Origin of the sequence: Streptomyces sp. NPDC007872 (assembly GCF_042868165.1) — a bacterium.
Taxonomy (GTDB): domain Bacteria; phylum Actinomycetota; class Actinomycetes; order Streptomycetales; family Streptomycetaceae; genus Streptomyces.
Genome location: NZ_JBIAEA010000002.1, coordinates 1 through 458,627, shown reverse-complemented (window position 1 = coordinate 458,627; position 458,627 = coordinate 1). Strand labels below are relative to the sequence as shown.

Annotated in this window: 376 protein-coding genes, 11 tRNA genes, 1 rRNA gene, 1 other RNA gene, 1 pseudogene and 2 riboswitches (1 of these 392 running past the window's edge); of the genes and pseudogenes, 139 read left to right on the top strand and 251 right to left on the bottom strand. The window is 73.3% G+C overall.

The genetic code is table 11. From position 1 onward, the window contains the following. Positions 1-587: the 5' portion of a PhoH family protein gene (locus ACFYNX_RS07190; RefSeq protein ID WP_388658573.1), read on the bottom strand. 460 nt of this gene lie to the left of the window's left edge; 587 of the gene's 1,047 nt are visible here — the first part of the coding sequence; the start codon lies at positions 585-587; its stop codon lies beyond the left edge, outside the window. Positions 588-797: 210 nt separating this feature from the next. Then, positions 798-1,916 (bottom strand): PfkB family carbohydrate kinase, encoded by a 1,119-nt coding sequence (locus ACFYNX_RS07185; RefSeq protein WP_365538146.1) that lies wholly within the window; start codon positions 1,914-1,916, stop codon positions 798-800. Positions 1,917-2,176: 260 nt separating this feature from the next. Between ACFYNX_RS07185 and ACFYNX_RS07180 the strand changes: the two genes are divergently transcribed. After that, entirely contained in the window at positions 2,177-3,520 is a 1,344-nt protein-coding gene (locus tag ACFYNX_RS07180) for an MFS transporter (protein ID WP_388658570.1), read from the top strand. A 223-nt stretch (positions 3,521-3,743) separates the two neighbouring features. Here the strand turns inward: ACFYNX_RS07180 and ACFYNX_RS07175 are convergent, their stop codons facing one another. From ACFYNX_RS07175 to hrcA, 9 genes are all read right to left on the bottom strand, one after another. Beyond that, positions 3,744-4,748: an adenosine deaminase gene (locus ACFYNX_RS07175; protein ID WP_365538151.1), complete on the bottom strand. Its 1,005-nt coding sequence runs from the start codon at positions 4,746-4,748 to the stop codon at positions 3,744-3,746. A 2-nt stretch (positions 4,749-4,750) separates the two neighbouring features. Then, positions 4,751-5,656: a ribonuclease Z gene (locus ACFYNX_RS07170; RefSeq protein ID WP_388658567.1), complete on the bottom strand. Its 906-nt coding sequence runs from the start codon at positions 5,654-5,656 to the stop codon at positions 4,751-4,753. Positions 5,657-5,659: 3 nt separating this feature from the next. Then, positions 5,660-6,019 carry a histidine triad nucleotide-binding protein gene (locus tag ACFYNX_RS07165; RefSeq protein WP_388658565.1) on the bottom strand — a complete coding sequence of 120 codons (360 nt, stop codon included), beginning with the start codon at positions 6,017-6,019 and terminating at the stop codon, positions 5,660-5,662. Between the two features lie 91 nt (positions 6,020-6,110). Continuing rightward, complete coding sequence (locus ACFYNX_RS07160; RefSeq protein WP_388658562.1) at positions 6,111-7,226, bottom strand: tetratricopeptide repeat protein; 1,116 nt, start codon at positions 7,224-7,226, stop codon at positions 6,111-6,113. Continuing rightward, positions 7,223-8,515 carry a tetratricopeptide repeat protein gene (locus ACFYNX_RS07155; protein ID WP_388658560.1) on the bottom strand — a complete coding sequence of 431 codons (1,293 nt, stop codon included), beginning with the start codon at positions 8,513-8,515 and terminating at the stop codon, positions 7,223-7,225. The genes ACFYNX_RS07160 and ACFYNX_RS07155 overlap by 4 nt, the downstream gene beginning before the upstream one ends. A gap of 99 nt (positions 8,516-8,614) precedes the next feature. Next, on the bottom strand, positions 8,615-9,358 hold the full coding sequence (locus ACFYNX_RS07150; RefSeq protein WP_388658557.1) for a 16S rRNA (uracil(1498)-N(3))-methyltransferase: 744 nt from the start codon (positions 9,356-9,358) through the stop codon (positions 8,615-8,617). Continuing rightward, positions 9,355-10,437 (bottom strand): nitronate monooxygenase, encoded by a 1,083-nt coding sequence (locus ACFYNX_RS07145; RefSeq protein ID WP_365538168.1) that lies wholly within the window; start codon positions 10,435-10,437, stop codon positions 9,355-9,357. The genes ACFYNX_RS07150 and ACFYNX_RS07145 overlap by 4 nt, the downstream gene beginning before the upstream one ends. 100 nt (positions 10,438-10,537) lie before the next feature. Further along, positions 10,538-11,674: a molecular chaperone DnaJ gene (gene dnaJ, locus ACFYNX_RS07140; RefSeq protein WP_365538171.1), complete on the bottom strand. Its 1,137-nt coding sequence runs from the start codon at positions 11,672-11,674 to the stop codon at positions 10,538-10,540. Beyond that, positions 11,675-12,694, bottom strand: a complete 1,020-nt coding sequence (hrcA, locus tag ACFYNX_RS07135) for a heat-inducible transcriptional repressor HrcA (protein WP_125664383.1) — start codon at positions 12,692-12,694, stop codon at positions 11,675-11,677. A 147-nt stretch (positions 12,695-12,841) separates the two neighbouring features. On the opposite strand from hrcA, the gene ACFYNX_RS07130 reads away from it, so the two are divergent. Both ACFYNX_RS07130 and ACFYNX_RS07125 read left to right on the top strand, forming a co-directional pair. Next, entirely contained in the window at positions 12,842-13,570 is a 729-nt protein-coding gene (locus ACFYNX_RS07130; protein WP_365538174.1) for an MBL fold metallo-hydrolase, read from the top strand. Positions 13,571-13,689: 119 nt separating this feature from the next. After that, a complete protein-coding gene (locus ACFYNX_RS07125) occupies positions 13,690-14,490 on the top strand; it encodes a DUF3097 domain-containing protein (protein ID WP_388658553.1) in 801 nt (266 codons plus the stop codon). 15 nt (positions 14,491-14,505) lie between these two features. On the opposite strand, the gene hemW is transcribed toward ACFYNX_RS07125, so the two are convergent. The 3 genes from hemW to lepA all read right to left on the bottom strand — a co-directional run bounded on the left by hemW (position 14,506) and on the right by lepA (position 19,801). After that, on the bottom strand, positions 14,506-15,738 hold the full coding sequence (hemW, locus tag ACFYNX_RS07120; RefSeq protein ID WP_365538179.1) for a radical SAM family heme chaperone HemW: 1,233 nt from the start codon (positions 15,736-15,738) through the stop codon (positions 14,506-14,508). A 90-nt stretch (positions 15,739-15,828) separates the two neighbouring features. Beyond that, entirely contained in the window at positions 15,829-17,706 is a 1,878-nt protein-coding gene (locus ACFYNX_RS07115; protein ID WP_388658550.1) for an AMP-dependent synthetase/ligase, read from the bottom strand. A 226-nt stretch (positions 17,707-17,932) separates the two neighbouring features. Further along, positions 17,933-19,801 (bottom strand): translation elongation factor 4, encoded by a 1,869-nt coding sequence (lepA, locus tag ACFYNX_RS07110; RefSeq protein ID WP_388658547.1) that lies wholly within the window; start codon positions 19,799-19,801, stop codon positions 17,933-17,935. Positions 19,802-19,987: 186 nt separating this feature from the next. Here lepA and rpsT point away from each other — a divergent pair, with 186 nt between their 5' ends. After that, a complete protein-coding gene (gene rpsT, locus ACFYNX_RS07105; protein ID WP_188270270.1) occupies positions 19,988-20,254 on the top strand; it encodes a 30S ribosomal protein S20 in 267 nt (88 codons plus the stop codon). Between the two features lie 292 nt (positions 20,255-20,546). Here the strand turns inward: rpsT and holA are convergent, their stop codons facing one another. Beyond that, complete coding sequence (holA, locus tag ACFYNX_RS07100) at positions 20,547-21,539, bottom strand: DNA polymerase III subunit delta (RefSeq protein ID WP_365538187.1); 993 nt, start codon at positions 21,537-21,539, stop codon at positions 20,547-20,549. Between the two features lie 39 nt (positions 21,540-21,578). Here holA and ACFYNX_RS07095 point away from each other — a divergent pair, with 39 nt between their 5' ends. Continuing rightward, a complete protein-coding gene (locus tag ACFYNX_RS07095; protein WP_376238569.1) occupies positions 21,579-21,839 on the top strand; it encodes a hypothetical protein in 261 nt (86 codons plus the stop codon). Positions 21,840-21,892: 53 nt separating this feature from the next. On the opposite strand, the gene ACFYNX_RS07090 is transcribed toward ACFYNX_RS07095, so the two are convergent. The 8 genes from ACFYNX_RS07090 to ACFYNX_RS07055 all read right to left on the bottom strand — a co-directional run bounded on the left by ACFYNX_RS07090 (position 21,893) and on the right by ACFYNX_RS07055 (position 32,747). Continuing rightward, complete coding sequence (locus tag ACFYNX_RS07090; RefSeq protein WP_388658542.1) at positions 21,893-22,783, bottom strand: YceI family protein; 891 nt, start codon at positions 22,781-22,783, stop codon at positions 21,893-21,895. Between the two features lie 99 nt (positions 22,784-22,882). Beyond that, positions 22,883-23,821 carry an arylamine N-acetyltransferase gene (locus ACFYNX_RS07085; RefSeq protein ID WP_388658539.1) on the bottom strand — a complete coding sequence of 313 codons (939 nt, stop codon included), beginning with the start codon at positions 23,819-23,821 and terminating at the stop codon, positions 22,883-22,885. 43 nt (positions 23,822-23,864) lie between these two features. Next, entirely contained in the window at positions 23,865-26,402 is a 2,538-nt protein-coding gene (locus ACFYNX_RS07080; protein ID WP_388658536.1) for a ComEC/Rec2 family competence protein, read from the bottom strand. Next, positions 26,399-27,148, bottom strand: a complete 750-nt coding sequence (locus tag ACFYNX_RS07075) for a helix-hairpin-helix domain-containing protein (RefSeq protein ID WP_388658533.1) — start codon at positions 27,146-27,148, stop codon at positions 26,399-26,401. Before ACFYNX_RS07075 ends, ACFYNX_RS07080 begins: the two co-directional genes overlap by 4 nt. A gap of 539 nt (positions 27,149-27,687) precedes the next feature. Further along, complete coding sequence (locus ACFYNX_RS07070) at positions 27,688-28,533, bottom strand: DegV family protein (protein ID WP_125666969.1); 846 nt, start codon at positions 28,531-28,533, stop codon at positions 27,688-27,690. A gap of 102 nt (positions 28,534-28,635) precedes the next feature. Next, positions 28,636-29,361: a hypothetical protein gene (locus tag ACFYNX_RS07065; RefSeq protein WP_388658530.1), complete on the bottom strand. Its 726-nt coding sequence runs from the start codon at positions 29,359-29,361 to the stop codon at positions 28,636-28,638. A 155-nt stretch (positions 29,362-29,516) separates the two neighbouring features. Next, positions 29,517-32,387 carry a leucine--tRNA ligase gene (leuS, locus tag ACFYNX_RS07060; RefSeq protein WP_388658527.1) on the bottom strand — a complete coding sequence of 957 codons (2,871 nt, stop codon included), beginning with the start codon at positions 32,385-32,387 and terminating at the stop codon, positions 29,517-29,519. Positions 32,388-32,674: 287 nt separating this feature from the next. After that, positions 32,675-32,747, bottom strand: a tRNA-Ala gene (locus tag ACFYNX_RS07055). A gap of 121 nt (positions 32,748-32,868) precedes the next feature. Between ACFYNX_RS07055 and ACFYNX_RS07050 the strand changes: the two genes are divergently transcribed. Continuing rightward, positions 32,869-34,272 carry a glycosyltransferase 87 family protein gene (locus ACFYNX_RS07050; RefSeq protein WP_388658524.1) on the top strand — a complete coding sequence of 468 codons (1,404 nt, stop codon included), beginning with the start codon at positions 32,869-32,871 and terminating at the stop codon, positions 34,270-34,272. Here ACFYNX_RS07050 and ACFYNX_RS07045 read toward each other — a convergent pair. The 8 genes from ACFYNX_RS07045 to ACFYNX_RS07010 all read right to left on the bottom strand — a co-directional run bounded on the left by ACFYNX_RS07045 (position 34,251) and on the right by ACFYNX_RS07010 (position 39,080). Continuing rightward, positions 34,251-34,484: a hypothetical protein gene (locus ACFYNX_RS07045; RefSeq protein ID WP_005317760.1), complete on the bottom strand. Its 234-nt coding sequence runs from the start codon at positions 34,482-34,484 to the stop codon at positions 34,251-34,253. The two genes, ACFYNX_RS07050 and ACFYNX_RS07045, sit on opposite strands and share 22 nt — an antisense overlap. A gap of 230 nt (positions 34,485-34,714) precedes the next feature. Next, a tRNA-Ala gene (locus tag ACFYNX_RS07040) sits at positions 34,715-34,787 on the bottom strand. Positions 34,788-34,882: 95 nt separating this feature from the next. Continuing rightward, the gene (locus ACFYNX_RS07035) at positions 34,883-35,536 is read right to left on the bottom strand and encodes a histidine phosphatase family protein (protein WP_365538979.1); all 654 of its coding nucleotides are present in this window, start codon (positions 35,534-35,536) and stop codon (positions 34,883-34,885) included. Beyond that, positions 35,533-36,000, bottom strand: a complete 468-nt coding sequence (rsfS, locus tag ACFYNX_RS07030) for a ribosome silencing factor (RefSeq protein ID WP_388658521.1) — start codon at positions 35,998-36,000, stop codon at positions 35,533-35,535. Before rsfS ends, ACFYNX_RS07035 begins: the two co-directional genes overlap by 4 nt. Before the next feature lie 83 nt (positions 36,001-36,083). Then, positions 36,084-37,895: an LCP family protein gene (locus tag ACFYNX_RS07025; RefSeq protein WP_388658518.1), complete on the bottom strand. Its 1,812-nt coding sequence runs from the start codon at positions 37,893-37,895 to the stop codon at positions 36,084-36,086. A 19-nt stretch (positions 37,896-37,914) separates the two neighbouring features. Next, positions 37,915-38,535: a nicotinate-nucleotide adenylyltransferase gene (gene nadD / locus ACFYNX_RS07020; RefSeq protein WP_365538210.1), complete on the bottom strand. Its 621-nt coding sequence runs from the start codon at positions 38,533-38,535 to the stop codon at positions 37,915-37,917. A 51-nt stretch (positions 38,536-38,586) separates the two neighbouring features. Then, positions 38,587-38,748, bottom strand: coding sequence for a hypothetical protein (locus tag ACFYNX_RS07015; protein WP_365538213.1), 162 nt, complete (start codon positions 38,746-38,748; stop codon positions 38,587-38,589). A gap of 83 nt (positions 38,749-38,831) precedes the next feature. Continuing rightward, on the bottom strand, positions 38,832-39,080 hold the full coding sequence (locus ACFYNX_RS07010) for a hypothetical protein (RefSeq protein ID WP_388659808.1): 249 nt from the start codon (positions 39,078-39,080) through the stop codon (positions 38,832-38,834). Positions 39,081-39,208: 128 nt separating this feature from the next. Between ACFYNX_RS07010 and ACFYNX_RS07005 the strand changes: the two genes are divergently transcribed. Beyond that, a complete protein-coding gene (locus ACFYNX_RS07005) occupies positions 39,209-40,327 on the top strand; it encodes a M48 family metallopeptidase (RefSeq protein WP_388658514.1) in 1,119 nt (372 codons plus the stop codon). On the opposite strand, the gene ACFYNX_RS07000 is transcribed toward ACFYNX_RS07005, so the two are convergent. The 7 genes from ACFYNX_RS07000 to ACFYNX_RS06970 form a co-directional block, all read right to left on the bottom strand. After that, entirely contained in the window at positions 40,312-41,397 is a 1,086-nt protein-coding gene (locus tag ACFYNX_RS07000) for a hypothetical protein (protein ID WP_388658511.1), read from the bottom strand. The genes ACFYNX_RS07005 and ACFYNX_RS07000 overlap by 16 nt on opposite strands. 158 nt (positions 41,398-41,555) lie before the next feature. After that, complete coding sequence (locus tag ACFYNX_RS06995) at positions 41,556-42,116, bottom strand: hypothetical protein (RefSeq protein WP_365538219.1); 561 nt, start codon at positions 42,114-42,116, stop codon at positions 41,556-41,558. Positions 42,117-42,236: 120 nt separating this feature from the next. Continuing rightward, on the bottom strand, positions 42,237-43,520 hold the full coding sequence (locus ACFYNX_RS06990; protein ID WP_365538221.1) for a glutamate-5-semialdehyde dehydrogenase: 1,284 nt from the start codon (positions 43,518-43,520) through the stop codon (positions 42,237-42,239). Positions 43,521-43,707: 187 nt separating this feature from the next. Further along, entirely contained in the window at positions 43,708-44,229 is a 522-nt protein-coding gene (locus ACFYNX_RS06985) for a hypothetical protein (protein ID WP_125656680.1), read from the bottom strand. 194 nt (positions 44,230-44,423) lie between these two features. After that, positions 44,424-45,527 (bottom strand): glutamate 5-kinase, encoded by a 1,104-nt coding sequence (gene proB / locus ACFYNX_RS06980; RefSeq protein ID WP_365538982.1) that lies wholly within the window; start codon positions 45,525-45,527, stop codon positions 44,424-44,426. A 124-nt stretch (positions 45,528-45,651) separates the two neighbouring features. Further along, positions 45,652-46,218, bottom strand: a complete 567-nt coding sequence (locus tag ACFYNX_RS06975; RefSeq protein ID WP_388658507.1) for a GtrA family protein — start codon at positions 46,216-46,218, stop codon at positions 45,652-45,654. Then, the gene (locus tag ACFYNX_RS06970) at positions 46,218-47,213 is read right to left on the bottom strand and encodes a glycosyltransferase family 2 protein (protein ID WP_388658504.1); all 996 of its coding nucleotides are present in this window, start codon (positions 47,211-47,213) and stop codon (positions 46,218-46,220) included. The genes ACFYNX_RS06975 and ACFYNX_RS06970 overlap by 1 nt, the downstream gene beginning before the upstream one ends. A gap of 250 nt (positions 47,214-47,463) precedes the next feature. Here ACFYNX_RS06970 and ACFYNX_RS06965 point away from each other — a divergent pair, with 250 nt between their 5' ends. Next, entirely contained in the window at positions 47,464-49,071 is a 1,608-nt protein-coding gene (locus tag ACFYNX_RS06965) for a DUF6056 family protein (RefSeq protein ID WP_388658501.1), read from the top strand. 120 nt (positions 49,072-49,191) lie between these two features. On the opposite strand, the gene galE is transcribed toward ACFYNX_RS06965, so the two are convergent. From galE to ACFYNX_RS06855, 22 genes are all read right to left on the bottom strand, one after another. Continuing rightward, positions 49,192-50,184, bottom strand: a complete 993-nt coding sequence (galE, locus tag ACFYNX_RS06960; RefSeq protein ID WP_388658498.1) for a UDP-glucose 4-epimerase GalE — start codon at positions 50,182-50,184, stop codon at positions 49,192-49,194. A gap of 122 nt (positions 50,185-50,306) precedes the next feature. Further along, on the bottom strand, positions 50,307-51,464 hold the full coding sequence (locus tag ACFYNX_RS06955; protein ID WP_365538233.1) for a glycosyltransferase: 1,158 nt from the start codon (positions 51,462-51,464) through the stop codon (positions 50,307-50,309). Further along, positions 51,457-54,240, bottom strand: coding sequence for a CDP-glycerol glycerophosphotransferase family protein (locus ACFYNX_RS06950; RefSeq protein WP_388658494.1), 2,784 nt, complete (start codon positions 54,238-54,240; stop codon positions 51,457-51,459). Before ACFYNX_RS06950 ends, ACFYNX_RS06955 begins: the two co-directional genes overlap by 8 nt. Before the next feature lie 203 nt (positions 54,241-54,443). Continuing rightward, positions 54,444-56,081, bottom strand: a complete 1,638-nt coding sequence (locus ACFYNX_RS06945) for a glycosyltransferase (RefSeq protein WP_388658491.1) — start codon at positions 56,079-56,081, stop codon at positions 54,444-54,446. A 275-nt stretch (positions 56,082-56,356) separates the two neighbouring features. Next, positions 56,357-57,796: a GTPase ObgE gene (gene obgE / locus ACFYNX_RS06940; RefSeq protein WP_365538241.1), complete on the bottom strand. Its 1,440-nt coding sequence runs from the start codon at positions 57,794-57,796 to the stop codon at positions 56,357-56,359. A 106-nt stretch (positions 57,797-57,902) separates the two neighbouring features. After that, on the bottom strand, positions 57,903-58,157 hold the full coding sequence (gene rpmA / locus ACFYNX_RS06935) for a 50S ribosomal protein L27 (protein ID WP_010041940.1): 255 nt from the start codon (positions 58,155-58,157) through the stop codon (positions 57,903-57,905). 13 nt (positions 58,158-58,170) lie between these two features. Further along, entirely contained in the window at positions 58,171-58,491 is a 321-nt protein-coding gene (rplU, locus tag ACFYNX_RS06930) for a 50S ribosomal protein L21 (protein ID WP_018487143.1), read from the bottom strand. A 260-nt stretch (positions 58,492-58,751) separates the two neighbouring features. Further along, positions 58,752-62,687: an Rne/Rng family ribonuclease gene (locus tag ACFYNX_RS06925; RefSeq protein ID WP_388658487.1), complete on the bottom strand. Its 3,936-nt coding sequence runs from the start codon at positions 62,685-62,687 to the stop codon at positions 58,752-58,754. A 233-nt stretch (positions 62,688-62,920) separates the two neighbouring features. Further along, the gene (locus tag ACFYNX_RS06920; RefSeq protein ID WP_125656649.1) at positions 62,921-63,712 is read right to left on the bottom strand and encodes a TIGR03936 family radical SAM-associated protein; all 792 of its coding nucleotides are present in this window, start codon (positions 63,710-63,712) and stop codon (positions 62,921-62,923) included. A 123-nt stretch (positions 63,713-63,835) separates the two neighbouring features. Beyond that, the gene (locus ACFYNX_RS06915) at positions 63,836-64,996 is read right to left on the bottom strand and encodes a hypothetical protein (protein ID WP_388658484.1); all 1,161 of its coding nucleotides are present in this window, start codon (positions 64,994-64,996) and stop codon (positions 63,836-63,838) included. Between the two features lie 65 nt (positions 64,997-65,061). After that, entirely contained in the window at positions 65,062-66,990 is a 1,929-nt protein-coding gene (locus ACFYNX_RS06910; RefSeq protein ID WP_388658481.1) for a TIGR03960 family B12-binding radical SAM protein, read from the bottom strand. Positions 66,991-67,076: 86 nt separating this feature from the next. Beyond that, positions 67,077-68,582, bottom strand: a complete 1,506-nt coding sequence (locus ACFYNX_RS06905; protein ID WP_388658478.1) for a CHAD domain-containing protein — start codon at positions 68,580-68,582, stop codon at positions 67,077-67,079. Positions 68,583-68,642: 60 nt separating this feature from the next. Beyond that, a complete protein-coding gene (gene rodA / locus ACFYNX_RS06900) occupies positions 68,643-69,842 on the bottom strand; it encodes a rod shape-determining protein RodA (protein WP_365538255.1) in 1,200 nt (399 codons plus the stop codon). Between the two features lie 4 nt (positions 69,843-69,846). Further along, positions 69,847-72,108 (bottom strand): penicillin-binding protein 2, encoded by a 2,262-nt coding sequence (mrdA, locus tag ACFYNX_RS06895; RefSeq protein WP_388658475.1) that lies wholly within the window; start codon positions 72,106-72,108, stop codon positions 69,847-69,849. Positions 72,109-72,127: 19 nt separating this feature from the next. Beyond that, positions 72,128-72,796, bottom strand: a complete 669-nt coding sequence (gene mreD / locus ACFYNX_RS06890; RefSeq protein ID WP_125656632.1) for a rod shape-determining protein MreD — start codon at positions 72,794-72,796, stop codon at positions 72,128-72,130. After that, the gene (gene mreC / locus ACFYNX_RS06885; RefSeq protein ID WP_365538262.1) at positions 72,793-73,809 is read right to left on the bottom strand and encodes a rod shape-determining protein MreC; all 1,017 of its coding nucleotides are present in this window, start codon (positions 73,807-73,809) and stop codon (positions 72,793-72,795) included. The genes mreD and mreC overlap by 4 nt, the downstream gene beginning before the upstream one ends. Positions 73,810-73,945: 136 nt before the next feature. Continuing rightward, positions 73,946-74,965, bottom strand: a complete 1,020-nt coding sequence (locus ACFYNX_RS06880) for a rod shape-determining protein (protein WP_125656626.1) — start codon at positions 74,963-74,965, stop codon at positions 73,946-73,948. A gap of 287 nt (positions 74,966-75,252) precedes the next feature. Beyond that, on the bottom strand, positions 75,253-75,666 hold the full coding sequence (ndk, locus tag ACFYNX_RS06875) for a nucleoside-diphosphate kinase (protein ID WP_351972473.1): 414 nt from the start codon (positions 75,664-75,666) through the stop codon (positions 75,253-75,255). Between the two features lie 65 nt (positions 75,667-75,731). Continuing rightward, positions 75,732-76,097, bottom strand: a complete 366-nt coding sequence (locus tag ACFYNX_RS06870; protein ID WP_365538264.1) for a DUF4233 domain-containing protein — start codon at positions 76,095-76,097, stop codon at positions 75,732-75,734. Between the two features lie 5 nt (positions 76,098-76,102). Further along, complete coding sequence (locus tag ACFYNX_RS06865) at positions 76,103-77,620, bottom strand: folylpolyglutamate synthase/dihydrofolate synthase family protein (protein ID WP_365538267.1); 1,518 nt, start codon at positions 77,618-77,620, stop codon at positions 76,103-76,105. Between the two features lie 45 nt (positions 77,621-77,665). Beyond that, positions 77,666-78,808 carry a sensor histidine kinase gene (locus tag ACFYNX_RS06860; RefSeq protein ID WP_388658469.1) on the bottom strand — a complete coding sequence of 381 codons (1,143 nt, stop codon included), beginning with the start codon at positions 78,806-78,808 and terminating at the stop codon, positions 77,666-77,668. A 121-nt stretch (positions 78,809-78,929) separates the two neighbouring features. Continuing rightward, positions 78,930-81,551 carry a valine--tRNA ligase gene (locus ACFYNX_RS06855; RefSeq protein WP_388658466.1) on the bottom strand — a complete coding sequence of 874 codons (2,622 nt, stop codon included), beginning with the start codon at positions 81,549-81,551 and terminating at the stop codon, positions 78,930-78,932. Between the two features lie 138 nt (positions 81,552-81,689). Here ACFYNX_RS06855 and ACFYNX_RS06850 point away from each other — a divergent pair, with 138 nt between their 5' ends. Beyond that, on the top strand, positions 81,690-82,634 hold the full coding sequence (locus ACFYNX_RS06850; RefSeq protein ID WP_388658463.1) for a hypothetical protein: 945 nt from the start codon (positions 81,690-81,692) through the stop codon (positions 82,632-82,634). Positions 82,635-82,710: 76 nt separating this feature from the next. Here the strand turns inward: ACFYNX_RS06850 and clpX are convergent, their stop codons facing one another. The 5 genes from clpX to ACFYNX_RS06825 all read right to left on the bottom strand — a co-directional run bounded on the left by clpX (position 82,711) and on the right by ACFYNX_RS06825 (position 87,408). Continuing rightward, positions 82,711-83,994, bottom strand: a complete 1,284-nt coding sequence (clpX, locus tag ACFYNX_RS06845) for an ATP-dependent Clp protease ATP-binding subunit ClpX (RefSeq protein ID WP_030210686.1) — start codon at positions 83,992-83,994, stop codon at positions 82,711-82,713. 173 nt (positions 83,995-84,167) lie between these two features. Then, positions 84,168-84,827 (bottom strand): ATP-dependent Clp protease proteolytic subunit, encoded by a 660-nt coding sequence (locus tag ACFYNX_RS06840; RefSeq protein ID WP_125656705.1) that lies wholly within the window; start codon positions 84,825-84,827, stop codon positions 84,168-84,170. Between the two features lie 62 nt (positions 84,828-84,889). Beyond that, positions 84,890-85,507: an ATP-dependent Clp protease proteolytic subunit gene (locus tag ACFYNX_RS06835; RefSeq protein ID WP_125656608.1), complete on the bottom strand. Its 618-nt coding sequence runs from the start codon at positions 85,505-85,507 to the stop codon at positions 84,890-84,892. Positions 85,508-85,779: 272 nt separating this feature from the next. Then, positions 85,780-87,162 (bottom strand): trigger factor, encoded by a 1,383-nt coding sequence (tig, locus tag ACFYNX_RS06830; RefSeq protein WP_388658459.1) that lies wholly within the window; start codon positions 87,160-87,162, stop codon positions 85,780-85,782. 169 nt (positions 87,163-87,331) lie between these two features. Then, positions 87,332-87,408, bottom strand: a tRNA-Pro gene (locus ACFYNX_RS06825). 133 nt (positions 87,409-87,541) lie between these two features. Between ACFYNX_RS06825 and ACFYNX_RS06820 the strand changes: the two genes are divergently transcribed. Continuing rightward, positions 87,542-87,615: transfer RNA gene (locus tag ACFYNX_RS06820), tRNA-Gly, on the top strand. 74 nt (positions 87,616-87,689) lie between these two features. Here ACFYNX_RS06820 and ACFYNX_RS06815 read toward each other — a convergent pair. Further along, positions 87,690-87,884 carry a hypothetical protein gene (locus ACFYNX_RS06815; protein ID WP_062755669.1) on the bottom strand — a complete coding sequence of 65 codons (195 nt, stop codon included), beginning with the start codon at positions 87,882-87,884 and terminating at the stop codon, positions 87,690-87,692. A gap of 153 nt (positions 87,885-88,037) precedes the next feature. Beyond that, positions 88,038-89,183 (bottom strand): PP2C family protein-serine/threonine phosphatase, encoded by a 1,146-nt coding sequence (locus tag ACFYNX_RS06810; protein WP_365538279.1) that lies wholly within the window; start codon positions 89,181-89,183, stop codon positions 88,038-88,040. Positions 89,184-89,301: 118 nt separating this feature from the next. Here ACFYNX_RS06810 and ACFYNX_RS06805 point away from each other — a divergent pair, with 118 nt between their 5' ends. Further along, complete coding sequence (locus ACFYNX_RS06805) at positions 89,302-90,531, top strand: GNAT family N-acetyltransferase (RefSeq protein WP_365538282.1); 1,230 nt, start codon at positions 89,302-89,304, stop codon at positions 90,529-90,531. A gap of 10 nt (positions 90,532-90,541) precedes the next feature. On the opposite strand, the gene ACFYNX_RS06800 is transcribed toward ACFYNX_RS06805, so the two are convergent. Next, a complete protein-coding gene (locus ACFYNX_RS06800; RefSeq protein WP_388658454.1) occupies positions 90,542-91,351 on the bottom strand; it encodes an Fpg/Nei family DNA glycosylase in 810 nt (269 codons plus the stop codon). Then, positions 91,351-91,845, bottom strand: a complete 495-nt coding sequence (locus ACFYNX_RS06795; RefSeq protein ID WP_388658452.1) for a ribose-5-phosphate isomerase — start codon at positions 91,843-91,845, stop codon at positions 91,351-91,353. The genes ACFYNX_RS06800 and ACFYNX_RS06795 overlap by 1 nt, the downstream gene beginning before the upstream one ends. A gap of 196 nt (positions 91,846-92,041) precedes the next feature. Between ACFYNX_RS06795 and ACFYNX_RS06790 the strand changes: the two genes are divergently transcribed. Further along, on the top strand, positions 92,042-93,478 hold the full coding sequence (locus ACFYNX_RS06790) for an amino acid permease (protein WP_388658449.1): 1,437 nt from the start codon (positions 92,042-92,044) through the stop codon (positions 93,476-93,478). 82 nt (positions 93,479-93,560) lie between these two features. Here ACFYNX_RS06790 and ACFYNX_RS06785 read toward each other — a convergent pair whose 3' ends face one another. Continuing rightward, on the bottom strand, positions 93,561-94,154 hold the full coding sequence (locus ACFYNX_RS06785) for a biotin transporter BioY (RefSeq protein WP_388658446.1): 594 nt from the start codon (positions 94,152-94,154) through the stop codon (positions 93,561-93,563). A gap of 260 nt (positions 94,155-94,414) precedes the next feature. Between ACFYNX_RS06785 and ACFYNX_RS06780 the strand changes: the two genes are divergently transcribed. The 3 genes from ACFYNX_RS06780 (at position 94,415) to ACFYNX_RS06770 (ending at position 98,245) form a co-directional block, all read left to right on the top strand. Continuing rightward, positions 94,415-95,800, top strand: coding sequence for an amino acid permease (locus ACFYNX_RS06780; RefSeq protein ID WP_388658443.1), 1,386 nt, complete (start codon positions 94,415-94,417; stop codon positions 95,798-95,800). A 217-nt stretch (positions 95,801-96,017) separates the two neighbouring features. Then, entirely contained in the window at positions 96,018-97,430 is a 1,413-nt protein-coding gene (locus tag ACFYNX_RS06775) for an amino acid permease (protein WP_365538298.1), read from the top strand. A gap of 170 nt (positions 97,431-97,600) precedes the next feature. Continuing rightward, positions 97,601-98,245 carry a superoxide dismutase gene (locus ACFYNX_RS06770; protein WP_125656578.1) on the top strand — a complete coding sequence of 215 codons (645 nt, stop codon included), beginning with the start codon at positions 97,601-97,603 and terminating at the stop codon, positions 98,243-98,245. Between the two features lie 122 nt (positions 98,246-98,367). On the opposite strand, the gene ACFYNX_RS06765 is transcribed toward ACFYNX_RS06770, so the two are convergent. Beyond that, positions 98,368-99,003, bottom strand: coding sequence for a DsbA family protein (locus tag ACFYNX_RS06765; protein ID WP_365538301.1), 636 nt, complete (start codon positions 99,001-99,003; stop codon positions 98,368-98,370). Positions 99,004-99,149: 146 nt separating this feature from the next. Between ACFYNX_RS06765 and pepN (ACFYNX_RS06760) the strand changes: the two genes are divergently transcribed. Both pepN (ACFYNX_RS06760) and ACFYNX_RS06755 read left to right on the top strand, forming a co-directional pair. Beyond that, the gene (gene pepN / locus ACFYNX_RS06760) at positions 99,150-101,699 is read left to right on the top strand and encodes an aminopeptidase N (protein WP_388658442.1); all 2,550 of its coding nucleotides are present in this window, start codon (positions 99,150-99,152) and stop codon (positions 101,697-101,699) included. A gap of 182 nt (positions 101,700-101,881) precedes the next feature. Beyond that, the gene (locus ACFYNX_RS06755) at positions 101,882-102,886 is read left to right on the top strand and encodes a hypothetical protein (RefSeq protein WP_388658440.1); all 1,005 of its coding nucleotides are present in this window, start codon (positions 101,882-101,884) and stop codon (positions 102,884-102,886) included. 3 nt (positions 102,887-102,889) lie between these two features. On the opposite strand, the gene ACFYNX_RS06750 is transcribed toward ACFYNX_RS06755, so the two are convergent. From ACFYNX_RS06750 to ACFYNX_RS06730, 5 genes are all read right to left on the bottom strand, one after another. Continuing rightward, entirely contained in the window at positions 102,890-104,062 is a 1,173-nt protein-coding gene (locus ACFYNX_RS06750; protein WP_388658438.1) for a serine hydrolase domain-containing protein, read from the bottom strand. A gap of 120 nt (positions 104,063-104,182) precedes the next feature. After that, on the bottom strand, positions 104,183-104,668 hold the full coding sequence (locus ACFYNX_RS06745) for an NUDIX hydrolase (RefSeq protein ID WP_388658435.1): 486 nt from the start codon (positions 104,666-104,668) through the stop codon (positions 104,183-104,185). A gap of 9 nt (positions 104,669-104,677) precedes the next feature. Further along, positions 104,678-105,088 carry an HPP family protein gene (locus ACFYNX_RS06740; RefSeq protein ID WP_388658433.1) on the bottom strand — a complete coding sequence of 137 codons (411 nt, stop codon included), beginning with the start codon at positions 105,086-105,088 and terminating at the stop codon, positions 104,678-104,680. A gap of 341 nt (positions 105,089-105,429) precedes the next feature. Further along, positions 105,430-106,308, bottom strand: coding sequence for a pyridoxamine 5'-phosphate oxidase family protein (locus tag ACFYNX_RS06735; protein ID WP_388658430.1), 879 nt, complete (start codon positions 106,306-106,308; stop codon positions 105,430-105,432). Between the two features lie 33 nt (positions 106,309-106,341). Next, positions 106,342-106,809, bottom strand: a complete 468-nt coding sequence (locus ACFYNX_RS06730) for a VOC family protein (protein ID WP_365538320.1) — start codon at positions 106,807-106,809, stop codon at positions 106,342-106,344. A gap of 154 nt (positions 106,810-106,963) precedes the next feature. On the opposite strand from ACFYNX_RS06730, the gene ACFYNX_RS06725 reads away from it, so the two are divergent. The 4 genes from ACFYNX_RS06725 to pepN (ACFYNX_RS06710) all read left to right on the top strand — a co-directional run bounded on the left by ACFYNX_RS06725 (position 106,964) and on the right by pepN (ACFYNX_RS06710) (position 114,954). Then, positions 106,964-107,506, top strand: a complete 543-nt coding sequence (locus tag ACFYNX_RS06725) for a CGNR zinc finger domain-containing protein (protein ID WP_125666064.1) — start codon at positions 106,964-106,966, stop codon at positions 107,504-107,506. 174 nt (positions 107,507-107,680) lie between these two features. Further along, positions 107,681-111,001, top strand: coding sequence for a S8 family serine peptidase (locus ACFYNX_RS06720; RefSeq protein WP_388658427.1), 3,321 nt, complete (start codon positions 107,681-107,683; stop codon positions 110,999-111,001). 161 nt (positions 111,002-111,162) lie between these two features. Further along, complete coding sequence (locus tag ACFYNX_RS06715) at positions 111,163-112,179, top strand: aspartate-semialdehyde dehydrogenase (protein WP_388658424.1); 1,017 nt, start codon at positions 111,163-111,165, stop codon at positions 112,177-112,179. Between the two features lie 198 nt (positions 112,180-112,377). Continuing rightward, positions 112,378-114,954: an aminopeptidase N gene (gene pepN / locus ACFYNX_RS06710; protein ID WP_388658422.1), complete on the top strand. Its 2,577-nt coding sequence runs from the start codon at positions 112,378-112,380 to the stop codon at positions 114,952-114,954. Between the two features lie 114 nt (positions 114,955-115,068). On the opposite strand, the gene alc is transcribed toward pepN (ACFYNX_RS06710), so the two are convergent. From alc to ACFYNX_RS06695, 3 genes are read right to left on the bottom strand one after another with little or no spacing between them, the layout of a single operon-like run. Next, positions 115,069-116,193 (bottom strand): allantoicase, encoded by a 1,125-nt coding sequence (gene alc / locus ACFYNX_RS06705; RefSeq protein ID WP_388658420.1) that lies wholly within the window; start codon positions 116,191-116,193, stop codon positions 115,069-115,071. A 59-nt stretch (positions 116,194-116,252) separates the two neighbouring features. After that, the gene (locus ACFYNX_RS06700) at positions 116,253-117,197 is read right to left on the bottom strand and encodes a LysR family transcriptional regulator (RefSeq protein WP_388658418.1); all 945 of its coding nucleotides are present in this window, start codon (positions 117,195-117,197) and stop codon (positions 116,253-116,255) included. 9 nt (positions 117,198-117,206) lie between these two features. Then, positions 117,207-118,181, bottom strand: coding sequence for an EamA family transporter (locus tag ACFYNX_RS06695; RefSeq protein ID WP_388658416.1), 975 nt, complete (start codon positions 118,179-118,181; stop codon positions 117,207-117,209). A 198-nt stretch (positions 118,182-118,379) separates the two neighbouring features. Between ACFYNX_RS06695 and ACFYNX_RS06690 the strand changes: the two genes are divergently transcribed. Beyond that, on the top strand, positions 118,380-118,901 hold the full coding sequence (locus ACFYNX_RS06690; protein WP_388658413.1) for a MarR family winged helix-turn-helix transcriptional regulator: 522 nt from the start codon (positions 118,380-118,382) through the stop codon (positions 118,899-118,901). Positions 118,902-118,994: 93 nt separating this feature from the next. On the opposite strand, the gene ACFYNX_RS06685 is transcribed toward ACFYNX_RS06690, so the two are convergent. Genes ACFYNX_RS06685 through ACFYNX_RS06675 form a run of 3 tightly spaced genes read right to left on the bottom strand, consistent with a single transcriptional unit; the run spans position 118,995 to position 121,649 of the window. Beyond that, positions 118,995-119,222: a hypothetical protein gene (locus ACFYNX_RS06685; protein ID WP_030210606.1), complete on the bottom strand. Its 228-nt coding sequence runs from the start codon at positions 119,220-119,222 to the stop codon at positions 118,995-118,997. Positions 119,223-119,242: 20 nt separating this feature from the next. Continuing rightward, positions 119,243-121,450 carry a 4-alpha-glucanotransferase gene (gene malQ / locus ACFYNX_RS06680; protein ID WP_388658410.1) on the bottom strand — a complete coding sequence of 736 codons (2,208 nt, stop codon included), beginning with the start codon at positions 121,448-121,450 and terminating at the stop codon, positions 119,243-119,245. A gap of 1 nt (position 121,451) precedes the next feature. Further along, entirely contained in the window at positions 121,452-121,649 is a 198-nt protein-coding gene (locus ACFYNX_RS06675) for a hypothetical protein (RefSeq protein ID WP_365538344.1), read from the bottom strand. A gap of 233 nt (positions 121,650-121,882) precedes the next feature. Here ACFYNX_RS06675 and ACFYNX_RS06670 point away from each other — a divergent pair, with 233 nt between their 5' ends. Beyond that, positions 121,883-125,113, top strand: coding sequence for a beta-N-acetylglucosaminidase domain-containing protein (locus ACFYNX_RS06670; RefSeq protein ID WP_388658407.1), 3,231 nt, complete (start codon positions 121,883-121,885; stop codon positions 125,111-125,113). Between the two features lie 52 nt (positions 125,114-125,165). Here the strand turns inward: ACFYNX_RS06670 and ACFYNX_RS06665 are convergent, their stop codons facing one another. After that, positions 125,166-125,729, bottom strand: a complete 564-nt coding sequence (locus tag ACFYNX_RS06665; protein ID WP_125665126.1) for an HNH endonuclease — start codon at positions 125,727-125,729, stop codon at positions 125,166-125,168. A gap of 254 nt (positions 125,730-125,983) precedes the next feature. On the opposite strand from ACFYNX_RS06665, the gene ACFYNX_RS06660 reads away from it, so the two are divergent. The 18 genes and pseudogenes from ACFYNX_RS06660 to ACFYNX_RS06575 all read left to right on the top strand — a co-directional run bounded on the left by ACFYNX_RS06660 (position 125,984) and on the right by ACFYNX_RS06575 (position 153,224). Further along, positions 125,984-127,060, top strand: a complete 1,077-nt coding sequence (locus tag ACFYNX_RS06660) for a mechanosensitive ion channel family protein (protein WP_388658403.1) — start codon at positions 125,984-125,986, stop codon at positions 127,058-127,060. A 220-nt stretch (positions 127,061-127,280) separates the two neighbouring features. After that, positions 127,281-128,495: an ROK family transcriptional regulator gene (locus ACFYNX_RS06655; protein WP_365538350.1), complete on the top strand. Its 1,215-nt coding sequence runs from the start codon at positions 127,281-127,283 to the stop codon at positions 128,493-128,495. A gap of 38 nt (positions 128,496-128,533) precedes the next feature. Further along, positions 128,534-129,880 carry an ABC transporter substrate-binding protein gene (locus ACFYNX_RS06650; protein WP_388658400.1) on the top strand — a complete coding sequence of 449 codons (1,347 nt, stop codon included), beginning with the start codon at positions 128,534-128,536 and terminating at the stop codon, positions 129,878-129,880. Between the two features lie 16 nt (positions 129,881-129,896). Then, positions 129,897-130,895: a carbohydrate ABC transporter permease gene (locus ACFYNX_RS06645; RefSeq protein ID WP_388658397.1), complete on the top strand. Its 999-nt coding sequence runs from the start codon at positions 129,897-129,899 to the stop codon at positions 130,893-130,895. 3 nt (positions 130,896-130,898) lie between these two features. After that, positions 130,899-131,774 (top strand): carbohydrate ABC transporter permease, encoded by an 876-nt coding sequence (locus tag ACFYNX_RS06640; RefSeq protein WP_365538356.1) that lies wholly within the window; start codon positions 130,899-130,901, stop codon positions 131,772-131,774. Positions 131,775-131,781: 7 nt separating this feature from the next. Then, complete coding sequence (locus tag ACFYNX_RS06635; protein ID WP_388658394.1) at positions 131,782-133,047, top strand: 6-phospho-beta-glucosidase; 1,266 nt, start codon at positions 131,782-131,784, stop codon at positions 133,045-133,047. Further along, entirely contained in the window at positions 133,038-134,036 is a 999-nt protein-coding gene (locus ACFYNX_RS06630) for an N-acetylglucosamine kinase (protein ID WP_388658392.1), read from the top strand. Before ACFYNX_RS06635 ends, ACFYNX_RS06630 begins: the two co-directional genes overlap by 10 nt. 334 nt (positions 134,037-134,370) lie before the next feature. After that, positions 134,371-135,813, top strand: a complete 1,443-nt coding sequence (locus ACFYNX_RS06625; protein ID WP_388658389.1) for a hypothetical protein — start codon at positions 134,371-134,373, stop codon at positions 135,811-135,813. 11 nt (positions 135,814-135,824) lie between these two features. After that, positions 135,825-136,850: a glutamate ABC transporter substrate-binding protein gene (locus tag ACFYNX_RS06620; protein WP_388658386.1), complete on the top strand. Its 1,026-nt coding sequence runs from the start codon at positions 135,825-135,827 to the stop codon at positions 136,848-136,850. 60 nt (positions 136,851-136,910) lie between these two features. Next, positions 136,911-138,215 carry a hypothetical protein gene (locus ACFYNX_RS06615; protein ID WP_365538368.1) on the top strand — a complete coding sequence of 435 codons (1,305 nt, stop codon included), beginning with the start codon at positions 136,911-136,913 and terminating at the stop codon, positions 138,213-138,215. 59 nt (positions 138,216-138,274) lie between these two features. Continuing rightward, positions 138,275-140,809, top strand: coding sequence for a tetratricopeptide repeat protein (locus ACFYNX_RS06610; RefSeq protein WP_388659738.1), 2,535 nt, complete (start codon positions 138,275-138,277; stop codon positions 140,807-140,809). 2 nt (positions 140,810-140,811) lie between these two features. After that, positions 140,812-142,131, top strand: coding sequence for a PP2C family serine/threonine-protein phosphatase (locus ACFYNX_RS06605; protein WP_388658383.1), 1,320 nt, complete (start codon positions 140,812-140,814; stop codon positions 142,129-142,131). 82 nt (positions 142,132-142,213) lie between these two features. Next, a complete protein-coding gene (locus ACFYNX_RS06600; RefSeq protein ID WP_365538374.1) occupies positions 142,214-143,536 on the top strand; it encodes a VWA domain-containing protein in 1,323 nt (440 codons plus the stop codon). A gap of 41 nt (positions 143,537-143,577) precedes the next feature. After that, the gene (locus ACFYNX_RS06595; protein ID WP_388658380.1) at positions 143,578-145,161 is read left to right on the top strand and encodes an FHA domain-containing protein; all 1,584 of its coding nucleotides are present in this window, start codon (positions 143,578-143,580) and stop codon (positions 145,159-145,161) included. A gap of 73 nt (positions 145,162-145,234) precedes the next feature. Then, on the top strand, positions 145,235-145,639 hold the full coding sequence (locus ACFYNX_RS06590) for a globin (protein ID WP_125667084.1): 405 nt from the start codon (positions 145,235-145,237) through the stop codon (positions 145,637-145,639). Between the two features lie 187 nt (positions 145,640-145,826). Further along, a pseudogene (locus tag ACFYNX_RS06585) lies at positions 145,827-149,203 on the top strand (FtsX-like permease family protein). After that, entirely contained in the window at positions 149,203-152,244 is a 3,042-nt protein-coding gene (locus tag ACFYNX_RS06580) for an FtsX-like permease family protein (protein ID WP_388658377.1), read from the top strand. Before ACFYNX_RS06585 ends, ACFYNX_RS06580 begins: the two are co-directional and overlap by 1 nt. Continuing rightward, positions 152,241-153,224, top strand: coding sequence for an ABC transporter ATP-binding protein (locus tag ACFYNX_RS06575; protein WP_388658374.1), 984 nt, complete (start codon positions 152,241-152,243; stop codon positions 153,222-153,224). Before ACFYNX_RS06580 ends, ACFYNX_RS06575 begins: the two co-directional genes overlap by 4 nt. A 76-nt stretch (positions 153,225-153,300) precedes the next feature. Here the strand turns inward: ACFYNX_RS06575 and ACFYNX_RS06570 are convergent, their stop codons facing one another. The 7 genes from ACFYNX_RS06570 to ACFYNX_RS06540 form a co-directional block, all read right to left on the bottom strand. Next, the gene (locus ACFYNX_RS06570; protein ID WP_365538385.1) at positions 153,301-153,972 is read right to left on the bottom strand and encodes a hypothetical protein; all 672 of its coding nucleotides are present in this window, start codon (positions 153,970-153,972) and stop codon (positions 153,301-153,303) included. Beyond that, positions 153,969-154,394, bottom strand: a complete 426-nt coding sequence (locus tag ACFYNX_RS06565; protein WP_365538388.1) for a thioesterase family protein — start codon at positions 154,392-154,394, stop codon at positions 153,969-153,971. Before ACFYNX_RS06565 ends, ACFYNX_RS06570 begins: the two co-directional genes overlap by 4 nt. Before the next feature lie 7 nt (positions 154,395-154,401). Next, positions 154,402-156,066, bottom strand: coding sequence for an energy-dependent translational throttle protein EttA (gene ettA, locus ACFYNX_RS06560; RefSeq protein ID WP_125667080.1), 1,665 nt, complete (start codon positions 156,064-156,066; stop codon positions 154,402-154,404). Between the two features lie 298 nt (positions 156,067-156,364). Beyond that, on the bottom strand, positions 156,365-157,831 hold the full coding sequence (locus ACFYNX_RS06555) for a Cys-Gln thioester bond-forming surface protein (protein ID WP_388658370.1): 1,467 nt from the start codon (positions 157,829-157,831) through the stop codon (positions 156,365-156,367). 225 nt (positions 157,832-158,056) lie between these two features. Further along, positions 158,057-158,671 carry a single-stranded DNA-binding protein gene (locus tag ACFYNX_RS06550; protein ID WP_388658367.1) on the bottom strand — a complete coding sequence of 205 codons (615 nt, stop codon included), beginning with the start codon at positions 158,669-158,671 and terminating at the stop codon, positions 158,057-158,059. A gap of 163 nt (positions 158,672-158,834) precedes the next feature. Then, positions 158,835-160,754: a GTPase gene (locus tag ACFYNX_RS06545; RefSeq protein WP_388658364.1), complete on the bottom strand. Its 1,920-nt coding sequence runs from the start codon at positions 160,752-160,754 to the stop codon at positions 158,835-158,837. A gap of 1 nt (position 160,755) precedes the next feature. Further along, a complete protein-coding gene (locus ACFYNX_RS06540; protein ID WP_388658361.1) occupies positions 160,756-162,366 on the bottom strand; it encodes a dynamin family protein in 1,611 nt (536 codons plus the stop codon). A 302-nt stretch (positions 162,367-162,668) separates the two neighbouring features. Here ACFYNX_RS06540 and ACFYNX_RS06535 point away from each other — a divergent pair. The 4 genes from ACFYNX_RS06535 to ACFYNX_RS06520 all read left to right on the top strand — a co-directional run bounded on the left by ACFYNX_RS06535 (position 162,669) and on the right by ACFYNX_RS06520 (position 166,895). Next, positions 162,669-162,741: transfer RNA gene (locus tag ACFYNX_RS06535), tRNA-Arg, on the top strand. A 255-nt stretch (positions 162,742-162,996) separates the two neighbouring features. Continuing rightward, the gene (locus ACFYNX_RS06530; RefSeq protein WP_388658358.1) at positions 162,997-164,844 is read left to right on the top strand and encodes a TerD family protein; all 1,848 of its coding nucleotides are present in this window, start codon (positions 162,997-162,999) and stop codon (positions 164,842-164,844) included. Between the two features lie 420 nt (positions 164,845-165,264). After that, entirely contained in the window at positions 165,265-165,747 is a 483-nt protein-coding gene (locus ACFYNX_RS06525) for a hypothetical protein (RefSeq protein ID WP_388658356.1), read from the top strand. Positions 165,748-165,845: 98 nt separating this feature from the next. Next, positions 165,846-166,895, top strand: a complete 1,050-nt coding sequence (locus ACFYNX_RS06520) for a hypothetical protein (protein WP_388658353.1) — start codon at positions 165,846-165,848, stop codon at positions 166,893-166,895. 96 nt (positions 166,896-166,991) lie between these two features. Here the strand turns inward: ACFYNX_RS06520 and ACFYNX_RS06515 are convergent, their stop codons facing one another. Further along, entirely contained in the window at positions 166,992-167,135 is a 144-nt protein-coding gene (locus ACFYNX_RS06515; RefSeq protein ID WP_388658350.1) for a hypothetical protein, read from the bottom strand. A 91-nt stretch (positions 167,136-167,226) separates the two neighbouring features. Next, on the bottom strand, positions 167,227-167,607 hold the full coding sequence (locus tag ACFYNX_RS06510; protein ID WP_365538421.1) for an SH3 domain-containing protein: 381 nt from the start codon (positions 167,605-167,607) through the stop codon (positions 167,227-167,229). A 283-nt stretch (positions 167,608-167,890) separates the two neighbouring features. Between ACFYNX_RS06510 and ACFYNX_RS06505 the strand changes: the two genes are divergently transcribed. Together ACFYNX_RS06505 and ACFYNX_RS06500 are read left to right on the top strand one after the other, a co-directional pair. Continuing rightward, positions 167,891-169,219, top strand: a complete 1,329-nt coding sequence (locus tag ACFYNX_RS06505) for an NAD(P)/FAD-dependent oxidoreductase (RefSeq protein WP_388658347.1) — start codon at positions 167,891-167,893, stop codon at positions 169,217-169,219. A gap of 55 nt (positions 169,220-169,274) precedes the next feature. Continuing rightward, positions 169,275-170,186, top strand: coding sequence for an RNA polymerase sigma-70 factor (locus ACFYNX_RS06500; RefSeq protein ID WP_388659735.1), 912 nt, complete (start codon positions 169,275-169,277; stop codon positions 170,184-170,186). An 18-nt stretch (positions 170,187-170,204) separates the two neighbouring features. On the opposite strand, the gene ACFYNX_RS06495 is transcribed toward ACFYNX_RS06500, so the two are convergent. Next, positions 170,205-171,554, bottom strand: coding sequence for an esterase-like activity of phytase family protein (locus ACFYNX_RS06495; RefSeq protein WP_388658344.1), 1,350 nt, complete (start codon positions 171,552-171,554; stop codon positions 170,205-170,207). Positions 171,555-171,779: 225 nt separating this feature from the next. Continuing rightward, on the bottom strand, positions 171,780-172,649 hold the full coding sequence (locus ACFYNX_RS06490) for a hypothetical protein (protein WP_388658341.1): 870 nt from the start codon (positions 172,647-172,649) through the stop codon (positions 171,780-171,782). A gap of 144 nt (positions 172,650-172,793) precedes the next feature. On the opposite strand from ACFYNX_RS06490, the gene ACFYNX_RS06485 reads away from it, so the two are divergent. Continuing rightward, the gene (locus ACFYNX_RS06485; RefSeq protein WP_388658339.1) at positions 172,794-173,942 is read left to right on the top strand and encodes a winged helix DNA-binding domain-containing protein; all 1,149 of its coding nucleotides are present in this window, start codon (positions 172,794-172,796) and stop codon (positions 173,940-173,942) included. 12 nt (positions 173,943-173,954) lie between these two features. On the opposite strand, the gene ACFYNX_RS06480 is transcribed toward ACFYNX_RS06485, so the two are convergent. From ACFYNX_RS06480 to kdpF, 4 genes are read right to left on the bottom strand one after another with little or no spacing between them, the layout of a single operon-like run. Then, positions 173,955-174,626, bottom strand: a complete 672-nt coding sequence (locus ACFYNX_RS06480; protein ID WP_365538436.1) for a potassium-transporting ATPase subunit C — start codon at positions 174,624-174,626, stop codon at positions 173,955-173,957. Between the two features lie 6 nt (positions 174,627-174,632). Next, entirely contained in the window at positions 174,633-176,792 is a 2,160-nt protein-coding gene (kdpB, locus tag ACFYNX_RS06475; RefSeq protein ID WP_388658337.1) for a potassium-transporting ATPase subunit KdpB, read from the bottom strand. Beyond that, positions 176,789-178,453, bottom strand: coding sequence for a potassium-transporting ATPase subunit KdpA (kdpA, locus tag ACFYNX_RS06470; RefSeq protein WP_388658334.1), 1,665 nt, complete (start codon positions 178,451-178,453; stop codon positions 176,789-176,791). Before kdpA ends, kdpB begins: the two co-directional genes overlap by 4 nt. Before the next feature lie 10 nt (positions 178,454-178,463). Continuing rightward, positions 178,464-178,553: a K(+)-transporting ATPase subunit F gene (gene kdpF, locus ACFYNX_RS06465; RefSeq protein WP_125664953.1), complete on the bottom strand. Its 90-nt coding sequence runs from the start codon at positions 178,551-178,553 to the stop codon at positions 178,464-178,466. A 472-nt stretch (positions 178,554-179,025) separates the two neighbouring features. Here kdpF and pucL point away from each other — a divergent pair, with 472 nt between their 5' ends. Beyond that, entirely contained in the window at positions 179,026-179,943 is a 918-nt protein-coding gene (gene pucL, locus ACFYNX_RS06460) for a factor-independent urate hydroxylase (RefSeq protein WP_388658331.1), read from the top strand. A 351-nt stretch (positions 179,944-180,294) separates the two neighbouring features. Next, entirely contained in the window at positions 180,295-181,596 is a 1,302-nt protein-coding gene (locus ACFYNX_RS06455) for an IS701 family transposase (protein ID WP_388658328.1), read from the top strand. Positions 181,597-181,701: 105 nt separating this feature from the next. Here the strand turns inward: ACFYNX_RS06455 and ACFYNX_RS06450 are convergent, their stop codons facing one another. From ACFYNX_RS06450 to ACFYNX_RS06435, 4 genes are all read right to left on the bottom strand, one after another. After that, positions 181,702-183,732 carry a helix-turn-helix domain-containing protein gene (locus ACFYNX_RS06450; RefSeq protein ID WP_388658325.1) on the bottom strand — a complete coding sequence of 677 codons (2,031 nt, stop codon included), beginning with the start codon at positions 183,730-183,732 and terminating at the stop codon, positions 181,702-181,704. 225 nt (positions 183,733-183,957) lie between these two features. Further along, positions 183,958-184,839 carry an AfsR/SARP family transcriptional regulator gene (locus ACFYNX_RS06445; RefSeq protein WP_365538449.1) on the bottom strand — a complete coding sequence of 294 codons (882 nt, stop codon included), beginning with the start codon at positions 184,837-184,839 and terminating at the stop codon, positions 183,958-183,960. A 354-nt stretch (positions 184,840-185,193) separates the two neighbouring features. After that, on the bottom strand, positions 185,194-185,658 hold the full coding sequence (locus ACFYNX_RS06440) for a DUF1772 domain-containing protein (RefSeq protein WP_388658322.1): 465 nt from the start codon (positions 185,656-185,658) through the stop codon (positions 185,194-185,196). A 158-nt stretch (positions 185,659-185,816) separates the two neighbouring features. Then, the gene (locus ACFYNX_RS06435; RefSeq protein WP_388658320.1) at positions 185,817-187,427 is read right to left on the bottom strand and encodes a von Willebrand factor type A domain-containing protein; all 1,611 of its coding nucleotides are present in this window, start codon (positions 187,425-187,427) and stop codon (positions 185,817-185,819) included. A gap of 215 nt (positions 187,428-187,642) precedes the next feature. Between ACFYNX_RS06435 and ACFYNX_RS06430 the strand changes: the two genes are divergently transcribed. After that, positions 187,643-188,368: a DNA-binding response regulator gene (locus ACFYNX_RS06430; protein ID WP_365538457.1), complete on the top strand. Its 726-nt coding sequence runs from the start codon at positions 187,643-187,645 to the stop codon at positions 188,366-188,368. Between the two features lie 15 nt (positions 188,369-188,383). Here the strand turns inward: ACFYNX_RS06430 and ACFYNX_RS06425 are convergent, their stop codons facing one another. Together ACFYNX_RS06425 and ACFYNX_RS06420 are read right to left on the bottom strand one after the other, a co-directional pair. Further along, positions 188,384-189,280, bottom strand: coding sequence for an ABC transporter permease (locus ACFYNX_RS06425; protein WP_388658317.1), 897 nt, complete (start codon positions 189,278-189,280; stop codon positions 188,384-188,386). Next, on the bottom strand, positions 189,277-192,033 hold the full coding sequence (locus ACFYNX_RS06420; protein WP_388658314.1) for a CocE/NonD family hydrolase: 2,757 nt from the start codon (positions 192,031-192,033) through the stop codon (positions 189,277-189,279). Before ACFYNX_RS06420 ends, ACFYNX_RS06425 begins: the two co-directional genes overlap by 4 nt. Before the next feature lie 130 nt (positions 192,034-192,163). On the opposite strand from ACFYNX_RS06420, the gene ACFYNX_RS06415 reads away from it, so the two are divergent. Continuing rightward, positions 192,164-192,580 (top strand): GNAT family N-acetyltransferase, encoded by a 417-nt coding sequence (locus tag ACFYNX_RS06415; RefSeq protein ID WP_388659732.1) that lies wholly within the window; start codon positions 192,164-192,166, stop codon positions 192,578-192,580. Positions 192,581-192,638: 58 nt separating this feature from the next. Here the strand turns inward: ACFYNX_RS06415 and mmsA are convergent, their stop codons facing one another. From mmsA to iolC, 4 genes are all read right to left on the bottom strand, one after another. Further along, positions 192,639-194,150, bottom strand: coding sequence for a CoA-acylating methylmalonate-semialdehyde dehydrogenase (gene mmsA, locus ACFYNX_RS06410; protein ID WP_388658311.1), 1,512 nt, complete (start codon positions 194,148-194,150; stop codon positions 192,639-192,641). Between the two features lie 14 nt (positions 194,151-194,164). Further along, on the bottom strand, positions 194,165-196,027 hold the full coding sequence (iolD, locus tag ACFYNX_RS06405) for a 3D-(3,5/4)-trihydroxycyclohexane-1,2-dione acylhydrolase (decyclizing) (RefSeq protein ID WP_388658308.1): 1,863 nt from the start codon (positions 196,025-196,027) through the stop codon (positions 194,165-194,167). Between the two features lie 64 nt (positions 196,028-196,091). Beyond that, positions 196,092-196,946, bottom strand: coding sequence for a 5-deoxy-glucuronate isomerase (iolB, locus tag ACFYNX_RS06400; protein WP_388658305.1), 855 nt, complete (start codon positions 196,944-196,946; stop codon positions 196,092-196,094). An 11-nt stretch (positions 196,947-196,957) separates the two neighbouring features. Beyond that, positions 196,958-197,977 carry a 5-dehydro-2-deoxygluconokinase gene (gene iolC, locus ACFYNX_RS06395; RefSeq protein WP_388659729.1) on the bottom strand — a complete coding sequence of 340 codons (1,020 nt, stop codon included), beginning with the start codon at positions 197,975-197,977 and terminating at the stop codon, positions 196,958-196,960. Positions 197,978-198,136: 159 nt separating this feature from the next. Here iolC and ACFYNX_RS06390 point away from each other — a divergent pair, with 159 nt between their 5' ends. Continuing rightward, positions 198,137-199,063, top strand: a complete 927-nt coding sequence (locus ACFYNX_RS06390; RefSeq protein ID WP_388658302.1) for a sugar phosphate isomerase/epimerase family protein — start codon at positions 198,137-198,139, stop codon at positions 199,061-199,063. Between the two features lie 274 nt (positions 199,064-199,337). Continuing rightward, positions 199,338-199,535 (top strand): AlpA family transcriptional regulator, encoded by a 198-nt coding sequence (locus ACFYNX_RS06385; protein WP_125668083.1) that lies wholly within the window; start codon positions 199,338-199,340, stop codon positions 199,533-199,535. Positions 199,536-199,772: 237 nt separating this feature from the next. Here ACFYNX_RS06385 and ACFYNX_RS06380 read toward each other — a convergent pair whose 3' ends face one another. Beyond that, positions 199,773-202,148 (bottom strand): MMPL family transporter, encoded by a 2,376-nt coding sequence (locus ACFYNX_RS06380; RefSeq protein ID WP_388658299.1) that lies wholly within the window; start codon positions 202,146-202,148, stop codon positions 199,773-199,775. 165 nt (positions 202,149-202,313) lie between these two features. On the opposite strand from ACFYNX_RS06380, the gene ACFYNX_RS06375 reads away from it, so the two are divergent. Further along, positions 202,314-202,979, top strand: coding sequence for a TetR/AcrR family transcriptional regulator (locus ACFYNX_RS06375; protein WP_365538475.1), 666 nt, complete (start codon positions 202,314-202,316; stop codon positions 202,977-202,979). On the opposite strand, the gene ACFYNX_RS06370 is transcribed toward ACFYNX_RS06375, so the two are convergent. Next, on the bottom strand, positions 202,957-204,177 hold the full coding sequence (locus tag ACFYNX_RS06370) for a cation:proton antiporter (protein ID WP_388658296.1): 1,221 nt from the start codon (positions 204,175-204,177) through the stop codon (positions 202,957-202,959). The two genes, ACFYNX_RS06375 and ACFYNX_RS06370, sit on opposite strands and share 23 nt — an antisense overlap. A gap of 129 nt (positions 204,178-204,306) precedes the next feature. Here ACFYNX_RS06370 and ACFYNX_RS06365 point away from each other — a divergent pair, with 129 nt between their 5' ends. Continuing rightward, positions 204,307-204,531 carry a heavy-metal-associated domain-containing protein gene (locus tag ACFYNX_RS06365; RefSeq protein WP_388658293.1) on the top strand — a complete coding sequence of 75 codons (225 nt, stop codon included), beginning with the start codon at positions 204,307-204,309 and terminating at the stop codon, positions 204,529-204,531. Between the two features lie 716 nt (positions 204,532-205,247). On the opposite strand, the gene ACFYNX_RS06360 is transcribed toward ACFYNX_RS06365, so the two are convergent. Then, the gene (locus tag ACFYNX_RS06360) at positions 205,248-206,537 is read right to left on the bottom strand and encodes a citrate synthase (protein WP_125666997.1); all 1,290 of its coding nucleotides are present in this window, start codon (positions 206,535-206,537) and stop codon (positions 205,248-205,250) included. A 179-nt stretch (positions 206,538-206,716) separates the two neighbouring features. After that, entirely contained in the window at positions 206,717-208,942 is a 2,226-nt protein-coding gene (locus ACFYNX_RS06355; protein WP_388658289.1) for an ATP-dependent RecD-like DNA helicase, read from the bottom strand. A gap of 101 nt (positions 208,943-209,043) precedes the next feature. Between ACFYNX_RS06355 and ACFYNX_RS06350 the strand changes: the two genes are divergently transcribed. Next, positions 209,044-209,523, top strand: coding sequence for a DUF937 domain-containing protein (locus ACFYNX_RS06350; RefSeq protein ID WP_365538484.1), 480 nt, complete (start codon positions 209,044-209,046; stop codon positions 209,521-209,523). Between the two features lie 40 nt (positions 209,524-209,563). Here the strand turns inward: ACFYNX_RS06350 and ACFYNX_RS06345 are convergent, their stop codons facing one another. From ACFYNX_RS06345 to ACFYNX_RS06335, 3 genes are read right to left on the bottom strand one after another with little or no spacing between them, the layout of a single operon-like run. Further along, positions 209,564-210,367 carry a sugar phosphate isomerase/epimerase family protein gene (locus ACFYNX_RS06345; protein WP_388658286.1) on the bottom strand — a complete coding sequence of 268 codons (804 nt, stop codon included), beginning with the start codon at positions 210,365-210,367 and terminating at the stop codon, positions 209,564-209,566. Beyond that, a complete protein-coding gene (locus ACFYNX_RS06340) occupies positions 210,364-211,521 on the bottom strand; it encodes a dihydrodipicolinate synthase family protein (RefSeq protein WP_388658283.1) in 1,158 nt (385 codons plus the stop codon). The genes ACFYNX_RS06345 and ACFYNX_RS06340 overlap by 4 nt, the downstream gene beginning before the upstream one ends. A 52-nt stretch (positions 211,522-211,573) precedes the next feature. Further along, positions 211,574-212,725: a Gfo/Idh/MocA family protein gene (locus ACFYNX_RS06335; protein ID WP_388658280.1), complete on the bottom strand. Its 1,152-nt coding sequence runs from the start codon at positions 212,723-212,725 to the stop codon at positions 211,574-211,576. 294 nt (positions 212,726-213,019) lie between these two features. On the opposite strand from ACFYNX_RS06335, the gene ACFYNX_RS06330 reads away from it, so the two are divergent. Next, on the top strand, positions 213,020-214,066 hold the full coding sequence (locus ACFYNX_RS06330) for a LacI family DNA-binding transcriptional regulator (RefSeq protein WP_388658278.1): 1,047 nt from the start codon (positions 213,020-213,022) through the stop codon (positions 214,064-214,066). A 67-nt stretch (positions 214,067-214,133) separates the two neighbouring features. On the opposite strand, the gene ACFYNX_RS06325 is transcribed toward ACFYNX_RS06330, so the two are convergent. From ACFYNX_RS06325 to ACFYNX_RS06255, 15 genes are all read right to left on the bottom strand, one after another. Next, complete coding sequence (locus ACFYNX_RS06325; RefSeq protein ID WP_121828153.1) at positions 214,134-214,508, bottom strand: nuclear transport factor 2 family protein; 375 nt, start codon at positions 214,506-214,508, stop codon at positions 214,134-214,136. 101 nt (positions 214,509-214,609) lie between these two features. Next, positions 214,610-215,824, bottom strand: coding sequence for a PLP-dependent aminotransferase family protein (locus tag ACFYNX_RS06320; protein WP_365538494.1), 1,215 nt, complete (start codon positions 215,822-215,824; stop codon positions 214,610-214,612). After that, positions 215,821-217,275: an MFS transporter gene (locus tag ACFYNX_RS06315; RefSeq protein ID WP_388658273.1), complete on the bottom strand. Its 1,455-nt coding sequence runs from the start codon at positions 217,273-217,275 to the stop codon at positions 215,821-215,823. The genes ACFYNX_RS06320 and ACFYNX_RS06315 overlap by 4 nt, the downstream gene beginning before the upstream one ends. Then, positions 217,272-219,884, bottom strand: a complete 2,613-nt coding sequence (locus ACFYNX_RS06310) for an ATP-grasp domain-containing protein (protein WP_388658270.1) — start codon at positions 219,882-219,884, stop codon at positions 217,272-217,274. Before ACFYNX_RS06310 ends, ACFYNX_RS06315 begins: the two co-directional genes overlap by 4 nt. 88 nt (positions 219,885-219,972) lie before the next feature. After that, a complete protein-coding gene (locus ACFYNX_RS06305; protein WP_388658267.1) occupies positions 219,973-221,223 on the bottom strand; it encodes an acetyl-CoA carboxylase biotin carboxylase subunit family protein in 1,251 nt (416 codons plus the stop codon). Beyond that, positions 221,220-222,509, bottom strand: a complete 1,290-nt coding sequence (locus tag ACFYNX_RS06300) for an amidohydrolase (RefSeq protein ID WP_365538505.1) — start codon at positions 222,507-222,509, stop codon at positions 221,220-221,222. The genes ACFYNX_RS06305 and ACFYNX_RS06300 overlap by 4 nt, the downstream gene beginning before the upstream one ends. A 7-nt stretch (positions 222,510-222,516) precedes the next feature. Then, on the bottom strand, positions 222,517-223,908 hold the full coding sequence (locus ACFYNX_RS06295; protein WP_365538508.1) for an MFS transporter: 1,392 nt from the start codon (positions 223,906-223,908) through the stop codon (positions 222,517-222,519). Beyond that, a complete protein-coding gene (locus ACFYNX_RS06290; protein ID WP_388658263.1) occupies positions 223,905-224,612 on the bottom strand; it encodes a hypothetical protein in 708 nt (235 codons plus the stop codon). Before ACFYNX_RS06290 ends, ACFYNX_RS06295 begins: the two co-directional genes overlap by 4 nt. 74 nt (positions 224,613-224,686) lie before the next feature. Further along, positions 224,687-226,033, bottom strand: coding sequence for a diaminobutyrate--2-oxoglutarate transaminase family protein (locus tag ACFYNX_RS06285; RefSeq protein WP_365538511.1), 1,347 nt, complete (start codon positions 226,031-226,033; stop codon positions 224,687-224,689). 4 nt (positions 226,034-226,037) lie between these two features. Then, positions 226,038-228,419 carry a carbamoyltransferase HypF gene (hypF, locus tag ACFYNX_RS06280; protein ID WP_388658259.1) on the bottom strand — a complete coding sequence of 794 codons (2,382 nt, stop codon included), beginning with the start codon at positions 228,417-228,419 and terminating at the stop codon, positions 226,038-226,040. Between the two features lie 31 nt (positions 228,420-228,450). Continuing rightward, the gene (gene hypE / locus ACFYNX_RS06275; protein ID WP_365538517.1) at positions 228,451-229,479 is read right to left on the bottom strand and encodes a hydrogenase expression/formation protein HypE; all 1,029 of its coding nucleotides are present in this window, start codon (positions 229,477-229,479) and stop codon (positions 228,451-228,453) included. Positions 229,480-229,508: 29 nt separating this feature from the next. After that, positions 229,509-230,093 (bottom strand): isochorismatase family cysteine hydrolase, encoded by a 585-nt coding sequence (locus ACFYNX_RS06270; RefSeq protein ID WP_365538520.1) that lies wholly within the window; start codon positions 230,091-230,093, stop codon positions 229,509-229,511. Positions 230,094-230,398: 305 nt separating this feature from the next. Continuing rightward, positions 230,399-230,983: a GNAT family N-acetyltransferase gene (locus ACFYNX_RS06265; RefSeq protein ID WP_365538523.1), complete on the bottom strand. Its 585-nt coding sequence runs from the start codon at positions 230,981-230,983 to the stop codon at positions 230,399-230,401. A gap of 206 nt (positions 230,984-231,189) precedes the next feature. Beyond that, on the bottom strand, positions 231,190-231,990 hold the full coding sequence (locus ACFYNX_RS06260) for a hypothetical protein (protein WP_125663095.1): 801 nt from the start codon (positions 231,988-231,990) through the stop codon (positions 231,190-231,192). Between the two features lie 2 nt (positions 231,991-231,992). Next, complete coding sequence (locus ACFYNX_RS06255; protein WP_365538526.1) at positions 231,993-232,142, bottom strand: hypothetical protein; 150 nt, start codon at positions 232,140-232,142, stop codon at positions 231,993-231,995. 194 nt (positions 232,143-232,336) lie between these two features. On the opposite strand from ACFYNX_RS06255, the gene ACFYNX_RS06250 reads away from it, so the two are divergent. Further along, the gene (locus tag ACFYNX_RS06250) at positions 232,337-233,353 is read left to right on the top strand and encodes a LuxR C-terminal-related transcriptional regulator (RefSeq protein ID WP_388658253.1); all 1,017 of its coding nucleotides are present in this window, start codon (positions 232,337-232,339) and stop codon (positions 233,351-233,353) included. An 8-nt stretch (positions 233,354-233,361) separates the two neighbouring features. Here ACFYNX_RS06250 and ACFYNX_RS06245 read toward each other — a convergent pair whose 3' ends face one another. Beyond that, positions 233,362-234,303 carry an EamA family transporter gene (locus tag ACFYNX_RS06245; protein ID WP_388658251.1) on the bottom strand — a complete coding sequence of 314 codons (942 nt, stop codon included), beginning with the start codon at positions 234,301-234,303 and terminating at the stop codon, positions 233,362-233,364. 137 nt (positions 234,304-234,440) lie between these two features. Here ACFYNX_RS06245 and ACFYNX_RS06240 point away from each other — a divergent pair, with 137 nt between their 5' ends. Beyond that, positions 234,441-235,352 (top strand): LysR family transcriptional regulator, encoded by a 912-nt coding sequence (locus ACFYNX_RS06240; RefSeq protein ID WP_125663089.1) that lies wholly within the window; start codon positions 234,441-234,443, stop codon positions 235,350-235,352. 166 nt (positions 235,353-235,518) lie between these two features. Next, complete coding sequence (locus tag ACFYNX_RS06235; protein WP_388658248.1) at positions 235,519-237,381, top strand: glycoside hydrolase family 3 protein; 1,863 nt, start codon at positions 235,519-235,521, stop codon at positions 237,379-237,381. 57 nt (positions 237,382-237,438) lie between these two features. Here ACFYNX_RS06235 and ACFYNX_RS06230 read toward each other — a convergent pair whose 3' ends face one another. From ACFYNX_RS06230 to ACFYNX_RS06220, 3 genes are all read right to left on the bottom strand, one after another. Beyond that, on the bottom strand, positions 237,439-238,920 hold the full coding sequence (locus tag ACFYNX_RS06230; RefSeq protein ID WP_388658245.1) for an aminopeptidase: 1,482 nt from the start codon (positions 238,918-238,920) through the stop codon (positions 237,439-237,441). Positions 238,921-239,058: 138 nt separating this feature from the next. Beyond that, positions 239,059-239,481, bottom strand: a complete 423-nt coding sequence (locus ACFYNX_RS06225) for a hypothetical protein (protein WP_388658242.1) — start codon at positions 239,479-239,481, stop codon at positions 239,059-239,061. Between the two features lie 84 nt (positions 239,482-239,565). Next, positions 239,566-243,300: an ABC transporter ATP-binding protein gene (locus ACFYNX_RS06220; protein WP_388658239.1), complete on the bottom strand. Its 3,735-nt coding sequence runs from the start codon at positions 243,298-243,300 to the stop codon at positions 239,566-239,568. Between the two features lie 214 nt (positions 243,301-243,514). On the opposite strand from ACFYNX_RS06220, the gene ACFYNX_RS06215 reads away from it, so the two are divergent. Next, positions 243,515-243,886, top strand: coding sequence for a hypothetical protein (locus tag ACFYNX_RS06215; RefSeq protein ID WP_365538543.1), 372 nt, complete (start codon positions 243,515-243,517; stop codon positions 243,884-243,886). A 193-nt stretch (positions 243,887-244,079) separates the two neighbouring features. Here the strand turns inward: ACFYNX_RS06215 and ACFYNX_RS06210 are convergent, their stop codons facing one another. Continuing rightward, entirely contained in the window at positions 244,080-245,762 is a 1,683-nt protein-coding gene (locus ACFYNX_RS06210) for a thiamine pyrophosphate-binding protein (RefSeq protein WP_365538545.1), read from the bottom strand. A 150-nt stretch (positions 245,763-245,912) separates the two neighbouring features. Next, positions 245,913-246,890, bottom strand: a complete 978-nt coding sequence (speB, locus tag ACFYNX_RS06205) for an agmatinase (protein WP_356540925.1) — start codon at positions 246,888-246,890, stop codon at positions 245,913-245,915. A 139-nt stretch (positions 246,891-247,029) separates the two neighbouring features. Between speB and ACFYNX_RS06200 the strand changes: the two genes are divergently transcribed. Beyond that, positions 247,030-248,529 carry a PucR family transcriptional regulator ligand-binding domain-containing protein gene (locus ACFYNX_RS06200; RefSeq protein WP_388658235.1) on the top strand — a complete coding sequence of 500 codons (1,500 nt, stop codon included), beginning with the start codon at positions 247,030-247,032 and terminating at the stop codon, positions 248,527-248,529. Positions 248,530-248,538: 9 nt separating this feature from the next. Here ACFYNX_RS06200 and ACFYNX_RS06195 read toward each other — a convergent pair whose 3' ends face one another. Then, positions 248,539-249,144, bottom strand: coding sequence for a hypothetical protein (locus ACFYNX_RS06195; RefSeq protein WP_388658233.1), 606 nt, complete (start codon positions 249,142-249,144; stop codon positions 248,539-248,541). Positions 249,145-249,307: 163 nt separating this feature from the next. Between ACFYNX_RS06195 and ACFYNX_RS06190 the strand changes: the two genes are divergently transcribed. From ACFYNX_RS06190 to ACFYNX_RS06175, 4 genes are all read left to right on the top strand, one after another. Continuing rightward, positions 249,308-250,414 carry a helix-turn-helix domain-containing protein gene (locus tag ACFYNX_RS06190; RefSeq protein WP_388658230.1) on the top strand — a complete coding sequence of 369 codons (1,107 nt, stop codon included), beginning with the start codon at positions 249,308-249,310 and terminating at the stop codon, positions 250,412-250,414. A 76-nt stretch (positions 250,415-250,490) separates the two neighbouring features. Beyond that, entirely contained in the window at positions 250,491-251,648 is a 1,158-nt protein-coding gene (locus tag ACFYNX_RS06185; protein WP_365538558.1) for an acyl-CoA dehydrogenase family protein, read from the top strand. A 6-nt stretch (positions 251,649-251,654) separates the two neighbouring features. Beyond that, a complete protein-coding gene (locus ACFYNX_RS06180; protein ID WP_388658227.1) occupies positions 251,655-252,563 on the top strand; it encodes an acyl-CoA thioesterase in 909 nt (302 codons plus the stop codon). A gap of 19 nt (positions 252,564-252,582) precedes the next feature. Continuing rightward, positions 252,583-253,569: a cation diffusion facilitator family transporter gene (locus ACFYNX_RS06175; RefSeq protein WP_388658225.1), complete on the top strand. Its 987-nt coding sequence runs from the start codon at positions 252,583-252,585 to the stop codon at positions 253,567-253,569. On the opposite strand, the gene ACFYNX_RS06170 is transcribed toward ACFYNX_RS06175, so the two are convergent. Together ACFYNX_RS06170 and ACFYNX_RS06165 are read right to left on the bottom strand one after the other, a co-directional pair. Then, positions 253,570-254,349, bottom strand: coding sequence for a phosphatase (locus tag ACFYNX_RS06170; RefSeq protein WP_365538566.1), 780 nt, complete (start codon positions 254,347-254,349; stop codon positions 253,570-253,572). It abuts the gene before it with no gap. 78 nt (positions 254,350-254,427) lie between these two features. Continuing rightward, entirely contained in the window at positions 254,428-255,027 is a 600-nt protein-coding gene (locus tag ACFYNX_RS06165; protein ID WP_388658222.1) for a TetR/AcrR family transcriptional regulator, read from the bottom strand. 103 nt (positions 255,028-255,130) lie between these two features. On the opposite strand from ACFYNX_RS06165, the gene ACFYNX_RS06160 reads away from it, so the two are divergent. From ACFYNX_RS06160 to ACFYNX_RS06145, 4 genes are all read left to right on the top strand, one after another. After that, positions 255,131-256,738, top strand: coding sequence for a carboxyl transferase domain-containing protein (locus ACFYNX_RS06160; RefSeq protein WP_388658219.1), 1,608 nt, complete (start codon positions 255,131-255,133; stop codon positions 256,736-256,738). Between the two features lie 83 nt (positions 256,739-256,821). Next, positions 256,822-258,753, top strand: a complete 1,932-nt coding sequence (locus ACFYNX_RS06155; protein ID WP_388658217.1) for a biotin carboxylase N-terminal domain-containing protein — start codon at positions 256,822-256,824, stop codon at positions 258,751-258,753. A gap of 14 nt (positions 258,754-258,767) precedes the next feature. Then, positions 258,768-259,685, top strand: coding sequence for a hydroxymethylglutaryl-CoA lyase (locus ACFYNX_RS06150; protein WP_388659726.1), 918 nt, complete (start codon positions 258,768-258,770; stop codon positions 259,683-259,685). A gap of 8 nt (positions 259,686-259,693) precedes the next feature. Then, positions 259,694-260,854: an acyl-CoA dehydrogenase family protein gene (locus ACFYNX_RS06145; protein WP_388658214.1), complete on the top strand. Its 1,161-nt coding sequence runs from the start codon at positions 259,694-259,696 to the stop codon at positions 260,852-260,854. Positions 260,855-260,933: 79 nt separating this feature from the next. Here the strand turns inward: ACFYNX_RS06145 and ACFYNX_RS06140 are convergent, their stop codons facing one another. Both ACFYNX_RS06140 and ACFYNX_RS06135 read right to left on the bottom strand, forming a co-directional pair. After that, positions 260,934-261,557, bottom strand: coding sequence for a LysE family translocator (locus ACFYNX_RS06140; protein WP_365538577.1), 624 nt, complete (start codon positions 261,555-261,557; stop codon positions 260,934-260,936). 211 nt (positions 261,558-261,768) lie between these two features. Continuing rightward, a complete protein-coding gene (locus ACFYNX_RS06135) occupies positions 261,769-263,403 on the bottom strand; it encodes a beta-N-acetylhexosaminidase (RefSeq protein ID WP_388658212.1) in 1,635 nt (544 codons plus the stop codon). Positions 263,404-263,593: 190 nt separating this feature from the next. Between ACFYNX_RS06135 and ACFYNX_RS06130 the strand changes: the two genes are divergently transcribed. Both ACFYNX_RS06130 and glmS read left to right on the top strand, forming a co-directional pair. After that, positions 263,594-263,869, top strand: a complete 276-nt coding sequence (locus ACFYNX_RS06130; protein ID WP_125665299.1) for a hypothetical protein — start codon at positions 263,594-263,596, stop codon at positions 263,867-263,869. A 70-nt stretch (positions 263,870-263,939) separates the two neighbouring features. Beyond that, the gene (gene glmS, locus ACFYNX_RS06125; RefSeq protein ID WP_388658210.1) at positions 263,940-265,757 is read left to right on the top strand and encodes a glutamine--fructose-6-phosphate transaminase (isomerizing); all 1,818 of its coding nucleotides are present in this window, start codon (positions 263,940-263,942) and stop codon (positions 265,755-265,757) included. 340 nt (positions 265,758-266,097) lie between these two features. Here the strand turns inward: glmS and ACFYNX_RS06120 are convergent, their stop codons facing one another. Next, positions 266,098-266,619 (bottom strand): universal stress protein, encoded by a 522-nt coding sequence (locus ACFYNX_RS06120; RefSeq protein ID WP_365538582.1) that lies wholly within the window; start codon positions 266,617-266,619, stop codon positions 266,098-266,100. Positions 266,620-267,040: 421 nt separating this feature from the next. Here ACFYNX_RS06120 and ACFYNX_RS06115 point away from each other — a divergent pair, with 421 nt between their 5' ends. The 7 genes from ACFYNX_RS06115 to ACFYNX_RS06085 all read left to right on the top strand — a co-directional run bounded on the left by ACFYNX_RS06115 (position 267,041) and on the right by ACFYNX_RS06085 (position 275,243). Further along, positions 267,041-267,403 (top strand): hypothetical protein, encoded by a 363-nt coding sequence (locus tag ACFYNX_RS06115; protein ID WP_388658208.1) that lies wholly within the window; start codon positions 267,041-267,043, stop codon positions 267,401-267,403. Between the two features lie 422 nt (positions 267,404-267,825). Beyond that, positions 267,826-268,992 (top strand): helix-turn-helix domain-containing protein, encoded by a 1,167-nt coding sequence (locus ACFYNX_RS06110; protein WP_365538585.1) that lies wholly within the window; start codon positions 267,826-267,828, stop codon positions 268,990-268,992. Positions 268,993-269,116: 124 nt separating this feature from the next. Then, entirely contained in the window at positions 269,117-269,719 is a 603-nt protein-coding gene (gene orn, locus ACFYNX_RS06105) for an oligoribonuclease (protein WP_365538587.1), read from the top strand. 176 nt (positions 269,720-269,895) lie between these two features. Then, a tRNA-His gene (locus tag ACFYNX_RS06100) sits at positions 269,896-269,968 on the top strand. 199 nt (positions 269,969-270,167) lie between these two features. Next, positions 270,168-271,850, top strand: a complete 1,683-nt coding sequence (gene aspT, locus ACFYNX_RS06095) for an aspartate-alanine antiporter (protein ID WP_388658205.1) — start codon at positions 270,168-270,170, stop codon at positions 271,848-271,850. A 9-nt stretch (positions 271,851-271,859) separates the two neighbouring features. Continuing rightward, complete coding sequence (gene aspT / locus ACFYNX_RS06090; RefSeq protein WP_388658202.1) at positions 271,860-273,563, top strand: aspartate-alanine antiporter; 1,704 nt, start codon at positions 271,860-271,862, stop codon at positions 273,561-273,563. Between the two features lie 30 nt (positions 273,564-273,593). Further along, the gene (locus ACFYNX_RS06085; RefSeq protein ID WP_388658199.1) at positions 273,594-275,243 is read left to right on the top strand and encodes a bifunctional aspartate transaminase/aspartate 4-decarboxylase; all 1,650 of its coding nucleotides are present in this window, start codon (positions 273,594-273,596) and stop codon (positions 275,241-275,243) included. 86 nt (positions 275,244-275,329) lie between these two features. Here ACFYNX_RS06085 and ACFYNX_RS06080 read toward each other — a convergent pair whose 3' ends face one another. The 3 genes from ACFYNX_RS06080 to ACFYNX_RS06070 all read right to left on the bottom strand — a co-directional run bounded on the left by ACFYNX_RS06080 (position 275,330) and on the right by ACFYNX_RS06070 (position 279,180). Further along, entirely contained in the window at positions 275,330-276,844 is a 1,515-nt protein-coding gene (locus tag ACFYNX_RS06080) for a cellulose binding domain-containing protein (protein WP_388658197.1), read from the bottom strand. A gap of 159 nt (positions 276,845-277,003) precedes the next feature. Beyond that, on the bottom strand, positions 277,004-278,482 hold the full coding sequence (locus tag ACFYNX_RS06075) for a sensor histidine kinase (RefSeq protein ID WP_388658194.1): 1,479 nt from the start codon (positions 278,480-278,482) through the stop codon (positions 277,004-277,006). Further along, positions 278,479-279,180, bottom strand: coding sequence for a response regulator transcription factor (locus tag ACFYNX_RS06070; protein ID WP_388658191.1), 702 nt, complete (start codon positions 279,178-279,180; stop codon positions 278,479-278,481). The genes ACFYNX_RS06075 and ACFYNX_RS06070 overlap by 4 nt, the downstream gene beginning before the upstream one ends. Positions 279,181-279,267: 87 nt before the next feature. Between ACFYNX_RS06070 and ACFYNX_RS06065 the strand changes: the two genes are divergently transcribed. After that, positions 279,268-279,873, top strand: coding sequence for a hypothetical protein (locus ACFYNX_RS06065; RefSeq protein WP_388658188.1), 606 nt, complete (start codon positions 279,268-279,270; stop codon positions 279,871-279,873). Positions 279,874-279,893: 20 nt separating this feature from the next. On the opposite strand, the gene ACFYNX_RS06060 is transcribed toward ACFYNX_RS06065, so the two are convergent. Both ACFYNX_RS06060 and ACFYNX_RS06055 read right to left on the bottom strand, forming a co-directional pair. Then, positions 279,894-280,754: a spermidine synthase gene (locus tag ACFYNX_RS06060; protein ID WP_388658185.1), complete on the bottom strand. Its 861-nt coding sequence runs from the start codon at positions 280,752-280,754 to the stop codon at positions 279,894-279,896. Positions 280,755-280,820: 66 nt separating this feature from the next. After that, complete coding sequence (locus ACFYNX_RS06055; protein ID WP_388658183.1) at positions 280,821-281,270, bottom strand: hypothetical protein; 450 nt, start codon at positions 281,268-281,270, stop codon at positions 280,821-280,823. A 224-nt stretch (positions 281,271-281,494) separates the two neighbouring features. Here ACFYNX_RS06055 and ACFYNX_RS06050 point away from each other — a divergent pair, with 224 nt between their 5' ends. Then, entirely contained in the window at positions 281,495-282,796 is a 1,302-nt protein-coding gene (locus ACFYNX_RS06050; RefSeq protein WP_388658181.1) for a tetratricopeptide repeat protein, read from the top strand. 10 nt (positions 282,797-282,806) lie between these two features. Here the strand turns inward: ACFYNX_RS06050 and ACFYNX_RS06045 are convergent, their stop codons facing one another. Then, entirely contained in the window at positions 282,807-283,403 is a 597-nt protein-coding gene (locus ACFYNX_RS06045; RefSeq protein WP_365538609.1) for a histidine phosphatase family protein, read from the bottom strand. A 143-nt stretch (positions 283,404-283,546) separates the two neighbouring features. Here ACFYNX_RS06045 and ACFYNX_RS06040 point away from each other — a divergent pair, with 143 nt between their 5' ends. The 7 genes from ACFYNX_RS06040 to ACFYNX_RS06010 all read left to right on the top strand — a co-directional run bounded on the left by ACFYNX_RS06040 (position 283,547) and on the right by ACFYNX_RS06010 (position 289,952). After that, positions 283,547-284,407, top strand: coding sequence for a phosphatase PAP2 family protein (locus ACFYNX_RS06040; protein WP_388658178.1), 861 nt, complete (start codon positions 283,547-283,549; stop codon positions 284,405-284,407). Then, positions 284,340-285,491, top strand: coding sequence for a hypothetical protein (locus tag ACFYNX_RS06035; RefSeq protein WP_388658175.1), 1,152 nt, complete (start codon positions 284,340-284,342; stop codon positions 285,489-285,491). The genes ACFYNX_RS06040 and ACFYNX_RS06035 overlap by 68 nt, the downstream gene beginning before the upstream one ends. A gap of 37 nt (positions 285,492-285,528) precedes the next feature. Continuing rightward, a complete protein-coding gene (locus ACFYNX_RS06030) occupies positions 285,529-287,118 on the top strand; it encodes a hypothetical protein (RefSeq protein ID WP_388658172.1) in 1,590 nt (529 codons plus the stop codon). Between the two features lie 72 nt (positions 287,119-287,190). Next, entirely contained in the window at positions 287,191-288,522 is a 1,332-nt protein-coding gene (locus ACFYNX_RS06025) for an AAA domain-containing protein (RefSeq protein WP_365538617.1), read from the top strand. A 129-nt stretch (positions 288,523-288,651) separates the two neighbouring features. Beyond that, the gene (locus ACFYNX_RS06020; protein WP_365538620.1) at positions 288,652-289,008 is read left to right on the top strand and encodes a hypothetical protein; all 357 of its coding nucleotides are present in this window, start codon (positions 288,652-288,654) and stop codon (positions 289,006-289,008) included. A gap of 253 nt (positions 289,009-289,261) precedes the next feature. Beyond that, the gene (locus ACFYNX_RS06015) at positions 289,262-289,888 is read left to right on the top strand and encodes a hypothetical protein (RefSeq protein ID WP_388658168.1); all 627 of its coding nucleotides are present in this window, start codon (positions 289,262-289,264) and stop codon (positions 289,886-289,888) included. Beyond that, positions 289,879-289,952, top strand: a tRNA-Lys gene (locus ACFYNX_RS06010). The genes ACFYNX_RS06015 and ACFYNX_RS06010 overlap by 10 nt, the downstream gene beginning before the upstream one ends. Positions 289,953-290,060: 108 nt before the next feature. Here ACFYNX_RS06010 and ACFYNX_RS06005 read toward each other — a convergent pair. After that, positions 290,061-291,344 (bottom strand): M6 family metalloprotease domain-containing protein, encoded by a 1,284-nt coding sequence (locus tag ACFYNX_RS06005; protein WP_388658165.1) that lies wholly within the window; start codon positions 291,342-291,344, stop codon positions 290,061-290,063. A gap of 326 nt (positions 291,345-291,670) precedes the next feature. On the opposite strand from ACFYNX_RS06005, the gene ACFYNX_RS06000 reads away from it, so the two are divergent. Continuing rightward, the gene (locus ACFYNX_RS06000; RefSeq protein ID WP_388658162.1) at positions 291,671-293,536 is read left to right on the top strand and encodes a putative bifunctional diguanylate cyclase/phosphodiesterase; all 1,866 of its coding nucleotides are present in this window, start codon (positions 291,671-291,673) and stop codon (positions 293,534-293,536) included. Between the two features lie 100 nt (positions 293,537-293,636). Here ACFYNX_RS06000 and ACFYNX_RS05995 read toward each other — a convergent pair whose 3' ends face one another. Continuing rightward, entirely contained in the window at positions 293,637-295,346 is a 1,710-nt protein-coding gene (locus ACFYNX_RS05995) for a glycosyl hydrolase family 18 protein (protein ID WP_388658159.1), read from the bottom strand. Between the two features lie 327 nt (positions 295,347-295,673). Further along, positions 295,674-296,744, bottom strand: coding sequence for an LLM class flavin-dependent oxidoreductase (locus tag ACFYNX_RS05990; protein ID WP_365538632.1), 1,071 nt, complete (start codon positions 296,742-296,744; stop codon positions 295,674-295,676). A gap of 415 nt (positions 296,745-297,159) precedes the next feature. Between ACFYNX_RS05990 and ACFYNX_RS05985 the strand changes: the two genes are divergently transcribed. Then, positions 297,160-297,918, top strand: coding sequence for an IclR family transcriptional regulator (locus ACFYNX_RS05985; protein WP_125666888.1), 759 nt, complete (start codon positions 297,160-297,162; stop codon positions 297,916-297,918). Between the two features lie 111 nt (positions 297,919-298,029). Beyond that, positions 298,030-298,103, top strand: a tRNA-Lys gene (locus ACFYNX_RS05980). Between the two features lie 78 nt (positions 298,104-298,181). Here the strand turns inward: ACFYNX_RS05980 and ACFYNX_RS05975 are convergent. The 3 genes from ACFYNX_RS05975 to ACFYNX_RS05965 form a co-directional block, all read right to left on the bottom strand. Then, the gene (locus tag ACFYNX_RS05975) at positions 298,182-298,775 is read right to left on the bottom strand and encodes a lytic polysaccharide monooxygenase (RefSeq protein ID WP_365538634.1); all 594 of its coding nucleotides are present in this window, start codon (positions 298,773-298,775) and stop codon (positions 298,182-298,184) included. Between the two features lie 176 nt (positions 298,776-298,951). Then, complete coding sequence (locus tag ACFYNX_RS05970) at positions 298,952-300,646, bottom strand: SPFH domain-containing protein (RefSeq protein WP_388658155.1); 1,695 nt, start codon at positions 300,644-300,646, stop codon at positions 298,952-298,954. Between the two features lie 818 nt (positions 300,647-301,464). Next, positions 301,465-302,862, bottom strand: a complete 1,398-nt coding sequence (locus ACFYNX_RS05965) for a peptidoglycan-binding protein (protein WP_388658152.1) — start codon at positions 302,860-302,862, stop codon at positions 301,465-301,467. 185 nt (positions 302,863-303,047) lie between these two features. On the opposite strand from ACFYNX_RS05965, the gene ACFYNX_RS05960 reads away from it, so the two are divergent. Beyond that, positions 303,048-303,121 (top strand) — tRNA-Lys (locus tag ACFYNX_RS05960). A 68-nt stretch (positions 303,122-303,189) separates the two neighbouring features. Here the strand turns inward: ACFYNX_RS05960 and ACFYNX_RS05955 are convergent. The 13 genes from ACFYNX_RS05955 to ACFYNX_RS05895 form a co-directional block, all read right to left on the bottom strand. Next, the gene (locus ACFYNX_RS05955) at positions 303,190-303,864 is read right to left on the bottom strand and encodes a class F sortase (protein WP_388658149.1); all 675 of its coding nucleotides are present in this window, start codon (positions 303,862-303,864) and stop codon (positions 303,190-303,192) included. Further along, the gene (locus tag ACFYNX_RS05950; protein WP_388658146.1) at positions 303,861-304,484 is read right to left on the bottom strand and encodes a hypothetical protein; all 624 of its coding nucleotides are present in this window, start codon (positions 304,482-304,484) and stop codon (positions 303,861-303,863) included. The genes ACFYNX_RS05955 and ACFYNX_RS05950 overlap by 4 nt, the downstream gene beginning before the upstream one ends. Positions 304,485-304,592: 108 nt before the next feature. Continuing rightward, positions 304,593-305,372, bottom strand: coding sequence for an HAD-IIA family hydrolase (locus ACFYNX_RS05945; RefSeq protein ID WP_121833311.1), 780 nt, complete (start codon positions 305,370-305,372; stop codon positions 304,593-304,595). Positions 305,373-305,451: 79 nt separating this feature from the next. Next, complete coding sequence (locus tag ACFYNX_RS05940) at positions 305,452-306,996, bottom strand: alkaline phosphatase family protein (protein ID WP_388658143.1); 1,545 nt, start codon at positions 306,994-306,996, stop codon at positions 305,452-305,454. Between the two features lie 133 nt (positions 306,997-307,129). Then, positions 307,130-308,188: a 2-aminoethylphosphonate ABC transporter substrate-binding protein gene (locus tag ACFYNX_RS05935; protein WP_388658140.1), complete on the bottom strand. Its 1,059-nt coding sequence runs from the start codon at positions 308,186-308,188 to the stop codon at positions 307,130-307,132. 60 nt (positions 308,189-308,248) lie between these two features. Next, positions 308,249-309,046 carry an ABC transporter permease subunit gene (locus ACFYNX_RS05930; RefSeq protein WP_365538653.1) on the bottom strand — a complete coding sequence of 266 codons (798 nt, stop codon included), beginning with the start codon at positions 309,044-309,046 and terminating at the stop codon, positions 308,249-308,251. After that, entirely contained in the window at positions 309,033-309,893 is an 861-nt protein-coding gene (locus ACFYNX_RS05925; protein ID WP_388658137.1) for a 2-aminoethylphosphonate ABC transporter permease subunit, read from the bottom strand. Before ACFYNX_RS05925 ends, ACFYNX_RS05930 begins: the two co-directional genes overlap by 14 nt. Then, a complete protein-coding gene (locus tag ACFYNX_RS05920; RefSeq protein ID WP_388658134.1) occupies positions 309,886-311,016 on the bottom strand; it encodes an ABC transporter ATP-binding protein in 1,131 nt (376 codons plus the stop codon). The genes ACFYNX_RS05925 and ACFYNX_RS05920 overlap by 8 nt, the downstream gene beginning before the upstream one ends. Then, on the bottom strand, positions 311,013-311,696 hold the full coding sequence (locus ACFYNX_RS05915) for a phosphonatase-like hydrolase (protein WP_388658132.1): 684 nt from the start codon (positions 311,694-311,696) through the stop codon (positions 311,013-311,015). The genes ACFYNX_RS05920 and ACFYNX_RS05915 overlap by 4 nt, the downstream gene beginning before the upstream one ends. 5 nt (positions 311,697-311,701) lie before the next feature. After that, a complete protein-coding gene (locus ACFYNX_RS05910) occupies positions 311,702-312,823 on the bottom strand; it encodes a TIGR03364 family FAD-dependent oxidoreductase (protein WP_388658129.1) in 1,122 nt (373 codons plus the stop codon). Between the two features lie 137 nt (positions 312,824-312,960). Then, positions 312,961-313,719, bottom strand: a complete 759-nt coding sequence (locus ACFYNX_RS05905; RefSeq protein WP_365538668.1) for a GntR family transcriptional regulator — start codon at positions 313,717-313,719, stop codon at positions 312,961-312,963. Positions 313,720-313,823: 104 nt separating this feature from the next. Then, entirely contained in the window at positions 313,824-315,035 is a 1,212-nt protein-coding gene (locus ACFYNX_RS05900) for a hypothetical protein (protein WP_388658126.1), read from the bottom strand. 143 nt (positions 315,036-315,178) lie between these two features. Then, the gene (locus ACFYNX_RS05895; RefSeq protein ID WP_388658123.1) at positions 315,179-316,306 is read right to left on the bottom strand and encodes an ROK family protein; all 1,128 of its coding nucleotides are present in this window, start codon (positions 316,304-316,306) and stop codon (positions 315,179-315,181) included. A gap of 77 nt (positions 316,307-316,383) precedes the next feature. On the opposite strand from ACFYNX_RS05895, the gene ACFYNX_RS05890 reads away from it, so the two are divergent. Beyond that, a complete protein-coding gene (locus tag ACFYNX_RS05890; protein ID WP_388658120.1) occupies positions 316,384-317,475 on the top strand; it encodes a Gfo/Idh/MocA family oxidoreductase in 1,092 nt (363 codons plus the stop codon). Further along, positions 317,472-317,954: a heme-degrading domain-containing protein gene (locus tag ACFYNX_RS05885; RefSeq protein WP_388658118.1), complete on the top strand. Its 483-nt coding sequence runs from the start codon at positions 317,472-317,474 to the stop codon at positions 317,952-317,954. The genes ACFYNX_RS05890 and ACFYNX_RS05885 overlap by 4 nt, the downstream gene beginning before the upstream one ends. Here the strand turns inward: ACFYNX_RS05885 and ACFYNX_RS05880 are convergent. The 5 genes from ACFYNX_RS05880 to ACFYNX_RS05860 form a co-directional block, all read right to left on the bottom strand. Further along, the gene (locus ACFYNX_RS05880) at positions 317,926-319,683 is read right to left on the bottom strand and encodes a choice-of-anchor A family protein (protein ID WP_388658115.1); all 1,758 of its coding nucleotides are present in this window, start codon (positions 319,681-319,683) and stop codon (positions 317,926-317,928) included. The two genes, ACFYNX_RS05885 and ACFYNX_RS05880, sit on opposite strands and share 29 nt — an antisense overlap. 174 nt (positions 319,684-319,857) lie before the next feature. Continuing rightward, positions 319,858-320,715, bottom strand: a complete 858-nt coding sequence (locus tag ACFYNX_RS05875) for a fumarylacetoacetate hydrolase family protein (RefSeq protein ID WP_365538680.1) — start codon at positions 320,713-320,715, stop codon at positions 319,858-319,860. A gap of 137 nt (positions 320,716-320,852) precedes the next feature. After that, entirely contained in the window at positions 320,853-321,593 is a 741-nt protein-coding gene (locus ACFYNX_RS05870; RefSeq protein WP_388658112.1) for a YidC/Oxa1 family membrane protein insertase, read from the bottom strand. Positions 321,594-321,688: 95 nt separating this feature from the next. After that, positions 321,689-322,003 (bottom strand): DUF6412 domain-containing protein, encoded by a 315-nt coding sequence (locus ACFYNX_RS05865; RefSeq protein ID WP_388658109.1) that lies wholly within the window; start codon positions 322,001-322,003, stop codon positions 321,689-321,691. 85 nt (positions 322,004-322,088) lie between these two features. Then, positions 322,089-322,613 carry a winged helix-turn-helix transcriptional regulator gene (locus tag ACFYNX_RS05860; RefSeq protein WP_388658107.1) on the bottom strand — a complete coding sequence of 175 codons (525 nt, stop codon included), beginning with the start codon at positions 322,611-322,613 and terminating at the stop codon, positions 322,089-322,091. A 148-nt stretch (positions 322,614-322,761) separates the two neighbouring features. On the opposite strand from ACFYNX_RS05860, the gene ACFYNX_RS05855 reads away from it, so the two are divergent. Both ACFYNX_RS05855 and ACFYNX_RS05850 read left to right on the top strand, forming a co-directional pair. Further along, the gene (locus ACFYNX_RS05855) at positions 322,762-324,189 is read left to right on the top strand and encodes an MFS transporter (RefSeq protein ID WP_388658104.1); all 1,428 of its coding nucleotides are present in this window, start codon (positions 322,762-322,764) and stop codon (positions 324,187-324,189) included. Between the two features lie 123 nt (positions 324,190-324,312). Next, on the top strand, positions 324,313-325,317 hold the full coding sequence (locus tag ACFYNX_RS05850) for an SEC-C metal-binding domain-containing protein (protein ID WP_388658101.1): 1,005 nt from the start codon (positions 324,313-324,315) through the stop codon (positions 325,315-325,317). Positions 325,318-325,324: 7 nt separating this feature from the next. Here the strand turns inward: ACFYNX_RS05850 and ACFYNX_RS05845 are convergent, their stop codons facing one another. The 3 genes from ACFYNX_RS05845 to ACFYNX_RS05835 all read right to left on the bottom strand — a co-directional run bounded on the left by ACFYNX_RS05845 (position 325,325) and on the right by ACFYNX_RS05835 (position 327,792). After that, on the bottom strand, positions 325,325-326,455 hold the full coding sequence (locus ACFYNX_RS05845) for an MrcB family domain-containing protein (RefSeq protein WP_388658098.1): 1,131 nt from the start codon (positions 326,453-326,455) through the stop codon (positions 325,325-325,327). Between the two features lie 72 nt (positions 326,456-326,527). After that, positions 326,528-327,169, bottom strand: a complete 642-nt coding sequence (locus ACFYNX_RS05840) for an ATP-binding protein (RefSeq protein ID WP_388658095.1) — start codon at positions 327,167-327,169, stop codon at positions 326,528-326,530. Further along, positions 327,166-327,792, bottom strand: a complete 627-nt coding sequence (locus ACFYNX_RS05835; RefSeq protein ID WP_388658092.1) for an ATP-binding protein — start codon at positions 327,790-327,792, stop codon at positions 327,166-327,168. Before ACFYNX_RS05835 ends, ACFYNX_RS05840 begins: the two co-directional genes overlap by 4 nt. A gap of 122 nt (positions 327,793-327,914) precedes the next feature. Between ACFYNX_RS05835 and ACFYNX_RS05830 the strand changes: the two genes are divergently transcribed. Both ACFYNX_RS05830 and ACFYNX_RS05825 read left to right on the top strand, forming a co-directional pair. Next, on the top strand, positions 327,915-329,300 hold the full coding sequence (locus ACFYNX_RS05830) for a Tat pathway signal protein (protein WP_388658090.1): 1,386 nt from the start codon (positions 327,915-327,917) through the stop codon (positions 329,298-329,300). A 29-nt stretch (positions 329,301-329,329) separates the two neighbouring features. Further along, entirely contained in the window at positions 329,330-329,815 is a 486-nt protein-coding gene (locus ACFYNX_RS05825; protein WP_388658087.1) for a TrmO family methyltransferase, read from the top strand. 141 nt (positions 329,816-329,956) lie between these two features. Here the strand turns inward: ACFYNX_RS05825 and ACFYNX_RS05820 are convergent, their stop codons facing one another. Beyond that, positions 329,957-330,370, bottom strand: a complete 414-nt coding sequence (locus tag ACFYNX_RS05820) for an NUDIX hydrolase (RefSeq protein WP_388658084.1) — start codon at positions 330,368-330,370, stop codon at positions 329,957-329,959. Positions 330,371-330,657: 287 nt separating this feature from the next. On the opposite strand from ACFYNX_RS05820, the gene ACFYNX_RS05815 reads away from it, so the two are divergent. Together ACFYNX_RS05815 and ACFYNX_RS05810 are read left to right on the top strand one after the other, a co-directional pair. Continuing rightward, on the top strand, positions 330,658-331,665 hold the full coding sequence (locus ACFYNX_RS05815) for a hypothetical protein (protein WP_388658081.1): 1,008 nt from the start codon (positions 330,658-330,660) through the stop codon (positions 331,663-331,665). A 69-nt stretch (positions 331,666-331,734) separates the two neighbouring features. After that, positions 331,735-332,037, top strand: a complete 303-nt coding sequence (locus tag ACFYNX_RS05810; RefSeq protein WP_388658078.1) for a hypothetical protein — start codon at positions 331,735-331,737, stop codon at positions 332,035-332,037. A 68-nt stretch (positions 332,038-332,105) separates the two neighbouring features. Here the strand turns inward: ACFYNX_RS05810 and ACFYNX_RS05805 are convergent, their stop codons facing one another. The 4 genes from ACFYNX_RS05805 to ACFYNX_RS05790 are packed head-to-tail and all read right to left on the bottom strand — an operon-like array spanning position 332,106 to position 336,051. Beyond that, positions 332,106-333,374 carry a DUF445 domain-containing protein gene (locus tag ACFYNX_RS05805; protein WP_388658075.1) on the bottom strand — a complete coding sequence of 423 codons (1,269 nt, stop codon included), beginning with the start codon at positions 333,372-333,374 and terminating at the stop codon, positions 332,106-332,108. Positions 333,375-333,385: 11 nt separating this feature from the next. Beyond that, positions 333,386-334,375 carry an ATP-binding cassette domain-containing protein gene (locus ACFYNX_RS05800; RefSeq protein WP_388658072.1) on the bottom strand — a complete coding sequence of 330 codons (990 nt, stop codon included), beginning with the start codon at positions 334,373-334,375 and terminating at the stop codon, positions 333,386-333,388. A gap of 10 nt (positions 334,376-334,385) precedes the next feature. Continuing rightward, positions 334,386-335,258, bottom strand: coding sequence for an ABC transporter permease (locus ACFYNX_RS05795; protein WP_388658069.1), 873 nt, complete (start codon positions 335,256-335,258; stop codon positions 334,386-334,388). Beyond that, positions 335,251-336,051, bottom strand: coding sequence for an ABC-2 family transporter protein (locus tag ACFYNX_RS05790; protein ID WP_365539011.1), 801 nt, complete (start codon positions 336,049-336,051; stop codon positions 335,251-335,253). Before ACFYNX_RS05790 ends, ACFYNX_RS05795 begins: the two co-directional genes overlap by 8 nt. Positions 336,052-336,216: 165 nt before the next feature. Here ACFYNX_RS05790 and ACFYNX_RS05785 point away from each other — a divergent pair, with 165 nt between their 5' ends. Continuing rightward, positions 336,217-338,586, top strand: coding sequence for a transglycosylase domain-containing protein (locus ACFYNX_RS05785; protein WP_388658067.1), 2,370 nt, complete (start codon positions 336,217-336,219; stop codon positions 338,584-338,586). 4 nt (positions 338,587-338,590) lie between these two features. On the opposite strand, the gene ACFYNX_RS05780 is transcribed toward ACFYNX_RS05785, so the two are convergent. From ACFYNX_RS05780 to ACFYNX_RS05770, 3 genes are all read right to left on the bottom strand, one after another. After that, on the bottom strand, positions 338,591-338,911 hold the full coding sequence (locus ACFYNX_RS05780) for a DMT family transporter (RefSeq protein ID WP_388658064.1): 321 nt from the start codon (positions 338,909-338,911) through the stop codon (positions 338,591-338,593). Positions 338,912-338,941: 30 nt separating this feature from the next. Continuing rightward, positions 338,942-339,015, bottom strand: a riboswitch (guanidine-III (ykkC-III) riboswitch). A 71-nt stretch (positions 339,016-339,086) separates the two neighbouring features. After that, positions 339,087-339,425: a co-chaperone GroES gene (locus tag ACFYNX_RS05775; protein WP_030210124.1), complete on the bottom strand. Its 339-nt coding sequence runs from the start codon at positions 339,423-339,425 to the stop codon at positions 339,087-339,089. A 101-nt stretch (positions 339,426-339,526) separates the two neighbouring features. Beyond that, positions 339,527-339,847, bottom strand: a complete 321-nt coding sequence (locus ACFYNX_RS05770) for a DUF3618 domain-containing protein (RefSeq protein ID WP_125661495.1) — start codon at positions 339,845-339,847, stop codon at positions 339,527-339,529. Between the two features lie 141 nt (positions 339,848-339,988). Here ACFYNX_RS05770 and bcp point away from each other — a divergent pair, with 141 nt between their 5' ends. From bcp to ACFYNX_RS05755, 3 genes are all read left to right on the top strand, one after another. Further along, positions 339,989-340,462: a thioredoxin-dependent thiol peroxidase gene (gene bcp / locus ACFYNX_RS05765; protein ID WP_121829874.1), complete on the top strand. Its 474-nt coding sequence runs from the start codon at positions 339,989-339,991 to the stop codon at positions 340,460-340,462. A gap of 110 nt (positions 340,463-340,572) precedes the next feature. Beyond that, positions 340,573-342,069 (top strand): MFS transporter, encoded by a 1,497-nt coding sequence (locus ACFYNX_RS05760; protein WP_365538737.1) that lies wholly within the window; start codon positions 340,573-340,575, stop codon positions 342,067-342,069. Between the two features lie 46 nt (positions 342,070-342,115). Then, a tRNA-Leu gene (locus tag ACFYNX_RS05755) sits at positions 342,116-342,199 on the top strand. Positions 342,200-342,255: 56 nt separating this feature from the next. Here ACFYNX_RS05755 and rdgB read toward each other — a convergent pair. From rdgB to ACFYNX_RS05735, 4 genes are all read right to left on the bottom strand, one after another. After that, entirely contained in the window at positions 342,256-342,858 is a 603-nt protein-coding gene (rdgB, locus tag ACFYNX_RS05750; RefSeq protein WP_125661501.1) for an RdgB/HAM1 family non-canonical purine NTP pyrophosphatase, read from the bottom strand. A gap of 23 nt (positions 342,859-342,881) precedes the next feature. After that, entirely contained in the window at positions 342,882-343,262 is a 381-nt protein-coding gene (locus ACFYNX_RS05745; RefSeq protein WP_388658058.1) for a hypothetical protein, read from the bottom strand. Positions 343,263-343,374: 112 nt separating this feature from the next. Continuing rightward, positions 343,375-344,106, bottom strand: coding sequence for a ribonuclease PH (gene rph / locus ACFYNX_RS05740; protein WP_365538745.1), 732 nt, complete (start codon positions 344,104-344,106; stop codon positions 343,375-343,377). Positions 344,107-344,194: 88 nt separating this feature from the next. Next, complete coding sequence (locus tag ACFYNX_RS05735; protein WP_030210103.1) at positions 344,195-344,428, bottom strand: glucose PTS transporter subunit EIIB; 234 nt, start codon at positions 344,426-344,428, stop codon at positions 344,195-344,197. Between the two features lie 235 nt (positions 344,429-344,663). Between ACFYNX_RS05735 and ACFYNX_RS05730 the strand changes: the two genes are divergently transcribed. After that, positions 344,664-345,962 carry a PTS transporter subunit EIIC gene (locus ACFYNX_RS05730; RefSeq protein ID WP_388658053.1) on the top strand — a complete coding sequence of 433 codons (1,299 nt, stop codon included), beginning with the start codon at positions 344,664-344,666 and terminating at the stop codon, positions 345,960-345,962. A gap of 266 nt (positions 345,963-346,228) precedes the next feature. Then, positions 346,229-347,503 carry a PTS transporter subunit EIIC gene (locus ACFYNX_RS05725; RefSeq protein WP_125661514.1) on the top strand — a complete coding sequence of 425 codons (1,275 nt, stop codon included), beginning with the start codon at positions 346,229-346,231 and terminating at the stop codon, positions 347,501-347,503. Between the two features lie 93 nt (positions 347,504-347,596). On the opposite strand, the gene ACFYNX_RS05720 is transcribed toward ACFYNX_RS05725, so the two are convergent. Further along, positions 347,597-348,349 (bottom strand): MBL fold metallo-hydrolase, encoded by a 753-nt coding sequence (locus ACFYNX_RS05720; RefSeq protein ID WP_125661517.1) that lies wholly within the window; start codon positions 348,347-348,349, stop codon positions 347,597-347,599. 200 nt (positions 348,350-348,549) lie between these two features. On the opposite strand from ACFYNX_RS05720, the gene ACFYNX_RS05715 reads away from it, so the two are divergent. Continuing rightward, positions 348,550-349,020, top strand: a complete 471-nt coding sequence (locus ACFYNX_RS05715; protein ID WP_388658049.1) for a type II toxin-antitoxin system PemK/MazF family toxin — start codon at positions 348,550-348,552, stop codon at positions 349,018-349,020. Between the two features lie 15 nt (positions 349,021-349,035). On the opposite strand, the gene ACFYNX_RS05710 is transcribed toward ACFYNX_RS05715, so the two are convergent. The 10 genes from ACFYNX_RS05710 to clpS form a co-directional block, all read right to left on the bottom strand. Next, positions 349,036-349,986 (bottom strand): PLP-dependent cysteine synthase family protein, encoded by a 951-nt coding sequence (locus tag ACFYNX_RS05710; protein WP_125661523.1) that lies wholly within the window; start codon positions 349,984-349,986, stop codon positions 349,036-349,038. A 5-nt stretch (positions 349,987-349,991) separates the two neighbouring features. Then, positions 349,992-350,270 (bottom strand): MoaD/ThiS family protein, encoded by a 279-nt coding sequence (locus ACFYNX_RS05705; protein WP_125661526.1) that lies wholly within the window; start codon positions 350,268-350,270, stop codon positions 349,992-349,994. Positions 350,271-350,372: 102 nt separating this feature from the next. Then, the gene (locus ACFYNX_RS05700; RefSeq protein WP_312847595.1) at positions 350,373-350,483 is read right to left on the bottom strand and encodes a putative leader peptide; all 111 of its coding nucleotides are present in this window, start codon (positions 350,481-350,483) and stop codon (positions 350,373-350,375) included. A gap of 131 nt (positions 350,484-350,614) precedes the next feature. Further along, the gene (locus ACFYNX_RS05695; RefSeq protein WP_388658045.1) at positions 350,615-351,400 is read right to left on the bottom strand and encodes an ABC transporter ATP-binding protein; all 786 of its coding nucleotides are present in this window, start codon (positions 351,398-351,400) and stop codon (positions 350,615-350,617) included. After that, on the bottom strand, positions 351,397-352,506 hold the full coding sequence (locus ACFYNX_RS05690; RefSeq protein ID WP_388658042.1) for a FecCD family ABC transporter permease: 1,110 nt from the start codon (positions 352,504-352,506) through the stop codon (positions 351,397-351,399). Before ACFYNX_RS05690 ends, ACFYNX_RS05695 begins: the two co-directional genes overlap by 4 nt. Then, complete coding sequence (locus ACFYNX_RS05685) at positions 352,503-353,480, bottom strand: ABC transporter substrate-binding protein (protein WP_388658039.1); 978 nt, start codon at positions 353,478-353,480, stop codon at positions 352,503-352,505. Before ACFYNX_RS05685 ends, ACFYNX_RS05690 begins: the two co-directional genes overlap by 4 nt. A gap of 59 nt (positions 353,481-353,539) precedes the next feature. Beyond that, positions 353,540-353,613, bottom strand: a riboswitch (cobalamin riboswitch). 31 nt (positions 353,614-353,644) lie between these two features. After that, positions 353,645-354,073, bottom strand: coding sequence for a M67 family metallopeptidase (locus tag ACFYNX_RS05680; RefSeq protein WP_365538766.1), 429 nt, complete (start codon positions 354,071-354,073; stop codon positions 353,645-353,647). 76 nt (positions 354,074-354,149) lie between these two features. Beyond that, entirely contained in the window at positions 354,150-355,577 is a 1,428-nt protein-coding gene (locus ACFYNX_RS05675) for an amino acid permease (RefSeq protein WP_388658036.1), read from the bottom strand. 330 nt (positions 355,578-355,907) lie between these two features. Then, positions 355,908-356,498 carry a DUF2017 domain-containing protein gene (locus ACFYNX_RS05670; protein ID WP_125661545.1) on the bottom strand — a complete coding sequence of 197 codons (591 nt, stop codon included), beginning with the start codon at positions 356,496-356,498 and terminating at the stop codon, positions 355,908-355,910. Next, positions 356,498-356,812 carry an ATP-dependent Clp protease adapter ClpS gene (gene clpS / locus ACFYNX_RS05665; RefSeq protein ID WP_185893348.1) on the bottom strand — a complete coding sequence of 105 codons (315 nt, stop codon included), beginning with the start codon at positions 356,810-356,812 and terminating at the stop codon, positions 356,498-356,500. The genes ACFYNX_RS05670 and clpS overlap by 1 nt, the downstream gene beginning before the upstream one ends. Before the next feature lie 104 nt (positions 356,813-356,916). On the opposite strand from clpS, the gene ACFYNX_RS05660 reads away from it, so the two are divergent. Both ACFYNX_RS05660 and ACFYNX_RS05655 read left to right on the top strand, forming a co-directional pair. Next, the gene (locus ACFYNX_RS05660) at positions 356,917-358,245 is read left to right on the top strand and encodes a nicotinate phosphoribosyltransferase (protein ID WP_388658032.1); all 1,329 of its coding nucleotides are present in this window, start codon (positions 356,917-356,919) and stop codon (positions 358,243-358,245) included. A gap of 134 nt (positions 358,246-358,379) precedes the next feature. Further along, complete coding sequence (locus tag ACFYNX_RS05655; protein WP_365538778.1) at positions 358,380-358,976, top strand: isochorismatase family protein; 597 nt, start codon at positions 358,380-358,382, stop codon at positions 358,974-358,976. 32 nt (positions 358,977-359,008) lie between these two features. On the opposite strand, the gene ACFYNX_RS05650 is transcribed toward ACFYNX_RS05655, so the two are convergent. Both ACFYNX_RS05650 and ACFYNX_RS05645 read right to left on the bottom strand, forming a co-directional pair. After that, positions 359,009-359,362 (bottom strand): hypothetical protein, encoded by a 354-nt coding sequence (locus ACFYNX_RS05650; RefSeq protein ID WP_125661557.1) that lies wholly within the window; start codon positions 359,360-359,362, stop codon positions 359,009-359,011. A gap of 120 nt (positions 359,363-359,482) precedes the next feature. Next, positions 359,483-361,927 (bottom strand): immune inhibitor A domain-containing protein, encoded by a 2,445-nt coding sequence (locus ACFYNX_RS05645; RefSeq protein ID WP_365538781.1) that lies wholly within the window; start codon positions 361,925-361,927, stop codon positions 359,483-359,485. A 325-nt stretch (positions 361,928-362,252) separates the two neighbouring features. On the opposite strand from ACFYNX_RS05645, the gene ACFYNX_RS05640 reads away from it, so the two are divergent. Next, complete coding sequence (locus tag ACFYNX_RS05640) at positions 362,253-362,540, top strand: hypothetical protein (protein ID WP_388658028.1); 288 nt, start codon at positions 362,253-362,255, stop codon at positions 362,538-362,540. A 40-nt stretch (positions 362,541-362,580) separates the two neighbouring features. Here the strand turns inward: ACFYNX_RS05640 and ACFYNX_RS05635 are convergent, their stop codons facing one another. Further along, positions 362,581-363,306, bottom strand: coding sequence for an RDD family protein (locus tag ACFYNX_RS05635; protein ID WP_388658025.1), 726 nt, complete (start codon positions 363,304-363,306; stop codon positions 362,581-362,583). Positions 363,307-363,368: 62 nt separating this feature from the next. Continuing rightward, positions 363,369-364,868: an RDD family protein gene (locus tag ACFYNX_RS05630; RefSeq protein ID WP_388658022.1), complete on the bottom strand. Its 1,500-nt coding sequence runs from the start codon at positions 364,866-364,868 to the stop codon at positions 363,369-363,371. Positions 364,869-365,214: 346 nt separating this feature from the next. On the opposite strand from ACFYNX_RS05630, the gene ACFYNX_RS05625 reads away from it, so the two are divergent. Further along, positions 365,215-365,706 carry an SsgA family sporulation/cell division regulator gene (locus ACFYNX_RS05625; protein ID WP_365538791.1) on the top strand — a complete coding sequence of 164 codons (492 nt, stop codon included), beginning with the start codon at positions 365,215-365,217 and terminating at the stop codon, positions 365,704-365,706. Positions 365,707-365,734: 28 nt separating this feature from the next. Here ACFYNX_RS05625 and ACFYNX_RS05620 read toward each other — a convergent pair whose 3' ends face one another. Next, a complete protein-coding gene (locus tag ACFYNX_RS05620) occupies positions 365,735-367,138 on the bottom strand; it encodes an FAD-binding oxidoreductase (protein WP_388658020.1) in 1,404 nt (467 codons plus the stop codon). A 99-nt stretch (positions 367,139-367,237) separates the two neighbouring features. Between ACFYNX_RS05620 and ACFYNX_RS05615 the strand changes: the two genes are divergently transcribed. Further along, a complete protein-coding gene (locus ACFYNX_RS05615) occupies positions 367,238-368,713 on the top strand; it encodes a tetratricopeptide repeat protein (protein WP_388658017.1) in 1,476 nt (491 codons plus the stop codon). Between the two features lie 308 nt (positions 368,714-369,021). On the opposite strand, the gene hppD is transcribed toward ACFYNX_RS05615, so the two are convergent. Then, positions 369,022-370,167 carry a 4-hydroxyphenylpyruvate dioxygenase gene (gene hppD / locus ACFYNX_RS05610; RefSeq protein WP_388658015.1) on the bottom strand — a complete coding sequence of 382 codons (1,146 nt, stop codon included), beginning with the start codon at positions 370,165-370,167 and terminating at the stop codon, positions 369,022-369,024. A 121-nt stretch (positions 370,168-370,288) separates the two neighbouring features. Between hppD and ACFYNX_RS05605 the strand changes: the two genes are divergently transcribed. The 4 genes from ACFYNX_RS05605 (at position 370,289) to ACFYNX_RS05590 (ending at position 373,041) form a co-directional block, all read left to right on the top strand. Further along, positions 370,289-370,768, top strand: coding sequence for an Lrp/AsnC family transcriptional regulator (locus ACFYNX_RS05605; RefSeq protein ID WP_365538801.1), 480 nt, complete (start codon positions 370,289-370,291; stop codon positions 370,766-370,768). Between the two features lie 102 nt (positions 370,769-370,870). After that, positions 370,871-371,476: a winged helix-turn-helix domain-containing protein gene (locus ACFYNX_RS05600; protein WP_365538804.1), complete on the top strand. Its 606-nt coding sequence runs from the start codon at positions 370,871-370,873 to the stop codon at positions 371,474-371,476. A gap of 48 nt (positions 371,477-371,524) precedes the next feature. Further along, positions 371,525-371,713 (top strand): hypothetical protein, encoded by a 189-nt coding sequence (locus tag ACFYNX_RS05595; protein ID WP_365538807.1) that lies wholly within the window; start codon positions 371,525-371,527, stop codon positions 371,711-371,713. Beyond that, entirely contained in the window at positions 371,710-373,041 is a 1,332-nt protein-coding gene (locus ACFYNX_RS05590) for an MFS transporter (RefSeq protein ID WP_388658012.1), read from the top strand. Before ACFYNX_RS05595 ends, ACFYNX_RS05590 begins: the two co-directional genes overlap by 4 nt. On the opposite strand, the gene ACFYNX_RS05585 is transcribed toward ACFYNX_RS05590, so the two are convergent. Continuing rightward, positions 372,995-373,789, bottom strand: a complete 795-nt coding sequence (locus ACFYNX_RS05585; RefSeq protein ID WP_365538812.1) for a S16 family serine protease — start codon at positions 373,787-373,789, stop codon at positions 372,995-372,997. The two genes, ACFYNX_RS05590 and ACFYNX_RS05585, sit on opposite strands and share 47 nt — an antisense overlap. A 50-nt stretch (positions 373,790-373,839) precedes the next feature. Continuing rightward, entirely contained in the window at positions 373,840-375,033 is a 1,194-nt protein-coding gene (locus ACFYNX_RS05580; protein ID WP_388658009.1) for an alpha/beta hydrolase family protein, read from the bottom strand. A gap of 70 nt (positions 375,034-375,103) precedes the next feature. Here ACFYNX_RS05580 and ACFYNX_RS05575 point away from each other — a divergent pair, with 70 nt between their 5' ends. After that, complete coding sequence (locus ACFYNX_RS05575) at positions 375,104-376,063, top strand: ArsR/SmtB family transcription factor (protein WP_388658006.1); 960 nt, start codon at positions 375,104-375,106, stop codon at positions 376,061-376,063. 305 nt (positions 376,064-376,368) lie between these two features. Here ACFYNX_RS05575 and ACFYNX_RS05570 read toward each other — a convergent pair whose 3' ends face one another. The 5 genes from ACFYNX_RS05570 to ACFYNX_RS05550 form a co-directional block, all read right to left on the bottom strand. Beyond that, complete coding sequence (locus ACFYNX_RS05570; protein ID WP_053648453.1) at positions 376,369-377,010, bottom strand: IclR family transcriptional regulator; 642 nt, start codon at positions 377,008-377,010, stop codon at positions 376,369-376,371. A 417-nt stretch (positions 377,011-377,427) separates the two neighbouring features. Then, entirely contained in the window at positions 377,428-379,224 is a 1,797-nt protein-coding gene (locus ACFYNX_RS05565; RefSeq protein WP_365539014.1) for a DEAD/DEAH box helicase, read from the bottom strand. A gap of 119 nt (positions 379,225-379,343) precedes the next feature. Then, a complete protein-coding gene (locus tag ACFYNX_RS05560) occupies positions 379,344-379,715 on the bottom strand; it encodes a type II toxin-antitoxin system death-on-curing family toxin (RefSeq protein WP_388658003.1) in 372 nt (123 codons plus the stop codon). Continuing rightward, positions 379,712-379,909, bottom strand: coding sequence for an Arc family DNA-binding protein (locus ACFYNX_RS05555; RefSeq protein WP_121833496.1), 198 nt, complete (start codon positions 379,907-379,909; stop codon positions 379,712-379,714). Before ACFYNX_RS05555 ends, ACFYNX_RS05560 begins: the two co-directional genes overlap by 4 nt. A 32-nt stretch (positions 379,910-379,941) precedes the next feature. Next, positions 379,942-381,450, bottom strand: coding sequence for an MFS transporter (locus ACFYNX_RS05550; RefSeq protein WP_388657999.1), 1,509 nt, complete (start codon positions 381,448-381,450; stop codon positions 379,942-379,944). Between the two features lie 185 nt (positions 381,451-381,635). Between ACFYNX_RS05550 and ACFYNX_RS05545 the strand changes: the two genes are divergently transcribed. Next, positions 381,636-381,710, top strand: a tRNA-Cys gene (locus ACFYNX_RS05545). 132 nt (positions 381,711-381,842) lie between these two features. Here ACFYNX_RS05545 and ACFYNX_RS05540 read toward each other — a convergent pair. The 12 genes from ACFYNX_RS05540 to ACFYNX_RS05485 form a co-directional block, all read right to left on the bottom strand. Continuing rightward, the gene (locus ACFYNX_RS05540) at positions 381,843-382,502 is read right to left on the bottom strand and encodes a hypothetical protein (protein ID WP_388657996.1); all 660 of its coding nucleotides are present in this window, start codon (positions 382,500-382,502) and stop codon (positions 381,843-381,845) included. A 5-nt stretch (positions 382,503-382,507) separates the two neighbouring features. After that, a complete protein-coding gene (locus tag ACFYNX_RS05535; protein ID WP_388657994.1) occupies positions 382,508-384,826 on the bottom strand; it encodes a hypothetical protein in 2,319 nt (772 codons plus the stop codon). Positions 384,827-384,874: 48 nt separating this feature from the next. Next, on the bottom strand, positions 384,875-385,282 hold the full coding sequence (locus ACFYNX_RS05530; RefSeq protein ID WP_125659128.1) for a hypothetical protein: 408 nt from the start codon (positions 385,280-385,282) through the stop codon (positions 384,875-384,877). A gap of 144 nt (positions 385,283-385,426) precedes the next feature. Continuing rightward, positions 385,427-387,763 carry a xanthine dehydrogenase family protein molybdopterin-binding subunit gene (locus ACFYNX_RS05525; RefSeq protein WP_388657990.1) on the bottom strand — a complete coding sequence of 779 codons (2,337 nt, stop codon included), beginning with the start codon at positions 387,761-387,763 and terminating at the stop codon, positions 385,427-385,429. Beyond that, complete coding sequence (locus tag ACFYNX_RS05520; protein ID WP_388657987.1) at positions 387,760-389,328, bottom strand: 2Fe-2S iron-sulfur cluster-binding protein; 1,569 nt, start codon at positions 389,326-389,328, stop codon at positions 387,760-387,762. Before ACFYNX_RS05520 ends, ACFYNX_RS05525 begins: the two co-directional genes overlap by 4 nt. After that, positions 389,325-390,200 carry an FAD binding domain-containing protein gene (locus tag ACFYNX_RS05515; RefSeq protein ID WP_365538832.1) on the bottom strand — a complete coding sequence of 292 codons (876 nt, stop codon included), beginning with the start codon at positions 390,198-390,200 and terminating at the stop codon, positions 389,325-389,327. The genes ACFYNX_RS05520 and ACFYNX_RS05515 overlap by 4 nt, the downstream gene beginning before the upstream one ends. Before the next feature lie 246 nt (positions 390,201-390,446). After that, positions 390,447-392,081, bottom strand: coding sequence for a beta-N-acetylhexosaminidase (locus tag ACFYNX_RS05510; protein WP_388657984.1), 1,635 nt, complete (start codon positions 392,079-392,081; stop codon positions 390,447-390,449). 4 nt (positions 392,082-392,085) lie between these two features. Continuing rightward, positions 392,086-392,934 carry a carbohydrate ABC transporter permease gene (locus ACFYNX_RS05505; RefSeq protein ID WP_388657981.1) on the bottom strand — a complete coding sequence of 283 codons (849 nt, stop codon included), beginning with the start codon at positions 392,932-392,934 and terminating at the stop codon, positions 392,086-392,088. Beyond that, the gene (locus ACFYNX_RS05500; protein ID WP_388657979.1) at positions 392,931-393,887 is read right to left on the bottom strand and encodes a carbohydrate ABC transporter permease; all 957 of its coding nucleotides are present in this window, start codon (positions 393,885-393,887) and stop codon (positions 392,931-392,933) included. Before ACFYNX_RS05500 ends, ACFYNX_RS05505 begins: the two co-directional genes overlap by 4 nt. A 5-nt stretch (positions 393,888-393,892) precedes the next feature. Further along, positions 393,893-395,236: an extracellular solute-binding protein gene (locus ACFYNX_RS05495; protein ID WP_365538842.1), complete on the bottom strand. Its 1,344-nt coding sequence runs from the start codon at positions 395,234-395,236 to the stop codon at positions 393,893-393,895. 300 nt (positions 395,237-395,536) lie between these two features. Next, entirely contained in the window at positions 395,537-395,821 is a 285-nt protein-coding gene (locus ACFYNX_RS05490) for a DUF3039 domain-containing protein (RefSeq protein ID WP_388657977.1), read from the bottom strand. A 51-nt stretch (positions 395,822-395,872) separates the two neighbouring features. After that, complete coding sequence (locus ACFYNX_RS05485) at positions 395,873-396,433, bottom strand: YqgE/AlgH family protein (RefSeq protein WP_388657974.1); 561 nt, start codon at positions 396,431-396,433, stop codon at positions 395,873-395,875. Positions 396,434-396,710: 277 nt separating this feature from the next. Between ACFYNX_RS05485 and murA the strand changes: the two genes are divergently transcribed. After that, positions 396,711-398,057 carry a UDP-N-acetylglucosamine 1-carboxyvinyltransferase gene (gene murA, locus ACFYNX_RS05480; protein WP_125659101.1) on the top strand — a complete coding sequence of 449 codons (1,347 nt, stop codon included), beginning with the start codon at positions 396,711-396,713 and terminating at the stop codon, positions 398,055-398,057. Between the two features lie 180 nt (positions 398,058-398,237). Here murA and ACFYNX_RS05475 read toward each other — a convergent pair whose 3' ends face one another. From ACFYNX_RS05475 to ACFYNX_RS05445, 7 genes are all read right to left on the bottom strand, one after another. After that, the gene (locus ACFYNX_RS05475; protein ID WP_017237029.1) at positions 398,238-398,519 is read right to left on the bottom strand and encodes an HU family DNA-binding protein; all 282 of its coding nucleotides are present in this window, start codon (positions 398,517-398,519) and stop codon (positions 398,238-398,240) included. A gap of 344 nt (positions 398,520-398,863) precedes the next feature. Further along, positions 398,864-400,294, bottom strand: coding sequence for an NAD-dependent malic enzyme (locus ACFYNX_RS05470; protein ID WP_365538847.1), 1,431 nt, complete (start codon positions 400,292-400,294; stop codon positions 398,864-398,866). A gap of 380 nt (positions 400,295-400,674) precedes the next feature. Next, entirely contained in the window at positions 400,675-403,014 is a 2,340-nt protein-coding gene (locus tag ACFYNX_RS05465; RefSeq protein WP_388657971.1) for a HelD family protein, read from the bottom strand. A 63-nt stretch (positions 403,015-403,077) separates the two neighbouring features. Next, positions 403,078-403,638 (bottom strand): GNAT family N-acetyltransferase, encoded by a 561-nt coding sequence (locus ACFYNX_RS05460; RefSeq protein ID WP_388657968.1) that lies wholly within the window; start codon positions 403,636-403,638, stop codon positions 403,078-403,080. 32 nt (positions 403,639-403,670) lie between these two features. Beyond that, positions 403,671-404,807, bottom strand: a complete 1,137-nt coding sequence (locus tag ACFYNX_RS05455; protein WP_388657965.1) for a uroporphyrinogen-III synthase — start codon at positions 404,805-404,807, stop codon at positions 403,671-403,673. 84 nt (positions 404,808-404,891) lie between these two features. Continuing rightward, positions 404,892-406,247 carry a nitrate/nitrite transporter gene (locus ACFYNX_RS05450; RefSeq protein ID WP_388657962.1) on the bottom strand — a complete coding sequence of 452 codons (1,356 nt, stop codon included), beginning with the start codon at positions 406,245-406,247 and terminating at the stop codon, positions 404,892-404,894. A gap of 119 nt (positions 406,248-406,366) precedes the next feature. Then, on the bottom strand, positions 406,367-407,407 hold the full coding sequence (locus tag ACFYNX_RS05445; protein WP_388657960.1) for a LysR family transcriptional regulator: 1,041 nt from the start codon (positions 407,405-407,407) through the stop codon (positions 406,367-406,369). 65 nt (positions 407,408-407,472) lie between these two features. Between ACFYNX_RS05445 and ACFYNX_RS05440 the strand changes: the two genes are divergently transcribed. Both ACFYNX_RS05440 and ACFYNX_RS05435 read left to right on the top strand, forming a co-directional pair. Next, positions 407,473-408,966: an MFS transporter gene (locus ACFYNX_RS05440; protein WP_388657957.1), complete on the top strand. Its 1,494-nt coding sequence runs from the start codon at positions 407,473-407,475 to the stop codon at positions 408,964-408,966. A 47-nt stretch (positions 408,967-409,013) separates the two neighbouring features. Next, entirely contained in the window at positions 409,014-409,289 is a 276-nt protein-coding gene (locus tag ACFYNX_RS05435) for a type II toxin-antitoxin system Phd/YefM family antitoxin (RefSeq protein ID WP_388657954.1), read from the top strand. A 106-nt stretch (positions 409,290-409,395) separates the two neighbouring features. Here ACFYNX_RS05435 and ssrA read toward each other — a convergent pair. From ssrA to ftsE, 5 genes are all read right to left on the bottom strand, one after another. Next, positions 409,396-409,788, bottom strand: a transfer-messenger RNA (tmRNA) gene (gene ssrA / locus ACFYNX_RS05430). Between the two features lie 102 nt (positions 409,789-409,890). Then, positions 409,891-410,430 (bottom strand): SsrA-binding protein SmpB, encoded by a 540-nt coding sequence (gene smpB, locus ACFYNX_RS05425; RefSeq protein WP_388657951.1) that lies wholly within the window; start codon positions 410,428-410,430, stop codon positions 409,891-409,893. 18 nt (positions 410,431-410,448) lie between these two features. Next, the gene (locus ACFYNX_RS05420; RefSeq protein ID WP_388657949.1) at positions 410,449-411,636 is read right to left on the bottom strand and encodes a S41 family peptidase; all 1,188 of its coding nucleotides are present in this window, start codon (positions 411,634-411,636) and stop codon (positions 410,449-410,451) included. A gap of 78 nt (positions 411,637-411,714) precedes the next feature. Then, complete coding sequence (gene ftsX, locus ACFYNX_RS05415; RefSeq protein WP_365538869.1) at positions 411,715-412,632, bottom strand: permease-like cell division protein FtsX; 918 nt, start codon at positions 412,630-412,632, stop codon at positions 411,715-411,717. 29 nt (positions 412,633-412,661) lie between these two features. Continuing rightward, a complete protein-coding gene (gene ftsE, locus ACFYNX_RS05410) occupies positions 412,662-413,351 on the bottom strand; it encodes a cell division ATP-binding protein FtsE (protein ID WP_030209919.1) in 690 nt (229 codons plus the stop codon). Positions 413,352-413,585: 234 nt separating this feature from the next. Here ftsE and ACFYNX_RS05405 point away from each other — a divergent pair, with 234 nt between their 5' ends. Continuing rightward, positions 413,586-413,768 (top strand): hypothetical protein, encoded by a 183-nt coding sequence (locus ACFYNX_RS05405; RefSeq protein ID WP_030209918.1) that lies wholly within the window; start codon positions 413,586-413,588, stop codon positions 413,766-413,768. A gap of 86 nt (positions 413,769-413,854) precedes the next feature. Here ACFYNX_RS05405 and ACFYNX_RS05400 read toward each other — a convergent pair whose 3' ends face one another. From ACFYNX_RS05400 to ACFYNX_RS05385, 4 genes are all read right to left on the bottom strand, one after another. Next, complete coding sequence (locus ACFYNX_RS05400) at positions 413,855-414,799, bottom strand: hypothetical protein (protein WP_388657944.1); 945 nt, start codon at positions 414,797-414,799, stop codon at positions 413,855-413,857. A 383-nt stretch (positions 414,800-415,182) separates the two neighbouring features. Beyond that, positions 415,183-416,286 carry a peptide chain release factor 2 gene (gene prfB / locus ACFYNX_RS05395; RefSeq protein WP_125659075.1) on the bottom strand — a complete coding sequence of 368 codons (1,104 nt, stop codon included), beginning with the start codon at positions 416,284-416,286 and terminating at the stop codon, positions 415,183-415,185. An 85-nt stretch (positions 416,287-416,371) separates the two neighbouring features. After that, positions 416,372-417,613 carry a serine/threonine-protein kinase gene (locus tag ACFYNX_RS05390; RefSeq protein WP_365538875.1) on the bottom strand — a complete coding sequence of 414 codons (1,242 nt, stop codon included), beginning with the start codon at positions 417,611-417,613 and terminating at the stop codon, positions 416,372-416,374. A 107-nt stretch (positions 417,614-417,720) separates the two neighbouring features. Beyond that, positions 417,721-419,427 (bottom strand): serine/threonine-protein kinase, encoded by a 1,707-nt coding sequence (locus ACFYNX_RS05385; RefSeq protein ID WP_388657941.1) that lies wholly within the window; start codon positions 419,425-419,427, stop codon positions 417,721-417,723. Positions 419,428-419,928: 501 nt separating this feature from the next. Here ACFYNX_RS05385 and ACFYNX_RS05380 point away from each other — a divergent pair. The 4 genes from ACFYNX_RS05380 (at position 419,929) to ACFYNX_RS05365 (ending at position 427,731) form a co-directional block, all read left to right on the top strand. Beyond that, complete coding sequence (locus ACFYNX_RS05380; RefSeq protein ID WP_388657938.1) at positions 419,929-424,002, top strand: FtsK/SpoIIIE domain-containing protein; 4,074 nt, start codon at positions 419,929-419,931, stop codon at positions 424,000-424,002. Between the two features lie 123 nt (positions 424,003-424,125). Further along, a complete protein-coding gene (locus tag ACFYNX_RS05375; RefSeq protein WP_388657935.1) occupies positions 424,126-425,484 on the top strand; it encodes an ABC transporter substrate-binding protein in 1,359 nt (452 codons plus the stop codon). A gap of 10 nt (positions 425,485-425,494) precedes the next feature. Continuing rightward, entirely contained in the window at positions 425,495-426,859 is a 1,365-nt protein-coding gene (locus ACFYNX_RS05370; RefSeq protein WP_388657932.1) for a carbohydrate ABC transporter permease, read from the top strand. After that, entirely contained in the window at positions 426,856-427,731 is an 876-nt protein-coding gene (locus ACFYNX_RS05365) for a carbohydrate ABC transporter permease (protein ID WP_365538889.1), read from the top strand. The genes ACFYNX_RS05370 and ACFYNX_RS05365 overlap by 4 nt, the downstream gene beginning before the upstream one ends. Before the next feature lie 36 nt (positions 427,732-427,767). Here the strand turns inward: ACFYNX_RS05365 and ACFYNX_RS05360 are convergent, their stop codons facing one another. Continuing rightward, entirely contained in the window at positions 427,768-428,367 is a 600-nt protein-coding gene (locus ACFYNX_RS05360; protein ID WP_388657929.1) for a TetR/AcrR family transcriptional regulator, read from the bottom strand. A gap of 227 nt (positions 428,368-428,594) precedes the next feature. Here ACFYNX_RS05360 and ACFYNX_RS05355 point away from each other — a divergent pair, with 227 nt between their 5' ends. Genes ACFYNX_RS05355 through ACFYNX_RS05345 form a run of 3 tightly spaced genes read left to right on the top strand, consistent with a single transcriptional unit; the run spans position 428,595 to position 431,804 of the window. After that, the gene (locus tag ACFYNX_RS05355; RefSeq protein WP_388657926.1) at positions 428,595-429,551 is read left to right on the top strand and encodes an ABC transporter permease; all 957 of its coding nucleotides are present in this window, start codon (positions 428,595-428,597) and stop codon (positions 429,549-429,551) included. Next, positions 429,544-430,338, top strand: coding sequence for an ABC transporter ATP-binding protein (locus tag ACFYNX_RS05350; protein WP_388657923.1), 795 nt, complete (start codon positions 429,544-429,546; stop codon positions 430,336-430,338). Before ACFYNX_RS05355 ends, ACFYNX_RS05350 begins: the two co-directional genes overlap by 8 nt. An 11-nt stretch (positions 430,339-430,349) precedes the next feature. Next, entirely contained in the window at positions 430,350-431,804 is a 1,455-nt protein-coding gene (locus ACFYNX_RS05345; protein ID WP_388657921.1) for a glycosyltransferase 87 family protein, read from the top strand. Between the two features lie 74 nt (positions 431,805-431,878). Here ACFYNX_RS05345 and ACFYNX_RS05340 read toward each other — a convergent pair whose 3' ends face one another. Next, positions 431,879-436,843 carry an NAD-glutamate dehydrogenase gene (locus ACFYNX_RS05340; protein WP_388657918.1) on the bottom strand — a complete coding sequence of 1,655 codons (4,965 nt, stop codon included), beginning with the start codon at positions 436,841-436,843 and terminating at the stop codon, positions 431,879-431,881. Between the two features lie 381 nt (positions 436,844-437,224). Between ACFYNX_RS05340 and ACFYNX_RS05335 the strand changes: the two genes are divergently transcribed. After that, on the top strand, positions 437,225-437,779 hold the full coding sequence (locus tag ACFYNX_RS05335; RefSeq protein WP_365538899.1) for a DJ-1/PfpI family protein: 555 nt from the start codon (positions 437,225-437,227) through the stop codon (positions 437,777-437,779). A 27-nt stretch (positions 437,780-437,806) separates the two neighbouring features. Here ACFYNX_RS05335 and ACFYNX_RS05330 read toward each other — a convergent pair whose 3' ends face one another. Next, positions 437,807-438,466, bottom strand: coding sequence for an HAD family hydrolase (locus ACFYNX_RS05330; protein ID WP_388657914.1), 660 nt, complete (start codon positions 438,464-438,466; stop codon positions 437,807-437,809). 86 nt (positions 438,467-438,552) lie between these two features. Beyond that, entirely contained in the window at positions 438,553-439,059 is a 507-nt protein-coding gene (locus tag ACFYNX_RS05325; protein ID WP_388657911.1) for a DUF6912 family protein, read from the bottom strand. 275 nt (positions 439,060-439,334) lie between these two features. Between ACFYNX_RS05325 and ACFYNX_RS05320 the strand changes: the two genes are divergently transcribed. After that, positions 439,335-440,066 carry an Rv3235 family protein gene (locus ACFYNX_RS05320; protein WP_388657908.1) on the top strand — a complete coding sequence of 244 codons (732 nt, stop codon included), beginning with the start codon at positions 439,335-439,337 and terminating at the stop codon, positions 440,064-440,066. 128 nt (positions 440,067-440,194) lie between these two features. Here ACFYNX_RS05320 and secA read toward each other — a convergent pair whose 3' ends face one another. Continuing rightward, entirely contained in the window at positions 440,195-443,005 is a 2,811-nt protein-coding gene (gene secA, locus ACFYNX_RS05315) for a preprotein translocase subunit SecA (RefSeq protein WP_388657905.1), read from the bottom strand. A 240-nt stretch (positions 443,006-443,245) separates the two neighbouring features. Here secA and ACFYNX_RS05310 point away from each other — a divergent pair, with 240 nt between their 5' ends. Both ACFYNX_RS05310 and ACFYNX_RS05305 read left to right on the top strand, forming a co-directional pair. Next, positions 443,246-443,830, top strand: a complete 585-nt coding sequence (locus tag ACFYNX_RS05310) for a GNAT family N-acetyltransferase (RefSeq protein WP_388657902.1) — start codon at positions 443,246-443,248, stop codon at positions 443,828-443,830. Between the two features lie 87 nt (positions 443,831-443,917). After that, complete coding sequence (locus ACFYNX_RS05305) at positions 443,918-445,087, top strand: DNA glycosylase AlkZ-like family protein (protein ID WP_365538914.1); 1,170 nt, start codon at positions 443,918-443,920, stop codon at positions 445,085-445,087. A 64-nt stretch (positions 445,088-445,151) separates the two neighbouring features. Here the strand turns inward: ACFYNX_RS05305 and ACFYNX_RS05300 are convergent, their stop codons facing one another. From ACFYNX_RS05300 to mtrA, 6 genes are all read right to left on the bottom strand, one after another. Beyond that, entirely contained in the window at positions 445,152-445,904 is a 753-nt protein-coding gene (locus ACFYNX_RS05300) for a response regulator transcription factor (RefSeq protein ID WP_125666680.1), read from the bottom strand. Between the two features lie 197 nt (positions 445,905-446,101). Continuing rightward, entirely contained in the window at positions 446,102-446,797 is a 696-nt protein-coding gene (gene hpf, locus ACFYNX_RS05295; protein WP_185893500.1) for a ribosome hibernation-promoting factor, HPF/YfiA family, read from the bottom strand. A gap of 294 nt (positions 446,798-447,091) precedes the next feature. Then, the gene (locus ACFYNX_RS05290) at positions 447,092-447,940 is read right to left on the bottom strand and encodes a ComF family protein (RefSeq protein WP_388657897.1); all 849 of its coding nucleotides are present in this window, start codon (positions 447,938-447,940) and stop codon (positions 447,092-447,094) included. A 154-nt stretch (positions 447,941-448,094) separates the two neighbouring features. Then, complete coding sequence (locus ACFYNX_RS05285; protein ID WP_365538921.1) at positions 448,095-449,855, bottom strand: LpqB family beta-propeller domain-containing protein; 1,761 nt, start codon at positions 449,853-449,855, stop codon at positions 448,095-448,097. Positions 449,856-449,952: 97 nt separating this feature from the next. Next, complete coding sequence (mtrB, locus tag ACFYNX_RS05280) at positions 449,953-451,995, bottom strand: MtrAB system histidine kinase MtrB (protein WP_365538924.1); 2,043 nt, start codon at positions 451,993-451,995, stop codon at positions 449,953-449,955. 1 nt (position 451,996) lies between these two features. Further along, positions 451,997-452,674 (bottom strand): two-component system response regulator MtrA, encoded by a 678-nt coding sequence (gene mtrA / locus ACFYNX_RS05275; RefSeq protein WP_010356958.1) that lies wholly within the window; start codon positions 452,672-452,674, stop codon positions 451,997-451,999. Positions 452,675-453,005: 331 nt separating this feature from the next. Here mtrA and ACFYNX_RS05270 point away from each other — a divergent pair, with 331 nt between their 5' ends. The 5 genes from ACFYNX_RS05270 to ACFYNX_RS05250 are packed head-to-tail and all read left to right on the top strand — an operon-like array spanning position 453,006 to position 458,452. Next, positions 453,006-454,214, top strand: coding sequence for a hypothetical protein (locus ACFYNX_RS05270; protein WP_388657891.1), 1,209 nt, complete (start codon positions 453,006-453,008; stop codon positions 454,212-454,214). A gap of 4 nt (positions 454,215-454,218) precedes the next feature. Further along, complete coding sequence (locus ACFYNX_RS05265; RefSeq protein WP_388657888.1) at positions 454,219-454,911, top strand: DUF4129 domain-containing protein; 693 nt, start codon at positions 454,219-454,221, stop codon at positions 454,909-454,911. Further along, the gene (locus ACFYNX_RS05260) at positions 454,908-456,149 is read left to right on the top strand and encodes a DUF4350 domain-containing protein (RefSeq protein ID WP_388657885.1); all 1,242 of its coding nucleotides are present in this window, start codon (positions 454,908-454,910) and stop codon (positions 456,147-456,149) included. Before ACFYNX_RS05265 ends, ACFYNX_RS05260 begins: the two co-directional genes overlap by 4 nt. Further along, on the top strand, positions 456,146-457,129 hold the full coding sequence (locus ACFYNX_RS05255; protein ID WP_388657882.1) for an AAA family ATPase: 984 nt from the start codon (positions 456,146-456,148) through the stop codon (positions 457,127-457,129). Before ACFYNX_RS05260 ends, ACFYNX_RS05255 begins: the two co-directional genes overlap by 4 nt. Before the next feature lie 12 nt (positions 457,130-457,141). After that, positions 457,142-458,452, top strand: a complete 1,311-nt coding sequence (locus tag ACFYNX_RS05250) for a DUF58 domain-containing protein (RefSeq protein WP_388657879.1) — start codon at positions 457,142-457,144, stop codon at positions 458,450-458,452. 83 nt (positions 458,453-458,535) lie between these two features. On the opposite strand, the gene rrf is transcribed toward ACFYNX_RS05250, so the two are convergent. Next, positions 458,536-458,627, bottom strand: a 5S ribosomal RNA gene (gene rrf, locus ACFYNX_RS05245); the annotation flags it as partial.

Here is a 458,627-nt window from a genome sequence, read left to right as displayed (position 1 = left end):
CGCTCGCCCGCCTCGACGGCGGGTCTGGTCAGGATGATCCGGGTGACCTGCTTGGACTGCAGGGCCTGGACCGCCTTGGCCATGGCGAGATAGGTCTTGCCGGTGCCCGCGGGGCCGATGCCGAAGACGATGGTGTGCTTGTCGATGGCGTCGACGTACCGCTTCTGGTTGAGCGTCTTGGGGCGGATCGTGCGTCCCCGGCTGGAGAGGATGTTCTGCGTGAGCACCTCGGCGGGAGTCTCCTCGCCGCCCTCCGCCGATCCGTCGCCGCTCGCCCTGAGCATGGCGATCGAGCGTTCCACTGCGTCCTCCGTCATCGGCTGACCGGTGCGGAGCACCAGCATCATCTCGTCGAACAGGCGCTGGATCAGGGCGACTTCCGTTGCGTCGCCGACCGCGCTGACCTGATTGCCCCGGACGTGGATGTCGGCGCCCGGGAACGAGCGCTCGATCACGCGGAGCAGGGCGTCCCCGGAGCCGAGGAGGGTCACCATCGGATGCTTGGCGGGGACGGTGAAGTGGGCGCGGGCCTGTCCGCGCGCCCCGTCGTGGGGCGCTCCGTCGTGGGCTGTGGGTGTGTGAGTCATGGGCCGGCACTGTGGCCTGCACATACCTCCCGTCGCATGGTTCTCGCTGCTCGACAACCTCTCGACCACCAAGCCTACGACCTGGTACCGACAGTGCCTAAGGGGTTTACGGAGGGCCGTTCGAGTGACGTGCTCGCTTTCGGGCGGGACCTCCTCCTCCGGGCGCGGCCTCCTCCTCCGGGCGCGGCCTCCTCCTCCGGGCGGGTCCCCTCAGGAGGCGGCCGCGCGGAAGCCGATCGTCGGAACCGCCCGGCGCAGCGGCCAGGGGCGGCCGGGGGCGGGCAGGAGGCGCTCCAGGAAGGCGTAACGGCCGCGCAGGGCCTCGGGGTCCTGCCGGGCGTCGCCCTGGGCCCGCTGCCACCAGGCGGCGATCTCGTCCCAGGTGGGGGCGGAGAGGGAGCCGCCGAACTCCTGGACGGAGAGGGCGGCGGTGAGCCCGGCGAAGGCGAGCCGGTCGGCGAGGGGCCAGTCGGCGAGGGTCCCGGTGACGAAACCGGCGACGAAGACGTCCCCGGCGCCGGTCGGGTCGAGGGCGGAGACCTGGATGGCGGGGACCTCGGCGGTCTCGCCGGTGGCCCCGTCGACGGCGTAGGCCCCCTCGGCACCGAGGGTGACCACGGCGTAGCGGACCTTGTCGGCGAGGGCGCGGGCGGCGGCCCGGGGGCAGTCGGTGCGGGTGTAGCGCATCGCCTCGGCGGCGTTGGGCAGGAACGCCTCGCAGTGCTCCAGGTCGGGGAGGGCCGCCAGGTCCCAGCGGCCGGTGTCGTCCCAGCCGACGTCGGCGAAGACCTTGGCGCCCGCGCGGGCGGCCTGGGCGACCCACTCCTCGGAGCGGCCGGGGGCCAGGGAGGCGACGGCCGCGCGCGCGTGCGGCGGGTAGGCGGGCAGGGCGCCGTCGGGCGGCGGGGCCTCGTGGCCGTGGGAGACCATCGTGCGCTCGCCCTCGTAGGCCATGGAGACGGTGACCGGGGAGTGCCAGCCGGGGACCGTGCGGGAGAACGAGAGGTCGATGCCCTCGCCCTGCTCCAGGGCGTCCCAGCAGTACTCGCCGTAGTGGTCGTCGCCGAAGGCGGCGGCGAGGGAGGTGCGCAGGCCGAGGCGGGCGAGGGCGGTGGCCATGTTGGCGACGCCGCCGGGGCTGGAGCCCATGCCGCGGGCCCAGGACTCGGTGCCGCGGACGGGGGCGCTGTCGAGGCCGGTGAAGATGATGTCCAGGAAGACCGTGCCGGTCAGGAAGACGTCGCAGGCGGGGTCCGTGGGTTCGCGGAGGCGCTCCAGCGGATCGACCTCGGCGTCGTGGTGCGGCTGCTCTCCCCTGGCTGTGGTCACGGCGGACTCCCCGGTCGCGGTGCGGATCCGCCCAGTGTGCCCGACGGGGGGTGGGAGGCGGGTGGGACTCACGGGGAGGACCGAGCCGTTACCCGGAAACCGCCCATCCAAACCCATGGTGACCCGGATCACGTAACGTACCGGCGGATACCGTCTTCTCCCGCCCCTCCCCCGCTTGATACAGATGGTCCCGCGACCCCGTGCCACTCCCCGCACCACCGGGCGCTCCACCCCTCCCCTCCTTGCTCCTGGGAACGCCCATGTCGTCGCGGACTCGCGGCGCGGGGGCCCTCGTCGCCCTCGTCGCCCTCTTCACGGCCGGTCACCTGGCCCCGTACCTCCTGCCGACCGTCGTCGGCCGGCTCTCCGCCGGACTCGGCCTCACCCCCGCGCAGGCGGGCCTGGTCGGTTCGGTCCTGCTGCTCGGCTCCTCCTGCGCCGGTTTCGCGCTCGCCGCGCGCGGGGAGCGGATCGGACCGCGCCGGGCGGCCCGCGCGGGCCTGCTCGCCATGGTGGTCGGGTACGACTCCGCCGCCGCGACCGGCACCGTGCCGCTGGTGGTCGCGGGCGCCGTCCTCGGCGGCCTCGGCTCGGGCACGGCGACGGCGGTGGCCGCCGCCGGGATCGCCGGGCGGCGGGACCCGCACCGGGCCGCCGCCCTCGGCCTGCTCTCCGTCTCGGCCGCGGCGGGCGCCCTCTACCTGACGCTCCCCCACCTGGGCGGCGGGCACGCGCCCCCGCTGGTCGCGATCGCCTGCGCGGCGGTCCTGGTGTGGCCGGCGACGGGGCACCTGCCGGGCGGTACGCGGGCGCGTGCGGGTGCGGGTGCGGGTGCCGCGCAGGTGACGGGGCCGCTGCCGCACCGGCGGGCGGGGATCGTCCTCGCGGGCGGCATCCTGTGCTGGTCCCTCGCGCAGAACGCCCTGTGGGGCGTGAGCGGCCGCATCGGGCTCACCCAGGCCGGGCTCTCCGAGGTCACCGTCGGCGCGGTCCTCGCGGCGGCGCTCGGCGCGGGGCTCGCCGGGGTCACGGCGGCGGGGGCGCTCGGTTCGCGCCTGGGCCGGGCGGTGCCGATCGGGGCGGGCACGGTGCTCATCGCGGGCTGCGTGCTGCTGAGTTCGGCCGCCGGGGGCCTGGCGTCCTTCGCGACCGGCGAGGTCCTGTGGAACGCCCTCTACCCGGTCGTCCTGTCCTACCTCCTGGGCCTGGCCGCCTCCCTCGACCCGCGCGGCCGCTGGGCCGTCCTGGTCGGCTCGGCGTCCTCCCTCGGCGTGGCCTGCGGCCCGGTGACCGGCAGCCTCCTCTCCGAGGGCGTCGGCTACCCGGGCATGGGCGCGGTCCTCTGCGCCCTGCTCCTCCTGGTCGCCGCCCCCATGACGGCCGTGGCCCGCCACGCCGCCGGGCGCCCCCTGGTCCCCGGCTCGGTCCGCCGCCGCGGCGGGGCCCCTGCGGCCGTCCTCGCCGGCAACGCGTCGGGGACGCCGGCCCTGGTTCCGCAGATGGGGGCGCCGGAGCAGCCGGTGGCTGCGATCCGGGTGCCGGTCACCCGGCGCCGGCTGACGAGGGCGGCGGTGGGGTTGGCGGGGGTGAGGGGGCGGGAGTAGGCGGGGTGGGTGGGGGGGGCGCCTGCGGCGGGCTTGTCCCCCACCCCGCCCCTTCCCGTAACCGGGGCTCCACCCCGGACCCCACGCCTCGAACGCCGGCGGGGCTGAAAGTTCGGCCCGTGCGGGGGTCCGGGGGCTCGCCCCCGGTTTCGGCAAGGGGCGGGGTGGGGTGAGAGGCCCGCCGCAGGCGCCCCGGCCCGCACCCGAACCGTCCCGCCCTCACCTACGCCCCGCCACCCCCGAACTCGTACGCCTCCACCTCCGCCAGGTACCGCTCCCGCCGCTCCTCCTCGTCCTCCAGGAACGACGCCCGGAAGGAGTTCCGCGCCAGCTCCCGGAGCTGGTCCTCCGTGAGGCCGAGCGCGTCGCGGACGCCGTCGTAGTTGTCGCCCGCGTAGCCGCCGAAGTAGGCGGGGTCGTCGGAGTTGACGGTGACGAGGAGACCGGCCGACATCATCGCGCGGAGCGGATGGTCGGCGAGGGCGTCGATGACGCGGAGGCGGACGTTCGACAGGGGGCAGAGGGTGAGCGGGACCCGCTCGCGGGCGAGCCGGGCGACGAGGTCGGGGTCGTCCATGCAGCGCAGGCCGTGGTCGATCCGCTCGACGCCGAGGACGTCGAGGGCCTCGCGGACGTACGCCGCGGGGCCCTCCTCGCCCGCGTGGGCGACGCGGCGCAGGCCGAGCCGGGCGGCCTCCTCGTACACCTCGCGGAACTTGGCCGGCGGATGGCCGACCTCGGCGGAGTCGAGGCCGACGCCGGTGATCCGGTCCAGGTACGGCTTCGCGGCCTCCAGGGTGGCGAGGGCCGACTCGGCGGACTCGTCGCGCAGGAAGCACATGATGAGCCGGGTGGAGATCCCGTACCGCTCCTCGGCGCGGTCGAGGGAGGCGGTCAGGCCCTCGACGACGGTGCCGATCGGGACGCCGCGGGCGGTGTGCGCCTGCGGGTCGAAGAAGATCTCGGCGTGCCGGACGCCCTGGGCCGCGGCCCGCTCCAGGTAGGCGTCGGCGAGTTCGGTGAAGTCCTCGGCGGTGCGCAGGACCGCCATCAGGCCGTAGTACAGGTCCAGGAAGGACTGGAGGTCGCTGAAGCGGTACGCCTCGCGCAGGGCGTCGGTGTCCGCGTACGGCAGGGTGACGCCGTTGCGCGCGGCGAGCGCGAAGGCCAGCTCGGGTTCGAGGGTGCCTTCGATGTGGAGGTGCAGTTCTGCCTTCGGTACGGGCATGTTCACGTTCGTTTCGGTACGGGGACCCTCATGAGGTCCTGGGCAATGCTCAGCTCGCCGTCGAACCCGGCGGCCCGTGCCTGCCGTTCGAACGCGGCGGGGTCGTGGTAGCGCTGCGAGAAGTGGGTGAGGACGAGGTGCCGCACGCCCGCGTCCCGGGCGACCTCGGCGGCCTGTCCGGCCGTCAGGTGGCCGTGGTCGGTGGCGAGGCGGACGTCCTCGTCGAGGAAGGTCGACTCGATGACGAGCATGTCGGCGCCCTCGGCGAGGGCGTGCACGCCGTCGCAGAGCCGGGTGTCCATGACGAAGGCGAAGCGCTGTCCGCGCCGGACCTCGCTGACCTCGTCGAGGGTGACGCCGTCCAGGACGCCGTCGCGCTGGATCCGGCCCACGTCGGGCCCCTGGATGCCGTGCGCGGCGAGCCTCTCGGGCAGGATGCGGCGCCCGTCGGGCTCGACGAGCCGGTAGCCGTACGACTCGACGGGGTGCGAGAGCCGGTGGGCTTCCAGGGTGTACGCGTCGGTGACGGCGAGCGGCCCGTCGGCGGCGACGGGCGCCTCGACCAGGTGCACGGTCTCGCGGTAGGCCGTGGCGTACCGCAGCCGCTCGAAGAAGCGCTGTCCGCTCGCCGGGTAGTGGGCGGTGACCGGGTGCGGGACCTGGTCGAGGTTGATCCGCTGGATCACCCCGGCCAGGCCGAGCGAGTGGTCGCCGTGGAAGTGCGTGACGCAGATCCGGTCGAGGTCGTGCGCGGCGACCCCGGCCCGAAGCATCTGGCGCTGGGTGCCCTCGCCGGGGTCGAACATGATCCCCTGTCCGTCCCAGCGCAGCAGGTAGCCGTTGTGGTTGCGGTGCCGGGTCGGGACCTGGCTCGCGGTCCCGAGGACGACCAGTTCGCGTACGGACACGGCTTATCCGGGGGGCCAGGTGAGGCCGCGGCCGCCCAGGACGTGCGCGTGGGTGTGGAAGACGGTCTGGCCCGCGCCCGCGCCGGTGTTGAGGACGATCCGGTAGCCGGTGCCGTCGGTCTTCTCCTGGGCGGCGACCTCGCCGGCCTCGCGCAGCAGGTCGGCGGCGACGTCCGGCGCTCCGGCCGCGAGGGAGGCGGCGTCCGGGTAGTGCACGCGCGGGATCACCAGGACGTGGGTGGGCGCCTGGGGGTTGATGTCGCGGAACGCGACGGTCGTCTCCGTCTCGCGCACGATCGTCGCGGGCACCTCCCCCGACACGATCTTGCAGAACAGGCAGTCGCTCTGCGGCTCTCCGGCCATGGTCCGGGCCTCCTCGCCTCCGTCGATCAGTACAGGCGCATGCTATCGGCCGCCGCCGACACGGTCGGATCCGTTTTCCACAGGGGCCCGGTCAGTCCTTGGGGGCGCGGCGGTTCAGGAACGAGCGGCTCACCCAGTACGTGATGACCACGCCCCAGAACAGCGGCGCCCCGAGCCCGCCGACCACGCCCGCGTCGAGCGACCAGAGGGCCGTCGTCGCCACCGAGTGGAGCCCGAGCAGCCCCACGGCCGTCGCCATGGCGATCACCGGCCGGCAGCCGCGCGCCACGAGCAGCAGCGGGCGGCGCAGCCGGGGCGGCAGCCGGCGGCCCATCCACAGCACCCAGCCGCCCCACGCGCCGACGAGGATCGCCGTGCCGATCAGGAACTGGACGACCGCGCCGGTCCCGGTGCCGCCGGTGCGGACGGCGGCGGTGGCGTACACGGAGGCGATGAAGCCGATGAGGGCGACCCAGCGGGCCCCGGCGACGGTGTTCCAGGCCATGGCCTCCAGGTTGTAGCGGGCCTTGCGGTCCTGGAGGTCGAGCGCGGCGGAGGCGACGAACCCCTCGGCGGCCTGCGTCCACGCCCCGCGCCGGAACCAGCGCCGCCGCAGTCGGAGCAGCGAGAGGTTGTTGTGGGCCTCGCTGCTCTGCGGGTTGAGGCGCAGCGTCGTCTCGTACGCCCGCTGCGCGGTGGCGTGGTCGCCCCGGCGCTGGGCGGTGAGGCCGACCAGGAAGTGGGCGGCGTCCTCCTCGGGCGCGAGGTTCACGGCGGTCCGGGCCGCCTCGTACGCCTCGGTGGTACGCGCGGGCGTGCGGGTGCGTTCGCCGTGCTCCGCGAGGGCGGTGCCGAGCGCGTAGTGGGTGCCCCAGTGGTGCGGGGCGAGCGCGACGGCGTGCCGGGCGGTGGACTCGGCCTCCGGGTAGCGCTTCTGGGAGAGGAGGATCTGGACGCGCATCAGCCAGGCGCCGAGCAGTTCGGGCTCGGCGCGCAGCGCCTGGTCCACGGCGGCCAGGGCGGCGGGGTGGGCGCCGCCCCGGTGGTGGCAGCGGGCGAGCAGGACGAGGGCCTCGGCGTCCTCGGGTTCGGTCGCCAGGTGCTGGGCGGCCAGCGCCCCGGCCTGCTCGTACCGCCCGGCCTCGTACAGCGCCTCGGCGCGCCGCAGCGCGGTGCCGTGGGCGCCCTGAGCCTCCGCCCCGCTCACAGCTTGCGCTTCCGCTTGAGGTGGGCGAGCAGGTCGTCGTAGAGGCCGCCCTCGTTGGCGAACATGGCGACGTTCCGGGCGGCGGCGAACCACGGCTCCGTGGACGGCTTGATCTGCTTGGCCGCGCCGAGCAGGTCCTTGGTGGTGATCAGGCGTACGGAGCCGCTGCGGGCGGAGTCGAGGAGGGCGGCCTCGGCGGCCGTCTCGCAGACGTGGGCGAGGTCGGCGCCGGAGAAGTCCTCGGTGGCCTTGACGAGCTTGCCGAGGTCGACGGCCTCGATGGGCCGGTCGCGCAGGTGGTAGCGGAGGATCGCCTCGCGCGCGGCGGCGTCCGGCGGCAGCACGAGCAGGGTGCGGTCGAGGCGGCCGGGGCGGCGCAGGGCGATGTCCACGTCCCAGGGGACGTTGGTGGCGGCGAGCACGAAGACGCCCTCGTTCCCGGCGCCGCTCGCGATGCCGTCGAGCTCGGTGAGGAGCTGGTTGACGACGTTGCGCAGGCCGCTGTGGTGCGTGCGGGAGCGCTTGACGCCGAGGGCGTCCAGCTCGTCGAGGAAGACGACGCAGGGGGCCTGGCAGCGGGCGGTCTCGAAGATGTCGTGGATGTTCTTCTCGGAGGCGCCGATCCACATGTCGAGGACGTCGGAGAGCGAGACGGTGAGGAAGCTCGCGCCGAGTTCGCCCGCGACGGCCCGGGCGATGAAGGTCTTGCCGCAGCCGGGCGGGCCGTAGAGGAGCAGGCCGCCGCGCAGCGACTTGCCGTACAGCCTGCGCAGTTCGGGGTTGCGCATGGGGGCGAGGAAGGCGGCCTCCAGGCGGTCCTTGACCTCCTCCATGCCGCCGACGTCGGCGAGGCGGACGGCGCCGGGGGCGTCGACGTCCCAGGCGGCCGCGTCCCCGGCGGTCCCGTCGCCGTCGGCGGCCTGCGGGTCCTCCAGGAAGCGGGGCCCGACGAGGTCCTGGACCTGCTGCTCGGCGGCGTCCCAGTCGAAGGAGGAGGAGGCCCTCGGCGCGGGCGCGGGCTCGTCCGGGGCGGATCCGTCCGGGGCGGGGGCGCTCGGCGCGGGGGCCGGGTCCTCTGCGGCGGGCAGCCCCATCGCGCGGACCATCAGGGCGCGGGCGGCCGCGTCCCCGGGCGCGTGCTGGAGGGCGACGGCCGCCTCGGTGACGGCCTCGTCGTTGCGTCCCTCCGCGAGGAGGAGTTCGGCGAAGTGGAGCCGCAGGGGCACGTCGCCGGGGGCGGCGGCCACGGCGGCGCGGAGACTGCGGATCAGGGGGGACTCGTCGGCCATGCGGCCACCCTAAGGAGCCCCCCGGGGACACCGTCCACCGGGTTCGCCCCGGGCCTTGCTCCAGAGACCGGTGGCCGACGTGCCCCCGTCCTCGGGGTCCTAGCTCCAGCGGCCCGTCCGGCCCAGGACCAGGGCCGTCGCCGCCGTGCCCGCCGTGGAGGTGCGCAGCACGCTGCGGCCCAGCCGGTACGGCTTCGCCCCGGCCGCCCCGAAGGCGGCCAGCTCCTCCGGGGAGACCCCGCCCTCGGGTCCGACGACCAGGACGACCGACCCCTTCGCGGGGAGGTCGGCGGTGGCGAGCGCGCCGCTGGGGTGGTCGCGGTCCTCGTGCAGGACGGCCGCGAAGTCGGCCTCCGCGAGGAGGGCGGCGACCTGCTTGGTCGTCATGAGGTCGGCGACCTCGGGGAAGCGGGTGCGGCGCGACTGCTTGCCGGCCTCGCGCGCGGTGGACCGCCACTTGGCGAGCGCCTTGAGGCCCCGGTCGCCCTTCCACTGCGTGATGCAGCGGGAGGCGGCCCACGGGACGATCGCGTCCACGCCGGTCTCCGTCATGGTCTCGACGGCCAGCTCGCCCCGGTCGCCCTTGGGGAGCGCCTGGACGACGGTGATCCGGGGCTCCTCCCCGGGGTCCTCGTGGACCTCGGCGACCCGTACGGTCAGGTGGTCCTTGCCCTCGGCGGCGAGCACCTCGCAGGCGGCCCAGCGGCCCCGGCCGTCGACGAGGACCAGCTCCTCGCCCTCCCGCAGCCGCTTCACCGAGACGGCGTGCCGCCCCTCGGGGCCGTCCAGGAGGAAGTTCCCGGCGCCGGGGACGGCGTCGACGACGAAGACGGGTGCGGTCACGAGGTGCTCCTGTGGGGCAGTTCCGAGAGGGCGGTGTCGAGTTCGGCGGCGAGGACCTCCACCAGCCGCCCGGCGGGGAGTTCGCGGGCGAGGCGGTGTCCCTGGCCGGCCCAGAGGGCCATGCCCTGGGCGTCGCCCGCGGTGGCGGCGGCCTTGCGCAGCGGGGCGGTGAGGTGGTGGACCTCGGGGTAGGCGGCGGGGGCGTACGGGCCGTGCTCGCGCGTGAAGCGGTTGACCAGGCCGCGCGCCGGGCGCCCGGAGAAGGCCCGGGTGAGGGCGGTGCGGGTGAACAGCGGGTCGGTCAGGGCCCGCTTGTGCAGCGGGTGGGCACCCGACTCGGGGCAGGCGAGGAAGGCGGTGCCGAGCTGGGCGGCGTCGGCCCCGGCGGCCAGGACGGCGGCGATCTGGGCGCCGCGCATGATCCCGCCGGTGGCGAGGAGCGGGAGGCGGACGCTCTCGCGGACCTGGGTGACGAGGGTGAGCAGGCCGGTGCCGGGCGTGCCGTCCTCGTCCGGGTCGTCGCGGTGGGTCCCCTGGTGCCCGCCGGCCTCGACGCCCTGGACGCAGACGGCGTCGGCCCCGGCGCGCTCGGCGGCGAGGGCCTCCTCGGCGGAGGTGACGGTGACGATCGTGTACGTGCCGGCGCGGGCGAAGGCGGCGAGCGCCTCGGGCGCGGGGCAGCCGAAGGTGAAGGAGACGACGGGGACCGGGTCCTCCAGGAGGATGGCCAGCTTGGCGTCGTAGGCGTCGTCGCGGGAGTCGTCGGTCTCGCCGAGCGGGGTCCGGTACCAGTCGGCCTCCCCGGCGAGCTGGTGGCGGTAGACCTCGACGGCGGCCGGGTCGGCGGGCCGGCCGGTCCGCGGCACGAAGAGGTTGACGCCGAAGGGGCGCGCGGTGAGCCCGCGTACCTGCTTGATCTCCTGGTACAGCCCTCCGGCCGTCTTGTAGCCGCCGGCCAGGAAGCCGAGCGCCCCGGCCTCGCAGACGGCTCCGGCGAGCTCGGGACAGGAGGCGCCACCCGCCATGGGGGCCTGCACGATCGGGATCCGGGAGAGATCGTTCAGTGCGGTGGTGGACATATGGGCATCGTGTCATGCCGCGGGGAGGGGTACGGAAAGGGGCGGTATCCATACATGGACACCGCCCCTCCCCGTACGCAAGGCCGTGCGTACGACGGGCCTACCGCCCGTTGAACGCGTCCTTCAGCCGCGAGAACAGCCCCTGCTGCCCCGGCTGGAACTGCCCCGTGGGCCGCTCCTCGCCGCGCAGCTTGGCCAGCTCGCGCAGGAGGCGCTCCTGCTCCGCGTCGAGCTTGCCCGGGGTCTGGACCTCGACGTGCACGATGAGGTCGCCGCGCCCGTTGCCGCGCAGGTGGGTGACGCCGCGCCCGTGGAGCGGGATCGACTGGCCGGACTGGGTGCCGGGCCGGATGTCGACCTCCTCGACGCCGTCGAGGGTCTGCAGCGGCACCTTGGTGCCGAGCGCGCCCGCCGTCATCGGGATCGTCACCGTGCAGTGCAGGTCGTCGCCGCGCCGCTGGAACGTGTCGTGCGGGGTCTCGTGGATCTCGACGTACAGGTCGCCGGCGGGGCCGCCGCCGGGGCCGACCTCGCCCTCGCCCGCGAGCTGGATGCGGGTGCCGTTGTCGACGCCGGCCGGGATCTTGACCGTGAGGGTGCGGCGGGAGCGGACCCGGCCGTCGCCCGCGCACTCGGGGCACGGGGTCGGGACGACGGTGCCGAAGCCCTGGCACTGCGGGCAGGGCCGGGAGGTCATGACCTGGCCCAGGAAGGACCGGGTGACCTGGGAGACCTCGCCGCGGCCGCGGCACATGTCGCAGGTCTGCGCGGAGGTGCCGGGAGCGGCGCCCTCGCCGGAGCAGGTCGTGCAGACGACCGCCGTGTCGACCTGGATGTCCTTGGTGGTGCCGAAGGCCGCCTCGTCGAGGCTGATCTCCAGGCGGATCATGGCGTCCTGGCCGCGGCGGGTGCGCGAGCGCGGGCCGCGCTGCGACGCCGTGCCGAAGAAGGCGTCCATGATGTCGGAGAAGTTGCCGAAGCCGCCCGCTCCGAAGCCGCCCGCGCCGCCTCCGCCGGAGGCCGAGAGCGGGTCGCCGCCGAGGTCGTAGACCTGCTTCTTCTGCGGGTCCGAGAGCACCTCGTAGGCGGCGTTGATCTCCTTGAAGCGTTCCTGCGTCTTCGGATCGGGATTGACGTCCGGGTGCAGCTCGCGCGCGAGCCTCCGGAAGGCCTTCTTGATCTCGTCCTGGGACGCGTCGCGGCGTACGCCGAGTACGGCGTAGTAGTCCGTGGCCACTTACGACTCCGCCAGGATCTGTCCGACGTAACGTGCCACTGCGCGTACCGCTCCCATCGTTCCGGGGTAGTCCATGCGGGTCGGTCCGACCACGCCGAGTTTGGCGACTGCCTCGCCGCCCGAACCGTAGCCGACCGAGACGACGGACGTGGAGCTCAGCCCCTCGTGGGCGTTCTCGTGCCCGATCCGTACGGTCATGCCCGATTCCTTGGCCTCGCCCAGCAGCTTGAGGAGGACGACCTGCTCCTCCAGAGCCTCCAGGACGGGCCTGATCATCAGGGGGAAGTCGTGTCCGAAGCGGGTGAGGTTGGCGGTGCCGCCGATCATCAGCCGCTCCTCGTGCTCCTCGACGAGGGTTTCGAGGAGGGTCGCGAGCACGGTCGAGACCGTGGCGCGGTCCTCGGGCTCCTCGAAGGATTCGGGGAGGTCCTGCACCAACTGCGGCACGTCGGCGAACCGGCGGCCGACGACCCGGCTGTTGAGCCGGGCCCGCAGGTCGGCGAGCGAGGTCTCGCCGAAGGGCGCGGGGCAGTCGACCACCCGCTGCTCGACCCGTCCGGTGTCCGTGATGAGGACGAGCATCAGGCGGGCCGGGGCCAGCGAGAGCAGTTCCACGTGCCGGACGGTCGAGCGGGTCAGCGAGGGGTACTGGACGACGGCGACCTGCCGGGTCAACTGCGCGAGCAGCCGGACCGTGCGGCCGACGACGTCGTCCAGGTCGACCGCGCCGTCGAGGAAGTTGTGGATGGCCCGCCGCTCGGGCGTCGACAGCGGCTTGACCCCCGCGAGCCGGTCGACGAACAGCCGGTAGCCCTTGTCCGTCGGGATGCGGCCCGCGCTGGTGTGGGGCTGCGCGATGTAGCCCTCCTCCTCGAGCACGGCCATGTCGTTGCGCACGGTGGCGGGCGACACGCCGAGCTTGTGGCGCTCCGTGAGCGCCTTGGAGCCGACGGGCTCCTCCGTCCCGACATAGTCCTGGACGATGGCGCGCAGCACTTCGAGTCTGCGTTCGCTGAGCATCGTGCGCACCTCCAGCAGTCGTCGGTCGATCCGGTTGCTCCGCTTTTGGCACTCGCCCTGTCCGAGTGCCAGCGATCCCGGGCCAGTGTACGGCGGCACACGTCGCTCCTGGCAAGGAGGCGGCGCCCCACCGGTTAGCGTCGCGGTATGGATGTCGACTGGGAAGCACAGGGGTGGGAGCGGCTCGCGGACGGGGTGGGCCGGCGCCGGCTGCCCGTCTGGGACGCCACGGCGGGGCTCGTCGTGGGCGAACGGGCGGTGCTGCTGTACGACACGGGGTCGTCCCTCGCGGAGGGCGCGGAGCTGCGGGCGGAGGTGGCGGAACTCACGGGCGGCCGGAGGGTGACGCACATCGCACTGGGCCACCCGCACTTCGACCACGTGTTCGGCACGGCGGCCTTCGCGGGCGCGGAGGTCTTCGGCGCGGTCGGCACGGAGGAGCTGCTCGCCCGGGAGCGGGACCGGGAGGCGCTGCGGGCGGACGCGGTGCGGCACGGCCTGGACCCGGTGGCGGCCGCGGAGGCGGCGGACGTGCTCGTGGCCCCGCGGCACGTGGTCTCCGGCGAGTGGACGCTCGACCTGGGCGGCCGGCAGGTGCTCCTGGCGAACGTCGGCCCCGGGCACACGGGCCACGACCTGGCGCTCCTGGTGCCCGGCCCGCCGGAGGTGGTCTTCTGCGGGGACCTGGTGGAGGAGTCGGGCGAGCCGCAGGCGGGCCCGGACGCGATCCCGTCCCGCTGGCCGGACGCCCTGGACCGCCTCCTGTCGCTCGGCGGCGGGGACGCGGTGTACGTGCCGGGGCACGGGGCGGTGGTGGACGCCGCGTTCGTACGGCGCCAGCGCGAGGAACTGGCGACGCGCTTCTCCGTCGCGTGACGTCGCCCGGACGCGCGGCCACGATCCGGACGTGACGCCCCCTCGGCCGCATCTCCCGGGGGACGATCCCCGGACCCCCGGCAGTGTCCCGACGCCACACCCTGGACAGGATTGAGCCCATGCGCAGCTACCACCCCGATCTGACACCCCCCTGGAAGCGCTCGGCGCCCGTCCCGGAGGTCCCGGCCGACCGCGATCTCGTCGTGGAGGAGGTGGCGACGGGCTTCTGCGGGGCGGTGATCCGCTGCGAGGCGGGCACGGTGACCCTGGAGGACCGCTTCGGCAAGCACCGGGTCTTCCCGCTGGAACCGCGCGGCTTCCTCCTGGAGGGGAGGGTCGTGACCCTGGTCCGCCCCTCGGCGGCCCCGGCCCGCCCGACCCGTACGGCCTCCGGCTCGGTCGCGGTGCCCGGCGCACGCGCGCGCGTGGCGCGGGCGGGCCGGATCTACGTCGAGGGCCGCCACGACGCGGAGCTGGTCGAGCGGGTCTGGGGCGACGACCTGCGGATCGAGGGCGTGGTCGTGGAGTACCTGGAGGGCGTCGACGACCTGCCGTCGATCGTCGCGGAGTTCGGCCCGGGGCCCGACGCGCGCCTCGGCGTCCTGGTGGACCACCTGGTCCCGGGCTCCAAGGAGTCCCGGATCGCGGCCCGGGTGACCTCCCCGGACGTCCTGGTCGTCGGCCACCCGTACATCGACGTCTGGGAGGCGGTGAAGCCGTCCTCGCTCGGCATCCCGGCCTGGCCGACGGTCCCGCGCGGCCAGGACTGGAAGACGGGCGTCTGCCGCGCCCTGGGCTGGCCGGAGAACACGGGCGCGGCCTGGCAGCACATCCTGTCGCGGGTGACGTCGTACAAGGACCTGGAGCCGGCGCTCCTGGGCCGGGTCGAGGAACTGATCGATTTCGTGACGGCGCCGTAGCCCGCCCCCGGAGCCCTAGTCCACCAGGTCCCGCACCACCGCGTCCGCGAGCAGCCGCCCCCGCAGGGTCAGGACGGCCCGGCCCGCCCCGTACGGGGCGGGATCCAGGAGGCCGTCCTCCAGGGCCTTGCGGGAGGCGGCGAGCCCCGCGGGCCTGAGCAGGTCCAGCGGGCAGCCGTCCCGGAGGCGCAGCTCCAGCAGGATCCGCTCCACCCGCCGGTCCTCCCCGGAGAGGAGCTCGCGGCCGGCGCCCGGCGACCTCCCCGCCGCGAGGGCCGCCGCGTACGTGCCCGGGTGCTTCACGTTCCACCAGCGGACCCCGCCCACGTGGCTGTGCGCGCCGGGTCCCGCGCCCCACCAGTCGGCGCCGCGCCAGTACAGCTCGTTGTGGAGGCAGCGCCCGGCCTCCGAGGTGGCCCAGTTGGACACCTCGTACCACTCGAAACCGGCCCCGGACAGCACCTCCTCGGTGATCAGGTACCGGTCGGCGTGCACGTCGTCGTCGGTCATCGGCACCTCGCCGCGCCGGATGCGGCGGGCGAGCTGGGTGCCCTCCTCGACGATCAGCGCGTAGGCGCTGACGTGGTCGGGCCCGGCGCCGATCGCCGCGTCGAGCGAGGCCCGCCAGTCGTCGTCGGACTCGCCGGGCGTGCCGTAGATCAGGTCGAGGTTGACGTGGTCGAACCCGGCGGCCCGCGCCTCGGCGACGCACGCCTCGGGGCGCCCGGGCGTGTGGGTGCGGTCGAGGACCTTCAGGACGTGCTGCCGGGCGCTCTGCATGCCGAAGGAGATCCGGTTGAAGCCGCCCGCGCGCAGCTCCGCCAGGTAGGCCGGGTCCACCGACTCCGGGTTCGCCTCGGTCGTGACTTCGGCGTCGTCCGCGAGCCCGAACTCGTCGCGGATCGCCCCCAGCATCCGTACGAGGTCCCCGGCGGCGAGCAGCGTGGGCGTGCCGCCGCCGACGAAGACGGTCCGGACCGGCCGGGGGTCGTCCCCGAGGACCTTCCGGGCGAGCCGGACCTCCTCGACGACCTGCCCGGCGTAGTTGTCCCGGGAGGCGAGCACGCCCCCCGTGCCGCGCAGCTCGCTCGCCGTATAGGTGTTGAAGTCGCAGTATCCGCAGCGCGTCGCGCAGTACGGCACGTGCAGGTAGAACCCGAGCGGGCGCTCCCCGGCCCCTTCCAGGGCGTGCGGGGGCAGCGCCCCGTCCTCGGGAACGGTCTCACCATCGGGCAGTACGGAAGGCATGAGCCCATTGTCCCGTACTGCCCGGGGTGGGCCGGCTGCCTGTGGACAACCGGCTCCCGTGCTGGTCGGCCCCGGCGCGGGGAGGGGCGGTCAGACCTCGCGCGAGCCTTCGTACATCTCCTCGATGAGGTGCTTGTACTCGCGCTCCACGACCGGGCGCTTGAGCTTCAGGGACGGGGTCAGCTCGCCGTGCTCGATGTCGAGGTCGCGCGGCAGCAGGCGGAACTTCTTGATCGTCTGCCAGCGCTGGAGGCCCTCGTTGAGGCGGTCCACGTACCCCTGGATCAGCTTCTCGGTCTGCGGGGCGGCGACGACCTCGGCGTACGGCTTCCCGGCGAGGTCGTGCTCGGCGGCCCAGCCGAGGAGGGAGGGCTCGTCGAGGGCGATCAGGGCGGTGCAGAAGTTCCGGTCGGCGCCGTGGACCAGGATGTTCGAGACGAACGGGCAGACGGCCTTGAACTGGCCCTCGACCTCGGCCGGCGCGATGTACTTGCCGCCGGACGTCTTGATCAGGTCCTTCTTGCGGTCGGTGATCCGCAGGTAGCCGTCGGCGGACAGCTCGCCGATGTCGCCGGTGTGGAACCAGCCGTCGGACTCCAGGACCTCGGCCGTCTTCTCCGGCAGGCCGTGGTAGCCCTCCATGATGCCGGGGCCGCGCAGCAGGATCTCGCCGTCGTCGGCGATGCGGACCTCGGTGCCGGGGAGCGGCTTGCCGACGGTGCCGGTGCGGTAGGCCTCGCCCGGATTGACGAAGGAGGCGGCGGAGGACTCGGTGAGGCCGTAGCCCTCCAGGACGTGGATGCCCGCGCCGGCGAAGAAGTAGCCGATCTCGGGGGCGAGGGCGGCGGAGCCGGAGATGCACGCGCGCAGGTTGCCGCCGAAGGCCTCGCGGATCTTGCCGTAGACGAGGGCGTCGGCGACCTTGTGCTTGGCGCCCAGGCCGAAGGGCGCGGAGGCGGTGCCGGTGCGGCGGAAGTTGTCCTGGGTGGTCTTCGCGTAGTCGCGGGCGACCTCGGCCGCCCACTGGAAGATCTTGTACTTGGCGCCGCCGGCGGCGCGGGCCTTGGCGGCGACCCCGTTGTAGACCTTCTCGAAGATGCGGGGCACGGCGGCCATGTAGGTCGGCTGGACCACCGGCAGGTTCTCGATGATCTTGTCGACGCGGCCGTCGACGGCGGTGACGTGGCCGACCTCGATCTGGCCCGAGGTGAGGACCTTGCCGAAGACGTGGGCGAGCGGCAGCCACAGGTACTGCACGTCCTCCTGGGTGACCAGGCCGGTGGCGGCGATGGCCTTGGCCATGTACGACCAGTTGTCGTGCGGGAGGCGGACGCCCTTGGGGCGGCCGGTGGTGCCCGAGGTGTAGATGAGGGTGGCGAGCTGCGTGGAGGTGATCGCGGAGACCCGCTCCTTGACCGCCTCGGGGTGCGTCTCCAGGTGTGCCCGGCCGCGCTCCTCCAGCTCGGCGAGGGAGAGGATCCAGTCGCCGTCGCTCTCGACGCCGGCGGCGTCGACGACGACCACGTGGCGGAGGTTCGGCAGGTCGGCGCGGCGCTCGACGGCCTTGGCGAGCTGGGCCGCGTCCTCCGCGATGAGGACCTTCGACTCGGAGTCCGAGAGGATGAACGCCGACTCCTCGGCGTTGGTCTGCGGGTAGACCGTGGTGGTCGCGGCGCCCGCGCACATCACGCCGAGGTCCGCGAGGATCCACTCGACCCGGGTGGAGGAGGCGAGGGCGACCCGCTCCTCGGCCCGGACGCCGAGGTCGACGAGGCCGGCGGCGATCGCGTAGACCCGTTCGGCGGCCTGACCCCAACTGAGCGACTTCCAGTCGTCCGGGCCGGTGCCGGACGCGGCGGGGACCGGGTAGCGGTAGGCCTCCGCGTCGGGAGTCCGCTCGACTCGCTCAAGGAAGAGGGTCGCCACGGAGGGCGGCCGGTTCTCGATCTGGGTCTGTGTGTCGCTCACGACGTCCTCCGGGCGGCGGCGGTGCCTTCTGGTGGTTCGTAACTAACTGGCGAGTAACCTTCGAGCCGGGATCAGACTAAAGGCCCGAGGTCCGGCGCGTAAGGCCTTACAGTGCGCCGCTTCATAACGAACGGGTCCACGCGCACCCCGCGCGTGGACCCGTTCGATGTAGGGAGCAGCTACTTCCTCCGGGCCACCGGCCCGGCTCCCGCCCGCTCCCCGGCGGCTACTTCTTGCCCTTGCCCGAGGACTCGTCGCTCGACAGGACGGCGATGAAGGCCTCCTGCGGCACCTCCACCGAACCGACCATCTTCATGCGCTTCTTGCCCTCCTTCTGCTTCTCCAGCAGCTTCCGCTTCCGGGAGATGTCACCGCCGTAGCACTTGGCGAGGACGTCCTTGCGGATGGCGCGGATGGTCTCGCGGGCGATCACCCGGGAGCCGATCGCGGCCTGGATCGGCACCTCGAAGGCCTGCCGGGGGATGAGCTCGCGCAGCTTGGCGACGAGCCGCACGCCGTAGGCGTACGCCGCGTCCTTGTGGGTGACGGCGGAGAAGGCGTCCACCTTGTCGCCGTGCAGCAGGATGTCGACCTTGACCAGGCTGGAGGCCTGCTCGCCCGTGGGCTCGTAGTCGAGGGAGGCGTACCCGCGCGTCTTGGACTTGAGCTGGTCGAAGAAGTCGAAGACGATCTCCGCGAGGGGCAGGGTGTACCGGATCTCGACCCGGTCCTCGGAGAGGTAGTCCATGCCGATCAGGGTGCCGCGCCGGTTCTGGCAGAGCTCCATGATCGCGCCGATGAACTCGCTGGGCGCGAGGATCGTGGCCCGCACGACGGGCTCGTACACCTCGTCGATCTTGCCCTCGGGGAACTCGCTCGGGTTCGTGACCGTGTGCTCGGCGCCGTCCTCCATGACCACGCGGTAGACCACGTTGGGGGCGGTGGCGATCAGGTCGAGGCCGAACTCGCGCTCCAGGCGCTCGCGGATCACGTCCAGGTGGAGCAGGCCGAGGAAGCCGACGCGGAAGCCGAAGCCGAGCGCGGCGGAGGTCTCCGGCTCGTAGACGAGCGCGGCGTCGTTGAGCTGGAGCTTGTCCAGGGCCTCGCGCAGGTCGGGGTACTCCGAGCCGTCCAGCGGATACAGGCCCGAGAAGACCATCGGCTTCGGGTCCTTGTAGCCGCCGAGCGCCTCGGTGGCGCCCTTGGACTGCGAGGTGATCGTGTCACCGACCTTGGACTGGCGGACGTCCTTCACACCGGTGATGAGGTAGCCCACCTCGCCGACGCCCAGGCCGTCGGACGGCGTCATCTCCGGGGAGGAGACGCCGATCTCCAGGAGCTCGTGCGTGGCGCCGGTCGACATCATCTTGATGCGCTCGCGCTTGTTGAGCTGCCCGTCGACGACACGCACGTACGTCACGACGCCCCGGTACGAGTCGTACACCGAGTCGAAGATCATCGCGCGCGCGGGGGCGTCGGCGACGCCGACCGGCCCCGGGACGTCCCGGACGACGCGGTCGAGCAGCGCCTCGACGCCCAGACCGGTCTTCGCGGAGACCTTGAGCACGTCCTCCGGCTGGCAGCCGATGAGGTTCGCCAGCTCCTCGGCGAACTTCTCCGGCTGCGCGGCCGGCAGGTCGATCTTGTTGAGGACCGGGACGATGGTGAGGTCGTTCTCCATCGCCAGGTAGAGGTTGGCGAGGGTCTGCGCCTCGATGCCCTGCGCCGCGTCCACCAGCAGGATCGTGCCCTCGCACGCCGCGAGGGACCGCGAAACCTCGTAGGTGAAGTCGACGTGCCCGGGGGTGTCGATCATGTTCAGGATGTGCGTGCGCCCCTGCTCCGGCCCCTCGGTGGGAGCCCACGGCAGACGGACCGCCTGGGACTTGATCGTGATGCCGCGCTCACGCTCGATGTCCATCCGGTCGAGGTACTGGGCGCGCATCTGCCGCTGGTCGACCACACCGGTGAGCTGGAGCATCCGGTCGGCGAGCGTGGACTTGCCGTGGTCGATGTGCGCGATGATGCAGAAGTTGCGGATCAGAGCCGGGTCGGTACGGCTCGGCTCGGGCACGTTGGTAGGAGTCGCGGGCACGCAGGCTTCTCGTCTCGGGCGATGTTCTGAACGGATACGTAGGCTCCATGGTCCCATGCCCGGCGGCCGACGCCCGGTTTGGGCGGGCACGAGGGCGGCTGATACCGTGGATGGCTGTGCCTCGTCTGCCCTCTCAGCTCACGAGGCGCTTCCAGAAGGAACACCGAACCTGTAAAGGCTCTTTTCGTGGCGAACATCAAGTCCCAGATCAAGCGGAACAAGACGAACGAGAAGGCGCGCCTGCGCAACAAGGCCGTCAAGTCCTCGCTCAAGACCGCGATCCGCAAGGCCCGTGAGGCTGTCGCCGCCGGCGACCTCGAGAAGGCCACCGTCGCCACTCGTGCCGCCTCGCGTCAGCTCGACAAGGCTGTCTCGAAGGGTGTCATCCACAAGAACGCCGCCGCCAACAAGAAGTCGGCGCTGGCCACCAAGGTCGCCTCCCTCCAGGGCTGAGCTCTGATCTAACGGCCGTACGGGATCCAGCGGGCCCTCTCTCCCGCTCCCGCCCGGCCACCCCGGACTCGCGCGCGGACGCGTTCGCCACGCGGGTGCGAGCCCACTTGCTCGAACGTCGAGGGCCCCGCCGCCTCCTTCCCCAGGAGACGGCGGGGCCTTCGTCGTACGGGGCTGCCTTCGGCTTATGGGGGCCGCCCCCGGCGTACGGCGCTGCCTCCGGCGTACGGGGTTCTCCGCCGCGCGGGAGGGCGCCGCCCGGTGGGGACGCCCGTCCCGCACCGGGCACCGGTCAGTCGCCCCGGCGCATCCTCGCCGCCCGGGCCACCGTGACGACCGCCTTCTCCAGGGCGTACTCGGGGTCGTCGCCCCCGCCCTTCACGCCCGCGTCCGCCTCGGCGACCGCGCGCAGGGCCAGCGCGACCCCGTCCGGGGTCCAGCCGCGCATCTGCTGCCGTACGCGGTCGATCTTCCAGGGCGGCATGCCCAGCTCCCGCGCGAGGTCGGCGGGGCGGCCGCCCCGGGCCGAGGAGAGCTTGCCGATGGCCCGCACGCCCTGGGCGAGCGCGCTGGTGATCAGCACGGGCGCGACCCCGGTCGAGAGCGACCAGCGCAGGGCCTCCAGGGCCTCGGCCGCCCGGCCCTCGACGGCGCGGTCGGCGACGTTGAAGGAGGAGGCCTCGGCGCGGCCCGTGTAGTACCGCCCGACGACCGCCTCGTCGATCGTCCCGTCCACGTCGGAGGTCAACTGCGTGACGGCGGACGCGAGCTCCCGCAGGTCGCTGCCGATCGAGTCGACCAGGGCCTGGCAGGCCTCCGGCGTGGCCGAGCGTCCGAGCGCCCGGAACTCCTGCCGCACGAACGTCAGCCGCTCCGCCGGCTTGGTCGTCTTCGGACAGGCCACCTCCCGCGCCCCCGCCTTGCGCGCGGCGTCGAGCAGCCCCTTGCCCTTGGCACCGCCCGCGTGGAGCAGGACCAGGGAGATGTCCTCGACCGGGTCGCCGAAGTAGGCCTTGACGTCCTTGACCGCCTCGGCGGAGAGGTCGTGCGCGTTCCGCACGATCAGGACCTTGCGCTCGGCGAAGAGCGAGGGACTGGTGAGCTCCACGAGCGCCCCGGGCTGGAGCTGGTCGGGGGCGAGGTCGCGCACGTCCGTGTCGGCGTCGGCGGCGCGGGCGGCCGCCACCACCTCCTGGACGACGCGGTCGAGGAGCAGGTCCTCCTGTCCCACGGCGAGCGTCACGGGGCCGAGGAGGTCGTCGGGGGAAGTCTTTCTGGTGGCCATCGCCGTCCAGCATCCCACGGGCCACCGACAGCCGTGCCCATGCCCGAGAATGGCGGGGTGAGTGAACGACACGTACTGGTGCTCCCCGACCGCGACGCCGCCGAGGAGGTCGCCGGGGAGCTTCCCGACCGCTTCGGCGTCGCCGAGGAACCGCAGCTCGTGCGGGACGCCCTGGCCGGGGAGGACGACGCCGAGGACGCGCAGTGGCTGGTGGTCGTCGAGGATCCGGACGGCCGGCTCGACCCGGCGGCCCTCGACGGCCTCGCCGCCGAGTACGAGGGCTGGCTGGAGGCCCCCTGACCCGCTCGCCCCCCTCGCCCCTCTCGGCTCCCCTCGACCCCCTTGGTCCCCCGTCAGCTTCCCGACGTCCTGGGCACGATCTGGACGTCGAGGTCGATGCTGATGCTGGACCCGACGGCCGCGATGCCGCGCGCGAGCAGCGTCTGCCAGGTCAGGGTGAAGTCCTCGCGGTGGAGTTCGGTGGTGGCGCGGCAGGCGCCCCGGGTCTCGCCCTCCAGACCGTTCCCGAGGCCCAGGTACTGGGTGTCGAGGGTCACCGTGCGGCTCACCCCGTGGAGGGTGAGCGCCCCGGTGACGGCCCAGCGGCTGCCGCCCCGGTGGGTGAAGCGCTCGCTGTAGAACTCCAGCGTCGGGTACTTCCCGACGTCGAGGAAGTCGCCCGAGCGCAGGTGGTCGTCGCGCATCCGCACCCCGGTGTCGATGGAGGCCGCGTCGATGACGACGTGCATCGCGGAGTGCTCCATGCGGTCGGCGATCCGGACCGCGCCCGCGAAGCCGTTGAACCGGCCGTGGATCCGGGCCAGTCCGATGTGGCGCGCCGTGAACCCGATCTGGGAGTGCGCCGGGTCGATCTCCCAGTCGCCCGGCTCCGGGAGCGGGGGCTGCGGGGCGACCTGGAGCATGACGTCGCCGAGGCCGGTGTGGACGCCCTCGGCGACGAGGGCGGTGCCGTGGTGCGGCGTGTAGCCCTCGGCGGTGACCGCGAGCCGGTACTCGCCGGCCGGCACGGTCGCGAGCGCGGTGCCGTACGGGTCGGTCTCCCCGGCCAGCACCTTGCGCCCGACGGCGTCGCTGACGACGAACTCGGCCTGCCGGACGGGCTCGTGCACGGGGTCGAGCACCCGGCAGCTCAGGACTCCCGCCGAGGACGGGACGGTGAGACCGGCGAGCGGCCCGCCCCGCGCGGCGTTCCCTCCGCGCTTCCCGAAGAGACGGTCGAACATTCTTCACGCACCCCCGTGCGACTCGTTCACTATGCAACGAAGTCGCATTCGATCACCCTTGAGGCGTTCGAGGCAAACCGGAGCAAGTGTCGCTAAGTGTTACCGAGAGTCCGAATTGACGTTCTCTTCCCTTACGGAGGGCGGCGGTACGACGGGCGGTCGGGCAACGGGTGGTGACACGACGGGCAGTGCGTCGAGCTCGATGCCGAACAGGTTCCGGTACGCCTCCCTCACCTCCTCGTCCCCGCCGAGGATTCGCTCGTCGCGCCCGCCGCGGGCCCGGGTGATCAGCTTCGTGCCGCTGAGGGTGATCCGGCCCTCCTCGGTGAGCCGGGAGCAGACGAGGGAGCGCGGGAAGTGCGAGTCGGGCGAGGTCCGGTGGTACCAGGCCCCGGCCGCGAAGTCGGCGAGCTCGCGCGGCCGGGTCTCCATCCGGTACTGGGGCTTCCCGTCCCGCAGCACGTCCAGGTCGCCGTCGGCGGTCTCCACGATCCGGAAGACGCCCCCGGGATCCTCCTGGTCGTCGCGCGCGTCGAAGGCCAGCGGGAAGTGACTGTGGTCGCCGAACCCGACGTCGGCCAGCCACCGCTCCCCCTCCCCCTTCTCCCCTACCGTCTCCACGCGCAACGCCATGTGGTCGTACGGGATGCCGAGCTTCCCGCCCTCCCCGACGACCCGCGCCTGAAGCAGCTCGACCCGGTACCCGAGCCCCCTCAGCAGAACGGCGAACGCCGTGTTGACCTCGTAGCAGAAACCGCCCCTGCGCGCGCCGACCACCTTGTCGAGGAGCGCCTTCTCGTCCAGGACCACGGGCTCACCGAGATGGATCGAGAGGTTCTCGAAGGGCACCGTCCGCAGGTGGAGCAGGTGCAGCTCGCACAACGCGGCGGCATCCGCACGCACCGGCCGCTCCGCCCCGATCCGCCGCAGATAGGCCTCGACCTCGGACGGAGCGGGAACGAAGGGCACGGGCGGAGCGGAAGAACCCTGCGGCGCCGGGGGCTCGGACGGGACGGCGGGGGTCGGCTGGGTACTCATGCGGACAGTCTGCCGGGCCGGCGCCCGCTCCGGGGAAGGCCGTTCACCCTCCCTTCGGCACGGCCACGAGCCCCCTCCCCGCCCCCACCACCGCGATCGCCCCGTCCCGATCGGTCCGCAGCACCCGCGCCCCGCCGTCCCGCAGCGCCGCGAGGGTCCGGGGCGAAGGATGTCCGTACGGGTTGTCCCGGCCCGCGGAGACCAGCGCGAGCCTCGGCCGCACGACCCGCATCAGCGCCGGGTCCTGATGCGCGGACCCGTGGTGGGCGACCTTGAGGACGTCCACCGGCGCGAGCCCCGGATGGACCCGCGACAGCGCCCGCTGCGCCGGTGGCTCCAAGTCCCCGAGGAGCAGCAGGCTCAGCCCTCCGGCGGCGCGGACGAGCAGCGCGACACTGGCGTCGTTGGGCCCCTCGAAGAGGCCCCCGTCCTCCGCGACCCGCCCGGCAGCCGGCCACGGCCAGAGCACCCGCCACTCCAGGTCCCCGACCCTCCGTAGCTCCCCCGGTTCGGCACGGACCACCGGCACCCGGGCCGCGGCCGCCGTCCGCCGTACGAACGCGGCCTGGGCGGGCGGCTCTTCGAGCCCCGTCGTCTGGATCGCCCCCACCGACCGCCCCCGCAACACCCCCGGGAGCCCGGCCACGTGGTCCGTGTGGAAGTGGGTGAGCACCAGCAACGGCACCCGTCTCACCCCGAGTTCACGCAGGCAGCGGTCCACCGGTACGGGGTCGGGGCCCGCGTCCACCACGACGGCGGAGTCCCCGCCCGCCGCGAGCACGGTCGCGTCCCCCTGCCCCACCTGGCACATCGCGAACACCCAGTCCGGCGGCGGCCATCCGGTGGCCCACCGGGACAGCGGCACCGGCCGCACCACGGCGAGCAGGAGCAGCCCGGCCACGAGGACGCCGACTACGCCCCGGTACGGCAGTCTGCGCGCCCCGAGGACCACGGTCACGGTGAGCAGCGCGAGGGCCAGCCCGCCCCACCACCCGCCGGGCCAGGCCAGCTCCGCCCCGGGCAACGCGCTCCCGGTGCGGGCCACCCACGCGATCCACCCGACCGGCCATCCCGCCACCCACGCCAGACCCTCCGCCGCCGGCATCCAGAGCGCCGCCAGGGCCAGCGCGCCGAACCCGCACACCGTCGCGGGCGCCACGGCGAGTTCGGCGAAGAGGTTCGCCGGGATCGCGACCAGGCTCACCCGGGCCGCGAAGACCACCACGACCGGAGCGCACACCGCCTGCGCCGCAAGGGCCGCGGCCAGCGCCTCCGCCAACCGGCCGGGCACCCCGCGCCGACGCAGCCCGTCACTCCACCGGGGAGCGATCGTCAGCAGTGCCCCGGTGGCCAGGACCGAGAGCAGGAACCCGTAACTCCGCGCGAGCCAGGGGTCGTAGAGCACCAGGACGAGAACGGCGGCGGCCAGCGCGGGGATCAGCGACCTCCTGCGCCCGGTGCCGATCGCGAGCAGCGCGACGAGACCGCAGGCGGCGGCACGCAGGACGCTCGGGTCGGGTCGGCAGACGATCACGAAGGCCAGCGTCAGCCCTCCCCCGGCCACCCCGGTGACCCGCAGCGACAGCCCCAGCCGGGGCGCGAGCCCACCCCGTTCCACCTGGTGCGCCCGCCCGGGACGCCCGATCAACAGAAGCAGGACAATTGTCAAATTACTGCCGGAAACAGCCAACAAGTGCGTGAGATCGGTGGCTTCGAAGGCGTCCCTCAGCTCGGGGCCGACTCGGGAGGTGTCCCCGACGACCAGGCCGGGCAGCAGGGCCCGCGCGTCGGGGTCCAGTCCCTCGGTCGCCCTCCGCAGCCCCGCGCGCAGCTCCCCCGCCGTCCGTTGCGACGCGTTCGGCCGGCCCACGATCCGGGGCGGGCCCGATCCGTCCGCCTTGAGCACCGCCGCGAACGGTTCGCCCGGGTGCGACGGCGGCGCGAGCCGGCCGCCGATGCGCAGTCGGGTGGAGGGCAGGAGCCGCAGCCACTCCTCGCGCCCCTCCCCCGGCGGCACGATCAGCAGGACCGGTGCCCGGGTCCGGTGGACCGCACCGTCCGACCGCTCGACCCGGGTCACCTCGCCGTTCAGGACGACCGAGACCGGAGCCATGGTGTTGCCCCGCACCTTGGGCCGGGTGAGCCGTGGATCGGAGGTCACCGTCACCTCCAGGCGCGCCCGCGCGTACTCCTCGGCCAGGACCGGCACGGGCCCGCGCCGCAGGTCCGCCGCGTGCAGCCCCGCCGAGGCGGCCCCGGCCGCGGCACACAGCAGGACCCCGGCCCACGCGGTGGCCCGCAGCCGCCGCCCGGTGGCGACGCCCGGCACGACCGCCCCACGGCTCTTCGCCGGGTCCCCACGCCGCCGGACCACGCCCCACGCCGAAAGCACCGCCGCTCCCACCAGGCAGACCGCGACACCGGCCACCGTCCACCACCCGGTGACGCCCACCGCGCAGGCCGCGGCCGCCCAGGCCGCCGCCGCGAGGGGAACGAGCCGCAGATCGGTCGGCCCTTCCGGCCGAGTGGGCTCCCGTACCTCCTGCTCCGTCTCCGTGGCCGTTCCCCCGTCGCGCCTCACGGCCGGACCAGTGGTTCGAGGTCGGCGAACCGTCGCTCGCCGATGCCGCTGACCTCCCGCAGCTCGCTCACCGAGCGGAAGCCGCCGTGTTCCGTGCGGTGGTCGACGATGTGCTGGGCGAGGACCGGTCCGACGCCCGGGAGGGTGTCGAGCTGTTCCACCGTGGCACTGTTGAGACTCACCGGTGCCCCCGGCGCCCCACTCCCTCCGGTCCCTCCGGTTCCTCCCGCGTTCCCTCCGCTCCCGGGGCCGGGACCGCCGGCCTGTGCCCCCGGCACGTCGACCAGGACCTGTTCGCCGTCGGACAGGACACGGGCCCGGTTGACTCCGGTGAGATCGGCACCGGACCTCACCCCGCCCGCCGCCCGGAGGGCGTCCTCCACCCGCGAACCGGCGGGCAGGGTCAGCACCCCCGGCCTGCGCACCTTCCCGCCGACGTCGACGACGACCTTCACACCGGAGGGGACGGACGGCGCGGCCGGCGTGGGGGGTGCCCCCGCCTTCTGCGAGGTCTCAGGCTCCGGACCGGCCTGTCCCGGCCCGGCCTGTCCTCCAGGCGCGACCGTCGCAGGAGCGGCACGAACGAGTTCGGGCGCGCGCACCGGCTCCGGTCGGCCCATCCAGAAGTAACCGCCCGCGAGACCCACGGCGACGAGCAGGACCACCGTCAGCGCGGCCAGCGTCCTCGGTTCCAGCCCGCACCGGGTCTGCACCCACAGCGGCGTCCGGTCCCGGACCCCGGCCATCAGCCGTTCCCGCACCCCGGGCGGAGAGACCGGCGAAAGAACCCACCCCGGCGCCCCGGGCACCTCCTCCGCCCCGGGCACCTCCTCCGTCCCGGGTGTCGCCACCTCGGCGGACGGCTCCGGCGGGGACGCCGTCGGGAACAGGGCGTCCCCCCGTCGCCGTACGGCACCTCCGGGCACCTGGGCGGGCCGCCCGCCGCCCCGGGTGCGCCGCCGCCCCGGCCCCGGAGGCGAACCGCGTCCTGCGGGGCGACCGCGCCCGTCCGAACCGGCCGCCCTTCCGGGCCCGCTCGTCGGTCCGTGGGCCGTCCTCACGGCTCCGGAGCCGGCGGCGCCCGTGGCCCCGGCGACAAAAGCGGCAGCGCCGGCGGTGTCCGGTGTGTCGATGGCGGTCGATGCGATGCGTGTACGAAGCGTCATGCCCGTGACGTTAGAGAGCGCGGACACCCCGTGCCGGACTCGCTCACGGTCCGTGGACAGCGGCCCCACTGTGGAAAACTCCGTCACCCCTGCGGGTGACCGTCACGGGCCCGGTGGTCTCAGCGCGGTGAGACGACGACCGCGAGGAGCCCGGGGCCCGTGTGGGCGCCGATGACCGCGCCCACCTCGCTGACGTGGAACTCCCCGATTCCCGGGACGCGCTCGCGGAGCCGATCCGCGAGCGTGGCGGCGCGCTCCGGTGCGGACAGGTGGTGCACGGCGATGTCGACGGCCCCGGACCCGGCCCGCTCCACCGCGATCTCCTCCAGGCGTGCGATGGCCTTCGAGGCCGTCCGCACCTTCTCCCGGAGCTCGATCCGGCCGTTGTCGAGTTCGAGGAGGGGCTTCACCGCGAACGCGGAGCCCAGCAGCGCCTGCGCGGCGCCGATGCGTCCGCCCCGGCGCAGGTAGTCCAGGGTGTCGACGTAGAAGAAGGCGGAGATGCCGGCGGCGCGCTTCTCGGCCGCCGCGACCGCCTCGTCGAGCGATCCCCCGGCCTCCACGGTCTGCGCCGCCGCCAGGGCGCAGAAGCCCAGCGCCATGCCGACCATGCGGGTGTCCACCACGCGTACGGGCACGGGGGCGTCCTTCGCGGCGAGCACGGCCGCGTCGTAGGTCCCGGAGACCTCGGCGGACAGGTGGAGCGAGACGATCCCCCGCGCACCGGCCTCGGCGGCCTCGCGGTAGGTCGCGGCGAAGACCTCGGGGCTGGGGCGGGAGGTGGTGACGGACCGCCGCTTCTGGAGGGCCTGGGCGAGGGCCTCGGCCGAGATCTCCGTACCCTCCTGGAGGGCGCGGTCGCCGATGACGACGGTCAGCGGGACCGTGGTAACGGCGTGCCGCTCCCTCGTCTGGCGTGGCAGGTAGGCCGTGGAATCGGTGACGATCGCGACATGCCGGGACATGAGCGGGAGGTTACCCGCCGGAAGCGCCCCACGGCAGCCCGGCCCCCCGCCGGATCACCGGGCGTCGACGAGCGTCCCGGCCCCCGGCGGCCGGCCGTGTCGTCAGGTGGTGGTCTCCGGGCGGGCCGTCTTCTCCCAGGGGTACGCGGTCAGCCGGGGGTCGGGTGCCGTGAGGGCGGACGGTCCGCTCGTGCTCTCCCCGGTGTCCGCGGCCCGGCCGGCGGTCCCGGCGGGGCGTCCCCGCTCCTCCGTGCCGGCCGCGGTGGTGTCCGGGGCGGGCTCCGGGTCGGTCCAGTGGCGCAGGGCCCCGGCCTCGACGTCGATCTGGGCGCTGAGCGTCGACAGGTCGTCCTCGGCGAACCGCAGGGCCCGGTCCCGGGCGGCGCGGCGCAGTGCGTCGGCCGAGCCCGTGATCCGCTCGGTCCGCGCGGTGAGTTCGGGGAGTTGCCCGGCCACCCACGCCCGGTCGGGCTCCCGCTCCAGGCTCTTGAGGTCGGCGTCGAGTTCGAGGCCGTGCGCGCTGAGTCGGTGGAACAGGTCGAGCGACTCCTTCAGCGAGGCGTCCTGGCCGACGCCCGCCTGCAGCGCCTCCTGCGTGGCGCGCATCGAGGTGCGCAGCGAGAGCCTCAGCCGGGCCAGCTCGCCCGCGGCTCCGGCCTGGCCGAAGCTCTTGGCCCGCAGGGTGGTGTCCTCGACCGTGCGCCGCGCCTGGTCCAGGGTGCGGTCGACGCCGCGCTTGGCGGCCTTGGTCACCTTCACGGTGGCGTACACCCCGAGCGCCACGAAGGCGCAGAAGAGCAGCGCCAGGATGAGAATCACGGCTTCCATGGGTGCCCCTCCGGCATCGGTCGACTCACCACACGGTTGTGGTTCCTCCACGGTAAACGGAACGGGCAGGCCGAGGGTTCCATCGGAACCCCCAACCTGCCCGTAGGGGAAACCCCTGTGCGCGTCCGGTCACCGAGCCGCGCGTCAGCGGTCCGCTAGCCCGCGACGATGTTGACCAGCTTCGGCGCGCGCACGATCACCTTGCGGATCTCGGCGCCGCCCAGCGCCGCGACCACGTGCGGGTCGGCCAGCGCCAGCGTCTCCAGCTCCGCGTCGGTGATCGACGGGGAGACCTCCAGGCGGGCCTTGACCTTGCCCTTGATCTGCACGACGCAGGTCACGGTCTCGTCGACGACGTACGCCGGGTCGGCGACCGGGAAGTCCTGGTGGACGACCGACTCGGTGTGGCCCAGCCGGCGCCACAGCTCCTCGGCGATGTGCGGCGCCAGCGGGGCGACCAGCAGGACGAGCTGCTCGGCGACCGTGCGGGAGAGGGCGCCGCCGGACTTGGTCAGGTGGTTGTTCAGCTCGGTGATCTTGGCGATGGCGGTGTTGAAGCGCATCGCGGCCATGTCCTGCGTGACGCCGTCGATCGCCTTGTGCAGGGCGCGCAGCGTGTCCTCGTCCGGCGCGGTGTCGACGACGGTGACCTCGCCGGTCGACTCGTCGACGACGTTGCGCCACAGGCGCTGCAGCAGGCGGTACTGGCCGACCACCGCGCGCGTGTCCCAGGGGCGGGACACGTCCAGCGGGCCCATCGCCATCTCGTACAGGCGCAGGGTGTCGGCGCCGTACTCGGCGCAGATCTCGTCCGGCGTCACGGCGTTCTTCAGGGACTTGCCCATCTTGCCCAGGACGCGGGAGACCTTCTCGCCCCGGTACCAGAAGCCGCCGTCGCGCTCCTCGACCTCGGCCGCCGGTACGGCGATCCCGCGCGCGTCCCGGTAGACGAAGGCCTGGATCATGCCCTGGTTGTACAGCTTGTGGAAGGGCTCGGCCGAGGAGACGTGGCCCAGGTCGAACAGGACCTTGGACCAGAAGCGCGCGTACAGCAGGTGCAGTACGGCGTGCTCGGCGCCGCCGACGTACAGGTCGACGCCACCGGTCGGCATGCCCTCGCGGGGGCCCATCCAGTACTGCTCGACGGCCGGGTCGACCAGCTTCTCGGAGTTGTGCGGGTCCAGGTAGCGCAGCTCGTACCAGCAGGAACCGGCCCAGTTGGGCATGGTGTTGGTCTCGCGGCGGTACTTCTTGGGGCCGTCGCCCAGGTCCAGGGTGACGTTCACCCAGTCCTCGTTGCGGGACAGCGGGGTCTCCGGGCGGGTGTCCGCGTCGTCCGGGTCGAAGGTGCGCGGCGAGTAGTCCTCGACCTCCGGCAGCTCCAGGGGCAGCATCGACTCGGGCAGGGAGTGGGCGACGCCGTCCTCGTCGTAGACGATCGGGAAGGGCTCGCCCCAGTACCGCTGGCGGCTGAACAGCCAGTCGCGCAGCCGGAAGTTGACAGTGCCCTCGCCGATGCCGCGGTCGGCCAGCCAGGCGGTGATCCTCTCCTTGGCGGCGGCGACGCCCAAGCCGTCCAGGGAGATCTCGTCGTTGGCGGAGTCGACCAGCTCCGCCTCGTAGGAGGAGAACGCGTCGTCCCAGGTGGAGGGGTCGGTGCCGCGGTCGTCCGAGGGCTGGACAACGCAGCGCATCGGCAGCTCGAAGGCGCGCGCGAAGGCGAAGTCGCGGCTGTCGTGCGCGGGGACGGCCATGATGGCGCCGGTGCCGTAGCCCATCAGGACGTAGTCGGCGATGAAGACCGGGACGCGCTCGCCGCTGACCGGGTTGGTCGCGTACGCGCCGGTGAAGACGCCGGTCTTGTCCTTGGCCTCGGCCTGGCGCTCGACGTCGGACTTGGAGGCGGCCTGCTTGCGGTAGGCGTCGACGGCCTCGGCGGGGGTGGCGTGGCCGCCGGTCCACACGTTGTGGGTGCCCTCGGGCCAGGTGGCCGGGACGATCTTCTCGACCAGGTCGTGCTCGGGGGCCAGGACCATGTAGGTGGCGCCGAACAGGGTGTCCTGGCGGGTGGTGAAGACGGTGATGGCGCCGGCCTCGCCGACCTGGAAGTCGACGCGGGCGCCCTCGGAGCGGCCGATCCAGTTCCGCTGCTGCAGCTTGATGGCCTCGGGCCAGTCCAGCGCGTCCAGGTCGTCCAGCAGGCGGTCCGCGTAGGCGGTGATCCGCATGTTCCACTGGCGCAGCTTGGACTTGAAGACGGGGAAGTTGCCGCGCTCGGAGCGTCCGTCGGCGGTGACCTCCTCGTTGGCCAGGACGGTGCCCAGGCCGGGGCACCAGTTGACGGGCGCGTCGGAGGCGTACGCCAGGCGGTACTCGCCCAGGACGTCGGCGCGCTCGGTGGCGCTCAGCTCGCTCCACGCGCGCGTGGTGCCGGGGATCTCACGCGTGCCGTTCTCGAACCGCTCGACCAGTTCGGCGATCGGGCGGGCCTTCTTCGCCTCGTCGTCGTACCAGGAGTTGAAGATCTGCAGGAAGATCCACTGGGTCCACTTGTAGTACTCCGGGTCGATCGTGGCGAACGACCGGCGCTTGTCGTGGCCCAGACCCAGCCGGCGGAGCTGGACCTTCATGTTCTCCATGTTGGCCTCGGTGGACACGCGCGGGTGCGTGCCCGTCTGCACGGCGTACTGCTCGGCCGGCAGGCCGAAGGCGTCGAAGCCCAGGGTGTGCAGCACGTTGTGGCCGGTCATGCGCGCGTGGCGGGCGAAGACGTCCGTCGCGATGTAGCCCAGCGGGTGGCCGACGTGCAGTCCCGCGCCCGAGGGGTACGGGAACATGTCCATGATGAACTTCTTGGGCCGGGCGGCGACCGCGGGGTCGCCCGCCAGGTCGCCGGTGGGGTTCGGGGCCTCGTACGTGCCCTCGGCGTCCCAGAAGTCCTGCCAGCGTGCCTCGATGTCGGCGGCCATGGCCGCCGTGTAGCGATGCGGGGCCGCCGTCTCGGCAGCCGTATTGATCTCGGTCATGGTCCTTGAAGCTCCATCGATCGTCTCTGCCCACGGCCACTGACTGCCCGAAATGAAAAATCCCCTCGCACAGGAGGGGATGCCGCGCCGACTCCGACGGAATGTCTGTCACCCGTCGGGACTGGTCAGCGCGGCTCGGTAAGCAGGAGGCGTACGGCACGCATGGCGCCAGGGTACCGCAGCGGCCGCACGGGCCGCACCGGCGTTCCGGGGACCGGGACACGAGAAAGCGGGCCACCCGATCCGGGTGACCCGCTTTGCCCTCCACAGCTTCCGTGGAGTTTCTGTGGAGCTAAGGAGAATTGAACTCCTGACCTCCTGCATGCCATGCAGGCGCTCTACCAACTGAGCTATAGCCCCTTGCTTTCCGCCTCCGCTCCGGTTTCCCTCGCGGCGACAGACAGAACATTAACCGGCTCCCCGGCAGATCTCCAAATCGATTCCCGGCCCCCTCCGGGAGCGCCGGGTAGGGTCGCCGACTGTGTCCGTCTCCGTGCTCTCGAAAACCCGTGCCCGGCCCTGGCCCCTGGCCACCGCCGCGGCGATCTGCCTGCTCTCGTTCGCGGCCTTCTGGGTGGCGCAACGCCTCGCCCACGTGAACATGCTCGACGTCATGGTCTACCGGGCCGAGGGCGAGACGGTGCGGGCCGGCGGCGACCTGTACGCGATGCGCGCCACCTCGGCGAACCTCGGCATGACGTACCCGCCGTTCGCGGCCCTGCTGTTCGTGCCGCTGACCCTGGTGGGCGTTCCGCTGATGCGGACGCTCGCCACCGGCGGGAACCTGCTCCTGGTGGTCGCCCTGGTCCTGCTGTCGGTCCGGCTGGTCCGTCCGTCGCTGTCCCGCGCGGACCTGTGGCGCACGACGTTCTGGGTCGCCGCGGTCGCGGTCTGGTGCGAGCCGGTGTGGACGACCCTGCGGTACGGCCAGATCAACCTGCTCATAGCGGTGGCGGTGCTCTGGGACCTCACGCGCCGCGAGGGCAGCCGCTGGGCGGGCCTCGGCATCGGCCTGGCGACCGCGGTGAAACTCACACCGGGACTCTTCGTGGTCCTGCTGCTCGTCGCGGGCGTGCTGCTGTGGCGCCGGGACCGGTCCTGGAACCAGTGGCTGCGCACGGCGGCGACGGCGACCGGGGTGTTCCTCGGGACGACGCTGGCCGTGGTGGTCGCGCTGCCCGCGGACTCGAAGAGGTTCTGGACGGAGACGCTGTTCGAGACGGGCCGGGTCGGCTTCGCCGAGGAGACCGCCAACCAGTCGATCCGCGGCGTCCTGGCCCGGCTGATGCACACCGACGACCCGGGCACGTGGTGGGCGGTGGCGGCGGCCCTCCTGGGCGGCGCGGCGATGGTGGTGGCGGTACGGGCCGCGCTGCGCGGCGACAAGGCCGTGGCGGTGGTCGTCTGCGCGTTCACGGCGCTGATGATCAGCCCGATCTCGTGGTCCCACCACTGGGTCTGGTGCGTGCCGCTGCTGATCCTGCTCGCGGACCGCGCCACGCACGCGTGGCGGGTGACGGGGGCGGTGGCCCTGGTGTTCGCGTCGTTCGCGCTGTGGTGGGTCCCGCACGACCCGGGCCGCCCCGAACTGGACCAGAACGCGGGTCAGATGCTGCTCTCCGCCGTCTATCCGCTGACGGCGACGGCGCTGCTCGCGGGGTACGTGCTGACGCGGCGACGGGCACGCGGAACGGATGCCGGCCACGGGACGGAGGCCGGTACGACGGAGGCCGGTACGACGGAAGCCGGTACGACGGAAGCCGGTACGACGGCGAAGACCGGTAAGGCGACGGAGCCCGTCCTGGAGGCCGTGCTGCCGGGAGCACCGGAGCAGGAGCCCCGGACCGCGCCCGAGCGGGAGCGTCAGGCCGTGGCGAAGGAGTAGAACCGCTTGAGGGTGCAGTGCTCGTCGAGGAGCCGGCCGTAGATCGGCTCCCCCTCCAGCTCGCGGTAGGTCTCGATCGGGTCGCCTTTTATGATCAGCGCCCGCGCGCACTCCTCGCACCAGTACTGGAACTCGGGGTTGACGGGGTCCATGTCGCGCACGATGGGCGTGCCGCTGCCGCACCAGTCGCACTTCCGCCTGTGTGCACCCATCAGTCAGCTCCAGCTATGGCTGCGGATCGCGCGCCCCGTCGTGCACCTGGTCGTGCACCGACAGGACACCCTGCCGTTGTCGCCGAGCACTTGGGCCACCCTCCCGTCCGGATCCTGTCCCCCTCCGGCCGTCCGATTCTGCCATGGCCCCGCAAGGGGGCCGGCGTACTCGGCACAACGTGACGAAACGACGAATCCCGCCCCCTGATGGGGACGGGATTCGGTGACTGTGGAGCTAAGGAGAATTGAACTCCTGACCTCCTGCATGCCATGCAGGCGCTCTACCAACTGAGCTATAGCCCCTCGTGTTCTTCGCGCTCCGCGCTGCGAACAAGAAGAACTCTAGCCTGTGACCTGCCGGAAAGTGAAATCCGGATCCGACGGGCCCGCTGCGGGGATCAGTCGTCGTCGCCGAGGACCGGCTCGGGCAGCGTGCCGGCGTTGTGCTCCATCAGGCGCCAGCCGCGCGCGCCCTCGCCCAGGACGGACCAGCAGCAGTTCGAGAGCCCGCCCAGGCTCTCCCAGTGCCGGGACTCCAGGCCCAGGAGCCGGCCGATGGTGGTGCGGATGGTGCCGCCGTGGCTGACCACGACGAGCGTGCCGTTCTCGGGGAGCTTGTCGGCGTGCTCCAGGACCACGGGGGCGGCCCGGTCGGCCACCTCGGTCTCCAGCTCGCCGCCGCCCCGGCGCACGGGCTCGCCGCGCTTCCACGCGGCGTACTGCTCGCCGTACCGGGCCACGATCTCGTCGTGGGTCAGCCCCTGCCACTCCCCCGCGTACGTCTCGCGCAGCGCGGCGTCGTGGGCGACGTCGTGGCCGGTGAGCGCGGCGAGCTCGGCGGCGGTGGCCGCCGCCCGCTTCAGGTCGGAGGCCACGATGGCGTCCGGCTGGAGCGCGGCGAGCAGCCGTGCGGCCCGGCGCGCCTGGGCGACGCCGGCCTCCGTCAGGTCGATGTCGGTCGAGCCCTGGAAGCGGCGCTCCAGGTTCCAGGAGGTCTGGCCGTGGCGCCAGAGGACGATGCGGCGGCCGGTGCCGCCCCTGGTGGCGCTCAGCTCAGCTCACCGTCCGGTCCGTCGGGGAGGCCGGAGGCGTGGCCGGTGGTGTCGACACCGGTCAGGGCGGCGTGCTCGGCGGCCTTGCCGCGGGTCTTCGCGGCGTCCTCGGGCAGCTCCAGCTCGGGGCAGTCCTTCCACAGCCGCTCCAGGGCGTAGAAGACCCGCTCCTCGCTGTGCTGGACGTGGATGACGATGTCGACGTAGTCGAGCAGGATCCAGCGCGCGTCGCGGTCGCCCTCGCGGCGGACCGGCTTGGCGCCGAGCTCCTTGAGCAGCCGCTCCTCGATCTCGTCGACGATCGACTTGACCTGGCGGTCGTTGGGCGCGGAGGCGAGCAGGAAGGCGTCGGTGATCGACAGCACGTCGCTGACGTCGTACGCGATGATGTCGTGCGCGAGCCGGTCGGCGGCCGCCTGGGCGGCGGTCTTGACGAGCTCGATGGAACGGTCCGTGGCGGTCACAGGCAGGCTTTCGTCGGCGGTCCAGTACCCCTCCAGGGTCTCACGGACCGCCGACGACGCCGTCTGGCTTTTCCGGAGCGCCGCTAGCGGGCCCCGGGAACCTTGTAGTCCCGGCCCAGGACGACGGTGACGGCGGCCGCTCCCGCGGTCTCGCCCTTGCGGACCGAGCCGTCCGGCAGGCCCAGCGTCTTGGCCACCTCGGCGGCCGCCGCCTTCTGGGCGTCGTCGCCGTAGAGGACCTGCGACTTCTCCTGGTCCGGGGCGCCGGTGGCGCCCACGAGGGCGTAGCCGCCGTTGGCCAGCACGATCCGGGCCGCCTCGGTGGCGTTCTTGCCGGAGCCGTCCCGCAGCGAGACGCGGGTGATCCCGTCCGCCTCGGGGGCGGTGACCTTGCCGCCGAGGATGTCCTTCACGACGCTGTCGCTCGCGCCGTCGGTCAGCGCGCCGTCCTCCTCCACGGGGAGCAGGGCCGTCTTGTAGGCGCCGAGCTTGGCGTGCTCGGCGAGCTTGGCCAGGGAGGCGCCGAGGTCCTTCTCCGGGAGCGAGGGGTCGAGGATCTGCTGGAGGGTCTCGATGGTGACCGTGGCGGACGCGGGGTCGTCGGAGATCTTCCGCAGGACCCCGTACAGGACCTGGCCGAAGCGCTGGAGCTGCTTGGCGTCGTCCTCGCCGGGGGCCCGGTAGGTGGCGTAGGCGACGGCGGCGCGGCCGTTCAGCGTCTGCTTCTCGCCCTTCCTGACGAGCGGCTCGGCGCCGTTCTTGGGGGCGGGCACGTCGGTGTCGGTGTCGGTCTCGATGCCGCTGACGACCTCGACGAGGTTCTCCAGGTACGGGGTGTCCAGGCGCCAGGTGCCGGTGATCTTCGCGCCGAGGAGGTTGCCGATCGCCTCCCGGGTGCCGCTGGAGCCGTCGTCCTCGACCGACTTGCCGAGGGTGGTCGCGGAGCCCTCGGCGTCGGCGACGACGACGGAGTTGGGGAGCAGGACCGTGGTGCCCTGGCGGGTGGTCGCGTTCTCCACGAGCAGGGCGGTGGAGGTTCCGCCGTTCGTGGTGTCGTGGAGGTGGACCACGATGGTGTCGCGCTTCTGGGGGCCGGTGGCGGTGGTCCCCTTCTGCTCCGGGGCGGAGGTGCCGGGGAGCAGGCCGGCGGACCACAGGTAGCCGACGCCGCCGACGGCGGCGAGCACGAGGACGACGACGAGCGCGACGATCCGGTTGCGCCCCCGCCGCCTGGCCTCCTCGCGCCGCTCCGAACGGCTCTCGGTGAACTTGAGCCAGTCGATGACGTCCTCGGAGTCCTCGTCGGGCTCCTCGATGAACGAGAACTGCTCGGTGCGGTACTCGCGGTCGTCGTCGTCCGTACGGGACGGGGCGGGGCGCCCGGAGGCCGGCCGGCCGGGGGCGGACCGCTCGGAGGCGGGCCGCTGGCCGGGGACGCCGGGCGGGGCGGCGACGGGCGCGGCCGGGGCCTCGGGGACCGGCCGGACGGCCTCGGGCCGGGCCTGCGGCTGCTGGGCCTGGGAGTGGGACTGGGAGTGATCCTGCGGTTGGGCCTGGGGCTGGGCCGCCCACTCCTGCCCGGTGTCGTACTGCCGATCCGTGTCGTACTGCCGGCCGGTGTCGTAGGACGGGTAGGCGTAGCCCTGCTGCCCGTACGGGTCGTACGGGGACTGCGCCTGCGGCTGCTGCTCCTGGGACGGCGGCTGCTGCTGGACGTAGGGGTCGTAGCCGTACCCCTGCTGCGGCTGCTGTTGCCCGCCGCCGTACGGGTCGTAGTGCTGCGCGGGCTGCTGCTGCGCCTGCGGCTGCTGGTACACCGGCTGCCCGTACTCGTCGTAGCCGATGATCTGCGGCTGCGGACGGTACGGATCGTACGGGTGCTGCTGGTCGTTCACCGGTGCCCCTCCCCGAAGCTCACTGGCCGCGGTACAACTGGCGCTTGTCGATGTAGCGCACCACGCCGTCCGGGACCAGATACCAGACGGGATCGCCCTGCGCGACCCTCGCCCGGCAGTCGGTGGAGGAGATGGCGAGCGCGGGGATCTCGACGAGCGAGACCCCGCCCTTGGGCAGGCCGTCGTCGGTGAGGTCGTGGCCCGGGCGGGTGACGCCGATGAAGTGGGCGAGCGAGAAGAGTTCCTCCGCGTCGCGCCAGGTGAGGATCTGCGACAGCGCGTCGGCCCCGGTGATGAAGAAGAGGTCCGAGTCGCTGTTGAGGGAGCGCAGGTCCCGCAGGGTGTCGATGGTGTAGGTCGCGCCGCCGCGGTCGATGTCGATCCGGCTGACCGAGAACTGCGGGTTGGACGCCGTGGCGATGACCGTCATCAGATAGCGGTCCTCGGGCGCGGACACGGTCTTGTCGCTCTTCTGCCACGGCTGCCCGGTCGGCACGAACACCACCTCGTCGAGGTGGAACAGGGCGGCGACCTCGCTGGCCGCCACCAGGTGTCCGTGGTGGATCGGGTCGAAGGTTCCGCCCATCACGCCCAGTCGACGCTTGCCGCGCCCGCCAGTAGGCACTTCCTGCTCTCCCATGCGTGCAGAGCCTACTGGCACGGCGGCGGCCGCCGGTTCAGCGGTGTCGGTTCAGCGGTCGCGGTTGAAGCGGGTGGTGATCCACAGCAGCAGAAGCAGGGCACCGAAGGCACCGAAGCCGGTGAGGTAGGGGCTGAGGCTTTCGTGGTTGCCGCCGTGCTCGGCGCCCTCGGCGAGGGTGACCAGGTGGGCGGCGGCGCTGTGGAGGCTCATCTTCGGCAGACCTATCGATCGGGGATGGGAGCGGAGACTTCGCGCACATCGTATGCGGGCCGTCCGGAGGCGCTCACGCCGACTCAGGCGTTCGCGTCGCGCTCGGTGTTGCGGTCCGCGCCGCCGTCCGCCCCTCCGGCGCCGTCCGTGCGGCCGGTGTCGTCCGTGCCGCCGGTGCCGTCGGTGTCGTCGGTGCGGTAGCCGCGCAGCAGGAACCAGGCGAACAGGGCTCCGCCCACGAGCGAGACGAGCAGCACGATCCGGAGCGTGTCGCCGAGCCCCTGGCCCGCGGGGGCGGCGAGCACGGCGGCGGCGGTAGCGGTGTCCGGCATGTCGGTCGTGCCCTTCGGTCGTCCTCGGTGCCCGAGTTATCCACAGGCCCCGTCACACGGTAGCGCCACCGCCTAGGCTGGGTGCAGTCAGGGGGACGAGCACCGACTCGTACGAACAGGGGGCATCCATGACCGAGAACGACCACGGGAGCGCGCCGAGCAGGCAGCGGAAGCGGTTCCCGGGCATCTCCTCGCGGGCCTACGAGCACCCGGCCGACCGCTCGGCGCTGGTGGCGCTGCGCAAGCTCAGCGGTTTCGACACGGCCTTCAAGGCGCTCAGCGGACTGCTGCCGGAGCGCAGTCTGCGGCTCCTCTACCTCTCGGACTCCGTCCGGGTGAGCGACGCGCAGTTCAGTCACCTCAACGACATGCTGCGGGACGCCTGTTACATCCTGGACCTGGAGAAGGTCCCGCCGATGTACGTGACGCAGGACCCGAAGCCCAACGCGATGTGCATCGGCCTGGACGAGCCGATCATCGTGCTCACCACCGGTCTGGTGGAGCTCCTCGACGAGGAGGAGATGCGGACGGTCGTCGGCCACGAGGTCGGACACGCCCTCTCCGGGCACGCCGTGTACCGCACGGTCCTGCTGTTCCTCACCAACCTGGCGCTCAAGATCGCCTGGATCCCGCTGGGGACGGTCGCGATCACGGCCATCGTGGCGGCGCTGCGCGAGTGGTTCCGCAAGTCGGAGCTCTCCGCCGACCGGGCCGGGCTGCTCGTCGGGCAGGACGTGCGGGCCTCGATGCGCGGCCTGATGAAGATCGCCGGCGGCAACCACCTGCACGAGATGAACGTGGACGCGTTCCTCGCCCAGGCGGACGAGTACGAGAAGGCCGGGGACCTGCGGGACTCGGTCCTGAAGATCCTCAACGTGCTGCCGCGCTCGCACCCCTTCACCGCCGTCCGCGCGGCGGAGCTGAAGAAGTGGTCGGAGAGCCGCGACTTCCAGCGGATCATGGACGGGCACTACCCGAAGCGCTCGGAGGACAAGGACACCTCGGTCTCGGACTCCTTCCGCGAGTCGGCCGGGCACTACGCCGACACCGTGCGGAACAGCAAGGATCCGCTGTTCAAGCTGGTCGGGGACATAGCCGGCGGCGCCGGTGACCTGGCGGGCGACCTAGGCGGCCGGCTGCGCAACCGGTTCGGCGGCCAGGGTGCCCCGAAGGCGGACGACGGCAAGGCGTCGGCCGGGGAGGACGACGCCCGGGGCGACGCCGGAAGCGGTCAGAACGAGGGCTGAGCCTTCGGCGACAGGGCTCCGCACAGCGAGGGGGCGGCGGGCCGGTCGGTGGCGTACGGGTCGGTGACCGCGGGGCCGGCGTCCGCCCCGGGGGCCCGCGCTCCCGCCAGGAGCGGCTTCAGGGAGCCCGTGGTGTCCGTGTCGCAGGCCTGCGGTCCGGCCTCCGAGGTGCTGCTCAGGAGCTCGGTGCGGTGCGCCCGCAGGTCCTCGCGGTCGAAGCGGAAGTGCACGGTGCGGTGGACGGTGAAGAGGGACGCCGCGGCGACCGGCCCGGCGCCCCGCGCGACCGGGCGGAGGGCGTAGGTGTACGTGTGGTCCGCCGTGACGTCCAGGGTGTCGGGCCCGGTCTCCTCGAAGCGGAGGGTGCCCTGGACGCGAACGGCGGGGTCCGCGAGGGCGACCTCCCGGGGGTCGAAGCGGACGAGCCAGGCGGCGGGGGCGTGCCGGCCGTCGTCGGCGGGCGACTCCACGCTCCGGTCGAACTGTTCGTGCTGGTCGGGGTCGAGCAGCAGGCGCGGGAGCCGCACGGTGGCCCCGGTGAGGACGTCGGGGTTCAGGGAGGAGGCCACCAGGTACTCCCTGGCGATGCCGAGGGCGGCGACGACCTGGCTCCCGGCGAAGTGGGTGGTGCGTCCGGTGACCGGCAGGTTGATGCCGGCGGCCCCGACGCGGTACTCGGCGGCCGGGCTGTGGGCGAAGAGCCGCGCGGGTTCGCCGCCGGGGACGGGGGCCCGGGGGGCGAGCCGGACCACGGTGGTCCGCAGGGGTTCGGCGCGCTGGTCGACGGGGGGCTGGTACGGGTTGCGGACGCCCAGGTAGACGGCGGTGCCGAAGGCGAGGAGGACGAGGAGGACGAGCAGGACGGCCTGGTGGGAGCCGCTCCGGGCCGTCCCGGAGGGGAGGCTGCGGACGGCCTGGGCGTGCTCGCCCATCCGTTCCCTGGCGGAGAACTCCTGGAGGCGGGCAGCGCGGACGAACGCCTCGTCGAAGACGACGGATCGGTACTCGTCCTCACCACCGCCGGGGAACCCCTCGGGCGTCCCCTCAGGCGGGTCGCCACGCCCTGCCATACCTTCAGGGTAGGTCTGCGGGAGCTTCGGTAAACGCCCAGGTACACGACAAGTTCCGAAGAATTCCGCCATCGGAGTGGGCGGGGCGCGACGGGGCCCCGCAGCCGCGCCCCGGGGCCTGCCCGGGACCCCGCGCGGGTCCGGAGGAGCCGGTGGGGCTATCCGGGGGACGCGGAGCGTACGGCGGGGGCGTGGGCCGCGGGCGGGGCCGGGTTCGGGGGCGGCGCGTCGACCCCGGTGGTGGCCGGCGGCGGGATCTGGTCCTGGCGGTTGGCGGAGGCGCCCCGGTAGACGGCGCTGAAGGCCAGGGCGACCATGCCGACCCCCATGACGAGGGCGAGGACCCAGGCGACGGGCCGATGCCAGCGGGCGCTGCCCCGGTAGGGGCGCAGGGCGCCGCCGTGGGGGCCGTAGGGGCTGTCGTCGTCGCCGATGTCGTCGGGTTCGTAGGTGAGGCCCAGCGGGCCGTGGCCGTCCCCGTAGGGGTCGTCGTCGGCCGGTCCGCCGCCCGCGCGGGCGCGGGCCGCCTCGGCCTCGGCACGGGCCTGGGCGGCGGCGAGGAGCCGCTCGACCGCGGTCGGCTCGTGGACGGTGGCGGCCCGGACGAACTCCTCGTCGAAGACCACGGCGGCGTGGACCTCGTCAGCGCCTCCGCGGTCGACAGAGTCCTCGGGGTCTCCGCCGTTCTGGAACGGCCTGCCCCCCACGTCGTCCGGCACGGATTCAGAGTAGACCCGGAAGGGGGTTTTGGGCAGGGAGAGTGCGAACCCTCCCCGCCCGTACCGAAAGCCCGTACGGGGCGGAAACCCGCCCCGTACGGGAAGGACCGCGAGGAGGTGTCACCGCACGTGGCCGTCGCCGGTGACGATGTACTTGGTCGAGGTCAGCTCGGGAAGGCCCATGGGGCCCCTGGCGTGCAGCTTCTGGGTGGAGATGCCGATCTCGGCGCCGAAGCCGAACTGGCCGCCGTCCGTGAAGCGGGTGGAGGCGTTCACGGTGACCGTGGTGGAGTCGACCAGTCGGGTGAAGCGGCGGGCCGCGGCCTGCGAGGTGGTGACGATCGCCTCGGTGTGGCCGGAGGACCACGTCCGGATGTGCTCCACGGCCTTGTCGAGGGAGTCGACGACGGCGGCGGCGATGTCGTACGAGAGGTACTCGGTCTCCCAGTCCTCCGTGGTGGCCGGGACGACGGTGGCCTTGGTGCCCTCGGCGAGGGCGAGGGTCCGCTCGTCGGCGTGGACGGTGACGCCGGCCTCGGCGAGGGCGTCGAGGGCCCGGGGCAGGAAGGCCTCGGCGACGTCCTGGTGGACGAGGAGGGTCTCGGCGGCGTTGCAGACGCTGACCCGGTGGGCCTTGGAGTTGATCAGAACGTCCACGGCCATGTCGAGGTCGGTCTCGGCGTCGACGTAGACGTGGCAGTTGCCGGTGCCGGTCTCGATGACCGGGACGGTGGACTCCTCGACGACGGTCTTGATCAGGGAGGCGCCGCCGCGCGGGATGAGGACGTCGACGAGGCCGCGGGCGCGCATCAGCTCGCGGACCGACTCGCGGGACTCGCCGGGGACGAGCTGGACGGCGTCGGCGGGCAGGCCGGCGCCCCCGACGGCGTCGCGCAGGACGGTCACCAGGGCGTTGTTGGAGGCGTACGCGGAGGAGGAGCCGCGGAGGAGGACGGCGTTGCCGGACTTGAGGCAGAGGGCGGCGGCGTCGACGGTGACGTTCGGGCGGGCCTCGTAGATGATGCCGACGACGCCGAGGGGGACGCGGACCTGGCGCAGGTCGATGCCGTTGGGGAGGGTCGAGCCGCGGACGACCTCGCCGACGGGGTCGGGCAGCGCGGCGACGTCGCGGACGTCGGCGGCGATGGCCCGGACGCGCTCCGGGGTGAGGGTGAGGCGGTCGACGATGGCCTCGCTGGTCCCGGCCTCCCGGGCCTTGGCGATGTCCACGGCGTTGGCCTCGACGATCTCGGCGGTGCGCACTTCGAGGGCGTCCGCGATCGCGAGGAGGGCCTCGTCCTTGACCGCGCGCGGGAGTGGCGCGATTTCGGCGGCGGCGCCACGGGCCCGATAGGCGGCCCGGGTGACCGGGGAGAGGTTGTCGAGGGGCGTGAGCGAGGTCATGCCCGCAGGGTACTGGCACCCCTGCGGACATCCCTCACGTATCCCGCACTCCGAGACGTGTCCCTGGACGCGCCCCGGAACGGCCCCTCGGACGCGCCCCGGGACGTGCTCCGGAACGCACTCCCGGGCACGTCCCGGGGAGTGCTCCCGAAGGCGCCCCCGGCGCCCCCGTCGGAGGTTCCGCCCCTCAATAGGGGTGGACGCCGACCGGGGCGGCGGGCGGCGGGCCGTAGCCCTCCGCGATCCGCTGGTGGTAGGTCTCGCGGTCGATGACCTCCAGACCCACGATCTCCCAGGGAGGCAGCTTGGCGGTCTGCCGGTGTTCGCCCCACAGGCGCAGGGCGACGGCCGCCGCGTCGTGCAGGTCGCGGGCCTCCTCCCAGTACCGGATCTCGGCGTGGTCGTTGGCGTAGCGGCTGGTCAGCAGGAAGGGATGGTCGTGGGCCAACTGTTCGAGCCCCCGGCGCACCTCCTTCAGCGGCGACTCCACGCCCGACACGCTGAGCGTGATGTGCCAGAGCTTGGACACGGGCCGTTCCTCGGCGCGTGCCTCGCGCGTCTCGCGTGCCTCACGTGTGTCGGTGGTGGTCTCGGTCTTCCTGTCCGTGGACCTGTCCCGTGCCTCGTCGAAGTCGGCTCCGGCCTCGACACTGGTCAGGGCGCGTTCGGCAGTCCCACGGGGCGGCGCCCCTGGGCGCGCTCGTCTCACCGGCGGCCTCCTGTGTGATGCGTGTGGTGCTGTACCCCGCCTTGCTCGTACCCCCGAGACAAAGTTGACCAGTCCGAGGCGGCACGTGGGGCGGTTTTGGGGAACGTCCCTTCCGGATGGCCGCAGTTTCAGCCGTTTCGGCGGACGGCGTTCGACGGATGGCGTACGGTCCGCACCCTGCGGTCGGCGCCGGGTCAGCCGATGACGACGAGGTCGTCGCGGTGGACGATCTCGCGCTCGTACTCGGGGCCCAGCTCCCTGGCGAGCTCGTGGGTGGAGCGGCCGAGCATCCGGGGGATCTCCTTGGCGTCGAAGTTGACGAGGCCGCGGGCGACGGCCCGGCCCGCGGTGTCGCGCAGCTCGACCGGGTCACCGGCCACGAAGTCGCCCTCGACGCCCGCGAGACCGGCTGCGAGCAGGGACTTCTTGCCCTCGACGACGGCACGGACGGCCCCGTCGTCGAGGGTGAGGGAGCCCTGCGGGGTGGAGGCGTGGGCGAGCCAGAGGAGCCGGTCGGCGGAACGGCGGCCGGTGCGGTGGAAGTACGTGCCGGTGTCCCGGCCGGTGAGGGCGTCGGCGGCGCGGCTCGCGGAGGTGAGGACGACGGGGATGCCGGCGGCGGCGGCGATCCGGGCCGCCTCGACCTTGGTGACCATGCCGCCGGTGCCGACGCCCGCCTTGCCGGCCGAGCCGATCTCGACGTGGGCGATGTCCTCGGGCCCTGTGACCTCGGCGATCCTCGACGTGCCGGGCTTGGACGGGTCGCCGTCGTAGAGGCCGTCGACGTCGGAGAGCAGCACGAGCAGGTCGGCGCGGACGAGGTGGGCGACGAGGGCGGCGAGCCGGTCGTTGTCGCCGAAGCGGATCTCGTCGGTGGCGACGGTGTCGTTCTCGTTGACGACCGGCAGCGCGCCCATGGTGAGGAGCTGGTCGAGGGTCCGGTACGCGTTGCGGTAGTGGGCGCGCCGGCTGGTGTCGTCGGTGGTCAGGAGGACCTGGCCGACGCGGACGCCGTAGCGGGCGAAGGAGGCGGTGTAGCGGGCCACGAGCAGGCCCTGGCCGACGCTGGCGGCGGCCTGCTGGCGGGCGAGGTCCTTGGGGCGGCGGGTGAGGCCCAGCGGGGCGAGGCCCGCGGCGATGGCGCCGGAGGAGACGAGGACGACCTCCTTCTCCCCTCCGCTGCGGACCTTGGCGAGCACGTCGACCAGGGCGTCGACCCGGTCGGCGTCGAGGCCTCCGGAGGCGGTGGTGAGGGAGGAGGAGCCGACCTTGACGACGATCCTGCGGGCCTCCGTCACGTACTGCCTCGACCCGTACCGCCCCGACCCGTCCGTCTGACCCGTCACCTGCGTCGTCACCTGCGTCGTCCTCACTCGGCCGTTCCTGCCCGCCGCGCGCTCGGCGCCGCGGCTGCCAGGCAATCTACGCGAGCCGGGAGGGCTGCCGCTCGTCGGTTTCGCTCCCTGGACCGGCCGCACCCGGGCCCCGGCCGGTGCCGCGGGGCACCAGGATCCGCTGGGAGATCAGATAGGTGAAGGGGATCGCGACGACGGCCGCCACGAGTGGCGCGATCCTGTCGTCCATTCCGGCCCAGGTGACGAGCGCGTACAGGCCGACGCTCTGCACCAGGTAGTTGGTGACGTTGGTGAGGGGGAAGAGGGCGAACTTCTTCCAGGTGGGGCGGGTGCGGTAGGTGAAGTAGGTGTTGAGGAAGAAGGAGCCGACCATGCTGAGGAGGAAGGCGAGGGAGTACGCGGCGAAGTACGGCATCCACGGGTGGAGGAGCAGGTAACAGCCGAAGAACGTCCCGGTGTTGACCCCGCCGACGAGGGCGAAGCGGAAGATCTCCGCGAGCCGCGCCCGCCGCCCCCGCGCACGTACCTGCTCCTGCTCCCCCTGCCTCTGCTCCCCTTCCTCCTGCCCCTGCCCCTGCCCACGTTCCCGTCCCCGCCCGGCGGGGCCGCTCCCCCCGTCGCCCCCCGCCCCCATCAGCGCTCCCGCTCGGTGGTGGCGACGCGGACGCGTTCGGCGGCGGCGCGTTCGGCGGCCGAGCGGCCGAAGGAGCGGTGGGTCTCCTTCACGAGGAAGTGCGGGCGGCGCTTGGTCTCGTAGTAGATGCGGCCGATGTACTCGCCGATCAGCCCCAGCATCACCATCTGCACACCCCCGAGGCCCACGATGATCGCGACCAGGGTGACGTATCCGGGGGCGGTGACGCCCTGGGAGAGGGCGGCGACGGTCACCCAGACCGCGTAGACGGCGGCGAGACCGGTCAGCATCATGCCGAGCCAGAGGGCGATGCGCAGCGGACGGTTGTTGAAGGAGATCAGCCCGTCCATGCCGTAGTTGAGCAGGGAGCTGAACCGCCACTTCGTCTCGCCGCCCTCGCGCGCGGCGTTCCGGTAGTCGAAGGTGACGGTGTCGAAGCCGATCCAGGAGAACAGGCCCTTGGAGAAGCGGTTGTACTCGGGGAGCGAGAGCAGTGCGTCGACGGCGGGGCGGGAGAGCAGCCGGAAGTCGCCGACGCCGTCGGTGAGTTCCACGTCCACCCAGCGGTTGACGGCCCGGTAGTAGAAGCGGCTGAGGGCGCTGCGGAGCCTCTTGTCGCCGTCGCGGGTGCGCCGCGCCATCACCTGGTCGTGGCCCTGGTGGTAGAGGTCCAGCATGCGTCCGAGCAGCTCGGGCGGGTGCTGGAGGTCGGCGTCCATGATGACCACGGCGTCGCCGGTGGACTTGCGCAGGCCCGCGAGCATGGCGGCCTCCTTGCCGAAGTTGCGGCTGAAGGAGGCGTACTGGGTGCGCTGCGGGTGCCGGGCGGCGATCTCGCGCAGCTTGCCGAGGGTTCCGTCGGAGCTGCCGTCGTCCACGTAGCAGATCTCGTAGCCGACCGGGAGGGCGTCGAGCACCTGGCGCATCCGGGCGTCGAACCGCTCGACGACGTCCTCCTCGTTGAAGCAGGGGACGACGACGGAAAGCCTGGTCATGGAACGGTCACTCCAGTGGGATGGGCAAGCGTACGTCCTGAAGGACCACCACCGAACTCGTCTTCGAGCAGCGCGGCCAAGGTACGAGGTGGCGGTGGCCGACCGGCGTCCTGCGCGTGGCCGCCCCCGGTCGGCATGTCGTCCATGCAGCAAAGCATGGGGGCAACATATTGGTATACGCGACCTTTTCACCCGCTGGTCACTCGTTGGGGCGACCGGGGGTGACCTCGGCCAGGGGGAACGATCACCGGTGAGCAGGACGACCATCTCGGAGCGCGGCGAGGTAGGCACGCCGGGGGACGGAGCGGAGGGCGGCGCCGCCGCAAGGAGCGCACTCCCCCGTGCCCTGGGCGGGGTCGCGCTCGTCGTCGCCGCCGGATCGGCGGCGCTGCTCTCGGTCGGCGCCTTCCTCGGCCTCTACGTGCGCCCCACGTCCGACGACTGGTGCGCGCTCTGGAAGGCGCGGGACATGGGCGTCTCCGGGATCACCCGGGACTTCTACCTCACGCAGAACGGCCGCGTCACCAACGCCCTCCTCACCGGCCTGGTCTACTCCGACGGCATGCGCGGGCCGAAACTGCTGCCCGCCCTCCTCGTGGTCGCCCTCGGCGTCGCGCTCCTCCTCCTGGCCCGCGCGGTGCTGCGCGCCCTGGGCTTTCGCGCGGGGCCCCTCGTGGTGCCGCTCGTGGCCGCCGTGGCGCTCGTCGAGGCACTGGTGTTCTTCGCCGGTACGCGCGCGTACCAGGTGCTGCTCTGGGCCCCGGCCACCATCTCCCACACCCTGCCGGGCGTGATCGGCCTCTGGGCCGTGCTCGGCGCCGTCCTCGCGGCCCGCGCCCGGCGCCCGTGGGCCCGGAACGCCGCCGTGGCGACGGCGGCGCTGACCGGCCTGGCGTGCGGGATGCTCAGCGAGCCGTTCAGCATCGTGGCCGGCCTGTTCGCGGCCGCCGCCGGGACCGTCTGCCTGCCCCGCCTCGGCCGGACGGGGGACCGGTACGCCTCCACCTGGTGCGCCGCGGCCTGCCTCGGACTCGCCGGGGGCCTCGCCCTCCTGTACACCTCCCCCGGCGCGCGGTGGCGGCGCGCCCAGCACCCGCCGGAACCGATGTCGTTCGCGGAGCTGGGGGAGACGGTCCACGACTGGTGGCGCGTCTGGCAGACGATCGGCGGCCAGTGGGCGTACGGGGGCGCCCTCGCCGTCGGCGTCCTCCTGGGTCTGGCCCTCGCCCGCTCCGGCCCGCCCGGGGACCGCGCGCCGGGCCAGGACCGCGCGCCCGCGCCGACCGACCGTACGCCCGCCGCGGAACCCGCCCCCGCGGACCGTCCCCGTCGGCCGGCGTGGCCCGTGGCGCTCCTGCCGCTGCCGCTGCTCGCCCTCGCGAGCCTGGGCGTCACGTACGGCCTGCGCAGCGGCTACGGGCCGGAGGGCTGGACGTTCGGCCGCACGTGGACGAACTTCCTCCTCCCCCTGCTGCTCCTCCTCTGCGCGTACGGCACGTGGGGCGGGTACCGGCTCGGGCGGCTGCTCCTGGCCGCCGGGCGCCCCGCCGCCCGGGCCGCCGCGCTGGTCGCCGCGGGCGCGCTCGCCGTCGGGAGCACGACCGCGCTGGTGCGGCCGGTGTACGCGCTGACCACGAGCACGGTGGCGCGGAGCGTCGCCTGGGACCGCCAGGACGTCCGGATCCGGGCCGAGGCCGCGGCGGGCGCCCGGGACGTCGCGTACCGGCCCCTGCTCATCGGCGGTCTCAGCGAGCCGCTGTTCGCCTCCTCGTACGAGCGGGACTGGGCGGCGCGGTGCGCGGCCACGTACTACGGGGTGAACCGCATCCACCGGCCGGAGGATGCGCGAAGGCCCTGACGGGCGGACGCGCACGCGGAGGAGGGATGCCGGGCGCGCACGCGGAGGAGGGGTGCCGGGCGCGCACGCGGAGGAGGGGTGCCCCGGGAGATCCGGGGCACCCCTCCTCACGTCGGTCCGTCAGCCGGCGGCGCGGGCCGCGCGGTTCGCGCCCCAGCCCTCCCAGGCGGAGCTGATCATGGAACGGACGTCGTGCTGCGCCTTCCAGCCCAGCTCCGACCCGATGCGCTCGGCGGACGCGACCACGCGGGCCGGGTCGCCGGGGCGGCGCGGGGTGACGACGGGCTCGACGTCGTGTCCGGTGATCTCGTTGATCAGGTTCACCATCTCGCGCACCGACACGCCCTCGCCGCGCCCGATGTTCAGGGTCAGCGTGGCCGTCTCGCCCGCCTCGCCGGCCGCGGCGAGCGCCCGGGCGGCCGCCACGTGGGCGTCCGCGATGTCGGCGACGTGGATGTAGTCGCGGATGCAGGTGCCGTCCGGCGTCGGGTAGTCGTCGCCGAAGATGCGCGGGGCCTCACCGGCGTCGAGCCGCTCGAAGACCATCGGCACCAGGTTGAAGACACCGGTGTCGGCCAGCTCGGGGGCCGCCGCGCCCGCCACGTTGAAGTAGCGCAGGGAGGCGGTGGACAGGCCGTGGGCCCGGCCGGCCGCGCGCGCCATCCACTCGCCGACGAGCTTGGTCTCGCCGTACGGGCTGAGGGGCAGGCACTCGGTGTCCTCGGTGACGAGGTCCACGTCGGGCATGCCGTACACGGAGGCGGAGGAGGAGAAGAGGAAGCTCTTCACGCCCGCGGCGACGGCCGCGTCGAGGATGACCTGCAGCCCCGTCACGTTCTCGTGGTAGTAGAACAGCGGCTTCTCGACCGACTCGCCGACCTGCTTCTTGCCGGCCAGGTGCACGATGCCCTTGACGTCGTGCTGCCGGAGGACCCGGTCGAGGAAGGCGCGGTCCAGGACCGTCCCCTCCTCCAGGACGACGCCCTCGGGGAGGCGCGCCGGGTTTCCGGTGCTGAGGTCGTCGACCACGACGACGTGCTCGCCGCCCTCGGTCATTGCCTTGACGACGTGGGAACCGATGTAACCGGCACCGCCGGTGATGAGCCAGGTCATTCCGACAGTGTAGCCACCCCCTCCCCGGCCCCCTCGGGATCCGCGGCGGGCGGGCCCGGAGGACGCGGAGAGGCCCCCGCCCGGACACGGGGTCCGGGCGGGGGCCTCCACGACCGGTCCGGCTAGCGCTCGATCTCCTCGAACGCCGCGTCCCACCGGTCCAGGACGTGCGGCAGCGCCAGGTGCGCGACGTGCTCGCGGCCGGCGCTGCCGTAGCGCTGCCGCAGCTCGGCGTCGTCCATGAGCTCGCCGAGCGCGACGGCGAGCCCCGGCACGTCGGCCGGGCGCACCAGGGTGCCGGTGACGCCGTCCTCGACGAGCTCCCGGACGCCGCCGGACACGTCGAAGCTCACGCACGGCACGCCGCAGGCGGCGGCCTCGGCCAGCGCCATCGGACGTCCCTCGCGCTCACTGCTGAGCGCGACGACGGACAGCTCGCGGTAGGCGGAGGCCATGTCCTTGGCGGTGCCCCGGAAGACGACCTGTTCGGCGACGCCGAGGTCCTCGGCCTTCATCCGCAGCTCGGTCTCCAGCGGGCCCTCGCCGAAGAGGTGCAGCTCCCAGCCGTCGCGGCCCTTGTGGGCCTGCGCGAAGGCCTCGATCATCCGGTCGTACCGCTTGATCGGGTCGAGCCGACCGACCGCGCCGATCCTCCGGGTGTCGAGCGGCGCCGGCTCGTCCGGGTAGAACGGCAGCGGGTTCGGCATGACCCGCACGTTCGGCACGCGCTGGTTCACGAACTCGACCGCGTCGCCCTCGGAGAGGACCAGGGTCTGCTCGAGCGCCGGGTAGTGACGCCGGATCAGCCCCAGGTTGGCGCTGCGCTTCGCCTGCGCGAAGGACTCGTGGTACTGCCCGATGCCCTTGAGGTGGCGCCACTCCAGCGGCATCACCCAGTCCACCGCCCACGGCGAGCCGAAGACGATGTAGCCGTCCTCGACCGCCGCCAGCTTCCGCTGCATCTCGGCCCGCGCGTTGTCGCGGTCGGCCCGGGCCCGGCGGGCGTCGGCGCGCCGCGCCAGGCTCAGCCGGTCGCCGACCGTGCGGGCGGGCGGCTTGGGCGCGGCGGGGGCCGGGTAGAGCGTCGTGTGCCGGTACGCGCGCGTGGCGTTGTACGGGAAGGGCTCGGGGCTGGGCCGGATGCCGATCAGCTCGACCCGGTGGCCGCGCTCCCCCATGCCCTGGGCGAGGGTGTGCAGCACCCGCTGGGACCCGCCCATCGAGTCCACGTCGATGCCGACGAAGAACACGTTCTTGCCGGCAGGGGGGGCCTCAGTCATCGGTGCCGCCTTCGAAAAAAGCGTCGACCACCATCTTGCTGGCGTGGCCGGTCTCGTACGAGCAGAACATTTCCTGGAAGCGCGCGTACTGCTGCGCGTGCCGCTCCTGGACGCCCTCCAGGTCCCGCACGGCGGCGGCGAGGTCCTCGGTGGTCGTCAGCATCGGACCGGGCGCGATGTCCTCGAGGTCGTAGTACGTGCCGCGGTCACCGCCCTTGTACGCCTCGTAGTCGTCCGTGTAGAGCAGGATCGGGCGGCCGGTGTTGGCGTAGTCGAACATCAGCGACGAGTAGTCCGTGAGGACCGCGTCCGAGGCCAGCATCACGTCGTTGATGTCGGCGTAGGCCGAGCCGTCGCGCAGGAAGTGGCCCAGCTCGGGGTCGATCGTGAACCGGTCGTACGGGTGGGTGCGCACGACGACGACCCACTCGTCGGACAACCGCGGGGCCAGCGCCTCGAGGTCCACCCGGACCGACTGGCCGGTGCGGCGGCCCGCGTCGCGGAAGGTCGGGGCGTAGAGGAGGACCTTCTTGTCGGCCGGGATGCGCAGGGCCTCGCGGACGGCGGCGGCGCGCGCCTGCTGCGCGGGCTCGGCCCAGCGCACGAGCACGTCGTTGCGCGGGTAGCCGGAGCGGATCAGGTCGGCCGAGACCTCGAAGGCCGGGACGAAGGTCCGCTCGAACTCGGCGCTCGGGCAGACGAGCGCGTCCCAGCGGCCCACGGCGGCGCGGAAGCGCCCCTTCTCGATCTCCGAGGCACCGCGCAGCGAGGGGACGTCGAAGCCCATCGCCTTGAAGGTCTGGCCGTGCCAGGTCTGCAGGTACCGGGTGCCCTTCGGCTTCGGGTACAGGTACGGCAGGTTGTGCGAGTCGACCCAGTAGGCGGCACGGGCCAGCGCGCGGCCGTAGGCGAAGCTGCCGCGCCTGACGAGCTTGACGTCCTCGGGGAAGGACGAGCGGTCGCCGGAGTACGCCCAGACCACGTCGATCGGGAGGTTGCGGCGCTTCAGCTCCTCGTAGATGTAGCGCGGGCTGTCCGCGTAGCCGCGGCCCTCCATCGCCTCGAAGACGGCGAGGCTGCGCTTGCGCGGCAGCCTGGACACGGCGTCGTACGCGGTGGCCTTGCCCTCGTTGCCGACGAGGATCTTGCGGACCTTGCCGACCTTGCCCTTGGCCTTGCGGGCGTAGGGGCCGAGCGGCTCCAGGGACTTGAGGACGCCGGACCGCCGCCAGACCACTTCGAGACGTCCGGCGCCCTTCTGCTCCGCGCTGACGCGGAGGTGGTGGATGCCGAACTTGTGGTAGACGACGGTGGCGCGGAACTCGGGCTGGTCGTGCTCGGCGAGGAGGATGTCCGTGCGGCGGGCGCCGTCGTGCTCCAGGGAGACCACCGGGTGGCGGCGGGTCGCCACGCCGACCTTGCCGACGGGCACCTTCTGGAAGTCCAGCACGGCCGTGGAGACGTACTGCCCCTCGCCGTCCGGGCGGAGGACCAGCGGCACCGAGAGCGGCGTCTTGTGCGCGGCCAGCTTGACCGAGGCCGTGGTGTCCTCGGTGATCAGGCCGGCGGGGTCGTACGTGCGGATCTCCAGGCGCAGGACCGAGCCGCGCATCGACACCGAGGTGAGCTCGTGCCGGAGGCGGCCGGTGGCGAGCACCTGGTCGCGCAGGTGCCACTCGCCGATGTCCAGCTCGGTGCGGCTCGCGTCGTCGGCCGGGGCGACGGCGCCCCAGTAGGTGGCGCCGTCCTGCTCGGTGACGAAGCGGGGGGCGAGCGCCGGGCGGCCCAACTGGCGCGCGGCGACCCGGAGCTCCTCCAGGCGGCCGGTGCGCAGCAGGTGGATGCAGACGCGCTCCTCGCGGGAGAGGCGCGCGTAGGTGTCGGCGGCGATCTCGTCCAGGTAGGGGTTGACCACCTCGGCGAACTCGGCGATCCATTCGAGGTCGCGGAACGGCAGGTCGCCCAGGTACAGCCGGAAGTCGTGGCGGAGGAACTTGTAGTCCTTCTCCGCGCGCAGCTCCGAGCGGCCGTTCTCCTCGAACCACGCGTCGATGAGCCGGGCCACGCCGATGCGGTCCGCGACGTTCTGGATCTTGTGGCGGCTGGAGGAGATGGAGACGCTCTCGGGGGCGAGGCGCCAGGTGTAGACCGACCACGGGACGACGGCGAAGGTCTCCGCGAGCGAGAACGCCTGCGCGGAGAAGAGCTGGTCCTCGTAGTGGATGCCCTCGGGGAAGGTGAGGGCGTTGTCCCGGATGAAGGCGGTCCGGTAGAGCTTGTTCGTCGACAGGTGGTCGAAGAAGTACTCGGGGCGCTCGGCGATGCCGTTCACGACCCGCTTCTCGGTGAAGAGGTGCGGGTACCAGAGGCCGGTGGTGTTGGACTCCTCGAAGAGGCGGGTGACCTCGCCGGTGACGAAGTCGACGCCGGTCTCCTCGGCGACGAGCAGCAGGCTCTTGCAGGCGTGCCGCGGCAGTTGGTCGTCGCTGTCCAGGAACATGATGTACGGCGCGCGCGCGACCGAGATGCCCCGGTTGCGGGGGGCGCTGCAGCCGCCGCTGTTCTGTTCGAGGCGCACGTAGCGCACGCGCGGGTCGGAGGCCTCCAGGGCCCGCGCGACCCCCTCGGTGCCATCGGTCGAACAGTCGTCGGCGATGATCACTTCGAGGTTGTTCAGGGTCTGGTCGAGCAGGGACCGGACCGCGCGCGGGAGCCGTTCCTCATCGTTGTAGACGATGACGACGACGCTCACATCAGGGACGTCGCTAGTCGGCATCCAAGTCCTCTCACAAGTGCGTGCGGCAGCCAGGGCCCGGTCTCGGCCCGGGCGTCACTGCCTGCGCCACGGTCGACGGCGCGTTGTTGCTCCGGGATGGAGGGTGTCGCCGCGCACGTGCGGAAAGCGTCACCCAGCGACCGGAAAGCCTACCCGGCAGGAGGAAGTGTTCCATACCCGATCTCTCGGCCCTCGGGTGACGTTCACCGCATCGCAAACATCCTCTTGAGCCGCCCGGAGACCACGCTGCGGGCTCCCACCGAGCCTCCCGCGAACCGGAGGACGAGCCCCCGCCGCGCCGAGGCCACGACCTGGACGAGCAGCACCCGGCCCAGCCGCCCGAGGACCACGCCGCGCCGGCCGGTGAAGCGCTCCGGTGCCCTGACCTCGGCGGTTCCCGTCGATCCGTCGGCGTAGCGCAGTTCGGCCAGGAGCGTCCAGGAGGCGAGCCGCCCCGGGCGGAGCAGCTTCGCGGTCGGCACCCGTACGGTCGCGGTCCAGGTGCCGTCCGCCGGCAGCAGCGGCGCCTCGGCCGCCAGCTCGGCGTTCGAGTGCCGTTCGGTGAACACGGCCCGGACGGCGGTGGGGCGCAGCGCGCCGACACGCCCGTACAGGTCGTGGACGGTCAGGGTCAGCCGGGTGGTCGCGCCGGCGGCCACCGAGCCGTCTACGGCGACGGGCAGCCCGGCGGGCGCCAGCTCCGCGAGCCCGTCCAGGGGCACGTCGGCGGGGGCGGCGGCGAGGACCGGGGTGCCGTCCCCGGCGGTCGGGTACGGGGGGACGAGCCGGGGCCGGGGGGCCGCCAGCTCGACGAACCGGTTCAGCTCCCGCCCCGCGGGCACGGCGGGGAGCGCCGTGAGGGCGGCGTGCAGCCAGCGGGACGGCGCCCCGGCGGCGGCGACCGCGGCGGCGTCGAACCCGGCGAGGTGGGCGCGGGTCGCCGTCCACCAGCCGGCCCGGTAGGCGTCGGTCCGCTGCGGCAGCTCGCGCAGGTACATGGGGAGGTCGTAGTCGAGGAACTTCGTCTGCGCGGCGAGGGCGAGGGCGGGCCGGGCCGCCGCGCGGAACACCTCGACGACGGCGGCGTGCGCGGCGATCCGGTGCTCCCAGTTCGCGAGCGAGGCGCGGCGCAGCGAGATCGACAGGGTCGCGGCCTGCCGCCGCACGTGCCAGACGTACACGGGCACGTCGGTGACGGCGAGCCGGGGTTCGGCGGCCTGGACGCGGGCGCTGAAGACGAAGTCCTCGTAGTGGAAGGCCCCGTCGGGGAAGCGGATCGCGTGCCGGACGAGGAAGTCGCGCCGGTAGAGCTTGTTGACGGAGAGGGTGTCGAGGACGAACTCGGGGTGGTCCCCGATGCCGTCGAGGACGGTGCCGGGGAGGGTGGCGCCCCGGGAGACGTCGTACAGCGAGGGGGCCCAGACGGTCTCGCGGCCCTCGGGGAGCTCGCGCCGCACGCAGACGCCGGCGACGACGTCCGCGTGCCGCTCGGTGGCGACGGCGAGCAGGCCGTCGACGGCGCCGGGCAGCAGCAGGTCGTCGCTGTCCAGGAAGAGGACGTACGGGTGGACGGCGGCGTCGACGCCGTCGTTGCGGGGGGTGCCGCAGCCGCCGCTGTTGTCCTCACGGATCAGCGGTCGCACCCGCGGCTCGTCGGCGAACCCGGCGAGCACGCCGGGGGTGCCGTCCCCCGAGGCGTCGTCGACGACGACGACCTCGCCGACCGCGTCGCCCTGCGCGAGGGCGGAGCGGATCGCGTCGCCGACGTGGGCCGCGTCGTTGTAGGCGATGACGACGACGCTGACACGGGCGCGGTCCTGCTGCCGGGGGGTCTCACTCACCCGTGAATCGTACGGGAGCCCCCGGCGCGTCCGGCGGGGCCCCGGGACCGGTCTCCACACCCGGCACCCGGCACCCGGCACCCGGCACCCGGCACCCGGCACCCGGCACCCGGCACCCGGCACCCGGCACCCGGCACCCGGCACCCGGCACCCGGCACGGAAACGGCTCGGCCGCCCCCGGGGTCCCGGGGGCGGCCGTGGCGCCCGGTCCCCGGGGCTGCTCGCCGGGGGACCGTCAGAACGGGTTGAACTCGTCCAGAACGGATCGAACTCGCCTAGAACGGATTGAACTCGTCGAACTCGCGCTGCGGGTCGTCGCGCTCGGCGTCCCGGTCCCGGCGGCGCTGCGCGGCCGGGCGCGGGGCCTCCAGGCGGTGGTCCTCGCCGCGGCGGCCGAGCATCTCGGCGCCGGCCATCATGCTGGGCTCCCAGTCGAAGACGACCGCGTTGTCCTCGGCGCCGATCGCGACGCCGTCGCCCGCGCGGGCGCCCGCCTTCATCAGCGCGTCCTCGACGCCGAGGCGGTTGAGGCGGTCGGCCAGGTAGCCCACGGCCTCGTCGTTGTTGAAGTCGGTCTGGCGGACCCAGCGCTCCGGCTTCTCGCCGCGCACCCGGTAGACCTCCTCGGTCTCGTCGTACGTGACCGTGAAGCCCGTGTCGTCGACGGCCTTCGGGCGGATGACGATCCGGGTCGCCTCCTCCTTCGGCTTGGCGGCGCGCGCCTCGGCGATGATGCCGGCGAGGGCGTAGGAGAGCTCCTTGAGACCGGTGCGGGCCACGGCGGAGACCTCGTACACCTGGTAGCCGCGCCGCTCCAGGTCCGGGCGGATCATGTCCGCGAGGTCCTGGCCGTCCGGGATGTCGATCTTGTTGAGGACGACGATCCGGGGCCGGTCGTCGAGGCCGCCGTACTGCCTCAGCTCCTCCTCGATGACGTCGAGGTCGGAGACCGGGTCGCGGTCGGACTCCAGGGTCGCCGTGTCCAGGACGTGGACGAGGACCGAGCAGCGCTCCACGTGGCGGAGGAACTCCAGGCCCAGGCCGCGGCCCTGGCTGGCGCCCGGGATCAGGCCGGGGACGTCGGCGATGGTGTAGACGGTCGAGCCGGCCGTGACGACGCCCAGGTTCGGGACGAGGGTGGTGAAGGGGTAGTCCGCGATCTTCGGCTTGGCGGCCGACAGGACGGAGATCAGCGAGGACTTGCCGGCGCTCGGGTAGCCGACGAGGGCCACGTCGGCGACGGTCTTGAGCTCCAGGACGATGTCCCGCGCCTCGCCGGGCTCGCCGAGGAGCGCGAAGCCGGGGGCCTTGCGGCGCGCGGAGGACAGCGCCGCGTTGCCGAGGCCGCCGCGGCCGCCCTGGCCCGCGACGAAGGTGGTGCCCTGGCCGACCAGGTCCGCGAGGACGTTGCCCTGCTTGTCGAGGACGACGGTGCCGTCGGGCACGGTCAGGACCAGGTCCTGGCCGTCCTTGCCGGAGCGGTTGTCGCCGGCGCCGGGCTGGCCGTTGGTGGCCTTGCGGTGCGGGGAGTGGTGGTACTCGAGGAGGGTGGTGACCGACTGGTCGACGACCAGGATCACGTCGCCGCCGCGGCCGCCGTTGCCGCCGTCGGGCCCGCCGAGCGGCTTGAACTTCTCGCGATGGACGGAGGCGCAGCCGTGGCCTCCGTTACCCGCGGCGACGTGCAGCTCGACGCGGTCCACGAAGGTGGTCATGGTGGTGCCTCCATTTATTACGTACGGAATGTCTATCTAGTAACACGCGAAAGGCGGACCCGCTTCCCTTGCCGGGAAGTGAGGTCCGCCTCCGCGAAAGATCCGATCAGGCGACCGGAACGATGTTCACGACCTTGCGGCCACGGTGGGTGCCGAACTGCACCGAACCGGCCTGCAGGGCGAACAGCGTGTCGTCGCCGCCACGGCCGACGCCCGCGCCGGGGTGGAAGTGGGTGCCGCGCTGGCGGACCAGGATCTCACCCGCGTTGACGACCTGACCGCCGAAGCGCTTCACGCCGAGCCGCTGGGCATTGGAGTCGCGCCCGTTCCGGGTGGACGATGCGCCCTTCTTGTGTGCCATGTCTCAGTCCCTCTTACTTCGCAGCCGCGGGGATACCGGTGACCTTGATCGCCGTGTACTGCTGGCGGTGACCCTGGCGACGGCGGTAGCCGGTCTTGTTCTTGTAGCGCAGGATGTCGATCTTGGCGCCCTTGTGGTGGTCCACGACCTCGGCCGTGACCTTGATGCCGTCCAGGACCCACGGGTCGCTGGTCACGGCGTCGCCGTCGACAACGAGCAGGGTCGAGAGCTCGACCGTGTCGCCAACCTTGGCGGTGGAAATCTTGTCAACCTCAACGATGTCGCCGACAGCAACCTTGTGCTGGCGACCACCGCTGCGCACGATGGCGTACACGCGGATCTCTCTCTCACTCGGGATCGAAACCTCTGAAGCCAGCCGCTCGCACGGACCCGGGGGTCCGCGGCGTTCCGGAATCGGACGAGCGGCCTCTCCCGACGGGCGGGAGGGAGGTGCTCAGAGGTGCGGTGCGTCGACAGACGCACCGACGGTCTAGGTTACGGGCGGCCGACGCGGGGGGTCAAATCCGCCCGGGACGGCGCGGGCCGCCCCTCCCCGCACGTCGCGTACGGAGGGGGGCGGCCCGCGCCCGCCGGTCAGTCCTGGGCCGGGGAGGCGGTCTTCTCGGCCGCCTTCTTGGCCGTGGTCTTCTTGGCGGTCGTCTTCTTCGCCGCGGTCTTCTTGGTCGCCGCCGTCTTCTTGGTGGCGGCCTTCTTGGCCGTGGCCTTCTTCGCCGTGGTCTTGCGCGCCGCCGTCTTCTTGGCGGGGGCGGGCTCGGCCTCGGCCTCGGGCTCCTCGGCGGCCGGGGCCGCGGCGACCACGACGACGGCGGCCTCCTCGGCGCCCGCGGGCGAACCGGCGGGGGCGGTGGCCTTGCGGACCACCCGGCGGCGGGCGCGCGGCGGGGCGGCCGCAGGGGCCTCCTCGACGGCGGGCCCGGCGGCGGCCTCCGGGGCGGACTCCTCGGCCGCGACGGCCTCGGGCTCCACCACGGGCTCCGGCTCCACGACGGTCTCGGCGGCGGTCTCCACGACGGTGACCGGCTCGGCCGGCTCCGTGGTCGAGACGACCGGGGAGGTCGCCCGGCGGGTGGCACGGCGACGGCCGCGCGGGGCCGGGGCGGCGGGCTCCTCGACGACGGCCTCGGTCTCCACCACGGGAGCGGGCGCGGGCTCGACGGCCTCGGGGCCGGCGGCCGGCCCGGTCACCGGCTCGACCACGACGGCCTCGGTCTCGGTCTCGGTCTCCACGACGGGAGCCGGGGCGACCGGCGTCGGAGCGACGGGCGTCGAGGCGACCGGGGCGGTCACCCTGCGGGTCGCGCGACGGCGACCACGGCCGCGCGTGGCGGCCGCCTCCGCCTCGGCGACGGAGCCGTACAGCTCCTCGTCCGGGGCGATCGGCACCGGCACGGCCACCGGGGCGGCCAGCTCCGCAGCGACCTCGGCCTCGGTCTCGACCTCGTGGGCCGCGTCCTCGGCACCGGTCTCCACGACCTCGGCGTGCTCGTGCTCGTGGCCGTGCCCGTCGCCGCCGCGGCCGCGCTTCTTCGCGCGCTTGCCGCCGCCACCGCCGCCGGAGGTGGTCGGCTGCTCCATGTGGACGATGACGCCGCGCCCGTTGCAGTGGACGCAGGTCTCGGAGAAGGACTCCAGGAGGCCCTGGCCGACCCGCTTGCGGGTCATCTGGACCAGGCCGAGCGAGGTGACCTCGGCCACCTGGTGCTTGGTCCGGTCCCGGCCCAGGCACTCCAGGAGGCGGCGCAGCACCAGGTCGCGGTTGGACTCCAGGACCATGTCGATGAAGTCGATGACGACGATGCCGCCCAGGTCGCGCAGGCGGAGCTGCCGCACGATCTCCTCGGCCGCCTCCAGGTTGTTCCTGGTGACGGTCTCCTCCAGGTTGCCGCCCTGGCCGGTGAACTTGCCGGTGTTGACGTCGACGACGATCATCGCCTCGGTCTTGTCGATCACGAGTGAGCCGCCGGACGGCAGCCAGACCTTGCGGTCGAGCGCCTTCATGAGCTGCTCGTCGATCCGGTACGTCGCGAAGACGTCGACCTCGCTCGTCCACTTGGACAGGCGGTCGGTCAGGTCCGGGGCCACGTGGCTCACGTACCCGTGGATGGTCTCCCACGCGTCGTCGCCGCTGACGATGACCTTGGAGAAGTCCTCGTTGAAGATGTCGCGGACGACCCGGACGGTCATGTCCGGCTCGCCGTAGAGCAGCGTCGGGGCGTTGCCGCTCTTCGCCTTCTTCTGGATGTCCTCCCACTGCGCCTGGAGGCGCTCGACGTCGCGGCGCAGCTCGTCCTCGCTCGCGCCCTCGGCGGCGGTGCGCACGATGACGCCCGCGTCCTCGGGGACGATCTTCTTGAGGATGGTCTTCAGGCGCGCGCGCTCGGTGTCGGGGAGCTTGCGGCTGATGCCGGTCATCGAGCCCTCGGGCACGTACACGAGGTAGCGGCCCGGCAGGGAGACCTGGCTGGTCAGACGGGCGCCCTTGTGGCCGATCGGGTCCTTGGTGACCTGCACGAGGACCGACTGGCCGGACTTGAGGGCGGTCTCGATGCGGCGCGGGCCGTGGCCCATGCCGAGCGCCTCGAAGTTGACCTCGCCGGCGTACAGGACGGCGTTGCGGCCCTTGCCGATGTCGACGAAGGCGGCCTCCATGGACGGCAGGACGTTCTGGACCTTGCCCAGGTAGACGTTGCCGACGTACGAGGTGGCCTGCTCCTTGTTGACGTAGTGCTCGACGAGCACGTTGTCTTCCAGGACGCCGATCTGGGTGCGCTCGCCGTTCTGGCGGACGACCATGACGCGCTCGACGGCCTCGCGGCGGGCGAGGAACTCCGCCTCGGTGATGATCGGGACGCGGCGGCGGCCCTGCTCGCGGCCTTCGCGGCGGCGCTGCTTCTTGGCCTCCAGGCGGGTCGAGCCCTTGATGGACTGGACCTCGTCGGCGCCGGTGCCGGGCTCGGCCTTCTCGCGGGCCGGGCGGGGCTCGCGGACCTTGACGACCGTACGGACGCCGTCCTCGTCGCCCGCCTCGCCGTCGGCGGAGGCGTCCCCGCTGCGACGGCGGCGACGGCGACGGCGGCGGGAGCTGCTGGAGCCGCCGGCGAGGCCCTCGGCCTCCTCGGTCTCGTCCTCGCCGTCCTCGGTCTCCTCGGACTCGTCCTCGGCGTGCGGCTCCTCGCCGTCCTCGGTCTCCTCGACCTCGGCGAGCTCACCGCGACGGCGGCGACGGCCGCCCCGGCGACGGCGGCGGGAGGGACGGTCCTCGTACTCGTCCGTCTCCTCGGCCTCCTCGGCCTCTTCGAGCGCGTCGGCGGCGGCCTCGACCTCGGGCTCGTCGGCGACGGTGGCCGGGACGGGCTCGACGGCGACGGGCTCGACAGCGACGGGCTCGCCGCGGCGGCGGCGACGGCGGCGGGAGCCGGCCTCGGTCCGCTCGGCGGGCTCGGGGGTCTCCACGGCCTCGACCGTCTCGACGGTCTCCTCCGTCTCGTCGGTCTCCTCGGCCTCGGGCTCCGCGGGTGCGGAGGCGGCGGCCGCGGCGGCCGTCTCCGGGGTCTGGAACATCGGCTCGGCGAAGACCGGGGCCTGGAAGACGGCGACGGCGGGGCGCGCGGCGCGGCGCGGCTCGCGGGCCGGAGCCGGCTCGGAGGTGAACTGCGGCGAGGTGACGCGGCGGCGGCCTCGGCCGCGCGTGGCGGCGGTCTCGGCGGCGGCGACCTCGGCCTCGTCGGCGGCGATCTGCGCGACGGCGGCCTCGGGCAGCGACTCGCCGGCGGCGGGCGCGGCGGTCTCCTCGGCGGCGGCGGGCGCACCGGCCGGAGCGGTGGCCTTGCGGGTGGCACGGCGGCGGGTACGCGGCGCGGGCGCGGCCTCGGTCTCGACCGGGGCGGCCTCGGGCGCGGCCTCGGCGACCGGCTCGGCGGCGGGCGCGGCGGTCTCCTCGGCGGCGGGCGCACCGGCCGGAGCGGTGGCCTTGCGGGTGGCACGGCGGCGCGTACGGGCCGGCGGGGTGGCCTCGGGCGCCTCCTCGACGGCCTCGGGCGCGGCCTCCGCGACCGGCTGCTCGGCGGCGGGAGCGGCGCTCACCGGCGCGGCGGTCTCGTCGGCCGGGGCCGGGGAGGTCACCGGCGCGGTCGCCTTGCGGGTGGCGCGGCGGCGGGTCGGGCGCGCCGGAGCGGCCTCGGGGGCCTCCTCGACGGCCTCGGGCGCGGCCTCCGCGACCGGCTGCTCGGCGGCGGGAGCGGCGGTCTCCGCCGTCTCCGCGGCCGGCGCGGTCGCCTTGCGGGTGGCGCGGCGGCGGGTGTGCGGCGCGGCCTCGGTCTCGGCCGGAGCGGCCTCGGACGCGGCCTCGGCGACCGGCGCGGTGGCGGCGGGCTCGGGCGTGTCGGCGGCCGGGGTTCCGGTGGTCTCGCCCGTCACCGGCGGACCGGCGGGGCGGGAGGCGGCGCGGCGCCTGCGGCGCGGCGGCAGCTTGTCACCGGGGGCGTTGGTGTCTTCGTTGGACTCGGGCATGCGGGGTTCTCCCGTCACGCTCCCGGGCGCCGCGCCTGGTTCCGGTCCGGCGGCACGGTCACGCCTGTGGCGAGGTGCCGCCGTCCGGGGCGCGGGCGCCGCACGGGAGCTGTATGTCTGGCTCGCCGGTTCCGTACGCCCTGTGCGGACGGCCTGGCGAAAGTCTTCTGGTCAGTGCGCGGCCCGACCCAGGTGGCTCCCGAGTACCAGGGCTGCGCTGCGACGACCGCTCCCTACGCGGTGCCCGTACCCGGCGCCGTCGCCGGGGCGGTCGCGGCGGCCGTGGGTGAAGCGGCCGTGACTGCCTCGCGGTCGGGCGCGAGCGGGTCGGTCACCGTGCCGGACTCCTCGTCGAAGAGCCCCTGCGCCAGCCTGGTCACCGCGGCGGGGACCGGCGGCGCCAGGTCGGCCACGGCTCGGAGACCGGACAGGACGTCGTCGGGTCGCACGGCAGGTGTCACGTGCCGAACAACCAGCCGCAGTATCGCACAGGCGCTGTCCAGCGGCCCATCTTCCCGGGGTTCGCCCTGGGGACGGACGGCCGTCAGCTCGGTGACCGCGGAACGGGTGTCGAAGGTGCGGACGCCGTTCTTCGTCTTGCGCTGTACTTCCACGGTCTCGGCCGCGAGAAACGCCTCGACGGCCTTCTCCGCCGCCTCGGGGGCGACGCCTTCGAGGCGCAGCTCCCAGACGGAGGCGGTGAGCCGGTCGGCGAGGCCCGAGGTGCGGGCCTCGACGGCGTCGGTGACGTCGAGGCCGGCCGGGAGGGACTCGTCGAGCAGGGCCCGCAGGGTCTCCGGGTCGCGCGCCTCGGTGAGGGCGATCTCCAGGTATTCGGCCTCGGAACCCGTGCCCGTCGGGGCGGCGTTGGCGTACGACACCTTGGGGTGGGGGGTGAAGCCGGCCGAGTACGCCATGGGCACCTCGGCACGGCGCAGGGCGCGCTCGAAGGCGCGCTGGAAGTCACGGTGGCTGGTGAACCGGAGGCGGCCGCGCTTGGTGTAGCGCAGTCGGATGCGCTGCACCGCCGGTGCGGGCGGCGGGCCTTCGGGCTGTCGCTTGCCCAGTGGTTCTTCTCCTCGTTGCGGGGCGGCACGGGCGTGCGCCGTCCACGAGCTGTACGGGTCGTCTCGGGGGGTCCGCCCGGTTCACCCCCGCTTCCGCAGGGAGATCTCGGGGGCGGGCACCGCGCCGGAGACGTTCGTTGTACTACCCAGAGTACGCGCACGGGCCGCCGCAGGTTCCCGGGGCTCGACCGGCCGGGCCGCGCCGACGAGGGCGCGCCAGGCGTCCCCGCGGGCCTCCCGGAGGGTGGCGCGGGCCGAGGCGAGCGCCTCCCGCGCGGCGCGTCCCGCCTCGGCGGCGGTCCTGCGGGCCGGGGCCCAGACCTCGTCGCGGAACCAGCGCCCGGCCGGCCGCACGACGGACGCCCAGGCCCGGGCGACGGGCCGCGCGACGAGGTTCCGGCCGCACCACCGGAGCCCCCGCCACACCCGGACCAGGGGCCGTCCGAGCAGGTTCCACGCGAGCCACTTGAGCGCGCGTCCGACGGCCCGCGACACGAACCCGGCGACCCGCCAGCACAGGCCGAGCGCGTCCCGCACCTCCCGTGCGACGGGCACGAGGACCCGCTTCCAGAGCCAGAGGACGGGGACGGCGATCCCGTACCGGGCGACGGGCGCGACCACGTACCGCCAGAGCCCGGCCCACGGCCACACGAACACCGCCTGGCCCAGCCGGGGGAGGAACCACCCGAGCCCCCGTCCGACCCGCCGGAAGAACCGTGCCAGGCCGTGCCCCAGCGGGGTGAGCACGTGCCGGTCGAGCCAGCCGGCGGGGACGGCGATCCCGTACCGGAGCAGGGGGACCAGGACGTACCGGAAGAGCGCGACGAGGGGAACGAGGAGCAGCTTCTCCAGGAGGAAGAGGCAGCCGGTGCCGAGCGGGGAGAGGACCCGGCGGTGGAGCCACACGGCGGGGACGGCGACCCCGTACCGGGCGACCGGCACCACCACGTACCGCCACAGCCCCACCCACGGCCACACGAGCACCGCCCTCAGCAGCCACGCCAGGCCCCGGCCCGCCGGGGTGAGGACCGACCGGTACAGCCATCGTGCGGGGAGGACCACCGCGCGTTCGAGGAACCACTCCAGGGCGCGGCCCGCGGGGCGGAGCAGGGCGCGGTCGAGGAGGCGGCCCGTGGCGGTGAGGACGTCCCAGGCCACGCGGACCGGCAGGACGGCGACGAGCACGACGATCCGGACGGGAACGCGGATCAGCGCAGGTGGCGTCGGGTGTTCCATGCTCATGCCGAACATGACGCGACGGCCCGGCGGAGGGTTCATCCCTCACGCCGGGCCGTCGTCCGGACGACCTACTTGACGACCGTCAGCGGCAGGAGCTTCTTGCCGGTGGGGCCGATCTGGATGTGCGTGTCCATCTGCGGGCACACGCCGCAGTCGAAGCACGGCGTCCAGCGGCAGTCCTCGACCTCGGTCTCGTCGAGGGCGTCCTGCCAGTCCTCCCAGAGCCAGTCCTTGTCGAGGCCGGAGTCCAGGTGGTCCCAGGGCAGGACCTCCTCGTAGGTGCGCTCGCGGGTGGTGTACCAGGCGACGTCCACGCCGTACTCGGGGAGCGTCTTCTCGGCGCAGGCCATCCAGCGGTCGTACGAGAAGTGCTCGCGCCAGCCGTCGAAGCGGCCGCCGTCCTCGTACACGGCGCGGATGACGGAGCCGAGGCGGCGGTCGCCGCGCGAGAGGAGGCCCTCGACGATGCCGGGCTTGCCGTCGTGGTAGCGGAAGCCGATCGAGCGCCCGTACTTCTTGTCGCCGCGGATCTTGTCGCGGAGCTTGCGCAGGCGCTCGTCCGTCTCCTCGGCCGAGAGCTGCGGGGCCCACTGGAAGGGGGTGTGCGGCTTGGGCACGAAGCCGCCGATGGAGACGGTGCAGCGGATGTCGTTCTGGCCGGAGACCTTGCGGCCCTCGGCGATCACGTTCATCGCCATGTCGGCGATCTGGAGGACGTCCTCGTCGGTCTCCGTCGGCAGGCCGCACATGAAGTACAGCTTCACCTGGCGCCAGCCGTTGCCGTACGCGGTGGAGACGGTCCGGATGAGGTCCTCCTCCGAGACCATCTTGTTGATGACCTTGCGCATGCGCTCGGAGCCGCCCTCGGGGGCGAAGGTGAGGCCGGAGCGGCGTCCGTTCCTGGTCAGTTCGTTGGCCAGGTCGACGTTGAAGGCGTCCACGCGGGTCGAGGGGAGGGACAGGCCCACCTTGTCCTCGGTGTAGCGGTCCGCGAGGCCCTTGGCGATCTCGCCGATCTCGGTGTGGTCCGCCGAGGAGAGGGAGAGGAGGCCGACCTCCTCGAAGCCCGTCGCCTTGAGGCCCTTCTCGACCATCTCGCCGATGCCGGTGATGCTTCGCTCCCGCACGGGGCGCGTGATCATGCCGGCCTGGCAGAAGCGGCAGCCGCGGGTGCAGCCGCGGAAGATCTCGACGGACATGCGCTCGTGGACGGTCTCCGCGAGCGGGACGAGGGGCTGCTTGGGGTAGGGCCACTCGTCGAGGTCCATGACGGTGTGCTTGGAGACGCGCCACGGCACGCCGGACCGGTTGGGCACGACGCGGCCGATGCGGCCGTCCGGGAGGTACTCGACGTCGTAGAAGCGCGGGATGTAGACGTTCCCGGTCCGCGCGAGGCGGAAGAGGACCTCTTCGCGGCCGCCCGGCCTGCCCTCCGCCTTCCAGGCGCGGATGATCCCGGTCATGTCGAGGACGGCCTGCTCGCCGTCGCCGATGACCGCCGCGTCGATGAAGTCCGCGATCGGCTCGGGGTTGAAGGCGGCGTGGCCGCCGGCGAGCACGATGGGGTGGTCGACGGTGCGGTCCTTCGCCTCCAGCGGGATGCCCGCGAGGTCGAGCGCGGTGAGCATGTTGGTGTAGCCCAGCTCCGTGGAGAAGGACAGGCCGAACACGTCGAAGGCGCCCACCGGGCGGTGGCTGTCGACCGTGAACTGCGGGACCCCGTGCTCGCGCATCAGCTCTTCGAGGTCCGGCCACACGCTGTAGGTGCGCTCGGCGAGGACGCCCTCGCGCTCGTTCAGCACCTCGTAGAGGATCATGACGCCCTGGTTGGGCAGACCGACCTCGTACGCGTCCGGGTACATCAGCGCCCAGCGGACGTCGCACTCGTCCCAGGGCTTGACCGTGGAGTTCAGCTCTCCGCCGACGTACTGGATCGGCTTCTGCACGTGCGGGAGCAGGGCTTCGAGCTGCGGGAAGACAGACTCGGCAGCAGACATCTCGAACCTTCGTGAGCGGGCAGGGGGGCGACTCTCAAGCGTACCCCGGTGCCCGGCGGCCCCGAGCCGCCCCGGAATCCCCGGACTCAGAGGGAAGCGGCCCGCGCCCAGACCTCCGGCAGCGCGCGCTCGGCCGCGTCCGCCGCCGCCTCCTCCCTGCCGTACAGGAGTCCCCAGGTGAAGGCGGTCTCGCCGGCCGCGTGGGCCTGAGTGGCGAGGTCGCGGAGGGTGGCGCGGGTGACCACGCCGTCCTGGTGCTCGCCCAGCAGGGACTGGACCTTCTTCACCCGTCGGGAGAACTTCTTCGCGGGCTTGCCGAGGGTGGGGCGGGCCGCGTCGCCGGCGTAGCGGGCGCGCTTGGCGGCCTTGCGGGCCTCGTGGAGGGCGAGGTCGCGCTCGTGGCCGGGGGCGAGGGAGAGCGCGTGGTCGACGCGGGCGGCGAGCCGGGCGTGGTCCTTGCGGACGGCGCGGGCGAGGACCTTCGCGGCGTCGCGGCCGGCGGCCTTGCGCAGGGGCGGGTCGGCGAGCAGGGCGTCGAGGCGGTCGAGGAGGGCGAGGTACCGGTCGGAGTCGAGGGCGGCGACGGCCCGGTGACGGGCGTCCCCGGTGCGGGCGGTGTCCCAGACCCGCAGCCGGGCCTTGACGGGGCCGAGGCGCAGGGTGCGGGGCACGTCGGCGAGGTGGGCGCGCAGCCGTGCGGCGAGGACCTCCTGGTCGCGGGCGACGCCCAGTTCGCCCGCGAGCCACTTGAGTTCGTCGCCGAGGGGGCCGGTGGCGGTGCGGTCGAGGACGGAGCGGTACGTCTTGAGGGCGCTGCGCAGGCGGCGGCAGGCGACGCGGAGCTGGTGGACGGCGTCGGGCAGGTCGCGGCGGACGGCGGGGTCGAGCGCGACGATCGCCTCGGCCTGTTCGCGTACGTAGGCGAGGACGGCGGCTCCGGCGGTGCCGGGTGCTCCGGCCGGGGCGCCGGGGCGCTCGTCGGGGCGGTCGCCCTCCGGGGCCGTCTCCGCGAGGGCCCTGGCCAGTTTGGAGGGGGCGCGGGAGGGGCGGATGCCGGCCTTTCCGAGGCGCTTCTCGACGGCGTCGAGGATGCGGGGGTCGGCGTCGTCGGCGGCCTCGACCTCGATCTCGGTCCAGGAGGCCCGGGGGCCTCCGGGGAGGCGCCGGGCGTGGACGGCGTCGACGGAGAGTTCGGCGAGGAGGTCGCCGTCGGCGTCGAGGAGGCGGCGGACGTCGCGGGCGGAGCGGAGGCGGACGACGGGCACGACCTCGCCGCCGCGGACGCGGGAGCGCAGGAGGGCGGCCAGGTCGGGCGGGAGGGTGTCGGAGAGCGGCGCCCTGATCTCGTCGCGGACGCCGACGGCGACGGGGAACTTCAGGTGCCAGCCCGCGTCCGATCCGCCGGTGCGGCGGCGCAGGGTGATCGAGTCGGCGGCCAGGCGCAGGTCGGGGGTGTCGTGGTAGACGGCGTCGAGTTCCGTGACGCCCTCGTCGACGACGGTCGCGACGTCCCGGACCCGGGTGAGGTCCGGGACGTCGGCGCCCGCCGTGGCTTCGTACTTCCGCTCGATCTCGCGCTTCGTCTCGGCCATACCCCGCTTCTAACCGCCGACGGGCCCGTGTACGCGGGCGAACGGGCGGAAAGGCCGGTTTCAGGCCGTCATCGGACGCTGGAGGCGGATCGACTGGAGGAGTCCGATCGCCACCCACACCGCGAACATGGACGAGCCGCCGTAGGAGACGAACGGCAGGGGCAGGCCGGCGACCGGCATGATGCCGAGGGTCATGCCGATGTTCTCGAAGGACTGGAAGGCGAACCAGGCGATGATGCCGGCCGCGACGACCGTGCCGTAGAGCTCGGTGGTCTCGCGGGCGATCCGGCAGGCGCGCCAGAGGACGGTCCCGAGGAGGACGAGGATGAGGCCGGCGCCGACGAAGCCCAGCTCCTCCCCCGCGACCGTGAACACGAAGTCGGTCTGCTGTTCGGGCACGAACTGGCCGGTGGTCTGGGAGCCCTTGAAGAGTCCGGCGCCGAGCAGGCCGCCGGAGCCGATGGCGATGCGGGCCTGGTTGGTGTTGTAGCCGACGCCGGCCGGGTCGAGGTCGGGGTTGGCGAAGGCCGCGAAGCGGTTGATCTGGTACTCGTCGAGCATGCCGAGCGCGGTGACGAGGACCGCGCCGAGGACGCCCGCGCCGATCAGGCCGAGGACCCAGCGGTTGGAGGCGCCGGAGGCGAGCAGCACGCCGAGGACGATGACCGCCATCACCATGACCGAGCCGAGGTCGGGCATCAGCATGACGATGCCCATGGGGAGGGCGGCCAGGACCAGGGCCTTGGCGACCGTGCCGTGGTCGGGGTGGAGCTGGTCCCCGGCGTCGACCTTGGCGGCGAGCAGCATCGCCATGATCAGGATGATCGTGATCTTCACGAACTCGCTGGGCTGGAGGGAGAAGCCGCCGCCGATCACGATCCACGCGTGGGCGCCGTTGATGGTGGCGCCGAGCGGGGTGAGGACGGCGAGGATCAGCAGGATCGAGATGCCGTAGAGGACCGGCACGGCGCCGCGCAGGGTGCGGTGGCCGAGCCAGACCGTGCCGATCATCAGGACGAGGCCGATGCCGGTGTTGAGGACGTGCCGGAAGAGGAAGTAGTACGGGTCGCCCTGGTTGAGTTCGGTGCGGCCCCGGGTGGCGGACCACACGAGCAGCGCCCCGATGAAGGAGAGCGCGAGGGCCGACAGGAGCATCGGCCAGTCGAGCCGGCGCAGCACGGAGTCGCGGGCGGCGAGCCGGGCGAGGGTCCCGCGCTGGGGGGCGTACCGCGAGACGGAGAAGCCGTGGGGTGTGGTCATCGGGTCAGTCCCTCCGCCAGGCGGCGGGCGGGCCCGCGAGTTCCTGCTGGTCCGGCTGTGTCGGGTCGGCCTGGTTCGGGTCGGGCTGCGTCGGGTCGGGCTGCGTGCCGTCCGGGTCCGGGGTCTTCGGGGGCGCGTTCGGGTCGACCTTCCCGACCTCGGGGTCGTACGGCTTGACCTTCGGCGCGTCGATGGAGCCGTCGGGCTGGATCTTCGGGAGGGCCTTCTGCGGCTGCGGCAGCAGGGCCCGCTTGAGGTCCTGGTTGCCGGCGTCGTCGAGGCCGTAGATCGCGTCGTAGATGTTGCGGACGGCGGGGCCGGAGGCGCCGGAGCCCGTACCGCCCTGGGCGATCGTCATGATGATCGCGTAGTCCTTGGTGTACGTGGCGAACCAGGAGGTCGTCTGCTTGCCGTAGACCTCGGCGGTGCCCGTCTTGGCGTGCATCGGGATCTTGTCCTGCGGCCAGCCGCCGAACCTCCAGGCGGCGGTGCCGCGGGTGGCGACTCCCGCGAGGGCACCCTCTATCAAGGCCTGCGTCTTGGCGTCCATGGGGAGCCTGCCGTGGGACTTGGGCTCGATCTCGGTGACCTTCTTGCCGTCGGGGCTGATGATCGCCTTGCCGACGGTGGGGTTCCAGAGGGTGCCTCCGTTGGCGATGGCGGCGTAGATGGTGGCCATCTGGATGGGGGTGACGAGGGTGTCGCCCTGGCCGATGGAGTAGTTGACGGAGTCACCGGCGCGCATCAGGTTGCCCTCGAGGCAGTTCTCGTAGGAGAGCTGCTGGACGTAGGAGCCGCCCTTCTTGCCGATCTTGCACCAGTAGTCCTTGTTGGCCGCCCAGAAGTCCTGCTTCCACTTGCGGTCGGGGACGCGGCCGGTGACCTCGTTGGGGAGGTCGATGCCGGTCTCGGCGCCGAGGCCGAACTGGTGGGCGGTCTTGTAGAACCAGTCCTTGGCGTCCTTCTTCGGCTTCATGCCGCCGTCCTTCTGCCACTGCTGGTGGGAGAGGGCGTAGTAGACGGTGTCGCAGGAGACCTCGAGGGCCTGGCCGAGGGTGATGGAGCCGTGGCCCTGGGACTCGAAGTTCTTGAAGACCTGGTTGCCGATGGAGTACGAGGAGGGGCAGGGGTAGCGCCCGTTGAAGTCGTATCCGGCGTTGACCGCGGCGGTGGTCGGGATGACCTTGAAGATGGAGCCGGGGGCGGCCTGGCCCTGGATGGCCCGGTTGAGGAGCGGGAAGTTGGAGTTCTTGCCGGTGAGGGCCGCGTAGTCCTTGGCGGAGATGCCGCCGACCCAGGCGTTGGGGTCGTAGTCGGGCTGGGAGGCCATGGCGACGATCCGGCCGGTCTTGTTCTCCATGACGACGACGGCGCCGGCGTCGGCCTTGTAGTTCTCGTTGGTGTTCTTGTCGAAGGTCTTGCGGGCCTCGACCATCGCGTTGTGCAGCTCCCATTCGGCGACCGCCTGGACGCGGGCGTCGATGGAGGTGACGACGTTGGAGCCGGGGACCGGCGGGTCGTTCTCGGCCTGGCCGATGACGCGGCCGAGGTTGTCGACCTCGTAGCGGGTGACGCCGGCCTTGCCGCGCAGCGCCTTGTCGTACGTGCGCTCCAGGCCGGAGCGGCCGATCTGGTCGGAGCGGAGGAACGGCGAGTCGGTGTCCTTGGCCTTCTCGATCTCGGCGTCGGTGACGGGCGAGAGGTAGCCGAGGACCTGGGAGGTGCGGGCCTTGCCGGGGGCCGGGTAGCGGCGGACGGCGGTGGGCTCGGCGGTGATGCCGGGGAAGTCCTCGGCGCGTTCGCGGATCTGGAGGGCCTGCTGGGTGGTGGCCTCGTCGGTGACGGGGATCGGCTGGTAGGGCGAGCCGTTCCAGCAGGGCTTGGGCGTCCGGGAGTCGCAGAGCCGGACCTTGTTGACGACGTCCTCGGGCTTCATGTCGAGGACGCCGGCGAGCCGGGTGAGGACGGTCCTGCCCTTGTCCTTCATCTTCATCAGCTCGGTGCGCGAGGCGGAGACCACGAGCCGGGTCTCGTTGTCGGCGAGCGGGACGCCCCGGGCGTCGAGGAGCGAGCCGCGGACGGCGGGCTGGACGACCTGCTGGACGTGGTTGTTCTTGGCCTCGTCCGTGTACTCCTTGCCGTTGCGGATCTGGAGGTACCAGAGCCGGCCGCCCAGGGTGAGCAGCAGGGAGAAGACGAGGATCTGGATGACGACGAGCCGGATCTGGACCCGGGGGGTCCGGCCGGTCTCGGGGATGTTGCTCATGCTGCCTTGGCCCCCTCGGTCACAGTCGCTTGACTCCCTTGATGCGTCCGGCGCGTGAGGCGCGGCTCCGGGCGGCCTTCACGCGCAGGCCGCCGCGCTGGGCGCCGATCCTGAGGCCGGTGCCGGAGGAGAGCCAGCCGGAGGCGACGTCGGTGCCGGCTCCCCCGCCGGCGTCGGCGAGCGGGTCGTTCTCGGCGCGGCGGGCCAGGGCCATGATGAGCGGCACCGTGAAGGGCGCGAGGAGCAGGTCGTACAGGGCCGCGGTGAACAGCAGGAACGTCAGGCCGACGTGGCGGGCGGCGGTGTCGCCGACGAGGGCGCCGACGCCCGCGTAGAGGAGGGTGGAGCCGACGGCCGCGGCGACGACGACGGCCATGGGGCCGGTCGCGGAGTTCAGCCGGCCGTTCTCCGGGCGGGCCAGGCCGACGAGGTAGCCGACGAGGCAGAGCACGAGGGCGTAGCGGCCGGCGGCGTGGTCGGCGGGCGGGGCGAGGTCGGCGAGGAGGCCCGCGGCGAAGCCGATGAGGGCGCCGCTGACGTGTCCGTAGACGAGGGCGAGGCCGACGACGGTGAGGAGGACGAGGTCGGGGACGGCGCCGGGGAGCTGGAGGCGGGCGAGGACGGAGACCTGGACGACGAGGGCCACCACGATCAGGGCGGCGGAGAGGAGGATCCGGTTGATCTTCACGGTGTCGTGTCCCCCTGGTCCTGGCCCTGGTTCTGGTCCTGGCCGGTCTGGTTCTGGCCGTTCTGGTTCTCGCTCCGGGCCTGTTCGCCTTCCGGCTGCCCGCTGCCCGTCGGTTTCGGCGTGACCGTGACGGTGACGGTCGGCGCGGGCTTGGGCTTCTGCGGCAGGACGCCGTCGCGCGGGTCGGAGCGCGGGGCCTGGACGACGACGCCGACGATGTCGAGCTTGGTGAAGCCGACGTACGGGCGGACGTAGACGTTGCGGGTCAGGCCGCCGCCGGCCGGGTCGACGCGGACGATCTCGCCGACCGGGACGCCGGGCACGAAGGGCTTGTCGGCGCGCGAGCCGAAGGTGACGAGCCGGTCGCCGGGTTCGACCTTGGCCTTGCCGTTGAGGAGCTGGACGCGCAGCGGGCTGTCGCCCTGGCCGGTGGCGAAGCCGAGTTCGTCGCTCTTCTCCATGCGGGTGCCGACGGTGAAGTCGGGGTCGTTGGCGAGGAGGACGGTGGAGGTGGAGGGGCCGACGGTGGTGACGCGGCCGACGAGTCCGGCTCCGTTGAGGACGGTCATGTCCCGCTGGATGCCGTCGCGGGCGCCGACGTCGATGGTGACGGTCCAGGAGAAGCCCTGGGCCGCTCCTATGGCGATGACCTGGGCGCCCTTGATGCCGTACTGGCCGGCTCCGGCGGTCTTGAGCAGGGTGTCGAGTTCGCGCAGCCGGTTGCGGTTGCGGTCGTCGCTGCCGAGCTTCGCCTTGAGCTCGGCGTTCTCCTTCTCCAGGGCGGCGAGCCGGGTGTGCCGTTCGCCGGAGTCCCGTACCGCCCCTATGGCGTTGCCTACCGGGTCGACGGCGGCGGCCACACCGTTCTCGACCGGCCCGAAGACCGCCGCCGCGGCCTGCCGGGCACCGTCGACGGGTGACTCCTGGCCGCCGCGGATGTCCACCGTGATCAGTGCGAACGCGATGGCGATCAGCAGTACCAGGAGCAGCCGGCTCTCTCGTGTGTCCCTCACGTGCGGCGGCCGTGCCTTTCCTCGTGGTTCGTCTGTTCCGTTGTTCCGTGGTGCGGGTGGTGCGAGCGGTGGTGCGAAGCGGGTGTACGGGGGAGGTCGGTGCGGTAGTTGTACCGCACCGACCCGTCCCGTGGCGCTAGCGGCGCGGCTGCGCGTCGAGGACCTGCTGGAGGGCCTCGAACTCCTCCACGCACTTGCCCGAGCCGAGCGCCACCGAGTCCAGCGGGTCCTCGGCGATGTGGATCGGCATGCCGGTCTCGCGGCGGAGGCGCTCGTCGAGGCCGCGCAGCAGGGCGCCGCCACCGGTGAGAACGATGCCGCGGTCCATGACGTCACCGGAGAGCTCCGGCGGGCACTTGTCGAGGGTGGTCTTCACCGCGTCGACGATCGCGTTGACCGGCTCCTCGATGGCCTTGCGGACCTCGGCGGCGGAGATGACCACGGTCTTGGGCAGACCGGAGACGAGGTCGCGGCCGCGGATCTCGGTGTGCTCGTCCTTCTCCAGGTCGTAGGCGGAGCCGATGGTGATCTTGATCTGTTCGGCCGTGCGCTCGCCGAGGAGGAGCGAGTACTCCTTCTTGATGTGCTGGATGATCGCGTTGTCCAGCTCGTCGCCGGCGACCCGGATGGACTGTGCCGTGACGATTCCGCCGAGGGAGATGACGGCGACCTCGGTGGTGCCGCCGCCGATGTCCACGACCATGTTGCCGGTGGCCTCGTGGACGGGGAGGCCCGATCCGATGGCCGCCGCCATGGGCTCCTCGATGATGTGCACCTGGCGGGCGCCGGCCTGGGTCGAGGCCTCGATGACGGCGCGGCGCTCCACTCCGGTGATGCCGGAGGGCACGCAGACGACGACCCGGGGGCGGGCCAGGTAGCGGCGCTTGTGGATCTTGAGGATGAAGTAGCGGAGCATCCGCTCGGTGATCTCGAAGTCGGCGATCACGCCGTCCTTGAGCGGGCGCACGGCGACGATGTTGCCGGGGGTCCGGCCGATCATCTTCTTCGCCTCGGCGCCGACCGCGAGGATGCCGCCGGTGTTGGTGTTGATGGCGACGACGGACGGCTCGTTCAGAACGATGCCTCGACCCCTGACGTACACCAGCGTGTTGGCGGTCCCGAGGTCGACAGCCATGTCACGGCCGATGAACGACATTGAGTTCCCCTTGATTTCCCATGGCTGAGAGTGGTGCGGCGTGGAGTTTTCCATCGTAGTGCTGCCCGCCCGGATGCCGCGCGGTGGTCCACCTCTGTACAGGTGACGGCAGGATGCGGCGATCCGTTCCCGGGATTGTCGTTCATATGCCTGGGGGCGACCGAATTCCTTCGGTCGCCCCACCGGGATGGTGCGTTCGGCTGACGCCGGGTCAGACGGAACCGGCGCCGGACGAGGTCCGAACGGGGTCCGAACGGGGTTCGGTCCGGGTCCGGTCCGGGTCCGGATCAGACGAGGCCGGGGAAGAAGATCTTCAGCTCGCGGAGCGCCGACTCCTCGGAGTCCGAGGCGTGGATCAGGTTCTCACGGACGATGGTGCCGAAGTCGCCCCGGACGGAGCCCGGCGCGGCGGCGATCGGGTCGGTCGGGCCGGCGAGCTGCCGGACGCCCTCGATGACCCGCTCGCCCTCGACGACGAGCGCGACGACGGGACCGGAGGACATGAAGCCCATCAGCGGCTCGTAGAAGGGCTTGCCCTTGTGCTCGCCGTAGTGCTGCTCCAGCGTCTCCTGGTCCAGCTCGCGCAGCTCCAGGGCCGCGAGCGTCCAGCCGGCCTTGCGCTCGATGCGGCCGATGATCTCGCCGACCAGGCCGCGGCGGACGGCGTCGGGCTTGAGCAGGACGAGCGTGCGCTGGCTCACGGGGGAACTCCTTCGGGAAAGCGGTGTGCGGGCCTCCGAGGCTACAGGGCCCGCACGTGCCCCGATTACGCAGCGTCAGGCTCTGCCGGGCCCTGGGCGGTCTGCGCGGCGGCCCAGCGGGCCTTGACCCCGTCGACCTTCCGGCCGTAGTGCACGGAGGCCCACCACAGGGCGGTGAAGGCCGCCCCGAGGAAGAACATGACCGGGACGAAGAAACCGCTGGCGATCAGGCCGATCTGGAGCGCCCAGCCGAGCTGGACGCCGCCGGGCCGGGTGATCATCCCGCACAGCAGCACCGAGAGGACCATGGCGATCCCGCAGACCCACCAGACGGTGGACGTCGCCAGCGTGTCGTCCTTCATGGCGACGAGCCCGGCGAAGCCGATCACGAAGAACTCGCCGACGAGCGTCGAGGAACAGAGCGTGCGCATGGGTTTCAGCCCCTCTTGAGCAGCAGCCGGGCATCGCCGACCGTGAAGATCGAACCGGTCACGAGGACGCCCGCGCCGCCGTACTCGGCCTCTTCCTCCGCGAGGGTGATGGCCGCCTCGATGGCGTCGGGCAGCCGCGGCTCGACGACGACCCGGTCCTCGCCGAAGACCTCGACCGCGATCGCGGCGAGCGCGTCCACGTCGGTGGCCCGCGGGTTGGAGTTCGTGGTGATCACGACCTCCGCGAGGATCGGCTCGAAGGCCTCCAGGACCCCCTTGGCGTCCTTGTCGGCGCTCGTGGAGAGCACGCCGACGAGCCGGGAGAAGCCGAAGGCCTCGCTGATGCCCTCGGCGGTCGCCCGCGCGCCGTGCGGGTTGTGCGCGGCGTCCAGGATCACCGTCGGGGAGGAGCGGACGATCTCCAGGCGGCCGGGCGAGGCGACCCGCGCGAACGCCCGGCGGACCGTGTCCACGTCCAGGGTGCGGGCGTGCTGCGCGCCGATCCCGAAGAAGGCCTCGACGGCGGCGAGGGCCACGGCCGCGTTGTGCGCCTGGTAGGCGCCGTGCAGCGGCAGGAAGACGTCGTCGTACTCGCCGCCCAGGCCGCGCAGGGTGAGGAGCTGGCCGCCGACCGCGACCTCGCGGGAGGTGACGCCGAACTCCATGCCCTCGCGGGCCACGGTGGCGTCCGCCCCGACGGCCTTCTTCAGGAGGACCTGGGCCGCGTCGACGGGCTGCTGGGCCAGGACGACGGTCGCGCCCTGCTTGATGATCCCGGACTTCTCTCCCGCGATCTCGGCGGTCGTCTCCCCGAGCCGGTCGGTGTGGTCGAGGTCGATGGGGGTGACGACCGCGACGGAGGCGTCGATGACGTTCGTGGCGTCCCAGGTGCCGCCCATCCCGACCTCGATCACGGCCACGTCGACCGGCGCGTCGGCGAAGGCCGCGTACGCCATGCCGGTGAGGACCTCGAAGAAGGAGAGCCGGTACTCCTCGCGGGCGTCGACCAGCTCCACGTACGGCGCGATGTCCCGGTACGTCTCGATGAACCGCTCGGCGGAGATCGGGGCGCCGTCGAGGCTGATCCGCTCGGTGATGGTCTGCACGTGCGGCGAGGTGTACCGGCCGGTGCGCAGCTCGAAGGCGCCGAGCAGGGCCTCGATCATGCGGGCCGTCGACGTCTTGCCGTTGGTGCCGGTGATGTGGATCGTGGGGTACGCGCGCTGCGGCTCGCCGAGGACGTCCATCAGGGCCGCGATCCGGGTGACCGAGGGCTCCAGCTTGGTCTCGCCCCAGCGGGTGGACAGCTCGGTCTCGACCTCGCGCAGCGCCTTGTCCAGCTCCGGGTCCTCGGGGCGGCTCGGCACGGGGTCGCCCTGGGGCGGTCCGGCCTGGGCGCGCAGGGTGCGGCTGCCGGCCTCGATCACCGCCAGGTCGGGATCGCGGGTGGTCTCGTTGTCGACGATCTCGTCGAAGGCGTCGGGCGTGTCGGGCGTGTCGGACGGATCGCGGGGCTCACTCACGGGGCCAGTCTACGGAGCGGCTCGGGCGCGGTGCGGACGGCCCGCTCATCGCCCGGCGGCGAGGCCCGCCGGAAGCGCCGCCCGCACCACGTACTCCCCGTCCTCCGGTCCCGCCTCCAGCGTGCCGCCCATGCTGGTGACCCGTTCCGCCATGGAGAGCAGGCCGGTGCCGGTCGAGACGGGGGCCCGGTCCGGCGGCGCGGACGGCAGCGGGTTGCGCACCTCGATCCGCAGGCCGGGCCCCTCCACCGCGATCACGACCGTGACGGGCAGGCCGGGCGCGTGCTTGGCCGCGTTCGTCAGGCACTCCTGGACGACCCGGTGGACGGCCGTCTGCCGGAGCGGCGACAGCGCCTTCGCCTCCTCGGCGACCGTCAGCCGCACGGGGCTGCCCATCCGTCCGCTCTCCCGGGCGAGGGCGGCGAGCCCGTCCAGGCCGGAGGTGGCCGGGTCCCGGTCGGCGCGCCTCACGATCGTCTCGTTGAGCATCCGGTGGGCGCGCCGGGCGGTGTCCGCGAGCTCCTCGAAGTCCCGCCGGTGGTCCCCGTCCCGGGCCCGTACGGCGAGGACCTCGGCCCGGACCGCGAGGACGGTCAGCTCGCGGCCGACCAGGTCGTGGACGTCCCGGCCGACGGAGATCCGCTCCTCCTGGACGGCCTGCCGGGCGGCGGCCTCGCGGCGCTCGGTCTCCAGGGCGCGGACGAGGTCCTGGCGGTACGCGGCGATGCCGACGCCCGCCGCGAGGACCCCGATCGGGACGACGACGCTCAGGAAGTCGCTCAGGGTGTAGCCGTGGAGGGGCCGGCCGGGGGTCTGGAAGAGGGCGTACGCGACGGCGACGTAGAGCGCGGTCGCGAGGACGGCGGCCCGCCGGCCCCGGAAGCGGCCGATCGAGTACAGCGCGAACTGGATCATGGTGAGCTCGTGCAGCCACCCCATCAGGCCGAGCGCCACGAGGTACGGGATCCAGGGCAGCCGGCGCCGGACGACGAGGGCGGCCGCGCCGGCCGCAAGGACCAGGGTGGCGGTGACGCCGGTGAGGGAGTTGTCCTCGCGGGCGAGGCCCGGCACGTCCAGGACCATGAGGCCGAAGGCGCTGAGCGCGGCGACGACGTCGAGGGCGCGGGGCGAGCCCGCCCACCGTTCCGCGCGACGGCGCAGCGCGGGGACGGCGGGGAGACGGAGCATGCCTTCCATCATCCAGGGTCACGGACTCTGTCCCCCGCGGGCCGGGCACTCGGCCCACCCGTACGGGAAGGGCCCGGAACCGACCGCTCGGTTCCGGGCCCTCCGCGAGCGACTCGCGTGACTAGGCCTGCGGCAGGTTCGCGAGCTGGGCCTGGATGCGGGCGATGTCCTCGTCCGCCTTGGCGAGGCGGGTGCGGATCTTCTCGACCACGTTGTCCGGCGCCTTCGCCAGGAACGCCTCGTTGCCGAGCTTGCCGTTCGCCTGGGCCTTCTCCTTCTCGGCCGCCGCGAGGTCCTTCGTGAGGCGCTTGCGCTCCGCCGCCACGTCGATCGTGCCCGACAGGTCGAGCGCGACGGTGGCCCCGGCGACCGGCAGGGAGGCGGTGGCGGAGAAGCCCTCGCCCTCCGGCTGGAGGCGCAGGAGCTGACGGATCGCGGCCTCGTGCGCGGCGAGCGCGGTGCCGCCGAGCTCCAGTCGGGCCGGGACCTTCTGGCCGGGCTGGAGGCCCTGGTCGGCGCGGAAGCGGCGGACCTCGGTGACGACCTGCTGGAGGTTCTCGATCTCCGCCTCGGCGGCCGCGTCCCGGAAGCCCGAGTCCTTCGGCCAGTCGGCGATCACGACGGACTCGCGCCCGGTCAGCGTGGTCCAGAGGGCCTCGGTGACGAACGGGACGATCGGGTGCAGCAGCCGCAGCATGACGTCCAGGACCTCGCCGAGGACCCGGCCGGAGACCCGGGCCTGCTCGCCGCCCGCGAAGAACGTCGTCTTCGACAGCTCGACGTACCAGTCGAAGACCTCGTCCCACGCGAAGTGGTAGAGCGCGTCGCTGAGCTTCGCGAACTGGTAGTCCTCGTAGTACGCGTCGACCTGCGCGACCGTCGCGTTGAGGCGGGACAGGATCCAGCGGTCGGTCGCCGACATCTCCGAGGCGTCCGGCAGCGGGCCCTCGATCGTCGCGCCGTTCATGAGCGCGAAGCGGGTCGCGTTCCAGATCTTGTTGGCGAAGTTCCGGGACGCCTTGACCCAGTCCTCGCCGATCGGGACGTCGACGCCCGGGTTGGCGCCGTTGGCCAGGGTGAACCGGACGGCGTCGGAGCCGTACTCGTCCATCCAGTCCAGCGGGTTGACCACGTTGCCGAAGGACTTCGACATCTTCTTGCCGTTCTGGTCACGGACCATGCCGTGCAGGGCGATGGTGTGGAACGGCGGGGTGCCGTCCATCGCGTACAGACCGAACATCATCATCCGGGCGACCCAGAAGAAGAGGATGTCGTAGCCGGTGACCAGGACGGAGTTCGGATAGAACTTCTCCAGGCTCTCGGTCCGCTCCGGCCAGCCGAGCGTGGAGAACGGCCACAGGCCGGAGGAGAACCAGGTGTCCAGGACGTCCGTGTCCTGGTGCCAGCCCTCGCCGGCCGGCGGCTGCTCGTCGGGTCCGACGCAGACGACCTCGCCGTTCGGGCCGTACCAGACGGGGATGCGGTGGCCCCACCAGAGCTGGCGCGAGATGCACCAGTCGTGCAGGTTGTCGACCCAGTCGAAGTACCGCTTCTCCATCTCCTGCGGGTGGATCCTGACCTTGCCGTCGCGGACCGCGTCACCGGCGGCCTTCGCCAGCGGGCCGACCTTGACCCACCACTGCATCGACAGGCGCGGCTCGATGGTGGTCTTGCAGCGCGAGCAGTGGCCGACGGAGTGGACGTACGGACGCTTCTCGGCGACGATCCGGCCCTCGGCGCGCAGCGCGGCGACGATCGCGGAGCGGGCCTCCAGGCGGTCCAGGCCCTGGAAGGGGCCGTGGGCGGTGATGACCGCGCGCTCGTCCATGACGGCGAGGTTCGGCAGGTCGTGGCGCTGGCCGATCTCGAAGTCGTTCGGGTCGTGCGCCGGGGTCACCTTGACGGCGCCGGTGCCGAACTCGGGGTCGACGTGGGTGTCGGCGACGACCGGGATCGTACGGTCGGTCAGCGGCAGCTTGATCCGCTTGCCGACCAGGTGCTTGTACCGCTCGTCGTCGGGGTGGACGGCGACGGCCGTGTCGCCGAGCATCGTCTCGGCCCGGGTGGTGGCGACGACCAGGGAGTCCTCGCCCTCGCCGTACCGGATGGAGACGAGCTCGCCGTCGTCGTCCTGGTACTCGACCTCGATGTCCGAGATGGCGGTCAGACAGCGCGGGCACCAGTTGATGATCCGCTCGGCGCGGTAGATCAGCTCGTCGTCGTAGAGCTTCTTGAAGATGGTCTGAACGGCCTGGGACAGGCCCTCGTCCATGGTGAAGCGCTCGCGGGACCAGGCGACGCCGTCGCCCAGACGCTTCATCTGGCCGGAGATCTGGCCACCGGACTCGGCCTTCCACTGCCAGACGCGCTCGACGAACGCCTCGCGGCCCAGGTCGTGGCGGGACTTGCCCTCCTTGGCGAGCTCGCGCTCGACGACGTTCTGGGTGGCGATGCCGGCGTGGTCCATGCCGGGCTGCCACAGCGTCTCGTAGCCCTGCATCCGCTTGCGGCGGGTGAGGGCGTCGATCAGCGTGTGCTCGAAGGCGTGGCCCAGGTGGAGCGATCCCGTGACGTTCGGCGGCGGAATGACGATCGTGTACGGCGGCTTCTCGCTCTTCGCGTCCGCCTCGAAGTACCCGCGCTCCACCCAGCGCTCGTACAGCGGCCCCTCTACCTCGGCCGGCGCGTACTGGGTCGGCAGTTCGGTGGTGGGCGCTGTCTGCTGCTGAGTGTTCTCGGTCACGGGGCCAGTTTAGGGGTGCGGCGACCCCGTCCTGAAACGCTTTGGTTCGGTAACGGTGTGGCCCCCGCCGCACCGGGTGTCCGACCGTTCCGCCAGGATGTCCGGCAGGCATAAACATCCTGTGAGGGGAACCTGTCGATGAGCTACAACCAGCCGGGCCCGTACGGCGGTCAGCCGCCCCAGCAGCCCGGGCCCTACGGCCAGCCGGGCCCCTACGGCCAGCAGCCGCAGCAGCCGGGACCGTACGGCGCCCAGCCCGGCTACGGGTACCCCCAGCAGGCCCCCCAGGGCGTCCCGCCGCAGCAGCCGCCGTACGGCTACCCGCAGCAGCCCGGCCCGTACGGCCAGCAGCCCCCGTACGGCGGCCCCCAGGGCCCCGGCGGCTTCCCGCCGCCCCCTCCGGCCCCCAAGAAGTCCAAGGCGGGCTGGATCATCGGCGGCGTGGCCGCGGTCGTGGCGATCGCGGTGGGCGCGTACTTCGTGATCGGCGGGGGCGGCGGCTCCTCGGTCGCGGACGACGGCCCGCACAAGCTGATCACCCCGGAGACGGTGCTCACCGAGTACAAGAAGGGCGCCGACGGCGGTTCCAAGAACGATGACGACGACTTCATCAAGGACGCCGAGAAGAACGGCGTGAAGAACGGCAAGAACGTCACCGCCCAGTGGGAGGTGAAGGACCCCAACAACCCGCTCGGCTCCAAGCTGCTCCAGTTCGGCGGCGTGTACGGCCAGATCGACGACCCCGAGAAGACGCTCGACGGCATCTTCGCGGGCATGCGCGCGGAGGCGTCGAAGAAGAAGGACGACAAGGCCGAGCTGGTGGGCGAACCGAAGCAGTACGAGCCCGCGGAGCTCGACGGCGCGCTCCTCAAGTGCCAGGAGATCAAGTCGAAGGCGGACGGCTCGAATCCCCTCGGCGCCAAGGAGTTCACCATGCCGGTGTGCGTCTGGGCCGACCACAGCACCGTCGGTTACGTGATGCCGATGGACCTGGCCTCCCTGATGGCGGGCAAGAGCAGCACGGCCGAGGACGCCGCCTCCATCGCCGCCAAGCTCCGCAAGGAGGTCCGCGTCAAGCTCTGACGCGGTACAGCGGCACGCACGGAGAAGGGGCGCCCCACCGGCTCGGTGGGGCGCCCCTTCCGTGTGCGTACGGCCGTCAGGCCGACTTCTCGTGCCTGCCGTCGTTCTTCACGATCCTCGGCACCAGCGTCGGGTTGACGTTGTCGCGGACCACGTCGGCCGTGATGACGACCCGGGCCACGTCCTTGCGGGACGGGACCTCGTACATCACCGACTGGAGGACCTCCTCCATGATGGCGCGCAGGCCGCGCGCGCCGGTGCCGCGCAGGATCGCCTGGTCGGCGATGGCCTCCAGGGCCGGGCGGTCGAAGTCCAGCTCCACGCCGTCGAGTTCGAAGAGGCGCTGGTACTGCTTCACCAGCGCGTTGCGCGGCTCGACCAGGATCTGGAGGAGCGCCTCGCGGTCCAGGTTGTGGACGGAGGTGAGGACGGGGAGACGGCCGATGAACTCGGGGATCATCCCGAACTTCACCAGATCCTCCGGCATGACCTCCTGGAACTGGTCGCTCGCCTCGATCTCGCGCTTGGAGCGGATGGTCGCCCCGAAGCCGATGCCCTTGGCGCCCGCCCGCGACTCGATGATCTTCTCCAGGCCGGCGAAGGCGCCGCCCACGATGAAGAGCACGTTCGTCGTGTCGATCTGGATGAACTCCTGGTGGGGGTGCTTCCGGCCGCCCTGCGGCGGTACGGAGGCGGTGGTGCCCTCCAGGATCTTCAGGAGGGCCTGCTGCACGCCCTCGCCGGAGACGTCGCGCGTGATCGACGGGTTCTCGCTCTTGCGGGCGACCTTGTCGATCTCGTCGATGTAGATGATCCCGGTCTCGGCCTTCTTGACGTCGTAGTCGGCCGCCTGGATCAGCTTCAGGAGGATGTTCTCGACGTCCTCGCCGACGTAGCCGGCCTCCGTGAGCGCCGTCGCGTCGGCGATGGCGAACGGGACGTTGAGCATGCGGGCCAGGGTCTGCGCGAGCAGCGTCTTCCCGGAGCCCGTGGGGCCGAGCAGCAGAATGTTGGACTTCGCCAGTTCGATGGCGTCGTCACGGCCCTGCGCGCCGCCGTTCTCGCCGGCCTGGACGCGCTTGTAGTGGTTGTACACCGCGACCGAGAGGGCCTTCTTCGCGGGCTCCTGCCCGACGACGTACCCCTCGAGGAACTCGTAGATCTCGCGGGGCTTGGGGAGTTCCTCCCAGCGCACCTCGCTCGTCTCCGCGAGTTCTTCCTCGATGATCTCGTTGCAGAGGTCGATGCACTCGTCGCAGATGTACACACCGGGTCCCGCGATGAGCTTCTTCACCTGCTTCTGGCTCTTTCCGCAGAACGAGCACTTGAGCAGGTCGCCGCCATCACCGATGCGTGCCACGAGGTGCTTCCCCTTCGCCTGGGAGTCGCGTGGTTCGGCGACTCCTGGTGCCTCATATTCGACGGTACCTTGCCGGGCCCCCCGTTCGGGCCCCCCTTGGCACGGTTCACACGGTCGCGATTCGGCCATGAGGCCGCCGGGCCGTGTTCACCGTGCCAGGGGAAGGTCGAGCGTCAGGCCGCGGCGGCCGTGCTCTTGCGGGTCGAGACGATCTGGTCGACCAGACCGTACGCGAGGGCGTCCTCGGCGGTCAGGATCTTGTCGCGCTCGATGTCGTCGCGGATCTTCTCGATCGGGGTCGAGGAGTGCTTGGCCAGCATCTCCTCGAGCTGGCTGCGCATCCGCAGGATCTCGTTGGCCGCGATCTCCAGGTCGGAGAGCTGCTCGCGGCCGGTGCCGCCGGAGGGCTGGTGGATCAGCACGCGGGCGTTCGGCAGGGCCATCCGCTTGCCGGGGGTGCCGGCGGCGAGCAGCACGGCCGCGGCGGAGGCCGCCTGGCCCATGCAGACCGTCTGGATGTCGGGCTTCACGAACTGCATCGTGTCGTAGATCGCCGTCAGCGCGGTGAAGGAGCCGCCGGGGCTGTTGATGTAGATCGAGATGTCGCGGTCCGGGTCCATCGACTCCAGGCACAGGAGCTGCGCCATGACGTCGTTGGCGGAGGCGTCGTCGATCTGCACGCCGAGGAAGATCACGCGCTCCTCGAACAGCTTCGCGTACGGGTCGTACTCGCGCACGCCCTGCGAGGTGCGCTCCACGAAGCGCGGCACGACGTAGCGGTTGTCCATCGGCGCGCCGGTGTAGAGGCCGCTCGCGGAGAGGTTGTTCTGCATCTGGGTGTTCACCGTCCTGGTGGCGTTCGGTGGGCTGGGGCTCTGGAGCGGGCCGGCGGGGCTCAGGCGCCCGTGCCGCCGCCGCCCGGAACGCCCGAGGCGGCAGAGATGATCTCGTCGATGAGGCCGTAGTCCTTGGCCTCCTCCGCGGTGAACCAGCGGTCGCGGTCGCCGTCGCGGATGATCGCCTCGACGGTCTGGCCGGAGTGGTGCGCGGTGATCTCGGCCATGCGCTTCTTGGTGCGCAGGAGGTACTCGGCCTGGATCTTGATGTCCGAGGCGGTGCCACCGATGCCGGCGGAGCCCTGGTGCATCAGGATGTCGGTGTTCGGCAGCGCGAAGCGCTTGCCGCGGGTGCCGCCGGTCAGCAGGAACTGCCCCATGGAGGCCGCCATGCCCATGCCGATGGTGACGACGTCGTTCGGGATGTACTGCATGGTGTCGTAGACGGCCATGCCGGCCGTCACCGAGCCACCGGGGCTGTTGATGTAGAGGTAGATGTCCTTGTCCGGCTCGGCGGCCAGGAGGAGCATCTGGGCGGTGATCTTGTTGGCGATGTCGTCGTCGACCTGCTGGCCGAGGAAGACGATGCGCTCGCCGAGCAGCCGGTTGTAGACATGGTCGCCGAGGCCGCCACCGATGGACGGCTCACCCGCGGCGTAAGGCTTCAGATTCGTCACGTATCCACCTGCTCGTCTCCGACGGCCCCGGGCCGTCTCCGCGTCTCGTTCAGAAGGCTCTGCCAGAAGGCACTGCCCCCGTATTCATGGACCCTAACGCGCAGGTGGGACAACGCCATCCCGGTTCCCGAACTGTTCGCTGGGAGCGCAAGGTAGTTGGGCGCGCGCGACGGGAGCCCCGGCACGTCCACGGGCCCGTGCGCACAGCCGTGCGCACGGGCCCGTGGAGGGGTGCGGGGCGGGGGCCGGAGCCTCCGCGCCGCGTTCCGGACCTACTTGTCCTCGGAGGCCTCGGCCTCGGCGCCACCGGCCGCCTCGACGGCGGTCTCGGCGGCCTCGTCCTCGTCGTCGGAGAGGTCGACGACCTCGCCGTTGGTGTCGACGACCTTGGCGGCCTCGACGACGACCGCGAGGGCCTTGCCGCGGGCGACCTCGCCGACGAGCATCGGCACCTGGCCGCCCTGGGCCACGGCCTGGGCGAACTGGTCGGGGCTCATGCCGGAGGAGGCGGCACGGCGGAACAGGTGCTCGGTGAGCTCCTCGCGGGAGACGTCGAGCTTCTCCCGGTTGACCAGCTCGTCGAGGATGAACTGGGTCTTGATGCCCTTCTCGGCCTGCTCCTTGGTCTCGGCCAGGAACTCCTCCTCGGTCTTGCCCTGGATCTCCAGGTACTTGCCGAGGTCGAGGCCCATCTGGCCGAGCTGGTGGTGCTCCAGGTTGTGCTTGCGGGTGTTGATCTCGTCCTCGAGGAGCTTCTCGGGCATCGGGACCTCGACCAGCTTGAGGAGCTCGTCGAGGACGCGCTCCTGGGCCTGGGTGGCCTGGTCGAACTGCTTCATGTTCTCGAGGCGCTTGCGGCTGTCGGCCTTGAGCTCGTCGAGGGTGTCGAACTCCGAGGCGAGCTGGGCGAACTCGTCGTCCAGCTCGGGGAGCTCGCGGGCGGCGACGGCGGTGACCTTGACGGTGACCTCCGCGTCCTTGCCCTCGGCGGAGCCGCCCTTGAGCTGCGAGGTGAAGGTGGCCTCGCCACCGGCCTCCAGGCCCTTGACGGCCTCGTCGATGCCGTCGAGCAGCTCGCCGGAGCCGATCGTGTACGAGACGTCGCTGGCGACGCCGTCGGGCAGGACCTCGCCGTCGACCTTGGCCTCCAGGTCGATGGTGACGACGTCGCCGTCCTGGGCGGCGCGCTCGACCGGGGAGGTCGAGGCGAAGCGCTCGCGGAGCTGCTCCACGGACTTCTCGACGTCCTCGTCGGTGACCTCGACCGCGTCGACGGTGACCTCGATGCCGGAGTAGTCCGGGATCTCGATCGCCGGGCGGATGTCGACCTCGGCGGTGAAGGCCAGCAGCTCGCCGTCCTTCAGCTCGGTGATGTCGACCTCGGGCTGGCCGAGCGGGTTGACCTCGGCCTCGCTGACGGCCTCGGTGTAGAACTTCGGGAGCGCGTCGTTGACGGCCTCTTCCAGCACGGCGCCGCGGCCGAACCGCTGGTCGATCACGCGAGCCGGGATCTTGCCCTTGCGGAAGCCCTTGACCGTGACCTGCTGGTTGATCTTCTTGTACGCCGCGTCGAGGCTGTCCTTGAGCTCCTCGAAGGGCACCTCGACAGTGAGCCGAACCCGGGTCGGGTTCAGGGTCTCCACGGCGCTCTTCACGGTTCGGTCTCCTTGTGGCTGATTCCTGGGTTCCGCCGGTCCGCGCGAGGCGGTCCGGCCGATCGGCCCGGTCAGAGAGACACACGGGCACGCAGCTTGCATAGTAACCGCAAGCGGGAGGACGCCCACAACATGATCAAGAACGCCCGGGACGGGCGCGTGGTCGTCGTGGTCGGGGTGGCGGGATTTGAACCCACGGCCTTCCGCTCCCAAAGCGGACGCGCTACCAAGCTGCGCCACACCCCGTCGGTGCGACACGTAGGGTACATGCACGGGGACTGTGCGGCGCCCCCTGTTTCACGGGGTGTGCGAAGACGGCCGCGGACCCGGTACCATGCTCTTCGTGCCGCGGTCCTCGTGACCTGCGGCGCGACGCCGTGCGGGTGTAGCTCAATGGTAGAGCACTAGTCTTCCAAACTAGCTACGCGGGTTCGATTCCCGTCACCCGCTCCACATGGCCCGGGGCCCGGACCGCTTCTCGCGGTCCGGGCCCCGTGTCGTTTCCGGTGTCGTTTCCGGGGGCGTCCTCAGAACTTGATGGACGCCACGGTCTGCGTTATCGAGTCCAGGAAGCGCTGGATGTCGTCGGCCATGCCGGTCGAGGCGAGGAAGAAGCCGAAGAGGACCGCCACGATGGCCGGGCCCGCCTTGAGGTTCCCCCCGCGGATCAGCACCACCATGATGATTGCCAGGAGCAACACCACAGACAGCGAAATGGCCACAACTGATCACACCCTCGGTCGGTCCCGCCTTGCCCACCAGGGAGCCCGTTGCCCGGCCGCCCCCCGCTGTCACCATCGTGCCACCAACCCCCATGCCCTCGCTGCCCGGTGGCGAATCGCCGTGGAGAAGATCACGTCCGACCCGACGGGCCGTCAGGCGCGACGGGAGATCAGGAGCAGGGCCCGGTCGTCGTTGACGTCCTTGGCGACGGCCTCGATGAGGTCCCAGGCGACGCCGTCGAAGCCCTCGGTGACGCAGCGGTCGGCCTCGCCGGTGAGCCGGTCGATGCCCTCGGCGATGTCCCGGTCGGCGGCCTCGACGAGGCCGTCGGTGAAGAGCATCAGGACGTCGCCAGGGCGCAGGGAGCCCTTGACGGGGTGGAAGTCGGCGCCGTCGTAGACGCCGAGGAGGGGTCCTTCGGCGTCCTTCTCCTCCCAGCGCCCGCTGCCCGCGTGGAGCTGGAGGGCGGGCAGGTGGCCGGCCGAGTAGAGCTCGTAGTCGCCGGACTCCAGGTCGAGGACGAGGTGGATCGAGGTGGCGAAGCCCTCGTCCCAGTTCTGGCGCAGCAGGTAGCCGTTGGCGGCGGGCAGGAAGCCGTGCGGCGGGAGCGAGCCGAGGAGGCCGCCGAAGGCGCCGGAGAGCAGCAGGGAGCGGGAGGCCGCGTCCATGCCCTTGCCGGAGACGTCGGTGAGGACGACCTCCAGGGTGCGTCCGCCGTGGGTGCGGGCGGCGACGACGAAGTCCCCGGAGAAGGACTGGCCGCCGGCCGGGCGCAGCGCCATCTCGCGGTGCCAGCCCTGCGGGAGCCGGGGCAGGGCGCTCTGGACCCGGATGCGTTCGCGCAGGTCGAAGAGCATGGTGCCGCCGCGCCGCCAGGGCACGCCGACGCGGGCCCGGAACTGGGCGATGAGGAGGCCGAAGAGGCCGCAGGCGGCGACGACGAGGACGGTGCCGGGGGTGACCCGGGCGGGGCCCTGGGTGTACGGGCCGAGGACGACGGACTCGACGATGAGGGCGCCGGCGGCCGCCGCGTACAGACCGAGGAGGCTGGCGGGGCGCAGCAGCAGGCCGCCGGCCACGATGGGCAGGGCGAGCGCGGTGGGCGCGCACCAGACGGGGTCGACCAGGGTGCCGAGGGCGATGGCCGGGACCATCAGGAGGAGCCCGGCGAGCGCGATCCAGTCGGCGCCGTCGCCGCGGAAGTAGTCGACGCCGGATCTGCGCAGGGCGACGCGGGCCCGGCGCACGCGCCTGCGTGTCCGGGCCGCGTACGCGTTCGCTCCGCCTCGGTGTCCCATTGGCCTGGACCCTATCCATCCCGCCCGGCGCCGTGCAGGGGTACCCCGGCGACAAGGTGCGCGAAACCGGGTCGCCCCGGGCGCGGGCCGCTGATATCGATGGCATATGACTTGGCATATGACTACTGAGCTGCGGGTTCTCGACCCGGTCGAATGGGATCGCTGGTACGGGGTGCTCGAACTCGCCTTCGGAGGGGTGGCCGAGTCCCCCGAGGAGCGACGGTTGTGGCGGGACCTGACCGAGTTCGACCGTTCCCTGGGCGCCTGGGACGGCGAGCTGTGCGTGGGGACGGCGGGGTCGTTCTCCTTCCGCCTGACGGTTCCGGGCGGGGCGTCGGTGCCGGCGGCCGGGGTGACGATGGTGAGCGTGGCGGGGACGCACCGGCGGCGCGGGATCCTGACCTCGATGATGCGGCGGCAGTTGGACGACCTGCGGGCGGCGGGCGAGTTCCTCGCGGTGCTCACGGCGTCGGAGCCGGGGATCTACGGGCGGTTCGGCTACGGGATCGCCGCGTACGGGCTGCGGGCGACGGTCGACACGAACCGGGTGCGGCTCGCGGTGCCGGAGGGCACGGACGGGGTGGTGCTGCGCCGGGCGGACCCGGTGGAGTCCTCGGCGGCGTGCGAGGCGGTGTACGCGCGCCTGGTGCCCTCGCGGCCGGGGATGCTCGCCCGGCGGCCGGGCTGGGAGCGGCTGCCGCTGATCGACCCTCCGGCCGAGCGGGGCGGGGCGTCGCCGCGGCTGTGCGTGCTCGCGGAGCGGGACGGGGAGGTCGTGGGGTTCACCCACTACGCGGTCAAGCCGGAGTGGTCGGCCACGGGGTCCGGTGGGACGGTGGACGTGCACGGGCTGATGGCGCTCGACCCGGTGGCGGAGGCGGCGCTGTGGCGGTTCCTCTGCTCGGTGGACCTGACGGCGTCGGTGCGGATCGGCGACCGGCCGGTGGACGACGGCTGGCAGCACCTGGTGGACGACGTGCGGCGGTGCGCGCCGACCCTGCGGGACGCGCTGCACGCGCGTCTGGTGGAGGTGGGTCCGGCCCTGGAGGCGCGGACGTACCAGGCGCCGGTGGACGTGGTGTTGGAGGTCGAGGACGCGTTCTGCCCGTGGAACGAGGGGCGTTGGCGGCTGACCGGGGACGCGAAGGGCGCGACCTGCGTCCGGACCTCGGACCCGGCGGACCTGTCGCTCTCGGTGCGCGAGCTGGGGGCGGCGTACCTGGGCGGCGTCCCGCTGACGTCCCTGGCGGCGGCCGGGCGGGTGCGGGAGCTGCGGGAGGGCGCGCTGGTGGAGGCGTCGGTGGCCTTCGGCTCCCCGGTCGCGCCGTGGCTGCCGCACGGGTTCTAGGGAAATCCCCCTAGCGGGTCTGGCAGCCCGGGCACCAGAAGAGGTTGCGGGCGGCCAGGTCCGCCGTGCGGACGCCGGTGCCGCAGACGTGGCAGGCCATCCGGGCGCGGCGGTAGACGTACACCTCGCCGCCGTGGTCGTCGACGCGCGGCGGGCGGCCCATGGCCTCGGGGGTGTGCTCGGGCCGTACGGTGTCGATGCGGTTGAGCCGTACGCCCTCGCGCATGAGCAGCACCAGGTCGGCCCAGATCGCGTCCCACTCCCCCTTGGCGAGGTCCTTGCCGGCGCGGTACGGGTCGATGCCGTGCCGGAAGAGGACCTCGGCGCGGTAGACGTTGCCGACGCCGGCGACGACCTTCTGGTCCATGAGGAGCGCGGCGACGGTGGTGCGGGACTTCGAGATCCGGCGCCAGGCCCGGTCCAGGTCGTCGCCGTCGCGCAGCGGATCGGGGCCGAGCCGGTCGTGTACCGCCCGCTTCTCGGCGTCCGTGATCAGGGCGCAGGTGGTGGGGCCGCGCAGGTCGACGTACGCCTCGGGGTTGGCGAGCCGCAGCCGGACCGTGTCGGCGGGCGGCGGGGCGGGGGCGTCGCCGAAGGTCACCTTGCCGAAGAGGCCGAGGTGGATGTGGACCCAGTCCCGGCCGGCGAAGCCGAGGAAGAGGTGCTTGCCGTGGGCCTCGGTGGTCTCCAGGACGGCGCCGTCGAGCAGGGCGGCCGAGTCGGCGAACTTGCCCTGCGGGCTGGAGACGCGCACGGGCCGGCCGCCGAACCGCTCGCGGTGGTCGGCGGCCAGCCGGTGGATGGTGTGCCCCTCGGGCATCAGGCGGTCGGCTCCTGCGGGTGGTGGGCCGGGATCGGGGGGAGCTCGCCGGTGTTCTCGTAGGCGGTGAGCATGTCGATCCGGCGCGTGTGACGCTCGTCACCGGAGTAGGGGGTGCCGAGGAAGATCTCGACGAACTTGGTCGCCTCTTCCTGCGTGTGCATCCGGCCGCCGACGGAGATCACGTTGGCGTTGTTGTGCTCGCGGCCGAGGGCGGCGGTCTGCTCGCTCCAGGCGAGGGCGGCGCGCACCCCCTTCACCTTGTTCGCGGCGATCTGCTCGCCGTTGCCGGAGCCGCCGATGACGATGCCCAGGCTGTCCGGGTCCGCGGCCGTCTTCTCGGCGGCGCGCAGGCAGAACGGCGGGTAGTCGTCGAGGGCGTCGTAGACGTGGGGGCCGCAGTCGACGGGCTCGTGGCCGTGGGCCTTCAGCCACTCGACGAGGTGGTTCTTGAGTTCGTAGCCGGCGTGGTCGGAACCGATGTAGACGCGCATGGTGCCGAGTGTGGCACGTCCCGAGCGGGGTAGTGGGCAGCGGGGTCGGGACCTTCGTCCGGCCTGGTACGGACCTTCGCCTCTCGCGCGGCCGTCCGTACAACGATCCGGAACGGGGGCTTCCGATCAGCCCCTTCGGCGGGGTTGAATGCCCGGGCTCGCGACCCGAGCGACCCCCACACACGAGGAAGCGTCCATGAACACGCAACCGACCCTGACGAAGGACGACGGCACGACCGGCACCACCGGGACGCCCGACACCTCCGACGGCCTCAAGGCCGGTCTCAAGAACCGCCACCTCTCGATGATCGCCATCGGCGGCGTCATCGGCGCCGGCCTCTTCGTCGGCTCCGGCTCCGGCATCGCCGCGGCCGGCCCCGCGATCCTCCTCTCCTACGCCCTCGTCGGCGCCATGGTCGTCTTCGTGATGCGGATGCTGGGCGAGATGGCCGCCGCGCGGCCCTCCTCCGGCTCCTTCTCCGCCTACGCGGACCAGGCCCTCGGCCGCTGGGCCGGCTTCAGCATCGGCTGGCTGTACTGGTTCTTCTGGGTGGTCGTGCTCGCCGTCGAGGCGACCGCGGGCGCGGTGATCCTGGAGGGCTGGGTCCCGGCCGTCCCGCAGTGGGCCTGGGCGCTGATCGTGATGGTGGTGCTCACCGCCACCAACCTGGCCTCGGTCTCCTCCTACGGCGAGTTCGAGTTCTGGTTCGCCGGCATCAAGGTCGTCGCCATCGGCGCCTTCGTGATCGTCGGCCTGCTCGCGGTCTTCGGCGTGCTGCCCGGCTCGGACAACCCGGGCGCCGGGTTCGCGCACCTCACCGACGCCGGGGGCTTCCTCCCGATGGGCGCGGGCGCGATCCTCACCGGTGTGCTGATGGTCGTCTTCTCCTTCATGGGCAGCGAGATCGTCACCCTGGCCGCCGGTGAGTCGCAGGACCCGCAGCGCGCGGTCACCAAGGCCACCAACAGCGTCATCTGGCGGATCGGCGTCTTCTACCTGGGCTCGATCTTCGTGGTCCTGACCCTGCTGCCGTGGAACGACAAGTCGATCGTCGAGAAGGGCTCGTACGTCGCCGCCCTCGACTCCATCGGCATCCCGCACGCCGGCCAGGTCATGAACGTGATCGTCCTGACGGCCGTCCTGTCCTGCCTGAACTCGGGCCTCTACACGGCCTCCCGGATGGCCTTCTCGCTCGGGCAGCGCGGCGACGCCCCGAAGGCCTTCGCCCGCACCAACGCGCGGGGCGTGCCGCGGGCGGCGATCCTCGGCTCGGTCGTCTTCGGCTTCGTCGCGGTCTTCTTCAACTACAAGTGGCCGGACACCGTCTTCGCCTTCCTGCTGAACTCCTCCGGCGCGGTGGCGCTCTTCGTCTGGCTGGTCATCTGCGTGACCCAGTTGCGGATGCGCGGCATCATCCTGCGCGAGTCGCCGGAGAAGCTGGTCGTGCGGATGTGGCTCTTCCCGTACCTGACCTGGGCGACGATCGGCATGATCGTCTTCGTCCTCGGCTACATGATCTACGACGGCGGCAGCGCCCGTGAGCAGGTCGTGCTCTCGCTCCTCGTGGCCGCGCTCGTGGTCGCGGTGGCGGTGGTCCGCGAGCGGGTCGGGAAGTCCTCCGCGAAGCTCTGAACGCGCGTACGTGATCCGGCCGCGCGCACGTGAAAGGGCCCCGGCGCATTCCGCCGGGGCCCTTCCGCATGCCGTGCGCGGCTCAGCCCTTGCGGCCGGCGAGCTTCCAGGCGGCCGGGAGGGCGCCCATGGCGAGGGCGGCCTTGAGGGCGTCGCCGATGAGGAACGGGGTGAGGCCGGCGGCGACCGCCTGGCCGAAGGTCATGCCGGTGGCGAGGGCCAGGTAGGGCACGCCGACGGCGTAGACGAGCGCGGAGCCGAGGGCCATCGCGCCGGCCGTGCGGAGCACCGAGCGGTCGGCGCCGCGACGGGCGAGGGCGCCGACGACGGTGGCGGCCAGGAGCATGCCGAGGACGTAGCCGAAGGACGGCATGCCGTAGCCCGAGGTGGCCTGGGCGAACCAGGGCACGCCCGCCATGCCGGCCACCGCGTACAGCGCGAGGGCGAGGAAGCCGCGGCGGGCGCCGAGGGCGGTACCGACGAGCAGGGCGGCGAAGGTCTGGCCGGAGACCGGGACCGGGGAGCCGGGGACCGGGACCGAGACTTGCGCGGCGAGGCCGGTGAGGGCGGCGCCGCCGACGACGAGGGCGACGTCACGGACGCGGCTCGCCGGGATCAGGTCGGCGAGGACGGTGCCCGGCCGGAGGGAGCGGACGGGGGCGGCGGCGATGCTCATCGGTACTCCGCGGGGGTGAGGGTGGACGGACAGGTTGACGCTATGCCAGGAGTGAACGTTCGATCACCGTCAGCGGTCGACAAAGCAGGGGCCGAGCACTTCATGGGGTTTCGACAAAGAACGGTTCTCCCGCCGCGCGCCACGTGACCCTTGTCACTGGCAACTCGCTGCGAGGCGTCCCTTTTGCGTCAAGGGGAGGTCAGCGGAGAGACTGTGGGGTCTCCATAAAGCCCCCTCCCCGAGAGCACGAGCCCTCCACCATGCGCGACGCCCCGCCGTCCCCTCCGCTCACCGAACCGGAGCCCCTCTCCCCCGGCCTGAAGCAGCGTCACCTGACGATGCTGGGGCTCGGCGGGGTGATCGGCGCGGGCCTCTTCGTGGGCTCGGGGGCCGGCATCGCCGTCGCCGGGCCGGCCATCGTGCTCTCGTACCTGATCGCGGGCGCGCTCGCGATGCTGGTGATGCGGATGCTGGGCGAGATGTCGGCGGCGATGCCGGCGTCGGGCGCCTTCTCGGTGCACGCGGAGCGGGCGCTCGGCCGGTGGGCGGGCTTCTCGGTGGGCTGGCTGTACTGGTTCCTGCTCGTCGTGGTCCTCGCCGTGGAGGCGACGGGCGCGGCCCGGATCGCGCACGACTGGGTGCCGGGGGTCCCGCAGTGGGGCTGGGTCCTGGTCTTCATGGTCGTCTTCACCGCCGCCAACCTGGCGGCGGTGAGGAACTTCGGCGAGTTCGAGTTCTGGTTCGCCGCGCTCAAGGTCGGCGCGATCGTCCTCTTCCTGGTCCTGGGCGTCCTCGCGATCGTGGGGTGGCTCCCGGACACCGACCCGGTCGGGCTCGCCAACCTCACCGGGCAGGGCGGCTTCCTGCCCAACGGCTGGCCGGGGGTGGTGTCGGGGGTCCTCGCCGTCGTCTTCGCCTTCGGCGGCCTGGAGGTCGTCACGATCGCGGCGGCCGAGTCGGACGACCCGGCGCGGAACGTGGCGCGGGCGGTGCGCAGCGCCGTGTGGCGGATCCTGCTCTTCTACGTGGGCTCGATGCTGGTGATCGTGACCCTGCTGCCGTGGACGTCGATGGAGCCGGGCGAGTCGCCGTACGTGGCGGTCCTGGACGCGATCGGGGTGCCGGCGGCGGGCCAGATCATGAACGTGGTGGTCTTCGTGGCGCTGCTCTCGGCGCTCAACGCGAACCTGTACGGCTCCTCGCGGATGGCGTTCTCGCTCGCCGAGCGCGGGGAGGCGCCGAAGGGGCTCCTGAAGGTCTCGGGCGGAGGGGTGCCGCGCCGGGCGGTGCTCGCCTCGGTGGCCTTCGGCTTCGTCTCCGTCCTGCTCAATCTGAAGTGGCCGGATTCCGTCTTCCTCTCCATGCTCAACGCGGTCGGCGCGGTCCTGCTCTTCGTGTGGGGCCTGATCGCGGTCTCGGAGCTGCGGCTGCGGCGCCGGATCGAGCGGGAGGCGCCCGAGACCCTGACCCTGCGCATGTGGGGCTTCCCCTGGCTGACGTGGGTGGCGCTCGCGGCGATGGGCGCGGTGCTCGTCCTGATGCTGTGCGACGCGGGCGCGCGGCCACAGGTGCTGTGGTCGGCGGGGGCGACCGGGGCGGTGCTGCTGGTGGCGTGGGCGCGGGAGCTGCGGGCGCGGCGGGACTGAGGCGCGCGCGAACCGGGTACGGGGAAGGGCGGGGCACGGGGGCCGGGACGGCGCGCGGGGGCCGGGAGCGGGGCGCGGGAGCGGCGTACGAAGTGGAACCAGACCTTCACCTTGTGTGAAGACCGTGCCCGTATAGCGGACATCGGTTCCCTCTGAACGGTGTGCCCGCCCAGACTGTGGCCCGTTCCCCCGTCTCAGCCAGTGAACAGGGCGGCCCATGTCCCGGACCACCGCGCCCGCGCCCGTCGACCGCGAGGACGACGGCGCGACCCCCGCCGAGGGGCTCTCCCACGGCCTCAAGCAGCGCCACCTCTCGATGATCGCCCTCGGCGGCGTCATCGGCGCCGGCCTCTTCGTCGGCTCCGGCGCCGGCATCGCCGCCGCCGGCCCCTCCATCGTCATCGCCTACGCCCTCTCCGGCATCCTCGTGATGCTGGTGATGCGGATGCTCGGCGAGATGTCGGCCGCGAACCCGGCCTCGGGCTCCTTCTCCGTCCACGCCGAGCGCGCCTTCGGCTCCTGGGCGGGCTTCACCTCGGGCTGGGCCTTCTGGTTCCTGCTCTGCGTCGCCGTCGGCCTGGAGGGCATCGGCGCGGCGAAGATCATGACCGGCTGGTTCCCCGGCAGCCCCGAGTGGGCCTGGGTCGCGCTCTTCATGGTGGTCTTCTGCGTCACCAACCTGGCGGCCGTGAAGAACTTCGGCGAGTTCGAGTTCTGGTTCGCCGCCCTCAAGGTCGGTGCGATCGTCCTCTTCCTGGGCATCGGGATCCTGGCGATCACCGGTCTGCTGCCCGGCACGGACGCCCCCGGCGCCGCCAACCTCACCGGCGACGGCGGGTTCTTCCCGCACGGTTCCGAGGGCCTGATCGTGGGCCTGCTCGCCTCGGTCTTCGCGTACGGCGGCCTGGAGACGGTCACCATCGCGGCGGCCGAGTCGGAGCACCCGGTGCGGGGCGTCGCCAAGGCGGTCCGTACGGCGATGTGGCGGATCGCGCTCTTCTACATCGGCTCCATGGCGGTCATCGTGACCCTGGTGCCGTGGGACGACGCGGCGGTCGTCGAGAAGGGCCCGTACGTCGCCGCCCTCGACCACCTGGGCATCCCGGCCGCAGGCCAGATCATGAACGTGGTCGTCCTGGTCGCCCTGCTCTCGGCGATGAACGCCAACATCTACGGCGCCTCCCGCATGGCCGGCTCGCTCGTCGCGCGCGGCCAGGGCCCGAAGGCGCTGGGCCGCACCTTCGGCGGCGTCCCCCGTCCGGCCGTGCTCGTCTCCTCCGTCTTCGGCTTCGGCTGCGTGCTGCTGAGCTACTGGCGTCCGGACGACGTCTTCGTCTGGCTGCTCAACACCATCGGCGCGGTCATCCTGGTCGTCTGGTTCTTCATCGCCGCCTCCCAGTTGGTGCTGCGCCGCCGCACCGAGCGCGAGGCGCCCGAGAAGCTGGTCGTGCGGATGTGGGCCTTCCCGTACCTGACGTGGGTGGCGCTGGCCGGCATGGCGGTGGTCTTCGTCCTGATGGCCCGCGAGGAGGGCACCCGCACGCAGCTCTACTGGACGGGCGGCCTGACCCTGCTGCTCGCCGTCGTCGGCCTCGTACGCCAGAAGGCGGCACGGAACCGCGCCTCCTGATCCCGCCCCGTACCGACGGGAAACCCCCGGACCGCACCCGGTCCGGGGGTTTCTCCATGCGCGGACACGGGACCTAGGACGAAGGGCTGATCAACTCCGGCCCGCACCTGCTGTTAGCCTGCACCTGCATACAGGTTGCAACAAGCAGGAGCAGTCGAAGGGCCGGGCACATGCCGATCTACACACTTCCCGAGCTGCCGTACGACTACGCGGCGCTGGAGCCGGTGATCAATCCGCAGATCATCGAGCTGCACCACGACAAGCACCACGCGGCGTACGTCAAGGGCGCGAACGACACCCTGGAGCAGTTGGAGGAAGCCCGCGACAAGGACCAGTGGGGTGCGGTCAACGGGCTGGAGAAGAACCTCGCGTTCCACCTGTCCGGCCACATCCTCCACTCCATCTACTGGAACAACATGAACAGCCCGAAGGACGGGGGCGGCGGCGAGCCGCTGGCCGCCGACGGCGTCGGTGACCTCGCGGACGCGATCACCGAGTCCTTCGGCTCCTTCGCGAAGTTCAAGGCCCAGCTCACCAAGGCCTCCGCGACCACCCAGGGCTCCGGCTGGGGCGTCCTCGCGTACGAGCCGATCAGCGGCCGCCTGATCGTCGAGCAGGTCTACGACCACCAGGGCAACGTCGGCCAGGGCTCGGTCCCGATCCTGGTCTTCGACGCCTGGGAGCACGCCTTCTACCTGCAGTACAAGAACCAGAAGGTCGACTTCATCGAGGCCATGTGGCAGGTCGTCAACTGGCAGGACGTGAACAAGCGCTACCACGCCGCCAAGGCCTCGGTCCCGCTGATCTCCTTCTGACCGGCGCCCCCCGTCGTCCCACTCGTGATCGTCTTCTCAACCTTCACGTGCGGGCGGAATGAGGAAGAACCCCCGCGATGACGTGAATCGCGGGGGTTCTTCTGTGCGTGCGGGGCGGGTGACTACTCGAAGCTCGGCGCCGCCGTCCGGGTGCGCTTGATCTCGTAGAAGCCCGGCGTCGACGCCACGAGCAGCGTGCCGTCCCACAGGCGGGCCGCCGCCTCGCCGCGCGGGGTCGGGGTGACCACGGGACCGAAGAAGGCGACCTCCTCGCCGTCCGGGCCCGGCACCGCGACGACCGGGGTGCCGACGTCCTGGCCGACCTTGTCGATGCCCTCCTTGTGGGAGGCGCGCAGCTCGGTGTCGTACGTGTCCTTGTCGGCGTACTCCACCAGGTCCTCGGGCAGGCCGACGTCCTTCAGCGCGCCGGCGATCGCCTCGCGGGTCGGGCCCTCGCCGTTGTTGTGGAAGCGGGTGCCGAGCGCGGTGTAGAGCTTGCCGACGACCTCGTCGCCGTGGAGCTGCTGGGCGGCGATCACCACGCGGACCGGGCCCCAGGCCTTGGTCCGCAGCATCTCCTGGTACTCCTCCGGGAGCTCGTCGATCCGGTCCTCGTTGAGCACCGCCAGGCTCATCACCTTCCAGCGCACGTCGACCGGGCGCACCTTCTCCACCTCCAGGATCCAGCGGGAGGTCATCCAGGCCCAGGGGCACAGCGGGTCGAAGTAGAAGTCTGCGGTGGTCCTGCTCTCGGACATGTCACTCCTCGGTACGGCCACGGGAAGGGAGGCGGTGCGCCGAAAGGGAAGAACGCCACGGACCCGGATGGGCATTCCCGTGTACCGGGCGACAGGGGCACATGGGAGGATCGGTGCTGTTTCGAACGTGCCACGAAGGAGTGACCGTGCCCGGTGAGAATCTGTCCCGCGACGAGGCCCACGAGCGGGCCGCGCTGCTGTCCGTCGACGGGTACGAGGTCGACCTCGACCTGCGCTCGGCGGTCGGGGAGTCCGACGAGGCGGTGCGCACCTTCCGCTCGGTGACGACGATCCGCTTCCGTCGCACGGGGCCGGGCACGAGCACCTTCGCGGACCTGATCGCCCCCTCCGTGAACGCGGTGACCCTGAACGGGCGCCCGCTCGACCCGGCGGAGGTCTTCGACGGCGCGCGGATCGCGCTGGACGGCCTGGAGGACGAGAACACGCTGGTCGTGGACGCGCAGTGCGCCTACAGCCGGACCGGCGAGGGCATGCACCGCTTCGTCGACCCGGAGGACGGCGAGGTCTACCTCTACACGCAGTACGAGCCGGCCGACGCCCGCCGGGTGTACGCCACCTTCGAGCAGCCCGACCTCAAGGCGCCGTACCGCTTCTCGGTGACCGCGCCGGAGGAGTGGACGGTCTGGTCGAACGGCGCCGGGGAGCGGGACGCCGGGGGCGTGTGGCGGTTCGCCGAGACGGCGCCGATCTCCACGTACATCACCTGCGTGGTGGCCGGCCCGTACCACTACGTGACGGACACCTACCGGCGCGGGGAGCTGGAGATCCCGCTCGGGGCGATGTGCCGCAAGGGCCTCGCGAAGCACTTCGACGCGGACGACGTCTTCCTGATCACCAAGCAGGGCTTCGACTTCTTCCACGACAACTTCGACTTCCCGTACCCCTTCGGGAAGTACGACCAGGCCTTCGTCCCCGAGTACAACCTCGGCGCGATGGAGAACCCGGGCATGGTGACCTTCCGCGAGGAGTACGTCTTCCGGGGCAAGGTCACGCAGGCCTCGTACGAGGCGCGGGCCAACGTCATCCTGCACGAGATGGCGCACATGTGGTTCGGCGACCTGGTCACCATGGTGTGGTGGGACGACCTGTGGCTGAAGGAGTCCTTCGCGGACTTCATGGGCTCCTTCGTGAACGCCGAGGCGACCCGCTTCACGAACAGTTGGGTGACCTTCGCCAACAACCGCAAGTCCTGGGCGTACCGCGCCGACCAACTGCCGTCCACCCACCCGATCACGGCCGACATCCGTGACCTGGAGGACGCCAAGCTGAACTTCGACGGCATCACGTACGCGAAGGGCGCCTCGGTCCTGAAGCAGCTCGTGGCGTACGCGGGGCGGGACGCCTTCCTGGAGGGCGCGCGCCGCTACTTCAAGCGCCACGCGTACGGGAACACGCGCCTGGGCGACCTGCTCGTGATCCTGGAGGAGACCTCCGGGCGCGACATGAAGGCGTGGGCGAAGTCCTGGCTCCAGACCTCGGGCGTGAACGTCCTGGCGCCGGACGTCACCTACGACGCCGAGGGCCGGATCACCGAGCTCGCCGTCCTCCAGGAGGGCGACGAGCTCCGTCCGCACCGGACGGCCGTGGGCCTGTACCGACGGGGGGCGGACGGCGCGCTCACCCGGTACGCGCGGGCCGAGGCGGACGTCACCGGCGCCCGCACGGTCGTGGCCGAGCTCGCGGGCGAGGAGCGGCCGGACCTGGTGCTCGTCAACGACGACGACCTCACCTACTGCAAGATGCGCTTCGACGAGGGCTCGCTCGTCACCCTGCGGGGGCACCTCGGGGACGTCACCGACCCGCTGGCCCGCGCGCTGTGCTGGTCGGCGCTGTGGAACCTGACCCGCGACGGCCTGATGCCGGCCCGGGACTTCGTCTCCGTGGTCCTCGCCTTCGCGGGCCGCGAGACCGAGATCGGCGTCCTCCAGATGGTGCACGCCTGGACGAAGTCGGCCGTCACCCTCTACGCGGCCCCGGAGTGGCGCGAGGAGGGCGGCCGGCTGCTCGCCGAGGGCGGGCTGCGCGAGCTGCGGGCGGCCGAGCCGGGCAGCGAACACCAGCTCACCTGGGCGCGGTTCTTCGCGGCGGCGGCCTCCTCGGAGGCCGACCTGCGGTTCCTGGAGGGGCTGCTCGACGGTACGGCGCGGATCGACGGCCTGGACGTCGACCAGGAGCTGCGCTGGGCGCTCCTCTCGCCGTTGGCCGTGCACGGGCGCGCGGACGAGGCCCGGATCGGCGAGGAGCTGGCCCGGGACGACACGGCGACGGGCAAGCGCCACCAGGTGCGGCTGCTGGCCTCGCGCCCCTCGGCGGCGGTCAAGGCGCAGGCCTGGGCGCAGGTCGTCGAGTCGGACACCCTGTCGAACGCGCTCGTCGAGGCGACGATCTCGGGCTTCACGCAGCCCTCGCAGCGCGAGCTGATCGCCCCGTACGCGGAGAAGTACTTCGCGGCGATCGAGCGCCTGTGGGCCGAGCGGTCGATCCAGATCGGCATGGACGTGGTCCGGGGCCTGTTCCCGGGCCTCCAGGACGACCCGGCGACCCTGGCCGCCACGGACGCCTGGCTGGCCTCCCACGAGTCGGCCGCGCCGGCCCTGCGGCGCCTGGTCCTGGAGTCCCGCGACGACCTGGCGCGGGCCCTGCGCGCCCAGGAGTGCGACCGCGCGGCGGAGTGACGCCCCACCGGACGCGACGGGGGTCGCGGGCTTCGGCCCGCGGCCCCCGCCGTCGTGTCCGAGGAACGGGGCCGCGCCCCATCGGCATTCGAACGCGCGTACTTTAGGGCGAGCTTGTCCCCAATTGTCGACGAGCGTGTAACAGGGGTTAGGGGAGCCTTCGGAAGCGGAAGACCCCCGGCATGAACCACAACGCCCCCATCACCCCCCGCCCCCTCCCCCTCGCCTCCCGCACCGGGTGCACCCAACGGATCGCCAGTGCCGGCCAGTTGAGGGCGCAGGGCGTCTCCGCCGCCGAGGTCGCCGCGCAGTGCCGGCCCGGTGGGTGGCAGGAGGTGCTGCCCGGGGTCTTCCTGCTCCGGCCGGGGCCGCCCACCAGCGAGGACCGGCTGCACGCCGCGCTGCTCTACGCCCGCCGGCCCGGGACGCTGCCGCAACAGGGCCCGGAGGCGATGATCACCGGGCTCGCCGCCCTGACCCTGCACCGCTTCTCCTCCGCTCCCCCGCTCACCGCCCTGGAGCGGATCGACGTCCTGGTGCCGCGCACCCGGCGGCTGCGCTCGACCGGGTGGGTGCGGGTGGTGCGCGCCCCGGAGGCGCCAGAGCCCGTCCGGCTCACCGGCGTCCCCGTCGCCCCGGTCGCCCGCGCCGTCGCCGACGCGGTGTCGGGCCTCTCGGCGGCGGCGGAGGTCCGCGCCCTGCTCACCGAGGCGGTGCGCGGCGGGCACTGCGAACCGGGCGCGGTCGTAAGGGAGTTGAGCCGGGCCCGGCTGCTCTCCCGGCCGCACGTGGTGGACGCGGTGGACGCCCTGCTCACCGAGGGGCGCGCGCGCTCCGAGGAGCGGCTGTACGCGCTGGTGCGGGAGTTCGGGCTCCCGGACCCGCTGTGGAACGTGGACCTGCGGCTGCCGGGCGGCCCGCACCTGGGCGGGGTGGACGCCTACTGGCCCGACCAGGCGGTGGCCGTCGAGCTGGACACCCGGGCGCCCCGGCAGGACGACGACGCGCTGTGGTCCGAGTACACCCGCAAGCGCGAGCACCTGGAGCGGCTCGGCATCACGGTCGTCCACCTCACCCCGCGCAAGCTGCGCGAGGCGGGGGAGCAGCAGGCCACCGTGGTCCGTACGGCCCTGATGGCCGCGCCGGACCGGCACCCCGCCGCGTACGTCGTCGTCCTGCCCCGGTGAGGGTTACGGCCGGGGGGAGGCGCCGCAGAATTCGGCTTCCAGGACGGCGGCGCCGTCGCCCGTCCAGTCGGCGTTGAGGTTCAGGGCGAGGGAGTGCTCGCCGTCGCGGGTGACCCGGCCCTCGGTGGAGGAGCCGTGGATGCCGCCGCTGTGGCCCCAGATCTCCTGGCCGCAGCTCAGCTTCTCCCACATGATCCCGAGCCCGTACCGGATCTGCGGGACCTCCGGGGAGACCGGGACGGTGGTGGTCAGCTCCCGCATCTCCGCCCCCGGCAGCAGCCGGCCCTTGAGGAGGGCCCGGTAGAAGGTCTGGAGGTCGTTCGAGTCGGAGATCATCTCGCCCGCCGACCCGGCGACGGAGGGGTTGAGCCGGGAGACGTCGTGGACGGGCGCGCCCGGGTCGGCGGAGAGCGTGGACCAGGCCGGGCTGCTGGGCCTCGGCATCGACGCGCGAGTGCCGGGGACGCTGGTGTCGCGCAGCTTGAGGGGCTTGATGATCCGGTTCTCGACGGCCTTCCCGTAGGGGCGGCCGGTGACCTTCTCGATGATCATGCCGGCGAGGACGTAGTTGGTGTTGGAATAGCTCCAGCTCGTGCCGGGCGGGAAGTCGGCGGGGTGGGACAGTGCCACGTCGACGAGCTGCCGCGGGGTCCAGGTGTCGTAGCGGTGCTCCAGGAAGCCGGGGCCGAAGACCTTCTCCTGGAAGGCGGGGTCGGAGGTGACGTCGTGGACGCCGCTGGTGTGGTTGAGCAGTTGGCGGACGCTGATCCTCCGGCCGTCGTGGCCGTTGCCCCGGACGACGCCGGGCAGCCACTTCTCGACCGGGTCGTCGAGGTCGATCCTGCCCTCGGCCTGGAGCTGGAGGAGGACGGTGGCGACGAAGGTCTTGGTGAGGGAGCCGATCCGGTAGTGGTCGTCGCCGCCGCGCTCGCCGGCGGTGCCGGTCCAGTTCCGCCGTCCGTCGCGGGCCTGCGCGACGACACCGGGCACGCCCATGTCGACCTGGGCCTGGAGCGCCCGTTGGGTGGCCGCGTGGTCGCGCTGGCGGGGCTCGGAGGCCGCGAGGGCGGGGGTGGCGAGGGCGGTGGCGGTGAGGCCCGCCGCGAGGGCGGCGGCGACGGCGGTGCGGAGGGTACGGGTGGTGCGGAGGGTACGGGTGGTGCGTACGGCTGGCATGCGGGCTCCCCTGGTCTCTGCCGGGCTCTGCGCGGCGTGTGCCGCGTGTGCTGCGGTCGGCGGGCAGGACCCGGCGGGATGCGGGGAGGGTTGAGCGGTCCGGGGACGGTTGAGCCGTTTTCAGCCGTTCGGCGGGAGGGCGGGGTCGCGCGGCACGCCGAGCCGGGAGCGGCCGGTCGGGGGCCGCTCCCGCCACAGGTCGAGGGCGATGTCGACGAGTTCGACGCGGGGCAGGCCGGGGACGGCGGAGAGCGGGTGCCAGGCGGCCAGGTCGGTGGAGCCGCCGGTCTCGTGGCGCAGCTCGCCGCCGGTGATCCGGGCCTCGTAGACGATCCGGAGGCCCTGGAAGTCGCCGGGGCTCGCGAAGCGGCGCGGCCAGCCGCGCCGGACGGAGTCGATGCCGAGGAGGGCGACGGGCTCGGCGGTGTACCCGGTCTCCTCCTCGACCTCCCGGACCATGGTCCGGGCGGGCTCCTCGCCATGGTCCATGCCGCCGCCCGGCAGGGTCCACAGCTTGCCGCCGTCGCCCGCCACCCAGCGGGCGAGCAGGATCTCGTCGTCCCGGACGCACACGGCGTAGGCCGCCACCCTCAACTCCTGCTTCATGCAACGAGGTTAGAGCCAGTACGTGGGGTACGTCCGTCCCGTCGCGGGGGCGGCCGCGAGGCCGGTGGCGACCAGGAGGAGGCAGGCGAGGGCGAGAAGGCCGAGAAACGACCACAGGGGCGGGTCCTGGAGGGCGACGACGACGGCCGTGGCGGCGGCGGGCGAGTGCGGGGCGCGGGCGAGGGCCATCACACCGAGGGCGAGGCCGCCCGCGACGGCGGCGCCCCACGGGCCGGGCCCGGCCGCGGCCAGGACCGCGAACCCGGTGAGGGCGGAGAGGAGTTGGCCGCCGACGACCGAGCGGGGCTGGGAGAGCGGCAGGTCGGGAGCGCCCGCCACGAGCGCGGCGCTCGCGGCGAGCGGCGGGATCAGCAGGGGCTGGTGGAGGAGGGTGCCCACCGCGACCAGGAGGAGCAGCACGGCGACCGCGGAGGCGGTGGCACCGAGGAGGACACGGGGACGGGGGCGGGCGGGTGGCCGGGGGCGGGGCGGGAGTGCGGCGGGCGGGGCGGGCGCGGCGGAGGATCGGGGTGCTCCGAGGGCTTCGGCGGTTTCAGGGACTTCGGGGACTTCGGAGGCCTCTGCGGCCGGGGTGGTGGGCACGGGGTCCTCGGGGTCGGCGGTTCCGGTGGGGCCGGGCAGGGCCCCGGGTCCCTGGGGACACAGGGGCTCGGGGCCGGGTCGGGCCGGGTCGCGGTCGGGTCGGATCAGGCCGGGTCGCGGTCGGATCGGGTCGGGGCGGGCCCGGCCGGGCCCGGTCGTCAAGGTGTCGTCGGGTTCGCCGGGGAGTAGTCCGGGGGTGACCAGCGCAGGGGGCTGGCGCCCGGCGTCTCCCTCACGTGGTCGGCGCGGAAGCGCACCACGCGCGCGTCGGGGCCGTACTCGGTGTGCGCGCGGCCGGTGAGCTGGAGGGTCGTCCCCGTCTCCCAGTCCAGGAAGAGCAGGCCGGCGCGGCCGTCCGACTCCAGGTTGCCCAGGGTCAGGAACATCGCGTTGCCCGGGTAGTCCCGCCAGCTCAGCTCGCGGGGCCCGTCGACCCGGACGAAGCCGGGGTTGCCGCCCCGGTGGCTCGCGTCGGCGCCGTCGGGGGCGGCGGTGGCCACGAAGAAGGTGTCCGCCGCCCGGACGCGGGCCGCCTGGGCGGGGGTGAGCGCCCCGCCGCGGGCGGTGCCGGTTCCGGGGCCCGCGGGCTCGGAGTCGTACCACTCCCTCTTCTGGAGGTACTTGGGGCAGTTGGAGAAGACCTGCTCCGCCTCGACGGTGAAGCCGCGGCCGCTGGGCCGGGCGGTGCCGTTGAGGCGCATGCGGCGGCGAGTGCGGGGGTCGAGGGCGAGGGTGCCGACGGGGGTGCCGGCCGGGACGATCGCGCCGGCGAGCGGGTCGTGGGCGGGGACGCCGCCGGCGACGGAGACGGTGTGCGGCCCGGTGGCGCGGGCGAAGCCGGGCGCGCCGGTGAGCAGGCTCGCCCAGACGTGCCCGTCGGCGTCCGCCGCGCCGATCACCAGCATCGGCTGGGCCTCCAGGAAGGCGGCGGCGACCGGGCGGATGCCGGGACCGACGGAGCGGCCCACGTGGTCGGCGAGGTCGCGGACGCCGACGCGCTCCTGCACGGCGAGCGATCCGGCGTGGTAGGCGTCCATGGAGGCTCCTCCGGGGTGCGGGTGGTCGGCCTTCTAGAAGAAGCCGCAGGTGGGGGCCGTGCCCGACGGGGCCGGGGCCGTCTCGGCGCCCTTCGGGACCGAGATCTCCAGGCGGGTGCCGTCGGGGTCGTGGAAGAAGATGCCGCCGGAGGCCGCGCCCTCCCGGTGGGCGACGACGCCCTCGTACGCGAAGGTGGCGCCGCGCGCGGTGAGCGCGGCCTCGGCGGCGCGGACGCGGTCGAGGGACTCGGCCTCGAAGGCGAGGTGGTGGAGGCCGGGGCGGCCGGAGTCGTAGGCGCCCTCGGCCTGCTGCCAGAGGGCGACGGCCAAGCGCCCGTCCCGGCCCAGGAAGGCGTACCCCTCCCCCTTCTCCGCCTCTCCCTCCGCGCTCCTCCCGAGGACCTCGAAGCCGAGGACGTCGGCGTAGAAGGCGAGCGAGCGCTCCAGGTCCGTGACGTTGAGGCCGACGTGGTGGGTGGTGAGCGTGCCGATCGCGGACATGACGGTTCCCTCCCGTACGGGCCGCCCCGTGCGGGCTAACCCTCTATTTCGACTTTAAGGGTTAGAGGAAGCGAGCGTCAACCGCTCACGTACTCTTGAGGGGTTAGCCCGCAGGTCCACAGGCCCACAGGCCCGCAGAGGAGGGCGCCCGCCCATGACCGCCGTCGACCCCCGGCCGCTCACCGGCGAGCCCGTCTCCCTGGACCTGCTCAACACCCGCTGGAACGAGGAGGGCGTCCGCCGGGACCTGCTCGCCGACGCCGAGGGGCTCGCCGTCTGGCTCGCCGCCAACGGCCTGGACGGGCGGTTCGCCGCCGACGCCGCCACCCTGCGCCACGCCCTCGCCGCCCGGGACGCGCTCGCCGCGCTCGTCGACCGCCCCGGCGACCCCGCCGCCACCGCCCGCGTCGACGCCGTCCTCGGCCACGGCCGCATCCGGGCCACGCTCACCGCCGAGGGCCCCGGCGAGGAGGCCGAGTTCGCCGACCCGGCGTGGGGGCCGGCCTGGACCGCCGCCCGCGACTACCTCGACCTGCTGCGCACCGCTCCCGACCGGATCCGGGCCTGCGCCCACGAGGCGTGCATCCTGCACTTCTTCGACACCTCGCGGAACGGCACCCGCCGCTGGTGCTCGATGGCGGTCTGCGGCAACCGCGCCAAGGCCTCCCGGCACTACGCCCGCACCAAGGAGGCGTGACGCCCCGATTGGGGCCGTTTCACCCCCCGTGGCGCATCGGGCCCCTTGGCGGGTTTCCGCCACGGGGCACATCCGCCCCCCATCAACTCTCCCCAAAACCCTGTCATTTGCGAAAGGCTGAGCGGTCATCCGGGACCGATATCCGGACCCTCTCCTTCACAGACAGGGATGCACATGGCCACCCCCCAGACCCAGGGCCCCATAGCCCGGTCGTCGGTGCCCGGACGGAGACGGGCGGCGCGCGTCGCGGCCGCCGCCGGTCTCGTCGCCGCGCTCGTCGCGGCCGGCACCGTGCCCGCCCTCGCCTCCGACGACCCGGGCGCCACTCCCCCGGTCAAGGCGGCGGACCCCGCCGACAAGCTCGGCGCCGTCGACGCCCAGCGCCTCACCGAGGCCCAGGCGAGCGGCGAGGCGAACGTCACCGTCCTCGTCGCCACCGCCCCCGGCGCCACCGAGCAGGTCGCCGCCCAACTGGACGCCGTCGCCGGCGCCTCGGTCGGCAAGCGGCAGGACGCGCTCGGCTACGTCCGCGCCACCCTGCCGACCGCCAAGGCCGAGGCGGCCATCAAGGCCGCGACCAAGCTCTCCTCGGTCCAGGCCGTCGACCTCCAGGCCGAGATCCCGCTCGACGACCCGCGTCCGGACGCGGGCGGCCCGACGGGCCCCGTCGAGGGCACCACCGTCGCGAAGGCGTACCCGGCCCCCGGCAAGAAGACCCCGGCGAAGAACCCGTACAACCCCTCCCACGAGACGGGCGCGGTCGACTTCGTCGAGAGCCACCCCAAGGCCGACGGCCGCGGCGTGACCATCGGCATCCTGGACTCCGGCGTCGACCTCGGCCACCCGGCCCTCCAGAAGACCACCACCGGCGAGCGCAAGATCGTCGACTGGGTGACCGCCACGGACCCGCTGACCGAGGGCGACGCCACCTGGCGCCCCCAGATCACCCCGGTCTCCGGCCCCGTCTTCACCGCCTCCGCGCAGAGCTGGAAGGCCCCCGCGGGCGCGCACCAGTTCAGCCGCTTCAGCGAGTCGATCACCGCGGGCGGCGACCCGGCCGGTGACGTCAACCGGGACGGCGACACCACCGACGTCTTCGGCCTGCTGTACGACCCGGCCGCCGGGACCGTCCGCGTGGACACCGACCAGAACAACGACTTCACGGACAACGCGCCGATGAAGCCGTACAAGGACGGGTACCAGATCGGGTACTTCGGCACCGACGACCCGGCCACCGAGGTCGTCGAGAAGACGCCGTTCGTCGTGGAGATCCGCAAGGACGTCCCGATGGATCCGGCCGGCGGCACCTGGGTCGGCAAGAAGGCCGACTTCGTCAACATCGGCCTCGTCGAGTCCTCGCACGGCACCCACGTCGCCGGCATCACCGCCGCCCACGGCCTCTTCGGCGGCCGGATGAACGGCGCGGCCCCCGGCGCGAAGATCGTCTCCTCGCGCGCGTGCACCTGGACCGGCGGCTGCACCAACACCGCCCTCACCGAGGGCATGACGGACCTCGTCGTCAACCGCGGCGTCGACATCGTCAACATGTCGATCGGCGGCCTGCCGCAGCAGAACGACGGCGACAACGTCCGCGCCCGCCTCTACACCCGCCTGATCGACCAGTACGGCGTCCAGTTGGTCATCTCGGCCGGCAACTCGGGCCCCGGCATCAACACGATCGGCGACCCCGGCCTGGCCGACAAGGTCCTCTCGGTCGGCGCGGCCGTCTCCAAGGAGACCTGGGCCGCCAACTACGGCTCGGCCGTCGACAAGAAGTACGCCATGTTCCCCTTCTCCTCGCGCGGCCCGCGCGAGGACGGCGGCTTCACCCCGACGATCACCGCCCCCGGCTCGGCCGTGAACACCATCCCGACCTGGCTGCCGGGCGCCGGCCTCGCCGAGTCGGGTTACGCGCTGCCCGCCGGCTACGGCATGCTCAACGGCACCTCGATGTCCTCGCCGCAGGCGGCGGGCGCGAGCGCGCTGCTGATCTCGGCCGCCAAGCAGAAGGGCATCGAGCTCTCCCCGCTCACCCTGCGCACGGCGCTGACCTCCACCGCCCAGCGGATCCCCGGTGTCGCCGCGCACGAGCAGGGCGCCGGCCGCATCGACATCGAAGAGGCGTGGGAGTCCATCAAGGACGGCGCCACGGCCCACGACTACACGGTGCAGGCCCCGGTCGACACCGTGATCTTCCCGGCCCCGCGCACCGGCACCGGCGTGTACGACCGCGAGGGCGACCTCAAGGTCGGCCAGAAGCGGGTCTACGACGTCGTCGTCACCCGCACCAGCGGCCCGGACCGCCCGGTCCGGCACGACCTGGACCTCAAGTACAACGACGGCACCTTCCGCATCGTCAGTGACGACCGGATCTACCTGCCGCTGAACAAGCCGGTCACCGTCAAGCTCCAGGCCAAGGCGTCCTCCGCGGGCGTGCACAGCGTCATCCTGGAGGCCGACGACGAGCGCACCGAGGGCGTCGACAAGCAGATCCTCGCCACCTCGGTCGTCGCGAGCGACCTGACCGCCCCGGTCTACGGCTACACCGCCAGGGGCTCCGTGCAGCGCAACAGCACCACCTCCCACTTCGTCACCGTGCCCCCGGGCGCCAAGACGCTGGAGGTCTCGCTGTCCGGTCTGAAGGAGAAGAGCCAGACCCGGTTCATCGCGATCCACCCGGTCGGCGTCCCCGTCGACCCGACCGCGACCACGGGCTGCTACCCGCACTACAACCCGGCCAACACCTGCCGTCCGGACCTGCGCTCCTACCCGAACCCGACGCCGGGCGTCTGGGAGGTCGAGGTCGAGGCCCGCCGTACGTCGCCGGACCTGGACAACCCGTACACGCTGGGCGTCGCGGCCCTCGGCGTCGACTTCGACCCGGCCGTCCAGACCGTCCCGGAGGCGAAGGTCGGCACCCCGGCCCCCGTCCAGTGGAAGGTCACCAACCGCTTCGCGGGCCTCGAGGGCACCCTCAAGGCCGGCTCCCTCGGCTCCCGGAAGACCGAGACGCCGACCATCCAGCACCACGAGACGCAGACCCGGACCGTCACCATCGGCGAGGGCGTCGAGCGGCTCGACATCGGCATCGGCAACACCTCCGACAAGGCCGCCGACCTCGACCTGACCGTCCTGCTGGACGGCAAGCAGGTCGCGCAGGCCGCCGACGGCGACTCGGAGGAGGCCGTCTCCCTGGTGAAGCCGGCCGCGGGCACGTACACCGTCGTGATCGACGGCTACTCGGTCCAGGCCGCGGGCGGCACCACGTACGACTACAAGGACGTGTACTACTCGTCCGCGCTCGGCACCGTGAAGGTCGACGGCTCGAAGCCGGCCGCCCTGCCCAACGGCGGGTCCGCCGCGGTGACGGCCGAGGTCGTCGTCGCCGGCCCCGCTCCCGAGGGACGCCAGTTCTTCGGCGAGGTGCAGCTCGTCAACGCCCGCGGCACCGTCGCGGGCACCGGCAGCGTCGTGATCGGCGCGGTCACTCCGTAACACCGTGTGACGGGGAGGGGCGGGTGCCGGTCACGGCGCCCGCCCCTCCCCCGCTTTCGTCCGGACCTTGGACAATGGATTGGACAAGGCGGCCGTGTTCGCCCGCATGATGGAAGGGCAGCACCCCGCCCATACGTCCCCATGAGCACGGAGGAGTCCCCGTGAAGGTCGGAATCGTCGGAGCCACCGGTCAGGTCGGCACAGTCATGCGCAGCATCCTGACCGAGCGCAAGTTCCCGCTCGACGAGCTGCGGCTCTTCGCCTCCGCCCGCTCCGCCGGCACCGTCGTGGACGGCATCACGGTCGAGGACGCCTCCACCGCCGACTACACCGGCCTGGACATCGTGCTCTTCTCCGCCGGCGGCGCCACCTCCAAGGCCCTCGCCGAGAAGGTCGCCTCCCAGGGCGCCGTCGTGATCGACAACTCCTCCGCCTGGCGCCGCGACCCCGAGGTCCCCCTCGTGGTCTCCGAGGTGAACCCGCACGCGGTCAAGGACCGCCCCAAGGGCATCATCGCCAACCCGAACTGCACCACGATGGCCGCGATGCCGGTCCTCAAGCCGCTCCACGAGGAGGCCGGGCTCGTCGCCCTCGTCGCCACCACCTACCAGGCCGTCTCCGGCTCGGGCGTGGCCGGTGTCGCCGAGCTGGACGGCCAGGTCAGGGCCGTCGCCGAGGGCGCCGCCGCGCTCGCCCACGACGGCGGGGCCGTCGACTTCCCCGAGCCCGGCGTGTACAAGCGCCCGATCGCCTTCAACGTGGTCCCGCTGGCCGGCTCGATCGTCGACGACGGCACCTTCGAGACCGACGAGGAGCAGAAGCTCCGCAACGAGTCCCGCAAGATCCTGGAGATCCCGGAGCTCAAGGTCTCCGGCACCTGCGTGCGCGTCCCGGTCTTCTCCGGCCACTCCCTCCAGGTCAACGCCCGCTTCGAGCGCCCCCTCGGCGTCGAGCGCGCCCACGAGCTGCTCGAGGGCGCCGAGGGCGTCGAGCTGTCCGAGATCCCGACCCCGCTCCAGGCGGCCGGCAAGGACGCCTCGTACGTCGGCCGCATCCGCGTGGACGAGACCGTCGACAACGGCCTCGCGCTCTTCGTCTCCAACGACAACCTGCGCAAGGGCGCGGCGCTGAACGCCGTGCAGATCGCGGAGCTGGTCGCGGCCGAGCTCAAGGGCTGACGACCCCGCGGGGCGCGTACGGCCGGAGGGGCGGTTTCCCGTGGTGGGAGCCGCCCCTCCGGCACGTCCGCGCGTGCCCGGGCCCCTCCTTCGAACCGGACGGCCGAACGGCGGCGGGCCGTGGAAATGTGCCGTGCGCCACGGAGCCGCCCCGTGGAAGGATGGGTCCAATCGTCATGAAACAGAGGAGTTGACCGGGTGCCTGGTACGAACCTGACCCGTGAAGAGGCCCGGCAGCGGGCGGCGCTGCTGACCGTGGACGCGTACGAGGTCGAACTCGACCTCTCCGGTGCGCAGGAGGGCGGCACCTACCGGTCCGTCACCACCGTCCGCTTCGATTCCGCCGAGGCGGGCGCCGAGACCTTCGTCGACCTCGTCGCCCCCGCCGTCCACGAGGCCGTCCTGAACGGGCACGCCCTGGACGTCGCCGCCGTCTTCCGCGACTCGCGGATCGCGCTGCCGCACCTGCGGGAGGGCCGCAACGAGCTCAAGGTCGTCGCGGACTGCGCGTACACCAACACCGGTGAGGGCCTGCACCGCTTCGTCGACCCGGTCGACGACCAGGCCTATCTGTACACCCAGTTCGAGGTGCCGGACGCGCGGCGCGTGTTCGCCTCCTTCGAGCAGCCCGACCTCAAGGCGACCTTCCGGTTCACCGTGAAGGCCCCGGCCGGGTGGAAGGTCATCTCGAACTCGCCGGCGCCGGAGCCGAAGGACGACGTGTGGGCGTTCGAGCCCACGCCCCGGATCTCCACGTACATCACGGCCCTGATCGCCGGTCCGTACCACTCGGTGCACTCCACGTACGAGAAGGACGGGCAGACCGTCCCGCTCGGCATCTACTGCCGTCCGTCGCTCGCCGAGTTCCTCGACGCGGACCACATCTTCGACGTCACGCGCCAGGGCTTCGACTGGTTCCAGGAGAAGTTCGCGTACGACTACCCCTTCGCCAAGTACGACCAGCTCTTCGTGCCGGAGTTCAACGCGGGCGCGATGGAGAACGCGGGCGCGGTCACCATCCGCGACCAGTACGTCTTCCGCTCGAAGGTGACGGACGCGGCGTACGAGCGGCGGGCCGAGACCATCCTGCACGAGCTCGCCCACATGTGGTTCGGCGACCTCGTGACCATGGAGTGGTGGAACGACCTGTGGCTGAACGAGTCGTTCGCCACCTACACCTCGGTCGCCTGCCAGGCCGCCGTGCCCGGCACCCGCTGGCCGAACGCCTGGACCACCTTCGCCAACGCGGAGAAGACCTGGGCCTACCGCCAGGACCAGCTCCCCTCCACGCACCCGATCATGGCCGACATCAACGACCTGGAGGACGTGCTCGTCAACTTCGACGGCATCACGTACGCCAAGGGCGCCTCGGTCCTCAAGCAGCTCGTCGCCTACGTCGGCCAGGACGAGTTCTTCAAGGGCGTGCAGGCGTACTTCAAGGCGCACGCCTTCGGCAACACGCGCCTGTCGGACCTGCTGGGCGCCCTGGAGAAGACCTCGGGCCGCGACCTGACGGCCTGGTCGAAGGCGTGGCTGGAGACGGCCGGCATCAACGTCCTGCGCCCGGAGATCGAGACCGAGGCGGACGGCACCGTCACCGCCTTCGCGGTCCGCCAGGAGGCCCCGGCGCTGCCCGCCGGCGCCAAGGGCGAGGCGGTCCTGCGTCCGCACCGGATCGCGATCGGCTTCTACGACCTGGACGAGACCGGCCGCCTCGTGCGCACCGACCGCCTGGAGCTGGACATCGCGGCGGACGGGCGGACCGAGGTGCCGCAGCTCGTCGGCAAGAAGCGCCCGGCGGTCGTCCTCCTCAACGACGACGACCTGTCGTACGCCAAGGTCCGTCTCGACGACGTGTCCCTGGCCAACGTCACGGCGCACCTGGGCGACTTCGCCGAGTCGCTGCCGCGCGCGCTGTGCTGGGCCTCGGCCTGGGACATGACCCGCGACGGCGAGCTGGCCACCCGCGACTACCTGGAGCTGGTGCTCTCGGGCATCGCCAAGGAGTCGGACATCGGCGTGGTGCAGTCGCTCCAGGGCCAGGTCAAGGCGGCCCTCGACCTGTACGCGGCGCCGGAGTGGCGCGAGGCCGGGCTCTCCCGCTGGACCGAGGCGACGCTCGCGCACCTGCGCGCGGCCGAGCCGGCGAGCGACCACCAGCTCGCGTGGGCGCGCGCCTTCGCGGCGACCGCCCGCACCCCGCAGCAGCTCGACCTGCTCGCGGCCCTCCTGGAGGGGCGCGAGACGATCGAGGGCCTGGCGGTGGACACCGAGCTGCGCTGGGCGTTCGTGCAGCGGCTCGCGGCGACCGGGGACTACGACGAGGCGGAGATCGCGGCCGAGCTGGAGCGCGACCGCACGGCGGCGGGCGAGCGGCACGCGGCGACCGCGCGGGCGGCCCGTCCGACGGAGGCGGCGAAGGCGGAGGCCTGGGCGTCGGTCGTCGAGGACGACAAGCTGGCGAACGCCGTGCAGGAGGCCGTGATCGGCGGCTTCGTCCAGTCCGACCAGCGCGAGCTGCTCGCCCCGTACACGGCGAAGTACTTCGCGGCGGTCAAGGGCGTCTCGGAGACCCGCAGCCACGAGATGATCCAGCAGATCGTGGTCGGCCTCTACCCGACGCTCCAGGTCTCGCGGGAGACGCTGGACGCGACGGACGCGTGGCTGGAGGAGCACCGGCCGGCTCCGGCGCTGCGGCGTCTGGTGACGGAGTGCCGCGCGGGCGTCGAGCGCGCCCTGAGGGCGCAGGCGGCGGACTCGGCGGCGGCGGTCTGAGAGCGGTAGGCCGTACGTGAGAAGGGGCGCCCTCCCCGGTGGGGCGCCCCTTTTCCGTGCCTCGGCGTCGGTTTCCCGTGCCTTTTGGCGGTCGGCTTCTCCGTGCCCCGCCGGTCAGCCGCCGAGGGCCGTGTACCGGGCGCGCAGGTCGGCCGCGCCCTGTTCCGTCAGCGTGCCGTGGAGCCGCATCCGGGCGACGCCGCCGTCGGGGAAGGCGTCCAGGCGCACGTGGGTGACGACGGCCCGGGCGGGCAGCTTGAAGCGGTGCAGGGTGTCGGGCTGGAGCCGGGTCCTGGGGATGATCTCGAACCACTCGCCCGTCTCGCCGTTGCGGCCCTGGAGGGCGACCCAGCCCGCCGAGTTGCCCTTGAGGTAGGCGGTGTCGATCTCGACGGCGCGGACGGCGCCCTGGGCGGCGAGCCGGAAGCGCACCCAGTCGTTGGTGTCGCGGACCCGGCGGCGGCGGTTCTCCCAGCCGTCGTCCATCTTGCGGGAGGTGCCGGGCAGGATGATCTGGGTGGGCGAGGAGTAGAACCGGTCCGAGGCGTCCTCGTACGTGCCGCCGTTCAGTACGGAGACCAGGTCGAGGGTGCCGAGGAGCTCCAGCCACTCGGGGTCGGGCACGACCTCGCCGTGGACGCGGAGGCGGGCGACGCCGCCGTCGGGGTGCTGGCAGAGGCGGACGTGGGTGAAGCGGCGCTCCGCGTCGATCGCGAAGCCGTTGGCGGCGTGGCCGCGGACGGGGGTGGGCGGGACGAGCTCCTCCCACTTCGCGTCGAGGAGTTCGGCCGGGCTCGGGCTGCCCTCGACCGCGGTGGCCTGGACCGACACCTTCTGCGGGTAGTTGCCGCGGAAGTGGGCGGTGTCGACGACGATCCCCCGGACGACGCCGGGGGCGCCGAGGCGGACGATCGCCCAGTCGTGGTCCTCGGGGGCGGGGAAGACGTTCTCGGCGTCGGCGCCGCGGCGGCGGCGGGTCTCCCAGCCGTCCATGACCTTGCCCTTGTGGCCGAAGCGCTCGGGGTCGAAGACGGCGCGCTCGCGGACGAGGAGGTTCTCCCGCTCGGCGAAGAACTCGTCGTTGGCGGCGACGACCCCGGCGCCGAGGCGGCGGTCGGCGAGGTCGACGAGCTCGGTGAACGGGAAGTCCCCGGTGCGGTAGTCGGCGTAGGGGTCTCCGCCCGTGTAGGGGGCGGCGTCGTTGGCGTGCGGGTCCTGGTGCGTGTCGAAGTCGCTCATGGACCGACCTTCCCGCGTGGCCGGTGTCCAGGTCCATCGAATGTTTTCGACGGTGTCGTTCAGTTCTGCTGAACGGTTTCGCGTTCCGCCGCCGCCCGGCGGAGCGCGGTCAGGACCCGGGACACCGCCGGGCCCTCCTCGGCCCCGCCGCGTACCGCCGCGACGACGTGGCGGCGGGGCTGGTCGGCGGAGAGGACGCGCATGACGACCCCGCCGACCCCACCGGCCCCACCGCCGCCCCGGCGTTCGGCGGAGGCCATGCGGGGCACGAGCGCGATCCCCATCCCGGCCTCGACCATGGCGAGGATCGCGGTCCAGCCCGCGGCGCTGTGGGCCTGCTCCGGCACGAAGCCGGCGGCCTCGCAGGCGGCGGTGGTGATCTCGGACCAGGGGCCCGAGCCGCCGTAGATCCAGGGTTCGGCGGCGAGGTCGGCGAGCCGCAGGCCGGGGGCGTCGGCGAGCGGGTGCCCGGCGGGCAGGGCCACGTCGAGCGGGTCGGCCAGCAGCGGCACCCGGCCGAACCTGGAATCGCGGGCGGAGGGCGCGTGGGCGGCGAGCGAGAGGGCGAGGTCGACCTCGCCGGCCGCGAGCAGCTCGTACGCCTCCGCCGCCTCGGCCTCCCGGATCCGGACGTCGAGCCGGGGGTGGGCGGTCCGCAGGTGCCGTACGGCGGGGACGACGAGGGCGGGCACGGCGGTGGAGAAGGCCGCCACCCGCACCCGTCCGGCCTCGCCCCGCAGGTAGCCGTCGAGTTCGGCGTCGGCGCGCTCCAACTGCGCGAAGACCGCCTCCGCGTGGCGCAGCACCAGGTGGGCGGCGTCGGTGAGCCGAACGCGGCGGCCCTGGGCCTCCAGGAGCCGGACGCCGAGCTGCTTGGAGAGGTTGGCGAGCTGCTGCGAGACGGCCGAGGGGGTCATGAGCAGGGCCTCCGCGGTCGCGGTGACGGTGCCGCGGTCGCGGAGGGTGCGGAGGATCCGGAGCTTCTTGATGTCCCACTCGGTCATGGACGCAACCTATCGGGACACCTCCGAAACCTCCGGTCCGGCCGAAGCTTCCTGATCTTTTCGTTCGGCTTCGTCGAAGGTTTCGGCTTCGGTCTCCACCGGGATCCCGGGCGTACGGGGGCTCATCTGGCCCGCCAGCGTGGCGCCGAGGGCGATCGCCATGCCGAGGAGCTGGACCGGGCCGAGCGCCTGGCCGAGCGCCGCCCAGCCGATGATCGCGGCGGTGACGGGCGAGAGGGGGCCGAGGAGGGTGAGGGAGGAGGCGCTCAGCCGCTCGATGCCGCGGAACCAGAGGACGTACGAGAGGGCGGTGTTGCCGAGGGCCAGGTACGCGTAGCCGGCCAGGTTCGTGCCGGTCAGGGCCGGCGGGGCGCCCTCGACCAGGAGGGCGATCGGCAGGATGACGAGGCCGCCCGCGGTGAGCTGCCAGCCGACGGCGGTGAGGGCGCCGACGCCCTCGGGGCGGCCCCAGCGCTTGGCGAGGACGACGCCGGCCGACATGGAGAGGGCGGAGAGCAGTCCGGCGACCACGCCGACGAGGTCGAGCGCGGCCCCGGCCTTCAGGACCACGAGGCTGACGCCGAAGGCGGCGGCGACGGCGGTGACCAGGGCCCGGACGGTGGGCCGGTCGCCCAGGAGGAGGGCGGCGAGGCCGACGACGAAGAGCGGGCCGACGGAGCCGACGACGGCGGCGACGCCGCCGGGGAGCCGGTAGGCGGCGAGGAAGAGCAGCGGGAAGAAGGCGCCGATGTTGAGGACGCCGAGGACGGCGGCCTTCCCCCACCAGGCGCCCGTCGGGAGCTTGCGGGTGAGCCCCAGGAGCAGGAGCCCGGCGGGCAGGGCGCGCATCAGACCGGTGAAGAGGGGCCGGTCGGGCGGCAGGAACTCGGTGGTGACGTAGTAGGTGGAGCCCCAGGAGATCGGGGCGAGGGAGGTCAGGGCGACGAAGGCGGCCCGGTGGGACGTGACGGCCTGGTGGGACATGCGGGTTCCCCCTGGAGACGAGTGCCGGTGCGCCGTGTTCCGGCGTTCCGGGCGGCGGGGCCCGGTCCGACCGGTTCGGCTCGGCTTGGGTCGGCTCGTTGGATCGGCTTGGCTTGGCGTTAATTAACTTAGCACTAAGCTACTTACACGCAAGCTACTTTCTTGCCGTCGCGTCCCGCGGGAAGGGAGACTGTGCGCATGGACACGAAGACCCCCGGCCCGGGCCCCGCCCACGACGCCGTCGACGCCATCACCGACCAGTGGGCGGCCGTCCGGTCCGACCTGGACACGGTGCCGATGGCCGTCTTCGGCCGGATCTACCGGCTGGCGAACGCCATGGGCGACCGGGTGACCAGGGCGTACGCGCCCCACGGCGTGGCGCGCGGGGAGTTCGACGTGCTCGCGACCCTGCGCAGGTCCGGGGAGCCGTACACGCTCTCGCCGCGCGAGCTGTCCGCCACGCTGATGATCACCACGGGCGGCATGACGGGCCGTCTCGACCGTCTGGAGAGGGCCGGGCTGCTCAGCCGCAGCCCCGACCCGAACGACCGGCGCGGGCTGCGGGTCACGCTCAGCGAGCGCGGCCGGGAGCTGGTGGACCGGGCGGTCGCGGACGGCCTCGCGGAGCAGCGGGCGGCCCTGGAGGCGGCGCTCGACGCGGAGGAGGCGGAGCAGTTGGCCGGGCTGCTGCGCAAGTTGCTCGCGACGACGGCGGCGTGAAGCGGGCGCGGTCGCGGGCGTCTGCGGGCGCGCGAAGGCGCCGCACGGTACGTCGGTACCGTGCGGCGCCCTCGACGGAGCCGGAGGAAGGAGTTACGCCTTCTTGGACTTGTCGAGCACCATCACCAGGCCGGTGATGACCAGGAACAGCACCAGCGGGGCGGCCACGAACAGGCCGAGGGTCTCGACGACCTCCAGCTTGGGGGCCGGGTCGTCACCGTCGTCGCGGGTGAGCGCGAGCGCGGGGGACGACATGAGCAGCATCATCAGCGTCGTACCGGCCGCGACGGCGCCGGCGCGCAGGGCGTTCTTCTTGTCCACGGTGCAAACGTAGCGAACGCCTAAACGCGCCGCGCGCCCGGGGGTGCCGTACGGGCGTGCAGCTCGCTCAGGAGGGCGTGCGCCCGGGGCGAGGCGGCGAGCCGCTCCAGGGTGAGCGGCTGCCCGTCGGGGCCCGCGACCGGCAGCCGCCAGTTGGGGTACTCGTCCCAGGTGCCCGGCAGGTTCTGCGGTCGGCGGTCCCCCACGGCGTCCGGCAGCCAGACCCCGACCATCCGGGCCGGGGTGGCGAGCAGGTACCGGTGGACGGCCCGGATCTCGGCCTCCTCCCCCGGACCCTCCGGGAGCAGTCCGAGCCGCTCGAACAGGCCGCGCCACTCGGCGGTCTCGGCCCGGTCCGCCACCCGCTCGCGCTCCAGGTCGCCGGGGAGCAGCCCGAGCCGGTGCCGCAGCACGACGTGGTCGCCGGAGAGCCGGGCGGCGGTGGAGGGCAGGTCGTGGGTGGTGGCGGTGGCCACGCACTCCGCGCGCCACTCCTCCGGGGGCAGCGGGCGGCCGGTGCCCGCCCAGTCCCGCTCGAACCAGAGCACGGAGGTCCCGAACACCCCGCGCCGCGCCAGCTCCTCCCGCACCCCCGGCTCGACCGTGCCGAGGTCCTCGCCGATGACCAGGGCCCCGGCGCGGTGCGCCTCCAGGACGAGGACGGCGAGCATCGCCTCGGCGTCGTACCGGACGTACGTGCCCTCGGTGGGCTCGCGGCCCTCCGGCACCCACCAGAGCCGGAAGAGGCCCATCACGTGGTCGATGCGCAGCGCGCCCGCGTGGCGCAGGAGTTCGCGCAGGAGCCCGCGGTACGGGGCGTAGCCAGCGGCGGCGAGGGCGTCGGGCCGCCAGGGCGGCAGGCCCCAGTCCTGGCCCCGGGCGTTGAAGGCGTCGGGCGGGGCGCCGACCGACATGCCGGCGGCGAAGGCCTCCTGGCCGGCCCAGGCGTCCGAACCCTCCGGGTGGACCCCGACCGCCAGGTCGTGGACGATCCCGACCGCCATCCCGGCCTCGCGGGCGGCCCCGGCGGCGTCCGCGAGCTGCCGGTCCGTCAGCCAGGCGAGCCGGCAGTGGAAGTCGACGCGGGCGGCCAGGGCGGGATCGGCGCGCACGGCCGCCTCCGCAGCGCGCGGGGTGCGCAGCGCCTCGGGCCAGGAGCGCCAGTGGGGGCCGTGCCGCTCGGCGAGGGCCTGGTAGGTGGCGTGGTCCTCCAGGGCACGGCCCCGCCCGGCCAGGAAGTCGTGGAAGTCGGCGCGCCGGCCGGGGCCGAGGTCCACGCTCGTGAGGAGCAGCTCCAGGGCCCGCCGCTTGACCTCCCAGACCGCGTCCCGGTCGATCAGGGCGCCCTTGCCGAGGACCCGCTCGCGCAGTTCGGCCGCGTCGGCGAGGATCCGGTCCAGCTCCTCGCGGCGCTCGGGGCCGATCAGGGCGTACTCGGGGATCTCCTCGATCCGCAGGTGGACGGGGTCCGGGAAGCGGCGCGAGGAGGGGCGGTACGGGGAGGGGTCGGCGGGCGCGCCGGGCACGCCCGCGTGGAGCGGGTTGACCTGGACGAACCCGGCGCCGTGCCGTCGGCCCGCCCAGGTGACGAGCTCGCGCAGGTCGCCGAGGTCGCCCATGCCCCAGGAGCGGGTGGAGAGCAGCGAGTAGAGCTGGACGAGGAGGCCGTACGCGCGCCGGTCCGGCCCGGGTACGCGCGCGGGGCTCACGATCAGGGTGCCGGTGGCCGTGCGCCCGTCGGGGGCCTCGGCCTCGACCGTGTGGACGCCGAGGGGCAGCTCCGACCAGTCCTCGCCGATGACGACGGCGCCGTCCTCGGTGACGACCTGGAGGCGGGTGCCGGGCGGGAGGTGGGACGGGGGGCGGAGGGGGGCGTCCCCGAGGTGCGCGGGGAGTTGCGCTTGCGGGTCGGCCCCTTCGCGCGGGCCGGTCCCCTCGCGTAGGTCGGTCCCCCCGCACGGGCCGGCCTCCTCGCGCGGGGCGGCGCCGGGGCCGTCGCTCCCGTCCCCGGTCCGCCAGTGGACCAGGGTCGGGGGCAACAGGCGCTCCCGGTCGGCGCGTTCCGCCGCTTCGAGGGCGGCCGCGACCGCCTCCGGCGTGGACGCGTCCACGCCCAGGGCGGCGAGGACGGCCACCACGGTGGTCTCCGGCACGGGCACGTCGCCGCCGTCGGCGGGGCTGTGGACGGTGGCGACGCCGTGACGGGCGGCGAGACGGGCCAGGGTCACTTCACACTCCGGGGGACTCCGGGCCGCCCGCGTCGACGGGGGCGGTGGGTTCGCTGGTCAGAGGGGCCTCCGCGGTCAGCGGGGGCTCGCTGGTGAGGGGGGACGCGTCGGGCAGCGGCGGTTCGCTGGTGAGCGGTTCGCCGGCGGGCGCCGACTGCTGCGGAATCCGTATCCGTCCGTTGCGGGCGGTCGTGGTCACGGGGGTCTCCCGGTTCGTCTCGACAGGTGGGACCTGGACAACGACTGAGCCATACCCACCGCACCTCGTTTTACCGGCGGAAGGTGACGAAGTGACGTCACCTCGCCGACGAGCCACCGGGCAAAGCCGACACATCGGCCATGCGCATTGACACTCGCGTGCGACGGGTGGTGGGCTCGTGACCGACTCGTGACCAACCGGCGGAGCGGCCGGCCCTGCCGAAGGGAGACCCCGTGCACCTCGGGCGCAGCAGGCGCACCGCGACGGCCGTCGCCGCCGCGGTCATCGGCGGCCTCCTCGGCGGGGGCGTCCCGGGGGCGGCACAGGCGCTCCCGAGGGTGCCGGCCGCCCCCGCGGCTCCCACGCCCTCGCGGACCTCCGCGGTCCCGGCCCCTCCCGCGCCTTCACGGATCCCCGCGAACCCGAAGGCCTCCGCCTCTCCCCCGGCGGGCTCCCCGGCTTCTCCGGCGAGCGCCGCCCCCGACTCCGCGCGCGTGCCCGCCGTCTGGCCCCGGCCGCAGTCCCTGGCCGGCTCCGGGCCCTCCGTACGGCTCGGGGACGAGGTGACGCTGCTCGCGGACGCCGACGCCGATCCGTACGCCCTCGCCGCCCTGCGCGAGCTGCTGCGGGCGGCCGGGGTGCGGACCGTCCACACCGGGCTGCCCGGCCGGGGACCGGTGGTCCGGGCCGCCGGGCCCGCCGGGGAGGGCGCGGAGGAGGCGCTGACCGCCCTGGGCGTCCCCGAGCGCTTCGACCTGCCGCGCGGCGGCTACCGGCTCGCCACGGGCCGGTTCGGGGGGCGGGAGACCGTCGTCCTGGACGGGGTCGGCGAGGACGGTCTGTTCCACGCCGTGCAGACGCTGCGTCAGCTCCTCGGCTCCGACCGCGAGGTGCCCGGGGTCGTCGTCCGGGACTGGCCCGGCACGGCCGAGCGCGGCGTCACCGAGGGCTTCTACGGGAGCCCGTGGACCCGGGAACAGCGGCTCGCGCAGCTCGACTTCCTGGGCCGGACCAAGCAGAACCGCTATCTGTACGCGCCCGGGGACGACCCGTACCGCCAGCTCCAGTGGCGGGAGCCCTACCCGGCCGCGCAGCGGGCGGAGTTCCGCGCGCTCGCGGAGCGGGCCCGCGCCAACCACGTGACGCTCGGCTGGGCCGTGTCGCCCGCTCAGTCCATGTGCCTGGCCTCGTCCGCCGACGTGGCGGCGCTGACCCGGAAGCTCGACGACATGTGGGCGCTCGGGGTGCGCTCCTTCCAGCTCCAGTTCCAGGACGCCTCGTACGACGAGTGGCACTGCTCCCGGGACGCCGACGCCTTCGGGCGGGGCCCCGAGGCCGCTGCCGCCGCCCACGCGCGCGTGGCGAACACGGTCGCCCGGCACCTGGCCGAACGGCACCCGGACGGCGAGCCGCTGACGGTGATGCCGACGGAGTACTACCAGGACGGGTCGACCGCGTACCGGACGAAGCTCGCCGAGGCGCTCGACGCGGACGTGCGGGTGGCGTGGACCGGGGTCGGCGTCGTGCCGCGCACGATCACCGGCGGCGAACTGGCCGGCGCTCGGAGGGCGCTGGACCACCCGCTGGTCACCATGGACAACTACCCGGTCAACGACTACGCGCAGGACCGGCTGTTCCTCGGTCCCGCGACGGGCCGGGAGCCGGCCGTGGCCGCCGGTTCCGCCGCCTACCTCGCCCACGCCATGGAACAGGCGACCGCCTCCCGCGTGCCGCTGTTCACCACCGCCGACTACGCCTGGAACCCGAAGGGCTACCGGCCCGAGGAGTCCTGGCGGGCCGCCGTCGACGACCTCGCGGGCCCGGACCCGGCCGCCCGCGAGGCGCTGCGGGCGCTCGCCGGGAACGGTGCCTCCTCGATCCTCGCCCCGGCGGGCGAATCGGCCTATCTGAAGCCGCTCCTGGCCGCCTTCTGGGACGCCCGCGCGGGCGCGGACAAGGGTGCGCGGGAGCGGGCGGCGCGCGCGCTGCGGGACGCCTTCACCGTGATGCGCCGGGCCCCCGAACGGCTCACGGCCACCGCGGGCGGCACCTTCGACGACGAGACGGGGCCGTGGCTGGAGCAGCTCTCCCGGTACGGCCTGGCGGGCGAGCGGGCGGTCGACGTGCTGCTCGCCCAGGGGCGCGGCGACGGCGCGGCGGCCTGGCGGGCGCAACTGGAGCTCGAAGGGGCGCGGAAGGCCCTGGACACGAGCCGGGTGACGGTCGGCGCGGGGGTCCTCGACCCGTTCCTCACGCGCGTGGCGAAGGAGGCGGCGGCCTGGACCGGTACCGACCGGACCCCGGCGGCGCGGACCGAGCGGGCCCCCGGTTCGTACACCGTGCGGCTCGACCGGGCGCGGTCCGTGGAGTCCCTGACGGTGCTCGCCGAACCGGGCCCGGACGGCGGCCGCGCGGGCACGGACGCGCGCGTGGAGGCGTACGTCCCCGGTGAGGGGTGGCGCCCGCTCGGCCCGCTGTCGTCGTCGGGGTGGACGCAGACCGACCTCAAGGGGCTGCGGGCCGAGGCGCTGCGGGTCGCGTGGAGCGAGGGGGCCCCGGCCCCCGCGGTGCGCTCCCTGGTGCCGTGGTTCGCGGACGGGCCGCGCGCCGGGGTCGCCCTGGCCCGCACGGAGACGGACGCGGAGATCGGCGGCCCGGCGCAGCGGGTGGACGTGGAGCTGACGGGCCGGCGCGCGGGCGGGGTGAGCGGGCCGCTGACGGCGAGGGCCCCGAAGGGGATCGCGGTCCGGCTGCCGAAACAGGCGGCGGTGGAGCGCGGCGCCCGCACGCGCGTGCCCCTGGAGGTGTCGGTGGCGGCGGACGTGCCGGCCGGCGCGTACCGGGTGCCGGTGTCCTTCGCGGGCGAGGAGCGGGTCCTGACGGTCCGGGCCTTCCCCCGTACGGCGGGCCCCGATCTGGCGCGGACGGCGACGGCCTCCTCGTCGGGCGACGAGACCCCCGACTTCCCGGCCTCCTCGGCCGCGGACGGCGATCCCGCCACCCGCTGGTCCTCCCCGGCGGAGGACGGCGCCTGGTGGCAGCTCGAACTGCCCGCGCCGGCCCGGATAGGGCAGGTGGTGCTGCACTGGCAGGACGCGTACGCCTCCCGCTACCGCGTCCAGGTCTCGGCGGACGGCCGGGTGTGGCGCACGGCGGCGACGGTCGCGGAGGGCAGGGGCGGCCGGGAGTCGGTCCGGATGGACGCGGCGGACACGCGCTTCCTGCGGGTCCAGGGCGAGAAGCGGGCGACCCGCTTCGGCTACTCGCTCTGGTCGGTGGAGACGTACGCGGTGGCGCCGCCGGAGAAGCCGAAGACCCCGGCGGAGCCGAAGGTCCCGGAGAGGCCGAAGGCCCCCGAAGGGCCCGGGGCGGGGCGGCCGGAGAAGCCCGTGACGGCTCCGGAGGCCCCCGGAGCCCCCGGGACCGCGCCCCCGGGCGCGCCGGAGGAGCGGCCCGCCCCCTGAGGGACGTGCCGCAGGCCGTGCCGGAGGCTCCCGCGTACGCGAAAGGCCCGGTTCAACCCGTCGTGAGCGCCCCTACGGGGGTCTCCGCGACGGAGTCGATCCGGGCCATCACGTCCTCGGCGCCGTACGGCCGCAGGTACGGCAGCCAGCGCGGGTCCCGGTGGCCGGTTCCGATGATCCGCCAGGCCAGGCCGGTCGGCGGGGCCGGTGGGTGGCGCAGCCGCCATCCGAGCTCGCGCAGGTGCCGGTCGGCCTTGACGTGGTTGCAGCGACGGCAGGCGGCCACCACGTTCTCCCACGCGTGCGTGCCCCCGCGGCTGCGCGGGACCACGTGGTCGACGCTGGTCGCGACGGCCCCGCAGTACGCGCAGCGCCCGCCGTCGCGGGCGAAGAGGGCCCGGCGGGTCAAGGGAACGGGCCCCCGGTAGGGGACCCGCACGAAGCGCTTCAGCCGCACCACGCTGGGCGCGGGGACGACTTGGGTCTCGCTGTGCAGGAAGGCGCCGGACTCCTCGAGGCAGAGAGCCTTGTTCTCCAGGACGAGGACGAGTGCGCGGCGGAGCGGTACGACGCCGAGCGGCTCGTACGACGCGTTGAGGACCAGGACATGCGGCACGGATGCCTCCTATGGCGCCGGCGGCGCGTGGCTCGCGCCGGGACGAACTGCTCCCAGTCTCTCCTCATGCCTGGTCGGAGCGCCACCACGTATCGGTATCGGGGTGAGGGGCCCGGGGTGTTGTCGACCACACCGGGGGTCCCCGACCGCAACGGCATCCCCTTCTTCCTTCCCGGGTGAGGTCCGTCTCTCCCTCGAACGGGACGACGGGACCGCGTCCGGCGTCCCGTTACTGTGGATGGCCTGCGTACGCGATGCCTGGAGGTTGTCCCGTGTCCTGGTCCGCCCTGGCGGCTGCCACCGAACCCGAACCCATGCCGGTGACCCTGGACGAGGCCGCGGAGCGGGCCACCAGCGCCGCCACCTGGGTGGAGGAGAACTGGTCCACCTGGCTGAACACCGGCCTGCGCATCCTCCTGATCCTGGTCGTCGCGCTGCTCCTGCGGATGGCCGTCCGCCGGGCCCTGACGAAGCTGATCGAGCGGATGAACCGCTCGGCTCAGGCGGTGGAGGGGACGGCCCTGGGCGGTCTCCTCGTCAACACCGAGCGGCGGCGGCAGCGCTCGGAGGCCATCGGGTCGGTGCTGCGCTCGGTGGCGTCCTTCCTGATCCTGGGCACGGCGGGCCTGATGATCCTCGGCGCCTTCAAGATCGACCTGGCGCCGCTGCTGGCGTCGGCCGGTGTGGCCGGTGTGGCGATCGGTTTCGGCGCGCGGAACCTGGTGACCGACTTCCTCTCCGGCGTCTTCATGATCCTGGAGGACCAGTACGGCGTCGGCGACTCGGTCGACGCGGGCGTGGCCTCCGGCGAGGTCGTCGAGGTGGGTCTGCGGGTGACCAAGCTGCGCGGCGTGGACGGCGAGATCTGGTACGTGCGCAACGGCGAGATCAAGCGGATAGGGAACCTCAGCCAGGGCTGGGCGACGGCGGCCGTGGACGTGACGGTCCGGCCGACGGAGGACCTGGACCGGGTGCGGTCGGTGATCACCGAGGCGGCGGAGGCCATGGCCAAGGAGGAGCCGTGGAACGAGCGCCTGTGGGGTCCGGTGGAGGTCCTCGGCCTGAACGAGGTGCTGCTCGACTCGATGACGGTCCGGGTCGCGGCGAAGACGATGCCGGGCAAGGCGCTCGGCGTGGAGCGCGAGCTGCGCTGGCGGATCAAGCGGGGCCTGGACGAGGCCGGCATCCGGATCGTGGGCGGGCTCCCGGCCCCGGCTGAGGAGGCGGCGGCCGACCCGACGGCGGGCATGGCGGCCCCCTCGGTCTTCGCCAACGCGACCTCGCCGCAGTCGGCGGCGGCGACCCCGCTGCCGAAGGACCTCTCCAAGTAGGTCCCGGCGCTCTCCGGTAGACCCCCGCACTGTCCGGTGGATCCCGGCGCTATCTGTTCAAGCTCCCACCCGAGCCACCCGAAGCCCCCTCCGGCAACGATTCCGTCGCCTACGGGGGCTTCGCGCGTTCCCGGGTATTGACGGGCCGGTGACGGGCGACTTATTTTCCTTCCACTCAATAGGAAACTTTCCTAACAGTGCAAGGGCAGGTGCGCACCCCATGGCCGGTACGACTCCGGGGACCCCCGGCACGCCCCGCGTGCTGCGGGCCATGAACGACCGGGCCGCCCTGGACCTGCTCCTGGAGCACGGGCCGCTCTCGCGGACCCGGATCGGCAAGCTCACCGGGCTCTCCAAGCCGACCGCCTCCCAGTTGCTCGCCCGCCTCGAAGCGGCCGGGCTCGTCGTCGCCACCGGCACCACCGAGGGCCGCCCCGGACCGAACGCCCAGCTCTACTCGGTGAACGCGCGCGCCGCGTACGCCGCAGGCCTCGACGTCACCACCCGCCGCATCCGCGCCGCCGTCGCCGACGTCACCGGCGAGATCGTCGGCGAGGCCGAGCTGCCCACCCCCGGCCGCTCCGCCGCCGGGGTCGTCGGCCAGGTCACCGAGGCCCTCGACGGGGCCGTGAAGGCGGCCGGGATCGCCCGCGAGGACGTGCGGCGCCTGGTCATCGGCACCCCCGGCGCCTTCGACCCGGCCACCGGGCGCCTGCGGTACGCCTCCCACCTGCCCGGCTGGCACTCCCCCACCCTCCTGGAGGAGCTGGCCGCCGCCCTGCCGATGCCGTTCGAGTACGAGAACGACGTCAACCTCGTCGCCCTGGCCGAGCAGCGCCTGGGCGCCGCCCGGGGCCACTCCGACTTCGCCCTGCTCTGGAACGAGGAGGGCATCGGCGCCGCCCTCGTCCTGGGCGGGCGGCTGCACCGGGGCTTCACCGGCGGCGCCGGCGAGGTCGGCTTCATGCCCGTGCCCGGCACCCCGCTCGTGCGGCAGGTGGCCAAGGCCAACTCCGGCGGCTTCCAGGAACTCGCCGGGGTCCAGTCCGTGCCCCGGATCGCCCGCGCCCTCGGCATCGACACCCCCGAGCAGCCGTACGTGCCGGTGGCGTCCGGGCTGCTCGCGCACGCCGCCGGGGCGGCGGACGAGGACCCCCGGTACGCGGCCCTGCTCGACCGGTACGCCGAACGGGTCGCCATCGGCCTCTCCTCCGTCGTCGCGGTCCTCGACCCCGAGCTGATCGTGCTCTCCGGCGAGGTCCTCGTCTCCGGCGGCGAACCCCTGCGCGCCCGCGTGCAGTCCGCGCTCGCCGACCTGGCCGCCTCCCGGCCGCGCCTCGTCCTCGCCGCCGTGCCCCGGCGTCCCGTCCTGCGCGGGGCCCTCGAAAGCGCCCTCGCCGCCACCCGCGACGAGGTCTTCGACACGTCCCGCTGACCCCGCGTCCCCTCCGCCCCGCCCCAGGGAGAACCGTCATGCCCGTCCGCACGCGCAGAGCCGTCGCCGCGCTCGCCGCCACCGCCTCGCTCGCCCTCCTCGCCTCCGCCTGTACCGGCTCGGCGGACGACGCGGCCGCCGACGACCCGAACGCGAGGACGACCATCACCTTCTGGCACGGCTGGTCGGCGCCCGCCGAGGTCAAGGCGATCGAGGCGAACGTCGCCCGCTTCGAGAAGGCCCACCCGAACATCGAGGTGAAGCTCGTCGGCGGCATCAACGACGACAAGCTCGGCCAGGCCCTGCGCGCGGGCGGCTCGAACGGACCGGACGTCGTCTCCTCCTTCACCACGTCCAACGTCGGCAAGTTCTGCGCCTCGGGCGCCCTCGCGGACCTGAAGCCCTTCATAGAGAAGTCGAAGCTGGACCTGGACAAGACCTTCCCGAAGGTCCTCCAGGACTACACGCGGTTCGAGGGCCGGCGGTGCAGCCTGCCGCTGCTCTCCGACGCGTACGGGCTCTACTACAACAAGGACGCGTTCAGGGACGCCGGCCTGGACCCCGAGGCCCCGCCGAAGACCTGGTCCGAGTTCACCGAGGTCGCGAAGAAGCTGACCAAGCCCAAGGGCGACTCGTACGAGCGGCTCGGCTTCATGCCGACCTACCTCGGCTACGAGACGGTCGTCTCGCACTACATGTCGCAGTGGAAGCACGGCGGGTACTTCGACGCGGACGGGAAGTCGGCCGTCGCGAAGGACCCGGCGTTCGCCGCGATGATGACGTACCAGAAGTCCCTGGTGGACGCGCTGGGCGGGTTCCGGAAGCTCGACAGGTACCGCACGACCTTCGGTGACGAGTGGGGCCCCAAGCACCCCTTCCACACCGGCCAGGTCGCCATGCAGCTCGACGGCGAGTGGCGGCTGAAGTTCGCCGAGGACGCGAAGCCGGGCTTCGAGATCGGCGTCGCGCCGCTGCCGGTCGCGGACGACGAGGCGGCCGAGTACGGCAAGGGCTACCTCTCCGGCACGATCATGGGCATCGCGCCGCAGAGCCGGAAGCAGAACGCGGCCTGGGAGCTGGTGAAGTTCATGACCACGGACACCGACGCCGTGGTGGCCTTCGCCCACGACATCGGCAACGTGCCCTCCACCCTGGAGGCGCTGAAGTCCCCGAAGCTGGCGTTCGACCCGCGCTTCAAGACCTTCCTGGACATCGCCCGGCACCCCGCCTCCACCACCTCGGACGGCGCCGTCAACGGCTCCGCCTACCAGGACACCCTCCAGAAGTTCTCCCAGCGGTACGAGAAGGGCGAGGTCACGGACCTGAAGAAGGGGCTCGCCGACACCGCGGCCCAGATCGACCGCGACATCGCCGCGGCGAAGTGACGGCCGGACACCGCCCATGAGCACGGACACCCTGCCCGCGAAGGAGGCGGCCGCCCCTGCCGCCCCCTCCCCCGGGGGACGGAACACACTGCGGTCGAAGCGCCGCCGCGACGCCCTGCGCACCCTGGCGTTCCTGTCGCCCTGGCTGATCGGATTCGGCGTCTTCTTCGCCTATCCGCTCGTCTCCACCGTCTACTTCTCCTTCATGCGGTACGACGGCCTCAACCCGCCCGAGTGGCGGGGCCTCGACAACTGGTCGTACGTCTTCACCGACTTCCCGCAGTTCTGGCCGGCCCTGCGCAACACCCTCTGGCTCTGCGTCGTCATGGTCGCCTGCCGGGTCGTCTTCGGCCTCGGCACCGGCCTGCTGATCACCAAGATCAAGACGGGCGCCGGGATCTTCCGGACCCTCTTCTACCTGCCGTACCTGGCCCCGCCGGTGGCCGCCACGCTCGCCTTCGTCTTCCTGCTCAACCCCGGCACAGGACCGGTCAACGCGCTCCTGGAGGCGGTCGGCCTGCCCGCCCCCGCCTGGTTCAACGACCCGGCCTGGTCCAAACCGGCCCTCACCGCCCTCGCCGTGTGGGGCGTCGGCGACCTCATGGTCATCTTCATGGCCGCGCTGCTCGACGTGCCGAAGGAGCAGTACGAGGCCGCCGAACTGGACGGCGCCTCCCCCCGGCAGCGGTTCCGGCACATCACGCTGCCCAACATCGCGCCGATCGTCCTCTTCGCGGTGGTCACCGGGATCATCGGCGCGATGCAGTACTACACGCAGCCGATCGTGGCCTCCAAGGTCGCCTCGGGCGTGATGGGCGGCTCCGGCGTCACCTTCGTCCCCGGCTATCCGGACGACTCCACGCTCACCCTGCCGCAGCTCGTCCAGAGCCTCGGCTTCAGCCAGTTCAACTACGGCGCCTCCTGCGTGGTGGCCCTGGTGCTCTTCGTCTTCTCCATGGCCTTCACCGCGCTCCTGATGCGCCGGCGCGGCGGCCTGATCGGCTCGGGTGACTGAACCATGACGACCCTCACCGCCACCGCCCCGACCCCCGAGGGGAAGCGGGCCCGGCGCAAGGCGCTGCTGCACTGGATCGCCGTGCACGCGCTCGGCGTCGCCGCCGCCCTGTTCTTCGTGCTCCCGTTCGTCTTCGTGTTCCTGACCTCCCTGATGAGCGACCAGCAGGCGCTCACCCGGGACCTGACGCCGGACTCCTGGCACTGGGACAACTACGTCCGGGTCTTCGAGACCGAGGGCTTCCTCACCTGGTGGCGCAACTCCCTGCTGTACGCCGGGCTCGGCACCGTCCTCGTCGTGGTGTCCTCGGTCCCCGTCGCGTACGCGCTCGCCAAGTTCCGCTTCCGGGGCCGCCACCTGTCGATGCTGCTCGTCATCTCGATGATGATGCTGCCGCCGCAGGTCGTGATCATCCCCATGTACCTGTTCTGGGCGAAGCAGATGGACCTCTCCGGCACCCTGTGGCCGCTGATCGTCCCGATGGCGTTCGGGGACGCCTTCGCCGTCTTCCTGCTGCGCCAGTTCCTCCTCACGATCCCCGACGAGTACGTGGAGGCCGCCCGGATCGACGGGTGCGGCGAACTGCGCACCCTGCTCAGGATCGTGGTCCCGATGGCCAGGCCGGGGATCGCCGCCGTGGCCCTCTTCCAGTTCTTCTTCTGCTGGAACGACTACTTCGGGCCTCAGATCTACGCCTCCGAGAACCCCGGCGCCTGGACCCTGAGCTACGGCCTGGAGTCCTTCAAGGGCGCGCACCACACCGACTGGAACCTGACCATGGCCGCGACCGTCCTGGTCATGGCCCCCGTGATCCTCGTCTTCTTCTTCGCCCAGAAGGCGTTCGTCGAGGGAGTCACACTGACCGGAGTGAAGGGCTGAACCACACATGAAGCTCACTGTCGTGGGGGGCGGTTCCACCTACACCCCCGAACTGATCGACGGGTTCGCGCGGCTGCGCGACACCCTGCCGGTCACCGAACTCGTCCTCGTCGACCCGGCCGCCGACCGGCTCGACCTGGTCGGCGGACTCGCCCGGCGGATCTTCGCCAAACAGGGGCACGACGGGCGGATCACCACCACCTCCGACCTCGACGCCGGGGTCGAGGGCGCCGACGCCGTCCTGCTCCAGTTGCGGGTCGGCGGGCAGGCCGCCCGCGAGAAGGACGAGACCTGGCCGCTGGAGTGCGGCTGCGTCGGCCAGGAGACCACCGGCGCCGGCGGCCTCGCCAAGGCGCTGCGCACGGTCCCGGTGGTCCTGGACATCGCCGAGCGGGTCCGGCGCACCAACCCGGACGCCTGGATCATCGACTTCACCAACCCCGTCGGCATCGTGACGCGGGCCCTGCTCCAGGCCGGGCACAGGGCCGTCGGCCTGTGCAACGTGGCCATCGGCTTCCAGCGCAAGTTCGCCACGCTCCTGGACGTGGCCCCGGCGGACGTGCACCTGGACCACGTCGGGCTCAACCACCTGACGTGGGAGCGGGCGGTACGGATCGGGGGCCCCGGCGGCGAGAACGTGCTGCCCCGGCTCCTCGCCGAGCACGGCGACGCGATCGCGGACGACCTGCGGCTGCCGCGCCCGGTCCTGGACCGGCTCGGCGTCGTCCCCTCGTACTACCTGCGCTACTTCTACGCGCACGACGAGGTGGTGCGGGAGCTGGGCGAGAAGCCCTCGCGGGCCGCCGAGGTCGCCGCGATGGAGAAGGAGCTCCTGGGGATGTACGGGGACCCGGCGCTCGACGAGAAGCCGGCCCTGCTCGCCAAGCGCGGCGGCGCCTTCTACTCGGAGGCGGCCGTGGACCTGGCGGCCGCCCTCCTGGGCGGGGGCGGTTCGCCGCACCAGGTGGTGAACACGTACAACAACGGCACGCTGCCGTTCCTGCCGGACGACGCCGTGATCGAGACGCAGGCGGCGGTCGGTCCGGAGGGCGCGGCGCCGCTGCCGGTCGCGCCGGTGGACCCGCTGTACGCCGGTCTGGTCGCGAACGTGACGGCCTACGAGGACCTGGCCCTGGAGGCGGCGCTGCGCGGCGGCCGGGACCGGGTCTTCAAGGCGCTGCTCGCGCACCCGCTGATCGGGCAGTACGCGTACGCCGACGGGCTCACGGACCGGCTGATCGCGCACAACCGGGAGCACCTCGCGTGGGCGTGAACGGGTCCCTCCCCGCGGCGGGCGCGGGGACGCTCCTCGCGGTCGACGCGGGGAACAGCAAGACCGACGTCGCGGTCCTCTCCGGGGACGGTCACGTCCTCGGGGCGGCCCGGGGCGGCGGGTTCCAGCCCCCGCTGGTGGGGGTGGCGACGGCGGTGGACGGGCTCGCGGAGACCGTGGCGCGGGCGTGCGCCGACGCCGGGGTGCCGGTGGAGTTCGCGCACGTCACGGCCTGTCTCGCCAACGCCGACCTGCCCGTGGAGGAGGCCGCGCTCCGGGACGAGGTGCTCTCCCGGGGCTGGAGCCGGTCCGTGCGGGTGCACAACGACACCTTCGCCGTCCTGCGGGCCGGGGTCGACGGGCCCCGGGGCGTGGCGGTGGTGTGCGGGGCCGGGATCAACTGCGTCGGGATGACCCCGGACGGACGGACCGCCCGCTTCCCCGCGATCGGGAAGATCTCCGGGGACTGGGGCGGTGGCGGCGGCATGGCCGACGAGGCCCTGTGGTGCGCGGCGCGCGGCGAGGACGGGCGCGGCGAGCCGACCGGGCTGTCGCGGGCGCTGCCCGCGCACTTCGGCCTGGAGACGATGTACGCGCTGATCGAGGCCCTGCACCTGGGCCGGATCCCGATGGAGCGGCGGCACGAACTGACGCCCGTGCTCTTCCGGGTGAGCGCGGCGGGCGATCCGGTCGCCCTGTCGCTCGTGCACCGGCTGGCGGAGGAGGTCGTGGCCATGGCGTCGGTGGCGCTCGGGCGGCTGGGGCTGCTGGACGAACCGGCGCCGGTGCTGCTCGGCGGCAGCGTGCTGGCCGCGCGCCACCCGCAGTTGGAGGAACGCGTCCGGGCGCTCCTGGCGGCGCGGGCGCCGAAGGCGGCGGTCGGCTTCGTGACGGCGCCGCCGGTCCTCGGGGCGGGGCTCCTCGCCCTGGACGAGACGGCGGCACCGGTGACGGCGGCGGCGCATCTGCGGGAGCACTACGGGGTGTGAACGGGCCCGGGTGCGCTCCGGGGCGTGAGGGGCGCGGGTGCGGGGCGTCCTCGTCGGTCCGGCGGGGGCGCCCCGCACGCATGTTCACCTGTTCGAGCGACGCCCGGACCGGAACCGATCCCGGACCGGGGACGTATTCAAGGTGAGGGCGTTCTCCCGCGGACACGTGGGGGGCATGGGGCACGATAGGAGCCGTCAGGAACAAGATCCAGTCAATCCCGGTGTGCGGAAGGGCCCGTGCGGCCATACTGCTCGCCGGGGTGGTCCACCACCGGAGCCGGTCCGCCGGCGCTCCGGGGCGGACCGTCCTGTCAGCGACCGAGGGGGAGGTCAAGTGACACAGCAGCCGAACCCGCCGGCCGGACCGGCGGCGCGGAGCACGGGCCCGGCGCCCGCGCGCCCGGTCGGCGTGCCCGCGCAGCCGACGCCGGTGCGGCCGTCGCCGACGCTGCCCGCCGGACCGCCCGCGGGGCGCGGGGCCTGGGCCGTGGGGCGGGAACGGCTGCGGACGGCCACGACGACCGAGCCCGGCCGGCTCCAGATCCTCGGGGCCGTACTGGCGCTGCTCGTCGTCGCGTTCGGGGCCGTCACCGCCCTGGAGGTCACCGGCCGGGCCTCCGCCGCCGACGACGTCGTGGGCCGCAGCCAGCCGCTGAGCGCCGACGCCGCCGCCCTCTACCGCTCCCTCGCGGACGCCGACACCACCGCCGCCGGCGGGTTCCTCGCCGGCACCCTGGAACCGGCCGCGTCGCGCGAGCGGTACGCGAAGGACGTCGCCACCGCCTCCCGGCTCCTGGTCAAGGCCGCGGCGAACACGGACGGTTCGCCGGAGGCGGTCCGCGAGATCACCGTCCTGGGCGAGCAGCTCCCGCGCTACACGGGCCTGGTGGAGCGCGCCCGGGCCGCCAACCGGCAGGGCCTGCCGCTGGGCGGCGCCTATCTGCGGTACGCCAACCAGCAGATGACCACCGTCCTGCTGCCCGCCGCCGAGCGGCTGTACGCGGCGGAGACGGAGCGGCTCCACCGGGACGACGACGCGGCCCGCGCCCGGCCCTACGCCTCGCTCGCGCTCGGCCTGGTCGCCCTCGCCGCCCTCGGCTGGGCCCAGCACCGCACCTACGCCCGCACCCACCGGGTCTTCAACCACGGACTGCTCGCCGCCACCGCCGCCACCGCCGCCGTCCTGCTCTGGCTGCTCGCCGCGCACACCGTCGCCCGGACCGAGCTGGACAACGCCCGGGCGCACGGGCAGGAGTCCCTCCAGGTCCTCAACACGGCCCGGATCAGCTCGCTCACCGCCCGCGCCAACGAGAACCTGACCGTGGTCGCCCGGGGCGCCGTCCTCACCGAGGACGGCAAGGGCGACAAGTACGAGGCCGACTACACGGCGAGCATGGGCGCCCTGACGGAGGCGCTCGCCTCGGCGCGGGAGCTCGCCGACGACGACGCGGGCCGGGACCCGGTCGAGGAGTCCGCCGCCCGCACGGGCGAGTGGCGGCAGCGCCACAAGGAGGCGCGGGCCGAGGACGACGCCGGCGACTACGAGGGCGCGCTCGACCGGATCGTCGGCGCGAAGGGGTCCACCGGGCAGTCCTTCGACCAGGTCGACGCGGCCCTGGAGCGGGCCCTCGCGCACGAGCAGGCCGAGTTCACCCGCTCCGCCGGGGACGCCCGGGGCGCCCTGACGGGGCTGCCCCCGGGCGCGGCGGTCCTCGGGATCCTGGGGGCGGCGGGCGCCGTGCTCGGCGTCAACCGCAGACTGTCGGAGTACCGGTGAGAGGGGGAGGGATGTCCGAGGGCACGGAGCCGCTGGTGTGGCGGGCGGCGCGGCGGCTGCGCGGCTGGGGCGGGGTGGCGGCCATGGCCGTCGCCTGCGGGCTCACCGCCTCGCTCACCCTGCTCCCGCTGGCCCGGGAGGAGGGCGGCGCGGCGGCCGCGCCCGGCACGGGCGGCGGCGTCGGCGTCGGCGTCCAGGTCAAGGCGGACACCTGCCGGAACCCGGAGGCCTCCCTCACGCCCTCCACGGAGGACGGCCCGGCGATCCGCGCCGTCAAGGAGCGCGGGAAGCTGATCGTCGGCGTCGACCAGTCCAGCTACCGCTGGGGCTACCGGAACCCGGAGAAGGGCGTCCTGGAGGGGTTCGACATCGCCCTCGCCCGGGCCGTCGCCAAGGGCGTCCTCGGCGACGAGAACGCCGTGATCTTCCGCGCGATCCCCACCAACCAGCGGATCGCCGCCCTGGACAGCGGCAAGGTCGACCTCGTCGTGCGCACCATGACGATCAACTGCAAGCGGATCGAGCAGGTCGCCTTCTCCACCGCCTACTTCCAGGCCGGGCAGCAGGTCCTGGCGCCCAAGCGCTCCGACATCACCGGCTACGACCCCTCGCTGCGCGGCAAGCGGGTCTGCACCGCCGAGGGCTCCACGGCCCACGAGGCCCTGGAGGAGAACTCCTTCGGCGCCGTCTTCGAGGACGAGGGCGACGGCACCAAGGACGACAAGGACCTGCTGACCGTCCCCAACCAACTGGACTGCCTGGCCCGGCTCCAGTTGGGCGAGGTGGACGCCGTCGTCACCGACAACGCCCTCGCGGCCGGCCAGGCCGCCCAGGACCCGGCGGTCGAGCTGAAGGGGAAGCCGTTCACGAAGGAGTACTACGGGGTGGCGGCCAAGCTGGGCAACGACGACCTGGTGCGCCGGGTCAACCACGTCCTGGTGGGGTACCGGCAGGGCCCCTGGCAGGCGGCGTACAGACAGTGGCTGGAGAAGGACCTGCCCGGGATATCCGGGCCGCCCGCTCCCCTGTACAAGTAGCCGCCGCGTGCGGCCCCTGCACATCAAGAGTCCTTGTACACATGGCGGAAGAGGTGACCGATGGGCGTCACGGGACCCCCTGGGCCGGTGATGGACCGGGACGAGGTGGACCGTGCGCTGGCGCGGCTCGGCGCCGAGCACAAGGCGGTCGAGGACTCGCTCCTCGCGCTCCAGGACCACGCGGGCCGCAGGCTCCTCGAAGGGGCCGAGCTGACCGGCACGACGCGGGAGCGCTGGGCGGTGGCCGAGCGGACCATCACCCTGCTCTGGACCTGCTTCGACGTGTACACCGACGCCCTGCGGGGGGCCCGTGAGGTGCGGGCGCGGCGCCGCTGGCCCGGCCGGGAGGAGCTGGTGGAGCTGACCGACCGGCTGCGCGGCGAGAGCGTCCTCGTGCCGGGCGGCGCGGGGGAGGAGGCGCTGCTGTCCGAGCGCTTCACCCTGGAGGGCCTGGTCCGGCGGATGAACGAGCTGTACGCCTCCTCGCTCGACCTGGTGGTCACCGCCGACGCCGTCTGGTCGGCGCTGCCCGCCCGGATAGACCTGCTCGCCGCCGAGCTGGGCCGGACGCGGTCCCTCGCGCACTCGGTGGGCGTGCGGCCGGGCGAGCACCCGGCCGGGGACGAGCTGGAGGAGATCACGGCCGAGCTGGGCCTGCTGCGCTCCCAGGTGATCACGGACCCGCTGGCCTTCTGGCGCCCGGCGGCGGGGAGTTCGGCGCCCGGCGGGGGCCGCCCCGACACCGAACGGTACGACCGGGCCGCGCTGGCCCTGGAGGACGTGCGGCGCGAGATCGAGGCCGTCCTCGCGGTCCGGCAGGACTCCGAGGACCGGCTGCTCCGCCTGCGGGACGTGCTGTCGCGGGCGGACCGGACGCTCGCCGAGGCGCGGTCCGCGCGCGGCGAGGTCCTCGCGAAGATCGCCGCCTCCGAGGTGCCGGCCGTCAGCGGGCCGCCGACGGCGCTCCAGGAGCGGCTCGTGGCCGCCGCCGAGTACCGCAGGCACGCCCAGTGGCACCGGCTCTCCCCGCTCCTGGACTCCCTGGAGCGGGAGGCGGAGGACGAACTGCTGCGGGCCCGCGAGTCGTTGACGGCGGTCACCGCGCCGCTCGCGGTCCGGGCGGAGCTGCGCGGCCGGCTCGACGCGTACAGGGCGAAGGTGGCGCGGCTCGGCGCGGCGGAGGACCCGCTCCTGATCGAGCGGTACGACACGGCCCGGCGGATGCTGTGGAGCGCGCCCTGCGACCTGCGGGTCGCGGAGGAGGCGGTGCTGCGCTACCAGCGGGCGGCGGCCGAGGTGCTGTCCGCCCCCGGGGGCGCGGAGGGCGCGGGGAACGCGGAAGGCGCGGGAGGACGGCAGTGGTGAGCGGGGAGACGGGCGTGGGGAGCTGCCAGCGTCCCTCGTGCGAGGGCTCGTACGAGGACATGGGGGGCGGCGAGCTGTACTGCGACACCTGCGGGCTCGCGCCGGTCGTCGCGCCCGGCGGGATGATCGGCTCGTCGCCGACCGGGGTGGCCGTGCCCGGCCGGTCCTCCCGCACGGGGACGGGGACGGGCGGGGCGGACTCCGCCTCCTCGCGGAGCGGTTCGCGGGCCTCCTCGCGCACCTCGTCCCGCTCCTCGACCTCGCGCCGGTCGGTCTCGGGCCGGCTGTCGCGCTCGCTCTCCGGTCGGTCCACGGGCCGCTCGGTGTCGGTGCGCAGCTCGGGCACGTCGAGCGGGCAGTCCGCCCGGAACCGGCTCGGCGCGGGCCTGGTCTCGGTCCCGGAGGTGCCGCGCCCCGACCCGCGGGGCGCGGTGATGGAGAACCCCGAGGTCCCCGAGCGCAAGCGGTTCTGCTCCCGCTCCGACTGCGGGGCCCCGGTGGGCCGCGCGCGGGGCGACCGGCCGGGCCGCACGGAGGGCTTCTGCACGAGCTGCGGGCACCCGTACTCCTTCGTGCCGAAGCTGCGCGCCGGGGACATCGTCCACGGCCAGTACGAGGTGGCGGGCTGTCTCGCGCACGGCGGCCTGGGCTGGGTCTACCTCGCCGTCGACCGGGCCGTCTCGGACCGCTGGGTCGTCCTCAAGGGCCTGCTCGACACCGGCGACCAGGACGCCATGGCGGCGGCGATCTCCGAGCGCCGCTTCCTCGCCGAGATCGAGCACTCCAACATCGTCCGGATCTACAACTTCGTCGAGCACCTCGACCAGCGGACCGGCTCCCTGGACGGCTACATCGTCATGGAGTACGTCGGCGGCAAGTCGCTCAAGGAGATCGCCAACGGGCGGCGGACGCCCGAGGGCCGACGCGACCCGCTGCCGGTGGAGCAGGCCTGCGCGTACGGGATCGAGGCCCTGGAGGCGCTCGGGCACCTGCACAGCCGGAACCTGCTGTACTGCGACTTCAAGGTCGACAACGCCATACAGACCGAGGACCAGTTGAAGCTCATCGACATGGGCGCGGTCCGGCGGATGGACGACGACGAGTCGGCGATCTACGGCACGGTCGGCTACCAGGCGCCGGAGGTGGCCGAGGTCGGCCCCTCGGTGGCCAGCGACCTGTACACGGTGGCGCGCACGCTCGCCGTGATGACCTTCGACTTCCAGGGCTACACGAACGTCTTCGCGGACTCGCTGCCCGACCCGGAGAACATCGCGGTCTTCCGGACGTACGAGTCGTTCTACCGCTTCCTGGTCCGCGCCACCGACCCGGACCCGGCGCGCCGGTTCGCCTCCGCGCAGGAGATGGCCGAGCAGTTGACGGGCGTGCTGCGGGAGGTGGTGGCGGTCCAGTCGGGGCGGCCGCGGCCGGCGCTGTCGACGCTGTTCGGCACGGAGGTGCGGGTCACGGACACGGAGCTGTTCGCCGAACCGACCGAGGACGTGTCCCTGTTGGGGGCCCGGAGGGGCGTGAGGGGCGGGAGGGGCCGGAAGGCGCTGCCCGGACCGGCTCCCGTCCCCGCCGGTGCGGCGGCGGGGCCGGGAGCCGGGCCGGGGCCGGGAGTCGGGCCTGTGACGGGGTTCGGGCCGGGGGCCGGGCTCGGGGGGCTGCTCGCGCCGCTCGACACGCCCGCCACCGCGCTCGCGCTGCCCGTGCCGCACGTCTCCCCCGCCGACCCCAACGCCGGTTTCCTCGCCGGTCTGGCCGCCGCCGCGCCGGGCGAGCTGCTCGGGGCGCTCCAGGCCGCGCCCGCGCCCTCGGTCGAGCTGCGGCTCCGCACCCTGCGGGCCCGACTGGAGCTGCGGGACCTGCCGGCCGCCGCCCGGACCCTCGCCGGTCTGGAGGAGCGGGACCCGGACGACTGGCGGGTCGTCTGGTACCGGGGCGTGACCTCGCTGGTGACCGGGGACCACGAGCACGCGGCGCTCGCCTTCGACGCGGTGTACGACGCCTTCCCGGGCGAGCCGGCGCCGAAGCTGGCCCTGGGGATCTGCGCCGAGGTCCTCGGCCAGCTCGACAACGCCGCCGAGTACTACCGCCTGGTGTGGACGACCGACCCCGGCTTCGTCAGCGCGGCCTTCGGCCTCGCCCGGGTGCGGCTCGCGACGGGCGACCGCGCCGGAGCCGTACGGGCCCTGGAGTCCGTGCCCGAGGCGTCGATCCACTACACGGCGGCCCGGGTCGCGGCCGTGCGGGCGCGGCTGCGCCGGCGCCTCCCGTCCGAGCCGCTCGGCGCCGACCTGACGGCGGCCGCCGCGCAGGTCTCGGCGCTCCAGGGCTTCGGTCTGGACGCGGTGCGCCGGGAGCGGTTGTCGACCGAGGTCCTCGGAACGGCCCTGGACTGGGTACTCTCCGGGAGTCCCGGTGCGGCACCGGGCGGCGGCGCGCTGCTGCTCGGGAGCGAACTGGACGAGCGCGGACTGCGCTTCGGCCTCGAACGCGCGTACCGGGTGCTGGCCCGGCTCGCCCAGCAGGGCGGGGAAAGGATCGAACTGGTGGAGCGTGCCAACCGCTTCCGCCCCCGGACGTGGGTGTGAGGATGTCCCAGAAGCCGAAGCCGTCGCACGGACTCGCCGCGTGCCCGGGCTGCGCGGAGCCGCTGGAGTCGGGTGACCGGTTCTGCGGCGCGTGCGGCTACGACCTGTCGGCCGCGCCGGCCGCCGAGACCGGCCCCGACCGCCCGACCGTGGCGATCGGCACCCCGGTGAACTGGCCGGACGCCCCGCCCCGCGAGCCCGGTTCGCTCTCGACCATGACCCAGCACCCCGGCGACCTGCCGGGCACCGACTCGGGCGGCCACGACCTGCCGGCGCCCGGCGCCCCCGCCGCCGGGGACTTCGAGCTGGCCGCCCCCGACCCCCGGGCCGCCGTACGGGTCGACGAGCCGGGCCCGGCCCCCGCGCCCGTACCGGCACCGGCCCGGGGCCCGGCCCCGGATCCGGCGGCGCCCGCCGCCGGGCTCTGCGTGGCCTGCCGGGCCGGGCGGGTGGACACCGACGGGTACTGCGAGAACTGCGGGCACGCGCAGCCCCGCGAGCGCGACCACATGGAGCGGGAACTCGGCGGCGTGGCCGCCGTCAGCGACCGGGGGCTGCGCCACCACCGCAACGAGGACGCGTTCGCCGTCTCCTCGGCCACCCTGCCCGACGGTTCCCCCGCCACCCTCGCCGTCGTCTGCGACGGCGTCTCCTCGGCGACCCGGCCCGACGAGGCCTCCGCCGCCGCCGCGGAGGCGGCCGGTGCCGCGCTGTGCGCCGCGCTGCCGCGGGGCACGCACCCGCAGCAGGCGATGCACGAGGCGATCGTCGCCGCCTCCGAGGCCGTCAACTCCCTCGCGGAGCCGGCCGGGGAGGGCGATCCCCACCGCAACGCGCCCGCGTGCACCATCGTCGGCTCCGTCGTCGCGGACGGCCTGCTCGTCGTGGGCTGGGTCGGCGACAGCCGCGCCTACTGGGTGCCGGACGACCGCGCCACCCCGGCCGCCCGGCTCACCGAGGACGACTCGTGGGCCGCGCAGATGGTCGCGGCGGGCCTGATGAGCGAGGCCGAGGCGTACGCGGACGAGCGCGCCCACGCGATCACCGGCTGGCTCGGCGCCGACGCGTACGAACTGGATCCGCACACGGTCGCGTTCAAGCCGGACCGCTCCGGCGTGGTGGTGGTCTGCACGGACGGCCTGTGGAACTACGCGGAGGGCCCCGAGGACATGGCCCGGGTCGTCCCGCCCGACGCGGCGGACCGCCCGCTGCACAGTGCCCGGGTGCTCGTCGGGCACGCCCTGGACGGCGGGGGCCACGACAACATCACGGTCGCGCTCGTCCCGTTCGCCGTTCCCCCGCAAGGGGCGGGATCGGCCTGAGCGGTCGCCGGTCCCGTCCCTCCACCCTCCCCCGTTGCCTTGTCGCCGTTGTCCCGTCGCCGTTGCCCGAGGAGCCGAACTGATGGCGAACTTCTCCAAGCCGACCGTGCCCCGGTTCTCGGTGGACGTGTACCAGAACGAGTTCCTGCCGGAGGGCGGCCGGGACGTCAGCGCGATCGTCACGGTCACCTCGACCGGGGGCGGCACCCTCGGCGCGGGCGCGGGCGGCCACGGTGCGGCCGGTGTCGTGATCATGGTCGACTGCTCCGGCTCGATGGACTACCCGGCCACCAAGATGCGCGGGGCGCGGGAGGCGACCGCCGCCGCCGTCGACACCCTGCGCGACGGCACGTCCTTCGCCGTGGTCGCCGGCACGCACGTGGCGAAGGAGGTCTACCCGGGGAACGGGCGGCTCGCCGTCGCCGACGCCCGCACCCGGGCCGAGGCCAGGGAGGCGCTGCGCCGGCTCTCCGCGAGCGGCGGCACGGCGATCGGCACCTGGCTGCGCCTCGCGGACCGGCTGCTCTCCTCCGCCGACCTCACCATCCGGCACGGCATCCTGCTCACCGACGGCCGCAACGAGCACGAGTCCCCGGAGGAGCTGCGGGCCGCGCTCGACGCCTGCGCGGGCCGGTTCACCTGCGACGCGCGCGGGGTCGGCACCGACTGGGAGGTCAAGGAGGTCACCGGGATCGCCTCGGCGCTCCTCGGCACCGCCGACATCGTCGCCGACCCGGCAGGTCTCGCGGCCGACTTCACGGCGATGATGGAGCAGGCGATGGGCAAGGGCGTGGCCGACGTCGCGCTGCGCCTGTGGACCCCGGTCGGGGTGGAGATCGCGTTCGTGAAGCAGGTGGCGCCGACGGTCGAGGACCTCACCGGGCGGCGCACGGAGGCGGGGCCGCGCGCCGGGGACTACCCGACGGGCTCGTGGGGCGACGAGTCCCGCGACTACCACGTGAGCGTGCGGGTCCCGCGGGCCGCGGTCGGCCAGGAGATGCTCGCCGCCCGGGTCTCCCTGATCGCCCCGGACCCGGCGGGCGGCGACGCGCGCCCGCTGTCTCAAGGGCTGGTACGGGCGGTGTGGACGGACGACCTGGCGATGTCGACGGCGATCAACGCGCAGGTGGCGCACTACACGGGCCAGGCCGAGCTGGCGGACGCCATCCAGGAGGGCCTGGATGCCCGCAAATCGGGCGATCACGACGGCGCGACGGCCAAACTGGGACGTGCCGTGCAGCTCGCGGCGGCCTCCGGCAACGCGGATACGGCGAAACTGCTTTCGAAGGTGGTCGACGTGGTCGACGCGGTGGCGGGTACTGTGCGTTTGAAGGCGAAGGTCGCCGAAGCGGACGAGATGACACTCGAGACCCGCTCCACGAAGACCGTTCGCGTCAAGAGGTAGCCCGGCCACCGGGCCGGACGACGAGAGGGGGAAGCACCGACATGCCGACCTGCCCGAACGGACACCAGTCGGTCTCCGACGACTGGTGCGAGGTCTGCGGCCATCGCATGGCCGGGGCGGGTGCGCCGACGGGTGCCGTACCGCCGCCTCCCCCGCCGCCGCCCCCCGCGTACGGATACCCCGGCCCCGGTGGGCCGGGCGGTCCCGGTGGCCCCGGTGGCCCCGGTCAGCCTCCGGCGGGCCCTCCGCCGGGCGCGCCCGGCGGCCCGGGTCCGTACGGCGGCCCCGGTGCTCCCGGCGGCCCGAACGGTCCGGGCGGCCCTGGTGCTCACGGCGGTCCTGGTACTCACGGTGCTCCTGGCGGCCCGGGTCCGTACGGCGGTCCGGGCGGTCCCGGTGCTTACGGCGATCCCGGTGATCACGGGGGTCCGGGTCCGTACGGCGGACCGAACGGTCCTGGTGCCCACGGCGGCCCCGGCGCGCCCGGCGGTCCGGGCCCGGGTCCGTACGGCGCTCCCAACAGCCCCGGCGGACCGAACGGTCCGGACGGTCCCGGTGGGCCGAACCGTCCCCCCGCCCCCGGCGGCTTCGGGTCCGGTGGCGATCCGAACGCCACCGCCCAGGCGGAGCTGTGCCCGCAGTGCCGGACGCCGCGCGAGCACATGGCGCCCTTCTGCGAGGAGTGCCGCTGGAACTTCCTCACGAACACGGCGACCTCGTACACACCGGTGGCCCCGTCCAGCCTCCCGCCGCGGCAGCCCGGTCCGCCGCCCGGCCTGAACCTGCCGCCGGGCTTCCGCACCCCGCCGCCGGGCGCCCCGCAGCAGCAGGACCCGTTCGGATACCAGGGTTCGCGGCCCTCGCAGGTGAACCGGCCCGCGGAACCGCTCGGCGCCGAGCCCACCCACCACCAGGCCCCGCCGCAGCAGCAGCGTCCGCAGGAGCAGCCGCACCAGCCGCCCCGGCCTCCGCAGCCGTCCCCGCAGCAGGCGCCGCAGCAGGCCCCGCCCCCGTACCTCCAGGCGCCCGCCCAGGCCCCGGCGCCGCCCGTGCCGCCGCAGCCGCGCGCGGACGACGACTGGCTCCTGCCGCCGCCGTCGCAGCACCAGCCGCCGCAGGCGCCCCCGCAGCACCAGGGTCCGCCTCCGCAGCAGCAACAACAGCACCAGGCACCCCAGCCGCCCCCGCAGCAGTTCCAGCCGCAGCCGCCGCAGGCGCCCCGGAGCTGGAGCGCGGTCGTCGGTCCCGACCGCGCGTACTTCATGGCGATGATGCAGCGCAGCGGTCCGGAGGCCACGGGCCTGAACCTGCCCGCGTACTCCCCGGACAAGCACCTGCCGCTCCAGGGCAACCAGATCTCCATCGGCCGCCGCCGGCACTCCACCGGCGAGTCCCCCGACATCGACCTGTCGGTGCCGCCGGAGGACCCGGGCGTCTCGCACCAGCACGCGGTCCTGGTGCAGCAGCCGGACGGCTCGTGGGCGGTGGTGGACCAGAACTCCACCAACGGCACCACGGTCAACGGCGGCGAGGAGCCGATCCAGCCCTACGTCCCCGTCCAGCTCCAGGACGGCGACCGGGTGCACGTCGGCGCCTGGACCACGATCACGATCCGCCAGGACTGAGCCCGCGAAGGGGCCGGGGGCCGGGGGTCCTAGACCTCCGGTCCTCGGCCGGGGCATCTGAGACGATGGAGCGGTGAGCGAGATTCCCGGGGACACCACACAGGAGCGGACCTTCTACGAGCAGGTCGGCGGCGAGGAGACGTTCCGCCGTCTCGTCCACCGCTTCTACGAGGGCGTCGCGGAGGACCCGCTGCTGCGCCCGATGTACCCCGAGGAGGACCTCGGCCCCGCCGAGGAGCGCTTCGCCCTCTTCCTGATCCAGTACTGGGGCGGGCCCCGCACCTACAGCGACCGCCGGGGCCACCCCCGCCTGCGGATGCGCCACGCCCCGTTCGCCGTGGACCGGGCCGCCCACGACGCCTGGCTCCGCCACATGCGGACCGCCCTGGACGAGCTGGACCTCGCCCCCGCGTACGAGGCGGAGCTGTGGCGGTACTTCACCTACGCCGCCGCCTCGATGGTGAACACGGCGGGCTGACCCCCCTCTCCGCCTGGAGGGACGCATTCCGGAGCCCGGACACCGGATAACGGTCACGATCGGGTCAAGGTGCGCACGCAAGCGGTTTCCAGCCGTGCGTGCACTCTGAAAGCATCCGGAAGGAGTTTCGGGGGCGTTCGGAAAGCGTTCGACGCGCACACCGTGATCAGGGCGGCCAGGGGGACGGGTGACGGGGTTCGTATTTCTGCGTGTCAGGGCGCACCGGCTGCTGCTCGCCGCCGCGCTGCTCTCCGTGCTCCTGACCACCTCGGTCCTCGCCACCCTCGCCGCCTTCTCCGGCGCGATCGGGGACGCCGCGCTCCAGGCGGGCCTGCGCGGCCGGTCCGCGGCCGCCGCCTCGCTCCTCGTCGGCGGACAGGTGCCCCCCGGGAAGCGGGCCGGTGCCGACGCCGCCGCGCGCGACGGGATGCGGGCGTCCTTCGACGGGCTGCCGGTGACCGTGCGGCGGCTCGAACGCTCGGGGTCGTACGCCCTGCCCCGGAGCCTCCGGCCGGCCGCCGCCCGCGGGGACGACCCCGACCTCACCCACTTCGCCGCGCTCGACCGCTCGCGGCTCGCCCTCGTCCGGGGCGCCTGGCCCTCGGCCGCCCGGACCGGCGGCACGGTCGAGACCGCGCTGCCCGAAGAGGCGGCCCGGCGCCTGAAGGCCGGCCCCGGCACCGTGCTCGACCTCTCCGACCGGCTCACCGACCGGCACCTCAAGGCCCGGATCACCGGCGTCTACCGGCCCGTCGACACCGCCGACCTCTACTGGCGGCTCGACCCGGCGGGCGGCCGGGGCGTGCGGACGGTCGCGTTCACGACGTACGGGCCGCTGCTCGCCGATCCGGCCGTCCTCGCCTCCGGGGCGCTGAGCCCCGGCGACACCTCCTGGCTCGGCACCGCCGACTTCACCGGCTTCACCACGGACCGGATGGACGCCCTGCGCGCCGCCGCGACCGAGGGCCCGAAGGCGCTGGCCGAGAACCGGGCGGCGTTCGGCGCGACGGTCTCGGTGTCCACCGCGCTCCCGGCCGTCCTGGACCAGACCGGGCGGGCCCTGCTCGTCTCCCGCTCGACCCTGCTGATCGTCGCCGTGCAACTGGTGCTGCTCGCCGCGTACGCGCTGCTGCTCGTCGCCCGGCTGCTCAGCACCGAGCGCTCCGGCGAGACGGCCCTGCTGCGGGCGCGCGGCGGTTCGCGGCGCCGGATCGCCGGGCTCGCCGCCACCGAGGCGCTGCTGCTCGCCCTGCCCGCGGCGCTCGCGGCCCCGCTCCTGTCCGGTCCGCTGACCCGGCTCTTCGCCGAGCGGTCCGCCCTCTCCTCGCTCGGGGTGCGGCTCGACGCCTCGCCCTCGCTCCCGGTGTGGCTGGTCGCCGCCGTGGTGGCGCTGTGCTGCGCGGCGGCCGTCGTGGCGCCCGCGCTCGCCGCCGGGGACGGCGCGGCCGTCTCGCTGCGCAAGGCCCGCTCGGCGTCGCTGCCCGGTCCGGTGCGGGCCGGGGCGGACCTCGGTCTGCTCGCCGTCGCGGCCGTCGCGTACTGGCAGCTCCAGCGGCCCGCCGCCGCGGGCGGCACCTTCGGCGCGGACGGGAGCGGCGGGGGTTCCGTCGACCCGGTGCTCGTCGCCGCGCCCGCCCTCGCCCTGCTCGCCGGGACCGTCCTGACGCTGCGGCTGCTGCCGCCCGGCTGGCCGAGCGGCGCGCGGCCGCCGGGCGCGGGCTCTCCGCCGCCCTCGCCGGCTGGCAGTTCAGCCGCCGGCCGCTGCGGGGCGCGGGCCCCGTCCTCCTGCTCGTCCTCGCCGTGGCGATGGGCATGCTGGCCATCGGGCAGAGCGGCTCGTGGGAGCGTTCGCAGCGCGACCAGGCCGACTTCCGGGCCGGCACGGACGTCCGCGTCCTGAGCCCCGGCCCCGCCGAGGCCACCCGGACCGAGCGCCTGGGCGCCGTGCCGGGCGTCGCGGCCGTGGCGCCCGTGCACCGCGCCACCGCGGACGTGTCCGGCCGGAACGCCACCGTCCTCGCCGTGGACACCCGCAACGCCGCGGGCGGCCTGCTGCTGCGCCCCGACCTCGCGGGCACCACGGCTCCGTCGCTGCTCGCCCCGCTGGCCCCGGCGGCCGGTCCGCGCCCCGGGCTCGCGCTCCCCGCCGGGACCCGCGCGCTCGCCGTGGACCTGCGGGCCGCCGCGCCGGCGGGCAGCGGGGCCTCCCGGGTCACGGCCGTCCTGGAGGACCCGAGCGGCGTCCCGTACCGGCAGACCCTGGGCGCGCTGCCCTCCGACGACCGCCCCCACCGGCTGACGCTCGACCTCGGCGCCCTCACCGGGACGTCCGGCGACGGGGCGTCCGGCGGCGACGGCGCTCGCGGCTCCGGCGGCCTGCTCACCCTGACCGGCCTGGAGCTGGACGGCCTGATCGCGGAGGAGCCGCACCACATCCGTACCGTCCGCGTCGAACGCCTCGCCACCACCGGGGCGGACGGCGGCACGCGCACGCACTCCCCCGCGAAGGTCCTCGCCGACTGGTCGTCCGGCGTCGAGCAGACCGAGAGCGACGGGGGACGGAAGAGCGGCACGGCGGGCGGCGACCCGGGCCCGGCCGGAACCGGCGGCACCGCCCCGTACGCCGTCTCGTTCGGGGTCGACGGCACGCACGACGATGACGACGACAGCTACCCGGCGCCGAAGGAGTACACCCTGCGGATGGCGGCCCCCGCGCCGAAACCGCCCGCGCGGCTGCCCGCCGTGGCGACCCGGGCCTTCATGACGGCGACCGGCGCCGGGCCCGGCGACACCGTCGAGGTCACCGTCGACGGCCTGCGGCTCCCCGTCGTCGTCGGCCGGGTGGTCGACGAACTGCCGACCACCGGACCGGCCGCCCCGGCGGCCTCCGCCGGCCCGTCCGTGACCGCCCCCGCGGACGGCGGCGCGGTCCTCGTCGACCTCGTCGCCGTCAACCGGTACCTGGCCGGGTCCGGCGACGGGACCCCGACCGTGCCGGCCACCGAGTGGTGGCTGACCACCGCCCCCGGCAGGACGGCCGAGGTCGCCGCCGCCCTGCGGGCCCGCCCCGACGCGGACCCGGCCCAGGTGCTCGTACGCGACGAGATGGCCGCCGAACTCCTCGGCGACCCGCTCGGCGCGGGCCCCAACGCGGCCCTGATGGCGGTGGCCGCGGCCGCCGCCGCGCTCGCCGCCGTCGGCTTCGCGGTCGGCTCGGCCGGTGCGATGCGGGAGCGGTCCGCCGAGTTCGGGGTGCTGCGGGCGCTCGGCACGCCGCAGCGGCGCCTCGCCCGGCTGATCGCCGCCGAACAGGGGCTGCTCATCGGCATCGGCCTGCTCGTCGGCATCGGGCTCGGCTCCGTCCTGGCCCGCGCGGTCGTCCCGCTCGTCGTCCTCACCGGCCAGGCGGCCCGCCCCGTCCCGCCGGTCCTGGTGGAACTCCCCCTCGCCCAGGTCGCCCTGCTCGTCGCCGGGGTCGCCGCCCTCCCCCTGGCCATCGTCGCCACGATCGCCCTGCGCCGCACGGACCCGGTCGTGACCCTGCGCCACCAGGGGGCGAGCTGATGCCGGGACATGAGGAGGACGAGACGCCCACCGCCCCGGACGGGGACGGCACCGACAAGCCCGACGTACGCAGGAAGGCCCCCGACATGTCCCGGCCCCGGCCCTCCCGGCCCGACCAGCCGTCCGAGCCTTCTCCTTCCGCCGCACGCGGCGGAACCGTCCCGTCCGGCAGGATCCCCCGCGCCGTCGCGCCCTGGGTGCGGACCCGGCTGCGGACCGCGCCCCGGGCCGCCGCCGCGCTCGCGCTCCTCGTCCTGGTCACCGCCTACCTCGCGGCGGCGCTGCCGCGCGCCGTCGACCGGTACGAGACGGAGGGCCTCCGGCACGACATCGCGTCCGCCGCGCCCCGCGACAGCGTCCTCGAACTGACCTCGCCGCTGCCCGTCGGCTCCCCGTCCCAGTTCGAGGGGGCCCTGGCCCCCGCCACCCTCCGGAAGCGGAGCGACGCGCTGCGGGCCCTGCTGCCCGACCCGATCCGGACCGACCCGGCGCAGGGCGTCCACGGCGTCCGTACGGTCAGCCGGGTCGAGGGGCTCGACCCCTGGCTGCCCCGCCCGGACGGCCTCTCCCCCCAGCTCGTGCTCTCCTCCCCGTCCGACCTGGCCCGTCACGCGACGCTCCGGGAGGGCCGGCCCGCCGGGGGCGGCGCCCTCCGCCCGGAGGCGGTGGTCACCGCGAAGACCGCCGAGTCCCTGCGCCTGAAGCCCGGTTCGGTCGTGCACCTGCCGAGCAAGAGCGGCCGGCCGCTCGCCGTCACGATCACCGGCGTCGTGGAACCGCGCGGCCCCGAGAGCGCGTACTGGGCGGTGGAGCCGCTGCTGCGGACCCCCGCGCTCGCCCCGACGGTCGGCGAGGAGGTGAAGTACTACTGGCAGGGGGCCCTGCTCCTCTCCCCCGCCTCGGCTGCCTCGGTGCTCGCCACCATCGGCGAGCAGGAGGTCTTCTTCCGGTTCGTGCCGACGGCCGGCCACCTCACCGGGCGGGACACCGACCGGCTCTCCGCCGCCCTGGCCTCCGCCGGCGGCGGCCCCGACGTGGTCAGGCTGCGGACCGCCATGGGCGGCAACGGCGCCCTCGCCACCGGGCTCGACGAGATCGTCGACGCGTACCGCTCGATGCGCGACGCGATCGACCCGGTCGTGGCCGTCGCCGTCTTCGGGATCGGCGCGGTCGCCGCCGTCGTCCTCGCCATGACCGGCGGCCTCTTCGCCGCCCGCCGCGACGCCGAGCTGGCGCTGCTGCGCTCGCGGGGCGGCTCCCTCACCGGCATCGGCCTGCGGCTGCTCGGCGAGACCTCGGCCGTCGTCGTACCGGCCGCCGCGCTCGCCCTCGGCCTCGCGGTCGTGACGGTCCGCCCGCCCGGCGGCGGGTCCGGGGCGGCCGGGGGATCCGGGACGGTCTGGGATTCCGGAGCGGCCGGAGGAACCGGGGCGGTCTGGGATTCCGGAGCGGCCGGAGGAACCGGGGCGGCCGACGGGATCCCCCTCGGTCCCTCACTCCTCGCCGCCTGCGCCGTCGCCCTGGTCGCGATGCTGGTCCTGCCGCTGCGCGCGATCGTGCGGCACCGGCGCCCGCGCCTGCACGACGGGCGCGACGACCTGGTGACCGCGCGTCCCTCCCGGCGCCGCACGGTCCTCGAACTCACCCTGCTCGTCCTGGCCGTGGGCGCGGTCGTCTCGCTGCGGCTGCGCGGCGCGGGCGACCCCGGCGACCACCTGGTGAGCGCCGCCCCCGTCCTGGTCGGCCTGATCGCCGCCCTCGTCCTCGTACGGGTCTATCCGCTGCCGCTGCGGTGGCTGGGCCGACCGGCCCGCCGGCTGCGCGGGGCGGTCGGCCCGCTGGCCCTGGCCCGCGCCGGGCGCGCGTCCTCGACGGGCACGCTCCCCCTGCTCGCCCTCGTCCTCGCGCTGACCACGGCGGCCTTCGGCGGCTCCGTCCTCGCCGGCGTCTCCGGCGCCCGCGACCGGGCCACGCTCCTGGCGACCGGCGCGGACGCCCGGATCGACGCCCCGGTCGAGTGGACCCCGCTGCCGACGGGCCTCACCGGGGCCGTGCGCGGTACGGCGGGGGTGCGGGACCTGGCGCCGGTGCAGATCGAGTACGGGGTGGACCTGCCGTCCCACGAGGGCACCTCCGCCGAGGCGATGAGCGCGCCGCTCGTGGGCGTCGACCCCGCCTCGTACACCCGGCTGGCGAAGCGGACCGGCTTCGGCGCGTTTCCGGCGGAGCTGCTCGCCCCGACGGGGAGGGGCGGGGAGGGCGCCGCGGCCGACACCGGCCGGGTGCTGCCCGCGATCGCCTCGCCGTCGGTGGCCGAGCGGCTGGGCCGCGAACCGCTGGAGGTCGTGGCGGCGGCCGGGACGTTCCGGGTGGAGGTGGTCGGCGTCCGGTCGGCCACCCCGGCCCTGCCCGGCGAGGACTTCCTCGTCGTCAACGGCGCCGACCTCACCCGCCGGGGCGCCACCGCGCTGCTCGTCACCGGACCGGTGGACGGGGCCGCGCTGCGGGGCGTCGTGCGGGAGGCGGCGAAGGACTTCCGGGTGACGCTGCGGAGCGAGGAGCGGGCCGGTTACGTGGACTCGCCGCTCCAGTCGGGCGCCGAGCGGATCTACCTGGGGGCGATCGGCGCGGGCGCCGGTTACGCCGTGGTGGCCGTGCTGCTCTCGCTCGCGCAGGGCGCGCCGGAGCGGAACGCGCTGCTCGCCCGGTTGCGGACGATGGGTCTGACCCGGAGGCAGGGGCGGCGGCTGCTCGGTCTGGAGGCGCTGCCGCAGGCGGTCCTCGCGGCGCTCGGCGGCGCGCTGGTGGGCTGGGCGACGGTGCCGCTGCTCGCGCCGGGCATCGACCTGTTCCGGCTGGCGCTCGCGACGGCCCCGGGGCTCGCCGGGATCGGCGGGGCCCCGCTGCGGGCGGACCCGTGGTCGCTGCTCGTGCCCGCGCTCGCCGTCGTGCTCCTGACGGCGCTCGCGGCGGTCGGACAGGCCTGGTGGGCGGGCCGCAGGGGCTCGATCAAGGAACTCAGGGCGGGAGACGCACGATGACGGAGACCGGGATCCGGGACGGGGCGGGGGCCGGCGCGGGCGCGGCGACCCTCGAAGAGCTGGAGCGGCGGGCGACGGTGCGGCGCGACCGGCCCTCGTACGGACACGACGCCCTCATCGCCTGCGACCGGCTCGTCCGCATCTTCACCGCGGACGGGGTGGAGGTGCAGGCGCTCCAGGGGCTCGACCTCCTCGTGAAGGAGGGCGAACTGATGGCCCTGGTCGGCGCGTCGGGCTCCGGCAAGTCGACGCTGATGAACATCCTGGCGGGCCTGGACGTGCCGACCGCGGGCGCGGCCCGGGTCGCGGGGTGCGACCTGCTGGCGATGGACGGGAAGGCGCGGCTGCGCTACCGGCGCGAGGTCGTCGGCTTCGTCTGGCAGCAGACCGCCCGCAACCTCCTGCCGTACCTGACGGCCGCTCAGAACGTGGCGCTCCCCATGCAGTTGCGGGGCCGGTCGAAGGCGCGGCAGAAGGCGGAGCGGGCGGAGGAGCTGCTCGCGATGCTGGGCGTCGCGGAGATCCGCGACCGGCGGCCGCACCAGCTCTCCGGCGGCCAGCAGCAGCGGGTGGCCATCGCGGTCGCGCTGGCCAACGACCCGGCCGTGCTCCTCGCCGACGAGCCGACGGGCGAGCTGGACTCGGCCACCGGCGAGCAGGTCTTCGCGGCCTTCCGGCGCGCGAACGAGGAGCTGGGCACGACGATCGTGATCGTCACCCACGACCAGGCGGTCGCCTCCGAGGTGCGCCGCACGGTCGCCATCCGCGACGGCCGCACCTCCTCGGAGGTCCTGCGCCGCACGGAGGTCGACGACCAGGGCCAGGAGTCCCTGGTGGCCAGTGAGTACGCGATGCTCGACCGCGCGGGCCGGCTCCAGCTCCCGGCGGAGTACACCGGGGCGCTCGGCATGGAGCACCGGGTGGCCCTGGAACTGGAGCGGGACCACATCGGGGTCTGGCCGGACGACGCGGAGCGCTGAGGGGCCCGGAGCGCCTAAGGGCCCGGAGCGCCGAGGAGCCCGGAGAGCACAGTGGGGTCCCGCGGGGGCTCCGGGGTCAGCGCCCCGGGGCCACCGGCAGGGCCATCGGGACCGTGCGGAGGGCGACGGAGCCGTACGGGGTGCGCAGGCGCAGCCACGGGCCCGAGGCGAACAGCGCGACCGGCCCCTCCTCCGTCCCGGCGGGCGGCAGGAAGCCGAGGGACTGGGCGGCGTGGACGGCCCGCAGGGGCAGTCCGGTGGCGCCGAGGGTCCTGGACCAGATCTCGCGGCCGATCCGCTCGCGCTCGGTCCGGGTGCGCCGCTCCCCGGGCAGTTCCTCGTCGCGCGTACGGAACTCGGCGACGGCCGCCGCGACCGCGCCCCGCATCTCGGCGGCGCCCGGCAGGCCCGCGACCGGCCGCCAGCCGGAGCGCGGCGGCAGGACGCCCGCCCAGGGCGGCCCGGTCACGGCGTCGGGGACGACCGCCTTGCCCGCCGTCTCCTCGATGCCGTCGAGGAGTTCGCCGGCGGAGACGGTGACGTCGAGGTCCACGGCGTCGACGAGCCGGGCCGTACGGATCGCGAGCACCTCGAACGACGGCGGCCGCCCGAAGACGGCCAGCGCCCCGCCGCCCGCCTGGAGGCGGACGGCGGCGGCCCGGTCGTAGTGGACGAGCCGGGTGAGGAAGGCGGCGAGGGCCGCCGCCTCCCGGGCGTCGGCGAAGTGCAGCGGCGCGAGGACGGTCATGCGGCGGCGGTCATCCCGTCGTCCACGTACTCCTCCAGGAAGGAGCGCTCCTCGGCGCTGATCCGCCGGGGCCGCTGCGCCTCCAGGTCGAAGGGCACGACGACCGTGGACGCCCGTACGTACACGGTGTCGGGGTCCTTGATCTCGTACGCGATCGTCAGCGACGCCGCGCCTATCTTCGTGACCCACGACTCGACGGTCACCGGCTCGTGCCGGTGGACCAGCGGCCGCACGTAGTCGATCTCGTGCCGGGCCACGACGGACCCGCCGGAGAACGAGGGGGAGCCGTCCCCCGGCGCCAGGCGGAACATGAAGTCGATCCGCGCCTCTTCCAGGTACCGCAGGAAGACGACGTTGTTGACGTGCCCGAAGGCGTCCATGTCCGACCAGCGCAGGGGGCAGCGGTAGATGTGCCTCGCCATGGGACCGTCAGCCCCGGGTCAGCTTCTTGTGGGTGGCGCGGTGCGGACGGGTCGCGTCCGGACCGAGCCGCTCGATCTTGTTCTTCTCGTACGCCTCGAAGTTGCCCTCGAACCAGAACCACTTGGAGTCGCCCTCGTACGCCAGGATGTGCGTGGCGACCCGGTCGAGGAACCAGCGGTCGTGGGAGACGACCACGGCGCAGCCGGGGAAGTCGAGGAGCGCGTTCTCCAGGGAGGACAGGGTCTCGACGTCGAGGTCGTTGGTGGGCTCGTCGAGGAGCAGCAGATTGCCGCCCTGCTTGAGGGTGAGCGCGAGGTTGAGGCGGTTGCGCTCGCCGCCGGAGAGCACGCCGGCCGGCTTCTGCTGGTCCGGGCCCTTGAAGCCGAACGCGGAGACATAGGCGCGGGACGGCATCTCGACCTGGCCGACGTTGATGTAGTCCAGCTCGTCGGAGACGACGGCCCACAGCGTCTTCTTGGGGTCGATGTTGGAGCGGCCCTGGTCGACGTACGAGATCTTGACGGTCTCGCCGATCTTGATGTCGCCGGCGTCGGGCTTCTCGAAGCCCTGGATCATCTTGAAGAGCGTGGTCTTGCCGGCGCCGTTCGGGCCGATGATGCCGACGATGCCGTTGCGCGGCAGGGTGAAGCTCAGGTCGTCGATGAGGACCTTGTCGCCGAAGGCCTTGGAGAGGTTGTTGACCTCGACGACGACGGAGCCCAGGCGCGGGCCCGGCGGGATCTGGATCTCCTCGAAGTCCAGCTTCCGCATCTTGTCGGCCTCGGCGGCCATCTCCTCGTAGCGGGCGAGGCGGGCCTTGGACTTGGCCTGGCGGCCCTTGGCGTTGGAGCGGACCCACTCCAGCTCTTCCTTGAGGCGCTTCTGGCGCTTCTCGTCCTTGCGGCCCTCGACCTTGAGGCGCTCGGCCTTCTTCTGGAGGTAGGTCGAGTAGTTGCCCTCGTACGGGTGGGCGCGGCCGCGGTCGAGCTCCAGGATCCACTCGGCGACGTTGTCGAGGAAGTACCGGTCGTGGGTGATGGCCACGACGGTGCCCTTGTACTGGGCGAGGTGCTGCTCCAGCCAGTTCACGGACTCGGCGTCGAGGTGGTTGGTGGGCTCGTCGAGCAGCAGGAGGTCGGGGGCCTCCAGGAGCAGCTTGCAGAGCGCGACGCGGCGCTTCTCGCCACCGGAGAGGTTGTTGACCGGCCAGTCGCCGGGCGGGCAGCCCAGGGCGTCCATGGCCTGCTCGAGCTGGGCGTCGAGGTCCCACGCGTTGGCGTGGTCCAGGTCGTCCTGGAGCTTGCCCATCTCCTCCATGAGCTCGTCGGTGTAGTTCGTCGCCATTTCCTCGGCGATCGCGTTGAACCGGTTGAGCTTGCCCTTGATCTCGGCGACGCCGTCCTCGACGTTCTCCAGGACCGTCTTGGACTCGTCGAGCTTCGGCTCCTGCATGAGGATGCCGACGGAGTATCCGGGCGACAGGAAGGCATCGCCGTTGGAGGGCTGCTCCAGGCCGGCCATGATCTTCAGCACGGTGGACTTACCGGCGCCGTTCGGGCCGACCACACCGATCTTCGCACCGGGCAGGAAGCTCAGCGTCACGTCATCGAGGATGACCTTGTCGCCGTGCGCCTTGCGCGTCTTGCGCATGGTGTAGATGTACTCAGCCAAGAGAAACCGTCCGGCAAAGAGTGAGTGGGCAGATACACCCCATCTTGCCTGACCGCCACCCCCGGGCGGAAACCGGTGAGACCGCGGGCCCCGTGCGCGGGGCCGGGAGACCGGCGCCGGAGGGGTGGTGCGGGCGATCTTCGGCGCCCGGACGTGCGACGACCCCGGACCTGGGTGCGGTCCGGGGTCGTGCGGGGGTCACGGGGAGGGCGCCGTGTGACGCACGTCACTTCATGGGGTCGGGTCCGGGGTCGGAATTGGGCTCGGGTCCGGGTCGGGATTGGGCTCGGGTCCGGGCTCAGCGATCGGTGGTCTTCTTCTTGCGGAGGAAGAACACCGCGCCGCCGCCGATCACGACGAGCGCGGCGGCGATGCCGGCGATCATCGGGGTGGCGTTGGAGCTGCCGGTCGCGGCGAGGCCGCCGCCGGTGGTGGTGCCGGTGGTGGTGTCGCCGGCCGCGCCGCCGGTGGTGTCACCGCCGGTGGCGCCGCCCGTGGTGGACGGGGAGGGCGAGGCCGGGGTGGAGGGCTCCGCGGCGGGGGTGGTCCCGGAAGGCGTCGGGCGGGGAGTGGCCGTCTCGCAGTCCAGGACGCCCTCGAAGGTCTGCTTGAAGCCGTTCGGGCCGGTGACGGTGAAGTGGTACGCCTCGTCCTCGGCGAGCTCGACCGCGATGGTCCTGGTCTCGCCGCCGGCGACGGTGTAGGAGGTGCCCTTCAGGTCGAAGGTCCAGTCCTCGTCGCCCTCGTTGGAGGCGATGACCTCCAGGCCGCCCTTGGCGCAGTCCTTGGCGACCGTGACGGCCGGGACGGCGCCCTTCTTGGCCCAGGCGGCGGTGGCCTTGGCGGCCACGGTGGAATCGCTGGAGCCGGCCAGGATCAGGGTCTGCGACGGGCCGTCGACGGAGACGAAGGCGCGGCCGAGCTGCACCTTGGTGGTGGCCTCGACGGCCAGCTCGGCGGTGCCGTCGGGGGTGCCGTCGGGAACGTCGAAGAAGATCTCGTCTCCGTTGGAGGCGGTGGTGACCGGCGCGCCGGCCTTGTTCACGATCTCGACGCCGGTGGGGGTGCCGGGGACGGCGGCGACCTTGACGCCCTCGTTCGCGACGTTGGTGTCGACCGTGATCGGGCCGAGCCTCTCACCGGACTTTCCGGCGACGGAGGACAGCGAGAGGCTCAGGGAGGGCTTGGGCTCCTTGAGCGCCTTGGCGTTCTTCAGCAGGTACGCGGTCAGCTTCCGGGCGTCCCCGTCCTTCGGCGTGGCCTCGACGTCGTCCGAGAGGGTCCAGATCGCGGCCTGGGTGCCCGCGGCGGCCTCGCTCTTGGAGAGGTCCGCGCCGACCTTGTCGCCGAGGTCCTTGGTGGAGAGCTTCGGGTAGCCGTTCTCCAGGATCCAGAGGATCTTGCCCGCGTCGTCGTTGTCGTGGAGGGACGACTGGTCCCAGCCGACCTCCTTGTAGCCGAAGTCGTGCTTCGCGGGGGTGCGCAGGTCGATGCAGTAGGTGAAGAGCGAGCCGCCGCCCTCGACGTCCATGGCGAAGAGGCCGCCCCGGACGGACCACTCGGAGCCGTCCTTCTCGGAGATGACGACGCCGGCGGACTCCTCCTTGGAGAGGTTGCCGAGCTTCGCCCTGACGCCACCGGCGCCCGGGGCCTCGTCGGCCAGCGCCGGTCCGGCCATGACCGTCGTGCCGACGGCGACGAGCCCCGAGACCAGTGCGGCGGCGGCGAGGCGACGCGCGGCGCCCCGCCCACGAACTGAAGACATTGGTTTCCCCTCCGGGCGGGCCGCTCCGCGAACAGCGTTGTTCTGCGTGGGGGGAGCGCACGCCGACAGACTCACAGACTCGATGGGCTCACGTGCCACATGAGTACCCGGGAATCCTAGGGAGGCGAAAGCTTCGCCTGCCCGGCCATACGGTCAGATAACCGTTCCGACTCGGAATCGTTATCACGCAGGTCGAGTTGGTCGACAAATCGCCATGACGCAACGTCAGGAAACGATCACCAGTTGGTGTTCCGCACTCGTTTCGTCGTCCTTTCTCCTGTTCTCCGCCCCGGAAGACATCGTTTCCGCCGCCCCTCGCGCTTCCGCCCCGGCCGCCGCTTCCCCCACTGTTCCCGCCACCGCCACCGTCCACGGATCCGCCTCCGTCGCCGTCGCCGGCCCGAGCACGGAACCGAAACCGGAATCGGAACCCGAATCGGAACCGGCGTGCGGCGTCCCGTCCGTCCGTGCCCGGGACTCGGTCCGGGCCGCGCGCCGGAAGGCCGCCGTCCCCCGGGTCAGGTCGTGGCCCACGGCCAGCGCGTCCACGTCCACGAAGGTCTTGCGCTGTCCGTCGCGCTCGTCCTCCCGCACCCTCAACCGGCCGTGCACCACGAGCGGTTCCCCGACCGAGACCGAGGCCGCGAGGTTGGCGCCCAGGGAGCGCCAGGCCGACACCGTGTAGAAGCTGGTGCTCCCGTCGGACCAGAGGTTCCGCTCCCGGTCCCAGCGGCGCGCGGTCACCGCGAACCGGAAACGGGCCACCCCGCCCGTCACCGTCTCCCGGTACTCCACCGCCGTCGCCACGTTGCCGACGAGCGTCACGGTCGTGTCGTTCATGGTCCGCCCCCTACGTCTCCACGGGACGCCCTTCGGCCGGGCGCCCTTCCGTCCTCATGGTGGGGCGAGCCGGAAGATCCCGCCGGAGCCTGTGGAAAACCCCGTACCAGTGGACAACTCCCTTACCCGGAAGGGTGAGAACGGCGAGGGGGACGGGACCCGGTCACCTCCCCCGCGCGCCCGCGCGGGTGGCGCCCAGGCGCCTCGTACCGGAGCGGTGTCCGCCCACGACCCGGACCGGCGTGCGGCTGCCGACCACCGTCGCGTACTGCTCGCGCACCTCGCGGTAGCGCACCAGCTCGGCCGCCACCGGGTCGAGCACCCGGGCCCGGCCGCAGGCGGCGGCCGCCTCGCGCAGCCGGCGCTCGGCCTCCTGCCCGTACCGGCGCGCCGGCCCCTTCGCCGCGCCCTCGCAGGCCCATTCGACGAGCGGGCCGCCCACGATGCCGGCGAGCATCACGAGGACCGGCGGGAGCAGTCCGGGCTCCAGGACGCCGAGGATCTGCCCCACCAGCCAGAGCGCGCCGAAGACCTGGAGGAGCGTCATCACGACCTGGGCGAGGACGGCCGCGGGCCACCAGGCGGGCCGGGGCGGCCGGGCGGCCGGGTCGCCGAGGGAGGCGGTCAGTTCGTCCAGGGCCTCGGGGAGGCCGTCCGCCCCGCGCGTCGCCGCCTCGCGCACGGCCTGTGCCCACGGGGCCGGAAGGCCGCGCGAGGCGTCGTCGGCGACGAACCGGACGGCCTGCTCCACGCGCTGGCGTGCCGTCAGCTCCTCCTCGGCCGGGGGCGTCAGGTGCGGGTCGGTGGAGCCGTGCGCGCGCTTGCGCTCGTACCAGCGGTAGAGCCGCAGCCAGGGGGTGCCGCAGGCGCGGATGGCGCCCCGGCGCCAGACCCGCTCGGCGGCCTCGCCGGCGGCCTGGGCGCCGACGGCGGCGGCGAGGCGGTCCGTGAAGGCGTCCCGGGCGCGCTCGTCGAGGCCGGAGCGCCCCTCGGCGACGTACGCGGGGCGCAGCCCGGCGGCGGCGGCGTCGATGTCGGCGGAGAGGCGGCGCTCGGGGGCGGCCTTCTCCTGGACGAGGCGGGCGACGAGTTCGCGCAGTTCGGGGACGCCCTCGCCGGTCAGGGCGGAGAGGGCGAGGACGGTGGCGCCGGGTTCGCCGTGCTCGCCGAGGGCCACGCCGTCCTCGTCGAGGAGGCGGCGCAGGTCGTCGAGGACGAGGTCGACGGCGTCGGTGCCGAGCCGGTCGATCTGGTTGAGGACGACGAAGGTGACCTCGGCGTGTCCGGAGAGGGGGCGGAGGTAGCGCTCGTGGAGGGCGGCGTCGGCGTACTTCTCGGGGTCGACGACCCAGATGACGGCGTCGACGAGGCCGAGGACCCGGTCGACCTGGTCGCGGTGGGCGGTGACGGCCGAGTCGTGGTCGGGCAGGTCGACGAGGACGAGGCCCTGGAGTCCGGTGTCGCCGGTGCCGCCCGCGAGGGGCCGGCGGCGCAGCCGGTTGGGGATGGCGAGCCGGTCGAGGAGCCCGGCGGCGCCCTCGGACCAGCTCAGCGCGATGGGCGCGGCGGTGGTGGGGCGGCGCAGGCCGGTCTCGGAGACGGCGACGCCGGCGAGGGCGTTGAAGAGCGTGGACTTGCCGCTTCCGGTGGGTCCCGCGAGGGCGATGACGGTGTGCCGGGAGGAGAGCCGCTGGCGGGCGGCGGCCTCGTCGAGGACGCGCCCGGCCTCGGCGAGGGCGTCGCTCTCCACGCGCGCGCGTGAGAGGCCGACGAGCTCGTGGAGGGCGTCGAGGCGGTGGCGGAGGGGGCGGCCGTAGTGCCCGCCGAAGGAGGAGACCGCGTCCTCGTCGGGATCCGTACCGCCGTCTCCCCCGGGGGCCTTCGTGGGTTCCTCCTTGAGGGCGATGGCGCGTTCGCCCGCGCGGCGCGCGATCAGCCCGTCGTCCCAGCGACCCTGGTCACGGCCGGGTTCGCGGCCGGGGTCGTGGTCACGGCCGAGGTGCCGGTCCCGATCGAGGTGCCGGTCCCGATCGAGGTGCCGGTCCCGGCCGAGGTCCCGCTTGCGCCCGTCTTCGAGCTGCACGTCACTTCTCCTTCTGCAGTACGGAGAGCGCGGCGATCAGCTCCGCCTGCGGCTCGGGGGTCACGTCGAGCGCGTCGAGGGGGGCGAGGCGCCGGTCGCGTTCGGCGTGCAGGACACGGTCGACGTACGAGACGACCAGTTCGCCGCCCTTGTCGCGCAGCCGCAGGGCGACCTGGGCGCCGAGGAGTTCGGCGAGGCGCTCCCCGGCGGCGCGGGTGCGGCGGCCGCCGAGGAGGGAGGCGGCGAGGAGGACGGCGACGGTGTCGGCCTCGGGGAGGGGGCCGCGGGAGCCGGCGGGGCGTTCGACGGCCCGTACCTCCTCGTCGGCCAGTTCTTCGAGCACGCGGCGCCAGCGGCGCACCTCGACGCCGATCCGCTCGCCGGTCTCCCGGTCGGCGCAGGTCCGCACCGGGTCGAGGGCCTCGGCGGCGGGCTCGTGGCGCCAGGCGTCCCGCACCCGCTCCTCGGCGGCGGAGACCGCGCAGTGGAGGAGGGCGGCGAGGGATTCGGCGAGGGCGTCCAAGAGCTCGTCGGCGGTGCTGTCGCGGGGGTAGGCGCGCCAGCGGGCGCGGGCGTCGCCGGCGAGGACGGCGCCGCGGCCGAGCTGCTTGCGGACCCGTCTGCCCTGCTCGTGGTAGGCGGTCTCGACGACGCCGCCGAGGCGTACGGCGGCGGCGTACTGGGCGGAGACCGCGCCCGCCAGCTCGGGCAGCCGGGTGTCGAGGGAGTCGATGACGCCGAAGGCGGTCCGGTCGGCGGCCTGCTGGTGGGCGGCCGGGTCCTGGGCGCGGTGGGCGAGCCAGCCGCGGAGGGCGGTGACGGCGCTGTCGGGCAGCAGTCCGCTGCCGCCGCCGGTGGACTCGGGCAGCTCGGGGATGGTGAAGCGGGGCACCTCGCCGAGCCCGGCCCGGTCGAGCAGCGCGCCGTACTGGCGGGAGACCTCACCGATGACCTGGTGGGGGACGCGGTCGAGGACGGTGACGAGGGTGGCGTCGTACTCCTTGGCGGTACGGAGGAGGTGCCAGGGGACGGCGTCGGCGTACCGGGAGGCGGTGGTGACCATGACCCAGATGTCGGCGGCGCAGATCAACTCGGCGGCGAGGAGGCGGTTCTCGACGACGAGGGAGTCGATGTCGGGCGAGTCGAGCAGGGCGAGGCCCCGGGGCAGGGAGGAGGCGGTCTCGACGCGGAGGGCGTTCTCGCCGGGGTCGGGTTCGTCGGCGGGGTGGTCCTCGTCGGCCTGGGGCAGCCAGACGCGGGTGAGCTGCCGGAGGACGCGCATTCCGGCGAACCAGTGGTGGTCCTCGGGGTGGCACACGAGGACGGGCGTGCGGGTGGTGGGCCTGAGCACACCGGCCTCGCTGACGCGCCGCCCCACGAGGGAGTTGACGAGGGTGGACTTCCCGGCCCCGGTGGAGCCGCCGACGACGGCGAGGAGCGGGGCGTCGGGGTCCTTCAGCCGTGGCACCAGGTAGTCGTCGAGCTGGGCGAGCAGCTCGACCCGGTTCTGGCGGGCGCGATCCGCGCCGGGGAGCGGGAGGGGGAGGCGCACGGCGGCGACACGGTCGCGCAGGGCGGAGAGTGCGTCGATGAGCTGAGGCCGTTCGTCCAAGGTCACCACATGCGAAGAATGCCCAATTTATGAGTGTTTTTGAAGCGTATGGGGGCCCTGCGCGCCGAAGAAAAGGGCGGTGACCGGAAGACGGGGCATAACGAGTGCACAACACCCGCCCCGAGCGATGCGAAAAGCGCTGCGCGAATCGCACCTGCCTGCGATTATCGTTCCGCTTCACCGAACCTACACAACGTGCCACGCAGGTGAAGCAACCGGGCCAAGGCGATCGGAGCCCTATCCTTGTCCCGGCAGGCCACACCCCACCCACCAGGGGCTCCTGGCCACACGGCCACCACCCGGCCCCCGTAGCTCAGTGGATAGAGCAGGTGCCTTCTAAGCACTTGGCCGCAGGTTCGAGTCCTGCCGGGGGCGCTTTTCCTGTACGGCCGGGCCCTCCTTCGGGAGGGTCTTCGTGCTGGTCAAGAACGCCTTTCGGTCATCGGCGGGACGGCCGGGCGGAGGGGCGGGGAGGCCGGATCCGGCCGGTGGCGGCCGGGCGCGGGCGCCTTCCGCCACGTGCTCCTCCCGAAAGCGGCCCGAAGTTCAGGGGCGGCTTCCCGTGAGGCAGAAGAGGCAAAACGGCATTCCGGTTGAAGTGGCGATCGTGTCCGGATCATCCTTGCTGCCGTGTCCCTCCTCACCACGCTCGACGTGTCCCGCCTGCCCGACTACGCGTACGACTGGGCCCTGGTCGACGTCGAGACGTCCGGCCTGGTCGCCCGGCGCGATCGGGTCCTCTCGGTCGCGGTGCTCACCTTCGGGCCGGACGGGGTCCAGAACGGCGCGTACTCCACCCTGCTGAACCCGGGCTGCGACCCCGGCCCCGTGCACGTCCACGGCCTGACCGCGGAACGGCTGAGCGGCGCCCCGACCTTCGAACAGGTGGCCGGGCGGATCGGCGCGCTCCTGCAGGACCGCGTCATGGTGGCCCACAACGCGCAGTTCGACTACGACTTCCTGGCCCATGAGTTCGCCCGCGCCCGGCTCCACCTCCCGGTCTCCCGGCGTCTGTGCACCCTGGCCCTGAACCGGCGCGTGGAGCCGCCCGCCGCGGACCTCAGCCTGGCGTCGTTGGCCGCCCACTACGGCGTGCCGCAGACCAACGCCCATGACGCGCTGGACGATGCCCGTGTCCTCGCGGGAATCTTCCGGTCCTCCCTCTCCGAAGCCGCGCGGCTCGACGTCCCGCTGCCGCTGGTGTCCTGCCCGCCCCGGCAGGACCCGCAGTTCGCGCCGAAACCGCCGAAGACCCCGTGCGCCTACCGGAACCCCGGCCGCCCGGCGCCCGGCGGCCCGCTCGTCCAGGGCATGAAGATCGCCGTCACGGGCGAGACCGCGACCTCTCGTGCCGAGCTGGTGGCCCGAGCCGTCGCCGCCGGTCTGAACGTCATGTCGTCGGTCAGCCGGCACACCGGCGTCCTCGTCACCAACGACGCGGCCTCGGGCTCGGCGAAGGCACGGCGCGCGATCGCCGAGGGCGTCCCGGTCGTCGACGAGCACACCTTCCTGAAGCTGCTGGGCGAGGTGCGCCCCGGGACGCCACACGGGAACCAGGCGCCGCGGGAGGCCCCGGAGGCCGCATCCCCGCCCGCGACGCCGACGCCGCCTCCCGTGACCGCCCCGGCCGCCGCCGTCGTCACGGACGTGCCGGTGCCCGGGCCCACGCGGCCCGTCAAGCCGTTCGGGCATCGCCGGGTCCTGGTCCTGGGCGGCACCCACGAGGAGGCGTCCGCCGCCCGGGCCCGGATCGTGGACATGGGAGGTGCCGCCGCGATCAACCTCTCGGCGAGCGTCACCGACGTCGTCCTCTTTCCCGGGGGCGAACGAGACCGCCGCATGGCCCGCGTCTCCTCGCTGGGGCTGCCGGTCCGCGAGCCCGCCTGGCTCGGAGCGCCGGTCCCCGATCCGGCCGAGCCCCTCGGGACCCCCGCCCCGGCCGGCGCGACGACCGACGTCCTGCCGCGCGGCGGAGTCCTCGACCTCCCCGCACCGTCCACCACCGGCCGCTGGCACGTGAGCGCCTCCTGGGCCCAGCAGGCCACCTGCGAGATCGACGTCGTCGCCCTCGTCCTCGACGAGGACGAGCAGGTCTCCTGCGACGGGGACTTCGTCTTCCACAGCGCCCCGGAAAGCCCCGACGGGACCGTCCGTCTCCTCTGCGACGGCCCGACCGAGCAGACGATCGCCGTCGACCTCGCGGCGCTGTCTCCGGCCGTCCACAGGATCGCGATCGCCGCCGCCGTCGACGGTGCCCCGACCTTCGGGGACATCGGAGCGGTCCGACTCACCCTCGCGCCGGGCGTCGACGCGCCTGCCACGGCCCAGGCCACCCTGGACGCCGCCACCAGCGAACGCACCCTGCTCCTCGCCGAGATCTACCGCCGGGGCCCGCGGTGGCGCTTCCGCGCCGTCGGCCAGGGGTACGACCACGGTCTGGAGACCCTCGTGCGCGGGTACGGCGTCGACGTGGAGTAGCCGTCGGCGGACACGAGAAACGCAGGTCGGAGCCACCCCGCTCCCCATCCGTCACGTGTCCTCCGGGTAGGCGGCCGAAGCTTCGAGCCTGCCGGAGGGCACATGGCGGGCCGTCTCCTTCGGGAGGGGCTTTTTGCTGGTCAGGGGCGATTTTCGGCCGGAGGCGGTCGTGCCGGGGCAAGGGCTCCGGAGGCGGTCGTGCCGGGGCAAGGGCTCCGGATGCGCCGGTCACGGAGCCGCCGAAGGAGCGCGCGGGTTCTGGGGAGGCGTGCACGTCGTCATGCTCGACGACCGGCTTCCTGCCTGGCCGGGAATGAGTTCTCGGGTTGCCAACCGGCTGATCGAGAAGGGGAGTTGGTGGGAGTGAACGTCCTATGATCCGACCGTGCGCAGTCGATCGGGCGACTCGAAGGAGGAACGATGCTGACTGAGGCTCTGGCGGCGTTGGCCGCGGCCGGGGGTGCGGCGGTGGTGCAGGCCGCCGCCACCGATGCGTGGACCGGTACGAGAGAACGGGTCGCCGGGTGGTTCGGCCGTTCGGACGGCTCGCGGGTGACGGGTGAGCTCGAGCTCCTGGACGAGACCGCGCGGTTGCTCGGGCAGGCGGCGCCCGACCGGCTCGCCGAGGTCGCCGCGTACCACGAGGCCCTCTGGAGGGCCCGGTTCGAGGCCGCGCTGGAGGCGGTGCAGGGCGCCGCACAGCGCGAGCGGGCGGCGGAGGAGCTCAGGGCGCTGCTGGCCGGCGCCCTGCCCGGTGACGGAGGCACCTCCAGCGGTGACGGCGGTCTGTCCGTGGGCGGTGACGTCGAGATCCGCAGCATGCCGGGCTCGATCGCCGCCGGGGTGATCAACGGAGGCGCCGTGATCAACTCCCCTACCCGGCCGGAGCGGACACAGGGCTGAACCGCTCCGGGGCCACCAGCCCCGTCACCGTCAACGCCACCACGGTCCACGGTGGCATCCACTTCGCACCCGACCCGTCCAGACCCGCCCGGCCGACCGTGGTCCTGGGCGTCACCTCCGACGGGGCCCCCGCGTTCGCCATGTCCTACGAGATGACGGGACAGGGGCAGGACACGGAGATCCGCCCGGCCGACGACTACCTGGGCCGCCTGAGGGCGGGCGGACTGCTGGAAGGCAGCCCCGGGTCCCACCGGTGGCCGGTCCTGGACGTCAAGGTGGTCAACAACACCGCGGAAGCGGTACTGCTCCACGAGGCGGTCCTCCAGGTCAGGTCCTCCGAACCGGACCTGCGGGCCGTCCCGGTCCTCTTCTGCCGAGGCACTGACATCGTCCTCCGGAACGACGGTTGGGGGCGGATGGAGGACTGCACCCTCACCTTCTCGCTCTTCGCCGCCCCGGGAACGACGGCCCGGCGGATCGGTGGTCCGTTCGTGCTGCGCTCCGCCGATCTCGTCGAGAGCGGGGGGCGGGGCGGGCGGCGCCGCACGCATTGGCCGGTGGCCGGCGCGCTGCGGTCCTGCGGCGCCGACCCGGCGGCGGTCCGCAGGCTGGTCGGCCCGGAGCGGCATTCGGTCCGGGGTCGTGCGCTGCTGGACGCCGCCCTCGGTCCCTTCGCCGAGCAGGGCGGGGCCTTCGTCGTGGGGCGGCTCGAATACACCCACCCGGGTCCGGACGGCGCCCCGGTCCGTGCGGCGAACCCGGTGCGGGGCCGTCTGGACCTGACCGACGACGGCTCGCCCAGGATCGGGGGCTACCTGCCGCCCGCCCACCGGTACTCGACGGTCCTCCCCTCCGCCCGCAGTGACTACAGGGTCGCGGTGCCCCTCTCCCAGTTCGTGCAGAGCGGCGAGGCCGACCGGTTCCTCGTCACGATCGCCTCGGACCGCTCCGCCCTCCACGACTTCTCCCTGACCATCAGGTACAACGAGCAGCAGGAGGTGATAGCCGCCGAGCGGGTGCGGCTGGAGCTGTTCCTGCCGAGGTCGAAGGAGGCCGAAGCGCCGTCTCCTCGTCGTTCGGGCCCGGTGGACCGGCCTGCGGGGTGGCGGTGGTGGCGGAGACCGCGACGGGGCGGACCTTCGAGCTGACGGGCCCCGGAGACCGGGTTCCGCCCTCGGCGTCCGGTCCCGGACGGACCGGACGGACCGGATGGGCCGGGCAGGCCGGGTGGTTCCGCTCGGTGGTCAGGCGGGGACGCCGGCCCGGGTCAGGACGGCGGCCGTCTCGGCTTCGGGGAGCGCGGGGTCGGCTCCCGCCCTGGAGGCCGGCTCGGGCTCGTGGAACGCGACCATGAGCCCCCACCCGTGTGCCTCCGTCAGCCGGTCCACGGCCGTGATCCCGCACCCGGGGGCCGTCGGGACGGAAGGGCCCCGCGTGCGCGGACCCCCGTACCGCGCACGCGGGGCGTATCGGGTGTGGTCAGCAGTGGCCCACGTAGTTCTGGATGCGGCCCGTGGTCAGGTAGTAGTCGCTGACGTAGCGGTAGCCGGAGGCGGTGTAGAGGCCGGCCCAGACGTCGTAGCCGTTGACGGAGGTGCCGGTGGTCCAGCAGTCGACCTCGACCTTGGCGCCGTTGGCCAGGGTCCACAGGGTGGTGGAGGTCGTGCTCGGCCTGCTGTGGACCTTCAGGCCGTTGGGGGCCTTCTGCACGTAGGCGCACCAGGCCCTGGGGTCGCTGCCGGACGAGCCGCAGCGGAAGGCGTCGGCGGAGGCGCCCGGCGCGAGGGCGAGGCCCGCGGCGAAGAGCGCGGCGGTGGCGGCCGCGACGACGGACGCGGGCTTCCTGCGTGGACGGAACATGTGATCCCCCTCGGACCGCACCGGTTCCGGCCGCGTGCGGCCCGGTCCCGGTGACTCACGGGTCGGTCATGGACAGGGAAGACGTTAGGGTCCGGCCGCGTCCGCGCGCGTCCCACGGTGAGTTGATGCCGGGTAAACCTGTGCGGTACTCCCCGGGAGTGATCCGCGTCACGCGGTGCGGAAGGTGTCACAGAAGACGGGCGCGCGGTGTCTTGAGGGCGAACCCCTTGAAATCGAAGAGGGCGGATCCCTTGGACGGATCCCTTGACATGGAGGAGACACCATGACCGGGAACACCGAAGTGGTCGTGATCGGCGGCGGGTACGCCGGTGTCATGGCGGCCAACCGGCTGACGCGACGCGACGACGTGACCGTGACGCTGGTCAACCCGCGTCCGTCGTTCGTCCACCGGGTCCGGCTGCACCAACTGGTGGGCGGGACCGGCGAGGCGGTCGTCGGCTTCCCGGAGGTGCTGGGCGGGCGCGTCCGGCTGACGGTCGGCAGCGTCGAGCGGATCGACACCGCCGGGCGCCGCCTGACGCTGGCCGACGGCGGCACGCTCGGTTACGACTACCTCGTCTACGCCGTGGGCAGCGGGAGCGCCGACCCGGGCGTCCCGGGGGCCGCCGGGTTCGCCCGCCCGATCGCCTCCCTGGAGGACGCCGAGCGGCTGCGGCCGGCCCTCGACGCCGTGCCCGCGACGGCGCCGGTGGCGGTCGTCGGAGCCGGTCCGACCGGCATCGAGACCGCCGCCGAGCTGGCGGAGGCCGGCCGTGCCGTCACCCTGGTCTGCGGCGGCGTGCTCGGCCCGTACCTGCACGCCCGGGGCCGGCGCTCCGTCGCCCGGCGGATGGCCCGGCTCGGAGTCACCGTCCTCGACGGCCCCGGTACGAAGGTCACCGAAGTGACCCGCGAGGCCGTACGGCTCGCCGACGGCCGCGAGCTGCCGAGCGCGGTGACGATCTGGACGGCCGGATTCGGCGTGCCCGACCTGGCCGCGCGCAGCGGACTGAGCACCGACGCCCTGGGCCGCCTGCTCACCGACGAGACGCTGACCAGTGTGGACGACGAGCGCGTCGTCGCGGCCGGGGACTCGGCGGCGCCCTCGGGCCTGCCGCTGCGGATGAGCTGCCAGGCCGCGATCCCGCTGGGCGCGCGGGCCGCCGACACCGTGCTCGCCCGGATCGCGGGGGAACGGCCCGAGCCCCTCAACGAGTCCTTCGCGGGCCAGTGCATCAGCCTCGGGCGGCAGGAGGGCATCTTCCAGTTCGCCCGCCGCGACACCGCCGTCCGGTTCCACATCGACGGGCGCGCCGGCGCGAAGCTCAAGGAGAAGGTCTGCGCGGGCATCGTCGCACACCTGGCGGGCGAGGCCGGTGCCCCCGGTTCGTACCGCCTGCACCGCATCCCCGGCAGCACGCGGCGCCGGCGGCTGGCGCGGGCGGGGCGTACGGGAGAAGCTCTTGCTCCGAACACCATGAGCGCCCCGAGTACCGCGAGCGCCCCGAGTACCACAAGTACCCCGAGCACCCTGAGCACCCCGAGCACCCCGAGCGCCCCGAGCACCCCGGACGCCCTCCCCCGGGCCGCCGGCAGCCCGCCCCGGTCCTGAGGGAGCCGACGTGACGAAGCCCGATGTGACGCGACTCGACGCGAGAGAGCCCCACGTGAACCGGCCCGGAGCCGGCCCGCGCCGTACCGACCCCGCCACCGACGCCTTCCTCGCCCATCGCAATCTGCTCTTCACCGTGGCGTACGAGATGCTCGGTTCCGCCGCCGACGCCGAGGACGTCCTCCAGGAGACCTGGCTGCGCTGGATCGAGGTCGATCTGGAGCAGGTGCGCGACCGGCGCGCCTATCTGGTCCGGATCACGACCCGGCAGGCGCTCAACCGGCTGCGCGCGGCGAGCCGCCGCCGGGAGGCGTACGTCGGCCCGTGGCTGCCCGAGCCGCTGCTGACCGCGCCGGACGTGGCCGAGGACGTCGAGCTCGCCGAGAGCGTGTCGATGGCGATGATGCTCGTCCTCGAAACGCTCTCGCCGACCGAGCGCGCCGTCTTCGTGCTGCGCGAGGCCTTCGGCGTCGGGTACGACGAGATCGCGGCCGCCGTCGACAAGACCCCCGCCGCCGTCCGCCAGATCGCCCACCGCGCCCGCCGGCACGTCGACGCCCGCCGCCCCCGCCGGGTGGTCTCCCCGTCCGAGGCCAGGGCGGCCCTGGAGTCGTTCCGGAACGCCGTCGAGGCCAGGGACCTCCAGGGCCTCCTCGACGTGCTCGCCCCCGACGTCGTCCTGGTGAGCGACGGCGGCGGCGTGAAGCGGGCCGCGGTGCGGCCGGTCGTCGGGGCCGGGAAGGTGGCCCGCTTCTACCTCGGCGGCTCCGCGAAGACCGGGGCCGCGATCACCTGCGCGTCCACGGCGGTCAACGGGGACCCGGCGCTCGCCGTGTACCTGGACGGTGAGTTCGACGGCGTCATGGCGCTCCGGGTCGTGGACGGCCGCATCACCGGCCTGTACTACGTCCGCAACCCCGAGAAGCTGACCCGCTTCACGGCGGAGACCCCCCTCACCCTGCGGTGAGCCCCCGGCAGGGAGACCTCAGCGGACCGGGCGGTCGAGCCGCACCTTGACGAGGGTGGTCTCCACCCCGCTGTCGACCAGGCGGCCCCGCGCGTCGAAGGCGCCGGGGCCGTCCGTCATGCCGAAGTCGTTGTCGTTGAGGAGGACGACGGTCGAGGAGCCCTCGACGGCCACGCCCTCGATCTTGCCGGGGACGCCCTTCACCGCGTTGAGGTCGACGACCAGCCTCTTCCGCAGGACCGGCACGCCCGCCGCCGCCGGGTCGTCGAGCTGCTCCAGGCTCGGCCGCGCGCCGGTGTCCCAGGCGGAGCCCAGGATGTCGTCGGAGCGGCGGAGGCGGACCTCGTGGAGGCGGGCGCCCTTGTCGGTGCGCTCCTGGACCAGGAGGCGGTCGCCGCCGAGCGCGACGAGCGCGGACAGCTTCAGCTCGGAGGTCTTGGTCTGGCCGGGCTCGACGGTGCCGACCGGGTCGAAGCGGTAGGCGTACTCGGCGGTGACCCGGTTCCCGCGCGGGGAGAAGCGCAGCAGCCGGGTGGTGCGGGAGTCCTTGCCCGCGGCCTCGTCGGGGTTGAGCAGCGGGCTCTGGAGGCCGAGGACGAGGTCGCCGTCGGGCAGGAGCGCGAGGCCCTCGAAGCCGCGGTTGATCTTGCGCTGGAGGAAGATCGCGGGCAGCGACTCGACCACCGGGTAGTCGGCGCCGGTCAGCTTCAGGCCCTTCGGCACGTGGCGGGCGAGCACCCGGCCCTTCGCGGAGACGTGGACGAGGGAGGGGCCGTACTCGTCGACCAGCCAGAAGCCGCCGTCCCGGTCCCGCACGATGCCCTCGGTGTCCAGGCCGTTCGGGTCGTACGGGAGCGGGGTGGAGGCGTCGTACGTGTACGGGGCCTCGTCGCGGCCCGGCTGGTTGGGCAGGCCGGTCACGGGGGCGCCGTGCGAGGTGGTGAGCGGGATGGCCTTCAGGACCTGGATCCGGCCGCCGACCGCGCGGATCTTCACGATGGCCGGGTCGAAGCCGGGCACGGGGAAGGTGCGGCGCTTGTCCTTGCCGATCTCGATCTGGCCGTTGGGGCCGCGGTCGGTGACGGTCCAGTACTCGCCGCGCCGCTCCGCCGGGAACAGGTCGCTGCCGATGCCGCCCAGGTCGACGCCCCGGTCGTCCGCGACGCTGCCGGGGATCATGCCGTTGCCGAACGCGGCCAGCGGGACGTCGGGCAGGGTCGAGGTGGCGACGACGCGGCCGGCGGAGCCGTCGTGGCCGCGGTGCGCCGGCGCCCCGTCCGCCGTCCCCCCGACCACCGTGAGGGCGAGCGCGGCGGACAGCGGCAGGACCACGGCGGCGGGCCGGCGGCGCAGGAGGCGCGGAATCATCTGGGTGAACTCCCTTGGAACACGCGGAAGGGTGAATGCGTGGGACACGGATGCGGACGCGGACACGGACGCGTGGAGCGTTCCGGTGCGGGCGGCCTCATGGTCTGTTTCCGGCCACAACGCGGAGCGACGCGTGCCCGACGCCGGGGCGATCCCTGGGTGAACGCCGGGGATCACCGGGGACCGCCCCGACCCGCCGGACCGCCCTGACCCGTCGGACCGGCCCTAGTAACGGTCCAGGATGAGCTGCGTCTTCAGGACGTCGCCGTGGTACAGCCACCCCTTCGACTCGGCGAGGGCCACCGCGTCCTCGTGCAGTTCGGCCGCGTCGGCGGCGGAGTCGGTCTTGAAGGACAGTTCGACGACGTACTCCGTGCCGGTCCCGCCCGCGCCGACCACCGGCAGCACCTCGACGCTCGCGTCGTCGGAGGCGCCCCACTCCCCCTCGTACACCGTGGCGGTGACCGGTCCGTGGGCGCGGGACCGCTGGAGGAGGCCCTTGCCCCAGCCGGTGCCGCCCCACTTGTCCAGCTTGCCGGGGACGTCGGCGGCCAGCCAGTCGCGGCCGGTGGTGCTCGCCGGGAGCGAGGTGCCCGCGTATCCCTTGGCGCTGCGGCTCTTCTCGTTGCTGAAGCTCAGCGTCTGCTTCGCGTAGCCCCAGTCGACCTCGGCCTTGTAGTTGGTGTCGCCGCTGTCGAAGCCGGCCGCGTTCGCCGCGTCGAGCGCGGCCTTCAGGTCGCCGTTCGTGACGGGGAAGCGCTTCTTGTACGTCTCCTCGAACGAGGACCCGTCCTTGTGGCGCAGCCGGACGCTCCACCCCTCGGCGTCGAGGGCGAGGCCGTCGGTGTCGTAGTAGGCGTACGAACGGGCCTTGGCGGAACCGGTGATGCCGAACGCCGACTTCACCGCCGCGCTCGGCGCGTGGGAGGCGTCGAGGGCCGCCGCCGTGAGGTTGATCTTCACCTCGTACGTCGGGACGGCGTTGGCCGCGGCGTACGCCGGCGTGCCGGGGGCGAGGAGCGCGACGGCGGAGGCGAGGGCGACGGCGGAGGCGGCTGCGGCGGGGCGCGGGGCCCGCGAGGCGAGGAGGTTCATGCGGCCGATCCTCACGAGGCCGGGTGAGGAGAGCGTGGCGCCGGGGCGTTCCCCGGGTGAACCGGTGGCGACCGGAGACCCGCGGCTCCGCCCCCGCATGCGCAGGCACATTCGGCTTCCCGCCCCGACAGGGAGAATCGCGCCATGGTGATCACCCCGCGCGTCCTCAACCGCTCCACCCTCGCCCGGCAGTTGCTCCTCGCCCGCGAGCCGATCGGCGTCGAGGACGCCGTGCGGCGGGTGGTGGCCCTCCAGGCGCAGCGGCCGGGCTCCCCGTACGTGGCCCTGTGGAACCGGATCGCGGACTTCGCGCCGGAGCGGTTCGACGAGGCCCTGAACGGGTTCCGGGTGGTCCGGTCGACGCTGATGCGGCTCACCCTCCACCAGGTGCACGCCGACGACTACCGGGCCTTCCGGGAGGCCATGGAGCCGACGCTGCGCGGCGGGCGGCTCCACGACCCCCGCTTCACGGCGGCCGGGTTCACGGCCGCCGACGCCGACGCGCTCCTGCCCGGCCTGCTCGCCCACGCCGCGGAGGCGCGGACCGGGGCCGAGCTGCGGGAGCTGGTCGAGCGGGGCCGACGCGGGCCGGTGGCGCCCGTGGTCTGGCGGATGGTGCGCCAGTACGCGCCGCTGTGGCACGCGCCGACGGGCCCGCCGTGGGCCTTCGGGACCGCGCAGTCCTTCGTCTCGGCCGCCGAACGGCCCGTGCTCGCCGACCCGGAGGCGTCCGCAGCCGGTCTGGCCGTCCTGCTCCGGCGCTACCTGGAGGGGTTCGGGCCCGCGTCCGTGGCGGACATGGCGCAGTTCACGACGGCGCCCCGGCGCCTGGTGCGCGAGGCGGTGCGGACCCTGGAAGAGGGACTGGTACGGCTGGAGGGGGCCGACGGCACGGTCCTGTACGACGTCCCGGGCGCGCCGCTCCCCGACGCGGAGACCCCGGCCCCGCCGCGCCTGCTCGCCATGTGGGACAGCGTCCTCCTCGCGTACGCGGACCGCTCCCGGATCATCCCGCCCGCGTACCGCGGGCACGTGATCCGGGTGAACGGCGACACGCTGCCGGCGCTCCTCGTGGACGGGTACGTCGCCGGGGTCTGGCGGCCGGTCGGGGACGGGATCGAGGTCTCGGCCTTCCACCCGCTGCCCGCCGGGGCCTGGGAGGGCCTGGCCGCCGAGGCCTCGGCGCTCGGCGGCTTCCTGACGGCCCGGGACCCGCTGGTCTACCGACGCTACGACCACTGGTGGGCCAAGGGCTTCCCGGCGGTGGAGACGCGGGTGCTGCCGGCCGGTTGACCGGACCGGCGGTCAGTTCTTCGCCACCAGCTCCCGCAGCGCCGTGTTGAGCGCGAGGACGTTGACCCGGGGCTCCCCCACGAAGCCGAGGGCGCGGCCCTCCGTGCGGTCGGCGACGAGCCTCGCGACGGCCGCGACGGGCAGGCCGTTGCGCTCGGCGACCCGGTGGACCTGGAGCCTCGCGTACTCCGGGGAGACGTGCGGGTCCAGGCCGGAGCCGGAGGAGGTGACGGCGTCGGGCGGCACGTCCGAGGGCTTCACCTCGTACGAGGCCGTCGAGTTGTCCCGTACGACGGCCGCCCTGGCCTCCTTCACCCACCGGATCAGCTCGGCGTCGTCGCCGGAGCGGTTGGTGGCGCCGGAGAGGAGCAGGGAGTACCGGGTGTTGACGGAGTTGGTGCCCAGGCCGTTCGAGGGGCGCGGCTGGAACCAGCGGAGGTCGGGGGCCGGGGCCTCCTCGCCGTCCTTCGCCGGCAGGTCGTAGCGCTGCCCGACGAGCGAGGAGCCGACGACCCGGCCGCTGCCGTCCCGTACCTCGGAGCCGTTCGCCCGTTCCGGGAAGGCCAGTTGGGCGACGGCGGTGACGGCGAGGGGGTAGAGGACGCCGCACACGACGGTGAGGACGAGGAGGGCGCGCAGGCCCGCCCCGAGCAGGCGTCCGGTCCTTCTGGCGGAGTTGTTCATGGTCGGTCAGCCGATTCCGGGGAGGAGGGAGAGGAGCAGGTCGATGAGCTTGATGCCGGCGAACGGGGCGATCAGGCCGCCGAGTCCGTAGACCGCGAGGTTGCGCCGGAGCATCGCGTCGGCGCCGGCCGGCCGGTAGCGCACGCCCCGCAGGGCGAGCGGGACGAGGGCGACGATGATCAGCGCGTTGAAGATCACGGCGGAGAGGATCGCGGACTCGGGCGAGGCCAGGCCCATGACGTTGAGCTTGTCCAGGCCCGGATGGGCGACCGTGAACATGGCGGGGATGATCGCGAAGTACTTCGCCACGTCGTTGGCGATCGAGAAGGTCGTCAGCGCTCCCCGGGTGATGAGGAGCTGCTTGCCGATCGCGACGATCTCGATGAGCTTGGTGGGGTCGGAGTCGAGGTCGACCATGTTGCCGGCCTCCTTCGCGGCCGACGTGCCCGTGTTCATGGCGACGCCGACGTCCGCCTGGGCCAGGGCCGGGGCGTCGTTCGTCCCGTCGCCGGTCATCGCGACCAGCTTCCCGCCCGCCTGCTCCCGCCGGATGAGGGCGAGCTTGTCCTCGGGGGTGGCCTCGGCGAGGAAGTCGTCGACCCCGGCCTCCTCCGCGACGGCCTTCGCGGTCAGCGGGTTGTCGCCGGTGATCATGACCGTACGGATGCCCATGCGGCGCAGTTCGGCGAACCGTTCCCGCATGCCCTCCTTGACGACGTCCTTCAGGTGGACGACGCCCAGGACGCGGGCGCCCCCGTCGTCCTCCACGGCCACGAGGAGCGGTGTGCCGCCGGCCCGGGCGATCCCGTCCGCGAGCTCCCGCGCGTCCTCGGGGACCCGGCCGCCGCGCTCCTCCACCCAGGAGGCGACCGCGCCGCTCGCGCCCTTGCGGATCCTGCGGCCGCCGGCGTCCACGCCGGACATGCGGCTCCGGGCGGTGAAGGCGACCCACTCGGCGTCCGCCGGGGCGTCCGGGAGGGGCGGGGTGCCGGGGAGGGGTACGGCGTTCCCCTCCCGCGTCCCCTCCGCGAGGTCCACGATCGAGCGGCCCTCGGGCGTCTCGTCGGCGAGCGAGGAGAGCCGGGCGGCCCCGGCGAGTTCGGCCTCCGTGACGCCCTTCACCGGCACGAACGCGCAGGCCCGCCGGTTGCCGAGGGTGATCGTGCCCGTCTTGTCGAGCAGCAGGGTGCTGACGTCGCCCGCGGCCTCGACCGCGCGCCCCGACATCGCGAGGACGTTCCGCTGGACGAGCCGGTCCATGCCCGCGATGCCGATCGCGGAGAGCAGCGCGCCGATCGTCGTCGGGATCAGGCAGACGAGCAGGGCCGTCAGGACGACGAGGGAGGTCTGCGCGTCGGCGCCCGCGTAGACCGCGAAGGGCTTGAGGGTGACGACGGCGAGCAGGAAGACGATCGTCAGCGAGGCGAGCAGGATGTTGAGGGCGACCTCGTTGGGGGTCTTCCTGCGGTCGGCCCCCTCGACCAGGCCGATCATCCGGTCGATGAAGGTGTCGCCGGGCTTCGTGGTGATCCTGACGACGATCCGGTCGGAGAGCACCTTCGTGCCGCCGGTCACCGCGCACCGGTCGCCGCCGGACTCGCGGACGACCGGGGCGGACTCGCCCGTGATCGCGGACTCGTCCACGGAGGCGACCCCCTCGACGACGTCGCCGTCGCCGGGTATGACGTCGCCGGTCTCGCAGACCACCAGGTCGCCGACGCGCAGTTCGGTGCCGGGGACCAGTTCCTCCCCGGCCCCGGCGGACCCACCGGTCCCACCGGCCCCGGTGACCCGGCGGGCGACCGTCCCCGTCCTGGCCCTGCGCAGGGTGTCCGCCTGCGCCTTGCCCCGGCCCTCGGCGACCGCCTCCGCCAGGTTGGCGAAGACCGTGGTGAGCCACAGCCAGGCGCTGATCGCCCAGCCGAACCAGTCGCCGGGGTGCGCGAGCGCGAGCCCGGTGGTGACCACGGAGCCGACCCACACCACGAACATGACGGGGGACGTGACCATGGCCCGGGGGTCGAGCTTCCGGAACGCGTCCGGGAGGGCGGCGGCCAGTTGCCCCGGGTCGAACAGGCCCCCGCCGACGCGGCCGGACCGGGTGTCCGGGCGCCGTTCCTCGGGGGCGCCGGCCCGTGGGGGCCGGGCGGGTGCGGTGGTGCTCATGCTGCGAGCCCTTCGGCGAGCGGTCCCAGCGCGAGCGCCGGGAAGTAGGTGAGTCCGGCGACGATCGCGATCGTGCCGAGGAGGAGGCCGCTGAACAGCGGCTTCTCGGTGCGCAGGGTGCCCGCGGTGCGGGGCACGGGGGCCTGTCCTGCGAGCGAGCCGGCCAGGGCCAGGACGAACACCATCGGCAGGAAGCGGCCGAGGAGCATCGCGATGCCGAGCGTGGTGTTGAACCAGGGGGTGTCGGCGTTCAGTCCGGCGAACGCGGAGCCGTTGTTGTTGGCCGCCGAGGTGTACGCGTAGAGGACCTCGGAGAAGCCGTGCGCGCCGGAGTTGGCCATCGACTCCGGTGGCGTGGGCAGGGCCATCGCGACGGCGGTGAGGCCCAGCACGAGCGCCGGGGTGACCAGGAGGTAGCAGGCGGCGTGCGTGATCTCGCGGATGCCGATCCGCTTCCCCAGGTACTCGGGGGTGCGGCCGACCATCAGACCGGCGACGAACACCGCGATCACGGCCATGACCAGCATGCCGTACAGGCCGGAGCCGACGCCGCCGGGCGCGATCTCGCCCAACTGCATCCCGAGGAGGGTGATCCCGCCGCCGAAGCCGGTGTACGAGGAGTGGAAGGAGTTCACGGCGCCGGTCGAGGTCAGCGTGGTCGCCACCGCGAAGAGCGCCGAACCGCCGATCCCGAAGCGGGTCTCCTTGCCCTCGGTGGCCCCGCCCGCGAGGTCGAACGCCGGGCCGCCGTGGTGGAACTCGGTCCACATCATCAGGGCGGTGAAGCCGGCCCAGATCGCGGCCATGGTGCCGAGGATCGCGTACCCCTGCTTCGGGGAGCCGGTCATCCGGCCGAAGGCGCGGGTCAGGGCGGTGGGGATGAGCAGGATCAGGTAGATCTGGAAGAGGTTGGAGAGGGCGTTCGGGTTCTCGAAGGGGTGGGCGGAGTTGGCGTTGAAGTAGCCGCCGCCGTTGGTGCCGAGGACCTTGACGGCCTCCTGGGAGGCGACCGCGCCGCCGTTCCACTGCTGGGTGCCGCCGGAGAACTGCCCCACCTCGTGGATGCCGGAGAAGTTCTGGATCGCGCCGCACGCGACCAGGACCAGGGCGGCGACGACGGAGAGCGGCAGCAGGATCCGGAGCGTGCCCCGGACCAGATCGGCCCAGAAGTTGCCGAGTTCACCGGTGCGGGACCCGCTGAAGCCCCGGACCAGGGCGACGGCGACCGCCATGCCGACCGCCGCCGACACGAAGTTCTGCACGGCGAGGCCGCCGGTCTGCACGACGTGGCCCATGGCCTGTTCGCCGTAGTACGACTGCCAGTTGGTGTTGGCGACGAACGAGGCCGCCGTGTCGAACGCCTGGTCCGGGTCGATCGACGCGAAGCCGAGCGAGCCCGGAAGCACGCCCTGGACCCGCTGGAGCAGGTAGAGGAGGAGGACGCCGACGGCGGAGAGGGCGAGGACGCAGCGCAGGTAGGCGGGCCACCGCATCCCCGTGTCGGGGTCGGCGCCGATCGCCCGGTAGATCCACCGCTCGGGGGCGAGGTGCCGCTCCGAGGAGTAGACGCGGGCCATGTGGTCGCCCAGCGGCCGGTGGGACAGGCCGAGGGCGACGGCCAGGGCCAGGAACTGGAGGGACGCCGCGAGGACGGGGCTCATTTCCCTCGCCTCAGAACCGGTCGGGCTTGACGAGGGCGAGGACGAGGTAGCCCAGGAGGCCGGCGGCCACCAGGAGACCGACGATGTTCTCGGTGCTCACTGCTTGGCCACCCCCCTGGCGACGAGGGCCACCAGCGCGAAGAGCGCGATCGTGGTGGCGACGAGGGCCGCGTCGGCCATCGTGGACTCCCGGATGGAGAGGGTCCCGGCCGTGGGGCGCGGGACGGAGGTTTTCGGACGAGACGAGGAAACCCCCGCCCGGGGCCGTCCGCCGCTCCCGTTGACGCCCCTCTGACGCCGTGCGCGCCCTTCTTGACGCTTCCCGTACGTCCCTTGACGTGCCCCTTACGCCTCCCGGCGCACCGGCCCCGTGCCCGCCGCACCCATTGCCAGGTACCGGAAGTGCACCTATCTTCGAGGCCACACCTACGGACCGGGATGCTCGTCAGTCCCGGGGCGGTCCGCCGTTCACGGACCGGACGGCGGGGAGCGGACCCTCGGGACGACGGGGGCGCTGGACGCCGGGCGTACGGGATATCCGTATCCACGTACCCGCGGGAGCTGAGCAGCACATGAGCAAGCACGTCCTGGCACAGAACCAGTACGGCAAGGCCGAGAACCGGATCGTCACCGTGACCCGCAAGGGCGACGACGGGGCCTGGCACGAGATCCGCGACCTGAACGTGTCGGTGGCGCTGCGCGGCGAGTACCGCGACGTGCACCTGACCGGCGACAACGGCAACTGCCTGCCGACCGACACCACCAAGAACACGGTGTACGCCTTCGCCAAGGAGCACGGCGTCGCCTCCCCCGAGGCCTTCGCGATCCACCTCGCCCGGCACTTCGTGACCTCGCAGCCGGTGATCCACGAGGCGCAGGTCCGGGTCGAGGAGTTCGCCTGGGAGCGGATCCCGGTCCCGACGCGCAAGGAGCAGCACTCCTTCGTCCGCAAGGGCCAGGAGGTCCGCACCGCGCAGGTCACGCAGTCGGAGACCACCGGCCTCCAGGTCCTGTCGGGCCTGAGGGAGCTGACGGTGATGAACTCGACCAACTCCGAGTTCCACGGCTTCATCAAGGACGGGTACACGACGCTCCAGGAGGCGTACGACCGGATCCTGGCCACCAAGGTCACCGCCCGCTGGGCCCATGCGGCCACGGCGGCGGCCGACCCGGAGCACGACTGGGACCGCTCGTACGAGAAGGCGCGCCGGCACCTGCTGGAGGCCTTCGCGGAGACGTACAGCTACTCGCTCCAGCAGACCCTGCACGCGATGGCGGACCGGGTCCTGGACCACGTCTCCACGGTCAACGAGGTGCGGCTCAACCTGCCGAACAAGCACCACTTCCTGGTGGACCTGGAACCGTTCGGCCTGAAGAACGACAACGAGGTGTACTTCGCGGCCGACCGGATGTACGGCCTGATCGAGGGCACCGTGCACCGCCAGGGCGTCCAGCCGGTGATCCCGACCGGCGACTGGATCACCGCCTGAGCCGCGGGCTTCCGGCGGAAGGCGAGGCGCACGGGCCCGGTTCCCGGCCCGGGGCCTTGACCGGCCCGGCCCGTGACGCCCCGCTCCGCGATGGTCCGGCCACGCGGGGCGACGGGTCAAAGCCCGTCCGGTGAGTCCGTCAGATCCCCGCGGGGCGTTCCGGAGGGCCGCGCGGGGGTCCGTCGCGGGGCGGCGGAGGGGGCCGTGACCTGCGCGGAAGGCGGGGGAGGTGGTCCGGCCACCATCCGGCGGCCGATTCGGGTGCCGGGTACACCTCGTCCCCGGGGGCGGTGCCGGGAGACGGTGGTGGCGCAGCGGGAAGGAGCTGCGCAACCTTCGGGCAGGAGTCTCGTGAGTACATCCGTCGCAACCAGGCGCAGGGCCACCGCGGGGGCCGTCGCCCCGGCCGTCCCCCTGGCCACCGTCAGGACCGTCGGCGCCGCCGGTGCGCGCGAGGACGTCTACGCCGAGCTGTGTGCCGCGCTCTTCTCCGGCTTCGCCCGCCGCGACCAGCGCCTGAAGGCCGAGCAGTACCTGCACGGTCTGCTCACCGCGCAGGGCCGCAAGTCCATCCGCAACATCGCCGCGCAGATCGGCGGTCCGGCGGCCGAGCAGAGCCTGCACCACTTCGTCTCCAGCTCCACCTGGGACTGGCAGCCGATGCGCGCGGCGCTCGGCCGGTACCTGGAGCGGAACGGCTGCCCGCAGGCCTGGGTGGTGCGGCCCATGCCGATCCCCAAGGCCGGGGAGCACTCCGTGGGCGTGGACCGGCGCTTCGACCCGGAGCGCGGGCAGGTCTTCCACGGGCAGCAGGCCTTCGGCGTGTGGTTCGCGGGCGAGGAGCTGAGCGTCCCGGTCAACTGGCGCCTGTTCCTGCCGGACCCCTGGGTGAACGACCGCACGCGGCGCGACCGCGCGGAGGTTCCCGAGGAGGCCGGCGAGGAGACCCTGGAGGAGTGCGCGGTCACGGCGGCGCTCGACACCGCCCGCTGGTCCGACGTCACCCGCAAGCCGGTGCTCATCGACATCCGGGGCGGCGCGGGCCGCGCGGCCCTCACCCGGCTCGCCGGGGCCGGGGTGCCGGTCGTGGCCCGGATCGGGCCGGGCTCCCGGCTCGCGATCGCGGACCGCTCGCTGCCCGGCTTCGGGGCGGGCCCGCTGTCCGCGGTGCAGATACTGGAGTCCCTCAAGGGACTGCGCAGGCCGGTGAGCTGGGTGGACACGGTGGGGGGCGTGCGGACCTCGCGGACCTCGCTCGCCACGGCCGTCCGGGTGGCGCTGCCGACGCCGGGCGGGGAGCGGATGCGTCCGCTGGTGCTGCTCGGCGAGTGGGACGACCCGCGGCGGGCCCCGGCCCGGGTGTGGATCAGCGACCTGACCGGTTCGCCGGTGGGCACCCTGCTGCGCCTGACCAAGCTCGCCCGCCGGGTGGAGCGGGACTTCGTGGAGGTCGGGGAGGGCGCGGGCCTGCGGGACTTCGTGGGCCGCTCGTTCCGCGGCTGGCACCGGCACATCACGCTGGCCTCGGCGGCCCACGCGGCGACGGTCCTGGCCTCCCAGTGGGAGTCGGGCCACGGCTCGGCACGGGGGTACGGTCCGGGCGCGGCGCAGGGGTACGGCTCGGGCTACGGTCCGCGGCGCTCGGCGAGCTGAGGCCCTCGGGCCGGTCGGCCGGTCCGGATCGGGCGCCGCGCCACGCCCCGGACCGGGCGCCACGCCCCGGACCCGGTGTCACGCCCCGGACCGGGCGCCGTCCCGTCAGGCGCCGCGCTCCGGCGGGCGGGGCGGTTCGGGTGCGACGCGGCCGCGGGCCAGGGCCTCCCGGGTGCGCTGGAGCCGGAGCGCGAGCTGGACCTCCAGGACCTGGCCGGGCTTCTGCCACTCGGGGCCGAGGAGTTCGCCGATCCGCTCCAGGCGGCGGGAGACCGTGTTGGGGTGGACGTGCAGCGCCTCGGCCGCGTTCGTCGGGCTGCCGCCCGAGGCGAAGTACGCCTCCAGGGTGTGCGTGAGGTCGGTGAACCGTTCGGCGTCGTAGGCGAGCACGGGCCCGATCGCCGACTCCACGAAGCCGTCCACGTCGTTGTCGTCGGAGAGCAGCAGCCCCAGGAAGCCCAGGTCCCGCACGGAGGCCGCGGAGCCGGTGCCGCCGAGGGCGCTCATCGCGTCGAGGCAGCGCCAGGCCTCCCGGTGCATCCGCCCGACGGCGTCCGGGCTCCAGCCGGGTCCGGCGGAGGCGACGGAGACGGGGTGGCCGAGCAGCGGGGAGAGTTCGGCGGCGACGGCCCTGGCGGCGGCCGAGGCGTCGTCCCCCGGCAGCAGCAGCACGATGCAGCCGCCCTGCACGGTCTTCAGACCGGAGAGGCGGTACGCGTACGAGGACGCCCACACGACCGCACGGCCCTGCTCGCCGCCCTCGGGCCGGGCGAGCACGAGGACGTGCGGCCGGCGCAGGTCGACGCCGAGGCGGCCGGCCCGCTGGGCGATCTGCTGCGGCGCGTGCGGCGGGTCCGCGATGAGGTCGTCGAGGAGTTCGTCGCGGACGGGGCCTTCGGCGACGGCGGTGGAGCGCCGCATCAGGAGGAGGAAGGCGACGGACTGGGCGGCGAGTTCGAGGAGCCGTTCGTCCTCGCCGGTGAGTCCGCCGTCGGCGTGGACGACGAGGCCGCCGAGGTCCTCGGAGCCCGCGATGACGGGCGCGACCCAGACGTCGTCGGCGGCGAGGACCGGGCGGCGGCGGGCGTGGGCGTCGAGCGAGGCCTTCTCGACGGCCTCTTCGACGGCCTCCTGGTCGAGGCCGGGGACGTCGCCGACGGCGGCGAGCGACCGGCCGCCGGGGTCGCGGATCAGGACGCTCGCGTCGAGGGCGTCGGCGGCGGCCTTGGCCACGTTGCGCAGGTCGCCGCCCGCGAGGACGAGGTTCATGATGCGGCCGTGGGCCTCGCTGACGTGCCGCATCCGGGTGAGCCGGGTGCGCACCCGGGCGCTGTCCCGCTCCAGTTCGGAGACCTCGGCCCGGGTCCGGTCGAGGAGGCCGGCCTTCTCGACGGCGAGGGCGGCCAGGTCCGCGAGCCCGGCGAGGAGCCCGATCTCCTCGGAGGTGTGGTGGCGGACGCGCCGGTCCGCCCCGAACAGGGTGCCGATGACGGTCTCGCCGCTGCGCAGCGGCGCGGCCACGATCGCGTGGAGCCCCTCGGCGCGCAGGGCGGCTTCGGCGTCCTCGTCGAAGGCGGGTGCGTGGACGCCCGCGTCGAGGGATCCCGAGGGGGCGAACCGCTCGTCGGCGAGGTAGTCCGGGGTCCAGACGGGCACGCCGTGGAGCTGGACGGCGCCGCCGAGTCCGTACCCCTCGGCGATCCGGAGGCCGGGGGCCAGGCGCGGTCCCCCGGACCGGCCGGGGCGGGTGCCCTCGGTGGTGTGGACGTAGCAGGCGCCGTGCGGGCCGCGCAGGGTGACGTACGCCAGGTCGAGGCCGAGGAGCCGGCGGGCGCGGCGGGTGATGACGTGCAGCAGGCCGTCGAGGTCGTAGGAGAGGGTCAGGTCGCGGGCGGTGTCGGTGAGGGCGTCGAGTCCGGCCTCGCGGCGCGCGTCCTGGGCGCGTTCGGCGTTGATCTGCCCGGCGAGGACGGCGGCTCGCTCCAGGCGGTCGAGGTCCGCGCGGTCGAGGCCGCCGCTGCGGGCCTCGTCGAGGAGGGCGTCGAAGCGGGCGGGCGGGGCCTGCCGGGCGAGGAGTTCGAGGACCGCGAGCAGCGGGTCGGCACCACCGGCTCCGTCCGCGCCGTGCGTGGTCATGGTCCGAGCTCCCGTATGTCGAGCGAAATCGGGCACCTCGGAGGAAACCCGTCCTGTCCGCCGAAACTAATTCGGCTTCGGAAGCCGGTCAACGGTGAGTTGCCGCACTTCATTCCCACCGGGGAGCCGGACGGGGCCGGGTGGCGGCCCGTCACGGCGCTCGGCCGTGATCCGCCGGACGAAGCCGGTCGTGACCGTGTTCCGCCGGGCGGGCCAGGTTGTCCGTCAGCCGAAGGAGCCGGCCGGGACGAGGCGGGGACGGGGCGGGGCGTACTGCGTGGGGATGCGGAGGCCGAGGCCGGGGCGGCCCGCGGTGTGGCGCACGGCCAGGACCGAGCGCTGGAGGCGGCGCAGCCGGGCCGAGGGCTCCCTGCCGCTCTCCGCCGCGAGGGCGAGGCGCAGCCGCTCGTACGCGGTGAGGGCCTCGTCGTGCCGGCCGCAGCGCAGCAGGGCGGCCATGAGGTGGGCGTGGAGGGGCTCGTTGGTGCGGTAGCGGGCGACGAGTCCGGTGAGCTCCGGGACGAGTTCGGCGTGCCGGCCGAGGCCGAGCTGTGCTTCGAGCCACTGGTCGAGGACGCTGAGCCGGGAGGCTTCGAGGCGCTCGATCTCCCGGCGGAGGCGGGGTCCCGCGGCGACGCCCGCGTAGGGGTCGCCGCGCCACAGGGCGAGGGCCTCGCCGAGGCGGAGCGCGGCACGGGAGAGGTCGCCGGCCTCCATGGCGCGGTAGCCGGCGCCGGCCGCGCGCTCGAACTGCCAGACGTCGTGGGCGCCGCCGCCGGTGTCGAGCCGGTAGCCGCCGGGCTGGGCGACGAGGACCGCGTCGGCGGTGCGCCGGTCGGACCAGTGGGCCCGCGGGTCGGCGGGGCCGGCGGCGCGCAGGGCGTCCGCGACGAGGGCGCGCAGCCCGGCTATGTGGGCCTGGAGCTCCGCGCGGGCGCCGCGGGGCGCGCCGGACGGCCACAGCTCCTCGGTCAGGACCGTCACGGGGACGACCTGGTCGGCACTGGCCGTGAGCAGGGCGAGCACCTGCCGGGGGGCTGCCGCCGTCGGGGTGATCGACACCCCGTTCTCACGTACCGACAGTCCCCCCAGGATCCGGACGTCCACCTTGCCCCCTCAGTGCCTGTGCGGTGTCTGCGCGCGGGATGACTCTCGATGATTAGAAAAGACCCCCGTAGGCATGTCAATAAGAAACCGGAGGGTACGGAATCATCTCCCGGGATATCGGGGTGATTCACCCCCTTTGTCGTGCTATTAGGGCGTCGGATTTTCGTCACTGGCCGAGATCGCACCCGTGGCGAAAGACTGTTTCCGGACTCGGGGGTACGCTTTCGGGGGTCCACCGGAGGGTGCGGAGGGGTCCCGACCCGCGACTTCGCGCCACAAACAGACGGCCCGGTACGGTTTCCCGCGGGGTCGCGGGACGGGTCGCCGGAGCGCCGTCGGGACGTCGGCGGGGTGTCAGCGGAGCACGGCGGCGGCGGTGAGCAGGCCGAAGGAGACCGTGATCAGGACCGTGCGGGCGCGGTGGAAGGCGTTCCAGCGCGCCTCGAAGGCGGCCCGGACCGGCGCGGGGTCGTCCGCGGGGGCGCTCGCCAGGGCGTTGTTGAGGGGGATGTTGCCGCCGAGGGTGACCAGGTGGTTGAGGACCGCGCACACGAGCCCCGCGAGGAGGAGCCACTTCTGCGCGTCCGTGCGCCCGTCGGCGGGGACGAGGAGCGCGGCGGCGGGGAGGGCGGCCACGCCGAGGAAGACGGCGAGGAACACGGCCCTCGGCACGCACTCGTTGATCCGGCGCATCGCCGTGACGAACTCCGCGTCCGTCAGGCGGGCGAGCGCGGGCATGACGCCGGTCAGGAAGATCAGCATGAAACCGGCGTGGAGGCCGGTGCAGACGACGGCGAGGGCGAGCAGCAGGGTGGCCATGCGGCCATTCTGTCCCGCTGCCCGCCGCTCACGGGGGGCGTACGCGTCAGGTGTGCACGTCGGTCGTACGGGGCGGGTCGGTCGTACGGGGCGGGCGCGGGCACCGGTCGTACGGGGCCGGTACGGGCGCCGGTCGTACGAAGCCGGTGCGGGCGCCGCTAGCTGTACGGGTCGCCCGAGCGCAGCTCCCCCTCCCCCGTCCCGCCCGGCTCCGACGGGTCGGCCACCGGGCCGCGCAGGGTCTCCGCCCGCCGTACCGACTCGGCGAGTTCCCGCACCACCGCCGAGCCGGAGCGCTCGGCGATCGCGTCGGCGTGCCGCGCGAGCGTCCCGAGCGCGGGCGTCCCCGGCAGCGAGCCGCCCCGCAGGACGTCCGCGAAGTAGGCGGCGATCGCGGTCAGTTGGAGGCTGTCGTGGCCGCCGCCCCAGACGTCGGCGGTCAGCGCGCCGGTCGCGACGGTGCCGGAGCGCTCGCGCGGGGCCCGGGTGGCGGGGTCGAGCCAGCGGACGGTGGCGGTGGCGACGGTCCCGGTCGCCCCGGGCCTGGTCCTGACCGCGTACAGCGCGGTGACCGTGTGGCCGGCCCCGATCTCGCCGCCGTCGACCCGGTCGTTCCGGAAGTCCTCGTCGGCGACCTCCCGGTTCTCGTACCCGATCAGCCGGAACTTCTCGACGGTCCGCCGGTCGAAGGCGACCTGCGCCTTGGCGTCGCGGGCGCGCAGCTCGACGTGGGCGGGGAGTTGGTCGACGAAGACCTTGCGGGCCTGCGCCGCGCTGGAGACGTACGTCGTCTGGCCGTCGCCCCTGTCGGCGAGCCTCTCCATGAACGCGTCGCCGAACTCGCTGCCGACGCCGACGCCGAAGAGGGTGATCCCGTACTCCCGGCGCTCCTCCCCGATGCGGGCGAGGATCGTCTCCGCCTCGGTGGAGCCGGTGTTGGCGAGGGCGTCGGAGAGCAGGACGACCCGGTTGGTGGCGCCCTTGCGGTGTCCCTGGACGGCGACGTCGTAGCCGGTGCGGACACCCGCTTCGACGTTGGTGGAGGCGCCGGTGGCCAGGGAGTCCACCACGTCGCGGATCCGGTTCCGGGCCTCCCCGACGCGGGTCATGGGCAGCCGGGTCTCGGCCTCGGAGCTGAAGGTGACGAGCGCGATCGAGTCGTCGTCGCGGAGTTCGCCGACGAGCAGTCCGAGGGACTCCTTGACGAGGTCGAGCCGCCCCGGCTCGTCCATGGAGCCGGAGACGTCGACGACGAAGGTGAGCGCGGCGGGCGGGCGTTCGCCGCCCCGGTCCGCGCCCCGGGTGGCGAGCCCGACCCTGACCAGGGACCAGCCGTCCCGTCCGGTGCGGGCGCCGTCGAGGGTGACGCCGAAGCCGTCGTCGGCGGGGCGCTCGTAGTCCGGGCGGAAGCTGTTGACGAACTCCTCGGGGCGCACGGTCGCCGGATCGGGCAGCCGTCCCTCGGCGAGGGCGCGCCGGGCGTATCCGTACGAGGCGGTGTCCACGTCCAGGGCGAAGGTGGACAGGTGGTCGGGCGCGGGCGACGGGGGCCGCCGCCCGCCCTCCTCGGGGTGCGCCGTCCCGCCGCGCCCGCCGTCGGGGAGGGCCGGCGCGGTGGGGCGGCTCTCCTTCGTGCTCCGGTCGGCGGTGCCCCCGCCGCCGGAGGCGCCGCAGCCGGTGAGGACGATCCCGGCGGCGAGCAACCCCGCGATCGCGGCCGGGAGCCGGGCCCCGCGGGACCGGGTCCCGCCCGTCTCTCGTCGTTCCATGTCCATCTCCCCCTCTTCGCACGGCACTTGTGAATGTGACGAACGGGGGCGCCGGAAAGAGCAGTCGGAGCGGTTGCGGATGGATCTCGATGCGGCAACGGCGACACGGGTGAACCCCGGTGGCATGGATTCGCCATCCTTCTCAACAGGGGTTGTCACCGTGTGCAGTCGCATGCGTACATGGAGTGGACATCGATCGGCGGGGGTGGTCAGCGGTGGCAGAGAGCGCGGGCTCCGTGGTGCTCGCCCGTTCGGGGATGAACCGGGCCGTGACCGAAGGACAGCGGCCCGCGGGGCGTCCGGTCCGGGGGGCGCGGCGCATCAGTGCCGCGCTCGCCGGGCTGGCCGCCTCCACCCGGCACGAGCTGTTGACCTTCGACGACCCGGTCGCGTCCGCGGGCTACGCGATCCCCGAGCCGTTCCTGGAGCTGGCGGGAGCGTGCATGCGGGCCGCGGCGGAGCGGGCCGACGAGGTGCGCAGGATCGTCCCGAGGCACGCGCTGCCCCGGATCGGGGACGGCCTCCGGGTCCCCGGCCAGGCCCGTCTGGCGGAGTCGATCCCGTTCAAGATGATCCTGGTCGACCGGACGGTGGCGGCGGTCCCGCTCGACCTGGAGCTGCTCTACAACGGGCTGCTGCTGATCCGGGACCCGGTGGTGGTGCAGGCCCTCGTCCGGGCCCACCAGGTCTGCTGGGCGCTGGCCGAGGACCCGGCGGCGTACACGGTGCCGTCCCCGTCCCCGCCGCCGGACGACCTGCCGCCCCCGCTGCGGCCGGTGCTCGACGCCCTCGTCGCGGGGCTCACGGACGAGACGGCGGCGGCCCGGCTCGGCATGTCCGCGCGGACCTACAGCCGCCGGGTCGGCGAGCTGATGGCGGCCCTCGGCACGACGAGCCGCTTCCGCGCGGGCGCGGAAGCGGCTCGAAGGGGGTGGTTGTGAGGGCCGTTCACCCGGTCAGGACACGATGTCCTTGCGGGCGAAGCCCCGGAAGGCGAGGGCGAAGAGGACCAGGGCGTACGTCAGGGAGATCGCCGTGCCCTTCACCATGCCGCCCCACTCCAGTTGGGGCTGGAGGGCGTCGATCCAGGCGAACTGCCAGTGCGCGGGGAGGAAGTCGCGCCAGTCTCCGAGCGCGGTGACGGCGTCCAGGACGTTGCCGACGATGGTGAGGCCGACGGCGCCGCCCACCGCGCCGAGCGGGGCGTCGGTGCGGGTGGACAGCCAGAAGGCGAGCCCGGCGGTGACCAGTTGGGAGGCGAAGACGAAGGCGGTGGCGATCCCGATCCTGAGCAGGGCGTCCCCGGCCGGCACCGAGCCGCCGGTCGGCAACTGGAGCGGCCCCCAGCCGTAGGCGACCGTGCCCGCCGCCAGGGCCACCAGCGGGAGGAGGACCATCGCGGCCGCGCTGTAGGCGAGCGCGACCGCCAGCTTGGAGGCGAGGAGCCGGGAGCGGGGCACGGGCGCGGCGAGAAGGTACCGCAGCGAGGACCAGCTCGCCTCGGAGGCGACCGTGTCCCCGCAGAACAGCGCCACGGGCACGACGAGGAGGAAGCCGGCCGAGACGAAGAGGCAGGTGGCCGCGAAGTTGGCGCCCGAGGTGGTCGCCGTGTCGATCAGGGTGACGCGGCCCTCGCGGTCGCCGTCCCCGGTGCCGCCGATCGCGAAGGCCGCGATCAGGACGAACGGCAGGGCGATCAGGATCGCGCCCATCACCAGGGTGCGGCGCCGCTTCCACTGGCGCAGGGCCTCGACGCGCAGGGGCAGGGTGCGTCCCGGGCGGTAGCCGGGGGCGGACTCCGGCGCGCCGGCGGGTCCCTCGGTCGGCAGGGTGCTGGGGGTGGCGCTGCTCATGCGGCTCCTCCTCCGATCAGGGTCAGGAACGCGTCCTCCAGGCGCCGGTGCGGTCCGACCCCGGTCAGCGGCACGTCCAGGCGGACGAGTTCGCCGATGAGGGCGGTCGCGTCGGCGCCGTCGAGCCGGACCAGGAGTCCGCCGTCGGTGCGGGCGGCCGAGCCGACGCCCGGCAGGGCGGCGATCTTCTCGACGAGGGCGTCGGGGGCGGGCGGGACGGGGGTGCCGTCGGGGGTGCGTTCGGCGAGGGTGACGAGGAGGGTGTCGCCGGAGCCGGTGATCTCCGCGACGGGCCCGGCCTGCACCAGTTGTCCCCGGTCCATGACGACGAGGTGGGTGCAGGACTGCTCGACCTCCGCCAGGAGGTGGCTGGAGACGATGACGGTGCGGCCCCCGGCCGCGTACCGGATCATCACCTCGCGCATCTCACGGATCTGCGGCGGGTCGAGGCCGTTGGTCGGCTCGTCCAGGATCAGCAGGTCCGGCAGGCCGAGCATGGCCTGGGCGAGGGCGAGGCGCTGGCGCATGCCCTGCGAGTAGGTGCGCACGGCGCGTTCCAGGGCGCCGCCCAGGTTCGCGATCCGCAGGGCCTCGTCGACGTGGGCGTCCTCGGCGGGACGGCCGGTGGCCTTCCAGTACAGGTCGAGGTTCTCCCGGCCCGACAGGTGCGGCAGGAACCCGGCGCCCTCGACGAAGGCGCCGACGCGGGAGAGGACCGGGGCGCCGGGCCGGATCGCCTGGCCGAAGACCCGGATCTCGCCCTCGTCGGGGGCGATGAGGCCCATCAGCATGCGCAGGGTGGTGGTCTTGCCGGCGCCGTTCGGGCCGAGGAGGCCGAGGACCTGGCCCTGCTCGACGCGGAAGGAGAGGTCCTTGACGCTGTACCGCTCGCCGCCCTTGTACTTCTTGGAGAGTCCCGTGATCTGGAGCGGTACGGGGGCGAGTGCCGGGTCGGGGGCGGGCGCGGCGGTCCTGCGGCGGGCCGTCAGGAGCAGGACGGCGGCGACGGCCAGGCCGATCAGCGGCAGGCCCCACACCCACCGGGGCAGGGCGGCGGCCTGGGTGGCGAGGCCCGGCGCGGTGGGGACGGTGAGCGGTCCCCGGACGGCGACGGTGTAGGCGGCGGGGGCGGCCGGGGAGGCGTAGCCGAGGTCGGTGGCGGCGACGACGAGCCGCAACCGGTGCCCGGCCTCCACCTCGTGGTCGATCGCGGGCAGCGTCAGGGTGACGTCGCGGCCCGCGCGGGCGTCCTCGACGCGGACGGGGGCGACGAGCTGGGCGGGCAGCACCTGCTGCCGGCCGTCGGGGCCGACGTCGTACACCTTGGCGAAGAGGACGGCGGAGCCGTCGGCGGCGGTCGAGGTGACCTTGACGCGGACGGTCGGCGCGCCGGTGATCCGGAGCGCCCCGGTCTGCGGCTTCGCGTCGAAGCGGGCGTGCTGGCCGGGGAAGTCGAGGGAGAGGCCGACGCCGAGGGAGGAGAGGCCGGAGAGTCCGCCGCCGAGGCCGGGGACGGCGGAGACGGCGGGCGGGGCGCCGCCCGGCGGGTTGGCGAAGGTCTGCGGGGCGCCGCCGAGGGCCAGGGCCGTGGTGCCGGAGGCGAGGCCCGGGTAGCGGTCGGCGGTCGCGGCGCGCAGGGTCGCCCGGCCGTTGGTGGAGTCGACGCCGCCGGTGCGGCTGACGCGGAAGGCGGGGCCGGTGTCCACGGAGGCGTCCCGCTTCAGCCAGCGGTCGAACCAGGCGCCGACGCGCCGCTCGACGCGCTCGGTCTCCTGGTCGCCGCCGTCGTGGCCGCCGGAGGTCCAGTCGACGGCGACGGGGGCGCCGTTGGCGGCGAGGGCCCGGGCCGTGGCGTCGGACTGGGCCAGGGTGAACAGCGAGTCGGACTGGCCCTGCACGAGGAGCGCGGGCACCTTGATCCGGCCGCCGACGGCCGAGGGGCTGCGGGCTTCGAGGAGCGCGCGGGCGGCGGCGTCGGGCTTCCCGGAGACGGCGACGCGCTGGTAGAGCGCGCACAGCTCGGCGGTGAACCGCCCGCAGGCGGGGGCCTTGGAAGCAGGGGCCTTGGAGGCGGCGGCCTTCCCGGCCCCGGCGGCCGGGGCCTCTCCGGTGGCCGGCCCGTCCCCCGCACCCGGCAGGCTCCCGGTCCCCGCCCCGTTCCCGGCGGAGAAGAAGATCCCGGCCCAGAGCTTCTTGAAGACGCCGTCCGGGAAGAGGGCGTCGGCGAGGTTCCAGTACGTGATCCGGGGGGCGATCGCGTCGACGCGCGGGTCGTGTCCGGCGGCGAGCAGGGAGATCGCGCCGCCGTAGGAGGCTCCGCTGACGCCGACGCGCGGATCGCCCGCTCCGTCGAGGAGGACCTCGGGCCGGTCGGCGAGCCAGTCGACGAGCCGGCTGACGTCCTTCACCTCGCGGTCGGGGTCGTTGAGGCCGATCTCCCCGGTGGAGGCGCCGAAGCCGCGGGCGGACCAGGTGAGGACGGCGTACCCGTCGCGGGCGAGGCCCTCGGCCTGGGCGCGGACGTCGTTTTTGGAGCCGCCGAAGCCGTGCCCGAGCAGGACGGCGGGCCTGCGTCCGTCGCCGTCGCCGGTGAAGTACGAGGTGTCGAGCCGTACGCCGTCGACGTCGAGCGTCCGGTCCGCGCGGTGCACGGGCGGTGGATCGTCCGAGGCGACGGCGGTCCAGGTGCCGGCACCCGCGAGGACGGTGAGCGCGGCGGTGACCGCGGCCCACCGGGGAAGTCGGAGTCGCATGGTCCCGAGCCTAAGCGGCGCCCCTGTGGACCGCGGCGACCCGAAGACGGAGGTCCCGCACCTCCTGGGGTCGTACGGAGTACGGTCCGCGTACCGCAGGCGCGGTACGAGGATCCCGGGAGGAAACGTGATCGAGGTCCGGCGGGCGACGACGGTGGCCGAGCTGGTCGCGGCGGAGCACCTCTACGACGGCCCGGCGCGGGAGGAGTGGGCGGCCCGCTTCCTGGCGGCGCCGGGCCACCTGATGCTGATCGCCTACACGGCGGACGGCTTCCCGGCCGGTTTCGTGTCCGGGGTCGAGATGACCCACCCGGACAAGGGCACGGAGATGTGCCTCTACGAACTGTCCGTGGACGAGGCGCACCGCCGCCGCGGCACGGGCCGCGCCCTGACGGAGGCCCTCCTCGCGGCCGCCCGGGAACGCGGCTGCCACGGCGCCTGGGTGGGCGTGGACACGGACAACGCCCCCGCCCTCGCGACCTACCGCACGACCGGGGCGGCGGACGAGGGGGTGTTCGCGATGCTGGGCTGGGAGCTCCCGGAGTGAGGAAGCCCGGGGCCCGGAGTGCGGTTGCCGCACTCCGGGCCCCGGGCGACCGTCCGCGTCAGTGGTTGCGCGGGAAGCCCAGGTCGACGCCCGCCGGGGCGTCGGAGGGGTCGGGCCAGCGGGTGGTGACGACCTTGCCGCGGGTGTAGAAGTGCACGCCGTCGTTGCCGTAGATGTGGTGGTCGCCGAAGAGCGAGTCCTTCCAGCCGCCGAAGGAGTGGTAGCCCACCGGGACCGGGATCGGGACGTTGACGCCGACCATGCCGGCCTCGACCTCGAGCTGGAAGCGGCGGGCCGCGCCGCCGTCGCGGGTGAAGATCGCGGTGCCGTTGCCGAACGGCGAGGCGTTGATGAGGGCGAGGCCCTCCTCGTACGTCTCGGCGCGCAGCACGCAGAGGACCGGGCCGAAGATCTCGTCCTGGTAGGCCTTGGCCGTGGTGGGGACGCGGTCGAGGAGGGAGAGGCCGATCCAGTGCCCGTCCTCGTGGCCCTCGACCGTGTAGCCGGTGCCGTCGAGGACGACCTCGCAGCCCTCGTCCGCCGCGCCGTGGACGTAGGAGGCGACCTTGTCGCGGTGGACGGCCGTGATGAGCGGGCCCATCTCGGAGGTCGGGTCGGTGCCGGGGCCGATCTTGATCTTCTCGGCGCGCTCGCGGATCTTGTCCACCAGCTCGTCGCCGACGGAGCCGACGGCCACGACCGCCGAGATCGCCATGCAGCGCTCGCCCGCGGAGCCGTACGCCGCCGAGACGGCCGCGTCGGCCGCCGCGTCGAGGTCGGCGTCCGGGAGGACCAGCATGTGGTTCTTGGCGCCGCCGAGCGCCTGGACGCGCTTGCCGTTGGCGGAGGCGGTGGTGTGGATGTGCCGCGCGATCGGGGTCGAACCCACGAAGGAGACCGCCGCCACGTCCGGGTGCTCCAGGAGGCGGTCCACGGACACCTTGTCGCCGTGCAGGACGTTGAAGACGCCGTCCGGCAGACCGGCCTCGGCGAGCAGCTCCGCGATCTTCAGGGACGGGGAGGGGTCCTTCTCGCTCGGCTTGAGGATGAAGGTGTTGCCGGTCGCGATGGCGATCGGGAACATCCACATCGGCACCATGGCCGGGAAGTTGAAGGGCGTGATGCCGGCGACGACGCCGACCGGCTGGCGGATGGACGCCACGTCGACGCGGTTCGACACCTGGGTCGAGAGCTCGCCCTTGAGCTGGGTGGTGATGCCGCAGGCCAGGTCGACGATCTCCAGGCCGCGCGCGACCTCGCCGAGCGCGTCCGAGTGCACCTTGCCGTGCTCGGCGACGATCAGCTCGGCGATGGCGTCGCGGTTGGCGTCGAGCAGCGCGCGGAACTTGAACAGGATCGTGGTGCGCTGGGCCAGCGAGGAGGTGCCCCAGGTGGCGAAGGCGGCCTTGGCGGCGGCCACCGCCGCGTCGACCTCCTCCACGGAGGCGAGCGCGACCCGGGTGGTCACGGCGCCGGTGGCCGGGTCGGTGACCGGACCCCAGTTGCCCGACGTGCCCTCGACGGTCTTGCCACCGATCCAGTGGTCGACGGTCTTGACGGTGTTCGTCATGACGAAATGCTCCTTCAGAGATGGCGGCGTCGGGCGGTGACGTGCCGGTCGTACTCCTCCCGGGCCTCGACCGCCGCCTTGCGGGTCGCGATCTCGGCCACGGGCACATCCCACCACGCCGGGGCCGGAGGCGGGCCCGACACTGTGTCGGGCGTTTCGGTCTCGACGTAGACACATGTGGGAACCGTCGCCGCCCGCGCCTCCCCGAGGGCTTCTCGCAGGTCACGGATGGTGCGGGGGCGCAGCACCCGCATGCCGAGGGAGGCGGCGTTGGCACCGAGGTCGACGGGGAGCGGCGGTCCGGTGAAGCCGCCGTCCGCGTCCCGGTACCGGTAGTCGGTGCCGTACCGCTCGGCCCCGACGGCCTCCGAGAGGCCGCCGATGGAGGCGTAGCCGTGGTTCTGGAGGACGACGAGCCGCAGCGGCAGGCGCTCCTGCACGGCGGTGACGATCTCGGTGGGATTCATCAGGTACGTCCCGTCCCCGACGAGCGCCCAGACGGGCCGGCCGGGGGCGGCGAGGAGGACGCCGATCGCGGCGGGGATCTCGTATCCCATGCAGGAGTAGCCGTACTCGACGTGGTACTGGTCGGCCGAGCGGGGCCGCCACAGCTTGTGGAGGTCGCCCGGGAGCGATCCGGCGGCGTTGATCAGGATGTCGCTCGCGTCGACCAGGGTGTCGAGTGCGCCGAGGACCTGGGTCTGGGTGGGGCGGGCGTCCTCGTCGGGGACGGCGTAGGCGGCGTCCACCCGCTCCTGCCACCGCCGTTTGGACGCGGCCCACCTCCCCGTGTCCCGCCGGTGGTCGCCCAGGGCCTCCGTGAGGGCGGTCAGCCCCTCCCGGGCGTCGGCGACGAGCGGAAGCGCGGCCTGCTTGTGGGCGTCGAAGCCGGTGACGTTGAGGTTGAGGAAGCGGGCGGCCTCGGGGAAAAGGGTGCCGGAGGCGGTGGTGAAGTCGGTGTGGCGGGTGCCGACGCCGATGACGAGGTCGGCGGCGCGGGCCAGGGCGGCGGCGGTCTCCGTACCGGTGTGGCCGACGCCGCCCACGTCGCAGGGGTGGTCGTACGGCAGGACGCCCTTGCCGGCCTGGGTGGTGGCGACGGGCAGGCCGGTCCGCTCGGCGAAGGTCCGCAGGGCGTCCTCGGCGCCGCTGTGCCGCACCCCGCCGCCCGCGACGACCAGGGGCCGCTCGGCGGACCGCACGGCCCGTACGGCGGCGTCCAGCTCGTCCCGGTCGGGGCGGGGGCGGCGGACCCGCCAGGTCCGCTCGGCGAAGAACTCCCCGGGCCAGTCGTACGCCTCCGCCTGCACGTCCTGGGGCAGGGCGAGGGTCACGGCGCCGGTCGCGGCCGGGTCGGTGAGGACCCGTACGGCTTCCAGGGCGGCCGGGACCAGGGCCTCGGGGCGGCCGACCCGGTCGAAGTACGCGGAGACGGGCCGCAGGCAGTCGTTGACGGACACGTCCCCGGCGTAGGGGAGTTGGAGCTGCTGGAGGACGGGGTCGGCCGGCCGGGTCGCGAAGGTGTCGCCGGGGAGGAGCAGGACGGGCAGGTGGTTGATCGTGGCGAGGGCGGCGCCGGTGACGAGGTTGGTGGCGCCGGGGCCGATGGAGGTGGTGACGGCGTGCGCGGAGAGGCGGCGGGACTGGCGGGCGTAGCCGACGGCGGCGTGGACCATGGCCTGTTCGTTGCGGCCCTGGTGGAAGGGCATGAGCGCCGGGTGCTCGACGAGCGCCTGCCCGATCCCAGCGACGTTCCCGTGGCCGAAGATCCCCCAGGTGGCGGCGATCAGACGGCGGCGCTCGCCGTCGCGCTCGGTGTACTGGGCGGCGAGGAAGCGGACGAGGGCCTGGGCGGTGGTGAGCCGGACGGTGCTCATGCGGGCCTCCGCGTGGGCTCCGGGGACGGCCGGGGGCCGCTCGTGCGGACGCCTTCGTTCTCGTTCACGCGTACCCCTCCGTGTGGTCCGGGTGGAAGCTGATCCTCCACGCGCGTTCGGGTCCGGGGCCCGCCATGACGTTGAGGTAGTAGAGGTCGTGGCCCGGCTGGGCGATCGAGGGGCCGTGCCAGCCGTCGGGGACGAGGACCGCGTCGCCGTCGCGGACCTCGGCGAGCAGGTCGGCGCCGCCGGGCCGGGAGGGCGAGATCCGCTGGTAGGCGAGGCCGTGCGGGCCCCGGACCTCGTAGTAGTAGATCTCCTCCAGGACGGCCTCGGCGCCGGCGCGGTGCTCGTCGTGCTTGTGCGGCGGGTAGGAGGACCAGTGGCCGCCGGGCGTGACGACCTCGACCGCGATGAGCCGGTCGCAGGCGAAGGCGTCGGCGGAGGCGAAGTTCCGCACCTCGCGGGCGCGGTCGCCGCTGCCCCGGGTCTCGACGGGAACCTCCGGCGCGGGACCGTAGCGGGCGGGGAGTCGTCGCTCGCACTTCGCTCCTGCCAAAGCGAAGCGGCCCCCCGCGCCGGAGGCGATCTGGGCGTGGGCGTCGCACGGTACGTAGGCGAAGTCGGTCACCCCGTCGAACACGCTCGCGCGGCCCAGGAGTTCGAAGATCTCGCCGTCGACGCGCACGCTACAGGCACCGGCGAGGGGAAGCACGGTCCATTCGGAATCCCCGCTCCCGAAGGAGTGGGTCTCCCCCGGCCCGAGGGTGAGGACGCGGAGCGCGGAGTACGTCCATCCGGCCCGCGCGGGATCGACGTCGACCGCGTACGGCCCCCGGGCGGCGGTCCCGGCGGGGAGGTGGAGCGACGGGGGGCGGGGGGCGGGACGCCCGGGGTGCGGGCTCGGGCTCGGGCTCATGGCGGACATCCCTACCCCCTTTCCGGAGGCGTTCCCGTGCGGATCGTTCCCGTGCCCCCGGCCAGGGCCTCCGCGATCTCCGCCGGGTCCGGCATGGCGGAGGAGCAGGCGAGCCGGCCCGCGACGATCGCGCCGGCGGCGTTGGCGTGGCGCAGGGTCCGTTCGAGGTCCCAGCCGGCGAGGAGACCGTGGACGAGCGCCCCGCCGAACGCGTCGCCCGCGCCCAGACCGTTGACGACCTCCACCGGCAGCGGCGGCGCCTCGGCGCGGGTGCCGTCGGCGGCGAGCGCGAGGACGCCCTCCGGGCCCTGCTTGACGACGGCGAGCCGGACGGCGCCGCCGTCGGAGGCGAGCAGGGCGCGGGCGGCGGCCTCCGGGTCGCGCTCCCCGGTCGCGACCTCGCACTCGTCGAGGTTGCCGACGGCGACGGTGGCGTGGCGCAGGGCCTCGGCGTAGTACGGGCGGGCCTCGGCCGGGTCCGCCCAGAACATCGGCCGCCAGTCCAGGTCGAAGACGGTGGCCTCCCGGCCGGTCCCGCCCTCCCCGCCGTACCCGCCGCCCCCGTCTCCGCCCCCGTGCTCCGACCTGGCCCGGAGCGCCTCCAGGGTCGCGGCGCGGCTCGGCTCGGCGCACAGGCCGGTGCCGGTGGCCCAGAAGACCCGGGCGGCGCGGATCGCGTCGAGGTCCAGCTCGTGCGGGTGGATCTCCAGGTCCGGGGCCTTGGGCAGCCGGTAGAAGTAGAGCGGGAAGTCGTCGGGCGGGAAGACCTCGCAGAAGGTGACGGGGGTGGGATGTGCGGCGACCTCGGTCACCCAGCGGTCGTCCACGCCGAAGGCCTTCAGCTCCCGGTGCAGGAAGGTGCCGAAGGGGTCGGCGCCGGTGCGGGAGACGAGCGCGGTGCGGCGGCCGAGCCGGGCGGCGGCGACGGCCACGTTGGCCGGGGAGCCGCCGAGGAACTTGCCGAAGCTCTCGACCCGGTCGAGCCCGACGCCGGTCTGGAGCGGATAGAGGTCCACCCCGAGGCGCCCCATGGTGATCAGGTCGTACGGCTCCGTCTCCACGCGCCACCTTTCGCCCTCGGCCCCGTTCCCAGGTCTAACTCCCTACCCTGGGGGTGTCAACGACATGTCCGGACATGCGGACCACCGGCACGCTTGACGGTGTTCCCGGCCGGGGTCAGGGTGGCTGTCATGACGAAGCCGTCCCCGCAGACCTCGTCCCCGCCGCCGTCCCGGATCCGGGTCGGATCCGCTCCCGACTCGTGGGGCGTGTGGTTCCCCGACGATCCCCGGCAGGTGCCCTGGCAGCGCTTCCTCGACGAGGTGGCGGGCGCGGGGTACGAGTGGATCGAGCTCGGTCCGTACGGCTATCTGCCCACCGATCCGGCGGTCCTCGCGGAGGAGACCGCCCGGCGCGGCCTGCGGGTCTCGGCGGGGACGGTCTTCACCGGCCTGCACCACGGCCCGGACGTCTGGGAGCGGACCTGGGCGCACGTCGCCGAGAACGCGGCCCTGGCGCAGGCGATGGGGGCGGGCCACCTGGTCGTCATCCCGTCGTTCTGGCGGGACGACCGGACGGGCGAGGTCCTGGAGGATCCGGTCCTGACCGCCGGTCAGTGGCGGGACCTGACCCGCCTGACGGAGCGTCTGGGCCGGGAGGTGCACGAGCGGTACGGGCTGCGGATCGTGGTCCACCCGCACGCCGACACGCACCTGGACGGCGAGGAGAGCGTGACGCGCTTCCTCGACGCCACCGACCCGGAGGCCGTCGCGCTCTGCCTGGACACCGGGCACTACGCGTACGCCGGCGGGGACAGCGTCGCGCTGATCGAGGCCTACGGGGAGCGGATCGGCTATCTGCACCTGAAGCAGGTCGATCCGGCGGTCCTGGCGGAGGTGGTCGCCGAGGGGACGCCGTTCGGTCCCGCGGTGGCGCGGGGCGTGATGTGCGAGCCGCCGGCCGGGGTGCCCGCCCTGGAGCCGGTGCTCGCCGCCGCCCGCGCCCTGGACGTGGACCTCTTCGCCATCGTCGAGCAGGACATGTACCCGTGCGACCCGGACGTCCCGTACCCGATCGCGCTGCGGACCCGGGGCTTCCTGCGCTCCTGCGGAGTGTGACCGGGCCCGTACCGCGCCCCTACCCTCCCGGGCCGGGGTGGCGCACGGGGACACACCGGCGGCCCGATGCGTCACTTCTGTCACGTGCGTCCCGGCTTCGTCACGCTTTTCTCCGTTACGCGGGTTTCCCGTCACAGGCGCGTGACAGCCGTTCCCCTCCCGTCTGAAGGGGTCGTTGCAGGGGGCACAGGCTCAGTGATCGCCAACGCCCACCCGCAGCGCCCCCGAACGGCACCCCCGCCGCCGCTGCGCGGTGCGCAGGGAGGTGCCAGGCATGACGGACAAGAGGCTCTGGACGTACAAGGACATCGCGGCGCACATCCGGGTGCAGCCGGACACCGTCCGCTCCTACCGGAAGCACGGGCTGCTCCCACCGCCCGACCACGTCGAGTCGGGCAAGCCCTTCTGGTACGCGGACACGATCCGCGCCTGGGTCGCGAGCCGCCCCGGCAACCGGGCCCGTCGCGACTGACCCGGACGCCGTGGAGGAGCGGGCCGGCCCGGGGACGCCCCCGGACCGGCCCGCTCCTCATGACCTTCCGGCCTTGTCGCGGGCGAGGAGGTCGCCCTTGCCGTCCGCGCGGGTCGGGGTGAGCCGGGTGATCAGCGTGTACGCGTCCCAGCCGTCGCCGCCCCGAACACCACCGGCGCCACACCGACGGCCAGGGCCGTACGCACGTGTGTCACGAAATCATCCGCCTTGTTCCCGTCAAGAACGGAGAGAGGTCACCTCCCGCCGCTTCTCGGACACTTCTTCCACGCTCGAAAGAGATGCGCGGTTGCGCGCGTCCGACTCGCTGACGCCGAAGCGGTCGTGGAAGCGGCGCAGCGGTCCCGGGGCCCACCAGGTGAGGCGGCCGGTCAGCTTCATCGCGGAGGGGACGAGGAGGCTGCGGACCACCATCGCGTCCATGAGGACGGCGAGGGCCACCCCGAGGCCGAGCATCTTGGTGTTGGTGACGCGGGCGGTGCCGATGGCGACCATGACGACGGCGAGGATGACGGCGGCGGCGGTGATCAGGCCGCCGGTGCGGCTCAGGCCGAAGCGGACGGAGTGCTCGTGGTCGCCGGTGGCGTCGTACTCCTCCTTGATCCGGGAGAGCAGGAACACCCCGTAGTCCATGGAGAGTCCGAAGGCCACGCAGAACATGAGCACGGGCAGGGTGGTCTCGATGTCGCCGGTGGGGGTGAAGCCGAGGAGGCCGGAGAGGTGGCCCTCCTGGAAGACCCACACGACGGCGCCGAACATGGCCGTGAGGCTCAGGGCGTTGAGGACGACGGCCTGGATCGGGATGAGGACGCTGCCGGTGAGCAGGAAGACCAGGAGCAGGGTGACGAGGGCGATGATCCCCGCCGCCCAGGGCAGCCGCTCGCCTATGGCGTCCTTGGAGTCGACCAGGACGGCGGCCGGTCCGGTGACGGAGGTGTCGAAGGGGGCCTCGGCGGCGCGCAGTTCGCCGACGACCCGCTGGGCCCCGGCGCCGACGGTCTCGCCGTCGGGCACGACGGTGAAGTAGGCGGGGGCGCCGCCGCCCGCGGTGACCGGCCCGTCGGCCCGGCCGACGCCGTCGAGGGCCGCGATCCGCTCGCGGTAGGCCGCGTACTGCCCGGGGGTGGCCGGTCCCTCGGCGAGGACGGTGATTCCGCCGCCGGGGTCGCCGGGGAAGCCGTCCCGCAGCTCGTCCTGGACGACCCGGGAGGAGGCGGTGGCGGGGAGCTGGCGGTCGTCCGCCGTACCGAACTCCACGCCGAGGAAGGGCAGTCCGAGGAGGACGAGTCCGGCGGTGGTGAGGACGGCGAAGACGGGCGCCCTGCGCATCACCAGGCCGGCGGCGCGCGCCCAGCCCGCGCCGGAGGCGTCCTTCCGGGGTTCCCGGCCGCGCCGGACCGGGCGCCGCAGATCGAGGGCGTCGACCCGGTGGCCGAGCAGCACGAGGGCCGCCGGGAGCAGGGTGAGGGCGGCGGTGGCGGCGAGCAGGACGACCGCGATCCCGGCGTACGCGAAGGAGCGCAGGAAGTACTGCGGGAAGACCAGCATCGCGGCGAGCGAGACGGCGACGGTCAGGGCGGAGAAGAGCACGGTCCGCCCGGCGGTGCGCAGGGTGGTGCGGACGGCGGTGTGCGCGTCGGCGCCGGCGGCGAGTTCCTCGCGGTAGCGGCGGACGACGAACAGGGCGTAGTCGATGGCGAGTCCGAGGCCGAGCGCGGTGGTCAGGTTCTGCGCGAAGACGGAGACGTCGGTGAACTCGGTGAGGCCGCGCAGGATCGCGTTGGTGCCGAGGATGGCGACGATGCCGACGCCGAGGGGCAGCAGGGCGGCGACGGCGCTGCCGAAGACCATGACGAGCAGGACGAGGGTGAGGGGCAGGGCGATGAGCTCGGCCCGCAGCAGGTCCTCCTCGATGAGCGTCTGCATCTCGTGGCGGACGGCGAGCTCGCCGCCGAGCGAGACCTCCACGGGGCCGTGGGCGCCGCGGTAGGCAGGGGCGATCCGGTCGAGGACGGCTGCGGCCTCCTTCTCCTCGCCGGTGATCCGGGCGGCGATCACGGCCTTGCGGCCGTCCTCGGAGCGGAGGGCGGGCGAGCCGGTGGACCAGTAGGAGCCGACGCCCTCGACGCCCGGTTCGGCGTCGAGCCGCTCGGCGAGGCGGCGGGCCTCGGCGGCGACGGCCGGGGCGTCGGTCCCGGCGGTGCCGGAGTCGACGAGGAGGAGCAGGTTCGGCCGGGAGCCCGGGAAGTGCCGCTCCAGGGTCTCGGAGGCGTACGTGGACTCGGCGGCCGGGTCCTCCCAGCCGCCGCTGCCCATGCGGTCCGCGACCCCGCCGCCGGCCAGGACGGCGAGGGCGGTGAGCACGAGGGCGACGAGCAGGGTGAGCCGGGGCCGCGCGGTCACGAACCGCGTCCAGCCCCCGCTCCGGGCCCCGGCACTCGGCGCCCCGCCGCGTCGGGCCCCGGGCCGGGAAGCCGCCCCCTCGCCGGTCCGCGCGCCGACACCGGCCGCGCGACCGCCCCCCGCCCCGTCCCCACCTGCGGTTTCTCCCCCGCCGCCGGCCGCGCCGGGTGCTGTTTTCTTGACTTCGGCCATGACGCGGTGTCCCCTTCACCTGACCCGTGCGCACACGCTTCCCGGCAGGACGCACGGGTCACCCATTGCCATAGACTGGCAAACACGAGCGATCACTCGCGTTTCCCAAGAATGCGAGCGACCTCTCGTGTTTGTCAAACGGGTCGAGAAGAGCTGGGGACAGTCATGTCCGAGGACACGTCCGAAGAACCGAAGCCGCGCCGCCGTCAGGCGCGGGGCGAGCGCCGCATCGCGCAGTTGCTCCAGGCCGCCGCGAACGTCTTCTGCGCGAACGGCTACACGGCGACCAGCACCAACGCGATCGCCCGCGAGGCGCACGTCTCGCCCGGCACGCTCTACCAGTACTTCCCGAACAAGGAGGCCATCGCGATCGAGCTGGGCGAGCGCCTCCTGCACGACATGCGGGAGGCGCACGGCCAGGCGTTCACGGCGGAGAACCTCACCCTGCCGCTGCCCGGACTGCTCGACGCCGTCGTGGATCCGCTGATCGAGTTCAACTGTGCCAACCCGGCCTTCCTCGCCCTGATGCACGGCTCCGACGTCCCCGGCCGGATCGCCGAGGAGCACGACGAGCTCCACGCGACCCTGCTCACCCGGGTGGAGGAGGTCATCGCCCACTACGCGCCCGCGTTGTCCGCCGCCGACCGGAGCCGGACCGCCGGGATGGCCTTCGCCGCCTTCAAGGGGGGCCTGGACCTCGTCCTCGCCGCACCCGAGGGCCCCGAGCGGGACGCCACGGTCGCCGAGCTGAAGACCCTCCTCCTGCGTTACCTCTCCCCTCTGGTCGAGCAGTCGGCGGAGCCCCCGGTCACCACGTCTCCGAGCCGCTGACCGGGTCGGAGGACGGCACCTTCCCCCCGGCCCGCCCCCGCCCCCGCAGCTTCGTCGCGAGCAGCGGGAAGACGAGGACCGAGACCATGCCGGCCCCGACGAGCGCCGCCGACTCGCCCGCCGTCAGCTCGCCGTCCTCCACGCCGATGGCGGTGATCGCGACGACGAGCGGCAGCGCGGTGGAGCCGTAGAGCACGAGCCCCCGCCGGTCCGCGCGGCCGAGGTCGCGCGGGGCGAGGAACCACACGGGCCCGCCGCGCACGACCAGGAAGAGCAGCAGGAAGACCGGCAGCAGGAGCAGGTTCCGGCCCCCGTCGAGGAGCGCGGACAGGTCGAACTCGATCCCGGTGACGACGAAGAAGACCGGGACGAGGAAGCCGAACCCGACGCCCTCGACCTTCTCCAGGATCCGCGGGCCGGACTCGGGCGCGGCCCCGGCCAGCACGAGCCGGGTGATCAGTCCGGCCGCGAAGGCGCCGAGCAGCACGTCGAGCCCGAGCGCCTGCGAGGCCCCCAGCATCAGGGCGAGCAGCAGGAAGACGAACCGGACCGCGAACTGGCCGCTGGTGTCCAGGGTCCTGGCGACGACCCGGGAGAACCACGGCGGGCGCGGGCGCAGCGCCCAGAGGACCGCCAGGGCCGTGAGCGCCGCGAAGACCGCGAGGAGCACCGTGGACTCGCCCGCGCCACGCCCGCTGAGCAGCAGGGCCATGGCGATGACCGGCCCGAACTCGCCGACCGAGCCGAAGGCCATGACGACCGAGCCGAACCGCCCGTGCAGGTCGCCCGCGTCCCGCAGCACCGGCAGGACCGTGCCGAGGGCCGTGCTCGTCAGGGCCACCCCGATGAAGACCCCCTTGGCGTAGCCGCCGCCGAGCAGGACCCCGACGCCGAGGCCGAGGGCGAGGGCGGCGACCCAGGCCCACACGGCGCGCCGGAGGGTGTCGCCGCGGACCTCGCCGAACTCGATCTCGTACCCGGCGAGGAAGATCAGCATGGTGAGGCCGAGCTGGGAGAGGCCGTCGACCAGGGCGTCCGTGTGGGCCCAGTCGAGGACGTCGGGGCCGACGAGGACGCCGAGCAGGATCTCGAAGACGACGAGCGGAACCGGGATCCTGCGGCCCGCGGCGTAGGCGAGCAGGGGCGCCAGGACGGCGATCGTCATGATGAGGATCAGGGAGTTCCCCGAAGGTGACATGTCGGGTATCTACCATGGACTCCGGCCCGGATCCCTCATTCGGCGCGGCGCGGACGCGACTGGAATTCATACCCCCTAGGGGTATAAGCTCGATCTCCGTAAGGCTTCGCAACCCACGAGGAGAACGCCATGGCCGCAGAGACGCAGACCGGACTCACCACCGTCTACCAGGTCAAGGGCATGACCTGCGGGCACTGCGAGGGCGCCGTCTCCGGCGAGATCTCCGCGCTCCCCGGCGTCACCTCCGTCACGGCCGTCGCCAAGACCGGCGAGGTCACCGTCGTCTCCGAGGCCCCGCTCGACCGCGAGGCCGTGCGCGCCGCCGTGGACGAGGCCGGTTACGAGCTGGTCTGACCGCCGGGCGCGGGTGGCCGGACCACGGGTCCGACCACCGGGCCGCCGGCGCTTCGCGGGGTCGTACCGTCACCGGGTACGGCCCCGCTTCCGCGCGTAACCCCTGGTGGCGTCCACGATCACCGAGCCGACGGCCGGTGGCACGACCTGCGTCGCCCTCGCCGCCCGGGTCTCGTCGGGCGGGTCTCGTCGGCCGGGCCTTCGGCCACGACGCGGCCGCGCCGCCGCTCGCGGCGGCCGGACCGCTCCATCCGATGGGTGCGGGGCTCGCGATGGCCCTTTCGTCCCTGTTCGTCGCGTTCTGCGGCCTGCGGTCCCGGCGGTTCACGTGAGTTCACCTACACGTGACGCACAGGACCTTCACACCGAGACCTAGATCACAGATATTGTGGGGTAACCATCTGGGCTGTTCGTGAGTCTAAGTGGGCGATGCCGAGAACGTCTTGGGGGACGTTCATGGGATGTCTTGGGGGACGTTCCAGGCAAGCGTTTGGCCGGGGCACGTGCACCGGGGAGCTTTGAGCGGCCCTCCCGTACGCGTACCCCGGCATACCGCGTCGCGCCCGATCCGCGCAGCCACCGGCTGGCGCCGGCAGACGCCCGGCCCGGATCCCGTGGGGGGAATCCGCACCGGGGATATGGGAAGCGCCCCGCTCGCCGACCCGTGGGGGGATCGGCGGCGGGGCGCTTCTCGCTTTTCCGGAGTCCGGTACGGCTCAGCGGCCCTCGACCGGGACGAAGTCGCGCAGGACCTCGCCCGTGTAGATCTGGCGCGGGCGGCCGATGCGGGAACCCGGCTCCTTGATCATCTCGTGCCACTGGGCGATCCAGCCGGGAAGGCGGCCGAGCGCGAAGAGCACGGTGAACATCTCGGTCGGGAAGCCCATCGCGCGGTAGATCAGACCCGTGTAGAAGTCCACGTTCGGGTAGAGGTTGCGCGAGACGAAGTAGTCGTCCGAGAGCGCGTGCTCCTCCAGCTTGAGCGCGATGTCCAGGAGCTCGTCGGACTTGCCGAGCGCGGAGAGGACGTCGTGCGCGGCCGCCTTGATGATCTTGGCGCGCGGGTCGAAGGACTTGTACACCCGGTGGCCGAAGCCCATCAGGCGGACGCCGTCCTCCTTGTTCTTCACCTTGCGGATGAAGGAGTCGACGTCGCCGCCGTTGGCCTTGATGCCCTCCAGCATCTCCAGGACCGACTGGTTGGCGCCGCCGTGCAGCGGGCCCCACAGGGCCGAGATGCCGGCGGAGATCGAGGCGAACATGTTCGCCTGCGAGGAGCCGACCAGGCGCACGGTGGAGGTCGAGCAGTTCTGCTCGTGGTCCGCGTGCAGGATGAGCAGCTTGTCGAGCGCCGAGACGACGACCGGGTCGAGCTCGTACTCCTGGGCCGGGACCGAGAAGGTCATGCGCAGGAAGTTCTCGACGTACCCGAGGTCGTTGCGCGGGTAGACGAACGGGTGGCCGATCGACTTCTTGTACGCGTACGCCGCGATCGTCGGCAGCTTGGCGAGCAGCCGGATCGTGGAGAGGTGACGCTGCTCCTCGTCGAACGGGTTGTGGCTGTCCTGGTAGAAGGTGGACAGCGCGGAGACCACCGAGGACAGCATCGCCATCGGGTGGGCGTCCCGCGGGAAGCCGCGGAAGAAGTTCTTGACGTCCTCGTGGACCAGCGTGTGCTGCGTGATCTCGTTCTTGAAGGTCGCGAGCTCGTCGACCTTGGGCAGCTCACCGTTGATCAGCAGGTACGCCACCTCGAGGAAGGTGGAGCGCTCCGCCAACTGCTCGATGGGGTAGCCGCGGTACCGCAGAATGCCCTGCTCACCGTCGAGGTAGGTGATCGCGGATTTGTAGGCGGCGGTGTTGCCGTATCCGCTGTCCAGGGTGACCAGACCGGTCTGGGCTCGGAGTTTCCCGATGTCGAAGCCCTTGTCACCGACGGTGCTCTCGACCACCGGGTAGGTGTATTCACCGTCCGCGTACCGCAGTACTACAGAGTTGTCGCTCACGTCATCCCTCACCGACGTAGTGCCTCTTCTTCGAGGTGCCCTGACTGTCTCTACCATCCCCCATTTGGCTCAGGAGAGTGCACTCGGGGTCGACCATTGGGCCAATCGGCGGCACTGAGTGCCGCCAACCTTCATATCCTGCCCCCTTCGCCCCGGTTCCGGTACCCCTCCGTGATCTTTCACACGAGGGCGGGCCCTGTGAGCCGGTGGGCGAGTGCGGTAAAGCGGCGGCCCGCCGAGACCGTGCGGACCGCCTGGGCGATGGCCCGGCGGGAGCCGACCAGGACGACCAGCTTCCGGGCCCGGGTGACGGCCGTGTAGAGCAGGTTCCGCTGGAGCATCATCCAGGCGCTCATGGTGACCGGAATCACCACCGCCGGATACTCGCTGCCCTGCGAGCGGTGGATGGTGACCGCGTACGCGTGGGCGAGTTCGTCCAGCTCGTCGAAGTCGTACGGCACCTCCTCGTCCTCGTCCGTCCGCACGGTCAGGCGCTGCTCGACGGGGTCCAGGGCGGTGACGACGCCGACGGTGCCGTTGAAGACGCCGTTGGCCCCCTTGTCATAGTTGTTACGGATCTGGGTCACTTTGTCACCCACCCGGAAGACGCGCCCGCCGAACCGCTTCTCCGGGAGGTCCGGGCGGGCCGGGGTGATGGCCTGCTGGAGCAGTCCGTTGAGCGCGCCCGCGCCCGCCGGGCCCCGGTGCATCGGGGCCAGGACCTGCACGTCCCGGCGCGGGTCGAGGCCGAACTTGGCCGGAATGCGGCGGGCCGCGACCTCCACGGCGACCCGGGCCGCGTCCTCGGTCTCCTCCTCGGCGAAGAGGAAGAAGTCCGGCAGGCCGTCGGTGCGCGGGGGCGTGCCGGCGTTGATCCGGTGCGCGTTGACGACCACGCCGGACTGCTGGGCCTGCCGGAAGATCCGGGTCAGCCGGACCGCCGGCACGGGGCTGCCCGGGGCGAGCAGGTCGCCGAGGACCTCGCCCGCGCCGACCGAGGGGAGCTGGTCCACGTCCCCCACGAGCAGCAGGTGGGCGCCCGGGGCCACCGCCTTCACCAGTTTGTTCGCCAGGAGCAGGTCCAGCATGGAGGCCTCGTCGACGACGACCAGGTCCGCGTCCAGGGGCCGGTCCCGGTCGTAGGCGGCGTCCCCGCCGGGCTTGAGCTCCAGGAGCCGGTGGACGGTGGACGCCTCGGCGCCGGTCAGCTCCGCGAGCCGCTTGGCGGCCCGGCCGGTGGGGGCGGCGAGCACCACCTTGGCCTTCTTGGCGCGGGCCAGCTCCACGATGGAGCGGACCGTGAAGGACTTGCCGCAGCCGGGGCCGCCGGTGAGGACCGCGACCTTGCGGGTCAGGGCGAGCCGCACGGCCTCCTCCTGCTCGGGCGCGAGCGAGGCCCCGGTGCGGGTGGCGAGCCAGGCCAGGGCCTTGTCCCAGGGCACGTCGCGGAAGGCCGGCATCCGGTCCTCCTCGGCCCGCAGCAGCCGCCGGAGCTGCCCGGCGAGGGAGAGCTCGGCCCGGTGGAACGGGATGAGGTACACGGCGGTGACGGGCGTCCCCTCGGGCCCCGGCACGGTCTCCCGCACGACCCCCTCGGGGTCCTCGGCCAGCTCGCCCAGGCACTCGATGACGAGGCCGGTGTCGACCTGGAGGAGCTTCACCGAGTCCGCGATCAGCCGCTCCTCGGGCAGGAAGCAGTGCCCCTGGTCGCTGGACTGCGACAGGGCGTACTGGAGGCCGGCCTTCACCCGGTCGGGGCTGTCGTGCGGGATGCCGACGGACTGCGCGATCCGGTCGGCGGTGAGGAAGCCGATGCCCCACACGTCGGAGGCGAGCCGGTAGGGCCGGTTCCTCACGACGGAGATCGAGGCGTCCCCGTACTGCTTGTAGATCCGCACCGCGATGGAGGTGGAGACGCCGACCTCCTGGAGGAAGACCATCACCTCCTTGATCGCCTTCTGCTCCTCCCAGGCGGCGGTGATGTTCCTGGTCCGCTTGGGGCCCAGCCCCGGGACCTCGATCAGCCGCCCCGGGGCGTCTTCGAGGATGTCGAGGGTGTCGAGCCCGAAGTGCCGGGTGATCCGGTCGGCGAAGACGGGGCCGATGCCCTTGACCAGACCGGAGCCGAGGTAGCGGCGGATGCCCTGGATGGTGGCGGGCAGGACGGTCGTGTAGTTCTCGACGGTGAACTGCTTGCCGTACTGGGGGTGGGACCCCCAGCGGCCCTCCATCCGCAGCGACTCCCCCGGCTGGGCGCCGAGCAGCGCGCCGACCACCGTGAGGAGGTCACCGGCACCGCGCCCGGTGTCGACCCGGGCGACCGTGTACCCCGTCTCCTCGTTGGCGTAGGTGATCCGCTCCAGGACCCCTTCGACCACTGCCGGACCGCGACCCTCGTTGGACATGTGTCGACCGTAGCGAAGGGGTCGGACAGGGTGCGGGCGAGCCTGTGGGGAACCTGCGGTTCCGGATGCCGTCGGCGCGGACGAAACGTAGCGTTTCCGGCATGAGTGAACCTTCCTTCCAGGATCCTTCCTTCCAGGACGACGTGCTGAACGAGCTGGGCGCCGACCGGCTCCACGAGATCGCCGGGCTGCTCGGTACGGACGCGGCCGGGGCCCAGGAGGTCGTGGGCAGCTCGGTGGCGGAGCTCTCCGGCGAACTGCGGCAGGCCGCCGCCGAGCCCGGCAGCGCGGACGAGGTGCGGGCCGCCGTCGACGAGGTCGCCTCCCCCGAACCGCCGCTCCAGGGCGTCGCCGCCTTCGGCGGCCTGGTGAGCGGCGGCCTGATGGCCGGGGTGCTCGCCAAGCTGGCGAAGCCGGCGGCGAACGCCGTCGCCAAGCGCACCGGCATCCCGCCGGCCACCGCGAACCGCGCGGTCGAACTCCTCGTCCCCGTCGTCGTCGCGGTCCTCACCAAGCGCGCCGCGAAGAAGGGCGGAGCGGGGGGCGGGCTCGGGGATCTGCTGGGCGGTCCGAAGCGGTAGCGCCGGGAAAGCCGGTCCTCGGACCGCCGGGAAGCTGTCCTCAGATCTCCAGGAAGCGTTCCAGCGTCTCCTCCAGGAGTTCCGCGCCGTCCCGCGTCCACAGCTCGTCGTTGAAGAGTTCCACCTCCACCGGGCCCGTGTAGCCGGCCTTCTCCAGGAGGGTGGTCCAGGCGCGGAGGTCGATCGTGCCCGTGCCCAGTTGGCCGCGGCCGTTGAGGACGCCGGCCGGGAGGGGGGTGGTCCAGTCGGCGAGCTGGAAGGAGTGGACGCGGCCGGCCGCGGCCGCGCGTTCCACCGCCGCCGGGGCGCGGTCGTCCCACCAGAGGTGGTACGTGTCCACGACCACGCCGACCTGCGAGGGCGGGAAGCGCTCGGCGATCTCCAGGGCCTGGTCCAGGGTGGAGACCGCGCAGCGGTCCGCCGCGTACATCGGGTGGAGGGGTTCGACGGCGAGGCGGACGCCGTGTTCCGCGGCGTACGGGGCCAGTTCGCCGATCGCGTCGGCGATGCGGGCCCGGGCGGCCGGGAGGTCCGGGAAGGCGGGGGTGAGGCCGCCGGAGACCAGGACCAGGGTGTCCGTGCCGAGGGCCGCCGCCTCGTCGACCGCCGCGCGGTTGGAGGCGAGCCAGTCGTCCGAGGTGAAGAAGCCGCCCCGGCACAGGGTCGTGACCGCCAGGCCCGCCTCCCGCACGAGCCGGGCCGCCGCCTCCACCCCGTACTCCCGCACGGGTTCGCGCCACAGGCCCACGCCCCGGATCCCCAGGCGGACGCAGTGGGCGACGAGGTCGGGGAGGGGGAGCTGCCTGACCGTCATCTGGTTGATCGAGAAGCGCTCGGGGTTCACCGCGGGACTCCGTGGACCGTGAGGAGGGACTTCATCCGGGACTCCGCCAGGGCCGGGTCGGGGAACAGGCCGAGCCCGTCGGCCAGTTCGTACGCGCGCGCGAGGTGCGGGAGGGAGCGGGCGGACTGGAGGCCGCCGACCATCGTGAAGTGGTCCTGGTGGCCGGCCAGCCAGGCCAGGAGGACGACGCCCGTCTTGTAGTAGCGGGTCGGTGGGTGGAAGAGGTGGCGGGCGAGGGGCACCGTGGGGTCGAGGAGTGCGCGGAAGGACGTCGTGTCGCCCGTGTCGAGGGTGCGGACCGCCCGCGCCGCCAGCGGGCCCAGCGGGTCGAAGACGCCGAGCAGGGCGTGGCTGAAGCCCTGGTCGTCGCCCTCGATCAGCTCCGGGTAGTGGAAGTCGTCGCCCGTATAGCAGCGCACCCCGTCGGGGAGGCGGCGGCGCAGTTCGACCTCGCGCCGGGCGTCCAGGAGGGAGACCTTGACGCCGTCGACCTTGTCCGGATGGGCCGCGATCACGGCGAGGAAGGTCTCCGTCGCCGCGTCGAGGTCGGCCGAGCCCCAGTAGCCGTCGAGCGCCGGGTCGAACATCGGGCCCAGCCAGTGCAGGATCACCGGCTCGCTCGCCTGGCGCAGGAGGTGGCCGTAGACGTCGAGGTAGTCGTCCGGGCCCGTCGCGGCGGCCGCGAGGGCGCGGGACGCCATCAGGATCGCCTGTGCGCCCGACTCCTCGACCACCGCGAGCTGTTCCTCGTACGCGGCGCGGATCCGCGGCAGCGTGCCGTGGGGCAGGTGGTCGGTGCCCGCGCCGCAGGCGATCCGGCCGCCGACGGCCTTCGCCTCGGCGGCCGAGCGCCGGATCAGTTCGGCCGCGCCCGCCCAGTCCAGGCCCATGCCGCGCTGGGCGGTGTCCATGGCCTCGGCGACCCCGAGGCCGTGGGACCAGAGGTGGCGGCGGAAGGCGAGGGTGGCGTCCCAGTCGACGGCGGCGGGGCCGTCGGGGGTGGTGTCGGCGTACGGGTCGGCGACGACGTGCGCGGCGGAGAAGACGGTACGGGAGACCGGGGGGCCGGCCGGGGCGGGCGCCGGGGGCACGGGGTCGGTGCGGGGCTCGTACGCCCGGAGGCCGCCGTCGGGGGCGGGGAGGCGGATCGTCACGGGGTCCCTTCCAGGGGGTCGGTGCGGCGGTCGTCCGGTCGTGGCGCCGTCGTCATCGCGTCACCTCCGGGACCTCCAGGCGGCGGCCCTCCCTCGCCGAGCGCAGGCCCAGTTCCGCGAGCTGGACGCCGCGGGCGCCCGCGAGGAGGTCCCAGCGGTAGGGCTCGTCGAGGACGACGTGGCGCAGGAACAGCTCCCACTGGGCCTTGAAGCCGTTGTCGAAGTCGGCGTTGTCCGGGACCTCCTGCCACTGGTCCCGGAAGGGCTCGGTGACGGGGACGTCCGGGTTCCAGACCGGCTTCGGGGTGGCCGAGCGGTGCTGGACGCGGCAGCCGCGCAGCCCGGCGACGGCCGAGCCGTGCGTGCCGTCGACCTGGAACTCCACCAGCTCGTCGCGGTGGACGCGGACCGCCCAGGAGGAGTTGATCTGCGCGACGGCCCCGCCCTCCAGCTCGAAGGTGCCGTACGCGGCGTCGTCGGCGGTGGCCTCGTAGGGCTTGCCGTGCTCGTCCCAGCGGCGCGGGACGTGGGTGGCGACGTGGGCGCTGACGGAGGTGACCCGGCCGAAGAGCTCGTGGAGCACGTACTCCCAGTGCGGGAACATGTCGACGACGATTCCGCCGCCGTCCTGCGCGCGGTAGTTCCAGCTCGGGCGCTGGGCCTCCTGCCAGTCGCCCTCGAAGACCCAGTAGCCGAACTCCCCCCGTACGGACAGGATCTCGCCGAAGAAGCCGCCGTCGATCAGGCGCTTGAGCTTGAGCAGGCCCGGCAGGAACAGCTTGTCCTGGACGACGCCGTGCTTGATCCCCCTCTCGGCGGCCAGCCGGGCGAGGTCGAGGGCGCCGGCCAGGTCCCCGGCCGTCGGCTTCTCGGTGTAGACGTGCTTGCCGGCGGCTATGGCCCGGCGGATCGCGTCGGCGCGGGCCGAGGTGACCTGGGCGTCGAAGTAGACGTCGACCGTGTCGTCCGCGAGGACCGCGTCGAGGTCGGTGGACCACTCGGTGAGGCCGTGGCTCTCGGCGAGGGCGCGCAGGGCGGGCTCGCGGCGGCCGACGAGGACGGGCTCGGGCCAGAGGGTCTCGCCGTTCCCGAGGTCGAGGCCGCCCTGCTCGCGCAGGGCGAGGATCGAGCGGACCAGGTGCTGGCGGTGGCCCATGCGGCCGGTGACGCCGTTCATGGCGATGCGGACGGTCCTGCGTGTCACGGAAGGTTCCTCTCCCTCGGGGGCCGTGCGCGATCCCCGGGCGTTCGACGTGCGGTCGTACGGGCGTCTCGCGTGCGGTCGTACGGGCGCCTTACCCGCGGTCGTACGGGGGCGCCTCGCCCCCGGTCGTACCGGGATCTCGCGCGTGGCCGCCCGGGCGCCCCGCGCGCAATCGCCCGCATGCTCCACGCGCCATCGCCCGGTTGCCCCACGCCCGATAGAAAGCGCTTTCTACAGGCAGGAACGCTAGCCTGCGGACAACGCCCCCCACAAGGCCCCGGAGGTACGCACGCGATGACCGTCACCCTGGCGGACGTGGCCGCCCGCGCTCGGGTCTCCCCCGCCACCGTCTCCCGCGTCCTCAACGGCAACTACCCGGTGGCCGAGTCCACCCGGGAGCGGGTGCTGCGGGCCGTGGCCGACCTCGACTACGTCCTCAACGGCCCCGCCAGCTCCCTCGCCGCCGCCACGTCCGACCTGGTCGGCGTGCTGGTCAACGACATCGCGGACCCCTTCTTCGGGATCATGGCGAGCGCGGCGCAGACCGCGATCGGCGCGGGCGCGTCCGGGCGGGGCGGGGGCGAGAAGCTCGCCGTCGTCTGCAACACGGGCGGCTCCCCCGAGCGCGAACTGACCTATCTCACGCTGCTCCAGCGGCAGCGGGCCGCCGCCGTCATCCTCATGGGCGGCTCCCTGGAGGACGGGAAGCGGCTGGCGGCGACGGCCGCCAAACTGTCCAGGCTGGCGGACGCGGGGACCCGGGTCGTGCTGTGCGGGCGCCCGCCGGTGGAGGGGGACGCGCACGCGGCGGCCCTCGTCTTCGACCACCGGACCGGCGCGCGCCGCCTCACCGAGCACCTGCTCGGCCTCGGTCACCGGCGGATCGGTTACGCGGCGGGGCCGGCCGACCGGACCACGACCCGGCACCGTCTGGAGGGGCACCGGGAGGCGCTCGCGGCGGCGGGCGTCGCGGAGGGGCCGACGGTCCACGGCCCGTACGAGCGGGCCTCCGGCCGGGCCGCGACGGCCGAGCTCCTCGCCCGCGACCCGGACCTGACCGCGATCGTCGCCTGCAACGACACGGTGGCCCTCGGCGTCCGCGCCGCCCTCGGGGAACGCGGCCTGGACGTCCCCGGCGACGTGTCCGTGGCCGGTTTCGACGACCTGCCGTCCGCCCTGGACGCGGTCCCGGCCCTGACGACCGTCCACCTCCCGCTGCACGAGACGGGCGCCCGCGCGGGCCGCCTGGCGACGGCCTCGGAGGACCTCCCGCCGGGCGGCCTCGTGACGGTCCCGGCGGACCTCGTGGTGCGGGGGTCGACGGGGGCGGTGCGGGGGTAGGGCCTCCGGCGGGCCCCCGGGGGCGAACGGAGCGGGGGCCGCCCCTTCGGCCGGCCCCCGCTCCGCGTCAGATCGCCGCGCGGTAGAAGTACGTCCTCCGGTACGCGATCTTGCCGTCCCGGACCAGGTACGTGTCGGCGAAGCCCTCGTCCAGGGCGGTGCCGTCGCGGCTCGCGCCCCGGAAGCGGCCCCAGCAGGCCGCCGCGGCGAGGCCGCCGGTGACCTGGTCGACCTCGTGGGCGCCCGAGGCGATGATCCGCTCGTGCTCGTAGAAGTGGCGGATCCGGTCCAGGCCCTCCAGGGCCGGGTAGCCGGGGCGCTCGTAGACCGCGTCGTCGGCGAAGACCTCGCCGAGGTCGTCCCACGAGCGGGAGTCGACCACCTGGAACAGCCGGGCCACCAGCGAGTCGGCGGTCACCGGGGGGTGTGTGCGTGCCGTCATGACCGTGCTCCTTCGTTGCGTGTCGTCGTCGGAAGGGCGGGGCGGTGCGCGCCGGGAGGGTGGTTCGGCGCGCACCGGTGGAACGGGCTCAGCGGAACGGTTCAGTACGCGTCGGCCCTGGCCTTGTCGAAGGCCGTCGCGAGGCGGGAGACGCCCTCCCTCCGCTGCTCCTCGTCGAGGGTCGCGAAGGAGAGCCGCAGCAGCCGGGAGCCGTCCTGCTCGATGCAGAACGGCCCTCCGGGCACGAGCGCGAGCCCCTGGGCCAGGGCGTGTTCGTACAGCAGGTCCGAGGTGACCCGGGGGTCGTCCACGGAGCACCAGAAGAACAGGCCGCCGCGCGGGTCGTCGAAGACGAGCCACGGCAGCCGCTCGCGCAGCAGCGCCGCCGTCGCCCGCGCCTTGTCCCCGTACAGGGTGCGCAGGCGGGCGAGGTGGGCGGGCAGGAACGCCGGGTCGCCGAGGAGTTCGGCGAGGACGTACTGCCCGAAGGTGTTCGTCTGGAGGTCGCCGCTCTGCTTGGCCGCCACCAGTTCGCCGAGCAGGCCCGCCGGGGCGGTGAGGCCGGCCACCCGGAACCCCGGGCAGAGCGTCTTCGACAGGCTCATCAGCCGGATCACCCGGTCGCCGTGCACGTCCGTGGACGGCAGCCGCTCCCCGTCGAACGCCAGGTCGCCGTACGGGTCGTCCTCGACGATCAGGAAGCCGTACCGGTCGGCCAGGGCCGCCAGCTCCCGGCGGCGCTCCGTGGTGAGCACGCCGCCGGTGGGGTTGTGGAAGTGCGGGACGACGTAGACCAGTTTGGGCCGGGCGCCGGCGGCGAGCCGCTCCGCGAGGACGTCGACGCGCATGCCGTCGCGGTCCGTGGGGAGCGGCAGGAGCCGGGCCCCGGCGCCCCGGAAGGACTGGACGGCGCCCAGGTAGCTGGGGTCGTCCAGGGCCACCAGGTCGCCCTCGTCGAGGAGGGTCCGGGCCACCAGGTCCAGGCCCTGCTGGCTGCCGCCGGTGACCATCGCCCGCTCCGGGCCGACCGCCGCGCCGGTCTCGCCCGCGCGCCGGGCCACCGCCTCGCGCATCGGCGCGGTGCCGGCCGTCGGGGCGTACTGGAGGGCCGAGGCGGCCGACCGGGAGAGGATCCGGTCCGTCACCTCGGCGAGGCGGGCCACGGGGAAGCTGTCGGGGGCCGGGATGCCCCCGGCCATCGACAGGACGCCCGGCGCGTTCGCGGCCGACAGGATGCGGTCGATGGCGTCCGAGCGGCCCCAGGAGGTGCGCCGGGCCAGGAGGCCGGAGAAGTCCCCGGAGGAGCCTTCCGTCATGACGTCACCGCCGTCTTCTCCGTCGCCCCCGGCTCCGCGCCGATCTGCGGCGGGAAGTCCTTCAGGCGCCACACCGGCGAGAGCAGCACCACGAGGACCGCCGAGAGGAAGGCCCCGGCGGTCACGAAGAGCGTCTCGCGCAGCCCGATCAGGTCGCCGAGCCAGCCGCCGACGAGCGCGCCGAGCGGGAGCATCCCCCAGGACACGAAGCGGTAGCCGGCGTTCATCCGGCCGAGCAGCTCGTCCGGGGTGATCGACTGGCGCAGGCTGATGATGTGGATGTTGGCCATCGTGCCGCCCGCGCCGATCAGCGCGAACGCGGCGACGAACAGGACGAGGGTGAGGATCCCGTCGTTCGCCGGGGCCAGCGGGATGATCACCGGAGCGGCGCAGCACAGCACGAGCGCCGTCAGGATCGCGGGGCCGAGCCCCATCGTCCGCTTCAGGCTCCGGGCCACCAGGGAGCCGCCGAGCGAGCCGATCGCGCCGGTGCCGAGCAGCAGGCCGATCGTCCCCGGGGAGAGGTCCAGGCGCCGGGCCGCGTACAGCACGAAGACGGTCTGGAGCGACATCCAGCAGAAGTTGTAGAGCCCGGACTGCAGGGCGCAGGCCCGCAGGTGGGCGCTGTTCCAGATGATGCGGATGCCGTCGCCGACGCTCTTCCACAGGCCGGTGGGCCGCTCGGGCACGAGCGGCGGCGGCTCGGGCCGGCGGACCGCGAGCAGCGTGGCCACCGAGACCAGGTACGAGGCGCCGTTGATGAGCAGGGCGTACGGCGCCGTGACCCAGCCGATGAGCAGGCCGGCGAGGCCGGGGCCGCCGATCTGCGCGAGGGAACTGGTGCCCTGGAGCTTGCTGTTGCCCTCCACCAGGTGTTCCTTGCCGATGAGGGTCGGCAGGTACGACTGGTAGGCGACGTCGAAGACGACGGTGAGCACCCCGATGAGGAGCGCGGCCACGTACACGAACTCGATGCGCAGCAGGTCCGTCACGGCGAGCAGGGGGACCGCCGTGACGAGCAGCGCGCGTCCCACGTTCGCCGTGATCATCAGCGGGCGGCGGCGGACGCGGTCGACCCAGACCCCGACGAGCAGGGTGACGAGCAGGAACGGGGCGTAGGAGGCGGCGTTCACCAGGCCGACCTGGGAGGAGGACGCGTCCAGGGTGAGCACCGCGGTCAGGGGCAGCGCCAGGGTGGTGACCTGGGCGCCGATCTGGGAGATGCCCTCGCCCGTCCAGAACTTCATGAACTCGGCGTCGCGCCACAGCGCGCCGCGCTCGCGGCCCCCGGCGGCGGCGGGTGCGCCGTCGCCGGGGGCCGCCGGGCCGGCCGACCCGGTGGGGTCGGCCGGTTCCGTCGGACCGTGCGAGCCGTTCGGGTCGTGCGGGCCGTTCGAGCTGTTCGAGCCGTTCACGTCGTTCGGGTCGTGCGAGTCGGCCGACCCGGTCACGCTTCCCCCTCGCCGGAGGCCGGGTCGGTCACGTGGAAGGCGCAGCCGATCTGGGCGCCGCGCAGCATGCTGACGATGCCGACGGCCGGGTCGGTGACGCCGCGGGCCAGGGTGCCGGCGTACTTCCCGTCGACCATGAGGGTGCCGTAGGCGACGGCCATGTCCTCGGTGGTGACGCCGTCCTCGGAGAGGAACCGCTCGGTGGTCGGGAGCAGGCGGCGCTGGAGGACGAAGGGGCCGCCGACGGCCTGGTGGAGCTTCTCCACCCACTCCTTCTGGTCGGTGGTCCAGCCGGGGGTGACGCCGACGCCGCCGTAGAGCAGCGTGGGCTTGAGGACCAGGAGGTCCTTGTTGGCGACGGCGTACGGCAGGAGGTCGATCTTCTCGCCCTCGAAGGTGACCTTCTCGTCGCGCACGAAGCGGGTCCAGGGCAGGATGCGGTCGACGAGGGCGCGCTCCTCCTCCGTGAGGGCGGCCCGGTTGCGCTCGTCGCTGAGCATCGCGAGGCTGCCCTTGTTGCCGTACAGCTCGCAGTCGAGCGAGGCGAACAGCTCGACCTGCCCGGCCTCGGCGGCGTCCAGGAGCGGGTTGACGAGGTCGTACGTGCGCGGCTCGTCCGGCATCTCGCCGGGCAGGAACAGGCGGTAGACGACGTCGACGCGCCGCCCGTCGTACACGACCTTGCCGTCCTCGTAGGTGAAGTCCCCGAGGTGGCAGACGACCGGTTCGAAGCCGAGGTCCTTGAAGGCGGGGACGACGAACTCCATCCAGCACTTGGACTTCTCGAAGCCGTCGGGCCAGTCGGTGATGGCGAGCAGCGGGCGCTCGATCCCGGCGAGGGACGGGGCCTGGCGGCGCAGCACGTCGGTGATGCGGGCCAGCGGGTCGGGGTAGACGAGGTCCTCGGCGGCGGCGAAGGCCGCGAACTCCTCGTCCTTGATCAGGGCGCGGGCGAACTCGCCCATCTGCCAGCCGCCGAGCGAGGTGCCGGTGTTCAGCTCCATGAGGCGGAAGCCGCCGGTCTCGCGGTAGAGGTCGGCGCGGGACAGCGGCGGGATCTCGTCGACCGCGCCGCGCAGGACCAGGTCGGCCTGGGTGTCGCTCATGCCGACGGCCTTGGCGAAGGCGCGCAGGTCACCGCCGAAGAGGCGCGCGGGGACGGACTTCAGGAGCTCGAAGAGGCCGTTGAGGTCGTGTTCGAGGCCGGCGACGTCCTCGGCGCTGAGGAAGACGGGGCGGTTGAGGCCCTCGCCGCCGCCCGCGCCGTAGCGGAACCACTCGACGCCCCGGACGCCGGAGACCGTCATGCGGGCGGCGGTGCGCTCGTGGTCGAAGAAGCGGCGGGTGACGGCGTTCTCGACGCGGGCGCCGAGCTTGTGGGTGCTGGCGCCGGTCACCTCGGTGCGGGAGAGGCCCTCGGCCCGGTCCAGGGCGCGGCGGGTCTCGACCGGGTTCTCGCCGACGGCGATGAGGGCGGCCGAGCGCGGGGTGAGGCCGCGCGGCGGGAGCTGGAGCTCGTCGCCGGGCTCGACGAGGGCCACGGCCTCGACCAGGCCGTCGACCTCGGAGGGGTCGGGCAGGACGACCCGGTCGATGGTGCCGTCGTACGAGGGGTAGAGGAATCGGATCTCGCCGCTGAGCGCGCGGGTCGGGGTGACGTCGGGGATGCGCTCGAAGGCGATCTCGGCGGCGGCGACCGCCAGGTCGATGCCGGTGGCGAGCTGGTGGACGTGCGGGATGAGGTCGCCGCCCAGGCGTCCGTTCAGCTCGATCAGGCGCGGCCCGTCGGCGCTGACGCGCAGCTCGGTGTGGGTGACGCCGTAGTCGACGCCGACGGCCCGGTGGGAGTCCCTGACCAGCTCGACGACGGCCTCGGCCCAGGGCTCGTCCTTCCAGCCGGTGACCAGGTGGCCGACCTCCTCGAAGTACGGCTGGGGGCCGAGGCGCTTGCGGGCGACGCAGACGGGGGTGACGACGCCGTCCACGACGGTGCTGTCGACGCTCAGTTCGGGGCCCTCGACGTACTCCTCGACGAGGACGGTGTCGGCGGTGCCGGCGCCCTGGAGGCGGCTGGCGGCGGCGAGCCGGTAGGCCTGGCGCAGGCCGTCGGCGTCGCGGGCCACCATGACGCCGAAGCTGCCGCCGAGGGTGCGGGGCTTGACGACGACGGGGAAGCCGATGGCCTCGGCGGCGGCGACGGCCTCGTCCTCGCTGGCGGCCGGGGCGTGGCGGACGGCCGCCATCCCGGCGGCCTCCAGGGCCTGGCGGGTGGCGTACTTGTCGCGGCAGATCTTGGCGGCGGCCGGGTCCATGGCCCGCAGGCCGAGGCGGGCGGCCACCGAGGAGACGGCGGCGAGCGACCACTCGTCCCAGGTGACGACGGCCGCCTCGGCGACCTCGCCGCGCAGGTCGGCGACGGAGGGGAACAGCTTGTGCGCGTCCGTCGTGTCGGCGATCCGGTGGGTGTCGACGTACTTCGCCTGCCAACTGGGCGCCTCGGGGGCGATCAGGGTGACCTCGTACCGCGCGGCGAGGGAGGCGAGCGCGTACTCCCGGTACTGGCGGATGCGGCTGCCGACCAGGATGACGCGCGGGCGTTCGGTGGTCATGACGGACACGGTGTGTGTTCCTTTCCGATGCGGTGCGGGGTGGGGCAGGCGGTGCTGGTGGTGCGGTTCGGCCCGGGGTTCGGGCCGGTCACGTGTCCAGGGGGGTGCAGGTGAGCCGGAAGCCGTTCGCGGAGGTCTCGATGGCGTCCTCCACGGCGGCGGTGGACGGGCCGCGGAAGCGGAAGCGGGTGCCGACGTGCTCGTATCCGCTGATCGGGGGCACCCGCTGGCCGACGGGCACGTGCAGCACCGCGTACGGCTTGCGCTCCTCGGCGGGCGGCGCGGTCCAGTCGGCGCGCTCGACGAGGCAGGGCGCGGGGACGGGCAGCGGCAGGAGCAGGTAGCCGCCGACCTCGCCGGTCTTCAGGGTCGGCAGGACCGGCACCCGGCCGAGCTGGATGTCGGCCGCCGCGGCCATCAGGTCGGCGTCGTGGACGTCCCGCCAGGTGAAGGGGATCTCGCCGCCGCCGACCCGGGCCCCGCACTCCAGGAAGACCAGGGCGGGGCCGCCGTCCGCGTCCCGGGTGACGAACGCCTCCAGGTGGAAGACCCACGGCCGGCCCCCGCCGAGGGCGGCCCCGACGGCGGCGGCGAACGGCTCCACGGCGGCGAGCAGCACCGGGTCGTCCTCCTCGACCGAGCCCAGCCAGTTGCCCTGGGTGAAGTCGGCGCAGGTGCCGCCCACGTAGCGGGAGGCGGTCCAGCTTCCGAGCCGGTCGCCCTCCCACAGGCCGTCGATGTGCAGGATCGGGGCGTCGACGTACGTCTGGGCGAGGAACGGCTCGGCCGCGAGGTCGGCGGCCAGCTCCGGGTGCGCGTCCAGGTCGGCCCCGGAGTCGAGCCGGATCACTCCCCTGCTGGCGGTGCCCCGGTGGGGCTTGCAGACCAGCGGCCAGCCGTGCGCCCGCCCGAACTCCCGTACGGCGTCGGGGTCGGGGACGTGGGCGAGCGGCGGCACCGGGATGCCGGCGGCGGCCACCGTCGTGCACATCAGGAGCTTGTCGCGGAAGACCGCGAGCTCCTCCGGGGTCTGCCCGGCGATCCCGAACTCCTCGCGGACCAGGGCCGCCGTGTCGAGGTCGCCCTCGTTGAGGGCGAGCAGCGCCTCCGGCGGGCCGTACCGCTCGACGAGCGCGGTGAGGGCCGCCCGTACGGCGGGCAGGTCGTCGGTGAGGCCGACGGTGACGACGGCCTCGGCGTCCCCGGGTATGGAGGCCCGGCCGAGTTCGGTGCTGATGTACGTGACCCGGTGGGTGCCGTGGTCGACGTAGTCGGCGTAGAGCGCGTGGGTGTCCCGCCAGCGGTGCAGGACCGTCACGTGCGGGCGGGTCCTGGTCATGCCTCCGCCCCCTCCGCGTCCGCCGGGGCGTCGGACAGCCAGGACAGGGCGGCGGCCACCATCGAGCGGACGCCGACGAGCAGGGCGGGCCCGGACTGCGGGGCGAAGGTGGGGGCGTGGTTCTGCGGGATGTCCTCGTCCAGGCGGCCGGCGGCGAACGCGGCCGTGAACACCTCGGGGTCGAGGCCGCCCCAGAACCAGTACACGGACGGCACCTGCGCCGCCGTCGCCAGGATGCCGAAGTCCTCGCTGGCCGTGGTCGGGCCCATCGTCATGACGGCCCCGTCGCCGAAGGCCTTCCGGTGCGCGTCGGCGACCCGCTCGGCGGCGGCGGTGTCGTTGACCGTCATCGGCAGGTGGTAGACGGAGGTGATCTCCGGGTCCGCGGTCGCGCCGGCCGCGTCGGACTCCGCCTTGGCCAGGCGCTCGATGGCGGCGAGGACCTTGTCGCGGACGGGGGCCGAGCTGGTGCGGACGTTGATGCCGAGTTCGGCCGTGTCCGGGATGACCGCGGCCGTGGTGCCCGCGTGGAGCTTGCCGACGGTGACCACCACCGGCTCCTGGGCGGGGGTCTCGCGGGACACGATGGTCTGGAGCCGCAGGACCAGGGAGGCGGCCATGAGGACCGGGTCCACGGCCGACTCCGGCTTGGAGCCGTGGCCGCCGCGCCCGAAGAGCTTCACCGTGATCGAGTCCGTGGCGCCCATGACGGTGCCGGGGCAGGTGGCGATGAGGCCGACGGGGCCGGGGCCCACGTGCTGGCCGAGGATGACGTCCGGCTTCGGGAAGCGCTCGAAGAGGCCGTCGTCGACCATCGAGCGGGCGCCGTAGCCGCTCTCCTCGCCGGGCTGGAAGACGGCCACGACCGTGCCCTTCCAGTGGTCCGTGCGGGAGGAGAGCAGCGCGCACGCCCCGAGCAGGGCGGCCACGTGCAGGTCGTGGCCGCAGGCGTGCATCACCGGGACCTCGGCGCCGGAGTCGTCGGTGGCGGTCGCGGTGCTCGCGTACGGCAGGCCCGTGGCCTCCTTCACCGGCAGGGCGTCCATGTCGGCGCGGAGCATGACCACGGGACCCTCGCCGTTGCGCAGGACGGCGACCACGCCGGTGCGGCCCACGCCCGTGGTGACCTCCCAGCCGCCCTGCGCCGCGAGCCGCTCCGCGACCAGGGCCGCCGTCCGCTTCTCCTGGAAGGCGAGCTCGGGGTGGGCGTGCAGGTCCTGGTAGTCGGCCTCCAGGGCGGGGAACAGCGGTTCCAGCGCGTCGAGCACTGCGGTCAGGGAGTCCATGGCGTCCTCACTCGGAGACGGGGGTGTCGGGAAGGGGGTGCTCGCGCACGCCCCAGGAGGCGAGCAGCGCCGCCGCGCAGGTGACCGCCGGCCACCACGGCACCCAGCCGCCGTGGCCGGTGGAGCGCAGCCACTCGGCGAGGGCCGGGAAGGTGCCGCCGAAGAGGCTGATCGCGAGGGCGGCGGGCAGGCCGACGGCGACCGCGCGGACGGCGGGCGGGAAGAGCTGCCCCGCGAAGACGTTGCTGACGGCGAGGGGCAGGGCGAGCAGGAAGAGCAGCACCACCGTGACGACCGGGACGGGCACGCGGCCCGCGACCATGCCGGCGAGCAGCGGTACGGAGCCGAGCGCGAGCCCGGCGAAGCCGGTGCGCAGGACGGGCAGGGCCCCGAACCGGTCGGCCGCCTTCCCGGCGGCGAGCATGCCGGCGAGGAGGGCCACCATGCCGAGGAGCAGGGCCCCGGAGGCCTCCTCCTTGGTGGCGGCGCCCGCGTCGGCGGCGTACGCCGGGAAGTCGACCGTGAGGAAGTAGAAGACGGTGGTGGCGCCGGAGGTGATCGCGAACACCACGGAGAGCGGGCCGAGATGGGCCCGCAGGACGGGCCAGGGGCTCGCGGCGGCGGGCGCGCGCTTCCGTGCGCGGGCGTCCTCGGTGAAGACCTCGCTCTCGGCCGCGCCGCGCCGGATCCACAGGGCCGTCAGGCCGAGCAGGGCGCCGAAGACGAAGGCGAGGCGCCAGGCGCCGTCCTCGACGCCCGTCTCCCCGAACACGCCGAGCAGGACGCTGAGCACGACGAACGACAGGGCGCTGCCGAGGACCACGCCGCCGTAGGAGACGGCGCTGTAGAAGTACCGGCTGCGGCCGGGGGCCGTCTCGGTGACGTACGCGGCGGCGCTCGGGTTCTCGGCCCCGACGGACAGGCCCTGCACGAGCCGGGCGGCGACCACGAGGAGCGGGGCCGCGAGGCCGATCGAGGCGTGGCCGGGAATCACCGCCAGGAGCAGCGAACCGGCCGCGATCAGGCCGACGGTGAGGGTGAGTCCGAAGCGGCGCCCCCGGGTGTCGGTGAGCCGCCCGATGACGACGCTGCCGAGCGGGCGCACCAGGAAGCCGAGCGCGAAGCCGAGGTAGGCGGCGATCAGCCGGGCGGTGGGCGAGGACCCGGGGAACAACTGCTCGGCGAAGTACGGCGCGAGCACGCCGTAGATCGTCCAGTCGTACGCCTCCACGACGGACCCGACGCTGGCGGCGAGCAGCTCGCGACGGGGCTTGCGGGCGGGGGCGGGGGCCTTGCCGGCCGGGACGGCGAGGCCGGGGGCGGCGCCTTCGGCCGGGGGCGCCGGGACCGTCGTCCCGGCCGGAGGCACCGCCCCCGTGCCTATCTCCGAGGTGCTCATTCGGCCACCCCGTACGCCCGTACGCCGTCCCCGTCGCCGTGTCCGGCCGGGTGCGGGACCGCGTGCAGGCGGGCGCCGGCGGCCGGGAGGTCCGCCAGGCCGGTCAGGCCCGTGAGGACCGGGATGCCGGCCTCGGCGAGGGCCTTGGCCGCCGGGCCGTCGCGCTCGACGCCGTCGGTGGCGACCAGGGCGGCGCCGCGTTCGGCGAGGAGCGCGACGGCGTCCGGGGTGAGGAAGGGGCCGTCCGGGCGGCCGGTGTGGACGACGACGGCGTGCCCGGCCGGCTCGAAGGGGGCGAGCGCGAGCCGGTCGGCGACCGGTTCGGCGACGCCCACGAGCCGGACCAGGGCGACGGGCAGGTCGACCAGGCCCCCGATGCCCTCCGGCGCCCCGGCGGGCCGGTCGAGGCGGGTGCCGGGCCCGGTCAGGTCGACCGTGCGGCGGACGGGGGCGCCGTCCTCCGTCCCGGTGTTCCGCGAGCCCTTGTGCGGCTCCCGGATCAGCTCCTTGCGGCTGATGGTGGTGCCGCCGACCATCAGCAGCCCCAGGTGGCGCACGAGGAGCTCGCCCAGGGCGGCGTCGTCGATGTCGTCACCGGGGATGTCGAGGCGGAAGCCCTCGGTCCGCAGGGAGCCGCCGTTGCTGAAGACCACCTCGGCGTCGAAGTCGACCCGCCACTGCCCGGCACCGGTTGCCGTCGTCATGTGCTTCGTTCCTTCACGTCGTCGCGTTGTTCGCGAGGTGCCCCGCTCCCGGGAGCGGGCCCTCGGGCGCCCTCTCAGGCGCAGTCGATGAGGGCCTTCTCCAGGGCGCCGACCACTTCGTGGATCTCTTCCTCCGTGATGGTGAGGGGCGGAAGGAGCCGGAGCACGGCGCCGTGCCGACCGCCGCTCTCCAGGAGCAGTCCGTGTTCCAGGCAGGCCTTCTTGACGCGGCGGGCGCGGTCGCCGTCGGCGGGCCGGGCGCCCAGGGCGTCGGCCTCGCCGTCCGGGTCGACGAGTTCGATGCCCCACATCAGGCCCCTGCCGCGGACCTCGCCGATCTCCGGACGGGTCAGGGCGAGGCGCCGCAGCAGGCCGCCGAGCAACTCTCCCTTGACGGCGGCCTTCTCCACGAGTCCTTCTTCGGCCAAGACCTCCAGGGCGGCGGCGCCCGCCACCAGGGCGATCTGGTTGCCGCGGAAGGTGCCCGCGTGGGCGCCGGGACGCCAGGCGTCGTACTTGCCGTGGTAGAGCATCAGGGCGAGCGGGAAGCCGCCGCCGACCGCCTTGGAGACGAGGACGGCGTCGGGTTCGATGCCGGACTCCTCGAAGGCCCACATGGTGCCGGTGCGGCCCCAGCCGGCCTGGATCTCGTCGAGGACGAGCGGGATGTCGAGGCGGGCGGTGATCTCGCGCAGTCCGCGCAGCCACTCGGGGGGCGCGGGGATCACGCCGCCCTCGCCCTGCACGGCCTCCACGAAGACGGCGGCGGGCTTGGTGATGCCGCTCTCGGGGTCGGTGAGCAGCCGTTCGATGTAGGTGAGGCCGACCCGGATCCCCTGGTCGCCGCCGAGCCCGAAGGGGCAGCGGTAGTCGTAGGGGTACGGCAGGTGGTGCACGTCCGGCATGAGGGAGGGCACGGCCTCCTTGGCGCCCAGGTTGCCGGTGAGGGCCAGCGAGCCGGCCGTCATGCCGTGGTAGGCGCCGTGGAAGGAGAGGACCGTGCGGCGGCCGGTGGCGGTCTTGAAGAGCTTGATCGCGGCCTCGGTGGCGTCCGCCCCGGCGGGCCCGCAGAACTGGGTGCGGAAGGTGTCCGCCATCGTGCCGGGCAGGTTCTCGTAGAGCGCCGACAGGAAGGCGTACTTGGCGGGGGTGGTCAGGTCGAGGGCCTGCTGCACCTGGCCGGATTCCAGGTACTCGCCCACCCGGCGCAGGATCTCGGGGTGGTTGTGGCCGAGGGCGAGGGTGCCGGCGGCGGCCAGGCAGTCGATGTACTCGGTGCCGTGGCCGTCGCGGACGCGGGCGCCGTGCCCGTCCTGGAGGACTTGGCCGAAAGCGGTGGCGTAGGTGCGGGCGCCGGATTCGCGGGCCCGGACGTACGCGTAGATCTCGTCCGGTGTGGGGGCGGTCGTGCGGGTGGTCACGTCATCACTTCCCAGGGGATGTACGGGCGTCCGCGACCATGACCTGGCCGAGGGCGATGCCGCCGTCGTTGGTCGGGACCTGTCGGTGGACGTAGGTGTCGAAACCGTCGGCGGTCAGCCCGGTCAGACAGTTGAGCAGCAGGAACTCGTTGAGGAACACGCCGCCGGAGAGCACGACCTGCCGCACGCCGGTCTCCTCGCGGAAGGCCCGGCAGCGGTCGCGGACCATCTCCACGACGGCGGTGTGGAAGCGGCGGCTGATCCGGTCGGCGGGCAGGCCGGCCGCGAGGTCGGCGGCCATGGCCCGGATCACGGGCCGGGGGTCGACCTCGACGGGGCCGTCCTCCTCGGGCGCGTGGGCGCCGAAGCGGTAGGCGGCCTCCGGGGCGGAGTCGCGGGCGAGCAGGCCCTCCAGTTCGATGGGGCCCTGGGCCTCGTACTCGGCCCGGGAGCAGACCCCGGCGAGCGCGGCGGCGCCGTCGAAGAGGCGGCCCATGCTGGAGGTGGCCGGCGAGTTGATGCCCCGGGCGGCCATGGTGGCGTACACGTGCCGCTGCTGCTCGTCGAGTTCCGCGAGGGCGGGGAAGGCGGCGACGGCCTTCTCCCGGTCGCCGTCGAAGGCGTCGAGGGCGAGGGCGTAGCCGGTGCGGACGGGTTCGCGGACGGCCTGGTCGCCGCCGATGAGGGGCAGCCCGCGGAGGCGTCCGACGCGCCGGTAGGCGGCGTAGTCGCCGAGGAGGAACTCGCCGCCCCAGACGGTGCCGTCCTCGCCGTAGCCGAAGCCGTCGAAGATGACGCCGAGGGTGGTGCCGGTGACGTGGTTCTCGGCCATGCAGGAGGCCATGTGGGCGTGGTGGTGCTGCACCTCGACGACGGTCCGCCCGGCGCCGGTCCCGTCCTCGTCGAGCGCGGCCCGGGTGGAGCGGAACTGCGGGTGCAGGTCGTGCGCGGTCAGGCGCGGCTCCAGGGCGTAGAGCCGGGCGAGGTGGCGGGCGGTGCGCCGGTGGGAGGCGAAGGTCTCGTCGTTCTTGAGGTCGCCGATGTGCTGGCTGAGGAAGACCTTGCTGCCGTGGGACAGGGCGACCGTGGTCTTCAGCTCGGCGCCGAGGGCGACGGCGGGCGCCACCTCGCGGCCCACGTCCACGGGGTACGGGGCGTAGCCGCGGGCCCGGCGGACGAACTGGAGCAGGGGCGCGTCGAGTGCGTCGTGGACGGAGAGGCGGACGACGGAGTCGTCGACGCGGATCTCGATGTCGCGGTCGTGGTAGAGGATGACGTCCGCGATCTCGAAGAGCTGCTCCAGGGCTTCTTCGTTGCGGTACGCGATGGGGTAGCCGGAGATGTTGCCGCTGGTCATCACCAGTGCTTCCAGGCCGGGTTCGTCCAGGAGCAGGTGGTGGTGGGGCGCCGACGGCAGCATGATCCCGAGGTTGGGGTTGCGGGGCGCGACCGACTCGGGCAGGGCGTCGGGCTGCTTGCGGGCGAGCAGGATGGGGCGGGCCGGGGAGCGCAGGACGTCGATCTCGTCCTCGGAGAGGACGGCGAGGCGCTGGGCGGTGGCCAGGTCGCGGACCATCACCGCGAACGGCTTGGAGTCGCGGCGCTTGCGGCGGCGCAGCAGGGCGACGGCCTCGGGCTGGGTGGCGTCCACGGCGAGGTGGAAGCCGCCGACGCTCTTGACGGCGACGATCCCGCCGTCGGCGAGGACCTGGGCGGCGCCGCGCAGGGCGGTGTCGCCCTCGGTGGTGCGGCCCTCCCGGTCGGTGAGGAGCAGCCGGGGCCCGCAGTCGGGGCAGGCGTTGGGCTGGGCGTGGTAGCGCCGGTCGAGCGGGTCCTCGTACTCGGCCTTGCAGGCCGCGCACATGGTGAAGGACGCCATGGTGGTGGCCGGCCGGTCGTAGGGCAGGTCCTGGATGATGGAGTAGCGCGGCCCGCAGTTGGTGCAGTTGATGAACGGGTAGCGGTGGCGCCGGTCGCCGGGGTCCCGCAGCTCGCCCTGGCAGTCGCCGCAGACGTGGGTGTCGGCGGGGAGCAGGGCGGTGCGGATGCCGGAGTGCGCGCTGTGGACGATGGTGAAGGGGCCCGCAGGCACACTGCCCGCGGGGAGCCCCCGGGTCACCACGACACCGTCGACGCGGGCGAGTTCGGGCGCGCGGTCCTTCAGACCGGCGGCGAACTCGGCCAGGGCGGCGTCCGGTCCGGACGCCTCCACGAGGACCCCTTCGGGGTCGTTGCGGACCCAGCCGGAGAGGCCCAGTTCACGGGCCAGCTTGTAGACGAACGGCCGGTAGCCGACGCCCTGCACCACCCCGGTGACCCGCAGCCGCCACCCTTCGGTGCCGGGCGGGGAACTCGCGGTGGCCGGTGGAGACGTCACGGTGCTCATGGTGATCCCCCTCGTTTCCTGGGTCGGGTCCTCAGCAGAGCCGGGGCAGCTCGGCCCCGAGGAGTTCTTCCAGTTGCGTCTCCCGGCCGTCGGCGTCCCGCAGCAGCACCAGGGCCTCGGGGTCCTCGGAGATCTCGCCGATGGTGACGGCGTGCTCGCCGTACGGGAGCGAGCGCAGCGCCGCCAGGACGTCCGCCTCGGCGGCGGGGTCCACGAAGACGGCGAGGCAGCCCTCGTTGGCGCAGTGCAGCGGGTTGATGCCGAGCATGTCGGCCGCCATGGCGGTCTCGTGCTGGATCGGCAGGCTGGGGGTGTCGACCCGGATCGTGCGGCCGAGCTTCCCGGCGTACTCGTGGAGGACGGCGGTCAGTCCGCCGCGGGTGACGTCGCGCATCGAGCGGACGGCACCGGCCGGCACCCGGTCGAGGACCCCGTCGATGAGGTTGTTCAGCGGGGCGCAGTCGCTGTCCACGCGCTGCTCGAAGCCGAGGCCCTCGCGGATGGAGAGCAGGTGGACGGTGTGGTTGCCGATGGGGCCGCTGAGGATGACCTTGTCGCCGGGGCGCACGTCGGTCATGGAGAGCGGCTCGCGCTCGAAGACGCCGACGCCCGCGGTGTTGAGGTAGAGCTGGTCGGCCTCGCCCTTGCGGACCACCTTGGTGTCGCCGCCGACGATCTGCACGCCGGCCTCGCGGGCCGTCTCGCGGATCGACACGAGGACCTGCTTGAGGCGGTCGATCGGCAGACCGGTCTCCAGGATCAGGCCCAGGGTGAGGTACTTGGGGCGGGATCCGGCCACGGCGAGGTCGTTGACCGTGCCGCAGACGGCGATCTTGCCGATGTCGCCGTTGCCGAAGAAGGGCGGGTCGACGACGAAGGAGTCCGTCGTCATGGCGATGCGTCCGGTCTCGACCGGGAGGATCGCGCTGTCCTCCATGATGCCGACGTAGACGTCGCCGAGGGTCTCGGCGATGAGCTGGACCAGTTCCTGGCTCAGCTTCGCCCCGGTGCCGTGGTCGAGCAGGATCTCGTCGCTGCTGTCGGCCGTGCTCGCGGTCATGGCTGCTCCTGGGTCGGGGAGGGTCGCGGTCACGGGGTCTTGATGTTCTTGCGGGGCAGGGTGCCCTCGGCGTCGAGGACGCTGATGACCTCGGCGGAGTCGGAGACGGTGGCGCAGTAGCCGTCCAGCCACTCCAGGGCGCGGTCCTTGTCCTCCTGGCGGGCGGAGACGACGCAGTCGGAGGGGACCCAGATGTTGTAGCCGCGGAAGAAGGCGTCGGCGGCGGTGGTCTGGACGCAGATCTGGGTCTGCATGCCGGTGATGAGGACGGTGTCGACGCCGAGGGCCTGGAGGCGCTCGTGCAGGTCCGTCTCGTAGAAGCCGGAGTCCTTGCTCTTCTCCATGACGACGTCCTCGGGGGCGAGGAACTCCTCCAGGACCTCGGCGCCGCGGGTGCCGCGCTGGACCGGGAGGTGGCCGTCGTAGCGCTCGGCGTTCGGGTCGTCGGGGTCGTTGACGAGCTGGAGGTGGAAGACGTGGTGGCCGCGGCGGCGGATCTCGTCGAGGAAGCCGGTGAAGTGCGGGGTGGCGGCGGCGACGGCCGCGACGCGCTCGGGGTTCTTCTCCACGAGCTCGTACTGGAGGTCGTTGGTGAGGACGGCGATCTTGGACATGGGTGTGCCCTTCGGTGTGGCCGTGCGGGTGTGTGGACGCCGGGCGCGCGGAAGGGCGCGTCGGCGAGGGGGTGCTCCGGGACGTGCGGCGGCCCGCGGGACGCGGGCGGGTCCGGGAGGGAGCTGAGACGTACGCGCCCGGGGCGTCCGGAGGGACGGGGGCGGTACGGGAAAGGGAGTGGTGCGGAAGGAACGGGTGGTACGGGTGGTGCGGGTGGTGCGGGGCGCGCGGTGGTGCGGGACGCGCGGGTGGTGCGAGGTGAACCGGTCGTGCGGGACGCGCCGGTGGTGCGGGAAGCGCCGGGTCAGCCCGCGAGGGCGGCGCTCTCCTGGGGCTCGTGCAGCCAGGTGCCGGTGGCCTCGAAGTGGGCCAGGACGTCGGCGATCCGCGCGTAGAGGTAGTGGCCGGTGACGGCCTCGCGCCCGTCGAGGCGGGCGTAGTCGGGCAGCCGGCCGTACTCGCGGAAGCCGAGCCGCTCCCAGAGGCCCACGGGGCCGTCGCTGCGGACTTCGAGGGTGATGACCTCGCAGCCCATGTCGCGCGCCTTGTGCAGGGCCTCGGACCAGCCCTCCAGGAGGAACTGCCCCCGGCGGTCGGGGGCGATGACGCAGCGGCGCATGTCGACGATGTGGCGCCGGGCCGGCAGCGGGGCCCGGGCGAGGGTCACCATGCCGACGATCCGGTCGTCCTCCTCGTCGCGGACCGCGAGGACGTCGATCGCGCCCTTGCGCAGGTCGGCGTCGAAGGCCCGCATCAGCGGCAGGCCCTTCTCCACGCCGACGGGCTCGTAGAAGCCGAGGGTCTGCTCCTTGACCGCGACGGCGTCCATCAGCTCGATCATCTCGCGCATGTCCTTCTCGGACAGTTCGCGCGGCCATTCGTATCGCATGGGGTCTTCCTGTGGGTTTGCCGGACGGTGGGCAGCCCGCAGGGACACCGGACACCGCCGCCCGCGCCGCCCGGCGCCGCGGCGGGCGGCGTGGGGCGGGGGTATGGGTACGCGGTGTCCGGTGTCGCCAGGGGGGTGTTCGGGTGCCGGAGGGGTCCGCGGCGTGCTCCGGGGCGTCGCCGCTTCCGGGGCCGGGACCCGGAGTGTCAGACCGCGGCGACCCGGGCCTGCAGGTTGGTCTGCACCGCGGCGCCGGGCGAGACCTGCGTGAGCTGCGACGGGTCGGACCCGAGGCCCAGGACCGTGGCGGCGTAGACCTCGACGAAGTAGGAGACGAAGAGGGAGTTGATCTTCGTGAGGTGCTCGACGAAGCGCTCCTCGTCCTCCTCGGTCTTGATCACCCGCATGATCATGTTCCAGACCATGTCGACGTGGTCGTCGTCCTCGTCGAGGGCGAGGTGCGCGCGGGCGCCCTTGGTGTTGTTGGCGCCGACGTGCTGCTCCATGATGTCGAGCCAGTCGGGCTGGGTCTTGCCCGCGATGTACTCGAGGTAGAAGCCGCTGATCATCGAGGCGAGGGGGCCCTCGGTGGCGAGCGTGTAGTAGAAGTAGCCGTTGAGCAGCTCGGTGGCGAAGGTCGGACGGATCGCGTAGATCTCCTCGTCCGTCATGCCCACCTTGTGCAGGTCGCCGGCGAACATGCGGTCGTGGCGGCCCTCCTCGGCGCCGTACAGGCCCCACTCCTTGGAGAGCTGCGGGTCGCGGGTGGCCCAGTAGTTGGCGACCAGCGGGTCCACGGCGCGCTTGAGACCGATCCGGATCATGGTCTCCACGTTGTGGCGCTTGTAGAGCTCCAGGTCGAACTTGTTCGCGTCGAGCATGCCCTCCGCGCCCTTGCTCTTCTCGTAGAAGTCCCGCTCGAACTTCAGGAGGAGCTCGTCCACGCGCTTGCGGAACTCGGGCCGCTGGAGGCTGGAGTACGTGTTGTACGACTTGCTACGAGGCATGGTCATCCCCACCCGAGGTCGTTGATCACTTTGCTCTGGCCGGAACCGGCGAGGAATGCGCGCTCTTCCTGCCCACCGGTTCCCTGGACGAGAAGGAAGGACAGAGCCGTGGAAGCCGTGATGGCGAGAAGGTTTCTCGCTGCACGTGCCATGGAAAACTCCTACCTTTCGGACGAGCGTTGAGGTCGTCGGCGCTTCGCTCATCCTCCGGCGGAAAGCCGTTTCTAGACCAGTCCCCTCTGGGATCATGTTGCTCCTGGCGGAAACATGACAGGGGGATACATTGAATGAAAACGGTAGAAGCGGCGCGATTAACCCACCGCCGCTCCGAGAATCGGCGGACCGTTTGTACCGGTTCGTCTCGGAATCGCCCAGGTGCACCGTCGACACCGCGGCGGAGGCCCTGGGCCTGGACCGGCGGGAGGCCGGGGAGGCCGTGCGGGACCTGCGCGAACTGGGGCTCCTGAGCACGGCCGGCACCGGAGGTACGGGAGGCACGGCCGGCACCTGCGTCGTCGACGGCGCCCGCGACGCCGGCGGGGCCGGCGCCGCCGGCGCGGAACCGCTGGTCCCGCATCCCGTGGACTTCGCCCGCGTGAAGGTCCTCAACCCGCTCCAGCGGCAGGTGAACCGCTCCCAGGCGCTCGTCGACGAGCTCCGGAGCAGCCTGGACCAGCTCGAACTGCGCACTCCGCGCTCCCAGCACGCCCACTGCTCGCTGGAGGTCGTCCACGAGCTGTCCGACGTGCGCCGGCTGATCACCGGCTTCGCGGACGAGTGCTGCGACGAGGCGCTCTCCTCGCAGCCCGGTGGCGCCCGCGTGGAGGAGGTGCTCGCCGACAGTATGGACCGTACGACCAGACTGCTCGGCCGCGGGGTCCGGATGCGGACCCTCTACCAGCACACCGCGCGCTTCAGTCCCGCGACCCTCTCGTACGTCGACCGGGTGACCCCCCTCGGCGCCCAGGTGCGTACGCTCGCGGGCGGATTTCCGCGCTGCATCATATTCGACCGGAAGATCGGCATACTGCCGCTCCCGGACGACGCGAAAGGAGCCGTGATCGTACGGGACCCGCAGCTCGTCGCCTTCGTGGCGGAGGCCTTCGACCGGGTCTGGACCATCGCTTCCGATCTCTCTCACGAGGAGCGCAGGTCCGACCGGGTGGCCGCCACGTCCGAGATTCAGCACGCCATCATCTCGCTGCTCACCCAGGGGGAATCGGACAAACGAATAGCCCAGGTCGTCGGCATTTCCCTGCGGAATTGCCAACGGCACATCTCCCACATCATGAAAAGCATCGGCGCCCGTAACCGGCTGCACGCCGGTTACCTGCTGAGCAAGGAGCCGTTCGGCGGCCATTAGGAGAGGGGTCACCCCCTGGACGCGCCGCCGCTGGGCAGCGGGTCCGGGGCGGCCGTCTCCCGTTCCGCGGGCACCACCCGCGGCGCGGGGGGCGGCGACCCCCGCCACAGCGAGGTCAGCGCCACGCCGCCGACCAGCAGCGCCGCCGCGCACCAGCGCAGCCCGCTCACCCCCTCCCCCAGGAACAGCGCCGCCGACGACATCCCGAAGACCGGGACGAGGAGCGAGAACGGCGCCACGGAGGAGGCGGGGTAGCGGCGCAGGAGCCAGCCCCACGCGCCGAAGCCGAAGATGGTGGTGATCCAGGCGACGTAGACGATGACGCCGAGGCCGGTCCAGTCGAGGGCGCGCAGCGCCGCGAGGTCCCGCTCGGGCCCCTCCACGAGGAGCGAGAGGGCGAGCAGCGGCAGGACGGGCACGGTGCTGACCCAGACCATGAAGTTGAGCGCGTCGGGCGGGGAGGCCTTGCGGGTCAGGACGTTGGAGACGCCCCAGCAGACCGCCGCGCCGATCACCAGGAGGAAGCCGACCAGGGGCCCCGAGGTGCCCTCGTCGACCGCCGCGACCGCGATGCCCGCGAGGGCGATCGCCATGCCCGCGAGCTTGACGCGGCCCGGCCGCTCGCCGAGGGCGACGAAGGCGAACAGGGCGGTGAAGACCGCCTGGACCTGGAGGACCAGCGAGGAGAGCCCGGCGGGGGCGCCCAGGTCCATGCCGATGAAGAGCAGGCTGAACTTGGCCACGCCCAGGACGAGGCCGACGCCCAGGATCCACTTCCAGGCCACCTTGGGGCGGCCGACGAGGAAGACGGCGGGCAGCGCGGCGGCGAGGAACCGGAGGGCCGAGAAGAGGAGCGGCGGGAAGTGGCCGAGGCCGATCTCGATGACGACGAAATTGACTCCCCAGACAGCGGCGACCAGCGCTGCCAGGGCGATGTGTGCGGGGCGCATGCTCCGAGGATCCTCGCGACGACCGTGTAGCACCAGCACGGATCGCTACATGATTGGATGTAGCTACGCTTCATTCCACACGTTCCACCGCCCGATCCTCCGCCCCCCGTTCCTCCGCGACCTCCGAGGTGGTCACCGTGCTGGACATCGGCCGACTGCGGGCCCTGCACGCCGTCTCCGTCCACAAGACGGTGGGCGCCGCCGCCGAGGCCCTCGGGTACACCCCGTCCGCGATCTCCCAGCAGATCACCAAGCTGGAGCGGGAGACCGGCACCACCCTGCTCGAACGGCAGGGCCGGGGCATCCGGCTCACCGACGAGGCCCACCAGTTGGCCGCCACGACGAGCCGGCTCCTCGCCCTGATGGAGGAGGCGGAGGTACGCCTGGAGGAGCGGCGCGGCAAGCCCTCCGGGCGGCTCACGATCGGCTGCTTCCCGAGCGCGGCGCGCGGCCTGATGCCCCGGGCGCTCGCGGAGCTGACCCGGCGCCACCCCGACCTGGACGCCCGGCTCTCGGAGGTGGACACGCACCTGTCGATCGACCTGGTGGCGCGGGGCGTGATCGACCTGGCCGTGGCGCACGACTGGGACATCGCGCCGCTGCCGGCCCCGCCGGGGGTCGAGCAGGTGGTCATCGGCGCCGACCTGTGCGACATCCTCGTCCCCCGGGACCATCCGCTGGCGGCCCGGGACTCGGTGCGCCGGGAGGAGCTGGCGGGCGAGCGGTGGATCTCGCAGCCGCCGGGGTCGGTCTGCCACGACTGGCTCGTGCGGACGCTGCGGGCGACGGGGTACGAGCCGCTGATCGTCCATCAGGCGGGCGAGAACCACACGCAGGTGGCGCTGGTGGCGGCCGGCCTGGGCATCGCCCTGGTCCCCCGCCTGGGGCGCGGGGCACTGCCGCCCGAGGTGGCGCCGATCCGCCTGGACCCGATGCCGAAGCGCCTGCTGCACGCGATGTGGCGCACGGGTGCGGCCCGCCGCCCGGCGATCCGCGAGACGGTCCGCACCCTCCAGGACCTCTGGCCGGCCATAGCGTCCTCGGTCTGACCCGCCGCCTCGTTCACGGACCCGCCCCGCCCCGGCGCCGCCGCGCCCCCACCCGGCCCCGCCGCCGGGCGATTCCCGCGCGGGTCCTTGACCTGGCAGTTACTTTCCGGCTATCCGTGTCCCCTTGGAAGTTTCCTTCATCCCCGCACGGCCGGAAGGAGCACCAGTGCACCACCGCGCCCCCGCCCCCGCCTCCGCTCCCCCTCCCTCCCCCGCCCCCGCCCCCGCCCGCCGCACCCTCCTCGCGGTGACCGCCGCCGCCGCGGCCGCCGCCGTCACCGGGACCAGCGCCCCCGCCCAGGCCGCTCCCGAGCGTTACGACGACCGGGAGCTCCGGCGGATCGTCGACCGCATGTCCCTGGAGGAGAAGGTCGGCCAGCTCTTCGTGATGCGGGTGTACGGGCACTCCGCGACCGCCCCGGACCAGGCCGACGTCGACGCCAACCTCGCCGAGATCGGGGTCCGCACGGCCGCCGAGCTGGTCGCGCGCTACCACGTCGGCGGGATCATCTACTTCTCCTGGGCCCACAACACCCGCGACCCGCGGCAGATCGCCGACCTCTCCAACGGCATCCAGCGGGCCGCCCTCGCCCGGCCCAACCCCGTCCCGGTGCTCATCTCCACCGACCAGGAGCACGGCATCGTCTGCCGGGTCGGCGAGCCCGCCACCCTGCTGCCCGGCGCGATGGCCCTCGGCGCCGGCCGCTCGCACGCCGACGCCCGCCGGGCCGCCCGGATCGCGGGCGCCGAACTCGCCGCGCTCGGCATCCGCCAGAACTACGCCCCGGTCGCCGACGTCAACGTCAACCCGGCCAACCCGGTCATCGGCGTCCGCTCCTTCGGCTCCGACCCGCGCGCGGTCGCCGGCCTCGTCACCGCCCAGGTGGAGGGGTACCGGCGGGCCGGGGTCGCGGCCACCTCCAAGCACTTCCCGGGCCACGGCGACACCGCCGTGGACAGCCACTACGGCCTGCCGACGATCACCCACACCCGGGAGCAGTGGGAGGAGCTGGACGCCCCGCCGTTCCGGGCCGCGATCGCCGCCGGGATCGACTCGATCATGACCGCGCACATCGTGGTCCCGGCCCTCGACCCCAGCGAGGACCCGGCGACCCTCTCCCGGCCCATCCTCACCGGCATCCTGCGCGAACGGCTCGGCTACGACGGCGTGGTGGTCACCGACGCGCTCGGCATGGAGGGCGTGCGCACCAAGTACGGCGACGAACGCGTCCCGGTCCTCGCGCTCCGGGCCGGCGTGGACCAGCTCCTCAACCCGCCGAAGCTCGACGTCGCCTGGAACGCGGTCCTCGAGGCCGTCCGCGACGGCGAGCTGACGGAGGCCCGGCTCGACGCGTCGATCCTGCGCGTCCTGCGGCTGAAGGCGAAGCTGGGCCTGTTCCGGCAGGCGTACGTGACCCGGGCGGGCGTCGAGCGGGTGGTCGGCTCGGAGGCCCACCTCGCGCAGGCCGACCGGATCGCCGAGGGGACCACGACCCTGCTCCTCAACGAGGGAGGGTTCCTGCCCCTGCGCCCCTCCCGCCACCGTTCGGTCCTGGTCGTCGGCGCCGACCCGGCCTCCCCGTCCGGCACCACCGGGCCGCCCACCGCCACCCTGGCGGCGGCCCTGCGGGAGCTGGGGTTCACCGCGACGGCGCTCTCCACCGGGACCGCCCCGACGGCCGCGCGGATCGAGGAGGCGGTGGCCGCCGCGGCCGGCAGGGACGTGGTGGTCGTCGGCACGTACAACGTCACCGCGACCAGCACCCAGCGCACCCTGGTGGCGCGGCTCGCGGCGACCGGGGTGCCCGTGGTGACGGTCGCGATCCGCAACCCGTACGACGTGGCGCACCTGACGGGCCAGCGGGCGGCCCTCGCCGCGTACTCCTGGACCGACGTCGAACTCCGGGCCGCCGTCCGGGTCCTGGCCGGGCGGGCGAGGCCGCGGGGCCGGCTCCCGGTCCCGGTGCAGAGCGCCGACGACCCGGACCGGGTGCTGTACCCGGTCGGGTACGGCCTCTCGTACCGCTGACGGACGGAAGGAGGGGGCGCGTCCGCCCGGACGCGCCCCCTCCCGCTTCACCGCGGACTACGGCCGCAGGCCGTGCTCCCGCGTCGCCTCCTCGTCGACCGCCCGGTCCAGGCGGGCGTCGAAGCGGGCCAGCGGCTGCGCCGCCTGCGCTGCCGGGGCGGGGACGCCCGCCCAGGCCAGGATGCGGGCGGTGGCCTTCGTGCGCTCGGCCTCGACCAGACCCTCCACGTTCGCGCCGTGGTTGGCGCCCGGGGCCACGTACACGTAGCTGTCGCGCGCGCCCTTGCCCAGGCGGAACTTCTCGGAGCCCCACGGGTCGTTGCCGCCGTAGACGAACAGCATCCGGCGCGCGTTGTTGCGGACCCAGGAGTCCACGTCCTTCATGGCCCGCGGGTCGAACTTCATCGGGATCTCGCGCGGCACGAAGTTGCGGGCGGGCTGGTAGCCGTAACGGCTGAGGCCCTTGAGGTGCGGCTGCTTGATGAAGGGCGAGCCGAGCTGGGTCGCGGCCTGGTAGTAGTACGGCGTGTACGTCTCCAGGCCCTGGTCGGTGTAGGCGGACCAGCCGGAGTAGGCGTCGATCGTGTCGTACACCTCGTCGTCGGTCGCCGTCCTCGCGACCGGGATCTGGTCGCAGACGTCCTCGCCGTAGTACTGCCAGAAGCCCCACACGAAGTCGAGGACGACGGCCTCAAAGGCCTTGTCGAGCGTGCCGACCGTGTGGAAGGTGGCGCCCTCGGCCTCGGCCCACGCCTTGTACTTGGCCTCCAGGGGCCCGCGCCGCAGGAGCGCCTCGCGCTGGAGGTCGTTCAGGCGGTCGCGGCACTCCTTGGTCCCGACGGTGGCGAAGAAGCGGTCGTAGGCCGAGTCCTCGTCGTTCACCACGTCGTTCGGGGCGACGTAGGCGACGACGCCGTCCATGTCGCGCGGGTAGAAGCGCTCGTAGTAGGTGGCGGTCATGCCGCCCTTGGAGGCGCCGGTGGAGAGCCACTTCTTGCCGTAGATCCCCTTCAGGGCGGCGAAGATCCGGTGCTGGTCGCTGGCGGCCTGCCAGATGTCCAGCTTCGACCAGTCGGCCGGCTGCGGCCGGGACGGGGTGAAGAAGCGGTACTCCATGGAGATCTGGTTGCCGTCGACGATCCGGGTCGGTTCGGCCCGGCTCGGCGTGGTGCTCAGGTTGTATCCGCTGGTGCGGAAGACGGTGGGGCGGTCCGTGTCCTTGTGGAGGACCGAGATCCGCTGCTGGAACGTGCCCTTCCACGGGCGCGCGTGGTCGATCGGCTGTTCGTAGTTCAGGACGAAGAAGCGGTAGCCGGCGTACGGCTTCTCCTCGATCAGGGTCATCCCGGGGATCGCCAGGAGACGGTCCTTGATGTCCTCGGCGGCGGCCTTGTCGGCGCCCTTGCCTGCGGTCCTGCCCCGCGAGTCGGCGACGGACGCGCTGTCGGTGTCCGTGTCCGCGGCGGTGGCCACGCCGGTCGAGCCCACGGTGCCTATGAGCACCGAGAGCGACAGCAGCAGCCTGAGCGACGTGCGCATGCACCCTCCCATGATTCACAACGGTGTCGCGAACCTAGCGGGGGCAACGTGTGGACCGCCAGACCCAGTTGGTCCTTACCCTTGGACTTTCCCGTGCGTCGGCACGGGATCCGGCCCGTCAGGACGGGATCCGACCGGTCAGCACAGGATCCAGCCGGTGGACGTCCCCTTCCCGGCCACCGCGCCCGACGCCCGGACGCAGCGGTGGAGGGCGTGGACGGTGAGGGGCCCGGCCCGGCGGTCGAACCGGCCGGTGCGGACGGCGGGCCGGCCGCCGCGCGGCTGGAGGGAGACGGACATGGTCCTGCGGCTCGCCGGGCCCTTGGCGACGGTGACGGCGCAGACGTACTGCCGGGTCCGGTAGAGGCGCAGCTCGCCGGTGGAGAAGGCGATCGTCCGGGCGGGCCGCCCCTGGCAGACGGAGACGGCGTCGGCGGTCCCCGCGCCGGGGCCGCCGGGGAAGGGCAGCAGGAGCAGCGCGAGGGCGGTGAGGAACGGTACGAGGACCCGGGCGGGGGCCCACCGGCCGCGCCGGGCGGTCGTCGTGTCGTCCGTGGCCATGCGGGTCCCCTCCCGGGTGATGCGCCGTACGGGTGTACGGGTCTACGACGCACCGGGCCCCTGAACGGTTGCCTCCGCTCCCCCTCAGGCCTCGACCCGCGCCGGTTCCGCCTCCCCGATGAAGGTGCTCCACAGCTTCGCGTAGTGGCCGCCCCGGGCGAGCAGCTCGTCGTGGGTGCCGTCCTCCGCGACCCGCCCGTGGTCCATGACCACCACCCGGTCGGCGCGGGCGGCCGTGGTCAGGCGGTGGGCGACGACGAGGGTGGTGCGGCGGCCCGCGATCCGGTCGGTGGCCTGGTTGACCTGGGCCTCGGTGGCCAGGTCCAGGGCGGCCGTCGCCTCGTCCAGGAGCAGGACGTCCGGGTCGACGAGTTCGGCGCGGGCCAGGGCGATGAGCTGGCGCTGCCCGGCGGAGAGGTTCCGGCCGCGCTCGGCCACCTCGTGCAGGTAGCCGCCGTCGAGCGTGGCGATCATGTCGTGCGCGCCGACCGCGCGGGCCGCCGCCTCCACCTCGGCGTCGGTCGCCTCGGGCCGCCCGTAGGCGATGGCGTCGCGGACCGTCCCGGCGAAGAGGTACGCCTCCTGGGGGACGACCCCGAGCCGGTGCCGGTACGCGGTGAGGTCGAGGTCCCGCAGGTCGGTGCCGTCGGCGGTGACCCGCCCGCCCGTGGGGTCGTAGAACCGCGCGACCAGCTTGACCAGGGTGGACTTCCCGGCGCCGGTCTCGCCGACGAAGGCGACGGTCTGCCCGGCGGGGATCCGCAGGTCGACCCCGGTCAGGGCCGCCTCTCCCCCGTCGCCGACGTCGTTGCCGTACGCGAAGGACACGTCCTCGAAGGCGATCTCGCCGCGCAGCGAGAGCACGTCCAGGGGCGCGTCGGCGGCGGCCGTCGACGTGGGCTCCTGGAGCAGCTCCTGCATCCGCTTCAGGGAGACGGCGGCCTGCTGGTAGCCGTCGAAGACCTGCGAGAGCTGCTGCACGGGCGCGAAGAACAGGTCGATGTAGAGGAGGTAGGCGACGAGGGCGCCGGTGGTGAGCGTCCCGGCCTCGATGCGGTTGGCGCCGACGACCATGACGGCCGCGGCGGCGGCCGAGGACAGCAGGGTGACGAACGGGAAGTAGATCGAGATCAGCCACTGGCCCCGGACGCGGGCCTGCCGGTAGGAGTCGCTGCGCTCCGCGAACCGCTCGGCGCCGGAGCGCTCGCGGCGGAAGGCCTGCACGATCCGCAGCCCGGCCACCGACTCCTGGAGGTCGGCGTTGACGACGCTGATCCGCTCGCGCGCCAGCTCGTACGCCTTCACGCTGGAGCGCCGGAAGTAGTACGTGGCCACGGCGAGGACCGGCAGGGTCGCGAAGACCACCAGGGCGAGCTGGAGGTCGAGCACGAGCAGCGCGACCATGATCCCGAAGAAGGTCACGACGGAGACGAAGGCGGTGACCAGGCCCGTCTGGAGGAAGGTGGACAGGGCGTCCACGTCCGTGGTCATCCGGGTCATGATCCGGCCGGTCAGCTCGCGCTCGTAGTAGTCCAGGCCGAGCCGCTGGAGCTGGGAGAAGATCTTCAGGCGCAGGGCGTAGAGGACCCGCTCGCCGGTGCGGCCGGTCATCCGGGTCTCGGCGGTCTGCGCGACCCACTGCACGAGCACGGTGACCAGGGCGAGCGCGGAGGCCGCCCAGACGGCGCCGATCGCGAGCCGGTTCACGCCCTCGTCGATGCCGTGCCGGATCAGGACGGGCAGCAGGAGGCCGGTGCCGGCGTCGAGGGCGACCAGGCCGAGGCTGATGAGCAGGGGCAGGCCGAAGCCCCGGAGCAGCCGGCGCAGGCCGTAGGAGTCCTCGGGGGCCACGGCACGGGCCTCGTCGACGTCGGGGACGTCGGTGGCGGGCGGCAGGGCCGCGACGGCGGCGAGCAGCTCGGGGGTGGCCCCGGGCACGGGGCTCTCCCGGCCCGCGTCCCCGTCCCGGACCCACAGGGCGGGGGTGATGCCCCGCTCGGCGTCGAACTCGGCGTCCAGCTCGGCCCGCAGCGCGCGGTCGTCGTCGGCGGGCCCGGCCGGCGGCAGGTGGCCGGGCGAGACGGCGCCCAGCTCCTCGGGGTCGGTGAGCAGGCGCCGGAAGAGCGGGGAGCGCTCCTCCAGCTCCTCCTGGGTGCCGATGTCGGCGAGGCGCCCGCCGTCGAGGACGGCGATGCGGTCGGCGAGGTTGAGGGTGGAGCGGCGGTGGGCGATGAGCAGGGTCGTACGGCCCGCCATCACCGACTTCAGGGCCTCGTGGATCTCGTGCTCGACGCGGGCGTCCACGGCGGAGGTGGCGTCGTCGAGGAGGAGCAGCCGGGGGTCGGCCAGGATCGCGCGGGCGAGCGCGACGCGCTGGCGCTGGCCGCCGGAGAGGGTCAGGCCGTGCTCGCCGACCTTGGTGGCGTACCCCTCGGGCAGTTCGGCGACGAACCGGTCGGCCTGGGCGGCGCGGGCGGCGGCCTCGATCTGCTCGTCGGTGGCGTCGGGGGCGCCGTAGGCGATGTTGGCGCGGACCGTGTCGGAGAAGAGGAAGGAGTCCTCGGGGACGAGGCCGACGGCGGCGCGCAGCGAGTCGAGGGTCAGCTCGCGCACGTCGTGGCCGCCGACGAGGACGGCGCCCCGGGAGACGTCGTAGAAGCGGGGCAGGAGCAGCGAGACGGTCGACTTGCCGGAGCCGGAGGCGCCGACGACGGCGACGGTCTCGCCGGGCCGGATCTCCAGGGAGAACCCGTCGAGCACGGGCCGCCCGTCCTCGTAGCCAAAGCTCACGTCGTCGAACTCGACGGTCGCGGGCGCGTCGGCCGGCAGCACCTTGGTGCCGTCCTTCACGACCGGCTCGGTGTCGACGAGGTCGAGGACGCGCTCGACGCCGGCGCGGGCCTGCTGGCCGACGGTGAGGACCATGGCGAGCATGCGGACCGGGCCGACGAGGGAGGCCAGGTAGGAGGAGAAGGCGACGAAGGTGCCGAGGGTGATCTGCCCCTTGTAGGCGAGCCAGCCGCCGAGGGCGAGGACGGCGACCTGGCCGAGGGCGGGCACGGCCTGGAGGGCGGGGGTGTACCTGGCGTTGAGCCGGACCGTCCGCAGCCGGCCGGCGAAGAGCTTCCGCCCGGCCTCGCGGATCTTGCCGGTCTCCTGGTCCTCCTGGCCGAAGCCCTTGACGACCCGGACGCCGGACACGGCCCCGTCGACGACCCCGGCGACCAGGGCGGCCTGCTGCTGGGCGTGCCAGGTGGCGGGGTGGAGGCGGGTGCGGCTGCGCCGGGCGATGTACCAGAGGGCGGGGGCGACGGCGAGGGCCACGAGGGTCAGCGGCGGGGAGAGCCAGGCCATGACGCCCAGCGAGATCAGGAAGAGCAGGACGTTCCCGACGGTCATCGGGAGCATGAAGAGCAGGCCCTGGATGAGCTGGAGGTCGCTGGTGGCCCGCCCGACGACCTGCCCGGTGGACAGCTCGTCCTGCCGCCGCCCGTCGAGCCGGGTGATCGTGCCGTACATGTCGGTGCGCAGGTCGTGCTGCACGTCGAGCGCCAGGCGTCCGCCGTAGTAGCGGCGGACGTAGGTGAGGGCGTAGACGAGGACGGCGGCCCCGATCAGGAGCCCGGTCCAGGTGGCGAGGTCCCGGGTCTTCGTGCCGATGACGTCGTCGATGATCACCTTGGTGAAGAGCGGCACGAGGGCGAGGACGCCCATCCCGAGGAGGGACGACCCGAGCGCCAGGAGCGTGTTGGCCCGGTACCGCCAGGCGTACCCGGCGAGCCTGCGCGCCCAGCCCTGCTGTTTCTCCCCGACCGCCACGTGTGACCTCCCGTACGTCCTGCTCTACCGGAAGGCCCAACACGGCCGACGTGCGATTTCATCCCGCCGCAACAAAGATCCGACCGCGGACGGAGGGGGACTCGGTCCCTGGTCCCGGGCCGTCCGGGTGAACGGGTCGCGGCGGCGCGGGATGGGTAGGGAGGCCCGGAGCCGCCGTACCGGCGGCGTCGTGGACGGACCGGAGGGGGACCGCGTGGGACGGGTCGAGGACGGCAGGCCGTACGGGTGGGGACGGCTGCACGCGGCGTTCCAGGTCCTGGAGGGACTGGCGGAGGGACGGACGGTCCTCGGGGCGGCCTCGGAGGTGAAGGAGACGACGGACACCCCCCGGAACAACTTCAGGCGGCTCCTGGCGAAGGCGGGGGGCCATCTGCTCCTCGCCCGGGAGAGGGGCGGCGCCCACGCCGGGGCCGCCGCGGTGGTCTTCGGGGACATAGCGAGGCTGGTGGCCCCGGAGCGGATGCGCGGCAGCAACCTGACCCCCCGGGAGATCGGCGAGTTCCGGCAGGGGTACGAGCACCAGATCGGGCTCTACCGCGAGAAGTGGGGCGCGCTGGTGCCCTGAGGCGGGACGGCGGGGTGCCGGGGCGTCAGCAGGAGCAGCCGCTCGCGAAGTACGCGAAGGGGAGGACGGAGCCGGCGGTGACGACGGGGGCGCTCGCCGGGCGTCCCTTGCGGTGACTCCCCCTCGCGCACCCGTCACGGACCGTCGGCGGGAAGGACCCGTGCGGGGCCGGGAGGGTTGCCCCGGGGCCGTCCTACAGGTGCGTCGGCTCGAACATCCTCAGCAGGGCCGGGAGGACGACCACCGAGGGGCCGGGGGTGGCGAGGGACTTCGCGAGGTCGGTGGCCAGGGCGTCGGGGGTGGTGAGGACGGCCGGGACGCCGAAGGACTCGGCGAGGGCGACGAAGTCCGGGCGGGTCAGCTCGGTGCCGGTGGCCTCGCCGTACGCGTCGGTCATGTACTCCCGCAGGATGCCGTAGCCCCCGTCGTCCACGATCAGCCACGTCACGTCGAGCCCGTACTGCTTCGCCGTGGCCAGCTCCGCCAGCGAGTACATCGCGCCGCCGTCGCCGGAGACCGCCAGGACCGGCCGGGAGGGGTCGGCGACGGCCGCGCCGAGGGCGGAGGGGAAGGCGTAGCCGAGGCCGCCGGCGCCCTGGGCGGAGTGCATGGTGTTCGGGTGCCGGGCGTCGAAGGCCGACCACGCCCAGTACGCGAGGATCGTCATGTCCCAGAAGCTCGGCGCCCGGGCCGGGAGCGCCTCGCGCACGGCGGCGACGACCCGCCGCTCCAGGTCGAGGTCCTGGGCGTCGATCCGGTCCCGGACCCGGCCGAGGACGGCCGCGACCCGCTCGGGGGCGGTCGGGTCGGTGCGCTCCCCGACCGTCTCCAGGATCGCCTGGAGCGCGAGCCGGGCGTCGGCGTGGATGCCGAGCGCCGGGTGGTTGGACTCCAGCTTCCCCGCGTCCGCCTCGATCTGGATCACCCGGCCGCGCGGGGCGAAGGTGTGGTAGTTCGAGGACAGCTCGCCGAGCCCGGAGCCGACGACGAGGAGGACGTCCGCGTCCTCCAGGAAGTCGGTGGTGTGCCGGTCCTCCAGCCAGGACTGGAGGGACAGCGGGTGCTTCCAGGGGAAGGCGCCCTTGCCGCCGAAGGTGGTGACCACGGGCGCGTCGATCCGCTCGGCCAGGGCCCGCAGCTTCCCCGACGCGTCGGAGCGGACGACCCCGCCGCCCGCGACGATCACCGGCCGTTCGGCGTGCGCGAGGAGGTGGGCGGCCACCGCCGTCAGCTCGGGGCGCGGGACGACGTCCTCGGGGGTGGCGTCCATCGCGGTGACCACCGGCAGGGAGGTCTCCGCCGTGAGCACGTCCTGCGGGATCTCCACCCAGACGGGCCCGTGCGGGGCGGTGAGCGCCGACTCCCAGGCGGCGGCGATCGCGGAGGGGATCTGGGAGGGCGTACGGGCCGTGTGGACGGACTTCACGACGTCCCGGAAGGAGGCCTGCTGGTCGCGCAGCTCGTGCAGGTGGCCGTGCCGGCCGCCGCCGAGGCCGGCCGCCGGGACCTGGCTGGCGATCGCGACGACCGGCGCCGAGGCGGCGGCCGCCTCCTGGAGCGCGGCGAGCGACAGGAGCGCGCCGGGCCCGGTGGAGAGCAGCAGCGGGGCCGCCTCGCCGGTGATCCGGCCGTACGCGTCGGCGGCGAAGCCCGCGTTGTTCTCGACGCGCAGGCCCACGTACCGCAGCGGGGAGCGGCGCAGCGCGTCGAACACGCCGAGCGCGTGCTGCCCGGGGAGGCCGAAGACGGTGGTCGCGCCGAGCCCGGAGAGGGTCTCGACGACGAGGTCCCCGCCGGTCCGCCCCGGGGGCGGGTTCAGGGCCGCCTCGATCTGGGCGGGCGTGGGGCGCAGGACCAGGTCGTGGTCGTGGGTCATGGCGGGTCCCTCGGGGCGGTGGCGGGGCGGGGCGGGCACGGCCGGGAGCGGCCGCGCCCGGCGGTCACCAGTGTCGCGCGGGGCGGGGGCGGAGACGGTTCGTGCCCCCGCGCGGGAACGGGGCCGCGCCCCGCCCCGCGCGTCCGTCGGCTACTTCGCCGCGCGGCCCGCCGCGATCTGGCGGGACATGATCGTCGTCAGCTCGTACGCCGTGTGGGAGGCGGCGACGGCGGTGATCTCGGCGTGGTCGTAGGCCGGGGCGACCTCGACGACGTCGGCGGAGACCAGGTTGCAGGAGGAGAGGCCGCGCAGGATCTCCAGGAGCTCGCGGGAGGTCATGCCGCCCGCCTCGGGGGTGCCGGTGCCGGGCGCGTGGGCCGGGTCGAGGCAGTCGATGTCGATGGAGATGTAGAGCGGGCGGTTCCCGATGCGCTGGCGGAGCTGGTCGGCGACCTCGTCGGCGCCGCGCCGGTAGACGTCGGCGGAGGTGACGATGCCGAAGCCCATCTTCTCGTCGTCGGTCAGGTCCTGCTTGCCGTACAGCGGGCCGCGCGTGCCGACGTGCGACAGCGCCTCGGTGTCGAGGATGCCCTCCTCGACGGCCCGGCGGAACGGGGTGCCGTGGGTGTACTCGGCGCCGAAGTACGTGTCCCAGGTGTCGAGGTGCGCGTCGAAGTGGAGCAGGGCGACCGGGCCGTGCTTCTTGGCGACCGAGCGGAGCAGCGGCAGCGCGATGGTGTGGTCGCCGCCGAGGGTCATCATGCGGGCGCCGGTGCCGAGGATCTCGTCGGCGGCGGCCTCGACGGTCTCGACGGCCTCGTTGATGTGGAACGGGTTGGCGGCGATGTCACCGGCGTCCGCGACCTGCGCGAGGGCGAACGGGGAGGCGTCCTGCGCCGGGTTGTAGGGGCGGAGCAGGCGGGAGGCCTCGCGGATGGCGTTGCCGCCGAAGCGGGCGCCGGGCCGGTAGGAGACGCCGCTGTCGAAGGGGACGCCGACCACGGCGACGTCGGCGGTGCCGACCTCGTCGAGCCGCGGCAGCCGGGCGAACGTCGCGGGACCGGCGTACCGCGGGACGCGGGACGAGTCGATCGGGCCGCGGAAGGCGTTCTGGTCGCTGCTGCTCATGGTCGGGTCCTCCGGGGGGCGAGGGGTTCTCCGGCGTGGTTCTCCGGCTTGCTTCTCCGGCACGACGGTAGATGCCGGAAAAGCACCACAGAAGTGTACGTTCCCTCCACTCCACGAGCCGATGCTGTACGAAGGGTCCATGACGACGCGCCCCGCGCCCCCCGCCTCCACTCCCCCGGCCCCGCCGGTCCCGCTCGCCGCGCTGCTCGCCCGCCGGGACCTGGGCCTGCGGCTGCTCGCCGGGCCCGGGGACGCCTCCCTGCACTGGGTGCACACCTCGGAGATGGCCGACCCGTACCCGTACCTGCTCGGCGGCGAGCTCCTGATGACGGCCGGCGTGCAGCTCGCCGATCCGGCGCGGTACGTGGAGCGGGTGGTGGAGGCGGGGGCGGCGGCGCTCGCGTTCGGGGTGACGCCGGTGTACGACACGGTCCCGGCGGCCCTGGTCGAGGCCTGCGGACGCCGGGGCCTCCCGCTCCTCGAAGTACCGCCTCGGACCCCGTTCACGGCGGTGGCGCGGGCCGTGTGGCGGCTGATGGCGGAGGCCCGGCTGCACGAGCTGCGCCGGGTGACGGAGGCCCAGCGGTCCCTGGCGACGGCGGCGGCACGCCCGGCCCCGGTCCCGGCGGTCCTCGGCGCGCTCGCCGCCCGGCTCGGCGGCCGGGCGGTCCTCCTCGCCCCGGACGGCACGGAGTCGGCGGCGGCCGGCCGCGAGGTCCCGCCGGAGGCGTCCCGGGCCCTGCGGGAGCTGGCGGGGGTCCTGGGCCCGCGCCCCGGCGGCCCGACCTCGGCGAGCGGGGAGGACGGTGGCCTGCGCCTGGCGGCGTACGCCCTCGGGGGCGGCGACGGCCTGACCCTGGGGGTGGCGACGGAACGGCGGGACCCCGGCGACCACACGATCGCGGGCGTCGCGGTGGTCCTGCTCTCGCTCCTGACGGCCCCGCACCGGGGCGCGGACGCGGCGGTACGGGACGGGGCCCTGGTCCGGCTGCTCCTGGGCGCCTCCCCGGCGGAGGCGGCGGCCGCCCTGGACCCGGGCCCCTGGACGGTGGTCCACGCGCGGGGCGGCGACGGCACCCCGTTCGCGGCGGCGGACCTGGCGGCGTCGCTGGGCACGGCGCTGGTGGAGACGGACGCGACGGCGCCCCCGGGAAAGACCCTGGAGAGGCTTGGGGAGGCAGGAGCGGCCCGTGTCTCCGGGGCGGCCCCCGCCTCCGTACGACTCCTTCTGCCCGCGTCTTCTCCCCTTACCGCCCGATCGGGCTGGTTTCTCGGCGTTTCCGCCCCGGCCGAGGCCGGGGACCTCCCCGCCGCCGACCGGCAGGCGGCGCGGGCCCTGCGCCGCGCGGAGGCCACCCGGTCGGCGCTCGTGCGCCACCGACCGGGCGGCCTCGCGTCCCTCGTGGACCCCGACGAGGCCGCCGCCCACGCCCGGACCCTCCTCGCCCCCCTGAACGAACCGCTCAGGGAGACCCTGCGCGCCTGGCTCTCCCTCCACGGCAGTTGGGACCGGACGGCGGTGGCCCTGCACGTCCACCGCAACACCGTCCGCCAGCGGATCACCCGCTGCGCGGCGCTCCTGGACCGGGACCTGGACGACCCGGACGTACGGATGGAGCTGTGGTTCGCGCTCGGGTGAGGCAGCACGTCACCAGAGCTTGTTCACGGCCGTCGTGGTGGTCTTCCGGAAGGCCGTCAGCGGGGCGTCCTCGAGGTCGCCCATCCGGCCCCAGCGGACCAGGGTGACGGTGCGGCCGTCGCGGCCGACGGAGAAGAGGTGGATGTCGGTGGCTCCGATCTGCGGGTCGGCGGTGTCCAGGCTGTAGACCCAGGCGCCCTCCTCGACGTCGAGCTTGCCGTGGGAGGCGCTGACGGCCTTCAGGCCCGGGTTCTGCTGCTCCAGGAGGGGGCCGCAGCCGGCGAGGGCCTTGCGGAGGGTGTCGACCAGCTTCACGGCGTCGGCCTCGGTGCGGGCGACGGTGGTGACCTGGACGCCGTTGGTGTCGAGTTCGGTGCCGAACTCGCGGTAGCGGCTGTTCTGCGCCGGGATCTTGTACGGGGCGCAGAGGACGCCGCCGTTCTCCGGGACGCCGGTGAAGACCTGCGTGGCGGTCCACGGCGTCGACGACGGCGGCATCTGGGAGGCGGCGAGGAAGGCGGGCCGGGCGGCGGCCTGCGCCGGGGCCGCGGCGAGGGCCGCGAGGCCCAGGGCGGCAGCGGCGGTGGCGGCGAGTGCGGTGCGGAGCTTGCTCATGGTGGTGGATCCCCCGTCGGGTCGTTCGGTCAGTGCTCCACCAGCGTCGGGCCGGCGGCCGGTCGCCGGCAACGGTGACGCGCCCCCGCCCGTCCCGGAACCATTCCACCCCCGCTGACGTGCAAGGACGTGAAGGGTGGGACGCAGGGTCGAGGGGGATGGAATGCCGAAGGACGCCGCCGTCGAGGAGTTCGCGCGGCTCGTGCGCGCGCTGAAGGCGCGCGACGGGAGGAGTTACGAGGCGCTGGGCCGGCGCCTGAGCGTCAGCGCGTCCACCCTCCACCGGTACTGCTCCGGCGCGACCGTCCCGGAGGAGTTCGGCGTGGTCGACCGCCTCGCCCTGCTCTGCGGGGCGGACGAGGAGGAGCGGCGGGGCCTGGAGGCGGCCTGGACCCGCGCGGACGGCGCCCGTCGCCCTCCGGCACCGGAGCCGGACCCCGAACCCGCCCCGGCCCCGGAGGCGGCGCCCGAACCCGAGCCCGCGCCCGTACCGGACCTCCCGCCCCGGCGGCGGAGGCGTCGTCGGGGGTGGACGGGCCTGGTCGGCGGGGCGCTGGCGGTCGTGGGGGCGGTCACGCTCGGAGTCGTACTCCTGCCCGGGAGGACCCCGGAGCCGGCCGCCGGACCGCCGGTCCCGCTGACGTGGACGGTCGCCTCGCACCTCTGGAAGAACGGGTGCGGGCACACCTACCTCGTGGACCGGACGCCCCCTCCCCCGCCCGAGGCGGCCGACGCGCGGAGCTGGGCGGCGGCGCGGGGTGCCGTGGACGGCGGGGAGACGCTGGTGCGGGTGTCGGTGCAGGGCAGGGGCGCGGCGGCGGTGGTGCTCCAGGCGCTGCACGTGCGGGTGGTGGAGCGGGGCGCGCCGCTGCCGTGGGCGGCGTACCGGATGGACGACGGGTGCGGCGGGGCGGTGACGCCGCGCCGGTTCGAGGTGGACCTGGACCGGCCCCGACCGGTGGCGCGGGCGCTGGACGGGTACGACGCCTCCGGGCAGGAGGGCCGGACGCTCCCGGCGGTCTCCTTCCCGTACGCGGTCAGCGCCGCCGAGCCGGGGGAGCTGCTGGTCTCGGCGGGGACGGCGGCGTGCGACTGCCGCTGGTACCTGGAGCTGGAGTGGAGCTCGGAGGGGCGCCGGGGCACGGTCCGGATCGGGGACGAGGACGGCGCCCCCTTTCGGACGAGCGGGGCGAAGGGACGGCCCGTGTACGGGTACGACTCCGTGGGGCGGGCCTGGATCACAGGTGAGGAGTCTGGACAGGGTGGGTGACCGCTGGGTAACTTCGTTGACGACAGACTGAGCAAGCGCTTAGAAAACTGGGCCCGCACACCGGAGGAGTCGCACCGTGCGCCGTACCGTATTCGACGAGGACCACGAGGCGTTCCGGGACACCATCCGGGCCTTCATCGAGGCCGAGGTCGTCCCCGTCTACGACGAGTGGTTCGCGGCCGGCCAGGCGCCCCGCGACTTCTACCACAAGCTCGGAGAGCTGGGCATCTTCGGCATCAACGTGCCCGAGGAGTTCGGCGGCGCGGGCCTGGACACCCACAAGTTCGAGGCGGTCCTCTACGAGGAGACCGCGCGCGCGGGCGTCCAGTTCGGCGGCTCCGGCGTCCACGTCCTCCTCGCCCTGCCGTACCTGAAGATGCTGGCCACCGAGGACCAGAAGAAGCGCTACCTGCCGAAGTTCGTCTCCGGCGAGGAGATGTGGGCGCTCGCCATGACCGAGCCGGGCACCGGCTCCGACGTCGCGGGCATGAAGACCACCGCCAAGCTCTCCGAGGACGGCACCCACTACGTCCTCAACGGCGCCAAGACCTTCATCACCGGCGGCGTCCACGCCGACCGCGTGATCGTCTGCGCCCGCACCTCCGCCCCGAGCGCCGAGGACCGCCGCTTCGGCATCTCCCTCTTCGCCGTGGACACGAAGTCCGAGGGCTACTCGATCGGCCGCAAGCTCGACAAGCTGGGCCTGCGCACCTCCGACACCGCCGAGCTGGCGTTCGTCGACGTGAAGGTCCCGGTCGAGGACCTGCTCGGCGAGGAGGGCAAGGGCTTCTCCTACCTGGGCCACAACCTGGCCTCCGAGCGCTGGGGCATCGCCTTCGGCGCCTACGCCCAGGCCAAGGCCGCCGTCCGCTTCGCCAAGCAGTACGTGCAGGAGCGCACGGTCTTCGGCAAGCCGGTCGCCTCCTTCCAGAACACCAAGTTCGAGCTGGCCGCCTGCCAGGCCGAGGTCGACGCCGCCGAGGCCGTCGCGGACCGCGCCCTGGAGGCCCTGGACGCGGGCGAGCTGACCCCGGCCGAGGCCGCGAGCGCCAAGCTGTTCTGCACCGAGGTCGCCCACCGCGTCATCGACCGCTGCCTCCAGTTGCACGGCGGCTACGGCTACATGAACGAGTACCCGATCGCCCGCCTGTACGCCGACAACCGCGTCAACCGCATCTACGGCGGCACCAGCGAGATCATGAAGTCGATCATCGCGAAGTCGATGGGCCTGTAGGTCCCGGTGACCGAAGCGCACGAGGCCCCGGACGTCCGGGGCGCCCCGGACTCCCCCGGGGCCCTGGACGCCCTGCTCGATCTGCTCGACCTGGAGCCGATCGAGCGGGACATCTTCCGGGGCCGGTCCCGGTCCGCGCTCGTCCCCCGCGTCTTCGGCGGCCAGGTGGCCGCCCAGGCCCTGGTGGCGGCGGGCCGGACCGTGCCCGCCGATCGCCTCGCGCACTCCCTGCACGCGTACTTCCTGCGCCCCGGCGACCCCGGCGCGCCGATCGTCTACTCGGTCGACCGCATCCGGGACGGGCGCTCCTTCACCACCCGCCGGGTCGTCGCCGTCCAGCACGGCCAGCCGATCTTCCACCTCTCCGCCTCCTTCCAGGCGTACGAGGAGGGGCTCGACCACCAGGCGGACGTGCCGGCCGCGCCGGACCCGGAGTCGCTGCCGACGGCCGCCGAGACGCTCCCCCGGCACCTGCCGGAGGACGTGGCCCGGCGTCTGATCGAGGCGCGGGCGGCCGTGGACCTGCGGTACGTCGACACCCCGCCCTGGGGCTCGGTCGGGGAGCCGCGCGAACCGCGCTCGCAGGTGTGGTTCCGCACCCACGGCAAGCTCGCCGACGACCCGCTCCTGCACGTCTGCCTGGCGACCTACGTCTCCGACATGACGCTGCTCGACTCCGTCCTGCTCGCGCACGGGCGGGGCGGCTGGGCCGTCGGGGACGTGGTGGGGGCCTCCCTCGACCACGCGATGTGGTTCCACCGGCCCTTCCGGGCCGACGAGTGGCTCCTGTACGACCAGGAGTCCCCCTCCTCGGCCGGCGGGCGCGGCCTCGGCCAGGCCAGGATCTGGACGCGGGACGGGAAGCTGGCCATCTCGGTCATCCAGGAGGGTGTCGTTCGCGTGCCGCGCCCGTGACCGGGCATACGTTCCGACCATGGGACGAGAGGCGAAGGACGAGACGGACGGCGGGAAGAGCGGGAACGGCGAGAGCACCTTCACCGTGCTCGTGGCGGCCGGGGCGAACCTCGGGATCGCCGTCGCCAAGGCCGTGGCCGGCCTCATCAGCGGGTCGAGCGCGATGCTGTCGGAGGCCGCCCACTCCCTCGCGGACACCGTCACCGAGGTCATGCTGCTCACCGCGCTCAAGCGGAGCGGGAAGCCGGTCGACGAGGACCATCCGGTCGGGTACGCGGGCGAGCGGTACGTCTGGGCGATGCTGGCGGCCGTCGCCACCTTCGTCGGCGGCGCGGTCTTCTCGATCTACGACGGGATCCACACCCTCACCAAGGGCGAGGAGCTGGGCGACCCGCTCGTCTCGTACGTCGTGCTCGCCGTCGCCTTCGTCCTGGAGGGCTACTCGCTGCGGACCGGCGTCCGGCAGGTCCGGGCCGAGGCGAAGGAGCGGGGGACGCCCTTCGCCACCTATCTGCGGCGCACCCCCGACACCACCGTCAAGGCGGTCGTCCTGGAGGACTCGGCCGCCCTCGCCGGACTGCTGCTCGCGGCCGGCGGCCTGCTCGGCGGGCAGCTCACCGGCTCCGGCGTCTGGGACGGCGTCGCCTCGATCCTCATCGGCGCCCTGCTCGTGTACGTGGCCTGGGTGCTCGGCCGCTCCAACGCCGAGCTGCTCGTCGGCCGCCCGCTGCCGAGGGACATGCGGGAGGCCGTACGGGCGGAGCTGCTGTCCGTCCCGCAGGTCGAGGCCGTCCTCGACCTGACGACCCTCATCCAGGGGCCGGGCGAGGCCCTGGTCGCCGCGAAGATCGACTTCCGGGACGGGGTCCCGGCCGAGGAGGTCGAGCGGGCCTGCGAGGAGGCGGAGGAGCGGCTCCGCGCGCGCGTGCCGGCGGTCCGCCGGGTGTACCTGGACCCGACGCCGGGCCGGGGACGGCGCGGGGTGGAGCGGGAACGGGCCCGGTGATCAGCCCAGTCCGGCCGCGTCCAGCAGGTACGCCGTCATCGGCTCGTAGTAACGGGGGTCCAGGACGTGGTCGTCGAGCGGGATCGTGACCTGCATGGTCCCCTCGGCCTCGCCCAGGAAGAGGGCGGGGTCGTTGCAGTCCGCGTACCCGACGGAGTCGATGCCGCGCTGGCCCGCGCGCCCGGCCCAGCCGTGGTCCGCGACCACCAGGTCGGGCGCGGGCTCGCCGAGCACCTCCAGGCCGTCCAGGATCGCGTTCATCGGCTCCGGGGAGTGGGTGTGCCAGAGGCTGGCGCCCCGCTCGAAGACGGCGACGTCGGCGAACTGCACGACGTACCCCTCGTCGGCGATCAGGCCGCCGGGGATGCGGACGACGTCGCAGCCCCGGGCGCGCAGCGCGGCCGCGACCCGGCTGTGGACGTCGATGAGGGCGCCGGGGTGACCGGTCGCGAAGAGGACCCGCTCCCGTCCCTCGGCGGCCTTGCGCAACCGGGCGGCCGCCCGGTCGAGGGCGTCCACGGTCAGCTCGGGGTCGATGGTGTCCTGGCCGGTCCGGTGGGCCGGGTCGTCGACGACGCCGCACCGCTCGGCCATCACGGCGAGCACGTCCTGCTCGTCGGTCCAGCGGTCGCCGAGCTCCAGGCCGAGCCAGTAGTGCCGGTCGCCGTTGGCGAGTCTCCGGTAGTGGGAGAGGTTGTTGTCGCGCGGGGTGGCGACGTCTCCCGCGATCCGGGTGCGGACGAGGTGCTCGACGAGGGCGGGGCGGCTGAGTATCGGCATGGGACTCATTCTGTCCGAGCCCCGGGCGGGACGGGGACCGCGTTCCGCCTCTCGGACGACCGGGACCGGCGGGACTCCCTACCGGGCCGCGAGCGCTCCGAAGGCCCCGTGGGCCAGGCGCCGCAGCAGTTCCTCCATGGGGCGGCGGCCGAGGGCGGCCAGGTGGGGGGTGGAGTTGAGCAGGCCGAAGACCGCGTGGACGGCGGTGCGGGCCTCGCTCTCGGGGGCGTCCGGGTAGAGCTCGCGGACCGTCGTCACCCACAGCTCGACGTACTGCCGCTGGAGCTTGCGCACCCGCTTGCGGTCCTCGTCCTTGAGCCGGTCCAGCTCCCGGTCGTGGAGGGTGATCAGGGGCCGGTCGTCGAGGGCGAAGTCGATGTGCCCGTCGATGAGGGCGCCGAGCAGGGCCCGGGGATCGCCGCCCGCCTCCCCCACGCGCAGCCGGCCGCCGTCGAGGAGCCGCTCGCTGATGCCGACGAGCAGCTCGGCGAGCATCGCGTCCTTGCCGGGGAAGTGCCGGTAGAGCCCGGGGCCGCTGATGCCGACGGCCGCCCCTATCTCGTCCACGCCCACGCCGTGGAACCCGCGCTCGGCGAAGAGGCGGGCGGCCTCCTTGAGGATCTGCTCGCGCCGCGTGGGGGCGTCGGTCCTGCCGGTGGGGGACGTGGTCGTGGTCATGGATTCGATTCTAGACAACCCCGTTAGCGGTCGTTAACCTGTGCGCCATACGTTAACGCTCATTAACCGGACGGCTCGTTAACCGGACAAGGGAGATCGGTCGATGCAGCAGGCACCCGTGCTGTCGAGTGCGGCGGATCCCGCCTCGCCGGCCTGGCAGGCGAACGAGGCCGCGCACCACGAGCTGGCCGCGGCCCTGCGCGCCAAGCTCGCGGCGGCCGCGCTGGGCGGGGGCGAGAAGTCCCGGGCGCGGCACACCGCGCGCGGCAAGCTGCTCCCCCGGGACCGCGTGGACACGCTCCTCGACCCGGGCTCGCCCTTCCTGGAGCTGGCCCCGCTCGCGGCGAACGGCATGTACGGCGACCAGGCCCCGGCCGCCGGCGTCATCGCGGGCATCGGGCGGGTCTCGGGCCGCGAGTGCGTGATCGTCGCGAACGACGCCACCGTCAAGGGCGGCACGTACTACCCGATGACCGTGAAGAAGCACCTGCGGGCCCAGGAGGTGGCCCTGGAGAACCGTCTCCCCTGCCTCTACCTGGTCGACTCCGGAGGCGCCTTCCTGCCGATGCAGGACGAGGTCTTCCCCGACCGGGAGCACTTCGGCCGCATCTTCTACAACCAGGCCCGGATGTCCGGCGCGGGCGTCCCGCAGATCGCGGCCGTCCTCGGCTCCTGCACGGCCGGCGGCGCGTACGTCCCCGCGATGAGCGACGAGGCCGTGATCGTGCGGAACCAGGGCACGATCTTCCTCGGCGGCCCGCCGCTGGTGAAGGCCGCGACCGGTGAGGTCGTCACGGCCGAGGAGCTGGGCGGCGGCGAGGTCCACTCCCGGATCTCCGGCGTCACCGACCACCTCGCCGAGGACGACGCCCACGCCCTGCGGATCGTGCGGAACATCGTCGCCACGCTCCCCGAGCGCGGCCCGCTCCCCTGGTCGGTCGAGCCCGCCGAGGAACCGAAGGTCGACCCGTACGGCCTGTACGGGGCCGTGCCCGTCGACGCGCGCACCCCGTACGACGTGCGCGAGGTCATCGCCCGGGTCGTGGACGGCTCCCGCTTCCAGGAGTTCAAGGCCGAGTACGGGCAGACCCTCGTCACCGGCTTCGCCCGCATCCACGGGCACCCGGTCGGGATCGTCGCCAACAACGGCATCCTGTTCGCCGAGTCCGCCCAGAAGGGCGCGCACTTCATCGAGCTGTGCGACCAGCGCGGCATCCCGCTGGTGTTCCTCCAGAACATCACCGGCTTCATGGTCGGCAAGGCGTACGAGCACGGCGGCATCGCCAAGCACGGCGCCAAGATGGTCACGGCCGTGGCCACCACCCGGGTCCCGAAGCTGACCGTGGTCGTCGGCGGCTCGTACGGCGCGGGCAACTACTCGATGTGCGGCCGGGCGTACTCCCCCCGCTTCCTGTGGATGTGGCCCAACGCCAAGATCTCCGTCATGGGCGGCGAGCAGGCCGCCTCGGTCCTCGCGACCGTCAAGCGCGACCAGCTCGGCGACGACTGGAGCGCGGAGGAGGAAGAGACCTTCAAGGCCCCGATCCGCGAGCAGTACGAGACCCAGGGCAGCGCCTACTACGCGACCGCCCGGCTCTGGGACGACGGGGTCATCGACCCCCTGGAGACCCGGCAGGTCCTCGGCCTCGCCCTGACCGCCTGTGCCAACGCGCCGCTGGGTGACCCCCAGTTCGGCGTCTTCCGGATGTGAGAGGGCTCCAGCAGATGTCCCAGGAGATGCAGTCCACGGATGCGCGGGGCCCCCGGGAGACCCGGGAGAGGGAGAGGCCGTCCATGTTCGACACCGTCCTCGTCGCCAACCGGGGCGAGATCGCGGTCCGCGTCATCCGCACCCTGCGCGAGCTCGGCGTGCGCTCGGTGGCCGTCCACAGCGACGCGGACGCCGACGCCCGGCACGTGCGGGAGGCGGACACGGCGGTGCGGATCGGCCCGCCGCCGGCCGCCGAGTCGTACCTGTCCGTGCCCGCGCTGCTGGACGCGGCCCGCCGCACCGGCGCGCAGGCGGTCCACCCCGGCTACGGCTTCCTCGCCGAGAACGCCGGCTTCGCGCGGGCCTGCGCCGAGGCGGGGCTCGTCTTCATCGGGCCGTCCGCCGAGGCGATCTCCCTGATGGGCGACAAGATCCGAGCGAAGGAGACCGTGAAGGCGGCGGGCGTGCCCGTCGTCCCGGGCGCCGCCGATCCCGAACTGGCCGAGGCGGCCCGCGAGCTGGGCGCGCCCGTGCTGCTCAAGCCCAGCGCGGGCGGCGGCGGCAAGGGCATGCGGCTCGTGCGGGACCTGGCGGTCCTGGACGAGGAGATCGCGGCGGCCCGGCGCGAGGCCCGCGCCTCCTTCGGCGACGACACGCTGCTCGTGGAGCGGTGGATCGACGGGCCCCGGCACATCGAGATCCAGGTCCTGGCCGACACCCACGGGAACGTGGTGCACCTCGGCGAGCGGGAGTGCTCGCTCCAGCGGCGCCACCAGAAGATCGTGGAGGAGGCGCCGAGCGTCCTGCTCACCCCGGAGCTCCGGGCGGCGATGGGCGCGGCGGCGGTGGAGGCGGCCCGGTCCTGCGGCTACGTGGGCGCGGGCACGGTCGAGTTCATCGTCCCGGGCGGCGACCCCGCCTCGTACTGCTTCATGGAGATGAACACCCGGCTCCAGGTCGAGCACCCGGTGACGGAGCTGATCACCGGCCTGGACCTGGTGGAGTGGCAGCTCCGGGTGGCGGCGGGCGAGCCGCTGCCCTTCGCGCAGGAGGACGTCCGGCTGGACGGCTGGGCGATCGAGGCCCGCATCTGCGCCGAGGACCCCTCCCGCGGCTTCCTGCCCTCGGGCGGCACGGTCCTGGCGCTCCACGAGCCGCAGGGCGGCGGCGCGCGCACGGACTCGGGCCTGAGCGAGGGCACGGAGGTCGGCAGCCTCTACGACCCGATGCTCTCGAAGGTCATCGTGCACGCCCCGGACCGCCCCACGGCCCTGCGCCGCCTGCGCGCGGCCCTCGCGGACACGGTCACCCTGGGCGTCCCGACGAACGCGGGCTTCCTGCGGAGGCTGCTGGCCCACGAGGACGTCGTGCGGGGAGACCTGGACACCGGCCTGGTGGAGCGCGAGGCGGAGGGGCTCGTCCCCGAGGACGTCCCGGCCGAGGTGTACGCGGCGGCGGCGGCCGTACGGCTCGCGGAGCTGGCCCCGGCGCCCCGGGACGGCTGGACGGACCCCTTCTCGGTGCCGAACGGCTGGCGCCTGGGCGGCGCTCCGGCCCCGCTCGCCTTCCCCGTACGCGTAGCGGGACTCGAACCCGTGACGGTGGAGGCGCCGCCCGGCGCCCGGGTCACGGACGCCTCGGTGACGGTCGTCGTGGACGGGGTCACCCACCGCTTCCACCGGGCCGGCGCCTGGCTGGGCCGGGACGGCGACTCCTGGCACGTGCTCGACCACGACCCGGTCGAGGCCGCGCTCGGCGGCGCCCGGCACGGCGGGGCCGACACCCTTGCCGCGCCGATGCCCGGCACCGTGACCGTGGTGAAGGTGGCCGTCGGGGACGAGGTCGAGGCCGGGCAGAGCCTGCTCGTCGTCGAGGCGATGAAGATGGAGCACGTCATCTCCGCCCCGCACGCCGGCACCGTCACGGAGCTGGACGTCACGCCCGGCACCACCGTCGCGATGGACCAGGTCCTGGCCGTCGTCACCCCGCACGAGACCTCCGGGGAGGAAGCGTGACCGCCGGACTGCCGATGACCGTCCCCGGCACCGGGCTCCCCGCCCGGGTCCGGATCCACGAGGTGGGGGCCCGGGACGGCCTCCAGAACGAGAAGACGGCCGTCTCGACGGAGGTGAAGGCGGAGTTCGTCCGCCGCCTCGCCGCCGCCGGGCTGTCCACCGTCGAGGCGACCAGCTTCGTGCACCCCCAGTGGGTGCCCCAACTGGCCGACGCCGAGGACCTGTTCCCGCTGGTCCGCGACCTCCCGGTCCGCCTGCCGGTCCTCGTCCCCAACGAGCGGGGCCTCGACCGGGCGCTCGCGCTCGGCGCCCGCGAGATCGCGGTCTTCGCCTCGGCCACCGAGTCCTTCGCGAAGGCCAACCTCAACCGGACCGTGGACGAGGCCCTCGCCCTCTTCGCGCCGACCGTCGTCCGGGCCGTAGAGGCCGGTCTGAAGGTCCGCGGCTACCTGTCGATGTGCTTCGGCGACCCCTGGGAGGGCCCGGTCCCGGTCGGGCAGGTCGTCCGGGTCACCAAGGCGCTCGCCGACATGGGCTGCGACGAGCTGAGCCTCGGCGACACCATCGGCGTGGCGACCCCGGGGCACGTGGAGGCCCTGCTCACCGGCCTGAACGAGGCCGGGATCCCCACCTCCCGCCTCGCCGTGCACTTCCACGACACCTACGGACAGGCCCTGTCCAACACCCTGGCCGCGCTGCGGCACGGGGTGACCACGGTCGACGCCTCCGCCGGCGGCCTCGGCGGCTGCCCGTACGCGAAGAGCGCGACCGGCAACCTCGCCACCGAGGACCTCGTGTGGATGCTCGACGGCCTCGGCATCGAGACCGGGGTCGATCTGGCCGCCCTCACCGCCACGAGCGTGTGGATGGCCGAGCAACTGGGCCGGCCCAGCCCGTCCCGCACCGTCCGCGCCCTCTCCCACAAGGAGTGAAGGAACCCATGTCCCTCGACCACCGGCTCTCCGCCGAGCACCAGGAACTCCGCCGCACGGTGGAGGAGTTCGCGCACGACGTGGTGGCCCCGAAGATCGGGGACTACTACGAGCGGCACGAGTTCCCGTACGAGATCGTCCGCGAGATGGGCCGCATGGGCCTGTTCGGGCTGCCGTTCCCCGAGGAGTACGGCGGCATGGGCGGCGACTACCTGGCCCTCGGGATCGCCCTGGAGGAGCTGGCCCGGGTCGACTCCTCGGTGGCCATCACCCTGGAGGCCGGCGTCTCGCTGGGTGCCATGCCCCTCCACCTCTTCGGCACGGAGGAGCAGAAGCGGGAGTGGCTGCCGCGGCTGTGCGCGGGCGAGGTCCTGGGCGCGTTCGGCCTGACCGAGCCCGGCGCGGGCAGTGACGCCGGCGGCACGCGCACCACCGCCGTCCGGGACGGCGACGAGTGGGTGATCAACGGCTCGAAGTGCTTCATCACCAACTCCGGTACGGACATCACGGGTCTGGTGACGGTCACGGCGGTCACCGGCCGCAAGCCGGACGGACGCCCGCTGATCTCCTCGATCATCGTCCCCTCCGGCACCCCGGGCTTCACGGTCGCGGCCCCGTACTCGAAGGTCGGCTGGAACGCCTCGGACACCCGCGAGCTGTCCTTCGCCGACGTCCGGGTGCCGGTCGGCAACCTCCTCGGCGAGGAGGGCCGCGGCTACGCGCAGTTCCTCCGCATCCTGGACGAGGGCCGGGTCGCCATCGCGGCGCTCGCGACGGGCCTGGCGCAGGGGTGCGTGGACGAGTCCGTGAAGTACGCGAAGGAACGTCACGCCTTCGGCCGCGCGATCGGCGACAACCAGGCCATCCAGTTCAAGATCGCCGACATGGAGACCCGGGCGCACATGGCCCGCATCGGCTGGCGCGACGCCGCCTCCCGCCTGGTCCTGGGCGAGCCCTTCAAGAAGGAGGCGGCCATCGCGAAGCTGTACTCCTCCACGGTGGCCGTGGACAACGCCCGCGAGGCGACCCAGATCCACGGCGGCTACGGCTTCATGAACGAGTACCCGGTGGCCCGCATGTGGCGCGACTCCAAGATCCTGGAGATCGGCGAGGGCACGAGCGAGGTCCAGCGCATGCTGATCGCCCGCGAACTGGGCCTGACGGGCTGACGTTCCGGTACGTCCGCGGGCCGTGGGCTCCGGTGGAGGTCGGCCGTCCTCCACCGGGGCCCGCGCCGCCCTCACGGCCTCACCCCAGGAGGACCTCGACGGAGATCGTCACCGCCAGTACGACGTACACGGCGCACGCCCCGTAGTTCAGCACGACCGTCGCCTTCGACGAGCCGGTGAGCCGCGTGCGGAAGAAGCCCGCCAGCATTCCGATGCCGCCGTAGAGGACCACCTCCATCAGGACGTTGATCGCGCCGAGGAGGGCCATCTGCGCTCCGGGTTCCTCCGCGTCCCCCAGGAACTGCGGGAGGACCGCGAGGTAGAAGAGCATGATCTTCGGGTTCGTCAGGCTGATCAGCACCCCGCGCAGGTACCACCGGCCCGACCCGACGTCACCGTGCCCGTCGATCGCGCGGCGCGCGCTGCGCAGGGTCGTGTACGCCAGCCACAGCAGGTAGGCCGCGCCCACGATCCTCACCGCGTCGAGCAGCGACGGGTGCGACCGGGCGATCTCCCCCAGCCCGGCGACGACGGCGGTGGCGTAGACGCTCATGCCCGTCCCGATGCCGAGGATCGCCTTCAGCGCGGACCGGCGGCCGCCCTCCAGGCCCACCGCGAGCATGTAGGCCATGTCGGGCCCGGGCGGGCCGAGGAAGAGCAGGATCACCGCGATGTAGCCCGGCAGTACCGATAAGTCCACCATCGTCCGTCGTCTCCGGCCTTGTCGTGGCACGCCGGGAGCCCTTCGGCGCCCGGCGGTGCCTCCTTCGCACCGGGCCGCCGCGACCGGCGACCGGGTGGTGTCCGTGGTCGCCGTCCGTCTCCCCGTTTCCGGCCGGGCGATTCGGTTTCCGCGCACACGGAGGAACGCCCGGCCGGGCGGGCCCCGGCCGGGCGCTCCTTTCGGCGGGCCGTTACGGCGCCGGCCAGGGCACCTCCGGCGAGCGGTACCAGTCGATGCCGAGGGCCTCGAAGCGCGGGGCCTGTTCGGCGAGGCGGACCTTGTACGCGTCCCAGTCGTGGCTGGCGGCCGGGGACCAGCCCAGTTCGGCCACGCCCGGCAGGCGGGGGAAGGCCATGACGTCGAGGTCGCCGGTGGTGGCGAGGGTCTCGGTCCACAGGGGGGCCTCGACGCCCTTGACGGCGCTCGCGGGCGCGCCGGGGAGGTAGGCCGCCGGGTCCCAGTCGTACGACCTGCGGACCTCGACGTATCCGGCCCAGGAGAGGCCGAGCTTCGTCTCCTTCGTGTACTTCATGTCGAGGTAGGTGCGGTCGGCGGGCGAGAGGATCAGGCCGGTGCCGTTGCGCGCGGCCTCGGCGACCCGCTCCTTCTCCGCGGCGGAGGTGCGGTCGATGCCCCAGTACTGGACGAGGGCGTCCGGCGCGGGGGTGGTGCCGGTGAGCTGGTGCCAGCCGATGACCTTCTTGCCGTACTTCGCGACGACCGGCTGGACCCTGTCCATGAAGGCCACGTAGTCGGCGTGGCTGGTGGAGTGGGCCTCGTCGCCGCCGATGTGGAGGTAGCGGCCGGGGGTGAGCGCGGCGATCTCGCGGATCACGTCGTCGACGAAGTCGTACGTGACCGCCTTGGGCACGCACAGGGAGCTGAAGCCGACCTTGGTGCCGGTGTAGAGCGGCGGGGCGACGCCGTCGCAGTTGAGCTCGGGGTAGGAGGCGAGGGCCGCGTTGGTGTGGCCCGGCACGTCGATCTCCGGGACGACCTCCTGGTAGCGGGAGGCGGCGTACCGGACGATCTCCTTGTACTCCTCCTTGGTGTAGAAGCCGCCGGGGCCGCCGCCGACCTCGGTGGAGCCGCCGTACGTGGTGAGGCGGGGCCAGGAGTCGACGGCGATGCGCCAGCCCTGGTCGTCGGAGAGGTGCAGGTGGAGGGTGTTCACCTTGTAGAGCGCGAGCTGGTCGATGTACCGCTTCACCTCGTCGACGGTGAAGAAGTGGCGGGCGACGTCGAGCATGGCGCCCCGGTGGGCGTAGCGCGGGGTGTCGGTGATCGTGCCGCCCGCGACCTTCCAGGGGCCCTGCTGGACGCTCTTGCGCTCGACGGCGGAGGGCAACTGCTGGCGCAGGGTCTGGACGCCGCGGAAGAGGCCGGCGGGCCGGTGGGCCGTCAGGGTGATGCCGTCCGGTCCGGAGCGGAGCCGGTAGCCCTCGTCGCCGAGGGCGGTGTCGCCGGTGCTGAGGCGGAGCCGGATGCCGCCGCGGGCCGCCTGCTCGTCGACGACGGGCAGCGGGAAGCCGGTGGCGGGCCGGAGCAGCTCGGCGAGGTAGGCGCCGAGCTCCTTGGTCTCGCGGGAGCGGGTGTCCACCCCGATGCGGGTGGTGGCGGTGAGGGCGTAGGGCTCGCCCCCGGGGGTGACGGAGGCGGGCACGGGAACGATGCGGCCGAGCGGGCGGACCTCCGGCTCGGCGGCGGCCCGGTGGCCGGCCGCCCTGCCGCCGGTGTCGGCGGCGGCCTCGCCGCAGCCGACACCGGCGGCCGTGACCAGGAGCAGGGATCCGATCAGGCGCGGAATCCTTAGGCGCTGTCTCACAGGCGGGCTCCCCTTCGGGTGATCGACGCGTCTGATCTGTCTATATCCGCACCGGGTCCTCCCGTACCGTCGGGTTCCGGACGGTCAAGGTCTAGGCCAATCGTCCGTGTCGACGGGGAAAGCAGTGATCCCTGCCCGATTTCGGGCAGGATTCTTGCACGAGGGCGGAATCACCCCTCAATATTCACGGGTGCTCGAACGCCGTCCGTCGCACGACGACCTCATCGACCATCTGGTCCGCAGCACCGCGCTCCAGCGCGGTGAGGCCGCCCGGGTGGTGCTCGACGTGCTGGCGTACTTCGACGAGTCGACCGAGGACTTCGTCCGCCGCCGCCACCGCGAACTGCAGTCCGGCGGCGCCGTGAACGCCGAGATCTTCGAACGGATCGCGGTGGAGCTGCCGCACCGGGCCGTGGCGCCGCCGGAGCTCTCGCTCCGGCAACTGCGCCGGATCGTGTACGGCTGAGCCTCCCCGGCTCCCGAAGGACGGCCCGAACGGCCGAGCATCACCACTGACCTGGAGGGGTTTCACCTTTATGTGCGGAATTGTCGGTTACATCGGTAAGCGCGACGTGGCACCGTTGCTGCTCGAAGGCCTGCAGCGCCTGGAGTACCGCGGATACGACTCCGCCGGCATGGTCGTCACCAGCCCGAAGGCCTCCGGCCTGAAGATGGTGAAGGCCAAGGGCCGGGTCCGCGACCTGGAGGCCCGCGTCCCCAAGCGCTTCACCGGCACCACCGGCATCGCCCACACCCGCTGGGCCACCCACGGCGCGCCGAGCGACGTCAACTCGCACCCGCACCTGGACCCCGAGAACAAGGTCGCCGTCGTCCACAACGGCATCGTGGACAACGCCGCCGAGCTGCGCGCCAAGCTGGAGGCCGACGGCGTCGTCTTCGCCTCCGAGACGGACACCGAGGTCATCACCCACCTCATCGCGCGCTCCGAGGCCGAGACCCTGGAGGAGAAGGTCCGCGAGGCGCTCAAGGTCATCGAGGGCACCTACGGCATCGCCGTGATGCACGCCGACTTCAACGACCGCATCGTCGTCGCCCGCAACGGCTCCCCGGTCATCCTCGGCATCGGCGAGAAGGAGATGCTCGTCGCCTCCGACGTCGCCGCCCTGATCGCCCACACCCGCCAGGTCGTCACCCTCGACGACGGCGAGATGGCCACCCTCAAGGCCGACGACTTCCGCACGTACACGACCTCGGGCGCGACCACCACCGCCACCCCGGAGACCGTGGAGTGGGAGGCCGCCTCCTACGACATGGGCGGCCACGACACCTTCATGCACAAGGAGATCTCCGAGCAGCCCGACGCGGTCGACCGCGTGCTGCGCGGCCGGATCGACGACCGCTTCTCCACCGTGCACCTGGGCGGCCTGAACCTGGACCCGCGCGAGGCCCGCACCATCCGCCGGATCAAGATCCTCGGCTGCGGCACCTCGTACCACGCCGGCCTCATCGGCGCCGGGCTCATCGAGTCCATGGCCCGCATCCCCGCCGACGCCGAGCCGGCCTCGGAGTTCCGCTACCGCAACCCGGTCGTGGACCCCGACACCCTCTACATCGCCGTCTCCCAGTCCGGCGAGACCTACGACGTGCTCGCCGCCGTCCAGGAGCTCAAGCGGAAGGGCGCCCGCGTCCTCGGCGTCGTCAACGTGGTCGGCTCCGCCATCGCCCGCGAGGCCGACGGCGGCGTGTACGTCCACGCGGGCCCCGAGGTCTGCGTCGTCTCCACCAAGTGCTTCACCAACACGGTGACCGCCTTCGCGCTGCTCGCCCTGCACCTCGGCCGCATCCGCGACCTGTCCGTCACCGACGGCAAGCGGATCATCGAGGGCCTGCGCCGGCTCCCCGCCCAGATCGAGGAGATCCTCAAGGGCGAGGACGAGATCAAGCGCCTCGCCGAGGAGTACGCGGGCGCCCAGTCGATGATGTTCATCGGGCGCGTGCGCGGCTACCCGGTCGCCCTGGAGGCCTCCCTCAAGCTCAAGGAGATCTCCTACATCCACGCCGAGGCCTACCCGGCCTCCGAGCTGAAGCACGGCCCGCTGGCCCTCATCGAGCCGGCCCTGCCGACGGTCGCGATCGTCCCCGACGACGACCTCCTGGAGAAGAACCGCGCCGCCCTGGAGGAGATCAAGGCCCGCAGCGGCCGCATCCTCGCGGTCGCGCACCAGCCGCAGGAGAAGGCCGACCACACCCTCGTGGTCCCGAAGAACGAGGACGAGCTGGACCCGATCCTCATGGGCATCCCGCTCCAGCTCTTCGCGTACCACACCGCCCTCGCCATGGGCCGCGACATCGACAAGCCGCGCAACCTGGCCAAGTCCGTCACGGTCGAGTAGCAGCGGGGTCCGGGCCTGTCCCCCGGACCCCGCCGCCGGGCCTGTCCCCCGGCGTCGCCCGACCTGACACACGACGGTCCCCGTGCACACACCTCCCGTGCACGGGGACCGTCGCACTTTCCGGCCCGGGCCGCGGCCGGGGCGCGACGGCGGCGGGCCCCTTCGGATGCGCGGTCGTGCTGCGTGGGCTGCTGTGTCCCGTGGCCTTTACGCACCCACCCTCCACAAGCACACAATTCATCCGAGGAAGGCCGAAATTATGGCCGGATGACGGCAGTTGAGGGAACGCCGGGGAAAGCGCCGGGGAGAGCGAGGGCTCCGAGAGGGGGAGCTCCAGGGGTTACGGAATGACGACGACGGGCCGCCGGGCGCGGCGCGCGAGGCGGCCGGCCACCGAGCCGAAGATCCGCCCGACGATCCCGTGCGTGGAACCCACCACGATCGCGTCGGCCGAGTACTCCCGGCCGACCTCCTCCAGCTCGTGACAGATGTCGCCGCCGCGCTCGACCAGGATCCAGGGCACCTCGGCGAGGTGCTCGGCGCAGGCCAGCTCCAGGCCGAGGACCTCGGTGCGGTGGTCCGGCACGTCGACGAAGACGGGGGGCTCGCAGCCGGCCCACACCGTGGTGGGCAGCCGGTTGGCCACGTGCACGATGATCAGGCCCGAGCCGGAGCGGCGGGCCATGCCGATGGCGTACGCGAGGGCGCGCTCACTGGACGTGGAGCCGTCGAAGCCGACGACGACCCCGTGCCGGAAGGCCGGGTCGCAGGCGTGACGTGGCTGTTCGACCGCGAGGGGGTCGACCGTGGAGTCGGCGACGCGCTTGCGGTCCGCGGGTTCGGAGAATTCGTGACCGGCCATCGGTGTCTCGGCGAAGAGGGTCCTCGTGGGAAGGGACGGGAGAAGGGGGAGAGGAACGACGGGTGGCGGCGGAGCTGTGTCCGGGAATCATCTTCCCAAGCCCATACCCCCAAGGGTACGGCGGCACTCCTCTCCTGCCCAGGGCCCACGGCCGCGGACCCGGCGGGCACACCGCTCGCGCGCGGCGTTCCAGGGAGCATGCACGAGCGGTTCGGGATCTGGCAATGCCGGTTGTGTCCTACATGCGTCCGTCCGGGGACCGGACGGGGAGGGCCCGCGGGGCCGGGCGGAGGGCAGCCGGGGCGCCGGGCCGGGCGGGTCCACGGGACCGAACGGACGCCACCGGGAGTGACCGGAGCGTTCCGTTCCTCGTTGCCACAGGTCCGCCCCACACCGCCCCGCCGTCGCAGGGAGAGCGCCCGTGCCCGTACCGCCGACCGCCGACCGCCGGTCCCCCGTCACCCCCACCCCGACGCTCGCCGCGCCCCGCGCCCACCGCCGTACGGACGCCCCTCCCGTCGCCACGGGCGCGGGAAAGGGGGAGCGGGCCGTCCCGGACGCGGGGGCGGGAGGGAGGGAGCAGGCCGCCGGCGACGTCGTCCGCTGGGCGGTCTTCTGCTGCGTCCTGGTCCCGGTGGTCCTCGTCGTCTACGGCACCTCGCTCGCCGGCGCGGCGGGCGCCGCCCTGGGCCTCGTCTCGGTGACGGCGGCCTGCCGGCTGCTGCTGCGGCGCTCGGAGCGGGGTCTCCGCGCGGAGACCTCCCGGGGCGGACACCGGAGCTGACTCCGGAAGGGGCCCGTGGCCGGTCCGGACCCCCTTCGAGTTGACAGGCTCGTACACCCGAGCCCATACGTTTTCAGCCAACTTCCAGTGACCGGCGAGTCCTTGGCGTAACGATTGGCCAACCGTGGCCCCGACACCCCCGGAAGCCTTGTCCCAGAGGGTCACACCCCCCTCGCACCGGGGCGTTCGTCACTCCGGCGCGCCCCTCCGGAGCTTCCGGAGGCACCTGCCCGTCATCGATCGCTTCACGCCAAGTTGCCTTGTCGACAATCCACCGGATGGAGAACTTGTCACCCCGCCGCCACGGGACGCAGTAGATTCGATCATGGGTACCGAAGACTGGGGTCTCGTGCAAAACCGAGGGGAAACGTGCAGGTGCGACACGACCAGGGAGACGCGAACACCGAGGGGGGCTTAGCGTCATGAGCCAGGACTCCACCGCAGCGGAGGCCGGACGGAAACTGTCCGGGCGCCGCCGCCGCGAAGTCGTCGCGGTGCTGCTGTTCAGCGGCGGCCCCATCTTCGAGAGCTCCATCCCGCTCTCCGTGTTCGGCATCGACCGGCAGGACGCCGGAGTGCCACGTTACCGGCTGCTCGTCTGCGCCGGTGAGGAAGGGCCGCTGCGGACCACCGGCGGGCTCGAACTCACCGCGCCGTACGGCCTGGAGGCCATCGGCCGGGCGGGCACCGTCGTCGTCCCGGCCTGGCGGTCGATCACCTCGCCGCCGCCGCCGGAGGCGCTCGACGCGCTGCGCCGCGCACACGAGGAGGGGGCCAGGATCGTCGGGCTGTGCACCGGGGCGTTCGTCCTGGCCGCGGCCGGACTGCTCGACGGCCGCCCGGCGACCACGCACTGGATGTACGCGCCGACGCTCGCCAAGCGCTACCCGTCGGTCCACGTGGACCCGCGGGAGCTCTTCGTCGACGACGGGGACGTGCTGACCTCCGCCGGCACCGCGGCCGGAATCGATCTGTGTCTGCACATCGTGCGGACCGACCACGGCACGGAGGCCGCGGGCGCCCTGGCGCGCCGCCTGGTCGTCCCGCCGCGGCGCAGCGGCGGTCAGGAGCGCTACCTCGACAGGTCTTTACCCGAGGAGATCGGCGCCGACCCGCTGGCCGAGGTCGTCGCCTGGGCGCTCGAACACCTCCACGAGCAGTTCGACGTGGAGACCCTCGCGGCGCGCGCGTACATGTCGCGGCGGACCTTCGACCGCCGGTTCCGCTCCCTCACGGGCTCGGCCCCGCTCCAGTGGCTGATCACCCAGCGGGTGCTCCAGGCGCAGCGGCTGCTCGAGACCTCCGACTACTCGGTCGACGAGGTGGCGGGCAGGTGCGGCTTCCGCTCGCCGGTGGCGCTGCGCGGCCACTTCCGGCGCCAGCTCGGCTCCTCGCCGGCGGCCTACCGGGCGGCGTACCGCGCCCGGCGGCCGCAGGCCGAGGCCGGTACGGCGGTGCTCGACCCGGTCGTGCCCGCCCAGGTCGCGGCCGGCGTCCGGCGGCCGGTCCCGCCGGAGCCGGGCAAGCCGCATTCCGACGCCTACGCTCCCGGGCGCCCCTCCCTCCCGGGCCAGCGCAGCGCGCCGTAACCGAAGGACCCGCGGCCACAAGCCGCGCACGCAGGAACGACGGGCGCCCGGGGACACCTCCCCCGGGCGCCCGTCGGGCTGCCGGGCCGGATCCGATCCCCCGGACACCCCCTAAGGTGGACGCATGAACGATCGCTTGGTGTGGATCGACTGCGAGATGACCGGGCTCTCGCTGACGGACGACGCACTCATCGAGGTGGCCGCGCTGGTCACCGACTCGGAACTGAACGTGCTGGGCGACGGCGTGGACATCGTGATCCGTCCGCCGGACGCGGCCCTGGAGACCATGCCGGAGATCGTGCGCCAGATGCACACGGCCTCGGGGCTGCTCGACGAGCTGGCGGGCGGCACCACGCTCGCCGACGCCGAGGCCCAGGTCCTGGCCTACGTCCGCGAGCACGTCAAGGAGCCCGGCAAGGCGCCGCTGTGCGGGAACTCGGTCTCCACCGACCGCGGTTTCCTCGCCCGCGACATGCCCGCCCTGGAGGGCCACCTGCACTACCGGATCGTCGACGTCTCCTCGGTCAAGGAACTGGCCCGCCGCTGGTACCCGAAGGCGTACTTCAACAGTCCGGAGAAGAACGGCAACCACCGGGCGCTCGCCGACATCCGCGAGTCCATCGCCGAACTGCGCTACTACCGCGAGGCGGTCTTCGTGCCGCAGCCCGGCCCCGACTCGGAGACCGCCAAGCGGATCGCGGCGCGCCACGTCCTCCCCGCGGAATGACCCCGGGCTGACCGCGGGCCGACCGCCTGCCCGCGCCCGCACCCCCGCCCGCGCCCGCGCACCCCGCTCGCGCCCTCGAACGCCCCTCCGGGAAACGCGGGCGCGAGCACCCTCCCGGACCCTGTAGACTTCTTCTCGGCCGGTCGGGGAAACCTTCGGGAAAACCGCCGGTCATGGTGGGTATAGCTCAGTTGGTAGAGCACCTGGTTGTGGTCCAGGATGTCGCGGGTTCGAGTCCCGTTACTCACCCTCTTCACCGAGGCCCCGGTTCGTGAGAACCGGGGCCTCGGTCGTTTCCGCGCGTCCGCGCCCGGCGCTTCCGCCCCGCTCCCGCCCGCTCATCCGTTCGGACCAAGCGGCGACCCCCGCGCCCGGAGCCCCTGCTAGCTTCCCTTTATGTCCTATATCGTCAGGATTTCTCCGGGCACCGGGGGCGGGGTGAGAGCGGATGGGGATCCTGCGTGACCATCCCGAACTCGTCCTCTTCCTCTCCCTCGCCGCCGGCTACCTCGTCGGCAAGCTGCGTGTCGGCCCCATCACCCTCGGCGGCATCTGCGGCACCCTGATCGTCTCGCTGCTCCTCGGCGCCTGGACGAAGGCCACCGTCTCCGACGACGTGAAGACGATCTTCTTCGCGCTCTTCATCTTCTCGCTCGGCTACATGGCGGGGCCGCAGTTCTTCGCCAACCTCAACCGGAAGAGCCTGCGCTTCTTCGCCCTCTGCCTCATCGAGGTCGTCTGCGTCATCGGCATCGCCCTCGGTCTCGCGGAGGCCTTCGACCTGGACGTCGGCACCGCCGCGGGCATCCTCGCCGGCGCGGCCACCGAGTCGGCGGTCGTCGGCACGGCCACCGAGTCCATCGCCAAGCTGAGCGACCTGACCCAGGAGCAGATCACCCAGTACCAGGGCCACGTGGCCACCGCGTACACCGTCTGCTACCTGTTCGGCCTCGTCACCATCGTCATCTACACCAGCCAGATCATGCCGATGCTCATGCGGATCAACCTCCGCGACGCCTCGCGCGAGCTGTGGGAGCGGATGCGCGGCGAGGGCGGCGGCCTGGAGTCCGACGAGCGCGAGGCGCTCCCGGGCCTGGTCGGCCGGACGTTCCTGGTCACGCACGCGGACGGGACCGGGGTCGCCGACCTGGAGCGCTCGCTCGGCGGCCGGGTCACCGTCGAGGCGGTGAAACGCGGCAGCAAGGTGCTCACCCCTCCCCCGCCCGGCTTCGTGCTCACCCTCTCCGACCTGGTGCTCGCCGTCGGCCGGCGGGCCAACATCATCGAGGCGGGCCGGGTCATCGGCCCCGAGACGCCGGCCGTCCCCGGCCTGGACACCCCGCTCGCCACCACCCAGGTCTCCCTGACCGACAAGGGCGTCTCCGGCAAGTCCCTGGACACCCTCTCCAGGGAGCACCCGGAGTTCTCCTCCGGCGGGGTGTACGTGACGGACGTGCTGCGCAACGACCAGCACCTGCCCGCCACCCCCGAGACCGTCGTCGACCGCGGTGACGTGCTCACCCTGGTCGGCGCCCGCTCGGGCCTGGGCAAACTGGCGTCCCGGATCGGCGCGACCGTGAAGAACGACGCCACGGACTTCATCTACCTCGGGCTCGGCATCGTCTGCGGCTCGCTGCTCGGCCAGGTCGTGATCGAGTTCGGCGACGTCCCCATGTCGCTCGGCACCGGCGGCGGCTGTCTGATCTCCGGGCTGCTCTTCGGCTGGTTCCGGTCCCGCACCCAGACCTTCGGCGCCTTCCCGCCGCAGGCCGCCTCCACCCTCAAGGACATGGGCCTGGCGATCTTCATCGCCTGCACGGGCCTGGTGTCGGGCCCGCAGGCCTGGCCGCTGCTCAAGGAGTACGGGGCGCTGCTGCCGTTCGCGGGGATCGCGATGGTCCTGGTGCCCGCGACGATCTCCCTCGTCGTCGGCCGCAAGCTGCTGAAGATCGAGAAACCGCTGCTCATCGGCGCCATCGCGGGCCAGCAGTGCTCGACCCCGGCCATCACCTCGATCACCCAGGTGGCCCAGAGCTCGGTCCCGATGCTCGGCTACACGATCACGTACACCCTCTCCAACTTCCTGCTCCCCCTGACCGGCCCGCTGCTCGTCGGCATCCTGGGGGCGTGAGGCGACGCGATGATCGACTTCCTGAACCGGAACGTCTTCCAGCCCCACCCCGAGCTGCTCGTCTTCCTCACCGTCGCGCTCGGCTTCCTCTTCGGAAAGCTCCGCTACCGGGCGATCGCGCTCGGCGCCGTCACCGGCTGCCTGGTGGCCGGGCTGCTGCTCGGCGCGCAGTTCAAGGTCACCATCGACGCGACGGTGAAGAACCTGTTCTTCACCCTGTTCCTCTTCGCCCTCGGCTACAAGGTCGGCCCGCAGTTCTTCCGGGGCCTGAAGAAGGACGGCCTGCCGCAGGTCGTCAACGCCGTCGTCGTCTGCGTGACGGGGCTGCTCGTCTCCTGGGGCTTCGCGGCGATGCTCGGGTACGGCCCCGGGCTCTCCGCCGGGCTCCTCGGCGGCGCGCTCACCCAGTCCGCCGTCATCGGCGTCGCCCAGGACGCCATCGGCAACCTGCCGGGGCTCTCCGCCGCGCAGGCGAAGTCCGAGGAGAACCTGGTCGCGATCGGCTACGCCGTCACGTACCCGCTCGGCACGATCCTCTGCGCGCTGCTCCTCGCCAACGTCCTGCCCAGGCTGTACAAGCGGGACCTGGCCGCCGAGTCGGCGCGGCTCGCCAAGGAGCTGGACGCCCCCGGCGACGACCCCGACCTGGCCGAGGGCTACTACGAGGTCGTGCTGCGCGCGTACCGCGTCGAGCGCCCCGACCTGGCCGGCCGCACCATCGACGACTTCGAGCAGCAGCAGAAGGCGCTCGGCCGCCGCGTCTACATCACCCGGGTACGGCGCGACGGCACGGTCCTCGACCACGACCAGCAGACCGTGCTCCACGAGGGCGACACCGTGGCGCTCAGCGCGCTGCGCGGCTCGCTCGTGGAGTTCGACCCGCTGACCCGTGTCGGGCCCGAGGCGGACGACGTCGAACTGCTCGGGTACCAGACGGAGACCCTGCACGTGGTCGCCTCGGAGAAGGCCCAGCTCGGCAGGAGCATCGCGGACCTGCGCCGCGAGCCCTTCATGGTGGGCGTGTACGTCGACAGGCTCTACCGGGCGGGCGCCGAGTACCCGTACCGCCTCTCCACCACCGTGGAGCGCGGCGACACGCTGGTCCTGACCGGGCCGAAGCGGCTCGTGGACCCGGCGGGGAAGGCGATCGGCAAGCCCGTGCCGACCTCCTTCGCCACCGACATGCTCTGGGTGGGCCTCGGCGTCTTCCTCGGCGGCTGCGTCGGCATCCCGGCCCTGACCGTGTCCGGCGTGCCGATCTCGCTCTCCACCTCCGGCGGCGCGCTGATCATGGGCCTGGTCTTCGGCTGGATCCGCGGCAAGTACCCGACGTACGGCAACGTCCCGCCCGGCGCCCAGTGGTTCATGGACACCCTGGGCCTGTGCCTGTTCGTCGCGGTCGTCGGCATCAACGCCGGGCCGAGCTTCACCAGCGGCCTGGCGTCGGCCGGCTGGGGGCTGCTGCTCTGGGGCGCGGTGGCCACCGTGATCCCGCTGCTCGTGGGCTTCCTCGTCGGCCACTACGTGCAGAAGATCCGTTTCCCGCTCCTGATGGGCGTCCTGGCCGGCGGCCAGACCACGACCGCGGCGATCGGCGCGATCAACGAACAGTCCCGGTCCCAGATCCCGACCCTCGGCTACACGATCCCCTACGCGGTGGGCAACGTCCTGCTGACCATCTGGGGCGCCGTGATCGTCATCCTCCACCACTGACGCGAACCCTCCCGTACGGAAGGACATGCCGTGCCCAAGCCCACGTTCACCCGCGAGGAGATCAGGTCCTTCGCGCAGCTCTCCCCGTTCGAACTCAAGGACACCTTCATCTCGCTCGCCAAGGAGGCCCAGGAGGACCAGCCGGGGCAGAAGGACAAGTCGCAGGTCCAGATGCTCAACGCGGGCCGCGGCAACCCGAACTGGGTGGCCACCGGACCGCGCGAGGCCTTCTACGCCCTCGGCTACTTCTCCCTGGCGGAGTCCCGCCGCGTGTGGACCGCCGACGACCTGGGCGGCATGCCCGAGGTGAAGGGGTCCGGCGAGCGCTTCGACGCCTTCGTCCGGCAGCACCCCGACCTGCCGGGGATCGAGCTCCTGGAGAAGAGCGTGGCGTACGCGGTGGAGCGCTTCGGCTTCGACCGGGACTCGTTCCTGCACGAGCTGACGGACAGTTCGGTCGGCGACAACTACCCGGTCCCCGACCGGATGCTGCCGCACGCCGAGCGGATCGTGCGCGGCTACCTCGACGACGAGATGTTCGACGGGAAGCCGCCGGCCGGGACCACCTCGCTGTTCGCGACCGAGGGCGGCACGGCCGCCATGTGCTACATCTTCGACTCCCTGATGAAGAACGGGCTGCTGAGGAAGGGCGACCGGATCGCCCTGATGGTCCCGGTCTTCACCCCGTACATCGAGATCCCCGAGCTGGACACCTACGACTTCGACGTGGTGACGGTCGAGGCGAGCCTCTTCACCGAGACCGGGGTGCGCCAGTGGCGCTATCCGGCCGAGGAGGTCGCCAAGCTGGAGGACCCCTCCGTCAAGCTGGTCTGCCTGGTGAACCCGTCGAACCCGCCGTCCCTCGCGCTGAGCCGGCGGGTCACCGACCAGATCAAGGAGATCGTCGCCTCGAAGAACCCGAACCTGCTGATCGTCACGGACGACGTGTACGGGACGTTCGTGCCGGGCTTCCGCTCGATCGCCGCCGACCTGCCGCGCAACACGCTGCTCGTGTACTCGTACTCCAAGCACTACGGCGCCACGGGCTGGCGGCTCGGCGTCATCGGCCTGAACGACGACAACGTGATCGACGCGATGCTGGCCGGGCTGCCGGAGGAGGAGAAGGAGCGGCTGAACAAGCGGTACGGGACGCTGACGCTCGAACCGGGGAAGATGCGGTTCATCGACCGGATGGTGGCGGACTCGCGCCAGGTGGCGCTCAACCACACGGCCGGGCTCTCGCTGCCGCAGCAGGTCATGATGGTGCTCTTCTCCCTCTTCGACATGCTGGAGGAGGGGCGGGCGTACAAGGAGCGGATCCGCGGGATCGTCAATCAGCGGCTCGAACTGCTCCTGGAGGGCGCTTGGATGAAGATCTCGGAGGATCCGCAGCGGGCCGCCTACTACATCGAGCTGGACCTGCTCGCGGAGGCCGAGCGGGTGCACGGCAAGCCGTTCGCGGACTTCCTGGAGAAGAACTACGAGCCGGTGGACCCGCTGTTCCGGCTGGCCCAGCAGACGGGCGTGGTCCTGCTCAACGGCGGCGGCTTCGACGGCCCGGAGTGGTCCGTGCGGGTGTCGCTCGCCAACCTGGACGACCTGGACTACCTGAAGATCGGCCACCACCTGCGGGCGATCTTCGACGCGTACGCGGAGGAGTGGCGGGCCTCGGGGGCCTGACGAGAGGCAAGAGGGGCGCGCCCCGGTCGGAGGTAGGGGGGCCGACCGGGGCGCGCGGTGTGGGGGGCACAGTGGTCCGTGAGGGCCTACCGGTAGGCGGCGAACGCCTTCGTGAAGGCCAGTGGCTGCTGGAGGATCGAGGAGCAGGTGGCGTCGGCGCGGTTCACGGCATCGTCCGGGCACTGCTTGTCGCGGGTCGAGGACCACATGGAGAGCCGGCCGAGGCCCTTGGACTTCGCGAAGTCGACGAGCTGGGTGGCGTCCTCGACCTTGAAGACCTCGGTGGTGACGTCGTTGACGCCGATCATCGGGGTGACGGCGACGGCCTTCCAGGCGGCCGCGTCGGAGAGCCCGAGGACGCCCTTGATCTGGGCCTGCGTCGCGGTCGCGGCCTGGACCGCGTACGTGCCCATGTCGGCGCTGTACGCCGGGCCGTAGTCCATCGCCATGATGTTGACGGCGTCGACGCGGACCCCGTTCCGCTTGGCGTCGGCCAGCAGGTCCACGCCCGGCTGGGTCAGGCCCTCGGGCATGACCGGCAGGGTGAAGGAGACGTCCAGGCCCGGGTGGGCCTTCTGGAGCTGGGCGATCGCCTGCGAGCGCCGGGTGTTGGCGGCGGTGTCCGGCAGGGCCGCGCCCTCGATGTCGAAGTCGACCTTGGTCAGCCCGTACTGGTCGACCACCTTGCCGTACGCGGCGGCGAGCGCCGGGGCGGAGGAGCAGTTCAGGGCCAGCTCGTGTCCCGCGGCGCCGCCGAAGGAGACGCGGACGTCACCGCCCTTGGCGCGCAGGGCGCCGATCTGGGCGGCGACCTTGTCGTTCGCCAGGTCGGTGACCCCGCCCCACAGCGGGGCGCAGGCGCCGCCGGAGGTGATGAAGGCGAGGTTGAACTCCTTCACGCCGGTGGCGTCGGCGGTCGCGAGCAGGTCGTACGCCGGGTAGAGCGAGGTGTCGACGTACGGGGCGAACCGTGCGCCGGTGACGGGGGCCGGCGTGGAGGCCGTCGGGGTGGGCGTCGGGGCCGGGGTCTGCGTCCGCGTGGGGGTCGGCGCGGGGGCCGTGGTGGCGGACGCGGTCGGGGTCGGGGTCGGCCTGACCGTCGCCGTGGGGGAGGCGGTGGCCGTGGGCTGCTCGGTGGGGCGGCCGCTGGGCGTGGGGGCGGGGCCGCCGGCGGAGCAGGACGCCTTGTTGATGAGGCAGTTGGCGGGGTCGCCCGCCTCGCCGGCGGCGGAGGTGACGAAACCGACGGTGACGGAGCGGCCCGGTGCCAGCTCCCGGTTCCAGCTCGCGGGCTTCACGGTGACGTGCCGGCCGGAGACGGTGTGCTCGCCGTTCCAGAGGGAGCCGAGGGTGGTCCCGGCCGGGAGGTCGAACTCCAGGGTCCAGTCGGTCTGGGCGGCGGACGTCTCGTTGGTGACGACGTACTGGCCGGTGTAACCGCCGGTCCAGGAGCTGGTCCGGGTGTAGGCGGCGCCGACGGAGGCGGCCTGGGCGGTGCCGGTGAACGCGAGGGCCGCGCCGCCGACGACGGCCGCCGTGACGACCGCTCCGACGACCTTGGTCCTCGTACTCGCCCTGCGCCGGTGCGCTCTGGTGCCCATGGCGTGCCTGCCTCTGCGTGCGGAAGTGGGGGTGCGGCAGCACGCTAGCGAGCGGGGAACGGACAAAGCGGGGGATCGGGGGCGGGGGCGGGGATCCTTAGGGTCCGCTTAAGGTGCCCATCGGAACCAGGAAAGGTTCCTGCCGGGCTCTCCGGGAGGTCACTCCCGGGGGACACCGGGGCCCGGGGGCACTCCCGGGGAGCCCTCCCCCGGTGGTCGGCCCTCCTTGGCCCGCCGCGTCCCCGTGCCCCCGCGCCTGCGGCGGGCCGGGCGGTGGCCCCGGCGGCCGTGCGGGCCGGCCGGGTCGCCCGCTCCGGCGCGTCCGCCGAGGCCGATCCAGACGCGGACCTCCGTACCGCCGAGGACCGAGCGGCCGATGCGGACGTCGCCGCCGGTGCCCTCCGCCACGCGCCGCACGATGTCCAGGCCGAGGCCCGTGGAGCCGTCCCGGGCGCCGCTGTTGCCCCGGGCCAGGGCGGCGGTCGGGTCGTCGATGCCGGGGCCCGCGTCGGAGACCAGGACGATGACGGCGTCGTCGCCGTTGTGGACGTCGATGGAGAAGGCGGTGCCCTCCGGGGTGTGGCGGAAGACGTTGCCGAGGAGGGCGTCGAGCGCGGCGACGAGTTCGGGGCGGGCGACCGGGATGCGGACCGGGCGCTCGACGCCCGCGACCCGCACCCGGCGCCCCTCGTCCTCGGCGAGCGCCGACCAGAAGTCCATCCGCTCGCGCACCACTTCGGCGGCGTCGCAGCCCGCGCCCGGGCCGGTCGCCTGGGTCTGCGGCTTCGCCTCCCGGGCCGTGCGGATGATGATGTCGACCTCGCGCTCCAACTGTTCGACGGCCGCGCGGGTCTGCTCGGCGGCCGGACCGGAGCCGAGCGAGGCGGCGTTGAGCCGGAGCACGGTCAGCGGGGTGCGCAGCCGGTGGGAGAGGTCGGCGGCCAGCTCCCGCTCGTTGGCGAGGAGCTGGACGACCTGGTCGGCCATCGAGTTGAAGGCGACGGCGGCGGACTTGAGCTCCGGCGGCCCCTCCTCGGGGACCCGGGCGCCGAGTCGCCCCTCGCCCAGGTCGTGGGCGGCGCCCGCGAGCCGCTGGGCGGGCTGGACCATGCGGACGCCGAGGCGGTCGGCGACGGCGACGGAGCCGACGATCAGGGCGGCGCCGACCCCGGCGAGGACCAGCCAGGCGGTGCCGACGCCGTTGGACACCTCGCCCTCGGGGACGAAGAGTTCGACGACCGCGACCTGGCCGCTGCTGAGCGCGGTGGGCTGGAGCAGCGCGAAGCCGCCGGGCACCTCGGTGATGGAGGCGCGGCCGAGTTCCCGGGTGGCCGTCAGGGCCTCCTGCCCCGCCCGGCGGGTGCCGATCTCCAGGGGCGGGCCGTCCGGCACCTCGGCGGGGACGTGGACGGCGAGCCGGCCGGCGGCCCCGTCCTCGGTGGTGGCGACGGCCCTGTCCAGCTCGTCGCGGTCGGTGGTGATGGCGAGGACGGGGGCGAGCCCGGCGGCCCGCCGTTCGGCGTTGGAGAAGGCCCGGTCGCGGGCCATCTCCTTGACGACGAGCCCGAGGGGGACGGCGAAGGCGACCACGACCATGGCGGTGACGGCCAGGCACACCTTGACGAGCGCCCACCTCACGGCCGCGGCTCCCCGGGCGGTTCCAGCTTCACGCCCACCCCGCGCAGGGTGTGCAGGTAGCGGGGGCGGGCGGCCGTCTCGCCGAGCTTGCGCCGCAGCCACGACAGGTGGACGTCGATGGTCTGGTCGTCGCCGTAGGACTGCTGCCACACCTCGGCGAGCAGCTCCTTGCGCGGGACGACCACGCCGGGCCGCCCGGCGAGGAAGGCGAGCAGGTCGAACTCGCGCCGGGTCAGGTCCAGGGGCGTGCCGTCCAGTTCCGCCTGGCGGCGCAGCGGGTCGACGGTGAGCCTGCCGACCCGGATGACCCGGGAGGGCGGGGCCTCGCCGGCGCCGGACCGGGCGCGGCGCAGGACGGCGGCCATCCGGGCCGAGAGGTGGTCGACCGAGAAGGGCTTGACGAGGTAGTCGTCCGCCCCGGCGTGCAGGAGCCGCACGATCTCGGCCTCGTCGTCCCGGGCGGTCGCGATGATCACCGGTACGTCGGTGATGCCGCGCAGCATCTTGAGCGCCTCGGACCCGTCCAGATCGGGCAGTCCGAGGTCGAGGATGACCACGTCGAAACGGAAATGGGCGACCTCGCGCAACGCCTCCAGTGCCGTGCCTACGCTGCGTACGGTGTGGGACGCCTCGGAGAGCTGCCGGATGAGGGCGGAGCGCACGAACTGGTCGTCCTCGACCACGAGCACACTTGCCATGGGCGGCACCGTACGCCATGCGGACTGATCATCCGACCATGTCCACCCTCCGATCCGGAACGGCCGGGGGTGGTGCACTATGGGCCGGTGCGAAGAGGACTGGTCCACGCCCTTGCCTGGTCGCTCGCCACCGGAGCGGCGGTCACCCTGTCCTGGTGGGGAGTGCACACGGTGCTGTCCGGAACCGTGTACGACCCGCCGCGCGCGCTGCCCGTGCCGCTCTGGGCCTCGGACGGGACGCAGGGCCCGGGCGACGGCCCGCTGACCTCCTCGACCAGTTACCCCGGCCCCGACGGGACCTCCGCGTCCGCCCCGCCGACGACCGGGCCCACGTCCTCGGCCTCCCCGGCCGCCACGCCGACGCGGCGGCGGGAGCCCACGGCGGCGAGCCCGGCGGCGCCCTCCTCGAGTCCGCCGCCGGAGGCGCATCCGGACTCGGACGCGAAGCCGGACTCCGGCTCCGGCGGGAACGTGAAGAGCTACGCCGTGGACGGCGGCCGGGTCGCCTTCGACCTCGGGGAGACCTCGGCCGAACTGGTCTCCGCGACGCCCGCCGCCGGCTGGCAGATGCAGGTCTGGAAGCAGACGACCTGGATCCGGGTGACCTTCACCCGGGACGGCCGCGAGTTGTCGGTCTTCTGCGTGTGGCACGACACCGCGCCCCGCGTGGAGATGGACGACCGCACGGTCTGACGCCCCCGGCGGACGACGGATCAGCGGAAGACGGACGCGGGCGGGGCCGGTGACGGCTTGGCGCTCGCGTCGGTGACCGGGGCCGCTCCCCCGGCGAAGTCGGCGAGGGCCCGCCCGTGTTCGACCCGCCCCGGGTGCGGGTCGGTGGCGACCCTGCGGGTCAGTTCGGCGACCGGGAGCTCCCGGTCGGAGGCGAGCAGGACCGCGTTGCCGAAGCGGCGGCCGCGCAGCACGGTCGGGTCGGCGGTCAGGGCCAGTTCGGGGAAGACGGCGGCGGCCGTGGCGATCTGGCCGCGCAGATGGGCCAGCGGCGGGCCGTCGGCCAGGTTCGCCGCGTAGAGGCCGCCGGGCTGCAGCGCCCGCCGCACCTCGGCGAGGAACTCGGTGCTGGTCAGATGGGCGGGGGTACGGGCTCCGCCGAACACGTCCGCGATGATCAGGTCCGCCCAGCCGTCCTGGACCTTGGCGAGGCCGGCGCGGGCGTCGGCGGTCCGGACCCGTACGCGGGCGCCGGGGTCGAGCGGCAGCTCCCGGCGGACGAACCGGACCAGGGGCCCGTCGAGCTCCACGACCTGCTGCGTGGAGCGGGGCCGGGTGGCGGCGACGTACCGGGCGAGGGTGAGGGCGCCGCCGCCGAGGTGCACGGCCTGGAGCGGGCGGTTCGGCGGGGCGGCGAGGTCCACGGCGTGGCCGAGGCGCCGCTGGTACTCGAAGGAGAGGTGTGCCGGGTCGTCCAGGTCGACGTGCGACTGCGGGGCGCCGTCGAGGAGCAGCGTCCAGGCGCGCGGGCGCTCCCGGTCGGGTACGAGTTCGGCGAGGCCGCCGTCGACGGTCTCGGTGAGGGGGGTCGCCGCCCGGTCGCGCTGCTTGTTCCTGGCCATCGGTCCATTATCGGACGATCGGACCGCGACCGGCGTGCCCGGGGCCGCCGGGCAGGACCCGGGGGCTCAGCGACAGCCGTCGGCGGCCTCGATGAGCCGGGCCGCCTCGCCGAGCGCCCGGCGCAGGACGACGGGGTCGGTGACCGGGTCGGTGTCGCCGTCGCCGGGGGGCAGCAGCCAGCCGGCCGGGCGGGGGGCGCCCCCGGCCGGTTCCGGCAGCTCCGGCAGCTCGGGGAGGCGCAGGCCGCGCCCCGAGGTGCGCGTACAGGCGCTGCCCGGCATGTCCCAGCCGGCGGCGGTGCCGGGCGGCACCAGGAAGCCCAGGGTGTCGCAGGTGCCGTCGTGCACCACCGGGCCGACGGCGGGGGCTCCCGCGCGGCGCAGGATGTCGACGGCCTCCAGTCCCTGGCGGACCGGCACGGTGACCAGGTCCCAGGCCTCGGCGGCGGACTCGGCCCCGGCGGTGCCCGGGGCGGGCGCGGGCCGAGCGGCCGACTGCGCACCGATCTCCGACATGAAACCCCTCCTCGCTCCATGAGGAGACACGTTTCGTCTCTCCTTACGGTTCAACGCCCGCACGCGTCAACGGCTACGGCGGTTTCCCGCCGCAAAGGATGGCAGTTCATGGCAGATCGCGGGCGAGATATCCGGTTTGTGGCCAAACCCCGTGTAGGCATCCGGTCACAGCGGGTACGTTTCTGCCGCCGGACCACCCGGCGGCACCAGGAGAGGGCTCGGCCATGGCGATGTCACGGGCAGTTCCCAACCTCGCCTTCCGCAGGCTCCGCGGGCAGCAGTCGCCGGCGGAGTTCGCCGCGGTCGTCCGCCGGGCGGCGCGGGAGATCGGCGAACGGGTCGCGTGCGACGCCCGCTACATCGGGCGCGTGGAGGCGGGCGAGATCCGCTGCCCGAACTACGCGTACGAGCGGGTCTTCCTGCACATGTTCCCCGGACTCGGCCTCTCCGACCTGGGGTTCTCCGCACGGGAGGCGGTGCGCGGCCGGCGGCGGACCGTCCCGGCCGGGGCGTCGTCCCCCGCCGCCTCCACGACCCGGAACGATGAGGAGAGCGACGTGCTGCGCCGCGCATTCGTGACGAGCGGCTCCGCCGCCCTGGCGGCCGCCTCGCTGGGACTCGGCGGCCCCGCCGTCGCGATCATCCCCAGCCCCCGCGGGACCCACCGGATCGGCGAGACCGAGGTGCGGGCCGTCGAGGACGCCGTGCGGCAGATCCGGCTGCTCGACGACCGGCATGGCGCCGACGGGCTCTACAAGGTCGCCGCCCAGCCGCTCCGTACCGCGTACGCGCTGCTCGACGCCGGCACCACGGCCCGCCGTTCCACCGGGGACCGGCTGCACGCGGGCGCGGGCGAACTCTCCCTCTCCGTCGGCTGGCTGGCCCACGACTCGGGGCGGCACGAGGACGCGCGCTCGCACTACGCGGAGGCCCTGGCCACCGCGCGCGTGGCGGGGAGTTCCGGGAACGCGGCCCTGGAGGCGCACGCCTTCTGCAACACCTCGTTCCTGGCCCGGGACACCGGCCGCCACCGGGAGGCGGTCCGGGCGGCGCAGGCCGGGCTGCGGGCCGCGCGGCCCCTGGGGTCGGCCCGGCTGCTCTCGCTGCTCTCGCTGCGGGAGGCGTGCGCGTGGGCGGGGCTCGGCGACCGGTCCGCCTGCGAGCGGGCCCTCGGCCGCGCCCACGCCTTCTTCGAGCGCGGTCCGGGCGACGACGACCCCGAGTGGATGTCCTTCTTCGGCGAGCCGGAGCGGGAGGCGCAGGAGGCCCAGTGCTGGGCGGTGCTCGGCGACCGGGGCCGGGCCGCCCGCCACGCCCACCGGGCCGTGGTCCTGCAGAACCCGCACTTCGCCCGGAACCTCGCGCTCTACCGCGCCCAGCTCGCCAGGGACCTGGCGCACGCGGGCCGTCCGGACGAGGCGGAGGCGGAGGCGCGGCGGGTGGTGGACTCCCTCGACGGCATCGCCTCGGCCCGCGTCCGCGAACTCCTCGCGGAGACGGGGCGGGTGCTGGCGGCCACCCGTTGAGGTACGGGAGTCACTGCTCCAGGTGCCCGGTGTCGTTCCAGCGCTCGATCGCCGGGGCGTCGTACGCCCATCCCAGGACCGAGAGGCTCGTCGGGTCGAGGCGGATGCGGGCGGCGAAGGAGACGTCCTCGCCGAGCCAGCGGGCGCCGATGGAGCGCAGGATGTGCCCATGGGCGAAGACCAGGACGTCGCGGTCGGCGGAGCGGGCCCACTCCACGACCTCGTCGGCGCGGTCCGACAACTGGGCCAGGGTCTCGCCCTCCGGGACGCCGTCACGCCAGATGAACCAGTCGGCCTGCCGCTCCTTGATCTGGGGCGGGGTGAGGCCCTCGTACGCCCCGTAGTCCCACTCCATCAGGGCGTCCCAGGGCTCGGCCCGGTCGCCGAAGCCGGCGAGGGCGCAGGTCTCGCTCGCCCGGACCAGGGGGCTGGTGCGCACCTCCACGCCGGGCAGGCCCTGCCAGGGGCCGCGGTGCAGGCGCTCGCCGAGCAGCTTCGCGCCGCGCCGCCCCTCTTCGAGCAGCGGTATGTCGGTCCTGCCGGTGTGCCGGCCGAGGAGCGACCACTCGGTCTGACCGTGCCGGGCGAGCAGGATGCGCGGTGCCATGGGAGGGCTCTCCAGAGTGTCGCGGTGCGGACGTGCTCCTTCCATCATCGCCCACCCGAATCCGGGGCGACACGCGGGCAACCTCCGGGTGCCGCCCGGCGTCCCCTCCCCCGGGCCGTACGTCTGCGGGAGGGACCTTGTCCATGCGCGAGCCACGCTGGTGGGCCGAGCTGTCGCTGATCGGCGTCGTGTACGCGGCCTACACCGGCGGGCGGCTGCTCGTGCGGGGCGACGAGGCCTCGGCCGTCGGCCACGGCCTGGCGGTCCTGCGCCTGGAGGGGCTGCTGGGGATCGACGCCGAGCGCCCCCTGAACCGGCTGTTCACGGACGTCCCCGCGCTCGGGGTCCCGGCGGACTTCGCGTACGCCTCGCTGCACTACCTCGTCACCCCGGCGGTCCTGGTGTGGCTGTTCCGGCGGCGGTCCGCGCACTACCGGGCGGCCCGCGCGTGGCTGATGGCCGCCACCCTGCTCGGGCTCGTCGGCTTCACGCTGCTGCCGACCTGCCCGCCCCGGCTGCTCGACGCGGCGCACGGATTCACCGACACGATGGCCCACTTCAGCGCGTACGGCTGGTGGGGCGGCGAGGCCAGCGCGCCGCGCGGACTGGGCGGGATGACCAACCAGTACGCGGCGATGCCCAGTCTGCACGTGGGGTGGGCGCTGTGGTGCGGGGTGATGCTGTGGCGGTACGGGCGGACTCCGGTCACGAAGGCGCTCGGGGTGGCGTATCCGCTGCTCACGACGGTGGTGGTGATGGGGACGGCCAACCACTACCTGCTCGACGCGGTCGCGGGGGCGGCGGTGATGGGGGCCGGGTTCCTGCTCGCGCCGCGCGCGCTGCGGGTGGTCGACCGCCTGCGCGCGACGACGGCCCGGACCGCGGGAACGGGGGAAGCCCCTCCGGTTGTCAGTGGGGGATGCGAGACTTTCGCGGGTGAGCACATCCCCGGACAGCGGTCCGCCGCGACCGCCGCAGACGACACGTCGACACCTGCTCGCTGAGCTGCGCGGACCGGGGGTCGCACCGCGTCCGCTGGACGCGCGGGCGCTCGCGGCGCTCGCGGCCAACCCCGGCTGCCGGCGCCGGGCCCTGCTCGACGGCGCCGGGGTCGACAAGTCCGCGCTCGCCGCGAAGCTCGGCTCCCCGGCCCCCTTCGGGCAGTCGCAGTTCGCGATCGTGCGGGGCAACTCCTTCGAGGCGAAGGTGAAGGCGGACGGCGGCCGCGAACTGCTGCGGCTGCTCGGGGTGGAGGAGCCCGGCGGGGTGGCCGTGCCCGAGCTGACGGCGGCCGGTCCCGAGGGGCGGGTGGCGCGCACGGCGCTCGCGCTGCGGGAGGCGACCGGGTCCGGCGGGTGGACGCTGCTCGACCATCCGCTGCTCGCCCTGGAGGTGGCGGGCTCGCCGGTCTACCTGGAGCCGGACGCGGTGGTGGTGCGGCCCGACGGCGGGTGGACGGTGGTCGAGATCAAGTCCTTCCCGACGGTCGACGGTTCGGCCGACGCGGCGAAGGTGGGCGCGGCGGCCCGCCAGGCCGCCGTGTACGTGCTGGCGCTCGAACGGGTGGCGGCGGTCACGGAGGGCGCGCGGGTGGCGCACTCGGTGCTCCTCGTCTGCCCGAAGGACTTCTCGAACGTGCCGACGGCCTCGGTCGTCGACGTGCGCAAGCAGCGGGCGGTGACCCGGCGTCAGCTCGGCCGGCTCACCCGGATCGACGAGATCGCGGAGGCCCTGCCGGAGGGCGTCAGCTTCGACGTGGCCGAGCGCTCGCCGGAGGAGCTGACGGCCTCCGTGGAGTCCGTGCCCCACCAGTACGCGCCGGAGTGCCTGGCCGCCTGTGAGCTGGCCTTCCACTGCCGGGCGCGGTCGCGGGAGACGGGCGCGGTGGAGACCCTGGGCCGTTCGGTACGGGGTGAGCTGGGCGGCCTGACGACGGTCGGCGCGGTCCTGGCGGCGGCGCGCGGCGAGGCGGGCGACCCGGACGACCCGGCGGTGGCGGCCCTGCGGCGGGCGCGGGCGCTGCGCGAGGAGGCGCTGGCCTCGGCCCCCGCCCGCACTCCCCGGGAGCACGTCGCATGCCCCTGCTGACGTCCCTTTCCCGCACCCCGCCCCGGGAGGGCCTCGCATGTCGCTGATCTCCACGCTGGCCCGGATGGAGGCCGTCGAGTCGGGCCGGGCGCAGCCGCTCGCCACCGTGCGGCACCGGCGCGTGTCCGAACGGCCGCTCGTCCTGGTGCCGTTGACCACCGCCGGTGAGGCGGGCGCCCCGCTGGGCGCGCTCGTCGGCACCGACCGCGAGGAGCCGCGGCTCCTGGTGGTGCCCCAGCCGCGCGACCGGGACCTGCGGTTCGCGTTCCTCGCGGACCTGGCCGAGGAGGTCCTGCCGTACGTCGACGCGTTCACGGACGTCGTCGAGCTGGTCGAGCGCAACGAGACGGACGCCGAGACCGGCAAGAAGGTGCGGGTCGAGGTCGAACTGTGCGCGGACGCTCCGCAGTTGATCGTGCCGAGTCGGGCGGGCGTCGAGTACGTACGGCTGCTCGGGCGGTCCACGCGGTTCCGGCGGACGGCCGAGCAGGACCCGGAGACGCCGTTCCCCGCGCCGCCCCGGGTGCCGCTGCTCGGGCGCTGGCTGACGCACTTCGGGGAGCGGGCCCGGGTGCCCGGCTCCTCGCTGCTGCTCGCGGCGACGGACCTGCTCAACCGGCACTGGGCGACCGGCCAGTCCTCCCTGGAGGACCAGCACCTGGGCGCGTTGCTCGCCTGGATCGACCCGGCGGACGGGGTGCCGGGCCGGGAGGGGGCGCTGCGGGCCGAGGCGGGCCGGGACGAGCGGGGGCAGCTCTTCTGCCCGCCCGCCGGGCCCGCCACGGACCCGGCCTTCGACAACCGGCTGCTCGCGCCCGCGATCGAGCGGTACGACCGGGCCCGGCAGGCGTCCGGCGCGGCCGAGGACGCCGAGGCGGCAGACCGGGCCCTCGGCGAACTGCACGCGGCCGAGCGGGAGGTGCGCCGGCTCGTCGTGTCCCAGCTCGAGCCGACGTGGGACGCGGTGTGGCGGGCGATCGGCCTGCTGCGGGAGCTGCCGGAGGGGGCCAGGGTCGGGGACCGCTGGACCCGGGACCGCTGGTCCTTCACCGCCCACCGGGACCGGGTCGCGGCGGGCGAGCCGCCGCAGCCGCGCCGGGACGACGCGGTGACGGCGGCGCAGAAGCTCGCGGCCCGCGAGCAGGCGCAGGGCCAACTGGAGGCGCAGGAGGCCCTGGACGACCCGCTGGTCCTGGCGGGGCGGCGGCTCGCGGGCGAGGCGTTCGCGGCGGAGGTGGTGGAGGTGACGATGGCGTGGACGGAGTCGAAGCGGCCCGCGCCCCGGCCGCTGCTCACGGTCCGCACGGACGACCGGCCGCACCTGGACGCGCGGGTGCGGGTGTACCGCTCGCTCGACGGGAAGCCGCAGGCGGCGGAGTTCGTGCGGTACGAGGAGGACGGCTCGCTGGTGCTCCGGGTCCTGGACCGGATGGGCCGGTCGAAGGAACCGGCGGAGGGTTCGGTGCCGGAGAAGGGCGAGCGGATCGCCTGGACGCTCTTCGAGCACGACCAGCGGGGCGGCCCGAAGCTGCCGGACCCGGAGGAGACCCCCTGGACGCACGGCGGCCCGCCCCGGGCGGACGCCGTGGAACTGCCCGACCCCGTGACCCCCGAGGACGTCCTGTGACCGTGCTCGCCCCGATGACCCCCGAGGACGCGTCGTGACCGTGTCCGCCCCCGTGACCCCCGAGGACGTGCCGTGACCGTGTTCGACCCCTCCGCCGAGGCCGGGCGCGCGACGGCCGCGATCCTGGCGGACACCCTGCACGGCTCGTCGCGGGGCGTGGTCGTGGACTCCCCGCCGGGCGCGGGCAAGTCGACGCTCGTCGTGCGGGCCGCCCTCGAACTGGCCGCGGCCGGACGCCCCCTGATGGTGGTCGCGCAGACGAACGCGCAGGTGGACGACCTGGTGCTGCGGCTCGCCGAGAAGGAGCCGGACCTGGAGGTGGGCCGGCTGCACTCCAGCGACTCCGACCCGTACGACAAGGCGCTCGACGACCTGGAGAACGTACGGAAGTCGGCGAAGGCGGGCGATCTGGCCGGGCTGCCGGTGGTGCTCTCGACGGCCGCCAAGTGGGGGCACGTGAAGAACGTCGAGCCGTGGGCGCACGCGATCGTCGACGAGGCGTACCAGATGCGCTCCGACGCGCTGCTCGCGGTGGCCGGGCTCTTCGAGCGGGCGCTGTTCGTGGGCGACCCGGGGCAACTGGACCCGTTCTCGGTGGTGGGCGCGGAGCAGTGGGCGGGGCTGACGTACGACCCGTCGGCGAGCGCGGTCTCCACCCTGCTCGCGCACAACCCGGAGCTGCCGCAGCACCGGCTTCCGGTGTCGTGGCGGCTGCCCGCGTCGGCGGCGCCGCTGGTGTCGGACGCGTTCTACCCGTACACGCCGTTCCGCAGCGGCACCGGGCACGGGGACCGGAAGCTGTCCTTCGGGGTGCCGTCGGACGGCTCGGGCCCGGACCGGGTCCTGGACGAGGCGGCCGAGTCGGGCTGGGGCCTGCTCGAACTCCCGGCCCGGCACACCCCGCGCACCGACCCGGAGGCGGTGGGCGCGATCGCCCTGGTGGTGCGGCGGCTCCTGGACCGGGGCGGGGTCGCGGTCTCGGAGCGCGCGGAGGCCCCCGTGCCCCTGACGCCCGACCGGATCGCGGTCGGCACCGCCCACCGCGACCAGGCGGCGGCGGTCCGGGCGGCGCTCGCGGACCTCGGCGTGTCCGGGGTGACGGTGGACACCGCGAACCGGCTCCAGGGGCGCGAGTACGACGTGACGGTGGTCCTCCACCCGTTGTCCGGCCGCCCGGACGCGACCGCCTTCCACCTGGAGACGGGCCGGCTGTGCGTGCTGGCCTCCCGGCACCGGCACGCGTGCGTGGTGGTGTGCCGCGCGGGCGTGGCGGACCTCCTCGACGAGCACCCGTCGACGGAACCGGTCCGGCTCGGCGTGGCGGTCTCGTTCCCCGACGGCTGGGAGGCGAACCACGCGGTCCTCTCCCACCTGGAGGAACACCGGGTGGTCTGGTCTCCGTGAGGCCGGGGGCGCGCGGCCGGACGTTCGCGCTCTTGCGGGGCGCGGGACAATGGATGACGGCCCGGGTTTCCGGGCCGTGCGTGTGAAGAGCCGTGTCCGTGCGAAGTCTGTGCGAAGAGGAGAACGACGATGGCGGAATCCGCGGAGCGGAGCGGGCAGCGCAGGCTTCGGCCGGCGCCGCTGATCTTCGAGCCTGCCGAGGCGTCCGCCGATCCGGAGCACTTCTTCGACCTGGAGTCGTTGGAGGACCCCCGGGAGCTGCTGTCCCGGGCGACGGAGCTGACGCTCGCCTTCCGGGCGGCGACGGACCGGGCGATCGAGTTCCAGGCGATCGCGGCGGCGCAGTTGGCCGATCCGCGCCGGTTCGACCGGCTCACGGTGGCCGACGTCGCCGAGCGGGCCCAGTGGACCGAGGACTACGCCCGCAAGATGATCGAGTTCGGCCGCGGCCTCATCCGGACGGACGGGCGACCCGCGGAGGACTGATCCGGACCCCGGACCGGGGGCCGGAGCCCAGGGGTCCGCGGCCCGGAGCGCGTACGGGCTCAGGGGCGCGAGGGCGTCGCCCTGGAGCGCGGGGGCGCGACACGGGGGCGCGCGTGGCCGGAGGCGCGCGGAGTGACTGAAAAACCACCCCTGGCATATGCCGAGGGCGCACGATACTCCTCCCCCGCCCTTCCTGTCCGGCTTTCCGGAAACCCTGGGAAACCGTCCCGTCACTCCCGGTACATCTGGACGCATGACGACGTGGCTGCGCGAAGAGACCCCGCACGACGTGTTCCGCTTCCTCCGGGAGGGTGACGAGGGGCGGCACCAGACGGCCCGGGTGACCGCCGACGGGGCCACCTGGCTGGCCTCGGCCGCCGGCGGGCGGGGGTCCGCGCTCACCCGCTGGGAGGCCCGGCCGGCCTCGCCCGCGGCGCTGCCCTGCGGGACGGTCTTCGACGTCGTCAACGTGGACCCGGTCTTCGGGCGCCGGATGCTGGACAAGCTGTGGACGGAGGGCCCGGGGTCGGGGCCCGTCGCGGTCCACCGGGGCCGGACCCTGCTGTTCGCCGCGCCCGGCACGGCCCAGCGGCTGCCCGCCCTGCTCGACTGGGAGGAGTGGGGCGAGGAGGTGCCCCGGCCGCTCTGTCACGGGCTCGGGGACGCGGTGACCGTGCCGCCGCTCGCGCCCTCCGGCTCCGCCGGGCCCCGCTGGCTGGTGGCCCCCGACACCCGCCACCCGTGGCTGCCCGGCCCCGAGGTCGTGCTCTGGGCCTGCGTGCGGGCCGTCCGGGCGGCTTCCGCCGCCGACGTGCGGGTATCGATTTTTCCTCCCGCCGATCCGGGTGCTAATGTCTACGACGTCAGCAGGCGCCGCTAGCTCAGTTGGTTAGAGCAGCTGACTCTTAATCAGCGGGTCCGGGGTTCGAGTCCCTGGCGGCGCACCGACGGAAGAAGCCCCTCGCGGAAGCGAGGGGCTTCTTCGTGCGCCTGGAGCTTCTCCGTGTGCCCGGGGCCTCTCCGTGCTCCGGGAGCGGGGGCTCAGCGGGGGCTCAGTCGCCTCCCGTCGGGGTCACCCTGACCGTCCAGACGTCCGACCCCGACCGGTCCATGACCTCGATCCGGACGCCGGTCCCGGGCACGGTGAAGGTCTCGCCCTCCTCCAGCGGCGCGTCCGCCAGCGGCGGGTAGACCGAGCGCTCCCAGCAGGCCTCGGTGCGCGGGTGCGCGTCCACGACCTCGACCGGGCCGTCCCCGGAGGCCGTACCCCCGCGCACCCGGTAGACGAGCACGCCCTCCGTGCAGGTCTCGGCGTTGTTCCCGGCGTCGCTCCTGGCCTCGATCGCGAGCACGCTGTCGGGGCCGGTGCGGACGACCGCGAGCCGGGTGCCGAGCGTGCCGCCGTCCCCGGCCGGGGCGTCGGTCGGCTCCAGGGCAACCACCCGGGACGCCGGGCCCTGGACGCAGGTCACCTGCGCGCGGGAGAGCCAGCCGAGCTTCCACTTGTGCCAGGCGAAGAGGTCCGGGGAGAGCCCGAACTGGCTCCCCATGACGTCCCAGTCGCCCACGTGGGTGTCCCAGTCGCCCTTGCCGTCCTCCGGCCGGTGGTAGAGGTCCGGCAGGTCGAAGACGTGGCCGGTCTCGTGGGCCAGGACGTTCCGGTCGGGCGGGTGCCGCTCGAAGACCGTGACGACCCGCGCGATCTCGGTGCCGTCGACCTCCAGCGGGCGGTCCAGGTTGACGACCTTGGTCGCGTCGGAGTCCACGCCCGGCGCGTCCGGGTCCGCGACCAGGTACACGACGTCGTACCGGGAGAAGTCGACGTCCGCGTCGGCGGCGGCGACCGCGTCGCGGAGGTACTCGGCCCGCTTCCCGGCGTCCCAGTCCCGCCGTATGGCGTACGCGCTCGACTCGCGCGGCATCGGGGTCCACGTCGTGCGGGCGTGCGGGGTCAGGGTGAAGCGCCCGTAGGAGGCGCGCTCGAAGAACTCGCCGGTGCCGGGGAAGTGGTCGGCCGCGAGTTCGGCCGGCGAGGTGAGCGGCTCGGAGTCCGGGAACGACAGGAAGATCATGACCGCGTCGAGGTTCCGGTCCGGGCGCGGGTACGAGCCGTTCCAGGTGTCGAGCCCGAGCGAGTGGTGGGCCTGGGTGCGGGGCAGGGCGCAGGGGTTCGCGGCGGGCACGCCGACGGCGGGTCCCGCGACGAGCCCGGTGGCGGCCAGGGCGGCGAGGGAGGTGAAGGCGGCCGCGCCGGCGCGCAGCCGCGGGCGCCGCTCCCCTCCCCCGGGTGGCTGCTGACCCCTCACATCGACCTCCGGATCACGAAAGCGGGACACCCCACCCACCTTGTGACGATTTGCTGACCTTCGCACTTTTCGACTGCCCCGGTCGGGTGAGTGCGCGACGCCGTGTCGACGCGACACGCACACGAATGCACTCACGGAAAGTCACCATCGATCACCTCTCCATCGACCCTTGTCAGAGCCGGGCAGAAACGATCGGGCGGGGTGCTCCGGTGGGGATCCTCACAGCGCCGGACGGTCCCCGACGGCACCCCGGAGCTGGAACGGCCGACCGGCCTGGCCCTATGATCGGCTCACTCTTCCTCGGCCGACCGTCCCGTCCCCGTGCGACCGGCCCGACCGCACTACGGGAGCCAGCGGTGAGCGGAACCCCCGAAGGACCGGTGCATCCGGCGCCGGCGGAGACACGGACGGCCGAGCCCGCCCTCACGGAGCGTCACGACGGGCGCCGGGAGGCCGAACTCCGCGACTACCGCGCCGCCTTCCGGGTCGCCCGGCTCGCCATGGCCCTCGTCGACCCGGACGGCCTGGTCGTCGCTGCCAACGACTCCCTCGGCGACCTCCTCGGCACCGCGCCCGGGGCGCTGCGCGAACAGGCCGCCGCCGACCTGGTCGACCTCGCCTCCGACGGGCACGCCCGGCGGGCGTACCGGGAGGTGCTCGGCGGGCGCCGCTCCCGCTTCCGCTGCACCCGCCGCCTCAAGCACCCCGACGGGCGCTCGCTGTGGGCGGAGGTCACCGTCGCCCCCGTGCCCGGCAGCCGGCGGGTCCTGCTGTCGGTCGCGGACATCAGCGACCGGCGCGAACTCCAGGCGCGCCTGCGCCACCTCCAGATGCACGACCCGGTGACCCGGCTGCCCAACCGCACGCTCTTCTTCGAGCGCCTCTCGGCCGCCCTGGAGGCCGGCCGGCAGGAGACCGGGGCACCGCACGCGTCCCATGAACCACACGAGTCGTACGAGTCGTACGGGTATGGCAGAACAGGGCGGATCGGCCTCTGCTACCTCGACCTCGACGGCTTCAAGGCGGTCAACGACACCCTCGGCCACCGGGTCGGGGACCTGCTCCTGGCCGCCGTCGCCGGGCGGTTGACCGAGTGCGCGGACGGCGACGGCCGCACCCGCGGCGGCGGCCACCTCGTGGCGCGGCTCGGCGGGGACGAGTTCGCCATCCTGGTCGAGGACTCCACCGGCACCGAGCAGGTGGCCGACCTGGCGCGCTCGGTGCTCGACGCGCTCCAGGAGCCCTTCGACCTGGCCGGGCAGCGGCTCTCGGTCTCCGCCTCCATCGGCGTGGTCGAGCGCGCCGGACGGGGGACGACGGCGACGGCCCTGATGCAGGCCGCCGACACCACGCTGTACTGGGCGAAGGCGGACGGCAAGGCCCGCTGGACCCTCTTCGACCCCGAGCGCAACGCCCACCGGATGACCCGGCAGGCGCTCTCCTCCACCCTGCGGCCGGCCGTGGAGGGCGGGGAGTTCGCCCTGGAGTACCAGCCGCTCGTGGACCTGGCCGACGGGGCCGTGCGCGGGGTGGAGGCGCTGGTGCGCTGGCACCACCCGCAGTTCGGCCCGCTCGCGCCGAATCGGTTCATCGGGATCGCCGAGGAGGACGGCTCCATCGTGGAGCTGGGCCGCTGGATCCTGCGCACCGCCTGCCACCAGGCCCGGCAGTGGCAGAAGGACCACCCGCGCGAGCGCCCGCTCTTCGTGAGCGTCAACGTGGCGGTCCGGCAGGTCTGGGACTCCGACCTGGTCGCGGACGTGGCCGGGATCCTGGCGGAGACCGGGCTCGCCCCGCACCTGCTCCAGCTCGAACTGACCGAGTCCGCCGTGATGGGCTCGGCCGGACGGCCGCTCCAGGCGCTCCAGGCGCTGAGCGACATGGGGGTGCGGATCGCGATCGACGACTTCGGCACCGGCTACTCGAACCTCGCCTACCTGAGCCGGCTCCCGGTCTCCGTGCTCAAGCTGGACGGCTCCTTCGTGCGCGGCTTCCAGGACGAGGAGCACGCCAACCCGGCCGACGAGCTGATCGTCGAGGCGCTCGTCCAGCTCGCGCACCGGCTCGGGCTCACGGTCACCGCCGAGTGCGTCGAGACCGCCGGGCAGGCCGGGCGGCTGCGGCGGATCGGCTGCGACACGGGGCAGGGCTGGCTGTACTCGCGGGCGGTGGCCCCGGAGCGGATCGCGGAGCTGATCGGGACGGAGCCGCTGTCGGTCTGAGCCGGGCGCGAAGCCGTACGCCCCCGCATGGAACTGCCCCCGGCCGGAGGGACATTCCGGGCGGGGGCAGCGGTCATGAGGGGTTCGGCGGGTCGGTCACTCAGCAGGCGCCGAGGTCCTGCCAGACGCCCCACTCACCCGTGGTGCCGGGGGTCTCGTTCTGGGTCCACCACTTGGCCTTGTACTTGCGGCCGTTGTGGGAGACCTGGTTGCCCGCGTTGTAGACCGTGCCGGCCACGTACGCCGGGACCGTGCCGCAGCCGGTGGTCGGCGGCGTCGTCGGAGGAGTCGTCGGGGGCGTGGTGGGCGGGGTGGTCGGCGGCGTCGTGGGAGGCGTCGTCGGCGGGGTGGTGGGCGGCGTGGTGGGCGAGCCGAGCGCGGTGTTGATCTGCTTCAGCAGGGTCGCGTTCTCGTCCAGGCCGAGCAGGGAGTACATCATCGCGCCGGCCAGGCCGCGCTGCTTGCCGTAGTCCACGCGGGCCTGGATGGACTTCTGGTTGAGGCCGGTGAAGAACTCGCCGTCCTTGTAGAAGTACGAGGACTTCGACTGGTCGTCCCAGAAGGTGGTCGACGGGTTGTCGACGATGCCGCCGAGCTCCTTGTAGTGCGCGATGCCGGCCTGCTGGCTGAGCGGGCGGACGTTGGAGCCGCCGGTGGCGGTCTGCGCGAGGCCGTTGGTGGTCCCGGCCGGGACGCCCTTCCAGCCGCGGTAGTAGAACTCGTAGCCCAGGGTCAGCTTGTTGGCGGGGAAGCCGCCCGTGATCCCGTAGGTCGGGTTGCCGTCGATCCAGGAGTCGATGGCGGAGTCGATCGTGTACTTCTCGGTGCCCGGCGCGATCACGTCGGTCGGGTCGTTCGGGGAGGGGTACAGCGGGGACTGGTGGTACGTCGGCCCGTCGCCGTCCCAGGCGCCGTGCATGTCGTACGTCATGATGTTCGCGTAGTCGAGGTACGCGCCGATCTTGTCCGTCTCGATGTACTTGATCTTGTCCTGGCCGGCCGGGAGGGCCGCGGTCAGGAGGTACTTCTTGCCGCCGTTGGCCGCGCCGTACTCGTCGAGCTGCTTGCGGAACTCGGCGAGCAGGAGGGTGAAGTTCTGCTTGTCCTCGGGGCCGTAGTGGTTGCCCAGGTGGCCGCCGGAGGAGCCCGGGTACTCCCAGTCGATGTCGATGCCGTCGAAGATGCCGGCCGCCGTGCCCGGACCGCCGTAGCCGCCCTCGACCGGCAGGTTGCCCTTGAGGTACTGGTCGATGCAGGAGGAGACGAGCTTCTTGCGGCTCGCGTCCGTCTTGGCCGCGTCGTGGAAGTACTTGGAGTAGGTCCAGCCGCCGAGCGAGATGTTGATCTTCAGGTGGGGGTACTTCGCCTTCAGTTCCTTGAACTGGTTGAAGACGCCCACGATCGGCTGGTCCCACTTGTCGGCGACGCCGTCGACGCTGTCCGCCGCGCTGAAGGACTTCTGGTAGTCGGCGTACGAGTCGCCCGCACCGTCACCCGCGTTGGGGTTGTTGTCGTCACCCGCGGCCTTATTGGCCTGGAAACAGGTGAGGTTGGTGGGGTGGATGTTGCCGAACGAGTAGTTCAGGACGTCGAGCTGGCCCGCGATGCCCCGGGTGTCGAGGTGCTTGGGGTAGAACGCGTTGCCGTACACGCTCCACTGGTCGTAGTACGCGATGCGCACGTTGCCCGCGGAGGCAGTGGTCGACGAGGGGGCCGCCTGGGCGGAGCCGAGTCCGGCGGTCGCGGCGAGCGCGCCGGCGGCGAGGGCCGAACTCAGGAGCGCGGCGATCAATGACTTACGGGGGTGCACGTGCGGCCTCCGGATGGGGAGTACTGGGTGGTGCCGTACAGGAGCTGGAGCAGTGATAACCGCCGCGTGAACGGTGAGTCAATGGTCTGAACCAGATTGAGGACTAGACCAATTGACGGAAGAAAGCCCTTGTCAGAGGCGTGCAGCACAAAACGGAACCGCTCGCCACCATCGGTGACGAGCGGTTTAAGGTTCGCTTAGGGAAGGTCCGGGGGTCGTTCGACGCCGAACCAGCCGACCTCGGAAATCCGGGTTTTACCCGGCGGCCTCCGGCCCGGAACGGAGGCGCGGGGCCTTCCGGAGACCAGGACCTCCCGGAAGCGCGGGCTACTCGGCGAGCTCCGGCAGGTCGTACGCGTCGGCGATGAGCGCGTAGCTGCGCAGCCGCGCCTCCCCGCCGTGCGCGTTGGCCGTGATCATCAGTTCGTCGGCGCCCGTCCGCTTGCGCAGGTCGTCCAGGCCCGTGCGGACCTCGTCCGGGGTGCCGTACACGACGTTCGCGAGCCAGCCGTCCACGAACTCCCGCTCGGCGGGGCTGAAGGAGTACGCCTCCGCCTCCTCCGGCGTCGGCACCAGGCCGGGCCTGCCGGTGCGCAGCCGCAGCATCGCGAGGGCCCCGGAGAGGACCTGGCGGTGGGCCTGCGCCGCCTCGTCGGCGGCGAGCGCCGAGACGCCGATCAGCGCGTACGGGGCGTCGAGCACCGCCGAGGGGCGGAAGGAGTCCCGGTAGAGGTCGAGCGCCGGGATCGTGTTCCGGGCCGAGAAGTGGTGCGCGAAGGCGAAGGGCAGTCCGAGCACGCCGGCGAGCCGGGCGCTGAAGCCGGAGGAGCCGAGCAGCCAGATCGGCGGGCGCCCCTCCGGCCCCTGCACCGGGCCGGGCACGGCGTGGATCCGGGCGTACGGGTGCCCGTCCGGGAAGTCGTCGTCCAGGAACCGGGTCAGCTCCGCGAGCTGCTCGGGGAAGTCGTCGGCGCCCTCGTTCAGCCGGTCGGTGCGGCGCAGGGCGGCGGCCGTGGCGCCGTCGGTGCCGGGGGCGCGCCCGAGGCCGAGGTCGACCCGGCCCGGAGCGAGTGCCTCCAGGGTGCCGAACTGCTCGGCGACGACGAGCGGGGCGTGGTTGGGCAGCATGACGCCGCCCGAGCCGAGCCGGATGCGCCGGGTGTGGGCGGCGAGGTGGGCGAGGATGACCGCCGGGGAGGAGGAGGCGACCCCGGGCATGGAGTGGTGCTCGGCCACCCAGTGCCGGTGGAAGCCGCGCCGCTCGGCGAGCCGGGACAGCTCGACGCTGGTGGCGAGGGCCTGGGACGCGGTCCGCCCGCTGCCGACGGTCACCAGGTCCAGTACGGACAGCGGTACGGGCGCGCTGCCCCGCGCCTCTCCTCGAATGGTGTCGGTCACCGTCGGGACCCTCCTCGGCACACGTGCGGATACATGGGGAGAAGAACAGGAGGGGGTCTCCGTTTATTCCGTACGCCCCTCCGCGCGCCCCTCGCGTACTCCGTCACGCGCCCCCACGGGATCCCGCCACCGGGTTTCCGAGCGTTATCGGCCACCGGAGAGGGGCGTTCCGGGTCCGCTTCCCCGCGGGAAATCCTCCGCCCCCGCAGGCCTCGCGCACGCGCGAGCGCGAGGCCGCACGCCCCTGACCTGAGGCTCTGCGGAACACGCATGACAGGGGCATATGCCGGAGTGCCGCGTCCCAGACGGGGGCCCGGATCCTCCGCATCATTCTCGCCAACAGCCGCCCCGTGGAGGGCCCTTGGCGGTTATCGTGGTACGAAAGCTTGCGGTCACAACCTGGTAGGGGGAAACCGTGGCGCTGAAGCCCGAGCCCACCGCGCCGTTCCACTCGGTGCAGTACGCCCTGCGCGTCCTGGAGACGGTCTCACGGCACGGCGGCGGAGTGACGGACGCCCAGATCGCCCGCGAGACCGGCCTCCCCGTCGCCCACCTCTCCTCGCTGCTCCTGATGCTCCGCCGCGAGGGGTACGTCGAGCAGGTCGCCGACGGCGCCTACGTGGTCGGGGACTCCCTGGTCCTCCTCGGCTCCGGCCTGACCCGCCGCGAGGCCCTGGAGGCCAAGCTCCAGGAGACCCTGACCGAGCTGCGCGACTCCGTCGGCGCGGCCGTCTACATCAGCCGGTACATCGACGGCGAGGTCAAGATCACCCAGTTCGCCGACGGCCCGCGCACGCCCAAGGTCAACGAGTGGGTGGACTTCCGCTCGGCGGCCCACGCCAGCGCCGTCGGCAAGTGCCTGCTCACCCAGCTCGACCAGAACGGGCGGCGGGACCACCTCTCCCGCCACAAGATCGCCCGGCTGACCTCGCGGACGATCACCAGCGAGCGGATCCTCTTCTCCAAGCTCGACAGCCAGCCGGCCACCGTCCCCGTGCTCGACCTCCAGGAGTACGCGGTGGGCACGGTCTGCGCCGCCGTGCCGCTGACGGCGGGCGCGGCCGTGGGCTGTCTGGCGCTCTCCCTGCCGATCGAGCACGCCCACCGGCTGCGCGCGGCGGCCGACACGCTCAACCGCAGGGCCGCCCCGGTGGTGCTCTCGCTGGCCATCTGATCACCGCTCCCGGGGGCGTCCGGCCCGCCGGCTCCGGGGCCGTCAGCGCGGCCGCCGGGCCGGTGGTCACGAGCACCCCGCGGGACCGGGTAGTATTTTCTCTGTCAGCACGCGCCGCTAGCTCAGTTGGTTAGAGCAGCTGACTCTTAATCAGCGGGTCCGGGGTTCGAGTCCCTGGCGGCGCACCGACGGAAGAAGCCCCTCGCGGAAGCGGGGGGCTTCTTCGTCGTGCCCGTGCGGACCGGACTAGGTCCGCCCGGGTGTCAGAACTTCACGTCCGAGCAGGCGTAGAAGGCGTTCGCGGTGTCCGCGACCGTCCACACCGCCAGGATGAGGTGGCGGCCCGTCTTGCCCGCCGGGAGGTTCCCGGAGTGCGAGAGGGTCGCCGGCGGCTGCTGGTTGTTGTAGGGGACGGTGAGGAACGGCTGGGGGTCGAGGGCCGCCCGGGTGAGCGGCTGGCTCGGGTTCCACCCGTTCTTGGTGATGTAGTACTTGAAGTCGGTGGTGCGGTGGCGGGCCGTGAACTGCCAGCGGAAGTTGTAGCTCTGCCCCGCCGTGACGCTCGTCGCCGGCCAGGTGCCGCCCCGGGGGTCGTCGAGCTGGGCGAACGGGCCGTTGCCGCCGGCGCAGATCTTGCCGTCGGCGGGTCCGGCGGCCGGGAAGCCCTTGGGCCCCTCGACCGACTGCGGCTCCCACTGGATGTTGCCGCAGTTGGTCACGGTGCCGTTGGCACAGAGCTTCTGGCGGCTGATCGGCGAGTCGGTGTAGCCGTGGCTGCCGGCGCTGCCGGTGCCGAGGAGGGTGACGCCGGCGACGCCGAGCGCCACCACCGTCGCGCCTATCGATTTCTTGCGCATGCTGTCGCTCCAGGAAGAACGTGGGGGAGTTCCGTCGGGCCTTGCTGCACGCGTGCGGGTGGTGCGGGTCATGCGGGTGGTGCTGTTGTTTTCTTGTTCTTTGCCGTACCGCGGTGACGCATTTTGGTCTGGACCAAGTACCAAGGTATGGACCGAACTTGGCCCTGTCCATCCCCTCAGGCACCCTCGGCGGAAGATGCCCTTCCCGTGTAGAACGCCACCGTCAGGTCCTTGACCAGCGACTTGCGCTCGTAGTCGTCCAGTTCCACCAGACCACGACTGGTCAGCCGGTGGACCACGTCGTCCACCGCGTCCACGACCGACGTCAGGACGGTCTCCCGGTGCTTCGCGTCGAGCGCCGCGATCCGGCTGCGCCGCATCGCCGTCGCGACCTCGGGGGCGTACTCGATCCGCGTCGGCTGCGCCGAGAAGACGTCCAGGCCGACCGGCGCGCACTCCGCCGACAGCATCCGCGTCAGGGCCTCGCCGACCGCCTCCGCGTCCCGGAGCGTCGGGGCGTCCTCGTGGAACGCGTCCGCCGGGAGCTGCGAGAGCACCCGGGCCATCGCCGCCTCCACCTGCTCCCGCAGGTACTCCTCGTGGCCGTCCACCCCGAGCGACGCGCGGACCGTGTCCCGCACCCGCCAGACCACCAGGACGACCACGTCGAGCGCCGTGCCCTTCGCGTCCACGGCCGGCAGCGGCTCGCTGCGCCAGTGCCGGAGCCGCACGTCCACCCGGCGGCGCAGCAGCAGCGGGCTGACCCAGATCAGGCCGGTGCGGCGGACCGTGCCGCGGTAGTCCCCGAACAGCGTCAGGACCCAGGCGTGGCCGACCCGGCCGCGGCCGAGGCCGCCGAGCGTGAAGAGGACGGCCACGACCCCGAGGGCGAGCACGGCCCACTGGCCGAGGTGGACGCCGTGGTACGGGCGGACCGGCAGCCGCAGCATCCGCGCCGCCTCGTCGGGCACCGCGCCCGTCCACCACACGACCACCGCGCACCAGGCGATGGCCAGGGCCCCGGCGACCACCCCGACCCAGCCGGGCAGCACCGCGCCGGGACGCTCGACGAGCGCGGGGTCGGCGGTGGGGGCCGGACGGGCGGAGGGCGGCGGGGCCGCGTGCCTGGCCCTGCTCTTCGCCACCGTACGGGGGCGGGGCTCGGACGCCCGCTCGGTACGGCCCGGGGCCGGGGCCTTCGACGGGCCCGCGACGCCGGGGCCGCGGGTCTTCGACGGGGCGGTGGGCGGGGCCATGGCGACGGTGTCGGGTCCCCCGTCGTCGTCCTTCGCGCCGGGGGCGGCGGTCTCCGGCTCGTCCCGGAAGAGCAGGTGCACGGGGATGGAGCCGGTGGTCTCGGCGCCGATCACGTTCTTCCGCCGCGCCACCCGCACCACGCCGGCGACGGGCAGGGCGACGACGGCGACGCGGGCGCCCTTGATCCGCCCGAAGTCGGGAGCGGGGGGCCCTCCGGGGGGCGGGGGGGTGGGGCGGTCGCCCGGTGGGGCGGGTGCCGGGGCCGGGGCCTTTGCCGGGGTCGGCGTCTTTGCCGGGGCCTTTGCTGTTGCCGGCGCCTGTGCCGGTGCCGCTGCTGTTGCTGGGGTCGGCGTCGGTGCCGGGCCGGTCTTCGCGGGGGTGGTGGGCTCCTTCGGCGCGGCGGGGGCCGGAGCCTTGTTCGCCTTCAGCAGGGAGAGGGGGGTCTTCTCCCGCGCGGCCGGAGCCACCGGCTCGGAAGCGGGGGCGACCGCCGTCGTGTCCGGCTTCTCCCCGGACGCGGAAGCGCCCGGCTCCCGGGTCGCCGGAGTGCCGGCCGTCGGGCGCGACGGGAGGCCGGTCGCCGGGACCGTCGGAACGACGACCGTCCGGGTCACCGGGGCACCACCGCCCGCCGGAGCCGGAGGGGCACTCGTCGCCGGGGCCGCCGGAGTCTCCGGCACCGGGCCCGAAGAGGCGCCCGTCGCCGGAGCGGCGGGCGTCGAGACCGCCGAAGCGCCGCCCATCGGGCTCGACGGGGCGCCCGTCGCCGGAGCGGCGGCCGTTCCGACCGGCGAGGTGCCGGGTGTCGGGGGCACCGGAGTGTCCGCCGTCGAACTCACCGGAGCACCCGCCGCCGGGGCCGCCGGAGCACCGCCCACCGGAGCCGGAGGGGCGTCCGCCACCGAACCCACCGGGACACCTCCTGCCGAGGCCATCGGGGCGCCCACCGCAGCACCAGCCGCCGAGGCCGCCGGAACATTCGGCACCGGACCCGCCGGAGCACCGTCCACCGGGCTCACCGGAGCACCGCCCGCCGGGGCCGCCGGGGCGCCCGCCCCCGCAGCACCGGCCGCCCGGTCCGGCACAGCACCGCCCGCCGGGGCCGCCGGAGCGTCCGGCGCACTGCCGGACGGGCCGTCGCCCGTGGCCGGGGCCGACGGGCTGTCAGTGGCCGGAGCCGACGGGCCGTCCGGGGCCGGGGCCGGTGGGGTGTCCGTGATCGGTGCCGGTGGGGTGCCCGTGACCGGAGTCGACGGAGTCGCCGGCGTCGGGGTCGGGCGGCCCTCCGGTGTCCGGGGTGGGGACGTGCGGGGAAGGGTGCCGTCCGTCAGGCGTCTCGCCGTGCGGGCCGCGTCGCGCGAGGCCGCCGCGCCGGAGTCCGCGGGGTTCGGGGTCGGTGCCGTCATTCGGGGTCCACCTCATGCTCTCGGGGTCATCGGAACAAGCGCCGCCAGGTCTCCGGGCCCGGGTAGCCGTCGGCCGCTCCGCCGCGCCAGCCCTGTGCCCGCTGGAACGCCTCGACGTTGCGGCGGTCCGCCTCCGTCCAGCGCGGACCGGGTCCCGACAGGTAGTGCTTGCCGAAGCCCCGCTTCACCAGTTGTTCGCCCAGCTTCTCCACATATGCGTTGGATTGGCCCGGACGGAAGGAGCCACGCCCGGGAAAGGGCGTCGCATGCGCGCTCGACCCGCCCGAACCACTCGAACCGCCGATGCTCCGGCCCTTGCCGGTCACGAGCAGCTCCCACGTGTCGGGCCCGGGGATGCCGTCCGCCTCCTTGCCCCGCCACCCCTGCGCCTCCTGGAACGCCCGGGTCGCCCGCCGGTCCGCCTCGGTCCACTTCGGGCCGGGCCCCACGGCGTAGAACTTCTTGCCGCCGCGCGCGACGAGGAGCTGTCCGAGCCGGGTGACGTACGCGTTGTTCTTGCCCGGCCCGAACTTCGCCGCGCCGGGGAACGGCGGCACCTGGGCCGTCTCCCCTCCCCCGGCGCCGGTGCCGTCGCCGCTCACCACGCCCTTGTAGCGGTAGGCCACGTACCGGTCGGAGTTCTCCCAGTACGCCATCGGGGTGGCCTTCTTCCGCGTGTGCGGCTTGGTCTGCTCGTACGCGGTGTAGGAGGTGCGCGTGTGGTCGGTCCAGCCGCCGAAGATCGTGACGTGCGAGCCGCGCGTCGGGTCGGCCGGGTTGTGGAAGAGCAGGATGTCGCCGGGCTGGAGGTCGGCGCGGGCGATCTTCTCGCCGAAGCGGTCGAGGCTGCCGGTCCACTCGTTGGCGCGCAGGTTCCAGGCCATGGAGATGTAGCCGGAGCAGTCCTGGCGGTAGCCGTCCGTCCAGTACTTCTCCATCGAGTACGGGACCCGCGCGTCGACCCACAGCTTGGCGCGGTTGATGATCTCGGCGCGGGTCGTCGGCCGCAGGGTGTCGGTCGCGACCTGGCCGGTGGTCGGGGTGGCGGCCGGTACGGGCTGGGGCTCGGGGCCCGGCGCGCCGTGCAGCGGCCCCCGCCCGCCCTGCGGCGTGTCGGAGCCGACGGCGGAGACGGGGGCGGGGTCGGGGCCGGGGGCCGCCGCCCCGCCCGCCGGCGCCGGGACCACCGTGTCGCCCGGCGCGTCCGTCGCGCGGGAGAGGGCGGTCGCCGCGCCGGCCCCGCCGCCGCCCAGGACCACGCCCGCCGCCGTCACCAGGACCAGGGCGCGGCGGGCGCCGTGGGCCGCCGGGTGGCCGCCCGCCCGGACCGGCAGGCCGAGGGCGAGATCACGCCGCTGCCGGGCGCAGCCCGGGCAGGCGCAGTCGGCCGTTGGCTCGAACTCTTCGAAGACCGGCACGCTCATGCGATTCCCCTCCACACTCGTGAAAGATCTTTTCGACCGTCGTTTGAGGCGTCAGCGTGGCAACTGTCCGGATAAATCCCATGTTGACGGATCGAAGGACCGATATGACCATCCGACAGGCCGGAGGGGGCGGTTATTGGTCAGGAGCACGCCTTCGCGTCGGGTAGAGTTCTCTTTGTCAGCAGGCGCCGCTAGCTCAGTTGGTTAGAGCAGCTGACTCTTAATCAGCGGGTCCGGGGTTCGAGTCCCTGGCGGCGCACGCACAGTCGAGGCCCCCTCACCGATGGTGAGGGGGCCTCGATCGTTGTCGGGACGGGAACGGGCCTCTCAGCCTCCCGCGCCTCCCGTCAGGTACGCCGACACCACCACGTTCGCCGTGTAGGCGTTCGCCTCGCGGTCGAAGGTGCCGCCGCAGGTGATCAGGCGGAGTTCGGCGCGGCCGGGCTCCCGGGGGCCGTAGGCCTTCGTGGCGTCGAAGCCCTCGCGGGGGAAGACCCGCACGTCGTCGACGGTGAACTCGGCGACCGAGCCGTCCGTCCGGGTGACGAGGACCTTCGCGCCGGGCCGGGCCGCGCTCAGGCCGTAGAAGACGGCCGGGCGGGTCTCGGTGTCGACGTGGCCGACGAAGAGGGCCGCCCCGGCCGCGCCCGGCTGGGTGCCGGAGCCGAACCAGCCCACCGCGTTCGGCGTTTCGAAGGGCGGCGGGTCGATGGCGCCCGTGTCGTCCAGGCCGCGCGCCACGACGGGCGCGTCGACGCCGAGGGAGGGGACCTCGACCCGCCGGGGCGCGGCGGGCGCGAGCGGGGCGCGGGCCGGGGGCAGCTCCGCGCCCGGCGGGCGGCCGACGGCGGCGATGTCGCCGGTGACCGGCCCCGGGCCGCCCGGGGAGTCCTCGACCGCCCCGCCGCCCCAGAGCCAGAGCCCGAGGAGGAGCAGCGACCAGGCCGCGCCGGTGAGCAGTCGCCCGGCGCCCGCCGGGCGGGTGCCGGGCGACACCGTCACTCCGCGCCCGTGTGCGTACCCCTGCCGGAGGGGTCTTCGGTGCGGCGGCGGGAGCTGCGGACGGCGACCGCCACGGCGGCGACGGCGGCCATGCCGAGGCCGAGCACGGTGTACGGGGTGCCGAGGCCGTCCTCGCCGGCCGTCTGGGCGACGCCGGGGGCGGCGGGCGCGGCGAAGGCGGCGGCGCCGCCCCCGCCCGCGCGGACCGGGGCGATCGGGGTCGGGTGGTGGGCCGGCTCGTGGGTGGGCCGGCGGGTCGGCTCGCGGCGCTCGACCCGTACGGTGCCGGCGTCCCGGTGCTCGTGGCCGTCGCACGTCACGCTCACCGCGTACGTACCGCCGTCGAGCCCGGACCTGAGGACGGCGTCGCCGTACATCGGGTACTTCCCGCCGTCCCGGCCGGTCAGCTCCGCGTCGGCGGTGAACGCCCGGGACTTCGCGGCACCGGTCGTGCCCTCGCAGCCCTCGACCCGGACGTCCACGTCGTCGCCGGGCGAGGCGGTGGACGGGGTGACGGTGACCCTCACCCCGTCGTGGGCGTGCGCGGCGCCGGCCGCGGGCGCGAGGACGAACACGAGAGCCGCCCCCGCGGCACGCAGAGCAATGGGACCTGAACGCATCGTGACCTCCTGCTAGGAAGGATCACCCGTTCCGGTGGCTTTCGCATCCGGAGACGGCCGTCCGGCCCGCTCCGGACCCCTTCGAACCCCTCCGGACCCCTTGGGGCCTCAGACGCGGTCGACGATGTCCGCGATCGAGTCGACGATCCGGGACGGGCGGAAGGGGTAGCGGTCCACCTCCGCCCGGGTCGTCAGACCGGTCAGGACGAGGAAGGTCTGCATGCCCGCCTCCAGGCCGGCCAGGATGTCGGTGTCCATCCGGTCGCCGATCATGGCGCTGGACTCGGAGTGGGCGCCGATCGCGTTGAGCCCGGTGCGCATCATCAGCGGGTTCGGCTTGCCCGCGAAGTACGGCTCCTTGCCGGTGGCCTTGGTGATGAGCGCGGCGACCGAGCCGGTGGCGGGCAGCGGGCCCTCCAGGGAGGGGCCGGTCTCGTCGGGGTTGGTGCAGATGAAGCGGGCGCCGGCGTTGATGAGCCGGACGGCCTTGGTCATCGCCTCGAAGGAGTACGTACGGGTCTCGCCGAGCACCACGTAGTCCGGGTCGTGGTCGGTGAGGACGTAGCCGATGTCGTGCAGCGCGGTGGTGAGGCCGGCCTCGCCGATGACGTACGCGGTGCCGCCGGGGCGCTGGTCGTCGAGGAACTTGGCGGTGGCGAGGGCGGAGGTCCAGATGTTCTCGACGGGGACTTCGAGGCCCATCCGGGCGAGGCGGGCGTGCAGGTCGCGGGCGGTGTAGATCGAGTTGTTGGTGAGGACCAGGAAGGGCTTCCCGGTCTCCCGCAGCTTCTTGATGAACGCGTCGGCGCCGGGGATCGGCACGCCCTCGTGGATGAGGACGCCGTCCATGTCGGTGAGCCAGGATTCGATCGGCTTGCGCTCTGCCATGGGTGCGGGACTCCTGCCGTGCATGTCGTGCGGGTGCTGGGGGCGCCGCGACTGCGCTGTGGCGACGCCCCCAGCGTAATCAGGATGTGGTGATCTTGACCCCGTCGATCGTCCAGTACCAGTTGTTGGAGCCGGTGTAGCGGAAGCGGAAGCTCACGGTGGAGGCGCCGGAGGGGACCGGGACCGTGAGGGACTGGGGCTTGGAGAGGACGTCGGCGGCGTAGCTCTTGACGACGGTCGGGGTGCCGCCGTTGAAGCTCGCCAGGACCTGGGCGGTCTGGGAGCCCTCCTGGCGGTAGAGGGTGGTGAAGCCGAGGGTGACCGAGGACGCGCCCGAGACGTCGTGCGCGGGCGTGACCAGGGTGGAGTCGTACGTCCCCGAGAAGGTCTTGTCGGCCCACTCGTCGGAGTCGGCGACGGCGAAGACGCCCCGGGCCCGCACGTTCAGCTCGCGGGACTGGTCGCGCTGGGAGCGGGACCAGAACTCGTCGGTGGCGAAGGACCAGCCGCGCCACTCGGTCACACCGCCGGTGCCCATCGCGTTGTTGATGACGGACCAGCCGCCGGGCGCGGTGTGGGTGAAGCCGAGGACCCCGGCGGGGATGCCGGTCTCGTCGACGCGGCCGGTCAGCGACCCGTACAGGGTGTCGAAGGGGTCGGTGGAGCGCTCCTGGACCGGCTTGCCGTCCAGGCCCCAGGCCGGGTCGGGGGTGATGCCGAGCTGGCGGAAGACGGTGGCGGCGACGTCGACCAGGCGCGTGTCGATCGGGCGGGCGCCGGCGGCGATGCCGGGGCCCTGGGCGAGGACGAAGGTGCGCCGCTCCTCGATGCTGGAGCCGCCGTGGCCGCCGCCGTCGGTGTGGCCGTGGTCGGTGGCGACGACGACCGTCCAGCGCTCCGTGGCGTACGACGGACGGGCCTTGATCGCGGCGAGGAGGCGGCCCAGGTAGGCGTCCTGGACGTCGATGGCGTCGAGGTACTTGGCGTGCGCGGCGCCGTAACTGTGGCCGATCTCGTCGGTCTCGCCGAAGTAGACGAAGAGGACGTCGGGGTTCTGGTTCCGCAGGACGTCCTCGGTGATCTCGGTGATCACCTTGTCGTTGACGGCGTAGTCGTTGTTGTAGACCAGCTTGGCGTCGGCGCCCGGGGTGACGGTGCCGTGGGTGTCCAGCTCGGGCCAGTCGACGGCGGCGAAGAGGGAGAGGTTCGGGCGGACCTGGTTCAGGCGGGCGAGGAAGCCGGGGTACTGACCGTAGTTCTTGCCGGTGAAGGTGTTGTCCTTCACGCCGTGCTTGTCGGGCCAGACGCCGGTGGAGATCGTGGACCAGCCGGGGCCGGAGGAGGTGGCGGCCATCGGGTCGGCGTAGAGCAGGGAACGACCGTAGGTGCCGTTCGTCATCAGGGACTTGAGCACGGGGGCCTGGGCGGCGTCGATCCGGTCGTACCGCAGGCCGTCCATGCCGACGACGAGCACCTTGTCCTTGCTGGTGCCGTTCGGGAGCGTCGGGGCGGCGGTCGTGGCGGCCGAGGCGGCGGGGGCGGCGGCGAGTCCGGTGGCGGCGACGGCCGCGGTGGCGCCGGCGGCGGCGAGCACGGTACGGCGGGAGATGCCGGTGAGCGGCATGTCGGGGTCCTCCGTGAAAGGGGTGGAAGGGAGCCGGGACGGCACAACGCCCCTGACGTCTCAGGGGCGTTGGGTCCGTACCCGTTATCCTTCCGCGATCTGCGGAGGTGTTCCAGGGTCGTACGGTGAACTCTCAGCTTCCGGTGGCGGACTTCCACGCGTCGACGTACGCCGTCAGGTTCTCGTCGATGTCGGTCCAGTCCGGCTCGAAGACCTCGACGCCCTCCAGGAGCTCGGCGAGGGCCAGGGCGTTGGCGTCGGTGGGCTTGACGTCCTTGCGGGCCGGGAAGCCGCCGCCGACGGCGCTGACCTCGCGCTGGGCGCCCTCGCTCAGGAGGAAGTCGAGGAGCTTCTTGCCGTTCTCGGTGTGCGGGGCCTTGTTCACCAGGCCGGCGGCGTACGGCAGGGCGAAGGTGGTGGGCTTCCCGTTCCCCTTGGCCGGGAACCAGATGCCGAGATTGGGCATGGACTTGGCCTGGGCGAAGTTCATCTGGACGTCGCCGTTGGCGACGAGGAGTTCGCCCTTGTCCACCTTGGGGGCGAGCTTGGAGGTGGAGGAGGACGGGCCGACGTTGTTGGCCTGGAGCTTCTTCAGGTACTCCATGGCCGGTTCGCGGCCCCCGAAGTCGTGCATGGCCTTGATGAGGACGGCGGTGCCGTCGCCCGCGACGCCGGGGGTGGAGTACTGGAGCCGGTTCTCGTACTTCTCGTCGAGCAGCTCCTCCCAGGTCCTGGGGGCCCGGGGCAGCTCCTTCTTGTTGTGGACGAAGCCGAAGTAGTTGTTGACGACGGAGGTCCAGGTGCCGTCGGCCGCCTTGTCGGCGCCGTCCACCCGGTCGGAGCCCTGCGGCGCGTACGCCTGGAGCAGCCCCTTGGAACCGGCCTGCTGGATGAAGGGCGGCAGGGTGACGAGGACGTCGGCCTGGGTGTTGTTCTTCTCGCGGAGGGCGCGCTGCACCATCTCGCCGGAGCCGCCCTCGACGTACTTCACCTTGATGCCGGTCTGCTTCTGGAAGTCCTCGAAGACCTTGTCGTACCAGCCGTCGCCCGCCTCGCCCTTGAGGCCGTCGGCACTGTAGACGGTGACGACCTTCTCGTCGGAGGCGGCGGTGGAGCCGCCGCAGGCGGTGAGGGAGGCGGCGAGGACGAGGGCGCCGGTGAGGGCGGCGACCGGCCTGACGTGCGTAAGCATGACGTTGTTCTCTCCTGTCGGTACGGGGCTTCGGCGGTACGGGGCTCTGGTCGTACGGGCTCAGCGGTACGAGGCTTTGGTGCGGACGCGGGAGACGGCGAGCAGGGCGAGCAGCGTCGTGGCCATGAGGACCACGGCGAGCGCCGAGCCGGTGAAGAGGGAGCCGCGGTCGGTGGCGGTGAAGACGAGCACCGGCAGCGGCAGCCAGTCCGGCGGGTAGAGCATCATCGTGGCGCTCAGCTCGCCCATGGAGAGGGCGAAGCAGAGCCCGGCGGCCGCGTTCAGGGACGGCAGCAGGAGCGGGAGCCTCACCCGGAGCAGGACGTACGAGGGGCGGGCGCCGAGTCCGGCCGCCGCCTGCTCGTACATCGGGTCCAGGCGCCGGATCGCGGCCGCGACCGACTGGTGGGCGAAGGCGGTGACGAGCACGGTGTGGGCCAGGACCACGATCCAGCGGGTGCCGTTGAGCAGGACCGGCGGCTGCGAGAAGGCGACGAGGACGGCGAGGCCGACCACCACCGACGGCACGGCGACCGGCAGCATGAAGAGGGCGTCCACGATCCGCCGGCCCCGCTTCCCCAGGGCCGCCGAGGCGAGCGCCGCCCAGGTGCCGGCGGTCAGCGCGATCAGGCTGGCCGTGACGGCCGTGACCAGGCTGGTGGTCAGGGCCCGGAGGGACTCGCCGCGCACGGCCGCCGCGTAGTGGGCGGTGGTCGGCCCGGAGGGGAAGGCGCCGGACCAGTGGGTGGAGAAGGAGGCGGCGAGGACGACGAGGAGGGGCAGGGCGAAGAGCGGCACGAAGAGGACGGCGAACAGGGCCCAGGCCGTCCACCTGCCCGCACGGCTATGCACCAGCACGGCGGCTCACCCCCCGGTAGAGGGCGTAGAGGCCGGTGGAGAGGGCGACGTTGACGACGGCGACGACGCAGGCGGCGGCGTAGTCGGATTCGAGGATCGCCTTGCCGTAGACGAGCATCGGGAGGGTCGTGACGCCCTTGGCGCCGGTGAAGAGGACGATCCCGAACTCGTTGAGGCACAGGACGAGGACGAGGCTGCCGCCGGCGGCGAGCGCGGGCAGCGCCTCGGGCAGGATCACCTGCCGGACGATCCGCGGCGGCCGGGCGCCGAGCGAGGACGCCACCTCCAACTGGGCCGTCTCCATCTGCGAGAAGGCGGCGAGCAGCGGGCGCATCACGAACGGGGTGAAGTACGTGATCTCGGCGAGGAGCACGCCCCACGGGGTGGTCAGGAACCGGAAGGGACCGGTGGCGGCGCCGGTGACGTCGGTCCAGATCCCGTTGGCCATGCCGACCGTGCCGTAGAGGAACAGCAGGGCGAGCGTGATCAGGAAGGACGGGAAGGAGAGGAAGACGTCGATGAACTTCGCCACCGCCTTCGCGCCGGGGAAGGGCACGAACGCGATGACGAGCGCCAGGGCGAAGCCGAGGACCAGGCAGCCGGCGGTGGCCGCGACGGCGATCCACACGGTGGTGACGAGGGCCTCGCGGAAGGACGCGGAGCCGAGGACGGCGGCGTACGCGCCGGGGGCCAGGGACTCCCGGACGACGAGGGCGAGCGGGTAGAGGAAGACGAGGCCGAGGACGGCGACGGGGGGCAGGGCCCAGACCCAGGCGGGGGCGGTGCGGGGCCTCCTCGCGGGGGGTGCGGCCGGGGCGGGGGCGGTCGTGGTGACGGTGCTAGCCACCGGTCACCCCCGGTCCGGCGGTCGCTCCCGGGCCCTCGGCCATGCCCGCCGTGAGCAGCACCGCGTCCTCGGACGCGAAGTGCAGGGTGACCTCGGTGCCCAGCGGGGGCGTCTCCCGCAGCTCGCGGACGTCCGCCTTCACCCGGTGGCCCGCCACCTCCACGTACAGCCGGTGGGTGGAGCCGCGCCACTGGACCTCGGAGATCCGGCCCCGGAGCGCGTTCGGGCCGTCGCCGAGGCCGATGAGGTGGGGGCGGACGCAGAGGGTGGCCCCGGCGCCCGGTGCCGCTCCCCCGGTCTCCACCTTCAGCGCGGTCCCGCCCAGGGTCACCCCGTCCGCGCCCACCGTCACCGGCAGCAGGTTGGCGTTGCCGACGAAGGAGGCCGTGAACTCGGTGCGGGGCCTGCGGTACAGGTCCCGCGGGGTGCCGCAGTCCCGGAGCCGGGCCCGGTCCATGACGGCGATCCGGTCGGCCAGGGTCAGCGCCTCGACCTGGTCGTGGGTGACGTACAGGATCGACACGTCGGGCAGTTCGCGGTGGAGCCGGGCCAGTTCGGCCAGCATCCCGGAGCGCAACTGCGCGTCGAGCGCCGAGAGCGGCTCGTCGAGGAGGAGGACGTCGGGGCGTACGGCGAGGGCGCGGGCGATGGCGACGCGCTGCTGCTGCCCGCCGGAGAGCTCCCGGGGGTGGCGGCGGGCGTAGTCGGCCATGCCGGTCATCTCCAGGGCCTCGGCGACCCGGCCGGGGATCTCGGCCTTCGGGACCTTGCGGGCCTTGAGGCCGAAGGCGACGTTGGCGTCCACCCTGAGGTGGGGGAAGAGGGCGTACTGCTGGACGACCATGCCGATCCCGCGCCGGTACGGCGGCAGGTCGGTGACGTCCCGGTCCCCGATGAACACCCGCCCGGAGACCGGCCGGACGAACCCGGCGACGGCCCGGAGCGCGGTCGTCTTGCCGGAGCCGGAGGGCCCGAGGAGGGCCATGACCTCGCCGGGCTCCACCGTCAGGTCCAGGGAGTCCAGGACGGTGGTGGAGCCGTAGGCGACGGAGACGGCGTCGAAGCGGATGCCGCTGGTCGTCCTCCGTGCTTCCGTGACCGCCCCTCGTACGTCCGTGGTCATGCCTCGTACTCCCGGATCAGCTCCGGCAGTTCGGCGACGGAGGCGAGGACGCGGGTGGCGCCGTGCTCCTTCAGCGCGGCCTCGCCGTGGGCGCCGGTCAGGACGCCCGCCACGATCCCGGCGCCGGCGCGGACGCCGGAGAGCATGTCGTACGAGGTGTCGCCGGCGACCGCGATCCGGCGCACGTCGTCGACGGCGCCGGTGCGGAGGAACGCGCCGAGGACCATGTCGGGGTACGGGCGGCCCCGGCCGCCGGTGTCGGCCGGACAGAGGGTGAGGCCGACGAGGTCGCGCCAGCCGAGGGCGTCGAGGATGGCGTCCTGGGTGACCCGGGCGAAGCCGGTGGTGAGGACGACGGTCCTGCCCTGCTCCTGGAGGGCGGCGATCGTCTCGGCGGCGCCCGGGACCGGGGCGATCCTGCCGTCGGCGACGAGCTCTCCGTACGCCTCCTCGAAGGCGAGGTTGGCCTGCTGGGCGCGCTGCTCGTCGCCGCCGAGGAGGTGGCGGAAGACGGAGATCTTCGACTCGCCCATGGTGGCGCGGACGTGGCCGATCATCGCGGCCGGGTCCTCGCCGAGGCGCTCGGCGGCGACGGTGAAGGCCTGCTCGACGAGGCCGTCGTCGGCGACGGTGGTGCCGGCCATGTCGAGGACGACGAGGTTCGTCTTGTGTGTGGTCACGGGGTTCACCAGCCCAGTTCGTTCGCGGTCGTCTCGGCGACGGCGGGCGAGCAGGTCATGCCCCGGCCGCCGGGCCCGGTCACCAGCCACACGCCGTCGCGGACCCGCTGGCGGTGCACGACCCGGGTGGCGTCGACGCACTGCGCGTACACCCCGGCCCAGCGGCGCCTGATCTTCGGCAGCGGGCGGCCGAGGAAGGACTCGACGACGCGGGTGAGGTGCTCGTAGGGGTCTTCGAGGGTGTCGAAGGCGAAGGGGTGCTCGTACTCGTGGGTGTCGCCGATGGTCAGTCCGCCGTCGAGGCGCTGCACCATGAGGAGCTGCATCCGGTGGGCGGCGGCGGTGGGGTCCTGCGCCTGGCCCGCGTGGAGCGCGTCGAGGGCGTCGGAGGCGTAGGCCGGGTAGTAGCGGAAGGAGTCGGCGTCCGCGACGGAGGTGGTGAGCGGTTCGCCGAGGGGGTCGGTCTGCATCATCTGGAGGCGGACCCGGCGGACCGGGACCTCGCCGGCGACCTCGCGGACGAGGCCGGAGAGCGAGGCGCCGGTGCACAGGACGACGGCGTCGCCGCCGTGGACCTCGCCGCGGTCGTCGCGGACGGCGTGCTCGCCGACGACGTCGCGGACCTCCCTGTTCGGCAGGAAGGTGTACTTCCCGGTGGCGAGGAGGGCCTCGCGGAGGGCGAGTTGGGCGGTGCGGGGCTCGACGGCGGCGTCCCGCTCGCACCGGAGGGCGGCCTCGAACTCCCCGCGCAGGGCCGGGTTGACCGCGCGGGCCTCGTCCGCCGTGAGCAGCTCGTAGCCGCGCGCGGCAGCGTCGGGGCGGGCCAGGGCGGCCTCGGCGACGGCGAGTTCGAGCGCGTTGCGTACGGGGGTGAGGGAGCCGATGGCCCGGAAGCCGAGCCCGGGGACGCGGGCGCCGATGCCCTCCCACAGGTCGCGGGCGCGCAGGGCGGTGTCGAGCTCCTCCCCGCCGGCGCGGCCGCTCACCCAGATCTGCCCGAAGTTGCGGAGGGAGGCGCCGCGCGCCTCGGCCTCGCGCTCGATGTGTACGACCTCGTGGCCGCGTTCCACTGCGTGCCAGGCGTGCATGGTTCCCACCACGCCGGCTCCTACGACGATCACCTTCATGCCGACGACGGTCGCGGGGGCGGGTGGCCCGGACGGGACCGGTGGACGACGGGACGGTGAACGGGCCGCCAAACTTGGACCAGACCCGTTATCTGTTCGTGATGTTGCGGGCTTTCGGCGGGCGGGCCCTTCTCCCGTCAGTCCTGGCGGCCCAGGTGGGTGGTGAAGCTGAAGCGGTCGCCCCGGTAGAGGGTGCGGACCCGCTCCAGGGGCCGGCCGGCGGTGTCCCGGGAGACGCGGTGGAGCAGCAGCATCGGGAGGGCGGGCGGCGTGCCGACGAGCAGGGCCTCGCGCGGGGTCGCGAGCACGGTCTCGATGCGCTCGTCGGCGTCGCCGAACACGATGCCGAGCCGGTCGTGGAGGTAGGCGTAGAAGGAGGAGTCCGGGTCGAAGTCGGCGTCCAGGCGCGGGGCGCGGGCCTCGGAGACGTACGTGCTCTCCAGGCCGACCCGCTCGTCGTCGGCGAGCAGCACCCGCTCCATGTGCCAGACGGGCTCGCCGCGTTCGGCGCCGACCTCGGGGGCGAGCGCCTCCGGGCAGGGGAAGCGGTCGAGCGAGATCAGGCTGCGGCCGGGGCGGCGGCCCTGGCGGCGCACGCCCTCCGTGTAGCTGGCGAGCGAGAGGGGCTGTTCGAGCTTGGGGCCCGCGACGACCGTGCCCCGGCCCTGGCGGCGCAGCCGCCCCTCCAGGAGGAGTTCGCGGATCGCCTGCCGGACGGTCTCGCGGGACACCTCGTACCGGACGGCGAGGTCGCGCTCGGTGGGCAGCGACCCGCCCTCCCCCAACTCGTCGACCATCACCGCGAGTTTCGCCTTGACGGCGTAGTACTTGGGGACGCGCCCGTGCTCGGGGACGCCGGAGCGGACGGGGGCTCCGGGAGTGCTCTGGTAGTTCACCGGGGGATGGTCGCAGACGGGGGTGAACGGGGAGGTGTACGGAGGGTGGCGCGGCGGTACGGGCGCCTGGCGGCGGGGCCGGGTCCCCGCTCGCGGGGCGCGGTTCAGGAGCGCCGGTGGCGGCGGCCCGCGCGGACGAGGGCGGCGCCGAGCAGGAGCAGGGCGGCGGCGAAGGGGGCGAGGGCTCGGGCGCGGGCGTCCGACGCGCTTCCGGTGTGGGCGAGTTCGGGGGGGCCGGGGGGCGTGGTGGGGGGTGTCTCTCCGGGTGTCTTCCCGGGGGCCTCCCCGGACGCCTCTCCGGGCGCCTCCCCGGGCGTTCCCCCGGACGGGGAAGGGTGGGCGGGGGTGACGGGGGCGGAGGGTGTCGGCCCGGTCGGGGCGGCGGTCCCGGTCGGCTCTGCCGGCCGCTGGGACGTCTTGGGCGTCTTGGGCGGCTTGGGCGGCTCCGGTGACCCCGTCGGCTCCGACGGCTTCGTGCCCTCCGTGCTCGTCGGCGGCTCCGCGCTCCTCGGCCGTTCGGCGGGGTCGGCCGGGGCCGTGGTCGCGGGCGGCGCGGTGGGGCCGGGGGGCTCGGCCGGGGCGTCCGGAACGGGCGGGCCGACGGTCAGGCGGTAGTCGCCGGAGTCCCCGATCCAGTCCCCGTCCGCGCCCCGGCGCTGGACGATCGCCGCGTTGACCACGACCTCGCCGGGGGCGGTCCCCGCGCCGAAGGCCAGGCGCACGGGGACGGTGAGGGTCTCGCCGGCGGGAACGGCGAAGCCGCCGAAGTCGGTGAACACGCCCACGTTCTCGGCCTCCGAGGTCTCCTGGAAGGCCACGGGGTGCCAGCGCGCGGCCCCGGCGTCGTAGAACTCGAAGCGGATCTGCTCCGGCCGCAGGGCCCGGTCGCGGTCGGTGAGGACGAGCACCGGGTGGATGCCGGAGCAGGGCGACCCGGTGGTGTTGGTGAGGTCGAGCCGCCAGTCCCGGAAGGGGCCGCCCGCCGCGTAGTCGGCCGGGCCGCCGTGGATCAGGGTGTCGAGCGGGAAGGCGTCGTCGTCCGGGGCGCCGCAACCGGGGGTGGGCGGGTCGGGGGCGGGGATGACGGGCGCGTCGGGGGGTCGCGGGGCGCCGGGGGGTTCGGGGGCGGCGGGCGCGGGCGCTCCCGGGCCGGGGGTCGCCGCCGCCGGGACGGGAGCCGCGGTCGTAGTCTTCGTTGCCGTTGCCGTCGTCGTTGCCGTCGCCGGGGCGGGGCCCGCGAGCGCGAAGGGGGCCGCCACGGCGGTCGCCACGGTCACGGCGCGGACGCTGCGCAGTCGCAGGGGTGCGGATGCCATGGTGCCGGTGCCTTTGCTGATCGCGGGCAGGGGGACGGCCGCGACGCTGCCACACGGGAGGGGGCGGGCCGGTGAGGCGGCCCCGGGGGCTCCTCCGGAAGGGCCGGGAATCCGCCCGATCAGCCTACTTTCCGATCATCGGATCAACCGGTTCCCTCGGGCCGGGGAGACGAGGGGCCCGTCTCCTTCCCGAAGACCGGCGCCAGGGTCAGCCACGCCGCGCCCTCCGCCACCGCGTCCCGTTCCGCGACGACGCCCACCGGGGCCGTCAGACCGAGGCCGGCGAGGACCTCCCGCACCCCGTCCGCGAACACCTCCGGCACGGCGAGCACCACCCGGCCGCCCAGGAGGACCTGGTCGATGTCGAGGAGCCGTACGAGGTTGGCGGCGCCGGCCCCCAGGACCCGCGCGGCCCCGGCGTGCTCGCCGCGCGCGACCGCCGCCAGGCACAGGACCTCCAGGCAGCCGCGCCCGCCGCAGTCGCACGGCGGCCCGTCGAGCTGGACGGTCTGGTGGCCCAGCTCGCCCGCCCCGGTCCTGTCCCCGCGCAGCGGCGCGCCGCCGAGGACGAGGCCGGCGCCGAGGCCCGTACCGAGGTGGACGTAGGCGAAGGAGCCGGGGGCGCCGGGCCGCACGGCGAGGCCGAGGGCGGCGGCGTTGGTGTCCTTGTCGAGGACGACGGGGAGGCCGAGGCGGCGGGCCAGCTCCGCGCGGACCGGGTGGCCTGCCCACTCGGGGAAGCCCGTGACCCGGCCGGGCACCCCGGCCCGGTGGTCCAGGGGACCGGGCATGGCGACCCCGGCACCGAGGACGGTCCGCCCCTCCCCGCCCTCCCCGAGCAGCGCCCGCACCTCCTCCGTGACCGCGTCCAGGACCGGCCCGGCCCCCGCGCCCAGGTCCACCGGCCGGCGGCGGAGGGCCACGGCCGTGCCCGCGAGGTCGGTCAGGAGGACCGTCAGCTCGTCGCGGTCGAGGTGGACGCCGACGGCGTGCGCGGCGGAGGGCACCAGGCGCAGGACCGTACGGGGCTTGCCGCCGGTCGAGGCGCGGTGGCCCGCCTCCGTCGCGAGGCCCTCGGCCCGCAGCCGCGCGGTGATCTTGCTGACGGCCTGCGGGGTGAGCCCGGTCCGCTCGGCCAGCTCCAGACGGCTGATCCCGGCCTCGCCCGCCCCGCGCAGCAGATCGAGCACGAGCGCGGCGTTGCGGCCGCGCGGCGCGGGGACGGGTGCGGGGGCAGGCGTCGATGCCCGCGTCGGCGTCGGTGCGTTCACTCCACCCAGGTCTTTCCTCACCCCCCCATTGTCACCGCTGCTTGCACTTTGGCAACGGCGTTGCTTAAGTGAGGAGCATGACTGGTACCGACTCCCCCCGCACCCCCCTCCGCGTCGGACTCGTCGGCTACGGCCTCGCGGGCTCCGTCTTCCACGCCCCGCTGATCGCCGCCTCCGAGGACCTCGCCCTCGCCGCCGTCACCACCGGCAACCCCGAGCGGGCCGCCGAGGCCCGCGCCGCCCACCCGGGCGTACGGGTGGTGGCGAAGCCCGAGGAGCTGTGGGCGCCGGGCGCGGAGGAGCTGGACCTGGTCGTGGTCGCCTCCCCCAACAAGACGCACGTCGAGGTCGCCACGGCCGCCCTGGAGGCGGGCCTCCCGGTCGTCGTCGACAAGCCGCTCGCCGGGACCGCCGCCGAGGCGCGCGGACTCGCCGCCCTCGCCGAGGAGCGGGGCCTGCTCCTCTCCGTCTTCCAGAACCGCCGCTGGGACAGCGACTTCCGCACCCTGCGCCGGCTCCTCGACGAGGACGCGCTCGGCGAGGTCCAGCGCTTCGAGTCCCGCTTCGAGCGGTGGCGGCCGAAGCCCAAGGGCGGCTGGCGCGAGTCGGGGGCGCCGGAGGAGATCGGCGGGCTCCTGTACGACCTGGGCAGCCACGTCGTGGACCAGGCCCTCGTCCTCTTCGGCCCGGTGGTCTCGGTGTACGCCGAGTCGGACGTGCGCCGGCCGGGCGCCGAGGCCGACGACGACACCTTCCTCGCGCTCACCCACGCGAACGGGGTCCGCTCCCACCTGTACGTGAGCGCCACCACCGCCCAGCTCGGCCCCCGGTTCCGGGTGCTCGGGCAGCGCGCGGGCTTCGTGAAGTACGGGCTCGACCCCCAGGAGGCCGCCCTGCGCGACGGGCTGCGGCCGGAGCCCGGCTCGGCGTGGGGCGTGGAGCCGGAGGAGCTGTGGGGCCGGCTCGGCGCCGGCGAGTCGCCGCTGACCGGCGGCGGAGAACCGGTCGAGTCGCTGCCCGGCGCCTACCCGGCGTACTACGCGGCCGTCGCCGCCGCCCTGCGCGGCACGGGCCCGAACCCGGTCACCGCGCACGAGGCCGCCGACGCCCTCGCCGTCCTGGAGGCGGCCCGGAAGTCGGCCCGCGAGGGGATCACGGTGACGCCGTGAGCGGCTCCGAGGTCATCGGACTGGAGGCCCAGGAGGCCCGGTTGGTCCTCCCCCGCTTCACGTACGAGGACGCCTGGGCGCTCGGCACGCTCCTGGTCTCCCTGGCCCGGGAGCGGAAGGCGCCCGTGGCGATCGACGTGCGGCGCGGGGCGCAGCAGTTGTTCCACTGCGCGCTGCCGGGGTCCAGCGCGGACAACGACGCCTGGATCGACCGCAAGCGACGGGTCGTCGAGCGGTACGGCGAGAGTTCGTTCCTGGTCGGGGCCCGGTTCCGGGCCAAGGGGACGACGTTCGAGGCGTCCTCGCGCCTCGACCCCGACCGGTACGCCGCCCATGGCGGGTCGTTCCCGATCGGGGTCGAGGGCGCGGGAGTGATCGGCTCGGTCACGGTCTCGGGGTTGCCGCAGGCCGAGGATCACGCCCTGGTCGTCGAGGCGCTGGAGCGGTTGCTCAGTGCGTACGGCGCCGACGCCGGCTGATCACCACGAGGACGCCGCCGCCGAGGGCGAGGGCGATCGCGGTGGCGCCCATGACGATCTTCCCGGTGCCGGCACCGGTCTCGGAGAGCTCGCCGTTCGGACCGTGGGGACCGTGGTCGCCGCCGGAGTCCCCGTAACCACCGGTGCTGCCGTGGCCGCCGGTGCCGTTGTGACCGCCGGAGGTGCTGTGACCACCAGTGCCGCCGGAGTCGCCGTGCCCGCCGGGGCCACCCGTACCGCCGGAGTCACCGTGCCCGCCGGGACCGCCCGTACCACCGGAGTTCCCAGAACCGCCGGTGTCGTCGCCGTAGCCGCCGTCACCACCGCCGTCCGACGAACCACCGCTCGTGTGGTCGGTGGGGGTGGGGGTGGGGGTGGGCTCGGTCGGGGTCGGAGTGGGCTCCGTGGGAGTCGGAGTGGGCTCCGTGGGAGTCGGGGTCGGGTCCGTCGGAGTCGGCGTCGGATCCGTGGGCGTGGGAGTCGGATCCGTCGGAGTCGGGGTGGGCTCCGTGGGCGTGGGAGTCGGATCCGTCGGAGTCGGGGTGGGCTCCGTGGGCGTGGGAGTCGGATCCGTCGGAGTCGGCGTCGGGTCCGTCGGGGTCGGGGTCGGGTCCGTCGGGGTCGGGGTCGGCTCCGTCGGCGTGGGCATCGGCGTCGGGCCCGCGCAGGACGGCAGGTCCCCGTTGAACGGGTAGGCGTGCATCTCCTGCCCGCCGCCCCCGGTCGTCTCCGACGCGTGCGTCAGGTTGCCGGTGGTGAAGAAGCGGCCGTTCGTGCCCGGCATGGTCACGGTCGCCGTGCTGGCCTGGTTGCCGATCAGGACGCTGCCGGCGAACTGGGCCGTCCCCTCGAACGTCACCGTCGTGGCGTCCGGGAAGTTCCACAGGACCCGCTCGCGCAGACCGTTCGGCAGTTGGTTGATGTACGTGTCGACGGTGCGGTCGGCGCCGTAGACGTTGACGAGGACGGTCGCCCCGGCCGGGACGCCCTCGAAGCGGATGTTCTGCTGCCCGCCGCTCGTGGACTCCATGTCGAAGTCGACGTCGAAGACCTGGAGCGTCGAGGCGCCGTCACCCGTGAAGAGGGTCTCCGAGCCGCTGTTGACGGCGGTGCCGGTCGTGGCGCGGTGGGCGCCGCCGACGTAGGCGTAGCACTGGCTCGCGTCGGTGAGCTGGTCGCGGAGCGAGAGGTACGGGACGGCCGCGTCGTCGTCCTGCACCGGGTCCGGGATCACCGTGCCGGAGAGGGCGCCCCCGTACCGCGTGACGCCGCTGACCGTGCCCTCCTCGGTGAGCAGGCGCTGCCCGGCGGCGACCGTCACGTCCTCGCCGACGGTGAGGAAGTCGGTGCCGTTGACGGGCGGGACACGGGACCCCGCGCCCACGATGCCGACGTTGTAGACGGCGGAGGCACCCACGCGCTTGTTCATGTCGAAGCCGCCCAGGACCACGACCTTGCCCTCGGCCTCGGCCGCCGCCTCGCGGACGAGGAAGTCACCGCCGACGAAGATGTTGATGTTGTTGTCGCGGTACTGGACGGGACCGCTGTTGAGGTCGGGGTACGTGGCGGGGCAGTTGCCCGGCAGGCAGGGTCCGAGGCCGCCCGGGAGCGGATCGGCGTGGCCGCTGACGGCCAGGGTGCCGACGAGGGCGGTGGCCGCGACCGTGGACGCGGCGATGAGGGCGAGGCGGCGCCTGTCCCGCCTCCGCGTGGGGGAGATTCGTTCCATATCGGGCAATATGCAAAATGCGCATGAAAATGGCGACGCCCCACGCGGGACGTCGCCGTTTTCACCACAGAAGGGCCCAGGCGGAACACCCTCCTGACGGCCTTACAGGTCTACCGGCCACGCCGGACCGGCCGGCTTGACCAGCCCCCACCGGTCCCGTCAGCCCCACCGACCTCAGGCGCCCTTGAGTTCCTGGCGCTGCCGGCCGAGCCCCTCGACCTCCAGCTCGACCACGTCGCCGGGGCGCAGGTACGGCTTGGGCTCCGGCTGCCCCATGGCGACGCCGGCGGGCGTGCCGGTGTTGATGACGTCGCCCGGGTACAGGGTCATGAACCGGCTGACGTACCGGACGACCTCCGCGACCGGGAAGATCTGGTCGGAGGTGTGGCCGTCCTGCTTCAGCTCGCCGTTGACCCAGAGCCGGAGGGAGAGCGCCTGCGGGTCGGGCACCTCGTCGGCGGTGACGAGCCAGGGGCCGAGCGGGTTGAAGGTCTCGCAGTTCTTGCCCTTGTCCCAGGTGCCGCCGCGCTCGATCTGGAACTCGCGCTCGGAGACATCGTGGGCGACCGCGTACCCGGCGACGTGGGCGAGGGCCTCCTCGTCGGTCTCCAGGTAGCGGGCGGTGCGGCCGATGACGATCGCGAGCTCCACCTCCCAGTCGGTCTTCACCGAGCCGCGCGGTACGAGCACGGTGTCGTCCGGGCCGACGACGGTGTCGGCGGCCTTGAGGAAGACGACGGGCTCGGCCGGGGTGGCCTGGCCGGTCTCGGCGGCGTGGCCGTGGTAGTTGAGGCCGATGCACACGACCTTGCCGATCCGGCCGACGGGCGGGCCGACGCGCAGCCCGGTGGCGTCGAGCGGGGGCAGCACCCCGGCGCCGGCCGCGGCGCGGATCCGGTCGAGGGCCGCGGCGTCGGCGAGCAGGCCGCCGTCGACGTCGTCGACGAGGGCGGAGAGGTCGCGGAGGGTGCCGCCCTGGTCGAGGAGGGCGGGCCGCTCGGCTCCGGGCGGGCCGACACGCAGCAGCTTCATGGTCTTCTCCCTGTGGTCGAGGTGGGCCCGGGATGGGCCCCGAGGTGCCCCGGCCGATGGAGTGCGGCCATCGGAGGATTGGTCGATCGTCCAAGAGAAAGGGCCGCTCGGCAAGCCCCCGCCCACGCAGTGGACCCTTACGGGCGAGTAGCAACGGCGTCGTCGGACGCCTCTTCCTTCGGCGCGCGGAAGAGGAAGGCGCGCTCGACGACGGTCCAGGCGGTGCTGGTGACGACGTAGAGGGCGGCGGCGAGCGGGACGACGGCGACCGTGATCAGGGTGGCGAAGGAGAGCAGCGGCATCACCTTGGCGATCGCGCCGGCGCCGGGGGCGGGCTGTCCGAGGTCGAGGGGCTGGGCGGCGAGCTGCCGCTTGCCGTGGCGGTAGCCGTAGGCGGCGACGGCGGCGACGAGCGCGAACAGGACGAGGTAGACCTGCCCGGCCGGGCCGAACGCGCCGCCGCGGGAGAGGGCGTCGGCCCAGCGGTCGCCGAGCGGGGCGGCGAAGAGGGCGTGCCCGGCCATCCGGTCGCCGGCGAACAGGTGGTACATGAGCAGGAAGGCGGGCGCCTGGAGCAGGCTGGGCATGATGCCGGCGAAGGGCGAGACCTTCTCCTTCGCGTGCAGGTCCAGGATCGCCTTCTTGAGCCGCTCGGGGTTCTCGGCGTGCTTCTTCCGGAGCGCGGCGAGCTGCGGGGCGATGCGGGTGCGGGCCTTCTGGCCGCGGGCGGCGGCCCGGGAGAGCGGGTGGACGGCGAGCCGTACGAGCGCGGTGAAGAGGACGATCGCGGCGGCGGTGGCGGTGGTGGCGAAGAGCGGCTGGAGCAGCTCGGCGAGCCGCTCGACCAGGGTGGCGAACAGGGAGATGAGCGCGGACATGGGGGAGCCCTCCGTGGGGTCTCGTCGTGCCGGGGAGAGGTGTTTCTCGGCATGACGGATCCGCGGGGGAGGTGATCGGAGGTGCGCGAGGCTCCCTACGCGGCCGTCGGGAGGGGACGGCCGGGAGCCCGGGGTCTGCGGCGGCCCGAGGCGTCGGGGTCGCGCTGCGGCAGGAAGGCGGTGCGCCGCTCGCGGTCGCGCAGGGCGGTCCGGACGGCGGTGGGCGGCACGGCCGGAGCCGTACGGGCGCCGGACAGGGCGCGGGCGAGGGCGGCCGCGGCGAGGGCGACGGCGGCGGAGACACCGGCTCCGGCGAGGGCGCCGGCTCCGTCGGACAGGAGCAGTCCGGCGAGGGCGAGCAGGAAGAGCAGCGGCGCGAAGACCCGCGGGGCGGGGGTCCTGCCCGTCATCCCGTCACCTCCTCCGCGGCCACCGGTCTCTCCGCCCTGAAGACGCACGGCGGGAGGGGGAAGTTCCCGCGTCCCGCCCCTCGTTCTACGCGGCCTCCAGGGGTACGAGGAGGCGCCGGGGCCGCAGGAGGGCGCGGCCGACGGGGTCGGCGGGGTCCGGGTCGAGCCCGGCGCCGGGCCGCATCTCGACGTCGGCGGGCGGGACGGGGAGGCCGCAGGCGGGGCACGCGCCGCCGGGGCCGAGTTCGGTGCCGCAGTCGGCGTGGTGGAAGTGGCGCGTCGGCAGGGTGCCGGGGAGCTCGGCGCGGGCCCAGGAGCCGAGCGACCACAGGACGGGCCAGAGGGCGAGGCCGCGCCCGGTGAGGACGTACTCGTCGCGCGGGGGCGACTCCTGGTAGCGCCGCCGTTCGAGGACGCCGATCTCGACGAGGGCCTGGAGGCGGGCGGCGAGGACGGCGCGGGGGGCGCCGAGGTGGGCGAGGAAGTCGCTGTAGCGCCGGACGCCGTAGAAGGCGTCGCGCACGAGGAGGAGAGTCCAGCGCTCGCCGACCACTTCGAGGGCGCGGGCGATGGAGCACTGCTGCTGGGCGTAGTCCTTGCCGAGGGCCATGGGGTCCATCGTACCGAAGCGGGTTCGCTGAACGAACCGAGCTGCTACCTTGAGTTCGTTCATTGAACCGACCGAGCCGTCGACAGGTGGAGGACGCCCCGTGCCGCACCGAACACCCTTGCCCCAGGCCCCCTCCCCCGCCCCGTCCATGCCCCGGGAAGGGCACCCGGGGGCCGTCCTCGCCGTGACGGCGACCGCGACCGCCGTCGCGCTGATGAACTACACGGCCCCGATGCCGACCCTGCCCGCCGTGGCGGCCGCCTTCGGAACGCCGCCCTCCGCCCAGGCCTGGCTGCTCAACGGCACCCCGCTCGGCCTCGCCGCCCTCCTGCTCCTGGCCGGCGGGCTGGCCGACGCGTACGGGCGGCGCCGGGTCTTCCTCCTCGGCACGCTCGCCCTCGGCCTCACCACCGCGCTCGGCGCCCTCGCGGGCTCCACGGCCGCCTTCACGGCGGCCCGGATCGCCCAGGGCGCGGCGAGCGCGGCCGTCCTCGCGGGCAGCCTGGGCCTGCTCGCCCACGCGTACCCGGCGGGCCGGGACCGGATCAGGGCGACGGGCGTCTGGGGCGCGTCGGTGAGCGGCGGCATCGCCCTGGGCCCCCTCCTCGCGGGCGCGCTGGGCCTGGCGGACTGGCGACTGGCGTACGGAGCGCTCGGGGCGGGGGCGCTGGTGACGACGGCGGCGGGAGCGCGGTGGCTGCCGGGAGCGGCGGCGGCCCGGGGCGGAACCGGGACGCCGGGCCCGGACATGGCCGCAACACCCCGCCCGGACGTCGGCGGGACACCCCGTCCGGACATAGCGGGGGCACTGACCCTCGGCCTGGCCCTGGCGGCCCTGCTCACGGCGCTCACCCTGGGCAGGGAGGGGTGGCTGCGCCCCCGGGTGGGCCTCCTGCTCCTCGCTTCAGCCGCCCTGACGGCCCTGTTCGCGGTGGTGGAGACCCGGCGGAAGAACCCCATGATCGACCTGGCGCTGCTGCGGCGGCCCGCGTTCCTGGCGTCGACGCTGGGGGCGCTCTTCACGGGCCTGGCGGTGATCGGCCTGTTCAGCGTGGTGCCCACGCTGCTCCAGGCAGGCACCGGGATGTCGCCGCTGGGCACGGCCTGGCTGTTCCTCCTCTGGTCGGGAACGGCGTTCGTGACGGCCCTCCAGACCCGCCGCCTGGCGACCCGGCTCTCGGCCGCGCACCAGTTGACCCTGGGGTTCGCCCTGTCGGCGGCGGGCGTACTGACGTTCCTGGGGTCCCTGGAGGACCACGCGGGCGCGTGGCGCCTGTTCCCGGGCCTGCTGGTGGCGGGCGTGGGCAGCGGCCTCCTGAACGCGGCGCTCCCCCGCCTCGCGGTCGACTCCGTACCGCCGGAACGGGCGGCGATGGGCTCGGGCGCCAACAACACCGCCCGCTACATCGGCTCCTCGGCCGGGGTGGCCCTGACGCTCGCCCTGACGACGGCGGGCCCGGACGCGGCCCTGGCGGCGTCGGCGGGGCTGGCCCTGACGGGGGCGGGGCTGACGCTCGTACTGGCGAGGGGACAGGGCCCCGGAAAGAGAGATCGACCACTCCCCCGGAAGGGATAGCGGGGCGAGGGGAAGGACCCCGCAGGTGAAGCGGAAGGGCGGCACGTCCCCCCTCCCCGCCCGGGACACGACAAGCGCGGACGTGCCAACTCTCCGGGGCCGTACAGCAGTACGGTGGGACGCATGCGCCCCGACACGCCTGCAGCCCACACCACCGAAGCCGAGCGCCTGCTGCGCACCGCCGCGCAGTACCCGGGCGACCGGGAGCCCCTGTACCTCCGGGCGGCGGCCCACCTGGAGCTGGCGGGCGACCGCCCGGGCGCGACGGCCCTCTACGACGACCTCCTGTCGTCCGAGCCGGCGGACCCGCACCTGATCAGGGCGCTGAAGGCGGCGAACCTGTGGGAGTACGGGCACGAGGCCGAGGCCCGGGCGATCATCGAGGGGCTCCGGATCGCCCGGCCGTCGGACGCGGCGCCGTGGGAGATCGCGGCGGAGACGCTGGAGGCCCACGACGAGCTGGAGGAGGCGGAGTCGACCCTGACGGAAGCGGCGAGACTCCTGCTGGTCTCGCCGGACGACCTCCCCCACGCGAACCGGTCCCTGATCACGACCCGGCACCGGGTCCGCCGGATGCTGGCGCTGCCGCACGACGACTGGGACGCCCTGGCGGACCGGCTGCACACGGGGTCGGTCCCGCTGGACGAGCTGCACGACCCGAAGCGCCTCTGGTCCCTGGGCTCGGAGGACCCGGCGGAACTCCAGGCCGAGATCGCCCGCCTCCGCTCCGAACTGGGCACCTACCGCACGGCCCTCTCCCGCCCCTTCCCGGTCGCGGTCCTCCACTGGCCGGAAAGGGAACTGGACGAGCTCCTCGCGTCGTACCCGGAACTGGAGACCGAGTACCCGACCTACGAGGCACACCTGACGGACATCGAGGCGTCCCTGCGCGAACTGGCGACCGCCGGCACCCCCAACCTGGGCATCGTCCGCGCCACGGTCCCCTCCTACGAGGCCTTCGCCGCCTCGGAATCCACCCGCCCCTCGAACGCGGACCTCCTCCCCCAGTACGCCACCACCCTGGCCGCCCGGGGCCGCGCCACGGCGTGGCCGCCGGCGCGGGGGGCGGAGTGCTGGTGCGGGTCGGGGGAGACGTACGGGAAGTGTCACGGAGGCGACGCGACCTGAGTCGACGCTACTTCGTCGTCAGCCCCCAGTCTTGCGCCTGGGGGGATCCGTCCCATCCGCCCTCGTCCCGCCAGACCGAGGTGATCCCCTGCTCTTCCAGGTACGGGGCGTACACGCCGATCTCTTCTGAGAAGAGGCCTATGAGGAAGGGTCTCGGCCGCTGCGGATAGAGGAAGTGGCGGTACTCGTAGAGCTGCCCAAGTGCTTCACGGACCGCTATCGTCGCGTTTCCGTTGCGAACGATCTTCGCTTCGACAATCCACTCGGGGTCTCGCCCTCCCACGGCCTCTTCCCGCCTGAGAACCAAGTCCCTGGGGTGCTGCCCCAGCGTGACCGGAACATATCCACGCTTCACGACGTGAAGGCCGAAGTCCTTGACGAGATCCTCGTGGGTTCGCTGTTTGATCTGCTGACGAGCGCTGATCTGCACCTTGTACTCACCGCTGTCCTTCGGATGGAAGTCAGCGAGCGGATCGAAGTCAGCCGGTGACACGGCGGCGCGCGGAGCGTGGCCGCTGAGGTCGTAGGCCCATGGGATCGCGTCCACGTCATTGCTCATCCACCACACGCGGTCGAATTCCTCGGCCCTCCTCAGGGCCTCGACGCCCACGTAGAGGTCTCCCAACAGCACGGCATCGCTCGGAAGCGCGGCGGTGTCGTACACCTTCGCGATCACGCTGGCCGCCTCGTACGCCTTCGGGCGAGCCGCCTTGTCCCTGAGCTGCGGCTCGTCCACCCAATCAAGGCATTCTTGCCGTCGCACGGCTCGGCGAAGTCGCGCCGCGTGATGACGGAGGTGGTCCTCTCGAGCGCGACCTCTGCCCAAGCGCTCTTCCAGCCAGGTGATCCCCTGTTGCAAGGTCAGCGTCACGTTCTTCAGGTCAGCGCTGAAGATGTAGGCGAGGTACAGGCCCTTCTTGGGATCCCGCATCCCCCGCTCGTCGAAGACACCGATCCACGGCGTCGCGGCCGGAGTGGTCTGTCCCCCATGTCCCTCGGCCTTGAAGCCCGGTGGAAGGGTGAGGTCGGTACGGTTCGCGACCCCCCGCAGTATCTGCTGTCCCTTTACCTCACGCGTCGAACCAGCCGTGCGGTCGTACGTGCTCGCGACTTCGCCGAGCAAATCTCGCATCCCCATGCGAGGAATCTAGATCACGGCGTTTCGTCAGGGACACGGGCTTCCGCTACCTCGTCACCTCGCCCGGGCTTCTCACAACCCGACGTCAACGCGTGCTTGGGCCGCGTCCAGGACATCGTCCGCGTCGTATCCGTGGGCGTCCACCCAGTACAAAAGATCCGCGATCACTTCGATCACCGCCTCCTTCGCCAGGGTGGCGGCCAGTCGGCTCGCGTTGACCGCCCGAGGAGAACTGACGACGCCGTAGAGGGAGAGCATGGATTCCGCCCGTGCGACGCGTGTGCCACCGCTGTGCCCATGAGGTGTCGTGAGGTCGGTAGCGATCTCACACCACATGCCATTGTGATCAGGTCGTGTCAGGAAGCCCCAACGGTCCGCGATCCTGTCCACCAGTGCCAGACCCATGTCTGTCTCGACGCCAGGCAAGGGGGTGGCGGGAGACGGTGTCATTCGGTCTCCGGCGTACCTCACCTCGATCCGCACATGAATGCCGTTCATCGACAGGCGAAGCGATGTCAGGGTGCCCACCCCTACATGTCTGATCACTAGAGAGACGAGTTCGCTCACGCAGAGTTGAACCGCCTCGCTTTGCCGCGACAGCCCCCAGAACTTCATGTGGAGACGCAGCACACGCCGGAGCGCGGCGACCTCTCGTGGTTCCGCCGAGAACGACAGCTCCCACGGTTCGCGCACCATGCAACCCTCTTCGCTCACGCCGTCTCCCCCTCCCCCATCTCGGCCCAGACCTGCTTGCCCCAGCGGTACCGCTCGGTGCCCCAGCGGTCCGTGAGCATGTCGACGAGGAGCAGTCCTCGGCCGCGGGTCCGGTCCTCGTCGGCATCCGTCCTCAGGGTGGGGACGATCTTGGAGCGGTCGACCACACCCAGGCGGATCACGTTCGCGGAGGGCCTGGAGACGATCACACGGATCGACGGGAGCCGGCCGTGGTCGACCGCGTTGGAGACCAGTTCGGTGATGACGAGGGTGGCGTCCTCGATCAGGGGATCCAAGCCCCAGACGGTCAGGGCCGTGCGGACCAGGCGGCGGGCGACGGCGGCGCTCCGTGGTTCACGCGGGAGGGTCTGGGAGTAGGCGGGGTGCCCGGTGGGGTGAGAGGCGACGGGCCCGGGCGCCGAGTCCTCCGCAGGAGGTGTCACTCTCTCGCCCGCACGCGCACCTTTGCCAACTGGCCTTACATAAGAGGCCGTTCGGGAACCCAGAGATTGAGAAGCACGGGCTTCCGTTCGCGGTTCCAGTGCCGCTGAAGACAGGGCTGACACACCCCACCCCTCCTCGTCACCCGCGTGGCTGAAAGTCGCCAACTGCCCTCCCGGCATCGCTGATCGGTGCTTTCTTGTTCTCTCAGCGAACCGTGATTCGCGGCGGGCGGACATCCCCGTCCCGGCTTCGACGCCGTCAAACCCGTCAAAGATTGTTCTCTTGTGAACAGGGGCGCAGCATGGCGCGCAGGAACGATGAACTGGCCGCGGTGATCGCGGAGACGGGCTGGTCGCAACCGGCTTTGGCCGCCGCCGTGGTGCGCGTGGCGGCGGAGGTCGGGGCTGACGAACTCCTCACCGTCAAGCGCTCGCACATCGCCATGTGGATCTCCGGCACCCAACCCCGGGGGCGGGCGGGCGACATCCTGCGTGAAACCCTGTCGCGACGGCTGAAGCGCCCTGTGACACTCGCGGAGATCGGCCTCGCGGGGAAGATCCCGGACGTGGCCGCCGGTTCCGAGTGGGACACGGACACTCTGACGACTCTGGTCGATCTGGGGAGAGACAGCATGGACCGCGAACGCCGCCGACTCCTCGCCGGTGCCGCCTACTCCGTCGGAGGGCTCGTCCTTCCCGGAGAGCCGTGGTGGAACGAGGCCCCCGAGCGGGCGCGGTCCCGTGCGACGGGCCCGGGCCGCAGGGTCGGCGAGACCGAGGTGCGGGCCGTGCGTGAGATGACGGAGTTCTTCTCCCGGCGCGACCAGCGGCACGGAGGCGTCGACGGCCGGACCGCGCTCCACCAGTACATCGTCGACGACGTCGCCAGGTACGTCGGCGGGGTCTTCAGCAATGAGAAGGCGCGCCGCTCGCTGTACTCGGCCGCCGCCGAAGCGGTGTATGTGGCCGGGTGGATGGGTTTCGACGCCTCCCGACACGAGGCCGCCCGGCGCCACTTCACCCTCGCCCTCAAGCTGGCCGCCGAGGCCGACGACGCCCCCCTCGCCGGACACGTCCTGCGGGCGATGGCGCACCAGGCCATGGACCTCGGGCACACCAGGGCCGCGCTGGACCTCGCCACCGCCTCCGTCGAGCGCGAGAGGTACGCCCGCGCCGCTCCACGCGAAAGGGCTCTGATCGGGATCGTACGAGCGCGGGCCCTGGCCCTGGACGGTCGGCGGAGCAGTGCCGTCGCCGCGATCAGTCAGGCCGAGGCCGACCTCGATCGGGCCTCGTCGGGTGATGACGAGCCCAAGCGGGTCTGGTTCTTCCAGGAGGCGTCCCTCGCGCACGAGACGGCCCGCACCCTGTGGGCCCTGGGCGATCTCGACGGCGCCTTGCACCACTTCCGCGACAGCGTGCGCCGCCGCGAGACCGGTTCCTTCAGCAGGACCCACGCCGTCACCCTCGGGTACATGGGCACGGTCCAAGCCGGGCAGGGCAACGTCGACGCCGCCTGCCGCACGTGGTCCCGTGCCCTGGACGCCATGGACGGTGTCCAGTCCGGCAGGGCGCGGGAGGCGGCCGCCACCATGCGCACGGTCCTGTCGCCGTTCCGCCACCGTGGCATCCCCTCCGCCTCCGAAGTGGACGCACGGGCCCGGACCGTGCTCCAGCGAGTAATCTGACGCCGCCGACCAAGGAGGAAGGACCAGCCGTGGCAACAGAGTTCATCGAGGTCCCGGTCATTGCCGACGTCGTCGGAGGCCACGCCGGAAAGCTCGACGACTTCAAGGGCGGTGTGGAGTCGATCATCCGCCTGCGCCCGGAGTTCCCCGTCGAGACGCTGCGGGGCATCGAGGAGTTCTCCCACCTCCAGGTCACCTGGTTCTTCAACCTCGGCTCCCCGGACGACGTCGCCCTCCACGCGCGCAGTCCCCGCGACAATCCCGCCTGGCCGGCGACCGGGACCTTCGTGCACCACAACCACCGGCGCCCGGCCCGGCTCGCGACCTCTTTCCCGAGGCTGCTCAAGGTCGACGGGCTCGACCTGCACGTCACGGACCTCGACGCCGACGAGGGGACCCAGGTCGTCGACCTCGTGGCCGTGTTCCAGGAGATGCTGCCCCGTGGGCCCGTCTCCCAGCCGGCGTGGCCGGGCGAGATGCTGGCGGACTACTGGCGGGACGCCTCCGAGCGTTGAGGCGGGGTGAGTGCAGTCCTGCCCATGAACTGCTGTCGCCTCCAGCCGGGTGTCCACGGCCTTGTGCCGACCCGGGCGAGGTCCATCAACGTGGTCCTTGGAACGAGTTGCTGTGTGCGTAGCCCTTGGCGCCAGGATTTCTCAGAAAATGAGGGCTGCGTCCAAGTATTCCTGTACCGGCTCGAACAGCCCGTACGGCACGTATTCGGGGATCTCGTCATGAGCCACCCAGGCCAGTTCGGCCAATTCCTCGGTGTCCGCGACATGAGCCGTTCCGCCCAGTACCTCGCACGCGGTGTACGACATCAGTCGACCCGTCTCCGGGTGGACGCGCTCACCGAGCAGCTTCACGGCCGCCACGGTCAGCCCGGTCTCCTCCTGGGTCTCCCGCACGGCGGCGTCCTCGCGGGTCTCGCCACATTCGACCTTTCCGGCCGGGAACTGCCAGGAGAGCCGCCCCTCGCTGACCCGGCGGCGCACCATCAGCACACGCCCCTCGTTCACGACGATGGCAGCGGCAACGCCTGGGCGCTCGTGCGTGTTCTGGTTCGTCACGTCTGCTCCTCCAGGATGGCTGGGCAGATCGTATCGATGGACATGAAACGGGGCGCCGAGTTTCTGGAGACCCACATGACGTCGGGGAAAACCTGACGCCAAGAAGACGTGTGAGCGTCACGGTGTCGCCAAAAACTGCGGCAGAGTTTGAAGATCACCCATACAGGTGATCTTCACTCGGCGTGTCGAGTTGGACACCTTGTGCGCGATACGGTCGCACAAAACGGCCCCCGTCGACGGCTGCAACCATCGGCGAGGGCCTGAACCACCAGTGGACAGGACCCACAGTGATCTACCGCAACGTTATCGTGCCCTCCCGCGCCTTCGGCCAGTACTCGCACGAGATCATCCGGCACCCCCGCCTCAACTCCGACGCCGTGCGCCTTCTCACCTGGCAGCTCTCGCTTCCTCGGGGAGCCCGGGAATCGCTCTCCCGGACCGCCGAGCGTGCCCGGATCGGGTCCTGCGCCTTCGGGCGCGCCAAGCGGCAGCTCAAGGAAGAGGGGTTCGTGCACGAGCGGCGGGTCCAGGGTGCCGGTGGGCACTGGATCACCCAACAGCTCGTCTCCAGCGCCCCCTTGACCGCCGACGAGGCCGCCAAGATCCTCGCCCGGACCCCCCTTCCCGCCTGCGAGGACCAGATGTTCGCGCAGGTCGCGCCGAGTCCGCGGAATCGAGCCGTCGGTGTCCCGACCGCTGGTGCTCCGGAGGCCCCGTCGACCGGCGATCATCCAGAGGAAGAACCCGTAGGGGACACCTCCAACCTTCCGTCGGCGGCCGACGAACCGGTCGATGCACCTGGTGACGAGACCACACCCGTCGCCAGCCCCCGGCAGGAAGAGGCCCGCGCTCTCGTCGGCGCGCTGCCGCTCCTCTCCCCCGCCCTCCGGCACATCCCGCCCGGCATGCGCGACGAACTCGCCCGCCTCGCCGCGCGCTGGCTCGACGCCGGGCACACCTCCGCCGACGTCCACGAGCACGTCCTGCGCGGCCTCCCCGGTGCCGGGACGCCCGTACACCGGCCCGGCGGGCTCGTCCGGTACCTGCTGCGGGAGGTGCCGCCCCGCGCCCTGCCCCAGCTCGTGTCACCGCCGTCCGGACCCCAGCCGTCCGGGCCCCGGCTCTCCCCTCGGCTCGAAGGCGCGCGCGAGTGCTCCGGCGACCACGTCCAGCCGATGCTGTTCCGGCCCCTCGGGGACGAGACGCTGTGTGCCCCGTGCCTCTCCCGCATTTCTGACGCGCCCTCGCCCGACCGGGAAGCCCACGGCGGCTCCCGCGTTCCCATCGAACCGTGACCTCGCGCAGGGGCCCCGCCCGCACCTCGTAGGCTCGAAGGACGACCCGTCGACCCGAAAGGCCCCGCCATGCCCCGCATCCCCTCCCACCTCACCGCCGCCACCGGACTCGTCGGCGGGTACGCCGTCGCCCGGTGGACCAAGAAGCGGCCGCTCGGTGGGGCCGTGCTCGCCGTGGCCGGTGGGGTGGCGGCCCGGGAGTGGCAGCGGGTGGGCGGGGCGAAGGCGTCCGTGGGGCTGACGTCCGCCTACGTCGCCGCGTTCGCCGGGTCGCACCCGCTCGCGAAGAAGATCGGCGCCTGGCCCGCCGTCTTCTCCGTGGCCGGGGCCGTCGCCGCCGCCTCCTGGGCCGTCACCCGCGACAAGGACTGAGCCCGAGGGAACGGGGCCCGGGGCCCTGGTCCACCAGGACCCGAGCCCCGCACCGCCGAAAAGGGCCCTCAGCCCCCCAACCCGTGGCTCACCGTATAGATCAACAACCCCGCCAACGCCCCCACCACCGTCCCGTTGATCCGGATGAACTGCAGGTCGCGCCCGATGTTCGCCTCGATCTTCCGGGAGGTCTGGGTGGCGTCCCAGCTCGCGACCGTGTCCGTGATCAGGGACGTGATCTCGTCGCGGTAGGTGGTGACGACGTACGCCGCCGCGTCCTCCGCCCAGCCGTCGACCTTGGCCCGCAGGCGGGCGTCCGTCGAGAGGCGCCGGCCCAGGGAGATCAGGGAGGTGCGGGCGCGCAGGCGGAGCTGGCTGTGGTCGTCCTCGGCCGCCGCGATGATCAGGGCGCGGACCGACGACCACGCCGAGGCGATGATGTCCTGGACCTCCGGACGGGCGAGCAGGTCGGACTTCAGGCGCTCGACGCGGACCCGGGTGTCCGTGTCCGACTGGAGCTCGACCGCGAAGTCCGCCAGGAAGCGGTCGATCGCCCCGCGCGCCGGGTGCCCCGGCATGTCCCGCATCTCCGTGACGAAGCGGAGCAGTTCCTTGTAGACGCGCTCGCCGATCCGCTTGTCCACGAAGCGCGGGGTCCAGCCCGGCGCCCCGCCCTGGACCGCGTCCATCACCGAGTCCCCGTGGGTGACCAGCCAGTCGTGGGCCCGGGTGCAGATCAGGTCCACCGCCCGGCGGTGCGCCCCGTCGTCGACGACCTTCTCCAGCGTCTTGCCCAGGGGCGGCGCGATCTCCACCGCCTCCGCCCGCCGGGTGATCGCCTCCCCCACCACCGCCTGCACGTCCGCGTCCCGCAGCACCGTCAGCGCGCCCCGCAGGGCCGTGGAGAGCTCCGCCACCACCCGGTCGGCGTGCGCCGGGTCCGCCAGCCAGGCGCCCAGGCGGCCGCCGATGCCCAGGGCCGTCAGCCTGCCCCGTACGACGTCGGCGGAGAGGAAGTTCTCGCCGACGAAGACGCCGAGGGACGTGCCCAACTGGTCCTTCTTCTTCGGGATGATCGCCGTGTGCGGGATCGGCAGCCCCAGCGGGTGCCGGAAGAGGGCCGTCACCGCGAACCAGTCCGCGAGCGCGCCCACCATGCCCGCCTCCGCCGCCGCGGCCACGTACCCCGCCCAGGCTCCCGCCCCGGAGTTCCGCGCCCACGTCGCCAGCGCGTAGACCACCGCCACGAGGAGCAGCAGGGACGTCGCCAGCGCCTTCATGCGCCGGACGCCCCTGCTCTTCTCCTCGTCCGCGGCCGTGTACGAGAAACTCACCATGCGTCGACCTCCTACCTCAGGGACTCCCGGCGCTCCTCCCGAGTTCCCCCGTACATCTTCGCGATCACCGCCTCGATGTCCGGTTCCCGCACCGACAGGTCGACGAGCGGATGCGCGGCGGCCACCGCGGCGACCAGTGGGGCGGCCGAGTCCGTCGCCGGGAAGGCGAGCCACTGGCGGGGTCCCTCCGCCCGTACGAAGCGGGCCCCGGGCACCTCGATCGGGGGCAGCTCGCGCTCCAGGTCCACCACCAGGAGCCGTTCGCTCTCGCCGACGGCGTGCAGGCCGGACAGTTCGCCGTCGTACATCAGGCGCCCGTGGTCGATGACCATCACCCGGGAGCAGAGCTGCTCGATGTCGGTCAGGTCGTGGGTGGTCAGGAGGACCGTCGTGCCCCGCTCCTCGTTCAGGTCCCTCAGGAACTCCCGCACCTTCGCCTTCGACACCACGTCCAGGCCGATCGTCGGCTCGTCCAGGTACAGCACCTCCGGGTCGTGCAGCAGCGCCGCCGCGATGTCGCCGCGCATCCGCTGTCCCAGCGAGAGCTGCCGCACCGGCACGTCGAGCAGCTCCCCCAGGTCCAGGAGCTCCACGCAGCGGCCGAGATTCTCGCGGTAGCGGGCGTCGGGGATGCGGTACATGCGGTGCACCAGCGCGTACGAGTCCCTCAGCGGCAGGTCCCACCAGAGCGTGGTCCGCTGCCCGAAGACCACCCCTATCCGCCGGGCCAGGCGGGTGCGCTCGCGGGACGGGTCGATGCCCGCGACCCGCAGCCGGCCGCCGCTGGGGGTGAGGATGCCGGTCAGCATCTTGATGGTGGTCGACTTCCCGGCCCCGTTGGGGCCGATGTAGCCGACCATCTCGCCGCGCTCCACCACGAACGAGATCCCGTCGACCGCCCGGACGTCCCGTTTCTCGCGGCGGACCAGGCCCGCCCTGCGGCGGACCGTGAAGGTCTTCTCCACCCCGTCCAGATGGATGAAGGGTTCGGTGGACGACATCCCGGAGTCCTCAGCTTCCCGTCGATCGGTACGAGCGGATCCCCGCCCGCCAGGCGAGGCCCGCGACCCCGCAGCAGACGAGCGCCATCGGGGGCGACGCGAACGCCGCCCAGTCCGGCACCCCCGCCGGGGCCGGCCGGCCGAGCACGTACAGGGCGGGCAGCCAGCTCACGAACGCCAGCGGCACCACGTACACGACACCCCGCACCAGCTCCTGCGCGAAGATCGACGGCGGGTACTGGAGGAGGGTGTTCCCGCCGTACGTGAAGGAGTTCGTGACCTCGGCCGCGTCCTGGATCCAGAAGAGCGCGGACGCGCCGACCACCATCACCGCGCCGAAGATCACCGCCCCGCAGACCACCGTCACCGGCAGCAGCACGACCTTCACCGGCGTCCACGCCACGTCGAGCAGGACCAGGCTCCAGACCAGGACGAGCAGCGCCTGCGCGACCCGGCCGAAGCGGCGCAGCGCGAACCTGTCCGCCGCGACCTGCGCGAGCAGCGGCGCCGGGCGCATCAGGAAGGTGTCGAGCGAGCCGTCCCTGACCCGCTTCCCCATCCGCTGGAGCGAGCCCATCGTCAGGTCCGCGATCCCGAAGGCGGTGCCGGCCGTCCCGTACAGGAAGGCGACCTCCGCGAAGGAGAAGCCGCCGAGCCCCTTCACCCGGCCGAACATCAGGAGGATGACGACGAAGTCGAAGAAGGTGACGCAGAAGCTGTTGAAGAGGGTGAGGGCGAAGGAGAGGCGGTACGTCATCGTGGAGCGGATCCACATGGCCGCGACCATCCGGTAGGTGCGGAGGGAGTCGCCGAGGGCGCCGTCCGTACGGGACGGGTCGTCCCCCGTGCCCCCGGCGGACGTCGTGGTCGTCGTCTCAGCCACCCTGCACCACCACCTTCCGCGTCGCCAGCGCCTGCGCCGCCCGGCCCGCGCCGAGCAGCGCCAGGGCCCAGCAGCCCTGGAAGGCGTACGCCCCCGCCAGCTCCCGGCCCTCGTACCGTCCCAGGTAGACGTCGGCCGGGACCTGGAGGAGGGAGGCCCAGGGCAGCGTCCGGGCGACCTCGCCCAGGGCGCCCGGGAAGACGTTCAGCGGGAGCAGCATCCCCGAGAAGAACAGGCCGCCCAGCCAGGCCACCTGCATCACCCCCTGGCCGTCGAGCAGCCAGAAGGCGCTCATCGCCACCAGGTACCAGAGCGCGAAGCCGACCACCGAGCCCAGCGCCACCGCGAGCAGGAACGCCGCCCAGCCGGCCGGCCCGGACGGCAGCGTGAAGCCGAAGACGAGCGCGCCGATCACCATCGGGGCGACGCCCCGGCCCAGGAGCTGGAAGGCGGCCCGGCCCGCGTTGGCCGAGAACCACCAGGCCTGGAGGTCGGCGGGGCGGTAGAGGTCGACGGCGATGTCCCCGGTCCTGATCCGCTCGATCAGCTCCTCCTCGAAGCCGCCGCCCATCAGGCCGCAGACGGTGAGGAGGGCCTGCCCGATCCAGACGTAGGCGAGGGCGTCGTCCATGGAGTAGCCGCCGAGGTGCGGCCGTTCGTCCCAGAGGGCGACGTACGTGTAGGAGAGGACGAGGCCGAAGACGCTGTTGGTGAAGACGCCCGCCGCCGTCGCCACCCGGTAGGTGGCGTAGCGCCGGAACCCGCCCGCGGCCACCGTCGCGTACAGCCGCAGCATGGGGCTCCCTTTCCGGGAAGGGGTGGATGGAGGAGTGCGAGGGGTGCATGGAGGCGAAGCGCACGACCCTAGCGGGGGCGCGGTGTCCGTCGCGACCCGTTTTCACGTCACATTCGAGTCGCGTACGGGACTTTCCGGTCATACCGGGCACTATGGGATGCCATGTCCCCTTCCTCGTCCCCCTTCTCCGGCACGGGCCCCGGTACGGACTCCGGCATGGACCCCGGTACGAACTCCGTTACGGACTCCGGCACGGGCTCCGGCCCCGGCGCGAGCGACCCGGGCGGCACCCCCCGGACGTCCTGCCCGGGCTGGGAGCCGAGGGATCCCACCCTGCACCCGCCGCACCCGCCCGTCCGGGCGACGGCCCCCGAGCCCCGCCCGGGCCGCCGGGACCGCCGACGCCGCCGGGGCCCCTTCCGGCGCCTCCTCCGCTTCCTCGTCGGCACCCTGCTGCTCGGCGTCCTGCTCCTCGCCGGAGCCCTCGCCGCCGGCTACCTCCTGGTGGAGATCCCGCCCGCCAACGCCGCCGCCGTCGCCCAGTCCAACGTCTACCTCTACCGGGACGGCACCCCCCTCGCCCGCGATGGCGAGGTCAACCGCGAGAACGTCCGGCTCGACCGGATCCCTCTCTCCCTCCAGCAGGCCGTCCTCGCCGCCGAGGAGCGCGACTTCTCCACCTCGCGGGCCGTCGACCCCAAGGCGATGGTCCGCGCCGCCTGGAACACCGTCACCGGCAAGGGCCGCCAGTCCGGCTCCACCATCACCCAGCAGTACGTCAAGAACTACTACCTGGGCCAGGAGCAGACCCTCAGCCGCAAGGCGAAGGAGTTCTTCATCGCGATCCGGCTCGGCCGCGAGAAGGGCAAGCAGGAGATCCTCCAGGGCTACCTGAACACCAGCTACTTCGGGCGCAACGCCTACGGCGTGCAGGCCGCCGCCCGCGCCTACTACGGCAAGGACGTCGAGCAGCTCGACACCGCCGAGGGCGCGTACCTCGCCTCCCTGCTCAAGGCCCCCAGCGCCTACGACGTCACCACCCACCCCGAGAACCGCGACAAGGCCGTCGCCCGCTGGCACTACGTCCTGGACGGCATGGTCACCGAGGGGTGGCTGGACCGGGCCGGCCGCGCCGCCCTCCGCTTCCCCGACCCCCAGACCGCACGCCCCGTCACCGCCCTGTCCGGACAGCGCGGTTACGTCGTCCAGGCCGTCGAGGAGTACCTGACGAGCCACGGCGTCCTCGACGAGAAGACCCTCGCCGCCGGCGGCTTCCGCATCACCACCACCCTGGAGCCCGCCAAGCAGGAGGCCCTCGCCGAGGCCGTCGAGGACCGGGTCGTCTCCCGGCTCGACCCGGACCGCAACCCCGCCGACCGCTTCGTACGGGTCGGGGCGGCGGCCGTCGACCCGGCGAACGGCCAGGTCCTCGCCCTGTACGGCGGGATCGACTACACCCGCCAGTACGTCAACAACGCCACCCGCCGCGACTACCAGGTCGGCTCCACCTTCAAGCCCTTCGTCTTCACGGCGGCCGTGCAGAGCGGCGCCCAGACCCAGCAGGGCCGGCCCATCACCCCGTCCACGCTGTACGACGGGACCAACCGGCGCCCGGTGGAGGGCTGGAGCGGCAGCCCGTACGACCCCGCCAACGAGGACGACGCGAGCTACGGCGAGATCCCCGTCGGCACCGCCACCGACCTGTCGGTGAACGCCGTCTACGCCCAGATGGCCGTCGACGTCGGCCCCGCGCACGTCCGCCGGACCGCCATCGCCCTCGGCGTGCCCGGCTCCACCCCCGACCTCACCGCCTCCCCCTCCATCGCGCTCGGCGCGGCCACCGCCAGCGTCCTGGACATGGCCACCGCGTACGCCACGCTCGCCGCCCACGGCAGGCTCGGCACGTACACCCTGGTGGAGGGCGTCACCCGGGGCGGCGAGCAACTGGACCTGCCGGACCCGCGCCCCCGGCAGGCGGTGAGCCGCGAGGCCGCCGACACCACCACGTCGATCCTCAGGAGCGTCGTCGAGACGGGCACCGGGACGGCCGCGCAGACCGCCGGGCGCCCTGCGGCGGGCAAGACGGGCACGGCGGAGGACGACAAGGCCGCCTGGTTCGCGGGCTACACCCCGGAACTCGCCACGGTAGTCGCGCTGATGGGCCAGGACCCCGAGACCGGCCACCAGGAGCCGCTGTACGGCGCGCTCGGCGTGGAACGGGTCGCCGGGGGCGGGGCGCCCGCCGAGATCTGGGGACGGTTCACCCGCGAGGCCCTGGCGGAGACGCCCCCGAGCGACTTCGACCTCGACCTGATGCCGGGGGCCGAGGAACCGCCGCCCGCGACGCCGACACCGGACGGGACGGAAGGGGCGCGGGAGACGGAGAAGCCGGAGGAGTACGTGACCGGGGAGGCGGGCCCGGGAGCGGTCCCGGCGAGTCGGGGCGGCGCCCCGGACGCCCCCGGACCGGAGACCGGGCCCCGTACCGCCGAACGGGGCACGCCCACCCACCCGTCACCGGACGGTCAGTGACCCGTCAGTGACCCGAGGTCGCCTTCAGGCCCACCACGGCCACGAGCAGCAGGCAGACGAAGAAGATGCGGGCGGCGGTCGCCGGCTCCCCCAGGACCACCATGCCGAACACCGCCGCACCGGCCGCGCCGATGCCGACCCACACGCCGTACGCCGTACCGATCGGCAGCGTCCTGGCCGCCTGCGACAGCAGCAGCATGGAGGCGACGATCCCGGCGCCGGTGAACAGGCTCGGCCAGAGGCGCGTGAAGCCCTCGGTGTACTTCATCCCGATCGACCAGGCGACTTCCAGCAGACCGGCGACGACGAGAAGGATCCAGGCCATGACGGCACCTCCGTGAGACGGAACGACAGGGGTGCGTCGTCTTGTCGTCAACCCGGTACGGCGCGTCTCGTCGGGGTCCTTCCAGGCTAGCAAAGAAAGGACGGAGGCCCCGGTGACCATGGTCACCGGGGCCTCACGGGGTTCGCGCGCCCAGGGTCCGCGGACGGAGCCCGGCCTACAGATAGAGCCCGGTCGAGTCGGACGTCCCCTGGAACCGGTCCGCCGCCACCGCGTGCAGGTCGCGCTCGCGCATCAGCACGTACGCGACGCCCCGCACCTCGACCTCGGCGCGGTCCTCGGGGTCGTACAGGACCCGGTCGCCGGTCTCGACCGTGCGGACGTTCTGGCCGATCGCGACCACCTCGGCCCAGGCGAGGCGCCGGCCGACGGCGGCGGTCGCCGGGATCAGGATCCCGCCGCCGGAGCGCCGCTCCCCCTCCGGCGAGTCGGTACGGACCAGGACCCGGTCGTGGAGCATCCGGATGGGCAGCTTGTCGTGGGTGTTCTCGCTCACGGGGCGAACCTACCCGTCCGGGCGTGTCGCCCGTGCACGGGAGCCGCGCCCGCCGCCCACGACGACCGCGTCGGAAGCCGCACCGGCGGCGTCCGGAACCGTCACCCCTTGCCCTTGCGGCCGGCGAAGGCGATCAGCCCGACGACCGCGACGACCGCGAGCGCCGCCGGCACCACGCGCTCCAGACGGGGCGCGCCGTCCGCGTGGGTCAGGTGGGCCTTCACGTCCGAGACGACCCGGTTGACGGCGACGAAGGCGCGGCCGGCGGTCTGGTCGACCGTCGAGGCCACCTTCGCCTTCGCGTCCCCGATGATCGTCTTCGGGTGCACTCGAATGCCGATCTCGTCGAGAGTGACGGCGAGCTGCTCGCGCCGGCGGACGATGTCCGCCTCGATCTGCGCAGGGGTCCTGGCGTCCGACACCGCACTGCCTCCGTAGTCGTGATCGCCGTGATCGTCGTGATCCGGTCGTTGATGGACAGTCTGTCAGTTCCGCCGCCGAAGGGACGCCCCAGACCCCCATTAGGCTCTGGACGCGTACGCGAACGTTTCCCGAGGAGAGCCATGAGCGAGCGACTGCAGCCCGGCGACACCGCCCCCGCCTTCACCCTGCCCGACGCGGACGGCAACGAGGTCTCCCTCGCGGACCACCGGGGCCGCAAGGTCATCGTCTACTTCTACCCCGCCGCCCTCACCCCCGGCTGCACCAAGCAGGCCTGCGACTTCACCGACAACCTGGAGCTGCTCGCGGGCGCCGGGTACGACGTCATCGGCGTGTCGCCGGACAAGCCGGAGAAGCTGGCGAAGTTCCGCGAGAAGGAGGACCTGAAGGTCACCCTGGTCGGCGACCCGGAGAAGAAGGTCCTGGAGGCGTACGGCGCCTTCGGCGAGAAGAAGCTGTACGGCAAGACGGTGACGGGCGTGATCCGCTCCACCGTGGTCGTCGACGAGGAGGGGAAGGTCGAGCGCGCCCTCTACAACGTGAAGGCCACCGGCCACGTCGCCAAGATCATCCGGGACCTGGGCGTCGAGGCCTGACGCCCCCCGCATGTGACGGGGGTCGCACTCCGGGCGATCCCCGTTTGCGAGTGCCACGACCGCGCAGAAGAGCCTCTTGTGTGTGTTTCCCGCAGAGAGGACGGACGGTCATGCCGGCCCCCGACACTGACCACGCGGCCGACCCCGAGGCCCTGAGACGCCACCCCCGGCTCTTCAGGGCCGCCAGCCGGCGCAAGCGGCCCAGGCTGCGGCGGACCGACATCACGGTGACGGACGAGGCGGCGATCAAGCGGGCCGTGAAGGCGGCCTCGCTCGGCAACGCCATGGAGTGGTTCGACTTCGGCGTCTACGCCTACCTCGCCGCCACCCTCGGGCACGTCTTCTTCCCGTCCGGGAACGACACGGTCCAGCTCCTGTCGTCGTTCGCGACCTTCGCCGTGGCCTTCCTGGTCCGTCCGCTCGGCGGCATGTTCTTCGGCCCGATGGGCGACCGGCTCGGCCGCAAGAAGGTCCTCGCGCTGACCATGATCCTGATGGCGGCCGGCACCTTCGCGATCGGCCTGATCCCGTCGTACGCCTCCATCGGCTTCTGGGCCCCGGTGCTCCTGATCGCCTTCCGGATGCTCCAGGGCTTCTCGACGGGCGGTGAGTACGGCGGGGCCTCGACCTTCATAGCCGAGTACGCGCCGGACCGGCGGCGGGGCTACTTCGGCAGCTTCCTGGAGGTCGGCACCCTGGCGGGGTACGTCGGCGCGGCCGGCCTGGTGACGGCGCTCACCGCGTGGCTCGGCTCCGACGCGATGGAGGCGTGGGGCTGGCGCGTGCCGTTCCTGGTGGCGGGGCCGCTGGGCCTGGTCGGCCTCTACCTGCGGATGCGGCTCGACGAGACGCCGGCCTTCCAGCGCCTGGAGTCCGACGCGGCGCACCCGTCGGAGGCGGCGGACGCGGTGGAGACCACGGCCAAGGGCGACCTGTCGAAGATCTTCCGGCAGCAGTGGCCGATGCTGGTGCTGTGCGTCGCGCTGGTGGGCGCGTACAACATCGCGGACTACATGGTCCTCTCCTACATGCCGACGTACCTCTCGGACGAGCTCGGCTACGGCGAGACGCACGGCCTGCTGATCCTGCTCCTGGTGATGGTCCTCCTGATGCTGATCATCACGCGGGTGGGCAGGCTGAACGACCGCTTCGGCCGCAGGCCGGTCCTGATGGCGGGCATGCTGGGCTTCCTCTTCCTCTCCCTCCCGGCGTTCCTGCTGATCGGCCGGGGCGGGATCCCGGCGGTCACGGCGGGCATGCTAATGCTCGGCCTGTCCCTGGTCTGCATGCTCGGCACCATGTCGGCGGCGCTCCCGGCGCTCTTCCCGACGGACGTCCGCTACGGCTCCCTCTCGGTGGGCTACAACCTCTCCACGTCCCTCTTCGGCGGCACGACCCCCCTCGTGATCACGGCCCTGATCGGCGCGACCGGCAGCAACCTGGTGCCGGCGTACTACGCGATGGGCGCGGCCCTCGTCGGCGTCGTCGCCGTGGCCTGCATGAAGGAGACGGCCCGACAGCCCCTGGAGGGCTCGCCCCCGTCGGTGGAGACCCACGAGGAGGCGGCGCAGATGGTCATGGCCCGGGCCCCGGAGCCGAAGTTCTGACGCCCCGGTCACGGGCGCCCCGGCGACCACTACGATGGTCGCGCGAGCGGCCGTGGTGGAACTGGCAGTCACGCTGGGTTTAGGTCCCAGTGGGGTAACACCCGTGAGGGTTCGAGTCCCTCCGGCCGCACCGGAACGGCCTGCACGCCGAGTGATCGGCGTGCAGGCCGTTTTCCGTTCCGGGACTCAGCCCAGCAGCTCCCGTACCACCGGTACAAGCGCGCGGAACGCCTTGCCCCGGTGGCTGATCGCGTTCTTCTCGGACGGGGTCAGTTCCGCGCAGGTGACGTCGTGGCCCTCGGGCTGGAGGATCGGGTCGTAGCCGAAGCCGTTGGTGCCGGCGGGGGTGTGGCGGAGGGTGCCCGGCATGGTGCCTTCCACGACGCGTTCCGTGCCGTCGGGGAGGGCGAGGGCGGCGGCGCAGGCGAAGGAGGCGCCGCGGTGTTCGTCCGCGATGTCGGAGAGCTGGGCCAGGAGCAGGTCCAGGTTGGCGCGGTCGTCGCCGTGGGTGCCGGACCAGCGGGCGGAGAAGATGCCGGGGGCACCGTTGAGGACGTCGACGCAGAGGCCGGAGTCGTCGGCGACGGCGGGCAGGCCGGTGGCCTGCGCGAGGGCGTGGGCCTTGAGGAGGGCGTTCTCCGCGAAGGTGACGCCGGTCTCCTTGACGTCGGGCACCTCCGGGTACGCGTCCGCGCCGACGAGTTCGAGGTCGAGGCCCGCGTCGGCGAGGATCGCGTGGAGTTCGGTGATCTTGCCCGCGTTGCGGGTGGCGAGGATCAGACGGGTCATGCCGTCGATTATCCCGGGCCCGGTCAGCCCGGCGTGCAGACCTTCGTGACCTCGCCCGCCGCGTCCGTGATCGGGGTGATGTCCGGGGTGGTGTCGCCGTTCTTCACCGCCGCGCGGACGGAGTCGACGCCCTTGGTGAGGTCGTCGACGGCCTTGGAGAGGTCCGCGTCGTCGGTGGTGTTCTTGAGGTTGCCCAGCTCGGTGGAGATCGAGGTCAGGGCCTCCTCGATCTGCGTCGGGTCGTTCGAGGCGCTGGAGACGGCCTGCTGGAGGTTGCTCACCGAGGTGGCTATCGCGTCGGCGGTCCTGACGCAGTCCAGGGCGGTGTCGAGGGCCGAGCAGCCGCTCAGGACGGTGGTGAGCGTGGCGGCCGTGGCCACGGCGAGTGCGAGGCGGCGCTTCAAGGTGGGTCCTCCCCCTGTACTTCACGACGGTCGTGCGGGCGCACGGATCGTGTCCGTGCGCCCGTTGTCCGTCAGGACGCCGTGGCGCCCCGGAGGGTTCCTCGGGGGTTCCTCAGAGGGTTCCCTCGAGGGCCTCGCGCTGGATCCGGGCCAGGTCGGCGCAGCCGCCGGAGGCCAGGTCGAGGAGGGCGTTGAGCTCCTTGCGGTCGAAGGGCTCGGCCTCGGCGGTGCCCTGGACCTCGACGAAGCGGCCGTCGCCGGTGCAGACGACGTTCATGTCGGTGTCGGCGCGGACGTCCTCCTCGTAGCGGAGGTCGAGGAGGGGGACGCCGTCGACGATGCCGACGGAGACGGCGGCGACGGTGCCGGTGAGGGGCTTGCGGCCGGCCTTCACGAGCTTCTTGGACTGGGCCCAGGCGACGGCGTCGGCGAGGGCGACGTACGCGCCGGTGATGGCGGCGGTGCGGGTGCCGCCGTCGGCCTGGAGGACGTCGCAGTCGAGGACGATCGTGTTCTCGCCGAGCGCCTTGTAGTCGATGACGGCGCGCAGGGAGCGGCCGATCAGGCGGGAGATCTCGTGGGTGCGGCCGCCGATCTTGCCGCGGACGGACTCGCGGTCGCCGCGGGTGTTGGTGGAGCGGGGCAGCATCGAGTACTCCCCGGTGACCCAGCCCTCGCCGCTGCCCTTGCGCCAGCGCGGGACGCCCTCGGTGACGGAGGCGGTGCAGAAGACCTTGGTGTCGCCGAAGGAGATGAGGACGGAGCCCTCGGCGTGCTTGCTCCATCCGCGTTCGATGGTGACGGGGCGGAGCTGTTCGGGGGTACGGCCGTCGATACGAGACATGGGAGGAGCGTATCGGGATACGGCGAAGGGCCCGTTCCCCTGCCGGAACGGGCCCTTCCGATGCGAGTCGGTCACTCGCACCGGGTCCTCACATCATGTCCTCGATGTCCGCGGCGATCGGGTCCGCGTCGGTGCCGATGACGACCTGGATGGCGGTGCCCATCTTCACGACGCCGTGGGCGCCGGCGGCCTTCAGGGCGGCCTCGTCGACGAGGGCGGGGTCCACGACCTCGGTGCGCAGGCGGGTGATGCAGCCCTCGACCTCTTCGATGTTCTCGATGCCGCCGAGCCCGGCGACGATCTTCTCAGCCTTGGTGGCCATGTGTTTCTCCCTGTCCGTTCCGTTCGCGAGGACGCGAATGTCGGCGCACCTGCGGTCCGCTTTGACACGGTAACCCACGGTTGGCCCAACTTCGCGAGCGAGTGCCGCCGTTCTGCCGAATGATGACGATCACCGGCGGCCTGTCCTCAGCGGGCTCCCGGAGCCTACCGCAACTGGTCTACACCACCGTGCAACGAGACGCGCACCCGGCTTGTTCCGGGCAGGGAGGACGCCCATGAGTAGCGACAGCGCCGCGGCCGCGCCGAAGAAGTCCTGGGGCAGCGGTCTCTTCCAGGGCCTCCAGAAGATGGGCCGCAGCCTCCAGCTCCCCATCGCCGTGCTGCCGGCCGCCGGCATCATCAACCGGCTCGGGCAGCCGGACGTCTTCGGCGCCAAAGGTCTCGGCTGGGACAACGTCGCCAAGGTGATGGCGGGTGCGGGCGGCGCGCTGCTCGACGGCGGCCTCGGTCTGCCGCTGCTGTTCTGCATCGGCGTCGCGATCGGCATGGCGAAGAAGGCGGACGGTTCGACGGCGCTGGCGGCGGTGGTCGGCTTCCTCGTCTACTACACGGTGCTCCGGCAGTTCCCGAAGGACTGCCCGGAGGGGACGCGGGACATCAGCGGCGGCTGCCTGGGCGCGGACGACTCCTTCGCCGAGTACACGTACCAGAATCCCGGCGTCTTCGGCGGCATCGTCATGGGTCTGCTCACCGCGTACCTGTGGCAGCGCTACCACCGGACGAAGCTGGTCGACTGGCTGGGGTTCTTCAACGGCCGCCGTCTCGTCCCGATCATCATGACGTTCGTGGCGATCGCGTTCGCCGCGCTCTGCCTGTGGATCTGGCCGCCGATCGGCGACGCCCTGGAGAGCTTCAGCGACTGGCTGGTCGGGCTGGGCGCGTGGGGTTCGGGCATCTTCGGCGTGGCGAACCGGGCGCTGCTCGTCATCGGCCTCCACCAGTTCCTCAACGTGCCGATCTGGTTCCAGTTCGGCACGTACGAGAAGCCGGGCGGCGGGGTGGTCCACGGTGACATCCCCATGTTCCTGGCGGGCGACCCGGACGCCGGCCAGTTCCTGACGGGCTTCTTCCCGATCATGATGTTCGCGCTGCCGGCGGCGGCGCTCGCGATCACGCACTGCGCCCGGCCGCACCGGCGCAAGGAGGTCGGCGGTCTGATGCTGTCGGTGGCGCTGACCTCGTTCGTCACCGGCATCACCGAGCCGCTGGAGTACTCGTTCCTCTTCATCGCCCCGGTCCTCTACGCGATCCACGCCGTGCTCACGGGCGTCTCGATGGCGGTGACCTGGGCGTTCGGGGTGAAGGACGGCTTCAGCTTCTCGGCCGGTCTGATCGACTACGTGATCAACTGGAACCTGGCGACGAAGCCGTGGCTGATCATCCCGATCGGTCTGGCCTTCGCGGTCGTGTACTACGTGGTCTTCCGGTTCGCGATCACCAAGTTCGACCTCCCGACGCCCGGCCGCGAGCCGGAGGAGGTGGAGGCGGAGATGGAGCGGGACAACGTGAAGTGAGCCCTCGGTAGCGCCGCCGCGCCTCCCGCGGCGGGGCCCGCCCCAGGCCCCCGGACCTCGTGGTCCGGGGGCCTTTCCGCGTCCGCTACGGAGCGTGTCCGAGCGGGTGAGAATTCACAGGTTCCTTATCTAAGTCGCGCGTGCTAAAACTGGTCTACACCACTCATTGGTGTAGACCACGCGGTCCAGACCACCGCGTTCCACGAGACGCCGCCGTCACCCCCTTTGACTTCTCTGGCGGCGCCTTGCCTTACTGGAGGAAGTTGATGAGTACGGCCACCGCCCCGGCCGCCGCTCCCGCCAAGAAGCGCGGATCCGGCCTGTTCCAGGGCCTGCAGAAGGTCGGTCGCAGCCTGCAGCTGCCGATCGCCGTACTGCCGGCCGCGGGTATCCTGCTCCGTCTGGGCCAGGACGACGTCTTCGGCAAGGACGGCCTCGGCTGGGACAAGGTCGCGAAGGTCTTCGCCACCGCCGGCGACGCGGTCTTCGCCAACCTGCCCCTGCTGTTCTGCGTCGGCATCGCCATCGGCTTCGCCAAGAAGGCCGACGGCTCCACCGCCCTCGCCGCCCTGGTCGGCTTCCTGGTCTACAAGAACGTGCTGACCGCGTTCCCCGTGACCGAGGGCGTCGTCAACACCACCGAGAACAACGGTGTCGACGTCGCCGCCACCTACAACGACCCCAAGGTCCTCGGCGGCATCGTCATGGGCCTGCTGGCGGCCGTCATATGGCAGCGGTACCACCGCACCAAGCTGGTCGACTGGCTCGGCTTCTTCAACGGCCGCCGCCTCGTCCCGATCATCATGGCCTTCGTCGGCACCGTCATGGGTGTCTTCTTCGGCCTGGTCTGGGAGCCCATCGGCAACGTCATCACCGACTTCGGCGAGTGGATGACCGGCCTGGGCGCCGTCGGCGCGGGCATCTTCGGCGTCGTCAACCGCGGTCTGCTCCCGATCGGCATGCACCAGTTCGTCAACACCGTCGCCTGGCAGGAGATCGGCTCCTACAAGGACTCGGCCGGTGCCGTCTGGCACGGCGACCTGCCGCGCTTCTTCCACGGTGACCCGACCGCCGGTCAGTTCATGTCCGGCTTCTTCCCGATCATGATGTTCGCCCTCCCGGCCGCCGCGCTCGCCATCACGCACTGCGCCCGCCCGGAGCGCCGCAAGGTCGTCGGCGGCATGATGGTCTCCCTCGCGCTGACCTCCTTCGTCACCGGCATCACCGAGCCGATCGAGTTCGCGTTCATGTTCATCGCCCCGGTGCTCTACGTGATCCACGCGATCCTGACCGCCGTCGCCATGGCCGTCACCTGGGCCCTGGGCGTGCACCACGGCTTCAGCTTCTCGGCCGGCGCGATCGACTACTTCCTGAACTGGGGTCTCGCGACCAAGCCGTGGATGATCATCCCGATCGGCCTCGTCTTCGCGGCGGTCTACTACGTGGTCTTCCGCTTCGCGATCACCAAGTTCAACCTCCCGACGCCGGGCCGCGAGTCCGACGAGGAGCTCGCCGAGCTCCAGAAGGCCGAGGCGAAGTAAGCCGTACGGCAGCACGGCGGAAGGCCCCGGAACCGTCCAGGTTCCGGGGCCTTCTCGTGTCTGTGCGCGGACCCGTGTCCGTGCGGACCGTCCTCAGACCTCGTACACCGCGCCCGATCTCGCCAGCTCCGACGGTCCCGCGTACACCTCGCGTGCGTCCGCCAGGTTCCGCTCGCCGTCCGTCCACGGCGGGATGTGGGTGAGGACCAGGCGGCCGACCCCGGCGCGGGCCGCCTGGGCGCCGGCCTCGCGGCCGTTGAGGTGGAGGTCCGGTACGTCCTCCTTGCCGTGGGTGAAGGAGGCCTCGCAGAGGAAGAGGTCGGTGCCCTCGGCCAGCTCGTGCAGCGCCTCGCAGGTGCCGGTGTCCCCGGAGTACGTGAGCGAGCGGCCGCCGTGCTCGACCCGGATGCCGTACGCCTCGACCGGATGGCACACCTTCTCCGTACGGACGGAGAACGGGCCGAGCTCGAAGGCGCCCGACTTCAGCGTGTGGAAGTCGAAGACCTCGCCCATCGCGGTGGGCGACGGCGTGTCCGCGTACGCCGTGGTCAGCCGCTGCTCGGCGCCCTCCGGGGCGAAGACGGGGATCGCGTCGCAGCGCCCGCCCTCGTGCCGGTAGTAGCGGGCGACGAAGTAGCCGCACATGTCGATGCAGTGGTCGGCGTGCAGGTGGCTGAGGAAGATCGCGTCGAGGTCGTACAGACCGATGTGGCGCTGCAACTCGCCCAGGGCGCCGTTGCCCATGTCGAGGAGCAGCCGGAAGCCGTCGGCCTCGACGAGGTAGCTCGAACAGGCCGAGTCCGCGGACGGGAACGACCCCGAGCAGCCGACGACGGTGAGCTTCATGGAGCGTGAACCTCCGTGGACGGGTGCGGGAATGCGCAGGGGAGGGGAGGCTGTGCGGTCTGTCGAGCGTAAGGCGCGCCGGGGCCCGTCGCTCCTTCGTGGTGGCCGGTTGTGGGCGAACTCACGGGCTCTGTCACCGGTTCGGATGGATGCCGCCCCGCCACGGCGGAGGCAACCGCGCACCGGTACCGTCGTGCGGTATGGACACGTCGTGGTGGCCCGCGCTGGTCGGGGTCGTGGTGCTCGCGCTGGTGGTGGCGGTCGTCGACGGGCGCAAGCGGTCGCCGCGCCGTCCCCCCTCCCGCCGCCCCTCGGGGCGGACCCGGCCGCCGGCCCGGCCCGCGGAACCGCGCAAGGGGCGGGGGCCCAAGGCCCGGGAGATCTGGTGGGCGGACGTGCCCTTCGAGGACGGGCCCGGGTCCAAGGACCGGCCCTGTCTGGTGCTCGCGGTGCGCGGGAGCGATGCGCTCGTCGCCAAGATCACCAGCAAGCACCACGAGGAGCGGCCCGGGGTGATCGCGCTGCCGGCGGGGACGGTGGGCGACGCGCGGGGGCGGGCGAGCTTCCTGGAGACGGACGAGCTGCGGGACGTGCCGGTGGCGGACTTCCGGCGGAGGGTGGGAGAGGTGGACCCGGCCCTGTGGGACCGGGTCCGTCATCTCGCGCGCTGAGACCCCCGGGGAGGCTCAGGCCCAGAGCTGGCCCTGGACCGTCTCGATGGCCTCTTCGGTCGTCGCGGCCGTGTAGAGGCCGGTCGACAGGTACTTCCAGCCGCCGTCGGCGACGACGAAGGCGATGTCGGCGCTCTCCCCCGCCTTGACGGCCTTGTTGCCGACGCCGATGGCCGCGTGCAGGGCCGCGCCGGTGGAGACGCCCGCGAAGATGCCCTCCTGCTGGAGGAGTTCGCGGGTGCGGGTGACCGCGTCGGCGGAGCCGACGGAGAAGCGGGTGGTGAGGACGGAGGCGTCGTACAGCTCCGGTACGAAGCCCTCGTCGAGGTTGCGCAGGCCGTAGACGAGGTCGTCGTAGCGCGGCTCGGCGGCGACGATCTTCACGTCGGGCTTGTGCTCGCGCAGGTAGCGGCCGACGCCCATGAGGGTGCCGGTGGTGCCGAGCCCGGCCACGAAGTGGGTGATCGAGGGCAGGTCGGCGAGGATCTCGGGGCCCGTGCCGGCGTAGTGCGCGCCGGCGTTGTCCGGGTTGCCGTACTGGTAGAGCATCACCCAGGACGGGTTCTCGGCGGCCAGCTCCTTGGCGACGCGCACCGCCGTGTTGGAGCCGCCCGCCGCCGGGGACGGGACGATCTCCGCGCCCCACATGGTCAGCAGTTGGCGCCGCTCCTCGCTGGTGTTCTCGGGCATGACGCAGACGATGCGGTAGCCCTTGAGCCTGGCGGCCATGGCGAGGGAGATGCCGGTGTTGCCGCTGGTCGGCTCCAGGATGGTGCAGCCGGGGGTGAGCCGGCCGTCCTTCTCCGCCTGCTCGATCATGTGGAGCGCGGGGCGGTCCTTGACCGAGCCGGTGGGGTTGCGGTCCTCCAGCTTCGCCCAGATCCGGACGTCGTCCGAGGGCGAGAGCCGGGGGAGGCGGACCAGGGGCGTGTTGCCGACCGCCGCCAGCGGGGAGTCGTAGCGCATGTGGATCAGACCATGCCGCCGGCCACGGCCGGCAGGATCGTGACGCTGTCGCCGTCGGAGAGCTTGGTGTCGATGCCGTCGAGGAAGCGCACGTCCTCGTCGTTCAGGTAGACGTTGACGAAGCGGCGGAGCTTGTCGCCGTCGACGATGCGGGCCTCGATCCCGGTGTGGCGGGTCTCCAGGTCGGCGAAGAGCTCGGCGAGGGTCCCACCGTTGCCCTCGACGGCCTTGGCGCCGTCGGTGTAGGTGCGGAGGATGGTCGGGATGCGGACCTCGATGGCCATGGCGTGGGCTCCTGTCGGAAGTGGCGTGATGGGCGCGCTGCTGGGGCCCCGCGCGGAGGGGTCGTACGGTGAGGGGCGCCCGGCCGGTCGCCGCCGGTCGCTTCAGAGCGCGGCGCGGGCCGGGCGCGTCGCTGTTCCGCTCGTACAGATCGCGCTGGCGAGGCGGCCCAGGTCGACGTGCAGGCGTGCCGCTCCGCCTCCGAAGGCTCCCATGAAAAGAGCGGAGGCGGAGTGAGCGCCAGCGAACGCAGCGAGCATGACGGCGCTCGGAGTCTCTTCGCTCACGTCGTGGGAAACCATGGGCACATCGTATCGATTCCCGGTCCGGGTTCCGGAATGTGATCTCACATGGTGGATGGTTGCTGACCGCCTGCCGGACCGTGCAGGTAGACGACGGTCGGCGTGCCCGTTCCGGGGTGCGGGACGACCTCCGCGGCCACGCCGTAGACCGCGTCGAGGAGGGCCGGGGTGAGGACCTCGGCGGGGGTGCCGCCGGTGACGACCCGGCCGCGCTCCAGGACGTAGATCCGGTCGCAGTACGCCCCCGCCAGGTTGAGGTCGTGCAGGGCGAGCAGGTTGGTGGTGCCCAGGGTGCGGACGAGCGCGAGGACGTCGAGCTGGTGGCGGATGTCCAGGTGGTTGGTGGGCTCGTCGAGGACGAGCAGGGCCGGGTCCTGGACGAGGGCGCGGGCGACCAGGGCGCGCTGGCGCTCGCCGCCGGAGAGCGTGGGGTACGGGCGGTCGGCGAAGCCGGTGAGGCCGACGCGGGCGAGGGCGGCGTCGGCGTGCTCGCGGTCGGGGGCGGTGTCGCCCTCCCAGAAGCGCTTGTGCGGGGAGCGGCCGAGGGCGACCAGTTCGCGGACGGTGAGCTCGAAGTCGGTGCCGGTGTCCTGGGGGACGGTGGCGACGCGGCGGGCGCGGGCCTTGGGGCCGAGGGCGCGCAGGTCGTCGCCGTCGAGGAGGGCGCGTCCCGCGGTGGGGGCGAGGGTGCCGTAGACGCAGCGCAGGAGGGTGGTCTTGCCGCTGCCGTTGGGGCCGATGAGACCGACGGTCTCGCCGGGGCGGACGGTGAGGTCGACCGGGCGGAGGCGGTCCTCGTACGCGAGTCCCTCCAGGCGCAGTTCGGTCACAGGGGCGCTCCTTCGGGGCGGCGGCGCATCAGCCAGAGGAAGAACGGGCCGCCGATGAGGGCGGTGAGGACGCCGACGGGGAGGTCCTGGGGGGCGGTGACGGTCCGGGCGCCGAGGTCGGCGAGGACCAGGGCGACCGCGCCGCCGAGCGCGGCGACGGGAAGCAGGCGGCGGTGCGGGGCGCCGACGGCGAGCCGGGCGGCGTGCGGGGCCATGAGGCCGACGAAGCCGACGGCTCCGCTCGCGGCGACCATGACGGCGGTGACGAGGGAGACGAGGACGAAGACGGCGGCGCGGAAGCGGGCGGTGTCCAGGCCGAGGACGGTGGCGTCCTCCTCGCCGACGAGGAGCAGGTCGAGCGGGCGGGCGAGGGTGAGCAGGACGCCGAGGCCGAGGAGCAGGACGGCGGCGGGCAGGACGAGGGTGTCCCAGCGGGCGCTGCCGAGGCCGCCGAGGGACCAGTACAGCGCCTCGCGGAAGTGCTCGGGGCGGCCGGCGGCGGCCAGGATGAGGGTGGTGAGGGCGGACAGGACGTAGGAGACCGCGACGCCGGCGAGGACGAGCCGGGGGCCGGTCATGGTGCCGCCGCGCCGGGCGAGTCCGTAGACGAGGACGAGGGCGACCAGGGCGCCGGCGAAGGCCCCGGCGGGCAGGGCGAGGGTGGTGGTGATCCCTCCCCCGACGCCGACGACGAGGACGAGGACGGCTCCGGCGGAGGCGCCGGAGGAGATCCCGAGGAGGAAGGGGTCGGCGAGCCGGTTGCGGACGAGGGCCTGGAGGACGGCGCCGACGACGGCGAGCCCGGCGCCGACGACGACGCCGAGCAGGATCCGGGGCAGCCGTACGTCGAGGACGATCGTCCGGTACGGGGAGGGCCCGGCCCGCCCGGTCAGGGCGTCGATCACCTGACCGGGCGGGATCCGGACGGAGCCGAGGGCGAGGGAGGCGAGGACGGCGGCGGCCAGGGCGAGCAGGAGCCCGGCGACGACGGCCGGGAGGGGCAGCCGCCCGGCGGGGGGCCGGGAGCGCGGGACCCGCACCGGGAGGGCCCGCTTTCCGACGGTGCCGTCGTCCCTGTCGCCGGGTGCGCGGGTCCCCGTGCTCATCGGTCGGCGGCCGGGTGGAGCTGGGCGGCCAGCTTGGTGACGGCGTCGGGGACGCGGACGCCGAGGACCGTGTCGGAGAGGGGCATCACGGCGAACCGGCGGTTCCTGATCGCGGGGACGTCCTTGAGGGCCGGGTCGTCGAGGAGCCGCTTCTTCTTCTGCTCGACGGTGGTGGAGCCGTAGTCGTAGATGACGACGACCTCGGGCCTGCGGGCGACGACCTGCTCCCAGGTGGCGTCGCCGAAGGCCTTGTCGAGGTCGGAGAAGACGTTCCGGCCGCCGGCGCGGGTGATCAGCTCGTTGCCGATGCCCTTGCCGCCCGCGGTGAAGGCGGTCTTGTCGCCGCTGTCGTAGACGAAGACGGAGACGGGCGCGACGCCCTTGAGGCGCTTCTCGTCGGCGGCGACGGTGGCGCGGGCCCCGGCGATCCACTTCTCGGCGCGGTCGGGGACGCCGAAGGTGCGGCCGACCTCGGTCACCTCCCGGTAGAGGTCGTCGACGGAGGTCCTGCCGGAGGGGCAGTACTCGGTGTTGAGGCGGGTGGAGATGCCCGCCTTCTCGAGGTCGTCGCGGCCGCTGCCGTTCTTGGCGTCGAAGGCGGAGGCGTAACCGCCGTAGACGAAGTCGGGGTTCGCCGCGAGCAGGGCCTCCTTGGAGGGGTACTCCTCGGCGAGCACGGGGACGGAGTCGTACGCCTTCTCGTAGGCGGGCAGGACCGCGTCGTCGAGGTAGGCGGTGCCGACGAGGGACTTCTCCAGGCCGAGGGCGAGCATGATCTCGGTGACGTGCTGGTTCATGGTGACCGCGCGCTTCGGCGGGGCCTGGAAGGTGCTCCGCACACCGCAGTTGGTGACGGTGTACGGGAATCCGGGGGCGGCCTTCGCCGCGGGGGCCCGCTCCGCGGGGGCCGAGCAGCCGGCGAGCAGGGGGACGAGGGCGGCTGCGGGCAGCAGGACGCGGCGGGGCCAGGACATGGCGGTGTGCCTCCTCCGGGGATTTCCACGTCCCCGTTCGGTGGTGGGAGGCGGCAGGCCAGTTCCTGGCTTCCGGCGTCCGGGGACGCCGGTCACAGTGGCGGGACCGTGCCGGATTCGCACCGGCTTCCTGGGTCCTGCCGCCCGGGTTCCGGGTCAGTGTCTCAGGCGTCGTACGCCTCGACGACCTCGACCTCCTCCTCGGTGACGACGCCCTCGACGATGGTGAAGGAGCGGAACTGGAAGGGTCCGGCGCCGTCGGTGTCGGCGGTGGAGACGAGGACGTAGTGGGCGTGCGGCTCGTTGGCGTACGTGATGTCCGTGCGGGACGGGTAGGCCTCGGTCGCGGTGTGCGAGTGGTAGACGATCACGGGGTCCTCGTCCCGGTCGTCCAGGTCGCGGTAGAGCTTGAGCAGGTCCGCGGAGTCGAACTCGTAGAAGGTGGGCGAGCGGGCGGCGTTCAGCATGGGGACGAACCGCTCGGGGCGGCCGCTGCCGGCCGGGCCGGCGACGACGCCGCAGGCCTCGTCCGGGTGGTCCGCGCGCGCGTGTTCCACGATCTGGTCGTACAGGGCCCGGGTGATGGTCAGCATGGCGACAGGATAAGCAGACGGGCCCTCCCGTACCGAGGAGTGGTACGGAAGGGCCCGGATGCTGGGACGGGTCCGGTCAGGAGCGCTTGGCGAAGGCCGCGCCCTCGGGGTTGCGGGACTTCAGGACCAGGTAGGAGACGCCCAGGAGCAGGCCCCAGACCGGCGCGCAGTAGAGGGAGACGCGGGCGCCCTCGTCGATGCCCATCATCACGATGACCATGAGGATGAAGGCGAGCGCGAACCAGCTCGTGTACGGGGCTCCCGGGGCCTTGAAGGAGGACTCGGGCAGCTCGCCGCGGTTCGCCTTGGTGCGGTAGCGGATCTGGCAGACCAGGATCATGATCCAGGCCCACATGCCGGAGATGGTGGCGAAGGAGACCACGTACTCGAAGGCCTTGCCGGGGGCGACGTAGTTGATCCAGACGCCGACCAGCATGAGCGCGGCGGAGAAGGTGGTGCCGAGCAGCGGGATGCCGCTCTTGGTCAGCTTCGTGAAGACCTTCGGGCCCTGGCCGTTGAGCGAGAGGTCGCGCAGCATGCGGCCGGTGGAGTACATGCCCGAGTTGCAGGACGACAGGGCCGCGGTGAGGACCACGAAGTTGACGATGGCGGCGCCGACGCCGAGGCCCATCTTCTCGAAGGCGGCGACGAACGGGGAGACGCCCGGCTGGAACTCGGTCCACGGGACGACCGACAGGATCATGATCAGGGCGCCGACGTAGAAGACGGCGATGCGCCACGGCACGGTGTTGATGGCCTTGGGCAGGACGGTCTTCGGGTCCTTGGACTCGCCGGCGGTGACGCCGACCAGCTCGACGGCGAGGAAGGCGAACATCACGATCTGGAGCGTCATCAGGGTGCTGCCGACGCCGTTGGGGAAGAAGCCGCCCTGGTTCCACAAGTGGGCGACCGTGGCGGTGTCGCCGGCGTCGGAGAAGCCGACGGTCAGGATGCCCGCGCAGATCAGGATCATGCCGATGATGGCGGTGACCTTGACCATGGAGAACCAGAACTCCAGCTCGCCGAAGAGCTTCACGGAGATCAGGTTGGCGCCGTAGAGGATCACGGTGAAGACGAGGGCGGAGACCCACTGCGGGATGTCCCACCAGTACGTCATGTAGGTGGCCGCGGCGGTGACCTCGGTGATGCCGGTGACGACCCAGAAGAGCCAGTACGTCCAGCCGGTCACGAAGCCGGCGAAGGGGCCGACGAACTCCCGGGCGTACTCCGAGAAGGAGCCGGAGACCGGGCGGTACATGAGGAGCTCGCCCAGGGCGCGCATGATGAAGAAGATGACCAGGCCCGCGATCGCGTAGGCCAGGATGAGGCTGGGTCCGGCCTTGTGGATGGCCTTGCCCGCGCCGAGGAAGAGTCCGGTGCCGATGGCACCGCCGATCGCGATCATCTGGATCTGCCGGGCGCCGAGGCCACGCTGGTAGCCCTCGCCGCCGCCCACGGCCCCGTCGGTGCCGTCGTGCTGCTTGTCGACCTGCACAGAGGTCATGGTGGTGCGCCTTTCTCCATGCTGATCCGCGCGACTGCGAGTGCGTCTGCCGCGGACCAGATCCTGATCCCCCCGGATGTGGATGGAGTGCCACCGGCGGTCAGCCGGCCCGAGCGCCCTCGGGAACAGGGGTGGCGTCCCCGAGCGGTCGTGAAGATTTATCACGGCGTCGACAGTGATCGAGGGAGATGCGCGTGGCGCGGGTCACATAAAAATACGGACATACGCGATGACAAGACGGCCAAGCGGACGCTCCGATAACGCATTCGTTATCCGGATTTGAGCGTCCGCTGAGCGAACGGCGCGTGTCGCGGCCCCCTCGGGGCGCTTTCAGGAGGAGGAGAGCAGGGTCTCCACGAGGGACTCCTGGAGGGCCCCCAGCCAGAGGTACGCCATGACCATCGGCTTGCGCGGGTCGGAGTCCGGCAGCCGGTAGAGCCGCTCGCTCTCCTCGTCGTCGGAGACCTCCAGACGGGTCCCGATGGTCAGCCGGAGGTCGTTGAGCGCGCCGAGCCAGGCCCGGGACTCGTCCGGGGTGAGCTTGAGGACCGCGCCGCCCTCCCCCGCCGCCTCGGCGGAGAGGGAGTCCAGGGCGCGCACCACCACGAGGGCGTCCTCGCGCTTGCGGGCGCGCAGGTCGTTCTCGGTGTAGCGGCGGAAGTCGGAGGCGGCCGCCCGCAGTTCCTCGGTGTCGTCCCCGTACGCGTCGGGGAAGAGGCGCCGCAGGGCGGGGTCGGACGGGGGCTCGCTGGGGCCCTCGGCGAAGAGCGCGGCCAGCGGGTCCGCGTCGGCGGCGGGCTCGTCGCCCGGCCCGATCAGCTCCATGAGCTGCACGGAGAGGGAGCGGAGGATGGAGATCTCGACGTCGTCGAGGGCGACGGCCGCGCCGCCGCCGGCCAGGGCCTCGAAGCGGCCGGCCATCAGCCGCGGTCCTGGGTGAGGGTCGCCCAGAGGCCGTAGCCGTGCATCGCCTGCACGTCCCGCTCCATCTCCTCGCGGGTGCCGCTGGAGACCACCGCGCGGCCCTTGTGGTGCACGTCGAGCATCAGCTTGTGCGCCTTGTCCTTGGAGTATCCGAAGTACGACTGGAAGACGTACGTCACGTAGCTCATCAGATTGACCGGGTCGTTGTGCACGAGGGTCACCCAGGGCACGTCCGGTTCGACGACGGCGGAGACCTCCTCGGCCGATTCCGTACGTTCGATCTCAACAGGCGCGACGCTCACTCCCCCCATGCTGCCATCCCGGGGGGCCCCTCGCACAAACGGGGCCACGCCTCCGCCGCGGGCGCGGACCTAGAAATCGTCACTCTGACGATTTCTGCGCTAGCATCACCGGCATGAACGCTGCGGACCTTGGGCTGCCGGTGGACGTTCCGTCGACGGCGCTCTTCACCGATCAGTACGAGCTGACCATGCTCCAGGCCGCCCTCAGGGGCGGCACCGCCGACCGGCGCTCCGTCTTCGAGGCCTTCACCCGGAGGCTGCCCGAGGGGCGGCGCTACGGCGTCCTCGCGGGCGTCGGACGGGTCCTGGACGCCATCGAGAACTTCCGCTTCGACCCGGCCGTCCTGGACTTCCTGCGCGAGCGCGCGATCGTCGACGAGCCGACCCTGGAGTGGCTGTCCCGCTACCGCTTCTCCGGGGACGTCTGGGGCTACCCCGAGGGCGAGGTGTACTTCCCCGGCTCCCCCGTCCTGCGGGTCGAGGGCTCCTTCGCGGAGTGCGTGCTCCTGGAGACCGTGATCCTGTCGATCCTCAACCACGACTCGGCCATCGCGGCCGCCGCCTCCCGCATGTCGGCCGTGGCCGGCGGGCGGGGCCTGATCGAGATGGGCGCCCGGCGCACCCACGAGCTGGCGGCCGTCGCCGCCTCCCGCGCCGCCTACGTCGGCGGCTTCGACTCCACCTCGGACCTGGCGGCCGGCTTCCGCTACGGCATCCCGACCGTCGGCACCTCCGCCCACGCCTTCACCCTGCTCCACGACAGCGAGAAGGACGCCTTCCGGGTCCAGGTGGAGAGCCTGGGACGCGGCACGACCCTGCTCGTCGACACCTACGACGTGGCCGAGGCCGTGCGGACCGCCGTCGAGGTGGCCGGGCCCGGGCTCGGGGCCGTCCGGATCGACTCCGGGGACCTGCTGCTCGTCGCCCACCGGGTGCGGGCGCAGCTCGACGAGCTAGGCGCCCGGGACACCAGGATCGTCGTCACCTCGGACCTCGACGAGTACGCCATCGCCTCCCTCGCGGCGGCCCCGGTCGACGCGTACGGGGTGGGCACGCAGCTCGTCACCGGCAGCGGCCACCCGACCTGCTCCATGGTCTACAAGCTGGTCGCGCGGGCCGGCTCGGCCGACCCGAAGGCGCCCCTGGTGCCGGTGGCCAAGAAGTCCCTGGGCGGCAAGGCCTCGGTCGGCGGGCGCAAGTGGGCGGCCCGCAGGACCGACGCGGCCGGCGTCGCCGAGGCGGAGGTCGTGGGCACCGGTCCCGTCCCGCCGGAGCTCGCCGACCGGCAGCTCCTGGTTCGACTGGTCGAGGGCGGGCAGGTGGTGGGACGCGAGCCGCTGGAGGCCGCGCGGTCCCGGCACATCGCGGCCCGCGCCGGGCTGCCGATGTCGGCGGTCCAGTTGTCGCGCGGCGAGCCGGTGCTGCCGACCGAGTACGCCTGACGCCCGAGCCGTCCGGTCCGTACGCCTCCACAGGACGGCGTAGCCGCCGCAGTGGCCCGGGGCGCCCCCTCCCGAAGGGGAGGGGAAGTCTCTAGGCTCGTTCCCACCCCTCCGACGCCCGAAGGACACCCGCCATGCACCGCGCATTGATCGTTGTGGACGTTCAGAACGACTTCTGCGAGGGCGGCAGCCTCGCGGTGAGGGGCGGGGCGGACGTCGCCGCCGCCATCACCGACCTGGTCGGCCAGACGGCGGGCACCTCCTACCGGCACGTCGTCGCCACCCGCGACCACCACGTGGACCCGGGGTCGCACTTCGCCGCGCCCGGCGAGGAGCCGGACTACGTCACCTCCTGGCCCGTGCACTGCGTGGCGGGCACGGAGGGCGTCGGCTTCCACCCCAACTTCGCGCCCGCCGTCGCCAGCGGGGCGATCGACGCCGTCTTCGACAAGGGCGCCTACGACGCCGCGTACAGCGGCTTCGAGGGGCGGGACGAGAACGGCCTGACGCTGGCGCGGTGGCTGCGCGAGCGGGAGGTCGCCGAGGTCGACGTGGTGGGGATCGCCACCGACCACTGCGTGCGGGCGACGGCCCTGGACGCGGCCCGGGAGGGCTTCCGCACCCACGTGCTGCTCGACCTGACGGCGGGCGTGGCGGCGGCGACGACGGAGCGGGCCCTGGAGGAGCTGCGGGCGGCGGGCGTGGAGCTGACCGGCAAGCCGGTGGTCTGAGCCCGTCCCCCCGGGGCTCCGCCGGACAGGCCCTAGGCGGCGCGGCCGCGGGGCACGGCGCCCGCGGGCGCGTCCCGTACCGCCGGCTCCCGGGGCAGGGAGCGGGCCGGATGCCAGAGCTCCTGGGCGGCGCCCGGGGTGGACCTCCACAGCAGGCCGTCGGGGTGGTGCAGGACGGCGGTGACCTCGTCCGGCGTGGGCGGCTCGGTGTTCCCCCGGAGGTAGACCGCGCGCAGCCCCAGGTTCCGCAGCCGGGTCAGGGCGCGGGCCCGGTTCGCCGCGTGGACCAGGAAGCGGACGGTGGCGCCGTCGCCGGCCGGGCTGGGCAGCCCTATGGCCACGACCACGCTGCCGCCCGGCAGCTTGCAGAACCCTCCGTTGGGCATGCGGAACCACTCCCCCGTGGTCGGTGTCAATAAGAAAAGCGTCAGACGCACCTAAACACGATCGGCCGCCGCCCGCTAGAGGGCGACGGCCGATCACGCTTTGACCTGCGGTTCTACCGATTACTTCTTCGACGGACCCACGCGGACCGTGATCGTCTCGCCGTTCTTCGGCTCCTTGACGACCTCGATCTTGGTGTTGGTGTCAGTTACCTGGACACCGGCGCGAGCGGTCTCCTGGAACCAGTAGGTGCCCTTCCGGTCGTCGAAGACCGGGTTGCCCTTGAGCGACGGCACGAAGGTCGCGACGTCCGCCTTGTGGAGCTGGAGGGCGTCGGTCCTGTAGGTGCCGAAGGTGGAGTCGTACGCCTGGACGCGGTTGCGCATCAGGGTGCCGTCCTTCCACTTCAGCGGGGACGGGTGGGCGTCGACCGGAAGGATCAGACCCTGGCCCGGGTGGACCGCGGTGTTGTTGTCCTTCTGGGAGAGGTCCCACTTCCAGATGAGCAGGCCGTTCTGGTACGGGTAGTGCTCGACCCAGGTGGCCTTGTCGCCGGTGAACCCGAAGTTGTACGGGCCGACCTTCAGGGTCTCGTCGTACGAGACGTACTGGCGGTTCTCGGCGATGTAGTACTGCTCGTACGCCTTGGTGAAGCCCTTGCCGACGCGGGAGAAGCCCTTGGCGGCCCAGCCGTTGTCACCGTTCTCGACGTTGTCGGAGAGGACGGCGGCACCGTCGGCGGTCACGGTGATGGCGTCGGCGGTGAAGCCCTTGCCGCCCGCGCCGCCGTCCGTCTGGTAGCGGAAGCGGAGGTCGAACTTCTTGCCCGCGTAGGCGGACAGGTCGTAGACCAGCTTCTTGTGGGTGCCGGAGACGTCGGTCAGCGCCGGGGCGCCGCTGGCGTCGCGCGGGATCCGCTTGCCGTCGGCGGTGCCGTCCAGGGCGGTCCAGTTGGCGCCGTCGGTCGAGACCTCGGCGTACAGGTAGTCGTAGTCGAGCTCGATGTCGTACCAGCCCTGGAGCTCCAGGGAGGCGGACTTCTTGCCGGTGAGGTCGACCGAGCGGGTCAGGGTGTTCTTGAGGTCGTCACCCATGCCGCTCCACCACTGCGTGTTGCCCTCGGCGGGCGCGACGATCTCGGTGGTGACCTGCTTCTTCGGCAGCTCGACGACGAGCGCCTGCGGGTTCTTGGTGTTGTACTCCGCGACGCCCAGCTTGTGGGTGGAGTTCCACTTGCGGGCCTCGTTGGCGACCTTGGTGTAGTTCAGCCAGCCGAGCTGGAGCTTGTCCCAGGCGTTCATGTCGCCGGGCAGGTCGCCGATGGCGTCCTTGCCGCGGCCGAGCCAGGAGCCGGAGGACATGAGCGACCAGAAGCCGGTCGAGTTCTCGGCGCCGGCCAGGCCGGAGGTGTCGTACAGGTCCGGCAGGCCGAGGTCGTGGCCGTACTCGTGCGCGAAGACGCCGAGGCCGCCGTTCTCCGGCTGCATCGTGTAGTCGCCGACCCAGATGCCGGAGTCGCCGATCTGCGTGCCGCCGGCCTTGTTGTTCGCCGGGCCGGTCTTGCCCGCGTTGGTGCCGTACGCGTACCAGCGGTGGGCCCACAGGGCGTCGCCGCCCTGGGCGCCGCCGCCCGCCGACTCGTCCTCGCCCGCGTGGACGATCTGGAAGTGGTCGATGTACCCGTCGGGCTCGTTGAAGTTGCCGTCGCCGTCGAAGTCGTACCGGTCCCACTGGTCGTACTGCGCCAGGTCGGCCTTGATCTGGGCGTCGGTGCGGCCCTTGGCCTTCTGGTCGGCGGTCCACGCGGTGACACCGTCGCGGACGGCGTCCCAGACGTTGGAGCAGTTGCTGTTGCCGCAGTAGTTCGAGCCGTAACGGGCCTCGTTGTACTCGACCTTGACCCAGTCGGAGACGCCGCCGTCGACCGAGTACCGGCCGGACGAGGTCTTCTCGTAGTAGGTCTTCAGCGACTGCTTGGGCTGCCCCTTGGCGTCCTTGCCGGTCCCGAAGTACAGGTCCTGGAAGTGCGCCTGGTTGTAGTCCTTCTGCCAGGCCGTGGAGTTGTCGTTCTTGCGGTTCGGCTTGGCTATCTGGTTGTGCAGCGGGCCGGGCGTGCCGCCGAACTTCGGCTTCGGCTCGGTCGTGTCGTCGTCGGCGCGGTCGACCAGGGTGGTGTTGTCCACCTTGTCGCCGAACTCGACGAGGATCGTGAAGATCTTGTCGGTCTTCTCGCGGCCCAGCTCGACGTACTTCTTGCTGTCGAGCTTGACGACCTGCGAGCCACCGCGGCGCTCGACCTTCTTCTTGCCGCTCAGCACCTGCTCCAGGGCGGCCTTGCGCTGCTGCTCCTGCTGCTCGCTGAAGGGGCCCTCGAGGTCGTGGTCGACCGCCGTCTTGTCGATGCCGACGCCGGGCGCGCCGGGCGCCGGGTCGTGGCGGACGTCGGCCGGCGTCACGCTTCCGTGGTTGTCGGCCCACGCGGTGCTGAAGGTCGAGGCGGTGGCGGCGGTGGCCGCGAGCGCCACGACGACTGCGGACGCTCTGATCGCCCGTCGTCTGTTGGTCACTTGATGTAGTCCTCCCCGGCGCCCGCCCCGACGGACCGAAGGTGGGGTGTCCGTTCAGCGGGTCGCGCGTCACAAGTGACGACATTCGACCGGAGTGAGGCCAGAAAAGACAGATCTTGACTTGCGCACACCAACTGCACTATGTGGGAGCGGGTTTCCGGTAACCGGACGCCCGGTGGGCGCACCGCGAAGGATTTTTGACGATCACATGACCCTGTGCGCCCCCCGTGCACCGGCGGCGGGCGGGACCGCGCTTACCCCTCGTTCCGCGCGGGCATCGACCGTCGTAGAGTCGAACCGTTGTCTTGAGGGGCGGGTACTCGTCATGCAGCGTCCGAACGCCGCGCAGCTCATCCGTGGTTCGGCCACCGTCGTCCTCGCGACCGTCGCCCTGCTGCTGCTCTCCGGTACGACGACGACCCCCGGCATCACCGCGGCCTGTGCCGTCGGACTGCTGCTCGGCGTCCTCGTGGCGGTGACGATGCCGGGGCGAGCGGGGTCCGTCAAGACCCCTGCGCCGACCGCGTCCGCTTCCGGGACCTCCGAAGACGAAGAGATCCGGGTGCCGGCCGCGCGCGTGGGCGGGAGGGCCGGGACCCGGATCGGTTCGTGACGCCCGCGGCGCGGGGTCGGGTGGGGTTCCCGCACGGTCCCTACCGCGGGACGGAGACCACCACCGTCTTCGCCGCCTTGTCGTGCAGGCCCTGCTTGTAGGGCTTGTCGACCAGGATCAGGATCAGCAGGAGCAGCGGCCACAGGCAGGCGCAGCAGATCAGCGCGGGCAGCCACAGCACGACGGCGCGCAGCAGCGACTGGTTCATCGGGGGCGTCGAGCCGTCGTTGAGCATCGCGACCCGCAGCTTCATCAGCTTCTTGCCGAGGGTCTGGCCGTTCCTGGCCGTCAGGACCGTGTCGTAGGCGACGTACGCGACGATCGTGATGAGCTGGAAGACCAACTGGCCCCCGCCGTTGAAGCTGTTGAACGCGTCGCTGAAGTCGTCGTCGTTCGTCACCCGGTCGTAGATCTTGAACGGGATGCCGATGATCGCGAGCGGGATCGCGACGATCACCCAGTCGATGAGCCGGGCGAGGATGCGGCGGCCGGAGTCGGCGAGCGGCGGCATCCCGGCGAGCGGATCGGTCCCGCCGTACCCACTGCCGTAGCCGCCTCCGTACGGGGGCGGGGGCGCGTTGTCGTACGGGGAGCCTCCGCCGCCGCCGTACGGAGAGCCGTACGGGTTCCCGGGCGGGGGCGGGCCGCCGGGGGGCGCGCCCTCGGGAGGCGGCTGGCCGCCGGCGGGCGGCGGGGGTTCCTGGGGCCTCTTGCGGAACGGGTCGTCGTCGGGCGGCGGACCGGGCGGCGGCTGGTCGGTGCTCATGGGGGCAGTGCATCCCGGGCGGGAGGCCCCCGCAAGGAATCACCGCCCGTTCGGGGGACCCGTCACCGGACCGGCCCCGGCCCGGCCCCGCCGGATCGGCGTGCCACGAAGGTGCGGGCGGCCTTGTCGTGCCAGCACTGGCGCCAGGGGCGGTCGAAGAGGCACCACAGGACGTTGAGGACGCCGACGGCCAGGAGCCCCAGGACGCCGTAGACCAGCCAGCGCTTCAGGGACCCGCCGAACGTCGGCGGCTCGTGCGCCTCGATGTCCCGCACCTGGATCCCGCAGAGCTTCTTGCCGAGGGTGCGGCCCCACTTGGCGGTCGGCACCACCTCGTACAGGATCCCGATGACGACGAGGGCCGCCAGGGCGATGCCGAACTGGACGGAGGTCGTCGAGTCCACCAGCCAGACCTGGACGGTGGTGCCGGACTGCCGGGCCGCCTCGATCTTGCCCTCGATGTGGTCGAGCGCGGCGGTCACGAAGGGGAAGGCGGCCGCGCCGGCGAGGGCGCCCATGACGGCGGAGTCGACCAGACGGGCGACCAGGCGCCTGCCGAGCCCGGCGGGACGCGCGGAGGCCTGCGCGCGGGCCGCCTGGAGGAAGGGGTCCTCGACCGGCGGCTTCCAGGGGGCGACCGGCTGCTGCGGCTGTTCCTGGGGCTGGGATTGGGGCTGTGCCTGTGGTTGGGGCTGTGCCTGTGGCTGGGGCTGTGCTTGCGGCTGCGGCTGGGGCTGTGCCTGCTGCGGCTGGGCCCAGGCGGGGGCGGGCTCCGGAGCCGGCTGGGGCGCGGGCGCCGGGGCGGAGGCGGGAGTGGGGATCGGGGTGACGGGCATGCCGCCGAGGCGGGCGGCCTTCCCGGTCGGGCGGTGGCCCGTCGGCGGCGCGGGTGCGGGGGCCTGCGCCTGGACCTCGGGCTGCTCGCCCGCGCCCGCGACCGGCCACTCCGCCGGGGTGCGCGGATCGGGGGAACGGGGCGCGCCCCAGGAGACCTTCTGGTCCCGGTCGCCGCCGAAGCCGGTCTGCCGGGAGCTGTCCGCCTGCCAGGCCGGGGCGGACTCCGCCGGGGCCGGGTCCTCGTCGAGGAAGACGGGCCCGGTCTCCTCCACGGTGGGTACGGGGGCGGGGACGGGCGCGGGCGCCGGGGACTCCGGCCGGGGCCGGGCGGCCACGGGGGCGGGCGCCGGGACCTGGGCGGGCACGTGCGCGGGGGCCTGGGACTGGGCCTGGCCCTGGGGCTGCTGTCGGACCGCGGGCTGGTCCACGGCCGGGGCCGGGGCCTGCGCCTGGGCCGGTACGGAGGCGGCCGGCCGCTCGGGCGCGGCGGGTCGTTCGGGCGCGGCCGGGGGCGTCGGGGCGGGGCCGGAGGCCAGGAGCGGGCCGGCCGGGACCGCGGCGGCGGGCGGCCGGGACGGGACGTCGCCGGTGTCGGAGGGGGCGGGCCGGCTCGTGCCGGGAACCCACGCGCCCCCGTTCCAGTACCGGATGTATCCGGGAATGGACGGGTCCGGGTAGTACCCCGCCTGCGGTACCTCTCCGCCGCCTCCAGGAGGAGTAGCCACTGCCCCGACTCCGTTCAGTCACAACGCCTTTGATCCGCACGGCAGCGCGCCGGGCGTGCCGCGCCCAGGGATGACAGTAACGAAGAACGTCGCCGAGGGAACGAAGAGCCCGCGAGAAAGGCCGCCTTCGGGCGACACGCCGCGGAATCGGTCACTCCGCGTGATGTTCGGGCCGATGCCTTCCGTTCGCTCGTCCAGAGGAGCATGCCCGGGACGACCCCGGGCACACGGGACCGGAAAAAACTTCCCGAAAAAAATCTTCCCGAAGTCGCGTAATGAGTCGCGGGCACCCCGCTCTCTCCTGGTGAAGGCCCGCCCGGGGCCGTCCGTGAGAAGGAGTACGACCATGCAGAACACCGACGACACCACCGTCGAGCGCGAGCTGGAGCTGAAGCTGGTGCTCTCTCCCGAGCGTGCCGTCCCGGTGCCCGCGCGGCTCGCCTACCGGACGGACGACCCGTACGCCGTCCACATCACCTTCCACGTCGGCACGGACCACCCGGTCCACTGGACCTTCGCGCGCGAACTGCTGGTCGAGGGCGTCTTCCGGGCCTGCGGCCACGGGGACGTCCGCATCTGGCCCACCAAGGTCGACGGCCGCGGGGTCGTCCTGATGGCGCTCTCCTCCCCCGACGGCGACGCCCTCCTGGAGGCCCCGTCCGCGCAGGTGTCCGCCTGGCTGGAGCGGACCCTGCGCGCGGTGCCGCCGGGCACCGAGTCGGAGCGGCTCGGCATCGACGACGGGCTCGCCGAACTGCTCGCGACCGCCGTGGCCGCCGACGACCTGTGGCTGCGCGACCCGTGGCCGTCGGACGAGTCGCAGGACGGCGAGTACTGAGCCCGTGCGCGCGCCCCTCCGGGGAGGTTCAGAAGAGCTTTCCGGGGTTGAGGAGCCCGAGGGGGTCGAAGGTCGCCTTGATCCCGCGCTGGAGCTCCAGGCCGACCGGCCCCAACTCGCGCGCCAGCCACTCCTTCTTGAGGACGCCGACGCCGTGCTCGCCGGTGATGGTGCCGCCGAGGGCGAGCCCGAGCGCCATGATCTCGTCGAAGGACTCGCGGGCCCGGCGCGACTCGTCCTCGTCGGTGTGGTCGAAGCAGACGACGGGGTGGGTGTTGCCGTCGCCCGCGTGCGCGCAGACGCCGATGGTCAGACCGTACTTCTCCGCGACGGCCGCCGTGCCGTCGAGCATCTCGGCGAGCCGGGTGCGGGGCACGCACACGTCGTCGATCATCGTGGCGGACTTGAGGGTCTCCAGGGCGGTGAGGGAGAGCCGGCGGGCCTGGAGGAGGAGTTCGGACTCGGCGGCGTCGGCGGCCGGGACGACCTCGGTGGCGCCCGCCGCCGCGCACAGCTCGCCGACGGCGGCCAGGTCGGCGGCCGGGTCGGGGGTGTCGAAGGCGCACAGGAGGAGCGCCTCGGTGGTGTCGGGCAGACCCATGCGCGCCATCGCGTTGACGGCCCGGACGGTCGTGCGGTCCATCAGTTCGAGGAGCGAGGGGGTGTGGCCGCGCTCCATGATCGCGCAGACGGCGGCGCAGGCGGCGGAGGCGGAGGGGAACTCGGCGGCGAGCGCGAGCTGGACCGGGGGCTGCGGCTTGAGGGCGAGGACGGCCTTCACGACGACGCCGAGGCTGCCCTCGGAGCCGACGAAGAGCCGGGTCAGGTCGTATCCGGCGACGCCCTTGGCGGTGCGGCGGCCGGTGGTCAGGAGCCGTCCGTCGGCGAGGACGACGTCGAGGCCCAGGACGTACTCGGCGGTGACCCCGTACTTGACGCAGCACAGGCCGCCGGAGGCGGTGCCGATGTTGCCGCCGATGGTGCACGTCTCCCAGCTCGACGGGTCCGGCGGGTAGTACAGGCCCCGTTCGGCGACGGCCCGGGACAGGACGGCGTTGACGACGCCCGGTTCGACGACGGCGATCCGGTCGACGGGATCGATCTCCAGGATGCGGTCCATCGTGACCAGGGAGAGCACGATGCAGTCGTCGGAGGCGTTGGCGCCGCCGGACAGGCCGGTGCGGGCGCCCTGCGGGACGACGGGGACGCGGAGTTCGGTCGCGGTGCGCATGACGTGCCGCACCTGTTCCACGGTGCGCGGGAGCACGACGGCCGCGGGGGTGCCGGCCGTGCAGAAGCTCGCCATGTCGTGGGCGTAGGAGGCCGTCACGTCCGGGTCGGTGAGCAGGGCCTCGGCGGGCAGTCCGGCGAGCAGGCGCTCGTGGAGACGTGACCGGAGGTCGTCCTTCTGCGGCGTCTGGAGATCGTCCATGCGTCCAGCGTGGCACCCGGGGGCCATCGGTGTGAACCCGCCGGAGCGGGCGCTTCGCGTGCTCTTCGCGCGGGCGGGGCCGGGCGCACAGTGAGTGCCGTGAAGAGCCAGAACGTGTCCAGGACGGTCCTCGCCGCCGGCGCGGGCGCGGTGCTCGCGGCGACGGCGCTGCTGTACGCCCCGGAGTTCCTCGGCCGGGGGGCGCCGCCCCCGCCGGGACCGGCGGAGCGGGCGGTGATCGCGGCGCGCGCGGGCGCGCAGGCGTCGCTCCCGGACCTGGCCGCGCTGATCGCGGACCGGGAGGAGTGGCTGCGGACGCATCCGGACGACGGGGCGTCCTGGGCGGAACTCGGCGCGGCGTACGTGGAGCGCGGGACGCGGCTCGGGGACGTACGGGACCATCCGCGGGCCGAGGAGGCGCTGCGCCGCTCCCTCGCCGCGCGGCCCGCCGCGCGCGGCAACACGGCGGCGCAGGTGGGCCTGGGGGCCCTCGCGGGGGCGCGGGGCGACTGGCGGGCCGCCCGGGAGTGGGGCGAGCGGGTGCGGAAGGCGGAGCCGGGGCGCTGGCCGGTGTACCCGGTCCTGATCGACGCGTACAACGGCCTCGGCGACTACGGGGCGGCGCGCGGGGCGATGGAGAGGCTGGAGGAGCTGCACGCGGGCGCGGCGGTACGCGCGCGTGCCGCGCAGACGTACCGCGACCGGGGCTGGCGCGAGGACGCGGACGCGGCGGCCCTGGACGCGGTGGCGCTGGCGGAGTCGGACGCGGAGAGGGCGGCGGCCCTGGGGCGGGCCGGGGACCTGGCGTGGGAGCGGGGCGAGCCGGAGGAGGCCCTGGAGCGGCACGGGGCGGCGCTGCGGCTCGTACGGGACCACGGGCCCTCGCTCGCGGGCCGGGCGCGGGCGCGCGCGGCCCTGGGGCGCACGGAGGAGGCCGTACGGGACTGGCGGGCGGCCCTGGACCGGCTGCCGCTGCCGGAGTACGCCCTGGAGGCGGGCGAGTTGTCCGAGTCGCTGGGCCGGGAGGAGGAGGCGCGGGCCCTGTACGAGCGACTGCGGACGGGGGCGTGGGCGCGGGCGGAGGTGCCCCTGGGGCTGCTCGACGCGGACCACGGCGACCCGGCGGCGGCGGTGGACCGGCTGCGGGCGGAGTGGGCGCGCGGGCACCGCTCGGTGGGGGCGGCGGACGCGCTGGGCTGGGCGCTGTTCCGGTCGGGGCGGGCGAAGGAGGCCCTGGAGTACGCGAAGCGGGCCACGGAGGAGGGCTTGCGCAGCGCCCTCTTCTCGTACCACCGGGGCGAGATCGAGCGGGCGCTGGAACTCCGCGGCCCGGCCCGTCGCCACCTGGCGGAGGCCCTGCGGATCAACCCGTCCTTCTCGCCCCTGCACGCCCCGAGGACGGAGGCGGCCCTCGCGGCGCTCGGCGAGCCGCCGGACGAACTGCCGGAGGGGGCGGAGCCGAAGGAGGCGGCGGGGCCGAGGAACGCGGGAAAGCCGGTGCGTACGGAGGAGGCGGGTCCGGAGAAGGCGGCGGGCGCGGAGAAGGCGGCTGCGGGCCCGGGTACGCGCGCGTAGGCGCGGTGCGGGCGGTCCGGGAAGCCGGGTACGCGCGCGTGGCGCGGTGCGGGCGGTCCGGGGGAGCCAGGTGCGTGCGCGCAGGGCGGTGCGGGAGGCGCGAGGAGCCGGGTACGCGCGTGCGGTCAGGTGCGCGCGTACCCGGCCGTCCTCGAAGGGTGGCGTCCCGGGCGAGCCCCGTGTCCCGCCGGAACGCCGGGGCCCGACGCCGGGCCGGTGGGTGGCCGGGCCGGGTCGGCCCGGTCGGTGGCGCGGCGAGGGGGCCCGGGGTGCTGCCCCGGGCCCCCTCGCGCGCGTGGGCGGAGCCCCTAGAGGTTGCCGCGCTTCTCCTGCTCGCGCTCGATCGCCTCGAACAGGGCCTTGAAGTTGCCCTTGCCGAAGCCCATGGAGCCGTGGCGCTCGATCATCTCGAAGAAGACGGTCGGGCGGTCCTGGACCGGCTTGGTGAAGATCTGGAGCAGGTAGCCGTCCTCGTCGCGGTCGACCAGGATCTTCAGCTCGCGCAGGATCTCGACCGGCACCCGGGTCTCGCCGGCCCACTCGCCGAGCGTGTCGTAGTACGAGTCGGGGGTGTCGAGGAACTGGACGCCGGCGGCCCGCATCGAGCGCACGGTGGCGACGATGTCGTTCGTGGCGAGCGCGATGTGCTGGACGCCGGCGCCGCCGTAGAACTCCAGGTACTCGTCGATCTGCGACTTCTTCTTCGCGATCGCGGGCTCGTTGATCGGGAACTTCACCTTGAGGGTGCCGTCCGCGACGACCTTCGACATGAGCGCCGAGTACTCGGTCGCGATGTCGTCGCCCACGAACTCCTTCATGTTCGTGAAGCCCATGACCTCGTTGTAGAAGCCGACCCAGTCGTTCATCCTGCCGAGCTCGACGTTGCCGACGCAGTGGTCGATGACCTGGAAGGTGCGCTTGGCCGGGGGCTCGACGATCGGGTTCGCGGGGACGAAGCCCGGCAGGTACGGGCCGCTGTAGCCGGAGCGCTCGACGAGGGTGTGGCGGGTCTTGCCGTAGGTGGCGATGGCGGCGAGGACGACCTTGCCGTGCTCGTCCTCGACCTCGTACGGCTCGGCGATGCCGGTGGCGCCGTGCTCGACGGCGTACGCGTAGGCGGCGCGGGCGTCCGGGACCTCGATCGCCAGGTCGACGACGCCGTCGCCGTGCTCGGCGACGTGCTCGGCGAGGAAGCGGCCCCAGTCGGTGGAGGCCTTGATGACGGAGGTGAACACGAAGCGCGCGGCGCCGTTGGTGAGGACGTAGCTCGCCGTCTCGCGGCTGCCGTTCTCCGGTCCGGAGTAGGCGACCAGCTTCATGCCGAAGGCGGTGGAGTAGTAGTGGGCGGCCTGCTTGGCGTTGCCGACGGCGAAGACGACCGCGTCCATTCCCTTCACGGGGAAGGGGTCGGCCTGCCGCGCCGTGGAGGGGGTGTGGTGGATGGTCTCAGTCATGGCAGCAATGTCCCGTCGTTCGGCAAGGTGCGCAAGAGTTTGCTCACCCGCTGGTCAATCTGTACAGCGACACGCCAGGATGGTCGGGCGACTTGTACATCCTGACCACGGAGGGACCGCTGTGGCGATCGATCATCTGGACGGGCGGCTGATCGCGCTGCTCGCGCGCGAGCCGCGCATAGGGGTCCTGGAGGCGTCCCGGCGCCTCGGGGTGGCGCGGGGGACGGTGCAGGCGCGGCTCGACCGGCTCCAGGCGTCGGGGGTGATCCGGGGGTTCGGGCCGGAGGTGGACCCGGCGGCGCTCGGCTATCCGGTGACGGCCTTCGCGACGCTGGAGATCAAGCAGGGGCAGGGCGCGGACGTGCGGGGGCACCTGGCGACGGTGCCGGAGGTCCTGGAGCTGCACACGACCACGGGCCACGGGGACATGCTCTGCCGGCTCGTGGCCCGCTCGAACGCGGACCTCCAGCGGGTGATCGACAAGGTGGTGGGGTTCGAGGGGATCGTGCGGGCGTCGACGGCGATCGTGATGGAGAACCCGGTGCCGCTGCGGATCATCCCGCTGGTGGAGCAGGCGGCGAGCGGGGAGCCGCTGGCGTAACGGGCCACCGCGCAGCGGGAGTTCCACCCAGAGCAGACCATGCAAAGAAGTCCTTGCAAAGAAAGCCTTGCAAGGACTTCTTTGCATGTCTACGCTCGGGGCATGCCCGAGCCCGAGAAGCGCCCCGGGGGAACCCCCGGGGAACACGTCGTCCACCCCCTCGACCCCCGCTCCCTGCGCGGCCTCGCGCACCCCCTCCGCATCCAGCTCCTGCGCGCCCTGCGCCACCAGGGCTCCGCCACCGCCTCCCAACTGGCGGAGCGGCTCGGGGAGTCCAGCGGGGCGACCAGCTACCACCTGCGCCAGCTCGCCGCCCACGGCTTCGTCGAGGACGACCCGGAGCGCGGCAAGGGCCGGGAGCGGTGGTGGAAGGCGGTCGCGAGCGGCACGACCTTCGACGAGTCGCTCCACCGGAACGAGGACCCGGAGGTCCGGGGCGCCGTCGACGTCTACATGCACGAGATCGCGAACATCCACACCCAGGAGCTGAACACCTACCTCGGCACCCGGGAGGACTGGGGCCGGAAGTGGCTCGGCTCCGCCGACATGAGCGACTTCACGCTGCGGCTGCCCCCCGCGAAGCTGCGCGAGCTCGGCGAGAAGGTGCACGCCCTGATGGAGGAGTACCGGACCGCCCCCGAGCGGGACGCGCCGGACGCCGAGCGCGTACGGGTCCACCTGCACGCGTTCCCGCAGCGCGAGGACTGAGCGCACCGCCCGCCGAAGCCCCCGTACGCACACGGAAGGACCACGCACATGCATGCCGACATCCACCTCCAGTTGCACGCCCTGACCGCCGCCGAGGCCCACAGGGCCGCCGAACGCCCCCACCAGGAAAGGGAGTTCGAGGCCCCCTCCCTCCGCGTCCAGCTCGGCTGGCGCCTCGTCGAGCTGGGGCTGCGGCTCGCGACGCCGGCCGACCGCCCGGTCACCCTGGCCGCATGACCGCTCCGGGGGGAAGGAAGGAACGGGGGGACGTACGGCCGCTGGCCACCGTCCTGTCCGCCAACGCCGTCTCGATCACCGGCAATTCGCTCACCCTCATCGGCGTCCCGTGGTTCGCCCTGGAGACCACGGGAAGCCCCGGCAAGGCCGGGCTCGTCGCCTTCTGCGCCGCCCTGCCCGTCCTCGTCTCCGCCCTCGCCGGCGGCCCGGTCATCGACCGGCTCGGCCGCCGCCGGGTCAGCGTCGCCTCCGACCTCGTCTGCGGCCTGGCGCTCGCCGCGATCCCGCTCCTGCACCACGCCGGGGTCCTGCGGTTCTGGACGCTGTGCGCCCTGATGGCGGTCAACGGCCTGTGCCACGCGCCCGGCGAGATGGCCCGGCACGTCCTGGTCCCCGACCTGGCCGGGCGCGCCGGGACCTCGCTCACCCGGGCCGCCAGCCTGTACGACGCCGTGTCGCGCGGGGCCCGGATGACGGGCGCCGCCGTCGCCGGGCTGCTCGTCGCGTTCCTGGGCGCCGACACGGTCCTGCTCCTCGACTCCGCGACCTTCGCCCTCTCCGCGCTGCTCGTCCTGGCCGGACTGCGCGGGGTGCCCGCGGCGGAGCCGGTGCGCGGCGGTCCGCGCCTCTCCCCCGCCCGCTACCGGGCCGATCTGCGCGAGGGGTACGCCCACCTGTTCCGCGCCAGGCTGCTGCTCGGCATCACCGTGATGGTGATGGTGACCAACGGCCTCAGCCAGAGCTGGAGTTCGGTCCTGCTCCCGGTGCACGCCCGGGAGGAGCTGGGCGGCCCCGCCGCCCAGGGCCTGCTGGTCGCGGTCTTCGGCGGCTGCGCCCTCGCCGGGGCGCTGCTCTACGGGGCGGTCGGGGAGCGCTTCCCGCGCCGGGCCGTGTTCACGGCCGGGTTCCTGGTCGGCGGCGCCCCGCCGTACGCGGTGGCCGCGCTCACGGACACCACCGCTCCGCTCCTGGTGACGCTCGCGGCGGCCGGGTTCGGCGTCGGGGTGCTCAACCCGATCCTGTCCACGGTGATGTACGAGCGGGTCCCCGAGGAGCTCCGCAGCCGGGTCATGGGCGCGAGCACGGCGGGGGTGCTGCTCACGACCCCGCTGGGCGGCCTCGCGGCCGGCCTCCTGGTCGAGCGGATCGGCCTGGCGGCGACGCTGCTCGGGATCGGGGCGCTCTACTTCCTGACGACGCTCTCGCCGCTGGTGTTCCCGGCGTGGCGGGAGATGGACGCGAAGCCCGGACCCGCCGGTCCCTCCGGACCCTCCGAGGAGATCAGCAGGACGGAACCTTCGACTCCTGCCCCTGCTCCAGGGCCCTGAGGGACGCCACCGCGTCGCCGAGGGCGGTGACGGGGACGAGCCGCAGCCCCTTCGGCAGCTCGGCCTCCGCGTCCGAGCACTCCGCCTTCGGCACCAGGAAGACGGTGGCGCCGTCCCGGGCGGCGGCCTGCGTCTTGAGGGAGACCCCGCCGACGGCGCCGACCTTCCCGTCGGGCGCGATCGTGCCCGTACCGGCGACGGTCCGGCCGCCGGTGAGGTCGCCGCCGTCCCCGTCGCCGTCGAGCTTGTCGACGATGCCGAGGGAGAAGAGGAGCCCGGCGCTGGGCCCGCCGACGTCGGCGAGGTGCAGGGTCACCTTCACCTTCTCGGGGTCCTTCTTCAGATACCCGAGGGCGGCGAGGGCGGCCGCGTCCTGCGACTGCCTCATCTGGCCGAGGTTGTGCTTCTCGATCTCCGCGTCCGACTTCCCCGTGGGGTAGACGGACCCCTTCGGCAGGACGGCCCGGTCGGCGCGGAACCAGGCGTCGGCCACGTCCCCGAAGCGGATGTCCGCGGACGGGCCGGTCGCCAGGATCGTCGTCATCCGCAACTGCCCGTCGGTCTTCCGGACCGGGGCGCCGGTGATCGTGATGACCGGCTTCCCCTGGTCCTCGCCCAGCACGTCGGCGGTCGAGCCGGGCTGCGCGATCGCGTACGGCAGCGGCGCGAGCCCGACGACGGCGAAGAGGCCGGCGACGGGCAGCGCGCAGAGCGCGAGGACACGGGGACGGGAGAGGCGGGAGAGCACGCCCCCAATCTACTGGGACGCACGGGGGTACGGGGCCGGGCCCCGGGCCTTCAAGGCAGGTGGCGGGCGAAGAAGGACCGCAGCTCCCGTCGTACGGAGGAGACCGCCGCGGCCGGACGCGCGGGGCCGACGAGCGCGTCCCTGGTCCCGGCGGTGACGAGCCCCGCCGCCCGGAGCTGCGGGACGAGGGACGCGTGGTCGCCGAAGACCCAGTGGTTGCTTCCGGCCAGCCGGACGCGGCGGCCCGGGACGCCCGCCCAGGAGGCGGTGAGGCGGGCGGCGCCCTCGAAGCCGTCCGTACGGAAGTGCAGCAGGGGCCGGTCGAGGCCGCCCACGGGGTCCAGGTCGAGGTACCCCTCCAGGTTGGCCCCGGCGGCGATCCGGTCGTCGCCGGCCAGCGCGGACACGGCGGCGGTGCCGCCCGCCGAGTGCCCGTAGACCCCGATCCGGTCCGGGTCGACGACGGGGGCGAGGGGCAGGCTCCCGAGCCGGTCCAGGACGAGGCGGAGGTCCGCGACCCGGGTGTCGACCATGGTGCGGAAGGTCGCCGGGTCCGGTTCCCCGCGCAGGACGGTGACGCGCATCCCGCCGGGCAGCTCCACCTGGCTCGCGTCGCCGGGGTGGTCGACCAGGACCACGACCCGGCCGTGGCTCGCCAGGTCCTCGGCGAGGGTCGTGCCCAGGGTGCGGGAGTCGCCGCCGCCCGGGCTGTACAGGAGGACCGGACGGCGTCCCGGGAGCGGGGGCGCGCCGACGTGCCCGTGGGTGAGGGTCGCGCCCCAGTCGACGCCGGCGGCCGGGAGGCCGGGGCGGACGCGGGGCGCGAGGACGGCGAAGACCCCGGCTTCGGCGGGGGTGAGCTGCGGGGCGCGCGGGAAGCCGCGGACGGTACGGGCCGGGTACAGGACGCTGATCACCACCTGGCGCGCGCCGAACGCGGGCTCCCCCGGCTCGGGCGTCCAGGGGTCGGGGCGGGAGGGGTCGGTCAGGACGAAGGTGCGCAGGCCGACGGGGTGGGGCCCGGCGGGCGCGGGCAGCCGGAGGACGAGGGGGCCGGGGGCCGGGGCGGTCCGGGCGGTCGGGGCGGTCCGGACGGCGGCGGTTCCGGCGGGGCCGGGCGGGACGGGTCGCGCGGTGGCGGATACGGCGGGGCCCGCCAGGAGGGCGGCGGCGCCGAGCAGGGCGGCCCTGGCGACGGTGCGGCGGCCGGGGCCGGAGGAGGAAGAGGAGTTCACGCACGGCATCCTTGGGCGGGACGGGGGCGTGGACGAGGGTTCAGGCCCTGCCCGAAAGGCTGGCGGGAGCGGGGGACGGATGCTGCGCGTCCACTTCACGGCGGAGGACCTCGCCCGGGTGCGGTTCGCGCCCCGGCCATCCCCGGTGGCGGAACTGCACGCGGCCCTGACGATGCTGGGCGCGCCGCACGAGGAGCTGCTCTTCGGCCGCTGGCGCGGCAGGCTCCTGCGCGCCCTGCCGGGCGCGGCGGGGCCGCTCGCGGACCTGGTGCCGGGCGGGTCGCCGCCGTCCTTCCTCGACGTCCTCGGCGAGACGCGGGAGGAGGGCTTCGCCCTGCTCCGGGAGGCCCGGCCGGAACTCATACGGTCGGAGCTCGAACGCGTGTACGCGGGGTGGAGCGCCGCACCGCCGTGGCTCCGGGGCCTCCACGAGGGGGACGCCGGGGCCTGGCGGGTGCTGGAGCGGGCGCAGCGGGCGGCGTACGAGACGGTCCTGGCGCCGGTGTGGCCGCTGGTCCAGGACCTGCACCGGGCGGAGTTCACCCGGCACGCGCTGGCCGTCGCCGAGCGGGGGCTCGGCGCGGCCCTGGCGGAGCGGGTGCCGGGCTCGCGCCTGTGGGACGGGGTGTGGGAGTGGCCGGGCGCCGCCGTCCGCCGTGAGGTGCGGCTCGCCGGGCGCGGCCTCGTCCTGCTGCCCACCTTCCACTGGCGGGGCGGCCCGCTGGTCCAGGACCCGCCGGGCCGCCCGGTGGTCCTCGCCCTCCCGGCGGGCCGGGGCCTGCCGCTCGCCGCCCCGGACGGCGCACCTCCCGGGGAGGCCCTCGCGGGGATCCTCGGCCGGAACCGCGCCGCCCTCCTGCACGCGCTGTCCGACGGCCCCCGCACGACGACGGACCTGGCCCGCCGCCTCGGCGTCAGCAACGCGACGGCCTCGTCCCACACCCAGGCCCTCCGCACGGCGGGCCTCCTCACCACGACCCGCACGGGCCGATCGGTCCATCACGAACGCACCCCGCTGGGGACGCTGTTGACCTCCTGAGACGGCTCAGGGCCGGGCGGGCGCGGGGGCGCGGGCCCGAAGCCCACACAGGGCTGCGCAGATGCCGACCCGCAGGGCCCGCACGGGCAGGACAGGGCAAGCCCCCACACGGGCGGCACGGGCCGAAGCCCGCACAAGGCAGCACGGACACCGCCCCGCACGAGCGGCACGGGCCCCGGCCCGCACAGGCGGCACGGAGCAAGACCCGACCCGGCGGCCCGGCGCGCGGCCCATCGGCCGGGGAGCGGTCACGGGGGCCGGGGCCCGCCCCGTACGCGTACCCCCGTCCCGTCCCGCCGCGCGCCCTAGCGCAACGCGTCCGCGACCTCCCGGGCCGCGTCCACCACCCTCGGGCCGACCCGCTCGGGGACCGCGTCGGCGAGCATGACGACGCCGACGCTGCCCTCGACGCCCGTCACGCCGACCAGCGGGGCGGCGGCGCCGCTCGCGCCGGCCTCCAGTTCGCCGTGGGTGAGGGTGTAGCCGGGTTCGGTCAGGCCGCCCTGGCGGGCGGCGAGGATCGCGCGGCCGGCCGCGCCCCGGTCCAGCGGGTGGCGGAAGCCGGCCCGGTAGGCGACGTGGTAGTCGGTCCAGGTCGGTTCGACGACCGCGACCGCGAGCGCCTCCGCCCCGTCGACCAGGGTGAGGTGGGCCGTCGCCCCTATGTCCTCGGCGAGCGAGCGCAGCGCGGGCAGCGCCGCCTCGCGCACCAGGGGGTGGACCTGGCGGCCGAGCCGCAGCACGCCGAGGCCGACGCGGGCCCGGCCGCCGAGGTCGCGGCGGACCAGGGCGTGCTGTTCGAGCGTGGCCAGGAGGCGGTAGACCACGGTCCGGTTGACGCCGAGTTTGTTGGACAACTCGGTGACCGTCAGGCCGTGGTCGGTGTCGGCGAGCAGTTTGAGGACTCTGAGTCCCCGGTCGAGCGTCTGGGAGGTCTCCGCGGTCACGACGCCCTCTCCTTCGGAGTGAGATGGAGGCGGGACTCTCACGGGGTTGCCTCGCCGGTCCCGCGGCGACGCACGTCAGAGGCCGCCGGCAGGAAGGGGTACACCGGCTGCGCTCCGCGGCGGCGTTGCCACGGGGCGAATGCTTTTGAGCCGGGACAGTAGCGACCCGCTCCGCTCAGCGGAAGACCTCGTCCAGAATCCGGGCGCCGGCGACCGGATGGAGACGTTTCGGGACCTTCGTCGGCCGGAGGGAGGACTTCGGACGACAAGAACGCCTATGTCGTGCTCGTGGCGTGGAGGGGGTTCCTGAGGCCGGCTGTGGGGGCCGGCACCGGTTCCGGTCCCGCTTCACGACGGGACGGCCGAGGCCCGTACGCGGCAGTGCGTACGGGCCTCGGGTCCACCTCGGCGGAGAGGTCAGCGCATGCGGGTGGCCCACTCCTGGACCTTCTTGATCCGCTCGCGGATCTGCCCGGCGGTGGCCTCCGCGCTCGGCGGGCCGCCGCAGACCCGGCGCAGCTCGGTGTGGACGACGCCGTGCGGCTTGCCGCTCTGGTGCACGTACGCGCCGACCATCGTGTTGAGCTGCTTGCGCAGTTCGAGCAGCTCCTTGTGGGAGACGACGGGCCGCCGCTCGGCGGGCAGCTCCAGGAGGTCCGCCTCAGTGTCCGGCTTCTTGCGGCTGTGCGCGATCTGCCGGGCCTGGCGCTTCTGGAGGAGGAGCTGGACCTGGTCGGGTTCGAGGAGGCCGGGAATGCCGAGGTAGTCCTGCTCCTCCTCGCTGCCGGGATGGGCCTGCATGCCGAACTCGGCGCTGTTGTAGAGGACGCGGTCGAAGACGGCGTCGGACTCCAGGGCCTCGAAGGGCAGCATGTCCTGCTCCCCGGTGTCCTCGTCCTGCTGCTTCTCGGCCTCCGCCATCTCCTTCTCGGACTCGGCGTACGGGTCCTCGTCCTCGCCCGCCTTCTTCGGCCGGTCGAGCATGTGGTCGCGCTCGACCTCCATCTCGTTGGCGAAGCCGAGGAGGCTGGGGATCGTGGGCAGGAACACGGACGCGGTCTCGCCGCGCCTGCGGGAGCGCACGAAGCGGCCGACGGCCTGGGCGAAGAAGAGCGGGGTCGAGATCGTCGTGGCGTACACCCCGACCGCGAGGCGGGGGACGTCGACGCCCTCGGACACCATGCGGACGGCGACCATCCAGCGGTCGTCGCTCTCGCTGAACTCGTCGATGCGGTTCGAGGCGCCCGTGTCGTCGGAGAGGACGAGGGTGGGCCGGGTGCCGGTGATCTCGCGGATCAGCTTGGCGTACGCGCGGGCCGACTCCTGGTCGGAGGCGATGACGAGGCCGCCGGCGTCCGGGATGGACTTGCGGACCTCCATGAGGCGCTGGTCGGCGGCGCGCAGCACGTTCGGCATCCAGTCGCCGCGCGGGTCGAGGGCGGTGCGCCAGGCCTGCGAGATCGCGTCCTTGGTCATCGGCTCGCCGAGGCGGGCGGCGATCTCGTCGCCGGCCTTGGTGCGCCAGCGCATGTTGCCGCTGTAGGAGAGGAAGATGACCGGCCGGACGACCCCGTCGCCGAGGGCGTTGCCGTAGCCGTACGTGTAGTCCGCGGAGGAGCGGCGGATGCCGTCGTTGCCCTCCTCGTACGTGACGAAGGGGATCGGGTTGGTGTCGGAGCGGAAGGGGGTGCCGGTGAGCGCGAGGCGGCGGGTGGCCGGCTCGAAGGCCTCCAGGCAGGCCTCGCCCCAGGACTTGGAGTCTCCGGCGTGGTGGATCTCGTCCAGGATGACGAGGGTCTTGCGCTGCTCGCAGCGGTTGCGGTGGAGCATGGGGCGGACGCCGACACCCGCGTAGGTGAGGGCGACGCCGTCGTACTCCTTGCTGAGCGGCCCGGCGCTGTACTCCGGGTCCAGCTTGATCCCTATGCGCGCGGCGGCCGCGGCCCACTGCTTCTTGAGGTGCTCGGTGGGCGCGATCACGGTGACCTGCTGCACGACGTGGTGGTGCAGCAGCCACGAGGCGAGGGTCAGCGCGAAGGTGGTCTTGCCGGCTCCGGGGGTGGCGACCGCGAGGAAGTCGCGGGGCTGCTCCTGGATGTACTTCTCCATCGCGCCCTGCTGCCAGGCGCGCAGCTTGCCGGCGGTGCCCCAGGGGGCGCGGCCGGGGAAGGCGGGAGAGAGGTGGTGTGAGGAGGGGGCGGTGGTAGTCACGATCTCCGGTTCGACGCTCGTCCAGATATGACAACCGGGCCACCTTACCGGCGACCGGGCCCGGGGCTCGTACCCGGCGGGGGGTCGACCTCACCCGGTGCGGCGAGCGTCACATCTCCGGTTCAGCGTGCGAACCGGGGCAGTTGTGCGGCGATCTTGGGGACGTCCAGGGTGCCCTGGCAGACGTCCAGGACGAACGCCTCCGCTTCGTCGACGTCGAAGTCCGAGTCCAGCGGGTGTCCGTTCATGTGCAGGAAGACCCAGGTCGCGTACCAGGCGATGCGCTTGTTCCCGTCCACGAGCGCGTCGTTGCGGGCGAGCGATTCCATGAGCGCCGCGGCCTTCTGCCAGACGTCCGGGTAGGCGTCCTGGCCGAACACGCTCGACTGCGGACGCGCCAGGGCGGAGACGAGGAGGCCGTAGTCCCGCACCTCGTCCGCGCCGAGCCGCTGCGCGAGGTTCAGGACCTCGGGGAGCGTCAGGTAGTACGTCACGCGAGCCTCCGGTTCAGCTCCTCACTGACCTTCAGCACGTGCTCGGCCGCCTCGTTGAAGAGGCGGGAGTGCTCGTTCACGGCCCGGATCACGGCGTCGTGCGCGAAGGACTGCATGCTGCGCCCTTCCGCCTCGGCCCGCTCGCGCAGGGCGTCCAGCTCTTCCTCGGTGAACCTGACGTTGAGACCGGCCATGACGCCATGGTACCGCGTGGTACCAGATGGTGTCAGGGGGCTTTCGGGCCTCCGGACCGCACCGGCTCCCCGTGCAACCGCGTCGCGACCCACGCCCCCGCCGCCGCCACCCCCGCCATCGGCAGGAAGACCGCGGCGAAGGCGGCCGGGTGGGAGCCGGTGGCGGCGGTGTGGGAGGTGACCGCGTGGCCCACCGCGCCGCCGCCGAGGGCCGCGAAGGCCGCGCCGCCGGCCGCGAGGAGGAGGACGTTGGAGAGGCCGTCGGAGATCTGGAGGGCGGCCGAGTTGGTGCCCGCCTCCTCCGGGGCGGAGAGCTTCAGGAGGAGCACGCTCGTGGAGGAGATCACCGCGCCCATGCCGAGGCAGCCGAAGGCCCAGGCCACCGCGACGGTCCAGGCGGGCACGGCGGTGATCAGGACGCTCGGGGCCGCCGCGATCGCGAGGGCGACCAGGACCATCCCGAGGACGACGAGCCGCTCCCGGTACGGCTCCGTCCACGGCCGGGACTGGATCCAGGAGCCGAGCGCCCAGGTGAGGCCGCCGACGGCCAGGGAGAGCCCGGCGAGGGTGGGGCTCAGGCCCCGCTGGGTGACCAGCATCAGGGGCACGAAGGACTCGGCGGCGATGAAGGACCCGGCGGCGATCCCGCGCAGCAGGACGACGGAGGGCAGGCCGCGGGCGGCCCGGTAGGTGCCGCGCGGCAGCAGCCCCCGCACGGCGGGCACGAGGAGCGCGGCGCCCGCGGCGGCGGGCAGCAGGGAGAGCCAGCGCAGTTCCTGCCCGGCGTACTGGAGGAGCCCGGCGCCCGCGGAGATGCCGAGCGCCAGCCGGATCCGGCGCCGGTCCCAGGGGGCGGCGGGCGCCTCCGGGTCGGCGGGCCCCGAGGCGGTGCGGCGGATCGCGGGGAGGGCGAGGGCGAGCGGCAGGACGACGAGGACGGGGATCCCGACGAAGACCCAGCGCCAGCCGAGGTGCTCGGTGATGGTGCCGGAGGCGAGCGGCCCGACGACGGAGGGGACGACCCAGCTCGCGGCGAAGGCCGCCATGATCGCGGGCCTGAGGTGCTCGTCGTAGGCGCGGCTGACGACCACGTACAGGGCGACGATGACGAGGCCGCCGCCGAGGCCCTGCACGGCCCGGCCGAGGACGAACATCCACATGGCGCCGGCGGTCCCGGAGAGGAGCAGCCCGGCCGCGAAGGCGGATATGCCGGTGGCGAGCGGCGCGAGCGGGCCGCGCCGGTCGGACCACTGACCGGCCAGGACCATGCCGAAGAGGCTGGTGGTGAAGTACGCGGAGAAGGCGAAGGCGTAGACGGAGACGCCGTTCAGCTCGCGGGCGGCGACGGGCATGGCCGTGCCGACGGCGGTCGCCTCGAAGGCGATGAGCAGGACGACGGAGACGATGCCGGTGCTGAGCGCCCGGTGGGCCGGGTCGAGGACGGACCCCCGGTCGGCGGGCCGGCCGGCACGGGGGTCGGTTCCGGGGCTCGGGGTGACGGCGGCGTCGGTGCCGGCGTCTCGGGGTTCGAGGGCGCTCATCCCCCCAGAGTAAGAGGTGTAGACCTGAATGACCCCTGTCGGAAGTCCGGTGATCGCTCGGCCCTCGGACCTACGTCCGCGAACGGAGTGTTGCGGGCGTGTGGCAGTCGCGTGGCACGGCCCCGCGAACCCTTGAGCCCTCCCCGGGCCGCCCCTACGGTCGTACTCGTCGCACCACACGACACGACCGTGTGCCCGAGTGGTTCAGGGACTCGCCTGCAAAGCGAGTTACGCGGGTTCGATTCCCGCCACGGTCTCCAACCGGTCGCCCGGCCCCCTTCACGGGGCCGGGCGATTCCGTTTCGCGGCCCGGTGAGGGAGCCGGCCCGCCCTCCCCCGGCCCAGGAGGACTTTCCGGCCCCGCCTTCCCCGGGCCCGGCGGGCTTCCCGGCTCAGCCCTTCGTCTCCGCCGGTACCCCCTTCGCGAGCCCGTCGCCCGCGCAGCCCAGTTCCGCCGAGACGTGCCGGGCGGCCGCGTTGGCGAGGGTGATCAGGCGCGTCGGCTGTTCCGGATCGGCGTCCGGGACGCCCGCCGGGCCCCGGACGGAGGTCTGGACGACGATCGCGCGGGCGGGCGCCGGGAGGCGGCAGGAGAAGTACAGCTTGGCGAGGCCCGCGGAGGAGAAGGCCTCGATGCCCGAGCGGTAGGAGGTGACCGACGGGGCGAGCTCCGGGCCCAGGTACGGGCCCTTCCCCGCGGCGGCCACCTCGATCGCGACGCCCTCGGCCCCGCCCCCGGCGGGCCGGAGGCCGCAGTAGCGCACCGGCTGCGGCCGGTAGGTGTCGGCCCACGGTGCGGCGGCGGCGGCGCGCAGCCCGGCGAGGGCCTCGTCCGGCTTCGAGAGGTCGTCCTCGAACCGCCCGCCGTCCACGACCGCTTCGAGCGCGGCCGCGACGGGGGCCTCCCGGGCGAAGCCCCCGCAGATCTCGGCCGCCGGGAGTCCCTGCGGCGCCGCGCCGCCGTCGTCGCCGTCGCCGCCGGAGCAGCCCGTGAGGAGGGCGAGCGCGGCGACGGCGGCCGCGCCGGTGGTCCTCGTCCGTCCGAACCGCATGCCGGTCACTTCTTCTCGTAGGGGTCGGGAAGGGAGTTGTCCCGGGCGTGCAGACGCGCGTCCCGGACGTAGTCGACCAGCGTCTCGTCCAGGTAGTTGCGGTCCTTCTCGCTCCAGCCGGGGGCGTTCGCGTAGGCGATGCCGGGCCGCAGCGAGTTCTCCTTGCCCATGGCGAGCGCCTCGTCCGAGAGGTCGTCCGACTTCTTCTTGAGCATCTCGTCCTTCTCGTACTTCTCGGCCATGTCGTCCGCCTCCATGCCGATGAAGGTCACGACGGCCCCGCCCACCGTCTCGGCGGCCAGCGGTACGAGGACGCCGCCGGCGCCGCCGGTCAGGGCGACGACCCCGCCCGCGGCGGCGGCGCCCACGCCGAACTTGACCCACTCGGTCGTCTTGCCGACGGCCTTCTTGTGCTCCTCGGAGTCCTTCTCGTAGTCCTTGTCGATCTGCGCCATGCGGGACTCGTCCATGATTCCCTGCGCCTCCGACCCGATGCGCAGGGTGGTCCGCGCGTCGGTGAGGTCCCGCTCGTCGAAGCTCGATCCGGGCTTGGGGCCGACCTCGTCGAGGACGCTCGTGGTGTAGATCATCTCGGCGGCGGAGAGGGTGGAGTGGCCGGTCTCGCTCTGCGACACGATGCCCATGAAGTTGACGGCGTCGCCGCGGTTCCACAGGAGGCCGGTGTCGAACTCGTCGCCGAACCGGGATCCGCCCTTGGCGTCGTTGGAGCCGAAGGGGGAGTTCTTCTTCTCCTCCATGGTCGTGTCGCTGTCCGTCTCCAGGGAGCGGTTCAGCTCGTCGATGTAGGCGGCGCCCATCTTGCCGAGGCTGTCGTCGATGCCCGGCTGCTCGTGCATGTACTTGGGGTCGCTGCCGTACCGCTCGACGACCTTCTGCATGACCTCCGCGTTCTCCTTGGTCCGTACGTCCTCGAGGCCCTCGGTCTCGGCGTCGTACGGGTGCCCGGTGGTCGCGGCCTCCAGGGCGTGGCCGAGCGCGTCGTAGCCCGGTTCCCTCGTCAGGTGGCCCTTGTCGTCCAGCTCCTCGGGCCACTTGCGGTCCTTGGAGAAGTAGTCGAAGGGGTCGAGCTTCTTGTCGTCCTTGCCGTCCCCGGGCGTGAGGTCGATGTCGTTGTTGAAGAAGTCCGTCGACGCCTTGGGGTTGTGGCCGAGCGCCTCCATGAAGCCGATCATGGGGTCCTTGCCGAGGTCGCCGCCCTGCCAGTTCAGGTGGCTCGGCATGCCGGTCGTCTGGAGCCAGGCCCGGTCGGCGGGCAGCCGGCCGTCGTGGGTCATCCGGCGCTCGGTGGCGACGAGGCCGTTGCCGTAGTCGCGCAGGAACGTGTCGTCGTAGTCGCCGACCCGCATCAGGTTGCTCATGACCTGGAAGCCGTACGGGCTGGTGCCGCGCGTCTGGACGGGCTCGCTGCCGGCCTTGATGACGTCGGCCTTCCACTGCTCCATCTCGGGGCTGTGGGAATGGGTCGCGGTGGCGAGCGTCAGACTCCAGTTCTGCTGGAGTTCCTTCAGCTTGTCGCGGTGGTCGACGCCGAGCCGGGAGCCGTCGCTCGGGTCGCCCATGTCGGCCCAGTACTCCATGCTGCCCTTCGGCCCGACCTCCAGGGCGAAGCGCTCGGCGAAGTACGGGTCCTTCTTGTTGTCCTTGAACAGGGCGTTGAGCCGGTCGATCTCCTGCGGGGTGGCGTCGTCGCCCTTCTTGTACAGCTCGTAGGCGGTGTGCGCGTCCTCGGCGTCCTGCGCCTTGGAGGCGGCGGCGAGGGAGTCGTACTTCGTGCCGGAGAAGTTGTTCCTGTCCTTGCCGACGAGGGCGCGCAGGGCGCGGGAGGCGATGTCGTCGGCCTCGTTCGCCCGGTCGACGGCGGCCTTGATCGACGAGCGCATCGCCTCGAAGTCGGCCTGCTCGGGCTCGGGCCCGTCGTAGTCCTCGGAGCGCCGGTCGGGGTGGATCAGATAGCTGACGGTGCCGTCCGGGTCGATGCGGATGCCCTTGCCCGGCGCCTGCTCGACCAGCTTCTCCAGCGCGCTCTTCGCCGCCTTGAACTCGCCCTCCGCGTCCCTGAGGATGTTGCGGATGCTGGTGGCCTCGGTCAGGGCGTCACCGAACTCCTTGGCGGTCTTCCGGACGAACGCCTGGGTCACCCCGGCGTTCTCGCCCTTCCAGTCGGCCTTGTCGGCCTTGCTCCTGAGGCCGTTCTCGGCCTTCTCCTTGGTCTTCTCCAGCTTGGACACCGTCTCCGTCCAGACCGTGACGGCCTCCTTGAGACCGCCGAGCCGGGCATGGAGGACCTGGTCGAACTTCAGCATCTTTTTCCCTCGTCAGCCGTCGCGTGCGTCGCCGTCACCGCTTCCGGCTCATGTGAAGTGCTTGTCGATCATGGCTATGGAGAAGTTGGTGACCAACTGCTCCTCGGTGCCGGCGTGGCTGGCGGCCGTGTACTCCAGGTGGTTGTGGATGTGCGCGCAGGCGCTGAGGAGCGTCTCGGCCTGTTCGCGCCAGGTGTCCCACATGGTCCACATCGCGGATCCGGTCAGGAACCCGTCGCCGTCGAGGCCCTTGGCCGCGGTGTCGGTCTGGGCGCCCGCGTGGAAGGCGTCCCGCTCGAACCAGTGGAAGAGCTCCTGGGCCTCGTTGCCGACCGCCTTGAGCTCGGCGGACACCACCTTGTAGTCGTCGGCGCCGCCGCCGGGACCGGCGGGCGCGCCGTTGAGCCGCGTCGCCGCCTCGTTGCGGAGTTGGCGCCACTCCTCGTCGAAAGACATCTGCTTCCCCCATGGGTGAGTCGAGGGCACCCGGCGGCGGGAAGCCGTGACCGTCCCCACCGCAAACGGGCCCGAGGGGCCACTCTAGCCAGCGGGCACGCCGAAGCCCAGCTCGGGATTGCGCGAGCAACGGGCCCCGGAGTGTTACGGGTTGGGCGCCGCCACCGCCGCCTGCGGGCGGATCGGGAGGCGGTTGACCGGGCGGCCGGTGGCCGCGCGGACCGCCGCCGCCACCGCGGCGGGCGAGGTGACGACGGGGACGGCGCTCGCGGCCTTGGCGCCGAAGGGGGCCACCACGTCGCGCTCCTCGATCAGCTTCACGATCCGGATGTCCGGGGCGTCCAGGGAGGTCGGGAGGGCGTAGCCGGTGAAGTCCGGGTGGCGGACCAGGCCGCGGGCGGTGCGGAGGTTCTCCGTGAGGGCCGCGCCGACGCCCTGGGTGACGCCCGCCTCGATGCGGGTGGCGAGCTGGGCCGGGTTGAGGATCCGGCCGACGTCCTGGGCGACGGCCATCTCCACGACCCGTACGGCGCCGAGTTCCACGTCCACGTCCACGACCGCGCGGATCGCGCAGAACGCGAGGCCCACGAAGGCGTCGCCCTGGCCCGCGTCGTCGAGCGGCTCGGTGGGGTGGGGGCGGCACTGGGCGGTGGCCCACAGCTCCTTGCCGTCGAGCGCCTCGGTGACCGTCGTCGACAGGACGCCGTCGTACGAGGTGATCTTGCCGTCGGTGATCTGGAGCAGCTCGGTCGACATGCCGAACTTGTGGGCGAGCGGCTGGAGGAGCTGGGTGCGGACCATCTTCGCGGCCCGCTCGACGGCCCCGCCCGAGACCCAGGTGTGCCGGCCGTGGGCGGCCGGTCCGGCGGGCGGCTGGTCGGTGTCGACGGGGGCGACGTGCACCTCGTCGATGCCCAGGGTCTCCTGCACGACCTGGCGGGCGAGCGTGGAGAAGCCCGAACCGGTGTCCACGGCCGAGCAGATGACCGTCGCCACCCCGTCCGCGACCCGTACGGTCGCCGTCGAGACCTCGTCGGTGCCCTCCGCGCCGAGCATGTGGACCATGCCGAGCGCGTAGCCCACGCCCCGCCGCACCGCGCCGGGTTCGCCCGCGCCCTCGGGGCCGCCGGGCAGCAGCCACTCCCCCTCGGGGGTGTCCTTGGGCAGCGGCGGCAGCGGGAACTCCCGTACGGCGGCGAGGAGTTCCGCGACCGGGGCCGGACAGGTGACCGTCTGGCCCGTGGGCAGGATGTCGCCGGTCGCCATGACGTTCCGCATGCGCAGCTCGGCCGGGTCCACGCCCAGCTTGGCCGCGAGCTTGTCCATCTGCGCCTCGTACGCCGCGCACACCTGCATCGCGCCCTCGCCCCGCACGTGGCCGGAGGGCGGGTTGTTCGTGCGGACGGCCCAGCCCTCGACGAAGGCGTGCGGGACGACGTACGGGCCGCAGGCGAAGGCCACGGCCGCCGCCAGGGACTCCGACGAGGAGTCGGCGTACGCGCCGCCGTCGAGCAGGATCTGCGCCTCCACCTTCACCAGGCGCCCCTCCGCGTCCGCGTGGTGGCGGTAGCGCAGCAGGGTGGGGTGGCGGTGGGCGTGGCCGAGGAACGACTCCTCGCGCGTGGCGGTGAGTTTGACCGGGCAGCCGGTGCGCAGCGCGAGCAGGCCCAGCGGGATCTGGAAGCCCGGGTCCTCGCGGTCGCCGGTGGCGCCCGGGACGCCGGTGACGACCAGTTTGACCTGCTCGGGCAGGAGGCCGAAGCAGGCGGCGGCCAGGTCGCGGTCGGTGTGCGGGTCGGTGGAGGCCGTGTAGAGCTCGACGCCGCCGTCGGGGCGCGGCACGGCGAGGCCCGCCTCGGCGCCGATCGGCGCCGGGTCCTGCCGCCCGATCCGGTACAGGCCCTCGACGACGACCTCGCCGGCCGCCTCCGGGTCGCCGAAGCGGAGCGGGATGTGCCGGATCAGGTTCCCGTCGGGGTGCAGCGGCTCGGCCGCGAACGCCTTCTCCGGGTCGGTGACCGGTTCGAGCACCTCGTACTCGACGGCGATGGCGGCGGCGGCGAGCCGGGCCGTGTCGGGGTGGTCGGCGGCGACGGCCGCGAGGGCCTCGCCGTGGTGCCGGACCAGGTCGGAGGCGAAGACCGGCCGGTCGGCGACCCGGCGCCCGTAGGTGGCCGCGCCCGGCACGTCGGCGGCCGTCACCACGGCCCGTACGCCCGGCATGGCGACGGCGGCGGAGGTGTCGACCGAGACGATCCGGGCGTGCGGGTGCGGGGAGCGCAGGATCGCGGCCCAGAGCAGGCCCTCGGCCCACAGGTCGGAGGCGTACGGGAAGGTGCCCTCCGCCTTCGCCCGGGAGTCGGCCTGCGGGAGCGAGGTGCCGAGGCCGTGGGGGGCCGACTCCTGTCCGAGGGGTCCGAGGGGTCCGGGGACGTCCGTGACCGTGACCGTGGGAACGGCGGTGGTCGCGTCGCTGCTCACGCCTTGCCTCCGTCGTGCGGGTGCGGGATCTGGTGCGGGATGCGGGCGTCGTCGGCGCCCTCGGACGCGTGGGCCGCGGCGCTGGCCTCGCGCTCGGCGACGACGTCCTTCACGGCTTCGAGGACGCCCCGGTAGCCGGAGCAGCGGCACAGGTTGCCGGCGAGCGCCTGGCGGGTCTCCAGGTCGGTGGGGGCGTGGTTGCCCTCCAGGAGGTCGTGCACGGTCATGCACATGCCCGGGATGCAGAAGCCGCACTGGACGGTGCCGCACCGGGCCATGGCCCGCTGCACGTCGGAGGGCTCCCCGTCGACCGCGAGGCCCTCGACCGTCCGCACCTCGCTCCCGGCGGCGGTCGCCGCGGGGACCAGGCAGGAGGCGACGAGCCGTCCGTCGACCTGGACGTTGCACGCGCCGCACTCGCCCTGCGAGCAGCCGTCCTTGGCCCCGGCGAGCCCGAGGCGCTCGCGCAGGACGTAGAGCAGCGACTCCCCGATCCAGGAACCGGTGACGGGCCGGTCCACGCCGTTGACCCGGAGGGTGTACGAGGTGTGGGGGTGCTCGTCGCTGTCGGTGGAGGCGTGGACCTCCGCCGCGACGGGGGGCACGGGGTCGGGAACGTCCGTGTCGAGGACGGTCTCCGCGCGGAGACCGGCGTCCGGTTCGGGGGCGGGATCCGCTTCGGCGGTGTCCGGTTCGGGGGCGGCCGGTTCGGGGGCCGGGACCGGGTCCGCCTCCGCCTCCGGGACCGGGTCCGCCCCGGGGGCGCCGGGCGCGTCCTGTACGGCCTCCGGGGCCGCGTCCCCGACGGCGGCGGCCGGCTCCGGCTCCTCCGGGGTCTCCGCCGGGGGCTCCTCCCGGAGCGCCCAGGGCGCGGGCGCGCCGCCCGGAAGGGTCGCCGGGGCCTCGGCGGGGATCTGCCACTGGCCCGTGTCACCGGGGCCGGGAGCGGGCTCGGGGGCGGCGAAGGACTCGGGCTCGGCGAAGGGCTCGGGCGCGGGCCCCGTCGGCTCCGTGAAGCGCCACTCGGCCGTCGCGTGCGCGTCCTGCCCGCCGTACCCGGACCGGTCGAAGGGCTCGCCCTGCTGCTCGAAGTACGCGAACCCGCCCTGGTCGCCCTCGAAGTCCTGGGGCCGTTCGTAGTCCTGAGGGTCCAGAGGATCCTGCGGGTCCTGAGGCCGCTCGGCCTCGTACCCCTGCGCCTGCTCGTACCCCCGCGGCCGCTCGGCCCCGTACCCCTGGTCCGGCTCGTACCCCTGGTCCTGCTCCCGCTCGTACCCCTGCCCCTGCGCGTGGTCGAAGTACGGCCGTACCGGATCCGCGTCCACCGGCAGGTGGACCGGCCAGGTGCCCGTGGCCCCCGGGTCGGTCGCCGGGGGCGGGGCGAGCGGCTGGAGCGGGGTGATCATCGGGGGCACGTAATCGTGGCCGGGCGCCTCCAGGGGCACGCCGTCCAGCATGAAGTCCGGCGGGAGCTGCACGAAGGCGGTCGCGTCGCCGTCGTACCCCTCGCTCTTCGGGATCGGCTCCCAGCCGCCCTGGTTGCCCTGCTGTTCGTCGCTGCTCACGCGAGTGCCCTCCCCAGTGCCCGTCGGGCGAGTGCGGCGACGGTGCGCCGCAGGTGCAGTACGGCCGGGGGCAGTTGCTCGCCCCCTTGCGGGTCCGGGATGCAGGCGGCGGCGACGTACTCGCCGAACGCCGTCAGCGCCTCCGGCGCGAGCCCCCGGTCGTTGTCCCAGTCCACGAGCGAGGCGATCCAGCGCTCGGCCTCCAGGGGACGCAGCGGCATCGGCGCGACGGCGCCGACGGCGCAGCGCACCCCGCGCCGGGCCGGGTCCAGGACGACGGCGACGGAGGCGGTGGCGCGGGCCGGGCCGGTGCGGCCGGTGGCCTTGAGGAAGACCTGGGGGGCGTGGAGCAGCGGCACCCGGACGAAGGCCACGAGCTCGCCGGGGGCGAGCAGGTCGCGGCCCGCGAGCAGGTGGGAGACGGGGATCTCGCGGCTGCCGAGCGGCCCGAGGACGACGAGGTCGGCCTCCAGGGCGGCGAGGACGGGCAGCGAGTCGCCGGTGGGCGCGGCGGTGACGACGTTGCCGCCGAGGGTGCCCGCGTTGCGGATCTGGGGGGGTCCGGCCGCGCGGGCGGCGGCGGCGAGGGCCGGGATGAGGGCGGCGAAGTCGGGGCGGCCCATCCGGGCGTGGGTGAGGCCCGCGCCGAGGAGGGCGTGGCCGTCCTGGTACTGCCAGCCGCGGATCTCGTTGATGCGGCTGAGGCCGACGAGTCCGGCGGGCCTGAGCTGGCCCCTGTTGACCGCGGCCATGAGGTCGGTGCCGCCGGCGACGGGGACGGCCGCCGGCATGGCCGTGAGCGCCGCGACGGCCTCGTCGAGCGAGGCGGGCAGCGTCACGGCCTGCGCCGTCTGTGGTGCGTGCGTGGTCAACCCGCTGCCCCTTCCCGGTGTCCCGGCGGTCCCCGACTGTGCCCGGCCGTCGCGCCTGCGTGTGGGCGTACCGTACGTGCTCACAGGCCGGACGTGGCAACTCTGGCACATCTTCCGAGCCGTCCGGCGCGAGGGTCCGCGAAGGACTGTTCCGTCCGGGACGTCCCGGGAGCGGCGGGGAGTTCCGTTTCGCCGCTCTTGGGCGGCGGGGTTCACCGCTCCCGGGTGACGGGGGTCCGCGGGGCCTCACACGTTCGGGGGCGTTCCCTCCAGGGGCCTGCCGAGGACCCCGGGGCGCCGCTGCCGGGGCAGGGGTCCGGCGGGGGGCCGGTAGTCGACTCCGAGGGCGTCCAGGCGCCGGTAGTGGGTGTCCATGCGGCGCTCGAAACCGGTGTAGTCGCGCTCTTCGGGGGCGGGGAGCGCGGACCAGGCGACCTCGGCGAAGGCCGCGAGGCGGGGGAAGACCTGGTAGTCGACGCGGGAACGGTTCTCCATCACCTCGGTCCAGACGTTGGCCTGGGTTCCCAGGATGTGGGCGGCGGCCTCCTCGGAGAGGCCCGGCGGAACGGGTTCGAAGCGGTAGACGTCCTCCAGGGTGCGGACGTACCCGATGGGCATCGGCTCGTCCTCGCCCGGCGCCTGGCGGTGGTCCAGGTACACGTGCTGCTCGGGGCACATGACGACGTCGTGCCCGGCCTCGGCGGCGGCGATCCCGCCGCCGTAGCCGCGCCAGGAGGAGACGGCCGCGCCCTCGGCGAGGCCGCCCTGGAGGATCTCGTCCCAGCCGATCAGGCGCCGTCCGCGGGCGGCGAGCCAGCGGTCGAAGTGGCGGATGAACCAGGACTGGAGCTCGTCCTCGTCGGCGAGGCCGAGTTCCCTCATGCGGGCCTGGGCCGCCGGGGAGGCCTTCCACTGGTCCTTGGGGCACTCGTCGCCGCCGACGTGCACGAAGGGGGACGGGAAGAGCTCCAGGACCTCCTCGAAGACGCCCTCGTAGAAGCGGAGGACCTCCTCGGTGGGGGCGAGGACGTTCGGGTTGACGCCCCAGGTGTCCCAGACGGTGAGGGCGGCGGTGTCGACGACGTCCGTGTTGCCCAGTTCGGGGTACGCGGCGATGGCGGCCTGCGAGTGGCCGGGGAGGTCGATCTCGGGGACGACGGTGATGTGCCGCTCGGCGGCGTAGGCGACGATCTCGCGGATGTCGTCCCGGGTGTAGAAGCCGCCGTGCGGGGTGTCGGTCCACAGCGGCGAGGCCCGGTGGCCCCACTTGCTGCGGGCCCGCCAGGAGCCGGCCTCGGTGAGCCTCGGGTGGCGCTCGATCTCGATGCGCCAGCCCTGGTCGTCGGTGAGGTGGAAGTGGAAGACGTTGAGCTTGTGGGCGGCGAGGAGGTCGAGCAGGCGCAGGACGTCGTCCTTGGGCGTGAAGTGCCGGGAGACGTCGAGGAGGAGGCCGCGCCAGCCGAAGCGCGGGGCGTCCTCGATCGTCTGCGCCACCAGGCCCGCGACCGGCTCCTCCTTCACGGGCGCCTCGCGGAAGGCGTCGGGGCCGAGGAGCTGGCGCAGGGTCTGGGCGCCCCAGAAGACGCCGGCCGGGCCGCCGCCCACGATCTCGACGACCTCGGTGATCACGACGTGGAGCCGGTACGCCTCGGGGGCGAGGGTGTCGTCGATCCTCAGCCGGACGCTGTGGGGGGCGTTCTCGTCGTCGGTGCTCCGCAGCGGGAGCGCGAAGGCGGCGCCGAGCACGGTCCGCAGCCAGCGCGCGGTGCCCTCGGTGCCGGGGGCGGCGTACAGGGTCGTCCGGCGGTCGAGCAGGAAGCCGCAGCGGTACGGCCCCTCGACCGACAGGGGCGCCGGGATCAGGTCCACGGAGTAGGTCATCGCGTCAGTCCTTCACCGCGCCGCCGAGGCCCGAGACCAGGCGGCGCTGTACGAGTACGAAGAAGACGAGCACCGGGACGGTCATCACGGTCGAGCCGGCCATGATGCCTCCCCAGTCGTTCTCGTCGGGCTTGAAGAAGACCAGCAGGGCCATGGGGAGGGTCGACTGCGAGGTGTCGCTGATGATGAACGACTTCGCGAAGAGGAAGTCGTTCCAGGTGGAGATGAACGAGAAGACGCTGGTGGCGACCAGGCCGGGGAAGACCAGCGGAAAGAGGATCTGCCACAGGAACCGGGTGCGGCTCGCGCCGTCGATCTGGGCCTGCTCCTCCAGGGCCTCCGGAACCGCCCGGACGAAGCCGCGCAGCATCCAGATCGCGAACGGCAGGGAGAACGCGAGGTGCGGCAGGATCAGCGAGCCGAGGGTGTTGAGCTGGCCGAGGTCCCGCATGAGGAAGAACAGCGGGATGGCGAGGGCCTCGACGGGGACCATCTGGGCGACCAGGAACATGATCAGGAGCGTCGTCCTGAACCGGAAGCGGAACCGGGTGACGGCGGTGGCCGCGAGGAAGGCGATCAGCGCGGAGGCGAGGACGACCGTGCCCGCCACGATCAGCGAGTTGAGGAAGTACCGGCCGAAGTCCTGCTGTTCGAAGACGCGCCGGAAGGAGTCCAGGGACGGCGAGAGCGTCCACGGGCGCGGGTGCGCGGACTGGATCTCGCCGGTCGGCTTGAAGGCCGAGAGCACCATCCAGTACAGCGGGAAGGCGGTGGCGGCGGCGACGAGGAGGGTGCCGGCCTCGGCGGCGAGGCGGCCGGGGCGCCGGACGCCCGGGATCCGGAGGGCGCTCACAGTTCTTCTCCCTGGCGTCGCAGCAGGCGCAGGTACACGAGCGTCACGGCCAGCAGGATCAGCAGCATGACGACGCCGATCGCCGAGCCCAGGCTGTACTGGGACGAGGCGAAGGCCTTCTGGTAGGCGTACACGTTGAGGACGAGGTTCTGGCCGGCGATGCCGCCGCCGTTCGTCATCACGTAGATCTGGGTGAAGAGCTTGAAGTCCCAGATGATCGACTGGATCGTGACGACGACCAGGATGGGCCGGAGCATCGGCGCCGTGACCGAGCGCCAGATCCGCCACTGCGAGGCGCCGTCGAGGGCGGCGGCCTCCAGGACCTCGGTCGGGACGGCCCGGATGCCCGCGTAGACGGTGACCATCACGAACGGGAAGGAGCACCAGACGACTTCGAGCAGGACGAGGGCGAAGGCGCTGTACCGCCCGTACGTCCAGGAGAAGTCGCCGAGTCCGAGGAGCCGGTTGACGGGGCCGAAGTCGGGGTCGAAGAGGAAGACCCAGACGGTGGAGCCGGTGACGGCGGGGGTGGCCCAGGCGCCGAGCGCGGCCAGCATCAGGGTGAGCCGGGGCAGGGCACGCACGCGCGTGAGGAGGACCGCGAGGGCGCAGCCGACGGCGAGGGTGGTGACGACGCAGGCGGCGGCGAAGACGACGGTGGCGAGGAGGACCTGCCAGAACTGGGGGTCGGAGAAGAGCGCCGTGTAGTTCCCGAGCCCCTGGAACGAGGTGGGTTCGCCGCCGCTGACCTGGGCCTGGGTGTACTCCAGGAAGGAGATCAGGCCCAGTTGGTAGACGGGGTAGACGAGGAGCGCGCCGAGGACGACGAGGGCGGGCAGGAGGTACAGCCAGGGGGTCCACGCGCCATGGCGCCGGGGGCCGCGGATCCCCGGTGCGGGGTCCGCGGCCGTTCCGGGCCGCTTCTCGACGGGCGGGGTGAGCTGGGTGGTCATGCGGATCAGCCCGCCGGCGCGAAGGCCGCGTCCATCTTCTTCGCGGCGTCGTCCGCCGCCGCCTTGGCGTCCTTACGGCCGCTGACGATCTCCTGGAACATCGTGGGCAGGACGAGGGAGGCGTCGACCTGGCCCCAGCCGGGGGACGCGGGGACGAACTTCGTTCCGGCGGCGAGGGTGTCGGTGAAGGGCTTCACGAAGGGCTGCCGCCGGGCGGCGGCGGCGCGCGCGTCGGTGTACGTGGGCAGGAAGCCCATCGCGTCGAAGAGGCGGCCCTGGGTCTCCTTGCCGGTGAGGGACTTGAGGAGGTCGACGGCGAGGGTGCGGTGCGAGGTGCTCTTGAGGACGCCGATGTTGTTGCCGCCGGCGAAGGCGGGGGCGATCGAGCCGGGGGTGGTGCCGGGCAGCGGCACGACGGCGTACTTGCCCTTCACGGTGCCCGCCTCGACGGCCGCGTGGCTGAAGTCGCCTCCGATGGCCATGCCGGCCTTGCCGGAGGCGAAGGCGGTGACGGTGGCGTTGCCGCCCATCTGGGCGCACTTGGCGGCCGGACAGTTGTCGTCGCCGAAGAGCGAGGTGTACGTGGTGATGCCCTTGAGGGCGTCCGGGCTGTTGATGGCGGCCTTGTAGGAGTCGCCGTGCGCGGTGGCGAGTTCGCCGCCGGCGGCCCAGACGAAGGGCATGGCGCCGTAGGTGTAGGCGCCGCCGACGGCGAGGCCGTAGAGCTCGGGCCTGGCCTTGCGGATCTTCTTGGCCGTCCGGACCAGTTCGGCCTGGGTCCTGGGGGCCGTCAGGCCCAGCTCCTCGAACACGTCGGTGCGGTAGTAGAGGGCGCGGATGCCGACGAAGAAGGGGGCGCCGTAGACCTTGCCGCCGACGGTGACGGACTGCCGGGCGGTGGGGTCGGTGTCCCGGGCCTCGTCCCAGGCCGCGAACTCGGCGCTGATGTCGGCGAGGCCGCCGTCCTTGACGTATCCGGCGGTGTCGGTGTTGCCGTACTCGATGAGGTCGGGGGCCGACTCCGGGTCGTTGAAGGCGGCCTTGACGCGCTGGGCGCGGGTCTCGACGGGGATGTACTCGACCTCGACCTCCGCGCCCTGGTGGCGCTGCTCGAAGGCGGTGACGGCCTGCTCGACGGCCTGCTCCTTGGGCTTGTTGCTCACCTCCTGGAAGAGCCAGACGCGCAGGGTGCCGCTCTTCTCGTCCGTCGTGGCCTTCCCGTCCGAGGTCTGGGGCGCGCAGGCGGTGGCGGTGAGGCCGGCCAGCAGGAGCGCGGCGGCCGTGGCGGTGATGGGGGTCCCCCCTGCTCGGGCGAAGCCGAGAGCTCGGGGGAGAGCGGGAAGTTTCATGGCGGATCCCCTCCAGGTGCGTGCGTTGCAGCATGTGCAATGAGCGTTTCGCGCTGCACAACACGCGTGAGGCTAGGCGGACTCCGGGCGGGCCGACAAGAGGTCTCGACCACCTCAACCACTCCGTGACCGGCGAAAGCACCCTGCGCAACGGGGACGCTCCCGGAGGAGCGGGAGAAACGGAACGGCCGGCCTCGCGCACGCCCCGGAGCGCGCCGGGAAACGGAACGGCCCCCGCCGCGCGTGCCGAAGCACGCACGACGGGGGCCGTCACAGGCTCGCCCGACGCCGGGACCTGACTTACTCGTCCTTGCCGCCCTTGTCCTTGTCGCCGCCGGCGCCCATGGAGTCGTAGATCTCCTTGCACATCGGACAGACCGGGTACTTCTTGGGGTCGCGCCCCGGCACCCAGACCTTTCCGCACAGCGCCACGACGGGCGTGCCGTCCAGGGCGCTCGCCATGATCTTGTCCTTCTGGACGTAGTGGGCGTAGCGCTCGTGGTCGCCGTCACCGTGGGACACCTGCGGCGTCGGCTCGACGAGGGTCCCCGTACCTGCCCCGCGCTCGGGCTCGAGAGTGCTCATAACCGCCAAGGGTACTGAAAGCCGGGCCCTCGGTTGCGGGACGGGTCGCGCTCAGTTGAGGGACGGGTCGTCCGGGTACGTCGCGACCATCGCGAGCTCGCCGCGCTGGCGCCGCAGCACCTGCCGCCAGAGCGTCTCGGGGGTCGGCGAGGAGACGTCCCCGGGCTCCGACTCGACCACGTACCAGGCCCCGTCGCCCAGCTCCGTCTCCAGTTGGCCGGGGCCCCAGCCCGCGTACCCGGCGAAGATCCGCAGCGAGCCGAGCGCCGGTCCGAGCAGCTCGGGCGGGGCCTCCAGGTCGACCACGCCGATCGCCCCGTGCACCCGCCGCCAGCCGAGCGGTCCCTCGTCGCCGGGGATCACGGCGACGCCGAGGGCCGCGTCGAGGGAGACGGGGCCGCCCTGGAAGACCACGCCGGGCTCCCCGGCGAGGTCCGCCCAGGGGGCGAGGACGTCACCGACGGTGACCGGCGTCGGCCGGTTGAGGACCACGCCGAGCGAGCCCTCGTCGTCGTGGTCGAGCAGCAGCACCACCGAGCGGTCGAAATTCGGGTCCGCGAGGGCGGGGGTGGCCACGAGCAGCCGTCCTGTGAGCGAGGACACCTCGGTCATGCGAGACATGATCCCGCATCTTCGGCGTTCGCGTGGCCCGTCGGGCGCGAAGCCGGGAAGTCGGGGACCGCCGCAGTTCAGAGGGGACGGGCCCGGGTGGCGCGGAGGGCCCGCCGGGGCAACCGGACGGTGACGCTCCGCAAGATCACGCCAACGGAGTGTGTTGTGCCGAATTCATTACGTCTGACGGGTCCCCTCGGGCATCCGAAGGAGGTTCCATGGGCCCTTACTCTTTTCACTGGCCACCCGTCGGACCCACTTCCGGAACGCGAGATTCATGACCGGCACAGACAGCCATGACGTACTGCTTGTCCACGGCGGCACCCCGCTGGAGGGCGAGATCCGCGTCCGCGGCGCGAAGAACCTCGTGCCCAAGGCGATGGTCGCCGCCCTGCTCGGCAGCGGCCCCAGCCGCCTGCGCAACGTGCCCGACATCCGTGACGTCCGCGTGGTCCGCGGACTGCTCCAGTTGCACGGAGTGACGGTCCGCCCGGGCGACGAGCCCGGCGAGCTCGTCCTCGATCCGACCCACGTCGAGTCCGCGAACGTCGCCGACATCGACGCCCACGCCGGCTCGTCCCGCATCCCGATCCTCTTCTGCGGCCCGCTGCTCCACCGCCTCGGCCACGCCTTCATCCCGGGCCTGGGCGGCTGCGACATCGGCGGCCGGCCCATCGACTTCCACTTCGACGTGCTGCGCCAGTTCGGCGCCACCATCGAGAAGCGGGCGGACGGGCAGTACCTGGAGGCCCCGCAGCGCCTTCGCGGCTGCAAGATCCGGCTGCCGTACCCCTCGGTCGGCTCGACCGAGCAGGTGCTGCTCACGGCGGTGCTCGCGGAGGGCGTCACCGAGCTGTCGAACGCGGCCGTGGAGCCCGAGATCGAGGACCTGATCTGCGTCCTGCAGAAGATGGGCGCGATCATCTCCATGGACACCGACCGGACCATCCGGATCACCGGTGTCGACAAGCTCGACGGCTACACCCACCGGGCGCTCCCGGACCGCCTGGAGGCGGCCTCCTGGGCGTCGGCGGCGCTGGCCACCGGGGGCAACATCTACGTGCGCGGCGCCCAGCAGCGCTCGATGATGACCTTCCTCAACACGTACCGGAAGGTCGGCGGCGCCTTCGAGATCGACGACGACGGCATCCGCTTCTGGCACCCGGGCGGCTCGCTCAACGCGATCGCCCTGGAGACGGACGTGCACCCGGGCTTCCAGACCGACTGGCAGCAGCCGCTGGTCGTGGCCCTGACGCAGGCCTCCGGCCTCTCCATCGTCCACGAGACGGTGTACGAGTCGCGGCTCGGCTTCACCTCCGCCCTGAACCAGATGGGCGCGCACATCCAGCTCTACCGCGAGTGCCTGGGCGGCTCGGACTGCCGCTTCGGCCAGCGCAACTTCCTGCACTCGGCGGTCGTGTCCGGCCCGACCCGCCTCCAGGGCGCCGACCTGGTCATCCCCGACCTGCGCGGCGGCTTCTCGTACCTGATCGCGGCGCTCGCGGCCGAGGGCACCTCGCGGGTCCACGGCATCGAGCTGATCAACCGCGGCTACGAGAACTTCATGGAGAAGCTGATCGAGCTCGGCGCCAAGGTCGAGCTGCCGGGCAGCGCGCTGGTCTAGCGACACCCGCACGGCCCCAGGACGGCCCCACGCACACGCGTGGGGCCGTTTCGGCCTTCCGGGGCCCGTGCGACGCGTCCCGGCGCTCCGGCCGGGGCCGTACGCCGCGTTCTGACGGGCGAACGGAAGGGCGGCCACCCCGTGGACCGGGGTGGCCGCCCTTTCTCGCCTACAGGCCGCTTACTTGCCCTTGGCGGCTTCCTTGAGCTTCGAGCCCGCGGAGACCTTCACGCTGTAGCCGGCCGGGATGTTGATCGGGTCGCCGGTCTGGGGGTTACGAGCGGTGCGAGCGGCACGGTGGGTGCGCTCGAAGGTCAGGAAGCCGGGGATGGTGACCTTCTCGTCGCCCTTGGCGACGACCTCGCCGACGGTCTCGGCGAGAGCGGCCAGCACGGCGTCGGCGTCCTTGCGGGTCACCTCGGCGCGGTCGGCCAGGGCGGCCACCAGCTCACTGCGGTTCATGTTGTTACTCCCGTGTTCTTCTTGCCTGTGAGGCGTGCCACGCGGCGGAAGCCGCGCGATTGGGTACAGCGAAGCCGATGCTGCCAGGGCCCTCGGACAGTCCCCGGACCCGGGTCACATGGACAGACCCTCGCGCCCAAACACGCATCCTGCCCCCACCAGCGGCGGGAACGCCAATCCGGCACCCCCGCGGGTCGGGCGAAAACCGCCGGAACCCCGCGGTGGTGACGTTCTGTCGACTCCCCGCGAACCACGCGGAGTCGAAAAGCAACCCTAAAGGCGGGTTTACGCCACCGCGAATCGCGACGCGCCGTCAGCGCGGTACCCGCCCCCGACGCCCCTGGTCAGAGCGCGGCCGGGGCCGCGCCGCCGCCGGCCGCCCTCGCCGCGGTGCGGACCGCGCCGGCGACCGCGCCGGCGACCTTGTCGTTGAAGACCGACGGGATGATGTAGTTCGGGTTCAGCTCGTCCTCGGTGACCACGTCGGCGAGGGCCGCGGCGGCCGCCAGCATCATGTCCGTGTTGACGGTGCGCGACTGGGCGTCGAGCAGGCCGCGGAAGACGCCGGGGAAGACCAGGACGTTGTTGATCTGGTTGGGGAAGTCGGAGCGGCCGGTGGCGACGACGGCGGCCGTCCGGCGCGCCTCGGCCGGGTCGACCTCCGGGTCGGGGTTCGCGAGCGCGAAGACGATGGCGCCCTCGGCCATGGCGGCGACGTCCTGCGCGTCGAGCAGGTTCGGGGCGGAGACGCCGATGAAGACGTCCGCGCCGGCCACGGCCTCCTTGAGGGTGCCGGTGACGCCCTCCGGGTTGGTGTTGTCCGCGATCCAGCGCAGCGGCGAGTCGGCCGGGGCCTCGACGAGGTCCTCGCGGCCCGCGTGGACGACGCCCTTGATGTCGGCGACGACGGCGTGCTTGACGCCCGCGGCCAGGAGCAGCTTCAGGATGGCCGTGCCGGCCGCGCCGGCGCCGGACATGACGACCCGCACGTCGCCGATGCCCTTGCCGACCACGCGCAGGGCGTTGGTGAGGGCGGCGAGGACGACGATGGCGGTGCCGTGCTGGTCGTCGTGGAAGACGGGGATGTCGAGGGCCTCGCGCAGCCGGGCCTCGATCTCGAAGCAGCGCGGCGCGGAGATGTCCTCCAGGTTGATGCCCGCGAAGCCGGGGGCGATGGCCTTGACGATCGCGACGATCTCGTCAGTGTCCTGGGTGTCCAGGCAGAGCGGCCAGGCGTCGATGCCGGCGAAGCGCTTGAAGAGGGCGGCCTTGCCCTCCATGACGGGCAGGGCGGCCTTGGGGCCGATGTTGCCGAGGCCGAGGACGGCGGAGCCGTCGGTGACGACCGCGACGGAGTTGCGCTTGATGGTGAGGCGGCGGGCGTCCTCGGGGTTCTCGGCGATCGCCATGCAGACCCGGGCGACGCCGGGGGTGTAGATCATGGAGAGGTCGTCGCGGTTGCGGATGGGGTGCTTGGACGCCATCTCGATCTTGCCGCCGAGGTGCATCAGGAAGGTGCGGTCGGAGACCTTGCCGAGGACGACGCCCTCGATGCCGCGCAACTGCTCCACGATCAGGTCGGCGTGGGCCGTGGAGGTCGCGGCGATGGTGACGTCGATGCGGAGCTTCTCGTGGCCGGAGGCGGTCACGTCGAGGCCGGTGACGGATCCGCCGGACGACTCCACCGCCGTGGTGAGCTGTGAGACCGCGGTCCCGCTCGCGGGAACCTCCAGCCGGACCGTCATCGAGTACGAGACGCTGGGCGCCGTTGCCATGGCCGAGATCCTCTGCTTTCCCTGAGCTTCGTTGCTACGCCGCCCCGGCTGGTTGCCCGGCGGCGCCCTCCGATGGTCGCACCTACCGGCGAGTAGCAGGTAATGCGGTCATTTTGTTTTCGGAAAGTAGTTTCCACCATACGAGAGAGATCCGGGAAACAGAAGAGGTCCCCGCCACCAGGGGTGACGAGGACCTCGACTTCGTAGCTACGCACTAGGTGGCACCGACCCGCCATGCTCGCCTCGCGGCAAGTGGTCCCTCTGGGGGACGAAGGTTGGGCCCGGGGGCTTGGATCGAGCCGGTGCCACACCCAGGCTAACAAACCACTCCCGCCGGTGATTCCAGCGCCACAGGTTGACCTGAAAACGGCTGCGGGGCGTCAGTCCCGCAGCAGGTCCGGCACGCCCTCCCCGTCCGGCAGGTCGCCGGCCCCCGCGACCACCGTGAGCTGCTGCGTCGCCCGGGTGAGGGCCACGTAGAGCACCCGCAGGCCGGCCGGGGACTCGTCCGCGATCTCCGCGGGCGAGACGACCACCGTGGCGTCGTACTCCAGGCCCTTGGCCTCCAGGGAGCCGAGCGCCACCACCCGGTCGCCGAGCTCCGCGAGCCAGCGGGCGGCCTCCTCGCGCCGCCGCATGGCGACGACGACGCCGACCGTGCCCTCCACCTGTTCGAGGAGCCTTCGCGCCTCGAAACGTACGGTTTCGGCCAGATCCGCCTCCCGGGCCCCCTCCGGGACCGCGACGAACCGGGGCTCGACGCCGGTCGAGCGGACCGCGCGGGGCGACTCCTTGCCCGGCATGGCGAGGGCGAGGACCTTGGCGGCCAGCTCGGCGATCTCGGCCGGGTTGCGGTAGTTCACGGTCAGCTCGAAGCGGCGGCGCGGCCGGGAGCCGAGCGCCTCGTCCCGGGCCCCGGCCGCCTCGTCCGGGTCCGACCAGGAGGACTGCGCCGGGTCCCCGACCACCGTCCAGGTGGCGTGCCGGCCGCGCCGCCCGACCATCCGCCACTGCATGGGCGTGAGGTCCTGGGCCTCGTCGACGATCACGTGCGCGTACTCGGTGCGCTCCGCCGCGAGCCGCTCGGCCCGCTCGCGCTGGGTCTCCTCCCGCGTCGGCATCAGCTCCTCCAGGCCCGTGAGCTGGTCCAGCGGGTCGTACTCCCGCTTCCTGCGGGGCCGGGCCGGGGCGCCGAGCAGGGTGTTCAGCTCGTCGAGGAGGGCCACGTCGTGGACGGAGAGCTCCGGGCGGCGCAGCGAGCGGGCCAGCCTGCGCACCTCGCCCGGGTTGAGGATCCGGCGGGCCCAGCGGCCCAGGCGCCGCTCGTCGGCCATCGCGTCGAGGACCTGCCGGGGGGTGAGCTCGGGCCACCAGGCGTCGAGGAAGCCGAGGAAGGAGTCCTCGGTGGAGACGTCCTCGTCGAAGGAGGAGCGCAGCTCGGCGGCCAGCTCGGGGTCGCTGTGCCGGCCGACCGCGCCGGACTTGGCGTACAGCGCGTCGAGCAGCAGCCGGCGGGCGCGCGGGCGCAGCAGGTTGACGGGGGCGGTGCCGCCGAGGACGTTGTGGCGGATGCGCCGCAGCTCGTCGGCCTCCAGCTCCAGGCGGCGCCCGAAGGCGACGACCCGCAGGCGGGTCGGGGTGCCGGCGGGCGCCCGGTCGGCGTCCTCCCCCAGCTCGGGCTGCGCCCGGGGCGCGGGGGTCTCCAGGGCGCCCCGGGCCGCCTTGCGCAGCACGGCGAGCATCCGGGAGGAGCCCTTGATCCGGGCGACGGCCGGGGCGTCGTACGCGGTGGCCTCGGCGCCGTCGACCAGCGAGCCGACCGCGCGGATCGCGACCTGGCCCTCCTCGCCGAGGGAGGGCAGGACGCCCTCGGTGTACGAGACGAGGAGCGGGGTCGGGGAGACGATGAGGATGCCGCCCGCGTACCGCCGCCGGTCCTGGTAGAGCAGGTACGCGGCCCGGTGCAGGGCCACGGCCGTCTTGCCGGTGCCGGGGCCGCCCTCCACGTACGTCACGGAGGCGGCGGGCGCCCGGATGACGAGGTCCTGCTCGGCCTGGATGGAGGAGACGATGTCCCGCATGGTGTGGCTGCGGGCCTGGCCGAGGGCGGCCATCAGGGCGCCGTCGCCGATGACGGGCAGCTCGCGCCCGTCGAGCGTGGCCCGCAGCTCGGGGCGCATCAGGTCGTCCTCGACGCCGAGGACCTGCCGGCCCTTGGAGCGGATGACCCGGCGGCGCACGACCCGGCCGGGGTCGACCGGCGTGGAGCGGTAGAAGGGCGCGGCGGCGGGCGCGCGCCAGTCGATGACGAGCGGCGCGTAGTCGGAGTCGAGGACGCCGATGCGGCCGATGTGGAGGGTCTCGCCGATGTCGGCGGTGTTGTCCGCGCGCACGGCGTCCTCGGCGGGCTCGACGGAGGTGTAGGCGCCGTCGGGCCCCTTCTTCCCGTCCTTGCCGTACAGCAGGTCGATCCTGCCGAAGAGGAAGTCCTCGAACTCGTTGTTGAGCCGGTTGAGGTGGATGCCGGCCCGGAAGACCTGGGCGTCGCGCTCGGCGAGCGCGCCGGGCGTGCCGACCTGTCCGCGCTGGGCGGCGTCGTTCATCAGGAACTCCGCCTCGTGGATCTTCTCCTCCAGCCGGCGGTAGACCTGGTCAAGATGTTCCTGCTCGACACCGATCTCACGGTCCCTGACCGTGTCCACGGCTTCCTGCGCGGCCACCTAAGGCCCCCTTCTCACGTGCACTGGGCAGCCGTCGAGCGTACGCCACCGGGAGCCGCCGTGTCAGGCGGGCGGGGGGTCGTCGTGCAGGACCCGCTGGAAGAGGTGGTGGTCGCGCCACGCGCCGTCGATGTGGAGGAAGCGGGGCGCGGTGCCGATGCGGGTGAACCCGCTCTTGGCGAGGACCCGTTGGGAGGCGTGGTTGTCGAGGAGGGTCCCGGCCTCGATCCGGTGCAGCCCGAGTTCCTCCCGGGCGGCGCGGCAGGCCTCGGCGACGAGGGCGGTGGCCAGGCCGCGTCCGGCGTGGTCCTGGTCGATCCAGTAGCCGAGGGAGGCGCTGCGGAGGGGTCCGAGGGCGATCCCGGAGAGCGTGGCGACGCCCACGATCTCGTACCCGCACCCGTCCCCGTGCCCGCTCCCGTCTCCGTCTCCGTCTCCGTCGACGGCGAACCACCGCACCCCGCCGTCCGCGAGCCGCTCGGCCTGTCCCTCGACGGTGTAGTACCGCTCGGCCCGGTACGGCTCCCACGGCTTCATGTACGTGCGGTTCCGCGCCACCGCCCGGGTGAGGGCGGGTGCGTCGTCGGGCGCGGCGGGGCGGATGCGGAGGCCTTCGGCGATCATGCGCGTACGGTAGCGGGCCGCCCCGCCCGTTCCTACCCGTCGTACTTGTCGTCCGCCGCCGGGTCCAGGGCCAGCCGGTAGCCCCGCTTGACCACCGTCTGGATCAGCTTCGGGGTGCCGAGGGCCGTGCGGAGGCGGGCCATCGCCGTCTCCACCGCGTGTTCGTCGCGGCCCGCGCCCGGCAGGGCGCGCAGCAGGTCGGCGCGGGAGACCACCCAGCCGGGGCGGCGGGCGAGGAGGCCGAGGAGGGCCATGCCGGCGGGCGGGACGGGGCGCAGGGCGCCGTCGACCAGGACGGCGTGGCCGCGCACCTCCACGCGGTGCCCGGCCACCGGCAGGACCCGGGCGCGGGCGGGCAGCTCGGTGCGGAGGACCTGGACGAGCGGCCCGAGCCGGAACCGCTCCGGCTGGTACGTGTCGACGCCCTCCGCCTGGAGCGGCAGCGCGGTCACGGGCCCCACGCACACCGCGAGCACGTCGTGCCGCAGCGCCGCGACGAGCTCCGCCCGTACCCCCCGCTCCCCCGCCCGGGAGAGCAGCGAGGCGGCGGCCGGGGCGCTGGTGAAGGTCACCGCGTCCAGGCTCCGGGCGAGGACCGCGTCCAGGAGCCGGTCGAGCGGGCCGAGGTCCTCCGGCGGCATCCAGCGGTAGACGGGGACGCCGACGACCTCGGCCCCGCCCTCCGTGAGCGCCTCCACGAAGCCGGGCAGCGGCTCCCCGTGCAGTTGGAGCGCGATCCGGCGGCCCGTCACCCCTTCGGCGAGGAGCCGGTCGAGGACCTCGGCCATGGACTCCGAGGACGGCGACCAGGTCTCGGTGAGCCCGGCGGCCCGGACGGCCCCCTTGACCTTCGGTCCCCGGGCGAGGAGTTCGACGTCCCGCAGGACGGCCAGGAGCTCCTCGCCGCACCCCCAGCCGTCGGCGGCCTCGACCCAGCCCCGGAAGCCGATCGCCGTGGTGGCGACGACGACGTCCGGGGCGTGGCCGATGAGTTCCTTGGTGGCGGCGAGGAGTTCGGTGTCGTCGGCGAGCGGCACGATCCGCAGGGCGGGGCCGTGGACGACGGCGGCGCCGCGCCGGCGCAGCAGGGCGATGAGTTCGTCCGCGCGCCGCGCCGCGGTGACGCCGACGGTGAAGCCGGCGAGGGGGCCGTGTTCTTGCTCGTCCATGGACGCAGAGCCTGACGGGGACGCGTGACGGACGCGGTTCGCCCGTATTTCCTGGTCGTTACGGTCCGTGCCGGGCACCGGGGATCACACCTTCGCGTAACCGGGCCGGGGCTCCGGCTCCGTGACGTCCTCGGCGGTCTCGGGCACGGCCGCCGGCCGCCGAAGGTATACCGCGCGGGTGACGCCCATGCAGGCCGCGTAGAAGACGAGGAAGGCGACGAAGGCGGCGGTGCCGGTGCCGGAGGCCTGGAAGGACTGGCGGAAGGCGAGGTTGATGCCGAGCCCGCCGAGCGCGCCGACCGCCCCGACGATGCCCATGGCGGCGCCGGAGAGGCGCCGTCCGTACGCCTCGGCCTCCTCGCCCGCGAGCCCCTCGCGGTGCCCCTGGGCGAGGAAGATCGCCGGGATCATCTTGTACGTGGAGCCGTTGCCGAGGCCGCTGAGGACGAAGAGGCCGATGAAGCCGGCGAGGAAGACGGCGAGCGACTCGATCACGGAGGCGTAGATCACCACGGAGGTCGCGGCGGCCATCGCGGCGAAGGTCCACAGGGTGATGCGGGCCCCGCCGTGCCGGTCGGCGAGGGAGCCGCCGACGGGCCGGACGAGCGAGCCGAGCAGGGGTCCGACGAAGGTGAGCGAGGCGGCTTGGAGCGGGGTGCGGCCGAACTGGGTCTGGAGCACCAGGCCGAAGGCGAAGCTGTAGCCGATGAAGGAGCCGAAGGTGCCGACGTAGAGGAAGGCCACGATCCAGGTGTGCCGGGCCCGCACGGCCTCCTTCGCGGCCCCGGTGTCGTTCCTGACGGGGGCGAGGTTGTCCATGAAGAGTGCGGCGCACACGGCGGCGACCACGATCAGGGGCAGGTAGACGCCGAGCACGATCCTCGGGTGCACCGCGCCGGCGGTACCGATGACGAGGAGGCCGACGAGCTGCACGACGGGGACGCCGATGTTGCCGCCGCCCGCGTTGAGCCCGAGCGCCCAGCCCTTCTTCCGCAGCGGGAAGAAGGCGTTGATGTTGGTCATGGAGGAGGCGAAGTTGCCGCCGCCGACGCCGGTGAGGGCCGCGACCAGGACGAAGGTGGTGTACGACGTCCCGGGCTCCATGACCGCGAAGGCGAGGCCGGTCGGCAGCAGGAGCAGCAGGGCGCTGAAGACGGTCCAGTTCCGGCCGCCGAAGCGGGCGACGGCGAAGGTGTACGGGATCCGGATCAGCCCGCCGACGAAGGTGGCGGTGCCGATCAGGAAGAACTTGCCGGCGGGGTCGACGCCGTACTGCGGCCCCATGAAGAGGACCATGACCGACCACAGGCTCCAGATCGAGAAGCCGACGTGCTCGGAGAGGACGGAGAAGAGCAGGTTCCGCCGGGCGGTCCGCTCCCCCTCCTCGCGCCAGAAGACCTCGTCCTCCGGTTCCCACCGTTCGATCCACCGGCCGCCCATGTCGCACCTCCGCGGGGTCGGGTCCTGGGGCGCCCACGGCCCCGGTCCTCCTGCCGACGACGCTAGGGAGGCCGCGTTTCAGGGCGGTGCCGGAAGGTGACGGCGGCGGAACCTTGCTCTCACCCGGGGGACGGGGCCGCTGTGAGCGGGGTGCCGGGCCGTCCCGGCGCGGGAAGACCGGTCCCGGGCAGTCCCGGCTCGTCCTCCGGCAGCCAGGAGTCCGGCGGGCGGACGAGCCAGCCCTCCCGGGCGCCGATCTCGGCGGCGGCGGTCCGCAGGGCGTCCAGGCCGGGGTGGCGCAGCCCCTTGCGCCACACCAGGCTCACGGGCGACAGGGGGACGGGGTCGACGAGCGGGCGCAGGACGCAGTCGGGCATGGGCGGGAACTCGACGACGGCGAGGACCGGGTGGCGGTGCTTGGCCATGATCCGGCGGAACTCCTCCTTGCCGACCGCGAGCGGGGCGGGCGGGGCGACCTCGATGCCGCGCCCGGCGAAGAGCCGGACGGCGAGGTCGGTCCACTCGGGGGTGCGCTCGTTCCCGGCCCCGGCGTAGATCCGTTCCCCGGCGAGCGCGGCGAGCGGGACCTCGGGGAGGCCGGCGAGCGGATGGTCCCCGGGCAGGATCACGGCCATCGGCTCGTAGCGCACGAACTGCGCGTCGAGCCCCGCCCTGAGGTCGGCCGCGAGGCCTCCGTACCGGCCGAAGGAGACGTCGAGGCCGCCGGCGACGACGGTCCGCGCGGCGCCGGTGAGGCCGCTCTCGTAGCGGGCCATCAGTTCCAGGTCGGGGGCGAGTTCGCGGGCCCGGCGCAGGACGCGCTCGTGGGCGAGGTCGGGGCTGTTGAGGTCGACGAGGAGGGGCCGGGGCGCGGCGCGGAAGGCCTCGCGCAGCTCGTCGTGGGCGGCGAGCACCCGGCGCGCGTACGGCAGGAGCCGCTCGCCGTCGGGGGTGAGGGAGACCTGCCGGGTGGTCCGGACGAACAGCTCGGCGCCCAGCTCGCGCTCCAGGCGCCGGACGTCCCGGCTGAGGGCCTGCTGGGCGACGTAGAGGCGGGCGGCGGCGCGGGTGAAGTGCAGCTCCTCGGCGACGGCGGCGAAGGCGCGCAGGAGGCGGGGGTCGGTGTCGTACGGGGAGGCCACCGCCGCATTCAACAACACGGGTGCGTGAATGGCCACCGATCAGGTGTTGGACCGGGCGGGACCGCGCGCCCGAACCTTGATCCATGCCGCAACCGGACCTCACCCCGACCCCCGCGGGCCCGACGCTCGCACCGCGCTACGCCGACTCCACCCGCACGACCGCCGCCTCCCGCCCGTACGTCCCCGCCACCAGCAAGAGCGTCCGCCGCCCGCACGACCCCGCCCGCACGACCGACGGCCCCACCCGCACGCTCGACACCCCCGCCCGCAAGGCTGACGACCCCGCCCGTACGAACGACGCTCCCGCCCGTACAACCGACACCCCCACCCGCAAGGCCGGCGGCCCCGGCCACCCCACCGGCACCCCCGGCCGCCCGGCCGCCCGCCCCCGCTCCCCCTACCGCCGCCTCTTCGCGCGCCCCGGCGCCCGCGCCTTCGCCGCCTGGGGGCTGGTCGCGCGGCTGCCCGCGGGCATGCTCGGCGTCAGTGCCGTGATCATGATCGCGTCGGTGTACGGCTCCTACGCCCTGGCCGGCGCGGTCACCGCCACCGGGCTCGCCGTCGGCTCCGTCACCGCGCCCCTGATCGCCCGGCTCGTCGACCGGTGCGGGCAGGCCCGGGTCGCGGTCCCGGCCGCCGCGTACGCCTTCCTGGGCCATCTGGTCCTGGCGCTGTGCGTGTACGAGCGGGCCCCGGCGTGGGCGCTGTTCGCGACGGTCGCGGCCACCGCCACCTCGCCGAACACGGGCGGCATGTCCCGGGCCCGCTGGGCGCACCTCCTGCGGGACGACCCGGACGCGCTGCACACCGCGAACTCCTTCGAGCAGGCCGCCGACGAACTCTGCTTCATGCTGGGCCCGGTGCTCGCCGCCGTACTCTGCTCGGCGCTCTTCCCGCAGGCGGGCACGCTCGTCGCCGCCGTCCTCTTCCTCGGCGGGACGCTCCTCTTCGCGGCCCAGCGCGCCACCGAGCCGCCGGTCGCCCCGCGCACCCCGGCGGGCTCCCCGCTGCGCGCGCCCGGCATGGTCCCGCTGCTCGCGGTGTTCCTCGCCACCGGGGCGGTCTTCGGGTCCCTGGAGGTGGTGACGCTCGCGTACGTGGACGGACCCGTCGCCGGACCGGTCCTCGCCCTCCAGGCGGCGGGCTCCTGCGCCGCGGGCCTGCTCTACGGCCGCGCCCGCCGCGCCGCGCGGCTGCGCACCTGCCTGGCCGCGATGGCGGTCCTGATGGCGCTGCCGCTGCTCGCCGCCTCGACCGGCTCGCTGCCCGCCCTGGCCGCCGGCCTGCTGGTCGCGGGCATGGCGACGGCCCCGACGATGGTGACGGGCATGGGCCTGGTCCAGCGCCTCACGCCCCCGGACCGGCTCAACGAGGGCATGACCCTGGCCGTGACCGCCCTCCTCGCGGGCATCGCCACCGGCTCGGCCTCCGGCGGCTGGGCGGCCGACCACGCCCCGTTCCCGTCCTCCGGCTTCCTGATCCCGCTCACGGCGGCGGCCACGGCGCTGGCCCTGTGCGCGGCCTTCCGCACCGACAGCCGCCGGAGAGAGACTGGTACCACTATCCGGTACAAGTGAGGGCTGTAGCTTTCCTCGTCACCGGGTCGACGGAAGGGAACCGCGTCATGTCCATAAGCGCCGGCGAGGCACGGGCCACGCTCTTCCCGCTCATCGAACGCGTCAATGACGACCACGAGCCGGTGCGGATCACCTCCAGGAACGGTGACGCCGTCCTGATGTCCGCCGCCGACTACGACTCGTGGCAGGAGACGGTCCACCTGCTGCGCTCTCCCAAGAACGCCGGGCGCCTCATGGAAGCCGTGGCCCGGGACCGGGAGGGGCGGGCGGCGGTCGCCTCGACCACCGACGACCCGAGGGAGATGGCCGGAGGCGAGGAGTGAGGAGCGTCGCCAAGGAAGTGAAGGTCGTCCAGGCCGGGTACCACTACTGAGACATGACGAAGGCCCGGCGGTCGCGGTGACCGCCGGGCCTTCGCCCACATGGGATGAGTGGAGATGGCGGGAATCGAACCCGCGTCCAACGGTACGGAAACAGAGCTTCTCCGTGTGCAGTCCGCTACGAGTTTCTCAGCCCCGGAGATCACGCGGACAAGTCTCCGACGGGCTCAGTCACTGTTTGATTTCCCTCCAACCCCCGTGACCGGGGCTAGAGGTTTAGATCCCTAGATGACGCCAGGATCCGGGTCGGGACCATCCCCGGGCTGACGCTCCTCACAGAGGCTTCTGTTCGTTACCTGAAATCAGGCAGCGAGGGCGAAGCGGGAGTTATCGCTCTTGGTGTTGGCGATTATTGGTTGCGACATATGGTTTACGAGATCATTGCCGCTTCCTCGACACGCTTCCTCTGCATCGGTATCCGCTGTCGAAACCGATCATCCCCATGTTGATTTTTCAAAGGTCGCACCCGCCGTGGGGTGCGTGCCCCATCGTACGTGACCAACGGCGGCCGTCGCCAGCGTATTCCCAGGAGGCGCTCCCCCGGCTAGAGGGACTGCCCCGCGCGCTGGCGCCGCTTGGCCGCCGCGACGGCGCGGCTGGTCTCCCGCGTGTCCTGCTTCTCGCGCAGGGTCTGGCGCTTGTCGTACTCCTTCTTGCCCTTGGCGAGGGCGATCTCGACCTTGACCCGGCCGTTCAGGAAGTACAGCGCGAGGGGCACGATCGTGTGACCCGTCTCCTGCGCCTTCGACTCCAGCTTGTCGATCTGCTCCCGGTGCAGCAGCAGCTTCCGCTTCCGCTTGGCCGAGTGATTGGTCCAGCTCCCCTGCATGTACTCGGGGACGTGGACGTTGTGCAGCCACGCCTCGCCCCCGTCGATCTGGACGAAGCCGTCGACCAGCGAGGCCCGCCCCATCCGCAGCGACTTCACCTCGGTGCCCATGAGCACCACACCGCACTCGTAGGTGTCGATGATGAGGTAGTCGTGCCGCGCCTTCTTGTTCTGCGCGATCAGCTTGCGCTCCGGCGCCTTGTCCTGGTTCTTCTTGGCAGGCTTGCCCTGCACGTTCACGAGTCCCTTTGCCATAGTGCGGTCATTTTCGCACTACGAGCCCCCTCCGAGGCCACTCAATACCGTCCTCGCCCGCTCCTCGGCCCGCTCCTCCGCCGTCAGGTCCGGGGTGATCCCGCGCCCGTCCACGGCGTGCCCGGCGGGAGTGCGGTAGTGGCCGACGGTCAGCTCGGCGACCGAGCCGTCGGGCAGGGTGCTCGGCATCTGCACCGAGCCCTTGCCGAAGGTCCGGGAGCCGACCGTGACGGCCCTCCCCCGGTCCTGGAGCGCGCCGGTGAGCAGCTCGGCCGCGCTCATGGTGCCCCCGTCGACCAGCGCCACCAGGGGCCGGTCGGTGTCGCCGCCGCCCTCCGCGTACACGGCCCGCTCCTCGCCCTCCACGTCGTACGTGGCGACGAGCCCGCCGTCCAGGAAGGCGGAGGCGGCGGTGGCGGCCTCCGCGACCAGGCCGCCCGCGTTGCCCCGCAGGTCCAGGAGGACGCCGGCGCCGGCCGGGGCCTTCCGCACCGCGTCCCGCACGCGCGTGCCGGCGCCCTTGGTGAAGGCCTCGACCCGGATCAGTACGGCCCCGTCGTCGAGGCGGCGGACGGTCACCGGGTCCGTCGCGAGCCGGGCCCGGCGCAGGGTCTGCGTCCAGACGGCGCGCCCGCGCTCGACCCGCAGGGCGACGGACGAGCCCGACACCCCGTCGCCGCGCAGCAGGGCGACGACCTCGGAGACGGAGAGCCCGTCGACCGGGCGCCCGTCGACGGAGAGGAGCCGGTCGCCGGCGCGGAGCCCGGCCCGGGCGGCGGGGCCGCTGGCCTGGACCCGGGTCACCCGGACCCGGTCGCCGCCGGACCGGCCCGCGGAGAGCCCGACGCCCGTGTAGGCCCCGTCGAGGGCCTGCTCGAACTCCGCGTACTCCCGCTTGTCGTACACCGCGCCCCAGCGGTCGCCGCTGCGGCTGACGAACTCCTCGGCGGCCTGCTTGCCCGACTTCCCGTCGGCCATGGCCGCGGCGGCGGCGCGGCGGAGCGCGGCGCTGTCGACGGGGGCGCGGCCCTGGGGGCCCTGCCCCGCGCCCGGGTGCGCCCCGGCCCGCTTGACCGCCGGTTCCTGCCGGGGCAGCGAGCCCGTGGCGGCGGCGGTGGCGAGGACGCCGGTGAAGACCAACGTCAGAACGGCCCCACGGAGCACTCCGCGGGGCCGGCTACAGAGGAGGTCGGTGCCGTCCGGCATGTCGCCCACTCTAGGACAAGACGATGGCGCCGCACGGGCTTTGGCCGTACGACGCCATCCACCGGCAGGGGTGTCTTCTCACACCTTCAGGTACTTGCGCAGCGCGATGAGAGCCGCCACGGCGGGCATCAGGAGCCCGATGGCGATCACGAGCGGCAGTTTGGCGAGGACCGCGTCCCAGCCGATGAACTGGATCAACTGGACCTTGTCGGCGAGCGCGATGCCGTGGTCGATCAGGAAGTACCGGCCGACGAGCAGCAGCACGCAGGCGACGCCGCCGCCGAGGAGACCGGCGAAGGCGGCCTCCATGATGAACGGCATCTGGATGTAGAAGCTGGACGCGCCGACGAGCCGCATGATCCCCGTCTCGCGGCGGCGGCTGAAGGCCGAGACGCGCACGGTGTTGACGATCAGCATCAGCGCGATGACCAGCATCAGGCCCATGACGCAGAGCGCGGCGATGTTCATGCCGTTCATCAGGTCGAAGAGGTTCTGCAGGATGTTCCGCTGGTCCTGGACCGACTCGACGCCGTCCCGGCCCGCGAAGGCCGTGGCGACCACCTTGTACTTCTCCGGGTCCTTGAGCTTGACCCGGAACGACGAGGGCATCTGGTCCGGCGTCACCACGGAGGCGAGGGCGGTCTCGCCGTACTGCTCCTTGTAGTGCTTGTAGGCCTCGTCGGACGTCTCGTAGTGGACGGACTCGACGATGGCCATGTCCTTCAGGTCGGCCTCGATCTGCTCCTTCTGCTGGCCGGTGACCGCGCCCTTGGGGCACTTCCCGGCCGTGGCCGCGTCGGCCTTGTTGCAGAGGTAGATGGAGACGTTGACCTTGTCGTACCAGTAGTCCTTCATCGTGCTGACCTGCTCGCGCATGAGCAGCGCGCCGCCGAAGAGGGCGAGCGAGAGGGCCACGGAGACGATGACGGCGAAGGTCATCGTGAGATTGCGCCGGAGACCGACGCCGATCTCGGAGAGCACGAACTGAGCGCGCATGGGTCTGCTTTCTCCTACTCGCTACAGGCTCAGTGCTGGTATCCGTAGACGCCGCGCGCCTGGTCGCGGACGAGGCGGCCCTTTTCCAGCTCGATGACGCGCTTGCGCATCTGGTCGACGATGTTCTGGTCGTGGGTCGCCATGACGACGGTGGTTCCCGTCCTGTTGATGCGGTCGAGCAGCTTCATGATGCCGACGGAGGTCTGCGGGTCGAGGTTGCCGGTGGGCTCGTCGGCGATCAGCAGCATCGGGCGGTTCACGAAGGCGCGGGCGATGGCGACGCGCTGCTGCTCACCGCCGGAGAGCTCGCCCGGCATCCGGTCCTCCTTGCCGCCGAGGCCGACCAGGTCGAGCACCTGGGGCACGGCCTTGCGGATCTCGCCGCGCGGCTTGCCGATGACCTCCTGGGCGAAGGCCACGTTCTGGGCCACGGTCTTGTTGGGCAGCAGGCGGAAGTCCTGGAAGACGGTCCCGAGCTGGCGCCGCATGTGCGGCACCTTCCAGTTGGACAGCCGGGCCAGGTCCTTGCCGAGGACGTGCACCTGGCCTTGGCTGGCGCGCTCCTCACGCAGGAGCAGCCGCAGGAAGGTCGACTTTCCGGAGCCGGAGGAACCGACGAGGAAGACGAACTCCCCCTTCTCGACCTCCAGGGACACGTCCCGGAGCGCGGGGCGGTTCTGCTTCGGATAGGACTTGGAGACGTTGTCGAATCGGATCACGGATGCACCACGGTCGGCCGGGAGTAGGTGTGCGTGACCTTACGCGACCGGGGACGGCCCTCGCAGTCGCGGTCCTGGCTTGTGCGGTATATCCTTTTCGCCCTTCCGGGCGGAGCACGACGGGCCGGCGGGGCGCGCCGAAACCGCGCGGAGCTGGCACAGTGGTAGGGGAACGTCCGGACCCCTCCGGTCGTTGCCCTGGTGGGTACCCCCAGTGCGGGAGGAGGAGAGCGCATGACCTACGACCGACTGGTGTGCGCCAACTGCGCGGCCCCGGTCGCCGAGGGCCGCTGCCCCGTCTGCCGCGCGAACCGGGAGCGACTGACCCCGCAGGGTCTTTCCCCCGCCATGCTGCTGACGCTGGCGATCGCCCTTCTGGCGGCGATCGCGCTGCTCGCGGCGGTCCGCACGGCCTAGGAGCCGCCCGGACGGCCCGCACGAGCCGGAGCACGACCGAAGGGCCGGGGAGAGGTCTCCCCGGCCCTTCGTCACGTACGGAGCCGTCAGGCGGCGGTACGGCCGCCGGCGACGAGGCGCGGCAGCATGCGGAAGCCGATGCCACCGGCGATCATGGTCGCGGCGCCGATGACGAGGAACGAGGTCTCGGTCGCGCCGGTCTCGGCGAGCTCCTCCTTGGCCTCACCCTGCTGCACGGGCTGCGAGCCGGCGTTGTTGGTGTCGGGCTTGTTGGTGTCGACGCACTCGGCACCGTCGAGGTCGACGGTGCAGGTACCGGCGTCACCACCGCCGGAGGAACCACCGTTGCCGGAGCCACCGTTGGTGGAGGTGGAGCCGCCGTTGCCGGAGCCACCGTTGTCGGAGGAACCACCGGTGGTGCCGGTGGTGCCGGACGTACCAGTGCTGCCGGTCGTGCCAGTGGTGCCGGTCGTGCCAGTGGTGCCGGACGTGCTCGTCTCGCCCGAGGTGCTGGTCTCGCCCGAGGTGCTGGTCTCGCCCGAGGTGCTCGTCTCACCGGACGTGCTGGTCTCGCCCGAGGTGCTCGTCTCACCGGACGTGCTGGTCTCGCCCGACGTGCTCGTCTCACCGGACGTGCTGGTCTCGCCCGACGTGCTCGTCTCACCGGACGTGCTCGTCTCACCCGACGTGCTCGTCTCACCCGACGTGCTCGTCTCACCGGACGTGCTCGTCTCACCCGACGTGCTCGTCTCACCGGACGTGCTGGTCTCGCCCGACGTGCTGGTCTCACCGGACGTGCTCGTCTCACCCGACGTGCTGGTCTCGCCCGACGCAGTACCACCGCTCGTGTCGGGGTTGCAGATGCCGCCCACTTCCTCGCACGGATCGTTCGGGCCGTTGACCGTCAGGCTGACGATCTCGTCATCGTTGTTGACGGCCTGTGCGGCGCCGGCCGCCGTCAGGGACGCACCGGCGATGATCACGGCACTGGCCGCGACCCGCACCAGGCGGACCCGCGTCTTGTTGGTCATCTGGCTGCTACCCCCAGTAGCTCATCTCGTCATGGGGCAGCGCTCGGGGCCTGCGCGGCAGGGGCGGCGTCACGACTGGACCGGCCCCCGTTCACACGCGCCCCGGCAATGCGCATGCCAGTACGTCACCCTTCCGAGTTTCCGAAGAGGCGTCAAGGTCGTTGCGCGTGCGATGCCCGAAAGATCACCGGCTGACCGACATGCGACGATGCAACTGTGACGTAAACCCTGAACCACGGGCCCCGACACGCCAGTTCCCTTGTCGACAAAGCGTCCTGACGGCCCGTCTTGCGCTTGCGTCAGCGAATAAGCAGGGAACGCGACGGAACGGGACCGGGCCCCGCACCGTGTCGGTGCGGGGCCCGGAAGGAGGGGGCGCGGGACTACTTGTCCTGCTGCTTGCGCCAGCGGATGCCCGCCTCCAGGAAGCCGTCGATCTCGCCGTCCAGGACGGACTGCGGGTTGCCGACCTCGAACTCCGTACGGAGGTCCTTGACCATCTGGTACGGGTGGAGGACGTACGAGCGCATCTGGTTGCCCCAGGAGCTGCCGCTGTCCTTGAGCGCGTCCATCTTGGCGCGCTCCTCCTGGCGCTGGCGCTCCAGGAGCTTGGCCTGGAGGACGTTCATCGCGCTCGCCTTGTTCTGGATCTGGGAGCGCTCGTTCTGGCAGGAGACCACGATGCCGGTCGGGATGTGCGTGATGCGCACGGCCGAGTCGGTCGTGTTGACGCCCTGGCCGCCGGGGCCCGACGCGCGGTAGACGTCGACGCGCAGGTCCGACTCGTCGATCTCGACGTGGTCGGAGGACTCGACGACCGGCAGGACCTCGACGCCGGCGAAGGAGGTCTGGCGGCGCCCCTGGTTGTCGAAGGGCGAGATGCGCACGAGGCGGTGGGTGCCCTGCTCGACGGAGAGCGTGCCGTAGGCGTACGGGGCCTTCACCACGAAGGTGGTCGACTTGATGCCGGCCTCCTCCGCGTACGAGGTCTCGTAGATCTCGGTCGAGTAGCCGTGGCGCTCCGCCCAGCGCAGGTACATGCGCTGGAGCCGCTCGGCGAAGTCGGAGGCGTCGACGCCGCCGGCCTCGGCCCGGATGTTGACCAGGGCCTCGCGCTCGTCGTACTCGCCGGAGAGGAGGGTGCGGACCTCCATCTCGTCGAGGGCCTTGCGGACGGAGACGAGCTCCGCCTCGGCCTCGGCGAGGGTGTCCGGGTCGTCCATCTCCTCGGCGAGCTCGAAGAGCACCCCGAGGTCGTCGATCCGCCCGCGCAGGGTCTCGGCCTTGCGGACCTCGGCCTGGAGGTGCGAAAGCTTGCTCGTGATCTTCTGCGCCGCCTCCGGGTCGTCCCACAGGGACGGGGCCGCGGCCTGCTCTTCGAGCACGGCGATGTCGGCCCTCAGCTTCTCGAGGTCCAGGACGGCCTCGATCGACCCCATGGTCGAGGAGAGGGACTTCAGCTCTTCGGATACGTCGACGACTGCCACGCGTCCAGCGTAACGGCTCCGGGCGGGGAGCCGAACCCGTGACCGCCGGGGGGCGTCCGGCCGGTCTCCCCGGGCCCGGGAGGCCCTACGGGACGGGGGAGGACTGCTTGGTGTCCTGCGGCGGGGCCTCCCCGTCGCCGGACGCCGCGTAGTAGCCGCCGGCGCCCAGCGCGCCCGCGAGGACGACCGCCGCGACGGCGAGGGTGATCCGGCGCTTGCGGATCGCGCCCGCCTTGTGGCGGGCCGAGCCGGGGCGCCGGGCGCCCGCGGGGCGGGGGGCCCGGGCGGTGCCCAGGGGGCCGCCGGAGAGCTCGTCGGGGGCCGGGACCCGCATGGAGGTGTGGGTGTCGCGGTGGGAGTCGGCGGAGGCGCCGGGGACCAGCGGGACGGCGGCCCGGCGGGGGCCGGGCTCGGCGGCGCCCGCCGCGGTGGCGTACCCGTCCTCCTCGTACGGCTCCGGGGCCGGCTCCGCGTCGGGCTCGTCCACGTCCAGGGGCGGGATGCCCTTGAGGAGCGGCAGGACGTCCTTGAGGCGGGCGGCGAGCTCGGAGGCGCGCAGCCGGGAGGCCGGGGCCTTGGCGAGGCACTGCACCAGGAGCTGCCACAGCTCCTCGGGGATGCCGGGGAGCGGGACGACGGTCTCGGTGACGTGGCGGCGCAGGACCGCGCCGGGGTGGCCGCCGCCGAACGGGGTGAAGCCGGCGAGCAGCTCGTACAGGACGGTCGCGAGGGCGTAGATGTCGACGGCGGCGCGGGGCGGGAGGCCCTCGACGATCTCGGGGGCGAGGTAGTCGGGGGTGCCGATGATCCGGGTGGCCTTGGTGCGGCCGGGGGTGTCGATGAGCTTGGCGACGCCGAAGTCGGTGAGGAGGGCGGGGTGGGCGCCGCCGGGACCGAGCGGGCCCTCCATGTCGAGCAGGATGTTCTCGGGCTTGACGTCCCGGTGGACGACCCCGGCGGCGTGCGCGGCGGCCAGGGCGTCGGCGACGTCGGCGACGATCGCGACGGCGGCCTCGGGGGCCAGTCGGCGCTCGCGGTCGAGGCGGGTGCGCAGGTCGGTGCCGCGCACGAGGTCCATGACGAGGGCGAGGTCGTTGCCGTCGACGACGAGGTCGCGGACCTTGACCACGCGCGGGTGGTCGAGTCCGAGCAGGGCGGTCCGCTCCCCGACGAAGCGGCCGACGAGCTCCTGGTCGGACGCCAGGTCCTCGCGCAGCAGTTTGACGGCGACGGGCCCCTCGGGGCCCTCGCCGAGCCACACCGTTCCGGCGCTGCCCCGCCCGAGGATCTGGTGGGCGGTGTAGCGGCTGCCGATGTTCCGTGCCAAGACTGCTCCCTCAGCGGCTGCGGTTCACGCCAAACGTACGCGTCCGCGGGCGCCGGTCGTCACTTCCGAGGGGAAAACGACCCTCGGAAGTCGACAAATCACCAGTATTACTGTCCCGTACCGCCGGTAGCACCCGTTCCGGTGCCGCTGTTCGCACTGTCGAACAGGTCGGAGACCCAACCGGTGAACGACGAGACGCCGTCGCCGATCGCCTCCCAGTAGCCCTTGCCCTCGGCGATCCAGCTCTGGAGCGGGGTCAGCTCCCAGACGAGCCAGCCGGCGACCACGAACAGGACGATCATGACCAGGCAGCCCTTGAGGCAGCCGAGGCCCGGGATGCGCACCGGGTTGGCGCTGCGCCGGCGCGGCTCGCGCGGCGGGCGCGGCTCGCGGGGCGCGGGGGCCTGGGGCGGCGGCTGCGGGGGCGCGTACTGCTGCCGGGGCGGGGCGTACTGCTGCTGCGGGGCGGGCGGCGGCGGGGGCGCGTACTGCTGGGGCTGGTGCTGCGGCTGGTACGGCTGGGGTGCGGGCCGCTGCGGGGCCGGGCGCTGCTGCCGCTGCTGGTTCTGCGGGGGGTGCGGGGGCTGCTGCGGCTGGCGCTGCGGGCGCCGGCGCAGCGGGTCCTGGCTCGGGTCCAGGTACTGCACCTGCGTCTGCTCGTTGCGGTCGCGGGCGGCGCGCAGTTGGCCCTGCCAGGGGTGCGGCTCGTCGGACCGCGCCCCCTGTCCGGCCTGCGGCGGGCCCGGCGGTACGGGGGGCATGACGGCCGTCGGGTCGGCGCCGCCCGGGCCGCTCGTCGGCAGGACGCTGGTCGCGCCGGCGGGGTCGTACTGCGGCGGGGCGCCGGCGGGCAGCACCTGGGTCGGGTCGGCGGCCCCGGGGGTCTCCGGGACCGGCGCGGGCGCCGGGTCGGGGGCGAGGAGCGCCGCGACGCCGTCCGCCGCCTCGATCTGGGCGGGCGTGGCGTGCACGCCGATGCCGGCGGCGACCGCGCGCAGGCCGCGCGCGAGGTTCACGGCGCTCGGGCGCCGGTCGGGGCCCTTGCTGAGGCAGCGCTCTATGACCGTCCACAGCGGGCCGGGCACGGTCGAGGGGCGGCGCGGCTCCTCGCTGAGGTGGCGGTGGAGGACCTCCAGGGCCGTGCCGCCCGCGAACGGCGGCCGGCCGGTGACCAGTTCGTAGAGGAGGATGCCCGCGCCGTAGATGTCGACGGCGGAGGTCTGCGGGCGGCCCTCGGCGGACTCGGGCGCCACGTACGCGGGCGTGCCGACGAACTCGTGGGTGCGGGTCAGGCCCGGGGAGTCGGCGAGGCGGGCGATGCCGAAGTCGGTCAGCATCGGGTGCATCTGGCCGTTCTGCTCGGCGAGCAGGACGTTGGCGGGCTTCAGGTCGCGGTGGACGACGCCGTCCGCGTGGCTGGCGGCGAGCGCGTCGGCGATCTGGGCGGTGAGGAGCGCGGCGGCGACCGGGGTGAGCGGTCCGCTCTCCCGGATGTACCGGTGCAGGTCGGGGCCCTCGACGAGGTCCATGACGAGGGCCAGGACGTCGCCCTCGACGACCAGGTCGCGGGTGCGCACGATGTTCGGGTGGGTGAGCCGGAGCAGCACGGACCGCTCGCGCAGGAAGCGCATCACGATGTCCGGGTCGTTGGCCAGCTCCTCCTTGAGGACCTTGATCGCGACGGTCTCGCCGGGCTGGCCGGCCACGGCCGCCTCGGCACCCGCCGTCTCCCGCTGGCGGGCCCGCCAGACGGTGCCCGTGGCGCCGCGGCCGAGCGGCTCCTCGAGCAGGTACTTGCTGCCGATAGGCCGCACGTCACGCGCTCCCTGCTGATCGTGGTCCCGGTGTGGTTCCCGTGGTGTCCCCGCGGTCCCTGTCCTCTGTGGTGACCCGTCCGGGTGTCCGACCCACTTTAGGGCCTGTGGGGCCGATCATGGCCGGTGCCGGACGGGTCGCGGGCCGGTTGTCCACAGGCCTCTCCCGGGGGCGGCTCCGACCGGAGATGTCCGGAATGGGCTCGGGTTCTGTCCGGAAGAAGACGCTTGTCCGAGCACTTCGGTTGCCGGGCATGTTCCGAAGGCATGCTCAACCAGGCACTTTTGCGTCCACAGCCGACCATTCAAGATCACTTACGGCCGACCGGCGGGCGCGCTGTCGGTGGCAGGTGCGAGGATGCCTCCAGCACGTCGCACCGATGGGGTCGGGAGCCCCGCGCCGTGCCGACCTGTACCGGGCTACGCGTCCGTGTCGGGCGGGGGGAGGCACCGGGCGGTTCCCCTGCCGGGCACGTCGCGCAGAAGGGACCGCTGACGGCGATGCAGATCCGGTTGACCGTCCTCGCGCCGCACGCCGGCCACGGCGCCGGGCGCGCCTGCGACGTGCTCGTCACGGCCCCCGCCGGGACGGCGCTCTCCGCCGTGGCCTCCCCGCTGGCCGCCGCCGTCACGGGTCCCGAGGCCTCCGCCTCGGGCACGACCGTGCTCTACGCGGGCGCGGAGCGGCTGGACGGCCGGCGCTGCGTGCTCGGCGAGCCCCCGCTGGTCGACGGCGCCGTCCTCTCGCTCCAGCTCCCGGGCCCCGACGACCGGGCCGGGGAGGCCGCGGCCGCCCGGCTGCACGTGGTGGCCGGACCGGACGCGGGCGGGGTGCACCTGCTGCACGGCGGAGCGATCAGAATCGGCCGTTCCGTCGACGCCGACGTCCCGCTCGACGACCCGGACGTCTCCCGCGCGCACTGCACGGTGACGGTCGGCGCGGACGGCCGGGTCACGGTCGCCGACCGCGGCTCGACGAACGGCACGACCCTCGACGGCGCCCCCGTCGGCGAGCGCCCCGTCCGGCTCCGCCCGGGCGCGCTGCTGCGCCTCGGCGAGTCCGCCCTCCGCCTGACGGGCCCCGGCGACGGCCTCCCCGGCGGTACGGACGCGGTGGCGACGACCCCGGACGGCGAGGGGCACCTGCGGCTCACGCGCGGGCCCGGCGGACCGGGCCTGCCGGGCCCGGCGGGCGGTCCGGGGACGGCTCCCGGCGGCCCCGGAACGGCTCCTCGCGGCCCGGCGGCCGACGACACGACCCACGGCGGCGGACACGCGCACGCGTGGGGCGGCGACGCGGCGGACGGCGACCCGTACGGAAGCGGTCGCGGCGGCTCGTACGACAGCGGGCACGGGGACGGTCACGGCGACCCGTACGGCGGTGCGCGGGGCTCCGCCCGCGACCACCACGACTCCGGCGGCCACGGGCGCGACGGACACGGTGACGGTGACGAGGGTTACGGGCGCGACGGCGACTCCCGCGACCCGTACGGCCACGGCGGCGCCGGAAGCGGCGGGGCCCCGGCGGCCCGGGCCGCGACCGCGCCGCGGGCGGGCGGCAGGCGCGGGCTCGGCGCCTGGGCCCGGCGCCTCGCCGGGGGCCGCGAGGAGCTCCCGGCCCCCGCCGCCGGAGCCGACCCCGTCCCCGGCACCCACGCGGGCGCCCGGCAGGGCCCCGACTCCCGGGACGGCGCCCGCGGGCCCGTGCCCGGCGCCGACACCTGGCCCGACCCGGCGACCGTCCTGCTCACCGCCCTCGGCCCCGGCCGCCGGCTCTGGGAGCGGGACCCGGACCACCCCGAGTTCCTCGCGGTCCGGCTCGGCACCACGGACCGCGCCGAGCTCTCCGGGGTCCCGGTCACCGTCGGGCTGCGCGAGACGGGTTCGCTCGGCCTCGCGGGCCCCGGCGACCGGCTCGCCGGGTTCGCCCGCTCGGTGGTGGCCCAGCTCGCCGCCCTGCACTCCCCCTCCGACCTGGAGATCGTCCTCGTCAGCGCCGACCGGAACCGGCCCCTGGAGGAGCGGCGCCGCGCCTGGGGCTGGCTCGGCTGGCTCCCGCACGTCCGGCCGGCCCACGGCCAGGACTGCCGGCTGCTCCTGGCCTACGACCGCGACCAGGCCCACGCGCGTACGTCCGAACTGACCCGGCGGCTCGACGACGGCCCGCTCGGGCCCGGCTGGCCCAGCGCCGACCGCGCGTCCGTCGCGGAGGCCGCCGCCCGTCACGAGGGGCCCCGGACGGTCGTCGTCGTGGACGGCGACCCCGGCACGGCGGCGCTGCGCGAGACCGTGGCGCGGCTCGCGGGGGCCGGGGCCGCCGCCGGCATCCACCTCCTCTGTCTCGCCGAGGCGCCCTCCGCCTCCCCGGTCTCGCCGGTGGCCGCGACCTACGAGGCCGCGTGCGCCGCGTCCCTCGCGTTCCGCGAGTGCGGGGCCGCGGCGCTCCTGAGCGGGGACGTGGCGACGGCGCTGCGGCTGCTGCGGACCGCGGGCGGGCGCGTCGCGGGCCACGGCACCGTCGGCGTGGTCGACGCGGTCTCCGTCGCCTGGGCCGAGCGGTTCGGGCGGGCCCTCGCCCCGCTGCGGCCGGAGACCCCGGCGGCGCCGCACGGGCGGGCCGCCGCGCTGCCCCCGTCCTCCCGGCTGCTCGACGAGCTGGGCCTCGCCCGGGCCACCCCCGCCTCCCTGATGGCCCGCTGGGCCTCCGCCGGGGACGGGACGGCCGTCCTGGGCGCGGGCCCGCACGGCCCGCTGGCCGTGGACCTCACCCAGGAGGGGCCGCACCTGCTGATCGAGGGCCCGGCGGGCAGCGGGCGCACGGAGCTGCTCCGCTCGATCGCCGCCTCGCTCGCGGCGGGCGGCCGCCCCGACCGGCTCGGCCTGCTCCTCGTGGACGGGGCGGGCGGCGAGCGCGGCGAGGGCCTCGCGGCCTGTACGGAGCTGCCGCACGTCATCGAGCACCTGGTCGCCTCGGACCCGGTCCGGATGCGGGAGTTCGCGCAGGCGCTCGGGGCCGAGCTGAAGCGGCGGGCCGAGCTCCTGGGCGACACCCCCTTCGCCGACCGCCGGGGCGCCCGCGCCCCGCAGGTGGCCGAGCGGCTGATCGGCCAGCGCACCCCGAGCGCGGCGGAGTCCGTCCCCCGGGGCGCCCGCGCGACCGTCCGCCTCCCGGACACCGGCGACCACCCCAGCGGCCGCACCCTCCGCACGGGCGACGGCACGATCGGCGCCCTCCCGAGCGGCCGGAGCACCCGCACGCCGTACGCGAGCCCGGAGGACACGCCGGGCCGGGGCGGGTACCCCGGCGGGGGCGACCCGGACGGCCGCGGCAGCGGGAGGAGCCCGTACCCGGGCGCGGACGACGTTCCCGACCGCCCGAGCGGCCGGAGCCCGTACCCCGGCGGGGACGACCTCGGCGGCCGGGCGAGCGGCCGCACCCTCCGTACGAACGCCGGTGACCTCGGCGACCGTCCGAGCGGGCGCGTGTCCCGCGCCGGGGCCGACGACCTCGACGGCCGCGCGAGCGGACGGAGCCCGTACCCGGGCACCGACGACGCGACCGGCCGGGTGTCGCGCCCCGGCGCGGGCGACCTGGACGGCCGCGCGAGCGGGCGCACCCTCCGCACCGATGACGGCGACCGCCCGAGCGGACGCGTGTCCCGTGCCGGAAGCGGTGCGGACACGTTCCTGACCGACACGCCCAGCGGGCGGCTGCCGCGCCGTGACGGCGGGGGCGGCCCGGAGGACCGCGTCGGCGGCCGTACGCTCCGGACCGGCGCGGGCGACCTCCACGGCCGCGCGAGCGGGCGCGTGCCCCGTGCGGGAGCCGACGACCTGAACGGCCGCCCGAGCAGCCGCACCCTCCGCACCGGCGAGGAGGACCCCGACGGCCGCATGCCCCGCACCGGAACCGGCGACCTCACCGACCGTCCCGGCGGACGCGTACCCCGCGTCGAGGACTCCGGCGTCCGGATCCCCCGGCCCGCCTCGGGCGAGGCGGCGGCGGGGAGTGGCCGGGTGGTCGGGGCGCTGCCTCGGCTGGTCGTGCTCGTCGACGACTTCGACGCCCTGGTCGCGCCCGCGCTCGGCGCCCCCGGGCGGCCGGCCGCCGGGTCCGTCGTGCGGGCCCTGGAGGCCGTCGCCCGGCACGGCGAGCGGCTCGGCGTGCACCTCGTCGTGGCCTCGGCCCGCCCGGACCGCACGGCCGACACCGAGCCGGCCCACAGCGCCCGGCTGCGGATCGTGCTCGACGCGCCCCCGGTGACGGCGGGACCGGACGTCCCGGCGGCCGGCCGGGGCCGGCTCGGGCATCCGGACGGCCGGGTGACCCCCTTCCAGGCGGGCCGCGTCACCGGCCGGATCCCCCGGACGGCGACGCTCCGGCCCACGGTCGTCCCGCTGGAGTGGGAGCGGATGGGCGACCCGCCCGCCCGCCGCCCGGTGCGCGAGCTGGGCAACGGACCGACGGACCTGGCCCTCCTCGCGAGCGCGCTCGACCGCGCGGCCCGCTCGGTGGAGGCGACGCCCGTGGCGCCCCTCTCCTCTCCCGCGACGTCCGCCGGAAACCACTCCTGACGTCACGTCACGAGCCAATCACGATCCACCACTTGACACGGAAGGCGGTATTGCGGCCCCGCATCACCGGGCGTAGACCTGTCGGCACGGGACAGCTCAGCGCACGAAGGAGACGGGGCAGCAATGCGTACAACTCTTCGTCCACGCAAGGCCGGGGTGACCTTCACGGCACTCACGACGCTCGCCGCACTCGCCCTCGCGGGCTGCGGCGACGGGGGCACGGAGGAGCCGGAGGCGAAACCCACCGGCGCCCTCCCGCTGAAGGGCCAGAAGATCGAGGTCGCCGCCGTCTGGACGGGCCCGGAGCAGGAGAACTTCACCAAGGTCCTGAAGGAGTTCGAGCGGCGGACCGGCGCGACGGTGACGTTCGTGCCCGCCCAGGACCCGATCGTGAACTTCCTCGGGACGAAGATCGCGGGCGGCTCCCCGCCCGACGTGGCGATGCTCCCGCAGGTGGGCGCGATCCAGCAGGCCGCCGCCCAGAAGTGGCTCAAGCCGGTCGGCCCGGAGGCGAAGGCCCAGTTGGCCGCGAACTACTCGCGCGGCTGGCAGGAGCTCGGCGCGGTGGACGGCACCCAGTACGGCGTCTACTTCAAGGCCGCCAACAAGTCCCTGGTCTGGTACAACACGGCCGTCTTCGAGAACGCGGGCGCGGCCGAGCCGAAGACCTGGAAGGAGTTCCTGACCACCGCCGAGACCATATCGGCCTCCGGCGTCACGCCGGTCTCGGTCGGCGGCGCGGACGGCTGGACCCTCACGGACTGGTTCGAGAACGTCTACCTCTCCCAGGCGGGCCCGGAGAAGTACGACCGGCTGGCGAAGCACGAGATCAAGTGGACGGACCCGTCGGTCGCCGCCGCCCTGACCACGCTCGCCGAGCTGTTCGGCAAGCCGTCGCTGCTCGCGGGCGGCACGAGCGGCGCCTTGCAGACGGAGTACCCGGCCTCGGTCACGCAGACCTTCACCGGCGGCGCCGAGCCGAAGGGCGCGATGGTCTTCGAGGGCGACTTCGCCGCCGTCAACATCGCCCAGACCGAGGCGAAGATCGGCACGGACGCGAAGGTCTTCCCCTTCCCGAAGGTCGGGGACGCCGGGACCGTGCCCGTGGTGACGGCCGGCGACGCGGCCGTGGCCCTCAAGGACACCAAGGGCGCGCAGGCGCTGCTCGCCTTCCTCGCCTCCCCGGACGCGGCGAAGATCTGGGCGGGCGCGGGCGGCTTCCTCTCGCCGAACAAGAACCTGGACCCGGCGGCGTACCCGAACGACGTCCAGCGCGAGATCGCCAAGGCCCTGACAGGCGCCGGTGACGACTTCCGCTTCGACATGTCGGACCAGATGCCGCAGTCGTTCGGCGGGACGCCCGGCAAGGGCGAGTGGAAGGCGCTCCAGGACTTCCTGAAGAACCCGAAGGACGTCGCCGGGGCCCAGGCGCGTCTGGAGGCGGACGCGGCGAAGGCGTACCGGGCCGCCGCGAAGGGCTGAGGTACCGGCGATGTCCTCCACCACCGCCCCGCGCGCGGGGAGCACGGCCGGAACGGACGGGCCCGGGAGGAGAACGGGGAAGGGGGACGGGCGGCGGAGCCGGGTCGTGGCGGCGGGGTTCCTGCTGCCCGCCCTGCTCCTGCTCGGCGCGCTCGTCGTCTACCCGATCGGTTACTCCGTCCAGCGCTCGCTCTTCGACCGCTCCGGCTCCTCCTTCGTCGGCCTCGACAACTACCTGTCCCTGGTCACCGACGACTCCCTCCGCACGGCCGTCGAGAACAACCTGATCTGGCTGGTGGTGGCCCCGGCGGTCGCCACCGCCCTCGGTCTGGTCTTCGCGGTCCTGACCGAACGCGTCCGCTGGGGAACGGCGTTCAAGCTGCTCGTCTTCATGCCGATGGCGATCTCGATGCTGGCCGCCGGGATCATCTTCCGGCTGGTGTACGAGCAGGACCCGGACCGGGGCGTCGCGAACGCCGTCTGGGTCGGCGTCCACGACACCTTCGCCGAGTCCTCCGTCTTCCCGAAGGCCAGACCGCTGCCCGTGCACCCGCTGAAGGCGGCCGGGGGCGGCGCGTACGTCACGAAGGAACCGGTGCGGGCCGGGCAGCCCGTACGGCTCCCGCTGGTCGGCGTGGCCCCGGCGCAGATGCCGGAGGGCGCGCGCCCGGCCGCCGAGCCCGCCGGCACGGATCCGGGCGCGGTCACCGGCACGGCCTGGCTGGACTTCACCCGGGGCGGCGGCGGGCGGCCGAACGAGGTCGACCCGGCCGAACGGGGCCTCGCGGGGCTGCGGATCGAGGCCGTACGGGACGGGAAGGTGGTCGCCACGGCGACGGCCGCGGCCGACGGCACGTTCGCGCTGCCCGCCGACCGCGCGGACGGGGCCGTGCTCCGGTTGCCCGCGAGCAACTTCCGGGAGCAGTACAACGGCGTCGAGTGGCTGGGCCCCTCGCTCGTCACGCCCGCGATCATCGGGGCGTACGTGTGGATGTGGGCCGGGTTCGCGATGGTGCTCATCGGGGCCGGGCTCGCGGCCGTGCCGCGCGAGCTGCTCGAAGCGGCGCGGGTGGACGGGGCGAACGAGTGGCAGGTGTTCCGCCGGATCACGGTGCCGCTCCTGGCGCCGGTCCTCGCGGTCGTCCTCGTCACCCTGATGATCAACGTGTTGAAGATCTTCGACCTGGTCTTCGTGATCGCGCCGGGCTCGGCGCAGGACGACGCGAACGTGCTCGCGCTCCAGTTGTACCGCTCGTCCTTCGGCACGGACGCGGACCTCGGGGTCGGTTCGGCCATCGCCGTGCTGCTGCTCCTGCTCGTGGTCCCGGTGATGGTGCTCAACGTCCGCCGCATGCGCAGGGAGGCCCGCCGATGAACGGAACCCAGGTGCGGCCCTCCCGCTCCCCGGCGGCGCGGGTCGCGTCCGTGGCCGCGTCCGGCGCGGTCCGGGTCTTCCTCGTCCTGGCGGGCCTGTTCTGGCTGCTGCCGACGGTCGGGCTGCTGCTCTCCTCGCTCCGCTCGCCGTCCGACATCGCGGCGAGCGGCTGGTGGGAGGTGTTCACGGCCCCGGCCCGGCTGACCACGGAGAACTACGCCCATCTGCTGGCGAACGACACGATCACCGGTTCGCTGCTCAACACCGTCCTGATCACCGTCCCGGCGACGCTGCTCGTCCTGGTGATCGGCTCGCTCGCCGGGTACGCGTTCGCGTGGCTGGAGTTCCCGGGCCGGGACTGGTGGTTCCTGGGCGTGGTCGCCCTGCTGGTGGTGCCGGTGCAGGTGGCCCTGGTCCCGGTGTCGAAGCTGTTCGGGGTGGTCGGGCTCTTCGAGACGACCGCCGGGGTGGTCCTCTTCCACACGGCCTTCGGCCTGCCGTTCGCGATCTTCCTGCTGCGGAACTTCTTCGCGGAGATCCCGCGCGAGCTCCTGGAGGCGGCGCGGCTCGACGGGGCGGGCGAGATCCGGCTGTTCACCCGGGTGGTGCTGCCGCTCGGCGGCCCGGCGATCGCCTCGCTCGGCATCTTCCAGTTCCTGTGGGTCTGGAACGACATGCTGATCGCCCTGATCTTCGCGGACTCGCAGTCGCCGCCGATCACGGTGGCGCTCCAGCAGCAGGTGCGGCAGTTCGGCAACAACGTGGACGTGCTCGCGCCGGGCGCGTTCCTGTCGATGGTGGTGCCGCTGGTGGTCTTCTTCGCGTTCCAGCGCCAGTTCGCGTCGGGGGTGATGGCGGGCGCGGTGAAGTGACCCCTCCTCGCGGGCTGAGCCCGTGAGCGCGCGGGGTCAGCCCGTGAGGGCCGCCACCGCCGAGCGCGCGAGGTCGTCGACGTACCCCGGGGGCGGCGGGGTGCGGACGACGACGAGGCGCCAGTAGAGCGGTCCGGCGATCAGGTCGAGGGCCCGGTCCGGGTCGGCCCCCTCGGGGAGGTCGCCGCGCGCGACGGCCTCGCGGACGATCCGGGCGACGACGCCCTGCTGTCCGTCGAGCAGCGCGGCCTTGACGGCCTCGGCGATCTCGGGGTGCCGGGCGGCCTCGACGAGGAGGTCGGGAACGACCCGGGAGACGACCGGGTGGCTCAGGGCGTGCGCGGCCACGTCGAGGAGGGCGCGCACGTCCCCGTACAGGGAGCCGGTGGCGGGCGCCGGCAGGCCCTGGGCGGCGAAGGCGCCGACGAGGTCGAGGACGAGGGAGAGCTTGGACTTCCAGCGCCGGTAGACGGCGGTCTTGCCGACGCCCGCGCGGCGCGCGATCCCCTCGATGGACATCCGGGCGAAGCCGACGGCTGCGAGCTCCTCGAAGACGGCGGCGCGGATGGCCTCGGTCACGTCCTCGCGGAGTACGGCGGCTCCGGCGGGGGCGCGGCGGGGGGTCGGTTCGGTCATGAACGGCATCCTAACCAACGGTGACGTGACGACGATACGGTTGCGTTCCGTCGTGGAGCGTCCTACTGTCCCCGTAGCGACGATACGAGACCGTCCCGTCGCAACCGGCAGCCATGCCCGACCCGCCGCGACCGGCGACCGTGCCCCGTCCCGTCCCGTCGCCGATGCCGCACCACCCTCCACGCCCCACCTCGCCCCGTACCGAAAGCCCGCCCCGGAGCCCGCCCATGACCACCACCCTCGCGCCACCCCCGCCACACACCACTCCGCCCCCGTCGCGGACCACCCCACCCCCGCCGCGGACCGCCCCTCCCTCCGAGGACCTCCGCGCCCTCGCCCTCCGCCACGGCCTGACCGTCAGCGGGGCCCGTCCTCCGCTCCCCGCGTACGTCCGGCAGCTCTGGGCCCGCCGCGACTTCATCGCCGCCTTCGCGACCGCCCGGCTGACCGCGCAGTACAGCCAGGCGCGCCTCGGCCAGCTCTGGCAGGTGGCGACCCCGCTGCTCAACGCGGCCGTCTACTACCTGATCTTCGGCGTGTTCATGAACGCCGAGCACGGCGTGCCCGACTACGTGCCCTTCCTGATCACCGGCGTCTTCGTGTGGACCTTCACCGCCAACACGCTCATGGCCGGCACCCGGGCGATCAGCGGCAACCTCGGCCTGGTCCGCGCCCTGCACTTCCCGCGCGCGAGCCTGCCGCTCTCGCTCGCCCTCCAGCAGCTCCAGCAGTTGCTGCTCTCGCTCGCCGCGCTCGTCGCGATCCTCCTCTGCTGCGGCGAGTTCCCCCGGTGGAGCTGGCTGCTCGCCGTCCCGGCGCTCGCCCTCCAGACCCTGTTCAACACGGGCCTGGCGCTCGTCCTGGCCCGGATCGCGGCCCGCACCCCGGACATCGGCCAGTTGATGCCGTTCGCGCTCCGCACCTGGATGTACGCCTCGGGCGCCATGTGGTCGATCGGGAACCTGGCGCACGGCGGGCGCTTCCCCGAGGGCGTGGTGCTCGCCCTCCGGTGCAACCCGGCGGCGGTCTACATCGACCTCGTGCGCTTCGCCCTGATCGCGAGCCACGGCCCGGACCGGCTGCCGCCGCACGTCTGGGCGCTCGCCGCCGTCTGGGCCGCGCTGGCCTTCGCGGGCGGGTTCCTGTGGTTCTGGCAGGCGGAGGAGACGTACGGCCGTGGCTGAGACGCGCGAGCAGGAGAGGGTCCCGACCGTCGTGGCCGACGGCGTCCACGTCACGTACACCGTGCACGGACACGGGCAGGACCAGCGGCGCGGCGGCCGGTGGAGGAGGCCCCCGGCCGGCCGCCGGGTCCACGCCGTCAAGGGGGTCGGCTTCGTCGCGTACCGGGGCGAGGCGATCGGCCTGATCGGTTCGAACGGCTCGGGGAAGTCGACCCTCCTGAAGGCCGTCGCGGGGCTCCTGCCCGTCGACCGGGGCCGGATCTACACGCACGGCCGCCCCTCCCTCCTCGGCGTCGACGCGGTCCTGATGAACGACCTGACGGGCGAGCGGAACGTGGTCCTCGGCGGCCTCGCCACGGGCATGAGCCGCGCGGAGGTCCGCGAGCGCTACGACGGGATCGTCGACTTCTCGGGCGTGAACGAGAAGGACGACGCGATCTCCCGCCCGATGCGGACGTACTCCTCCGGGATGGCGGCCCGGCTGCGCTTCTCCATCGCCGCCGCGCGGAGCCACGACGTGCTGCTCGTCGACGAGGCCCTGGCCACCGGCGACGCGCGCTTCCGGCGCCGGAGCCGGCAGCGGATCGACGAACTGCGGGCGGAGGCCGGGACGGTCTTCCTGGTCAGCCACTCGAACGCCACCGTCGTGGAGACCTGCGGGCGCGCCCCGTGGCTGGAGGCGGGGACCCTCCGGATGGACGGCCCGGCGCGGGAGGTGGTGGCGGCGTACGAGGAGTTCACCGCGTCAGGGGCGAAGACCACGGGCAAACGAGACATTACGGTCTAAAGTGCGGTGGGGTGACGAACGATCAGCCGCAGACCCCCCACCCGGCCGGCACCGAGCCCCCCGACTCCGCCCCGTCCGGCTCCCCCCCGCCCGGCCCCCTCGCGTCCGCCCCCACCGCCACCGGCCCCCTCGCGACCGGCCCCACCGCGACCGGCTCCACCGCGTCCGACCCCACCGCCGGCTCCCCCCGCCCCACCAGTACGGCCACCGAACCCCCCGCCCTCACCCGCTCCCCCTTCACCTCGGAGACCTTCACCTCCGCCACCTTCGTCACGGTCGGCAGCGGCCCCCGGCTCGCGCTCGCCGCCGTCTGGCTCCTCACCCGGGCCGGCATGCTCCTGCTGCTCCTCCGCGACGACCTCGGCATCGGCGGCGTGGCCCGCGAGGTGGCGCTCTACGAGCACTGGTACGGGAAGTTCGCCGCGGGCACCTTCCCGCCCGGCGACGCCACCTGGCAGTACCCGCCGGGGGCCGGGCTGGTGATCATGTCCCCCGGCGCCCTCCCCTGGCTCACCTACTTCCAGGCCTTCCTCACCCTCACCCTCCTCGCCGACGCGGTCGTCACCCTCGCGCTCGCCCGCGCCGACGGCGCCCGCCTCACCCACGGCGCCTGGATCTGGGTCTGCGGCCTGCCGCTCCTCCTCCACCTCCCCCTCGCCCGGTACGACGTCCAGACCACCGCCCTCGCCGTCCTCGCCCTGCTCGCCCTCACCGCCCGCAGGACCGCCGCCCACCAGCTCGGCGGGGCGCTCGCCGGGATCGGCGCGATGGTCAAGGTGTGGCCGGCGCTGGCCCTCCTCGGCACCCCCAGGGGCCGTACCACCCGGGAGGCGTGGACCGCCGCCGCCGTCACCGCCGTCGCGCTCCTCGCCACCCTCGCGTTCTTCTTCTCCGAGTCGCTCGGCTTCCTGCGGCAGCAGGGCGACCGGGGCATCCAGATCGAGTCCCTGGGCGGCACGGCCCTCGCGCTCGCCCGGTCCGCCGGCATCTGGCCGGGGACCGTCGAGTTCCGCTACGGCGCCCTGGAGTACGTCGGCCCGTACGTCTCCACCCTGGGCCACCTCTCCCTGCTGCTCACCGCCGCCGCCCTGTGCTGGCTGGTCCTCTGGCGCGTCCGGGCCCACCGCTGGACGCCCGCCACCCCGTACGACACGGCGTTCGCCGCCGTCCTGCTCTTCACCGTCACCAGCCGGGTGATCAGCCCCCAGTACATGATCTGGCTGCTCGGGCTCGCCGCCGTCTGCCTGACCTCCCGGGAGACCGTGATGCGCCCGGTGGCACTGCTGCTGCTCCCGGCGGCGGCGCTGAGCGCGCTCGCGTACCCCGTCCTCTACTTCGACGTCATCGACGGCACCGCCACGGGCCTCGCCGTCATGGTGCTCCGCAACGGCCTGCTGCTCGCCGCGACCCTGCTCGCCGCCCGCCGCCTGTGGACCTCGACGGTCGCCGCCGCGCCGGAGGAATGAGCCCGCCGGAAAGGACCCGTGAAGAGGCGAGGGGCCCCGCCGGAGAACCGGCGGGGCCCCTCGCGCGCGTGCTCCTAGCCGTGCGAGCGCAGCAGCGTGCGCATCGTCCGCATCGCCACCGACAGGTTCGCCAGGTCGAAGGTGTCCGAGCCCTGGATCTCCTCCAGGGTCGTCCGCGCGCGGCCCAGGATCGCCGCGTTCTTCTCCTCCCAGGCCTTGAACCGCTCCTCCGGGCCCGCGTCGTCGCCGCCCGACGTCAGGACGTCCTGCGTGAGCGCCGCGTGCGCGGCGAACAGGTCCTCGCGGATCGAGGCGCGGGCCATCGACTGCCAGCGGTCGTCGCGCGGCAGCTCGATGATCCGGTCCATGAGGTCGGTGATCCGCAGCCGGTCGGCCAGGTCGTAGTAGACCTCGGCCACCGCGAGCGGATCCTTGCCCGTCCGGTCGGCGATCGCGACGATGTCGAGCGCCGGGAAGGCGGAGGAGAAGCCGGCGACCCGCCGCGCGAGCTCCTCCGGCACCCCGAAGCCGGTCAGCTCGTCCAGGATCGACCGGTACCACTCCAGGTCCGCGCCGCGCAGCAGCTCGGGCAGCCGCGACCAGACCTCCTCGACGCGCTCGGCGAAGAACTCGATGGTCTCGGTGAGCTGGAGCGGCTGCGGCCGGTTGTTGAGCAGCCAGCGCGTGCCGCGCTCGACGAGCCGGCGCGCGTGCAGCCGCATCCGGGTCTGGATCTCGGCCGGCACCCGGTTGTCGAGGTCCTCGACGGCGTCCCAGACCTGGCCGAGGCGGAAGACGACGCGGGCGGCGGTCTGCGCCCGGACGATCTCCTCGATCGACGCGCCGGTCTCCTCGCGGAGGCGGTGCAGGAAGGTCGAACCGCCGGCGTTGACGGTGTCGTTGACCAGGACGGTGGTGATGATCTCGCGGCGCAGCGGGTGGCCGTCGACGGCCTCGGTGAACCGCTCGCGCAGCAGCGTCGGGAAGTACGCGTGGAGCAGCCCGGTCAGGTACGGGTCGTCCGGCAGCCCGGTGCCGATCAGCTCGTCGGCCACCGTGATCTTGGTGTACGCGAGGAGGACGGCGAGCTCCGGCTGGCTCAGGCCCTTGCCGTTGTTGAGGAGTTCGCGGATCTGCCGGTCGTTGGGCAGGAACTCCAGGGAGCGGTCGAGGGCCCCGTCGCGGCCCAGGCGGCGCATGAACCGCTGGTGGGCGTGGAGCAGGGACGGCGACTGGGCGACGGCGTTGGCCAGGGCCGTGTTCTGCGCGTAGTTGTTGCGCAGCACGAGCGTGCCGACCTCGTCGGTCATCTCCGCGAGGATCTTGTTGCGCTGCTTGACGGTCATGTCGCCCTCGGCGACGAGCCCGTTGAGCAGGATCTTGATGTTGACCTCGTGGTCGGAGGTGTCGACGCCGGCGCTGTTGTCGATGGCGTCGGTGTTGACCTTGCCGCCCTCGCCCTCGGGGCCGCCGGAGCGGGCGAACTCGATGCGGCCCAACTGGGTCGCGCCGAGGTTGCCGCCCTCGCCGATCACCTGGGCGCGCACGTCCTGGCCGTCGACGCGGATGGCGTCGTTGGCCTTGTCGCCGACATCGGCGTTCGACTCGGCCGACGACTTGACGTACGTACCGATGCCGCCGTTCCACAGCAGGTCGACGGGCGCCTGGAGGATCGCCTTCATCAGCTCGGCCGGGGTCACCTTGGTGATCCCGGCCTCGATGCCGAGGGCGGCCCTGACCTGCGCGTTGACCGGGATCGACTTGGCGCTGCGGGGGTGCACGCCGCCACCGGCGGAGAGCAGCGAGGTGTCGTAGTCGGCCCAGGACGAGCGGGGCAGCTCGAAGAGGCGGCGGCGCTCGGCGTACGAGGCGGCCGCGTCCGGGTTCGGGTCCAGGAAGATGTGCCGGTGGTCGAAGGCGGCGACCAGGCGGATGTGCTCGGAGAGCAGCATGCCGTTGCCGAAGACGTCGCCGGACATGTCGCCGACGCCGACGACGGTGAAGTCCTCGGTCTGGGTGTCGTGGCCCAGCTCGCGGAAGTGGCGCTTGACGGACTCCCAGGCGCCGCGGGCGGTGATGCCCATGCCCTTGTGGTCGTAGCCGGCCGAGCCGCCGGAGGCGAACGCGTCGCCGAGCCAGAAGCCGTACGCCTCCGCGACCCCGTTGGCGATGTCGGAGAAGGTCGCGGTGCCCTTGTCGGCGGCGACGACCAGGTAGGTGTCGTCCTCGTCGTGGCGGACCACGTCGACCGGCGGCACGACCTCGCCCGCGACCAGGTTGTCGGTGATGTCGAGCAGGGCCGAGATGAACGTCTTGTACGAGGCGATGCCCTCGGCCATCCAGGCGTCCCGGTCCACGGTCGGGTCGGGGAGCTGCTTGGCGACGAAGCCGCCCTTGGCGCCGACCGGCACGATGACGGTGTTCTTCACCATCTGCGCCTTGACCAGGCCGAGGATCTCGGTGCGGAAGTCCTCGCGCCGGTCGGACCAGCGCAGACCGCCGCGGGCGACCTTGCCGAAGCGCAGGTGGACGCCCTCGACGCGCGGCGAGTACACCCAGATCTCGAAGGCGGGGCGCGGGGCCGGCAGGTCGGGGATGGCCTGCGGGTCGAACTTCATCGACACGTAGGAGTGCGGCCGGAAGTTCGAGTCCTGCTGGAAGAAGTTCGTCCGCAGCGTGGCCTTGATGACGGTCAGGAAGGAGCGCAGGATGCGGTCCTCGTCCAGGCTCGCGACCTGGTCCAGGGCGGCGTCCAGCTCTTCGAGGAGCGCGTCGATCAGCTCGGTGCCGGCGCGCTGGCGCTCCGGCGCCATCCGGGCCTCGAAGAGGTTGACCAGGAGCCGGGTGGTGTGGACGTTGTTGCGGAGGGTGTCCTCCATGTAGTCCTGGCTGAAGGTCGCGCCGGCCTGCCGCAGGTACTTGGCGTAGGCGCGCAGCACCATCGCCTCGCGCCAGTTGAGCCCGGCGGAGAGGACGAGGGAGTTGAAGCCGTCGTTCTCGGCCTCGCCGGTCCAGGTGGCGGCGAAGGCCTCCTGGAAGCGCTCGCGGGCGTCGTCGCCCAGGGAGACGCCGCTGCCGTTGGTGGCCGGGAGCCGCAGGCCGAAGTCGTAGATCCAGGCGTGGGTGCGGTCGGCGCAGCGCAGCTCGTAGGGGCGCTCGTCGGTGACCTCGACGCCGAGCCGGTTGAGGACCGGCAGGACGGCGGAGAGGGAGATCTGGTCGCCCGTCTTGTAGATCTTGAAGCGGCGCTCGCCGGGGGCCGCGAGGACCGGCTCGTAGAGGGAGAGCGAGAAGTCCTTCTCGCTGTCGGCGAGGGCCTCCAGGTGGACCAGGTCGGAGACGGCCGCGCGCGGCGAGTGGTCGGCCTTGTAGCCCTCGGGGAAGGCGTTGCCGTAGCGGCGCAGCAGCTCGGCGGCGCGCTCCTCGCCCAGCTCGGCGTTGAGCGCCTCGCCGAAGCCGTCGGCCCAGGAGCGGGCGGCCTCGACGAGCCGGCCCTCGATGCGCTCGACGTCGGCGTCGGTGAGCTTGGCCAGCTCGGTGCCGGGCTCGACGCGGACGACGAAGTGCAGCCGGGAGAGGATCGACTCGGTGTTCCAGGCGGTGAAGTCGACGCTGGTGCCGCCGAGCTCCTCCTTCAGGATGTCGATGATCCGCAGCCGGACGCGGGTGGTGTAGCGGTCGCGCGGCAGGTAGACGAGGGCCGAGTAGTAGCGGCCGTACTCGTCCTGGCGCAGGTAGAGCCGCAGCCGGCGCCGCTCCTGGAGGTAGAGGACGCTGGTGACGACGTCCCGGAGCTGGTCGGCCGGGGTCTGGAACAGCTCGTCGCGCGGGTAGGTCTCCAGGATCTGGAGCAGGTCGCGGCCGTCGTGGCTGTTCGGCGAGAAGCCGGCGCCCTCCAGGACCTCCTGGACCTTGCGCTTGACGACCGGGACGCGGCGGACGGACTCGGTGTAGGCGGCCGAGGAGAACAGGCCGAGGAAGCGGCGCTCGCCGACGACGTTGCCTGCGGCGTCGAACTTCTTCACGCCGATGTAGTCGAGGTACGAGGGGCGGTGCACGGTCGCCCGGCTGTTGGCCTTCGTCAGGATCAGCAGCTTGTGCTCGTGGGCCTTGGCCCGGGCGTCGGCGGGCAGCCGGCTGAAGGAGGGCGACACGGGGTGGGCGTGGTGGCCCTCGTCGTCGCCGGAGTGGCGCGGGTCGGAGCGCAGGATGCCGAGGCCGGTGCCGGGCACGGCGGACAGGGCGTCGCCGTCGACCAGCTCGTACTCGCGGTAGCCGAGGAAGGTGAAGTGGTCGTCGGCCAGCCAGCGCAGCAGCTCGCGGGCCTCCTCCACCTCGGTCGGGCGCAGGTCGGAGGCGGTGGGCTCGTCGGCGAGGCCGTCCGCGATGCGCAGCGCGGCGTCGCGCATCTTCTCCCAGTCCTCGACCGTCTCGCGGACGTCGGACAGGACGCGCAGCAGGTCGGCGGTGATCTGCTTGAGGTCGGCGCGGTCGGTCTCGCGGTCGATCTCGACGTGGATCCAGGACTCGGTGAGCGCGTCGTGCGGCAGCTCGCCGTGGATCTGGGCCGACAAGACCTCGATGAGCTTTCCGGTGACGTCGCGGCGGACGAGGACCTGCGGGTGGATCACGACGTGGATGCCGCGGCCCTGGCGGGACAGCTCGTTGGTGACCGAGTCGACGAGGAAGGGCATGTCGTCGGTGACGACCTCGACGACGGAGTGGCTGCTGGTCCAGCCGTTCTCCTCGACCGTCGGGGTGTGGACGCGCACGTTCGCCGTGCCCTGCGGACGGTTCTCCGCCAGGCGGTGGTGGGAGAGGGCGGCGCCGAAGACGTCGACCGGGTCCCGGCCGGACAGGTCCTCGGGCGCGGTGTGCAGGTAGTAGCGCTGGAGGTATTCGAGCACGGTGTCGCCGTCCGGGCGCTCGCCCGGACCGTCCGGCCCCGTCGGAAGTCGCCCCCCGACCGGGCTGTGCTCAGCTACCCGGGCGGCCCTTTCGAGCAGCTCGGCCTTGGCTTCGTCCAGCTTGGTCTGCATGTCCTCTGACTCCTGGCCGCGCGCCGTTGCGCGACATCGGTGGAAGGAAGGGCACAACGCCTCCACGACGTGTGTCCGCAGAAGGCGGCGTCATGCCCGGATGAGAGATGCCCGGGTCGTCGGCCGCTGACCGCGGCCCGCCCGGGCGGAGGGGATCGGCGAACGCACGGTCGGCCCGACCGCGGGAGCGGGTCGGGCGGCAGCCGGGGGCTTCACTGCCCCCTCGGCGTATCGCACTGATCACGACGAAAGCCTATCGCTCCCGACCCCCGCCCCGTCATGAGCCGTATGTGTACAAAAGAGGGGGTGGAAGTTTGACGTTATGGACAGCGACACATGTCCTCAGGGCACGGCATCCGACTTCTGCGAGCGGGGAGAGCCATGACGAGGATCCTGATCGTGACCGGGGACGCGGCGGAGTCGCTGGAGGTGCTGTACCCCTACCAGCGTCTCCTCGAAGAGGGGTACGAGGTGGACATCGCGGCCCCGGCCCGCAAGACGCTGCGGTTCGTGGTCCACGACTTCGAGCCCGGCTTCGACACGTACACCGAGAAGCCCGGCTACACCTGGCCCGCCGACCTGGCCTTCTCGGAGGTCGACCCGGGGGCGTACCTGGCGGTGGTGATCCCGGGCGGCCGGGCGCCGGAGTACCTGCGCAACGACCCGGAGCTGCGCAAGATCCTCAAGGCCTTCTTCGACGCGGACAAGCCGGTGGCGCAGATCTGCCACGGCCCGCTCCTGACGGCGGCGACCGGCAGCCTGGAGGGCCGCCGGGTCACGGCCTATCCGGCCCTGGAGCCGGACATGCAGGCGGCGGGGGCGTCCTTCCAGGACACGGAGGCCGTGGTCGACGGGCTGCTCGTCTCCTCGCGCGCGTGGCCGGACCACCCGGTCTGGATGCGGGAGTTCCTGAAGGTGCTCCGGTCGAAGGGCTGACGCCGGGGAGTCCAGGGGGCGGAGGGGCTACACCAGCTCCTCCGCCACGGCGACCGCCTCCGCGAGCGAGTCGACCACCGGCACCCCCACCCGCTCCAGGGAGGCGCGGCTGTGCGAGCCGCCGGTGTAGAGCACGGCCTTCGCCCCGACGTGCGCCGCCGCAAGCGCGTCGTCCGCCGCGTCGCCGATGACGACCACCCGCTCGGCCCGGATCCCCTCCAGGGCGGCCAGGTGCCGCACCATGTGCCCGGACTTGCCGTCCGTGGAGGTGTCGGGCCGTCCGTCCATGCGCAGGAACCGCTCCGCGATCCCGTGCCGCCGCACGAGGGGGACGAGGTCGACATGCGGCGCGAGGGAGAGCAGCGACTGCGTGAAGCCGGAGGCCTGCCGCGCCGCGAGCAGCTCGGCGGCGCCGACGGTCAGGCCGCAGTTCTCGGCGCGCGCCCGGTAGTGCCGGTGGAAGACGCCGTCCATGAGGGTCCACTCGGCGTCGGTCGGCAGCCGCCCCATGAGCCGCTCGTAGAACTGGGGCACCGGCACCATGTACAGCTCGCGGTACCGCTCCAGCGTGAGCGGTTCGAGTCCCAGCTCCGCGAAGGCGGCGTTCGTCGCCCCGATGACCGCGTCGATGTCGTCGAGCAGCGTGCCGTTCCAGTCCCAGACCAGGTGCTTTCCGTGCTTCCCCATGGGAGGACGGTACCCGCCGCCTCCGACGGCGAAGAGCGCGGAGCCGTTCCGAGACCCTTCCGGAACCCCGGGACCCTCCCGGTTCCTCAGCCCAGCAACCCGGGGATCTCCTGCACCCCGAACCACAGCAGTTCGTGGTCCTCGGCGCCGTCCACGACGAACCGCGCGTCGTCGTCGCCCTGATCGGCCCCCCCCAGCGCGTCCGCCGCCGCCCTGACGTCCGCCTCGGCGTCGTCCGCGTCGGCGTGCACGGCGGCGGCCTTGGCCAGCGGCACGGCTCCGGCGATCCGGACCTCGCCGACCGCGTCGGCGTCGAGCCCCCGGTCGGGGTCGGCGACCGCCTCCTTGTCGGCCACGTCGACGGCGACGACGATCCGGCGCCGGGGCGCCTCGGGGTCACCGGCGAGCAGCCGCAGGGAGGCGGCGGCGGCCCGGCCGAGGGCCGCGTACTCCAGCTCCTCGATGTCGTCGGAGACGTACCACTCGCGCAGCGCGGGGGTGACGGCGTAGGCGGTCAGCGGGCCGGGGCCCAGCTCGCCCGCCTTGTGCGCCTGTGCGAGACCGGGGAGGGTCAGGGGGACGTAGACGCGCATCGGCTGGCCGCTTTCGTAGAGGGAGAGATCCTCAGGATACGTGCGGAGTCCCCCTTCGGGGCGGCGGGCCGAACCCGCCGTCCGTCCACCGCCGGGGCCCGTACGCCGAAGCGCCGGAGACCCGATTTCCGACCGCGTCACCCGGATAGGTGATCCCGTTCCGGACCGCCCCGGAGCGGCCGGCGCCTTGCGATGCCCGAGCCTCCCGCCGTACAAGGTCCCCAACGGAAGTTACTGACTGGTACTGCCCGGTTACGGAACGACAGGGGACCACCATGACCACCACGCTCACGACGACGACCGACACGACTCCGACCACCGCCCCCACCCCGCCTCCGGCCACGCCCCCGACCGCCGCACCCACCGCACCCCGGCCCGACGCCACGGCTCCGGCGGCCGTCCCCACCGCACCTCCGGCCGCCGAACTCGCCACGGCCACCACGGCCCTCGCCCCGGCCGCCGTCCCCGCCACGGCCACCACAGCAGCCCTCGCCCAGGCCACCGCGGCCGCCTCCGCGGCGACGCCCCCGGCCGCCCTCCCCGTCCCGTCCCTCGGCGGTGCCACCCGTCGTCCCCGCACCCCGCGCCCCCGCACCGCTCCGGGCGGTCCCGCCGGGACCCGGCCGCGCGGCTCCGCCGGCACGCGCCCGCGTACGCCCGAGCGCGGCGCGCCCCGCGCGCTCCCGCCGCACACCGTCTTCGCCGAGCGCCTGCTCGCCGTCCTGAGCGGGGAGCGGCCGGTGCACTGGATGCTCGGCCACACCCTCGGCGAGGCGTACGAGCAGCTCGTCCGGCTCGCCCCGGAGACGCCCCTGCGCTCCCTCGGCCCGCGCCCGGTCCTGCGCCGCTGCTCGGTCCAGACGCATCCCGCCCAGGACGCCGTCGAGGCCTTCGCGACCATCGCGACCGGCGCCCGCGTGCGGGCGATGGCGTTCCGCCTGGAGCGCGGCGCCGACCGGCGCTGGCGCTGCGCGGCCGTGGAGCTCGACGGCCTGGGCACGACGTGACGGCGGGACGGACACGGCGAAGAGGCCCGCCCACCCCGCGTGACGCCGGAACGGACACGGCGAAGGGGCCGCCCACCCCACCGGGTGAACGGCCCCTCGTACGCCCAAGCTCGCCGAAGCTCAGCGCGTCACTTCTTGCGGCGGCGCCCGCCGCCCGCGTTCTTCTGCGCCTTGCGCCGCTCCGCGCGGGTCAGCCCGTCGCCGGAGTCCGCGTCGCCGGACGAGAAGTCGCCCTCGACGACACCGCCGTCGCCGTCCACGGTCGGCGCGGAGAAGTGCAGCCGGTCAGGCCGCTGCGGGGCGTCGAGCCCCTTGGCGCGGATCTCCGGACGCCCGGCACCGGCCGGCACCGCGTCGCCCTTGTCCAGCGAGGGGGCGGTCGCCTGCACCGGGACCTCCTCGACCTGCTGCTCGACCTGGACCTCCAGGTTGAACAGGTAGCCGACGGACTCCTCCTTGATGCCCTCCATCATGGCGGTGAACATGTCGAAGCCCTCGCGCTGGTACTCGACCAGCGGGTCCTTCTGCGCCATGGCGCGCAGGCCGATGCCCTCCTGGAGGTAGTCCATCTCGTAGAGGTGCTCGCGCCACTTGCGGTCCAGGACGGACAGGACCACGCGCCGCTCCAGCTCGCGCATGATCTCCGAGCCGAGCTGCTTCTCGCGCGCCTCGTACTGCTCGTGGATGTCGTCCTTGATGGACTCGGCGATGAACTCGGCGGTGATGCCCGCCCGGTCCCCGGCCGCGTCCTCCAGCTCCTCCACGGTGACCTTCACCGGGTAGAGCTGCTTGAACGCGTTCCACAGGCGGTCGAGGTCCCACTCCTCCGCGAAGCCCTCGGCGGTCTCCTGGCGGATGTAGTCGTCGATCGTGTCGTCCATGAAGTGCTGGATCTGCTCGTGCAGGTCCTCGCCCTCCAGGACGCGGCGGCGCTCGCCGTAGATGACCTCGCGCTGCCGGTTGAGCACCTCGTCGTACTTGAGGACGTTCTTGCGGGTCTCGAAGTTCTGCGTCTCGACCTGCGACTGCGCGGAGGCGATGGCGCGGGTGACCATCTTGTTCTCGATCGGCACGTCGTCCGGGACGTTGGCCATGGCCATCACGCGCTCGACCATCTGCGCCTTGAACAGGCGCATCAGGTCGTCGCCGAGGGAGAGGTAGAAGCGCGACTCGCCGGGGTCGCCCTGACGGCCGGAACGGCCGCGGAGCTGGTTGTCGATGCGGCGGGACTCGTGGCGCTCGGTGCCCAGGACGTACAGGCCGCCGAGGTCCTTGACCTCCTCGAACTCCGCCTTCACGGCCTTCTCGGCGCGCTCCAGGGCGGCGGGCAGGGCCGCGGCCCACTCCTCGACGTGCTCGACCGGGTCCAGGCCCGCCTGGCGCAGCTCGGCCTCGGCGAGGTCGTCCGGGTTGCCGCCGAGCTTGATGTCCGTACCGCGGCCGGCCATGTTCGTGGCGACGGTGACGGCGCCGCGGCGGCCGGCCTGGGCGACGATGCTGGCCTCGCGCTCGTGGTGCTTGGCATTGAGCACCTCGTGCTGGATACCGCGCTTGGAGAGCTGCTGCGAGAGGTACTCGGACTTCTCGACGGAGGTCGTGCCGACCAGGATCGGCTGGCCCTTCTCGTGCTTCTCCGCGATGTCGTCGACGACGGCGGCGAACTTCGCGACCTCGGTCCGGTAGATCAGGTCCGACTGGTCCTTGCGGATCATCGGCTTGTTCGTCGGGATCGGGACGACGCCGAGCTTGTAGATCTGGTGGAACTCGGCGGCCTCGGTCATGGCCGTACCGGTCATGCCGGACAGCTTGTCGTACAGGCGGAAGAAGTTCTGGAGGGTGATCGTGGCGAGCGTCTGGTTCTCGTCCTTGATCTGCACCCCCTCCTTCGCCTCGATCGCCTGGTGCATGCCCTCGTTGTAGCGGCGGCCGGCGAGGATGCGGCCGGTGTGCTCGTCGACGATCATGACCTCGCCGTCGATGACGACGTAGTCCTTGTCCTTCTTGAACAGTTCCTTCGCCTTGATGGCGTTGTTCAGGTAACCGACGAGCGGGGTGTTCACCGACTCGTAGAGGTTGTCGATGCCCAGCCAGTCCTCGACCTTGGCGACGCCCGCCTCGTGGATGGCGACCGTGCGCTTCTTCTCGTCGACCTCGTAGTCGCCGGTCTCCTCGATGCCCTTGAGCGGGTTGCCGGGCTCGCCCTTGGTCAGGCGGGTGACCAGCTTGGCGAAGTCGCCGTACCACTTGGTCGCCTGGTCGGCCGGGCCGGAGATGATCAGCGGCGTACGGGCCTCGTCGACGAGGATGGAGTCGACCTCGTCGACACAGGCGAAGTTGTGGCCGCGCTGGACGAGCTCGTCCTTGGACCACGCCATGTTGTCGCGGAGGTAGTCGAAGCCGAACTCGTTGTTCGTGCCGTACGTGATGTCGCAGTTGTACTGCTCGCGGCGCTGGGCCGGCGTCATGTTGGCGAGGATGCAGCCGACGTCCAGGCCGAGGAAGCGGTGGACCCGGCCCATGAGCTCGGAGTCGCGCTCGGCCAGGTAGTCGTTGACCGTGATCAGGTGCACGCCCTTGCCGGAGAGCGCGTTGAGGTACGCCGGGAGGGTGCCGACGAGGGTCTTGCCCTCACCGGTCTTCATCTCGGCGACGTAGCCCAGGTGGAGGGCGGCGCCGCCCATGAGCTGGACGTCGTAGTGACGCTGGCCGAGGACGCGCTTGGCGGCCTCGCGCACCGTCGCGAAGGCTTCGGGCATCAGGTCGTCGAGGCTCTCGCCGTCGGCGTACCGCTGCTTGTACTCGTCGGTGAGCGCCCGCAACTCGGCGTCGGAGAGGTTGACGAAGTCCTCTTCGATGGAGTTGACCTGGTCCGCGATGCGGTGCAGTTTGCGCAGGATCTTGCCTTCGCCTGCACGCATGAGCTTGTTGAAGACGGACACTGAGGCTGGTCTCCTTGCCGGTCGGGCCTGGCACTGGGTCTTGTCATGGACACGAGCGCGGGCACGGCAGGTGGTCCCCACCGCAACGGCCATCGTAAGCGAGACCGCCCTCGCACAGGGAGGCCCGCAGTGCCGGAGCCGTACGCCCGCCCGGAATGAGAACGCACGAGGCGGGCGGAAGGTGCCGCCCCGCCCGAAAAGTGTTCGCTTCCACCCGGACCGGTCACCACAATCCCCGGCATGGACCCGATCACCCTCACCACCGACCGGCTGCGGCTGCGCAACCCCGTCCCCGGCGACGCCGACGCCGTGTACGCGATCTGCCAGGACCCCGCCATCCGGCGCTGGACCACCGTCCCCGACCCCTACACCCGGCAGGACGCCGACTTCTTCCTGAACCGCCTGGTGCCCGACGGCTGGCGCGAGGACACCGAGTACGTCTTCGCCGCCGAACCGCTGGCCGGGGGCCCGCTGCTCGCTGCGGCCTCCCTGAGGGACTGCGGCTCGGGCACCTGGGAGGTCGGCTACTGGCTGGCCCCGGACCACCGCGGCCACGGCCACATGACGGAGATCGTCCGCGCCCTGGCCCACTGGGCCTTCACCGGCCTCGGCTGCACCCGCCTGGTGTGGCGCGCCGAGGTGGGCAACACCGGCTCGCGCGCGGTGGCCGAGCGCGTCGGCTTCCTCGTCGAGGGCGTCCAGCGCGCCGGCCTGCCCAACAAGGGCACGCTCCGGGACGCCTGGGTCGGCGCCCTGCTCCCCTCCGACTTCGGCCTGCCGAGCCCCCTGCCGTACCTGCCCGCGCGCGACCTCCCGGCGGCCTGACGGGGTCCCGCTCCGGGCGTCGGCGCCGGGCCGCCGGTGCCGGGTGCCGGTGCCGGGCTGTCAGTGCGAAGGCCTAGGGTGCGGTCCATGACGACTGTGCCGCGCCCCGCCGCCGAACTGTCCGCCGACGAAGCCCGCAGGATCGCGCTGCGCGCCCAGGGGTTCCTGGGCGCGCCCGACCGCCGCGCCGGTGTGCGCGGGGTGCTGCGGAGCCTCGGCCAGGTCCAGCTCGACACCATTTCGGTCCTGGCCCGCTCGCACGAGCTGATCCCGTACGCGCGCCTGGGCGCCGTGGGCCGTACGACGGTGGAGGACGCGTACTGGACCGGGACGCACGCCTTCGAGTACTGGTCGCACGCCGCCTGCGTGCTGCCCGTCGAGGAGTGGCCGCTCTTCGCCTTCCGCCGACGCGCCTACCGCGGCCGCCCGCACTGGGGCCACGAGCTGTCGCCCGGGGCGTACGACAAGGTGATCGCCCAGTTGCGGGACGAGGGGCCGCGCACGGCGACCGAGCTGGGCGGCGCGAAGAACAAGGGCGAGTGGTGGGACTGGTCCGACTCCAAGGTCGCCGTGGAGCGGGCGCTGATGTACGGCGAGGTGGTGGTCGTCGAGCGGCGCGGCTGGAAGCGGGTGTACGACCTGGCCGAGCGGGCGATCCCCGAGGCGCTGCGCCACGACGACCTGGACGACGCCGAGTGCGTGCGGCGCCTGGTCCGGCAGGCGGGCGAGGCCCTCGGCGTGGGCACGCGCGCGGACATCGCCGACTACCACCGGCTCAAGGGCGAGCAGTTCGACGCGGCGGTCGAGGCGTCGGGGCTCGTGCCGGTGACGGTGGCGGGCTGGGGGAAGCCCGCCTGGGCGGACCCGGCGGCCCTGGCGACCGAGCCGCGCGGCCGGCACCGCACGACGCTGCTCTCGCCGTTCGACTCGCTGATCTGGGAACGGGCCCGCACGGAGCGGATCTTCGGCTTCACGCACCGCCTGGAGGCGTACGTGCCGAAGCAGAAGCGGGTGCACGGCTACTTCGCGATGCCGGTGCTCGCCGGCGGCCGGCTGGTCGGCCGGGTGGACCCGGCCCGCGAGGGCCGGACGCTGGTGGCCCGCCAGGTGACCCTGGACGGCCCGAAGGCGGTCCCGGCGGTGGCCCGTGCCCTGCGCGAGGCGGCCGAGTGGGTCGGCTGCGACACGGTGACGGTCCTCCCGGACCGCGTGAACCTCCCGGCCCTGGCCCCGGAACTGGTACGGGAACTGGGCTGAGGCCCGGGGGTCTCGGGAGGGGCCGGGGGTACGGGGGGGTCGGGGCGCGGGAGGGGCCGGAGCCTCAGCGGATCTCCAGGATCTTCTCCCGCATCGCGTACACCACCGCCTCCATCCGGGAGTGCAGTTGGAGCTTCTCCAGGATGTTCCGGACGTGGTTCTTCACCGTGTTCTCGGAGATGAACAGCTCCTTGGCGATGTCCCGGTTGTTCATCCCGGTCGCGACGAGCTTGAGGACCTCCAGCTCGCGGTCGGTCAGCCGGGGCGCGGGCACGAGCCTGCGCTCGTCGGTCCGCTGGATCATCGACTTGAACTCGGTGAGGAGCTTGGACGCCATGGAGGGGCTGATCTGCGACTGCCCGTCCGCGACCGCGCGGATCGCCGTGGCGACCTCGTCGGTGGAGATCTCCTTGAGGAGGTACCCGGTGGCCCCCGCCTTGATCGCCTCGTAGAGGTCGGCCTCCTCGTCGCTGATCGTCAGCATGATGATCTTCGCGCTGGGGGCCACCTCCTTGATGGTGGTGCACGCCTCGATGCCGCCGCGCCGGGGCATCCGCACGTCCATCAGGACGATGTCCGGCAGCAGATCGGCCGCCTTTTCGACGGCCTCGGCCCCGTCGCCGGCCTCTCCGACGACCTGGATGTCCTCTTCGTGGAAGAGAACGATCTCCAGACCGCGCCGGAAAAGGGCGTGGTCGTCCACGACGAGGACCCGGATCGGCTCCTTGCGGAACGTGCCGCTGTCCGAATCCGATCCCTCCGGGACCGACTCACCGTGCTCGCGCCCGCTGAGCACCGGCCCGAAGCTGTCCGCCATCGTTCCTCCCCCTGAAGGCCGTGGCCTGAATTCGTTTTCGGTCCTCCAACCGGTGCCCAGGAAGCACCGGTTGGCGTGCACGCCATGATTTCATGCCCGGGCGGCTGCGGGTCGATCCATGGACGCACGGGGGTGCCCCTGGGGGCGCGCCGTGCGCTCCAGGGGCACCGTGAGGTGTGGGTGGTGCGGGGCGGCGGTCAGCCGCCGAGCGCACCGCCGGCGCCGCCGTCGGCGAGCGGGTCGCTCTCGGCGAGCGGGTCGCTCTCCAGGTGGATGACGCCGTAGTCGTACGCGTGTCGCCGGTAGACGACGCTCGGCTGCTTGGTGTCGGAGTCGACGAAGAGATAGAAGTCGTGCCCGACCAGCTCCATCTCGTAGAGCGCCTGGTCGAGCGTCATCGGCGCGGCCTTGTGGGTCTTCTCGCGGACCACGAGCGGACCGTCGCCCTGGACCTCGATCGAGCCCACCATCCTGGTCGGCACCTCGTCGGTCTCACCCGGGACGAGGTTGCCCTCCCCGTCGAACTCGGCGACGCCGGGCACGACGTCCCCGACCTCGGCCGCCGACAGCCGGCCGTTGCCACGGCGGGTGTACCGCTTGTCGTGCTGCTTGCGCAGTCGCGCCTCGAGCTTGTCACTGGCGAGGTCGAGCGCCGCGTACGGATCGGCCGCCGCAGCCTCCGCCCGGATCACCGGGCCGCGGGAGTGGAGGGTGATCTCCACACGGTCGGACCGGTCGGCCTGCCGCGGGTTGGGCTCCTTGGACACCTCGACGTCGAGGCTGATCACCTTGCCGTCGAGCTTCTGGATCTTCTCCAGCTTCAGCTTCTCGGCCACGTGCTTGCGGAACCGCTCGGGCACCTCGGTCTTGCGGCCCTTGACGACGATGTCCACGCAGAACTCCGTTCCCGGATCGCCCGGACCGGTTCCTCGACCGCCGGGCATCTCCCTTTGCACCAGACTCCGGCGGTTTACCGGAGCTCGGACTCGGCGACTTTCACCTCCTCCTCCCCGGTGGGCAAGATCCCCACCCCACCGACAGGAGGTTAATTCGCCCTGAACTCCTGTCCAGAGGCGCAACCATGTATTCGGCGAGGCGATGGCTTTCGCCATTCCTCACAACCGAACATAGCCCCTTCGGACGGGTGTCGGCACCCGCTGCCGCGACATACCTCCGTTCGAGCGTTTTCACCTCTCACCACCTGCAACGTTCCAAGATCTCGAAGAGTTCCGGTTTATTTCGAACGAAGCGGGAGAGGATGCGACCACGGCCGCCGCCCGCCGTTCGAATCCGCGCTGCGCAAAACCGGCCGGTAAACCGTGCGGTATTTCAGAAATGAACGAAAGGTGTACGGCTCCGAGGGCACGGGCCGCCTCCGCCAGCGAGGCACCGGTGGTCATCAGGTCGTCCACGAGCACCACCGTCCCCGCCGGTCCCGCTGTGCGTCCTGTCGTGCGTCCCGCCGCCGGTCCCGTCGCGAGCAGGCGCGCGCCGCCCGGCACGACTTCGAGGGCCCCGGACAGGTTCGCGAGGCGCCCGCGCGCCCCGAGCCCGGCCTGGTCCGCCACGTACCGCCGCTGCCTCAGGACCGGCGCCACCCGCGCGTCCCGCCCGGACCGCCGCAACCGGGCGGCCGCCGCCAGGGCGATCCGCCGCGTCGGATCGTGGCCGCGCGCCCGTACGGAACGCCGCGAGGACGGCACCGGTACGAGGAGCAGCGGCCCTCCCCCGGACCCCGCCACGGCCCCGGCGGCGGCCTCCACGGCCCCGGCCAGGGCGCCGCCCAGGGGCCCGGCGAGCGCGAGCGCCCCGCGCTCCTTGTGGGCGAGGAGCACTTCCCGTACGGCGTCGGCGTAGGGCGCGGCGGCGTGCACCACGGGCAGCCCGGCGGGCTCGGATGCCGGCCGCACCCGGCGCGGCCCCGTCCCGGTCAGCGCCCGCGCGCACTCCGGGCACAGCTCGGTCCGCGGTCTGCCGCAGCCTCCGCAGGCGACCGGCAGCACCAGCCCGGCGATCTCGCGCCACCACCCCCGCATGGCTCCACTGTGCGCCTTTCCGCGCTCCTCGGCCACCCCTGTGGAAAACCCCCGGCGGCCGCCGTCCCCGGCGCTCTTCAGGAGGGGCCGCGAGACCCCGGAAGTACGTCAGGTGCCCGCACGGACCGGCGCGGGCGACCGGCGGGAGGCCCGTCTAGCCGGGGTAGACCGGCGAGTCCCCGTCCTTCACCACCGGCTGCCAGTTCGTCCCCGGCGGCAGCCGGACGATGCCGTCCTCGGAGTCGGCCACCATGGGCGTCTCCACCGACTCCGTGTGCGGCGCGGACACCGAACTCACCCCGTTCAGACCGGGGAGCACCGAGGTCGTGGAGGTCGAGCCGTCCGTCTGGAGGTAGCGGATCTGCTGCACGCCCCCCGCCTCCTTGCCGACCACGACGAGCCGGCTCGGCCCGGCCCAGGAGACGGCCGTGACGGATTCCAGCCGGGGGGCGGCGGGCTGGAGGTCCACCACCGAGACGGTGGCCTCCTCGTCCGTCGTGTGCCGCTCGATCCGGCCGATCTGGAGGGTGGTGCGCTCGCCCCGCCTGATCACCAGGGCGATCCGGACGCCGTCGGCGGAGACCCGCAGCGACTCGATCCGGTCGTCCCCCAGCCACGGCGTGCGGACCTCGACGCGCTTGCCGGTACCGCCCGGCACCATCCACAGCTTGCGCTGGGCGGGGTTCCGGTCGGCGACCCACAGATCGCCCCGGCCGCCCCAACTGGGCGCGGAGAGACGGTCCTCGGGTCGGACGCCACCGCTCTCCACGACGGGCGGCTGGGAGGCCTGCTCCGTGGTGATCGAGGAGACGAACAGGCGCCGGCCGGCCTCGTCGACCCCGGCCGCCCGGGTCTCGCCCCGGTCGACGGCGATCGAGCCGAGCCGCACCGTGCCCTTGCCGAGCGGCCCGGGCACGACGACCGGCGAGGCCGTCTCCTTGCCCGCGACCATCAGCTTCCTCAGCCTGCCCTCGTCGTCGACGAAGTACGGCTTCTCGTCGAGGTCGGTCTCCGGGACCGCCGCGAACTCGGCCGCCTGCCCCTTGCCGAGCCGGCACAGCGAACCCGCCTCGCCCAGGAGCTCCACCTGCTCGACCCGTACGGACGGCAGGTCGCGCAGCGTGAACAGGAGCTGTGCCGCCATCCGCCGGCACGCCACCCCGTCGACCTGCCTCCCCTCGAACTGGAGCGGCACCTTCAGCGTGGACTGGTCGTCCGTCGCCAGCGAGGTGACCCCGGCCTTCAGCGTCGTGCGGGAGGGGAAGCTGGAGTCGACGGCCTGCTTCAGCCAGTTCGTCGGACCGTCGAGCAGCGCCTTGACGGTCTGGGTCACCGGGTCCATCCGCGTGACCGGGTCCTGCCGCTGCCGGATGTAGACGGGATCGGCGACGACCCAGTCCTCCCCTGAGGCGAAGTAGTACTTGTTGACCGAGCGGTAGTTGCGGAGGAAGTCGGCCTCGCCGAGGACCAGGCCGGGCGGGAGGCTGTCGATGCGCCACTCCTTGCCCTTGCCGTTGGCCGTCGGCTGCTGCACGACGTGGATCGACCACAGGTAGTCGGCGGGGCTGATCGGCTCGTACGCGTGGCGGGCGTCCACGGTCGCGATCTTGCGGCCGGCGAGCGGGTAGACCCGGCCCTCCTTGTCGGGATCGGCGTTGCGGTCGGCCTGCTTGCGGTTGGGCGCGGTGGCGAGCACGGTGATGCTCTGCTCCGGCTTCCAGGTGCCCGCGGCCTTCTTCGTCAGGTACTTGCGGGCGGTGGCGAACCCGGGGTCGTCACTGGTCATGGCCTCCAGGAAGCCGTCGACGATCTCGTTCGGGTCCGCGTTCTCGCGGGGGGCGACGGCATAGACCCGCACCTGCGAGTCCCCCGTGTTGGAGCCCTTCACCGGCTGTACGTCCCCGCTGTCGGGCATCGTCGCGCAGCCGCCCGCCAGAAGGGCGCCGCACGCGGCCAGCACCGTCGTCCGTGCGGCCCGTCCCCGTCCCCGCCCCGCGTGCTCCGCTCGGGAGTCAGCGCCCACGTGTCCCGTCCTCCCGCTCCGCGTTCCCGTTCCCCCGGTCGTTCCCGTCGCCGTTCCGGCCGGCCGTCGCCGTGTTCGTCCCGCGGCCGTCGGTGTCCGTCGCCGCCCGCGCCACCACCCGGGCCCCGCTGCCGGGCAGCGCCGTCGGGTCGACGGTCGCCCGGGGCGCCCCGGGCAGCCGCGGCGGCACCGGGAGCGCCGCCCGGTCCCCGCCGGACTGGGCCGGCACCGCCGCCCGGCGGGCGTCCTCCCGCGCCCGGCCCGCGGCCGCCTGCTCACGGTTGCGGCGCGAGTCCTCGGGCTCCAGGGGTATCGGGGAGCCCCGCAGCGGCTCGTCCGCCGTGCGCGGCAGGGTGAGCCGGAACTGCGAACCGCCGCCGGGCTCGCCCCAGGCCTGGAGCCAGCCGCCGTGCAGCCGGGCGTCCTCGACGGCGATCGACAGGCCCAGGCCGGTGCCGCCGGTGGTGCGGGCACGGGCCGGGTCGGCGCGCCAGAACCGGTTGAACACCCGCGTCGCCTCGCCCGGCTTCAGTCCGACGCCGTAGTCGCGGACGGCGACGGCGACGGCCCCGCCCGCGGCGGCCAGCTTCACCACCACGTCCCGGCCCTCGCCGTGCTCGACGGCGTTGACGACGAGGTTGCGCAGGACCCGCTCCACGCGGCGGGCGTCCGCCTCGGCCACCACGGGCTGCTGGTCGCCGACGACCACGATCCGGGTGTTCTTGCGCTCGGCGAGGGGCTCGGCGCCGCCTATGACCCGGCGCACGACCTGGCGCAGGTCTATCGGCTCGGCCTCCAGGGCGGCCGCGCCCGCGTCGAAGCGGCTGATCTCCAGGAGGTCGGAGAGCAGCGACTCGAAACGGTCGAGCTGGTCGCCGAGGAGCTCGGCGGAACGTGCGGTGACGGGATCGAAGTCGACGCGGGCCTCGTGGATGACGTCGGCCGCCATCCGGACCGTGGTCAGCGGGGTGCGCAGCTCGTGCGAGACGTCCGAGACGAACCGCCGCTGCATCCGCGACAGCTCCTCCAACTGCTGGATCTTGAGCTGGAGGTTCTGGGCCATCTTGTTGAAGGCCTCGCCGAGCCGCGCGATGTCGTCCTCGCCGGTGACCTTCATCCGCTCCTGGAGACGCCCGGCCGAGAGCCGCTCGGCGATCCCCGCGGCCATCCGCACGGGCGTGACGACCTGGCGCACCATGAGCCAGGCGATCGCCCCGAGCAGCACCACGACGAAGAGCCCGGCGGTCGCCAGGGTGCCCTTGACCAGGGTGAGGGAGTCCTCCTCCTGGGTCAGCGGGAAGAGGTAGTACAGCTCGTACTGGGTGCCCTCGGCGTCGTTCAGCCGCTTGCCGATCACCAGGCCGGGCTCGGACGCCTTGCTGCTGGTGTAGTGGATCCGCGTGAACTTCTGCAAGGTGTCGGTGCTCTGCGCCACCAAGTGCCGCAGGTCGCCGGGGATGCTCGCGACCGGGTCGACCTCGCCCGAGGCCCGGACGCCCCGGCTCGCGGTGTCACCGGTGTCGAGGGAGAGCGCGACCACGTTGAAGGCGCTCTGCCCGCCGCTGGCGAGCTGCTCGACCAGCGTGGAGCGCCAGTTCACGGAGGCGCCGTCCCGCCCGCCGTCCGGCTGCCCGGGCGTCGCGGGGGTGGTCGCCGCCCGGTCCTGGGCGGCGGAGAACCCGCCGGCGGCCTGGCTCTGGGCGGCCTTCTCCTTGGCGTCGAGCAGGCCGTTGCGGACCTGTCCGATGACGACGATGCCGAGCAGCAGCACGACCCCGAGGGACATCAGCAGGGTGCCCGCGACGATCCTGAGCTGGATGTTCCGCCGCCACAGACGCACGGCGGGCAGCAGGGGCCGCCGGATCCAGCGCGCGAGGAGCCGGAAGACCGGCCCTCCCCGCGAACCGTCCTGGAGGAGCCGTCCGCCGCGCGGCGGACGGCCGGAACGCGAGCCCCCCCGCCCCGGTCCGGCAGCCCGCCCCGTACGGCTTCCCGGGTCCCCGGGCTTCGGAGCAGCACTGCCCGTACTCATGTCAGCTCGGTCCCGCCTTGTAACCGACGCCGCGGACGGTCACCACGATCTCCGGGCGCTCGGGGTCCTTCTCGACCTTCGAGCGCAGCCGCTGGACATGCACGTTCACCAGCCGGGTGTCGGCCGCGTGCCGGTAGCCCCACACCTGCTCCAGGAGGACCTCACGGGTGAAGACCTGCCACGGCTTGCGGGCGAGCGCGACGAGGAGGTCGAACTCGAGCGGGGTCAGGGCGATGGACTGCCCGTCCCGCTTCACGGAGTGCCCGGCCACGTCGATGACCAGGTCACCGATGGTGAGCTGCTCCGGAGCCGGCTCCTCGGACCTCCGCAGCCGCGCCCGGATGCGGGCGACGAGCTCCTTCGGCTTGAACGGCTTCACGATGTAGTCGTCGGCGCCGGACTCCAGGCCCACGACCACGTCGACCGTGTCGCTCTTGGCCGTGAGCATGACGATCGGCACTCCCGACTCCGCCCGGATGAGCCGGCACACCTCGATGCCGTCCCTGCCGGGCAGCATCAGGTCGAGCAGCACCAGGTCGGGCTTCGCCTCCCTGAAAGCGGCAAGCGCCTTGTCACCGTCCGCGACGAACGACGGCTCGAACCCTTCACCCCGCAGCACGATGCCGAGCATCTCGGCCAGTGCGGTGTCGTCGTCGACGACAAGAACGCGTCCCTTCATATCGACATCATCCCATTAGCCAATCGTTACCTGCCGTGACCTGTCCCACAGCGTCTCCCCCTGTCAGGGTCGTGATCTTGCGGAGAACGACCCGCTCGGCCCGCTGCCGCACGGTTCGTACGGCCGGATCGGGCATCCGCACAGTGTGCCGTCTGCCGTCCGCACAATGAAGGTCCGGACGAAGCTACGAACGACGAGGCCGCTCCCGCCCACGGGCGGGCCCCGCGTGGCACGATGGCACCCGGCCCGCCGCCGTGTTCAGGTGTCGGCCGCCGTGACCGAGCCGGTTCGCCGATCCGGCGCCGCGACCATTCCCACGAGGTGGACGACCGTGAACGACACTCCGGGCTGGACCTCGCCCGGATCAGCCCCTTCCGGCGGCCAGGACGGCTCCGGCGTCCCCCGCCCCGCCGGCCCGGCCGACGTGAACGGCTCCACCTCCCAGTGGTCCAAGGACCAGCCGCCCGCCGGCCGGTGGTCCCCGCCCACCGACCGGACGCCGCCACCCGGCCCCGGCCGGAACTGGGGAGCCCCGCCCCCCGGCGCGCAGTGGGGCAGGCCGCCGGCCGCGAAGCCCGGTGTGATCCCCCTGCGCCCGCTGGGCATGGGCGAGATCCTCGACAGCGCGGTGAAGACCCTCCGCGCCTACTGGCGCACGGTGCTGACCATCACGGCCGCGGTCGCGGTGCTCGCCCAGACCGCCCACACCCTGGTCCAGCGCTACCTCGTCCCCAAGACCCCGGCGCTCGACCCGGACGCCACGCCCGCCAAGGAGCTGAGGCAGTCCCTCGAATCGGCCCGGGCCTCGCTGATCGGCGTGGGCCCCGACCTGCTCGTGACCCTGGTGGCGTCGACGGTCAGCGCCGCCCTGCTCGCCGTCGTGGTCAGCCGCGCGGTCCTGGGCCGCCCGATCACGCTGGGGACCGCCTGGCGGGAGGCCCGCCCGCGCCTGCTCCCGCTGCTCGGCCTGACCCTGCTGCTCGCGGCGCTGGGCGCCGGCATCATGCTCGTCGGCCTGCTCCCCGGCCTCCTGGTCGGCGGCGCCCCGGGCATCGTCCTGGCCGTCCTCGGCGGTTTCGGCGCGCTGATCCTGAACGTCTGGCTGATGGTCCGCTTCAGCCTCGCCTCCCCCGCCCTGATGCTGGAGCGCGGAAGCGTGGTCCAGTCCCTGACGCGCTCGGCGAAGCTGGTCCGGGGCTCGTGGTGGCGGATCTTCGGCATCACCCTGCTCACACAACTGCTGATCTTCGTGTTCGTGATGATCATCGCGATCCCGTTCACCATCATCGGCTTCGTCGTCGACGGCGAGGCCCTCTCCGGACTGCTCTCCGGCTCCGCCGACTCCGTCGGCTGGCCGTTCCTGATCGTCACGGGAATCGGCGGCGTGATCACCAGCGCGGTCACCTACCCGATCTCCGCGGGTGTGACGGTCCTCCTCTACGTGGACCAGCGCATCCGCCGGGAAGCCCTGGACCTCGAACTGATCCGGGCCGCGAACCGCCCCGATCCCGTCCCCGGCGCCGAGACCGTCGGAGGCTGACGGCGTGAGGGGCACGGGGGGCGCGGCCACGGCACTGACGCGCCCGCGCGCCGACGGCGACGTACCGGTGGACATCTCCCGTGTCCCCGCCCGCGAGGCGGCGGAGCGGGAGCTGTCCGACCCGAGGTACCACGAGAACGACCCGAGCCTCCTCCAGCGCGGCCTGGACCGCTTCTGGGAGTGGCTCGACGACCTCTTCGGCTCCGCGTCCCAGGCCGCCCCGGGCGGGGTGCTCGGCCTCGTCGTCATCGTCCTGGCCGTGGTCGCGCTCGTCGCCGCCCTCTGGTGGCGCCTGGGCACCCCCCGCCGGACCTCCTCCACCACGGGTGACTCCCTCTTCGCGGACGGCCCCCGCTCCGCCCGCGACCACCGGGAGGCCGCCGCCCGCCACGCCTCCGCCGGCCGCTGGAACGAGGCCGTCCAGGAACGGATGCGGGCCGTCGTCCGCTCCCTCGAAGAGCGCGCCCTGCTCGACCCCCGCCCCGGCCGCACCGCGGACGAGGCGGCCGCCGAGGCGGGCCGCTCCCTGCCCGCCCACGCGGACGGCCTGCGCCTCGCGGCCCGCGCCTTCGACGACGTCACGTACGGCGGCCGCACCGCCGACGAGGCCGCGTACCGCCGCGTCGAGGAGCTGGACACCGCCCTGGAGCGGACCCGCCCCACCCTCGACACCGCTTCCACGGGGACGTCCGCATGAGCGGCGAGACCACCGGTCCCCCGGCACCCGCCACCACACCGGCCGCGCCCGCTCCGAACGGCACCACGTCGACCGCTCCTTCCGCCCGCCAGGTCTGGACCCGTGTCCGCGGCACGGCCCTCGTCGTCGCCGTGGTCCTGATCGGCGGCCTCGTCCTCGCCACGGTCCGCTCCGCCGGCTCCCACGGCGCCCTCGACCCCCGCTCCACCGACCCCCACGGCAGCCGGGCCGTCGCCGAACTCCTCGAGGAGCGGGGCGTCACGCTCACCCTCGCCACCACCCTCGACGAGGCCACGGCGGCCACGCACCCCGACACCACCCTCCTGGTCGCCGCCCCGGACCTGCTGACGGACGCCCAGCTCTCGACGCTCCGCTCCACCCTGCGGAACTCCGCCGGCCGCACGGTCCTCCTCGGCGCCGGCTCCCCCTCGCTCGGCACGCTCGCCCCGGGGGTCACCAGCGCCCCCGGGGCCGCCGTCACGAACCTCTCCCCCGTCTGCACCCTGCCCGCCGCCACCCGCGCCGGCAGCGTCGACCTGGGCGGCGAGCGCTACGAGGTCGCCCCCGGCACCACCGCCGACTCCTGCTATCCCTCCGACGGCCTGCCGACCCTGGTCCGCCTCCCCGGCACCGGCACCACCGACACCGTCCTCCTCGGCTCGCCCGACCTCCTCCACAACGCCCGTCTCGACCAGCAGGGCAACGCCTCCCTCGCCCTGCAACTCCTCGGCTCCCGGCCCCATCTCGTCTGGTACCTCCCCTCCCTGTACGACCCCTCCGCCGACGCGTCCGACGACGACACCACCGGCAACTTCCTCTCGCTCATCCCCTCCGGCTGGCTGTGGGGCGCGCTCCAGCTCACGCTCGCGGCCGTGCTCGCCGCCGTCTGGCGCGGCCGCCGCCTCGGCCCCCTGGTGACCGAGCGGCTCCCCGTCGCGCTCCGCGCCTCCGAGGCCACCGAGGGCCGCGCCCGCCTCTACCGCAAGGCGAACGCCCGCGACCGCGCCGCCTCGGTCCTGCGCACCGCGACCCGCACCCGGCTCGCCCCGCTCCTCGGCGTCCCCACCCGGGACGCCCACTCCCCCGAACTCCTCCTGCCCGCGCTCTCCGCCCGTCTCCCCGGAACCACCGCGGACTCCAAGGACCTCCTCTTCGGCCCGGCTCCCGCCGACGACTCCACCCTCATCCGCCTGGCGGACCAACTCGACGCCCTCGAAAGAGAGGTACGCACCTCATGAGCGCCCCGACCCCCGAGACCGCGACGAACTCGGACGCCGCCCGCGCCTCCCTGGAGGCCCTGCGCACCGAGATCGCGAAGACAGTGGTCGGCCAGGACCCCGCCGTCACCGGTCTCGTCGTCGCCCTGCTCTGCCGGGGACACGTCCTCCTCGAAGGCGTCCCGGGCGTCGCCAAGACCCTGCTGGTCCGCTCGCTCGCCGCCGCGCTCGAACTCGACACCAAGCGAGTCCAGTTCACCCCCGATCTGATGCCGAGCGACGTCACCGGCTCCCTGGTCTACGACGCCCGCACCACCGAGTTCTCCTTCCAGCCGGGCCCGGTCTTCACCCACCTGCTGCTCGCCGACGAGATCAACCGGACGCCCCCGAAGACCCAGTCCTCCCTCCTGGAGGCCATGGAGGAGCGTCAGGTCACGGTCGACGGCACCCCGCGCCCCCTGCCCGAACCGTTCCTGGTCGCGGCGACCCAGAACCCCGTCGAGTACGAGGGCACCTACCCCCTCCCCGAAGCCCAACTGGACCGGTTCCTGCTGAAGCTGACGGTCCCCCTGCCCTCACGCGCGGACGAGATCCAGGTCCTCACCCGTCACGCCGAGGGCTTCGACCCCCGCGACCTGAAGGCCGCCGGAGTCCGCCCCGTCGCGGGCCCCGCCGAGCTCGAAGCCGCCCGGACCGCCGTCGCCGAGGTCTCGGTCTCCGCCGAGATCGCCGGCTATGTCGTCGATATCTGCCGTGCCACGCGTGAATCCCCCTCGCTCACGCTCGGGGTCTCTCCCCGAGGCGCCACCGCCCTGCTCTCCACCGCCCGCGCCTGGGCCTGGCTCACCGGCCGGGACTACGTCACCCCGGACGATGTGAAGGCCCTCGCTCTCCCCACCCTGCGTCATCGCATCCACCTGCGGCCCGAGGCCGAGATGGAGGGAGTCACCACCGACTCCGTCATCCACTCGATCCTCGCCCACGTCCCCGTCCCCCGCTGAGAACGGCGCCCCATGGCCCTCACCGGACGAACCGCGCTGCTCGCGGCCCTCGGATCGCTCCCCGTCGGCATCCTCGCCCCAAGCTGGACGGGGATGCTCGCGGTGAACGCGCCCCTCTCACTCGCAATACTGTGCGACTACGCCCTGGCCGCGCCAGTACGAACGCTCCAATTCACCCGAAGCGGTGACACATCCGTTCGACTCGGTGACGCGGCAGAAGTGCAGCTCACGGTCACCAACCCGTCCCGCCGTCGTCTCCGCGCCCAGCTCAGGGACGCCTGGCCGCCCAGCAGTTGGCTTCCCGGCACCGAACAGGCCTCCTCGCGCCGACGCCTCACCGTTCCCGCCGGCGAGCGCCGCCGCGTCACCACGTCCCTCCGCCCGACCCGCCGGGGCGACCGCCGCGCCGAGCGGATCACGGTCCGCTCGTACGGCCCCCTCGGCCTCGCGGCCCGCCAGGGCGGGCACGAGGTCCCCTGGACCGTCCGCGTCCTGCCCCCGTTCACCAGCCGCAAGCACCTGCCGTCCCGTCTCGCCCGGCTCCGCGAGCTCGACGGCCGCACCAGCGTGCTGACCCGCGGCGAGGGCACCGAGTTCGACAGCCTCCGCGAGTACGTGCCCGGCGACGACACCCGCTCGATCGACTGGCGTGCCACGGCCCGGCAGACCGCGGTCGCCGTCCGCACCTGGCGCCCCGAGCGCGACCGGCACGTCCTGATCGTCCTGGACACCGGCCGCACCTCCGCCGGCCGCGTCGGTGACGTGCCGCGCCTGGACGCCTCCATGGACGCGGCCCTCCTCCTGACCGCGCTCGCCTCCCGCGCCGGCGACCGCGTGGACCTCCTGGCCTACGACCGCCGCCTCCGCGCCCAGGTCCAAGGCCGTTCCGCGGGCGACGTCCTGCCCGCCGTCACCGACGCGCTCGCCCCTCTGGAACCGGAGCTGGTGGAGACCGACGCCCGCGGCCTGGTCACGACCGCACTCTCCCATGCCCCCCGCCGCTCCCTGATCGTCCTGTTGACGGGCCTCGACGCCGCTCCCGTCGAGGAGGGCCTCCTCCCGGTCCTCCCGCAGCTCACCCAGCGCCACACGCTCCTGGTGGCCTCCGTGGCCGACCCGCACATCGCCTGCATGGCCACGAACCGCGGCACGCTCGAGGGCGTGTACGAGGCTGCCGCGGCCACCCAGACGCAGTCCCAGCGCACCCGCACCGCGGACCAGCTCCGACGTCACGGCGCCACGGTCGTCGACGCCACGCCCGAGACGCTGGCCCCGACTCTGGCGGACGCGTACCTCGCCTTGAAGGCGGCCGGCCGTCTCTGAAACGGAAAGGGCGGTGGGGAAAGGGGGTCGTGAACGCAGAAAAGCCCCGCACCATAAAGGTGCGGGGCTTTCCCACAATGATTGTTCGGCGGTGTCCTACTCTCCCACAGGGTCCCCCCTGCAGTACCATCGGCGCTGAAAGGCTTAGCTTCCGGGTTCGGAATGTAACCGGGCG

Bases quoted from the DNA above. Each gene is read 5' to 3' on its own strand.
- ACFYNX_RS06650 (WP_388658400.1), top strand. From the start codon at position 128,534: ATGCCCGTCCGCACGCGCAGAGCCGTCGCCGCGCTCGCCGCCACCGCC.
- ACFYNX_RS05800 (WP_388658072.1), bottom strand. From the start codon at position 334,375: ATGTCGTCCACCGAACCCTTCATCCATCTGGACGGGGTGGAGAAGACC.
- ACFYNX_RS05650 (WP_125661557.1), bottom strand. From the start codon at position 359,362: ATGCCCAACGGAGGGTTCTGCAAGCTGCCGGGCGGCAGCGTGGTCGTG.
- ACFYNX_RS05500 (WP_388657979.1), bottom strand. From the start codon at position 393,887: ATGACCACCCAGCTCACCCCGCCCGTCGAGAAGCGGCCCGGAACGGCC.
- hrcA (WP_125664383.1), bottom strand. From the start codon at position 12,694: ATGCTCAGCGAACGCAGACTCGAAGTGCTGCGCGCCATCGTCCAGGAC.
- ACFYNX_RS05420 (WP_388657949.1), bottom strand. From the start codon at position 411,636: ATGCCGGACGGCACCGACCTCCTCTGTAGCCGGCCCCGCGGAGTGCTC.
- ACFYNX_RS06735 (WP_388658430.1), bottom strand. From the start codon at position 106,308: ATGGACGCCTACCACGCCGGATCGCTCGCCGTGCAGGAGCGCGTCGGC.
- ACFYNX_RS07085 (WP_388658539.1), bottom strand. From the start codon at position 23,821: ATGAGTACCCAGCCGACCCCCGCCGTCCCGTCCGAGCCCCCGGCGCCG.
- ACFYNX_RS06355 (WP_388658289.1), bottom strand. From the start codon at position 208,942: ATGTCCAACGAGGGTCGCGGTCCGGCAGTGGTCGAAGGGGTCCTGGAG.
- ACFYNX_RS06810 (WP_365538279.1), bottom strand. From the start codon at position 89,183: ATGGGACACCGAGGCGGAGCGAACGCGTACGCGGCCCGGACACGCAGG.
- ACFYNX_RS06660 (WP_388658403.1), top strand. From the start codon at position 125,984: ATGCCTGGAGGTTGTCCCGTGTCCTGGTCCGCCCTGGCGGCTGCCACC.
- ACFYNX_RS05710 (WP_125661523.1), bottom strand. From the start codon at position 349,986: ATGCGCTACGACTCCCCGCTGGCGGCGGTCGGCAACACGCCCCTGGTC.
- ACFYNX_RS06390 (WP_388658302.1), top strand. From the start codon at position 198,137: ATGACGAAGCCGTCCCCGCAGACCTCGTCCCCGCCGCCGTCCCGGATC.
- bcp (WP_121829874.1), top strand. From the start codon at position 339,989: ATGAGCGAGCGACTGCAGCCCGGCGACACCGCCCCCGCCTTCACCCTG.
- ACFYNX_RS05625 (WP_365538791.1), top strand. From the start codon at position 365,215: ATGCAGAACACCGACGACACCACCGTCGAGCGCGAGCTGGAGCTGAAG.
- ACFYNX_RS05870 (WP_388658112.1), bottom strand. From the start codon at position 321,593: ATGTCCGCGCTCATCTCCCTGTTCGCCACCCTGGTCGAGCGGCTCGCC.
- ACFYNX_RS06555 (WP_388658370.1), bottom strand. From the start codon at position 157,831: ATGTCTTCAGTTCGTGGGCGGGGCGCCGCGCGTCGCCTCGCCGCCGCC.
- ACFYNX_RS05945 (WP_121833311.1), bottom strand. From the start codon at position 305,372: ATGGCAGAGCGCAAGCCGATCGAATCCTGGCTCACCGACATGGACGGC.
- obgE (WP_365538241.1), bottom strand. From the start codon at position 57,796: ATGACCACCTTCGTGGACCGCGTCGAGCTGCACGTCGCCGCGGGTAAC.
- ACFYNX_RS06645 (WP_388658397.1), top strand. From the start codon at position 129,897: ATGAGCACGGACACCCTGCCCGCGAAGGAGGCGGCCGCCCCTGCCGCC.
- ACFYNX_RS07065 (WP_388658530.1), bottom strand. From the start codon at position 29,361: ATGGAAGCCGTGATTCTCATCCTGGCGCTGCTCTTCTGCGCCTTCGTG.
- ACFYNX_RS07045 (WP_005317760.1), bottom strand. From the start codon at position 34,484: ATGGGTGCACACAGGCGGAAGTGCGACTGGTGCGGCAGCGGCACGCCC.
- ACFYNX_RS05360 (WP_388657929.1), bottom strand. From the start codon at position 428,367: ATGACCGAACCGACCCCCCGCCGCGCCCCCGCCGGAGCCGCCGTACTC.
- ACFYNX_RS06765 (WP_365538301.1), bottom strand. From the start codon at position 99,003: ATGTCCGAGAGCAGGACCACCGCAGACTTCTACTTCGACCCGCTGTGC.
- pucL (WP_388658331.1), top strand. From the start codon at position 179,026: ATGAGCAAGCACGTCCTGGCACAGAACCAGTACGGCAAGGCCGAGAAC.
- ACFYNX_RS06080 (WP_388658197.1), bottom strand. From the start codon at position 276,844: ATGGGCACCAGAGCGCACCGGCGCAGGGCGAGTACGAGGACCAAGGTC.
- ACFYNX_RS06755 (WP_388658440.1), top strand. From the start codon at position 101,882: ATGAACCACAACGCCCCCATCACCCCCCGCCCCCTCCCCCTCGCCTCC.
- ACFYNX_RS05455 (WP_388657965.1), bottom strand. From the start codon at position 404,807: ATGGACGAGCAAGAACACGGCCCCCTCGCCGGCTTCACCGTCGGCGTC.
- ACFYNX_RS06245 (WP_388658251.1), bottom strand. From the start codon at position 234,303: ATGCGCCCCGCACACATCGCCCTGGCAGCGCTGGTCGCCGCTGTCTGG.
- ACFYNX_RS06070 (WP_388658191.1), bottom strand. From the start codon at position 279,180: ATGGCAAGTGTGCTCGTGGTCGAGGACGACCAGTTCGTGCGCTCCGCC.
- ACFYNX_RS05715 (WP_388658049.1), top strand. From the start codon at position 348,550: ATGGACACGTCGTGGTGGCCCGCGCTGGTCGGGGTCGTGGTGCTCGCG.
- ACFYNX_RS05810 (WP_388658078.1), top strand. From the start codon at position 331,735: ATGCCCCGCATCCCCTCCCACCTCACCGCCGCCACCGGACTCGTCGGC.
- nadD (WP_365538210.1), bottom strand. From the start codon at position 38,535: ATGGGAGAGCAGGAAGTGCCTACTGGCGGGCGCGGCAAGCGTCGACTG.
- ACFYNX_RS06040 (WP_388658178.1), top strand. From the start codon at position 283,547: ATGCGCGAGCCACGCTGGTGGGCCGAGCTGTCGCTGATCGGCGTCGTG.
- ACFYNX_RS06730 (WP_365538320.1), bottom strand. From the start codon at position 106,809: ATGTCCGCGATCGGCACGCTCACCACCCACCACGTCGGCCTCAACGTC.
- ACFYNX_RS06310 (WP_388658270.1), bottom strand. From the start codon at position 219,884: ATGACCACCGAACGCCCGCGCGTCATCCTGGTCGGCAGCCGCATCCGC.
- ACFYNX_RS06145 (WP_388658214.1), top strand. From the start codon at position 259,694: ATGTCCCTCGACCACCGGCTCTCCGCCGAGCACCAGGAACTCCGCCGC.
- ACFYNX_RS06490 (WP_388658341.1), bottom strand. From the start codon at position 172,649: ATGAACCTCCTCGCCTCGCGGGCCCCGCGCCCCGCCGCAGCCGCCTCC.
- ACFYNX_RS05290 (WP_388657897.1), bottom strand. From the start codon at position 447,940: ATGCGGGGGTGGTGGCGCGAGATCGCCGGGCTGGTGCTGCCGGTCGCC.
- orn (WP_365538587.1), top strand. From the start codon at position 269,117: ATGAACGATCGCTTGGTGTGGATCGACTGCGAGATGACCGGGCTCTCG.
- ACFYNX_RS07000 (WP_388658511.1), bottom strand. From the start codon at position 41,397: ATGGCAGGGCGTGGCGACCCGCCTGAGGGGACGCCCGAGGGGTTCCCC.
- ACFYNX_RS05700 (WP_312847595.1), bottom strand. From the start codon at position 350,483: ATGGGAGCCTTCGGAGGCGGAGCGGCACGCCTGCACGTCGACCTGGGC.
- ACFYNX_RS06570 (WP_365538385.1), bottom strand. From the start codon at position 153,972: ATGACCGTCCTCGCGCCGCTGCACTTCGCCGACGCCCGGGAGGCGGCG.
- ACFYNX_RS05675 (WP_388658036.1), bottom strand. From the start codon at position 355,577: ATGACCTCTGTGCAGGTCGACAAGCAGCACGACGGCACCGACGGGGCC.
- ACFYNX_RS05495 (WP_365538842.1), bottom strand. From the start codon at position 395,236: ATGAAACTTCCCGCTCTCCCCCGAGCTCTCGGCTTCGCCCGAGCAGGG.
- ACFYNX_RS05460 (WP_388657968.1), bottom strand. From the start codon at position 403,638: ATGATCGCCGAAGGCCTCCGCATCCGCCCCGCCGCGCCCGACGACGCA.
- ACFYNX_RS05335 (WP_365538899.1), top strand. From the start codon at position 437,225: ATGACGAGGATCCTGATCGTGACCGGGGACGCGGCGGAGTCGCTGGAG.
- ACFYNX_RS06140 (WP_365538577.1), bottom strand. From the start codon at position 261,557: ATGGTGGACTTATCGGTACTGCCGGGCTACATCGCGGTGATCCTGCTC.
- ACFYNX_RS06350 (WP_365538484.1), top strand. From the start codon at position 209,044: ATGAGTGAACCTTCCTTCCAGGATCCTTCCTTCCAGGACGACGTGCTG.
- alc (WP_388658420.1), bottom strand. From the start codon at position 116,193: ATGAGCGACTTCGACACGCACCAGGACCCGCACGCCAACGACGCCGCC.
- ACFYNX_RS05880 (WP_388658115.1), bottom strand. From the start codon at position 319,683: ATGGAACGAATCTCCCCCACGCGGAGGCGGGACAGGCGCCGCCTCGCC.
- ACFYNX_RS05575 (WP_388658006.1), top strand. From the start codon at position 375,104: ATGCTGCGCGTCCACTTCACGGCGGAGGACCTCGCCCGGGTGCGGTTC.
- ACFYNX_RS05595 (WP_365538807.1), top strand. From the start codon at position 371,525: ATGCATGCCGACATCCACCTCCAGTTGCACGCCCTGACCGCCGCCGAG.
- ACFYNX_RS06970 (WP_388658504.1), bottom strand. From the start codon at position 47,213: ATGACCAGGCTTTCCGTCGTCGTCCCCTGCTTCAACGAGGAGGACGTC.
- ACFYNX_RS06120 (WP_365538582.1), bottom strand. From the start codon at position 266,619: ATGGCCGGTCACGAATTCTCCGAACCCGCGGACCGCAAGCGCGTCGCC.
- hypE (WP_365538517.1), bottom strand. From the start codon at position 229,479: ATGACCGCGAGCACGGCCGACAGCAGCGACGAGATCCTGCTCGACCAC.
- ACFYNX_RS07005 (WP_388658514.1), top strand. From the start codon at position 39,209: ATGACCGAGAACGACCACGGGAGCGCGCCGAGCAGGCAGCGGAAGCGG.
- ACFYNX_RS07075 (WP_388658533.1), bottom strand. From the start codon at position 27,148: ATGGCCGGGGTCCGGGACCGGACGCCGCTGTGGGTGCAGACCCGGTGC.
- ACFYNX_RS05255 (WP_388657882.1), top strand. From the start codon at position 456,146: ATGAGCGCCCCGACCCCCGAGACCGCGACGAACTCGGACGCCGCCCGC.
- ACFYNX_RS05590 (WP_388658012.1), top strand. From the start codon at position 371,710: ATGACCGCTCCGGGGGGAAGGAAGGAACGGGGGGACGTACGGCCGCTG.
- kdpA (WP_388658334.1), bottom strand. From the start codon at position 178,453: ATGAGCCCCGTCCTCGCGGCGTCCCTCCAGTTCCTGGCCCTGGCCGTC.
- ACFYNX_RS06690 (WP_388658413.1), top strand. From the start codon at position 118,380: ATGGACACGAAGACCCCCGGCCCGGGCCCCGCCCACGACGCCGTCGAC.
- ACFYNX_RS05670 (WP_125661545.1), bottom strand. From the start codon at position 356,498: ATGGCCGGCCGCTTCGAGGCCCTGGCCGGCGGCGGCGCGGCCGTCGCC.
- speB (WP_356540925.1), bottom strand. From the start codon at position 246,890: ATGAGCAGCAGCGACCAGAACGCCTTCCGCGGCCCGATCGACTCGTCC.
- ACFYNX_RS06955 (WP_365538233.1), bottom strand. From the start codon at position 51,464: ATGACTGAGGCCCCCCCTGCCGGCAAGAACGTGTTCTTCGTCGGCATC.
- ACFYNX_RS06580 (WP_388658377.1), top strand. From the start codon at position 149,203: ATGCCGGGACATGAGGAGGACGAGACGCCCACCGCCCCGGACGGGGAC.
- ACFYNX_RS05735 (WP_030210103.1), bottom strand. From the start codon at position 344,428: ATGGCCACCAAGGCTGAGAAGATCGTCGCCGGGCTCGGCGGCATCGAG.
- ACFYNX_RS05855 (WP_388658104.1), top strand. From the start codon at position 322,762: ATGCCCCGGGAAGGGCACCCGGGGGCCGTCCTCGCCGTGACGGCGACC.
- ACFYNX_RS06325 (WP_121828153.1), bottom strand. From the start codon at position 214,508: ATGACGGCACGCACACACCCCCCGGTGACCGCCGACTCGCTGGTGGCC.
- ACFYNX_RS06905 (WP_388658478.1), bottom strand. From the start codon at position 68,582: ATGGCCGAGACGAAGCGCGAGATCGAGCGGAAGTACGAAGCCACGGCG.
- ACFYNX_RS06030 (WP_388658172.1), top strand. From the start codon at position 285,529: ATGTCGCTGATCTCCACGCTGGCCCGGATGGAGGCCGTCGAGTCGGGC.
- ACFYNX_RS05305 (WP_365538914.1), top strand. From the start codon at position 443,918: ATGACGACTGTGCCGCGCCCCGCCGCCGAACTGTCCGCCGACGAAGCC.
- ACFYNX_RS05375 (WP_388657935.1), top strand. From the start codon at position 424,126: ATGCGTACAACTCTTCGTCCACGCAAGGCCGGGGTGACCTTCACGGCA.
- ACFYNX_RS05400 (WP_388657944.1), bottom strand. From the start codon at position 414,799: ATGACCAACAAGACGCGGGTCCGCCTGGTGCGGGTCGCGGCCAGTGCC.
- ACFYNX_RS06320 (WP_365538494.1), bottom strand. From the start codon at position 215,824: ATGACGGAAGGCTCCTCCGGGGACTTCTCCGGCCTCCTGGCCCGGCGC.
- ACFYNX_RS06795 (WP_388658452.1), bottom strand. From the start codon at position 91,845: ATGCGCGTCTACATCGGTTCCGACCACGCCGGCTACGAACTCAAGAAC.
- ACFYNX_RS05490 (WP_388657977.1), bottom strand. From the start codon at position 395,821: ATGAGCACTCTCGAGCCCGAGCGCGGGGCAGGTACGGGGACCCTCGTC.
- ACFYNX_RS06750 (WP_388658438.1), bottom strand. From the start codon at position 104,062: ATGCCAGCCGTACGCACCACCCGTACCCTCCGCACCACCCGTACCCTC.
- ACFYNX_RS06450 (WP_388658325.1), bottom strand. From the start codon at position 183,732: ATGACCACGCACGGCGCGGACGGAGCCGGTGGTGCCGACCCGCTGCTC.
- mtrB (WP_365538924.1), bottom strand. From the start codon at position 451,995: ATGAGTACGGGCAGTGCTGCTCCGAAGCCCGGGGACCCGGGAAGCCGT.
- ACFYNX_RS06565 (WP_365538388.1), bottom strand. From the start codon at position 154,394: ATGGCGAGGCACATCTACCGCTGCCCCCTGCGCTGGTCGGACATGGAC.
- hemW (WP_365538179.1), bottom strand. From the start codon at position 15,738: ATGCCTTCCGTACTGCCCGATGGTGAGACCGTTCCCGAGGACGGGGCG.
- mtrA (WP_010356958.1), bottom strand. From the start codon at position 452,674: ATGAAGGGACGCGTTCTTGTCGTCGACGACGACACCGCACTGGCCGAG.
- ACFYNX_RS07145 (WP_365538168.1), bottom strand. From the start codon at position 10,437: ATGTCCACCACCGCACTGAACGATCTCTCCCGGATCCCGATCGTGCAG.
- ACFYNX_RS06975 (WP_388658507.1), bottom strand. From the start codon at position 46,218: ATGGGGGCGGGGGGCGACGGGGGGAGCGGCCCCGCCGGGCGGGGACGG.
- ACFYNX_RS05310 (WP_388657902.1), top strand. From the start codon at position 443,246: ATGGACCCGATCACCCTCACCACCGACCGGCTGCGGCTGCGCAACCCC.
- ACFYNX_RS05300 (WP_125666680.1), bottom strand. From the start codon at position 445,904: ATGGCGGACAGCTTCGGGCCGGTGCTCAGCGGGCGCGAGCACGGTGAG.
- ACFYNX_RS05705 (WP_125661526.1), bottom strand. From the start codon at position 350,270: ATGGCCATCGAGGTCCGCATCCCGACCATCCTCCGCACCTACACCGAC.
- holA (WP_365538187.1), bottom strand. From the start codon at position 21,539: ATGGCCACCAGAAAGACTTCCCCCGACGACCTCCTCGGCCCCGTGACG.
- ACFYNX_RS05950 (WP_388658146.1), bottom strand. From the start codon at position 304,484: ATGCGTTCAGGTCCCATTGCTCTGCGTGCCGCGGGGGCGGCTCTCGTG.
- ACFYNX_RS06195 (WP_388658233.1), bottom strand. From the start codon at position 249,144: ATGAGCAAGCTCCGCACCGCACTCGCCGCCACCGCCGCTGCCGCCCTG.
- ACFYNX_RS06910 (WP_388658481.1), bottom strand. From the start codon at position 66,990: ATGTCTGCTGCCGAGTCTGTCTTCCCGCAGCTCGAAGCCCTGCTCCCG.
- rdgB (WP_125661501.1), bottom strand. From the start codon at position 342,858: ATGACCCGTCTGATCCTCGCCACCCGCAACGCGGGCAAGATCACCGAA.
- ACFYNX_RS07015 (WP_365538213.1), bottom strand. From the start codon at position 38,748: ATGAGCCTCCACAGCGCCGCCGCCCACCTGGTCACCCTCGCCGAGGGC.
- iolB (WP_388658305.1), bottom strand. From the start codon at position 196,946: ATGAGCCCGAGCCCGAGCCCGCACCCCGGGCGTCCCGCCCCCCGCCCC.
- ACFYNX_RS05850 (WP_388658101.1), top strand. From the start codon at position 324,313: ATGCGCCCCGACACGCCTGCAGCCCACACCACCGAAGCCGAGCGCCTG.
- ACFYNX_RS06620 (WP_388658386.1), top strand. From the start codon at position 135,825: ATGTCCGAGGGCACGGAGCCGCTGGTGTGGCGGGCGGCGCGGCGGCTG.
- ACFYNX_RS05910 (WP_388658129.1), bottom strand. From the start codon at position 312,823: ATGAAGGTGATCGTCGTAGGAGCCGGCGTGGTGGGAACCATGCACGCC.
- ACFYNX_RS05510 (WP_388657984.1), bottom strand. From the start codon at position 392,081: ATGACCTACTCCGTGGACCTGATCCCGGCGCCCCTGTCGGTCGAGGGG.
- ACFYNX_RS06610 (WP_388659738.1), top strand. From the start codon at position 138,275: ATGGGGGGCGGCGAGCTGTACTGCGACACCTGCGGGCTCGCGCCGGTC.
- ACFYNX_RS05805 (WP_388658075.1), bottom strand. From the start codon at position 333,374: ATGGTGAGTTTCTCGTACACGGCCGCGGACGAGGAGAAGAGCAGGGGC.
- ACFYNX_RS07090 (WP_388658542.1), bottom strand. From the start codon at position 22,783: ATGTTCGACCGTCTCTTCGGGAAGCGCGGAGGGAACGCCGCGCGGGGC.
- ACFYNX_RS05725 (WP_125661514.1), top strand. From the start codon at position 346,229: ATGAGTACGGCCACCGCCCCGGCCGCCGCTCCCGCCAAGAAGCGCGGA.
- ACFYNX_RS06840 (WP_125656705.1), bottom strand. From the start codon at position 84,827: ATGCAGAACAACCTCTCCGCGAGCGGCCTCTACACCGGCGCGCCGATG.
- ACFYNX_RS06015 (WP_388658168.1), top strand. From the start codon at position 289,262: ATGACGACGTGGCTGCGCGAAGAGACCCCGCACGACGTGTTCCGCTTC.
- ACFYNX_RS05540 (WP_388657996.1), bottom strand. From the start codon at position 382,502: ATGCGGTTCGGACGGACGAGGACCACCGGCGCGGCCGCCGTCGCCGCG.
- ACFYNX_RS07155 (WP_388658560.1), bottom strand. From the start codon at position 8,515: ATGGCCGACGAGTCCCCCCTGATCCGCAGTCTCCGCGCCGCCGTGGCC.
- ACFYNX_RS06480 (WP_365538436.1), bottom strand. From the start codon at position 174,626: ATGAACAACTCCGCCAGAAGGACCGGACGCCTGCTCGGGGCGGGCCTG.
- ACFYNX_RS05890 (WP_388658120.1), top strand. From the start codon at position 316,384: ATGACTGGTACCGACTCCCCCCGCACCCCCCTCCGCGTCGGACTCGTC.
- aspT (WP_388658205.1), top strand. From the start codon at position 270,168: ATGGGGATCCTGCGTGACCATCCCGAACTCGTCCTCTTCCTCTCCCTC.
- ACFYNX_RS06440 (WP_388658322.1), bottom strand. From the start codon at position 185,658: ATGGCCACCCTGCTGCTCGCCCTCGCCGTCGTCTGCACCGGCCTCCAC.
- ftsX (WP_365538869.1), bottom strand. From the start codon at position 412,632: ATGCGCGCTCAGTTCGTGCTCTCCGAGATCGGCGTCGGTCTCCGGCGC.
- ACFYNX_RS05845 (WP_388658098.1), bottom strand. From the start codon at position 326,455: ATGGGGATGCGAGATTTGCTCGGCGAAGTCGCGAGCACGTACGACCGC.
- ACFYNX_RS05680 (WP_365538766.1), bottom strand. From the start codon at position 354,073: ATGCTGACCATCACCCGGGCCCTGTACGACCAGATCGTGGAACACGCG.
- ACFYNX_RS06255 (WP_365538526.1), bottom strand. From the start codon at position 232,142: ATGGCACGTGCAGCGAGAAACCTTCTCGCCATCACGGCTTCCACGGCT.
- ACFYNX_RS06635 (WP_388658394.1), top strand. From the start codon at position 131,782: ATGAAGCTCACTGTCGTGGGGGGCGGTTCCACCTACACCCCCGAACTG.
- ACFYNX_RS07095 (WP_376238569.1), top strand. From the start codon at position 21,579: ATGCCCGAGAATGGCGGGGTGAGTGAACGACACGTACTGGTGCTCCCC.
- ACFYNX_RS06200 (WP_388658235.1), top strand. From the start codon at position 247,030: ATGACGACGCGCCCCGCGCCCCCCGCCTCCACTCCCCCGGCCCCGCCG.
- ACFYNX_RS06165 (WP_388658222.1), bottom strand. From the start codon at position 255,027: ATGACCACGACCACGTCCCCCACCGGCAGGACCGACGCCCCCACGCGG.
- ACFYNX_RS05900 (WP_388658126.1), bottom strand. From the start codon at position 315,035: ATGGCATCCGCACCCCTGCGACTGCGCAGCGTCCGCGCCGTGACCGTG.
- smpB (WP_388657951.1), bottom strand. From the start codon at position 410,430: ATGGCAAAGGGACTCGTGAACGTGCAGGGCAAGCCTGCCAAGAAGAAC.
- ACFYNX_RS06210 (WP_365538545.1), bottom strand. From the start codon at position 245,762: ATGACCCACGACCACGACCTGGTCCTGCGCCCCACGCCCGCCCAGATC.
- ACFYNX_RS06045 (WP_365538609.1), bottom strand. From the start codon at position 283,403: ATGGCACCGCGCATCCTGCTCGCCCGGCACGGTCAGACCGAGTGGTCG.
- ACFYNX_RS07125 (WP_388658553.1), top strand. From the start codon at position 13,690: ATGCGCAGCTACCACCCCGATCTGACACCCCCCTGGAAGCGCTCGGCG.
- ACFYNX_RS06575 (WP_388658374.1), top strand. From the start codon at position 152,241: ATGACGGAGACCGGGATCCGGGACGGGGCGGGGGCCGGCGCGGGCGCG.
- ACFYNX_RS07180 (WP_388658570.1), top strand. From the start codon at position 2,177: ATGTCGTCGCGGACTCGCGGCGCGGGGGCCCTCGTCGCCCTCGTCGCC.
- ACFYNX_RS06880 (WP_125656626.1), bottom strand. From the start codon at position 74,965: ATGTCGTTCATCGGCCGTGACATGGCTGTCGACCTCGGGACCGCCAAC.
- ACFYNX_RS06150 (WP_388659726.1), top strand. From the start codon at position 258,768: ATGACCGTCCCCGGCACCGGGCTCCCCGCCCGGGTCCGGATCCACGAG.
- ACFYNX_RS06265 (WP_365538523.1), bottom strand. From the start codon at position 230,983: ATGCGATACGAATGGCCGCGCGAACTGTCCGAGAAGGACATGCGCGAG.
- iolD (WP_388658308.1), bottom strand. From the start codon at position 196,027: ATGAGCACCGTCCGGCTCACCACCGCCCAGGCCCTCGTCCGCTTCCTC.
- rpmA (WP_010041940.1), bottom strand. From the start codon at position 58,157: ATGGCACACAAGAAGGGCGCATCGTCCACCCGGAACGGGCGCGACTCC.
- ACFYNX_RS05720 (WP_125661517.1), bottom strand. From the start codon at position 348,349: ATGAAGCTCACCGTCGTCGGCTGCTCGGGGTCGTTCCCGTCCGCGGAC.
- ACFYNX_RS05325 (WP_388657911.1), bottom strand. From the start codon at position 439,059: ATGCGCGTCTACGTCCCCCTGACCCTCCCCGGTCTCGCACAGGCGCAC.
- ACFYNX_RS05580 (WP_388658009.1), bottom strand. From the start codon at position 375,033: ATGCCGTGCGTGAACTCCTCTTCCTCCTCCGGCCCCGGCCGCCGCACC.
- ACFYNX_RS07070 (WP_125666969.1), bottom strand. From the start codon at position 28,533: ATGTCCCGGCATGTCGCGATCGTCACCGATTCCACGGCCTACCTGCCA.
- ACFYNX_RS06695 (WP_388658416.1), bottom strand. From the start codon at position 118,181: ATGTCCCACCAGGCCGTCACGTCCCACCGGGCCGCCTTCGTCGCCCTG.
- ACFYNX_RS06290 (WP_388658263.1), bottom strand. From the start codon at position 224,612: ATGACGACGGCAACCGGTGCCGGGCAGTGGCGGGTCGACTTCGACGCC.
- ACFYNX_RS06950 (WP_388658494.1), bottom strand. From the start codon at position 54,240: ATGCCGACTAGCGACGTCCCTGATGTGAGCGTCGTCGTCATCGTCTAC.
- ACFYNX_RS05655 (WP_365538778.1), top strand. From the start codon at position 358,380: ATGCACCGCGCATTGATCGTTGTGGACGTTCAGAACGACTTCTGCGAG.
- ACFYNX_RS05320 (WP_388657908.1), top strand. From the start codon at position 439,335: ATGACCACCACGCTCACGACGACGACCGACACGACTCCGACCACCGCC.
- ACFYNX_RS06425 (WP_388658317.1), bottom strand. From the start codon at position 189,280: ATGAGCAGCGCCACCCCCAGCACCCTGCCGACCGAGGGACCCGCCGGC.
- ACFYNX_RS06385 (WP_125668083.1), top strand. From the start codon at position 199,338: ATGACGGACAAGAGGCTCTGGACGTACAAGGACATCGCGGCGCACATC.
- ACFYNX_RS05835 (WP_388658092.1), bottom strand. From the start codon at position 327,792: ATGCCGGGAGGGCAGTTGGCGACTTTCAGCCACGCGGGTGACGAGGAG.
- ACFYNX_RS06605 (WP_388658383.1), top strand. From the start codon at position 140,812: ATGTCCCAGAAGCCGAAGCCGTCGCACGGACTCGCCGCGTGCCCGGGC.
- ACFYNX_RS05620 (WP_388658020.1), bottom strand. From the start codon at position 367,138: ATGGACGATCTCCAGACGCCGCAGAAGGACGACCTCCGGTCACGTCTC.
- ACFYNX_RS06790 (WP_388658449.1), top strand. From the start codon at position 92,042: ATGAACACGCAACCGACCCTGACGAAGGACGACGGCACGACCGGCACC.
- ACFYNX_RS05370 (WP_388657932.1), top strand. From the start codon at position 425,495: ATGTCCTCCACCACCGCCCCGCGCGCGGGGAGCACGGCCGGAACGGAC.
- ACFYNX_RS05940 (WP_388658143.1), bottom strand. From the start codon at position 306,996: ATGCCGCTCACCGGCATCTCCCGCCGTACCGTGCTCGCCGCCGCCGGC.
- ACFYNX_RS06435 (WP_388658320.1), bottom strand. From the start codon at position 187,427: ATGGAACGACGAGAGACGGGCGGGACCCGGTCCCGCGGGGCCCGGCTC.
- ACFYNX_RS07175 (WP_365538151.1), bottom strand. From the start codon at position 4,748: ATGCCCGTACCGAAGGCAGAACTGCACCTCCACATCGAAGGCACCCTC.
- ACFYNX_RS06785 (WP_388658446.1), bottom strand. From the start codon at position 94,154: ATGAGCATCGCCGCCGCCCCCGTCCGCTCCCTCCGGCCGGGCACCGTC.
- ACFYNX_RS05860 (WP_388658107.1), bottom strand. From the start codon at position 322,613: ATGGCCCTCGGCAAGGACTACGCCCAGCAGCAGTGCTCCATCGCCCGC.
- ACFYNX_RS06615 (WP_365538368.1), top strand. From the start codon at position 136,911: ATGGGCGTCACGGGACCCCCTGGGCCGGTGATGGACCGGGACGAGGTG.
- ACFYNX_RS05730 (WP_388658053.1), top strand. From the start codon at position 344,664: ATGAGTAGCGACAGCGCCGCGGCCGCGCCGAAGAAGTCCTGGGGCAGC.
- ACFYNX_RS06295 (WP_365538508.1), bottom strand. From the start codon at position 223,908: ATGAGCACCTCGGAGATAGGCACGGGGGCGGTGCCTCCGGCCGGGACG.
- ACFYNX_RS06110 (WP_365538585.1), top strand. From the start codon at position 267,826: ATGAGCCAGGACTCCACCGCAGCGGAGGCCGGACGGAAACTGTCCGGG.
- aspT (WP_388658202.1), top strand. From the start codon at position 271,860: ATGATCGACTTCCTGAACCGGAACGTCTTCCAGCCCCACCCCGAGCTG.
- ACFYNX_RS06800 (WP_388658454.1), bottom strand. From the start codon at position 91,351: ATGCCCGAGGGGCACACCATCCACCGGCTGGCCGCCGACCACCGCGAG.
- ACFYNX_RS05365 (WP_365538889.1), top strand. From the start codon at position 426,856: ATGAACGGAACCCAGGTGCGGCCCTCCCGCTCCCCGGCGGCGCGGGTC.
- ACFYNX_RS05965 (WP_388658152.1), bottom strand. From the start codon at position 302,862: ATGAGCGTGCCGGTCTTCGAAGAGTTCGAGCCAACGGCCGACTGCGCC.
- glmS (WP_388658210.1), top strand. From the start codon at position 263,940: ATGTGCGGAATTGTCGGTTACATCGGTAAGCGCGACGTGGCACCGTTG.
- ACFYNX_RS06305 (WP_388658267.1), bottom strand. From the start codon at position 221,223: ATGACCAGGACCCGCCCGCACGTGACGGTCCTGCACCGCTGGCGGGAC.
- ACFYNX_RS06380 (WP_388658299.1), bottom strand. From the start codon at position 202,148: ATGGCCGAAGTCAAGAAAACAGCACCCGGCGCGGCCGGCGGCGGGGGA.
- ACFYNX_RS06160 (WP_388658219.1), top strand. From the start codon at position 255,131: ATGCAGCAGGCACCCGTGCTGTCGAGTGCGGCGGATCCCGCCTCGCCG.
- ACFYNX_RS06050 (WP_388658181.1), top strand. From the start codon at position 281,495: ATGGCGATGTCACGGGCAGTTCCCAACCTCGCCTTCCGCAGGCTCCGC.
- ACFYNX_RS05635 (WP_388658025.1), bottom strand. From the start codon at position 363,306: ATGAGCACCGACCAGCCGCCGCCCGGTCCGCCGCCCGACGACGACCCG.
- ACFYNX_RS05250 (WP_388657879.1), top strand. From the start codon at position 457,142: ATGGCCCTCACCGGACGAACCGCGCTGCTCGCGGCCCTCGGATCGCTC.
- ACFYNX_RS05285 (WP_365538921.1), bottom strand. From the start codon at position 449,855: ATGCCCGACAGCGGGGACGTACAGCCGGTGAAGGGCTCCAACACGGGG.
- rodA (WP_365538255.1), bottom strand. From the start codon at position 69,842: ATGACCACACCCCACGGCTTCTCCGTCTCGCGGTACGCCCCCCAGCGC.
- ACFYNX_RS05865 (WP_388658109.1), bottom strand. From the start codon at position 322,003: ATGACGGGCAGGACCCCCGCCCCGCGGGTCTTCGCGCCGCTGCTCTTC.
- ACFYNX_RS06770 (WP_125656578.1), top strand. From the start codon at position 97,601: ATGCCGATCTACACACTTCCCGAGCTGCCGTACGACTACGCGGCGCTG.
- ACFYNX_RS05450 (WP_388657962.1), bottom strand. From the start codon at position 406,247: ATGGGCGGCCGGTGGATCGAACGGTGGGAACCGGAGGACGAGGTCTTC.
- ACFYNX_RS05380 (WP_388657938.1), top strand. From the start codon at position 419,929: ATGCAGATCCGGTTGACCGTCCTCGCGCCGCACGCCGGCCACGGCGCC.
- ACFYNX_RS06655 (WP_365538350.1), top strand. From the start codon at position 127,281: ATGGCCGGTACGACTCCGGGGACCCCCGGCACGCCCCGCGTGCTGCGG.
- ACFYNX_RS05405 (WP_030209918.1), top strand. From the start codon at position 413,586: ATGACCTACGACCGACTGGTGTGCGCCAACTGCGCGGCCCCGGTCGCC.
- ACFYNX_RS06225 (WP_388658242.1), bottom strand. From the start codon at position 239,481: ATGGCCACGGACGACACGACGACCGCCCGGCGCGGCCGGTGGGCCCCC.
- ACFYNX_RS06375 (WP_365538475.1), top strand. From the start codon at position 202,314: ATGTCCGAGGACACGTCCGAAGAACCGAAGCCGCGCCGCCGTCAGGCG.
- ACFYNX_RS06505 (WP_388658347.1), top strand. From the start codon at position 167,891: ATGACCGGGAACACCGAAGTGGTCGTGATCGGCGGCGGGTACGCCGGT.
- ACFYNX_RS06745 (WP_388658435.1), bottom strand. From the start codon at position 104,668: ATGAAGCAGGAGTTGAGGGTGGCGGCCTACGCCGTGTGCGTCCGGGAC.
- rph (WP_365538745.1), bottom strand. From the start codon at position 344,106: ATGTCTCGTATCGACGGCCGTACCCCCGAACAGCTCCGCCCCGTCACC.
- ACFYNX_RS06850 (WP_388658463.1), top strand. From the start codon at position 81,690: ATGAGCTACAACCAGCCGGGCCCGTACGGCGGTCAGCCGCCCCAGCAG.
- ACFYNX_RS05355 (WP_388657926.1), top strand. From the start codon at position 428,595: ATGACCACCACCCTCGCGCCACCCCCGCCACACACCACTCCGCCCCCG.
- ACFYNX_RS05660 (WP_388658032.1), top strand. From the start codon at position 356,917: ATGAACGCTGCGGACCTTGGGCTGCCGGTGGACGTTCCGTCGACGGCG.
- ACFYNX_RS06190 (WP_388658230.1), top strand. From the start codon at position 249,308: ATGCCGAAGGACGCCGCCGTCGAGGAGTTCGCGCGGCTCGTGCGCGCG.
- ACFYNX_RS05760 (WP_365538737.1), top strand. From the start codon at position 340,573: ATGCCGGCCCCCGACACTGACCACGCGGCCGACCCCGAGGCCCTGAGA.
- ACFYNX_RS05780 (WP_388658064.1), bottom strand. From the start codon at position 338,911: ATGGCCTGGATCCTTCTCGTCGTCGCCGGTCTGCTGGAAGTCGCCTGG.
- ACFYNX_RS06725 (WP_125666064.1), top strand. From the start codon at position 106,964: ATGACCGCCGTCGACCCCCGGCCGCTCACCGGCGAGCCCGTCTCCCTG.
- mmsA (WP_388658311.1), bottom strand. From the start codon at position 194,150: ATGACGAACACCGTCAAGACCGTCGACCACTGGATCGGTGGCAAGACC.
- ACFYNX_RS06370 (WP_388658296.1), bottom strand. From the start codon at position 204,177: ATGTCACCTTCGGGGAACTCCCTGATCCTCATCATGACGATCGCCGTC.
- ACFYNX_RS05485 (WP_388657974.1), bottom strand. From the start codon at position 396,433: ATGACCGAGGTGTCCTCGCTCACAGGACGGCTGCTCGTGGCCACCCCC.
- ACFYNX_RS06495 (WP_388658344.1), bottom strand. From the start codon at position 171,554: ATGATTCCGCGCCTCCTGCGCCGCCGGCCCGCCGCCGTGGTCCTGCCG.
- leuS (WP_388658527.1), bottom strand. From the start codon at position 32,387: ATGACCGAGATCAATACGGCTGCCGAGACGGCGGCCCCGCATCGCTAC.
- ACFYNX_RS06925 (WP_388658487.1), bottom strand. From the start codon at position 62,687: ATGCCCGAGTCCAACGAAGACACCAACGCCCCCGGTGACAAGCTGCCG.
- ACFYNX_RS06870 (WP_365538264.1), bottom strand. From the start codon at position 76,097: ATGCGCACGCTCTGTTCCTCGACGCTCGTCGGCGAGTTCTTCGTGATC.
- ACFYNX_RS06055 (WP_388658183.1), bottom strand. From the start codon at position 281,270: ATGTCGGAGATCGGTGCGCAGTCGGCCGCTCGGCCCGCGCCCGCCCCG.
- ACFYNX_RS06595 (WP_388658380.1), top strand. From the start codon at position 143,578: ATGCCGACCTGCCCGAACGGACACCAGTCGGTCTCCGACGACTGGTGC.
- ACFYNX_RS06300 (WP_365538505.1), bottom strand. From the start codon at position 222,509: ATGGACTCCCTGACCGCAGTGCTCGACGCGCTGGAACCGCTGTTCCCC.
- ACFYNX_RS05975 (WP_365538634.1), bottom strand. From the start codon at position 298,775: ATGCGCAAGAAATCGATAGGCGCGACGGTGGTGGCGCTCGGCGTCGCC.
- ACFYNX_RS06020 (WP_365538620.1), top strand. From the start codon at position 288,652: ATGGCGGAATCCGCGGAGCGGAGCGGGCAGCGCAGGCTTCGGCCGGCG.
- ACFYNX_RS06860 (WP_388658469.1), bottom strand. From the start codon at position 78,808: ATGCTCCGTCTCCCCGCCGTCCCCGCGCTGCGCCGTCGCGCGGAACGG.
- ACFYNX_RS05685 (WP_388658039.1), bottom strand. From the start codon at position 353,480: ATGTCCTGGCCCCGCCGCGTCCTGCTGCCCGCAGCCGCCCTCGTCCCC.
- kdpB (WP_388658337.1), bottom strand. From the start codon at position 176,792: ATGAGCACCACCGCACCCGCCCGGCCCCCACGGGCCGGCGCCCCCGAG.
- iolC (WP_388659729.1), bottom strand. From the start codon at position 197,977: ATGGGGCGCCTCGGGGTGGACCTCTATCCGCTCCAGACCGGCGTCGGG.
- ACFYNX_RS05260 (WP_388657885.1), top strand. From the start codon at position 454,908: ATGAGCGGCGAGACCACCGGTCCCCCGGCACCCGCCACCACACCGGCC.
- ACFYNX_RS06485 (WP_388658339.1), top strand. From the start codon at position 172,794: ATGGTGATCACCCCGCGCGTCCTCAACCGCTCCACCCTCGCCCGGCAG.
- ACFYNX_RS05440 (WP_388657957.1), top strand. From the start codon at position 407,473: ATGCCGCAACCGGACCTCACCCCGACCCCCGCGGGCCCGACGCTCGCA.
- ACFYNX_RS05600 (WP_365538804.1), top strand. From the start codon at position 370,871: ATGCCCGAGCCCGAGAAGCGCCCCGGGGGAACCCCCGGGGAACACGTC.
- ACFYNX_RS06175 (WP_388658225.1), top strand. From the start codon at position 252,583: ATGGGACGAGAGGCGAAGGACGAGACGGACGGCGGGAAGAGCGGGAAC.
- ACFYNX_RS05920 (WP_388658134.1), bottom strand. From the start codon at position 311,016: ATGACCACGGACGTACGAGGGGCGGTCACGGAAGCACGGAGGACGACC.
- ACFYNX_RS06170 (WP_365538566.1), bottom strand. From the start codon at position 254,349: ATGCCGATACTCAGCCGCCCCGCCCTCGTCGAGCACCTCGTCCGCACC.
- ACFYNX_RS06155 (WP_388658217.1), top strand. From the start codon at position 256,822: ATGTTCGACACCGTCCTCGTCGCCAACCGGGGCGAGATCGCGGTCCGC.
- hypF (WP_388658259.1), bottom strand. From the start codon at position 228,419: ATGAGCACCGTGACGTCTCCACCGGCCACCGCGAGTTCCCCGCCCGGC.
- ACFYNX_RS06640 (WP_365538356.1), top strand. From the start codon at position 130,899: ATGACGACCCTCACCGCCACCGCCCCGACCCCCGAGGGGAAGCGGGCC.
- hppD (WP_388658015.1), bottom strand. From the start codon at position 370,167: ATGACTGAGACCATCCACCACACCCCCTCCACGGCGCGGCAGGCCGAC.
- ACFYNX_RS06330 (WP_388658278.1), top strand. From the start codon at position 213,020: ATGACCGTCACCCTGGCGGACGTGGCCGCCCGCGCTCGGGTCTCCCCC.
- ACFYNX_RS06600 (WP_365538374.1), top strand. From the start codon at position 142,214: ATGGCGAACTTCTCCAAGCCGACCGTGCCCCGGTTCTCGGTGGACGTG.
- ACFYNX_RS06700 (WP_388658418.1), bottom strand. From the start codon at position 117,197: ATGACCGAGTGGGACATCAAGAAGCTCCGGATCCTCCGCACCCTCCGC.
- ACFYNX_RS05785 (WP_388658067.1), top strand. From the start codon at position 336,217: ATGTCCCCTTCCTCGTCCCCCTTCTCCGGCACGGGCCCCGGTACGGAC.
- clpS (WP_185893348.1), bottom strand. From the start codon at position 356,812: ATGGGGGGAGTGAGCGTCGCGCCTGTTGAGATCGAACGTACGGAATCG.
- ACFYNX_RS06365 (WP_388658293.1), top strand. From the start codon at position 204,307: ATGGCCGCAGAGACGCAGACCGGACTCACCACCGTCTACCAGGTCAAG.
- ACFYNX_RS07010 (WP_388659808.1), bottom strand. From the start codon at position 39,080: ATGCCGGACACCGCTACCGCCGCCGCCGTGCTCGCCGCCCCCGCGGGC.
- ACFYNX_RS06260 (WP_125663095.1), bottom strand. From the start codon at position 231,990: ATGCCTCGTAGCAAGTCGTACAACACGTACTCCAGCCTCCAGCGGCCC.
- ACFYNX_RS05330 (WP_388657914.1), bottom strand. From the start codon at position 438,466: ATGGGGAAGCACGGAAAGCACCTGGTCTGGGACTGGAACGGCACGCTG.
- ACFYNX_RS06060 (WP_388658185.1), bottom strand. From the start codon at position 280,754: ATGGCCAGGAACAAGCAGCGCGACCGGGCGGCGACCCCCCTCACCGAG.
- ACFYNX_RS06775 (WP_365538298.1), top strand. From the start codon at position 96,018: ATGTCCCGGACCACCGCGCCCGCGCCCGTCGACCGCGAGGACGACGGC.
- ACFYNX_RS06990 (WP_365538221.1), bottom strand. From the start codon at position 43,520: ATGACCTCGCTCACGCCCCTCGACAACCTCTCCCCGGTCACCCGGGCC.
- ACFYNX_RS05470 (WP_365538847.1), bottom strand. From the start codon at position 400,294: ATGGCAACGGCGCCCAGCGTCTCGTACTCGATGACGGTCCGGCTGGAG.
- ACFYNX_RS05875 (WP_365538680.1), bottom strand. From the start codon at position 320,715: ATGAAGCTGCTGCGTGTCGGCCCGCCCGGAGCCGAGCGGCCCGCCCTC.
- ACFYNX_RS06525 (WP_388658356.1), top strand. From the start codon at position 165,265: ATGCTGACTGAGGCTCTGGCGGCGTTGGCCGCGGCCGGGGGTGCGGCG.
- ACFYNX_RS06805 (WP_365538282.1), top strand. From the start codon at position 89,302: ATGACTACTGAGCTGCGGGTTCTCGACCCGGTCGAATGGGATCGCTGG.
- ACFYNX_RS05435 (WP_388657954.1), top strand. From the start codon at position 409,014: ATGTCCATAAGCGCCGGCGAGGCACGGGCCACGCTCTTCCCGCTCATC.
- ACFYNX_RS05535 (WP_388657994.1), bottom strand. From the start codon at position 384,826: ATGCTGAAGTTCGACCAGGTCCTCCATGCCCGGCTCGGCGGTCTCAAG.
- ACFYNX_RS06510 (WP_365538421.1), bottom strand. From the start codon at position 167,607: ATGTTCCGTCCACGCAGGAAGCCCGCGTCCGTCGTCGCGGCCGCCACC.
- murA (WP_125659101.1), top strand. From the start codon at position 396,711: ATGACCGGCACAGACAGCCATGACGTACTGCTTGTCCACGGCGGCACC.
- ACFYNX_RS07130 (WP_365538174.1), top strand. From the start codon at position 12,842: ATGGATGTCGACTGGGAAGCACAGGGGTGGGAGCGGCTCGCGGACGGG.
- ACFYNX_RS05475 (WP_017237029.1), bottom strand. From the start codon at position 398,519: ATGAACCGCAGTGAGCTGGTGGCCGCCCTGGCCGACCGCGCCGAGGTG.
- ACFYNX_RS05555 (WP_121833496.1), bottom strand. From the start codon at position 379,909: ATGGCCGGTCTCAACGTCAGGTTCACCGAGGAAGAGCTGGACGCCCTG.
- galE (WP_388658498.1), bottom strand. From the start codon at position 50,184: ATGACCTGGCTCATCACCGGCGGTGCCGGTTACATCGGTTCCCACGTC.
- mrdA (WP_388658475.1), bottom strand. From the start codon at position 72,108: ATGAGCAACATCCCCGAGACCGGCCGGACCCCCCGGGTCCAGATCCGG.
- ACFYNX_RS06915 (WP_388658484.1), bottom strand. From the start codon at position 64,996: ATGAGCATGGAACACCCGACGCCACCTGCGCTGATCCGCGTTCCCGTC.
- ACFYNX_RS05935 (WP_388658140.1), bottom strand. From the start codon at position 308,188: ATGCTTACGCACGTCAGGCCGGTCGCCGCCCTCACCGGCGCCCTCGTC.
- ACFYNX_RS06780 (WP_388658443.1), top strand. From the start codon at position 94,415: ATGCGCGACGCCCCGCCGTCCCCTCCGCTCACCGAACCGGAGCCCCTC.
- ACFYNX_RS05830 (WP_388658090.1), top strand. From the start codon at position 327,915: ATGGCGCGCAGGAACGATGAACTGGCCGCGGTGATCGCGGAGACGGGC.
- ACFYNX_RS06230 (WP_388658245.1), bottom strand. From the start codon at position 238,920: ATGCGCACGTCGCTCAGGCTGCTGCTGTCGCTCTCGGTGCTCATAGGC.
- ACFYNX_RS05690 (WP_388658042.1), bottom strand. From the start codon at position 352,506: ATGAGCACGGGGACCCGCGCACCCGGCGACAGGGACGACGGCACCGTC.
- ACFYNX_RS05640 (WP_388658028.1), top strand. From the start codon at position 362,253: ATGCAGCGTCCGAACGCCGCGCAGCTCATCCGTGGTTCGGCCACCGTC.
- ACFYNX_RS05530 (WP_125659128.1), bottom strand. From the start codon at position 385,282: ATGTCTTTCGACGAGGAGTGGCGCCAACTCCGCAACGAGGCGGCGACG.
- ACFYNX_RS06720 (WP_388658427.1), top strand. From the start codon at position 107,681: ATGGCCACCCCCCAGACCCAGGGCCCCATAGCCCGGTCGTCGGTGCCC.
- ACFYNX_RS06420 (WP_388658314.1), bottom strand. From the start codon at position 192,033: ATGCGACTCCGACTTCCCCGGTGGGCCGCGGTCACCGCCGCGCTCACC.
- ACFYNX_RS06270 (WP_365538520.1), bottom strand. From the start codon at position 230,093: ATGTCCAAGATCGCCGTCCTCACCAACGACCTCCAGTACGAGCTCGTG.
- ACFYNX_RS07165 (WP_388658565.1), bottom strand. From the start codon at position 6,019: ATGGCCGGAGAGCCGCAGAGCGACTGCCTGTTCTGCAAGATCGTGTCG.
- ACFYNX_RS05550 (WP_388657999.1), bottom strand. From the start codon at position 381,450: ATGAGCGCCCTCGAACCCCGAGACGCCGGCACCGACGCCGCCGTCACC.
- ACFYNX_RS05340 (WP_388657918.1), bottom strand. From the start codon at position 436,843: ATGCAGACCAAGCTGGACGAAGCCAAGGCCGAGCTGCTCGAAAGGGCC.
- ACFYNX_RS06550 (WP_388658367.1), bottom strand. From the start codon at position 158,671: ATGAACGACACGACCGTGACGCTCGTCGGCAACGTGGCGACGGCGGTG.